Genomic DNA, 461373 nt, shown 5'->3' with positions numbered 1-461373 from the left:
CGGTAGCACTGCCACGTTGGATCCGCTTGGCAACACGACCAGCGCCATCATTAACGGTCTGTACGGCAAACTGACCATCGGCATAGACGGCCATTACACCTATGCCCTCAACAGCGATGTATCACTGGCCTCCATCACGACCAAAGAGACGTTCAACTACACCCTCAACGACCAGCAAGGCCATACCGATACCGCCACGCTGACCATCGACATGAATCCGCAGGTCGTGAGCACCGCGGATGCCGATCGTCTGACCGGCAGCGCATACGGCGATACGCTGATTTATCACCTGCTTAATGCCAACAACGCAACCGGAGGGAACAACAGCGACAGTTGGACCAACTTCTCGATGGCCCAGGGCGACAAGATCGATATCCACGAACTGCTGAGCGGATGGAACCATCAGGCTTCTACGCTTGGGAACTACGTACAGGTCACCACCAACGGATCCAACACCGTGATTGCCATCGACCGCGACGGCACGGGGGGAACTTATCAATCCACCAACCTCATCACCCTGGAGAACGTCAACACCACACTGAATGAACTGCTACAGAACAACCATCTCATCACGGGTGGTTAATACATAAAGCTCCGGGCGCCACGACGCCCGGAGCAACTGCCGTAACGGTTGTATTTTGAAAGGGATGAGATATGGGAAAAGTCATGCCCGTGGCATTACTGCTGGCATTAGCGCTGTGTTCCATGCGGGTGAATGCCGAAGATGAACCGCAAGTTATTACGCCGGAAGGGTTGGCAAACAGCCAGATGCTTCCAAGCCTTGACGGCTCCGTCGCCGATCTGCCGCTAAGCCCTGCCGCCCCCGGAACTCTGACGCTGAACGATGCCGTGAGTCGTGCCGTGAGCTGGCACCCTTCCATTCGTGAATCTATCGGCAAACTGCTCTCACAGAATGAGCAGATAGACGTGGCGAAATCGAAATATTACCCGCAGGTAACTGCCGGAATGAACAACGGCTACAGCAATACTTACACCGACCACGGCTTTAGCCCGGCCCTGGTTATTTCGGTGTCGCAAATGCTGTATGACTTCGGCAAAGTGGCCAGCCAGGTCCGCGCTGAAACGGCAGGATCCGCGCAACAACAGGCTAATGTGTTACTCAGTATTGATACCATCGCCCACGCGACCGCCAACGCGATAGTCCAGGTGCAGACGTGGCAGCAGATGGTGGACGCCGCCGAGGAGCAACTCTCCGCTCTGAACGGCATTGGCCGATTGACCCGGCAACGCAATGATGAAGGCGCAACCTCACTATCAGACGTGGTGCAAACCGATGCGCGCATAGAGTCCGCGCGTTCGCAACTGGCGCAGTACCAGGCCAATCTCGACAGCAGCAAGGCAACGCTGATGAGTTTTCTCGGCTGGAACTCGCTCAACGGCATCAGCAATGAATTTCCCGGCAAACTGGACAGCAGTTGTGATGTCGTTAAACCCGACGATAAGCTGGTTCCTGCCGTGCTGGCGGCGTGGGCGCAGGCGAATGTGGCGCAGGCCAATCTCGACTACGCCAACGCGCAAATGACGCCGACTATCTCTCTGGAGCCGTCGGTTCAGCACTATCTCAACGACAAATATCCCAGCCATGAGGTGCTCGACAAAACCCAGTACTCCGCATGGGTAAAAGTTGAAATGCCGCTGTATCAGGGAGGCGGACTTACCGCCAGACGCAACGCCGCCAGTCATGCGGTTGAGTCAGCCCAGTATTCCATTCAACGAACCCGGCTTGAGGTACGGCAGAAATTACTGGAATCCCGCAGCCAGGCGATGAGTCTCGCCACCGCTCTGCAAATTCTGCGACGCCAGCAGCGACTGAGTGAACAAACGCGCGAGCTGTATCAACAGCAGTATCTGGATCTTGGCTCTCGCCCGTTGCTCGATGTGCTTAACGCCGAGCAGGAGGTGTATCAGGCGCGTTTTGCTGAACTCCAGACCCAAAACCAGCTACGCCAGTTACAGCTGAACTGCCTCTACAACACCGGCTCGCTACGCCAGGCATTCGCCTTAAATAACCGCAGCATTCAATCGGTGGAGATACAGCTATGAGCGACGTCGATTCACATGCGGAAGAGGCCATTGGCGAACAGGCCCTGAGCCAGTGGGCGCAGGCGATGACCTATATTGCCAGCCACTATCGCGTTGCCTGCTCCCCCGGCGCAATCCAGGCCAACGCGCCATGGTTTGCAGGAAAAAACCGCACCCTCGCGCTGACGCAACTGGCGCGCCAGGCAGGCCTGTCATTTCACGCACTGGATACCACAAAGCAGGCGTTCAGCCAGTGGCGTTTACCGGTAGTGGCTGAACTGCGCGACGGCCAAATCATGGTGCTAGAACATTTCAACGGTGACGATGCGCTGGATGTTTTTATCATCGCCGAAGAGGGGCAGCGTAACCGGCTGACGGTTGCAGAGCTTGTGCCGGAGATCGTAAGCATTACCGCGCTGCGTCCGCTTTCGGCGCTAAAAGACAGTCGGGTAGACCGCTATATTTCTCGCTTTAAGCCCGACTGGATGCGCGAACTGGTTTTACAGGATATCCGCCCTTACCTGCCGGTGATGGTTGCCGCTTTTCTGATTAACGTTCTGTCGCTCGCCGGGATTATCTTTTCGATGCAGGTCTACGATCGGGTGATTCCGGCCCAGTCGTATCCGACGCTGTATGTTCTCTCAACCGGCGTTCTGGTGGCGGTACTGTTTGGCTTTCTGCTGCGCGAAGCACGTACCCACATTATGGATCTGCTGGGTAAACGCGCCGATATGCGCATTTCCGATCGGGTGTTCAGTCATGCCCTGCGGCTGCGTAATAGAGCCGTACCTCGCTCTACGGGGAGCTTTATTTCTCAACTCCGCGAGCTGGAGCAGGTTCGCGAGATGATCACCTCCTCGACCATGTCGACTATTGTCGATCTGCCTTTTTTCTTTCTGTTTATCGTGGTATTGGCCTGCATTGCCCCGCCGCTGGCATGGATAGCGCCCGTCGCCGCCCTGCTGATGATCCTGCCTGGTTTACTGTTACAGAAGAAGCTGGCGGTGCTCGCCAACCAGGCCGCACATGAATCCACCCTGCGCAACGCGGTACTGGTTGAAAGCGTTCAGGGGCTGGAGGACATCAAGCTGATGCAGGCGGAAAACCGCTTTTTACAGCAGTGGAACAGCTACATCCGCATTACCGGAGAGTCCGGACTGCGCACGCGCAAGCTGACTCAGGGGCTGATTGGTTGGGGCATGTCGGTACAAAGCCTGGTCTACGCCGCCATTATTATGTTCGGCGCGCCGATGGTCATTGAAGGCACGATGACCACCGGGGCCGTGGTGGCCGCCTCCATGCTCGGTTCCAGAATGATTGCCCCAATGGCTAACCTGTGCGGCGTGCTGGCCCGCTGGCAGCAGGTCAAAGCAGCGAAGATGGGGTTGGACAGCATCATGCAGCTCCCCACCGAAACGCAGTACGATGAAGATCGGGTACATCAGGAAATTCTTCACGGTCATTATCTCTTTGAAAACGCGCACTTTCGCTACCACAGCGACGATCAGCGCGTGCCGCTGCGTATCTCACGTCTGGAGATCATGCCCGGGGAACGAATAGCGCTCCTCGGTCGTAACGGCGCGGGGAAATCAACGCTGCTGCAGGCCATGGCGGGCGGCGTAGAGATTATTCAGGGCGAGGTCCGACTCGATAACCTGAGCCTGGCGCAAATCGATATGGCCGATTTACGCCGTAACATCGGTTTTCTCAGCCAGAATGCGCGGCTGTTTTTCGGCACCCTGCGTGAGAACCTGACTCTTGGCGCGCCGCATGCCAGCGACGCGCAGATATTCGACGCGCTGGAGGTCAGCGGCGCAGCGGCTTTCGTTAAACAACTCGCCAAAGGGCTGGCGCATCCGATTATGGAGGGCGGCAACGGTCTGTCCGGTGGACAGCGGCAGTCGATACTGCTGGCAAGAATGCTGCTGCGCTCACCCAATATCGTGCTACTGGACGAACCCAGCGCTTCACTGGATGAACATACCGAGCGGGAGTTTATTCAGCGGCTAAACCTCTGGCTGGGCAACCGCACACTGATTGTCGCCACCCATCGCGTGCCGGTTCTGGAGCTGGTCGAGCGCGTGGTGGTATTGAAAGAAGGTCAACTGGTGATGGATGCCCCGAAAGCGCAGGCATTGAGTGCAAGTCGGGCAGCTGTACCTACTCACGGTCGGGAGTGGAAAAATGAAAACCAATCCGCATGACGCCGCCATGGACGATCTGGATATCCGCCGCAAACACCATTTTTCCGGGGCCAGCCGCATTATTCTGCTCAGCACGCTGTTATTTGCCGTGCTGGGTATCTGGGCGTATTTCGGTAAACTTGATGAAGTCTCGACCGGCAGCGGGAAAGTGATCCCCAGCTCACGTGAGCAGGTATTGCAGTCGCTGGATGGCGGGATCCTCGCCGAGCTGACGGTACGCGAGGGCGATAAGGTGCAGGCCAATCAAATCGTAGCGCGCCTCGATCCTACCCGCTCAGAGTCCAACGTTGGGGAAAGCGCCGCCCGCTATCGCGCCTCGCTGGCTTCCAGCGCGCGGCTTAATGCTGAAGTTAACGATCTGCCGCTGACCTTTCCCGATTCACTACGCGCCTGGCCGGATCTCATCGCCTCCGAAACGCGTCTGTATAAAAGCCGCCGCGCGCAGCTTGCTGATTCCATGGCGGAACTGCAGGACGCGCTGGTCTCAGTCAATAAAGAGCTGGCCATTACCCAACGTCTGGAGAAAAGCGGCGCCGCCAGCCATGTGGAAGTGCTGCGCCTGCAACGACAAAAAAGCGATCTGGGATTAAAAATCGCTGACCTGCGTTCCCAATACTTCGTGCAGGCGCGTGAAGCGCTGTCTAAAGCCAACGCCGAAGTGGATATGCTGGCGGCCATTTTGAAAGGACGTGAGGATTCCGTCACCCGGTTGACCGTGCGCGCGCCCATGCGCGGCATCGTGAAAAATATCCAGGTCACCACCATTGGCGGGGTTATCCCACCCAATGGCGAAATGATGGAAATCGTGCCAATAGACGATCATCTTCTCATTGAAACCCGTCTGTCGCCGCGTGATATTGCATTTATTCACCCTGGCCAGCGAGCGCTGGTCAAGATAACCGCTTATGACTACGCCATTTATGGCGGTCTGGAAGGCGTAGTTGAAACCATCTCTCCGGACACTATTCAGGATAAAGTGAAACCGGAAATCTTCTACTACCGCGTGTTTATCCGTACCCATCAGGACTACCTGGAGAACAAACTGGGTCGCCAGTTCTCCATCGTACCGGGCATGATTGCCACAGTGGATATAAAAACAGGTGAAAAAACCATCGCCGACTATTTAATCAAACCGTTTAATCGGGCTAAAGAAGCGCTACGCGAGCGGTAAATCCTTGAGGATTAGGGGTTGCGGGGGCTGGTCACGCGTGTCACAAGTCTGTTATACTTGCTCTAACACATTGGGGCTGATTCTGGATTCGACGGGATTCGCGAAACCCAAGGTGCATGCCGAGGGGCGGTTGGCCTCGTAAAAAGCCGCAAAAAAATAGTCGCAAACGACGAAAACTACGCTTTAGCAGCTTAATAACCTGCTCTGAGCCCTCTCTCCCTAGCTTCCGCTCTTAAGACGGGGATCAAAGAGAGGTCAAACCCAAAAGAGATCGCGTGGATGCCCTGCCTGGGGTTGAAGCGTTAAAACTAATCAGGCTAGTCTGGTAGTGGCGTGTCCGTCCGCAGGTGCCAGGCGAATGTAAAGACGAACTAAGCATGTAGTACCGAGGATGTAGGAATTTCGGACGCGGGTTCAACTCCCGCCAGCTCCACCAAATAAATCAAGGGGTTACGTAAAAGCGTAGCCCCTTTTTCTTTGGTAGTGGCGGCAAAATGGCGACAGACTTTTGCGTCCATCTTGCCTGTCGCCATCTTGAAATCATGCAAAGAGGTTTCACATGGAAGAACTTCACTTTGTTTACATCAATGCAAATGGTCGTATCGGAGTTCACTCAATACAGAGCATCAGTTATAGCGAAAATCATATACAGGGCATTTGTAAGAACACCGATCGAATAAAAACCTTCCGAAAAGACCGCATTCTTAAACAGTACGATTCACCAGAACAAGCCATTCAGGAATGCGCGTCATTCCTCCCCGAAAACTACTCACATCTCACTAAGCAGTCTGGTCCGAAAAAAAATACATTCGATGTGTGTTTCACCGGATTTAAGAAAGCAGATAAAGAAAGATTGGTTGATAAGGCGAATGAACAAGGATTAACGGTAAGAACCTCTGTAACCCAAAGCCTTCAGATGCTCTGTTGCGGTTACAATGCAGGCCCATCAAAAGTATCGGCAGCCAGGATGAAAGGCACAATCATCATAGATGAGCCTGGCTTTATACATTTTCTTGAAACGGGTGAGATCCCAGATGAATAAAAACCTGCCGTAGCAGGTTCTCTTTCTCAAAAATTCATATGCCCCTGACCACCTGGCAATGGATGTGGAGGAGCAGTAGCAATCAGTGCGGGTGTCACAATAAACCGGACCACTGTTTCATGGGTAACAAAAGTGCTCCCGCAGTTAATATTTTGGCACTGGCAGTAACGCTCTTTGGTGCTTTCAGTTACTTGAAAACTGCTCCTTGTGTGTGCCGCATGACCACACTTTGGACAATTCATCATATCCAGATCCCTACCTTTGCTATCAGAATCATTGTAATGATACACAAAATATCAATATTGAGGACACTTTATTCCATTTCAAGATCATCAATCTTCACTTCGAGTTCAATACTGGTCGTAAAACCATTATCCGGGCTGACGGTATGAGTCAGAGTCGTAATGGTCCATTCCGCATCATCTATCGGTTGTTTAAAGCCACTAACTTTCACTGGCATTTCCGTGTAAAGATCTGCCCGCCCTTCCGCCAGTTGTAGCGAGAATGACGCAACGCCGCGTTGCAGGCGTTCCCACTGCATTTTCGCTGCCCGTTCAGCGTTGCTCCGGTTGGCATAAGTGCGATTAAGTACCAGCACGTTTTCATCCGTACCCACCAGGTAATCGCCCTGCTTCGCTTCCGGCTCTTTCTTCTGCTTCTTAGTTCTGCGCTTACGCTTCACCGTGGTGCTTTCTTTCTTCGCAGGTTCGCGGGTATGCAACCAGCTGGCAATTACGCCCGTGTAGGCTCCGCGATCTGCCAGGGTAAATCGGTGACTGTCGCCGTCCTTGCGTGTGATAGTGATCACTGGCAGAGGTTTACCAGTGGCGCTTTTGCCCTGCCCCTGCCGGATGAATAACAGATTGCCATTTTTCACCGACGCGATGGCACCGTACTGTCGCGCCAGCCGCATCAGAAAACTGCCGTCACTCTCATTAGTCTGGTCTATATGCTCCACGGGCTTATCCGACAGGTCTTTACCCAGTGCCATCTTCAGCTTGTGCCGCGCGGCTATTTCCTTCACCACTTCCCCGACGGTGGTCTTATGCCACGATTTTTCACGGCGGGTATTCAGCGTTTCCCGAAAATCAGCACTTCGCGCCCGGATAGTCAGGCGGTCCGGTGCGCCAGTGTGTTCAATCTCGTCCACTGTGAATGCCCCTTTCGGGAAAAGCGGCTGCCCCTTCCAGCCCAGCGCCAGCGTAATAACCGCACCACGGCGCGGCAGCACGATTTTTCCGTCAGCGTCATCCAGCTCCAGATCAAGCTGGTCCGCTTCAAAGCCCCGGTTATCCGTCAGCGTCAAACTCATCAGGCGGTTATCCAGCACAGTGGTGATATCCCTGCCCTCAATACTGATGCTGAATGCGGGAGTTTTGTTGCCTTTGTTAAGCAGTTCAGAGCTGAAATTCACGATAGCAGCCCTCCCACCGTTTTACTGATATCGCTTAAGGCAGACGTTGCCGTGTCCTGCAGATTATTCAGTTGCGCACTGAGATCACCGAACATATCGGACAGGGATTCATCCACTCGTTTGAGCGACAGGGTGAACTCAATCCGGCGCGGCATACCGTCGCGGAAAAACTCCGTTTTAGTCTGATTCAGTCCCTCAATCACATACATGCCGTAAATCGTGCCGCTGCCTTCAATCAGGGGCCATGCTTTCCCCTGTTCTGCCATCTGCTCCAGTGCCAGCAACGACAGCCTGCCGCCTGTTATTTCCGGCATAAGAACACCGGAAAGCGTCAGCATGTCGTTTTCCGGTCCCAGAAACTGCGTGGACGGACGTCGGTTTACCCGACTGTTTGCCGCATGTCGCCAGCTGCGTTGATACTGCAGTTCCTGATACGGAACGGTGCGCAGCATAAACACGTACAATCCCAGCACCATCATCATGCGTCGTATCCCCCCTGATCGCTGTAGTTACTCCTGGCTTTTGCCTTCAGCCTGCGTTCACGTTCATCAAGCTGGCGTGCCACCTCCCGCGCAATATCCTGCGCACTTTGTCCTGGCTGCGTCTGAATGATGATCTGCGTCGGTGCCTCAATCCGTTGAACGAGCGGCACAGTGGCTGCGCGACTCACAATTGCTTCTCCACCTTTCGCGGGAAGTGCCAAGGGGTGCAACGGTGGAAGCTCTGCTGGCGCGGCAGCAACGCCCATCATTCCGGCAACAACGGCAGCCAGTGCAGCTGTATTTCTCCGGCTGGTCACATTTGCCGGGCCGTTAACAATTTCCGGCCCGTTTTCACCGACGATGCCAAACTGCCCGCGCGGGATATACCCGCCGCTGTCATACATCCCCGCAAAGCCATATCCCCATGATGGAAAACCACCCGATGGCATCATCACTTTACCGTCTGCATTCACCGTCGCAGGTTGCTGACGCGTCACGCTTTCCGGCAGTTTTGCCTTTGCGGCCTCTTTACTGACAATGCCGAGCTTCTCCAGCAACCAGGAAACGCCGGATTTCAGGGAGTCCAGCGGATGCATGACCATATTCAGCCCTTCCGCCAGTGCCTCCCCGAATCGCCGCCCCATTGCCGCTGCGCTCTGCAGTTCGGCAGAGGTCGACTTAACGGGCGTCAGCAGATCAGTAAACCAGCCCCACAGCGCCTGCACTTTGTCGCCAATCCACTGGAACACGGGCTTAAGCGGTTCGAACGCTGCACTGATGGGACCTGCCGCCGCTTTGAATCCTTCCACCACGCCACCGAGAAATGCGGTGATGGGTTGCCAGTATTTCCAGACAACCAGCGCCACGCCCGCCAGTGCAGTAACCACAAGACCTATCGGACTGAGCAGAGCACCTAACAGACCAGATATGACATACAGGGCAACGCGCAGCATCGCCAGTGGACCAGATGCCAGTACTCGCAGCACCGTGCCTGCGGCGGCCAGTCCACCGCGCAGTACCGCCAGAGGATTCATAAACATCACAGCAACAGCACGTAAACCGGATAATCCAGACCGCAAAAATGCAACCGGCGCACCTGCTACAGTTTTCAGGACATTTCCCGTCAGTGATGCCGTGCGGCGCAAAGACGACAACGGCGCAGTAAGTAAACCTGCGGCGTTGCCCGATGAAGCAAGCCCGCGTCGCAGCAGTGCCAGTGGTGCGCCAGCCAGCCAGGACAACGCGCTGCTGGTTCGAGTTACTGCTGCCGTAACGGAAGATAACGTTTTGATACCCAACACAGAGAATCCCAGACGGATCACTGCCAGCGGCCCCAGCACTGCAGCCAGCGCCACCGCTAAGGTGCCGAGGCCGACGGTAACCGCAGCCACAACAGCCGATGCTTTCATCAGTGTGCCTGTCAGTTCCGGGTTAGCTTCCACCCAGCGACGCAACGCCCCCGTGACGCTTTTCACCGTGTACAGAATATCCATCAGCGGCTGGCGCAGCGTTTCGCCCAGGCTGCTGAAGGTGTTCTGCGCTCCGGTTTTGACCAGCAACCACTGCGCAGAAAGTGAATCCTTGTTAATGTCGGATTCTTTCTGCATGGAGCCAAGCGCATCATTGCCCGCTGTCAGTTTTAACTGACGCTGCAGTTCCGGCAGGTTGTTTGCCAGTTTCGCCGCGTCATCGCCAAACTCTTTACCAAACAACATAGTCATGGCAGACAGGCGCTTGTCCTGCGGCAGCGCGTTTACCTTCTCCAGCACGCGCTGGATGGTTCCCATCGCATCCTTCGTCATCTGCTTTTCAATCACTTCAGGATTGAGTTTCAGCAGATTCATCCCTTCAAAGAAACTCTTGCTTTGCATGGTGGCAATGGACAATTCACGCACCATCGCGTTTGCTGCACTGGCTGCAACCTCTGGCGCAGCGCCCAGTGTCAGGAAGGTGGAACCCAGCGCCGCCGCTTTACGATAATCCAGACGGTCAGCCACACCGCCCAGACGTTGCATCACATCAATGATGTCTGCCCCTTTCGACATGGCGTTATCATCCAGATAGTTCAGCGCATCACCGAGCTGTTCAATATTGCGGGTGGGGATTTTGTAGAGCTGGGCGATTTTCCCCAGACTTTCTGACAGTTCATCCGCTGGCAGCTCAAAGGCTGTTGCCGCCTTTGCTGCCGTACTGGCGAAGGCCAGCAGGTCACGTTTCTGATCTTCCCAGCTGTCGTCAGGGTTTGCGACGTTCATGCGCGCACCACCTTCAACCAGTGCAGCGAAGTCCACCGCACCGTTTTCCATCGGCAACTGTTCGCTGGCAGCCTTGATGGCATCCTGCATTTCATAAAAACGTGCAGTGCGGTTGCCATTATCGTCACGCAGACCATTGACCTGCTTTGCCACACCTTTCATGGCATCTTCCATGCTGGTATAGCTTTTTACTGCCGCCATCACTGGCGCACCCATTGCCAGCCCTGCAGCCGTGGTGGTGGCTCCGGCACCTGCAATACGATCACGCACCTCCAGCGAACGGGCATAACTGGCACGCGCTGCATTCATCCTGCGCTGGGCTTCCCCCAGTCGCTTCAGCCGCGCCTCCTGTTTCGAAAGTTCCTGGTTATAACGTGATGTTTCACGGGCTAAACGGGCAGTTGCTCCCGCATCGTCTTTCGCAGAAATTCCCGCCCGGTACAGTTCAGCACGCACAAGCGCCGTCTGCTGCTGCAGCTTTTTCTGGCGTTCTTCCAGGCGCTGAACAGCCAGCCGTTGACGGCCCAGAGCAACAATCTGACGTTGCGAAGGCGGCCCCATCGCTCCCAGTTCCTGACTGAGCAAATTTGCACGCTGGCGGGCATAGTTCAGCCTGTCGCCTAATTTCTGATTTTCTGCCTGCAGCTTTCGGAAGCTGTCCAGACTGCTCCCGGCCTGATCAAGCTGCTTTATTGCATCGCGGGATTTTTTGACAGCAGCAGCCAGTTCTCTTGAACTGGCCTGCGCAGATCGAAATGGGCGGGTGAGCTTGTCAACCGCATTAAGAATGACCTGCAGACGCAGGTTGTTATCACTCATCGTTGGCCCCGCTTCTCTGAATCGCTTTATACCGCCATTCCAGCACTTCGGTCAGCGGCATAACGTCAGTAACGGATGGCGGCCAGTGAAAAATGGTGGCGATATCTGCCACCAGATCGTCAACCGTCAGGCTGTCGGTAAAACGGCAAGCACCGACTTCTTCAACAAAAAAGTGACAACCTCAACCGACATGGCAGTGAGATCTGCCGGGTCCATCTCTGCAATTTCCTGTGCAGTCAGTGCCGGACTGGAGATGCGGGGGATCACGGTCATCATCGCGTTTACATCCATATCCATAATGGCCTGCAGGCGTGTACCGCGCAGCGCACCGGACTGCGGTTTACGCAGCACAATTTCGGTGATTTCTGTTTTACCGCGCTTGATGGGGGTATCCAGTTGAATGGTCTTTTCAGTCTGCTTATCGCTCATTTTGCTGTCCTGTCAATTGGGTTCTGGCGCGGTATCCCGCGCCGTTCAGATATATCAGAGGCCGAGGGCGTTGCGGTGCGCTTCCATCAGGTCCACACCGTCCACAATTTCCACCATGTTGATAAGGTCCACTTCATAGAGCACCTCACCATTGATGGTCAGCTTCGCGTAGCTGTTGGTACTGGTCACTTTGGTGGTGTTGCTTTCGCCCGTCTTCCACTCGCCGGAATCCACTTCTTTGTGACGTCCACGCACGACAAGCTCCACGGCCTGCACTTCCCCGGTATCGTCACGCTGAATAGAGCCGGTAAAGCGCAGCTGGATGCCATCCACCGTGGCTTTACCCATCTGTTTAAACAGCAGCAATTCAGTACCACCAATGGAAAATTCTGTGTCCAGCGCACTGTCATCAAGCCCCAGATCCACATCCACCGCACCCGGCATTCCGCCGCCGCGATACTTCTCATATTTGCGGGTAAATTTCGGCAGCGTCAGCGACTCAACGATCCCCTGCCAGTTGTTCCCGTCGTTAAACAGGTTCAGGTGTTTTAATTTGCGTGGTAAAGCCATGTTGTCCCCTTACGCGCTGACCTGGCTGGCGAAATTCACCAGGTACTGATCGGTGATGCGCTGACGCAGCATCAGGTTTTCAAGTGGCGGCACTGGCGTGTAGTCGTAGTCGATGGTGAGTTTTCCGGCTTTCAGCGTGTCTTTGTCGTTCACCGACTCATCCAGCCAGCAATCACCACCAATGAGATAGCCCTGACTGACCAGGCTGCGCATTTTGGCGCGGATACCTTCGATAATGTCGCGGGCCAGCGACGGGTTAAGCGGTTTATCCACCGCCCACATGTGTGCTTCTGCCATCGTGTCCATCAGCACCTGCGCCGTGCGGGTGTAGTTTTCGAAGGCAAAGAGCGGGTCATCACTCAGGCAGCGGGAACCCCAGAAGCGGAAACCGTCTTTACGCACAAGCGTGGTGACGTCGTTCTGGTTCAGCAGACCTGCATCGGTTGCCGGGTCCTGCAGATCCCAGAACACATCTGCAGAAATTCCGGTGACACCGTTCACGCCCACGTTGGACAGGCTTTTGTGCCATCCGGTCTGCTCGTCAATTTTGGCGCGCAGACCAAGCGCACGGGCGGTGGCATATGCCGTTGCTTCGGCATTCAGCACCGTGTCCCAGCCAGTAAAGTCAGGCCAGATCAGCATCCCTTCGCGCTGGCTGAAGTTTTCGCGGTAAGTGATCGCCTCCTGCACTGTCTTGCAGCCATACGCTGACAGGTAAGCAAATCCACGCAGGCTTTGCGCCACGCTCAGCAACTCAGTAGCTACCGCCTTGGTGTCGTGGCCTGGCACGCCGAGAATGCGCGGTTTAACGCCGAGCTGTGACTGGGCAGATAACAGGGCTTTCATACCTGTTTTTTTACCTTCAGCAGTCACTGCGCCGATGATATTGGTCGTGGTTTCGTCTTCCGTTTCACCCTGCGGCACACGCACAACAATGGTCACGGGTTTTGCCTGATCAGCGATGGCATCCAGCGAACGGGCCAGAGTACCTGACTCACCCGCTTTACCGCTGGCAGTCAGCACATCAGTGATCAGCACGGGTTTATTAAGAGGAAACATTTTTGCATCGGCATCATCGCCCGTGCAGACCATACCCACGATGGCGGTGCTCACCGTGGTAATAGATCGGGTGCCTTCGTTGACTTCAACAACGCGCACCCCGTGGTGGTAATCCTGAGCCATAGTGGCGAACCTCCTGATTGGATTAGGCTTCGCCCTATGTTGAAGTGATTGTGCCTGACAAACAGCTAAGCGCAGTTGTGTCGTTATTCACACAAAATAACGGTATTTGTCTGCTTGCAGGGATAATCAACATAATGCTGATTCAGGGGGATTCATTGATCTTATTTGCCGGAAATTTTCTATAAATGGTAGAAACGCCTACATCAAAAATCAGTGCAATACGCTGTCTTGATTCTCCGGCCTCGAGTAAACGCCCAATCTGTGCCCACTGTTCGGTGGTCAACTTAGGACGGCGTCCACCTACTCTGCCTTTGGCACGAGCTGCAGCCAGCCCTGCCCTGGTACGTTCAACTATCAGTTCGCGTTCCATTTCAGCCAGGGCACCCATGACATGAAAAAAGAAACGGCCCATTGGGGTACTGGTATCAATACTGTCAGTCAGGCTTCTGAAATTCACACCACGCTGGCGCAACTCTTCTATCAGCGTAACAAGATGCCGCATACTGCGCCCCAACCTGTCCAGCTTCCAGACAACCAGCGTGTCTCCTGCCGATAGTGTCCTGAGTAGTTTTTTCAGCCCCGGTCTGTCGGACTTAGTGCCACTGATTTTGTCCTCAAAAATCTGCTCACATCCCGCGCAATTCAGTGCATTACGTTGCAAATCGGTGTTCTGGTCATTTGTTGACACGCGTACATAGCCAATAAGCATGATCATCCCCCTGAATAAAAACCGGAGATGATGCCAGTTAGCTGTTACCTCTGCATTTTCTTAAACGTTGGTTTGCGAACAGCTGCTAAAGCTGATGTCGTAGGAACAGTATCTCAGTCAGGGGGAGTTCCGACCGGGGCAATTATTGAGAGAGGATCTAACTCAAATGGTGAGTACACAAAATTCGCCGACGGAACACTAATCTGCTGGTTTACCAGGTCGGTCGAATCCATAACAAGTAACCCTAGTGGTGGAACGACAAACCTATATTTTTCCACTGAATCTGTGTTCACTTTTCCTGCAACTTTCGTTGGCACCAGGCCAGCCGTAGCACCTTCTGCTCCACTATCAACAGGTGGTACATCATCGTGGCCTTCCGTTCGCGGTAGTTCACTGACTGGGACGTCACTGGCGCTGATTAGCAATGTGCAAAATGCAGCGGCATATCTTGGATATACAGCAGTTGGGAGATGGTTCTAATGAAAGCAATCTTTACCCCGCAGCGTTCTGATTACGTCATGAAAGTGTCGGCAAACGGTGATGTATTAACGATTGAAGTTGATGATGTTGCCGATTCATTCGATTTTAGCATCCTGAATGATGGCGATATCGCGGTCGATTTTGTATCTGTGTTAACCCCCAATCCTGTACTGAATGCCAGAAAGGAGTCAGGAGAGATCATCGTAGAATTAATTGGCTTCTACGGTTCAGATGCAGAAGAGAGTGAAACGCAGATTTGGGAGGTGATGTTAAATGGGTAGTTTCACGGTAATAACCGCAAAAGAGTCCGCTATCAGTGCGGCAGAGAATAAAAAACGTCTCCTGATTAATGAAGCCACTGAATATGTCAACAGTAAGCAGTGGCCCGGTAAGGCGGCTATCGGCAGACTTAAAGGTGATGAACTGGCGCAGTACAATCTGTGGCTGGATTATCTCGACGCGCTGGACGCGGTAGACACCTCCAGCGCGCCGGATATCAACTGGCCTACGCCTCCGGGGGGACAGGCCAGTTAACGTGTTCCGGGGCGGTTGTGACATCGACCACTTTAACCTCATTTTTATAGGCCAGCCACGCTGACAACTTCGCTCTGTTGGCGTCGCTGATTTCACCGAGCATCAGTTCTGTTCGCCAGTCCAGCATAACAGCGTCAGCATGGGTCAGTAGTTGCTGGCGCATCTGTTCAGCGGCAGAAATCAACTCCTCCCGCGTGGGTGGCGGCATATCCACCCACGCAGGCATCCCGTCAGCCCCCACACCAATAGTTTTTCCTTCCGGTGGCTGTCCGGTAAATTCGGCTGATACTTCATCAGAAACATCGATGCCATTCTCAGGCCACATTCCTGCCGCTTCGTACTCGGTTTTAAGCACATAAGACAGCAAGAGGTTATTTTTTGCATCCCATATAAATCCAGAGGTACGCAAAGGCACTGACACATCTTCAACATTAGTGTTAGTTGTCATGATTAAGCTCCAATAACAAGAAAGACCGCAGCAGAAGCATCGGGATTTGCTGAACTTCCGTTATCTCCACTTACAAGTGCAGTGGTAGCGCTAAGTCCTGAAAGAGTAACGCTTTCACATGACGTGACAATTTGTGCAAATGTCATCTTTGTACAAAAAGCCCCCCACACAGTATTTGGGAATGGAGTTGGGTAAGTAACAGGGTTAACAGTCGCAACGCCGATATTTTTTGAGTTAGAAATATTGCGTCGAAACACCTGAATAATTAGGCCATTTGGAAGTTTGACTAAAAGATTGTCAGAGCCAATACCGGTTAGCACAAATGATGACATATCTGGTATCTGGTTCGCGCCAGTTCCCACGTTCCGTTTTGCGGCTTCTTTCAAACCAAGGTATGTGAGAAGACCAGCTACATCCTTTCCACTCAAATTGGTAAGCGTATTGTCCAGCGGTTGTTTACCTGCCAGCGCATTAAGCATTGTCGTGGCAAAGTTCGGATCATTCCCCAGTGCCGCCGCCAGTTCGTTCAGTGTATCCAGTGCAGCAGGTGCAGAACCCACCATTCCTGCAATCGCCGATTTCACAAAAGCCGTAGTGGCAATCTGTGTATTGTTGACCGACTGCGCCGCCGTGGGGGCTGTTGGCGTTCCGGTGAGTGCCGGACTCGACAACGGTGCTTTTAGTGCCAGCGCATTGTTAATGGTGGTACTGAAATTCGGATCATTGTTAATGGCTGCGGCTATTTCTTTCAGCGTGTCCAGCGTGGCTGGCGCACCATTAATAAGGGCCGTCAGTGCCGCCTGTACAAACGCAGTGGTCGCAACCTGCGTGGTATTATTCCCCGCCGCTGGCGTTGGCGCTTTGGGGGTTCCGGTAAATGTCGGGCTGGCTTTTGGCGCGTACTGTGAATGCGGGTCCGGTGCGGCAAGATGTTTTGCCATCTGATCATCCGCGTACACCTTCAGCTCCAGTGCCTTGTCATCCACATACTTGCGGGTTGCCAGCACTACAGCAGGGTCGATTTTCAGGGTGATATTGTCCGTGCTGCTGGTAATCAGCACCATGCGCACGGTCTGAGTGCGCCCGCTACCTTCAGCCAGTTGCGGCTTATAGCTTTCCGGGCAGTTGCCCACGGCAATCAATGCCCCGGACTCATCAAACAGACCCACTTCACGTATCCACCAACCGCCCTCGTTTTCAGGGATCACCTGTTCGGCAATAATCTGGCTGCTGTTCTGCGGGTCGATATAAAGCATATTCAGCGCAGCCCGGCGTTTCTCATTTACCAGTGCCGTCTGCTTTGCGTCCGGCGTTGGCAATACTCCACCGCCATCGCCCACCGCCATATGGGTAATTTTTAGCGGCACACCGAGCGCGGCGGCGCTGGCAAGTTTCGCCGCGCCAATATCCGTCAGCAGGGTATAAAATTTTGTGCTCATGGATTCACTCTCATTGTGTCAATAACATGGACCGCCCCGCCTTCATGCGCGGTGCCACCGGAAATAATCGTTTCGTTGATATACGGATAGATCGTGATTTCTTCGCCAAGATAGCTGGCGGCTCCCACCCAATGCGGGCCGCTGGTCTGCAGATTGATGGACATGCCGATCATGTGGCGGCTACATGGTTTGGCATCGCTTATCAGTCGCTCAAGTTCCAGATAGGTATCTTCAGTGATGCCCTGGTCCTGCACGCCGATATCCAGGCGAAACGTGCCCGGTGTTTCTCCGGTCTGCCACCACTCAATAATGCGGATCAGGAATCCGAACGGCTCCACCACCCGCCGCACGGCACTGGTGGTCCCTTTATGCTGATGAATATAAAAAGCATCCTTCACCACCTGGCGCTTGACGCTTTCTGTCCAGCCCTCGTCCCAGCGATCCACAGAGAACGCCCAGGCGAGATAAGGCAGGAAGCTGACCGGACAGGTAGCCGGATTCCACAAGTCACGCAGCGGCACCTGCAAATCAGAAATCCCGCTACAGGTTTGCGCCAGTCGGCGCTCCAGTGAAGTTGAACCCGGTGGCAGCAGACTATTCATCCGTTCCTCCGTTGGTTACGCTCCACTGCGTACATGATGCCGCCTGTGTTTTGTTCAGGACCACATCCGCCAGCGGAGAAGCCAGTTCCACACGTTGAACACCCTCAACATGCAGAGCAGCAAAGATGGCGCTACGGCGAATATCCCGGCCAAGCCTCGTCTGGCTGGCAATGTACTTCTGCAGACTGGCTTTTGCCGCTGCCATTACCGGCTCTGCTTCCGGTCCCGGATAGAGAAAAATGGTGGCTTCCACGCGATACGGGATGATTTCTGCGCTGCGAACCGTAAGACGGTCAGCCACCGGGCGGACGTTCTCACTGTTCAGAGCTTTTTCCACCACGTCCAGCAGGTCTTTTTCTGCAGTTCCATCGCCTTCGCGGCTAAGGACAGTCAGCACCACCTCTGCAGGTGCCGGGCTGGTTGCACTGGCATCCGCCACCCGACCGTCGGCGCTTCGGGCATGAAATTCATAAGCTGCAGTTGGCCCCGCAACAGAAAGCCCTTCAAAGGCTGCAGGCACACGCAGGCGCAACGCTTCATCGCTTTCCATCACAGCTGCAACGGGCGGCACAGCATCATTATCAGCAGGCGTCACCGTCAGGCGTGTCACGTTGTAGTTGGCAGCGAGCTGGTCAAGATCGCCGCCCATCGCGTAAGCCACCATCACCGCCTGCGCGGCTTCGTTAATGCGCTGGCGCAGAAGCAACTCACGGTAAGCGTTCTCCTGCAACAATTTAGTGGCGGGTTCAGATTCCAGTTCCAGCGTGCGGATCACTGCTTCCTGCTCATCTTTCGGATGAAGCGCCACAAATTCTGCCTTGCGTTCGGCAAGCAGCGTCTCAAAGTCCGGCACATCCACAATCTGCGGTGCAGGCAACTGCGAAAGGTCAATCACTGCCATTCTCTGCTCCTGTTGATACGGAAAGGGACACAGGCACACCGTTATTCCGCCGCCCGGTCAGCTCCACCACCATTGAACCGTCAAAATTGCTGTTGATGGTGATGGAATCCAGCGTCAACCGTGGCTCCCAGCGACTCAGCGCCACATACACTGCCGACATGACCTGCAGGCGTAATGCCGGATTTTGTGGCTGATCTATCAGTGCCGACAGCAGGGAACCATATTCCCGGCGGGCAATACGGCTACCCTGCGGTGTCAGCAGAATGTCCCGCACCGACTGGCGCAGATGATCAATATCAGTAATGACTTTGCCGCTGGTATTGTTCATCCCGCTATAAAGCGTCATACCGGGCCTCCGGTTGTATCGCCGCCTTTCAGGACGCCAGTATGCTGATGCGCATCAACCACGATCCCGTTAGAACTCATCGCTCCGCCGCCCTGGGTAACGCCACCATTGATCACCACTTCGCTGTTAATGCGCGTGCGGTCAGCCTCCAGTACAAACTCACTGGTTTTCATGGTGATGTTGTCAGCAGCCTCAATGACCATTGATTTGATGCCCCTGACATACCAGCGCCCGGTGGCGGGTTCGTATTCAAACCAGCCACCGTCAGGATGTTCTGTCACGCAGGCGTCCGCCGACGTCGACGGTGGTGCGAACTGATTCGAATAGACAGCGGGCAGCGCAAAGGCGGTTTCCAGATTGCCGCCCAGACTCAGCAGCACCACCTGCTCACCTTCCGATGGTCGCCACCATGTACGGGCATTCCCGGCACGCAGCGTCAGCCAGCTGATCCAGTTGGTTTCAAGCTCGCCCGTTTTCACCCGGCAAAGCCAGTTTTCCCTGTCCACTTCGGTGACTACCCCTGTGCGGATCAGGTTGGTGATAAGGCGCATGATTTCGGTTAATTGTGCGTTCATAGGGAAAGGTTGCCATCAGGGAAAGAAAGGCGGCAGTGCTGCAACTTGTATCAGTACTGATACAAAGATCACCCCGCCAGCCATTGCAGAATCATGTCGCGGGTCATTGCCTCAACATCATCATTTACACCCAGAAGGCGACGCTCTGCGTAACGCACCTCCGGTCCCTTACGACTGACGCGATCTCGCAGGCCGTAATGGTGAACGCGGGCAATGCGCTGCACCTTGCCTTCAAACTGCACGCTGGCAGAGTCGGTGCTGGCGGCAGTTTTCAGGTATTTTGTGGTGCGCAGCTTTGCAAACATCTGACGTTTGATACGGCCTTTTTTACTGCGTGCTGTTACCCGTCGCGGTTCATAGCTGCTGCCGTCAGGGTTGCGCTGCATCCTGATATTCTGCTGCTGTGTCCGGCGAAGTTCCTGCGCCAGCTGGCGCATCATGCGGCTTCTCGAGGCTGGTTCCAGATTCGCCAGCAAGGCACTCAGCCAGTCGTCCACCTTCTGCAGTTCAGCCACGTTTCACCGTCCACATTTCTTCAGGTGCATCAGGTTCCGCTATAGCTTCAACGCTCGACACACTGCCGTCAGTGCTGACCAGCACACGTTCCGTCAGTTGCAGGTTCAGGCTGATATCACAGACATCGTTGCGCAGAATATCCACCTCAAAGGTGAATAGCTTTTCCCGTAACGCCGGGTTATTGATGGCATCGGGCTGGTTATCCCTCAGCCACAGCAAAACCGGGGCCATCAGCAGATTCTGGTCGCCGCTGAAATCCTCAATCACCGCGTTCAGTGTGTAACGGTACTCCCACGACATGGAGCTGGCCCCCGTGGCAACCAGCGAACCGTTATCCACAAACAGATGCAGTTTGTCCGGGTTATTGCGGACATAAGGCACCGCTTTATTGAGGGCGTGGCGCAGGGATTGTGGTTTGTTCACTGTTTCGCTCCTGACACGCAATAATCATGTCCACTTTGTCTGCACAGACCGCCCAGGCGGCCTCCGTTTCATCCAGCAACGCATTCAGATCACCGTTAGTGCGCGGTGCTGCCTGCTCCAGCCGACACGGCGTCACTCGCGGACAACCACTGACGGTAAGCTGCACCTCCGGTGAGTGCCGGACGTTCCCGCAGCCGGATAATGTCAGCAGGCAAAGGAGTATCAGCCCAGTGGCGTAAATCCTCGTTCTCACGTTTCAGTTCCTCGATCCGGTGTTGTCGTTGTCTCAGCTGTGCGCTGGTCTGTTCTGCTTCGGCATAGAGCCGCGCCTGCTCCCGGTTATTGGTTTCAGTCAGAATGGACAGGCTGATAAGCTGGCTGTTGCTCTTTGCCAGTGCCTGGCTTTTGCTCTGCAGCTCGTTTGCCTGCGTGCTGATGGTCTGGCTGGCATCAGCCAGCCGCCACGTCTGCCAGCCCAGCGCCGCCAGTAATAACGCCAGCACACCCAGCAGCAACCGGTTCATGCTGCTACCTGTTGCGCCATCTGATTACGGGTGATCCAGAAGGCAATAACGGTCAGCAGATAAAAGACCAGGGTAATAGCCCACCCCGTCCATGCGAGACTTACAACAATCAGCAATCGCATCACCCAACAGATAAATACATTTTCTTTTCGGGTAATTGTCTTCAGCAAAGATGCCCTTAACTCCTGCCAGAGCGGGCCATTCTGAATTAACGCAGCCAGTGCTACCGGAATTACCGCCCATGTCAGCAAACAGGCTACCCAAACGCCGGACGCTGCCAGTACCGGAAAGATCCCCTGCGGATACACCATTGCTGCGATTAACAGCGCCATCCATAACATCAGAAACAGTCCGCTGATTAATTTCTTTTTCATTTCAGTTTGCTCCCTGTAAACACCAGGCCATCTCCCGCGCACGGCGGTTATCCAGCCCCTGATTAAACACACCTTTCACATAAACCCAGCGCGGCAACTGTCGGCACGCATCCGCCCAGCGCCGCTGATTGAGTAATTTCACCAGCGTGGAACTGCAGGCATTGCCCGTTCCCACGTTGAAGGCAAACGACACCGCAGCGTCATATACCTTCTGCGGCGGCTGTTGTTTCACACACCTTTCCAGCGCCCGCTCCACACGCAGCACGTTGGAAATCAGTCCTTCTGCTGCCTGTCGTTCCGTAATGGTTTTGCCGGGAATGACGCCTGACGTGTTACCAATGCCGTCGGTCCAGACGCCCGCGCTGCACTGATACGGCTGCAGACGACAGCCTTCGTAATCGGCAATCAGTTTCAGCCCCTCCACGGAGGTGTGAAGCTGCTGAAACCCCGGCAGCGTGGCAGCAATAGCCAGCACGGCCCCGACAAGGCAGCGTTTAACGATTGATGGATTCATAGTCCTCCCGCGAGATCTGCCCGTCGCGCAGAAGCTGGTAGGCTTTGTGTTTGTAGTACCAGTTGATAGCCAGCATCAGCACACCAATCATCAGGCCGCCCAGAGTTGAGGCATCCTTGATGGACAAATCGCCCAGCCAGGCCAGCACAACGGCGATGCAGTACGTGATAAAGGCGCTGATTCGCTCAAGCGTCATAATTCAGTCCCATAGCTGGACGGTCTGCACGGAGGTGGTGGTCGGAATGTCCGGCAGCTCCACCTGCAGCCCGTGAGGTAAAAAGGGGCCATATTCGGCAAGCCCCGGATTTGCCTTCAGTACCTGCTCCGTGACACCCTGCGTGCGCCCGTAATGACGCCAGCAAAGCGCGTCCACCGTGTCATACTGATGCGCACGCACTTTCATCAGATAAGCTCCACTGTGCAGTGCGGCGCATCCTGCACCCGACTGATGGCCCAGCGGGCGTCACGCCACAAATCACCGCTGGATTCCGCCAGTTCCTCGCCTCGCTTCACACCGGATGCCGTGGCGTCATAGTCCTGGTATCGTTCGTTGAGCATGGCGCGTGCCCAGCAGTAAACCGCGTTGAAATAGTGCTGAATGCGCTCACTTTTGCCGTCCAGCTGTTCCGCCGGAACCTCAGCCAGCGACACATACCCCAGCATCTGCTGACGTCTGCGAAACTCATACAGCTCTGCGTTGACCTCCGAAATTGCCGACAGCGCAACCTGCTTTAAACGCGGCTGCGTCACCGTGCCGTCAGTGCGCATGACACTGCGAAACTCCGACAGGTCCACATCAGGCCAGAACGGCGTATTTCTGATGATTTCCGCCTGTTCCGGTGCCTGTTCTGGCGCAACAAACTTCATGCTGCTTTCTCCTGAAATAGAGGGCGGTGGACGGGGTTTTGATGTGGCAGTGCCTTTCGCCACCCCGTGCCGCCCGTGCGCGGGGGCACGTTCTGTCAGCGGCTGTCATTGCGCAGTCTGCGCTCCAGCTGCTGTTTGTCTTTTTTCACGCCACAGCGGGGATCGAGCTGTAACGCATGGTTGAGATGATTAAGGGCGGACGCCGGATTGCTTTCACTCAGGACAGCGCCAATCGCTTTATGCAGACGCGCCCGTGACTGGTCCGGCATATCCAGACCGTCTGTCAGCTCCAGCGTCTGCAGCAACAGATCAGCATCAAAGCCGGTGGCGGCAAGCATTGCGCTCTGCGCGGCGTCTGCCATTTCCTCTGCCAGCACGGTCTGCACTTTGCGGTTACCCAGCGGCATCACCCAGCCATGACGCAGGGCATGACGCCCGATCTCCAGCGCCCCGGCATAATCTCCGGCATCAATGCGCCACAGCATCACGTACATCAGCACGTCATCCTGTTGAGCGCCTCCGGCAGCCAGGACACCCTCTGCCCAGGCGGCGTACTTCGGCAGCAGCTCCACCTTGATTTCCGCTTTTTTGACCGTGGACTGAACGCCCTTGAGACGGCGGCGGTCTTCCGCCAGTTGCAGCAGCATCAGGTCATAGCCCGATGCGTGGCGAACACTGCCGCCCTCGCGGGCGGCCTGTTCAGCCTGAACGCGCAGGCGATGCTGCCGTGCGGGACTCAGGCTCATGGATTACGCTCCGGTTTCGGCTGCGGCGGCGCTGAAATCACCAATCTGGATGTTTTCCACCAGTGCGGCGCAGCGGTAGTCCTCAACCACATAGGCTTCATTAACGGATTCAAAGTTTTCAATCCGGTCACGTTTCGGGTTGTCGATAACTGAACGGCGGCGGGTGTCTTCCTGCCAGTAGATGGACAGGTTATCCAGACGGGTGATCAGCAGTGCATTCGGCGGGAAGAACGGCGCACGCACGGCCTGCAGGCCACCCATGCGTTTCTGACTGATGATCATATCGGCAGCCAGTTTTTCACTGTTTTCCTGCTCTTTGTTGACCAGTGGGAAATACTTGTCAGACAACAGTTCACGACCGCAAATCACCACCAGATCGTCATCGTCCTGGTAGACCACGTCGATAAGCTCATTGACGGCATCCATCACCACGGCGTCCAGGTTGGCATATTCGCCACCTTTCCCGACTTTCACCGCACCCGGTGTGGTTTCACCGCCCGTGGTGGTGCTGCCCATGACGTGATCCGGTGCATCCTCACGGATTTTCTGCAGCCAGCCTTTATTCACATCCTGCAGCAGCGGGTTTTCGCTACGGTTTGAGGTTTTCGCACGCTTCACGCCGTTAAAGCCGATCATGATGCGGTCCAGTGCCTGACGTTTCACGATCGCGTCACGAATACGCACCTGGAAATCCTGAAACTTCGCCCACAGGTCCAGCTTCGCGTAGGTCAGCACCGTGTCAAAGTTGGTCTGCTCGCATTTGTATTCCACATCGATCATCAGCGTCGGATCGACAGGCTCACGCTCTTTTGCGGTGGTATCAGTGGTTCCGGCAATGGTGCTGCCAACACCCAGCCCCAGCAGCTGACCAGACTGCTCGGTCACTGGCGTGACGTTAATCAGCGTCAGGAAAGCGGCGGATTGCTGGATCTGGTCTTCCAGCGTCTGCTGCACAGACGGCTCCACGGTGAACTTGCTGGACAGTTCTTCAACTGCCACACCGTTCAGACGCGCCAGCTGCTGCAGGTAAGCGTTAAAAGCAAAGCGGGTATTCTTCTTCATCAGGTTTTGTGCTCCATCAGCAATTGGTCAGAGTGTCAGCGGGGGCGTTACCGCCTGTTGCACGCTGGCGGTAGTCCTGGCGGCTGTCTTCATGACTCAGCTTATTCACCAGTTCGTTAAAGGCGGTCTGCTGTGCCTGCAGGGCAGTCTCCAGCTCAGACAGACGTTCTTCCTGCTCAGACAGGGATTTTTCGGTGCGTGCGCTCAGGTTCTGCTGCTCAGTGGCGACCAGCTCCACGGCCTTATGCACATCAGAGAACCGGGCGTCATCGGACTGCTCTTTTTTGGTGAACAGCGCCGTGACACGGGCAAACAGGGACGGTTTGTCATCCTGGATTTCTTCCAGTTCGATCACCGTTTCCTCTGCAGCGGTAAAGAGATTGGCAGGATTCTGCTTGCGGTTTGCCAGCGGGTTATGGGCTGCACTGGCGCTGAATGTCAGCATTTCAGTGCCCAGACTGGCAGGGTCATCAGTGGCAGCCAGGCCGACCAGGTAGGCTTTGCCCGTATCAGCGAACTTCGGGCTGACTTCCATAGAGGTGAATAATTTCTGGCCTTTTTTCACCAGCTCCACCAGGGACTCCGTTGGCTCAACGTCGGCATACAGCGCCATCTTGCCTGCCAGCGGACCTTCCGTGATTTCTTCAGCAAACAGCGCCGTCACCTTGCCGTAGCGGTTAAAGGTGCTGTCCGGCAGATAAGACTTGATGTGCTCAAGGTTAATCAGCGCGGTGTACACCGTCGGGTTGTAGCTGGCTGCCATCTGTTCCAGCCATTCACGCTGGATTTCGCGTCCGTCGGTGGTGGCACCTTCCACCCCGATGCGAAAACGCTTTACTTTCACTGTCATGAGCCGTGCTCCGTTAGAAAAAACTTACTGGAGCCTTATGGTTGCGGTGATGGGGGCAGTGAAACAATGCGCGGTATTTGTACCGACAACCACACAAACCGCAGGCGGGGAAAGCCTTCATTCAAGGCTGTAGGTTTGTGCCATGAACACCACACTGACACCCGCAGATCTCGATCCCCGTCGGCAGGCCATGCTGCTGTACTTTCAGGGATACCGCGTAGCCCGCATTGCTGAAATGCTGGGCGAGAAAGTTGCAACCGTTCACAGCTGGAAAAAACGCGACAAGTGGGGTGACTATGGGCCGCTGGATCAGATGCAGCTCACCACCGCCGCACGCTACTGCCAGCTCATTATGAAGGAGCACAAAGAAGGGAAAGATTTCAAAGAAATTGACCTGCTGGCGCGCCAGTCGGAGCGCCACGCGCGGATCGGCAAGTTTAACAATGGCGGTAACGAAGCCGACTTAAACCCTAACGTCGCCAACCGCAACAAAGGCCCACGCCGTCAGCCGGAAAAGAATGTTTTCACCGATGAGCAGATTGAGAAGCTGGAAGAAATCTTCCATTCCTCCATGTTCAACTACCAGCGCCACTGGTGGGAAGCCGGAAAAACCAACCGCATCCGCAACCTGCTGAAGTCTCGCCAGATCGGCGCAACCTTCTATTTTGCCCGTGAAGCCCTGATTGACGCCCTGCTTACCGGACGTAACCAGATTTTCCTTTCTGCCAGTAAGGCTCAGGCCCACGTCTTTAAACAATACATCATCGACTTCGCCAAAGAAGTCGAGGTGGAGCTAAAAGGCGATCCGATGGTGCTTCCTAACGGAGCCACGCTTTACTTCCTCGGCACCAATGCCCGCACGGCCCAGAGTTACCACGGCAACCTGTATCTGGATGAATATTTCTGGATACCGAAATTCCAGGAGCTGCGCAAAGTGGCATCCGGTATGGCTATTCACAAAAAATGGCGACAAACCTATTTTTCCACGCCATCCAGCCTGACACACAGTGCTTATCCGTTCTGGTCCGGTGCGCTGTTCAACCGTGGGCGCAACAAAGCCGATAAGGTGGACATCGACCTGTCCCACAACAATCTGGCCCCCGGCCTGCTGTGCGCAGACGGGCAATACCGCCAGATAGTCACCGTGGAAGATGCGGTGCGCGGCGGCTGTAACCTGTTCGACCTCGACCAGTTGCGCATGGAGTACAGCCCGGACGAATACCAGAACCTGCTGATGTGTGAGTTCGTAGACGATCTCGCGTCCGTGTTCCCGCTCAGCGAGCTGCAGGCGTGCATGGTGGACAGCTGGGAAGTCTGGACCGACTTTCATGCACTGGCCCTGCGCCCGTTTGGCTGGCGCGAGGTGTGGATCGGTTATGACCCGGCAAAAGGTACGCAGAACGGCGACAGTGCCGGATGCGTTGTGGTGGCTCCGCCAGCCGTGCCGGGCGGTAAGTTCCGCATTCTTGAGCGTCACCAGTGGCGCGGGATGGACTTCCGCGCCCAGGCGGACGCCATCAAAAAACTGACCGAACAGTACAACGTGACCTATATCGGCATCGACTCGACCGGCGTCGGTCACGGGGTTTATGAGAACGTGAAAGCGTTCTTTCCTGCCGTCCGGGAGTTTGTCTACAACCCCAACGTTAAAAACGCGCTGGTACTCAAGGCCTACGACATTATCAGCCACCGCCGTCTGGAGTTTGACGCCGGGCACACCGACATTGCGCAATCATTTATGGCAATCCGTCGCGCCACCACCGCCAGCGGCAACCGCCCGACCTATGAAGCCAGCCGCAGCGAAGAAGCCAGCCACGCCGATCTGGCCTGGGCAACAATGCACGCACTGTTTAACGAACCACTGCAGGGCGAGTCCGCCAATACAAGTAATATTGTGGAGATTTTTTGATGGGAAAGAGTAAGAAGAACCGCGCTGCGTCGCAGAACCAGACCCAGCATAAAAGCCAGACTTCAGCCGAAGCATTCAGCTTCGGCGATCCCATTCCAGTACTGGACCGCCGCGAACTGCTGGACTATGTGGAATGCGTACAGACAGATCGCTGGTATGAGCCGCCAGTGAGTTTTGACGGACTGGCGCGAACCTTCCGCGCCGCCGTGCATCACAGCTCACCGATTGCAGTAAAGTGCAATATTCTGACCAGCACCTATATCCCTCACCCGTTGCTCAGCCAGCAGGCGTTTTCACGTTTTGTGCAGGACTATCTGGTATTTGGTAACGCCTACCTGGAAAAACGCACGAACCGCTTCGGTGAAGTTATCGCCCTTGAACCTGCCCTGGCAAAATACACCCGACGCGGGTTAGACCTGGATACCTACTGGTTTGTGCAATACGGCATGACCACGCAACCGTATCAGTTCACGAAAGGCAGTATTTTTCATCTGATGGAACCGGACATCAACCAGGAGATCTACGGCCTGCCCGGTTATCTTTCTGCCATTCCGTCAGCCCTGCTCAACGAATCCGCCACGCTGTTCCGCCGCAAGTATTACATTAACGGTAGTCATGCAGGCTTCATCATGTACATGACCGATGCCGCGCAGAACCAGGAGGATGTGAACAACCTCCGCAATGCGATGAAAAGCGCCAAAGGCCCTGGCAACTTCCGCAATCTGTTTATGTACTCGCCTAACGGCAAAAAGGACGGACTTCAGATTATCCCGTTGTCAGAAGTCGCAGCGAAGGATGAGTTTTTGAATATCAAAAACGTGAGCCGTGATGACATGATGGCTGCGCACCGCGTGCCGCCGCAAATGATGGGGATTATGCCTAATAATGTCGGGGGGTTTGGGGATGTGGAGAAGGCCAGCCGCGTCTTTGTGCGAAATGAGCTAACACCACTGCAAAAGCATATACAAGAAGTAAATAAATGGCTTGGTAAAGTTATTATAAAATTCGAATCATATAGCTTTCCCACACAATAAAACAAAGGCCGTTCATATATGAACGGCCTTTGTTATCTATACCAAAGTTTTTTTAATCGCTCTCAATGTTGTCATTAAATTTTCGCCATACGGTGTTAAAGTCCAATAAGTACCTTTATCTTTAACACTTCTACTCTTTTCACTTTTAATAATCAACCCAAGCGCCCTAAACTGCACTTTTATTGTTTGGAAATCAGAATTAGATACTTTTAAAGATAATAAATTCATATCTTTAAAATCCTCATAGATGATATCTTGAACTGCATTTCGCACACAGTTATTTAAAGCACTATATAGCTTATCATCCACTATCTCATCTATCATCAAAGGCGAAACATATGAAAAAATATCGTTCCAGCTTAATTTGACCTTATCGGTATATTCTTCACCATTATGTCTCCATTCTGTAGGCGACACACAGAATTCATAATCCAATTCAAAAAGCTCATCTCCTTGAGATAGTTTTTCTGCACCTGCAGGCGCTTCAGTCATACTTGATACAAGTTGACTTTCAAGCTCCTCAATTCGCCTTTTTAATTTCAATATTTCCTTTGCATCACCATCATTAGTTACTAAATTTCCTTTAACCCACCCAATTGCAGGACATTCTTTAATTAGTCTAATCAAACTTCTGCTAACCTGGCTACCTAACTCTGCAGGAGACTCCCAAAAACGACATAATTTTGTTTTAACTAGCTCTTCGAAAGCCTTTAGTTTTTCTACGCCTTCAGGGTTTGACTCACAACGTTTTGCGGGGAGGTTACTTTTATCTTTATGAATAAAACCTATAACTGGCTTACCAGTTTCCAAAGCATAACGATACTCCATTTCTGTATAGCTTATTCCATCAGGACCAATTGAACCATAACGCCCTGCCAAGATAACAATATAATAATCACTATCGTCAATTATTTTTTTTATTAAACTCCACTGATCACTATTTGTTGCTGGAAATAATTCCATTCCTGCTGGCATACAATCAAGCTCCAGCAGTGCTTGCATTACTTCCTGTCTTTCTTCTTCAAGATCAGCAAAAGTTGAACTAACAAAAACCTGATATCTTTTATCCATTTGATGATTTCCACTGCACGTATAGATCTTTCAGGCGATTATATATACTTTTCTGAAAACTGTCAGTGAGCGCGCGCTCGTATCCCCGCCACGCCTGCCCGCTTTTTGTAGCGATTTTCATGCAGGTGCATGACATAAGCAAAAGCCCACCAGAACTGGCGGGCCTCAGCAAAAACGATCCTCAAACGATCATGCATATTCATGCGGCATAGTCATGCAGTGACTTTGGTCTGGTCAGGCGTAGAAAAATCTTCGAAAGATTTATAAGTTTCAGTATCAAATATTGAAATACTCTCAACCTGATCCATTGGGATTACATGCCTAAAATGATTTAAGTTCAGTGGAGTTGAGTCTGCTGTAATATTTTTGCTAAGGTAAAGTTCATAGTAACGATGCTGCTCATGGTATCTGAGCGTATCTTTATCACGATAACCACTAATGTATGGTATGAGAGCCAGATGCTGAGTTTCCTGATGCTCCATCCGAGGAGCAGCTACGTAACCAATGTAAACTTTTCTGGATTTTAGCGTAACAAAGATGAGCTTACCTTCATCTATAGCCTGAACTAACAGTGACTCAATTCCATCTTGAGCTGCCATCTCGCGATATGCAGATTGACGAATCTCTTCGTTTTCTATTGCTCTTCGCGCATTGTTACCTTGGTCATAAGCAATAAACACCGCAAGCAGCATAGACAACACAAAGAACAATGGGTAAGACATTATCTTTACGTCTGTGAGCCATGAATAAAAGTCCACATGTAACCTAGGCCAAAAATAGCCAAAAACATTGATAACTGAGCTTATAACTAGCAAGCTAACGAATGTAACAGCCATCAGAGTAAACCCCTGAATAGCAAACTTACAACCATGCATAGCTACATAAAAATAGGAATTCCAACCATTACTTCTTGCTTGCCTGATGCGGGACTGGTAATGATTTTCGGTGTACCAGAACCCGCAAACCAGGACGACCATGATAACTAAGGGTCCCATTCCTCATCCTTGTCGTTTTGCAGCCAATTCTTCCATTCTGGCACGCATTGATTCACGTACCTGCTTATTGTTCATGTTTAAGGTCGCCGCACCATTAGCATCTGTGATAATTTTACTATTATCAGACTGTTGCACATCCTGACGGATAACATCCTGCATAATCTTACCCGGTGCAGAGAGAACTTTGCGCAGAAGTTCAGACATATTTTCCTCCTTATGCCTCAAACGCCACGGATTGTGGTGCATGGAGGCTGTCATCTTATAATTATAGGACAACAAAAATACGAAACTATTCGAAGAGTGCTACGTATTAACCTATTTACATATCACCCTGCAACCAATTTATCCATAACTAACGCCTCGCACGGCTCGTTGCTCAACCTTGCGAACGGTAAAAACCAGTTTTATCGTCCGCAACGTTCCCTAATGTAACCAGCTGTCGTCCTCCCAGACCTGCTGCATGATTTCCATCACTCGCTTTTTGTCTTCATCCAGTTTTAACCCGCTCAGTTCAACACCATTGGCGCTGCCCTTACGGATACGAATTGCTGTTTTGGGATACAGAGGGCGCAAATTACGGTAAAGCTCGGATTCAAGGGCTTCCAGTGTGACCTGGCTAATCTTCAGCTCTTTATCGATCATTATTTCAATGCGCATACAGATTCCCTTTAACTGGTAACGTCCATTGACCGGCTGTATTCATGGCTGCGAATTTTCGCCATCAACTCGTCAGTCAGTTCAGACACCCACTGGATAGCCAGCCGCTTTTCTTCATCGCTGCACTCACTAGCCGCTACAAGCTTGATAAAAAAATCAATACGCTGGAGCTTCAATGACTCCAAAAGATAGTCCTGCATCTTCCCTCCTATCATTACACGGATACACAACAACTGTATATATACCCACTGTTTATATGAACAGTATAATAGGAACAAAAAAATGTAAAACTGTTTTTTGTCAGTTAATTGGATACACTGACACCAGTCAATAAAGCACGAAATGTTAAACAGCAGTCTTAGTACCACTGACGCCATTTGTCATCTTCCTGCAGCCGCTGGTTACGGTAAAAAATACGTAAACCGGCCCCGGATGGAATGCTGCCACCACGCAGAAGCAAATCAATCTCCGATGCACTACCTTCAAACCCTCTGGCAGTCAATTCCGCTTCAAGCTGCAGACGCTGCTGCTCCGAAATACTCTGTTTGTATGCTTTTTTCCGCTTCGGTTTTACCAGTCTCAACCTGGCTGTCAGCTCCCGGCGTTCCTTCTGGCCCATATTGTATAGGTAATCCTGCAGTTCCTGCTCATTCATGGTTTTAATATCGGGCAGATCTCCCCCTGTATGGTTCAATTTTTCAACAGGGGGACAGTTATTGCCACGAGTCCAAGGGGCGCAAGCGCCCTGGTCGGCTGCCGCCTCCTGAACGTCAACGGCTTTACGAACCATTTTCCACTTCACTGCATGAGTGCAGATCTTACCCTCTGCAATGGGTGACCAGATGCCATAAATACGAATACCGTGATCGCCATAGGCGGTCGGCTCTTCATTGATTTCATAAGCGGTTCTGATCAAGTGATATTTGCGGGGAACCAGTACGCCGCCCTGCTTCATGATGTAGGTGGCAAAACAACCAGCATCAGCAGCAGCCAGGATGGCATCAAGGCGCGGGTTATCCAGTATCGGCGCACCTGCTTTTTTGTCCCCCTGTTGCCTTGCCGCCTGACCAGCCAGCAATCGCAGTTCACGGTAAGCCTGACGCCCCGGAATGCCAAAGAAGCGGAATTGCTGAACACGATGCAGAGACGCCCAGGCATTAACGTATTCAGCATTATCACGAAGGGATTTCCCCGTTTCCTTGCTGATCTCGCCAGCCAGACCACGCCCGTCAATGTTCTTACTGATGTATTTCGCGATGTAGCTTGTTGGCGTACCTTTGCGCGGGTTAATCAACTCAGACTTAAAGCGCGGCCCAGTGTTATTGCCCAGCTCCTCGCGGTCTTCACGGATGGCAAACTTACGCAGTAATGCAGTGATGGCGCGGCGGTCTTTTTTGCGCATAAAACACAACAGGTGCCAGTGAACTGTACCGTCATGATGCGGCTCAGCCACCCGCACGCCATACCACCGCAATCCGGCTTTGTGCATCGCCTTACGAAATGCAGCAAACATGCCGACCAGATAATCACTGCTTTGTCTTACCGTCGCATTTGTCCAGGTTGGGTTGGGCCTGCCGTTATTTAGCGTGGAATGGAAACGTGACGGACAGGTGATGGTGTAGAAAACGGCGCAGTCACCGCGCATTTCCGCGATAAGCTCCAGACCTTTAACACAGGCCATCATCTCATTGCGGCGATGCGCAGGGTTGCTGCTGCTGGCGTTTACCACATCCTCCATGTCCAGCGTGTCGCCGTCTTCGTTCACCAGTTCATGAGAACGGAAAAACTCCAGCGACTTACGGCGCTGCTCACGTTTATGCATCACGGCTTCATAGCTGACATAAGGAGATGCTTTTTTGCTAACCAGGCAGACAGCACGCAACTGCTCTTCCCGCCATTCGCAACGCATCTTCCATAATTTCCGATACCACCAGTCGGCGCACAACATACGCGCCAGCGAACCCGGAATGAGTTCATAGTGCACGGGTTTACGGCGGTTTCTTTTCCGGCGCAGTTGCTCAAACGCAGGAGGGATGACATCCAGACGCAGGGTTTCCGCCGCCACCCTTTCCCATGTCTTGCGGATTTCTTCTGGCTTAACGTCATCGGTGGCATACAAATCACCACAAGCTGCATCAAGACACATGCTCATATGCGCAGCAACAAGGGTGGACAGGCGTTTCACCTGATCCTGACTCATTTCAGGCAGGATCAGCAGGCCGTCCAGCCCTTCATGGCTTGCCATAAAGCGAAAAGAAGCGGATAGCTGACTGTCGCGTACATGCTCAAGCCGTTCCAGACATGGCTTAATCGTCTCACGCAAATAGCGGGAATAAGCCTTTGGCCTGCCCAGGCTGCTGAAGTATTCAATACGTTGCATCAGCGGCTTGCTGATATGGGAAGGCTGGGCATTGACGTCCGCCAGAATGACCATATCTGGATTAAAACGCTGCTGCTCATGCGCCAGCTTTGCCCGACTAATGAGCTTATCCTGCTCCATTTCGCGCTGGACAGGATCACGGGATTCATTAAAGAAATAACGCTCCCAGACCTGATCACTCAGTACCTCGCGGCGCAGGTGTTCCTGCTCGTTATCGGCAGCGTACAGAGCGATCAGGTTTGAAAGCGCAGAAACTGAAGATTGCTCTTCTGTCTCTACGTAAGGATTGATTGCTTTTTTCTCAGCATTCCAGGAATAGCTGTAGTTCATTACGCAATCTCCAGTTCGAGCTGTGAAGGCTGCAAACCATTCGACAGCCAATCAGAAACTGAAGGTGGGCGAACAGCTTCAATTGCACCTTTTAAAATTGCGCAACGGTTTTTCAGAATGACAGCTTTCAGCTCCTTTTCCGTCAGATTGCGCGAATACTCAGCCTCCTGAATAGCCCGCGTAAGCTCAGGATATTTGCTATTAAATTTGGGGACATTGCAGGCAAGATTTGTACTGTCGGCAGTCGCCAGTGGGTAATTTCCCAACACACGACCGTCAAGCATGCGCAAACCATGAACAGCTGTTTTGAAATTGTGTCGGCAATAAATTGCTTCAAAAGCGTCCTGCATACGACGATGCCAGTGCGCAGTTCTGATAGCCGCATATTCACCAGACGATCCAAAGCAGACACGAGGCCATTCACGACATAGCTCGATAAGCCGATCGATTGACTCGTGCAGATGCCAGACGGGAGTTGCCTTCCCGTAGAACATTTTCGGAACTTCGTTTATCAGGGCATCATTGTCACGTTCACCGCCGTCCACAACATCAGGAATGACAAAAAAAGCGACCTTAGGATGGTGGTAATAGTTCAGGAGCCATTTATAAAAATCACTCCAGTTAATTTTTAGCCCACGCACCCATGCAGAAAATGCGCCGTTATCAATGCCGACGACCTGAGCGTGCTGAATGGACGCCGCAATCTGATCTGGTCGTACATAGGAGACGAAAGCGCCAGCTCCGCTCACCGCAATACGATGAACGTCGCCAGCACTTCCCCAGACAGGCGTCCCATGGAAATGATGAATTCCGTGGTGCATTTCTTTCACACTTGCACCCCGAAAATAACAGTAGAGTCACGTCCCCTACTAAAATCGGCACTAAACCAATTAGCAGATTTAGTGACAATCATCTCTGTTGCAAATTTTCCCTCCCCCGCTGCAACGCCGATGCTGCGTTTCGCCCTGATGTAGTGGTGAGTGAAATTACGATAAAGAGACCGAGTCAAAGACGTGTCACTGTTAGAAACAATGACCGGATGTCCTTCAGATGCTCGATGTTCAAGAACGGATGCCAGGTGATACTGGTCATCTTCAGTGAAACCATCAGTGTGATAGCCGGAAAACGTACCGTCATACGGCGGATCGCAATACACCACATCCCCCGCCTTCAACATCGCCAGCGTTTCATCAAAGCTGGCGCAGATAAACGTTGCCCGCTGGGCTTTTTCTGCAAATGCGCGAATTTCTTTTTCAGGGAAATACGGATTTTTATAATTACCGTAGGGAATGTTGAAATGCCCGCTCTTGTTATAGCGACATAAACCACGGTAACCGTGACGATTGAGATACAGGAAATATACCGCTTTCATGAAATCAGTAATTTCAGTGGAGTAATTAAACTCCTGCCTTATGTTGTAATAAGCCACCTCCCTGTTTGCTTCCTCAAATAAAGCTCTGGCACGAGATATAAACGCCTCACAATCAGCAGCAACCTTTTTATAGAGGTTGATTAAATCAGGATTAATATCCGCAACAAGATAGCTGGGGTAATCCGTCTCCATCATCACTGCACAGGAACCCGCGAAAGGTTCAACCAGTCGCGGGCCAGCAGGAAGATGCTTTTTCAGTTCGGACATTATGGCGGTTTTATTTCCCGCCCATTTCAGGATGGTGCTCATACAGCACCTCCGTTGTAATGTTTGCCTTTCAGCTCTGCGATTTCCTGACAGGTAATGCAAAGCTGCACACCCGGAATGGCACGGCGGCGTGCTGGCGGAATTGGCGCTTCACACTCAACGCAAAGCACGCGGGACACGCCCGGCGTTTTGGCACGGGCAGCACGGATATGGCGCTGGCGTTCTTCTTCAACGCGCTGCTGTACGAGATCCATTGCATCAGCCATTAGTGGATCTCCTGCGCTTCGTTCTGGATTGCTTCAGCGGTCACACGCAGCAGTTCTGCCGCTTCGACGTGGTTTAGCTGGCGGGATGTGATATGACACGCAAGACTATCAAGGCGGGCAGCCATTGCTTCAGCCCTTGCCCGGCGTTCTTCCAGACGAGCCTCTGTCAGTAAAAGATTAAGCCCTGCATCATCCGGTCCGGTTTTAGTGGCGCGGGTTTCAATATTACGCATTGTCAATTCTCCTGAATTTAGATAAAGGGATGCCCGGCGGGTTTACGCCATGAATTTCATTAGTTGGTTAATTCGGCATGGTTAGCCGTCTGGGAAATAAGCTCACCACTGCACGAAAATGATTCATTGCTTTAATCAACTCCCGCTTTTCGTCAGTGGTCAGCTCATTAATGCTGATGCTATGACGTTCAGCTGGAATTTTTGCCATAAAGAATATGGCAGCCAGTGCCCGTTTATTTTGTTCGCTATTAATATCCCGTGGATCACGCATATCTTTAATAAACCGCTCAAGCTCTGACTCAATATTCATGCCAAAAACTTTCGCCCTTAACTCCGCAATGTGATTAAGTCCATTCAGGCGTTCACCGGGGCTTAATGGAACAGTTGCTGCAGCGCCATTAATTGCCATACTTCATATCCCCCAAACGCAGCTATCGTTCTTTGTTCTTACGGTAACGCTCAAGAGGAGATACATTTTTTCGTATCGTCTCTTTAACCTGCTCTCCCCGTAAAAACGTCCCATCCTTTAACGTGAAAAAGTAACTGCCATCGCCCGACAATGACGGATAGCAACAGAGCAAATCATCTTCAGGTACTGAATAACTCTCCCCTCTGTAACGAAACTGATAAACCACTTCACTTTCTGCCGCATACATTTGGACTTTCTCCGTTTCCTCGTGGTCAATTCAGACAGCAATTCATCTTGTGAATGACATGGATGCCAGCGTTTTCCATCCTCACCCGTGATCCAGCCGTGACCGTAGTGCATTGCCGGACTTTGTTTTACCAGCAGCGACGCAAATGATGGTTCTTTCGTCAGCATAAGCACCTCACAGCAAACCGAATGAAGCACCGAGGCCAGTCACAGTATCAACTGCACTCGCCATCGCAGGGTTAGCCTGTAAACGGGCCTGCAATGAAACAGCCGCCAGCGCCATCAGTCGTGTTACAGAATTAATGCTGCTGATGGCATCACGACGACCGGCACTGGTTTTTACATCGCCAGATACCGCACCTGCAGCAACACGCCCGATCTCTGCGGTTGCACTCATGACGTAATGCGGCAGTTTCTCTTTTGCTACCTCATTAATCGGTACACATGGCAGGCAGTGAATCTGTGCCAGAAAACCATCTATCAGCGTTGAATCTTCAGTCAGATCGGTAAGCAGCCAGATTTCTGGCGCATTGAGCTGATGCGGTTGATCTGGGTTGAGTTTGTTTCGCAGAGTCTGGACATTCATTCCTGCACGTTCTGCCAGCTTCGCCATATTGTGACGAAGTGCAAAAGCTCTACAGGCTTCATCAAAATGCGGGTGTTTGGAAATCTTATAATCAAACATGCTACCCCCTTAGAAAGTTCTCATAATTGAACTTACTTACCAACAATGACGCGGAAGTTGGAATGACCGAGGGATTCACGGACCTGATCGGTTTTGTACATTAAATAACGCAGGCTTACGCGGCCTTTGTTTTTTTCTTTCTTGACCATGTATTTAGCAAGCTGACCATGGTGAATTTTTTGATACACGGAGCCGCGGGAGATACCTTCCCATTCCGCGAACTCTGCAGGCGTAGCCATCTCTTTTGGTACACGAATTGAAATATCAGTGCTCATAGTGCAGTATCTCCCGATTAAGGTTTGGTTTACGTCGTTTTATCTCGTTTTACTTGATTCAATATTTGATACATCGAGATACTACGATCCAATATTTGATACGTCAACAGGATTAAAAAATGATACATGTAAAGGTTGGAGAGAATACAGGGGGAAGAGAGGCTATCCATAGACTAATGGCAGCCTATGATTTCAAGTCCAGACAGCAACTTTGCGATCACTTAGGCGCATCAAAAAGCACCATGGCAAACAGATACTTAAGAGATAGTTTTCCTGCAGAGTGGGTGATTCAGTGCGCCTTGGAAACAGGAGTTTCTTTACTGTGGCTAACCACCGGACAGGGGGAGCCAGGTTCAAACATTGAACCCCAAAAAAATATCAATTCCGTGAACTCCAGCAAGGTTATACCTCTTTCTGAACTAGTATCTCCTGAAATTGACAAGGCGACTCTCAACGGTGGTTTATTGATCGATGCTGGAAAAGCAATCATTGATAGCAGCATACTCCCCTCAGACTCAAGCAACCTACTGCTGGTGACTACTTCTGGTGATTCTTATTTAATAGATCGCAACCAAACACCACCAGTAAATGGTATGTGGTTAGTCGATATCGACGGGATAAAAAGCATTGTTAAATTGACTCGACTCCCGGGAAACAAATTAGTAGTACATCAGGATGATTCATCGTTTGAGTGTGGCCTAGATGACATTGAGGTAGTAGGCCGCGCACTGAAAATCATTAAGAGCCTTTGATATGACCATCAGAAAACAGCCGAACGGAAAATGGTTGTGTGAGTGCTATCCCAATGGACGCAATGGTAAGCGCGTGCGTAAGCAATTTGCTACGAAAGGCGAAGCCATTGCTTTTGAAAGCTTCACAATGGAAGAAGTGAATAAAAAACCGTGGTTGGGTGAAAAGGATGATCGGCGACGCCTATCAGAATTAATTGAGCTTTGGTATTCCCTGTATGGTCAGACACTCGCAGACCCCAAGCGCCTCATGGCGAAACTTAGAATTATCTGTAATGGTCTAGGCGACCCCATCGCCTCAGAACTGACAGCCGGTGACTTTACGAAATACCGCGAAGCACGGTTAAAAGGTGACGTTCGTAACGAAGACGGCACACTAATGTCGCCAGTAAAACCACGCACGGTGAATCTTGAGCAACGTAACCTATCATCGGTTTTCGGCACATTGAAAAAACTAGGCCACTGGTCAGCACCAAATCCTCTCGCCGGGCTGCCAACATTTAAAATCGCTGAGGGGGAACTGGCGTTCCTGACCTCGGAAGAAATTAAACGTCTGCTAGATGCCTGCGCTGATTCTCAAAACCCCAGTCTGCTTTTGATTGCAAAAATATGCCTGGCCACCGGCGCACGCTGGAGTGAAGCCGAAAACCTGCAGGGCCATCAGTTATCTAAATACCGCATCACTTATACCAAGACGAAGGGTAAGAAAAACCGCACCGTGCCGATATCTCAAGATCTGTATGACGAACTCCCCAAGAACAGAGGGAAGCTATTCACCCCGTGCAGAAAAGCCTTTGAACGAGCAGTAAAGCGAGCTGGCATCGAGCTGCCAGAGGGCCAATGCACTCACGTGCTACGTCATACATTCGCCAGCCATTTTATGATGAATGGCGGAAACATACTGGTGCTGCGCGATATTCTGGGCCATGCCGATATAAAAATGACGATGATCTATTCTCATTTTTCACCAGAACACTTAGAAGATGCAGTAACTAAGAATCCTTTAAATTATATTGAGTGAAAATCATGTTAAGTGATACTTGTTATACAGTGATTTATATTGCAGCAATCGTTTTATTAGTATTTATTACAATAGTAAAAAAATGGTACATGCTTGATAAAAGAAATTTATTTCGTCAGAAATTATTTTGGATTTCAGTTTTAACACCTTTATTTTCCTTTATCTATTTTGGTTTTTTCACATGGTGGGGAAAAGAACCAGTACTCTCCGCACATGGCTATTCAAGATTTTACGAAATAAGCAAATTCCCTCTACTATTGCTAGCTAGTGCAGTTCCTTTGGCTTCGATCGTCAACAATATACATCGCACTATACAAACCGAAGCTCAGATCAACACCGCTGAAACGAAAAATGCAGTCGATAGATATTTAGCACATGAGAAAAACTTTATTGAGAAAACAAAGGAAATATTCGCCTACAATCTTCAAAGCGCGAGAGACTCAGATGGAAACCTCATTAAATTCAATGGCGAACCAAATATCACTTTGTTTACAGCAGATGAAATTAAAATTTCCAACCCATATCTTTTATATACAAAAATATACAACAAATCAACTATAGAGACCACATCTAACTTCACCGCAAACCCTGATTTTTTAGTGCAATTAAAGGAGTACTTAAACACAATTAATAATACTCTGTCGGTTCAACACTCTATAGATGAATATAATCCATTAAGTTACATGATTCGACTTAACACTTTGTCATATAATACAGCCTCGTTATTAGACCTGATATGTACATCCCCCATATCTCATGTATACTGTTTGATAAAATATGATGGGTATCAATTAAAAACATTTACACTTGAAGAACAAGTATTCGCCGATATTTTAGAAATATCATATCTTCTATCAAGAAAACTAATTCGTTTGATATATAATGAAGATATACCACATTACGACAACATTTATAATTACTTATATGTTGGTAAGTTGAGGTTTAAATTCAGAAAACACGCCAATTCTTTACAAGCATTTTCTTCGCAGGAATGGGCTGATTACGTTTCTGAAGCACTAACTCTAGTTCCTAACGAAGTTGGCGGCACTTTGGCGGCAGCGCATTAAAAATTAGTAAAATGGACAAACACTACATAACAATAACGCACTGTTTTTAAATGCAAACTACTGTTTTTGCTATAGTAAAAATGGTATGTAGGAATTTCGGACGCGGGTTCAACTCCCGCCAGCCCAAATTTCTCCATTGGTGATTATCAGAGTTATCCGCTGAAGTCCTAAGAGCCCGCACGGCGCAAGCCCTGCGGGCTTTTTTGTGTCTGTTATTGTCCGAGGACATCCGGCTAAATCCAGAGAAAATTGGTACACGTATAAGTATACGCTATCTATACTGTGGTCCATTAAACGTGTACCAACTATGGAAAGAATCCAGACATAGCGCGTATCACACGCCCCCTCACTAACAAAGAGCTCCTTAAAGCTAAGCCCAGAGAAAAAGAAACCATGGTCAGTTTTGAACGATATACTGACCTTTACTTGCGAAAAACGTCTTAGATTACAAACTCAAGGCACTAATACAGAGCAGAAGTTTTTCGGCTGCATTGCTGGCGGCATCCCAGATGTTAGCGATAAGAAGGGACTTAGTCAGAGTACTCTTTCAGCATGGCAAGAACTGCCCAACGAGCCGCATCGTCTGCAATATTGTCAGGCAAAGCATCAGCTCGCAGATTGATATAAGCATCAGCGGCCATTTTGATGGCCATGCTGACGGAGTCACAATCGTGCGTGGACAGCGTAGAAGTCAGCAGGCCATCAGGATCAATGCTGAGGAATTCAATGCGGCGAACGCCACGTTGCGGTAAATTTGCACGACGGTACAGCATAGGTCCCAGCACCTGCTCGCGGAAGAATGCCAACATACCCATCGCTTCAAAAAGTTCGCCCCTTCCCAGTTTAACCACCGCATAATGAAGCCAGATCCAGGCGCGGGACTCAAACCACTCCGGCGTCATGTTTGGCCAGTGAGCGCTAAACTTTGCCAGTTGTCGCTCCAGAGCAGTGTTATCACGGGTAAATAACACCGCTGGCTCCTCAACACGTTGAGTGAGCATATCCAGGGTGATGAATTTCAGATCGACATGAAGGAGTTCAGGGCCATACAGGCATATAAGCAGACGAGGCTCTCCGACATGTTCCCCGGTGAAAGCATGCAGCAGATGGCCTAATGTCCCGGCAAGTTCCCTACGCTGCGCCATGATTTCGTTGTAGTAGAGGGGATCTACGACAACGACAAAATCGAGGTCGGAGTATTTATCAAACCCGCCATGAACAATCGAGCCACCAGCAAGAAGGGAATGGATTCGCAAATCCGACTGAAATTTAAGCTTGAGTTGCTCTGCAAAACTTCTGTGTAAATCGGGTAACGTACTAAGCATACTTTTTCCTGTTCACAAAAAATACAAAGCATTTCAGAATATCGAGTAGTTTATATTCAGGCCAGATATTTTTTGCAGGAACAGCCATGTCCTTTGAAGACGCTCACTTAGCCGTATGACCACTATTGGTGGAGAAGACCAGAGAGCGAAGTGCAGCGTTTAGCTGGGGGAACGTTTGATCGTCTGCATTGGCAACGTCCTCAGATTCCATCGAATGGTGAAATCCTGCCCACCTTTCAGTCGTATTGCTAGCACAGTTTTAGAACGTCCTGTCAGAACGAGTAGCGGATATGCAAGCCAGGATAAAATGTAGTTAGTCAAACCATCAACAAGTAATCTGCCGACACGGGAAAATACGCCATAAGAATTGCTACTTCATCGCGTCTATAAATGTTCAGGAGGGTTCAATGTCTTCATCTTTTCAACATCGTATCATTCTTACCGGTGGACCAGGGTCAGGCAAAAGCACGATAATTGATACCATTAAAAAAAGAGGTTTTTGGTGTTCTAAAGAAGCTGGACGAGGTGTTATACAAGACCAGGTTAACATCGGCGGTGATGCATTGCCATGGGCCAATCAAACTGCGTTCGCAGAGCTCATGCTATCCTGGGAAATGCGTTCATGGCACGAAGCAGAAGGGCAAACAAGACCCTGCTTCTTCGACCGCGGTGTTCCTGATGTTGTAGGTTATTTACGCCTTTCAGAGCTTACCATACCGAAGCATTTGGAAAACGCCATCGAGAGATTTCGCTATAACCGAACAGTATTTATAGCACCACCCTGGCGTGACATATATGTACAGGATACCGAGCGCAAGCAATCTTTCGATGTCGCCGTCGCGACCTATCACGCAATGGTGCAAACATACCGTATGTATGACTATCAGTTGATTGAATTGCCATGCGTTTCCGTTGAGGAGCGTGTGGATTTTATCCTTTCCAGGATAGTATGCTGATAAAACAGCAACTACGCGTAATGGCGAATCCCCCTGCCTGAATCGGCCATCGTGGCATGAAAATACATTCTCTATGCGCGCCCTTGCAGACTGCAATTTATGTTTGTATGAAAATCCGCAATGAGGGTTTAAATTTTATTTAAGAGGGAATAAATGCGTACTCGTCCTGAATCGCCACGGATAATCTAGACACTTCCGAGCCGTTGATAATACTGGTTTTCATATTCTGTCGGTGACATCTGTTCGCTAGAACCATGCCGACGCTTACTGTTATAAAACATTTCGATGTAATCAAAAATATCGCTGCGGGCTTCTTCCCGCGTTCCGTAGATTTTTTTCTTTATCCGTTCACGTTTCAACAACTGGAAAAAGCTTTCTGCAACCGCATTATCATGGCAGTTACCGCGACGGCTCATGCTGCCCTCCAGGCCGTGTGATTTCAGGAACGACTGCCACTCATGGCTTGTGTACTGACTGCCCTGATCCGAATGAACCAGCACCTGTTTTTGGGGATTACGCCGCCATACAGCCATCAGCAGTGCGTTCAGGACAATGTCCTTTGTCATCCGGGATTGTATGGACCAGCCGATAATTTTGCGTGAGAACAGATCAACAACCACGGCAAGATACAGCCAGCCTTCGTGGGTCCTGATGTAGGTTATGTCCGTTACCCAACTCTCATCCGGAGCATCCGGATTGAACTGTCGCTGGAGCCTGTTGGGCGACACGATACTGGCCTCGCCTTTACGTGCCCGCGGGCTCCGGTATCCGACCTGAGCCTTTATCCCGACACGTTTCATCAGTCGCCAGACTCTGTTCACTCCGCACTGTTGCCCGCTGTCCCGCAGATCCAAATGGATTTTGCGATAACCATAGACGCATCCCGATTCCAGCCAGAACTGTTTAATCTGCCCTGTCAGCCTCAGGTCTGCCTGATGGCGTTGTGAATGCGGCTGCTGAAGCCAGGCGTAAAAACCACTGGGATGAACATCCAGCACCCGACAGAGCAGGCGAACAGGCCAGCAACAGGTGTTGTCACGGATAAAGGCGTACCTCAGTCGGACAGCTTTGCGAAGTACGCCGCGGCTTTTTTTAATATGTCCCGTTCGTCGGTAACCCGCTTCAGCTCTTTCTGGAGACGGCGGATCTCGGCCTGAGCATCTGACTCTTCTTTATTAGTGGAAGAATCTGGACCGTACTTCTTTATCCAGGCGTAAAGGCTGTGGGTGGTGATATCGAGACGTGTTGCAACGCTGGCAACAGAATAACCGCGATCAACAACCTGTTTGACTGCTTCAATTTTAAACTCTTCGGGATAACGCTTACCGCTCATGGGCACCTCTCTTTAAGCCATCTTAAATGACTCTGAGGTGTCTGTTAAACCCGTGGCGATTCATCCATCCTCTCGATTGATAGTCCTTTCACCTGAAAATCTCGTTCTGCTCTTTAGGTTCTGCCATAAAGATGATGCTCTGGATGGAAAAACTTACTGGGCAACGCCAGGGGGAGGAGTTGAGCACAACGAATCTTTTGAGCAGGCGGCGTTACGTGAATTATTTGAAGAAACGGGTCTGACAAGAAAAACGGCGGGACCACAAATAGCCTCCAGAACCTTTCCTATGATGTTGCCAGGTGGTGAGAACGTTCTTGCTGAAGAACGTTTCTTTATTATTACTGCAGATAAATCAGATATTGACCGCTCAGGTTGGAGTAACAACGAAAAAGAAGTCATTCGCGAGCACTACTGGTGGAGCTTAGAAGAGCTCAGACAAACTAATGAAATCATCTTCCCACTCGATTTGATAATTAACATACTCGAAGGTTCCCCCTGCACTTAACTCTCTGAAACGGCTTAGATGTCCACTTCTGGCACGAAGTGGACAAGTTACCTGAGCTGAAGGTCCGCTGTGAGCGAGAAGCGGACATTTGCGATTCCCTGGCAAGCGCGTTAACTAACGCTGTTAGTATTATTTCAATAATTTTGCCATCAACTCAAAAAACATAGGCAGGTCGCGGCTGAAAGAGAAGGATGCGTTTATAGCCTTGCGCGCGATTAAACCGTCAATAAAGGCAAAAAGAATAATCGTGACTTCCTCAAGGCTAATGTCCCGACGAAACTCTCCCGCTGCAATTCCGTCTACGATAATTCCCGCAATACTTTGCCGCATGATGGTATCACTGGATATATACGTTTTCTGCAATTCAGGGTTCCGCGCAGACTCCGCCATGATTTCAACCCACAGCTGATGCGTAACTGGGTAACCTACATCGCTTATGCACGATGTAACCTGCGCGCAAAGGCGCTCGAAATAAGTACCGTTAGACGGAGCATTGTGAGCGGTCAACGCTGAATTCTGCTCTTCAAGAACGATTGCCTTGATGAGGTCATCCTTGCTTCTGAAATACGTGTACATCGCTCCCTGGCTGATCCCTGCCCGGTTAGAAATTTCACGCACGCTTGTCGCACTAAAGCCTTTTTCTGCAAAACAGGCAGCGGCAGCGGTAATCAGCTTATGGTAGGTTTCGGTTTTCTTTAACATGTTGACTATTATGTTTAATCCAGGGCCCAGACTTTAGCGCGCTTTTTATCCTGGAGCCAGTATTGAACTCTGACCCCAGAATCAGACATTACTTCATAAGCGGCAATGCATTGAGCATGTTCTTCAGATTCAGCATATCCCAGGGTAAATGTTCAGCAAGTGTAAGGCCGACAGGTTCCGCTTTTGAGGTTGCCTGATCTACCAGATTTAGAACATCTGCAATAGATAGTTTACCTTCGGCGACATCACCAAAGTCATGTTCTCCTCTGCCAGGCCTGGCGAAAAGAACCGAACGGAAAAGTGACGGATCGAGAACGTCCAGATCAATGTGTATTGCCAGATGTTCAATATTTTCTCTCTCTACCCATTCCGCGACATCTTTCGCGTCGTTTTTAACCTTTTCAGGACCTATTGTCTCAATGCGATGACTAGCCAGATACTCAGCTTCATAAGGCAGTGGATCGTGGATACCTGCAATCATTATTTTTGAAGGGTTGAGTCTGGTGGATACATGAGCAACTAAATCTTTATCACCTGTCCCAATTAGCGCGCCAAGAACATGGGCATGGGCGTTTGGATATTGTTTGGAAGTCTGCACATCAGGATGAGAGTCAATCCAGAGCACCCCCAGGTTATCACCGTATTTATTGAGCAGATGGGCAAAAGGAGCCAGTGACACCAGGCAATCGCCACCAAAAACGACAATTGAATCAGGATCATATTTCTTAATCAGAGCGCCTGCATCGGTAAGCTGACTGATAATTTGAGGTTTGGCTGTGATGCCGTCCACTTCGGCCTGTGGCTCCGTTGTGGGCTCATCAACCGAAACAGACTCAAAAGGGCCATCTGATTCGGGGGAAAGATACGAGAGAAGCAGCGAGCCAAGATGATAGGCTGGATTATTGCCACCTTGCCATTGAGGGAATAAAAGCCTGAGCGTTTTACTGGTCATAATTTGCCTGTGCCTATTTATAAACGAAATGATTTGCGTGAAGTAATTACCCGCAAAATGAATGAACGTTCATTCATTTTTGATCAGTCGTTGATCCTTCGCAAGCAGGGCAGCACGTTTAGTAAATTAAAAAAGGGAAAGAATCTTTGCAGTCTTATTTCAACCAAAGTCCGCTTCTGGCACTAAGCTGACGACCAACAGAATCATGGGCCGTGACAAGCAACGAGCGAACATAGTTTACATCTCTACTGTTTATAGTAACGCTGAGTGGATGCTGGGTGCCGCAGAAGGGATGCTTCGGGGCGTATTGGACGTCGCACCAGCTCCCCACCGCAGTTCGGGCACTGGCCATTAAGTCGTTGGGTCACGCAATCTACGCAAAATGTGCATTCGAATGAACAGATGTAGGCACCTTTTGAATCAGGTGGCAGATCTTTATCACAGCATTCGCAATTAGGACGGAGTTCAAGCATGGTGCTCTCTTATTGTTAAAGGCACATCATTGGACATACCAAAAGCCCTCTATCGGTATCACTTTTGCGATAAACGACGTTATTGTTTATGCCCGTATTAAATAAGCATGGTCTACAGGCCGGAAAAATCAAGAGAGTGAATTATTTGATAGAAACGCTCACCTCCGGAAACGAACGACCAGCCTATAACGCCCCATCAATCACATAAAAATCAAACAGATAACACTTTTCATATCAACATTATCACAACGCTTTTTACACCTTCCCTTTCGCGCAAAAAACAAGACCCGCCACAAAAATAACCGTATTAATTGCTCACAGCTGCACTAAATGGATAAATAACGTTATCAGCACTTACAGTTTTTTCCTAAAGTCAGCGCTTCGTTTGTATGCCATGCTTCATTACGCTAATAACTTATAACGCTAAGCGAGGATATTATGAAAAAGACAATTATCGCATTATCTGCCATTCTGCTGGCTTCTCCTGTTATTGCCGCAACAACACACGCAACCGATAATGATGTAGCCGCCGCGCACGAAAACGCGAATACTGCAAAAGAAAAACTGCATCAGGCGCAGAATCAGGGCGAAGAGCAAAAATTAAAAGCAAAACATGCTGCTGAAGGTAAGCAAGATGACCTGAGCAGCAAGGTGAGTGAAGGTTCACAAAAAGCCTGGAATGATACCAAAGAAGGTACAGAAAAAGGCTGGAATGCAACAAAAGAAGGTGCAGAGAAAGGCTGGAATAAGACCAAAGAAGGTGCAGCCTCCGTTGAGAAAAAAATCAGCGAATAATCCTCCAGCCATTCAATAGTAAAAAGCCGCGAAAGCGGCTTTTTACTATTAGCATGATCCATCCTGCACAGCGTTGACACGTTCCTGACTTAAATCCGCAGAATGTGATGATGACAGAGTTCAAACGGACCCAACATGATGCCATGATCGTCACCGGGTGATAACCTTGTGGCGCCATCACCATCACGGTTGTAGACTGTCATACACTCATCCAGCGCCCCGCTAAAATACTGTCTGTTATTACCATAAGCTACAATTATATTAATTTTAGATAATCAGCCTCGCGCCTGCTGACAATAATGAGTAAAGGTTTACTATAGACCTGTCTTTTTTTAGCAGGAAAGTAAAATGAAAAAAACAAAAGGGTTGCTGATTATTGCCCTTGCTTTCACTCTGGCATCATGTGCTTCAATTCCTGAAAATATCAAAGGTAATAATCAACCAGATATACAAAAAAACTTTATCTCCGTGCATAACCAACCGGGGTTATATACAGGCCAGCAGGCCCGATTTGGGGGTAAAGTCATCAATGTAATTAACAGCAAAACGGATACGTTACTGGAAATCGCCGTTCTGCCGCTGAACAACGACGCTAAACCACAAATAGACGCCAGCTATCAGGGACGTATTATTGCCCAACAGAAAGGTTTTCTCGACCCGGTAAACTACAGAAACCACTTCGTGACTATTTTAGGGACAATTCAAGGGGGTGAACAAGGATTCATCAACAAAATCCCGTACAATTTTGTTAAAGTTGATTTACAAGGTATTCAGGTTTGGCATTTAACTGAGTCCGTCAACACGACTTATAATATGTGGGATTACGGTTATGGCGCATTCTGGCCAGGACCGATGTGGGGAATGCCCTACTCCGCAAATACCGTAACCGAGGTTACTCCAGAGCTAGTGAAATAATCTCTGAAGTACGATGACGCGAATAGACTCCGGAGCCGAGTGTTTGCCAACACGCTTTCTAATCACTCCGCGGTTTGCTTATTGCGTCATCGTGCTCCATGCGATCCTTCGCTAAATATTCATTGTTTCTGTTACATATAATTTTAACCGCTAACTTTTAGCGCGAAAATGGGCGTTACTCTTCTCATGCCTGACCATCTTCTGTTATTTACCGATAACTCCCCCACCCTGCATGCCATAAAAAAACATTTGTGCTTACGAATTCTTCAGGGATTACTATGAACAGAAAATGCTTACTGTTGATACCACTATTTTTTAGCAGCGTCATTATTACCGCCTGCGATAATAAACCTGCAGTAAAAACCCCCTCCATGGAGCCCGAGGTCGGCGTTGTGACCTTAGCGCCTTCCTCCGTGAATATTAAAAGCGAACTTCCTGGCCGCGCGGTTTCATTTGAGATCGCCGAAATCCGCCCTCAGGTTGGTGGGATCATCATTAAACGTAATTTTATTGAAGGTGACAAAGTCAGCAAAGGAGAGTCACTGTATCAAATTGATCCCGCCCCGTTGCAGGCCAGGCTGGATGCAGCCAGAGGCGCACTGGCAAAGGCGCAGGCGACGGCCAATAATGTGCGACTGACATTAAATCGGCAGTCAGCATTAATAAAATCCAATTACGTCAGCCGCCAGGACTACGACACGACGCGCTCACAGCTTAATGAAGCAGAGGCCAATGTCGCCGTCGCCAAAGCGGATCTTGAGCAGGCCACCATCAACCTTCGTTACGCCAATGTCACCTCGCCGATTGAGGGTATCAGCGGTAAATCCTCCGTAACCGTGGGCGCGCTGGTCACCGCGAATCAGGGAAACGCGCTGGTTACCGTGCAAAGACTGGATCCGATTTATGTTGATTTAACGCAGTCAGTACAAGACTTCTTACGCCTGAAAGAAGAAAAAGCCAGTGGGAAGATTGCCCAGCAAAAGGGCAAAATTCCGGTTGAACTGATGCTGGAAAATGGCAAGCCCTATCGTTATACCGGCACGCTTGAGTTTTCCGATCCAGCCGTCGATGAGACTACCGGTTCCGTGACCTTACGCGCCGTATTCCCCAATCCGCAGGGTGAAATTTTACCCGGAATGTACGTCACTGCATTGCTGGATGAGGGCAACCAACACAATGTTTTAATGGTCCCACAGCAAGGGATTACGCATAACGCGCAGGGAAAGGCCACTGCGTTAATCCTCGATCAAGAAAACGTGGTGCAACTACGCGAAATAAATGCGGTGAAGGCTGTAGGCAATCAATGGTTGGTGACGACAGGATTACATCCCGGCGATCGGGTCATTGTGTCCGGATTACAAAGAATCCGTCCGGGAATCAAAGCCAGAATCCTCGCTGCAAAACCAAACACACCTGACACGGTAACTGAACAGTAATATTTCAGGTATTAAGGACACTTTCTTCATGGCTAACTTTTTTATTGAGCGCCCGGTTTTCGCCTGGGTGCTCGCTATTATCATGATGTTTACCGGCGGTATCGCGATAATGAACTTGCCCATCGCGCAATATCCGCAAATTGCTCCCCCCACCATTACCATCAGCGCAGCCTACCCCGGTGCAGACGCCAAGACCGTTGAAGACTCGGTGACTCAGGTGATTGAACAGAATATGAACGGGCTTGATGGCCTGATGTATATGTCATCCACCAGCGATGCGGCCGGTAATGCGTCGATTATCCTGACCTTTAAAACGGGGACCTCACCTGATATAGCGCAGGTTCAGGTACAGAATAAGCTACAGCTGGCGATGCCTTCCTTGCCACAGGAAGTCCAGCAGCAAGGGATCAGCGTTGATAAATCCAGCAGCAATATCTTAATGGTCGCCGGTTTTATCTCTGATAATAACAGTCTGAGCCAATATGATATTGCTGACTATGTGGCGTCGAATATTAAAGACCCACTGAGCCGCACCCCCGGGGTCGGGAGCGTACAGTTATTCGGTTCGCAATACGCCATGCGTATCTGGCTGGATCCGCAAAAGCTCGACAAATATAACCTTACGCCGCAGGACGTTATTACCCAGATCAAAGTACAGAATAACCAGATATCGGGCGGACAGTTGGGAGGAATGCCGCAATCAGCCGACCAGCAGTTAAATGCGTCGATCATTGTTCAGACACGCCTGCAAACTACCGATGAATTTGGCAAGATCTTCCTTAAGGTTCAGCAGGATGGCTCCCAGGTTCTGCTGCGGGATGTCGCTCGTATTGAGCTGGGTGCGGAAAATTATGCCACGGTGGCACGTTACAACGGAAAACCCGCCGCCGGGATTGCAATTAAACTTGCCGCTGGCGCCAATGCCCTTGAAACATCTCAGGCCGTTAAACAAGAGCTGAACAGGTTATCAGCCTGGTTTCCGGCCAGCATGAAAACCGTTTATCCCTATGACACTACCCCCTTTATCGAGATTTCAATTCAGGGTGTGTTTCATACATTGATCGAGGCAATCATCCTGGTATTCCTCGTCATGTACCTGTTTTTGCAAAGTTTCCGCGCGACGCTTATCCCCACTATCGCGGTTCCGGTTGTTATTCTCGGAACCTTTGCGATACTCGACGTCGCCGGTTTTTCGATCAATACGCTCACGATGTTTGGCATGGTGCTGGCAATAGGATTGCTAGTTGATGATGCCATCGTGGTGGTTGAGAACGTAGAACGTATTATTGCCGAAGAGCATTTGTCACCCAAAGCGGCGACGCATAAAGCGATGGGGCAGCTCCAGAGAGCGCTGGTTGGTATTGCCGTCGTTTTATCCGCCGTGTTTATGCCAATGGCGTTTATGAGCGGGGCAACGGGTGAAATTTTCCGTCAGTTTTCCATCACCTTAATTTCCTCCATGCTGCTGTCGGTATTTGTGGCGATGAGCCTGACGCCCGCACTCTGCGCTATGCTGTTGAAATCCCACGAGGGAGAAAAAGAAAACACCCATTTTCTGTTTACCCGTTTCAATCACTTCATGGAGAAATGCACCCATCACTACACTGACAGCACCCGTAGGTTATTACGTTGCACCGGACGCTATATGGTAGTCTATTTAGTGATTGGCGCTGGCATGATGGTGCTGTTTCTCCGTACTCCCACCTCCTTTTTGCCAGAAGAAGATCAGGGCGTTTTCATGACCACGGCACAATTACCTTCCGGTTCAACGATGGTAAATACCAGCAAAGTGCTTGGGGAAATAACGGATTACTATCTGACAAAAGAACAGAAAAATGTTGCGTCTGTTTTTACCGTTGGCGGATTTGGCTTCAGCGGACAGGGGCAAAATAACGGTCTGGCATTTATCAGCCTGAAACCGTGGTCAGAACGCGTTGGCGAAGAAAACTCGGTTACCGCCATCATTCGACGGGCAATGATGGCATTAAGCACCATTAATAATGCCGTCGTTTATCCGTTCAATTTACCCGCAGTCGCCGAATTGGGTACCGCTTCAGGTTTTGATATGGAGTTGCTGGATAACGGTAACCTTGGGCATGAAAAGATGATGCAGGCCCGCAACCAGCTCCTGGCTTTGGCCAGCCAGTCACCCGATGAAGTTAACGGGGTGCGCCCAAATGGGCTGGAAGATACGCCGATGTTTCGCATTCATGTCAACGCGACAAAAGCAGAGGCGATGGGTGTGGCATTGTCGGATATCAACCAGACCATCTCTACGGCGTTTGGTAGCCGCTACGTCAATGATTTCCTTAACCAGGGGCGCGTTAAAAAAGTGTATGTCCAGGCCGATACGCCGTTCCGTATGTTGCCGGACAATATCAACCACTGGTACGTACGTAACGCCTCCGGCGCGATGACGCCGCTTTCAGCCTACTCATCAACCGAATGGACCTACGGCTCTCCCCGTCTTGAACGCTACAACGGACAGCCTGCAATGGAAATTCTCGGCCAACCGGTCGCAGGGAAAAGCAGCGGCGATGCGATGAAATTTATGGCATCACTGATTAATAAACTGCCCGCGGGCGTCGGTTATGCCTGGACGGGACTGTCGTATCAGGAGGCGCTGTCCACCCATCAGGCGCCAATGCTGTACGGCATTTCTCTGATCGTCGTATTTCTGGCGCTGGCGGCACTGTATGAAAGCTGGTCAATACCATTTTCCGTAATGCTGGTTGTACCAATTGGGGTGGTCGGTGCTTTGCTGGCGACCGATCTGCGTGGCCTGAGCAATGATGTTTACTTTCAGGTTGGCCTGCTCACCACCATGGGACTTTCAGCTAAAAACGCTATTCTGATCGTCGAGTTTGCCGTCGAGATTATGCAAAAAGAAGGAAAAACGCCGCTTGAAGCCGCGGTGGAAGCTGCGCAAATGCGTTTACGTCCTATTTTGATGACGTCATTGGCCTTCATTCTGGGGGTTATCCCACTGGCAATAAGTGACGGCGCTGGCTCTGGCGCGCAAAACGCCGTCGGTACGGGCGTTATCGGTGGAATGCTGGCCGCGACCGTGCTGGCGATCTACTTTGTTCCGGTCTTCTTTGTTCTTGTCGAAAACATGCTGGCGCGATTTAAAACCCGACATTGATTCCCTGCCCTTGTAAGTGCTTATCCCTGGGATCGGGTAATAAGATCCCAGGAATGGCGCTTCGCTTATCAGATCTAGAGTAGTTAGCAGACACAGCTATCCAGCGAGTTTCCTCGTGGATAGCTGGGCGAGTTATTTTATTGTGAGGGGAAATGTGGGTGTGGGGACAGAGGTTGTCAATTCTAACTAAAGCCAGGCTATCAAAACGGTTAATCAGTAGTGCAGACCGGCCCCCTTCAGATTTACGGTCAGTTCGCCTAATTTCGTATCCGGGTGTTGATGACACATGTTAATCATTTTCGGAACAGCGACAGTTTCCACCTCATGCAGCGGAACATAATCATCGCCTTTAAAGTCAGAATTTTTATTAACGATCACAAAGGCAATTGCCGTCATGTATTGCCGACTCATATCAGCAAACTCTTTACAGGTCATATCTTGTGGCGCAGCTTCGGTTGCCTGAGTAGCAAACGCACAGCTCATCGGTGCCAAAACAGAGGTCATAATAACAACAGCTGAAACCATCATTTTAATATTCACGATACACTCCAGAGGCAATATTAATGGTTATTGGCAAGTTTGTCTGTTGCTACCAGGTTCGTATTCCTGCGCAGACTGATAAAAGCCAAAGAACTGAAGATCATCTCGACCCCAATAAAAATCGAGGTAAACACGTAAGACTTGTCGGGATCCATATTCAGCCATACGCCAGCAATAAGCAGATCTAAAATGCCGATAAAAATGTTCCAGCCATAACCCGGACTGCGGAACATTTGAACTCCGGAAGCCACACGAAAAATACCGCCAAGAATAAACAAGCAGCAAAAAACCATAGCCAACGAATTCATGCCAATCACCGGGTTAACAAGGAAACAGTACCCCAGCAGTAACCATGCGATAGCAAAAAATGCATAGGTAAATTTGGCTTTCAACTGCTTCTTCCCGGCGCTAAACAGGCTATAAATAGAATAAAAACCGCACACCAGGAACATAAAACCTGTCGCATAGCTTAAATAAACGCCAGCAGCGATAGGATAGATTAAGCAGCAAATACCACATACCAACAACAGCACCGCCATAATTGTTGCGTGTCTTTTATAATGAGAAAGTGTTTTTTCGTTAAACGTTCTCAGGGCTTGCTGATTAAAAATGAACATACATCCTCCGTTACATGTAAACGTAATGTAACCTACTAATAAAAGAGTTAATACTCACACAATACATATCACTTACAATGAAATAATAAGACTTCAGATAAGGATGCGTATATAAGAAAAAAGGAATGTCGTTATCCGTTTAATCCTACACATGTCAGACGTCTGACACCTGTAAGATTAAGCGCTCATTATTCTATCCTGGCTCTGATTCCTCTCTTTAAACTTATTTAATATGATTATTGCGTTTGGTGAACAATACCAACTTTATTCAGGAGAACGTAATGAAAAAGATTATTCTTGCAGGTCTGCTTGCAACTATGATGGGTTCAGCTCCGGTAATGGCATCTGCCACTACTCCCACTGCGGCACAAACAGCCACAGCCAATGTACAAAAAGAAGCAGCCGATATTATGCAGGTCGCCGTACAAGGCGCCAATGCGATGCGCGATATTCAACTGGCTCGTCTGGCTCTGTTTCACGGACAGCCTGACAGCGCAAAAAAATTAACCAATGACGCCGCTTCCCTGCTGGCAGGCGACAGCAGCGACTGGGCGAAATTTGTCAAAGCAGCGCCTAAGGCGAAGATGATTGACGATCAGTACGTAATTATTAACGCTACGATCGCATTATCAGAAGATTATATTACTACGCCGGAAAAAGAATCTGCTATCAAAACCGCGAACGGCAAAATGGCCAAAGGTGACTGGAAAGGTGCAGTGGATACCTTGCAACTGGCAGGGATCAGCGTGCTTCAGACCCAATACCTGATGCCTTTGAATCAGACGCGTAAAGCCGTTGCCAGCGCCCAAAAACTGCTGTCCACGGGTAAATTTTATGAGGCTAACCTTGTGCTAAAAGGTGCTGAAGAAGGTATTGTTATTGATAGCGAAATGGTGGGTGCAGGCCAGTAATACTCTGTACTAACGAGTGATGAATCAAGACATTTCTCTCCGGATCGGGCAGCTACGGCTACCCGATCCGGGGGGATTAATGGCTCATCAGACTGTCGATCTCAATTTCAATTTCTCGCATGACAGCAACAATTTTCTGTAATGCCTGCTGCCGTACAGCCAGCGGAAGATCGTCATGTCGCATAGACTCAAAAGGTTCGCACAGCGTCTGAAGCGCGGTGATACCCAGAATTTGCGCCGAACCATGCAACCGATGAAGCGCCCGTAAAAACAGCTGCGGCTCATCTTGCGCAACGGCTTTCTCAGCCGCTTGTAAATCACTCAGCGTTGCTTCGCGGAATGTTTCGAGTATCTCGTTCATTAATGCGCGATCGCCACCAGTATTTTCAGTCAGTACATTGAATTTTAAATGCCGGATTGCACAAGGTGACGCATAGCCCGTGTCGATTTTGCTCAGTTCATGCGTCAGCGTCTGGATTGACACCGGCTTAAACAGACACAAATTCATACCGTTTTGCAGACATCGATCGCGTGACTGCGGGAGCGCACTGGCTGTCAGCCCCCATATTTGCAAATGAGGTTGTTGACGACGTAGTGAAGCTGCGAGATCAAACCCGTCTTTCTTCGGCATATTCACGTCGGTTATCAACAGGTCGTATGATTTTTTGGCCATTTTGGCTTCGGCTTCCTCACCATCACAAGCCTCATCCACGCTGTAGCCAATGGTATTCAACTGGCGTTTAAGCAGCAGGCGATTAGTTGGGTTATCGTCTGCGATCAGAATCGACAGACACGGTAGCGGTAGCACAGCGCCAGGGGTATCCCCATCCGCTACTATCGACTGTCGGGCAGTTTCAACCGGCAGCGTAATCGTGAACGTGGTTCCCTGAGCCGGAATACTCCTCAGTTCCAGCGTACCGCCCATCAGCGTTACCAGTTCTTTGCAAATAAATAACCCCAGACCAGACCCCGTTTGTTGACGTCCGCAACGCCCCTGAGCATAACGATGGAACAGTCCAGCCTGCTCTTCTTCGCTAATGCCACAACCGGTATCACTGATGGCGATTGTCAGGGTGCCGTGATTATCTGTGTCCGGAGTCAGTCGGGCCGTAACATGAATACTGCCCTGCGCCGTAAACTTCAGCGCATTTCCCAGCAGATTGGTGAGAATTTGCCGCAAAGCCTGCTGATCGACAAATACCCGCTCATTTACTGGCAACTGGCTGACGCAGGCAAGCGATATACCTTTCTGCCTGGCCAGGGCATCGAAAGAGTGGCACTGCAATTCAATAAGCTGCGAGAGATCGGTCCACTGGGGAACAACCTCATATTTTCCGGATTCAATCTTATCAACGTCCAGAATCTTACCAATCAGTCCCAGCAATGATTGAGCCGTCGCCCCAGTCAATGCAATGGCCTCTTTGCGTTGTGCCGGACTGAGCTCAGAGCTTGAGAGTAATTCCACAAAACCAACAATCGAGCTTACCGGGGTACGTAACTCATGACTCATGCTCGCCAGAAAACGGCTTTTGGCTTTTGTGGCGGCAATCGCTTTATTCTTTTCGGTCTCCAGCTCTTGAGATAAAACCTCTTTCAGATGCAACTGTTCTTCCAGTAACCGCTGCGATTGCTTTCTTTTACGGACTTCACGGGAGAGTGATATCCCCCAGATCAGGCTAATAGCAATAAGTACCAGCGCAAATAACCCCAGTTGATAGAACTGTTTGCTATATCGGCTCCAGATATCAACCTGGGTATTGGAAATCTTCGACCACTTCTCCGTCATCTGTAAAATTTCACGCGGAGGTATGGCTTGCAGGGCCTTATCAATGACAGACTTCAGCATCGGCTCATGAGAAGAAATAGCAAAACTCACCGCTGCGCCTGGCATATCAGGCAGCCGGAAGAAGTGCATATTATTCTGGTAGTAATGATCGGTAATGAACTTTGCCGACAATTCGGTCGCGATTGCCGCATCAACGTCGCCCTCCTTGACCATAGCCATTGCAGCGCTACCGGTATCCGCATTCACCCAGGTCACCTGCGGATACTGTTGTTTGAGGCCACGTTCCAGAATATGTCCGGCAGGCAGAGCAATACGTATCGGTTTTCCCAGCAGCGAGTCGGCTGTTTCCTGGCGCGATGTGATAACCACGAATGCAACATTCATCAGCGGATCGCTCAATGCCGAATCATCCTGGTTTTGGTTATTCGGGGCGATCGTCGGATACATATCCCACTGCCCACCACTGATGAGTTTGGTCTGTTCACTTCTGGACGTGGCCAAAACAGGTTCAAAATTAAGACCCGTTTGCAGATGAATAATATTCAGCAAATCGCCAAGAATACCACGTAACTCGCCGCTGCTATCTACCAGCGTATAGGGTGGATAATCCGGGTTGATCAAAATGCGGATAGTATGTTTATTCTTCAGCCATTCTTTTTCCTGATGACTGAAAGGAATGGGCGCATTCAGATAAGCAAGATTACCGCGATTTAACCAGTTCTGCATCACCTGCATATGGATTTCATTACTTATTGACGTAATAAAACCATCAAGAATATTTCTTAATAGCGGTTGATTTTCATTAACCACAAAATAATTATATTGTTCTTGCTTATCAAAATAATGCGTAATAACCAGGGATTGCGAGAAATACCGCGAGATACAATGACTAGTGGTAATATTGTTACCAATATAATATTGGTTATCATCGTTCACCACCGACGCCATTGCCTGATACTCGTCGTCATAAAATGAGACTTTAGCATCAGGAAAAGCGTCCTGGATAACGTTAAGAAAAGGGCAATCCCGCACACAGGCGACGCTGACCTTATGGTTCGTCATCAGCGGTAGCATCGTGTTTTTTAATGACGTCACAAGCGTCGGCCACGTTGTGAGTAATGCCGATGTGCGCAGTAAATGCCCGCCGACATCCTGCCGCCGGGAAAGCTGGGTTATCAACGTATCAACATCATTACTGGCGAGTGCGGCAAGCGCCTGCTGCTCGTTATCATATTGCTTTATAACAATTTTTACATTGAGACTTTTTTGCATTAGCGCAAGGTAGTCCGCGTTAACGCCCCGATAATTTTCCCCGCTGTTTTGATAGACAATAGGTGAGACTTCCGGTAACCAGGTGCCAACCACTAATGTTTTTTTATGCGCCAACCAGTTTGTTTCTTCCCTGTTTAAGCTGATATTTTGCACCGCAGTATTATAGTTACTTTTTAGTTCAACCTGGCGCGCTGAACTCACATCCGTAGATAATCCGATGGTAAATATGACCATCAAAAAAATAAATAAGCGTTCCAGCATTACTCTACCCTATTTTATTTCTTTGCGCGTAATCATAAATTTCCATTAATGAAGAACAATCTAATTTTTCCATTAAACGACTTTTATAAGTACTGACCGTTTTATTACTGATATTCATTTTACTGGCAATCGTACTGTAATCCATACCATTAAGGATATAACGCAACACTCTCATTTCCTGTGTTGATAACGTATCAAGTTTATCCTGTTCGCTGGCCGATGAACCAGTAAAGTGTTCAAGGGAGAAAGGGAAATAACTATAACCATTTTTGGCGGCTTCGATGGCGGCAAGAATATTATTCATGCCTTCTTTTTTACTCACAAATCCGTTAGCACCGTATTCAGCACTACGTTTACCATAAAAATATTCATTTTTTGCTGAAATGATAATGATCACACCAGCATAGTGCCGCTTGCGTAATTGTTCCAGCACCTCGATGCCACTGATACCAGGAATATCCACATCAATAATTAGCAGTTCAGGTTTGTTTTTTTCAACGACCTGTACGACTTGCTCGCCACTGTCGAGTTCAGTGGTCACAGTGATACCATTAGTATCGAGTAAGTTGCGAATGGCAATGCGGGCCAAAGGGTGATCATCAACGATTATCGCGTTCATTGCGTATAAGAATCCCGATAAATAAAGAGAGGCGATGGCTATAGTGCAGGTGAGTCTTCAATATTACTGATTTATAAGTGCCAGACCCAGGACGCAAATTCTAACATAGTCACGTGTATATTTTATGATTTTTTCATAATCAAGATGAATAAATCATAAAAATAACATTTAGATTTACAAGAATTAAACCTTGAACCTTTCTGTAGATCAAATCATTAACACATTATAGAGGGAATATTCCTACACATGTAGGACTGGTCTTTCATTTATTATGCTTAATTCTTAATAAGGAGAGGAATAGAATTGCAGTGGTAACTATACATCTGGCGGGAAATTCAGTTATTGCGAGTGATTAAACGTTGATGCCCGTCAATCCCTGTGGCTCTGAAACAGCAGAGCCACAGGAGACAGACATTAATCAAGCCTGACTGGGTAATGCTCCAACCGCGCGCGAGTTTTTCACGGTCAGCGTAACGACGGCAGAACATAACAGTGCGGCAATCATAAAGATAAAGGCGCTGTTATAGCTTCCTGCGCTGCTTTGGATCAGCCAGCCGATGATAGGTGCAGAAACAACGCCCGCCATCTGGCCGCCAAAGTTAACGATCCCCGACGCCCGTCCCATAATGTTGCTGGGGATGGTATCCATCAAAATTCCCCAGAACGTCGCCATAGCGAAGAACATGAACAGGGCTGAAATACACTGATAAACCACCGCCATATCTGCGCTGCTTACGCTGAAGGTCAGGTACAGGAAGCCTGCGGCAATGACTGAGGTGACGACGTACAACATTTTACGCATCGGTTTGAATTTATCTGAACAGTATCCGCCTAACAATGTGCCTCCTGCGCCAAACAGGAAGGGAATTGCCGCCATTACGCCGGTCTTGGCCAGAGAAAATTCACGTACGGTGATCAGATAACTGGGCAACCAGGTTGAAAATCCCCAGAAGGTGATATCAAACAAAAACCAGATACTTGCCATTTGCCAGAGCACCGGCATTTTGAGTACGTCTTTAAACGCGATAGCGCTGGTATTTTGCAGCCCCCCCTGATCGTCAACGGCCAGTTCCGCCAGATCCTGCTGCGTAATGGCGGGGTGATCTTTCGGGTTGTCACGCGTAAATAAGTAGATCCCTGCGGCAATAAACAGTCCAGGAATACCCAGCACGATAAAAACCATATGCCAGCCAAAAGCCCCAATAATGCTGGCTGCGACCACAACCGCCAGCGCCGGGCCTAAGGTGTTCACCGTTGATTGAATCGCCGTCGCGCGCCCGCGCTCTTTCGACGGGAAATAGGTCGAAATCATCTTCCAGGAGGCCGACGGGAAGCACCCTTCGCCGATACCAAAGAAGAAGCGCACTGCCAGCATTAGCGGTAGCGTCAGCACAGCGCCGGTTAAGCTGGTGAAAACAGACCACCAGGCAATACCAATGGCCATGATTTTACGCGAGCCAAACTTATCCGCCAGTAAACCACCGGGAATTTGAAACGCGGCATAACCAATAAAAAAGGCGCTAATAATTAAACCTTGTTGGGTGGTATCCAGATTTAAATCTTTGCCGATATAAGGGAGCGAAACGCTCATGACCATTCTGTCGAGAAAAGAGAGGAGCCACGCCAGCCAGATTAATGTCAGGACGGTATATCTTGCTTTCCAGGTCTTTGGTTTACCTGAAGGTAAAGATGTTTGTAGGTTCATTGTGATGTCCTTAGGGTGTAGCGATCTACCGCGGCCATAAATAGTCGCGATAGATCAATGCGTGTTTAGCGTTATTTATTAATATTGTTTTCTTATAACCGTACCGCTACAGGCATAACTTTCCGTGCCATTAATTAAGGCAATGCGCCCATTAACCATGACAATTTCAATCCCTTGCGGATACTGATTAGGTTCAACAAACGTGCCCCTATCAGCGATAGTGTTCGGATCGAACATCACAATATCCGCCGCGTAACCCACCTTCAGCAGCCCGCGATCCTGCAGGCCCAGCACCTCAGCAGGTTTACCCGTCATTTTGCGAATTGCCGCTTCCCAGCTCAGACATCCCTCTTCACGTACGTATTTACCGAGCACACGTGGGAATGCGCCGAACACGCGAGGGTGCGGTTTTCCGGCCCCCATTAAACCGTCGGTACAAACGTTTTGCTCTGGCCGACAGAGAAACTTAATCACATGCTCTTCAGTGCCGTAGAAGTCGACCATTCCGACAGCGTTTTCTTCTTCATAAAGCAGGTCGAAGGTGGCGTTGTAGGGGTCTTTCCCGCGCAATTCACCCAACTGGACGAGGTTCAGACCAACGGCATCCTGATTTTTGGCCGTTTTCACGCTGGTAACAAAAATCTGGTCCAGACCGGCAAAATCGATAAAGTTATCCCAGCCAGGGATGCCCTGCTGAATATCCTCGATCATTTTGGCGCGCAGTTCAGTTGAGGCCAGGCGTTCCAGTAATTTGTCTGTTCCACCGGAGTGGACCCATGGCGGCAGGATCACGCCGAGCATCGTGCTGCCCGCCACATAGGGATACTGGTCGAAAGAGATGCGGATCCCCTCTTCCTGCGCCTGCTCCAGCATCCCCAGCATCTGGTCGATCAGCCCCCAGTTTTTCTTTCCGCAAACCTTCATATGTGAAATATGTAGCCAGACGCCTGTGGCTTTGGCGATATCAATCAGCTCCTGCGTTGAGTTGATAATATCGTCAGCTTCACTGCGCTGATGTACCACAAAGATCCCGTTATATTTCGCCGTGACCTTGCACAGTTCAATCATTTCGGCAGTATCGCCAAAGGCACAAGGCATATAGATAAGCCCGGTGGAAAGACCAAACGCGCCCGCTTTTAATTCCCGCTCAAGAACTTCGCACATCTTCGCCACATCTTCACGGGTCGAAGGCCGCCCATCCAGCCCCATCGCCTCCATGCGCACGTTGCCATGCGGAACTAAATAGGCAAGGTTTGTCGCCGGATGTCGTGATGCCAACAGATTGAGATAACCGTCCGTATTTTTATATTTCCAGTCTATTTTGTCGGTATCACCGTCCAGTCCGGCAATATTTTTACGCCACGCCGGAATATATTCTTCCGGCAACGGTGCTAACGCGACGCCATCCTGCCCCAGCAATTCAGTGGTAATTCCCTGGCGAATTTTTGCCGACAGCGCGGGATTAATAATCGCCGACAGGTCAGAGTGCGTATGGGTATCAATAAAGCCAGGACAAATAATTTTTCCCGTGGCATCAATAACCTGTTCATTGACGCCAGCTTCTATTTGACCGATTGCGACAATACGTCCGTCATCAACGACCACATCGGCAATTCTGCCTTCACTGCCCGTCCCATCGATCACATTTCCGTTTTTGAAAATGGTTTTCATCGTTATTCTCCATTGCGGCGGCGCTGCGCGGCACCGCCTGTAAGGTAAGAGGATTTTTATCGTTCTTTTATTGGCGATAGAGTGTCTGGATGATGCTGTAATAGCCGCTGGCCGAACCGGTTAACTGATCGATCTCGATATACTCATCAATGGTGTGCGCCAGATTTTCACGCGAAGGTCCGAAGCCGATAGTTTTAATTCCCGCTTCGCCCGCATAGTGACTACCATTGGTGCAAAATGAGTATTGCGTGATGGTCGGATTAAACCCCGCCTCGCGGACGCCAGCCAGAGCGGCTTGCACGAATTCGTCCGACTCGTCATACACCCAGCCCGGGAAGAAGCGCTCCCCCTCAATGGTGGCACCGGTATAACAAGACTCCTGGCCCACAGCGTAGGAGACACGGGCCTTAAACTGCGGATCCTGCGTGATGAATTCTGCCAGGACATTTTCCAGCGGGGCAATGACGCTTTCTTTGGTTTCGCCCACCAGCAAACGGCGATCGTAGGTTGCGCGGCAGTAATCCGGCACGACCGAGGCACCCGGGTACGGCGAAGATTTAATGTCGGTCAGTTCGAGAATGCCAGGCCCGAGTACGGGGTGCGTTGGCGGGGTAATGGTGCGAATTTTGTCGATCAATTGCGCCATTTTATACACCGCGTTAATCCCTGCCTGCGGGTTGGCGGAGTGCGCAGGTTTACCAAACGTTTCAACCACAATTTCAGCACGGCCACGCTGGCCAATTTTCAGGTTTAGCTCGGAAGCTTCACCGATGATTACGTAGTCTGGCTTATAGCGCTCGCTGACCAGACGAGCGGCAATGCCTTCAAAGCACTCTTCATGCACGATACAGGCAACGTAGATTTTCCCGGCGAAATTACGCTGGTTGTCCTGGCCGAAAAAACCCACGGCAGAGATCATTGCCGCCACGGCGCCTTTCATATCGGTCGTACCGCGACCATAAATCTTGCCATCTTCGATATCACCGCCGTACGGGTTGCGGGTCCACTTCTCTTCGTTCACCGGTACAGTATCAATATGTCCATCGAGGACCAGCGTTTTCCCTGGCTGATTACCCACGATACCGCCAACAATGTTGCCGTACTTATCAACATGGATGTCATCGAACTGGTAATGCTGCATCATTGTTTTTATGGCATTAACCACTTCCCCTTCCTGACCGGAATAACTTTTTTGTTGGATTAGCGCCTGACAGTTTTTAATCACTTCTTCAATACGGTTTGCAGATAACATGGTTTTCTCCGTTCTTATTCTCAATCAGGAAATTATTTGTTGATGCCCGGGTACTGACCGCCCCAGACAATATCCAGATACTGTTGTGGGTCAGTGTCACCCTCAGTACTTATCAACAACACGCGGGAATGCTCATCCAGTCCCAGTTGCGTACGCGTTTGCGCCAGTTCAGGCGAGGACATCAGCAGTGACAGCAGGCCGGTCGTCACCGCCCCGGACTCACCAGAAACGATCTGCGGATCGCCTGCCAGCGGATTACCCAACATGCGCATGCCAAGCGCCGCAACCTCATCCGGGCAGGAGGCAAATGCGGTGGCATAATCACGCAACAGCTTCCAGCCAATGCTATTTGCCTCACCGCAGGCGAGACCAGCCATCACGGTTTGCAAATCTCCGCCCACCGCTATGGCATCACCCTCTTTCGAGCGGGCGGAGCGGTAGAGACAATCGGCAATTAACGCCTCGGCGACGATCACTTTCGGGCGATTTTCTCCCCATGCCGCCGTCACCATTCCCTGAACCATGCCGGCAAACGAGCCAACGCCTGCCTGAACAAAAATGTGCGTCGGCGCAACCTGATGCAGCTGGTCGATCGCCTCCAGCATCAGCGTGCCGTAACCCTGCATAATCCACTGCGGGATCTTTTCATACCCTTCCCAGGCGGTATCCTGCACCACTATCCAGCCATGCTTTTCCGCCTGTTCCGCGGTCATGCGAACCGCATCGTCATAGTTCATATCGACGATTTCGGCGGTAGCGCCTTCGTTACGGATCGACGTCAGACGTTGCTGTGAAGAACCTTTTGGCATGTAAACCACGGCATTTTGCTTCAACTGTCGCGCCATCCAGGCAACGCCGCGACCGTGATTGCCATCGGTGGTGGTAACAAACGTAACGGTTTGCAGATCGCGGCGCACCTCTTCGCTGGTCATCACATCAAACGGTAATTCGCTGATATCTTTACCGACTAATTCTGCGATATGGCACGCCATCGCATAGGAACCGCCCAGCGCTTTAAAAGCTTTCAGGCCAAAACGCTGCGACTCATCTTTGAGGTAGATATTTTTTACGCCCAGTTTTTGTGAAAGTGCCGGCAGCGTATACAACGGCGTTGGGGAATATCCCGGAATAGACCGATGAAAATTCAACGCCTTGACCAACTCCTGGCGGCTAAACGGAGCCAACGGCGCGTTCGGATGTTCGGTAAACGGTGTCTGGTTGATAAAAAATGATAAGTTTTCCTGCATCATAAAACCTCATTGTGCTGGTAATCCATTCCCTGCAATTGATGTCATACAGAGATATTTCCGCTATCGGTAATGCCAATAGAGCAAAATGCTTACCAGCTTTTTATTAATTGAGTAAAATCTTATGAATAAATTAATAAACACTTAAATTTCAATTAAATAGACAGAATGCAATATTTGCAGCCAAAAATATCATCGCGTTAGTTTATCGTTTCATTTTGATAAATTCTCATAATTGATAAATAGTGTGATCGCGGAAGATAAAATAAAAAAAACATACTAAAACAGAGCGGTAGATTGATTTTTCGCAAGTCATTCTTGGATTAGTTCGCCTATTTATCATTTTCCATGAGAAATGCGACACGCGCCGGAGAAGTAGCATGATTTCAGTACTCAGAAATATTCAGGATGATATATGCAATTATGCCGATGCTATTTCTGGCATCACCGGAACGGATGTTGAGATCATTGATGAATCTTTAATGCGCATCGCTGGCACCGGTAAATACCGGCACATGCTCAATGAAAACGTGGCAAAAAACGGTTACATCTACCGCCACGTTTTGCAGGTGCGGGAAACGGTGCTGATCAAAAATCCTGGCGAACATCCACTGTGTCAGTTATGTGAAAAACACCACTATTGTTCTGAAATGCTGGATTTGAACGCACCAATTTTTCTCAACAATCGCGTCATTGGGGTGATCGGGATTATTTGCTCAACCCAGGCGCAGCGCGACACCCTCCTGAGCCAGATTGAGAAATTTGTTACTTTCATTGAGCAAATAGCCGTGATGATCTCCAGTAAGGTTTTTGAATGTCTGGAACGTTTACGCGCGCAAGAAAGGTTGGGCGCATTTCGCCGTCTGATCGATGCTATGGACCGCGGCGTCGTGGCAATCGATGGTGATGGTCTTGTCTGGCATGCCAACCATTCAGCCGATCGCATTCTCAATCGCGAGGTTCAGGGATTACCGTTGACCATTGAAACAACCGGGGACAGTTTGTATGGCGATGAGGAGGCCTGGCTGACGCTCGAAGGTCAGAAATACCACGTGCTGTGCAAGCAAATTTCGCTCTCGTCTTTGGATAACGATCGCTTAACCATGATTATCTTTCGTGACGCGCACGACTACCTGAGTACCCTTCTTCCATCGCCTTATGAGGCCGACACCCAGGTGCGGTTGATTGGTCACTCCCCCTTGATGGAACAGCTCAGAAGCACGATCGGTAAAATCGCCAACAGCTATGCCAGTGTGCTTATTACCGGCGAAAGTGGCTCAGGAAAAGAGGTCGTGGCATTTGCCATTCACCAGAGCAGCCCCCGTAAAGCCGCCCCCTTCGTAACAATCAACTGTGCTGCCATTCCCGAACAGTTGTTGGAAAGCGAACTGTTTGGTTATGTGCGCGGCGCATTCAGCGGGGCCGACCCCAAAGGCCGCGTGGGAAAATTTGAACTGGCCAACGGCGGCAGTCTGTTTCTGGATGAGATCGGCGATATGCCGCTTCATCTGCAGGCTAAGCTGCTCAGGGTTCTGCAGGAAAAAGCGATCACCCGCGTCGGGTCTAACAACACCATCAATATTGATGTACGAATTATTGCCGCGACTAACAAAAACATTAACGCGATGGTGGAGAGTAATCAGTTTCGCGAAGATCTTTTCTATCGCCTGAACGTGGTCCCTTTGGTTCTTCCCTCGTTGCGCGAACGGCGGGCAGATATTGCGGTCCTCGCACAATATTTTGCCGATGAGTTTTCGGTCAGTTATCAGCGACCATCACAACAACTTCCCGATGACGTCATCAACCGCCTCTATGCCTGGCACTGGCCTGGCAACATTCGTGAATTACGTAACGTTATCGAATATATTTTCGTGATGCGCGGGGAAGCCGCAGGGATCAACGCCAGCCATCTGCCTCCTTACCTGCTCACCGCAGCTGACAACAGAAAAACGTCGATGACAGCCCAGCCTCAGCAGCTTGCTAATAAGGGAAAACAAGCGGAAAGGGAGGCCATAGAAAATGTCATCCAGCGATTTGGCGCAAGCGTGGAGGGGAAAAAACAGGCAGCGACCGAACTGGGGATCAGCATTGCCACGCTTTATCGAAAAATAAAGCTGTACGGGTTATGAACCTGACCTTACTTAACGAAAAAGCCCGCGTAATGCGGGCGTCCAGCAGGCACAACAGAGCAAATTAATTCCGTGGCGAATCAATCAAACACGCCATTAATAACGGCAGTGACAATCGCCGTGCTCAGTGCAATCAACACCAAATTGTCGCCAACGACCTGCCATTCATAACCAGGATAATACGGCAGTTGATTCAACATAGAAGGTGGAACGCTTTTTTTAGCGATCCCCGGAGGAAGCGGTTTTCCTCGCGCCAGATTTTTGGCAATGCCTGGCGGCAGTGATTTATACCCTGTCAAACCGTATCTGACAGCATACTGCCTGGCCACGTTATAGCTGATGTCGCTATCCACGTGATCCGGCTTGCCATAATTTTTACGCTGTTCCGTATGTGCATTATTTTTTTGGCCGGCGTTTCCTTTCTGGCTGTTACCACTATTACCTTTGTTTCCGCTATTACCATGGTTGCCACTATTACCATTGCCGTTACCGTTACCGGGGTTAGCGAATACAGGGGTGGCGCACATCGTCATCGCGGCAACGGCGACTAAAGCCGTTGCTAAAGTACGGAGTCTGGACATGATGATTCCTTAAGATGTGGATACATATAAAAATGTAAGGTATTCCATGATGACTGGCTATCGCTATAACTCCGATTTATTGGCAAAAAAAGCGATGTCATTTTGCCAGGCGTAGGCTTGCGAATATCCCCATTTGCAGTTTACCCCCGCCATCTGTTAACTCAGAACGGCAGAACGCGTATCGCATTTCGCCCTCGCTACGGTGGAGAAAAATCAGTCAAAAATGTTGCAAAACTGCTATAAACTCTTTCGCTTCTGTCGGCTGGTGTTAAACTGGAAAGTGTGATCTTCATCATAACCTGCTCAAACAGAGAAAAGAGACACTGCTATGCAACATATCATTGAGGGCTTCCTCAACTTCCAAAAAGAGATTTTCCCTCAACGTAAGGAACTCTTCCGCAGCCTGGCATCCAGCCAGAATCCAAAAGCGCTTTTCATCTCCTGTTCCGATAGCCGTCTGGTGCCAGAACTGGTGACTCAGCAAGAGCCCGGGCAGTTGTTCGTTATCCGCAACGCCGGCAATATCGTCCCCTCTTTCGGACCGGAACCCGGTGGTGTCTCCGCCACCATCGAATATGCGGTAGTCGCACTCGGTGTGACGGATATTGTCATCTGTGGCCATTCCAATTGTGGCGCGATGAAAGCCATTGCTGATAGCCAGCCCCTCGATCCAATGCCCGCAGTGGCGCACTGGCTGCACTATGCCGATGCAGCTAAGGCCGTGGTCGAGAAGAAAACCTGGGATAATCCCATCGATAAAGTTAACGCCATGGTGGAAGAGAACGTTATCGCTCAGTTGAACAATATTAAAACGCACCCTTCCGTTGCTGTTGGGCTGCGAAATAATGCGCTGCGTCTGCATGGCTGGGTGTATGACATCGAAAGCGGTGAAATTCGTACCCTGGATAAAAACAGCAAAACCTACGTTTCCCTTGCTGACAATCCGCAGGTGCATTTCGAGTAAACCCTCCACTGGAGCAAGGATGCTCTGGATAATTATTTCCTACTTTTGTGCTATAGACAAAAAACACACCCGGACCTAATTTTTAAAAATAGCCTTTGATGTTTCTGCATTAGTCTTCGCGCATTCATTCAACATTACGACAGATATCATGTACGCAGCAGCAAATTAGCTGTTCGTATGAGATTTTTGTTAAGATGCAGGTAATTAAAGGAGCAGGCGCGAATGCAAACGAAAATAAAAAAAATAATTAAAACATTTTTCTATCATGAGTCGTGGGACATCATGATTCTAAAGGATCATGGCTCACACTTATTCCCCGATAACACTCTGGAAATACTGAGTAAAACTACTGCCCAGCAGTTAACAAAGAAATATACGTTTCAGGCCGACCCTTTTATTGTTGAAAAGGCCGATAAACTGTATGTTTTTTATGAAGCTTTTAGCTTTCGAAATTCGAAAGGTACGCTAAGATGCCGCGTCCTGGATCGTGAATTGACTGAAATCGATGATGTTAAACTTGAGGGCTTTGACGACTTAAAGTGTCATTTGTCATTCCCTTTCCTGATTCATATCAACGATCAGCTATTCATGATCCCTGAGTCTTCAGAAAGAAAAGAAGTCATACTGTTTCAGTCGGTAGAATTCCCGGTACGCTGGAAGAAAATCAAAGTCTTAATATCGGATACTGAAGTAACAGATAATGTGTTTCTCACAATTAATGAAACCTGCTATCTTTTATCCACCACAATGGATAATGAAATCATTATTCACTCTGCTGAGAATATCTTTGGGGAGTGGCAGCGGATTGCCCCCTCACTGAAGGTGAGCAACCACCACCACCGGGGAGCCGGCGCGCCTTACCTTGTCGATAACAAAATGTACTTCCTCACCCAGGAGTGCACACCAGAAACCTACGGAAAATCCATCTACATCAAAGAATTAGTCACATTAAATGATACTGTTTTCGATGAAAGCCTGATCGAGAAAATCAATTCCTCGATCAACCACAGTGATGGTGTCCATACACTAAACTTCTCAAATAACTATATTGTTTATGACTCAAAAATAAACAAGTTCAGTTTGTTGGCGATTTTTAAAAAATTATCATATAAATTCATGATAAAATACAGAAATGTATATCTCTCCCATCGATATAACTGATTCACTGGATTTTCGGGTGACGTTGGTAGAAAATCGTTCGGGTTTCTGGCATTCATCTGGAGTCTGTATGGCAATTCTTGTCACTGGTGGCGCAGGTTATATTGGTTCACATACTGTTTTAACACTACTGGAAAGAGGCGATGATGTCGTTGTCATTGATAATCTGTCGAACTCTTGTCAAGTCTCGCTGGACAGAGTCGCGGAACTCGCCGGAAGGAAACCGACTGTCTATATCGCCGATATTCTGGATCGGCAGGCGTTAAAGAACATTTTCACCCGCCATAACATCACTGATGTCATTCATTTTGCGGGACTCAAATCGGTTTCGGAGTCGATAAAAGAACCCCTCGCCTACTATGAAAACAACGTCACGGGTACGCTGGTATTACTTGATGAGATGCGGGCCGCAGGCGTGAATCGTTTTATTTTTAGCTCATCGGCCACGGTATACGGTAATCCGGAAAGCGTGCCGCTAAGCGAGCAGTCGCGCACAGGCGGTACGACCAATCCGTACGGCACGTCTAAATTAATGGTCGAACAGATTCTGGCCGATTTTTCACGCGCACAGCCCGATTTTCGCATCACCTGCCTGCGCTATTTTAACCCGGCCGGTGCCCATCCATCGGGTCGAATTGGCGAAGATCCTAACGGTATTCCCAATAATCTGGTCCCGTATATCTCCCAGGTCGCGATTGGTAAACTTGAGACCGTGTCGGTATACGGTAATGACTACCCAACCTCCGACGGTACTGGCGTTCGTGATTATATACACGTCATGGATCTGGCGACCGGCCACTTAGCCGCGTTGGATTCCCAGAACAAAGGCGCCGCTTACAAGGTGATTAATCTTGGTACCGGAGTCGGGTATTCCGTACTAGACCTCATTGAGGCGTTTGAAAAAGCGGCGCAGACAAAAATTAATTATCAGTTTGTCGCCAGAAGACCCGGAGACATTGCCGAGTGTTGGTCAGACCCTTCTCTGGCGCGAAAAGAGTTAGGCTGGCAGGCTATCTATAGCCTTGATGAAATGATGCGCGACACGTGGAACTGGCAAAAAAATAACCCGAATGGTTATAACCTGTGATGTTCTCAGCCACGAGCCTGGTCGCCAGGTTCGTGGCTTTACCAGGCTAGCGTGACGTTATTGTTGATACATGATACCAGCCGTTGCTCTGCTTCCCTTCATTGGCCAGGTTGATTCTCGCGGCGCCGGATTTATCCAGCATCGCAACCTCAATCGCATATTGCCCTTTCGCCAACTGCTCCGGCATAGGCAGCGCATAACTAACCTGATGAATTCCAGGGAGCCAATGTCGTATATCATCCGCCGCATTGCCCTGCGCCACCACCTTATTAGCACTGTCTACTACACGAAATGCCAGCGTATAGGACAGATAGATCGGTGCCACTCCATCGTTATACCAGGTACTGTTCAACGTCAGAGTTTGTCCACTGTTCCACACTGACTCATGGCTCAGGGACGCTAAGCGAAATCGGTAGCCCAGTTTGGTCAGCGCATCGTCGACAATCGGTCGATAATCGCTGGGTATCGCTCTCGATTTCAGGTTGATGGTACTGGCATGCTGCTTGAGCGCCCAGTCAAAAATCCCCTGCACTTCGGCGCGCGTATAATGAAAAGAATTCTTCCAGTCCTGCATATACGAACAGATTTCCAGACTCACCGGCGCGCGTTTCCAGGCATCGTTAAACCCTGCATAACTTTGCTGCGCTGCCAGTAATCGCTGAGGATAGTCATCTTGCATATGATTCCACGAGTCTGAAAACACGCGCAGGTCGCCCCAACAGTCCGCTCGCCACCCGGCCCCACGCGCCACCGCATTTGCCAGGCTTTGCCCACCGCTTATCAGCATAATTTTGGGCGTTTTGGGAAAGGCAGAAAAGTGCATCGCAACGTAGCGATCCAACTGTCCGGTGGTGTATCGCTGCATGAGTGGCTGCAGGTCGGGGAAGTTGCTGTTATGCCACTCTCCCCACGAACCCACCATGCCGATATCAACAAAAGCGAGATTCTCATTACCATCGTAGCGCTGACCCAATGCGTTGAGCAGTCGCTGGCTGTATTCGATAAACAGAGGGTCATCTAAATCCGGCACAAACGTCTTATTATCAGACGTCCAGGTCCCTTTTACGCCTTTTTTAATCAGCCAGTCGGGAATTTTAGTACCGTCCGCCGGGTCGGCAAGCGCCATAAATCGTAGCCCGACATTCATCGCAGGACGCTGCGCCGCAGCGTATTTAAAGGCATCATCCACCAGCGCAAAATTGTACTGGCCCTCAACAGGTTCCAGATCTCGCCAGTAAAATCGCTCATATTCAAACCCGGTATTGGGATAATCCGCCAGACTCAGCGTTTCACCGTATCCCTGATGAAAACTGGCAACGCCAATCCCCGGATTAGTTAACGGCCCCGTCAATGCTTTGGGAGTTACGGTCGTTAATGCGGCCATGACCGACAGCGGGAGGAACATACCCAATAGCGCAGAAACCCATTTACTCTTCATCGCAGTAACGCCCCCCACTGGTTTAATCACGCTAGTGGTTTTTCAGATTTAACCACCAGTCCCAAATACCGACGTGAAAATTTTGGAATACATCAATACCTAACGCTGATTTGATCATATACAACGTCAGCAATACGCAGCAGGTGACGAACAGCACGGCGATCAACAGCAAAAAAGTGAGCAAGATCCGCGATAAAGTCGATTCCTGGCGATGCTGGCGGCGTAAATCTCTGCCAAACAAAAAAACCAGATAAAAACGTTTACTGAAAAAAGGAAAACTCCGGCGAATATCAATTTGATGCCGTGACGCCAATGTCGAGGCCAGGATCGCGTTTTCTACCCCTGCTTTTTGTTCCGGGGTCAACCCCGCCGCTATTTGCTCATCAAGGTGAGCGTAGAATCGCTCGATGACGGGAGGACGATTTTGAGGACTGGTCAAAATTAACCTATATCTTTATCAATTGAGTGATAGACGTTGACTGTCTTTTTGGCGATTTCATACCAATTATAGTTTTGCAAATATACACGATAGTCCACGCGATTGGCTGTCACCCACTGGGTTAATTTCTCGGCCAGACTGTTCACATCCCCGACCTTAAAATAGGCTTCGGCAGGTAGCTGAACTTCCAGGTTCGCCGGAATATCACTGACCACGGCGGGAAGAGAAAAGGACATCGCTTCCAGCAACGCAATAGGCAGACCTTCGTGATATGAAGGCATCACAAACAGTTTCGCCTGTGAAAATACCGCCTGCAGCTCATCACCGCGTAAAAATCCGGTCATCACGACGCCTGGCGTGTCGGCGGCCTGCTTTTTGAGGCGAATGCTGTATTCAGTCGGATGATCCGCATCGCCAATTAACACCAGCGGCATGGTCAAACCGCTTTGTTGATAAGCGGCGATGGCGTCATGCATCCCTTTTTCTTCGACAAATCGTCCAACCACCACAAGATAATTTTTCGGCTGTAGCCTAAAGCGGGAGAGCGTATTTTCGATAGTCAGCTCAGATAATAACCGCGGATCGTTCACACCGTTGTGAATTAAATGCGCGTCATAGCGACCATGTTTTTTCTGGATCAGTTGATTAATCACCTCAGAAATCACAATCACCTCGTTGGCGTATCTCACCGCCCAGCGTTCACCCAGCAACAGTATTTTTTTGGCAATGAAACCCCATTTCTGACGATCGTAGTCAGGGCCATGGTGGGTAAAAACGACCTTTTTGCCTAAAACACGTAATAATGGGATCACAAGGCCTGGTCCGATAGCATGCACATGCACAATATCCGAATGGTCGAAAACTGTCCTCAATGCCGCTAAAACGGAATGAACAATCGCTTCCAGCGAACGTTTTTTGGGCGCCCACAGCGCATAGGTTTCGACTTTCTTATACGTTGACCGTTTGTAATTCACATACGGTGAGCGAGCGATAACACAAATATCAACATCGAGCTGCTGCTTAATAGCAGGATAAAGATTCTGGCAGTGCGTCTCCACGCCGCCCAACACATCCGGAATACCTCGTGTGCCAAAAACCGTTATTTTTTTCATACTATGGCCTGCTCAGCAGTTCTTTATACAGCGCCAGTAAGGTATCCATATGTTTACTTAGCGCATATTTTTCACTTAACCGCGCACGACCATGTAACCCCATAACCCGCGCTTTCTCTGGTGCTTCAGCCAGCGTATCCATCGCATTCGCCAACGCTTGCGCATTGCCCGGCTCGAATAAAATCCCTTCGATACCGTCACGAATTTGTTCCGGGATCCCGCCAATGCGCGATCCAATCACCGGCTTACCTAAAGCCATCGCTTCTAATATCGCCATGGAACAGTTTTCATAACATTCAGAAGGAAGGATCACCGCCCGCGCATGCTTAATAAGCTTATCGAGGGCCTCCCCTTGCTGCACATAACCTAAAAACTCGACATCCGGGTATTGGGCGACTAACTCGTCATGTAGCGGACCGTGGCCCACAATTTTTAACGGTGCTTTGTTCTGCATTTTCTTATGCGCCGCCAGCAGCGTTGCCACCCCTTTTTCACGGCTCAGGCGACCAAAGAACAACATATAGCCTTCATCGCTTGTCTCATCCAGAGGACGGCTGTCATCGACCCCATTAACGATCACATCAATGCGGGAATTCGGCAGCGTACGCAACAACACGCCGCGTAAAAAAACGCTCGGCGAAACAATCACATCCAGCGTCTGGTAATTTTGCGCAATGTATTGCCAGGTTGCCTCCAGAGAGAGCAATAAGCTTTTTGAAGCGGAACCTTCCTGACAACGATACCTGAAGGCATTAAAAACCGTGCCGGTGATACAGGCATCACACACTTTGCCGTCGCGCAGCATGGAATATGCAGGACATACAATCTTATAGTCATGCGCAGTCAGTACCGTTTTGCAGCCAAAATTGCGCGCAACTTTAATTATCGCTGGCGTTAACTGGTGGTAGATATTATGAAAATGAACGATATCCGGGCGCTCTTTTTGCAATAACGCCAGCATTTTTTTGCAGGCCTGCGAATTATGAATAAAGTTAACCGCCGTTTTGAGCCCGCCCAACAAATTACTTTCTTTGTGGTAGTCCACATTGCTGACAAAATAATCCGCATAGTCCGAGGGGAAATTTTTCTCATGCTGCATCGAGAAATCAATCACCTGTACTCCGGCCTGTTTCAGCATATCGCGCTCTTGAAAATAAACTGTTTCCGCGCCGCCTTTGATGAAAAAAAACTTATTTACTAATAAAACTTTCATGGCGTCTGCCTTAGTTATTCATGAATGATTTTACTGTCAGGCGGAGTCAACGGATCGCGTAGCGGATGTGTCAGCCCTTTAACAAGCCCCGCAGAAAGCACAGCTAAGTTCATCACGCTTTGCAGACCGTTCAATAACGACCGATTCTGCACGGTTTTCAGTATGATAAAGGCAAGCAATGGCAGAAATGCGATATCGAAAAGCTCAAGATTAAAGGTCACCGCCGCAATGAACAAAGCAACCAGGTAAACAGCAAATATCGCCTCATTTTTAACCATCTTTAAGGCGTTGATGAAATAAGGTTTTCCCCAGGCGCAGCGTAAAAATTCGCCCGGAGCCTGATAGTATCCGCTTCTCCAGCGATGCTTCAGCATCTGAAAGGTCGGCATGGTATGCGAAGTATGAATGAAATACGGAATATTCAGACGACGTAGTTTATAACCCGCGTCAAGTAAACGCAGGCCGAGTTCGGCTTCTTCATAAGCGTGCAGATTACGGTTGGTAAGATAACCAATTTTCTCAATGGCGGAGCGGCGATATAGCCCCCCGCCGCCTAAATGGTCGCTATCCCCTACGGGATAGATTTTATTAATGCGTTGCTTACGCGATTTAAATTCATAGTTAACGGCATCGTCCATTTCGACGGTTCCCGCTACGCCTGCATATTCCGGTTCAGCCTGCAAAAACGCGACAGCCTGATCCACAAACCCTTCTTCCAGTTCCATGTCGCCATCCATCAGCAACAGATATTCCCCCTCACTATAAAGGTAACCCAACTGATGTCCGACGCCACAGCAACGATCGCCAGGATCGGTTAATGACACCACAGTCACCCCTTTATCGATCGCCAACTGCTGGGTGTTATCCGTTGACAGACTATCTGCCACAATGATTTTATGTGGATAATCAACAAGCTGTTTCCGGATACTATCAATTGTTTTCTCAATACATTCAGATTCATTGAGCGTTTTAATACTCACTGAAATAAACGGTTTATTGTCCATACAATTACCCTACGCAGCGAAGGACGGTTCGACGAATCACTAAACTTGATCCTAGTGATAAATAGAACAGGAATTGTAACATCGGTATAATCATCAGTATCTGGCTGTAAGGTAAGCTAATTAAGCAAGCAATCGCAAAAGCATTAAATGCCGGAGCAAAGCTCAACAACTGAAGATCCTGCTGGTCCAGTTGTTCAAGCATCAGTAAAGGCTTGGGCTGACATATTTTCAGGATATAAATGAATAAGCTAATGAAGAGTAACGTGCCAATCACCCCCACTTCCCACAGCAGCATACTCAGAGAAGTCGAGTCGAGGATTAAGTTATAAATAATATTCAGAAAGCCTGGCGAAACCGTACTACCACTGTTAGTGGCGTTGAGTCCATAGCCAAATAACGTTCCTGAAAGCCCCCACAGATCGTTATTTTTTAGCCAGAACAGGAAGGTCGTAAAGCGCCCTAACTCCCCGGTAGACATAATGTAGTTCGGGTCAAAAATATAGCTCAAAGAGTCGATGAAAATACTCAACGAGCTTTTCGACGGATCGCCGCCAAACGCAGTAGAATAATAATACGCAAGGATCACTATCGACAGGCTAATCAGCAGCAACATCCCCGCCACAATAACCAATAACGTCTTCAGATTAACCTTGCTAACGTCTTTAACGTAGCTCGGTGAGATCCACACCCACGCCAGGAACAGCGGCGATAGCAGGATAACGAACTTTACTTCGCCAATAATACATAGCCCGATCCCGAGAACAATGTGTAACGCCATGGATTTAAACGTGGTCAGTCCGTGCTTATACTCAGAGACCTTTAACAACATAATCAGCAGGCAAAACAGGCCCATCGCAGCAGTGTTACCGCCCCCCATCGGGTCGCCGCCAAACGTGCCCACCACGGAATCCCATTTTTCATCTTCACCACGCACCGCGACACGCTGGGGAACAACCAGTAAAACCTGATAAATCATTACCGGGATCTGCGCGTAGAACACCCAGTACAAATAGCGAGTCACGCGATAAATCTGCGACTCCCGGCAAAATCCCAGCAGTAAACAGATCATCACCAGCGACAGTGCGATTTCATTTTTAAAGGCCACAATCGCGACGGTGATACCGCCCTGAATCAGAGTTGAAGCCCCGGCTAGTATCAGGAATGAGAAATACAGCGCCAGCACAATCGTCTCCTGCGCGTCGAGACGCAGCGAGCCATCCCGCGTCTGCATCACCAGTAATCCCACCATCAACAGGGTCAGAAAAAAGGGGATCCATAGCACCGACTGTATGCCGGTAAAGTATTGCACCAGGCCACACAGGATCAGGGTAACGAAGGTATAACCTTGCAAATAATATCCGGTATTCAGCGTCATAGTATCACCGGCCTGTCTTTCAGCAGATTAGCCCGCTTGTTCATTTTCAAATAAATAAAGGCGTAGCGAATAAATGTCAGTGAAGAAAACAAAATCACCGACGTTGCATAGTCTTTATAAAAATAGGGCGTCACGACAAAAGCGAATAGCACAATCGCCAGTTGCTCCAACTGGATGCGCAGAAAATAGCGATGGGAGCCAAAAATAAGCTCTATGACCGTCAGGGGGCTTATCGCCAGCGCCGGGAACAGGTAGGGTAGCATGTAGCGTGACGTTTCAATGGAGTTAATCCAGTCTTCGCTAAAACCAAGGCGCATCACAATCGGGTAGAAAATAAACACGCCAAGAGTACAGATAACCCCCAGCACCAACAGCAGCATCCGTACCCGGGTATATTCCTGATAATTAAAGGTGTTATTTCTAAAATCGATAGACCACTTGGAAAAAATAGTATTACGCACCGCGTTCCCGATGATCACCACCGGCGCCAGGCAGAAGCGGCTGACCACGGAAAAATAACCGGCTGTCAGCGCCGAAAACCAGAAGTTAATCAGCATAATCGGCAGATTGCTGCTGGCCATCGCCAACACCTCAGCGCTGCCAACTTTAGTGATGTGATGAATATTCTGTTTAAAAAAATGCCAATTGCTGGCGGGCCGCAAATGTTGGGCCGCCACCAAACGAATATCAAACGAATGCAAAATACAGCTGATGGTCAGTACCATCGTCGCGCAGGCCCATGACCAGTAGAACAGTTGCACATGGTGCGTAACCAGTATCGAAAGTAATACCACCACAGAAACAGAAATGCGCTGGAAGATCAGAAAACGAAAGTTAGCTGTGCGCAGCGCCAGGTTTTCCGAGATCAGAACCCACGCCGTAGCAAGCGTCAGTAAATAGAGAAACAGTATGCTCTGGTGAAACAACCACGCGGTCAGTACAGCGTAGGGTAAGGCGATAATCGTGCTTTGTATCAGGCAAAACACAACATTCTGTACCAGTTCGTCGTCCTGCTGTTTAGGAATTAACAGCTGTGATGCAAAGGTACAGACCTGAGCGCCCACCACGGCAATACTGTAGTTGAGCGCATAAAGCCCCACTTCAGCCATATCGTACTTGTGTGAGATCAACCAGATAGACAGCGCACCAATCAACTGCGAGATGACTGATGAACCGGCTATCGTGGAGGCGCTCTTCAGTAGACTCATACGCGGCCTGGCGTTGTCATCAGTTGATCGGTGCTGAAGTTCAGTGAACGCAGGCCCTCTTGCGTTTCAAGGTCCTTTTCTTCAACCGCATTCAGCACAGCGCCAATCACAACGCCATCATTTTCCTCGATCTTGTCCAGCGCGTTGGCTATATGTCCCGCCGAACCCGATCCGGCTTTCACGATGAAAATAACGCCATCAACGGCGCGTTTGATCAATTGCACATCCTGACTCTGATTTACTGCAGCCACATCGATAATGATGCGTTGATAGTGGGATTTCAGTTCGTTCATTAACGGCTCAAGGTGCCCGGACGACAACATCAGCAAAGAAGAGATGGTGGTCTTCCCGTGCGGGATAAAATCGAGATTATCACTGAGCTTGATCCGCGCCTGTTCAAGCTGGGTCTCCCCACGCAGCAGTTCCGCTACGCCTGCGGACGTTGCCGATGCCAACTCGGATGAGAGTCCGTCAGTATTGAAGAAATCCGCATCGATAAGCAGCGTTTTCTGATCGAAACTAAAGGAATTTGCTAACAGACTCGCCAGCAAAGAGCGCCCTTCACGGTGCTCCGTCGACGCCACGGCGAGCGTCTGTAACGGTCGATTATCCAACATAATCCGGGTACGGATACCGTGCACAATATCGGCATTCAGCGGGTTCTTCAGGATCATGTCCCGCACCTGCGCGCGCCCTGAGGTTCCACTAAAACGACGGATTTCGCCAAGCGGAGCAACGTTCAGACGTTTTTTCATACGACTCAACGTACCGATTGAGTTGTCCATCGCCGCTTTGACAATGAAATACATGATACTGAACACCACCACCAGCAGGACTACCATCACCAATAAGAGGGATTTATTCGGCTTCGCTGGTTTTAGTGCGGGAACGGCAGGATCATATAACACCGCGTCGGCATTTACGCCGGACAGCGACAGTTCCTGAGTACGTTGATACAGCGATTTATACAGATCCTCCATTTTATCTAACGACAGCTTTTGGCTATTCCAGGCATCCCGTTTTGAGGCCATTTTCTGGAAGATCTCTTTCTGCTGCGCCACCTGCTGCTGATAGTTCTTTTCATCCGCCAGCGCCGCCAGATATTGCTGGCGTAACCCCACTTTCAGCTCACCCAGAACCCGTCCGGTTTGGCTTTGGATCGACTGGACATCCGCTTCTGCTTTTAAAATAGCGGGATTTTTCGGCCCGTATACTTTGCGCAGTTCAGACAACGTGCGCTGCGCCTGAATTAATGCGATACGTAAATCCTGAATCTGGGCGTGGTTAGAGACCGAAGGTAGTGAGATAACGCTCTCCACCGACCGCCCTCCGCTGTTCACCTCGTTATAGACAGATTCTGCGGCAACGCGACGCTGGGTCGCATCAGCCAGACGATTGGTGACGATACTTAACTGCTCGGTTTCAAAACCATCGATACCGCGAAAAGTCAGCAGCCCGGCGTTTTTCAGATAGCTGTCCATTTCCTCTTTTTGTTTCGCTATCGACTTCTGAATCTCTTCCATTTTTTCAAAATTCAGTTCGCGGGCTTTCTCTACTTTCAGGCGCTTTTGCTCAACCGTATAGTTGATGAACGCCTGCGCGACGCCGTTGGCAACGTCAGCAGCCATCAGCGGCGAGGGGGATTCATAGGTGATAGACGCCAGGTTCGTTGTACGAATACCGATGACATTCAGGTTTTTCGACAACGTTTTCAGCGCTTGCTCCATCCTCAACTGCCGGCTCTCATTGCTTTCCGCTCCCTGGGTACCGGCTTTTTCCCCGGTAAATTCCGGGTTTTCATCCAGTTTCATATCGCGGACGGCTTGCTCAAGCACAATACGCGAATGCATCAACGCATATTGCGTTTCATAGTAACCACTGCGCGTTGAATCGAAACCATCAACCTGTGGGAATGGAGAAACGTTATCGGCCTGGGCTTTAATCAGTACCGTCGCCGTTGAGACATACTTTGAGGACATCATGCTGATTAATGGGTATGCCACGACCCCGGCAACGATACCGGCCAGTGCGATTTTCCAGGCGTTCTTTTTCAGCTCTTTGGCAAAGCGGGAGAATTCAACCGTACTTTCTCGTTTTTTGCCGTTTTCCACTATAGATAGTTTCATCGTCAGAAGAACCCCATGCCAATAATCACGACATCCCCAGGATGAACAGAGTGCGTTAAATCGACATTCTCAAGCAGCTGATTGCTCCCCGACAGGCGAATGTTGATATCTTTTCGGTCAGCACGATCTGTAAATCCGCCCGCCTGCGCAATTGATTTCTCGACGGTAAGACCTGGCTCCCAGGCAAATCCGTTCGGGCTTTTCACCTCGCCCGAAACATAGTATTTACGGAACTCGGCAATACTTACCGTCACCATCGGCGTGGTAAAGTAATCTCCCGTCAGCCGTTGAGTTAATTCGTTAGTCACCTGTTCGACAGTTTTATCTTTTAATTTAAGAGCGCCCACAAACGGGAAATTAATCTCCCCGCTCTTATCCAAAATAAACCGCATCGTCATATCAGGTTGACCGTGAACAGCGATATTGACAGTATCCCCCGCCCCAAGCCGGTAATCCTGCTGAACAGTAGCAGGATCATCCATTAATCTCGGGCTGGACGTTGTGCATCCGACCACCAGGATACTGAATAGCAAAAACGCGCACAGTTCTATTATTTTCATTTTAGATCTGAACCTTAGCTTTAAGCATAATCATAGAATTATCATAACCCAACGTTCTAATAACTTCCTGGTTGTCGTTGGGACCGATATAAAACGAGTCAGTATCCTTATTCGAATTCAATGTATCTAATTGATATTTAATCTCAAAATTAACCGATGGCGTATAGTCGTAGCTCATGGTTACACTAAATACCCCATCTTTATCATGCCGATCCTTGTTCTGTTTTTTATAGTCTTCCGCAGTGTATGAATAATCCAGCAAAGTCGAAAAACGATTCCCTAACCAGAAATGCTGGTAAGAAATGCCATACTGGGTCACTAAAATGTATCCCCCAACTTCCGACGGGTCTTTAATACTTTGTGCCGAGTGGGCTGTGAAAACCGACTGTTGCAGCGGCTTCCACTCTGCTTTTATGTCCCAGTTGAGGCCATTAAAATCATGCGAATTTGTGCTGTTTTCAAATGTTTTGTACAACCATGAAATATTCATGTCGACGTTAGTTTTTCCGGTCAACTGCGACTTCATGCCGTACAGCAAATAGTACTCATTAGTATCTTTTTCTGAGTTGTTGTCATAGCGACGCTGGTTAGTAATAAAGCTATAGCGAAAACGTGTTCTGGAAGTGTATTGGTCAAAAATTTCCGCTACCAGACTATTTTCATGCCATTCCTGTTCCTGAATGTAATGGTAAAAATCCTCACTGGTATCCTGCACATCAGAAGTATTACCGAAAGTCAGTTTTTTGTATAACAACGCCAGTTCAGCTTTGCCACGCCCCTCTGGCGCGCCGTAGCTGTAGCGTAATTCACTGTTGATGAAATTTGTCGTCAACGGTGATTTAATCCCATACTGCTCGAACTGGCCCGGTAAAAAGCCCTCGGTAATGCCGCGGCCGCGGGATTCATGTCCAAGCGAATCCTCCAGATTGAGGGTTAAGCCATGCTTGAGTCCATAACGCCAGGCCCCGTTAAAACGGAAAAAATGATCGGTGTAGTTATCAGCAGAATCGCTCGAGTAGTTACGGTAATCCCCAGAGTACATCAGTAAATACTTATCCTGACCGCGCTCGCCGATCATACTCAGCACTGGCGCTGCGCTCTGAAACGAGGAACCGACAGCATCGCTGTTATGTGGCTGATAAGTCACGTTATCATTATAACCATAATCCACAGCAACCTTGCCCTGGAAGTCGATCCCCGCAAAGCCTATGTGTGATTTCGGTGTTAAATCAGCCCATGCGGACTGCGTTATCACGATTCCGGCAATAACGATTAATTTAGTATGCATTCTTACCGACAAATCCTTTGAAAATGGTTTTAATGATAATTTTTATATCCAGCCATAATGACCAGTTTTGAATGTACTCAATATCGTACTGAACCCGTTTTTCCATCTTATAAAGCGCATCGATTTCCCCACGAAAACCGTTAATCTGCGCAAGTCCGGTGATGCCAGGCTTTACCTTATGGCGGATCATGTAATTTTCGACCTGTTTACGATACTGCTCATTATGCGTAACCGCATGGGGTCTGGGACCCACAATCGACATACTTCCCTGCAATACGTTAATAAATTGCGGAAGTTCATCCAGCGATGTACGGCGTAAGAAACTACCGAATTTCGTCACCCGCGGATCATTTTTCGTAGCCTGAATTACCGTCCCGGAATTCTCCATAACGCGCATAGTGCGAAATTTCCAGACCTTAATTTTTTGCCCACTCAGGCCATACCTGTCTTGTTTGAAAAAAACCGGCCCACGAGAAGTGAGTTTGATACCAATAGCAATAACCAACATCAGCGACGAAATCATCAGCATAATGATACTGCCAAGCACCAAATCCTCCGCCCGCTTAATAAACGAACCCGCCCCTTCAAACGGTGAGCTAAAGATACCGATGGTTTGCAGGTTGTGGATAGAGCGTAGCTTGGACATATTGTTGCTGTAGGTATAAAAGTCAGGAACAATATAGGTATCTACGGTGGTGTCTGACATCATAGCCAGGAAATGGCGGATGCGGTGCAGCGCCACCATCGGTAAAGCGATATATATTTCGTCAATATTTCCCAGTCGGGCTTCCTCAACCAGATTAATCACCGGGCCACGAAAGGGGCTTTTGATCTTATCAACGATGTCGCCACAGCGCGATAACGCCCGCTCATCATAAAAAGCCAGATCCAATTTGATATTGGCGTACTCATACAGTAACGCGCTTTCCGCGGCCAGACCATTGTCGGTCAAACCAATAATCGCCACGCGCATACTCTTTTTCGTTGAATATTTAAAAATAAAAAAGCGAATGTAATAAAGAAAAGGTAATGGAATGAAGTACCAGTAAATAATGGCAGAATAAAAAGGCGAAGGTAAGCGGTCTAAGTAACCGAGGGACGCCGGTTCTGCCACTGTCATACTCACCAGCTCGTTAAAAAAAATAGCCAGCAGCGTACAAAAAAGTAACCGTTTTTGATTACGTAAACCAATCGTTTTAATTTTTTGCTGATAAATCTTGATATATTCAGCAAACAGCAAAAAAAAGACTGAAAACAGAATGCTCAGAATAGCAATGGTGTTAAATGGCATCAACCCCAGCAGATGGGCACTAAAAATTAGCGTCACATTAATAACGATAAAATCAACCAGTTTTAAAAAGACTGGATATCCTTGACTGCTAATCTTTAGCGATTTTTTTAGCATATCTCAGCCCATTATCTATTGATATTTAATTATTTTTTTCTCATTTCATGTTGCTAATTATATCACAAGTCTAAAAAACGCAATGACCCATTGTCAGTAAATGTAAAAAATAATGTTTATTAGTGTGACGCAAACCACCCATTCGCTCTCATCATTATGATTTTAAAGGAAATTAATGCAAGATAAGTTTTAACCACCAAATCAAAAAAGTTCATTTTTTACAACAAAATCATCATTGACAATTAACAAAACATAGTCTATGAAAAACGTTTTATGTATGACAAATTTCACTACAGCTTTGCTTGATTTATTCTGAACCCACCTTTCATTGTGGCTAAACGCTGTAATTAAATAACAACAAATACCTTATGGTGATATTTAAAAACGCAACAATAACAAAGTTAATTACTTTTAATTATATTTGAGCGCCGGGCGCCACAATAAAAATATATCAGGCAACAACGCTTAAAAAGCGCACCCGCACGCTTAACCCACCTAATGTTTCGCTGCGTGCCAGCTGCGGATGCGTACGGTGTAAGCGAGCAATGTCGTTAACCAGCGCCAGACCAATTCCTGCGCCAGGGACATTGCCAACGTTATCGAGTCGATGAAACGGTAGCATCGCCTGATGAACCATCTGGTCATCTATACCTGGCCCGCTATCCTCAATCATCAGCACCACGGCTTCGCCTTCACGCTGCAGTCGGGCAGTCACCACCCCATGCGCAGGGGTGTATTTCAGGGCGTTATCCAGTAGATTTCCACACAGCTCGCCGAGCAGGACTTCATCGCCCTCAATCCACACCGCGCCCTGTTCCCCCTCATAACCCAGATCGATAGCTTTACTGCGCGCCTGCGCCAGCCGGGTAAAACAGCTGCTTTGCACCACCTCATACAAATTAACCGGTGAGAAGTGCTTTTCTTCCTGCTCTTTGCGCTTCACAGCCGACAGCTGAAGCAGCCTTTCCGTCAGCTGAATAGTGTTATCCAGAGTCACGCTCATGGCCTGTAAACTCTCGAACCATTGCTGAGGCTGCGGGCTGGCGAGGGCTACCGCCGCCTGAGTTTTCAGTACCGCTAACGGCGTTTTAAGCTGATGGGATGCGTCCGCGCTGAAGCGTTCCTGACGAGAGATAAGGCCACGAAGTCGGTCCAGATAGCGGTTGAATGCCACAATCAGCAGACGGGTTTCCGACCACGGCAACAGTTCCGGCAACGGCGTCAGCAGCCCAGGCTCACGACGCACCATCAGCGATGACAACTGGCGCATCGGACGTAGCACCCGACGCAGCAGCCAGCCAACCAACACCAGCGTGAGCATTACCAGCAGTCCTTGCGAAACCCACGAGGAGAACAGCAGCTGTCGCGCCAGATAACGCCGCGATTGCAGCGTTTCAGCGACATAAATTTCCGCCATACCGGTAATGCCGCCCTCGTTGACTGGCTGAAGAAGACGTGCCACGCGGATTGCCTCGCCGCGATATTCAGTGTGATAAAACCACGCCAGCGCCGGATAAAGCCGGGTGCGCGAGGTTGCAGGCGGCATCGCAGGTAAATCGTCATAACCTGATATCACCTTCCCCGCCGGGTCGACCACTTTGTAATACAGCCTGTCATTCATATTCAGTTCAAAACTGTCCAACACCACCCACGGCACATTCACTTCCAGTCGTTTATTACGTACCACTAACCGCTCAGAGACGGTTCTGGCGGACGAGAGCAGGGTCCGATCATACGCCTGCGTCGCCGCCTGTAACGCGCTGACATAGCTGTTAAATGCCGACAGTCCCCACAGCAACAGCAGCGGTAATCCCAGAAACATCAAAAGTTGCAGATACAACGACTGGGGCTTAACCCACTTCATCGCTACGCTCCAGCACATAGCCCAGACCACGTAACGTGGCGATGCGCACATCGCTTCCCTGAAGTTTTTTACGCAGACGATGGATGTACAGTTCGATACTTTCGGGGCTGACCTCATCGCTTAGACTGAAAACCTGTTCAAACAACTGCTGACGCGAAACCGGGCGCAACCGGCGGTACATCAGCACCGTCAGCAGAGCCTGTTCACGCGGCGTAAGCGCCAACGGTTGTCCCTGTAACATAAAATAGCCTTCATCATGAAACGCCAGCTCCCCCAGTTGCTGTATGCCTTGCACCTGCCCCGCGCTGCGACGAAGCAAAGCCCGCAGCCGGGCATCAAGCTCTTCGATTTCAAACGGTTTTGCCAGATAGTCATCGGCCCCGACATTTAACCCTTTCACCCTGTCGGCCACCGCGCTGCGCGCCGTCAACAGCAGAACGGGGAGCGTCTGACCGCGCTTGCGCAGCCGCTGGACGACTTCAAGACCGTCCAGCCCCGGCATATTGATGTCCAGCACCGCCAGCGCATACGTTTCGCTATGTAAAAGATGGTCGGCCGCCAGGCCATCAAAAACGCAGTCGACGGCAAAACCGTTTTGCACCAGCGCTTTCTCCAGCCAGTGAGCTAACTCACGGTTATCTTCCGCTAATAAGAGACGCATATCACATCCTGTAAAGTTTCTGCCGCATTGAAAGGGAATTGAAAGGTTAATGTTTTAACAATCACGCAACCGAACTACTACACATCGGCTCACATAATCACAAAAATCTTCTTCCGTACCCGAAAATCCGGTTTTCCGGTGTGAGGATAAACAATGAAAAAACAATTACTTCGTACCCTTACTGCAAGCATTTTACTGATGAGTACCTCTGTTCTGGCAGAACAAGCGCCATCGCGCACCGAATGTATCGCCCCGGCGAAACCCGGCGGTGGCTTCGATCTCACCTGCAAGCTGATTCAGGTGAGCATGATGGAAACCGGCGCTATCGAAAAACCGATGCGCGTAACCTACATGCCCGGCGGCGTTGGCGCTGTGGCCTATAACGCAATCGTCGCTCAACGCCCGGCTGAAGCGGGTACCGTGGTGGCTTTCTCCGGCGGCTCCCTGTTGAACCTGTCACAAGGTAAATTTGGTCGCTATGGCGTGGATGACGTGCGCTGGTTGGCAAGCGTGGGCACGGATTACGGCATGATAGCCGTACGCCAGGACTCACCATGGAAGACGCTGAAAGATCTGCTGACGGCAATGGAAAAAGATCCTAACAGCGTAGTTATTGGCGCGGGTGCCTCAATCGGTAGTCAGGACTGGATGAAGTCGGCGCTGCTGGCGCAAAAAGCCAACGTCGATCCGCACAAGATGCGCTATGTGGCCTTTGAGGGCGGCGGTGAACCGGTTACCGCGCTGATGGGCAATCACGTGCAGGTAGTTTCCGGCGATCTCAGCGAGATGGTGCCTTATCTCAGCGGCGACAAAATCCGCGTGCTCGCGGTGTTCTCTGAAGAACGCCTGCCGGGTCAGTTAGCCAATGTGCCAACGGCCAAAGAGCAGGGTTACGACCTGGTGTGGCCGATCATTCGTGGCTTCTACGTTGGACCAAAGGTCAGCGATGCCGAATACCAGTGGTGGGTCGATGCCTTTAACAAACTCCAGCAGACTGAGGAATTTAAAAAGCAGCGCGATCTCCGCGGCCTGTTCGAGTTCAACATGAGCGGTAAGCAGCTCGACGAGTACGTGAAGAAGCAGGTCACGGATTATCGTGAGCAGGCGAAAGCCTTCGGTCTGGCGAAATAAGCGCAGAGGCAAAGATGATGAGCGATCGTATTTTTGCAGGTATCTGGCTGTTGCTCTGTATAGCCGGGCTGTTCGTGGCCTGGCAAATCACCAGCGAATACAGCTATGAGCCGGTTGGCCCGCGTCCCTTTCCGCTGGGCATTATCAGTCTGATGCTGTTATGCGCCGTGGCGCTGCTGTTGCGCCACCCGGACACCATCAGTTGGCCTCGCCGCCATGTGCTGCAAAAGCTGCTGACGATGGTGATTGTTCTGTTGATGTACGCCTGGGGTTTTGAATGGCTCGGTTTTCCCATCGCCACCGCCATTCTCACCGTGGTGATTGGCATGCTGTTCGGCGCAACCATTCCGGCTGCGGGTATTTCCGGCGCGGTGCTCGGCATTCTGTTGTGGTATGCCTTCGACCGGCTGCTTGACGTCACCTTACCACTCGGCGCCTGGCTGGGTTAACGGAGAAACGATGGATACCTGGATTTATCTTTCTCAGGGTTTCGCGGTGGCGATGACGCCGGAAAACCTGGTCATCGCCTTGATTGGCTGTTTTGTTGGCACCATCGTCGGGCTGCTGCCCGGCCTCGGGCCGATTAACGGCGTGGCGATCCTGCTGCCGCTGGCTTTCGCTTTGCACCTGCCGGCTGAATCTGCGTTGATCCTGCTGGCGACGGTCTACATTGGTTGTGAATACGGCGGGCGTATCTCCTCGATCCTGCTGAACGTGCCCGGCGATGCGGCAGCGATTATGACCGCGCTGGATGGCTACCCGATGGCGCAGCAAGGGCGTGGCGGCGTTGCGCTCTCTATCTCGGCGGTCAGCTCATTCTTTGGTTCGCTTATCGCTATCGGCGGCATCATTTTGTTTGCCCCAGCGTTAGCCCAATGGTCGCTGTCCTTCGGCCCGGCCGAATACTTCGCCTTAATGGTTTTCGCCATTGCCTGCCTCGGCAGCATGATGGCGCAAAATCCGCTGAAATCATTTCTGGCAGCGCTTATCGGTCTCGGCCTCGCGACCGTCGGCGTGGACGCCAACACCGGGGTTTATCGCTTTACCTTTGACAGCGTTCATCTCTCCGACGGTGTGCAGTTTATCGTGGTGGTGATTGGGTTGTTCTCTGTCTCAGAAATACTGTTAATGCTGGAACATACCAGCAGCGGCCAGACGCTGGTGCGTAAAACAGGCCGCATGTTGTTCAACGCCAAAGAAGGCGCACAGTGCGTAGGCGCAACCCTGCGTTCATCGGTGATTGGCTTTTTCGTCGGCGTTCTGCCTGGCGCAGGCGCCACCATTGCCAGCGCTATCACCTACATGACCGAGAAAAAGCTCAGCGGCAACAGCGACAGCTTCGGCAAGGGTGATATTCGCGGTGTGGCGGCACCTGAGGCCGCGAACAATGCCTCGGCCTGTGGCTCTTTTATTCCGATGCTGACGCTCGGCGTTCCAGGCTCCGGCACCACGGCGGTGATGATGGGTGCGCTGACCCTGTACAACATCACCCCTGGCCCGGCGATGTTCACCGAGCAGCCGGATATCGTTTGGGGACTGATTGCAGCGCTGCTGATTGCCAACGTGATGCTGCTGGTGATGAACATCCCGCTGATCGGCCTGTTTACTCGTATGCTGACTATCCCGCTGTGGTTTTTGGTACCGGCTATCGCGGCAGTCTCCGCGGTTGGCGTGTACGCCGTTCACAGCACGACCTTTGACCTGGTGTTGATGGTCGCCCTTGGCGTACTGGGCTACATTCTGCGTAAGATGCACTTCCCGATGTCGCCGCTGATTTTAGGCTTCGTTCTCGGGGAAATGCTGGAGCAGAACCTGCGCCGGGCGCTGTCTATCAGTAACGGCAGCATCGATATTCTGTGGGCCAGCGGCGTAGCGAAAGTGCTGCTGGTGATGGCGGTACTGGTTATCGTTATCCCGCCGGTGCTGCGCCTGATCCGTAAGCGCAACAGCAAACCACAGGTGGATATCGGTTAGTAATATGCCGGATGGCGCTGGCCATCCGGCATTTTCATCTTAATTCCTGAACTGCACTAAGAACGTGCTCGACAAACCGCGTCAGCTTCGGCAACGCACGCAAATCTTGCCGCCACAGCAGATGAATGGGTCGTGGCTGCGGCGTAAACGCCTCCAGCACCCGCACCAGCCTGCCAGTAGCTAACTCTTCCGCCAACAGCACCTCCGGTTGTAACAACAGCCCCGCCCCCGCCACTGCCGCCATACGCAGGCCATGACCATCGTTACAGCGCAGGATCGCATCGCGCTTCCATCTGACTTCGCCTCCCGCGCCCGGTAGCATCCATTCGTTACGGGCCGTCCACACGGTGTGGGACAGGCACAAATGATCCACCAGATCCGCGGGCGTGAAGGGGGTGCCATGACGAGCGAGATAATCCGGTGACGCGCAAATCGCCATACGGTACGGACACAGGTATTTCGCCACTACATCAGTCTGATGGATATCGCCAATGCGGATCGCCAGGTCAACTCCTTCATTCACCAGATCGACCATCCGATTGGTCAGATCCAGTTCAATGCGCACTTCCGGCCAGGCCTGTAAAAACGCGGCGGCCAACGGCGAGATAACGCAGGCGCCAAAGGAGGTCGGCGCGCTGATGCGCAGCGTCCCCGCAGGCGCCAGCCGCAGACGCTCCACTGAGCGTTCGGCTATCGACACCTGTTCCAGCACACGCCGGGCTTCTTCAAAATAGACACGACCGGCATCGGTCAGGCTCTGGCGACGTGTGTTGCGCTCCAGCAGGCGCGTACCGAGTTGCGTTTCAAGGTGGGTGATGTACTTCCCCACCATCACCGCAGACATCCCCAGTCGCGTGGCCGCGGTGGTAAAGCTCCCGCTCTCCACCACCGCGATAAACGTTTCCATGCCGCGCAGTTTATCCATATTACAAACCTCTGGTTAGTAATCATCTAACTTTTGGCCAGTTTATCCGATTTCATTTTCATTAAAGAATAGCGGCTCACACTATTGCGGAGGTGGTTATGAAAATCGTTATTGTTGGTGCCAGCGGTACGGTGGGTCGTGCAGTTACGGAAGCATTAAGCCGTAAACATGAAGTGATCCGTGTGGGCCGCACGCAGGGAGATTACCAGGTTGATATCACCTCCCAGGAGAGTGTCGAGGCATTGTTTGAAAAAGTCGGACGGGTAGATGCGATCGTTTCCGCCACCGGCAATTTGTTCTTTGGGCCGTTATCCACCATGACCGATCGGAATTTTAATCAGGGTTTACAGGATAAGCTGTTAGGCCAGATTCGTCTGACATTAACCGGGCAGCATTTTCTCAATGATGGCGGCTCAATTACGCTCATTAGCGGCATCATCGCCCATGAACCCATCGCGCAGGGGGCGAATGCGGCAACGATCAATGCCGGTCTGGAAGGATTTGTTCGCGCGGCGGCCTGTGAGCTGGGGCGTGGGCTGCGTATCAACCTGATTAGCCCAACCGTGCTCAGTGAATCCGCCGCAGCCTACGACGATTTCTTTCCGGGTTTTGAAAGCGTCCCGGCCGCTACCGTTGCCAACGCCTATCGCCGCAGCGTGGAAGGCATCCAAACCGGGCGTACTTATAAAGTAGGTTACTGATAAAAGCCTGACCTCGCCTCTTACGTCATCAGTAAGAGGCAAGCCACTGCCTATTTTCAGGCACCCGTTTCGTTTCTTATTCGCGCATTAATATATTCCACGGCCTGAGAGACATCCATAATGCCGTTAATTGCATTCGTCACACCTTGCCCGATAATAATCTCTGCCTGGCGCAGGTTGAAAGGTTCACCTTTACTTCCCTCAGACTCCCTTATTCCCGTCATGCCTTTTTCATTCAATAAATTAAACCACGGGTAGAGATTGAGAACGTTTTGATCGTGACATATTCCAGACCAGGCGCTATTTCCTCCCAGCAAAACCAGATGGCGCGCAATTTCATCGGAATAAAGCCAATGAAAGAACTGCTCAACCTGTTTTTTCTTTTTACTGTAGCGGGACATTCCAATGGAACCGCCCCCCAATTGTGGAAGTTGCCCCGGTACAGGAGCATAGCCAATAGTGGGCGCTATGGCCGTGTGCGCCACATCGTTGAACAAATTGAGATACATGATCAGCATGGCAAGATTTCCACGCTCAAACTGTTTTACCGCGTCACTCCACCACTCACCGGGCAGATTCACGGCGATAGAAAGCTGTTGTAGATATTGTTCGAGTGCAGTTGCGGCAAGTGAAGGCTCGAGTTGTACCGGCTCGCCTTCGCGCACCAAACGCCCACCGAGCGCGTAGTAACGCAGCAGATACTCGGTAGCAATAAGCCCCGAGCTTCCCAGCGTCACCGCTGTTCCCATCGGGCGCTGTCTGTTTTCTGGCTGATGTAATTGACTAAAGAAAGCCGCTATCTCATCAAATTGCGCAAAGCTCTCTGGCAGCGTTAACTCTTTTCCCGTTGCTTCATAAAACATCCGTTTAATCGTCGCGTCTTCAAACAGATCTCGTCGATAAAACAAAAGCTGCATACTGGCATCAAAGGGTATTGCCCATGCGGTCCCATTCACCATGCTGAAGTGCTGTTGAATTTGCTCAGAGAAATTTTCCAACAGCAATGGAAGCTCAGAAGAGACGGATTCCAGCGGCAAGAGTGCTTTCTCTGCAAACCACGGAAAACACGCCATATCGATTCGCAGTAAATCGTAATAAGGATGTAGATGAAGGTGGGAGAGGATTTCAAAAACTTCATCATAGGGATAAACCGCAAGATTTACCTTAATACCGGTCTGGCGATAAAAGTGGGGTAACAGTTTCTTCAACGCATCAGTCGAAGGACTCGGTAAAATTAACATATTCAGCGTCGCCTCTGTTTCAGGCGGCGGCACGTACTGTCCATTCCAGGAAAAACCGCAATTTGTCAGAATACGATGCTTTTCTTTACTTTTAGGCAGGCGAATACTGGAGGCAATAGTTGTCCCCAGGCGACCATAATCCATCTGGTAGCTGGTGATCCCGTCGAAGGATGCAGGGAGATTATCACTCAGTTGCAATATCGGCGGGCAGGACTGGGAGCTACCAAACCAGGCTGCTTGCGTCAGTGCTCGCGTTCTCTCAGAGTCCTGGACAATAAACAGATCGGGAATTGCCCCGCGAAAAAAGTCAAAAGCGACGGTGTTAGCTTCACTGGCATGTGCAGGTAAAATCGTAAGCTTCGTATGCGGACTTAATTCCCGGCAGGTTTCCTGTATCGCCTGAGTAAAGCTCGCGCTATGGGAAAACTCCAGACGTTCGCAAAAAACACCAATATGGCCCGGCTGCTGCGCCAGCGCCCTCCTCGCTATTTCTTCGCCTGCTGTCACATAGTCAAGGCTAAAATAACAAACTGCGCCGACAGGCTGGCGATATGCAAACAAAATATTTTCCGGGGAAAGCCTGAGCAAGTCGTAATAGGGCTGACTGTCATTCAGGCAACTGACCGAGACAACAGCCTGATAAGACTTTGCCGCCAGCGTTTGCAGAATCTCCAGCTCAAGATTAGGCAGATCGTTGGTCAGGTAAAGGTCAATCGGTTCGCTTAATGAAGGCTGCCAAACCTGATGCAATCCCCGATAGAGTTGAAAGTACTGTTCGGCATTGATGTCGGGCAGAATCAATGCCACTCCCTGACTTTTGCTGGCTCTCAACGATTGCGCCTGCGCATTCAACTGATAGCCAACTTCTCGGGCTGCACGTTGAACCGCTTCAATCTTCTCGACGCTTACATTCCCTCTGCCATTGAGCACATTCGAGACAGTCCCATGCGACACACCGGCAATTCTTGCTATGTCTTTGATAGTTGGCATTTTTACATCCTTCCCCTGATGCTTTGATGCTAGCACGGCGCTCATCAGGAAACTATCTTCAGCACTAAAATTTGAACGTTACAATATTAAAAAGTGCATTTTATAAGCATGTCATAATAAAAGCCTGACGCTATCGATAGACACACCTCATTCACGTAGAAACACTAATACAATGAAATTTATGTATAAATTTTATAATCTTTGAAGAGGATCACTTCTGAGGCAAAAGATCGTTGTTCATATAAAACACTGGAACCATAATTGACACGTTCCAATTACGTTTTATTACATAAACGTCTAAAAAAACAACAATCACATTTGTCATTAAGAGGGAAACATGAAGATTCATTTTCTGGGTACCGCTGCATCTGAAGGGCTCCCCAATCCTTTTTGCCGTTGTGAGCACTGCCAGCAAGCCCGCATTCGTAAAAGTAAAGACTTACGCACACACTCTTCAGCGATTATCGACGATGAACTGCTCATTGACGTGGCGCCTGAATTCAGCCAACAACTGCTGCGAGATGGCCTGGACGCAACAGAGATCAGATCGCTATTGTTCACACATACTCATCCCGATCATTTCAACGTCGGCGATCTTTTTAGCCGTATGGAAGGGTATGGATTTGAAATTACTCATCCGTTGCACATTTTTGGTAATGACCGTGCAATTAACGGTGCTGCGGAAGTGTTACCAGGCTACAGCGCTGAAAGATTTGCTTTTCATTGCCTGGTGCCCTTCGTGACCGTTGAAACTCGCGGATACCGCATCACTCCGCTGCTGGCTAACCATGCCAAGTGGGAGCTTTGTTATACCTGGTTTATTGAAAAAGAAGGCCAGTCAATTTTCTACGGACATGATTCAGGCTGGTTTCCTGAGCTCACATGGCAATGGCTGAAAGGGAAAAAAATCGATCTGGCTGTCCTGGAGTGCACCTACGGTTTTAATGGTGATAATCGTACAAATAACCACATGAGTCTGGAAACCGTCTTCGCCGCCAGAGACAGGCTTGCGGAACTCGGTTGCCTTGAGAAAAATAGCCAACTTATCGTCTCGCATATATCACACAGCGGAGGTCTGCTGCACGACGATCTCGTTGCGGCATGCGACAAAGAGAACATTCTTGTCGCCTGGGACGGGCTTAACCTGAGCATCAACCAGTAAGGATATGCAATATGGACCTTAATAAAACACCACGCCTGTTGATTATGATGTTCATACAATATTTCATGCAGGGTGCCTGGAATATGACCATGGGGCTGGTATTGAGCACCTATGGTATGGCAACAATTATTGGCTCATCCTATGCTTTGCTTGGCCTGGCGACTATTCTTTCCCCGCTATTTATTGGCATGGTCGCCGACCGCTTCTTTGCGTCACAAAAAGTCATGGCGATCCTGCATTTAATTAATGCTGGTGTACTGTTGTTTGTTCCGCAATTTATTGAGGCACAAAACACAGGTATGACGTTAACCATGATTTTCCTGGTTGGTCTGCTGTTTTATCCAACAACTGCGCTGGCGAACAGTATCAGTTTCAGCCACATTAACGGGGTAAAATACTTCCCATTTATTCGTGTATTCGGCACATTTGGCTTTATGGTCATCGGCTTTATCATTGGTGAAATGGGTTATTCTGGAAATACCATCACCTGGTATATTGCGTCGGCCTCCGGTGTTGTTCTCGGCCTGTACTGTTTTACGTTGCCAAATACCCCACCGAAAGCAAAAGGAAGCGTGTTTACGCTTCGCGATCTGTTATGTCTGGATGCTCTGGCGCTCTTCAAAGACCGCAGCTTCTCGGTTTTGATGCTCAGTATTTTTGTCCTGATGATCCCAAAAACGGCTTATTCCGCCTATATCCCGGTCTTTCTAAAAGCGCTTGGATTCGATAACGCCGCCTCAATGATGCAGGTTGGCATCGCTTGTGAAGTTATTTTCATGTTCCTGCTGTCGTTCTTCTTACTGAAAGCTGGCTTCAAAATCACGCTGATGTTAGGCGCCGTCTGCTGGATCATCCGCACACTATTATTTGCTAATGCCTCGCTGGATGCCAACATGATGTTTGTGCTGATCGGCCTGATGTTACAAGGATTCTGCTGGGACTTTTTCTTTACCGTGGGCGACATTTATGTTGACCGTAAAGCAGCGCCAGAGATTAAAGCACAAGCCCAAAGCTTGCGATTTATCGTCTCCAACGGCGTTGGTCTGCTATTTGCCTCCACCGTATGCGGGCAAATCTTTAACAACACCGTGACGGAACAAGGTCCAGAGGCGTTGCCACAATGGGAAACATTCTGGCTAGTTTCAGCAGGCGTTGCCGCAGTGGTCAGCGTATTCTTCCTGATTTTCTTCCGGGACGATATTTCGAAACGCAAAACGGACCTCACATTGAAAAAAGCAAACTCCTGATCGTTAAAGACTCTCTCATTAAGGTAATTGCATGAATAATCTGGCCGCCATCATCAATGAGCAAGGATTGTTGCCTTTAACTACGATCATCAAAATCAGTATTGCATTTATTCTGGGTGGCATTATTGGCCTGGAAAGAGAATCGAAAGGGAAACCGGTCGGCTTCAAAACCTGCGTTATTTTATCCGTAGCCAGCTGTGTATTAACTGTCGTATCAATACAATCTGCTGAATACTATGCAGAAATTTCGATGAATATCCGTAGCGATCCTATGCGCCTGGCGGCGCAGATTATCAGCGGCGTTGGTTTTCTCGGTGCGGGAGTCATTCTGCACCGACACGACGATGCTATCTCTGGTCTCACGACTGCGGCAATTGTCTGGGCATCTGCAGGGGTGGGAATCACCTGCGGAGCCGGTTTTTATTTTCATGCTGTTTTTGCCACGGCTTTATTTTTATTAGCGATCAAACTAAGCCCATTCATTATCTTCTTACAGACCAGAAATCAGTTTCCCGGAAAAGTGAAAGTGCGGGTTATTCTTGATGAACGAAACGCTGTGGAAAGTCTGATAACCCGCATTCATCAACAGAAAAACATTATCGAAAACATCACTATCAGGGATATCAAGAAGGGCAAAATTGAAGTTAATCTCAAAATCGTAATTCGTCAAAAGATGACCTTGCCCGACTTATATCACGATCTGACTCATGTGGAACACGTCTGCGCCATCGCCCTGGAACATTAATACACCTTATCTTCCTCTTTAAAATCAGGGGCTTTCGCCCCTGAAATAGCCACTCAGTATCCATCCAGCCTCTAAATCCTTACCTTTTTCAATGTTAAATAATTGTTGTTTTTGATCACAAATAAGAAACAAACAAGCTCATTGTGTGCGCGTTTTTCAAAAATGTAGATATTTTTAATTTATGGCTACGAAACGAGCTGCGCCATATCTCCCTGACAATCTACTGAGAGGATCGATTTGATGAACGCACTGACTGCCGTACAACCGAACGCTGAAGATCCAGCCCAGCACTACAGAGGTTTCACACTGAAACCATCAGTCCAGTCTCCACGTCTGCTGGAGCTGACTTTTTCTGCCGAGACCACTGAGCAATTTCTACAGGCCGTCGCGCAGTGGCCGGTGCAGGCCCTGGAATACAAATCTTTCCTGCGCTTCAAAGTGGGCAAGATCCTTGATGATTTGTGCGGCAACCAGTTGCAGCCCCTGCTGCTGAAAACGCTGCTCGATCGTGCCGAAGGCGCGCTGCTGATCAACGCCGTCGGCGTGGATGATGTAGCCCAGGCTGAAGAAATGGTCAAACTGGCGACGGCGGTCGCACATCTGATCGGACGCTCCAATTTTGATGCGATGAGCGGTCAATACTATGCCCGTTTTGTGGTGAAAAACGTCGATAACTCAGACAGCTATCTGCGCCAGCCGCACCGTGTTATGGAGCTACATAACGACGGAACCTACCTTGAAGAAATCACCGATTACGTGCTGATGATGAAGATCGACGAGCAGAACATGACCGGCGGTAACTCGCTGCTGCTGCACCTCGACGACTGGGAACATCTGGAGCAGTACTTTACCCATCCGCTGGCGCGTCGCGCGATGCGCTTTGCCGCGCCGCCAAGCAAAAACGTCAGCAAGGATGTGTTCCATCCGGTATTTGACGTTGACCAGCAGGGCCGCCCGGTAATGCGCTACATCGACCAGTTCGTCCAGCCGAAAGACTATGAAGAAGGCGTCTGGCTGAGCGACCTGTCCGATGCGCTGGAAACCAGCAAGAACATTATTTCCGTTCCGGTTCCTGTGGGTAAATTCCTGCTGATCAACAACCTGTTCTGGCTGCACGGCCGCGATCGCTTCACCTCGCATCCTGACCTGCGCCGCGAACTGATGCGCCAGCGTGGTTATTTCGCTTACGCGAGCAACCACTACCAGACCCATCAGTAAGGGCGAAGGAAAAAAGCGGATGTATGATTTTGTGATTATTGGCGGCGGCATTATCGGCATGTCGACCGCCATGCAACTGATTGATGTCTATCCGGACGCCAGAATCGCGCTGCTGGAAAAAGAGTCCGGCCCGGCCTGTCACCAGACGGGCCATAACAGCGGCGTGATTCATGCCGGGGTTTATTACACGCCCGGCAGCCTGAAGGCGCAGTTTTGCCTGGCCGGAAATCGCGCCACCAAAGCCTTTTGCGACCAAAACGGCATCCGCTACGACGTCTGCGGAAAAATGCTGGTTGCCACCTCCGCTCTGGAAATGGAGCGTATGCGCGCGCTATGGGATCGCACCGCTGCTAACGGCCTGGAACGCGAATGGCTGAATGCGCAGGAGCTACGCGAGCGTGAACCCAACATTACCGGGCTGGGCGGCATTTTCGTCCCGTCGAGCGGGATCGTCAGCTACCGCGAAGTAACCGCCGCGATGGCGAAGATTTTCCAGGCCAAAGGCGGTGAGATTATTTACAACGCCGAGGTCAGCGCGCTGAGAGAACACGCCGCGGGCGTGATCGTCCATACCCGCCAGGGGCACGAATATGAAGGCGCAACGCTGATAAGCTGTTCCGGCCTGATGGCCGATCGACTGGTGAAAATGCTCGGCGTTGAACCCGGTTTTATTATCTGTCCGTTCCGTGGCGAATACTTCCGTCTGGCGTCAGAACATAACCAGATAGTCAATCATCTGATCTACCCGATCCCCGATCCGGCGATGCCGTTTCTCGGTGTGCATCTCACCCGCATGATTGATGGCAGCGTCACGGTGGGCCCCAACGCGGTACTGGCATTTAAACGCGAAGGTTACCGTAAACGTGATTTCTCACTCAGCGATACGCTGGAGATCTTCGGCTCTTCCGGCATCCGCCGCGTGCTGCAAAACAACCTGCGCTCCGGGCTTGGCGAAATGAAGAATTCGCTGTGCAAAAGCGGCTATCTACGGCTGGTGCAAAAGTACTGTCCGAGTCTGACGCAGAAAGATCTGCAACCGTGGCCTGCGGGCGTGCGGGCGCAGGCGGTGTCGCCGGACGGCAAGCTGATCGACGATTTCTTGTTTGTCACCACGCCACGCTCCATTCATACCTGCAACGCCCCTTCTCCGGCAGCAACGTCAGCGCTCCCTATCGGCGCGCATATTGTCGGCAAAGTACATGCGCTGCTGGAGAGCCAGAGTAATCCCGGACGCACGCTGCGTGCGGCACGTAGCGTGGAGACATTACACGCCGCATTCACCCGTTAACATGATTAAGACAGGAAGTAATTATGCAACTAAACGATCCAACCTTATTTCGCCAACAGGCGTTGATTGACGGCAACTGGCGTGACGCCAACAACGGCGAGACCATCGCAGTAACGAATCCCGCCAATGGTCAGCAATTGGGTAGCGTACCGAAAATGGGGGCGGATGAAACCCGTGAAGCCATTAACGCCGCGGACCGCGCTCTACCCGCCTGGCGTGCGCTGACCGCCAAAGAACGGGCCAATATTCTGCGTCGCTGGTTCAACCTGATGATTGAACATCAGGACGATCTTGCTCGTCTGATGACCCTGGAACAGGGTAAGCCGCTGGCGGAAGCCAAAGGCGAAATCACCTATGCCGCCTCATTTATTGAGTGGTTTGCCGAAGAGGGCAAACGTATTTATGGCGACACGATCCCCGGCCATCAGGCTGATAAGCGTCTGATCGTCATCAAGCAGCCGATCGGCGTTACCGCCGCGATTACGCCGTGGAACTTCCCGGCGGCGATGATCACTCGCAAAGCCGGTCCGGCACTGGCGGCGGGTTGCACCATGGTGCTTAAACCGGCCAGCCAGACACCCTATTCCGCACTGGCGCTGGCAGAGCTGGCTAATCGCGCCGGCATCCCGGCTGGCGTATTCAGCGTGGTGACCGGTTCAGCAAGCGCGGTCGGCAACGAACTGACCGGCAACCCGCTGGTGCGCAAACTGTCATTTACCGGCTCCACCGAAATTGGCCGTCAGCTGATGGAACAGTGTGCCAAAGACATCAAGAAGGTGTCGCTGGAACTGGGCGGCAATGCGCCGTTTATCGTCTTTGACGATGCCGATCTCGACAAAGCCGTGGAAGGCGCGCTGGCGTCGAAGTTCCGTAACGCGGGGCAAACCTGCGTCTGCGCCAACCGTCTGTACGTGCAGGACGGCGTGTATGAGCAGTTTGCCGAAAAACTCGAGCAGGCGGTGAGCAAGCTGCGCCTCGGTGATGGTCTGCAACCAGATGTCACCACCGGGCCGCTGATCGACGAGAAAGCGGTTGCCAAAGTGCAGGAGCATATCGCCGATGCCCTGGATAAAGGCGCACGCATTATCGCTGGCGGTAAACCTCATGCGCTGGGTGGGAACTTCTTTCAGCCCACCATTCTGGTCGATGTACCTGACAACGCGAAGGTTGCCAAAGAAGAGACATTCGGCCCGCTGGCGCCGCTGTTTCGCTTTAAAGACGAAGCTGACGTCATCGCCCAGGCCAATGACACCGAGTTTGGCCTGGCAGCCTATTTCTACGCCCGTGATTTAAGCCGCGTCTTCCGCGTTGGCGAAGCGCTGGAGTACGGCATCGTCGGGATTAACACCGGCATCATCTCCAACGAAGTCGCCCCATTTGGTGGGATCAAAGCCTCCGGTCTTGGCCGTGAAGGATCGAAATACGGCATCGAAGACTACTTAGAAATCAAATATATGTGTATCGGCCTTTAATAAAACAAATACTGGAGAACACCTGATGAGCACCAACAAAGAACTCATGCAACGTCGCAGCAACGCCGTTCCCCGTGGCGTAGGACAGATCCACCCTATTTTTGCCGAGCGGGCAGAAAACTGCCGGGTCTGGGACGTTGAAGGCCGCGAATTCCTCGATTTTGCTGGCGGTATTGCGGTGCTGAATACCGGTCACCTGCACCCGCAGATTGTCTCTGCGGTAGAAGCGCAGTTGAAAAAACTGTCGCATACCTGCTTCCAGGTGCTGGCCTATGAGCCCTACCTGGAGCTGTGCGAAATCATGAACAAGAAAGTGCCGGGCGATTTCGCCAAGAAAACCCTGCTGGTGACCACCGGTTCTGAAGCCGTGGAAAACGCGGTGAAAATTGCCCGCGCCGCCACCAAACGTACAGGTACGATCGCCTTCAGCGGCGCTTATCATGGCCGTACCCACTACACCCTGTCGCTGACCGGGAAAGTCAACCCGTACTCCGCCGGAATGGGGCTGATGCCGGGCCATGTTTATCGCGCACTTTTTCCTTGCCCGCTGCATGGCATCAGTGAAGATGATGCTATCGCCAGTATTCACCGCATCTTCAAAAATGATGCCGCGCCGGAAGACGTTGCCGCCATCGTCATTGAACCCGTCCAGGGCGAAGGCGGTTTTTACGCGGTCACCCCGGCATTTATGCAGCGTCTGCGCGCCATTTGTGACGAACACGGGATCATGCTGATTGCCGATGAAGTGCAGAGCGGCGCGGGCCGCACCGGTACGCTGTTCGCCATGGAGCAGATGGGCGTTGCGCCCGATCTTACCACCTTCGCCAAATCTATCGCTGGCGGCTTCCCGCTGGCAGGGGTAACCGGTCGCGCCGACGTCATGGACGCTATCCCGCCGGGTGGCCTGGGCGGTACCTATGCCGGTAACCCGATTGCCTGTGCCGCCGCGCTGGCGGTGCTGAACATTTTCGAGCAGGAAAATCTGCTGCAAAAGGCCAACGAACTGGGGCAAACCCTGCGCGAAGGCCTGCTGGCTATCGCCGAAACGCATCGCGAAATTGGCGACGTGCGTGGGCTGGGGGCGATGATCGCCATCGAACTGTTCGAAGACGGCGACCATACGAAACCAGACGCCAAGCTGACCGCAGAAGTGGTGGCGCGCGCGCGTGATAAAGGGCTGATCCTGCTCTCCTGCGGGCCTTACTACAACGTGCTGCGCATCCTTGTCCCGCTGACCATTGAAGATGCGCAAATCCGCCAGGGGCTGGACATCATCGCCCAGTGTTTTGCTGAGGCGAAGCAGGGCTAACTATACAAAAAAGCAATCCGTAGGCCGGATAAGGCGGAGCCGCCATCCGGCACATAGGGTCAATAACAATAATACGCGTGCCCCGGCGCGGGAATGCCGGGGTGCTCTCCCAAGTGAAATACTTTCGAGAGGTTTACAAGATGGGGCAAGTGTCACAATCACATGATTTAGGGGGCGGGCTGAAATCACGCCACGTCACCATGCTGTCTATTGCCGGGGTTATCGGCGCGAGTTTATTCGTAGGTTCAAGCGTGGCGATTGCAGAAGCCGGTCCCGCGGTATTATTAGCTTATCTGTTTGCCGGACTGTTGGTGGTGATGATTATGCGCATGCTGGCCGAAATGGCCGTCGCCACCCCGGATACCGGCTCCTTCTCCACCTACGCCGATAAAGCCATTGGCCCATGGGCAGGTTATACCATCGGCTGGTTGTACTGGTGGTTCTGGGTGTTGGTTATCCCACTGGAGGCCAATATTGCCGCTATCATTCTGCATTCCTGGATCCCAGGCATACCTGTCTGGTTATTTTCTCTGGTTATCACGCTGGCATTAACCGGCAGTAATTTGCTGAGCGTCAAAAATTACGGTGAATTCGAATTCTGGCTGGCGCTGTGCAAAGTGATTGCCATTCTGGCGTTTATTGTCCTCGGCGCGGTGGCGATTAGCGGTTTCTATCCTTATGCTGAGGTTAGCGGCGTTTCACGCCTGTGGGATCAGGGCGGCTTTATGCCGAACGGTTTTGGCGCCGTACTCAGCGCGATGCTGATCACCATGTTCTCCTTTATGGGTGCAGAGATTGTTACCATCGCCGCCGCCGAGTCCGATACCCCGGATAAACACATCGTCCGCGCCACCAACTCGGTTATCTGGCGTATCTCCATCTTCTATCTGTGCTCCATTTTCGTGGTGGTGGCGCTGATCCCATGGAACATGCCGGGGCTAAAAGAAGTGGGTTCTTACCGCTCGGTACTGGAGTTATTGCATATCCCACACGCGAAGTTGATCATGGACTTCGTCATTTTGTTGTCGGTGACCAGTTGCCTGAACTCCGCGCTGTATACCTCATCCCGTATGCTCTATTCCCTGAGCCGTCGTGGCGATGCCCCCGCCTTTATGGGGAAAACTAACCGCAGTAAAACGCCTTACGTGGCGGTGTTGCTGTCTACGGGGGCGGCATTCCTCACCGTGGTGGTCAACTATTACGCCCCGGCCAAAGTGTTTAAATTCCTGATCGACAGCTCCGGCACCATCGCCCTGTTGGTTTATCTGGTGATCGCGATTTCCCAACTGCGGATGCGCAAAATTCTGCTGGCGCGAGGCGGTGAAATTAAACTGAAAATGTGGCTTTATCCGTGGCTGACCTGGCTGGTTATCGCCTTTATTATCTTTGTGCTGGTGGTTATGCTCTTTCGCCCGGCGCAACAGCTGGAGGTTATCTCTACCGGGTTGTTAGCCATAGGAATTATTTGCACGGTGCCCATTATGGCACGCTGGAAAAAACTGCTATCGTGGCAAAAAGCACCCTTGCAAAATACGCATTAAATCTGTTCCCGGCGCACGCCGGGACATTTATTCAGGAGTAAGACCATGACCGCCATTCCCCAACCGACGGCCATTGATGGATACCGCTGGCTCAAGAACGACATCATCCGCGGTATTTATCAGCCTGATGAGAAACTGCGTATGAGCCTGCTGACCTCGCGCTATGAGCTTGGCGTAGGACCGCTGCGCGAAGCGCTTTCACAGCTGGTGGCGGAGCGACTGGTCACGGTGGTTAATCAGAAAGGGTATCGTGTCGCCCCGATGTCCGAGCAGGAATTGCTCGATATTTTCGATGCCCGCGCCAATATGGAGGCCATGCTGGTCGCACTGGCCATCGAACGCGGCGACGACGCCTGGGAAGCGGAGATTCTGGCACGGGCGCATATGCTCAGTAAGCTTGAAGCTGTGGACGCCAGTGAACAGATGCTTGATGAATGGGATCAGCGCCATCAGGCATTTCACTCGGCGATTGTCGCCGGCTGCGGTTCCCAATATCTACTGCAAATGCGCGAACGATTGTTTGATTTAGCGGCACGTTACCGGTTTATCTGGCTACGTAAAACGGTGCTGTCAGTCGAGATGCTGGAAGATAAACACGATCAGCATCAAACGCTGACCGAAGCGATTCTGGCACGCGATGCCGTGCGCGCCAGCGAATTAATGCGCCAGCACCTGCTGACGCCGATTCCAATTATTCAACAGGCGATGTCCGGCAAGCTGCTGACGGAATAAGCCCGCACATCATTATTCTTCCGGAATACGTAATACCTGCCCGGGATAAATTTTATCCGGGCTTTTCAGCATCGGTTTATTCGCTTCGAATATTTTATTGTACAGGTTAGCGTTACCGTAAACCTGTTTGGCAATAGCGCTCAGGGTATCGCCCGCTTTCACGGTATAAAACTGGCTTTCGCTCGCGGGTGCAGAGGTTTTAACCTGATCGTCCACGCTGGCGATACCGGAAATATTACCAATCGCAATCAGGATTTTCTCTTTCGCTTCCTGGCTTAATCCATCGCCAGAAACGGTGGCCTTGCCTTCGTTAATTTGCACGTTCACCTTATCTGCATCAGGGATGCCGGTTTTATTCAGGTGTTCCTGCACCTTCTTCGCCAGATCGGCCGTGTCATGATTTCCGGTGACCGCATCCCAAAGTTTTTCACCTGCATCTTTCACAAAATTGAAGAGTCCCATATCCACCTCGGTTATTAACAAGCAACACCAGGAAGTGTAGCAGAGGAGAGAGGACGGCAAAGAAAACGGCGCAAATGCGCCGTTTATGAAAGGAAGTATTAATTACGCGTCTGTACCCAGAAGGCGTGGATCAAACCAGGAATGTAGCCCAGCAGCGTCAGAACGATATTAAGGATAAACGCCCAGCCGAATCCTTTTCCCAGCAGTACGCCAAGCGGGGGCAGAATAATAGTAAAAACGATTCTCCAGAAACCCATACACACTCCCTACAAGCAAAAAGTTAATCATTGTTTAAAAAGAGATTTTATCTCTAAGAGTAGCCATTCTACTCAAATCCGCCAGCCTTCCCCTGCTGCTTTACCCTCCTTTACGCTCTTTACGCTGGCGTACGTTGGCTTTTTATTTTAGAATTCACTTAATTTAGATTATGCTTAAATACATATGACTGAACTTGAACAACTCCAGGCCAGCGCTGAACAGGCTGCCGCTCTGCTTAAAGCGATGAGTAACCCGAAGCGGTTGCTGATTTTGTGCATGCTCTGCGGTTCGCCCGGTACCAGCGCGGGCGAGTTAGCACGCGCTACCGGACTGAGTCCTTCCGCCACGTCCCAGCATCTGGCGCGTATGCGTGAAGAAGGTCTGATAGACAGCCAGCGCGATGCCCAGCGCATCCTTTATTCCATTAAAAATGCGGCTGTGAATTCGCTGATCGCCACATTAAAAACACTGTATTGCCCATAAGGAGCCATCATGACCATTGGGAAGATTTCCCCGCGCGAGGCGCAGACGCTGGTCGCGCAAGGCGCGAAACTGATTGATATCCGCGATGCCGACGAGTACCTGCACGAGCATATTCCTGAGGCGCATCTGGCACCGTTACCCACGCTTGAGCAGGGATCGTTGCCTGCGAATTTACGCGCCGAGCAGGTGATTTTTCACTGCCAGTCAGGCAAACGCACACAAAATGCAGCGAACAAACTCAGCGCCATTGCCGCGCCTGCGCAGGTCTGGTTGCTGGAAGGTGGAATCGATGGCTGGAAAGCCGCAGGTTTACCCGTGGCAAAAGACAGTTCACAACCACTGCCGCTGATGCGTCAGGTGCAGATAGCCGCAGGTAGCCTTGCCTTACTCGGCGTCATTCTCGGATACGCCGTCAACAGCGCCTTCTTCCTGCTGAGCGGTTTTGTGGGTGCCGGGCTGATACTCGCTGGCCTAACCGGCTTTTGCGGCATGGCGCGATTGCTGGATAAAATGCCCTGGAACCGGCGTACTCATTAAGCGGTAATACCTGAAACAGCGCTGTACCCGTCGATTGACGTGATCTATGGTGAGTTGTGCGATAAATAAAGGAGCGCAATATGTTTAAACCTGGCGATCTGGTTCAACCACGCATGGGCGGACCTAAACTGAAAGTTGTCGAAGTCAACGAAGATCAAATTGTGGCGGTACAAGCCAGTAATGAAAGCGGTGAAAAATTCACACTGAAAGCAGCTGACGTGACGCGATATACCGAAGACGGTGATTTCGGCGTTTGCTGAAAACAGGCGGTGAGGTCACCCTCACCGCATTTATAATTAGATTAAAAAGTCATCAAGAGATTTACCGGCAGCCAGCGCCTGGGCAATTGGCTTTGGTGTCCGACCTTGTCCGGTCCATGTTTTTGTTTCACCGTCGAAATCGGTAAAACGATATTTCGCCGGGCGTGGTTGACGTTTTTTGACTGCCCGCGACGTCGCTGGGGTCATACTCAGCAGCTCTTCCGGATTGATCCCATCGGCCTGCATCAGAGCCAGCAAATTATTAATTTTTTCCTGCTGTTCTGCACGTTGGCGCTGTAGCTGTTCTTCTTCATCGCGGCGTTCTTTAGTCACTACTCTGAATTTTTCGAGCATATCTTCCAGCACATCAACGGAAAATTCACGTGCCATTACACGCAGCGAGCGGATATTATTTAAGTTTTTTAACATTGAACTCATATTAACAAAACCTCTTTAACGTAAAAATGGTATCACGCTAAATATTGTATGCAACTGATTATTATTTTTCCAGTCTAATTTTTTCGCAGATTATAAAACAAATAGCCAATCCCGTTATTTAAATGGCTATCCTGAAACCTGACATCAAATATTTTATATTCCCAGGATAGTCACTGTAAATATACTCGCATGACGTCTCAGCGCATCGTCTGATAAACACATCACTTTATTGCCCGGGGCCGGCACGCGCACATTCTGAACATCAGTCAACTTTCAGAAAAGGAGCGCAAAAAATTCAGAAAAACAAGTATTCATAACCTATTGATATAAAATACTTTTAATCAGCAGAACAACGAAAACACCAAAACGAACAAAAATCAAACCAATGCAGAGCATTTTATCGACAAAAAGACAATAAATAAAAATTTTAAGCTAGTTGCTAGTTATTATCCAGGCAGATATCCTATTGAAACGCGAAAGCAGCAAGACAAATCACTAGCAGTGAAGGTATTCAAAACCTTTTTTCCCCTTTTTACAAGGAGCATTAACATGTTCTCTCCGCAGTCACGCTTGCGTCATGCTGTAGCAGACACGTTCGCGATGGTTGTTTATTGTTCTGTCGTGAACATGTTGATCGAGATATTCCTTTCTGGAATGAGCTTTGAACAGTCACTGTACTCCAGACTGGTGGCCATCCCTGTCAATATTCTGATCGCCTGGCCATACGGCATGTACCGTGATTTGTTTATGCGCGCGGCGCGTAAAGCCACGCAGGCAGGATGGGCAAAAAACCTGGCGGACGTGCTGGCTTATGTCACCTTCCAGTCGCCGGTTTACGTGATTATTCTGTTGACGGTTGGCGCGGACTGGCACCAGATTACGGCTGCGGTAAGTTCGAACATCGTGGTATCGATGCTGATGGGCGCAGTATACGGCTACTTCCTTGATTATTGCCGCCGCCTGTTTAAGGTCAGCAGCTATCACCAGGCTAAAGCCTGACACGCCTCTTCGCGACTGGCCCTGCCAGTCGCGTTATTAGTTAGCGTTAACGTCGCCAAATAACCCACTCAGATAACGCTCAAGTGCAATACGCGAACTGAAGCCGTGCGGAATACCATAATGCTCATGGGTCTCTCCGGCTAAATACAACGGGAATTGCTGGTAGTGATCGCAGGTTTTAATGTCTGTCGCAGGTTCCGCCAGTGAAGAGCTGCGCTCTTTAAGCGTGGGATGGATGACTAATGCGGTACGTCCCATACGTGCTTCCCGGTTAACGTACACATAATTTTCACCACGTCGATAGCCGTACGTTTTCGGCGTCACTACATCAACGGTAAAGCCCACTTTTTCAAGTACGCGCGCCACCTCATCAGGTCGTAAATACATATTATTTTCCTCGTTATCTTTTACTGCGGGCTTACCTTACCTGATTCAGCATTAGCAACGCTTTCAGAAAAGTCCATAAACGAGTGAAGACGGTGGGACGAATATCTTAAGAACCGTGCAGATTTATGTCAGCGCCTGCCGCAATTGATAGGCCGCCTGCTGCGCCATTTCCGCTGAGCTAATATTGGTAAATGACAATAATATTCCCCCTTGTCCGTTCGGCGTTATACGCCACTGGCTCAAGGCCTGTACGGCCAGACCTGCCCGATTTGCTTTACGTACTAACGCAACATCGTCTGCGTCTACACTCATCACCAGTTGGATCCCACCCTCTTGCGGGAGCACGCTAAAACCGTGTTCGGTCAGGGCATTTACCATCCACTGACGTCGCTGGGCATAATGTTGACGCATGCGTTTTAAGTGCCGCCAGAAGTGCCCCTCGCGCATAAAATCCGCCAGCGTTTGTTGCCATAAAACCGGAACGCTACAGGCCGCCAGCGCCACCTGCTGGCGAAAATGCTCGACCTGAGTCATGGGCACCACCAGCCATGCCGTGCGTAGCGCAGGAAACATTGATTTGCTGAACGTTCCGGCATAAATCACCCGCTGCGGCGCATCCAGGCTTTTCAACGGCGGCAACGGTTTACCGTGGTAGCGAAATTCACTGTCATAGTCATCTTCAATAATCCATGCCTGGGTGCGGGCCGCCCACTCCAGCAACTGATGGCGACGCTCCAATGAAAGGGCCACACCCAGCGGGCTTTGATGCGCGGGTGTAAGCAAAACAAAGCGCGCCTGCGGGTAATCGCGGATCCCAGCGCAGACATCCAGACCATTGGCATCAACAGGAACCGGCATCAGCGCAATTCGCTCCTGAGCCACCACCGGTCGGATCAACGGAAACCCGGGATCTTCGACCCACATCCCTTCACCGGGTTGAGACAGCGCGCGCAGAATTAACGTCATCGATGCCGCATAGCCAGAGGTGATAAAAATCTGCTCCGGCTGGCACTCAATGCTGCGTGAAACGCGCAGGTAATCAACAATCGCCTGACGCAGCACCCTTTCGCCGCAAACATCTCCCACCGCCAGATCAAAACGCGTTTGGGTGCGTAAACGTCGGCCCATCACCCGCGCCCATACTTCACGCGGGAAGAGATCGAGTGCGGGTAGCCCCATCTGAAAAGGTTGGGGTCTGGGATTTTCTCCTGCGAAGATAGCGGGAGCCGCAGGCGCGGTCTCTGGTCGCAACTGCTCACTGACAAAAGTTCCCGCCTGCCCACGTCGAGCCAGCCAGCCCTGCGCCACCAGCTCGGCATAGGCATGTTCCACCGTCGAACGAGAAACGCCGAGTTCCTGGGACCACGTCCGGCTGGAGGGCAATCTTGCGCCTGGTTTGAGTTCACCTGTCTCAATGGCATTTTTTAACTGGCGGGCGATTTGTTGATAGCGCGGCATTTATGGTCTGCTTTTTTTGCAAAAATATGGCTCTCTGTAGCAGTCCATTATAGTGCTACATTGCGGGTTATCCAAACGAGGAGAAATACCATGACAATGTTACGCCAGCCCTATTATGAACTCAGTCCTGAAATCTATAACGCTCTGGTTCAGGCCAGCAAAGCGCTGGAAAATTGCGCACTGGAACCTACGCTGACGGAACTGGTTTACCTGCGGGTCTCGCAAATCAACGGCTGCGCATTTTGCCTGGAAATGCACAGTAAGGCGTTGCGCAAAGCAGGCGTTGCGCAGGCCAAACTCGACGCGCTGGCAGGTTGGCGAGTGAGCCACCACTTCAGTGAACAGGAACGTGCGGCGCTGGCATGGGCCGAATCGGTCACTCATATCGCCAGCACCCACGCGGAAGATGATGTTTATCTGCCGCTGCTCGACCATTTTAGCGCGAAAGAAATCAGCGATCTGACGTTTGCCATCAGCCTGATGAACTGCTTCAACCGCCTGGCGGTTGGGATGCGCATGTAATTCTGCCCTGCCGGATAGCGGGATAAATGCCTTCTCCGGCCTGGGATGTGTTCTCCTGTAGGCCGGATAAGACGCGTCGCCCTCAGGCAGCCCGTCATGCTACACATCCCTGCCCCCGTCACGCTCATCACCCTGCCCTTCATTAATCTAAAATTACCATATCTTGTATGGTTGAATATTTTTAAATCTACATCTAGTATCACTCCTATCAAGACACCTACAATCCGACGCTATCAATCGCGTCGATCTTTTATCTATAAATGGAAATACGAATCATGCGTATTATTATTTACACTCGTAATAACTGTGTTCAGTGCCACGCCACTAAGCGGGCAATGGAAAGCCGCGGGTTTGACTTTGAGATGGTAAATATTGATTTGCAGCCCGCTCTGGCTGACAGCCTGCGCGATCAAGGCTTTCGTCAGTTACCGGTCGTTGTCGCCGGGGAAACCAGTTGGTCCGGGTTTCGCCCGGACATGATCAACCGTCTGCGCCCACAACCCGATATGGCCAGCGCATGAGTCAGCTCGTCTACTTCTCCAGCAGCTCCGAAAATACGCACCGCTTTATCCAGCGTCTGGGGCTGCCTGCCATCCGCATTCCGCTTAATGAACGCGAGCGGATCCGGGTCGACGAACCTTACATCTTAATCGTGCCGTCCTACGGCGGCGGCGGAACGGCAGGCGCGGTTCCGAGACAGGTGATCCGCTTTTTAAACGATCCGCACAACCGGGCGTTAATCCGTGGGGTGATTGCTTCCGGCAATCGCAATTTCGGTGAAGCCTATGGCCGCGCGGGTGAAGTCATCTCACAAAAATGCGGCGTGCCGTGGCTCTGGCGCTTTGAGCTGATGGGCACCCAAAGCGATATCGACAACGTTCGACAAGGAGTGAGTGAATTTTGGCAACGACAACCGCAGAACGCATAACCCAGCCAACGCTGGATTATCACGCCCTGAACGCCATGCTGAATCTGTACGATAAAGCTGGACGCATTCAGTTCGACAAAGACCATCAGGCGGTGGAGGCTTTCTTTGCCGCCCACGTCCGCCCCAACTCGCTGACGTTTGCCAGCCAGCAGGAGCGCCTGGAAACGCTGGTTGCTGAAGGCTACTACGACGAAGGCGTATTGAGCCGTTACGATCGCGCATTTGTAATAAAGCTCTATGCCCACGCCCACGCCAGCGGATTCCGGTTCCAGACGTTCCTCGGCGCATGGAAGTTCTACACCAGCTATACGCTGAAAACGTTCGACGGTAAGCGCTATCTCGAAGATTTTGAGGATCGGGTCACGATGGTGGCACTCACGCTGGCGCAAGGCGATGAAATGCTCGCCATGCAGCTTAGCGATGAAATGCTCTCCGGGCGCTTTCAGCCCGCCACGCCAACCTTCTTAAACTGCGGCAAACAGCAGCGCGGCGAGCTGGTTTCCTGCTTCCTGTTACGCATTGAAGACAACATGGAGTCCATTGGCCGGGCGGTTAACTCTGCACTGCAACTTTCCAAGCGCGGCGGCGGCGTAGCGTTTTTGCTCTCTAACCTGCGCGAAGCAGGTGCGCCGATTAAACGCATTGAAAACCAGTCCTCCGGCGTGATCCCGGTAATGAAAATGCTGGAAGATGCGTTTTCTTATGCCAATCAACTCGGCGCGCGTCAGGGCGCAGGCGCGGTGTATTTGCACGCGCATCATCCGGACATTTTGCGTTTTCTGGATACCAAACGTGAAAATGCCGACGAAAAAATCCGTATCAAAACCCTGTCGCTTGGCGTAGTGATCCCGGACATTACCTTTAAACTGGCCAAAGAGAATGCCGACATGGCGCTGTTCTCGCCCTATGACGTGGAACGCATTTACGGCAAAGCGTTCGGCGATATCGCCGTCAGTGAACGCTATGACGAACTGCTTGCCGATGGACGCGTGCGCAAAAAATACATTAACGCCCGCGATTTCTTCCAGCGGCTGGCTGAGATCCAGTTTGAGTCCGGCTACCCTTACATCATGTTTGAAGATACGGTGAATCGCGCGAATCCGATTGCTGGCCGTATTAACATGAGCAATCTGTGCTCCGAAATTTTGCAGGTTAACAGCGCCTCCACCTACGATGAAAATCTCAACTACGCGCAGACCGGACACGATATCTCCTGCAACCTCGGCTCGCTGAATATCGCCCATACCATGGATTCCCCGGATTTTGGTCGTACCGTGGAAACGGCGGTTCGCGGCTTAACCGCCGTTTCGGACATGAGTCATATTCGCAGCGTGCCCTCAATTGCAGCCGGAAACAGCGCATCGCACGCGATTGGTCTTGGTCAGATGAACCTGCATGGCTATCTGGCGCGGGAAGGCATCGCCTACGGCTCGCCGGAAGGGCTGGATTTCACCAATTTCTACTTTTACACCATCACCTGGCATGCGCTGAATACGTCAATGAAGCTCGCCCGCGAACGGGGTAAAGCCTTTGCTGGATTCAGGCAGTCTCGCTACGCCAGCGGCGAGTATTTTAGCCAGTATCTGCAGGGTGACTGGCAGCCAAAAACCGACAAAGTTCGCGCGCTGTTTGCCGCCAGCGGCATTACGCTGCCGACGCGTGAGATGTGGGCGCAGTTGCGTGAAGATGTCATGCGCTACGGCATTTATAACCAGAATTTACAGGCAGTTCCGCCAACCGGCTCTATTTCCTACATCAACCATGCGACGTCAAGTATTCACCCGATCGTGTCAAAAGTGGAAATTCGCAAAGAGGGCAAAACCGGGCGCGTGTACTACCCTGCTCCTTTTATGACCAATGAGAATCTGGCCTTGTATCAGGATGCCTACGAGATTGGCCCACAAAAAATTATCGATACCTATGCTGAAGCGACGCGCCATGTCGATCAGGGACTGTCGCTGACGCTCTTTTTCCCCGATACCGCCACTACCCGCGATATTAACAAAGCGCAGATCTACGCCTGGCGTAAGGGCATTAAATCGCTGTACTACATCCGACTGCGTCAGCTGGCGCTGGAAGGGACCGAAATCGAAGGTTGCGTGTCATGCGCGCTGTAAGGAGGAGATCATGACATTATCCCGCGTGAGCGCCATCAACTGGAACAAGATTGAAGATGATAAAGACCTGGAGGTATGGAATCGCCTGACCAGTAACTTCTGGCTACCGGAAAAAGTCCCGCTTTCTAACGACGTCCCGTCCTGGCAAACGCTGAGCGCTGCCGAGCAGCAGTTAACTATCCGCGTTTTTACCGGGCTAACGCTACTCGACACCATTCAGAATGTTGCCGGTGCGCCAGCGCTAATGGCGGATTCATTAACCCCACACGAAGAAGCGGTGCTGTCGAATATCAGCTTTATGGAAGCCGTTCACGCCCGCTCATACAGCTCTATTTTCTCCACGCTTTGCCAGACCAAAGATGTGGATGCCGCCTACGCCTGGAGTGAGGAAAATATCCCGCTCCAACGTAAGGCGCAGATTATTCTGGCCCATTACGCCAGCGATAATCCGTATCACAAGAAGATTGCCAGCGTGTTTCTGGAATCATTCCTGTTCTATTCCGGCTTCTGGTTGCCGATGTATTTCTCCAGCCGCGGCAAACTGACTAATACCGCCGATCTCATTCGTCTGATCATTCGTGATGAAGCGGTCCATGGGTATTACATTGGTTATAAATTTCAAAAAAGCCTGGAGCATATTTCCGAATCCGCACGCGAGGAGTTAAAGAATTTTGCCCTCGACCTGCTCATGGAGTTGTATGATAACGAAGCGCGTTATACAGAAGAATTGTATGCAGAAACCGGTTGGGTGGATGACGTCAAAGCCTTCCTTTGTTACAACGCCAATAAGGCATTAATGAATTTGGGTTATGAGGCGTTATTCCCGTCAGAAATGGCGGAGGTTAACCCGGCAATCCTTGCCGCGCTGTCGCCCAACGCAGACGAAAACCACGATTTCTTCTCAGGTTCTGGCTCATCTTATGTGATGGGTAAAGCTATCGAAACCGAAGACGACGACTGGAATTTTTAACTCTCATTTTCACGGAAAATACCGTACATTTTTCGCGGTAATATTTTAACAGGATCACACTTTTATCGTGCAATTATAATTGTGTGATCTACACTCAATATCAGCCGCATTATTCGCCTGCATTACACCAATTCAGGCGCTTTTTCATTGGCGTTTACAAAAAATATCAGTTAACGCACATTCACGCTCAGCCCTTATATCACGGGAAATCCCGTCGACTGACCTTCGGCAATATTCATGCCACAACTAAATTCAGGGTTGTCTCAGATTCTCAGTATGTTAGGGTAGAAAAAGGTCACTATTTCCATCAGGTAATATATCGATATAAACAAATAACAGGAATCATTCTATTGCATGGCAATTAAATTAGAAGTGAAGAACCTCTATAAGATATTTGGCGAGCATCCTCAGAGAGCGTTCAAATATATTGAAAAGGGACTTACCAAAGAGCAAATTCTGGAGAAAACAGGGCTATCGCTTGGCGTTAAAGACGCCAGTCTGGCCATTGAAGAAGGCGAGATATTTGTCATCATGGGATTATCCGGCTCGGGTAAATCCACAATGGTACGCCTTCTCAATCGCCTGATTGAACCCACCCGCGGACAGGTACTGATCGACGGCGTAGATATCGCCCGGATCTCCGATGCCGAACTCCGCGAGGTGCGCAGAAAAAAGATTGCGATGGTCTTTCAGTCCTTTGCCCTGATGCCGCATATGACGGTGCTGGACAATACGGCATTCGGCATGGAATTAGCCGGCGTCGCCGCGGATGAACGTCGCGAAAAGGCGCTGGATGCGCTACGTCAGGTCGGTCTGGAGAATTACGCTCACAGCTACCCGGATGAACTTTCCGGGGGGATGCGCCAGCGTGTAGGCCTTGCCCGCGCATTAGCCATTAATCCTGACATCTTATTAATGGATGAGGCCTTCTCAGCCCTCGATCCATTAATTCGTACCGAGATGCAGGATGAACTGGTAAAACTCCAGGCGAAGCATCAACGCACCGTGGTCTTTATTTCCCATGATCTCGACGAAGCTATGCGTATTGGCGACAGAATTGCCATTATGCAAAACGGTGAAGTAGTACAGGTCGGTACACCGGATGAAATCCTGAATAATCCGGCTAATGATTATGTACGCACCTTCTTCCGCGGCGTTGATATTAGCCAGGTGTTCAGCGCGAAAGATATTTCCCGCCGTAGCCCCGAAGGTTTAATTCGTAAAACACCCGGTGTAGGCCCTCGTTCGGCGCTGCAATTATTGCAGGACAAAGATCGCGAATATGGTTACGTGATCGAACGTGGCAATAAATTCGTCGGCGTCGTCTCGATCGACTCACTAAAAACCGCGCTTAGTCAGGCGCAAGGTATTGAAGCGGCGTTGATCAATGAACCGCTGGCTGTCGATGCACAAACTCCTCTCAGCGAGTTGCTTTCTCATGTCGGCCAGGCACCGTGCGCGGTACCGGTAGTTGACGAGGAACAGCAGTATGTGGGCGTCATTTCAAAACGCATGCTGTTACAGGCTTTAGATCGTGAGGGGGCAAACAATGGCTGATCAAACTAATCCGTGGGATACCACACCAGCGGCCGATAGCGCCGCACAAACCGCCGATGCGTGGAGCACACCATCCTCCGCGCCTACTGACGGCGGTAGCGCAGACTGGCTGACCAGCGCGCCCGCGCCGGCACCAGAGCATTTTAATATTATGGATCCGTTCCATAAGACGCTGATCCCATTGGACAGTTGGGTCACCGAGGGGATCGACTGGGTGGTTACCCATTTTCGTCCGGTCTTCCAGGGCATCCGTGTACCGGTGGATTACATTCTCAACGGCTTCCAGCAAATGCTGTTAGGTATGCCAGCCCCCGTGGCGATTATCCTGTTCGCCCTGATCGCCTGGCAGATTTCCGGCGTTGGAATGGGTGTCGCGACGCTGATTTCGTTGATTGCTATCGGCGCCATTGGCGCGTGGTCGCAAGCGATGATCACGCTGGCGCTGGTGCTGACCGCGTTACTGTTCTGTGTGGTGATCGGTCTGCCGATGGGCATCTGGTTGGCGCGCAGCCCTCGGGCAGCAAAGATTGTTCGTCCGCTGCTGGATGCGATGCAAACCACCCCCGCCTTCGTGTATTTGGTGCCGATTGTCATGCTGTTCGGTATTGGTAACGTCCCGGGCGTAGTGGTGACGATTATCTTCGCCCTGCCGCCAATCGTCCGTCTGACCATTCTGGGGATTAACCAGGTGCCGGCCGACCTGATTGAAGCCTCGCGCTCGTTTGGCGCCAGCCCGCGTCAGATGCTGTTTAAAGTGCAGCTCCCGCTGGCGATGCCCACGATTATGGCCGGGGTTAACCAAACGCTGATGCTGGCGCTCTCGATGGTGGTCATCGCCTCGATGATTGCCGTTGGCGGATTGGGTCAGATGGTTCTGCGCGGAATTGGTCGTCTGGATATGGGATTAGCCACGGTTGGTGGCGTTGGGATTGTGATCCTCGCCATCATCCTGGATCGCCTGACGCAGGCCGTTGGTCGCGATTCGCGTAGCCGGGGTAACCGTCGCTGGTACACCACCGGTCCCGTTGGGCTTATCACTCGCCCTTTCACGAAGTAATACACCCGTTGCCCGGTGGCGCTGCGCTTACCGGGCCTACACGTCCCTCCAATAATTAAGGAACAACGATGCGACATACCGTACTTTTTGCCACAGCGTTTGCCACCCTTGTCTCCACCAGCGCTTTCGCTGCCGACCTGCCGGGCAAAGGCATTACCGTCCAGCCAATCCAGAGCACTATCTCTGAAGAATCCTTCCAGACGCAGCTGGTTGCCCGCGCGCTGGAGAAACTGGGTTACACCGTTAACAAAACCAGCGAAGTTGACTATAACGTCGGTTATACCTCCATTGCCTCTGGCGATGCAACTTTTACCGCCGTGAACTGGCAGCCGCTGCATGATGATATGTACGCCGCGGCAGGCGGAGACAAAAAGTTTTATCGCGAGGGGGTATTCGTTACGGGTGCCGCACAGGGTTATCTGATCGACAAAAAAACCGCTGAGCAGTACAAAATCACCAACATCGCCCAGTTAAAAGATCCCAAGATCGCTAAAATTTTTGACACCAACGGCGACGGCAAAGCCGATATGATGGGCTGTTCGCCAGGCTGGGGCTGTGAAGCGGTGATCAACCACCAGAACAAAGCCTTCGATCTGGAAAAAACGGTCGAGGTCAGCCACGGTAACTATGCGGCGATGATGGCAGACACCATCACCCGCTTTAAAGAAGGCAAACCCATTCTTTACTACACCTGGACGCCGTACTGGGTCAGCGACGTGATGAAGCCGGGCAAAGATGTGGTCTGGTTGCAGGTACCGTTCTCTTCCCTGCCGGGTGAGCAGAAAGATATCGATACCAAATTGCCAAACGGCGCTAACTATGGCTTCCCGGTGAACACCATGCACATCGTCGCTAACAAAGCCTGGGCAGAGAAAAACCCGGCGGCTGCGAAACTGTTCGCTATCATGAAATTACCGTTGGCGGATATCAACGCACAGAACGCGATGATGCATGACGGTAAAGCGTCTGAAGCCGATGTTCAGGGTCACGTAGACGGCTGGATCAAGGCCCACCAGCAGCAGTTTGACGGCTGGGTGAACGAAGCGCTGGCTGCGCAGAAATAACCCACTCGCAGGTCTGATAAGCATAGCGCCATCAGGCACAGTAACCGCACCATTGCCGGATACGCTAACGCTTATCCGGCCTGTTTCCCTCTATCCCACCTAAACCGCACAATCCATCACCCAACAAATCAGCAACAGTTAATCACTTCCGTTATGATTGTTTTCTGCAACCCATTATTCAGTTGAAAACCATGACGAAAACCACTCAGGGACTTAGCCCTTCGCTGATCCTGTTAATGTCTATCGCCACCGGCCTTGCCGTCGCCAGTAACTATTACGCACAACCGCTGCTCGACACCATCGCCCGCAACTTCTCACTGTCTGCCAGTACAGCAGGATTTATCGTCACCGCGGCCCAGCTCGGCTATGCCGCAGGTTTGCTATTCCTGGTACCGCTTGGCGATATGTTTGAGCGACGGATGTTGATTGTCTCCATGACGCTGCTGGCGGCTGGCGGCATGCTGATTACCGCCAGCAGCCAGTCGTTGGGCATGCTGATCCTCGGCACCGCCCTGACCGGACTGTTCTCGGTAGTGGCGCAGATCCTGGTTCCACTGGCGGCAACGCTTGCCACCCCGGACAAGCGCGGGAAAGTCGTCGGGACGATTATGAGCGGCCTGTTGCTGGGTATTCTGCTGGCGCGTACCGTAGCGGGGTTACTGGCGAACCTTGGCGGTTGGCGCACCGTATTTTGGGTGGCATCGATACTGATGGCATTGATGGCGATTGCGCTGTGGCGCGGTCTGCCGAAGATGAAATCAGATACCCATCTTAACTATCCGCAGCTGTTAGGTTCCGTATTCAGCCTGTTTACCCATGATAAATTGCTGCGTACCCGCGCAATGCTGGGTTGCCTGACTTTTGCCAACTTCAGCATTCTGTGGACCTCAATGGCATTTTTGCTCGCCGCGCCGCCGTTTAACTATTCTGAAGGGATGATCGGTCTGTTCGGTCTGGCGGGAGCCGCGGGGGCGTTAGGCGCACGCCCGGCGGGTGGTTTTGCCGATAAAGGAAAATCACATCTCACCACTACCGTTGGCCTGTTGTTACTGTTGCTCTCGTGGCTGGCTATCTGGCTCGGACATACTTCGGTGCCAATGCTGATTATCGGTATTCTGGTTCTGGATCTCACCGTTCAGGGGGTGCATATCACTAACCAGACGGTTATCTATCGCATTCATCCGGATGCACGTAACCGTCTGACCGCCGGCTACATGACCAGCTATTTTATTGGCGGGGCCGCGGGTTCGTTGATTTCGGCCTCCGCCTGGCAACATGCCGGTTGGGCGGGCGTTTGTCTGGCGGGTACGACCGTTGCCGTACTCAACCTGTTGGTATGGTGGCGAGGTTTTCACCGTCAGGAAGCCGTAAATTAAGCGTATAGCGCTTGTTTACCGCTGATTGGGCTCCACAGGGTGTTAAGGAGCCCATCAGTCTGCTAAGGTTATAACTCATTGAACCAAGTTATATTAATTTCGGTAATGAAACCTATAACCCTATGGAAAGCCCTATACCCCAGTCCGGATCTCGTTCGGCGACGTTAACGGAAGGATTCAAAGACAGTCTGCCGATAGTTATCAGCTATATTCCGGTCGCTTTTGCATTTGGTCTAAATGCTACTCGCCTTGGCTTTACGCCGGTCGAAAGCGTCTTTTTCTCCTGCATTATCTATGCGGGAGCCAGCCAGTTTGTCATTACCACCATGCTTGCCGCAGGCAGTTCTCTGTGGGTCGCCGCACTGACCGTTATGGCTATGGATATCCGCCATGTTTTATACGGTCCCTCCCTGCGCAGTCGCATCACACAGCGCCTGAACAAACCCAAAAGCGCGCTGTGGGCCTTTGGCCTCACCGATGAAGTCTTTGCCGCCGCAACGGCTAAACTGGTCCGGGATAATCGGCGCTGGAGTGAAAACTGGATGATTGGCATTGCGCTATGTTCCTGGGCTTCCTGGGTATTCGGCACAGCGATCGGCGCGTTTTCCGGTAGTGGTTTACTCAAAGATTATCCCGCGGTTGAAGCGGCACTGGGCTTCATGCTTCCGGCGCTATTTATGAGTTTCCTGCTCGCCTCTTTCCAGCGTCAACAGGCGCTCTGCGTGACTGCCGCACTGGCTGGCGCGCTGGCCGGGGTAATACTCTTTTCTATCCCTGCTGCCATCCTTTTGGGCATCATCTGTGGATGCCTGACCGCGCTGCTCCAGTCATTTTGGCAGGGAGGACCTGATGAGCTATGACGTTTTAATGCTCGGCCTGCTGGTCGGCTGCGTGAATTATTGCTTTCGCTATTTACCGCTCCGTCTTGGGGTAGGGAATGTTCGCCCGACAAGACGCGGCGCGACGGGCATATTACTTGACACCATTGGCATTGCATCAATTTGCGCCCTGTTGGTGGTGTCTACCGCGCCAGAAGTGATGCACGATGCTCGTCGGTTTGTGCCTACGCTGGTGGGGTTTGTCATACTGGGCGCAAGCTTCTATAAGACCCGCAGCATCATCATTCCGACCTTACTGAGTGCTCTGGGCTACGGATTAGCCTGGAAAATGCTGGTTGGCTTATAGACAAAAACAATCATTTTAAATAAATAATACATTTACTTTATTTGTCACTGTCGTTACTATATCGGCTGAAATTAATGAGGTTATACCCAAATGGATAGTTCGTTTACGCCCATTGAACAAATGCTAAAATTTCGCGCCAGCCGCTACGAAGAGTTCCCTTATCAGGAAGTGCTTCTGACTCGTCTTTGCATGCACATGCAGGGCAAGCTGCTGGAAAATCGCAATAAGATGCTGAAAGCTCAAGGGATTAACGAGACATTGTTTATGGCGTTGATTACGCTGGAGTCTCAGGAAAACCACAGTATTCAGCCTTCTGAACTGAGTTGCGCGCTTGGCTCGTCACGGACTAACGCTACCCGCATTGCGGATGAGTTAGAAAAACGTGGCTGGATTGAACGTCGCGAAAGCGATAACGATCGCCGCTGTCTGCATCTGCAATTGACCGAAAAAGGCCATGCTTTTTTGCAAGAGGTGTTACCACCTCAGCACAACTGCCTGCATCAACTCTGGTCATCTCTTAGCACCACCGAAAAAGATCAGCTTGAGCAGATCACCCGTAAACTTCTGACCCGTCTTGACCAGATGGAGCAGGATGGCGCGGTATTAGAAGCGCTGCGCTAACGCGTCGACTCGCTCAGAAATCCAGATTTATAAATGAAAACCGACAGGCCAGCACGCATACTGCTGGCCTTTCTGATGAACAGGTCGGCTCAGCCGATGTGAAAAAAATAAGATCGTGGAGAACAACATGAGCGCAAATGCGGAGACTCAAACCCCGCAGCAACCGGTTAAGAAGAATGGCAAACGTAAAAGTATGCTGCTCCTTCTGACCTTGCTCTTTATTATCATTGCCGTGGCATATGGGATTTATTGGTTTTTAGTACTACGTCATTACGAAGATACTGACGATGCGTACGTGGCAGGGAACCAGGTTCAGATCATGGCACAGGTATCAGGCAGCGTGACGAAAGTCTGGGCTGATAACACTGACTTTGTTAAACAAGGCGATGTGCTGGTTACTCTCGATCAGACGGATGCTAAGCAGGCATTTGAAAAAGCCAAAACTGCGTTGGCCTCCAGCGTGCGTCAAACGCACCAGTTGATGATTAACAGCAAGCAGTTACAGGCAAGCATTGAAGTGCAGAAAACTGCACTGGCGCAGGCACAAAGCGACTTTAATCGCCGCGTCCCGCTGGGCAACGCCAACCTGATTGGCCGCGAAGAGCTGCAGCATGCGCGTGATGCCGTTGCCAGCGCTCAGGCGCAGCTTGATGTCGCTATCCAGCAATATAATGCTAACCAGGCAATGATTCTCGGTAGCAAGCTGGAAGATCAACCCGCCGTACAACAGGCCGCCACCGAAGTGCGCAACGCCTGGCTGGCGCTGGAACGTACCAGAATCGTCAGTCCAATGACCGGCTATGTTTCCCGTCGTGCCGTACAGCCTGGCGCGCAAATCAGCCCAACCACGCCGCTGATGGCAGTTGTTCCGGCCACCAACCTGTGGGTCGATGCTAACTTTAAAGAAACGCAGCTTGCGCACATGCGTATCGGCCAGCCTGCGACGGTTATCAGTGATATTTACGGCGATGACGTGAAATACACCGGTAAAGTTGTCGGCCTGGATATGGGTACGGGCAGCGCCTTTTCCCTGCTGCCAGCGCAAAACGCGACCGGGAACTGGATCAAAGTCGTCCAGCGTCTGCCGGTACGTATCGAACTGGATGCGCAGCAGCTGGCGCAGCATCCGCTGCGAATCGGTTTATCTACGCTGGTTACGGTAGATACCTCCAATCGTGACGGACAAATTCTGGCAAGCCAGGTCCGCACCACGCCGGTATCAGAAAGTAATGCACGTGAAATCAACCTTGCTCCGGTCAATAAGATGATCGAAGAGATCGTGCGGGCCAACGCGGGCTAATTCAAAGGTGCGTGTGATGCAACAGCAAAAACCGCTGGAAGGCGCGCAGCTCGTCATTATGACGATCGCGCTGTCTCTGGCGACATTCATGCAGGTGCTGGACTCCACCATTGCTAACGTGGCGATCCCTACTATCGCCGGGAACCTGGGCTCTTCGCTGAGCCAGGGAACCTGGGTGATCACCTCATTCGGGGTGGCGAACGCTATCTCAATTCCAATCACCGGTTGGTTGGCAAAGCGCTTTGGCGAAGTAAGGCTATTCATGTGGTCAACGACTGCCTTCGTCATTGCGTCATGGGCATGCGGGATGTCCACCAGCCTGAACATGCTGATTTTCTTCCGCGTGGTACAAGGGATTGTCGCCGGTCCACTAATTCCGCTTTCGCAAAGCCTGCTGCTGAATAATTATCCTCCCGCCAAGCGTTCCATTGCCCTCGCGCTGTGGTCGATGACGGTGATTGTCGCCCCAATATGCGGCCCTATTCTTGGGGGCTATATCAGCGACAACTATCACTGGGGTTGGATATTCTTCATCAACGTGCCAATCGGCGCGGCGGTGGTATTGATGACTCTGCAAACTCTACGCGGGCGAGAAACCAAAACCGAGCAGCGACGCATTGACGCCATTGGTTTGGCATTGCTGGTCATTGGTATCGGTAGCTTGCAGATTATGCTCGACCGCGGCAAAGAGCTGGACTGGTTTGCCTCACATGAGATTATCATCCTGACGGTGGTCGCCGTTGTCGCTATCAGCTTCCTGATCGTCTGGGAGCTTACCGACGAGCACCCGATTGTCGATCTCTCGCTGTTTAAGTCGCGAAACTTTACCATCGGCTGCTTGTGTATCAGTCTGGCCTATATGCTCTACTTCGGCGCAATCGTCCTGCTGCCGCAGCTATTGCAGGAGGTTTACGGATATACGGCAACCTGGGCCGGTCTGGCCTCCGCCCCGGTTGGGGTGATCCCAGTGATCCTGTCGCCGATAATCGGTCGCTTCGCGCATAAGCTGGATATGCGTCGTCTGGTCACGTTCAGTTTTATTATGTACGCCGTCTGTTTCTACTGGCGCGCGTGGACGTTCGAACCGGGTATGGATTTTGGCGCATCGGCCTGGCCGCAGTTTATTCAGGGATTCGCGGTAGCCTGCTTCTTTATGCCGCTGACGACCATTACGCTGTCCGGTTTACCGCCTGAACGTCTGGCGGCGGCGTCCAGCTTGTCTAACTTTACGCGAACGCTGGCAGGTTCTATCGGAACCTCCATCACCACGACAATGTGGACTAACCGTGAGTCGCTACACCATGCGCAGTTAACGGAGTCCGTTAACCCCTACAACCCAAATGCACAGGCAATGTATAACCAACTACAGGGATTAGGGATGAGCAAGGAGCAAGCCTCTGGCTGGCTGGCCCAACAGATAACCAATCAAGGGCTGATCATTTCCGCCAACGAAATCTTCTGGATGTCCGCGGGGATCTTCCTGGTGCTGCTTGGTCTTGTCTGGTTCGCTAAACCGCCGTTTGGCGCGGGCGGCGGCGCGGGCGGCGCACATTGATCAAAAAAGCCAGTTCATCTGAACTGGCTTTTTTATACCGGCTGGCGCCTATTATTTGTCGACCAGATGAGAAGCGTGAGCTTCACCATCCAGCATGACAACTAAATATGCAGTTCCTGCAGCTTCTCTTTCGGCAGTGCCAGCTCTTCATTGCTGTTCACACGAACATCGTGCTCAAGGATATGACGGGCAATGTCCTGCGCTTCACTGAGAGAGTGCATCTGATACGTGCCGCACTGGTAAATGTTCAGTTCTGGGATCTGGTTTTGATCCTGCACTTTCAGTACGTCAGCCATCGCCGCTTTCCACGCGTCGGCAACACGCTGCTCGTCCGGCGTGCCAATCAGGCTCATGTAGAAGCCGGTGCGGCATCCCATCGGAGAGATATCGATAATCTCAACGCCGTTACCGTTGAGATGGTTACGCATAAAACCTGCAAACAGGTGTTCCAGCGTATGGATACCTTTCTCAGGCATCACTTCTTTGTTCGGAATGCAGAAACGCAGATCAAACACGGTGATTGCGTCGCCATGCGGGGTGTTCATCGTTTTTGCAACCCGGACCGCGGGAGCTTCCATCCGGGTGTGATCGACAGTAAAACTATCTAACAACGGCATTTAGCCACCTCCGATAAATTTTTTAAAAATAATCTGAACTCTTTGTTCCGGGGCGAGTCTGAGTATATGAAAGACGCGCATTTGTTATCATCATCCCTGTTTTCAGAGATGAAATTTTGGCCACTCCCGAGTGGCCTTTTTCTTTTGTATCAAGCGTGCTTTTCCAGCCACACGCTAAACGGCTCGGTATCAGCCGCTTCGATCTCCTGCTGACGACGCTTTGACGCTTCGGTTTCAGCAATAAACTCTTCTTCCTGCAATATTTCCAACGGCTCTTCGCGCAGCAGATTGCGGTAAGCCTCACCCAACGCTTTCCCCGTACCGCCAATGCCTTCATCAATCATAGACCGTAGGATCCGGGCGGAGAATGTCAGTTCAGGATTATCAAAGCAGGCGACCAACTCGTCGCATACCTTTTGATACTCCTCTCCCCCGTGGATGCTGTCCAGCGTTTGTGCTACGCGTTTCAGGTCGCGGAACAAATCTTTACCCACTTCAGGCAGTGGGAACTGCGCTGTCTCACAGCCAATGCCTAAGGTCAGGCCAGGCTTACGCCCTTCCAGAATAACGCGATTCCAGTTAGTACGCGTACATAACAGCTCATCGCTACTCATTTCCGGCGCATCGGCCAATGCGCACCAGACCATAAACAGATCGAGGAAGCGCACCTGTTGCTCGTCTACGCCGATTGGTGAGAACGGGTTAATATCCAGTGAACGTACTTCGATGTACTCAATACCGCCACGCAGAAGCGCGTCAGAAGGCGTTTCACCACGACGAGTGACGCGTTTCGGACGAATAGGCGCATACAGTTCATTTTCAATCTGCAAAACGTTGCTGTTAATTTGCAGACGCTTACCGTCCTTCTCCAGACCGATCGCCGCGTACTCCTCGGAAGGGGTTTTAATCGCGCGCTTTAATCCTGCCACATACTCATGCAAATCGTTAAACGTAATTCCGAGATTGCTTTGCGACTTATTGGTATAGCCCAAATCGCTCAAACGCAGCGACGTCGCGTACGGCAGGTAATACATCCCACAGTCGGTTTTTTCAAACGGCAGGGTGGTCGGTTTTCCTTGCAGGAAGGAGGAACAAATGGCCGGAGAAGCGCCAAACAGATACGGGATGACCCAGCCAAAACGGTAATAGTTACGGATCAGACGGAAGTAACCCGCAGAGATCTTCTCTTTAGCATCTTCACCGTCCGTTACGCCGCATTTCGCCTGCCAGAAAGCCATCGGCAGCGAGAAGTTGTAATGTACGCCGGAGATGGTCTGCATCAACGCGCCATAACGGTTTTTGAGGCCTTCGCGATAAAGCGTTTTCAAACGACCGGTATTCGACGTACCGTACTGCGCCAGCTCAATATCCTGACCGTCGGCAATATAGCAAGGCATGCTCAACGGCCACATACGCTCGTCGCCCAGGTTTCTGGCGGTATAACGATGCAGGTCGCGCATGAACGTCAGCATTTTATGAATATCGTCGCCAGGTGGAGTAATAAACTCCAGCAGCGCTTCGGCAAAGTCCGTGGTTATCCACTTATGTGTTAGCGCTGAGCCTAACACCTCAGGATGGCCTGTCGTCGCCAATGACCCATCAGCATTAACGCGCAGCGTTTCACGCTCCAGCCCACGTTGAATCCCCTTTAACGCCTGAGGATGGTTTTCCAGCCAGGCCAGCGCCTGTGATACGTTCGGGATCAAATTGACCTCCCGCCTGTCAAAATCGTTTTAATTAGCATAATGGTATTGGTTACCCTGAAGGCTATCTCACAACACAATTAGTGCCACCACATAATGCCTTGCGTCGTAACCGCTGCGACAACAACATAGCGCAACGCCTTGCCAAGGCATAAGAAAAAGAGAACTGGGCCCCACGAGATGCGCATCCATCCAGCTAACAGGCACAGTAAATCACCCACAACCGGCATCCAGCTTAATAATAGTGTGACAGCGCCATAGCGCCGCAGCCAGCCAGTGGCTTTCTCTTGCCAGCGCGATGTTTTACGCAATGGAAAGAAACGCCCAAGGATAACGTTAGTTAACCCTCCAAGGCTATTACCCATTGTTGCTGTTAAGACTAAGACCCAGGGATGACTTACCCCAGAAATCAGCAAAGCAACCAGAACAACTTCAGAATTGCCGGGTAATAGCGTGGCGCTGAGAAAACTGCTGGCAAACAGTGACAGGAGCGATAGTCCATCACTCACAATAACCGAACATCCACGGCGTCCATCCCCGCTGCGCTCGCCGCCTGCAGTCCAAAATCGGCATCTTCAAACACGATGCAGCGCGCCGGAACAACCCCCATTCGCTCAGCACAAAGCAAGAACGTATCAGGAGCAGGCTTATGGCGTTGTACGTGATCGGCGGCCACCACAGCATCAAAATAACGACGCAGACCAAGGTGAGCGAGCAGAGCCTCTGCAATTGCGCTTTCACTCCCCGTCCCTACCGACATAGGACGGCGGCCATGCCAGGCTTTCACTACTTCAACCAACGGTAAAGGCTGGACGCTATCCAGCAGCATGCTTTTTACCTTGTCCGTTTTTTCTCGTGCCAAAACATGGGGGTCAATATCGGCATGATTCAATTCAATCACCGCCTGGGCAATACGCCACGTTGGAGAGCCGTTGAGGGCAACCATGGCTTGTTCATCAAACCGTAGCCCATAATGGCCCAATACCTCACGCCACGCCTTACGGTGCGTAGGTTCGGTATCCAGGATGGTGCCATCCATATCAAAAATCAAACCCGCATAACGTTCGTACATCGTCTTCTCACAAGCCGAATGACCAGACGTTATTTTATCGTAATTGATTGATTTTGTCGCTGACAGCGAATTGAGGGATGTTCAGGGAGTATGTGGAAATGATTCAAGAGGGGGAAAATTCAGGCGATTATCTCGCAGACCATGAAGAAACAGTTTCGCTGTTATTCAGGAGAAGATGGTGCATCCGGGAGGATTCGAACCTCCGACCGCTCGGTTCGTAGCCGAGTACTCTATCCAGCTGAGCTACGGATGCATCGGGAATTGCTGATTACTACTGATACGGCAAGAAGATGGTGCATCCGGGAGGATTACTCGGCTGCGCCTCGCCCTGCGGGCCGTTGCTGAAGCAACGTTATCCTCCCTGGTGCTGGCGATCGTCTCGCAGACCATACAACAACAGTTTCGCTGTTATTCAGGATAAGATGGTGCATCCGGGAGGATTCGAACCTCCGACCGCTCGGTTCGTAGCCGAGTACTCTATCCAGCTGAGCTACGGATGCATCGGAAAACTTGCTTTACTGCCGATATTGATATCGTAATAAACGATATCAAGTAAGAGATGGTGCATCCGGGAGGATTCGAACCTCCGACCGCTCGGTTCGTAGCCGAGTACTCTATCCAGCTGAGCTACGGATGCATCGGGAAACTTACTTTACTGCAGATTTGATGTCGCTACTAAAGCGCTATCAAGTAATATGGTGCATCCGGGAGGATTACTCGGCTGCACCTCGCCCTGCGGGCCGTTGCTGAAGCAACGTTATCCTCCCTGGTGCTGGCGATTATCTCGCACACCATGAAACAACAGTTTAGCTGTTATCTCGTAGAAGATGGTGCATCCGGGAGGATTCGAACCTCCGACCGCTCGGTTCGTAGCCGAGTACTCTATCCAGCTGAGCTACGGATGCAAATGGCGGTGAGGCGGGGATTCGAACCCCGGATGCAGCTTTTGACCGCATACTCCCTTAGCAGGGGAGCGCCTTCAGCCTCTCGGCCACCTCACCAACACGCCTCTTACGAGTGCTCCGAAGAACTTGTTTCTGCTCATCGTCGCTGCGTGGCGCACATATTACTTTCTGGGACTTATAAGTCAAACAATTTTTCCAGAGCTTTTATCGTTTGCACATTTCACGCGCAATTAGTCTGCAAAAACGGCAAAAAGAGTGTTTTATCAACAGATAAATTGGCAGTTTCCGCAGACAATGAACAAACAGAAAATTCGCCGGGATCGACAATGTGCGTATAGGAAAAGAGAAAATGGGGGGAGTGAAGCAGAAAGCGAAGAAAAAGGACAACTCAATCAGGTTGCGCCTCACCAGAAAGGTGAGACGCGAAAACCTTAATAACTGGACTGCTGGGATTTTTCAGCCTGGATACGCTGGTAGATCTCTTCACGATGGACAGAAACTTCTTTCGGGGCGTTTACGCCAATGCGTACCTGGTTGCCCTTCACCCCTAAAACTGTCACGGTGACCTCATCGCCTATCATGAGGGTCTCACCAACTCGACGAGTCAGAATCAGCATTCTTTGCTCCTTGAAAGATTAAAAGAGTCGGGTCTCTCTGTATCCCGGCATTATCCATCATATAACGCCAAAAAGTAAGCGATGACAAACACCTAAGTGTAAGCAGTCACGGCATCACATTCTGTTAAACCTAAGTTTAGCCGATATACACAACTTCAACCTGACTTTATCGTTGTCGATAGCGTTGATGCAAACGCTGCGGATTGAAGCCCGCAGCGTCGACTTACGCTTATAATTATTACAGTTTTGCGCTGACCCAGCCTTTCACACTGGCTAACGCTGCAGGCAGAGCCGCTGCATCCGTACCACCGGCTTGCGCCATGTCCGGACGACCACCACCCTTACCGCCTACCTGCTGAGCGACCATACCAACCAGTTCCCCTGCTTTCACTCGGTCTGTCACATCCTTAGACACACCAGCAATCAGAGAAACCTTACCTTCAACTACCGTTGCCAGAACGATAACAGTAGACCCCAGTTGATTTTTCAGATCATCAACCATGGTACGCAACATTTTCGGCTCAACGTCCGCAAGTTCACTGACCAGCAGCTTCACGCCGTTGATATCAACCGCTTTGCTGGAGAGATTTGCACTCTCCTGCGCCGCAGCCTGTTCCTTCAATTGCTGCAATTCTTTTTCGAGTTGACGCGTACGTTCCAGTACAGAACGCACTTTATCACCGATATTCTGGCTATCGCCTTTCAGCAGCTGCGCGATATCGCTTAAGCGGTCGCTCTCAGCATGCACGGTTTGGATAGCGCCTTCACCGGTTACGGCTTCGATACGACGAACGCCCGCCGCCGTGCCTGACTCAGACACAATGCGGAACAGACCGATATCCCCCGTACGGCTGGCGTGAGTACCGCCACACAGTTCGGTGGAGAAATCGCCCATACTCAGAACGCGCACGTGGTCATCATATTTCTCGCCAAACAGCGCCATTGCGCCTTTAGCTTTCGCCGCTTCCAGATCCATGATGTTCGTTTCAATCGGCAGGTTGCGACGAATTTGCGCATTCACGAGATCTTCAACGGCACGGATTTCAGCAGGCTTCATGGCTTCGGTATGAGAGAAGTCGAAACGCAGCACTTTATCGTTAACCAGCGAGCCTTTCTGTGCCACATGCGTGCCCAATACCTGGCGCAGCGCCGCGTGCATCAGGTGCGTTGCGGAGTGATTCAAGCGGATACGCGCACGACGCGCTTCATCCACATCAGCCTGTACTGCATCGCCAATTCTCAGAGAACCCGCAGACAGTTTGCCGATATGACCAATCGCCTGACCATATTTTTGCGTGTCGCTCACGGCAAACGCAAAGCCCGCACCTTTCAGTTCGCCCTTGTCGCCAACCTGACCGCCAGATTCCGCATAGAACGGCGTCTGATCCAGTACAACAACAGCGTCCTGACCGGCGTTAATGGCGTCTACCGCTTTACCATCGACAAACAGCGCAGTCACTTTGCCGTTCAGCTCAAGATGCTCATACCCTTTAAATTCTGAAGCGCCATCAACGCGAATCATCGCATTGTAGTCTGCGCCAAAACCGCTGGCTTCACGCGCACGACGGCGCTGTTCTTCCATTGCGGCTTCAAAGCCCGCCTCGTCAACCTTGATGTTGCGCTCGCGGCAAACGTCTGCCGTCAGGTCAACCGGGAAGCCGTATGTGTCATACAGACGGAAGGCGGTTTCGCCATCCAGCGTATCACCCGTCAGTTTTGCCAGCTCTTCGTCCAGCAGTGCCAGACCACGTTCCAGCGTACGAGCGAACTGTTCTTCTTCGGTTTTCAGAACCTGTTCAACCATTGCCTGTTGACGCTTCAGCTCTTCACCTGCAGACCCCATGACTTCTACCAACGGACCAACCAGCTTGTAGAAGAAGGTATCCTTCGCGCCCAGCATGTTGCCATGACGTACCGCGCGGCGAATGATACGGCGCAGCACATAGCCACGGTTTTCATTCGACGGGACAACGCCATCGGCAATAAGGAATGCACAAGAACGGATATGGTCGGCGATAACGCGCAGCGACTTGTTGCTCAGATCGGTCGCACCAGTAACTTTCGCGACGGATTCAATCAGTGAGCGGAACAGGTCAATTTCATAGTTGGAGTTAACGTGTTGCAGCACGGCCGCAATACGCTCCAGCCCCATACCGGTATCCACGGACGGCTTCGGCAGCGGTTCCATGGTGCCGTCAGCCTGACGGTTGAACTGCATGAAGACGATGTTCCAGATCTCAATGTAGCGATCGCCATCTTCTTCTGCGCTTCCCGGAGGGCCGCCCCAAATGTGGTCGCCGTGGTCGTAGAAAATTTCGGTGCACGGACCGCAAGGACCGGTATCACCCATTTGCCAGAAGTTGTCGGAAGCATAGGCCGCGCCTTTGTTATCACCAATGCGGATGATACGCTCGCGCGGAATACCAACTTCTTTTTCCCAAATTTCATAGGCTTCATCGTCAGTTTCATAGACGGTGACCCACAGACGTTCTTTTGGCAGGGCAAACCAGTTTTCACCGGTCAGCAGTTCCCATGCGAATTGAATGGCGTCGTGTTTGAAATAATCGCCGAAGCTGAAGTTGCCCAGCATTTCGAAGAAGGTATGGTGACGTGCAGTGTAACCGACGTTTTCCAGGTCGTTGTGCTTACCGCCCGCACGTACACAACGCTGCGAGGTGGTTGCGCGGGAATAATTACGCTTGTCGAGGCCAAGGAAAACATCCTTGAACTGGTTCATCCCGGCGTTGGTAAACAACAAAGTAGGGTCATTGTTTGGTATCAGGGAGCTGCTGGCAACTACCTGATGTCCTTTACTATGGAAAAAATCGAGAAACGCCTGACGGATCTCAGCGGTGCTCTTGCTCATAATTATCCTGAAGAAATCAAGCTAACGAAATGTCATTACCAGCATCAGCAGCAAACTGCGCCTCTGGCAATCGAAAAGTGGGAATAAGATAAGTTTTCTTTACTGGGAAGTAAAATCCCGTATGCGCTCAATCGTCAAAATTTCGCCATATTGCCTGAATATCTTCCATCAGATAGCCACGATAGAGCAAAAAACGCTGGACCTTTACCTTATCTGAAAAATCGACTGGTAAAGGTTCACCGTATTTCCTGATTGCCTGCTCGCGCGCAAGTACTGCCCAGTCAATTTCACATTCGCGCATGGCGCGCTCAATAGCCTCACGCGAGATCCCTTTCTGGCTGAGTTCCTGCCGCACTCGCGCAGGCCCATAACCTTTGCGGCTACGGCTGGCAATAAACTGTTGTACGAAGCGGTCATCATCCAGATAACGGCTTTCAATGCACCAGGCAATGACCTTGTCGTAATCTTCCGGGGAAGCATCAATGTCTTCCGGCCCTTGTTTGCCCATCACCGGCGCGGCCAGCTTCCGCCGCAGTTCCTGTTCGCTGTGATCGCGCATTGCCAGAATACGCACAGCGCGATCAAGCAGTCGGGAATAAGCGGATCGGCGGGAAGTTGCATCTGTCATAGTAAACCTTCAGAAATGCAAAAGGGCTGCATGATATGCAGCCCTTTACTGTATGCGATGCAAAACAGATTATCAGAAATCTTCGTTCGTTTCTGCTACGTCTTCGCCACCGTCATCAACGGAGAAATCTGGCGTTGAATCCTGGTTATTGAGCAGTAGCTCGCGCAATTTCTTCTCAATTTCTTTTGCGGTTGCCGGGTTTTCTTTCAGCCAGTTGGTCGCATTCGCTTTACCCTGACCGATTTTCTCACCGTTATAGCTGTACCATGCACCGGCTTTTTCAATCAGCTTCTCTTTCACGCCCAGATCAACCAGTTCGCCATAGAAGTTGATACCTTCACCGTACAGAATCTGGAATTCAGCCTGTTTAAACGGCGCGGCGATTTTGTTTTTCACGACCTTAACGCGGGTTTCGCTACCGACCACGTTGTCGCCCTCTTTCACTGCGCCAATACGGCGAATGTCCAGGCGCACGGAGGCATAGAATTTCAGCGCGTTACCACCGGTAGTGGTTTCCGGGTTACCGAACATAACGCCAATTTTCATACGGATCTGGTTGATGAAAATCAGCAGCGTGTTGGACTGCTTCAGGTTACCGGCCAGCTTACGCATCGCCTGGCTCATCATACGCGCCGCAAGACCCATGTGAGAGTCGCCAATCTCGCCTTCGATTTCCGCTTTCGGCGTCAGCGCCGCCACGGAGTCGACAACGATAACGTCAACCGCACCGGAACGCGCCAGCGCATCACAGATTTCCAGCGCTTGTTCGCCGGTATCCGGCTGGGAACACAGCAGGTTGTCGATATCAACGCCAAGCTTACGGGCATAGACGGGATCCAGCGCGTGTTCCGCATCAATAAACGCACAGGTTTTACCTTCGCGCTGAGCGGCGGCAATAACCTGCAGCGTCAGCGTCGTTTTACCGGAAGATTCAGGCCCGTAGATTTCGACGATACGGCCCATTGGCAAACCGCCCGCGCCCAATGCGATGTCCAGAGAAAGCGAACCGGTGGAGATGGTTTCCACATCCATGGAACGGTCTTCACCCAGGCGCATGATGGAGCCTTTACCGAATTGCTTTTCGATCTGACCCAGCGCTGCCGCCAACGCTTTCTGTTTGTTTTCGTCGATAGCCATTAATTACTCCTGTCATGCCGCTTTCGGGGTAAACCGCGAAACGTGAAAGATAATGTTCTGTTGAGGCAATTATACTGTATGCTCATACAGTATCAAGTATTTTGTAGAAATTGTTGCCACAGGGTTTGTAACGCATAGGCAGTCGCCTGCCGACGTACCGCATCGCGGTCACCGCTGAAACATTCCCGGCGGGTAATCCCCTCGCCGCTTGCGCTGGCAAAGGCAAACCATACCGTACCCACAGGCTTTTCCTCACTGCCGCCATCCGGCCCCGCAATACCGCTGATCGAGACCGCGAAATGCGCGCGGGCCGCTTTTAGCGCGCCAATCGCCATTTCCACGACGACAGGCTCACTCACCGCGCCATGCTGGGCCAGCGTCTCTTCGCGCACGCCAATCATCTGCGCTTTGGCTTCATTGCTGTAGGTCACGAACCCGCGTTCAAACCAGGCGGAACTGCCGGCAATATCCGTAATGGCTTTGGCCACCCAACCGCCGGTGCAGGATTCCGCCGTCGTAACGGTCGCCCCGCGCGCTTTCAGCGCCAGGCCAACCTGCTCGCTTAACTGCATCAGTTCACTGTCGGTCATTTCAGCCTCTGTCAGTTAAAAAAATATGCCGCACAAGATAGCACTTTCACAACCAATGTGGGGATGGGGAGAACGTTTTACGAGGGGGATTCCAAAAATTGATCTGTTGCAAAATAAGACCCGCCGGATGGCGATGTCAGAGCATCTTATCCGGCCTACAAGCAATATCTTATCTGTAGGCCGGTTGGAGCGATTACTGTACGCGCGCCAGCGCTACCGCCTGACCCAATTGCCACACCGCCATCGCGTAGTGGGTACTGTGGTTATAGCGGGTGATAGTGTAGAAGTTTGGCAGCCCGTACCAGTACTGATAACCGGTGCCAATATCCAGGCGCAGCAGGCTGGCCTGCTGATGATTCCCCAACGACTGCTGCGGCGTCAGACCCGCGGCGGCAAGCTGTGAAATGCTGTACTGGGTTTTAAAGCCGTTCGCCAGCCCAGGCGCCTGACCATTCGCCGGCACCGCGACCGTATCGCCTTTCACCCAGCCGTGGCCTTTGAAATAGTTCGCCACGCTACCGATGGCGTCAACCGGATCCCACAGATTAATGTGCCCATCGCCATTGAAATCGACCGCATATTCTTTATAGGAAGACGGCATAAACTGGCCGTAGCCCATCGCACCGGCGAAGGAACCTTTCAAATCGAGCGGATCATCACTTTCATCTCGCGCCATCAACAGGAAAGTTTCCAGTTCGCCAGAGAAGTATTCCGCACGACGAGGATAATTAAAGGACAGCGTCGCCAGCGCATCCAGAATTCGCGTTTTGCCCATCACGCGGCCCCAGCGCGTCTCTACGCCAATAATACCGACGATGATTTCCGGTGGTACGCCGTAGACCTGCCACGCACGGTTCAGGGCATCTTCATATTGATTCCAGAAGGCCACGCCGTTTTGCACGTTGTCCGGCGTGATGAACTGCTTGCGATAACGCAGCCACGCGCCGTTAGGTCCGGCTGGAGGTTGAGTCGTCGGCGCCTGACGGTCCATCAAACGCAATACCGAGTCCAGCCGCTTGGCCTGCGACAGGATCTCCTGCAACTGCTGGCGATCAAAGCCATGCTTGTTCACCATCTTCTCGATGAACTGTTGCGCGTTCGGGTTATTGGCAAAATCGCCGCCCGTTAGCATGACATTGTGCTGTGGCTCAAGCAGGAAACCGCCGGATGGCGTACCCGTAGTCGTTTGAGTCTCTGAAGGTTTAGGTTTGCTGCTACAGGCAGCAAGCAATACGAAAAGGGGAAGTAACGCTACATAACGACGCTTGAACATGAGACATCCATTAAACAAATTCAGCCTGGGAGAAGTATGGTAAAGCATCCTCCGCCATACAAGGAAGCAGTAGTCGCTCTGCTTCACAGAATTTCCCCCCTCTTGCACTTCCGACCGTCATATTTGCGAGCGCTTACGCAACAACTTTCAAAATAAAATATTTACCTTTCATTTTGAGATCAAAATAACACTTTTAAATCTTTCGATCTGATTAAAATTAGTTTCCGTTTGGCAAGATAACTAAAAAACCCTACAGGAGAGAATAATGATCGACACCATCACACTCGGTGCTGAGTGGTTTATCGGGCTGTTCCAGAAAGGCGGAGAGGTGTTTACCGGCATGGTGACCGGTATTCTTCCCCTGCTGATTAGCCTGCTGGTCATCATGAATGCGCTGATTAACTTTATCGGCCAGCAGCGTATTGAACGTTTTGCTCAGCGCTGCGCCGGAAACCCACTGTCCCGCTATCTGCTGCTGCCGTGCATCGGCACATTTGTGTTTTGTAATCCGATGACGCTAAGCCTGGGCCGCTTTATGCCTGAAAAGTACAAGCCCAGCTACTACGCTGCGGCCTCTTATAGCTGCCATTCCATGAATGGCTTATTCCCGCACATCAACCCCGGCGAGCTGTTTGTCTATCTCGGTATCGCCAGCGGCCTGACGACGCTGGGCCTACCGCTTGGCCCGCTGGCGGTGAGCTATTTGCTGGTCGGTCTGGTCACCAACTTCTTCCGCGGCTGGGTAACCGATTTCACCACCGCCATTTTCGAGAAAAAAATGGGCATTCAACTTGAGCAGAAAGTTCATCTGGCGGGAGCAACATCATGACGCGTATTCGTATTGAAAAAGGCACCGGCGGCTGGGGCGGCCCGCTTGAACTGGATGCCGTACCGGGCAAGAAAATTGTCTATATCACTGCCGGGACTCGCCCTGCGATTGTCGACACGCTGGCGAATCTGACTGGCTGGCAGGCCGTTGATGGTTTCAAAGAGGGCGAACCGCCGGAGAGTGAAATTGGCGTGGCGATCATCGACTGCGGTGGCACGCTGCGCTGTGGGATCTATCCTAAACGTCGTATACCCACGGTAAATATTCACGCCACGGGGAAATCCGGTCCGCTGGCCCAGTACATTGTCGAAGATATCTATGTCTCTGGCGTAAAAGAAGAAAACATTACCGTTGTCGGTGAAGCATCCATTGCGCCGCAACCTGCAAGCAGCACGATTGGTCGCGATTACAACACCAGTAAAAAGATTACTGAACAAAGCGATGGTCTGTTGGCAAAAGTCGGTATGGGCATGGGGTCAGCCGTTGCTGTCCTGTTCCAGGCCGGTCGCGACACTATTGATACCGTTCTGAAAACCATTCTGCCATTTATGGCGTTCGTCTCGGCGCTGATCGGCATCATCATGGCTTCTGGTCTGGGAGACTGGATAGCCCATGGACTCGCACCGCTCGCCAGCCACCCGCTGGGACTGGTGACGCTGGCGCTGATTTGCTCTTTCCCGCTGCTGTCGCCTTTCCTCGGCCCTGGTGCGGTCATCGCCCAGGTTATCGGGGTGCTGATCGGCGTACAGATTGGCCTTGGGAACATCCCTCCCCATCTGGCGCTACCGGCCTTGTTTGCCATTAATGCGCAAGCCGCATGCGACTTTATTCCCGTGGGGTTATCGCTGGCCGAAGCGCGTCAGGACACGGTCCGCGTCGGCGTGCCATCCGTCCTGGTAAGCCGCTTCCTGACCGGCGCGCCTACCGTTCTCATCGCCTGGTTTGTATCCGGCTTTATTTACCAATAAGAGGTACTCAAAAATGACCGTGATTTATCAAACCACCATCACCCGCATCGGCCAAAGCGCCCCGGACGCACTTTGCGACCAGATGTTAATTACCTTTCGTGAAGGCGCGCCAGCGGATATTGAAGAGTTTTGCTTCATCCATTGCCACGGCGATCTGAACGGTTCTTTGCACGCCGGGATCCAGTTTGAACTGGGCCAGCATCACTACCCGGTCACCGCCGTTGGCAGCGTGGCGGAACAAAACTTACGTGAACTGGGGCATATCACCCTACGTTTTGACGGACTCAGCGAAGCGGAATTCCCTGGCACCGTACATGTGGCGGGCCCTGTACCGGACGATATCGCGCCGGGCTGTATTTTGAAGTTTGTTGCTTAAGATTGAAGGAGAAAAAGATGAATCAGGTTGCCGTTGTCATTGGTGGAGGCCAGACCCTGGGAGCGTTCCTTTGCCGTGGGCTTGCGACAGAAGGATACCGCGTCGCGGTGGTGGATATTCAAAGCGATAAAGCCGCCAACGTCGCGCAGGAGATTAACGCCGAGTTTGGCGCAGGCACAGCGTACGGTTTTGGCGCTGATGCCACCAGCGAACAGAGCGTGCTGGCACTGTCACGCGGAGTGGATGAAATATTTGGTCGCGTCGACCTGCTGGTTTACAGCGCGGGTATCGCTAAAGCCGCGTTTATCAGCGACTTTCAGCTTGGGGATTTCGACCGCTCGCTGCAGGTGAATCTGGTCGGTTACTTCCTCTGCGCCCGTGAATTCTCGCGCCTGATGATCCGCGATGGCGTTCAGGGACGCATTATCCAGATCAACTCCAAATCAGGGAAAGTAGGCAGTAAACACAATTCGGGCTACAGCGCGGCAAAATTTGGCGGCGTGGGTTTAACCCAATCGCTGGCGCTGGATCTGGCGGAATACGGGATTACCGTCCATTCGCTGATGCTCGGCAACCTGTTGAAATCACCGATGTTCCAGTCATTATTACCGCAGTACGCTACCAAACTGGGCCTTAAGCCGGATGAAGTAGAGCAGTATTACATTGATAAGGTTCCGCTCAAACGCGGCTGCGATTATCAGGACGTGCTGAACATGCTGCTGTTTTATGCCAGTTCGAAAGCCTCTTACTGCACCGGACAATCGATTAATGTCACCGGCGGTCAGGTGATGTTCTAAGAGGTATGACTGCCCGGTGGCGCTGTGCTTACCGGGCCTACGAATATTATGTAGGCCGGATTAGGCGCAGCCGTCATCCGGCAAAATCAAAGGAGCGCATTATGGTTTCCGCACTGATTACCGTCGCCGCCATCGCCTGGTGCCTGCAACTGGCGCTTGGTGGCTGGCAAATATCCCGCTTTAACCGCGCGTTCGATAAACTTTGTCAGCGGGGTCGGGTGGGCGTGGGGCGTTCCGGCGGACGGTTTAAGCCGCGCGTGGTCGTCGCCATCGCACTTGATGAGCAACAGCGGGTTACCGATACGTTATTTATGAAAGGTCTTACCGTATTCGCCAGACCCGGCAAAATTGCCACCATAATGGGCAAACATCTTGATGATTTACAGCCTGATGTGATCTTTCCCCATGATCCGTTAGCGCAGAATGCACTATCATTGGCGCTTAAACTGAAACATGGGTAATTTCGTTGTGAATGCTAATAGCTTGCGAAATTATCATTTTGCAACCTAAATAAGTCAGGGTAATCACGCCTATGAAACCTCGTCAGCGTCAGGCTGCCATACTGGAGCACCTGCAAAAGCAGGGAAAATGCTCGGTTGAAGAACTGGCCCACTACTTTGACACGACCGGCACAACCATTCGCAAAGACCTGGTCATTCTGGAAAATGCTGGAACCGTCATTCGTACCTATGGCGGCGTAGTGTTGAACAAAGATGAATCTGACCCGCCCATCGATCACAAAACCCTAATTAACACGCATAAAAAAGAGCAGATCGCTGAAGCCGCCGTCCGTTATATCCATGATGGCGACTCCATCATTCTGGATGCGGGCAGTACCGTATTGCAGATGGTGCCGATGCTTACCCGCTTTAGCAACATCACCGTCATGACCAACAGTCTGCACATTGTTAATGCCCTTTCGGAGCTGGACAACGAGCAAACCATCCTGATGCCTGGCGGGACCTTTCGCAAAAAATCTGCGTCATTTCACGGTCAACTGGCAGAAAACGCCTTTGAGCAATTCAGCTTTGATAAACTCTTCATGGGTACCGACGGTATTGACCTCAATGCCGGCGTGACCACCTTTAATGAGGTCTTTAGCGTCAGTAAAGCGATGTGCAATGCCGCTCGCGAAGTGATTCTGATGGCTGACTCCTCAAAATTTGGGCGTAAAAGCCCTAATGTTGTGTGCAGTCTGGAAAGCGTTGACAAGCTGATTACCGATGCGGGTATTGACCCTGCATTTCGTCAGGCGCTGGAAGCAAAAGGGATTGAAGTAATCATAACCGGAGAAACCAATGAGTGATGCACTACTGAACGCGGGCCGTCAGACGTTAATGCTGGAACTGCAGGAAGCCAGTCGACTGCCGGAGCGACTGGGCGATGATTTTGTCCGCGCCGCCAATACTATCATCCACTGTGAAGGCAAAGTCATTGTCTCCGGGATTGGCAAATCAGGCCATATTGGCAAAAAAATTGCTGCGACCCTCGCCAGTACCGGCACCCCTGCCTTTTTTGTGCATCCGGCGGAAGCGCTGCATGGCGACTTAGGCATGATTGAAAGCCGCGACGTGATGCTGTTTATCTCTTACTCCGGCGGCGCGAAAGAGCTGGATCTCATCATTCCGCGCCTGGAAGACAAATCCGTCGCCCTGCTGGCCATGACCGGAAAACCAACCTCGCCGCTGGGCCTGGCGGCCAAAGCCGTGCTGGATATTTCTGTTGAACGTGAAGCCTGCCCGATGCGCCTGGCGCCGACCTCCAGTACCGTCAACACGCTGATGATGGGCGACGCGCTGGCAATCGCCGTGATGCAGGCGCGCGGCTTTAACGAAGAAGATTTTGCCCGCTCGCATCCGGCCGGCGCGCTGGGCGCTCGTCTGTTAAATAAAGTGCATCATCTGATGCGCCGTGACGATGCCATTCCGCAGGTGACGCTGACCACCAGCGTCATGGACGCGATGCTGGAACTCAGCCGCACGGGTCTTGGTCTGGTGGCTGTCTGTGATGACGCGTCACTGGTGAAAGGCGTCTTCACTGACGGCGACCTGCGCCGCTGGCTGGTTGGCGGCGGCGCGCTCACCACGCAGGTTAGCGAAGCAATGACCCATAATGGCATTACGCTGCAGGCGCAGAGCCGCGCGATTGACGCCAAAGAGATCCTGATGAAACGCAAAATCACTGCCGCACCGGTGGTAGATGAAAACGGTAAACTCACCGGCGCTATCAACCTGCAGGATTTCTATCAGGCCGGTATTATCTAATCCTTCAGCCCCAGGCGTTTCGCCAACCGGTGCAGGTTGGCGACGTCTGTTTCCAGCGCCCGCGCGCTTGCCGCCCAATTGTGATTATTTTGCGCCAAGGCCCGGCGGATCATCTCGCGCTGAAATGACTCCGTTGCCTCACGCAAATTGTGATGCTGCGGGATCTCTGCCACGACGTCCGGCTGCGGTACAGGGCTTTCATCCTGCAAGGCAAAATGCTGTGCCTCCAGCACCACCTCATCCCCTGCTCTGGTGGCCCTTGCCAGCACAACCGCCCGATGAATGGCATGTTCCAGCTCGCGCACGTTTCCGGGCCAGCCGTAATTCAGCAGATGATTACGCGCGCCGGGGCTTAACACAACGCGGGAAAGTCCCAGCCGCAGCCGACATTGCTCGCAAAAATAGCCTGCCAGCAGCACTACATCTTCGCCGCGCTCACGCAGTGGCGGCACGGAAAGGGGAAAAACGCTCAGGCGATGAAACAGATCTGCGCGAAAATTCCCCGCCAGCACCTCTTCTCGTAAATCACGATTGGTCGCCGCCAGTACGCGCACGTCAACGCGCAGGCTGCGATCGTCCCCCACGCGCTGAATATCGCCATACTGCAATACGCGCAGCAGCTTGGCCTGCAGCGCCAGCGAGAGTTCGCCAATCTCGTCGAGAAACAGCGTGCCGTTATCCGCCATTTCAAACTTACCGCTACGATTACTGATAGCCCCGGTAAAAGCCCCTTTTACGTGACCAAAAAGTTCACTTTCCGCCACGCTTTCAGGCAACGCCGCGCAGTTGAGATACACCAGCGGATTCACCGCACGCGGCGAACCTTCATGGATAGCTTTGGCTACCAACTCCTTCCCGGTCCCGGTTTCGCCGCTGATCAGTACGTTGAGATCGGACCCTGCCACAATCTCAATCTCTTTTTTCAACTGCATCATATTGGGCGACAGACCAATCATCTGGGTTTCCGTCACCTGCTCGAAAGCCGTCGACGAACCCGGCAGCATATTCTGGCTTTCCAGTTGTTCAATCAGCAACGCATTACTCAGCGCCCCCGCAGCCAGAGCGGCAATTAGCCTAAGCTCTTCATCGCTGAAGACATCGAACTGATCGGGCTCCATGCCATCCAGCGTTAACGCGCCAATCAGACTTTGTCCGGCAAACAGCGGCAACCCGATGCAGGCATGCACTTTCAGGCTCTCCTGACCCGGGATTAATCCGTCATAAGGATCGGGCAGATCGCTGTCGGCAGGAAAACGTACCACGTCCCCGGCGCGGGCAATCGCCTCCAGCCGCGGATGTCCCTCCAGCGTGAAGCGGCGGCCGAGGACATCCTGCGCCAGGCCATCGATAGCCAGCGGGATAAACTGTCGCGACTCGTAGCGCAGCAGTGCCGATGCGTCGCACTCCAGCACCTGGCGCAAGGTCGTGATCAGGCGCTGAAAACGGTCCTGATGACCGATACCGCTTTGTAATTCAATGGCGATACCCGCCAGCACATCTACTGAAAAGCTCATGGCAACCTCATTGTCATTTTGACAATTAATATTGTCATATTGACAATAAAATAAACAGTCATTTTGACTACTACTTTATAGGCAATAAATAATAAATCATTAAAAATCAAATAATTAAAAAGTTGGCACACAACCTGCAATTAACAAAATATCTTTTTAGAAAAACGCTGAATTAATTGAGGTTGCTATGTCTATTCTGGTTAAAAATAATATTCATTGGGTTGGCCAACGTGACTGGGAAGTGCGAGATTTCCACGGCACTGAATACAAAACGCTGCGCGGTAGCAGCTATAACAGCTATCTCATCCGTGAAGAAAAAAACGTGCTGATCGATACAGTAGACCATAAGTTTAGCCGTGAATTCGTGCAGAACCTGCGCAGTGAAATTGACCTCGCGGATATCGACTACATCATCATTAACCACGCGGAAGAAGACCACGCCGGAGCGCTGACCGAACTGATGTCCTGCATCCCGGACACGCCAATTTACTGCACCGCTAACGCGATTGATTCCATCACCGGCCACCACCATCATCCGGAGTGGAACTTCAACGTGGTGAAAACCGGTGATTCTCTGGACATCGGCAACGGCAAACAACTGATTTTTGTTGAAACGCCGATGCTGCACTGGCCTGACAGCATGATGACCTACATGACCGGCGATGCGGTGCTGTTCAGTAACGATGCCTTCGGCCAGCATTACTGCGACGAACGTCTGTTCAATGATGAAGTTGACCAGACCGAACTGTTCGAACAATGCCAACGCTACTACGCCAACATCCTGACCCCGTTCAGCCGTCTGGTGACGCCGAAAATCACTGAAATCCTCGGCTTCAATCTGCCGGTCGATATGATTGCCACCTCCCACGGTGTGGTATGGCGCGACAACCCAACGCAGATCGTTGAGCTGTACCTGAAATGGGCGGCCGATTATCAGGAAGACCGCATCACCATCTTCTACGACACCATGTCCAACAACACCCGCATGATGGCGGACGCCATTGCCCAGGGCATCAATGAAGTTGACCCGAACGTGGCGGTGAAAATCTTTAACGTCGCTCGTAGCGACAAAAACGACGTCCTGACCAACGTCTTCCGCTCTAAAGGCGTGCTGGTCGGTACTTCCACCATGAACAACGTGATGATGCCGAAAATCGCCGGACTGGTGGAAGAGATGACTGGCCTGCGTTTTCGTAACAAACGCGCCAGCGCCTTTGGTTCTCACGGCTGGAGCGGCGGCGCAGTTGACCGCCTGTCCACCCGTTTACAAGATGCCGGTTTTGAGATGTCGCTTAGCCTGAAGGCGAAATGGCGTCCGGATCTGGATGCGCTGGAACTGTGTCGTCAGCACGGTCGTGAAATTGCACATCAGTGGGCGCTTGCTCCGCTACCGGAAACGACCGTCAAAGCGGCAACCAAAGAAGCAGAGTGCGCTTGTGCCGCTGCGGCTGCGGCTGACCTCGGCCCAAGCATGCAGTGCAGCGTGTGCCAGTGGATTTACGATCCAGCAAAAGGCGAACCGTTGCAGGATGTCGCGCCAGGTACCCCATGGAGCGATGTGCCGGATAACTTCCTGTGCCCGGAATGTTCATTAGGTAAAGACGTCTTCGACGTACTGGCAACGGAGGCAAAATGAGCCACGGAATTGTCATCATTGGTTCGGGCTTCGCCGCCCGCCAGTTAGTCAAAAATATCCGTAAACAGGATGCAACTGTTCCGTTGACCCTGATTGCCGCTGACAGCATGGATGAGTACAACAAGCCCGATCTCAGCCACGTTATCAGTCAGGCACAGCGTGCAGATGACCTCACCCGCCAGTCGGCGGGGGAGTTTGCCGAACAGTTTAATTTGCGCCTGTTCCCCTACACCTGGGTGACCGACATCGACACCGATGCCCACATAGTGAAAAGTCAGGACCAACAGTGGCAGTACGACAAGCTGGTGCTGGCGACGGGGGCTTCAGCCTTTGTGCCTCCAGTCACCGGACGTGAGTTAATGCTCACATTGAACAGCCAGCAAGAATACCGCGCCTGTGAAACGCAACTGCGTGATGCCCAGCGGGTACTCATTGTCGGCGGCGGTTTGATTGGCAGTGAGCTGGCGATGGATTTTTGTCGTGCCGGTAAAGCGGTAACGCTTATCGACAACGCCGCCAGCATTCTGGCCTCGCTGATGCCACCGGAAGTCAGCAGTCGCTTACAGCATCGTCTGACCGATATGGGCGTGCATCTGCTGCTGAAATCACAGCTTCAGGGTCTGGAAAAAACTGAATCGGGTATTCGCGCCACGCTCGATCGTAGTCGCCGCGTAGAAGTCGATGCGGTGATCGCCGCCACCGGTCTGCGCCCGGAAACGGCGCTGGCGCGTCGTGCCGGATTGAGCATTAATCGTGGCGTCTGCGTCGACAGCTATCTGCAAACCAGCCACCCGGACATTTATGCCCTCGGCGACTGTGCGGAAATTAATGGTCAGGTCCTGCCGTTCCTGCAGCCGATTCAACTGAGCGCCATGTATCTGGCGAAAAACCTGCTCGGCGGCAATGCTCCGCTGAAGCTGCCTGCCATGCTGGTAAAAGTTAAAACGCCGGAATTGCCATTGCATCTGGCGGGGGAAACCCAGCGGCGCGATCTGAACTGGCATATTGCCGCGGAAGCGCAAGGTATGGTGGCCAGAGGAATGAACGACGAAGGCCAGCTATGTGCGTTTGTGGTCAGTGAAGACCGGATGAAAGAGGCCTTTGCGCTGCTGAAAACGTTGCCCATGTAAGTCTGTGGTGCCGGATGGCGCCGCTTCGCGCCTTATCCGGCCTACAAATAGATGCTCACTTGTAGGCCGGATAAGGCGCAGCCGCCATCCGGCACCTTACCCTTAAGCTAACGCTCGCGCCGCGGCAATAACGCCCTGCCCCAGCGATAATCCCCCATCACCCGCCGGTAAACGCTGCGGGAACAGTAAGGTGAAATCAGCCAGATAAAATGCCAGCCGCGATGACAACAAACGGTTATGCATCACGCCACCGCTGAATACTAACGTCTTAACGCCACGCACTTCAGCCTGCTCACGCATCAGCGTGGCAAACCCACACGCCAGCGCATCATGAAACGCCCACGCTCTTGCTGCAGGCGCCCCCTGCCAGTTCAGCCATTGCTGCCAAAAAACAGCCAGGTCAAGCTCATTACCTTGCAAGGGGATTGTTACCGGATGCTCAACGCCTGCACATTGCGATGCCAGTGCCTCCAGCGCGCAGGCAGCCTCGCCTTCATAGCTCAGCGAAGTCGGTGCGCACTGGAGCGCGGCGGCAACGGCATCAAACAGCCGTCCGCACGATGACGCCAGCGGCGCATTGATCCCCCGCTCAATGGCGCGTGCCAGCACGTTCCAGTTTTGCTGTTGCAGCGCCGATGTTTCCGGGAATTGCTGCCAGTCAGGGACAAAACGCAGACACTGCGCGAGCAGGTTACGCCACGGCTGCTTTGCCGCCAGATCGCCGCCCGCCAGCGCGACCGCGGGTAAGCCGCCCAGGTGTTCGCATTCACGATAGTTGACCCGCAAACACTCTCCGCCCCACAGTGCGCCGTTTGCTCCCATGCCGATACCGTCTACCGTCAGAGCGATAACGTCGCCACCGTCCAGCGGCCAACCGTGCTCAGCCATACACGCAGCAGCATGCGCATGGTGATGCAGCACCGTTTCGCTCGGCAGATTCATCTCACTGGCCCACTGGCTGGAAACATAGCCGGGGTGAGCATCATGCACGATACGCTGTGGCGTAAAGTCATAAATATTCTGGATCAGGCGCAGCGCATCACGCCACTGCTGCTGGATGCCGTCATCGCTGAGATCGCCCAAATGCTGACTAATAACCGCCTGTTCGCCACGCACCAGACAGAAGGTATTTTTTAGATCCGCGCCTAAACACAGCATCGGCGGCACGTCACGAAAACCCGGCGGCAACGCGACCGCATCCGGCACGTAACCCCGCGAGCGGCGCAGCATTTCCCCACTTTCACGCACCACGGAGTCATCCATACGCTGCACAATTTCGCGGTTATGCAGCAGGAAACCGTCGGCAATCTCGCGTAAATCTTCCAGCGCCTGCGCGTTGGTAATGGCTGGCGGCCTGCCGCTGAGGTTGCCGGAGGTCATTACCAGCGGGCACTGCATCTCTTGTAACAGGAGATGCTGCAACGGATTCGCTGGCAGCATAACGCCAACTTCCGTTAACCCTGGCGCTATTCCCTCGCTCAATGCCGCTACATAGCGTTTTTGCACCAACACGATCGGCGCGGCAGGGGTGGTTAACAGACGACGCGCAGCTTCAGGCAGTCCGTCGTCAGCAGGCAACATCACCGCCAACGGTTTAGCCGGGCGATGTTTACGCAACCGGAGCAGCGCCACAGCATTATCATTTTGCGCATCGCAGACCAGATGAAAACCGCCAATGCCTTTCACAGCGACAATGCCGCCCGCTTTTAGCAACGCTACCGCCGCCTGCAGCGCCTCTTCTTTTTCCGCTCGCTCACCCGCGCTTAGCCACTCAAGATGTGGACCGCATTGCGGGCAGGCAACGGGTTGGGCGTGAAAGCGACGGTCATAGGGATCGCGATACTCTGTATCGCATTGCGCACAGAGAGGGAAGGACGCCATCACGGTAAACGGACGGTCGTACGGCATGGCACGGATAATCGTAAAACGCGGACCACAATGGGTACAGTTGATGAAGGGGTAGCGATAGCGACGTTCGCCGGGGGTGTTCATTTCAACAAGGCATTCGGGACAGGTCGCGGCGTCCGGGACAATTTGCGTATTCATCGTACCGCCTGCACTTTGGCGAATCGAGAAATCGGCAGGCTGCTGCGTCCAGGCGAATGGCTCGCTCTCAATGCTATCAATGCGCGCCAGCGGCGGACAATGTTGATGCAATTGCGCAATAAACTCCGCCGGATCTTCCTGTAAGCGCACCACCACACCGTCACCGTCGTTGCACACGTCGCCATGCAGTTGCAGGCGCTGCGCCAGTTGCCAGACGAAGGGGCGAAACCCGACGCCCTGTACCTTGCCGCGAATACGCAGTTGTACGCCGGAGTGGTTGTTGATTGTCATTATGTCCTTCCCGCAGTCATCTATCCCGGTTTGCCGGATGGCGCTACGCTTATCAGGCCTACGTGGATGCGAAAAGTAGGCCGGATAAGGCGAAGCCGCCATCCGGCATAAGTACTACCGTATTTTACGCGGATTTTTAGCGATCAGAACAGCAAAGATGCGGTGGAGTCCAGCGCCGCGCGACGGCGTTTTTCAGCGCTCAGTTGCTCAAGCTTATTGCGATCCACATAAATCAGCGCGTGAGTCGGGCAGACTTCCATACAGGCAGGACCCGCTTCACGGTGGTGGCACAGGTCGCACTTGTTGGCTTCGGCTTTTTCTGCACGAACGTTCAGGCCCGCGCCGCTGTTACGCACAACCGGACGCACGACAACTTCCATTGCCCCATAAGGACACGCCACCACGCAGGTTTTACAGCCAATGCAGCGTTCCTGCATCACGTGGACAAAGCCTTTATCACGGCTGATTGCTCCGTTCGGACAGACGTTAGCGCACGGCGCGTCTTCACACTGGCGGCACAGCGTCGCCGTGGAGACGTTAACGCCTTTGATGACGTGAATGCGGGGTAAAAAGGTTTCAGGGGTCAGCGATGCGCAGTCCTGGTTATCCTGATGGGATACTACGCAGGCCACTTCACAGGTACGGCAACCAATGCATTTATTGGCGTCTGCAATGATGAAACGGTTCATCAATTTCTCCAGCAATGACAGATTATCTGCCGAAGCATTCACGAATCGTGCCAAATTTTAATACACTGTTATTAAAGGGTTTTTATTTTGATGGATGTGAGAATGGTGTGTCATCGTCACTAGTGACGATGACAAATGACAGCCGTCAGCGCGAAACGTATGGCGCAACAGAATCACGCTGAATGAGTTCCCCGGTAAAGATTTTTGGCGGCGTAAATGCCCCGTCACCCAGCATAAATATCAGGCGACCTATCGTTTCCTGGATCATTTCCGTCACCGGAATTTTGACGCTGGAAAGCGCCGGAATAGTGTATGGCGCGATGGCGATATCATCGAAACCAATCACCGACACCTGGGCAGGCACGCGGATACCCTGCTCATGCAGCTGCTTCATCGCGCCTATCGCCATATCATCATTGCTGGCCACCAGCGCGGTAAAATTGACCTTGCGTGAAAGCAGCGTATCAACGCCCGCGGCACCGCAGGCTGGCGTCCACTTTCCTTTGACAATCAAATCATTATTTAGCGAAATGCCATGCGCAGCCAGCGCGTCTTTATAGCCTGAGAGTCGTTCCACGCCGGTAGGCGAATCCATCGAGCCGGTAATAAAACCAATCTCCTGGTGCCCGGCGGCAATCAACTGCGCAACGGCGTTAAAGCTGGTTTGTTTTTGATCGCACCAGACGCTGTGGCTACTGTTTTTACGCAGCCGTCGATTAAGCACCATAATGGGCTGGGCGTGCGCGTCAATGATCTCGTCTATTTCATCCACGCTGAGAAAACGCGGATAGATCATAATCGCGTCACAGCGCAGGTCGAGTAAGTACTGGATCGCCTGACGCTCTTCCTCTGCGCTATGTTTACCATCAGCCAGCAACAACTGGCGCCCCTTATCCTCCGCCATCCGCGCGGTGTGAAACAGCAGTTCGCTGAAATAGACGCCGTGATAAAGGGTGTTAGTGACCACCAGCCCCAGCGTCTGCGTGGTTTTCGCCGCCAGACTGCGCGCCAGCAAGTTAGGGCGGTAACCACTCTCTTCAATGGCCTGAAACACGCGGTCTTTGGTTTCCTGGCTGACGTAACCGTTCCCGGAAAGCACCCGGGAAACCGTCGCTTTCGACACCCCGGCCCGCTTCGCCACCTCCAGCATCGTGGTCATAGTACTCATCCCTTTTCTCTTAATGTGACGCAGTGTACTGCACCGTTTCGCCGCTGTCCTCGCTGCTAAAACGCGGCGCCTGACATCTGGTGATCATCATCACAATTATAAAAACAATAAAAATTAATTCTTGTTTAAAAATTATAAATTAAACATGATTTTGTGGAACCGGTTTCCTATTTGAGTTTCATCAACTCAGAAACGTGACCTGCGCAAACGGATAAAACATAACGTACCCTACTGATAAAACAGGATTAAATCCGATGTCCAAGAATTATGCAGCGCTGGCGCGCTCCGTTGTGACGGCTCTGGGAGGCGTCGACAACATCACAGCAGTGACCCACTGTATGACCCGTTTGCGTTTCGTTATCAAAGATGATGAGCAGGTCGATAGCGCGACGCTGAAAACGCTTCCTGGCGTGCTGGGCGTAGTACGTAACGATAATCAGTGTCAGGTGATCATCGGCAACACCGTTTCGCAGGCGTATCGCGAAGTGGTTAGCCTGCTACCTGCCAACATGCAGCCTGCTGAGCCGCAAACCAAACCCCGGCTGACGCTGAAACGGATTGGCGCGGGGATCCTCGATGCGCTGATCGGCACGATGTCACCGCTGATCCCGGCAATTATCGGTGGATCAATGCTCAAACTGCTGGCAATGGTTCTGGAAATGACCGGCGTGCTGGTAAAAGGATCGTCCACCCTCACCATTCTGACCGTTATCGGCGACGGCGCATTTTTCTTCCTGCCGCTGATGGTCGCCGCTTCGGCAGCCATCAAATTCAAAACCAACATGTCGCTGGCAATTGCTATTGCGGGTGTGCTGGTCCATCCCAGCTTTATCGATCTGATGGCAAAAGCCGCGCAGGGTGAGCACGTTGAGTTCGCCCTGATCCCGGTGACGGCGGTCAAATACACCTACACCGTGATCCCGGCACTGGTCATGACCTGGTGTCTGTCATATATCGAACGTTGGGTGGATCGTATCACGCCGGCAGTGACCAAAAACTTCCTCAAACCGATGCTGATCGTGCTGATCGCCGCCCCGCTCGCGATCGTTTTAATCGGCCCGATTGGTATCTGGATCGGTAGCGCAATTTCAGCGCTGGTCTATACCATTCACGGCTATCTCGGCTGGCTGTCGGTCGCCATTATGGGCGCACTGTGGCCGCTGTTGGTGATGACGGGTATGCACCGTGTGTTTACGCCCACCATTATCCAGACCATTGCCGAAACCGGTAAAGAAGGCATGGTGATGCCGTCTGAAATCGGCGCCAATCTGTCGCTGGGCGGTTCATCGCTGGCGGTGGCATGGAAAACCAAAAACCCGGAACTGCGTCAGACAGCGTTAGCGGCCGCCGCTTCAGCCATCATGGCAGGCATTTCCGAACCCGCGCTGTACGGCGTGGCGATCCGTCTGAAACGCCCACTGATTGCGAGCCTAATCAGCGGTTTTATCTGCGGTGCCGTTGCCGGTATGGCTGGACTGGCGAGTCATTCCATGGCGGCCCCTGGCCTGTTCACCAGCGTCCAGTTTTTCGATCCGGCTAATCCGATGACCATTGTCTGGGTGTTTGGCGTGATGGCGCTGGCGGTCGTGCTTTCCTTTGTATTAACACTGATTCTCGGCTTTGAAGATATTCCTGTCGAAGATGCTGCCGCGCAGGCCAGAAAAAATCAGGCCGCACAAGCGGGCAATATCAATGGAGCCAGCATTTGACTGGCATGAACTGAGGTTAACTATGTCTGTTTTTCCGCAAGGATTTTTATGGGGCGGCGCGCTGGCCGCCAACCAGTCTGAAGGGGCATACCGGGAAGGCGGCAAAGGGCTGACCACCGTCGATATGATCCCCCATGGCGAACACCGGATGCCGGTTAAACTGGGTCAGGAGAAACGCTTTACGCTTCAGGACGACGAATTTTATCCCAGCCATCAGGCGATCGACTTTTATCATCGCTACAAGGAAGATATTGCGCTGATGGCGGAAATGGGGTTTACGGTTTTTCGCACCTCAATAGCCTGGAGTCGTCTCTACCCTAACGGCGACGAACTGGCGCCTAATGAAGAAGGTATCGCGTTTTACCGGGCCGTTTTTGCCGAGTGTAAAAAATATGGTATTGAGCCGTTAGTCACGCTATGTCACTTCGATGTGCCTATGCATCTGGTTACCGAGTACGGCTCCTGGCGGAACCGCAAAATGGTGGAGTTCTTTACCCGTTACGCCCGCACCTGCTTCGAAGCCTTTGACGGTCTGGTGAAATACTGGCTGACGTTCAACGAAATCAACATCATGCTGCACAGCCCTTTTTCAGGGGCCGGGTTGGTGTTTGAAGAGGGGGAAAATCAGGATCAGGTGAAATATCAGTCCGCCCACCACGAACTGGTTGCCAGTGCCCTGGCGACGAAAATCGCCCATGAAGTGAATCCGCAAAACCGGGTCGGTTGCATGCTGGCGGGCGGTAATTTTTATCCTTATTCCTGTAAACCAGAAGATGTGTGGACCGCGCTGGAAAAAGACCGCGAAAACCTGTTCTTTATTGATGTGCAGGCGCGCGGGGCTTATCCCGCCTACTCCGCCCGGGTGTTTCGCGAAAAGGGCGTGACGATAGAAAAAGCCGCGGAAGATGACGACATCCTGAAGAACACCGTCGATTTCGTCTCGTTTAGCTATTACGCATCACGCTGCGCCTCCGCTGACATGAATACTGGCAACACCAGCGCTGCCAACGTAGTGAAATCACTGCGTAATCCGTACATTGCCGCCAGCGAATGGGGCTGGGGTATCGATCCGCTTGGCCTGCGCATCACGATGAATATGATGTATGACCGTTATCAGAAGCCGCTGTTTCTGGTGGAAAACGGGCTGGGGGCGAAAGATGAAATGGATGCCAACGGCGAGATCAATGACGACTATCGCATTCGCTATTTACGCGAACACATCCGCGCCATGGCTGACGCCATTGAAGATGGTGTGCCGCTAATGGGTTACACCACCTGGGGCTGCATCGATCTGGTTTCCGCCTCAACCGGCGAGATGAGCAAGCGTTACGGTTTTGTGTATGTAGACCGGGACGATGCGGGCCAAGGCACGCTGGCGCGTACCCGCAAAAAATCATTCTGGTGGTACAAAAAAGTGATCGCCAGTAACGGGGCCGATCTGGCGTAATTCCTCAGCCGGAGGGTTTTGTAATCCTTCGGCAGAATCACCTATTTTCATTTCATGAATTGCATTCCAAATGTGGAATCTTCCTTCCAGTTTCCGGTTTGCCCTTGCGCATTTTTACTGGCATTTTATTCAGTAGTTTTTCTCTTATCCGTTCACCACAAGGAAGCGTTCATGTCTGATGAAAATGGCACAACAGCAGTGGTTATCACCAAACCCGTACGTCGTTTGAAAGTGGGCTATGTCAGAAAACGCCATGAAGATCGTAATACGGGTTTCACGCTCCGTATCAGTCGGCATGCCTCGCTAACGCTGAACGGCGACTGGCTGGAACAAGCGGGATTCCCTACCGGGACGGCAGTGAATGTTTCGGTGATGCAGGGGAAATTAATTATCGAGCAGGCAAGTGAAGAACAGAGTGTGTGAGGCTCAAAACAGGCCGGATGCCACTGGCATCCGGCGTTGGTAAGGTTACTCTTCTGGCGCTTCTAACCCGGAAAATCCACCGTGGCCTTCCCATCCGGCTAATCGTTGATAGACGGTCTCGACCGCATCTTTGATCGGCTGCGTCATCGGGTAATAAAAACCGACAATATCCGGCTGAATACCGAGGAAGATCACCTCGCCAACATCCTCTTTTAGCTGATCGACCAGATAGTTCAGCGGCATGTTGTGGGTGGTCATCATGAACATTTCAGCGATATCATCCGGGTCGATAATGCGGATTTCACCCGGGTTTAACCCCATGTCGGTGGCATCCACAATCAACAGACGCTGCGGGCGCAGTTCACGGATAGCGACGATATCGTTTTCCGGCGCGCTGCCGCCGTCGATGACAACCCAGTTGCCCTGAGGATTGGCAGCGCACATTTCCGCCAGTAGCGGACCCGCGCCGTCATCGCCCATCATGCTGTTGCCGACACAAAGTAAAACGTCAGTCACGGTGTCTCCTCACCATCAGATAGATGGCGCTTTCCTGGTGAATATCATGCAGCATGCTGAGCATCAGCTTGCTCCACTCCTGCTGCTGCGGAGTCTGCACGGCACGCGCATCATCAAACGCGCGCGCCAGCATTTGCACATGGTTGAAATCGATGACGATCTCGCCATACTTCGGCACGCCTTCCATTTTCCGCCGGGCTTCGCTGCCCTCGGCAAGGGTGGCTATCCAGGCCAGATATTCATCCCACGGACAGGTTAACGCCGCTTCCAGGCAATCGATGATCCCAAGGTGGTGACCAATCGCCAGGCTGTAATAGACAACCTGCTGCGCCTCTGCGGGCGTCGCATCGTTCTCATCAATAAACTTACGGCTCAGTTGACTGAACACCACCGTTTCACTCATCGGATACGCGCCTCTTCGACTACATGGTTAAGATGCGTGACGATTTCGGTCAGACGCGGATCGTTTTCCGCTTCCAGCCAGCGCGCCACCTGATGTTCACCCTGCCCTAACTGCGTCATATAGTCATCAGCAATCTGGCGACCGTAGCGGTAACCCGCCAGACGGCGAGCTTCGCGGTCCACCTTCACACGCAGCGGTTGAACCATATCCGGATGCAGAATTTCAGCGGGCTGTTCGTCCAGTTCACCTGGCGCACGCGCATGAATTTTCTGTTCCAGCAGACCCAGCGCCATCGCAAAACCGTACAGCGTTGCCGCAGGCGTCGGCGGACAGCCAGGAATATACACGTCCACCGGTACGATTTTATCCGTGCCGCCCCATACGCAGTATAAGTCGTGGAAGATACCGCCGCTGTTGCCACAGGCGCCGTAAGAGATACAAATTTTCGGATCCGGCGCAGACTGCCAGGCGCGCAGCGCCGGAGAACGCATCGCGCGGGTTACCGCGCCGGTAAACAGCAGGATATCCGCATGGCGCGGCGACGGTACCACTTTGATACCAAAGCGTTCGGCATCAAACAGCGGAGAGAGCGTGGCGAAAATTTCGATTTCGCAGCCGTTGCAGCCGCCGCAGTCCACACGATAAACATACGCTGAACGCTTGATGCTTTTCAGCAGCGATGCTTTCATGCTGGCAATGGATTCATCCACCGTCATCGGTACCGGAATACCGTTGGCGTCACGTGGGCCTAATAAATTGCTCATCAGCTGGCCTCTTTCATATGGCGAGTCAGTTCAATACGGTCAGACGGCACCAGACATTTCTGGCGCTTACAATCCGGGCAGGTCTCAAAGCTTTCACGGTGGTTTTCCGCGCGGCTGTCACCGTTGTGCTTGAGCAGCGCAATGGCGTAATCAATCTCTTTTTGTACCGCGAACGGGCGGTTACAGACGCGGCAGTTACACAGCGAAAAGCGAGACTGCTGCAGGAAATCTTCTTTCTTCCATACCGCCAGCTCATATTCCTGCGACAGCTTGATCGCCGCCGTCGGGCAAACTTCTTCGCAGCGGGCGCAGAAGATGCAGCGACCGAGGTTGAACTGCCACGCCAGCTCATTGGTAACCAGATCGGTTTCAACCGTCAGCGCATTGGATGGACACGCATTGACACAGGCCGCGCAGCCAATGCACTGCTGCGGATTGTGCTCGGGTTTACCGCGGAAATTTTTATCGACCGCAATCGGCTCCAGCGGATACGACGACGTCGGCGCCCCGGTTTTGATGACTTTTTTGATAAAGGTAAACATGGCGATTCCTTATTTCAGCGGCGAGTTTTTACGCTCGATGCTGTAGCGCTCAAGTTCTTTGTACGGTACGACTTTGCTCTTCTTCTTACGCACATCGACCACGGTCATACGGTCAGTACAGGAGTAGCAAGGATCGAGGCTACCGATAATCAGCGGGGCATCGGAAACAGTGTTGCCACGCAACATGTAACGCAGCGTTGGCCAGTTGGCGTATGTCGCCGCACGGCAGCGCCAGCGATACAGTTTCTGGTTATCGCCGGTCATGCTCCAGTGGATGTCATCGCCGCGCGGCGCTTCGGCAAAGCCCAGCGCGAAGCGGTGAGGAATATAGGTAAAGCCTTCCACCGCCAGCGGGCCGCCCGGCAGGTTGTCCAGACCAAAGTCGATCATGTTCAGTGCGGTATAGACTTCATTGATACGGACTTTAAGACGAGAAATGACGTCGCAACCCTGCTCGCTGTGCACTTCCATCGGCAGCAAACCATAACCCACAAATGGGTGATCGGCGCGGGTGTCACGCGCGTGACCGCTGGCGCGAACCATCGGACCGACGTTACTAAAGTCGCGGGCGATCTCCGGATCCAGACGACCAATACCCACGGTACGCTGTTCCATGTTCGGCGTGCTGAGCAGCATATCGACCAGTTCCTGCACCTCACGACGCATCTGCTGCGCCAGTTGACGGGTCTGGATCATATCGTCTTTCAGCAGGTCACGACGGATACCGCCGATCAGGTTCATACCGTAAGTTTTACGCGCCCCGGTGAGGATCTCCGCCATCTTCATCGACGTTTCACGCACGCGGAAGAACTGCATAAAGCCGGAATCAAAACCGGTGAAGTGACAGGCCAGGCCGAGGTTCAGCAGGTGCGAGTGCAAGCGCTCCACCTCCAGCAGAATGGCGCGGATCATCTGCGCGCGTTCCGGCACCACGATACCCATCGCATTCTCTACGGAGGTGGTATAGGCGGTGCTGTGGGCAAAACCGCAGATGCCGCACACGCGGTCCGACAGGAACGTCACTTCGTTGTAACCCATACGGGTTTCCGCCAGTTTCTCCATGCCGCGGTGGACATAGAACAGACGATAGTCGGCATCGATGATGTTCTCGCCGTCAACAAACAGACGGAAGTGACCGGGTTCATCGGAGGTCACGTGCAGCGGGCCAATCGGCACCACGTTATTTTTCTTGTCGCCCAGTTCGTTGATGAACTCGTAGGTTTCAGCATCCGTCGTCGGCGCCGGGCGTTGACGATAATCCATACTGTCTTTACGCAGCGGATACAGCTCGTCCGGCCAATCATCCGGCAGCACCAGACGACGTTCATCCGGCAAACCGACCGGGATCAAACCGTACATGTCGCGCACTTCACGCTCGCCCCAGACGGCTGCCGGAACGCGTGGCGTCACGGATGGGAATTCCAGCTTATTGGCATCCACTTCAACGCGGACGGTAATCCAGCACTTGGTGCCCTGCTCCATCGACATCACGTAATAAACGGCGTAATGGCCGCACAGCTGACGTTCGTCGTTACCAAACAGCACGGACAACCAGCCGCCCTGTTTGTAGTACAGGAACTCAACCACTTCCGGCAGGTAGTTCACCTTGACGGTGATCGTCAGCTGATCTTTGGTCTGCCAGGCTTCATCCAGCACCACGCCCGGAAAGGCCTGGTGCAGAGCGGCGAGATAGTGTTGACCTAATTTTTCTTCAGACATGCTCAAACTCTCTTAAATCACGCCACCAGCAAGGAGACGAACGCTAAAAACGCAAACCCAAAACCGGCCCAGGTCACGCGTGAAGTGGCGCAAAAACGCAGACGCGCCATGCTGTTTTCGAACAAGGCAATGACCAGCACGCCGAGGACCAGCTTGACGACGGCAATCACCAGCGCCAGCAGCAGCCCACCCGCGGTGAATGTCTCCATCTGTCCCCACGGCAGGAACACGCCGACGAACATTTGCAGTACGACCAATTGTTTGAGGCTAATGCCCCACTTCAGCACCGCAAAACCGCTGCCGCTGTATTCGGTCAATGGACCTTCCTGCAGTTCCTGCTCTGCTTCCGCCAGATCGAACGGCAGTTTGCCCATTTCGATAAAGGTGGCGAAAGCACAGGCGCACAGGGCCAGAATCAGCGGGATGCTGCGCGCAGCAGGCCAGTGGTAAACGGTATCGGCGATATTGCTGATATGGGTTGAACCCGCAACCTGCGCCGCCACCCACAGTCCCAGCAGCAGGATAGGTTCAACCAGCACGCCGAGCATCGCTTCGCGGCTGGCGCCAATCGCAGTAAACGGGCTACCGGTATCCAGGCCCGCGATAGAGAAAAAGAAACGGGCGATGGCGAACAGGTAAATTAAGGTGATCAGATCGCCCAATTGCGGCAGCGGTGAACCAACGGTCACTACCGGCAACGCGATGGCGATAGTCAGCATCACGCCCACCATCACAAACGGCGTCAGGCGGAAAACCCAGCTGGAATCCGCAGGCGCAATGCTCTGACGGCCCAGCAGTTTGATAATGTCGCGGTATTCCTGCAAAACGCCCGGACCGCGACGATTATGCAAACGCGCACGCGCCACGCGGGTCACACCGGACAGCAGCGGCGCAACGGCAAACAGCACCAGCGCCTGAATTAACGGATATAAAACACTCATTTTCAGGCTCCTCGTGAAACCACAATCACCACCAGCACCGCCAGCTCAATCAACGCCAGGCGACGAAACAGTACCGGGGCGGCCGCATTCTGCCAGCCCGGAACCAGTGATACCGGGTTCAGCCATTTACGCAGTTTGAGTACCGGGGCAAAGGCTTCTTTCACCGGCATGGCAAAACCGTGGGCGGTAATGACCATTGACTGCTCGTGATCGTAACCACACACCCATGCCGCACCGCGTGAACGCGACGGCAGACGGTTGCCTTTGAAAATTGCCATGATGATGAACGGCAGCAGCGGACACGCGATCAGCAGCAGCGTGATCATTGGCTGAGAAACGGTGGTGTTCGCGGTTTCCAGCGGCAGTGGAACGGCAGAGGAAATCATCGGCAGCAGCCATGGCGCAGCAACGCCGCCAATCACGCAGCAGATAGCCAGCGCAACCACGCTCACGCCCATCAGGATTGGCGCGCAGCAGGCATTTTCAGCTTCCTTCGTGCGCGGCGCGCCAAGGAACGTAACGCCATACACTTTCGCCATACACATCACCGCCAGCGCGCCAGTAATCGCCAGTCCTACCGCCAGCAACGGCCCTAACAGACGACCGACAAACGCACCGCTGTTGCCAAGCTTAAAGAAGGACTGATAGATGACCCACTCACCGGCAAAACCGTTCAGCGGCGGCAGTGCGGCCATCGCCATCAGGCCAACCAGCATCGCCAGAGAGATAATCGGCATACGTTTACCGATACCGCCCAACTTCTCGATATCACGATGACCGGTACGGAACCAGATGCTGCCAGCACCGAGGAACAGAACGCTTTTGAACAGGCTGTGGTTGACCAGATGATACAGACCACCGGTCAAACCCAACGCAATCAGCGCCGGTTGATTCAGTGAAATCCCGGTTACGCCAGCGCCCAGCCCCAGCAGAATAATGCCGATGTTTTCCAGCGTGTGGTACGCCAGCAAACGCTGGATGTTATGTTCCATTAGCGCATACAGACCGCCGACAAATGCGGTGATCATACCCAGCACCAACAGCGTAATGCCCCACCACAGCGGCGCGTTACCGCCCAGCAGCGACAGGGAGAGAATACCCAGCAGACCGACCTTCATGATCACGGTAGAAAACAGTGCCGCAGCCGGCGCGCTGGCGTTGGCGTGTGCCTGCGGCACCCAACCGTGCAGTGGGATAATCCCGGCCAGCAGGCCAAAACCCGCCACGCCCAGCAGCCAGATGTCAGACCCAAGCGGCAGCTCCTGGGTGCGCAGATCGAGCAGACGCAGTTCCAGCGTACCGTAGCGCTGCCACACCAGGTAGCAGGCAATCGCCAACAGCAGCGTGCCGACGCGCCCCAGCGCAAACCACAGCTTGCCTTCTTTACTGCAACCGGTCAGGAACACCGCGCACAGCGCCATGATTTCCGCCATCACCACCAGCGTACCGAGGTTGCTGGCAACCACCGCACATACCGCTGCGGCCATCAGCAGATTCACCAGCAGGCCGTTGGCTTTCACCTGTGGATGGCGATGCCAGTCAATGTTGTAAAGGCTGACAAACAGACCGCACAGGCCCAGAGTAATCAGCCAGATAGCGTTCAACGGGGTAATTTGCAGGCTGTGACCAATAAACGGCATCACACCGCTTACCGCCAGCGCGTTGGTCAGCACCATAAAACCCGCGCCAGCCGTACACAAACTGCCAACCGCACCGCCAACCCCTGCAATCCAGCCGCTCAGCGGTTTATGAAATGAAAACAGAAATGCCAGAACCGCAGCCGCTGTAAACCAGGCCACGCCGCTGTTAATCAGTGAAATTGCGTTCATTTTGCATCTCCACTTTGAGCCTGCTGAAACAAGGTGAGATCGCCGAAGTCGGTATTGAAAGTCAGCTCACGCTTACGTTTGCTGGCGCGGGCGATATCCATGTTGCTCACCAGATGCAGGGCTTTGGTCGGACACATGCGTACGCATGCCGGACCTTGCTCGTCAAAACTACACAGATCGCATTTCACCGCGATGGCACGAATGCCCGGAACCCAGTCCAGCAGCGTGCTTACGCGAGCTGGAGCTGGCGGGGCCGGCGGCGCTTTTGATGTATTGGCGTTTGCCGGGATATGCAGCGGACGGCTACCGGAAAACTCAATAGCGCCGAACGGACAGGCGATCCCGCACAGTTTGCAGCTTACGCACAGGCTTTCATTCAGCTGTACGGCGCCGTCAACGCGATTAATCGCATTAACCGGACAAACGGTAGCGCAAGGCGCATCTTCACACTGGTGGCAAAGCTGCGGCGCGGATTCTTTTTCATTTAACATCACTTTCAGGCGCGGCATTGACTGCAGGCCATGCTGGCGATGTGTCTCTGAGCAGGCGGCTTCACAGGTGTGGCAGCCAATACAAAGAGTGGAGTCAGCAATTACAAAACGATTCACCAGGCATTCCTCAGGTGATAGTCATTTTTGACGAAAACATGTCAGGCAAATGTCATTTCGACATTTTTCGACATGCCCATTCCCTAAACTGTCGTGACGCAGTATTAAAGCCGCGTCATGACAAACGTGGGCAGCACCCGAGGCTTACGCCGGGCTATGTCCCGCAACCAGCTGGCTTAAATTCACCGGCATATTGTTCTCAACCGCGGTGTACAGGCTGTCGTAGACACTGGCGATTTTTTCGAGATAGTGCTCCAGCACCTGCTCGCGATCGCGGTTGCTGATACGCTCATCAACTTTACCGTCGATGGTCAACTGTGCCTGTGCAATCAGTTGCTTATCATCACCCTCTTTCGTTTCGACGTAATACTCGATGGTGTGACTGTTGAAACCATCCGCCAGCGTGACGTAGATAACGAAGTGTTCAAAAAGGACAAAGCACAGATCTTTGTCCGGCGCGCAGCTCATCGCATGATGCAAACGCGCTTTCGACAGGGTGATCCCCTGAACCAGCGAGTTGCAGTAAATACGCCACTGGTCCTGTAGGCGACGATGCCGTTCAGCGATGTAATCGGCTTTTTCGCTTATTTCCCAAATAGTCATGTCAGGTTACCCGTTTAGCAGAGATGAACAGCCTTAAGCACATTTCATGCCAAAATTAATTTCCTTTATTTTCAATTATATAAAAAATCAAAGACGGGTGACGACGTGTCATTTCGTCATTGTCGTCATTGTCACGAATGAAAAAATTCAACCTGGCATGTTTATTGCTTTTAATACGGCAACTTCATAGGAGGCGGTATGCACGAAATAACCCTCTGCCAAAGAGCACTGGAATTGATTGAACAACAGGCCACGCAACACGGTGCCAAGCGAGTAACTGGGGTCTGGCTCAAAATTGGCGCATTTTCTTGCGTAGAAACCAGCGCTCTCGCCTTTTGTTTTGATCTGGTATGCCGTGGGACCCTTGCAGAAGGTTGTAAACTCCACCTCGAAGAACAAGAAGCAGAATGTTGGTGCGAATCTTGTCAGCAATACGTCACGTTACTGACGCAACGCGTGCGTCGGTGTCCGCAATGCAACAGCGATACGCTGAGAATTGTGGCCAATGATGGTCTACAGATTCGACGAATTGAAATAGGCGACGCCGAAGACTAATTCCGGTGGCACCTGCCAGGCCGGAGAAGACGCTTGCGTCGCCATCCGGCAAAAAGCCTGTAACAAGAAAGAGATCAGGAGTGAGCGATGTGTACGACATGTGGTTGCGCTGAAGGCAACCTTTATATAGAGGGTGATGAGCATAATCCCCACTCGGCGTTTCGCAGCGCGCCATTTGCCCCGGCGGCTCGCCCGGCGCTGAATATTACCGGTGTGAAAACCTCTAATTTCGCACCGAGCCAGACCGCAGAAGGCGACCTGCACTACGGTCATGGCGAGGCGGGTACCCATGCGCCAGGCATGAGCCAGCGCCGTATGCTGGAAGTCGAAATTGACGTGCTGGACAAAAATAACCGTCTGGCCGAACGTAACCGCGCCCGTTTTGCCGCTCGTCAGCATCTGGTATTAAACCTCGTCTCAAGCCCGGGCTCAGGTAAAACGACGCTACTGACCGAAACGCTGATCAAACTGAAAGACAGCGTTCCGTGCGCCGTGATTGAAGGCGACCAACAGACGGTCAACGATGCCGCCCGTATTCGCGCCACCGGCACCCCCGCCATCCAGGTCAACACGGGTAAAGGTTGCCACCTTGACGCGCAAATGATTGCTGACGCCGCGCCGCGTTTGCCGCTTGATGACAACGGCATTCTGTTTATTGAAAACGTCGGTAACCTGGTCTGCCCGGCCAGCTTCGACCTCGGCGAACGTCATAAAGTGGCGGTGCTGTCCGTCACCGAAGGCGAAGATAAGCCGCTGAAATATCCGCATATGTTTGCCGCCGCATCGCTGATGCTGCTCAATAAAGTGGATCTGCTGCCGTACCTCAATTTTGATGTTGAAAAATGCATCGCCAGCGCCCGGGAAGTGAACCCGGACATTGAGATCATCCTGATTTCCGCCACCAGCGGCGAAGGGATGGACCAATGGCTCTCCTGGCTGGAGACACAGCGATGTGCATAGGTGTTCCGGGTCAAATCCGTACCATTGATGGCAACCAGGCCAAAGTCGACGTTTGCGGTATTCAGCGCGACGTCGACCTGACGCTGGTCGGTAGCTGTGATGAAAATGGTCAGCCGCGTCTGGGTCAGTGGGTACTGGTCCACGTCGGCTTTGCGATGAGCATCATTAATGAAGCAGAAGCGCGCGACACGCTCGACGCGCTGCAAAATATGTTTGACGTTGAGCCGGATGTCGGCGCGTTGCTGTACGGCGAGGAAAAATAAATGCGTTTTGTTGACGAATACCGCGCACCAGAACAGGTGATGCAGTTGATAGAGCACCTGCGTGAACGTGCCGCTCTCCTCCCCTATACCGCTGAACGACCGCTACGCATCATGGAAGTTTGTGGTGGTCATACCCACGCTATTTTCAAATTCGGACTCGACCAACTGCTGCCCGAAAACGTGGAGTTCATTCACGGCCCTGGCTGCCCGGTTTGCGTTCTGCCGATGGGCAGAATCGACAGCTGTGTTGAAATCGCCAGCCATCCGGAAGTGATTTTCTGCACCTTTGGCGACGCCATGCGCGTGCCGGGAAAACAAGGCTCACTACTACAGGCCAAAGCGCGCGGCGCGGATATCCGCATCGTCTATTCGCCGATGGATGCGCTGAAGCTGGCGCAGGAAAACCCAACGCGTAAGGTTGTGTTCTTTGGTCTGGGTTTTGAAACCACCATGCCGACCACCGCCATTACCCTGCAGCAGGCCAAACAACGCGATGTGCAGAACTTTTACTTTTTCTGTCAGCACATTACGCTTATCCCCACGCTGCGCAGCCTGCTGGAACAGCCGGACAACGGCATCGATGCCTTTTTAGCACCGGGGCACGTCAGCATGGTGATTGGCACCGACGCCTATAATTTCATTGCCTCAGATTTCCATCGCCCGTTAGTGGTCGCCGGCTTTGAGCCGCTCGACCTGCTGCAAGGCGTGGTGATGCTGATTGAACAGAAAATCGCCGCCCAAAGCCAGGTCGAAAACCAGTACCGCCGCGTGGTACCGGATGCCGGTAACGCCTTAGCGCAACAGGCCATCGCTGAGGTATTTTGCGTCAACGGCGACAGTGAATGGCGCGGTCTGGGCGTGATCGAATCGTCTGGCGTTCACCTGACGCCGGACTATCAACGTTTTGATGCCGAAGCGCATTTTCAGCCAGCGCCACAGCAGGTATATGACGATCCGCGCGCGCGTTGCGGAGAGGTGTTGACCGGCAGATGTAAACCGCATCAGTGCCCGTTATTTGGTAAAACCTGTAACCCGGAGACCGCCTTTGGCGCACTGATGGTCTCCTCAGAAGGCGCATGTGCCGCCTGGTATCAGTATCGTCAGCAGGAGTGTGAAGCATGAACAGCGTACAACTCGCCCACGGTAGCGGCGGTCAGGCTATGCAGCAGTTGATCAACAGTCTGTTTATGGAGGCTTTTGCTAATCCGTGGCTGGCGGAACAGGAAGATCAGGCGCGTCTGGAACTGGCGCAGTTGGTTGCAGAGGGCGATCGTCTGGCGTTCTCTACCGACAGCTATGTTATCGATCCGTTGTTCTTCCCCGGCGGTAATATCGGCAAGCTGGCTATCTGCGGTACGGCGAACGATGTCGCCGTCAGCGGCGCGATTCCGCGTTATCTCTCCTGCGGGTTTATCCTTGAAGAAGGTCTGCCGATGGAGACGCTGAAAACCGTCGTCACCAGTATGGCGGCAACCGCACGCGAAGCGGGCATCGCCATCGTGACCGGTGATACCAAAGTCGTGCAGCGTGGCGCCGCAGATAAGTTGTTCATCAACACCGCCGGTATGGGCGCGATCCCCGCCAACATTCACTGGGGCGCGCAAACTCTCGGCCCTGGCGATGTATTGCTGGTTAGCGGTACGCTCGGCGACCATGGTGCAACCATTCTTAATCTGCGCGAGCAATTGGGTCTTGATGGCGAACTGGTTAGCGACTGTGCGGTGCTCACGCCGCTTATCCAGACGATACGTGATATACCCGGCGTGAAGGCGCTGCGTGACGCCACCCGTGGCGGCGTGAATGCGGTGACGCATGAGTTTGCCGCATCATGTGGATTTGGTATTGAGCTGTCTGAAGCGGCCCTGCCCATGAAGCCTGCGGTGCGTGGCGTTTGCGAGCTGCTGGGCCTTGATGCGCTCAACTTTGCCAACGAAGGCAAACTGGTGATTGCCGTTGAGCGTCAGGCAGTTGAAAGCGTGCTTGCCGCGCTGCGCGCGCATCCGTTAGGACGCGACGCGGCAATGATTGGCGAAGTAGTTGAACGTAAAGGGGTACGTCTTGCCGGACTGTATGGCGTGAAACGAACCCTCGATTTACCACACGCTGAACCTTTACCTCGTATATGCTAGCAGCCAGTTGGCAGCATGCTGTAAGCCGGATAAGACGCATTGGCGTCGACATCCGGCATTAACGCTGCATTATCGCCTGATGGCTTTGCTTATCAGGCCTACGGATTGCGTGACCGGTGAGTTTGCGGTCAGCCATCCGGCAATAATTTACGACTTATACCTATAATTCATTTACCGTTTTCGCACCGTTTTGCGGTGCTTTCCCTGGAAAAGCAATATGTCGTATACACCGATGAGTGACCTTGGACAGCAAGGCCTGTTCGATATTACTCGTACATTATTACAGCAGCCCGATCTTCAGTCTCTCAGCGAGGCGCTTTCACAGCTGGCCAGGCATTCCGGACTGGCCGACTGCGCGGCTATTGTCTTATGGCAGGCACAAACGCAACGTGCGCGTTATTTTGCGACGCGCGAAAATAGTAAACCTATCGATTATGAAGACGAAACGGTGCTGGCGCATGGGCCGATACGCCGTATCCTGTCGCGCCCCGACGCGCTGCACTGCAACTATCATGAGTTCACGGAAACCTGGCCGCAGCTGGCATCCGGCGGATTGTATTCTGAATTTGGTCACTACTGTCTGCTGCCGCTGGCGGCGGATGGGCGCATCTTTGGCGGTTGCGAATTCATCCGCAACGAAGACCGGCCATGGAGCGAAAAAGAGTACAATCGGCTCCAGACCTTCACCCAGATTGTCGGTGTCGTAGCTGAACAAATTCAGAGCAGAGTCAGCAATAACGTCGATTACGATCTGCTGTGCCGTGAGCGTGACAACTTTCGCATCCTGGTCGCCATCACCAATGCGGTGCTTTCCCGACTGGACATAGATGAACTGGTCAGCGAAGTCGCCAAAGAGATCCACCATTATTTCGACATCGATGCTATCAGTATCGTGTTACGCAGCAGTCGCAAAAATAAGCTGAGCATCTACTCCACCCACTATCTGGATGAGCATCATCCGGCGCACGAACAGAGCGAAGTGGACGAAGCAGGCACACTCTCTGAGCGGGTCTTCAAAAGCAAAGAGATGCTGCTGATTAACCTGAGCGAACGCGACGCCCTTGCTCCTTATGAACGGATGTTGTTCGAGACCTGGGGCAACCAATTACAGACGCTGTGCCTGCTGCCGTTGATGTCCGGCAATAACATGCTTGGCGTACTGAAGCTGGCGCAGTGCGAAGAGAAAGTCTTCACCACCGCCAATCTCAAACTGCTACGCCAGATTGCCGAGCGTGTGGCGATTGCCGTGGATAACGCCCTCGCCTACCAGGAAATTCACCGTCTGAAAGAACGTCTGGTTGATGAAAACCTGGCGCTGACCGAGCAGCTCAACAACGTTGACAGCGAGTTCGGCGAAATCATTGGCCGCAGCGAAGCGATGTACAGTGTGCTCAAACAGGTCGAGATGGTGGCGCAAAGTGACAGCACCGTATTGATTCTCGGCGAGACCGGGACAGGCAAAGAGCTGATCGCCAGAGCGATTCATAACCTGAGCGGCCGTAACGCCCGACGGATGGTAAAAATGAACTGTGCGGCAATGCCTGCCGGATTGCTGGAAAGCGATCTGTTTGGTCATGAGCGCGGTGCGTTTACCGGAGCCAGCACGCAACGTATTGGGCGTTTCGAACTGGCGGACAAAAGCTCACTGTTCCTTGATGAAGTGGGCGACATGCCGCTTGAGCTTCAGCCGAAGCTATTGCGCGTTTTGCAGGAACAGGAGTTTGAGCGTCTGGGCAGCAATAAGCTGATCCAGACCGATGTCCGTTTGATCGCCGCCACCAACCGCGATCTGAAAAAGATGGTCGCCGATCGCGAGTTTCGCAACGATCTCTACTATCGGCTGAACGTCTTCCCGATCCATCTGCCGCCGCTGCGCGAACGCCCGGAAGATATTCCGCTATTGGTAAAAGCTTTCACCTTTAAAATTGCCCGCCGAATGGGGCGCAATATCGACAGTATTCCCGCCGAAGCGCTGCGTACGCTGAGCAGTATGGAATGGCCGGGTAACGTGCGTGAACTGGAAAATGTGGTAGAACGCGCGGTGCTGCTCACAAGGGGCAATGTACTGCAACTGTCTCTGCCGGATGTTGTCGCTTTGACGCCTTCCACGCCGCCAGTGGCGACCGAAGTCGCACAAGATGGCGAAGATGAATACCAGCTGATCATGCGCGTGCTGAAAGAGACTAACGGCGTGGTTGCCGGCCCCAAAGGCGCGGCGCAACGACTGGGACTGAAGCGCACGACGTTACTGTCACGCATGAAGCGCCTGGGTATTGATAAGGATGCGCTGGTTTAACGGTTCGCCCGATGGCGCTTTGCTTATCGGGTCTACCCACTGGTGCGTTTATATTTGTAGGCCGGATAAGGCGCAACCGCCATCCGGCATAGAATTGCTACATTACTTCTTCCGCTGGTACTTCTCGGGCAATTCCGGGACGGGACGTTTGTCATCAATCAGATGACGTACGGTCAGGATCGGATGACGCCAGAGCATTCTTGGCCCAGCCCAGCGCATAATCTGCTTCATCTCTTCACGTTTGGCGGGTTGATAACAGTGTACCGGGCACTGTTTGCAGGCCGGTTTTTCCTCACCAAATACGCACTTATCCAGACGCTTTTGCGCATAGGCAAACAACGCCTCGTAATGCCCCGGCTCGTCTGAGGCCTGCGGACACTGGCTCTCGTACAGCGAGATCATTCTCTGGATCGTCATTTTTTCACGTGCAATACGTTTGCCGGACATGGTGCCTCCCAATTAAGTTGCATAAATAATACACCTTAACCATGCACAGGACTATTACCTGAAGGTGATACATCCTTAGCACCCTACGTAAATAAGAATTATTTTCATTTGTTTATGCCTTGTGCTATATAACATAGCAAAGGCTATATTCGTTGATAAATTAACCACTTTGTTGTGAGGGATACTATGCCGCAGTTGCCCCATCTGAAGTCATTTCTCCTTGCTGGCGCGTTAACGGCGCTGACGTTGTCGCCTGCCTGGGCGCAAGAAAAGTTCAAAGTGATAACCACTTTTACGGTGATTGCGGATATGGCAAGTAACGTGGCAGGTGACGCCGCGGACGTCAGTTCCATCACCAAACCTGGGGCAGAAATTCATGAATATCAACCCACGCCGGGCGATATCAAGCGGGCGCAAGGCGCACAGCTTATCCTTTCGAACGGACTCAATCTCGAGCTGTGGTTTGCCCGTTTCTACCAGCATTTATCCGGCGTGCCGGAGGTAATGGTATCCAACGGTGTGCAGCCAATGGGTATCAGCGAAGGGCCGTACAACGGCAAACCGAATCCGCACGCCTGGATGTCGGCAGAGAACGCGCTTATCTACGTGGATAATATTCGCGATGCGCTGATGAAATACGATCCGCAGAATGCCGCGATCTACCAGAAAAATGCGCAGAGCTATAAAGCCAAAATCCAGCAGACCCTGGCGCCACTACATGCAGAACTGGCGAAGCTCCCTGCCGATAAACGCTGGCTGGTCACCAGTGAAGGCGCGTTTTCTTATCTGGCACGCGATAACGGCCTGAAAGAGTTGTATCTGTGGCCGATCAACGCCGATCAGCAGGGCACCCCCAAACAGGTACGCAAAGTGATCGATGCGATCAGAGCGCATCATATCCCAACGGTATTTAGCGAAAGCACTGTCTCCGACAAGCCTGCGCGTCAGGTCGCCCGTGAATCCGGCGCGCATTACGGCGGTGTGCTGTATGTCGATTCGCTCAGCGCTGCTGATGGCCCGGTACCGACCTATCTGGATTTACTGCGCGTCACAACACAAACCATTGTTAACGGCATCAACGAAGGTCTGGAGAGCCAACCATGAGTCACTCTGCGATTACCGTAAATCAGGTTACGGTGACGTATCGCAACGGTCACACCGCATTGCGGGACGCCACTTTTCAGGTTCCGGGTGGTTCGATTGCCGCCCTGGTCGGCGTAAACGGTTCGGGAAAATCAACGCTTTTTAAAGCGCTGATGGGTTTTGTTCGCCTGGCGCAGGGGGAAATATCTATTCTGCAACAGCCGGTTAATCAGGCGCTGAAACAGAATCTGATTGCCTATGTTCCTCAGTCGGAAGAGGTGGACTGGTCGTTTCCGGTACTGGTGGAAGATGTGGTAATGATGGGTCGCTTTGGCCACATGGGCTGGCTGCGTCGGCCAAAACAGATCGACCGCGCCTGTGTTGATGCTGCGCTGGCACGAGTCGATATGCTGGACTATCGCCATCGCCAGATAGGTGAACTGTCCGGCGGGCAGAAAAAACGCGTTTTTCTGGCGAGGGCTATTGCCCAGGATGGACAGGTGATTTTGCTGGATGAACCCTTCACCGGCGTGGATGTGAAAACCGAGGCGCGCATCATCGACCTGCTACGCGAACTGCGCGATGAGGGGCGGACCGTGCTGGTCTCTACCCATAATCTGGGGTCCGTTACCGAGTTTTGTGATTACACGGTAATGATTAAAGGTACGGTGCTGGCAAGTGGCCCGACCGAAACCACCTTTACGACTGAGAATCTCGAGCAGGCATTCAGCGGCGTTCTGCGTCATGTGGCGCTGAGCGGCGGTGAGCAACATGTGATTACCGATGATGAACGCCCGTTTATTTCGCGACGTGCGGCCAACGAGGGGGAATAATCATGAACTGGCTGACAGAACCGTTTGGTTACCAGTACATGCTCAACGCGATGTGGGTCTCGGCGATGGTCGGCGGCCTGTGTGCGTTTCTCTCCTGCTATCTGATGCTCAAAGGCTGGTCGCTGATTGGCGACGCGCTGTCGCACTCTATCGTTCCGGGCGTTGCTGGCGCTTATATGTTAGGGCTTCCCTTCGCGCTTGGCGCTTTTCTTTCCGGTGGACTGGCAGCGGGCAGCATGCTGTTTCTCAATCAGCGCTCGCGCCTGAAGGAAGATGCGATTATCGGACTGATTTTTTCCTCTTTTTTCGGTATCGGGCTGTTTATGGTGTCGCTCAATCCGATGTCGGTCAACATCCAGACCATTATTCTGGGAAACGTGCTGGCGATTGCACCGGAAGATATTGTGCAACTGACCATCATCGGCGTCATCTCGCTGACTATGCTGTTGTTGAAGTGGAAAGATCTGATGGTGGTTTTTTTTGATGAAAACCACGCGCGCTCCATCGGTCTGAATCCTGGCTGGCTAAAGCTATTATTTTTTACGCTGCTCTCCGTTTCCACGGTTGCCGCTCTGCAAACCGTCGGCGCATTTCTGGTGATTTGTCTGGTGGTCACACCCGGCGCCACCGCCTGGCTGCTGACGGATCGTTTTCCACGTCTACTCACTATCGCCGTAGCTATCGGCAGCCTGACCAGCTTTTTTGGCGCCTGGCTGAGCTACTGGCTGGACGGCGCAACCGGCGGAATTATTGTGGTTCTACAAACGCTGCTGTTCCTGCTGGCGTTTGTCTTTGCGCCAAAACACGGTCTGCTGGCGAATCGCCGTCGTGCCCGTCAGGTAAACAAGGAGTCCGTATGAGCTTAACGACGCTGCTGGAACCCTTTCAGTTTAGCTTTATGGTCAATGCGCTGGTCATCTCCACCATTGTCGCCATCCCCTGTGCGCTGTTGTCGGTGTTTTTGGTGCTTAAAGGCTGGGCGCTGATGGGCGATGCCATGAGCCACGCGGTTTTCCCCGGCATTGTGCTGGCGTGGATTGCAGGTATTCCACTGGCGATTGGCGCGTTTATCGCCGGACTGTTTTGCGCGGTGGCGACGGGCTATCTCGACGACAATAGCCGAATTAAGCGTGACACCCTGATGGGGATCGTCTTTTCCGGTATGTTTGGCGCGGGCCTGGTGCTGTACGTTTCGATCCAGTCGGAGGTCCATCTCGATCATATTCTGTTTGGCGATATGCTGGGCGTATCGTTTAGCGATATTGTGCAAACCTCCGTTATCACGCTGGGGATTGCGCTTATCATCGGGCTAAAGTGGAAAGATCTGCTACTGCACGCATTCGATCCGCATCAGGCAAAGGCCAGCGGTCTTAACACGACGCTGCTGCATTATGGTCTGTTGTGTATGATTGCCCTGACGATCGTCGCCACGCTGAAATCGGTAGGCATTATTTTGTCGATTTCCTTACTAATTGCCCCGGGCGCCATCGCGATATTAATGACACGGAAATTTTTCCATGCCTTGTGGCTGGCAGTGGTTATCTCAGTCGTTACCTCGTTTATGGGCGTGTATCTGTCATTTTTCATCGACAGCGCACCAGCCCCCACCATCGTCGTACTATTTTCTCTGCTGTTTGTGATTACTTTTATTTATTCCAGTCTACGCGATCGCCGTTTCGAGAAACAGCTGCTGCGGCATGATATATAAATAATACTTAATAGTATGCCCGTTAATATTATGGCATCGACAGATACCCCAGAGATGAATATAGCCTCCCGCAGGAGGCTATATTCATAATCAACAACATAGTGATAATACGATTTAATAAACGGATCCGCGGTTCAATTGAGGCATTATCAAGCCACTCATCGGCACTGTGAAAACCTGCACCGACAGACCCCTGCCCGTTCAACCAGAGCCATCAGGCGTTATGTCTCTTACTCGCCGCCATCGCGGGTTTATGAATTACGCGGGTCAACGTGGTGGTCACACCATCAAGGAAACCTTGCTGACACAGCGACTGTAGCGACTTGTGCGCGCGGTCATACTCTTCATATTCCCCAAAACGCACATCCAGTTGCGCATGTAGCTCTGCAGCGACGACGTTCACCACGCTTCTCCCCTGCACTACACCCATATTAAGGGTGGTTCCACGGGTCATATCAGTCAATGCGTTAATTGCCTGCACACTGTTAGCAAAAGCAGTAATGGCAGAACGCTCTTTTTCAGGTTCATTCCCGTCATGCGCCGCCACGCCGTCAAAAGTCAATTGATAGCCACCGATCCCTTTTCGCGCTTTCACCAGCGAACCGTCACCCCGGGCAGAGCCCATAACCCCGGATACCGTTATAGAGGATCTGTTGCCTGGGGCACCGCGTCAATCTTTGTTCACCACCGCAGAAATAATCATGGTGACGCTGACTCTTATAATTTGTGCGCTTATATTATACCCATGGCAGGCCATGCGATGATTATTTTGCGCTAAATAGCAAGACGTATCTGATTACCAAAGAAGGGATCCCCTACCTGTACTGCCAGAATTATGCGTTGCCGCAAAATGAATAATTAGTAAGCGTTCTGGTGGCTCAACCTACGAGGGAATGCCAGAGGATGAATTTATGGTTCTCCCCTCTCCAGAATACATTGTCATCGTCTGAGTCGCCCCGGAGCGGAATCTGGATCGAGAAGTCATCCTTCCCCGCTTTCCCTGAAAAGCATATCTCCGTTATCATGTGCCTCTTATGTGATAACAACGAAAACAAGAATATCGCAATCCATTGAAAATCAGGGAACTGGACACAACTCCATGAGTACAATCGATAATCTCGACGCCCACACCCCCATGATGCAGCAGTATCTCAAGCTGAAAGCTCAGCACCCGGAAATACTGCTGTTTTACCGCATGGGCGACTTTTATGAACTGTTTTATGACGATGCGAAACGCGCGTCTCAGCTGCTTGATATCTCCCTGACTAAGCGCGGCGCATCCGCAGGCGAGCCCATCCCAATGGCGGGTATTCCCCACCATGCGGTAGAAAACTACCTTGCCAAGCTGGTCAATCAAGGGGAATCCGTCGCTATTTGCGAACAGATTGGTGATCCGGCCACCAGCAAAGGACCGGTGGAGCGTAAAGTTGTGCGCATCGTTACGCCCGGCACCATCAGTGATGAAGCGCTGTTACAGGAGCGCCAGGACAACCTGCTGGCCGCCGTCTGGCAGGACAGCAAAGGCTACGGCTATGCCACGCTGGACATCAGCTCCGGGCGTTTTCGCGTTAGCGAGCCTGCCGACCGCGAGACCATGGCCGCCGAACTGCAGCGAACTAACCCGGCTGAACTGCTGTATGCCGAAGATTTTGCAGAAACCTCACTGATTGAAGGACGTCGCGGCCTGCGCCGTCGTCCACTGTGGGAATTTGAAATTGATACTGCCCGTCAGCAGTTAAATCTGCAGTTTGGCACACGAGACCTGATTGGCTTTGGCGTTGAGAACGCCCCGCGCGGATTATGCGCTGCTGGCTGTCTGCTGCAATATGTGAAAGATACCCAGCGTACCTCACTGCCGCATATTCGTTCCATCACCATGGAGCGTCAGCAGGACAGCATCATTATGGATGCCGCCACCCGCCGCAATCTGGAGATCACCCAGAACCTGGCTGGCGGCGTTGAAAACACATTGGCTTCGGTACTCGACTGCACCGTAACACCGATGGGCAGCCGTATGCTCAAGCGCTGGCTGCATATGCCGGTCCGCGACACCAAAATCCTCACTGAACGCCAACAAACCATCGGCGCACTACAGGATATCACCAGCGAATTGCAACCCGTGCTGCGTCAGGTGGGCGATCTGGAACGCATTCTGGCGCGTCTCGCTCTGCGTACCGCGCGCCCGCGCGATCTGGCCCGCATGCGCCACGCTTTCCAGCAACTCCCAGAACTACGCGCGCAACTGGAAAACGTAGACAGCGCCCCGGTGCAGATGCTGCGTGAGAAAATGGGGGAGTTTGCGGAGCTGCGTGAACTGCTGGAACGCGCCGTCGTGGAAGCTCCGCCGGTGCTGGTACGCGACGGCGGCGTCATCGCGTCTGGCTATAACGAAGAGCTGGACGAGTGGCGAGCGCTGGCCGATGGTGCAACTGACTACCTCGACAGACTGGAGATCCGCGAGCGCGAACGCACGGGTCTTGATACGCTGAAAGTCGGATTCAACGCCGTTCACGGATACTACATTCAGATCAGTCGTGGACAGAGCCATCTGGCGCCAATTAATTACGTGCGTCGCCAGACGTTGAAAAACGCTGAACGCTACATTATTCCAGAACTGAAAGAGTATGAAGACAAAGTTCTGACGTCCAAAGGTAAGGCGCTGGCACTGGAAAAACAGCTATACGACGAGCTGTTCGATATGCTGCTGCCGCATCTGGCTGATTTACAACAGAGCGCCAGCGCGCTGGCTGAACTGGACGTCCTGGTCAACCTCGCAGAACGTGCTTATACGTTGAATTACACCTGTCCGATCTTCACCGATAAACCCGGTATTCGTATTACCGAGGGTCGTCACCCGGTGGTGGAGCAGGTACTGACAGAGCCGTTTATCGCCAACCCGCTCAACCTTTCCCCACAGCGCCGGATGCTGATCATCACCGGGCCGAACATGGGGGGGAAAAGTACCTATATGCGCCAGACCGCATTGATTGCGCTGCTGGCGTATATCGGCAGCTATGTCCCGGCACAAAAAGTCGAGATTGGGCCTATCGACCGTATATTTACCCGCGTTGGCGCGGCGGATGATCTGGCCTCAGGTCGTTCCACCTTCATGGTTGAGATGACCGAAACCGCCAACATTCTGCATAACGCTACCGAAAACAGCCTGGTGCTGATGGATGAGATTGGACGCGGCACTTCAACCTACGACGGTCTGTCGCTGGCATGGGCGTGCGCAGAAAACCTGGCGAATAAAATCAAAGCATTAACATTGTTCGCCACCCACTACTTCGAACTGACTCAGTTACCGGAGAAGATGGAAGGCGTCGCGAATGTACATCTGGACGCGTTAGAGCATGGCGATACCATCGCCTTTATGCACAGCGTACAGGATGGCGCGGCGAGCAAGAGCTATGGCCTGGCGGTAGCAGCCCTGGCAGGTGTGCCGAAAGAGGTCATAAAACGTGCGCGGCAAAAACTGCGCGAACTGGAAAGCATCGCGCCGAATGTTGCCGCAACCCAGGTCGATGGTACACAGATGTCGCTGCTTTCGGTTGCGGAAGAAACATCTCCCGCCGTTGAAGCGCTGGAAAATCTCGACCCGGATTCACTCACGCCTCGCCAGGCGCTGGAATGGATCTATCGGTTAAAAAGTCTGGTGTAACGCCGTTGTGCCGGGTATGGCTTCGCCGCACCCGGCATTTTTTGATTAACGCTTATCTTCCGCCAGCAGCGGCGGGATACTTGGCACCATTGGCGCATCGTCGATATCTTTCTGCGTCATGCGAAACGCTTGCGGATAATGCTCGCGGCTGGTACGGCGTAGCGGCTCGGTATTACGCCAGGTGTACAGACAATGCTGGCACTGATATACGGTCCAGACACCTTTTACTGGCGAGTTCGCCATCACTTCAATATGTTCATCGGCACAACGTGGACAAATCATCTGCTACTCCTTATTTACGGTTGGCCAGCATGGCGGTCAGCTTTTCAGCCCAGGCTTTTGTTTCCGGTAAATCACATACCGGCTGGCTGTAATGACCTCGGTTATCCGGTGCAACCGGTGTCGTGGCATCGATGATGAGCTTGTCGGTAATCCCCGCCGGACTGGAACCGGGATCAAGTTCCAGCACCGACATATTCGGCAGTTGCACCAGATCGCCCGCCGGATTGACCTTCGAGGAGAGCGCCCACATCACCTGCGGCAGGTTGAACGGGTCAACGTCTTCATCAACCATAATCACCATCTTCACGTAACCCAGGCCGTGCGGCGTGGTCATAGCACGCAGCCCCACCGCGCGGGCAAAGCCGCCGTAGCGTTTTTTGGTGGAAATAATCGCCAGCAGTCCGTGGGTGTACATGGCGTTCACCGCCTGCACTTCCGGGAATTCGGCTTTCAATTGTTGATAAAGCGGTACGCAGGTCGCCGGGCCCATCAGGTAGTCGATTTCGGTCCACGGCATACCGAGATAGAGTGATTCAAAAATCGGTTTGCTGCGATAAGAGACTTTATCGATACGCACCACGGTCATATTGCGTCCACCGGAATAGTGGCCAGTAAACTCGCCAAACGGACCTTCGATTTCGCGTTTACGGCTTTCAATGACCCCTTCGAGGATCACTTCAGAGCCCCACGGTACGTCAAAACCGGTGAGCGGCGCGGTAGCGATCGGGTACGGGCTTTCACGCAGCGCTCCCGCCATCTCGTATTCAGACTGATCGTATTTCAGCGGCGTGGCGCCCATCAAAGTGATGATAGGATCATTACCCAGCGTGATGGCAATCGGCAAATCTTCACCGCGCTCTTCCGCTTTATGCAGGTGCAGCGCGATATCATGCATTGGCACCGGTTGCAGACCGAGCTTACGTTTGCCCTTCACTTCCATGCGGTAGATGCCGACGTTCTGTTTGCCGAAGTTGTCCCGATCCAGCGGATCGCGCGACACCACGCAGGCTTTATCCAGGTAGAAACCGCCGTCGCCATCGTTCAGGCGAAACAGCGGCAGAATGTCGAAAAGATTAATGTCTTCGCCGTCGACGGTATTTTCAGCCCATGCCGGGTTCGCACGACGTTCCGGGGCAACCGGAAATTTATCCCAGCGACGGATAAACTCATCAATCTGTTTTTTCACCGGGGTATTTGGTGGCAGACCTAAAGAGATGGCGTGATTCTGCCATGAACCGATAGTGTTCATCGCCACGCGGGCATCGGTAAAACCGCGAATATTGTCAAACCACAGCGCAGGCGCGCCATCACCAATACGCCCGGTCGCATTGGCCGCCGCCGCCAGATCCGGCTCGGCGTTAACTTCCTCACTGATTTTCAGCAGTTGTCCCTGGTCGTCCAGCGCCTGCAAAAAGCTGCGCAAATCATCAAATGCCATTATTCGTTCTCCTGTGCAAAATTCTGCGCCTGTCGTAATCCCTGCCAACGACGGGCGTTAGGGTGTTCAAGCCCAAACTGGTCGAGCACGCGCGCGACAATGTGCTGGGTGATGTCATCGACCGTTTGCGGATGGTTGTAAAACGCGGGCATTGGCGGGACCATCGCCACGCCCATGCGGGAAAGCGCGAGCATGTTTTCCAGATGGATGGTGCTGAGCGGCATTTCACGCGGCACCAGCACCAGTTTGCGCCCTTCTTTCAGCACCACGTCTGCGGCGCGCCCCACCAGCCCTTCCGCGTAACCTGCGCGAATACCGGCCAGCGTTTTCATGCTGCAGGGGATAATGATCATGCCGTCAGTACGAAACGATCCGGAGGAGATGGTCGCGGCCTGGTCCGCGGGATTGTGGCAATAGTCTGCCAGTGCGGATACATCGCGGACGCTGTACGGCGTTTCCAGCTCAATGGTCGTTTTTGCCCATTTCGACAGCACCAGATGGGTTTCCACCCCCGGCATTTCCCGCAGCGCCTGTAGTAGCGACACGCCGAGCGGTGCGCCAGTAGCCCCCGTCATTCCTACGATCAGTCTCATTCAACCCCTCAATTTGTTCGTGTACGAACGTTTTGATTAAAATACTCCCACAATTCATTGTGGGCAAGGCCACCGCGCACGGATAGCTAAAACAGCGATGGTTAAAAAAGGAGGCGTAACCCGCTATGATAGAGACTGACCGATATCCCGGAGCTCTCATGCCGTTACGCAATAAAGCATTTCATCTTTTACGTCAGCTTTTTCAGCAGCATACGGCTCGCTGGCAACATGAGTTACCAGAGCTAACCAAACCGCAGTACGCGGTGATGCGCGCCATTGCCGAACAGCCCGGCATTGAACAGGTCGCCCTGATGGAGGCAGCGGTCTGCACCAAAGCCACACTTGCGGAAATGCTGAGCCGGATGGAAAAGCGTGGGCTGGTCAGGCGGGATCACGACCCGGCGGATAAGCGTCGGCGGTTTGTTTATTTGACTGCGCAAGGAGAAGCATTATTGGCCAGCGCAACCCCGGTAGGAGATCGCGTGGATGATGAGTTTCTGGGCAGACTGAGCGAGGAAGAGCGCAAACAGTTTACTCAACTGGTGCGTAAGATGATGGGATAATCGTTCGGATGGCGGTTTTGGGTGATGTCTTTGTAGGCCCGATAAGCAAAGCGCCATCGGACAATATGTGCCGACCAATAAGCGGTAGCGCTAAAGAAAAAGGCCAGTCTCGATGAGACTGGCCTTTCTTGATGGAACTTGTGCTTACTCGCGGAACAGCGCTTCGATATTCAGCCCCTGAGTCTGCAGAATTTCGCGCAGACGACGCAGGCCTTCAACCTGAATCTGACGAACACGTTCACGCGTAAGACCGATTTCGCGGCCCACATCTTCCAGTGTCGCAGCTTCATACCCCAGCAGACCGAAACGACGTGCCAGCACCTCACGCTGTTTGGCGTTCAGTTCGAACAGCCATTTGACGATGCTCTGTTTCATATCATCGTCTTGCGTGGTGTCTTCCGGGCCGTTTTCTTTTTCATCGGCCAGGATGTCCAGCAACGCTTTTTCGGAATCGCCACCCAGCGGGGTGTCTACCGAGGTAATGCGCTCGTTGAGTCGGAGCATACGGCTGACGTCATCAACCGGTTTATCCAGTTGTTCAGCAATCTCTTCTGCGCTCGGTTCGTGGTCCAGTTTATGCGACAACTCACGCGCGGTACGCAGATAGACGTTCAGCTCTTTTACAATGTGAATCGGCAGTCGGATCGTACGGGTTTGGTTCATAATAGCCCGTTCGATCGTCTGACGGATCCACCACGTTGCGTATGTTGAGAAGCGGAACCCGCGTTCCGGGTCAAACTTCTCGACGGCACGGATAAGCCCCAGATTGCCCTCTTCAATCAGGTCCAGCAATGCCAGACCGCGATTGCCATAACGGCGAGCAATTTTCACCACCAGACGCAGGTTACTTTCAATCATGCGGCGGCGAGAGGCGACATCTCCACGCAGTGCGCGACGCGCAAAATAAACTTCTTCTTCGGCTGTTAACAGTGGTGAATAACCAATCTCACCAAGGTAAAGCTGAGTCGCGTCCAACACACGCTGTGTGGCCCCCTGCGATAACAGCTCTTCTTCAGCCAGGTCGTTATCACTGGGTTCCTCTTCACTCAAGGCTTTCTCATCAAAAGCCTCTACTCCGTTCTCATCAAATTCCGCATCTTCATTTAAATCATGAACTTTCAGCGTATTCTGACTCATAAAGGTGGCTCCTACCCGTGATCCCTAACGGAACTAGCAAGTGAAAGCCTGGTTCCGCCGAATTATCGCTGCGGCAAGTAACGCAGCGGGTTTACGGATTTCCCCTTGTAACGAATTTCAAAATGCAAGCGTGTTGAACTGGTTCCGGTACTACCCATGGTAGCTATTTTCTGCCCCGCCTTGATTTCTTGTTGTTCCCGGACCAGCATTGTATCGTTATGGGCGTAGGCGCTCAGGTAATCATCGTTATGTTTGATGATAATAAGATTACCGTAACCACGCAGCGCGTTACCGGCATAAACGACGCGTCCATCTGCGGTCGCGACAATAGCCTGTCCTTTGCTGCCTGCAATGTCGATCCCTTTATTGCCACCTTCGGTAGCCGCAAAGTTTTCGATCACTTTGCCGTCAGTTGGCCAGCGCCAGGTAGAGATTGGCGCGCTGGTCGACGTTGAGCTTGCAGTTGTTTCGGTTGTGCTAACTGCTGGAGCCGTTACTGGCGCTGTGACAACTGTCCCAGCAGGCTTGTTGTTCGGCAACATTTTGTTAGCACTTTGTTCACCTGAATCCTCAGAATACGTAATTGTTGGTTTCGAAGCAACAGCAACGGTGGAATTTTGTGCAGGGTTGGTCACAACTCCTTGCTGTGCTGCATCCGCCTGGGTGATGGCATTCCCACCGGTAATCGGTGTACCCGAGGCGTTGCCCACTTGCAGAGTTTGGCCGACATTCAGGCTATACGGGGCCGGAACGTTATTGCGCTGTGCGAGGTCACGGAAATCGTTCCCGGTAATCCAGGCAATATAGAAAAGCGTGTCGCCTTTCTTGACAGTATAGGTGCTGCCGCCCGTGTAGCTACCTTTCGGAATATTCCCATACTTACGGTTGTACACGATACGACCGTTTTCCATCTGTACAGGCTGTTCTGCAACAGGTTGAATTTGCGCTGGTTGCGTAGTCGGAGTCTGCACCGGTTGGATCTGTGGCGTCTGTTGTACTGTCGACGTCGAGCCCATTTTTGGCGGAGGCGTAATCAGCATGCCGGAACTGGTGTTCGTGGATGCACCGCCGTCAACCGAGCTGACCGGCGCTGGTGGATTCGAGGTGTTTGAACAACCTGCCAGCCATAATGAAACCAGTGACAATGCCGCAATACGGCGAATGGTAAATTTGTGGCTTCCCGCGCTCATTTATCCCCCAGGAAAATTTGGTTAAAACCCGTAACGTAATCACCGTGCAAAAGCATCGACACGATACGCTGACTAATTCCAGAATATCCAGGAAAACTCCAGGTATTCAGAGCCAGTGTCTACGCAAGCTCCCCTTTTACTAAGGGAACAAAACGTACGGCCTCCACGGTATCAATAATAAATTCGCCTCCCCGACGACGCACCCGCTTCAGGAACTGGTGCTCATCGCCCACGGGTAAGACGAGAATACCGCCTTCATCCAGCTGCATCATCAGCGCAGTTGGGATCTCCGGCGGAGCTGCCGTTACAATGATAGCGTCAAACGGGGCTCGCGCTTGCCAGCCCTGCCATCCATCACCGTGACGGGTAGAAACATTGTGTAAATCCAGCTGTTTCAGGCGACGACGCGCCTGCCATTGCAGGCCTTTAATACGCTCAACGGAGCATACATGCTGCACCAGATGCGCCAGAATCGCCGTCTGGTAGCCGGAGCCAGTGCCAATTTCCAGCACTCGCGATTGCGGTGTTAGCTCAAGCAGCTCAGTCATGCGTGCAACCATATAAGGCTGCGAAATCGTCTGCCCCTGACCAATCGGCAAGGCAATATTGTCCCAGGCCTTATGTTCAAACGCCTCATCAATGAATTTCTCACGCGGCACGGCGGCGAGTGCATCCAGGACATGCTCATCTCGGATGCCCTGCGCACGTAATTGTTCAAGAAGAGTATGTACGCGTCTGCTTACCATTGCGTGTCGACTCCCACGCTGTCCAACCAGCTCGAAACCACCTCATGCGCGCCGTAGGCGGTTAAATCGACATGCAGCGGCGTGATGGAAACATAGCCTTCATCGACGGCGGCAAAATCGGTATCCGGCCCGGCGTCGCATTTTTCCCCCGGCGGCCCAATCCAGTACAACGTATTTCCGCGCGGATCCTGCTGTGGAATAACCTGATCCGCCGGATGGCGGCTGCCGCAGCGGGTGACGCGGATGCCTTTAATCTGATCCAGCGGTAGATCCGGAACGTTGATATTTAAAATACGCCCGGTGCGCAGCGGTTCACGACTCAGCGCCCGTAAGATACGACAGGTTACTGCCGCAGCAGTATCGTAGTGCTTATGGCCATCAAGCGAGACAGCCAGCGCAGGGAACCCAAGGTGACGACCTTCCATTGCCGCCGCAACGGTACCGGAATAGATGACATCATCCCCGAGATTAGGACCTGCGTTAATACCAGAAACGACAATGTCCGGACGCGGACGCATTAACGCGTTCACGCCCAGATAGACGCAGTCGGTGGGCGTACCCATTTGTACGGCGATATCGCCGTTATCATAGGTAAACGTGCGAAGTGAAGATTCCAGCGTCAGCGAGTTAGACGCGCCACTGCGGTTACGATCCGGGGCAACCACCTGTACGTCAGCAAACTCACGCAGCGCTTTCGCCAGCGTTTGTATACCGGGTGCATGGACCCCATCATCGTTACTCAGCAATATACGCATAATCACCCATTGTGTTAATAAGTTCCCTTACTACACTGGTGGCGAAGCTACCTGCCGGTAGCCAGAAGCGTAACTCAACGGTTACGTCATCCCACCAGTTCCAGCTTAATTGTTGTGGATACAGCAACATAGCGCGTCGCGATGCCTCGACTTTCTCGCGCAATAGCAGAGACTGCAGCACGGTTTCATCCGCAACAGCGCTTTCTTCAAACACCAGCGCGTCGCGCTGAGTTCCCCACTCACCGCTACCCGGTAATGCCGCTGTAATCATCAATTCTTTGTCATCGACGCGACGCTGTAATTCAGTCTGTTCTTCCTGCGTGGCGACAAACCAGCTTCCGCGTCCCGACAATTGTAGCGCATCGCCGTCAACAACTTGATTAAAGTCTGTTTTTTTCAAGCGTTCACTGACGATCTGATTAAACAACGCGCTACGGGCCGCCGACAACCAAAAACTGCGTTTATTGCGATCGCGCACCGGCGCATCGCTTTGCGCCCAGCGCAGCGCCCCTTGCAGGTTGCTGCCGCCGATCCCAAAACGCTGAGCGCCAAAATAGTTCGGTACGCCGCGCTCGCTAATCGCCTGTAATCGCGCTTCAACATCATTTCGCTCGCTCACTTCACGCAACACCAGTGTAAATTCGTTGCCTTTCAGCGCCCCTAAACGCAGCTTACGCTTGTGGCGCGCGTACTCCAGCACTTTACAGCCTTCGAGCTCAAATTTGCTTAAATCAGGCATTACATTACCCGGCACGCGCGCGCACAGCCACTGTTCCGTGACCGCATGCTTATCTTTTTGCCCGGCAAAGCTCACTTCACGGGCGTGAATTTTCAGGAACTTCGCCAGCGCGTCAGCGACAAAACGGGTATTGCAGCCGTTTTTCAGGATGCGCACCAAAATGTGCTCGCCTTCGCCATCCGGTTCGAAGCCTAAATCTTCGACGACGACAAAGTCTTCCGGATTGGCTTTCAGGACGCCATGGCCCAGTGGTTTACCATGAAGATATGTCAGATTCTCAAACGCAGTCATTTCGTTGCCTTAATGAGTAACGCCACCGCTTCACAGGCAATCCCTTCCCCACGCCCGGTGAAACCGAGTTTTTCCGTGGTGGTCGCTTTCACGTTAACATCATCCATATGGCAGCCAAGATCTTCGGCAATAAATACGCGCATTTGCGGAATGTGCGGCAGCATCTTCGGCGCCTGAGCAATAATCGTCACATCCACATTACCAAGCGTATAGCCTTTCGCCTGAATACGCCGCCAGGCTTCACGCAATAATTCGCGGCTATCTGCACCTTTAAAGGCCGGGTCGGTATCCGGGAAGAGTTTACCGATGTCACCCAGCGCCGCCGCGCCCAGCAAGGCATCGGTTAGCGCATGTAACGCCACATCACCATCAGAATGCGCCAGCAGTCCTTTTTCATACGGGATGCGCACGCCGCCAATGATAATTGGGCCAACGCCGCCAAAAGCGTGTACGTCAAAACCGTGTCCGATTCGCATTATGCATTCTCCAAATGGATTGTTCGGGAGAGATAAAACTCCGCCAGCGCCAGGTCTTCCGGGCGGGTGACTTTGATGTTGTCAGCGCGTCCTTCGACCAGTTGCGGATGAAAGCCGCAATATTCCAGCGCCGAAGCTTCGTCCGTAATGGTTGCGCCTTCGTTGAGCGCACGGGTCAGGCAGTCGTGCAACAGCTCGCGAGGGAAAAACTGCGGCGTTAACGCATGCCATAAATCGGTACGATCGACCGTATGGGCAATGTCTGTACGGCCCGGTTCAGCGCGTTTCATCGTATCGCGTACGGGTGCCGCCAGGATCCCGCCAGTGCGGCTGGTTTCACTGATTGCCAGCAAACGTGCTAAGTCATCCTGATGCAGACACGGACGCGCGGCGTCATGCACCAGCACCCAACGCGCATCTCCTGCGGCTTGCAAACCGGCAAGGACAGAATCGGCACGTTCGTTGCCGCCATCCACTACGGTAATTTGCGGATGCGCGGCAAGTGGAAGTTGGGCAAAGCGGCTGTCGCCTGGGCTGATAGCGATGACGACTCGCGTCACCCGGGGATGGGCCAGTAGCGCATCAACCGAGTGTTCAAGAATGGTTTTATTGCCAATTGAGAGGTACTGCTTAGGACACTCTGTTTGCATTCGGCGGCCAAATCCGGCAGCCGGCACCACGGCGCAAACGTCCAATAAAGTGGCTGCCATGTTAGATCCCTGGACGATTTATCGATTGTTTTGCCCTGCAGTCTGGGCGCGTTTAGACGCGTCAGGCACCAGACGATAAAAAGTTTCGCCCGGCTTAGTCATGCTGAGTTCGTTGCGCGCGCGCTCCTCAATAGCCTCTTGTCCGCCATTGAGATCGTCAATTTCGGCAAAGAGCTGATCGTTACGCGCTTTAAGTTTCGCGTTTGTAGCCTGCTGCGCAGCAACATCATCGTTGACGCGACTATAGTCATGTATGCCGTTCTTACCGAACCACAGCGAATACTGTAGCCAGACTAATAAAGCCAGCAACAGCAGCGTAAGTTTACCCATCCTGCCCCCTGAAAAACGGCATTAACATCCCATAACTTCCGTAGACGACTTTACATCAACGGACGGGAATGCCGCGACAACGCGGGCAAATGTACCACATTTGCCCGTTGTTACGTATACCCCGTGTAAGGAGAACATAATCTCATTGTTGGTTACGGTTTGAATTATGACCAGACAGTGAACGACATCGGCGATCGTTTAAAACGCACTTAGCCTAGCCCAAAAGCCAAAAGAATAGCGCGCTAAACATTCCACCCACCACCAGTAGGGTGCTGGTAATGCTCAGCAGCAGCTTTCCTTTTAATAGCGAGTGCAGGGCAATACCCGCCACAATCGCCACGGGCAGCAACGCGAGGAAGAAAGGCCAGGTATAAAGGAAGAAAAACAGTGTGTTAGGGCCATACATCAGACATGGGAACCCCAGCGCCAGCAGCCACGCTACAAAACCGACCACGGCCCCTGGTAGGGACCAGGTGGTTTCGTCGTCGGTAGCGAAGGTCTCTGACTCTGTAATAGTAATGTTATGGCTGTTACGCATATCTAATCCTGTGACCGTGACTGACCGGGCATGTAAGCTCGGGTGTCTCAGGATCTGATAATATCTCCCTGCCTCAGCAGGTCTAATAATTGGGGAACCAAATTTGTTACCAATTGTTCACCATCCAGATGAATCTCTGGCGATTCAGGCGCTTCGTATACCGAATCAATTCCGGTGAAATTGCGCAACTCCCCCGACCTGGCTTTTTTATACAGCCCTTTTGGGTCGCGCGCTTCGCACGTTGCTAATGGCGTATCGACAAAAACCTCAATAAAACGCCCTGCGCCAACGCGCTCGCGGACCATTCTTCGCTCAGCGCGATGCGGAGAGATAAAGGCGGTCAGAACTACCAGACCGGCATCCACCATCAGGTTAGCCACCTCGCCAACCCGACGGATATTCTCCTTACGATCGGCATCGCTAAACCCCAGATCGCTGCACAGGCCGTGACGCACGTTATCGCCATCCAGCAGATAAGTGCTGACGCCCAGCTTGTGCAACGCTTCTTCCAGCGCTCCCGCTACGGTAGATTTACCGGAGCCAGACAGTCCGGTAAACCACAGCACAACACCACGGTGACCGTGGCGTTGCTCCCGCTGTTGCGGTGTAACAGGATGGGCATGCCAGACGACGTTTTCGTCATGCAACGCCATTATTTGTCTCCCAGCAGATCGCGCGCACCCCAGTGTGGGAAGTGGCGACGCACCAGCGCATTCAGCTCCAGTTCAAACGCGCTGAACTGAGAAGCGGCGGCCTGCTCCTGGATGATAGGCTCACGCACCAGCCCCGCGCCGACGGTGACGTTAGTCAGGCGGTCAATGATAATCAACCCACCCGTAACCGGGTTCTGCTGATAGGTATCCAACACCAGCGGTTCATCAAACGTCAGATTAACCAGACCAATGCCGTTCAGCGGTAACGCGTCGACCTCACGCTGGGTCAGGTTGTTAATATCGACCTGGTACTGCACGGTGTCCACGCGCGCGCGGGTCTTCTTGCCGGCAACTTTGATGTCGTAGCTCTGCCCCGGCGACAGCGGCTGTTCCGCCATCCACACCACATCAACGGCAGCGCTTTGTACCGCTGGCAACGCTTCACCTGCATCCAGCAGCAGGTCGCCCCGGCTGATATCAATCTCATCTTTCAGCACCAGGGTGATCGCTTCACCGGCATGCGCTTGCTGTAAATCACCATCAAAGGTAACGATCCGCGCCACGCTCGACTCAACGCCGGACGGTAACACCTTGACGCGTTGCCCTACCTGCACGCTACCGGAGGCCAGCGTTCCGGCATAACCACGAAAATCCAGATTTGGTCGGTTCACATACTGCACCGGGAAACGCATCGGCTGGGTATCGACAATGCGCTGGATCTCAACGGTTTCCAGCACTTCGAGCAGCGTCGGGCCGCTGTACCATGGCATGCTGACGCTTGGCGAAGCCACGTTATCGCCTTCCAGCGCGGAGAGCGGCACAAAGCGGATATCCAGGTTGCCCGGCAGTTGTTCAGCAAACGTGAGATAGTCTTCGCGGATGCGGTTAAATGTCTCTTCGCTAAAGCTCACCAGATCCATTTTGTTGATCGCTACCACCAGGTGCTTGATCCCAAGCAGCGTGGAGATAAAGCTGTGACGACGGGTCTGATCGAGCACGCCTTTACGCGCATCGATCAACAGGATCGCCAGGTCGCAGGTCGACGCACCGGTCGCCATGTTGCGGGTGTACTGTTCGTGACCGGGGGTATCCGCAATAATAAATTTTCGCTTCTCGGTGGAGAAATAACGATAAGCCACGTCGATGGTGATGCCCTGCTCGCGCTCGGCCTGCAAGCCGTCAACCAATAGCGCCAGATCGAGTTTTTCGCCTTGGGTGCCGTGGCGTTTACTGTCGTTATGCAGCGATGAGAGCTGATCTTCATAGATCTGCCGGGTATCATGCAGCAAGCGACCAATCAGGGTACTTTTCCCGTCATCCACGCTACCGCAGGTTAAAAAACGCAGCAGGCTTTTGTGTTGCTGAGCAACCATCCAGGCTTCAACGCCGCCTTCATTAGCAATTTGTTGTGCAAGTGTCGTATTCATGGCGGCTCCTTAGAAATACCCCTGACGTTTCTTCAGCTCCATGGAGCCCGCCTGGTCGCGGTCAATCACGCGGCCCTGACGTTCACTGGTGGTTGAGACCAGCATCTCTTCAATAATTTCCGGCAGCGTCTGCGCGTTAGACTCCACCGCGCCGGTCAGCGGCCAGCAGCCAAGCGTGCGGAAACGCACCATGCGCTTTTTAATCACTTCGCCGGGTTGCAGATCGATTCTGTCGTCATCAATCATCATCAGCATACCATCACGCTCCAGCACCGGACGCTCAGCCGCCAGGTACAGCGGTACGATGTCGATATTTTCCAACCAGATGTACTGCCAGATATCCTGTTCGGTCCAGTTAGAGAGCGGGAATACGCGAATGCTTTCGCCTTTGTTAATTTGTCCGTTGTAGTTGTGCCACAGTTCCGGACGCTGATTTTTCGGGTCCCAGCGATGGAAGCGATCGCGGAAGGAGTAAATGCGCTCTTTGGCGCGCGATTTCTCCTCATCACGGCGTGCGCCGCCGAACGCGGCGTCAAAACCGTATTTGTTCAGCGCCTGCTTCAGCCCTTCGGTTTTCATAATATCGGTATGCTTGGCGCTGCCGTGGACAAAGGGGTTGATGCCCATCGCCACCCCTTCCGGGTTTTTATGCACCAGCAGTTCGCAGCCGTAGGCTTTCGCCGTACGGTCACGAAATTCATACATCTCGCTAAATTTCCAACCGGTATCAACGTGCAGCAAGGGGAACGGCAGCGTGCCAGGATAAAACGCTTTGCGCGCCAGATGCAGCATTACGCTGGAATCTTTGCCGATGGAATACATCATCACCGGATTAGAAAACTCGGCGGCCACCTCACGAATGATATGGATGCTTTCCGCTTCCAGTTGCCGCAGGTGGGTAAGTCGTTTTTGATCCATAACCGTTCCTATGTAATGCCGTTATTTTGCTAACGATGCTCAGATAACCTGACTATAGGGAGGGCAAGGAGGCGAATGAAATTACGAATTGGAATGAGTAGTTCCTCAAAGGAATAACGATCTGGAAAAGCAAATATCAAAAAGTGCTTAAGCCACCGGATTTCGGGCATTTAGGAGCAAATGAAATTGTTTTACCGCGATCACGGTTTCATACTAGCGGCTAAAAATTTCTGCTTGGTATTTAAGGACTCACTATGTTTTCCGCATTGCGCCACCTGACTACCGCCCTGGCGCTCGGCGCGTGCTTTATCCTTCCCGCACAGGCAACATCTTCGAAGCCCGGAGATATCGCAAATACCCAGGCACGCTACATCGCCACATTCTTCCCAGGCCGTGTGACGGGTTCTCCGGCAGAAATGTTATCTGCTGATTATATACGTCAGCAATTTCAGCAGATGGGCTATAGCAGTGATATTCGGACGTTTAACAGCCGCTATATTTATACTGCCAAAGATAATCGTAAAAACTGGCATAACGTAACGGGCAGTACCGTCATTGCAGCCCATGAAGGCAAAGCGCCACAGCAGATTATTATCATGGCGCACCTCGACACCTACGCTGCGCAAAGCGACGCCGATTCCGATGCCAATTTGGGTGGATTAACCCTACAGGGTATCGACGACAACGCCGCAGGGGTGGGCGTGATGCTGGAGCTGGCTGAACGACTCAAAAATGTGCCGACGCAGTACGGTATTCGCTTTATCGCCACCAGCGGTGAAGAGGAAGGCAAACTCGGCGCAGAGAACATCCTTAAGCGAATGAGCGCCGCCGAGAAGAAAAATACGCTGCTGGTTATCAACCTCGATAACCTGATCGTTGGCGATAAGCTCTATTTCAACAGCGGGAAAAGAACCCCGGAAGCCGTACGAAAACTGACGCGCGACCGGGCGCTGGTCATCGCACGCAGCCGCGGTATTGTCGCCAGCACCAACCCCGGACTGAACAAAGACTATCCGAAAGGTACCGGCTGCTGTAACGACGCAGAGGTGTTCGATAACGCGGGAATTGCCGTCCTTTCCGTTGAAGCGACCAACTGGAACCTGGGCAAGAAAGATGGCTATCAACAACGCGCCAAAAGCCCTTCATTCCCGGATGGAAACAGCTGGCACGATGTGCGTCTGGATAACCAACAGCATATCGATAAAGCGTTACCGGGCCGGATAGAGCACCGCAGCCGCGACGTGGTACGCATCATGCTGCCGCTGGTAAAAGAGCTGGCGAAGGCAGGGTAATCCTGAAAAAAAAGAGCCCCGGTAATGCATAACGCTTACCGAGGCTCATATTACCCTTCATGCAGCCCGCATTCGCGCTTCAGTCCGAAGAAGCGCGTCTCTTCTTCCGCCATGCCCGGCTCCCATTTGCGGGTAGTATGCGTATCCCCCACCGACAGATAGCCCTGGTCCCACAGCGGGTGATATTTCAGCCCGTGCTTTTGCAGATACTGGTAAACGGTACGGTTATCCCAGTCGATGATCGGCAGCACTTTAAACACGCCGCGCTGAATTGCCAGTACCGGCAAATGCGCCCGGCTGCCTGACTGCTCGCGGCGCAGGCCCGCAAACCAGGTCTGTGCTTTCAGCTCTTTTAGCGCCCGGTTCATCGGCTCGACTTTGTTGATGTCATTGTATTTCTCAATGCCCTCAACGCCCTGCTCCCACAGTTTGCCATAGCGTGCTTCCTGCCAGGCAGCACTCTCCTTCGCCCGATAGACTTGCAGATTCAGCCTGAGTTTGTCCGTTAACTCGTCAATAAACTGGTAGGTTTCCGGGAACAGATAGCCGGTATCGGTCAGAATTACCGGGATATCCGGGCGGATCTGATTCACCAGATGCAGGCTTACTGCGGCCTGAATACCAAAGCTGGAAGAGAGCACGTATTCTCCCGGCAAATTCTCCAGTGCCCACGCTACGCGGCCTTCGGCGTCCAGCTTTTCCAGTTGGCTGTTAGTTTCCGCCAGCGCCATAACGCGTTCAACTTTCGGCAGGTCGTTCAGAGCGTTTAGATCAAGTACGGACATGATTACCTCATCTTATGCCTGATAGCGCTACGCTTATCAGGCCTACAAAACCGTCGTGTCACCAGGCAAAGGGAACTTATTCCCAGAAATCACGCGCTGGATCGAGCACCGGGCGAATGATGCCCGCACGCACCGTAAAATCGCCGAAGCCTTCACCCGCTTCACGCTCTTTCGCCCAGCGCCCAACCAGTTCGTCAATGGAATCGAGAATTTCTGATTCCGTAATATTTTCGCGATACATGCGTGGAATACGTGTTCCCATGCGGTTGCCGCCCAGATGCACGTTGTAACGCCCCGGGGCTTTGCCCACCAGACCCAGCTCCGCCAGCATCGCGCGGCCGCAGCCGTTCGGGCAGCCGGTCACGCGCATCACGATATGCTCGTCCGGGATGCCGTGTTTTTCCAGAATCGCTTCCACTTTGTCCGTAAACGACGGCAGGAAACGCTCAGCTTCCGCCATCGCCAGCGGACAGGTCGGGAACGACACGCAGGCCATCGAGTTTTCACGCTGCGGTTTCACCGCATTCATCAACCCGTGGTCGCGCGCCAGTTTCTCGATCTTCGCTTTCTGGCTTTCCGGCACGCTGGCAATAATCAGGTTCTGGTTAGCGGTGATGCGGAAATCGCCTTTGTGGATCTTCGCGATCTCCAGTAAACCGGTTTTCAGCGGACGTCCAGGATAATCCAGGATACGACCGTTTTCGATAAACAGCGTCAGGTGCCAGTTGTTGTCGATCCCTTTCACCCAACCGATGCGATCGCCACGACCGGTAAATTCATACGGGCGGATCGGCTCAAACTTGATCCCCGCGCGGCGCTCAACCTCTTCCTTGAAGGTGTCGATACCGACGCGCTCCAGGGTATATTTGGTTTTCGCGTTTTTACGGTCGGTACGGTTACCCCAGTCACGCTGGGTCGTTACCACCGCTTCGGCCACGGCCAGGGTATGCTCCAGCGGCAGAAAGCCGAACTCGCTTGCCGTACGCGCGTAGGTTTTCTTATTACCGTGCTCAATAGACAGACCACCGCCGACCAACAGGTTAAAGCCCACCAGCTTGCCGTTTTCGGCAATCGCCACGAAGTTCATGTCGTTGGCGTGCAGATCGATATCGTTCTGCGGCGGGATCACCACCGTGGTTTTGAATTTACGCGGCAGATAAGTCGCGCCGAGGATCGGTTCTTCGTCGGTGGTCGCGACCTTCTCCTGATCGAGCCAGATCTCCGCATAGGCGCGGGTGCGCGGCAACAGATGTTCAGAGATCTTTTTCGCCCACTCGTAGGCCTCGGCGTGCAGCTCGGACTCATACGGGTTGGAGGTGCACAGCACGTTACGGTTCATGTCGTTGGCGGTCGCCAGCGCGTCCAGCCCGACGGAGTGCAACATCTGATGCACCGGCTTGACGTTCTTCTTCAGAATGCCGTGGAACTGGAAGGTCTGACGGTTGGTCAGACGGATGCTGCCATAAATCGTGTTGTCAGCGGCGAATTTATCGATGGCCTTCCACTGGGTAGTGGTGATCACCCCGCCCGGCAGACGACAGCGCAGCAACATCGCATGGCGCGGCTCCAGCTTCTGCTCGGCGCGCTCGGCGCGAATGTCGCGATCATCCTGCTGGTACATGCCGTGGAAACGAATCAGCAGGAAATTATCGCCGTGAAAACCGCCGGTCAGACCGTCATTCAGGTCTTCCGCGATGGTGCCGCGCAGGAAATTACTTTCACGCTTCATGCGCTCGGCGTCAGTCAGTTTGCCTTCGACCACTAAAGGCCCTGGGTATTTTTCGCTCATTAGTAGACATCTCGCTGATAACGGCGCTCAACGCGCAGCTCACTTAAAAATTCATCCGCCGCTTCGATGTCCATTGCACCGAACTCAGCAATCACTTCCAGCAACGCCTGCTCAACGTCTTTCGCCATGCGATTAGCGTCGCCGCAGACATAAATGTGGGCACCGTCATTAATCCAGCGCCACAGCTCTGCGCCCTGTTCACGCAGTTTGTCTTGTACGTAGATTTTTTCTTTTTGATCGCGTGACCAGGCCAGATCGATACGGTTCAGCACGCCTTCTTTTACGTAGCGCTGCCACTCGACCTGGTAGAGGAAGTCTTCGGTGAAATGCGGGTTACCGAAGAACAGCCAGTTCTTGCCTTCCGCACCGTCGGCGGCGCGCTGCTGCATAAAGGCGCGGAACGGCGCGATACCGGTGCCCGGACCAATCATAATCACCGGGGTCTGCGGGTTAGCCGGCAGGCGGAAGTTGTCGTTGTGCTCAATGAACACGCGCACTTCGCCCTCTTCTTCCACGCGGTCGGCGAGGAAGCTGGAAGCACCACCGGCGCGGGCACGGCCTTCGATGTCGTAGCGCACGACGCCGACGGTCACGTGCACTTCGCTTTCAACTTCCGCCTGTGAAGAGGCGATAGAGTACAGGCGCGGCGTCAGTGGACGCAGCAGGCCGATTAATGCTTCTGCATCAAGCTGTGCCGGGGAGAAACGCACCATATCGACAATTGGCGTGGTAGCCGCATACTGCTGAAGCTGGGCTTTATCGCCCACCAGCGGCAGCAGCGATTCACTGCGCGTCAGCGTGGCGTAGTTTTCCACGATATTCGCGATGTTGACCGTCAGTTCGAAGTGCCACTCCAGCGCTTCGGCCAGCGGCAGGATTTTTCCTTCCACCGTAACCGGCTCATCCCCTTTCAGCCACAGCAGTTCAACCAGCTCTTTCACCAGAGCCGGATCGTTCTGATACCACACGCCCAGTGCGTCGCCCGGCTGATAACGCAGGCCGGAATCACCGAGATCGATTTCGATATGACGGACATCTTTTTCCGAGTTACGACCGGTAATTTTCTGGTTCACCGACAAGGACGCCGTCAGCGGCGCTTCTTTGGTGTATGGGCTGGTATGTACTTCATTTACCGCACCGCTCGCTGCAACTTGTACAGACGGTACTGCAGGCGCACGCGCTTTCAGTACATCAACCAACCGGGCACGCCACTGCGCGGCAGCGGCCTGATATTCGACGTCGGCATCTACGCGATCGAGCAGACGTTCACCGCCCAGCTCAGCCAGCTTGCTGTCGAAATCTTTACCGGCCTGACAGAAAAATTCGTAAGAGGTATCGCCGAGAGCAAACACGGCGAAAGCGGTGTTATCGAGTTTCGGCGCTTTTTTCGAGAACAGGAATTTATGTAACGCCACAGCTTCTTCCGCTGGCTCTCCTTCTCCCTGAGTCGATGCCACCACAACCAGCAACTTTTCATTGGCGATTTGTTTGAATTTGTAGTCGCCGGCATTGATCAGAGTGACATTGAGCTTCGCGGCAATCAGATCATCGCGCAGGGCTTCCGCCACACGACGCGCATTGCCGGTTTGCGAGGCGGAGATAAGCGTAATCCCCGGCATTTCGGCAACAGGCGCAGGAGCCGCTGCATTCGCCCCCGGCTGCTGATTCAGCACGCCCCAAAAATAACCAGAAACCCACGCAAGCTGCGCGGGAGTGAAATCGGTCGTGGCCGCCTGAAGGCGAGCCAGTTGCTCCGGGTTTAGCGGTAGCAGAGCGGAAGGTGGGGCCTGTGTCGTCATGCGTTGTCATGTTCCAGTAAGCAAAGCTGTTTTTCGTGCCCAAATGGCACCAAAAAAAGAAATGAAAATACTCTAAATAATTCGAGTTGCATGAAGGCGGCAAGTGAACGAATCCCAGGAGCTTACTGAAGTAAGTGACTGGGATAAGAGAGTGAAGCCAACACACATGCAGCTCGAAGTATGACGAGTATTAGGTTAACGGCGGGCATAGTAACAACTAAAGAAGGGATAGAAATAACAAATAACCAAATGAACTAACCTGTTTTAGTTATAGTTATTAACAGCAAAATCGATTTAATAAACATTTGATATATAAATAGTTATTGAACATTATCTTTATGAATGGATTGTTCTGATACTCTGCGCCCTTTTAACTAATGATAAAATTTGCTCTTTACGGTACCCTACGGCGGTTTTTCGCATTCTTGAGAGTAAAAAATGTCCACCACCTTGTTTAAAGATTTCACCTTCGAAGCCGCTCACCGCCTGCCGCATGTACCGGAAGGGCATAAGTGTGGTCGCCTGCATGGTCACTCATTTATGGTGCGTCTTGAAATTACCGGTGAAGTCGATCCGCATACCGGTTGGATCATGGATTTCGCAGAGTTAAAGGCGGCGTTTAAGCCGACTTATGACAGACTTGATCACTACTATCTGAACGATATTCCAGGCTTAGAAAACCCAACCAGCGAAGTGCTGGCAAAATGGATTTGGGATCAGGTAAAACCGGTTGTCCCTCTGCTGAGCACAGTGATGGTAAAAGAGACCTGCACAGCGGGTTGCGTGTATCGCGGCGAGTGATTGTGACTTTGCCGGATGGCAATGCGAAGCCCACCCGGCAAAATTTATCAGGCAATATTCAGGTATTTATGGGTCTGCATCGACAGACGCCAGTTACGCGCGATACAGGTATCAATGCACAGACGCGTCGCGTCTTCTTTCTGGCTGATTGGCTGTAAGGCAATGATTCGCGGCTTATCATCGCTCAACGTTGCCAGCAGTTCATCCAGCGCTTCAATATCGCGAACGCGGCCGACCGGATGTTTGATTTCATTCGCGCGCTCCAGCGCCTGTGACAGCACATCATAACCACCGCGCATATTCACCTTCGGCGATACGGTCACCCAGGTATTCGGCGTACAGCGTACTTCGTGGGTACCGCTAGTTTCAATCTGGCAGCTAAAGCCGTTCTTTTCCAGCAGGTCAGTTAGCGGCATCAGGTCATGAATGCAGGGCTCACCGCCGGTGATCACCACGTGACGGGCGGTATAGCTCTGACGCTGAATAACAGCCAGCAAATCTTCGCTGCTCGCCGCGCCCCACTTATCGCTCTCTTTCGTTTTCGCCAGGATGCTGTACAGGGAGACTTCCCGATCCTCAAGCTTATCCCAGGTGTGTTTGGTATCGCACCAGGCACAGCCAACCGGGCATCCCTGTAAACGAATAAAAATGGCGGGGACGCCGGTAAAGTAACCCTCACCTTGCAGGGTCTGGAACATCTCGTTAATCGGGTACTGCATAGCGTTCTCAATATGGGGATAAACGCTAATTATCGCAGATCCCCGCCAAAGTATCATGCCCCATCGATGCTTTACGAGGCGATCGCCGCGACAAAGCGTGCCGTTATCTGCTGCGGACGCGTGATAGCGCCTCCAACCACCACGGTATGCGCGCCTAATGTCAGGCAACGTGCGGCGCGTTCCGGGGTATCGACGTTACCTTCCGCCACGACTGGTATGGTGACCGCCGCCAACACCTCACGTAAAAAACCGCAGTCGTTTTCCGCCAGCACATGCCCGGCAGTGTCGGCGGTATAGCCATAGAGCGTGGTGCCCACGCAGTCAAAACCCAGCCGCTCGGCTGTTATCGCCTCATCGACGGTAGCGATATCCGCCATTAACAGTACGGACGGGTAACGGGCGCGGATTTGCATGACCAGCTCTTCCAGCGTTTGCCCACCGGGGCGCGGTCGCGCTGTCGCATCCAGAGCAATAATTTCCGGCTCAACGGTCATCAGCTCATCCACTTCCTGCAGGGTGGCCGTGATAAATACATCGCAGCCCGGATAATCGCGCTTGATAATCCCTATTACCGGCAGGGAGACGCTCTCTTTGATCGCGCGAATATCTACCACACTGTTCGCACGGATACCTGCCGCACCGCCCTGCGCTGCCGCCAGCGCCATACGCGACATAATAAACGGGCTGTGCAGGGGTTCATTTTCCAGCGCCTGGCAGGAGACAATTAATTTACCTTTCAGGGAATCCAGTACAGTTTTCATCACGATAAGATCTCTTCGACTTCATTTTTAATGATGGTGACATGCGGGCCATAAATCACCTGAACACCGTTGCCGCGAATAATTACGCCGCGCGCTCCGGTCGCTTTCAGCGCAGCTTCATCAACCTTGCTGCTCTCTTTCACCGTCACGCGTAAGCGTGTGGCGCAACAGTCCACCTCTTCCAGATTCTCTTTGCCTCCCAGCCCGGCGATGACTGCCGCTGCGCGTTCGCTCTGAGGCAGACAGGACTCCACCAGGGCAGCGCTCTCACGCCCCGGCGTCAGCCAGTTAAAGCGGTTAATCAAATAACGGAAGGTGAAGTAGTAAAGAAAGAACCATGGAACCCCAACCAGGGGGACGAACATCCAGTTGGTTTTCGCTTCCCCCTGTAGCACGCCGAAGAGGAGGAAATCGATCAGCCCCCCCGAAAAGGTTTGCCCAATAGTGATATGTAAAATATGCGCCATCATAAACGCCAGACCATCGAAGAAGGCGTGAATGACATATAACACCGGAGCCACAAACAGGAAGGAGAACTCAATAGGCTCAGTGATGCCGGTCAGGAAAGAGGTCAGGGCCGCTGATAGCAACAGTCCGGCGACAAGCTTTCTGTTCTCCGGTTTTGCCGTGTGGTACATCGCCAGGCATGCGCCAAGCAGGCCAAACATCATGGTGATAAAGCGCCCGGACATAAAGCGCGAGGTACCGGCATAAAACTGCTGCGTATTCGGATCGGCAAGTTGGGCAAAGAAAATACGCTGGGTGCCTTCGACCAGTTGACCGTTGACGATTTCGCTCCCGCCCAGCGCCGTTGTCCAGAACGGCAAATAAAAGATATGGTGTAAACCCAGTGGGCCAAGCATACGCAGAATGAAACCGTACAGTAGCGTCCCCAGATAGCCCGTCGCATCCACCAGACCGCCCAGTCCAAAAATGAGCTTCTGGAAATGCGGCCACACCACCGTCATGATCGCCCCCACCACAATCGCGGCAAGCGAGCTGATAATCGGTACAAAACGCGAACCACTGAAAAAGCCAAGAAACTGAGGGAGTGAGACTTTATTGAAACGGCTATGCAGCGCGCAGGTGACCAGACCAATCACGACCCCACCAAAAACGCCCGTTTCCAGCGTCTGAATGCCCAGCGTCATTCCCTGGCCCACAGCACCTGGATTCTCGTGCACCAACGTTCCGTTGAGCGTTAACAAAGCATTGATGGTGGCATTCATCACCAGAAAAGCCAGCAATGCCGCAAGGCCCGCCGTGCCTTTATCCGTTTTCGCCAGTCCCACGGCAACACCAACCGCAAAAAGCACCGACAGGTTGGCAAACACGATAGAACCCGCGCTGGTCATGATCGTGAAGATTGCCTGCAGCCAGTCGACATTCAAGAATGGGTAGGCCGTCAGCGTATTGGGATTCGACAAAGCCCCACCAATCCCCAACAACAACCCCGCTGCGGGCAATACCGCAATCGGTAGCATGAACGATTTGCCGAACCGCTGCGCTTTTTCAAACCATGCGCCTGACGAAGCGCCGCTAAATATTTGCATCATTTTTTCATCTCCCCGATCATTGGTGAAAATTTTTACCATAATTAATTTTAAAAATGAAAATTACCATCAAAAACCAGGACGCCGATCATACTTTTTTAAAATGACTGGCATCTCTCCCCTGCTTTCCGCCACACTATCGGCAGAGAAACGCATTAAGGATTTTGCATGTCAGAAAATGAAAACCTGCTGCTGAGATTGCGCCAGGGCGTTGATGGATATAGTCGAACTCAACAAAAGCTGGGAGAGTTTGTGCTTAGCGATCCGGCAAGAGTGGTCTATCTGACGATTACCGAACTGGCGCGTGAAAGCGACACCAGCGAGGCGAGCGTCACGCGTCTGTGCCGTACGCTGGGGTGTAAGGGCTATAACGAATTTAAGATGGCGCTGGCACTCGATCTCCGGCAAGGAGAGCCGGTAGAGCACAGCGGTGATGAGATTGACAATGTGGTCAATGAATCCGTGCAAGCGCTGCAGGACACGGCAAAATTACTCGACAGAACATTACTGGAAGCAGCCGCTCTGGCGCTGCATCAGGCTCAGTCGGTACAAATTTATGGCGTAGCGGCCAGCGCTATTCTGGGGGAATATTTACATTACAAACTCCTGCGCCTCGGCAAACCCGCGCAATTGTTCAGCGACATGCACCGTGCTGCTATGAACGCTACAACGCTAGGCAAAGATACGCTGGTAGTGGCGATATCCAGTTCGGGATCCACGCGCGATCTGCTGCATGTCGTAAAGCTGGCGCGTAAGCAAGGCGTACGCGTACTGGCGCTGAGTAATACACCACGCAGTCCGCTGGCTTCGCTGAGTGATATTCAACTGGTCGCAGCCAAACCGGAAGGTCCATTGAGCGCCGGCGCGCTAAACGCCAAGGTGGGTGTCATGCTGTTGGTGGAACTGCTCACCACGTCGCTGATTGGACTGGATGAAAAGTACAGCGATGTGAGCCAGCAAACGGCGAGTGCGACCTTACCATTACTACTTTAAAGGCATAAAAAAACCCGCCGCAGCGGGTTTTTACGTTAAGAGTTAAAGAACAGGATTACGCCTGACCTTTGATCTCTTTACGACCGTTGTACGGAGCTTGTTCGCCCAGCGCTTCTTCGATACGAATCAGCTGGTTGTACTTAGCTACGCGGTCAGAACGGCTCATAGAACCGGTTTTGATCTGGCCTGCAGCGGTACCAACAGCCAGGTCAGCGATGGTAGCGTCTTCAGTTTCGCCAGAACGGTGAGAGATGACAGCGGTGTAGCCAGCGTCTTTCGCCATTTTGATCGCAGCCAGAGTTTCGGTCAGAGAACCGATCTGGTTGAATTTGATCAGGATGGAGTTAACGATGCCTTTTTCGATGCCTTCTTTCAGGATTTTGGTGTTGGTTACGAACAGATCGTCACCAACCAGCTGGATTTTGTCGCCCAGAACTTTAGTCTGGTATGCGAAACCGTCCCAGTCAGACTCGTCCAGACCATCTTCGATGGACACGATCGGGTACTGTTTGGTCAGTTCTTCCAGGAAGTGGGTGAATTCTTCGGAGGTGAACGCTTTGTTGCCTTCGCCAGCCAGAACGTATTTACCGTCTTTGTAGAATTCAGAAGCTGCACAGTCCATCGCCAGAGTGATGTCTTTGCCCAGCTCGTAGCCAGCTGCTTTAACCGCTTCAGCGATTACAGCCAGAGCTTCAGCGTTGGAGCCCAGGTTCGGCGCGTAGCCGCCTTCGTCACCAACTGCAGTGTTCATACCTTTAGCTTTCAGAACTTTAGCCAGGTTGTGGAACACTTCAGAACCCATACGTACGGCTTCTTTCAGAGTCTTAGCGCCAACCGGCTGAATCATGAACTCCTGGATGTCGACGTTGTTGTCAGCGTGCTCACCACCGTTGATGATGTTCATCATCGGAACCGGCATGGAGTATTTGCCCGGAGTACCGTTCAGTTCAGCGATGTGCGCATACAGCGGCAGGCCTTTAGCAGCAGCTGCTGCTTTGGCGTTCGCCAGGGACACAGCCAGGATGGCGTTTGCACCGAAGTTGGATTTGTTTTCAGTACCGTCCAGATCGATCATGATCTTGTCGATGCCAGCCTGATCTTTAGCATCTTTACCCAGCAGAGCCTGAGCAATTGGGCCGTTAACAGCTGCAACAGCTTTCAGTACGCCTTTACCCATGAAACGGGATTTGTCGCCATCGCGCAGTTCCAGTGCTTCGCGGGAACCAGTAGAAGCACCTGACGGAGCTGCTGCCATACCAACGAAACCACCTTCCAGGTGTACTTCGGCTTCAACAGTCGGGTTACCACGGGAGTCGATGATTTCACGACCGATGATTTTAACGATTTTGGACATTAGGTTTTCCTCAGTACAAGTTAAACTAAAACTCCAGACAAACAATGCACCCGAATGGGTGCATTGCCGTTCTAACTTTTTACTTCTTACTTCGCCTGACGCTTCTGATGTTCACTGGCGGCTTTCACAAAGCCGGCAAACAGCGGGTGCCCATCACGTGGCGTGGAAGTAAATTCCGGGTGGAACTGACAGGCCACGAACCACGGATGATTCGGTACCTCGATGATCTCGACCAACTGATCATCACCGGAACGGCCTGCAACACGCAGACCAGCAGCTTCAATCTGTTTCAACAGCATATTGTTGACTTCGTAGCGGTGACGGTGGCGTTCAACGATTGTCGGCGTGCCGTACAGTTGACGGACCAGGCTTTCATCGCTCAGTTGACACTGCTGCGCGCCAAGACGCATGGTGCCACCCAGATCGCTCTTCTCGGTACGGACTTCGACGTTGCCGTCTTCGTCACGCCATTCGGTAATCAGAGCCACCACCGGGTACTTACAGTCTGGCACAAATTCCGTGGAGTTGGCGTTGTCCATACCCACTACGTTACGCGCAAACTCAATCAACGCAACCTGCATACCCAGGCAAATGCCCAGATAAGGAATATTGTTCTCACGCGCAAAGCGCGCCGTCGCGATTTTACCTTCAACACCACGGTAGCCGAAGCCGCCAGGGATCAGGATAGCATCAAGACCTTTCAGGATCTCAACGCCGCGCGTTTCGACATCCTGCGAATCGATCAGCTTGATGTTGACGGTGACACGATTCTTCAGACCACCGTGTTTCAGCGCTTCAATCACTGACTTATAGGCGTCCGGCAGTTCAATGTACTTGCCGACCATACCGATAGTCACTTCACCTGCCGGATTCGCTTCTTCGTAGATAACCTGCTCCCATTCTGACAGATTAGCTTCCGGACAGTTCAAGCTGAATCGTTTACAAATATAATCGTCAAGGCCCTGGGATTTCAACAGGCCCGGAATTTTATAGATGGAATCGACATCTTTCAGAGAAATCACCGCTTTTTCCGGAACGTTACAGAACAATGCAATTTTCGCACGTTCATTCGCCGGAACTGCGCGATCGGAGCGGCAGATCAGGATATCTGGCTGAATACCGATAGAAAGCAGCTCTTTTACAGAGTGCTGAGTCGGTTTCGTTTTGACTTCACCTGCCGCCGCCATGTACGGAACCAGCGTCAGATGCATAAACAGCGTGTGCTCACGGCCAATTTCTACGGCCATCTGGCGAATCGCTTCAAGAAACGGCAGAGATTCGATATCCCCAACGGTTCCGCCGATTTCGACCAGAACAACATCATGACCTTCACCGCCTTCCAGAACGCGCTCTTTAATTGCGTTGGTGATATGCGGGATAACCTGAACAGTAGCGCCCAGATAGTCGCCACGGCGTTCTTTACGCAGAACGTCAGAGTAGATACGCCCCGTGGTGAAGTTGTTGCGGCGGCTCATTTTCGTACGGATGAAACGCTCATAGTGACCCAGGTCCAGGTCGGTTTCAGCGCCGTCTTCGGTAACGAACACTTCCCCGTGTTGGATTGGGCTCATAGTACCCGGATCGACGTTGATGTACGGATCCAGTTTCATCATGGTCACGTTGAGGCCACGGGCTTCAAGAATGGCTGCGAGGGAGGCTGCGGCAATGCCTTTTCCCAGAGAGGATACGACCCCGCCGGTCACAAAAATATAGTTCGTTGTCATGCTGGACCTGAGAAGTTAGGGTGAAACGATGGAATTACCAAGACGGGAAAGTAGTATACCCGAACATGACGAGCGCCACAAACTTTCATTATCCCTCCTCTTCACCAGGCTCACATTAACATCGGGAGTGAGAAAATAGCCCCTTTGGGGTAAATGTTTTTGACGTAAATCAAGCGCTTGTTATTTAAAAAATCACACAAAACGCCCTTGACCGACGAAATCCCTTAGAGATCAATTTCCTGCCGTTTTACCTGTTGCCAGACTTCTTCCATTGTTTCCAGATCAACACCCGTCATTTCCAGACCACGAGCAGCGACAATTCGCTCAACTTCACGAAAGCGTCGTTCAAATTTCTCGTTCGCTTTTTGTAACGCAGTCTCGGCTTTTGTCCCCAGATGACGAGCCATGTTGACTGTGGCAAACAGCAGATCGCCCATTTCCTCCTCCAGTTTAGCCTGGTCGACAACAGCCTGCTTTGCCTCAAACATGACTTCGTCGATCTCTTCATAAACCTTGTCGACAACCGGTCCTAATGTTTTCCAATCGAAGCCAACATTAGAGCAGCGTTTCTGGATTTTCTGGGCGCGCATTAACGCCGGTAAACTGCGGGGAATATCGTCGAGTGCGGAATGCTGTGCTTTCCCGGCGCGTTCTTCGCTTTTAATTTGCTCCCAGCGGGTTAGCACTTCAGTACTGTTGCTGGCAGAAACATCAGCGAATACATGTGGATGCCGGCGTTCAAGCTTATCGCTGATGGCGGCGCAGATATCATTGAAATCAAAACGGCCTTTTTCCTGCGCCATCTGGGCATAAAATACCACCTGGAACAGCAGGTCGCCGAGCTCTCCGCGCAGATCGTCGAAGTCTTCACGCGCAATCGCATCCAGTACTTCATAGGTTTCTTCGAGAGTGTAAGGGGCAATAGTGGCGAATGTCTGCTCTTTATCCCACGGACAGCCGTTTTCCGGGTCGCGCAAGCGCTGCATAATACCGAGCAGTCGATCGATTTGGTTCATGTGAAAATCCTGAAATTTCAATACGGTAGACCGGATAAGGCGATAGCCGACATCCGGCAACATGGCAATGCCAGATGGCAACGCTAACGCGTTTTATCAGGCCTACAAGATTATCCGGCCTACAAAATAATTAATTACCGTGCAGACGACGTGCGTCGATCACATCCGGCACCTGGTTCAGCTTGCCAAGCACGCGTCCGAGCACCTGCAGGTTATAGATTTCGATGGTCATATCGATGGTGGCCAACTGTTGCTTGGTATCGCTCCGGCTGGCAACCCCCAGCACGTTCACTTTCTCGTTGGCAAGAATGGTGGTGATATCACGCAATAAACCGCTGCGATCGTTGGCCTGTACGCGAACCACCAGCGAGTATCCCGCCGAGTAGCTTTCGCCCCAAACCGCATCAACAATCCGCTCCGGCGCGTGTGAACGCAGCTCTGCCAACTGTTCGCAATCGGCCCGGTGCACGGAAATACCGCGCCCCTGGGTGATAAACCCAACGATTTCATCGCCAGGAATCGGCTGGCAGCAGCGCGCGATGTGGTGCATCAGGTTACCGACCCCTTCCACCACGACGCGACCATCGTCTTTACGGCGACTCTGCGGCGCCTGGGTTTTCTGCTGAAGCTGTTTCAGCGCGGCTGCATCCTGCTCGGCAGCGCTGGGCTTATTAAACTGCGCCTGCAGGAAGTTCACCATCTGGTTGAGACGGATGTCTCCTCCGCCAATCGCCGCCAGCAGTTCATCCAGTTCATTGAAGCTGTAGCGCGGCAGCAGATGTTTTTCCGCCTCTTTCAGGCTAATGCCCAGGTGCGCAAGCTCATCGTCGAGGATCTGGCGGCCCGCAAGGATGTTTTTGTCACGATCCTGTTTACGGAACCAGGCGTGGATCTTCGAGCGACCACGGCTGGTGGTCACATAGCCAAGGTTAGGGTTCAACCAGTCACGGCTTGGGTTTGGCTGTTTCTGGGTGATAATTTCAATTTGATCGCCCATCTGTAACTGGTAGGTAAACGGTACGATACGCCCACCAATTTTCGCGCCAATGCAACGATGCCCTACATCACTGTGAATGTGGTAAGCAAAGTCCAGCGGCGTGGAGCCTGCAGGTAAGTCAACAACGTCACCTTTTGGCGTAAAGACGTAAACCCGGTCATCGAAGACCTGGCTGCGCACTTCATCCAGCATTTCGCCGGAATCCGCCATCTCTTCCTGCCAGGCGATCAGCTTACGCAGCCAGGCAATTCTGTCTTCGTAACCAGAACGCATGCCCGTTACGGCACCTTCTTTGTACTTCCAGTGCGCCGCCACGCCCAGTTCGGCATCTTCGTGCATCTGTTTGGTGCGGATCTGGATTTCAATGGTTTTTCCACCCGGCCCCAACACAACCGTATGGATCGACTGGTAGCCGTTGGGTTTTGGATTAGCGACGTAATCATCGAACTCATCCGGCAGATGGCGATAGTGAGTATGTACTATCCCGAGCGCGGCATAGCAGTCCTGTAGACGCTCCGCCACGATACGCACCGCGCGCACATCGAACAGCTCATCGAAGGCTAACTGCTTTTTCTGCATTTTACGCCAGATGCTGTAGATATGCTTCGGACGCCCGTACACTTCGGCTTTGACGCCTTCCGTTTTCATTTCTGAGCGCAGATGACCAACGAACTCTTCAATATAGTGTTCGCGATCGATGCGACGCTCGTGCAGCAGCTTGGCAATGCGTTTGTATTCGGCCGGGTGCAGGTAGCGGAAGCAGTAATCTTCCAGCTCCCATTTTAATTGCCCGATGCCCAAACGGTTGGCCAGCGGCGCATAGATATTGGTGCACTCTTTTGCCGCCAGAACGCGTTCATCTTCCGGTGCGTCTTTCACTTCACGCAGATGCGCGATCCTCTCCGCCAGCTTGATGACCACGCAGCGGAAATCATCCACCATTGCCAGCAGCATACGGCGGACGTTATCGACCTGCTCGGAAGAGACTGAATCGGTATGCGTGGCTTTCAGCTGGCGTATCGCCGCCATATCGCGCACGCCATGGATAAGATGCACAATGGATTTACCCACGCTTTCGCGCAGGATGTCCTCACTGACCACGTTGGCATCCGCCAGAGGAAATAGCATTGCCGCACGCAGCGTGTCGATATCCATGCTCAACATAGAGAGTATTTCTACCATCTCCACGCCACGCCATAGCAGCAAATCCGCATCAGGATGTCCCTGTGTTTGCTGCTGGCAGTACGCCCAGGTTTCGGCTAAGCGTTCACACGACTGCTGGCTGGAGATTCCCAGACTCGCGATCCATTTCTTGGGATCAAATTCACCAGCTTTATTTATATGTGCACTTCTTACCGCAACCATTGTCCTCTCCTTTAGGGGCCTGGCCTGTCGAAGTCGACAAGCCATACCCATTGTCTTTCATGCTGCATTACAACCCGAAATCCAATGGGTACAAATTTCATTACAAACGCTCAAACAGGACCATCGATTCCAGGTGTCCAGTGTGCGGGAACATATCGAGCATTGCCAGTCGCCGTATGGCATATCCCGCGTTGAGCAAAGCGTCGCTGTCACGAGCCAGCGTTGCTGGGTTACAGGATACATAAACAACGCGACCAGGGCTTAATTTTATAATATGTTGCATCACACCGGCAGCCCCCGCACGCGCAGGATCGAGCAATACTTTATCGAATCCGTTTTTCGCCCACGGCTGCTGGGTAACATCCTCCTCAAGGTTTTCATGAAAGAATGTCACGTTGTGTAATCCGTTATTCAGCGCGTTTTCCCGGGCTTTTTCGACCAGCGCCGGTACTCCTTCAACCCCCACCACGCTTGCTGCCCGCACAGCCAGCGGCAGAGTAAAATTCCCCATACCGCAGAACAGATCGAGCACGCGATCTTCAGGTCGCACATCCAGCCATTCCAGCGCACAGGCGACCATTTTTTGGTTTACCCCTGCATTGACCTGAATAAAATCACGCGGGCTGAAGCTTAACCGTAGTCCATTTGAGTCATACCAGGGCGATTCTTCTGATACTGATTCCAGTATCTCGCTTTGCGGGGCCAGAAACAAAGACAGCCCCTGAGAATGCGAAAAGCATTCCAGTTTTTCTTTATCCGCAGCACTTAATGGTGCCGTGTGGCGTAAAATCATCAACGCGCCGCTCCCTGCCTGCACCAGCTCAACATGACCGAGATGACGTAACCCTTGCAAACTCTCCAGACACGCCCTGATGTGGGGCAACAGCGCTTCAAGTTGGGGCACCAGAATAGGGCATTGTTTAACATCAATAATGTCGCTGGAACCGGATTTGCGAAAACCCATCTGCAATTTTTGTTCTTTTGACCGATAGTTCAGGCTCAAACGTGCGCGACGACGATAGCCCCACGGGGTATCAGCGATAACATCCGACACTTCACATTTCATTAAACGCGCTAACGCCGCGCTTTTGCTACGCTGCTGCAACGGGATGCTGGCGTGCTGCTGCTGGCAACCGCCACAGACGCCAAAATGCGGGCAACGTGGCACTTCACGTTGTGGACTGTCGTTTAAACGTCGTTTTACTTGCGCGCGGGCGAACTGTTTTTTATCTTCGGTAATCACCACCTCTGCGCTTTCCTGGGGTAGCAATTCTGGTATAAACAACGCCTTTCCGTTATGGCGAGCGACACCCTGACCAAAAGGATCGAGGTCATTGACGGTAACGGTTATGATCTGACGCGTCGTCACGCGTCGTTTTGCAGAGTAGAATTGCGCCATCGACGAGATATTTCTCTATTTAACAGTGTGACCCTAATTGTCCCATAACGGAACTCCATGACCAACTACAGCCTGCGCGCACGCATGATGATTCTGATCCTGGCCCCGACCGTCCTGATTGGTTTGCTGCTCAGTATCTTTTTTGTTGTGCATCGCTATAACGACTTGCAGCGTCAACTGGAAGATGCCGGCGCCAGTATCATAGAGCCACTGGCGGTCTCCAGCGAATATGGCATGAACCTGCAAAACAGGGAATCCATCGGCCAGCTCATCAGCGTACTGCATCGCCGCCATTCCGATATCGTGCGGGCAATTTCTGTCTATGACGAGAATAACCGGCTGTTTGTCACCTCCAATTTTCATCTCGATCCGTCTGAAATGCAGCTGGCGACCGGTTCACCGTTTCCCCGTAAGCTGAGCGTCACCCGGCTCGGGGATATTATGATCCTGCGAACGCCAATTATATCGGAAAGCTATTCGCCGGATGAATCTGCCATAAGCGACGCCAAAAATACGCAAAATATGCTGGGGTATGTAGCGCTTGAACTGGACCTCAAGTCGGTTCGACTGCAGCAATATAAAGAGATCTTTATCTCCAGCGTAATGATGCTGTTTTGTATTGGTATTGCGTTAATTTTCGGCTGGCGTCTGATGCGCGACGTAACCGGCCCGATTCGCAACATGGTGAATACCGTTGACCGTATACGTAGAGGGCAGCTCGACAGCCGTGTGGAAGGTTTCATGCTGGGCGAGCTGGATATGCTCAAAAACGGTATCAACTCGATGGCGATGTCTCTTGCAGCCTACCATGAAGAGATGCAGCACAATATCGATCAGGCGACTTCCGACCTGCGTGAAACCCTGGAGCAGATGGAAATTCAGAACGTCGAACTGGATCTGGCGAAAAAACGCGCACAGGAGGCGGCCCGAATTAAGTCTGAGTTCCTGGCTAACATGTCGCACGAGCTACGCACCCCGCTGAATGGCGTGATTGGCTTTACGCGCCTGACGCTGAAAACCGAGCTTAACACCACGCAACGCGATCACCTGAATACGATTGAGCGATCGGCCAACAATCTGCTGGCCATCATCAATGATGTGCTCGATTTCTCCAAACTGGAAGCGGGCAAGCTCATTCTGGAAAGCATTCCGTTCCCGCTACGCAGCACGCTGGATGACGTCGTCACGCTGTTAGCGCATTCGTCCCATGATAAAGGGCTTGAGCTGACGCTGAATATTAAGAATGATGTGCCGGACAACGTCATCGGCGACCCGCTGCGCTTACAGCAGGTCATTACCAATCTGGTCGGCAATGCCATCAAATTTACCGAAGGCGGTAATATCGACATTCTGGTCGAGAAACGCGCCCTCAGTAACACGAAAGTGCAAATTGAAGTGCAAATCCGCGATACCGGCATCGGTATCCCTGAGCGCGATCAGTCACGCCTGTTCCAGGCCTTCCGTCAGGCGGATGCCAGTATTTCCCGCCGCCACGGCGGTACCGGACTGGGCCTGGTCATTACGCAAAAACTGGTCAACGAAATGGGCGGGGATATCTCCTTCCATAGCCAGCCGAACCGCGGATCCACCTTCTGGTTCCATATTAGTCTCGATCTCAACCCTAACGTTCTCATCGATCGCTCGACAACCCGGTGCCTTGCTGGTAAACGACTGGCTTATGTCGAACCTAACGCCACTGCCGCGCAATGCACGTTAGATATATTAAGTGAAACGCCGCTGGAGGTGATTTACAGCCCTTCATTCTCCGGGCTGCCGAAGGATCACTACGATATTCTGCTGATTGGCATTCCGGTCACGTTGCGCGAACCGCTCACCATGCAACATGAGCGGCTGGCAAGCGCAGCGGCGATGACCGATTTCCTGTTATTAGCCCTGCCCTGTCACGCACAGATTAACGCCGAGAAATTGAAACAAGGCGGCGCGGCGGCGTGTCTGCTGAAGCCTCTCACCTCAACCCGACTACTGCCTGCGCTGACAGAGTATTGCCAGTTGAACTACAGCGCGGATCAGCCATTGCCAGATGAAAGCAAAATCGCCATGACCGTTATGGCGGTGGACGACAACCCGGCGAACCTCAAGCTGATCGGCGCACTGCTGGAAGATAAGGTACAGCACGTCGTACTCTGCGACAGCGGGCACCAGGCGGTGGATCGCGCCAAACAGATGCCGTTTGATCTGATCCTGATGGATATTCAGATGCCCGACATGGACGGTATTCGCGCCTGCGAACTGATCCACCAGTTGCCTCATCAACAACAGACGCCAGTTATTGCGGTCACCGCGCATGCGATGGCCGGGCAAAAAGAGAAGCTGCTCAGCGCCGGGATGAATGATTACCTGGCGAAGCCTATCGAAGAAGATAAGCTGCACAATCTCCTGTTACGCTACAAACCCGGCGCGGCCACATCGCTTAGGGCGCTCGCAGTTGAACCTCCGGAGCCGGTCGTCAATCCGAATACCACGCTCGACTGGCAACTGGCATTAAGACAAGCCGCAGGGAAAAACGATCTGGCGCGGGATATGCTGCAAATGCTGCTCGATTTTCTACCCGAGGTGCGCAACAAAATTGAAGAACAACTGGTAGGCGAAAACCCTGAAGGGCTGGTGGATATGATTCATAAGCTGCACGGTAGTTGCGGCTATAGCGGCGTCCCGCGCATGAAAAACCTGTGCCAGCTCATTGAGCAACAATTACGTAGCGGGACCAAAGAAGAAGAGCTGGAGCCTGAGTTTTTAGAGCTGCTGGATGAAATGGACAACGTTGCCCGCGAAGCGAAGAAGTTGTTGGGCTGATATTCGCCGGATGGCGGCGTGACCGCCATCCGGCCTGTAACTCAGCGTAACTGTTGCCCCGCTTTCAGCGTCGCAGCCACGTTGCGCGCGGTCATGCGTACGTTCTCACTTGCATTCTTCAGCGCCTCATCCAGCGAACAAATGGTATAGATGACGCTGAAAACCGCATCCAGCCCATGTAGGTGTACAACACCGACATCCGCCGTCAGGCTACCGGCAATGCCGATCACCGGTTTGTTGTAACGCTTTGCGATCTTCGCCACGCCAACCGGAACCTTACCGTGAATAGTCTGGCTGTCGATACGCCCTTCACCTGTCACCACTAAGTCTGCATCCGCAACGCAGGCATCCAGGCGTAACGCATCCGTCACGATCTCAATACCGCGGCGTAGCTGTGCGCCGCAAAACGCATACAGCGCCGCCCCCATACCGCCAGCAGCGCCACCGCCGGCCAGCTCCAGCACATTGACGTCCAGATCGCGCGCGATCAGTTGCGCATAGTGCGTAAGCGCCCGATCAAGACGCGGAATCATCTCCGCCGTCGCCCCCTTTTGTGGGCCAAAGACCACGGAGGCTCCTTCTTTACCGGTCAACGGGTTAGTGACGTCGCAGGCCACTTCGATACGACATCCGGCAAGACGCGGGTCTAACTGCGAGATATCAATCCGGGTGAGCGATTCCAGGCCCATCGCGCCATGGGCAATATCTTCATCTTGCGCATCCAGCAACCTTGCGCCCAGCGCCTGCACCATACCAGCACCGCCATCATTGGTGGCGCTACCGCCAATCCCGATGATGATATGCTCCACGCCCGCATCCAGCGCATGACGAATTAGCTCCCCGGTTCCCCAGGAGGTCGTTTTCAGCGGATCGCGTAAATTAGCAGGAACCTGCTCCAGCCCGCTGGCGGCTGCCATTTCAATAAACGCCGAGCGCTCATCGCCGGATAAACCATAAAAAGCCTGAATTGTATTGCCCAAAGGGCCGGTAACATCAACATGCACAAGGTGGCCTTGCGTAGCGGCAACCATCGCTTCGACCGTTCCCTCACCGCCATCTGCGACCGGGATCTTCACGTAATCCGCCTCAGGCCAGATCTCACGGAATCCCAGTTCAATCGCCGTTGCGACTTCAAGCGCACTCAAACTTTCCTTATAGGAATCCGGTGCGATCACTATTTTCATAAAGCATCCTTACGCATGTTGACTGTGTTAAGCATACACCAGGAGGAAAACCGCTCCATTCATGGGAGCGGTCCCAGTTCGCTTAGCGTACCATGCACGGGCGCTTATTATCAAATGTCCAGTTCGGGATCAGATACTGCATTCCCATCGCATCATCACGTGCACCCAGTCCATGTTGCTGATACAGCTCATGCGCTTTCATCACCTGATCCATATCCAGCTCCACGCCCAGGCCCGGTTTCGCCGGAACCTGCACCATACCGCCCTTGATTGCAAAAGGTTCTTTGGTCAGTCGCTGGTTACCTTCCTGCCAGATCCAATGGGTATCGATAGCGGTAATTTTCCCAGGCGCCGCCGCCGCGACATGAGTAAACATCGCCAGCGAAATATCAAAGTGGTTGTTAGAGTGCGAGCCCCAGGTCAGCCCGAACTCATGGCACATCTGCGCCACGCGAACAGAACCCTGCATCGTCCAGAAGTGCGGATCCGCCAGCGGGATATCCACGGACTGCAACGACAGGGTATGCCCCATCTGACGCCAGTCGGTAGCGATCATATTGGTCGCCGTCGGCAGCCCGGTAGCTCGACGGAATTCCGCCATCACTTCACGACCGGAGAAGCCCTGCTCTGCGCCGCACGGATCTTCCGCATAAGCCAGCGATCCTCTCAGGTACTTACCAATTTTAATCGCTTCATTCAGCGACCATGCGCCGTTGGGATCGAGCGTGACGCGCGCCTGTGGAAAGCGTTTCGCCAGCGCCACAATAGATTCCGCTTCTTCTTCCCCGGCCAGTACGCCGCCTTTCAGTTTGAAGTCGTTGAAACCATATTTCTCATACGCTGCTTCCGCCAGACGCACTACCGCGTCCGGGGTCATCGCCTCTTCATGACGCAGGCGATACCAGTCGCATTTTTCATCCGGTTGGCTTTGATACGGCAGCGGCGTCGCTTTACGGTTACCAACGAAGAACAGATAGCCAAGCATTTCGACTTCGCTACGCTGCTGACCATCGCCCAGCAGAGATGCGACGTTGACGCCCAGATGCTGACCTAACAGATCCAACATCGCCGCTTCGATCCCGGTAACCACATGAATAGTGGTACGTAAATCGAAAGTCTGCAAACCACGGCCACCGGCATCACGATCGGCAAACGTATTACGTACCGCGTTCAGTACGTTTTTGTACTCACCCAGCGTTTTACCCACCACCAGCGGAATGGCATCTTCCAGGGTCTGACGAATTTTTTCGCCGCCAGGAATTTCCCCTACCCCGGTATGGCCAGAGTTATCTTTAATAATCACAATATTACGTGTAAAGAACGGGGCATGAGCACCGCTCAGGTTCATCAGCATGCTGTCATGGCCCGCAACCGGGATCACCTGCATAGAGGTCACGACGGGGGTAGTAAATTGTGCGCTCATATTTAAATCCTTATTCAAAATTAGTGGCGGCCGAAAACGGGACGTTTACGGTCAAAAGTCCATCCGGGAATCAGGTACTGCATCGGGCCTGCGTCATTACGCGCGCCGCCGGGCAGCGCCTTATAGGCCTCATGGGCTTTCTGTATCTGCTCCCAGTCCAGCTCCACGCCCAGACCGGGCGCATCGGGTACCGCAATTTTTCCGTTTTTAATCTCCAGCGGATTTTTGGTCAGACGGCAATCGCCCTCCTGCCAGATCCAGTGGGTGTCGATAGCCGTCGGGTTGCCCGGTGCCGCGGCGCCAACGTGGGTAAACATCGCCAACGAAATATCAAAATGATTGTTGGAATGGCAGCCCCAGGTCAGGCCCCAGTCATCGCATAACTGTGCCACGCGCACCGCGCCGGAAAGGGTCCAGAAGTGCGGATCGGCCAGCGGAATATCTACTGAGTTCAGCATCACCGCATGCCCCATTTCACGCCAGTTGGTGGCGATCATATTGGTCGCCACCGGCAGACCGGTCGCACGGCGGAACTCGGCCATCACTTCGCGGCCTGAAAAACCCTGTTCGGCACCGCACGGATCTTCAGCATAAGTCAGAACATCGTTCAGCCCTTTACACAGGGAAATGGCTTCATCCAGCAGCCAGGCCCCGTTGGGATCAACCGTAATACGCGCCTCCGGGAAGCGTTTTTTCAGCGCACGAGCGGTGTCGATTTCTTGCTCGCCGGGCAGTACGCCCCCCTTGAGTTTGAAATCTTTAAAGCCGTAGCGATCTTGCGAAGCCTCTGCCAGGCGCACCACCGCTTCACTGTTCATCGCTTGCTGGTGACGCAGGTGATACCACTCATGGTGGCCCGGCGTGCTCTCCAGATACGGCAGATCGGTTTTGCTGCGATCGCCGACATAGAACAGATAGCCGAGCACAGTGACCGCATCGCGCTGCTTGCCTGGCCCTAACAGTTCACAAACCGGAACGTTCAGCGCCTTGCCCAGCAGATCGAGCAATGCGGCTTCAAGCGCGGCCACCGCATTAACCCGCAGTTCAAAGGTCCAGGCGCCTTTGCCGAAAGTGTCAAAGTCAGCGGCCTGGTTGCCTTTATGCACCTGCTGAACCACTTTATTCAGACGCGCGACTTCCTGTCCCAACACCTGTGGGATTGCATCCACCAGCGTCTGATAAATCACTTCACCGCCCGGCGCTTCACCAACCCCGGTATTGCCGGCGTTATCGGTGAGCACCACGATATTGCGGGTGAAATATGCGTTATGCGCACCGCCAATATTGAGCAGCATGCTGTCATGCCCGGCCACCGGGATGACCTTCATATCGGTAATAACGGGACTCGATTGTGTTGTCATCGTCATTGTCCTGTGACAGGTTTCAATTCGATACGTTTAATATCCCCCACCAGCACCAGATAACTGACGACAGCAATCAGCGCATGTACCCCTACGTAAATCAACGCGCCGTTAAACGAGCCGGTAGTGCCCACAATGTAGCCAATAGCAATTGGCGTGACGATGCCGGAAATGTTGCCAAACATATTGAACAGGCCGCCGCTCAGACCGCTGATCTCTTTTGGCGCGGTATCGGCCATCACCGCCCATCCCAACGCGCCGATGCCTTTACCGAAGAAGGCCAGCGCCATAAAGCCGATGATCATCCACTCAACGTTGACGTAGTTACAGAACACCATCACCATCGATAACAGCATCCCCATGACGATTGGCGTTTTACGCGCGATATTCAGCGAACCGGTACGGCGCATCAGCCAGTCGGAAATAATGCCGCCGAGCACGCCGCCCGCAAATCCGCAAATGGCCGGGACAGAGGCAACAAAGCCGGCTTTCAGAATGGACATACCTCGCGCCTGCACCAGATAAACCGGGAACCAGGTGATAAAGAAGTAGGTCAGCGCATTAATGCAGTATTGGCCAATATAAATACCGATCATCATTCGCGAACCCAGCAGTTGTTTGATCTGCCCCCACTTCACGCTGAACGGTACTTTAGCTTTGGCTGCCGCCTGATCCATATTGATCAGCGCCCCGCCTTCGGCAATGTATTCCAGCTCTTTTTGGTTTACGCCCGGATGCTGGTTCGGTTCATGAATCACCTTCAACCAGATAAAGCTGATAACAATTCCGAGACCGCCCATAAAGAAGAACACGTGTGACCAACCCACTTCATGGGTCAGCCAACCCATGATTGGCGCGAAGATAACGGTGGCAAAGTATTGCGCCGAGTTAAAGATAGCGACCGCCGTGCCCCTTTCCTGCGCCGGGAACCACGCCGCCACAATACGACTGTTGCCGGGGAAAGAGGGGGCTTCGGCTAACCCTACGAGGAAGCGCAGGGTAAACAGCGCGACGATAATACCGAAGCCGCTAAAGATATCGACGAAGCCCTGCAGCAGGGTAAACATGGACCAGATAAAAATGGACCAGAAATAAACACGTTTGGAGCCGAAGCGATCGAGCAGCCAGCCGCCGGGGATCTGGCCGATGACATACGCCCATGAGAAAGCGGAGAATACATACCCCATGCCTACCGCATCCAGGCCAATGTCTTTGGCCATCTCCGAACCGGCAATGGATAAGGTGGCGCGATCGCCGTAGTTGAAGGATGTGACGATAAACAGCATCACCACTATCCAGTAGCGAGCGTTAGTGCGTTTTTCCGCGCTGCTCGCCGCCTGACTTAATGAACTCATTGTTGCACTCCTGAATCCTGGCTTGCGCCAGTTCATTCTGTACAGCACCTGTAGGGTGATCAGAATGAGAGGTTAGTGTGTGGCAGTTTTGGTACAGCTCAGGGCCGTTTTATTCTGACTCGCTGCCATTCCGGAAACTGACGGGAAAAGTATATGAAGGAGTGCCACTTTCCCTCACCGTGCATGAACACAACATTAGGGAGGCAGTGAGAAGTTGTTTGGGGCATAAGCCCAAAGCAATGGAAGTTAGTTCACGTAATTGGGGTTTTATTGCCGGGTGTCGGCTTCGCCTGACCCGGCCTACGGTTTTCTAATGGGGGTTGTATGCCCGTGCGGGCGAGGGATTATTTAAGCAAGGTGCCCCAGTTTTCTACCCAGGGATTAGATTCGCTTTCCGGTTCAGGATGCTCGCTGGCATCAATCAGCAGCATTTCACCTACGCGCTGCGCGCTTTGTTCCTGTAACAGCGCATCGAACTGCTTGCCGCCATTGCAAAAATTAACGTAGCTGCTGTCGCCAAGCGCAATGACGCCATAACGCAGATTCGGCTGGAAACCAAGACTATCTTTGATTCCCTGAAACAGCGGTACGATGCTATCCGGCAGATCGCCCTGCCCGGTCGTTGAGGTTACCACCAATGCATATTTATCCTGATATGCCTGCCAGTCGGTAAGCTCCGGGTCTTCAAATACCGTGGCTTTATGGCCCTGCGCAGTTAAAATCGCCTCGGCCTCTTCGGCAACCAGCAGCGCGTTTCCATACATCGTGCCGACAAAAATTCCAATTTCCGCCATAACCTTTATCTCCAGGGACTTAAGAATCTATCTGTTCATCCTGACCTGACAGCCCGCTGAACTCAACCCTTTCATTCTCCGGGAGAAGTCCACGCCAGCCAAACTGTGACAGCGCCTGCATCCAGACCTCATCCAGCCCGGCGCGAATAACCAACGGCTCGCCAGTGAAAGGATGAGTCAGCTCAAGCTGACTGGCATGCAGCATCAAGCGCTGACAGCCGAAATGCTCTGCGGCGCTGCGGTTTTGCCGTAAATCACCATGCTTGCTGTCGCCAATAATCGGATGGCGCAAGTGAGCCAAATGGCGTCTGAGCTGGTGCTTACGACCGGTCTGAGGCTCCAGTTCCACCAGCCCGTAACGGGTAGTGGGATAGCGCCCGGTCGCCACCGGCATTTCAACCGTCGCCAGACCGCGATAATAGGTGACCGCAGGCTGCGGCTCTTTATCCTCGCGGGCAAATTTATCGGCTATCTTATCCAGCTCTTCCACCAGCGGGTAATCCAGCACGGCGTCGTCCATCAGCCAGCCACGCACAATCGCATGATAGCGTTTCTGCATTTGATGATGTTCAAACTGCTGAGACAGCAACCGCCCGGCTTCGCTGGACAACCCCATCAGCAGCACGCCGGAGGTCGGTCTGTCGAGCCGGTGGGCGGTAAACACGTGCTGACCAATCTGGTCGCGCACCGTTTGCATCACCACTACTTTCTCATCGCGGTCGAGCCAACTGCGGTGAACCAGCCAACCAGAAGGTTTATTGACCGCAACCAGCCATTCGTCCTGATAGAGGATCTCCAGCATCAGGCGTTATCACTTGTAAATAGCGCATCCAGTTCCTGCAATGCCGTCAGGAGAATGTCGCGTTGCGGGTGATCGGCCGTCAGCGCCATTTCGTAATACGGTGCGATGGCAAAAGCCTGCGGTAGCGGCTGCGCATTATCAAGCAGCGTATGCATGCGGGGAATCAACACCCACTGCAGCCATTCGACCGGCTCCATGGTATCCATACAAAAAGGCTGCGTGCTGGCAAACAGATGCTCTGCTGGCTCGTCCATCCGCCAGTGATGATGTTCACGCAGTAGCGCTTCAAGCGCGTGTAACTGCTGGCGCACACGGTCATGAGTCGTCATGAAATTAACCTCAATGATGAAAAATCTGGCGCGAAGAATAGCATTAGTGAAGAGGAAATAAAAAAAGGGAGCACTGTAAAAACAGTGCTCCCGGTTCGTTTCGCAGCATTCCAGCTACTTTTGGTGCTCCCTGCTCATCCGTGACAACTTTTCCTGTGGTCTTGCGACCTTGTTCATCCTGAACTTTTGCATCCTGCTCACACCACCCCGATGTGAAAACTTCATCCTGAAGCGTCCTGGCCATCCTGACCCGCCGAACATCCTGACCGGCTCTCATTCTCCATCCTGGAGGTGTCCTTTAACGCATCCCGCGCTTTCCTCTTTGCTTCATCCTGAAGCCTGTCCTTGCAACACCATCCTGGTGTGTCCTGCCGAAGAGCCATCATCCTGATGTTCACTTCGTTGTGCGACTCCTTGTCGACGGATATAGAATCGCCTGTTTCGCTTTGTCTTACAAGATACCTACAGACATACCCTTAAGATAATTTTCATATGAAAGTTGACAATAAAATATTAACAGATTGAATTATAAGTAATTATTAGTTTTTCAATTCATTAAGTCTTCACTTATTACCTGGCAATGTCCTACAGGGTTTGTAAGAGATATCTCACACGATTGAGGGCAAAATGGATTACAGAACTGGCTTAAGTTGAGTGAGGAATTCCGCAAGCGAAGCCGCCAGCACCGTTCGTTGACGGGTGCCCAGCGTTTCTTTGCACACTTCACCGGACAGATTGCACACCGAGATGACATCAAGTTCGTTGTCCTGCGTGGCAATAAAAAGCGTAGGCGAGAGCTTGAGTCGCTTTTGCGTAACCAGGTGACCAATCAGGTTTTCCTGGACGCGCCTGAAGTCATCCTCACTCCAGGTTTGCAGCAACGTCAGCTTTTCATTCGCAAACTGCGCGTGCATATCCCCGGCAAACTGGGTGGTGTAAAAAGCATGAACGGCAGGTTGTATCACAATGTCAAAGGCACGTTCAACCGCATTGACGTTTTTTTCACCGACAAAAGGCTGAGGTTGCCAGTAAACCGCATCGTTAGTGGAAGAAATGATGCATGGTGACGGTACGCCATACAGCTCTTCGCTGAGCGGCCAGCTGTTGTTTTTGTCATGCCACGCGTCGCAATAACGCGTCGTAAAGGCTGTCAACGCCTGCGCTGTCAATTCGTCCACTGATTTCTCTCTTCACAAAAGCCAGGATACACTTGTCGCATAGTGTATCTGGTTTATGACGGTGAAACATGTCTTCTTATGAAAATCATCGGGCGCTTGACGGCCTGACTCTCGGTAAATCAACGGATTACCGGGATAATTACGATGCCAGTTTGTTGCAGGGCGTTCCGCGCAGCCTCAACCGCGACCCGCTGGATTTAAAGGCCGATAATTTGCCTTTCCACGGTGCCGACATCTGGACGCTGTATGAACTGTCATGGCTGAATGCTAACGGCTTACCGCAGGTTGCGGTCGGTCATGTGGAGCTGGATTACACCAGCGTAAATCTGATTGAATCGAAAAGCTTTAAGCTGTACCTGAACAGTTTTAACCAGACGCGTTTTGACTCCTGGGAGGCGGTACGCCAGACGCTGGAAAACGATCTGCGCGCCTGCGCTCAGGGCGATGTCAGCGTGGCGCTATACCGCCTTGACGAACTGGAAGGACAACCGATCGCCCACTTTAACGGCACCTGTATCGATAATCAGGATATCGTCATTGATAACTACCAGTTCAGCACTGAATATCTGGAAAATGCCGTGAGCGGCGAGAAAGCGGTGGAAGAGACGCTGGTCAGTCACCTGCTGAAATCCAACTGTCTGATCACCCACCAGCCCGACTGGGGCTCCATACAAATTCAGTATCGCGGACGCAAAATCGACCGGGAGAAGCTGCTACGTTATCTGGTCTCCTTCCGCCACCATAATGAATTTCACGAGCAGTGCGTGGAGCGTATTTTCAATGACATTCTGCGCTTCTGCCAACCGGAGAAACTGAGCGTCTACGCGCGCTACACGCGGCGTGGCGGTCTGGACATTAACCCATGGCGCACCAATACCGATTTCACGCCAGCTACGGGCCGACTGGTACGTCAGTAATCTTTTTTCTCAATTTTGCGTGTCGGATTCCGCGCGCAAGGTTGTGAAAGGTCATCAGCCAGGGCTATTGTAACTACCAGGGAATGACGTTTTGCGTCCCATAAGGAGTCTACTTGATTACACATATTAGCCCACTTGGCTCAATGGACATGTTGTCGCAGTTGGAAGTCGAATTACTTAAACGCACGGCCAGCAGCGACCTGTATCAACTGTTTCGTAACTGTTCACTTGCCGTTCTGAACTCCGGTAGTCTGACCGACAACAGCAAAGAACTGCTGTCCCGCTTTGAAAATTTCGATATTAACGTGCTGCGCCGCGAACGGGGCGTGAAGCTGGAACTGATTAACCCGCCTGAAGATGCGTTTGTTGATGGGCGCATCATTCGTGCGCTGCAGGCCAACCTGTTTGCCGTGCTGCGCGACATTCTGTTCGTCAATGCTCAGATCCATAACGCGGGTCGTTTTCAGCATCTGGATCTCGAAAGTTCAGTGCATATTACCAACCTGGTGTTCTCGATCCTGCGTAACGCCCGGGCGCTACATGTCGGTGAAGCGCCGAACATGGTCGTCTGCTGGGGCGGTCACTCAATCAACGAAAATGAATACCTGTATGCGCGTCGCGTCGGCACCCAGTTGGGCCTGCGTGAGTTGAACATCTGTACCGGCTGCGGTCCGGGAGCGATGGAAGCGCCAATGAAAGGCGCAGCGGTCGGTCACGCCCAGCAGCGTTACAAAGACAGCCGCTTTATTGGTATGACTGAACCGTCAATCATCGCCGCTGAGCCGCCTAACCCGCTGGTTAACGAACTGATCATCATGCCGGACATTGAAAAACGTCTGGAAGCGTTCGTGCGCATCGCCCACGGTATTATCATCTTCCCGGGTGGCGTCGGGACTGCGGAAGAGCTGTTGTATCTGCTGGGGATCCTGATGAACCCGGCTAATAAAGATCAGGTGCTACCGCTGATTTTGACCGGACCAAAAGAGAGCGCCGATTACTTCCGCGTGCTGGACGAGTTTATCGTGCACACGCTGGGGGAAGATGCCCGCCGACACTATCGCATTATCATTGACGATGCGGCGGAAGTTGCGCGCTTGATGAAAAAAGCGATGCCGTTGGTAAAAGAGAACCGTCGCGACACCGGAGACGCCTACAGCTTTAACTGGTCGATTCGTATCGCACCTGATTTACAGATGCCGTTCGAGCCGTCCCATGAAAATATGGCTAACCTGAAACTGTATCCGGATCAACCCGTTGAAGTTCTGGCGGCCGACCTGCGTCGTGCATTCTCGGGTATTGTGGCCGGTAACGTGAAGGAAGTCGGCATTCGCGCCATCGAAGAGTTTGGCCCGTACAAAATCCACGGTGACCGCGAAATGATGCGCCGCATGGACGATCTCCTGCAGGGGTTCGTTGCGCAGCATCGTATGAAGTTGCCAGGCTCCGCGTACATCCCTTGCTACGAGATCTGCGCCTGACCTTCAACACCCGATAGCAGACGCTATCGTGGTGACAGTTTTGTCCATATCAAAGCCGGGTTTGGCGCAGTCGCCTCCCGGCTTTTTTTAGTGATACCAGTCATATAGCTCAGACGATTATATAAATACCAATGATATGTCGTTAAAAATCACGCGCCACGCAAACGATTACCTCCAAAAACCAACCGTTATTTATCTCAGGAAATTATTATTAGTCGCCAAAATCCTCTAAAAACAACAGTTTTTACAGCGCAACGCTCGTATCTTCGCGCCTTCGCTTTCATGAGATATGTCGTTAATGTTAGCCTCTGCGCCCGTAAATTCGCTTTGACTATTTTTTAACAGATTAATGGTCCAAATTTATCCACATAAAAGGTGGATTATTGCATTTGGGATCGCGATCACTGATACATTCATTACTAAAATGTATCTTTCCGCCCGCAAATTATTACGGCGAAAAATTATATAAAAAATCGCTCAACGAATTTCGATTTACAGTCGGGTTCTTTCTCATTGGATTGACCCCAAACCCGACTTTTTAAGCTTCCTCCAGGAGAAATAGATGGAAAACACTCAAACCAGCACTATCGTTACGGGCCAGACCCGCAGCGCATGGCGCAAGACGGATACCATGTGGATGCTGGGCCTTTACGGCACGGCGATTGGCGCGGGTGTATTGTTCCTGCCGATTAACGCAGGTGTAGGCGGTATGATCCCGCTGATCATCATGGCAATCCTTGCCTTCCCAATGACCTTCTTTGCACACCGTGGCCTGACCCGCTTCGTGTTGTCCGGTAAAAACCCGGGTGAAGACATTACTGAAGTTGTAGAAGAACACTTTGGCGTTGGCGCAGGTAAACTGATTACCCTGCTCTACTTCTTCGCAATCTACCCGATTCTGTTGGTTTACAGCGTAGCAATCACCAATACCGTTGAAAGCTTCCTGACCCACCAGCTGGCGATTACTCCGCCGCCGCGTGCCATCCTGTCTCTGATCCTGATTGTCGGCATGATGACCATCGTGCGCTTCGGTGAGCAGATGATCGTGAAAGCGATGAGCATCCTGGTATTCCCATTTGTTGCTGCCCTGATGCTGCTGGCTCTGTACCTGATCCCTCAGTGGAGCGGCGCGGCGCTGGAAACACTCTCTTTTGACTCTGCGGCTTCTACCGGCAACGGTCTGTGGATGACTCTGTGGCTGGCGATTCCGGTAATGGTGTTCTCCTTCAACCACTCTCCGATCATCTCCTCCTTCGCCGTGGCGAAGCGTGAAGAGTACGGTGATGACGCTGAGAAGAAATGCTCCAAAATCCTGGCATTCGCTCACATCATGATGGTACTGACCGTTATGTTCTTCGTTTTCAGCTGCGTACTGAGCCTGACCCCGGCGGATCTGGCTGCAGCGAAAGAGCAGAACATCTCTATCCTGTCTTACCTGGCGAACCACTTTAACGCGCCGATTATCGCCTGGATGGCGCCAATCATCGCGATGATCGCTATCACCAAATCCTTCCTCGGCCACTACCTGGGCGCACGTGAAGGTTTCAACGGTATGGTGATTAAGTCTCTGCGCGGCAAAGGCAAAACCATCGAAATCAACAAACTGAACAAAATCACTGCGCTGTTCATGCTGGTAACCACCTGGATTGTGGCGACGCTGAACCCAAGCATCCTCGGTATGATTGAGACCCTGGGCGGCCCAATCATCGCGATGATTCTGTTCCTGATGCCGATGTATGCCATTCAGAAAGTACCGGCAATGCGTAAATACAGCGGCCATATCAGCAACGTCTTCGTTGTAATTATGGGCCTGATCGCTATCTCCGCAATTTCCTACTCTCTGTTCAGTTAATTCCCCTGCGCCGCTCCCCGGGGCGGCGCACCTCGATACACAATGGACGCCTCATGATTAGCGTATTCGATATTTTCAAAATCGGCATTGGCCCTTCCAGCTCCCATACTGTTGGCCCGATGAAAGCAGGCAAACAATTCACGGATGACCTGATTGCACGCGGAATCCTCACTGACATAACCCGCGTAGTGGTTGATGTTTATGGTTCTTTGTCCCTGACGGGGAAAGGCCACCATACCGATATCGCAATTATTATGGGTCTGGCGGGTAATCTGCCGGATACCGTAGACATTGATGCCATCCCGGCCTTTATCCAGGATGTGAACACTCATGGGCGTTTGCTGTTGGCGGACGGTCAACATGAGGTCGAATTCCCGGTCGACAAGTGCATGAATTTCCATACGGACAATCTGTCCCTGCACGAAAACGGGATGCGTATTACTGCACTGGCGGGCGAAAAAGCCGTTTACAGCCAGACTTACTATTCCATTGGCGGTGGGTTCATCGTTGATGAAGAACACTTTGGTTTACCGAACAGCGCTCCGGTAAACGTACCGTATCCGTATAAATCTGCGGTGGATTTGCAACGTCATTGCCAGGAAACCGGCCTGTCGCTTTCCGGCCTGATGATGCAAAACGAACTGGCGCTGCACAGCAAAGAAGAGCTGGAACAGCACTTTGCCAACGTCTGGGAAGTGATGCGTAGCGGGATTGAGCGTGGTATCACCACCGAAGGCGTATTGCCGGGTAAACTGCGCGTTCCGCGTCGTGCGGCGGCGCTACGGCGTATGCTGGTAAGCCAGGACAAAACCACCACCGACCCGATGGCTGTTGTTGACTGGATCAACATGTTCGCGCTGGCCGTGAATGAAGAAAACGCTGCCGGTGGACGTGTGGTTACCGCGCCAACCAACGGCGCATGCGGGATTGTTCCTGCCGTGCTGGCTTACTACGACAAGTTTATCCGCGAAGTGAACGCTAACTCGCTGGCACGCTACATGCTGGTCGCGAGCGCCATCGGTTCACTGTACAAGATGAACGCCTCTATCTCCGGCGCCGAAGTCGGCTGTCAGGGAGAGGTTGGCGTAGCCTGCTCCATGGCAGCGGCCGGTCTGGCTGAACTGCTGGGCGGTAGTCCAACGCAGGTATGCATCGCGGCGGAAATCGGTATGGAACACAACCTGGGTCTGACCTGCGATCCGGTTGCCGGCCAGGTTCAGGTACCGTGCATTGAGCGTAATGCCATTGCTTCGGTCAAAGCGGTTAACGCCGCGCGTATGGCGCTGCGCCGTACCAGCGAACCGCGCGTGTGCCTCGATAAAGTCATCGAGACCATGTACGAAACCGGGAAAGACATGAATGCCAAATACCGCGAAACCTCTCGCGGCGGTCTGGCGATGAAGATTGTCTCCTGCGATTAAAGCTCTGCCTATTGCCGGATGGCGGCTAACGCCTCATCCGGCAAAATGTTGATTTCAGATATTCGCCTCCCCCCGCCGTGAATGTTACCCTACAGCCTGATTTGTTAGGGAGAACACCGTGGCCGTCCACTTACTTATTGTCGATGCACTGAATCTTATCCGCCGCATTCACGCCGTACAGGGATCTCCCTGCGTGGAGACGTGCCAGCACGCGCTCGATCAATTAATTGTGCACAGTCAGCCCACGCACGCCGTGGCGGTATTTGATGATGAAGCGCGCAATAGCGGCTGGCGTCACCAAAGACTGCCTGATTACAAAGCCGGTCGTCCACCGATGCCAGATGACTTGCATCAGGAAATGCCCGCCTTACGCGCCGCTTTTGAACAGCGCGGCGTCTGCTGCTGGGTCTCCAGCGGTAATGAAGCCGACGATTTAGCCGCTACGCTGGCGGTTAAAGTTTGCCAGGCGGGACACCAGGCCACCATCGTCTCCACCGATAAAGGCTACTGTCAGTTGCTCTCCCCGACGCTGCGTATTCGCGACTATTTTCAGAAGCGCTGGCTGGACGCACCGTTCATTGAGAAAGAATTTGGCGTGCTGCCGCAACAACTGCCCGATTACTGGGGGCTGGCCGGGATCGGTAGTTCAAAGGTTCCTGGCGTGGCAGGTATTGGCCCCAAAAGCGCCACACAATTGCTGACGCAGTTTCCAACGCTGGAAGGGATTTACGCGCATCTTGATGAGGTGCCGGAAAAGTGGCGCAAGAAGCTTGAGATGCATAAAGAAATGGCGTTTCTGTGTCGCGATATCGCACGACTGCAAACGGACTTACATATCGACGGGAATTTACAGCAGCTACGGCTGGCTCGGTAGTGTTATTGCCGGATGGCGGTGTAAACACCTTATCCGGCCTACTTATCGTACAACCCTGTAGGCCGGATAAACGCCGGGTGATTACCAGGCGGTATGGTACAGCTCAACGATATCGCCCAGGCTCGCTTCACGCGGATTTCCCCCGGTACAGACATCATCAAATGCAGCCTGCGCCAGCGCAGGAATATCCTCTTTGCGTACGCCAACATCGCGCAGGTGCCGCGGGATCCCAACATCGTGGTTAAGGGCAAATACCGCATCCACCGCCGCTTTCCGTGCTTCTGCCAGCGTCAGTCCTTCAACCTTCACGCCCATCACCCGGGCGATATCGCGGAATTTCTCCCCGGTGTATTCGGCGTTATAGTACATCACATGCGGCAGCAAAATGGCATTTGCAACGCCGTGCGGGGTGTTATAAAACGCGCCCAGCGGGTGCGCCATGCCATGAACTAATCCCAGACCAACGTTGGAAAAACCCATTCCCGCCACATACTGGCCCAGCGCCATCGCTTCCCCCGCCTGACTGTCGCCCGCGACCGATCCGCGTAAAGCCCCGGCAATAATTTCAATCGCTTTAAGGTGCAGCGCATCGGTAAGCGCCCACGCCGCGCGTGTGATGTATCCTTCAATGGCATGGGTCAGGGCATCCACACCCGTGGCCGCTTTTAACGCCGCAGGCATGCCGTCCATCATGTCAGCATCGATAAACGCCACCTGCGGAATATCGTGTGGATCGACACAAACAAACTTACGCCGGTTTTCTTCATCCGTGATCACGTAGTTAATGGTCACTTCCGCCGCCGTCCCTGCTGTGGTTGGGATAGCCATAACCGGCACGCTCGGGCAGCGCGTCGGGGATAACCCTTCGAGGCTGCGTACATCCGCAAACTCAGGGTTATTGTTGATAATGCCAATCGCTTTACAGGTATCCTGCGGGGAGCCTCCGCCAATGGCTATCAGATAATCTGCGCCACTTTGCTCAAAGACCGCCAATCCTTCCTGCACCACCGCAATGGTTGGGTTAGGTATAACACCTGAATAGATGTCCCACGCCAGACCCGCGTCATCCATCCGGGACGTCACCTTCTCGACAACACCGCACCGCACCAGGTTTTCGTCGGTCACAATCAGCGCCTTGCGATAACCACGACGGATGACTTCATCGGTCAATGCACCAACAGCTCCCCGGCCAAACCATGCCGTTTCGTTCAGAATCATTCTGTTCGCCATCGTATTTCTCCTTTTCGCTATGCGAAATTACTCTTCAATTCGTAATCCGTAAGATTTGAATTTCTCCAGCACAATAGCGATCTCCTCATCGTCCAACACCGGAACCGGATCAACAATGGCCAGGGTGCTCAGATAAAGGCGCGCCAGAACTTCCACTTCATGCGCCAACCACAGTGCTTTTTCCAGATTCGCTTCACAAGCAATCAGCCCATGGTGCTGTAAAAGCGTTGCCTTACGGTTTTTCAGGGCGACGCTCACATGCTCTGACAGCTCTCGTGTACCAAACGTCGCATAAGGCGCACACGGAATAGAGTTTCCCCCCGCCGCCGCAATCATGTAATGGATTGCCGGAATTGGACGGTTGAGAATCGAAACGGCCGTACAATGCACAGCATGGTTATGGACGACCGCATTGGCGTCCGGACGCGTCTGGTAAGCCGCCAGGTGAAAACGCCATTCGCTGGAGGGTAACTGACCTTTATCATATTTTCCGTCGTTATCTACATACACGATCATGTTTTCAGTAAGTCTTTCATAAGGAATACCGCTGGGCGTGATCAACATCCCATTCTCATATCGCGCACTCACATTTCCCGCCGTCCCCTGATTTAATCCAAGGCTGGTCATTTCAAGACAGGTTTCAATGATTTCTCGTGACAAACGCATTCTTTCCATAATAATTCTCCGGGTACAGTTTCTCCTCGTCTTTAATTGCGAAAAATGTAGCCGCAGAGTAAGACGGGTCAGGTTTCAGATATGGGCAGCCACTGAATGTGTTTATTCAGATCCAGTTGGCCGATTTATTTATAGCAACGTATTATTGTTGTCTTACGCGCTTAATAAGTTTCATCGGTACTTTTACAGTTTCTTTAATCGGTTGGTCGTCTATGGCACTCATCATCATATCGAATGCTTTTTCCGCCCAAACATTTTCATCCTGCTGCATTGACCAGACATTATTGGCGAGGAATCCCAGCATCGGATGTTCATCGAATGTGCCAATATTAATATCAGGTGGAATTGTGCCGAAACGATGGCGAATAGCGTTAATAGCACCCTCCAGTACGGGTAATGATGAGGCTATAAACGCCTGTGGCCGGCCCTGTTCACCAATCAATCTATCCATCAGTTGAAAGCCACCTTCAGGAGTGTTGTCAGGACCTTCTCGCACCCAATCACGGTGATGAATACCATTATTCTTCAAAGAATTAAGGTAACCTTGCAGACGATCGCCAATACTGGGTAATCCGGTATCTCCGACTAAAAACCAGATTGGAGCCTTTCCGGCATCAAACAAACTTTGCGTCAACTTTTCGCCGCCTAAAATATTATGACTTTCAACCAATGCGTTATCGGTATACTTAAAATCACGGTCCAGTAACACCATCGGTTTTCTGACCTGGCGTAAATGGTGTTGCTGATTCTCCAATGTAGAGGGAACAATAAAAAGGCCATCAACATTGCGAGCGATTAACGCTTTGGTCAATTTATTTTCGTAATCAACATCATCATAGGTACAGCTAATCATTAACTGATAACCGGAGCGACGACAGCGTTGCTCAAGTTTCTCGGCGAGAGTGGCAAAAAAAACGTTGGAAATATTGGGAACAATCAGTCCCAATGTATCCGTTTTATTCAATTTCAGGCTACGGGCTGAATGGTTTATGACGTAACCATAGCGCTCAACATATTCATTAATACGCGTTTGGGTTTTGACACTGATTCGATATTGCTCTGCTTTCCCGTTCAGCACCAGTCGTACGGTCGTAACCGATAAATTCAGATCGCTGGCTATCTGTTCTACTGTTTTAGCCATTTATATGCCCCAGTCCACATCCAAAAACGTCAATCTCCAATCATAAAAGTATTTTAAACTTTTGTCTTACTGCATAAGCTGGTTAATCGCCTGCTGCTGATCCCACATCATCAGATAAGCCTGGTATTTGCGGTCATAGAAGTCCCGCCGTGCCGGATTAGCCTTAATAATCTCGCCGGAGCGAACCATCGCCTGGCATGCAGATGGAATATTCGCCCACGCGCCGCTTGCTACCGCGCCGGTGATAGCTGCCCCTAACGTCACTGCATCTTCTTCCTGCATAAGATGAATATCGCATCCGGTAGCATCGGCATATTCCCGCATCCACAACGGGTTATGCGTTGCGCCGCCGCACAGCGCCAGTCGGGAAATGGTATGGCCGTTTTCACGCATCACTTCCATAATGTGCCGCGTGCCGCAGGCAATCGCCTGTAACGTCGCCAGGTACAGGCGAGCCACCTGCATCTCGCCTCGCTCAAGAGTCAAGCCGCAGACGCTGCCCCGTGCATCGGGTCGCGCGCGGGGGGAGCGATTGCCATGGTGATCGGCCAGCACATGCAAATAACGACCAGGTTCAAACTCCTTCCTCTCAAGTTCCGCAACCCATTCGTTGACTAAAACGATCGGATGGCAACCCCGCGCCTCGGCCTTATGAAATAGCTCGGCACTCGCGCCTGATTCCTGGAGCGTCCAGTCGACCAATGCCCCAGCAGCGCTTTGCCCTCCCTCCGTCAACCAGTAACCAGGCAGCATGGCAGACCAATACGGTCCCCATACGCCCGGCGTATAAATTTCCTGTTTGCTGCACAGCATATGGCAATTTGACGTTCCGCTAATCAACGCTAACGTTCCCGCAGGCTCAACGCCAGCAAGCGCCAAACCGCCTGCATGGGCATCAATCATCCCACTGGCGACGACAACTGCCGTCGTCAGCCCCAGCGCCTGGGCCGCATCGGCGCTAAGCGTTCCCACAGCGGCGCCTGGCGGAAGAATATGCGACGGGATTTTGCCCGTTAAATCCGTTAATTCTACGGCGTCGAGCAGAGAGTGGCTAAAGCGTTGTTCATGGGCCAGATAGTTCCATTTACAGGTCAGCGTACACAGACCGGCAACGTCACTCCCGGTGGCTTTACAGACAAGATAGTCAGCCAAATCGTAAAAACGATGCGCACTGTGCCAGGTTGCAGGAAAGTGTTTTTTTAGCCACAGCACCTTGGGAAGCTCCATTTCGACGCTGACTTCACCGCCAACGTAACGCAGAGCCGGATCCTGCGTAGCGTTAATATGCTGAGCTTCCTGCACCGCGCGATGATCCATCCACATGATGATGTTATGGTCTGATGGTTCGCCTGGTGAAACCGCCAGGCCCTGCCCCTGCTCGTCGAGAGCCACCAATGAACAAGTGGCATCGAATCCCAGTGAACGGATATCCTCAATGCAGATCCCGGATGACGATACTGCCCCCTTAACCGCATCGCAAATCTGCTGCCAGATTTCTGCAGATGACTGCTCAACCCGATCGGGGCCGGGTCGAAACTGCGAGATAGGGTGTGTCGCAAAGGCCAGACGTTTGCCGCTGGCATCGAACACACCCGCCCTGACACTGGCAGAGCCGACATCCACACCGAGGAAATATCCACTGCTCATAGTAACTCCCTGACGTTAGCTAATAGTGGGGCGAGTACCTCGCCCCAACGCTCTTATTTTTTACCGAATGGGTGTAACAGCTTGTCAATTTCTGGGGTATCAATGTTCTTCGCACTAACGAATTTCACCGGAATATCAATCTCTTTTGGTACAGACTGACCGGATACCGCCGCATTCAGCGTCTTGATACCCTGATAGCCAATCTGGTAGGCGTCCTGCACAACAAAGCCCTGAATCACCCCGGACTTCAGGAAGGCAATAATGGCCTCGGTGCTATCAAAACCAATCACCTTCACTTTGCCTTTCAGGTTTTGACTATCAATTGCGTTTGCTACGCCGAGCGTTGAGCCTTCATTCGTGCCATAAATCCCTGCAATATCCGGGTTGGCCTGAATCATATCGATGGTTTTATCCATCGCTTTTTGCGGATCACCATCGCTATACTGGACCGGTAGCACCTGGATATCCGGATATTTCTCCTTCATGCGGGCAATAAACCCTTCTGAACGCTCAATCGCTGAGGAGGTCCCTGCTACGTGCGCAATAATGCCCACTTTTCCTTTGTTGCCCACTTCTGCTGACAGCGCGTCTGCCGCTTCAGCCCCGGCTTTACGGTTATTCGTGGCGACAAAACTGACCGGAATATCAGAATTCACACCGGAGTCAAAGGTCACAACTTTAATGCCGCGTGAATTTGCGGTCTCAACTAATGGCGCCAGCGCATTGGCATCTAACGCGGCCAGTAATAGTCCATTAGGTTTTTGCGCCATCGCGTTTTCAACTAACTGAATCTGCTCGGCAATCTGAGTTTCATCCGCCGGCCCCACGTAGCTGGTTTTGTCACCCAACTCTTTTGCTGCCGCTTCCGTCCCCATTTTTACGGTTTGCCAGAATTCATGCTGGAAACCTTTACTGACCACGGGAAGATTCATATCTTTAGCCAAAACGCTGGATGTCATACAGGCCAGCAGGGATAACGCATAGACAAAATTCCTGGTTCTCATTGTTTTACTCCGTTCTGAGTGAGTCACCCTAAACGTCAGGGTTATGATGTCCCGTGACTTCCGGGAGCGTAAATCAACGAATTTTTTTGCGTAATGTGTCGAGATAAACCGCAGCAATGACCACTATCCCCATGGCCACCATTTGCCAGAACTGGGAAACACCCATCAGGTTCAGACCATTTTTCAACACGCTCATAATAAATGCGCCAATGATGGTGCCGCCGATGGTGCCAATCCCGCCCATCAGACTGGTACCGCCAATAACGACCGCCGCGATAGCTTCCAGCTCATAACCCACACCGACCGTCGGCTGCCCGGAGTTTAAACGTGAGGCCAGAATGACCCCGGCAATCCCGGTCAGCAGACCACAAAAGGCGTAGACGAAAATTTTCACGCGCTGCACTTTAATCCCGGAAAGATGTGCCGCCACCTCATTACTGCCCACCGCGTAAACATAGCGGCCTATCACCGTTTTCTTCAGGATGTACGCGGCGATGAGCGCCACCACCACCAGGTAAAAAACGGGATAGGGCAGCACATCAAACAACCGTCCCTGGGCCAGCATTTTGAAGGTGGGGTAATCAGCGAAGTAAATCGCGCGGCCATCGGTCATCACCATATTGATACCTCTGACGGACATCATCAGACCCAGCGTGGCGATAAAAGGCGGGATAGTCATTTTGGTGACCAGCAGACCATTGATATAGCCGCATAATCCTCCAGCCAGTACACCTGCAAGAATACAGACGGGCAGAGGCAATCCCAGCGTGGCGCAGATACCTACCGCGACACCAGAAAATGCCACGACTGAACCGAGAGAAAGGTCGATCCCTGAAGTGATAATGACGAAGGTAACGCCAATCGCCATAATGCCAATCACCGAGGTTTGCAGGGCAATTGTCATAATGTTTTCAGTGTTAAAGAAAAACGGCGAACCAAAACTAAAAAATATTACCAAAATAATCAGACTTAAAAGTGGCGCAAGGCGCATTAAAAGTTCTTTATTAATTTTTATTTTCTTATTATTGCTGTCTGAAGAGGTTACAGAGATAGTCATAAGTTAGTCCTCTAACGTCGCATATTGCATGATTTTTTCTTGTGTGGCGTCATCAGAAGCTAGCTCCCCGGTAATACGCCCATTACGCATCACTAAAATGCGATCGCACATACCCAGCACTTCCGGTAATTCAGAGGAGATCATGATAATTGATTTCCCTTTTGCCACCAGCCGATTCATTAATTCATAAATTTCAAGCTTGGCCCCCACATCAATCCCGCGAGTGGGTTCATCAAAGATGAGAATATCGGTGTCTTTACACACCCATCGGGCAATAATAATTTTCTGCTGATTACCACCACTTAAATTCAAGGCGGCTTGCTCTAAATGTGGTGTTTTAATACGTAGGGCTTTAACCTGTTCCTCGCTGGTTTTCTGGCAACGTTTGCTGTCCACATTGCCAAAACGATCGGAATACTCAGGGTAATTGCCCAACATAATATTGCGCTCAACGGACAGTCCTAATGCCAGTCCCTCTTTTTTCCTGTCCTCGGTTAAATAGCTGATACCCTGTTGGATAGCATCAGGAATATCTTTAATCACCGTAACTTTACCGTTCAGCTTAAGGGTTCCACCATTAATGGGATCCGCGCCAAAAATCGCCCGCGCCAGCTCAGTACGCCCTGCGCCCATCAGACCGGCGAAGCCCAGGATTTCTCCTTGGTAAAGCGTGAAATCAATATTGTTCAATACACCATTACGCGTCAGCCCACTCACTTCCAACACGGGCTTACGTTGAGCCAAAGGTTCACGGCGAGGATAAATATTACCGAGGTCACGCCCAACCATCATGGCAATCAGGTCGCTAATTTTGACCGCATCATAATCCACGGTGGCAATAAACTGCCCATCGCGCATTACCGTAGCGCGATCGGCAATCAGCGCCAGCTCCTCCAGTCGGTGCGAAATGTAAACAATGCCAGTCCCCTGTTCTTTCAATAAACGGGTTACCTGAAACAAGCTGTCGATTTCCGTTTCCGTCAGTGCCGCCGTAGGTTCATCCATAATAAGAATCTTGGCATTGACCGATATCGCTTTAGCTATCTCAACCATTTGTTGTTGAGCAACGGTCAGATCGGCAACCAGCGTGTCTGGGGCGATATTCAGGTTTAACTTTTGCAAAATATCGATCGCAGCCTGCCGCTGTTGTTTTTCGTCCAGACGCCAGCGATTATTTTTGCAAAACTCCCTGCCAATAAATATATTTTCTTCAACGGTGAGTTCAGGGAATAGGTTAAATTCCTGATGAATAATCGTGATACCTGCACTTTGCGCACTTAACGGGTTAGCGAAAGTAACCGGCTGCCCCTCAAAAATAATCTCCCCTTCGTCAGGCTGATAAACACCGGATAAGATCTTCATCAACGTAGATTTTCCTGCGCCATTCTCACCCAGCAGCGCATGAACCTCACCTTTGTGTAAAGCAAAATCCACATTACTCAACGCTAATACGCCGGGAAAACGTTTCGTAATATGACTCATCTGTAAAAATGTTTCAGACATTGCTGCTTTCCTCAATATACAGAAACTGCAGTCAGTGAATCAGGCGAAAACAAGATTCCAGAGGGCCATCGTCACCGTTAATGCGAATACTACTTACAAGTTCATATGCGTTTTATCAATCATGCTAACTCGAGTTAGCGAAGTGCCTTTTAAAGCTATTTTAGCTACTCAAATTAGCCAAATCATTTGGTTTAAAACTGTGATGCTGAACAGACAATTTATTATATTGTTATGATTTAAAAGGTTTTTATTAAAAATCTGCGTATTTGTTTATTTGACGCAGATCGAATTTTAACCACTTCTCGTGAAGCCTCTCACAGTTCCATAACAAAAAAGTTGTGTAAAAAACTCTCCAATACCTAAGCTAACTCGAGTTAGCAAAAATGGGTAATTCAGCCAACTGCGACAGTGGTGTCCAACATCCGCTTTTGCAGCACGGCACAAAGTGAGATGAGGAACCTCGAATGAGAAAAAATAGCTTACCGAAGATTGGTATCCGCCCGGTTATTGATGGTCGTCGTATGGGGGTACGTGAGTCGCTTGAAGAGCAAACCATGAATATGGCGAAAGCCACCGCCGCGCTTATTACGGAAAAACTTCGCCATGCCTGTGGCGCACAAATTGAATGTGTAATTGCCGACACCTGTATTGCCGGTCTGGCGGAATCCGCAGCCTGTGAAGAAAAGTTCAGCAGCCAAAATGTTGGCGTAACGATTACCGTTACCCCCTGCTGGTGTTACGGCAGCGAAACCATCGACATGGATCCGATGCGTCCGAAAGCTATCTGGGGCTTTAACGGCACAGAACGCCCTGGCGCCGTTTATCTTGCTGCCGCGCTGGCTGCGCATAATCAAAAAGGTCTGCCCGCGTTCTCCATTTACGGTCACGACGTACAGGATGCCGGCGACACCACCATCCCCGCCGATGTCGAAGAAAAACTGCTGCGTTTCACCCGGGCGGGCTTAGCCGTTGCCAGTATGAAAGGTAAAAGCTATTTATCCGTAGGCGGCGTTTCTATGGGCATCGCCGGTTCTATTGTCGATCATAACTTCTTTGAATCCTGGCTGGGAATGAAGGTTCAACCTGTTGATATGACTGAACTTCGCCGTCGAATTGATCAGAAAATTTATGACGAAGCTGAACTGGATATCGCACTGGCGTGGGCAGACAAGCATTTCCGCTACGGCGAAGATCAGAACGCCCAACAGTATAAGCGTAACGAAGAGCAGAGCCGCGCGGTACTGAAAGAAAGCCTGCTGATGGCGATGTGCATCCGCGACATGATGCAAGGCAATCAGAAACTGGCAGACAAAGGTCGTGTTGAAGAATCGCTGGGTTACAACGCGATTGCCGCGGGCTTCCAGGGCCAGCGTCACTGGACGGATCAATATCCAAACGGCGACACTGCCGAAGCACTGCTGAACAGCTCCTTCGACTGGAATGGTGTGCGTGAACCGTTTGTTGTCGCGACTGAAAACGACAGTCTCAACGGCGTAGCGATGCTGTTTGGTCATCAACTCACTGGTACAGCACAGGTTTTTGCTGATGTGCGCACCTACTGGTCGCCAGAGGCGGTGGAGCGTGTCACGGGTAAACCGCTGACCGGGCTGGCTGAGCACGGCATTATTCACCTGATCAACTCTGGATCGGCAGCCCTGGATGGTTCCTGCAAGCAGCGCGATGGCGAAGGGAAACCAACCATGAAGCCGCACTGGGAAATCTCGCAGAAAGAGGCTGATGATTGTCTGGCGGCGACCGAATGGTGTCCGGCTATTCACGAATACTTCCGCGGCGGCGGTTACTCCTCTCGCTTCCTGACCGAGGGCGGCGTGCCATTCACCATGACCCGCATCAATATTATCAAAGGGTTAGGGCCGGTGCTGCAAATCGCCGAAGGCTGGAGCGTGGAGTTACCAAAAGAGGTGCATGCTCAGCTTGATGCGCGTACCAACTCGACCTGGCCGACCACCTGGTTTGCCCCGCGCTTAACCGGTAAAGGTCCATTCAGCGATGTCTATTCCGTCATGGCTAACTGGGGCGCAAACCACGGTGTGCTGACGATTGGTCACGTCGGCGCGGATTTTATTACACTTGCCGCCATGCTGCGTATTCCGGTTTGCATGCACAACGTGGAAGACGAAAAAATCTATCGTCCTTCAGCCTGGGCAGCCCACGGTATGGATAGCGAAGGCCAGGATTATCGTGCCTGCCAAAACTACGGCCCGCTGTATAAACGTTAATGTGGCTTAGCCCGGTGGCGCAAGCTTACCGGGCCTACAGACGAGTGAACCTTAGGCCGGATAAGCGCAGCGCCATCCGGTAGCGTTTCAGGAGTTGTTATGAAACAAGACGTTATCCTGGTACTCGATTGTGGCGCGACCAACGTGCGGGCCATTGCCGTTGACCGACAGGGAAAAATTATCGCCCGCGCCTCAACGCCCAACGCCAGTGATATTGCCGCAGAAAACGGGGCCTGGCATCAGTGGTCGCTGGAGGCCATTTTGCAACGCTTCGCCGACTGCTGTCAGCGGCTCTCCACGCAACTGGCCAATTGTCGTATCTGTGGGATCGCCGTCACCACCTTCGGCGTAGACGGTACGCTGGTCGATCAACACGGCAAACAGTTATATCCGGTAATCAGTTGGAAATGCCCGCGCACCGCAGCAGTGATGGAAAATATCCATCGCTACATGTCGCCCCAGCAACTGCAGGAAATCTCCGGCGTCGGCGCGTTCAGCTTCAATACCCTGTATAAACTGGTGTGGCTGAAAGAAAACCACCCACAACTGCTCGAACAGGCACACGCCTGGCTGTTTATTTCATCGCTTATCAACCACCGTTTAACCGGCGAGTTCACCACAGATATCACTATGGCGGGCACCAGCCAGATGCTGAACATCCAGCAGCGCGATTTCAGTGATGACATTTTGCAGGCAACCGGCATACCGCGCCGGCTGTTTCCACGTCTGGTGGAAGCGGGCGAACAGATTGGGGCACTGCAACACGAGGCCGCCATCCTGCTCGGGCTTCCAGTGGGTATTCCGGTGATATCTGCCGGGCACGACACGCAGTTTGCGCTGTTTGGCGCGGGGGCTCAGCCAGACGAACCGGTGCTCTCTTCCGGTACATGGGAAATTCTGATGGTGCGCAGTGCGCAGGTGAACACCTCTCTGCTCAGCCGTTATGCGGGTTCCACTTGTGAATTAGACAGCCAGGCCGGACTGTACAATCCCGGCATGCAGTGGCTGGCCTCCGGCGTACTCGAATGGGTGCGTAAGCTGTTTTGGACTACCGAAACGCCCTGGCAGACGCTGATTGACGAAGCCCGGTCCATTCCTGCTGGCGCAGACGGCGTCAAGATGCACTGCAACCTGCTGGCCTCTCAGAATGCGGGCTGGCAAGGGGTTACGCTCAATACCACCCGCGGGCATTTTTATCGCGCCGCGCTGGAAGGACTGACAGAACAGTTGCAGCAGAATTTGCACACGCTGGAAAAAATCGGTCATTTCCAGGCCTCTGAATTGTTATTGGTTGGCGGGGGCAGCCGTAACGCATTGTGGAACCAGATTAAAGCTAACGTTCTCGGGATCCCTGTCAAAGTGCTGGATGACGCCGAAACCACCGTGGCAGGCGCCGCAATGTTTGCCTGGTCAGGTATGGGTGAATTTACCACCCCGGAACAGGCTCGTGCCCAGGTGAGCTACCAGTACCGTTACTTCTATCCGCAAACCGAATCTGAACTGACAGGAGTCGAGTAACATGCTCAAAACGATATCACCCTTAATTTCTCCCGATCTGCTGAAAGTGCTGGCTGAAATGGGTCACGGCGATGAGATTATCTTTTCCGATGCCCATTTTCCGGCTCACAGCATGGGACCGCAGGTGATTCGCGCCGACGGTCTGCTGGTCAGCGATCTGCTGCAGGCGATTATTCCGCTTTTTGAACTGGACAGCTACGCCCCGCCGCTGGTGATGATGGCGGCAGTAGAAGGCGACGCTCTCGATCCTGACGTCGAGGCTCGCTATCGCCAGGCGCTTTCCTTACAGACCCCCTGCCCAGACATCACGCGTATTGACCGTTATGCCTTTTACGAACGCGCGCAAAAGGCGTTTGCGATCGTTATCACAGGAGAACGGGCAAAGTACGGGAATATTCTTTTAAAAAAAGGGGTAACGCCATAATCTCTGGTCAGCATGCCCGTCTGGTACGGGCATGCTGCATAAAATGAGGATCAGAACATGAAAGCGGCGCGCCAGCAGGCCATCGTAGATCTGCTTACCCACCACAAAAGCCTGACAACCGAAGCCCTGTCATTGCAGCTTAACGTCAGCAAAGAGACCATCCGCCGCGATCTCAGTGAATTACAAACCCAGGGCAAAGTGCTACGCAATCACGGACGGGCCAAGGCCATTCACCGGAAAAATCAGGACAGTGGCGACCCGTTTCATATTCGACTCAAAAGCCACTATGCGCACAAAGCGGATATTGCGCGGGAAGCGCTGGCATGGATTGAAGAAGGAATGGTGATCGCCTTAGACGCCAGCTCAACCTGCTGGTATCTGGCGCGTCAGCTACCGGACATCGACATTCAGGTTTTTACTAACAGCCAACCCATTTGCCAGGAATTGACAAAACGCGAACACATTCAGCTCATCAGCTCTGGCGGCCGCCTTGAACGTAAATACGGCTGTTATGTTAATCCCGCGCTCATCTCGCAGCTAAAATCCCTCGATATCGATCTGTTTATTTTTTCCTGCGAAGGGATCGACAGCGACGGCACGCTCTGGGACTCCAATGCCACCAACGCAGACTTCAAATCCATTCTGCTTAAGCGCGCATCGCAATCTTTATTGCTGATCGATAAAAGTAAGTTTAATCGTTCCGGGGAGGTCCGGATTGGGTGTCTGGATGGTGTGACGCATATCGTGTCAGATACGCAGCTGATTGAAACAACATAGACCGGATAAGACGTTTACGCCGCCATCCGGTCTATGTTTAGCGTTATCGCTCGTCCCGGCGACCGCCGACGGCCGCCCACAGACGACGCACGTGTACGGTCACTTCTTCCCGATCATGATACAACTGACGCGCCTGCATCTGGGCATTGACGCCATGCTCATCAAGCTGTGCCTGGATATAAGCCAGATTCTGCGATACCTCTTCATAACGTTTTTTCATCGGCAGCTTGAGGTTGAAGATCGTCTCGCGACACCAGCCGTTGACCAGCCACTGCGCCATCAGCGCGGCAACCTTCGCCGGCTTCTCCACCATGTCGCACACCATCCATGAAATGTTGTTACGATTCGGGCGATACTTAAATCCGTCTTCGCGCAGCCAGGTGACCTGCCCTGTATCCATCAGGCTTTGCGCCATCGGACCATTATCCACGGAATAAACCCACATGTTGCGTTTAACCAGTTGATAGGTCCAACCGCCCGGACACGCGCCTAAATCCACGGCATACATGCCATTGGCCAGACGCTCGTCCCACTCATCTTCTGGAATGAACACATGCAGCGCCTCTTCCAGCTTCAGCGTTGAGCGGCTCGGCGCATCGGCCGGGAACTTCAGGCGCGGAATACCCATGTAGAACGGGGAGTTATTGTCAGGCCAGGAATAACCGGTATAACAACAGCCAGGGGCGATAAAGAAAACATGAACCACCGGACGTTTCGGCGTTTCATATTTTGCCAGTACGCCCGCTTCGCGCAGCGCCGCGCGCAGCGGTACGGTAAATTTACGGCAGAACTTAACCAGCTCTTTGCTTTCATTGGTGTCGGCGACTTCGACTCGCAGATCGCCGCCTTTTTCCACCACGCCCTGCAACATGCCGACAATTGGCGTAATACGGTCTTCCGGCGGTAAATATTGCAGCAGTTCGCCCACCACAAACATTTGACGGGCAAAAATCAACGAGCTAAACGGCAGCTCTTTCACTAACTTTTCGGCATCGTCCTGCTGATAGCATTCGAAAATCACATAGCCCGCATTGTCTTTTACACGGGCGAAACCGAAGATTTCCCGACGTCCTGCTTTATCCGTAATTTCTGCGGCGCACTCTTTTTCAAAACCCGGGCGACACAACAATACAACCTTATTCATGGCTAACGCCCTTACGTTTCAATCGAATAGCGCCCACTAACATCAGCGCCCAGCCCACAAGGAAGCTGAAACCACCGACGGGGGTAACAAACGCCCACAGGCGTAAATGGGAGAGCGCGAGGCAATACAGGCTGCCGCTAAACAGCACCGTTCCTAATGCCAGAAACACGCTACTCCAGTAAAACCAAATGCTAATGCGTCGCTGCATGGCGACGGCCAGGCCGAAGATAGCCAGCGTATGAAACGCCTGATACTCAAGGCCAGTCTGGATCCAACCCATTTCTACGACACCCAGGGTTTTACTCAGAACATGTGCCCCAAAGGCGCCCAACGCCACAAAGATAAAACCACTTACGGCGGCAAAAATCAGCATAAAACGGCTGGTCATGTTAATACCCTACGTAATTTATTGTTCATAACGAAAGCGGAATTTTTCTTGTTCCGAGGCCGCTTTCGCCAGTATCCACTGACGGAAGGCGGCTATTTTACCCAGTTCTGCCTGACTGTCATGACAAACCAGATAAAACGCGTTTTTGCTGACCAGAACATCGTTAAACGGACAGACCAGACGTCCGGCTTCAATTTCGGACTGCGCCATAACGTTATTCGCCAGCGCAATCCCCTGTCCATGGATAGCAGCCTGTAGCACCATGGCGCTATGGCTGAAGATAGGTCCCTGCTGTACGTTGATATGATTCAGGCCAAGCTGGCGCGTATAGGCTTGCCAGTCACGCCGCGACGCATCGTGCAACAATGTATGTTTTGCCAGGTCATCCGGCGTCTTCAGGGGCTTATCACCAGTAAGTAACAGCGGCGAGCAGACCGGCAATAAATATTCTGCGTACAATTTTTCAACACGCAGACCCGGCCAGTTGCCGCGTCCGTAGAAAATCGCCACATCAACATCGTCAGCCAGTTTGTCTTCCTGACGGTCCACCGCCTGGATCCTGACATCGATTCCCGGATAAGCTGAGTTAAAGCTAGAGAGTCTGGGCACCAGCCATTGGATCGCGAAACTGGGCAATAAACTAACGGTAAGCGCACCTTTTGCACTGCGTGCCTGAAGTTTACGCGTCGCGTCAGTTAATTGCGAAAAAATCTCTTTGATGTCGAGGAAATAGCTTTGACCCTCTTCTGTTAACAGCAGAGATCGATTGCGTCGACGAAACAGCTTCAGCCCCAGGAAATCCTCAAGTGACTTGATTTGATGACTTACTGCGGCCTGCGTCACAAAAAGCTCTTCCGCTGCGCGGGTAAAGCTCAAATGGCGCGCTGCGGCATCAAAAACACGCAATGCATTTAGGGGTGGTAATCGTTTTGACATGACTTTTAGGCTTTGATGTTAAATGAATTTAACAATTATCTAACAGGATGTAACCTATTAGTTTTTTTTATCTGAGCCATTATAAATTGTCCGTTGAGGTTCTACCAGCAAATACCTATAGTGGCGGCACTTCCTGAAGCCGGAACGAAAAGTTTTATCGGAATGCGTGTTCTGGTGGGCTTTTGGCTTACGGTTGTGATGTTGTGTTGTTGTGTTTGCAATTGGTCTGCGATTCAGACCATGGTAGCAAAGCTACCCTTTTTCACTTCCTGTACATTTACCCTGTCTGTCCATAGTGATTAATGTAGCACCGCCAAATTGCGGTGCTTTTTTTTGTCCGACTTTCTGTCGATGGCGACCGGTTAGTTATCCAGTTCTACCATCTCTTTCACATCGGTACGGTTGATCTGCTGTTTGTTGCCGTTAGCGTCTTTATACGAAATCATTCCCGTTTCATTGTCGGTCTGTGGCTTGCCATCAGATACGATTGATCGACCATCGTTGGTGTGCATCACGTAATTCGATCCAGAACAGGCGCTCAGGGCAAAAGTCAGCATACAGGCAGAGATAATTGCGGCAGTCTTTTTCATCTTCTTCTCCTTAAAGCGATTTATGCTATTAAAAACACACTCCGTAACAGGCAAAATTGCTCGCCTAACGCTATTTAGCATAAGACACTGTGAGGACTTTGCCAGGATATCCAGAGTATTCCGATGGTTAGCACAACCCTTGTGTCAGCGCCTGTTTTGCGCGACGATCGGTTTATTGAACTGAGGATGACCATGAACGCATTTAATCCCGCGCAGTTTCGCGCGCAATTTCCCGCACTCAACGATGCCGGCGTCTACCTCGACAGCGCTGCTACTGCACTGAAGCCGCAATCCGTGATTGAGGCGACCCAGCAATTTTATAGCCTGAGCGCCGGGAACGTGCATCGCAGCCAGTTTGCCGAAGCGCAACGCCTGACCGCGCGCTATGAGGCCGCACGGGAAAAGGCCGCGCGCCTGATCAACGCCCCGGATGACAAAACGATAGTCTGGACCCGTGGCACAACGGAAGCTGTCAACATGGTTGCCCAAAGCTATGCGCGTCCGCGCTTACGGCCGGGCGATGAGATTATCGTCAGCGTGGCGGAACATCATGCCAATCTCGTTCCGTGGCTGATGGTGGCAGAGCAAACGGGCGCTAAGGTAGTCAAACTCCCGCTCAACGCCCATTTGCTACCGGACGTCGAGCGTCTGGTTGAGCTCATCACTCCGCGCAGTCGCATTCTGGCGCTGGGGCAGATGTCGAACGTCACCGGCGGTTGCCCGGATTTAGCCCGCGCCATTACGCTCGCCCATGCGGCTGGCATGGTGGTGATGGTTGATGGCGCGCAGGGAATTGTGCATTTTCCCGCTGACGTGCAGCAGTTAGATATTGATTTCTATGCCTTCTCGGGCCACAAGTTGTATGGCCCTACCGGTATTGGCGTACTGTATGGTAAGCCAGAATTACTGGAGGCCATGTCCCCGTGGCTCGGCGGCGGCAAGATGATTAGCGAAGTCAGCTTTGACGGTTTCACCACCCAGGCAGCCCCCTGGAAGCTGGAAGCCGGTACGCCTAACGTAGCGGGCGTCATCGGGCTAAGCGCGGCGCTCGAGTGGCTGGCGGATATTGATGTTGCGCAGGCCGAAAACTGGAGCCGGGGTCTGGCGACGCTGGCAGAAGACGCCCTGGCGAAACGTCCCGGTTTTCGTTCCTTCCGTTGTCAGGACTCCAGTCTGTTAGCCTTTGATTTCGCTGGCGTTCATCACAGTGATATGGTGACGCTGCTGGCCGAATATGGCATTGCGCTGCGCGCAGGGCAACACTGCGCACAACCACTGCTGGCGGAGCTGGGCGTATCCGGGACCCTACGCGCCTCTTTTGCGCCCTATAATACGCAAAGTGATGTGGATGCGTTGGTCGCAGCCGTTGACCGCGCGCTGGAAATATTGGTGGATTAATGACAAGCCCTTTATTCGCCGGACACCCGTTTGGCACAACCGTAACGGAAGAGACATTGCGTACTACGTTTGCCCCGCTCAGCCAGTGGGAGGATAAATATCGTCAGCTAATTCTGCTGGGTAAGCAGCTTCCGGCGCTGCCGGAAGCGCTAAGGGCGCAGGCAAAAGAGATAGCGGGATGTGAAAACCGCGTCTGGCTGGGATATACCCTGCACGAGAATGGCACCCTGCATTTCTTCGGCGACAGCGAAGGCCGCATTGTGCGCGGGCTGTTGGCGGTATTGCTCACCGCCATTGAAGGTAAAACCGCAGCCGAGTTACGGGCGCATTCACCCATGGCGCTATTTGACGAGTTAGGGTTAAGCGCGCAACTCAGCGCCTCGCGAAGCCAGGGCCTGCATGCGTTGAACGAGGCGATTCTTGAGGCTGCCCGGCAAGCCGGATGACGACGGCTGATGCGTCTTATCCGGCCTATAACACCGCACGAACTGTAGGTCGGATAAGCATAACGCTATCCGACACAATCAACTCTGGCGCGCCGCTTTCGCCATCATCTTCTTCAGCGCATGGGAAACGGCTACAAAGCCAAAGGTAGCCGTCACCATGGTGGCGGCGCCAAACCCTGAGGCGCAATCCATACGTTTTGGCCCTTCTGCCGTCGCCTTCATGGCACACACCGAGCCATCTGCCTGCGGGTAAACCAGCGCCTCGGTCGAGAACACGCAGTCCACGCCCAGCTTGCCTTTACTGTTTTTCACCACGCCAAAATCACTCTTCAGCCGCTCACGCAGCTTGGCCGCCAGCGGATCCTGAATGGTTTTTGCCAGATCAACCACCTGAATCTGCGTCGGATCGATCTGGCCGCCCGCACCGCCGGTGGTTACCAGCGGAATCTTATTACGCCGACAGTACGCAATGAGCGCCGCTTTCGGGCGCACGCTGTCAATCGCATCGATGACATACGAATAACCCGCATTCATATACTCCGCAACGTTATCTGGCGTAACAAAATCATCGACCACGTTCACCCGGCACTCCGGGTTAATCTGGCGGATACGTTCCGCCATCACCTCAGCTTTTGCTAAACCAACGTTATCGCGCAGCGCATGGATCTGACGGTTAGTATTGGTGACGCAAACATCATCCATATCGATGAGCGTAATCGCGCCAATGCCGGTACGCGCCAGCGCTTCCGCCGCCCACGATCCCACACCGCCAATCCCGACCACGCAAACATGCGCGCCGGCAAATAACTGCAGCGCATTTTCGCCATACAGCCGCGCCGTGCCGCCAAAACGCTGACGCCAGGCGTCACTGATAACCACAGACATAGAACCTCAAATATAGAAAACAAAAAGAGCGGACAAATACCGCCCTTGATGACTGCATCACTGCCTGATGGCGGCTACGCCTTATCAGGCCTACTCAGTAATATAGGCCGGATAAGCGAAGCGCCATCCGGCAATTAACCGCGAAATACGTTACCCGCGTTGGCCGCTGTTTTCAGCACCCATACGCGACCGTAGTGATTATACCACCCGGCACGATGTCCAGCGTCAGCGCCAATGCCCTGATAGATATCAAAGTGCTGGCCTTTAATCGCACCGCCCACATCCAGCGCCACCATCAGGCGCAGTTCGTACTGACCGGTGAACTTACCGTTATTGTCCAGCAAGGGGACTTCCGCCAGTAACGTGGTGCCCGCAGGAATGATACTGCGGTCAGAAGCCACCGATGCGCGGCCAATCAGCGGTACCGCGCTGGCCCCTTTCACCGGCGCAAAAGATTGCGGCTTAAAGAAGACAAACGATGGATTCTGCTCCAGCAGCTCACGCACTTCGGCCTCGCTGTGCGTCTCTCCCCAGTGGCGAATGGCCTGCATCGACATATCTTCTTTTTTCACTTCGCCACGATCAATCAACACCTTACCGATACTGCGATAGGCATGGCTGTTTTTCCCGGCATAGCTAAAGAAGTTTAGCGGGCTGCCGTCGCCAAAATCGATATAGCCACTGCCCTGAACATCCATAATAAAGTTGTCCATCAGGGAGTTGCTGTACGCCAGAATATAATTATCGCTTAGCGCGCCTGCGTAGATCTCGGCACGAGAGGGTAAACGTCCGCGTTTTGGCGGCATGCGATAAATAGGATACTGGAACTCGCCCTGACGCGTGTGGCGCGCCTGAATAACCGGCGTGTAATAACCCGTAAACTGGACGTTACCGTAGTTGTCCGCCCCTTCCATTTGCCACGCGTCAATACCAAACTGACGCATGCTGCGCGTATCACCGCCCGCACGTAACCATTGCTGGATAGCGTTGTAGACGTTGCTCTGGTTACCGTACAAACGCGGCGAAGCGCTGCGAATTTGATTAACCTGCTCGGCGAAATCACCGGCATTGATTGGCGCGCCAACCGCATCAGGCTGGTTCACCAGTGAGAAAGGCTGGGTAAATTTCCCGTCTTTATACTGCTGCCCACGATCGGTGGGTTTTGAGGAACACGCGGCGAGCATCGCAACGACTGCTCCCGCCAGAAGATATTTTGCCCAACGTCCTTTCATTGTTCTCGTCTTATGTTGCCTGAATGCGAGACGAAGATAACAAACCCCCGTACCTAATGAAATGCGTATGCATACCCGAACGCAAATTTTGCGCAAAAAATAATCCAGAATACGTTGTTTTTGTTCATTTTCACCCTTAAAACGTGATCAAGGTGAAAAAAGGGTTGCATGAAAATGCGAGCAGAGTATAGTGCGCATCCACGGACGCGGGGTGGAGCAGCCTGGTAGCTCGTCGGGCTCATAACCCGAAGGTCGTCAGTTCAAATCTGGCCCCCGCAACCAATTAAAATCAGAAGCAGTAACGTTACTCGATGGAAGAGTAATGACGGACGCGGGGTGGAGCAGCCTGGTAGCTCGTCGGGCTCATAACCCGAAGGTCGTCGGTTCAAATCCGGCCCCCGCAACCAATCATATTTGCTGCAATATTTTTGCAAAGTAGTTCGAATCACAGCAAGGCGGCGACGCAGTGAATCCTTTAGAGCTTACACCAGTAAGTGACTGAGGTGAACGAGGAAAGCCAACGCAGATGTGGTTTGAAATACGAAGCAAAAAGACGGACGCGGGGTGGAGCAGCCTGGTAGCTCGTCGGGCTCATAACCCGAAGGTCGTCGGTTCAAATCCGGCCCCCGCAACCAACACATTAAGCACCTTAACGGGTGTTTTTTTGTATCTGTCGTTCGTAAAAAAAAGCGCTTTTCAGCGCTTTTTTGTTATCCCCTTCTCGCCAGCGTCGCACCATCGGCAAAGTAAGCTTTAATCCCTGCCAGAATCGACTCCGCCACTTCCTGCTGGAAGGTCGCCGTCTTCAGCTTACGCTCTTCTTCGACGTTACTGATAAATGCCGTTTCCACGAGGATGGAAGGAATATCCGGCGCTTTCAGCACCGCGAACCCAGCTTGCTCAACCTGATTCTTATGCAGGTTGTTGATTTTACCAAGCTTATTCAGCACCGCTTTACCAAACTTCAGGCTGTCGGCGATGGTCAGCGATTGCACCATATCGAACATGGTGTGGTCGACATAACGGTCACCGCTTTTGCTGACGCCACCGATGAGATCCGAAGCGTTCTGGGTTTGGGCCAGATATTTTGCCGCGGTACTGGTCGCCCCTTTCGTCGAGAGCGCAAACACCGATGAGCCGCTGGGTTGCCGGCTGGTAAAGGCATCGGCGTGAATAGAGACAAACAGGTCTGCACGCTGTTTCTGCGCTTTCGCCACACGCACTTTTAGCGGAATGAATATATCTTCATTACGCGTCATAAAGACCTTCATGTTGCCCTCTTTTTCAATAAGGGCTCGCAGGCGACGGGAAATTTGCAGTACCACATCTTTTTCACGCGTCTTGTATTTCCCCACCGCACCGGAGTCTTCTCCACCGTGCCCGGGATCCAGCATAATGACAATCGGACGATCGCGCCCCGCTTTACCCGGCTGCGGACCACTTTGCGCAGGCGGCACCTGTTTATCCAGATCGCCCTTGTTGTAATCTTCAAGCAGCGCCAGCAGCGGATCCTGAACATCCTGCGCATTGGCAGGATAAAGATCCATGACCAGACGCTCTTTAAAACCGGCGACGGGGGCCAGGGCAAAGAGTTGCGGCTTCACATTCTGTTTCAGCTCGAACACCATCCGCACGGTCTGCGGGTCAAATTGCCCGACTCTCGCCGACTTAATATAGGGATCGTCAGGACGAATCTGCGCGCCGATGCCCTTAAGCACCGAGTTCAAATTAACGCCTTCAATATCGACAACCACACGCTCAGGATTACTCAGGGCAAACTGTTTGTATTTCAGCAAACGGTTGGATTCCACCGTGACGCGGGTATAACTGGACGCAGGCCAGATACGAACGGCAACGACCTGACTCACGGCAGCCAGACCAACCTGACTGACGCTCAAAAGCCACATAGCACCCGCACCTTGCAGTAAACGACGGCGACTGATTGCTGAATTGGATCCCGACATGCTTCTCCCGAGCAAAAGAAATCTTTATTGAAGTAATACGTAAAACGTCCGAATTGACCGGAAACTTTAACGAATGACGCATAATCTGTCATCTATAAAAGGGTAAACATTCTTTTTATATTCACGGCATTACTGAAAAAAATCTTCGGCATGAGTAAAAATTACGCTTGCGCACAGCACCAAAACAGAATAAAAATACACAAATTACGAATAATCATGCAATGAGGGTGTGCCGTGGTGAAGGAGCGTAGAACCGAACTGGTACAGGGATTCCGCCATTCTGTTCCCTATATCAATACCCATCGGGGAAAAACGTTTGTCATTATGCTGGGCGGCGAAGCCATCGAGCATGAAAACTTTTCCAGTATCGTCAATGACATTGGGCTTCTTCATAGCCTCGGCATCCGCCTTGTCGTGGTCTATGGCGCACGACCGCAGATTGATGCCAATCTTGCGGCGCATCATTATGAGCCGGTGTACCACAAGAATACGCGCGTCACCGACGCTAAAACCCTGGAGCTGGTCAAACAGGCTGCTGGGTTGCTCCAGCTTGATATTACCGCCCGCCTGTCGATGAGCCTGAATAATACGCCATTGCAGGGTGCGCATATCAATGTGGTCAGCGGTAATTTTATTATCTCCCAGCCGCTGGGCGTTGATGACGGCGTGGACTACTGCCATAGCGGGCGTATTCGTCGTATTGATGAAGAGGCCATTCACCGTCAACTGGACAGTGGCGCGATAGTCCTGATGGGGCCAGTCGCCGTTTCCGTTACCGGTGAGAGCTTTAATCTGACGTCAGAAGAGGTCGCCACGCAGTTGGCTATCAAACTGAAGGCGGAGAAAATGATTGGCTTTTGCTCCTCCCAGGGGGTCACCAACGATGATGGCGATATTATTTCCGAATTGTTCCCTAACGAAGCCCAGGCGCGCGTCGAGTCACAGGAAGAGAAAGGTGACTACAGCTCAGGTACGGTGCGCTTCCTGCGTGGTGCGGTGAAAGCCTGTCGCAGTGGCGTACGCCGCTGCCACCTGATCAGCTATCAGGAAGATGGCGCGTTGCTGCAGGAACTGTTCTCCCGCGATGGCATCGGTACGCAAATCGTGATGGAAAGCGCGGAGCAAATTCGCCGCGCCACCATTAACGATATCGGCGGCATTCTGGAGCTGATCCGTCCGCTGGAACAACAAGGCATTCTGGTCCGCCGCTCCCGCGAGCAACTGGAAATGGAGATCGACAAATTCACCATTATTCAGCGCGATAACCTGACCATCGCCTGCGCCGCACTGTATCCTTTCCCGGAAGAGAGGATTGGCGAAATGGCCTGCGTGGCGGTACACCCGGATTACCGTAGTTCGTCACGTGGGGAAGTATTGCTGGAGCGGATCGCCGCGCAGGCCCGGCAAATGGGGCTGAGTAAGCTGTTCGTACTGACCACCCGCAGCATCCACTGGTTCCAGGAGCGCGGCTTCACGCCGGTGGATATCGACCTGCTGCCGGAAAGCAAGAAAGAGATGTACAACTATCAGCGGCGATCAAAAGTGCTGATGGCTGATTTGGCCTAGGCGTGGTTGCCGGATGCGGCATAACAGCCTCATCCGGCCGGCAGCTACATCATGCCGTCATTAAATAATACTGATAGCCCGCTGCGGCGTTCGGTACGCATAACAATTGCCCCGCCCAATATTCGTTCATCGGCATACAGCGAAAGGCGGCGGCGCGCGCGGGTTACGGCGGTATAGACCAGCTCGCGGGTAACCACGGGGGAATGCTGGCTGGGTAAAATCAACGCCGCATGGTCAAACTCAGAGCCCTGCGATTTGTGCACCGTCATCGCCCAGGTGGTTTCATGCTCAGGCAAGCGGCTGGGTTGCACCGACTTAATCGAACCGTCCGGCAACGCAAACCACACCCTCAGCCCTTGTCCGCGATCGAGGGCAATGCCAATATCACCGTTAAATAACCCCAGCGAACTGTCATTGCGCGAAATCATCACCGGTCTTCCCTCATACCAACGACTGTGCGTCGAACGGTGAATTTTACGTTTTTGCGCCATCACCTGCTCAATGCGCTCATTCAAACCGCCTACGCCAAACGGCCCTTCCCGCAAAGCGCACAGCAGCTGATACTCATTGAAGGCCTGAATGATGGCATCCGGCGCGGCGCCCTCATGCAGTAAATCCAGGTAGTGCCCATAACCTGCCAGCGCCTCATCCAGCATCGCGGCGTAATCTTCACTGCTGCGTAACGTGCGTTTTTCGATATCGCTGAATCCCTGCTGGAAAACCGTTTTTACCGCAGCTTTGTCACCGCGATTAATCGCAGCAGCCAATTGACCGATCCCGGAATCACTGCCGAAACGATAGCTTTTTTGCAGCAGACACAAGCTGTCACGCAACGCCGCCGCCTGAGTACCCGTTCCCGCCGGAATAGCGCTACCGGTCAGGCGACTAAGCTGCCGGGCGCGTTCCGGGGTAAATCCTTCGCTGACAAAAGCACAGATATCCCCGAGCACCGCCCCCGCCTCGACGGAGGCGAGCTGGTCACGATCGCCGAGAAAAATCACCCGCCCGTGCGGCGGCAGGGCATCGATAAGGCGCGACATCATCGGCAAATCAATCATCGAAGCTTCATCCACCACCAGTACATCCACATGCAGCGGGTTCCCCGCATGATGACGCAGGCGCTGGCTGCCAGGCTGAGCGCCTAATAACCGATGCAGCGTACTGGCATCATCGGGAATGCGTTTCTTTTGCTCATCGGTAAGCGGCAGTTCTCGCAACGCCGCCCCCAGCGAGGCGGTCAGACGCGCAGCCGCTTTTCCCGTTGGCGCCGCCAGACGAATACGGCAGCGTTCACCGTCCGCCATCTGGATCAACGCCGCCAGAAGTCTCGCGACCGTTGTCGTTTTTCCGGTGCCCGGCCCGCCGGAGATCACTGATATACGGCGGGTCAGCGCCACAGCAGCGGCCACCTTTTGCCAGTTAACGCCTTCCGATGATGGAAACAGCGCCTCCAGCGTGTCAGTCAGCCGTTGTTCATCCACCTCAATGGCGTGGTTAACTTCACTGAAAAAACGCGCCACCGCGCGTTCGTTATGCCACATGCGGTTCAGATACAGGCGATCGCCGTACAGCACCAGCGGGGTCGGTTGCTCGCCACGGCTTACTGCCCCGGAGGCCAGCAAACATTCCACCCAGTCTTCAGGCTCGCCCATCTCAGCAAGCCAGGCGCTTAACAAAGGATGAGCATCTTCGCGTAAGGATAATCGCGAAAGCGGTAAGCAGACGTGCCCTTCTCCCGCTTCGCGGCTGAGCAATGCCGCAGCCAGCGCAACCGCAGGATTACCATTTCCGGCCACTGCCAGCGCAAACTGGGCATCCAGAGGCCGGAGCTGTTTTTGCTCAACGGCTTCCAGTAATCGTTTCTGGATTGTCATGACATCTCCTCCAGCTCCGCACCGGCAAACATCTCATCCATCAAAGCGATCAATTCTCCGTCTGGTCGGGTGGCGTAAATTCCCTGCTGCGGATCCTCGCCATCAACGCCGCGCAGGAAAAGATAGATAACGCCGCCAAAATGGCGTTCATAGTCATAATCAGCAATGCGATGGCGTAAGTAGCGATGCAGCGCCAGGGTATAAAGTTGATATTGCAGGTCGTAGCGATGCGCCTGCATGGCTGAGGCCATCGCCTGCTGCGTGTAGGCTGCGCTGTCTTCACCCAGCCAGTTAGATTTGTAATCAAGCAGGTAATAACGCCCCTGATGACGAAACACCAGGTCAATAAACCCTTTTAGCATGCCGCGTACCTGCATAAAATCCAACGCAGAGCAGCCCGCTGAGAGCGGATCGTATTTACGGATCAACGCATCAAGTCGGCTGGCCATCAGCGGCTGCGAAATCGGCAGATAAAACTCCATCTCCACCTGTTTTTCACGGGCGGAAAGTTGGCTCAAACTGACGCCCGTCTCGTTAAGAGGCGCCTGCAAAATGGCGTCCAGCCATGCGGTCAAAACCGGCGTCCAATGCGCGTCATAACCGCCCAAGGCCAGTTTTTCCTCGACCCAACGAGGATCTACCGGTTGGGTAAAATCAAGGTCCTCAAACAGGCTATGCAAAAACGTGCCCGGCGAGGCGCCGCGCGGAAATTGATGCGGGGTGAGTCCTGACTCCGCAATGACCTCGCCAACGCCTGTGGCATCAACATCCAGGCGCGGGATCAGATCCTGCGCGATTCCATGTCCGCGCTGTTGCAGTCCGGAATAACTGGTCACGCGCCAGCCATCGCCGGGGGTGCGTTGCAGTGTTCTCGCACTCAATGTGGCGCTGACCGGCTGCGCAACCTGCCAGCGCTCACCGTCAGGTTGACCTGGCGTCAGGCAGGCAATATCGTCGCAACCCAGCGCGTCAATCGCGCCACGCAGTCCCACGGCATCCATTGGCTCACCTTTTTGCAACAGACGACCAAGGGCGCTCTGATGCACATCGGTATCCCCTTTTTTATCGCCCCGACGGCGTACCAACGGCGCAACGCCGAGGCTGCAGTGCCATACCGAACGGGTTAGCGCAACGTAGAGCAAGCGCAGGTCTTCCGCCAGGCGTTCAGCCTCTGCCAGCTCAACGCTCTCCCTGGCGTCACTGAGGTCCAGTACCGCTTCAAAGGAGCTGCGATCGTGGTAGAACGCCTGATCCTGGACGCGGAAATTCGTGATAAACGGCAGCCAGACCAGCGGGTATTCCAGCCCTTTCGATTTATGAATAGTCACGATTTGTACCAGGTGCTTGTCGCTTTCCAGTCTTAGCTGCTGGCTTGACGCATTGCTGTCCGGTTCAAGCATATGCTGGGACAACCAGCGCACCAGCGCATGCTCGCTTTCCAGTTGCGATCCCGCCTCCTGGAGCAGTTCGCTGATATGTAAAATATCGGTCAGACGGCGTTCGCCCCCTGCCGTCGCCAGCAGGTTTTCCGCAATCTGGCGGTTTGTCATCAGCGCACGCAGCATCGGCATGACGCCGCGTTTATGCCAGATTTGACGATAGCCGTCGAATTCTTCAACTACCGCATCCCAGGCATTCTCATCGTTATTTAATGCTTCAATATCCTGCGCATTCAGCCCCATCATTGAGGTCGCCAGCGCGCTACGCAGTGTGTTTTCACGTTCCGGCGTCATCACCGCTTGCAGCATCCACAGCAATTCCTGCGCTTCCAGCGTTTCAAATACGCTGTCACGGTTGGAAAGGTAGACGGAGGGAATCGCCAGTTGCGTCAGGGCATCGCGGACCAGCGCCGCCTCCTGGCGGCTACGAACCAGTACGCTGATGTCTGAGGCGCGTACCGGCCTGGATGCTTTACCGCTGACCAGTTGCGCATCACCAGAGTGTCCGGCCTTCAGCCAGTCGCGAATTTGCGTCGCGCACACCTGCGCCATGTAGTTCTGGTAGTCGCCTACGCCACAACTTTCCCCTTCCATCAGCCACATACTCATTGCGGGCTGCGTTTCACCATGTAAAACAAACCGCAGCGACTGGTTTTTCTCTGCAAATTTTACCGGGCTAAAGGGGATTTCGCGGAACATAAAGGCGTCGTCCATCTGGCTGAAAAGCGTATTCACGCTATTGACCATGCCGGGGGCAGAACGCCAGTTGGTATCGAGCGTATAGTGTGCGCTGACTTCGCTGCGCGCCTTCATATAGGTGAAAATATCCGCGCCGCGAAACGCATAAATAGCCTGTTTGGGATCGCCAATCAACAGCAGCGCGGTCTCCGGCTGATGCTGCCAGATCCGGCGGAATATGCGGTACTGCTGCGGATCGGTATCCTGAAATTCATCGATCATCGCGACCGGGAAACGGGTACGGATAGCCGCCGCCAGCGCATCGCCGCTGTCACTGCGCAACGCCGCATCCAGACGGCTGAGCATATCGTCAAAGCCAAGCTCGCCGCGTCGACGCTTCTCCTCAGCAACAGCGGTACGGATCTCCGCCAGCGCCCGGGTGATCACCAGATCGCGGAGAGTTAACGGTTCGCTAAGTAGTTCATCAATGGCGACGAAAAGCGGGTGCTGAGGCGTTACGCCCCCCGCTTTGGTGCGCTCTTGCAGAAAACGCTGTGAGAATTTCTCCAGCGCGTCAGGAAGCTGGTAACTCTGGGTTTCTTCCTGTGCCCATGCGCTGATCTTTTCGATCCACTTGCTCTGGTTACCGCGATTGAATTTACGTCGATCGATCCCGGAGGCTTCCAGCAGCCCGTCCAGCTCATCAACAGAGCCGCGCCATTGCTGCTTAATCCGGTTAATGCGGGCGAGAATTTGTTCGTGTCGGGAGGCCAGCGTTTCGTCATCGGACGGGGGAGCCTTGATCACCGGCGCTTCGCCCTGCAGATAGCGATCGATATCCCTCAATAGCGCCTGAGGACCTTTCCACGTTTCAAAAATGACCTGCGCAATGTCGCGGGACAACGGATAGCAATGCCGCCGCCAGAAGTCCGCGCACGCCTGATAACGCAGCAGTGATTCGTCTTCAATCAGTTGCTGTTCAAACAGCATGCCTGACTCAAAGGCGTTGAGGCTCAGCATGCGCTGACAAAAACCATGAATGGTAAACACCGCCGCTTCATCCATCTGTCTTTCAGCCAATAGCAGCCACTGGGCAGCCTGTTTTTTATCGGCTATTTCGTCTAACAAACGGGCATATAGCGGGTTGTCGGTGGTTTCGCGCAGGCAGGCAATGCGCAGCTCATGAATGTTGCTACGAATTCGGCCACGCAGTTCCTCTGTGGCCGCCTCGGTAAAGGTGACCACTAACAGTTCTTCAACGGTCAGAGGACGTGGAAAGGCGGCAGAGCCGCCCAGTCCAAGCAGTAAACGTAAATACAGGGCGGCGATAGTAAAAGTTTTACCGGTGCCCGCAGAGGCTTCAATCAGGCGCTCGCCCGTCAGGGGCAAGCGCAGTGGATCAAGGGACTCAGCGGCATCATTCATTCTTGTCACTCATCAGGGGTAAGGTTTGCTGCAACGCGCTGACGGTCTGCCACACTTTCCAGCCTTCCGGGCGCACGTATTCTGCTTTCCCGTTCTGACTGCCGGAAACCTGTGACAGTATCGCCATGCCTTGCGGCTCAACCACCGCCTGATGGAAGAAGTCGGCAAGTTTTTGCGGCGTCAGCAGTTTAATCTGAGCCACTATTTTATCACGTGAATCGAAGCGCATATTGCCGCGATCAAAATCTTTGCTTAACTGTGAGGCTTCTTCCCCCAGCGTTTGCGGCGCCTGTAGCATTTGCGCAATGATCGCCTGCTGAATTTGTGCAAACTCTTCAGGTTTCATTGCCCGCAGCTTCGCTTCCGCCGTCGGGAAAAATGCTTTATAACGCTCCCAGAGGTAAGACGGTTGCTTATCACTGCTTTGTAACAGGAACCCCATCCCCCACTGACGCCCAACGCTCATCGGGAAAGCAAATACGGCATAGCCTAACTGCTCTTCAGTACGCAGTTGATTGTAGAACCACGGCTGAACAATTTGCCCTAACATGGCGCTGTAGGCTGAACTGCTGTATTCGTCATAGCCAGTTGGCACAAATACCGCCGCCAGCGCAGAATCCGTGCTGCTGCCCGCTTTCTCAAAGATGACGGACTGCTTCTTGTCCACGACCACTTCTTTGTTCCGGCACCACTGCGAACCCTTCGCGCCAAGCTGTTTCTGAATATCCTGCGCCATGGTTGTAGCCTGAGCTTTGCTCATATTACCCACCACCAGGAACTCAGGCCGCGCCCCCGCTTTTAACGCATCGCGGTAGGACATCACCTCTTGCAACGTAATGGATGGCAATAGCGCGCGACGTTCATCGCGTGAGAAATAGGGCACCTGAGACAGCATTTGCACCGGCATAATCGCCTGATCGTAGGCTTTACCTTTTTCCGCAGAGTCCATCATCTGGGCGTACCAGGATTTCGCCTGTGCCAGTTGTTCATCGGTTGAGGTGTAGCTGAAATAACCGCTCAATAACGCCTGAAAAAGCTGCGGCAGACGTTGAGTGTAGCCGTTAGCGTTAAGCATCAGACCATTGTTTGCGTTGGTCGAAAAACCTATTCCCCCCACCGATGCCTGGTTGCTTAACTGATCGAGCGCGATTCCCGCCAGGTAATCGTTCAGGGCGAATAATACCTGGTTGCGCGCGCTATCCATCGCTTTCGGGTTACGCAGGATCACGCTGACATCAGCCTTCGGCTCGCTGGCAAAATACTGGCTCGGCGCATACACCACGCGCAAATCCGGCTCATCGACGATCAGTTCCGGGTGAGCGTATTTTTTATCCGCTTTGATCAGCGTGAAATCATCCGGAATGTAGGGGTTCAGCTCTGGCAAAGACAGCGCAATGCCCTGTGCTTTTTGCTGCCAGTCAGCAAAGGTTTTGTCGCTGATTTTGTCCACCTGATAAGGCGCATCGACAAAATAAGCGGTTTTATTATGCGGTTCTTTCGCGCTGATATACCAGATACGCGCATTCTGCGGCGTCATCATTGCCAGACGTTGCGCAATGGCTTGCGCATCATATTGGTCGGCAATATTCACCGCATCCAACGTATGCTCGACGGGAACGCGGATCATGGTATCAGCCAGCCATTCCACGTAGTCCATATCACGAGTGATTGAAGGATAACGGAAATCGAGATCCAGCACGTGCGCCAGTTCGTTAAAGTAGCGTTTATCGACGCCTTTCTCACGTAACAGATTGAGATAGCTAAAGATGGCCGCAACAACTTCATCGCGGTTCGCCAACCCTTTGTCGGTTAACGTCGCAGAAATGGCTAATACCCCGCTGTTGCCATTAACCACCGGATCGGAATCGGCGCGAATGCCCTCCACCAGCCCCTGTTTTTGCAGCCAGTCGGACAGCGTACCAGGACTACGATTGCCAATCAGGTAGGTTATCAGTTCATCAGTTTTACTGCGGAACTTTGCGCTGTTGTTATCGATACGAAACTCGACGCGCAGGACTTTACGCGGCATTGCCGGCACATAGTGGATGATGATGCCTTTCTGTGCGTCGGTGACAACCGGTACGGTGATTTCCGGTTTTTCGATATTTCTGTTCGGTACGCGGCCGAAAGTATCAGCGGCTATCCGCGCCAACTCTGGCAGTGGTTTATTACTATAAATCACCGCCTTCATCAGGTTCGCGGAGTAGTACTTTTCATGAAATTTTTGTAATGCCAGCACCACCGGGTTACCCGGTTTATCGCTTAATGTCTCCAGATTTCCGCCAGAGAAACGCGAGCCAGGGTGCGCCGGGTTGATCGTCTCAGCGCTGACCTGCGCCATACGCATCCCATCCCGGGTACGCGCCAGCGTCAGCTCGGAGTTCACCGCGTTACGCTCGCGATCGGCATATTTTTTATCCAGCAACGGATCGGCGATCGCGTCCGCCAGTCGATCCACTGCCCCCACCAGCGCGTCGTTTTCGACTTCAAGATAAAAAGCCGTACGGTAAGGCGCTGTGCTGGCGTTGTGGCTGCCGCCATGCATTTTCAGGAATTCAGCCAGGCTGTCGGGCTGCGGGTATTTTTTCGAGCCCATCAGACACATGTGTTCGAGATAATGCGCCAGCCCCTGATGATCGTCCGGATCTTCCAGCGAGCCAACAGGCACCACCAGTGCAGAAAGGGATTTCACGGCCTGCGGATCGGATACCAGCAACACGACCATGCCGTTATCAAGGCGCACGGCCTGATACTGGCGGGTATCTTTATCGCTTTTACGGATGGTTTCAGCTAAAGGCTGCCAACCGGTATCTGCCTGACTTACGGGAACCCAAAGGGCGACGAACAACAGTAATGCGCTGAACCAGGTGCTGCGGGGCATTCACAAACCTCATCATTAACGTATTCACCTGTTCACTGCAAACCACGTATCAATACGTGGCATGAACAGGGCAAGACTTCGTGCTGAACAAGTCAGCATCTTCTCTTTTTAAGAATCAGTCCGTGACAGAATGCGCATCATAGTGGAAGCTATCAAGTTGCGCAATTTTTATACAATCATCGGGACTGGTTAAAGCGAAAAATCGGTAACAGATAGCGCTGTGACTGTAAAATAATGCGTTCCAGCGTCTCGGCATCCAGTTGACGCCACAGGCGTTGATACCAGATATCATCGCCTTCGCCACGAACCATCATGTTGCCTTCATAAGCCTGCAAAAACTTACTGCGCGCTTTTTGCAGCGTATCGTCGTCCTCTAACATGGCATCATTTGCAGCGTCATAACAGGTTTTTATCCATGCGCCGCCGCTTTCCGGTAATACCAGCAATGGCGACGACATGCCTTCCCGATATCCCTCAATGAGCTGCGACAAATACAGCAGCGCCTGTTCTGCCGCCAGTGGCGGGAAACGCCATTCCCCGTCTTTGCGCAGGAACAACCGACTCTCTCCCGTACCGCCACTGGCACAATAGACAAGATGTTCCAGCCAAAGTTGCACCCCCTGGGCAATGCTTATCAAAGATGGGCGCCAGCGCAACAAACCGTCCTCTTGCACCTGCGGCAACCAACCGGTGATTTGCACACCGTTACAGATGAGATCAATCTCCATGCTCTGGCAAGGCTGACGACAGGCGATAATGCGTTCAGCCAGCGACTGCATCTCCTGACGCTGCGTATCCCACAGAATTTCGCCAAATGACCCATAGGGCAGCACGCCTGCCGCACGAAAACGGCGAAACAGTCGTTCAGCATCGTTCTCTTCAACCAGCGTGTTAAGCAATTGCTGATTAAGCTGATAGCGAGTTAATCCTTCCAGAACAAAAGGTTCAGTTTCCGGGATCTCACTTTCTTCAGAACGAAAGTTGACCTGCAAACGCATCTGAAAAAAGGCCCGTACCGGATGAGCCCAAAATCGCTGTAACGTTTCCAGCGTTAACGTGGCTGGCATTTCAAAGGGGAGAGGCTGCACAAAATCCGTATGCGCTTTTCCTGACATGCTCGCCGCAGGCAGCCACTCCCGGGCGTAGCTTTGCTGTTCGCCGGGCTGATAGTTTTGTGCGTCAAAAGGCATGCGGGTATGCAGACGTGTAATGTGCGCTTTTACCCGGGCCTCGCTTTGATCGCAGGTCAACGATTCGTCGCCCGGCAAATAGTGGCTTTGCCCGATGTAATCCATCAGTTCCTGCACCAATACCGACGGGAAGCGTTCGCTGTTATCCTGAATTGAGCGGCCAATGTAGCTGATGTAGAGCGTTTGCTGCGCCGAAATTAATGCTTCGAGGAACAGATAACGGTCATCATCGCGACGGCTGCGATCGCCCCGCATCGGTTTTTGACTCATCAGATCAAAGCCCAGCGGCGCAAGCTGACGCGGATAAACGCCATCGTTCATGCCCAGCAGGCATACAACCTTAAAAGGAATAGAGCGCATCGGCATCAGCGTACAAATGTTAACGGGCCCCGCCAGGAAGCGCTGGCTAATGCGTTCCTGGTCGAGACGCTGCGCCAGCTCATCACGTAGCAAGGAAAGCGGTACGGCATCGCCATACTCAGCCCCCAGTCCTTCAGTAATAATGGCCTGCCACTGCTGTTCAATCAGCGTCATCGCCGCTTCGGTATCCGCATCCGGCAGGAAGAAATCATTAAGCATGTCCCGACAAACAGGCAGCCACTCTTCCAGCGGGCGCTCCTGCGCCAGTCCTCGACGCCAGAGATTAAGCTGCATCAGTAACGAGGCCAGATGCCCTACCAGTTCGGCAATCAAACCGCTCGACTCATCGTAGGGCAATACCGATTGCCACTCGCCCTGGGCGCTTTCCATCGCATAGCCGAGCAGCATGCGCGTTAAACCAAATTGCCAGGTATGTTGACCCGTTGGCGGAAGTTCCAGTTCACGCACGTTATCGTCGTCAATTCCCCAGCGAATACCTGATTCATTAACCCACAAACGAAGATAGCGCAGACCATCTTCATCAATATTGAAACGTGCCGCCAGCACGGGGACATCCAGTAATGCCAGCACATCCTCAGAGACAAAACGGCTATCCGGCAGCGACAGAAGACTGATAAAGGCCTGCAAGACGGGATGAGACTGACGCGCCCGACGGTCGGAAATCGCATAGGGTAAGTAACGGTCGGCTGGCGCGCTGCCAAAAACCGCCTGAATGAACGGGCTATAGCTGTCGATATCCGCCACCATCACGATAATGTCGCGCGGCGTCAGCGTGGGATCTGCTTCCAGCATTGCCAGCAGTCGGTCATGAAGAATTTCCACTTCACGCTGAGGGCTATGGCAGACATGGAAAGTCACGCTGGTGTCGTTCACATCAAGCAGTCGTTTGTTGTCGCTCCGGGAATACTCGTCCAGCGTAACGCCCGCCACGGCCCGGCTTTGTAACTCGAGGATATCCGACTGAATGTTATGCAAAAGATTGTCTGGGGTTATATCGACAAACGCATCCAGCTCCTGGCTGTTTTCCAGTTCTGAAAGCAGATAAATATAATCACGTCCCAACTTACCCCACGAGGCCAGCATCGGGTTGCCTACATCCTGCTCACCATCACTGTTAAACAATCCTGCCGCATTCTGAGTATCACGAAACAGCGGCAGGTGACGTTCTTCAAAACTGTGCCGACGCTGACGCGCCAGCAACTTTGCCAGCCAGGCGGGATCTTTAATGTCGCCCCAATAGTAGCGACAAGGGTTGGTAAACAGCAGATGAATATCAATGTGCTTACCCAACGCCTGCAAGGCCTGCAGGTAAACCGGCGGTAGCGCCGAAATTCCGCAAATAAAGACGCGAGAAGGCAGCCCCTGCGGACATTCAGACGCATTTTCCAGGGTGTGAATAAATCGCTGATATAAATTGGCGCGATGCCAGCGCGGTTGACCCAGTTCTGCGGTGTATTCCACCAGCGCTTTCCACAACGGCGCCTGCCATGCCTGAGCCTCGCCGAGTCCTTCAATCTGGCGCCCCGCTTCCCACTGCGTTAACCAGTCAGGGCGATAAACTAAATACTGATCGAAAAGGTCCGCCGCGCGAGAGGAAAGCTGAAACAGCTTACGTTTATCGGTGTCGTCCGTCAGATAATTTCGCAGCAGTGCGAAGTCATCGTTATCCAGCAATTGCGGCAGCAGGGTCATTAACTTCCAGCTCATGCTCTGTTTGCTAAACGCGCTCTCTTTCGGGATATCCGGCAGCACGCGCACAAACATATCCCAGATAAAACTCGCGGGTAGCGGGAAATCGATGTTGGCGGCAATACCAAATTTCTGTGCAAGGGTCATCTGTAGCCACTGCGCCATACCGGTGCTTTGCACCAGGATCATTTCCGGCTCAAAGGGATCGTCCAACCGCTCGCGCTCAACGATAAACTCCATTAACGCTTCCAGCACATCCAGACGATTGGAGTGGTAGACCCTTAACATAGCGGCTCCTGACTACTGACGGTTCGGGCAATGCAGACGTGTCATTTGACCTTGCCTGCCCAGAGGTGAAGAAATTTTAACGCTGATGCTGACACATCCTGCTTCCGTTGTCTGCATTCGGTTAACCTGCCAGTTCACAGGTGGTGAAAACGGATACAGCTGGGTTTGCTGCCAGGCGTGACGCCAGAGTTGCTGATACTGGTTTCTGACGATAAAACTGTTCATCAACGCCCGCTGGTATCCCGATAGCGCAGTCACAACCATGATCATCAGCACCATTGCCAGCATCACTTCCGGCAGGCTAAAACCACGTTGTCTGTTCAGGGAGTCAGACATAACGCTACCGCCTTTAACGGACAAAAATCGCTCCAGCCATGCGCCGAAAATTCGATATTGCCATCGATAACCGCTCCCTGACGCCATAACGATACCCCTTCATAATGCGCAATAAGCAGCACGGAAGTCTCAGTAAGTCGTCGCAGGCAAACCGCGACATCCTGCCCGGTATAACGCCGACACTGTAAAGCCGGTTGTAAGCCCCAGGACTGCATGCGTCCCCATTCGATGGCAGATTGCACTACCGCCTGCCGTTGCAAAGACCGACTTTCTGTTGTAACACGCGATGCAAAACTCATTTCTTGTCGGCTAACACCCTGCAATAACAGGCTGCCGAGCACCAGCAGTAGCAGGACCATCGCCAGGGACGAAACACCTCGCTCACTATTCACAGGTTGAAACCTGTCACACTGTAAAAGGCTTCAATGACTTTTTGCGGTTCGACGTTGCTCACTCCACGCAAACGCAACGTAAGGAGTGGTTGAAATCCGCGAATATTCAGGCGCTCAACCTTAAACGCCTGAATCTCTATCGTGGCTGGATCGGTCATTTTCTCCCACCCTTTGCCATTACAACTCGTTGCTCCTCGCTGGGTCTCCAGGACTTTGTCCTGTAAACGAAATCCGATGGTATCGGACTCTTTCGCGGGAACGCTCTCCCAAATGCCGTTACTGTTGGCATCCCAACGGGCAATGACACAGTCACCCTTAGCCGATATCACCAGTCCCTCTCCGACACAGCTTCCCCGGCAATACCCTGCCCGCTGAAGATGTTTTGCCACGGTATAGACCCGCTGCCATATTTCATCCTCCAGCGCTAGCTGGCGCGTATTGCGCAGGATCTCTCGCTGCAGAGCGGGTAAAAATCGCGCTGCGCTAAGCAGTAAAATGCTGCTAATGACCATAGCAATGAGCACCTCCAGCAGTGAAAAACCCCGCTCGTTTACAGACATGACCTGGCCTCATCGCGCTCGCAAAGCCTGATCCGCCCCCAGCCTGACACCACCACGCGCCATTCGCCTGCCGCATTTTTCAGACGAATATGTCCAGCCCATGCCGTATTGCGCAGCCCATAAAAGGCCAGTGAAGGCGTTATCTCTGCCATTTCGACATCGTCCCAGCGCGGTGCAAACACCAGGGGTGAAGTTGGTTTACACCCGTCTTGTAAAGCCGCAGCACTGACCAGACACCACGATGGCCCATCCTCCATCACGCTTATCACGTGATCGCGGTTACGCCAGTTAGCATCTTCACGTAGTTGCAGCAGGTAGTCCCGCACCTGACAGGCGGTCTGCCACAGGCGCTGTTGCTGTTGCCAGTACTGCCAGCCATACAACCCGGACGCGCCAAGCGCCGCGACAATCAGCATCGCAATCAGGGTTTCGAGAAACGTGTAGCCTTGTTGTTTTTTCATGCCGCCAGTATGGCGTGAGGAAAATGAATAACGAGCGGGAAATTCGGTTTCTACGGCGAGCTACGGGGAATATTTGACGCGTTGCAGAGCGTTGCAATATTTCAGGAACCCGCGCCGAAGAATGAAATGACAGACAAAAAAAACCGACGCGCGAAGGCGTCGGTTGTGACAGCATCAAGCCCGGTTAAATAGCCACTGGCGCTTTAATACCGGGATGTGGATCGTAGCCTTCGATTTCGAAATCTTCGAAGCGATAATCAAAGATAGATTCAGGCTTACGTTTGATGATCAGCTTCGGCAACGCGCGCGGTTCGCGGCTAAGCTGCAGATGCGTTTGATCCATATGATTGCTGTACAGGTGCGTGTCGCCGCCGGTCCAGACAAAATCACCCACTTCAAGGTCGCACTGCTGCGCCATCATGTGTACCAGTAAGGCGTAGCTGGCAATGTTGAATGGCAGACCGAGGAACACATCGCACGAACGTTGATACAGCTGGCAGGAGAGCTTGCCATCCGCCACATAGAACTGGAAGAAAGCATGGCACGGCGCCAGCGCCATCTTATCCAGCTCACCGACGTTCCATGCGGAAACGATGATGCGTCGAGAGTCCGGGTCATTTTTCAGCTGGTTTAGCACCGTGGTGATCTGGTCAATATGGCGACCGTCCGGCGTTGGCCACGCGCGCCACTGTTTGCCATAAACCGGGCCTAAATTACCGTTTTCATCCGCCCATTCATCCCAGATTGAGACGTTGTTTTCATGCAGGTAGGCAACGTTAGTATCGCCCTGCAAAAACCACAGCAGCTCATGAATGATCGAGCGTAAATGGCAGCGTTTGGTCGTAACCAGCGGGAACCCTTCCTGCAGATTAAAACGCATCTGATGGCCAAAAATGGAAAGCGTTCCGGTTCCGGTACGGTCGTTTTTCTTTGTGCCTTCATCCAGCACTTTTTGCATCAGTTCTAAATACTGTTTCATGGTTCCTCAGGAAACGTGTTGCTGTGGGCTACGGCGGTACGCCCAAACCATCATAATAATGCCTGCGACAATCATCGGGATAGAGAGGATCTGTCCCATGCTGATGTACTGCACCCAGGTGCCGGTAAACTGTGCGTCCGGCTGGCGGAAGAATTCAACGATAATACGAAACGCGCCATAACCAATCAGGAACAGACCGGACACCGCCCCCATAGGACGCGGCTTGCGAATGTACAGGTTCAGAATGATAAACAGTACAACCCCTTCCAGCGCCATCTCATAAAGCTGCGAGGCGTGACGCGGCAGCGAGCCGTAGGTATCAAAAATGGACTGCCATTGCGGGTTGGTTTGCAGCAGTAAAATATCTTCGGTACGGGAGCCCGGGAACAGCATGGCATACTTGAAGTTCGGGTCGACGCGTCCCCACAGTTCACCGTTGATAAAATTACCCAGACGCCCTGCGCCCAGACCAAACGGGATCAGCGGAGCGATGAAATCAGAAACCTGGAAGAACGAACGCTTGGTGCGTCTGGCGAAGATAATCATCACCAGAATCACGCCGATAAGTCCGCCGTGGAAGGACATACCGCCATCCCAGACGCGGAACAGATACAGCGGATTATCGAGGAACAATGGGAAGTTATAGAACAGTACGTAACCAATACGTCCGCCGAGGAAAACCCCGAGGAAGCCTGCATACAGTAAGTTTTCTACTTCATTTTTAGTCCAGCCACTGCCCGGACGATTAGCACGGCGCGTCGCCAGCCACATGGCGAAAATAAAACCCACCAAATACATCAAGCCGTACCAGTGAAGCGCGACGGGTCCGATTGAGAAAATGACCGGATCGAAATCCGGAAAATGCAGATAGCTACTGGTCATCTGTCACCACAAGTTCTTGTTATTTCGCTGAAGTCAGACAGCAATTGATAAGCGCGCCTGCGTAAAGCAGGCGCTCCAAAGGTGCGAATGATAGCACAAGGGGATCGCAGCGGATGCCGGGAAGATGTAAAAGATCTGTATAGGTAATCTTTCCCCCGTAATGTCTGACAGCGCTACGCTTATCAGGCCTACAGTCCCCCGCGAATCAGCCCCCCCATGCCACGGCGCTCCATAAAGGCCGCCACCTGATGGCGTACTTCTGCCGCCATCTGCGCTTCCAGGCTGCGCTGGGCCAGCGTTTGCGCCTCGCCAAAATCGATATGGCGCAGCAGATATTTAACGCGAGCCACGGATCGACCGTTCATTGATAAATGACGGAAACCCAGGCCGATCAGAATGGCCACGCACATCGGATCGCCCGCCATTTCACCGCATAAGCGCAAATCGATACCGCTTCTTTCGGCTTCCTGCGCAATCATCGCCAGCGCACGTAACATCCCCGGATGCAGGCTGTCATAAATGCTGGCCACCCGCGTATTGTTACGATCAACGGCCAGAATGTATTGGGTGAGATCGTTGGTTCCGACCGAGATAAAGTCTATCCGGTTAGCCAGATGCGGCAACATAAACACCATCGACGGAACTTCCAGCATGATGCCGATGCGCGGTTTCGGGATTGCGTAACCGATCATCTCTTCCACTTCGCGTCCGGCGCGTTCAATCAGGCGTCGCGCTTCGTCCACTTCATCAATACTGGTCACCATCGGCAGTAAAATGCTCAGGTTACCGGTTGCCGCGTTTGCACGCAGCATGGCCCGGACCTGGATCAAAAAGATCTCCGGTTGATCGAGCGTAATGCGGATCCCACGCCAGCCAAGGCATGGGTTCTCTTCACTGATCGGCATGTAGGGCAGCTGTTTATCGGCCCCGACATCCAGCGTCCGCAGAGTCACCGGCTTGTCGTTAAACATTTGCAGCATCCCTTGATACTGCGCAACCTGTTCTTCTTCCGAAGGAAAGCCGCTTTGCAGCATGAAAGGAATTTCTGTGCGATACAGACCAATGCCATCGATCCGACTGCCCAGCTTCTCTTCATGTTCCGGGCTGAGACCCGCATTGAGCATCACCTTCACGCGCTCGCCGCTTTTTAACTGCGCCGGTTGGTTAACGTCATCTTCCGCCAGGCGGCTCAGCTCGATCTCTTCGCTGATAAGGCGCTGGTATTCCTGGACCAATACCGGTTCCGGATCGACCAGCACTTCACCACGATAACCATCCACCACCAACGTTCGACGGTGTAGTACTGACGGCTGGATATCAGCCCCCATGACGGTAGGAATACCCAGCGCACGCACCATAATCGCCGCATGAGAGTTGGCTGCGCCGTCCCGGACAACCACGCCGACTAACCGGTCCTGGGGAAGTTCCGCCAGCGTCGTAGCGGAAAGCTCATCCGCCACCAGCACAAAACGTTCCGGCCAGGCATTCGGTCCCTGGATCGAGTCGTCAAGATGGAACAGCAGACGCTGGCCCAGCGCGCGTAAATCTCCGGCCCGCTCTTTGAGATAGTTATCGCTCAGCGCGGCAAACTGTTCGGCAAATTTTTCGATGATCGTTTTAACGGCCCACTCAGCCACCGAGCCGTTATCCACTTCCGCAAACAGTTCGCGGCGCAGGCGGGTATCAGAAAGCAGGTGCGAGTAGAGATCAAAGATCGCCGCCGTTTCTTTCTGCGCCCCGGCGGTAAAGCGTTTGCTGTAACGGCGGAATTCGTTCGCCGCCTCTTCCAGCGCGCCGGTCAGCCGCTCGCGCTCAAGCACCGGGTCCAGCGTTGAAGCCTGATAGACCTGCTCCATCAGCGGTAGCGTTGCATCCTGCCAGCCTTCGGCAATGGCTACGCCGGGAGCGGCAGGCAATGCACGGATACGCGTTTGCCGGTATTGGCCGAACAGTGCGTTCAGTTGCGACTGGGAAAGTATGGCCGCCATTTGCGTGGCGAGCGTCACCAGGAAAGACTCTTCGCTTTCGTCGTACTGACGTAATTCACGCTGCTGCACCACCAGCACACCTAACAGCTGACGACGCTGAATAATCGGTACGCCTAAGAACGCACGAAAGCGCTCTTCTTTTACCGAAGGAATGTATTTAAAGCTGGGATGTTTTTGCGCATCGGCGAGGTTGATAGGTTCCGCCAGCCTGCCAACCAGGCCAACGATACCTTCATCAAACGCGAGTGCGACGGTGCGACCACGTGGTTTTTTCAGACCTCGTGTCGCCATGAGGTAATAACAACGTCGGTCGTGATCGGCCAGATAGACCGAGCAGACCTCTGTATCCATCGCAAGACAGATGTCGGTAACCAGTATATTGAGCGCCTCATTAAGACGCGGAGCACTGGCCACCTTTTCGACTATTTCGCGCAGGCGGGTGAGCATAATTTGCGTAGCTTAACCTCTTTTACGTCTGTACGCAGGTGCGCTTTGCGGTTTAGGAGTGCTCTCCTGAAGCGCCATGACAACACTTGCGAATTCTTTCATCACCCTGCGATAGACATCGCGTTTAAATGACACCACCTGTCGAACCGGATACCAGTAACTCACCCAGCGCCAGCCGTCGAACTCAGGTGTACTGCTGGTTTGCATATTAATTTCAGCATCGCTGCTGACCAATTGCAGAAGAAACCATTTTTGTTTCTGGCCGATACAAACCGGCTTTGTGTCCCAACGCACCAAACGTTTCGGTAACTTGTAACGCAACCAGTTACGAGTAGAAGCAAGGATCCGTACATCTTTACGGCTGAGACCCACTTCTTCAAAGAGTTCCCGGTACATCGCCTGCTCTGCCGTCTCTCCTGCGTTTATCCCACCTTGTGGGAATTGCCAGGAGTGCTGACCAAATCGCCGGGCCCACATGACCTGCCCCTGGCGGTTACAAATTACTATCCCTACATTCGGGCGGTAGCCATCGTCATCAATCACCGGACTACCTCAACATAAACCTTATATACAAACGATTGTTTCACACTCCTGAGAGGCGGTAAACCACTCTGTTAAGGGTGCGATATTCTAATAACAATTGAATAACTCACAGCGAAGCCCCGAGTTATAAACAGAAGAAGGGCATTCAGGGCGATTTTATTCACCTTTTCTGTGGATATAGTTGTGAAGAAGTACGGAATTACTATGGGAAAACCCAGAACAGTCCGAATAAGACATTCGTCACATATAAAAAATAGTCTTATTTATTCATTAAGTTAAAAACGATCGGTACCAACGAACACACATAAATGTGATGTGTGTCACGCACACGATCTTCACGCTGATGAAAGATCGACCAGCGTTGGTTTTATCCACAGATTATGCCAATAAGTTAGGCACAATTTGTGTAAAAATTCGATTTTCGTCGCACGTCAAGGCTGTAAATTGAAACAGTAGTGGGGGTTTTTCACAGTTATCCCATCTTTCTGTGGATAACATGGTGTAAGATCCTGTTCATTGTCAGTGACCAGAATTGGAAAACCTACATTGCTGTTGCGCAACTCCGCGCGCGTGAATATAAAAACCAATATAAATCATATAATTGAATAAAGCATGTGGAAAAAGATAAACTCTGTCCACACGGTATAAAATCATTGCTCATTTTTTCACCTAAGGGTTGACCCGATGCCAGAACTCCATCCGTTACTTTCTCCGCCTGACTCTGAAGCCCAATTGCTAACTCAGGCGCGGCAGCTTGCGGGCTACTCGTTGGGAGAATTGGCGACCATGGCGGGACTCGTCACCCCAAGGGATCTCAAGCGTGATAAAGGCTGGATTGGCGTCCTGCTGGAGATTTGGCTGGGCGCCAGCGCAGGCAGCAAGCCGGAGCAGGATTTTGCGGCGCTGGGCGTAGAGCTGAAAACGATCCCTGTGGACAGTCTTGGCAGACCGCTGGAAACCACCTTCGTATGCGTAGCGCCGTTAACTGGCAATACAGGCGTCACCTGGGAAACCAGCCATGTGCGGCACAAACTTAAACGCGTACTGTGGATCCCGGTAGAGGGTGAACGCAGCATTCCACTGGCTGAACGTCGCGTCGGCTCGCCCTTGCTCTGGAGCCCGAACGACGAAGAAGACCAGCAATTACGGTTGGACTGGGAAGAACTAATGGACATGATTGTGCTAGGCCACGTCGAACGCATCACCGCTCGCCATGGGGAAGTGTTACAACTGCGTCCCAAAGCCGCCAATGCCCGAGCGCTTACCGAAGCGATTGGCGCCCATGGCGAACCCATCCTGACCCTGCCGCGCGGGTTTTATCTGAAAAAGAACTTCACGCGCGCATTGCTTGAGCGGCATTTCTTATTCCAGCCGCAATAGGCACCGTCCGGCCTTTCACCCGCCGCGTTACGGGCCTATAATTACCGCTTCTTTTTTTTGGCAGGACTTTGCTCGATGTTATTTGCATGGATAACCGATCCTAACGCCTGGCTTGCGCTCGGTACGCTGACGCTGCTGGAGATCGTTCTTGGGATCGACAATATTATTTTCCTCTCTCTGGTTGTAGCCAAACTTCCGACAGCGCAACGCAATCATGCCCGACGTATTGGGCTGGCGGCAGCAATGATTATGCGTCTGGCGCTGCTGGCCTCTATCGCCTGGGTAACACGGCTGACAAACCCGTTGTTCGAGGTATTTGGCGAGGCGATTTCGGCGCGCGACCTGATCCTTCTGCTCGGCGGGTTGTTCCTGATCTGGAAAGCCAGTAAAGAGATCCACGAATCCATTGAAGGTGAGGAAGAGGGACTGAAAACCCGTGTCTCTTCATTCCTGGGCGCGATTGTGCAGATCATGTTGTTAGACATTATCTTCAGTCTGGATTCCGTAATTACAGCGGTAGGCTTGTCTGACCATCTGTTTATCATGATGGCGGCGGTGGTGATTGCCGTGGGCGTGATGATGTTTGCTGCTCGCCCAATTGGTGAGTTTGTCGATCGTCACCCTTCAGTGAAAATGCTGGCGCTCTCTTTCCTGATTCTGGTCGGTTTTACGCTAATTCTGGAAAGTTTCGACGTCCACGTTCCGAAAGGATACATCTATTTCGCCATGTTCTTCTCTATCGCGGTAGAGACACTGAACCTGTGGCGTAATAAAAAAAATCCGCTCTGATGAAATCTGTCGCTCCCCGCAAGGGGAGCGAATACCGCGCCGGACCTACCTCTTCTCACAGTTTAAGATTTTACTGCTTTCGTCATGCATAACTTCGCGTTATTACTAAACTATTGTCAGACGCAGGCCATGAGAGGATAAGCAGATGAAAAAATGGGCAGTTTTGATTTCCGCCGTAGGACTGGCTTTTGTAGTTTCTGGATGCAGCAGCGATTATGTAATGGCGACAAAAGATGGCCGGATGATCCTGACCGACGGAAAACCAGAGATTGACGACGATACCGGTCTGGTGAGCTACCACGATCAGCAAGGCAATGCGATGCAGATCAACCGCGACGATGTATCTCAAATCATTGAACGCTGATGGTTGAGGTCAGCAGCGCGCTGGCCTTAACAATTTTACTTCCCTTTTTCTCTTCCCTCAGCCATTTTTATAATCCTTATGTTGTGATTATAAAAAGGAAACGGCTATGCAATATCACCGTATACCCCACAGCTCGCTGGAAGTCAGTACACTGGGGCTGGGCACAATGACGTTTGGTGAACAAAACAGCGAAGCCGACGCACATGCACAGCTCGATTATGCCGTGGCACAAGGCATAAATTTGATCGACGTTGCCGAGATGTATCCGGTACCGCCGCGTCCTGAAACCCAGGGGCTCACCGAAACTTACGTGGGCAACTGGCTAGCCAAACACGGTAGCCGCGAAAAGCTAATCGTGGCGTCGAAGGTCAGTGGGCCATCACGTAACAACGACAGCGGCATTCGACCAAATCAGGCGCTGGACCGTAAAAATATCCGTGAAGCGCTGCACGACAGTCTGAAAAGACTGCAAACCGATTACCTGGATCTGTATCAGGTTCACTGGCCGCAGCGCCCCACCAACTGCTTTGGTAAGTTAGGCTACAGCTGGACGGACTCCGCGCCGGTCGTCTCCCTGCTGGATACGCTGGACGCGCTGGCTGAGTTTCAGCGCGCGGGAAAAATTCGCTACATCGGCGTTTCCAATGAAACCGCGTTTGGCGTGATGCGTTATCTGCATCTGGCGGACAAACACGATCTGCCGCGCATCGCCACTATCCAGAATCCCTACAGCCTGCTGAACCGTAGCTATGAAGTTGGACTGGCAGAAGTCAGCCAGTACGAAGGGGTTGAACTACTGGCCTATTCTTGCCTGGGCTTCGGTACGCTAACCGGTAAGTATCTGAACGGCGCGAAGCCTGCCGGCGCACGTAATACGTTGTTTAGCCGTTTCACACGCTACAGCGGTGAGCAAACGCAAAAGGCCGTTGCAGCCTATGTGGATATCGCGAAACGCCATAATCTGGATCCTGCGCAAATGGCGCTGGCATTCGTGCGTCGTCAGCCGTTTGTCGCCAGCACCCTGCTGGGAGCAACGACGATGGAGCAGTTAAAAACCAACGTTGAAAGCCTGCATCTGGCGTTGAGCGAAGAAGTTCTGGCCGAGATTGAAGCGGTGCATCAGGTGTATACCTATCCTGCACCATAACGGTTAGTGCCTGATGGCGCTACGCTTATCAGGCCTACAGAAAGCATTCCCTGTAGGCCCGATAAGGCAACTACACGTCATAGACTAATGGCGGCGCTGCCAAATCCATAGCGCCGCAATCGCCAGCGCAAACAGCGCGCCAAATCCAATACCAATCGCTACCGCCGGGATCCCCACCAGCACCGCCAGCGAGTAAATACCCAGCATCAGCAGCATCGCGCTGTTTTCACCCAGGTTTTGCACCGCAATCGCATTACCCGCACCGACGCTTTTCTTGCCCCGCTCCTGTAACAACGCATTCAGCGGCACCACAAAGAACCCGCCTGACACGCCGATAAGCATCAGCAACGCGTAGGCCGGAAGCAGCGCATGTTGCAGCGAGAAGATCAGCACCACGACGCCAATCAGGATCCCCGCAGGCATACAGCGCGACACGGTTTCCAGCGTCACCAGCTTCGCTGCCGCACCCGCGCCGACCACAATCCCAATCGCCACCATGGCATTCAGGTAAGTAGGTGTGGCGTTATCGGTGATGCCCAGCGCCACCGGCACCCACAGCACCAGCAGAAAACGCAGCGTGACGCCAGCGCCCCAAAAGAGGCTGGTTCCCACCAATGAGAAACGCGTTTCACCGTTACGCCACAGCGAAGTGGCCGCACAGAAAAAACTGCGGGTCATTTTCCCCAAATGCCAGGACTGGCCAGGGCGAGCCGCGGCCAGCTTCGGGATAAACAGGTTAGCCACCACGGCACCCGCATAGGCCAGCGCACAGGCAGAAAGCGCAGCAATCACGTGCCAGTCGGCCAGCACGCCCCCCGCCACAGAACCGAGTAAAATCGCGGCAATGGTGGAGGCTTCCATCAGGCCGTTAGCTTTCACCAGTTTGTCGCCAGTGGTCAGTTCACCGAGAATGCCATACTTGGCTGGTGAATACGCCGCCGCGCCGATCCCCACCAGCGTATAGCCGAGAAACGGATTAACGCCGAAACAAATACTCGCCGCGCCCAGCAGCTTCATGCCGTTAGCGAACATCATCACCCTGCCTTTAGCAAAGCTGTCCGCCACCTGCCCGACAAAGGGCGCAAACAGGATGTAAGCGCCCACAAACACCATTTGCAGGATCGGCTGACTCCAGTCCGGATAAAATTGTTCCTTAAGCAAAGCCAGCGTGGCGAACAGTAAGGCGTTATCGCCAAACGCCGACAGGAACTGCGCGGCGATAACGGACATCATCCCTTTGGACCAGATAGAAGTGTTAGTGTGCACTGACTCACTCATGTTGTTTTTCCGGCTCATCGACCCAGCTTTTCAGCGTGACAAAATCCGGCTTACCGCTGCCGAGTAATGGGAGTTGTTTCAGGTGGCGAATATCACGCGGCACGGCAAGTTCAGGCACGCCGTGCGCTCGCGCATACTGCTGCAGTTTTTCGCGCGTCAGTTCACTGTCGGTGGTGAACAGCACCAGCGCCTCGCCTTTGCTGGCATCGCTTTTGATCGCCGTGGCGTGCATTTTATCCGCAGATACCGCCAGCGCCAGTTGCTCAACCATTTCCAGCGAGACCATCTCTCCGGCAATTTTAGCAAAACGCTTGGCGCGTCCCTGGATCTGCACAAAGCCGTTTTCATCAAAGCGCACGATGTCTCCGGTGTCATACCAGCCGTGCTCAATCTCACCCTGCGCATTTTCTGCCGTCGGCACTTCCAGCACGCCGGGTTTTTCGACGCGCAAATAGCCGCTCATAATATTAGGGCCTTTTAGCTGTAAACGCCCTCCGTCCTCAATGCCTGGAACAGCTAACAGTCGGGCATCCATACCGGGCAAGATACGCCCTACCGTTCCTGATTTCGCCGCCATCGGCACGTTGATCGACACCACTGGCGCACATTCCGTCACGCCATAGCCTTCAAGGACGCGCAGACCAAATTTCTCCTGCCACAGCTGTTTTGTAGTGTCTTGCAGTTTTTCCGCTCCCGCCACCACATAGCGCAGACGGTGAAAATCATAGGGATGCGCGAAACGCGCGTAGTTGCCAAGGAACGTTGATGTACCAAACAGTACGGTGCAGTTCCGGTCGTAGACCAGCTCCGGCACAATGCGGTAATGCAGCGGGCTGGGATAAAGAAACACTTCTGCGCCGCTCAGCAACGGCGTGAATAATCCCACCGTCAGACCAAAGGAGTGGAATAGCGGCAACGCAGACATAAAGCGGTCGTCGGCGGTGAAATCGGCGATGGTTTTAATCTGCTCGACGTTCGCCAGAATGCTCTTGTGGCTGTGTACCACACCTTTTGGATGACCTTCCGAGCCAGAGGTAAAGAGGATTACCGCGGCCTCTTCCGGCTGCTGTTTCACCTGCGCCAGATGCGGCGCCAGCAGGTGTGAGAAAATCCACAGCTTATCGCTAAACGTCACATCGGCTTTCAGGTCTTCCAGGTAAACCCAGCGCACCTGTGTGAGCTGCTCCGGTAAATGCCAAAGTTTGCCTTTATCGAGAAACTGTCGGGAAGTGAAGATAGTTTTGATTTCTGATGCAGTAATGGCGCTGGTTAGCCCTTTTACACCTGCTGTATAGTTCATCATCGCCGGAATACGTCGACGCGCAATAGCGCCAAAAATGACCGCCGCGCTGATCCCCGCGTTTGGCAGCATCAGGCCAATTTTTTCACCCTCAGAGGTATATTTTTCCAGAATACGGGCCACAAACAGCGTCTTAGTCAACAGTTTACGGTAGCTGTCCGGCGTAAAGTTAACATCTTCAATGCAGTTTTTGCCTGCGCCAAAGCGATATTTCGCCGCCAGCAGAGACTCATAAAGCGTTTCACGCGGACGTACCGCCATGCGCGCTTCCATCATAATTTGATGCAGCATTTCACCCGCGATTTTGCGGCGATCGCGAGCACGCGTCGCTTCCGGCATCGGCATATGGGTCGGCGGCAGGATGTGCAAGCGAATACGCGGGAAGAATCGCTGTTTAACCAGACCTTTCAGGCGACTAAAGCGTGACAGCTCCGCGCCTTCGATGCGCACAGGAACCACCGTGGCCCCTGACTTTGCCGCGACAAACCCGGCGCCGTCATAGATTTTCATCAATGAACCGGTGGTCGAAATACGCCCTTCCGGGAAAATAACCACCGGACGCCCCTGCTCGACCAGGCGAACCAGATGTTTAATCGACATCGGTTTGGTCGGGTCTAACGGCACGAAATCAATCAGCGGGGTCAGCCAGCGCATATACCATTGCTGGCTTATAGAGGTGTAAACAGCAAAAACGGGGCGGATCGGTAAAAAAAGCGCCAGCAGGATGCCGTCGATAAATGAGACATGGTTGGGAGTAATTAGAACGCGTTCTCCCTGTAGCGCGCTGATATCGCCCGTGACGCGAACGCGGAAAAGCACGCGAAACAGATTACGAAAAAAGCCAAATAGCATCTCAACTCCCTGTGCCATTAATTACATAAACATTAATGATGGGAGAGTATACGAGTTGGGGAATGGGCGCGACAGGTAACTGGTGAATTCAATCCGAAAAAAAACCTGCGCATCCGCGCAGGTCGGTGCAAGAGACAGGTACGAAGTGCGTACCGAATAATCTCACCAATCAATACCTCTGGGATCTTGATTGTGGTCGTCAGCAGCCAGATACGCCAGTGCGAAAACGCAAAGGAATGAACCCAAATGCAACGAGTTGTGTAAATTATCGGTTACTGTTACAGATAGGCCGAAGACAAAAAAAAACCTGCGCATCTGCGCAGGCTGGTGTAAATCTAGTGATCAACCCGAAAGTTGATTTCACCTATCAATACCTCTGGGATCCCAACTTTAACAATCTGCTCAGTGCCCTCACCAGCAAGCAATCGCAACAGCACATCGCAAAGTGTAAGTAAAAATTAGTGTTTTCTATTTTCTGTCTTACTTCGCTCGCGCGCGCTCACATTTGCGACGTCCTGACAGGCAATCTGCTTGAACAGCCAGCCGTTTTCCGTAACACTGACACAATGTAAGCGTTTACCCACAACAGGTACTATCATGGCGACCATAAAGGATGTAGCCCGACTAGCTGGTGTATCAGTCGCCACCGTTTCTCGAGTGATTAATGATTCCCCCAAAGCCAGCGAAGCATCGCGTCTGGCCGTAACGAGTGCAATGGAATCACTCAGCTACCACCCCAACGCCAACGCGCGTGCGCTGGCGCAACAATCTACCGAAACCGTCGGACTGGTGGTTGGTGATGTGTCAGATCCATTTTTTGGGGCAATGGTTAAAGCTGTCGAGCAGGTGGCCTATAACACCGGTAATTTTTTACTGATCGGCAACGGCTACCATAATGAACAGAAGGAACGTCAGGCAATTGAACAGCTTATTCGCCACCGCTGCGCTGCGCTTGTTGTCCACGCCAAAATCATCCCGGATGCAGATCTGGCTTCATTAATGAAGCAAATCCCCGGCATGGTATTGATCAACCGAATTCTGCCAGGATTCGAACAACGCTGCGTTGCCCTCGATGACCGCTTCGGCGCGTGGTTGGCTACCCGACACCTTATTCAGCAGGGCCATACCCGTATCGGTTATCTGTGCTCCAATCACACCATTTCAGATGCGGAGGATCGCCTGCAAGGCTATTACGATGCGCTGACGGAGAGCAATATACCGATTAACGATCGGCTGGTGACCTTTGGCGAGCCGGATGAGAGCGGCGGTGAGCAGGCCATGACCGAGTTGCTTGGCCGTGGTAAAAACTTCACGGCTGTAGCCTGCTATAACGACTCAATGGCGGCTGGCGCGATGGGCGTGTTAAATGATAACGGCATTGATGTACCAGGCGAAATTTCCCTGATCGGCTTCGATGATGTGCTGGTTTCCCGCTATGTGCGTCCACGTTTGACCACGGTACGCTATCCGATAGTGACGATGGCAACCCAGGCCGCTGAACTGGCGCTTGCGCTGGCGGAGAAGCGACCCGCGCCTGAAATCACCCACGTATTTAACCCAACTCTGGTGCGCCGCCATTCCGTTTCGACGCTGACAGAGCCGGGCAATTCTTCGTCAAACGATTAACCAGGATAGCGTCATGACCACGATGTTGGACGTTTCACGACACGCTGGCGTCTCAAAAGCGACCGTTTCGCGCGTGCTGAATGGTACGGGTCAGGTAAAAGAGAGCACGCGCCAGAAAGTGTTTAAGGCCATGCAGGCACTTGATTATCGACCCAATTTTTTAGCGCGTTCTTTAGCGAACCGTACCAGCAATAGCATTGGCCTGGTGGTTTCCACGTTTGATGGATTCTACTTTGGCCGCCTGCTGCAACAGGCTTCGCGCCAGACGGAATCTCACGGTAAGCAGTTGATCGTCACCGACGGTCACGACACGCCGGAGCGTGAACAAGAAGCCGTGCAAATGCTGGCCGACAGGCAGTGTGATGCCATTATTCTCTATACCCGTTATATGAGTGAGCAGGCGATTATGTCACTGATGAACAGCATTGCTATGCCGTTGCTGGTCATTAACCGTGATGTCAGTCAGGCCCGCGATCGCGCGATTTTCTTTGAACAGGAAGAAGCCGCGTTCCAGGCGGTCAATTATCTGATCTCCCAGGGGCATAGCGATATTGCCTGCATCACCGTGCCGGGCCATACCCCTACCGGTAAATCACGTTTGATGGGATATCGTAAAGCGCTGGAAAAAAACGGTATTCCCTGGGATCCCGGCAAGGTTAAATACGGCGATTCAACGATGACGCGTGGCTATGAAGCCTGTCGTGAGCTGCTGGAGGAAGGGGTGACATTCAGCGCCCTGTTCGCCTGTAACGATGACATGGCATTAGGTGCATCAAAAGCGTTGCATCAGGCTGGCCTGAAGATCCCGACGGACGTCTCGCTGTTTGGTTTTGACGATGCGCCCAGCGCTAAATGGCTGGAGCCGGGACTCTCTACCGTCTATCTGCCGATTGACGCCATGATAACAACGGCAATTGACCAGGCTATCCGTCTGGCCAACGGTGAGAGCGTAGAGCCGATCCCACCGTTTACCGGCAAACTGGTGTTGCGGGAATCGGTGACAACGGGGCCGTACTTTAAGTAATCAGATGCCGGATGGCGCTACGCTTATCCGGCTTTTCACAACGCTGTATTCAGATTAATTCCAGCGCCAGTAGCTCATCAATAGTCTGACGACGACGAATCAGTCGCGCCACGCCGTGATCAAACAACACCTCCGGCAGCAGCGGGCGGCTATTGTAGTTTGACGACATTGACGCGCCGTACGCCCCGGTATCATGCAGCACCAGATAATCCCCCGGCACCACCGCTGGCAGCAGACGGGTTTCAACATTTCCGCCTTCCTGCTGGGTAAAGACGTCGCCGGACTCACACAGCGGCCCGGCTACTACGGTTTCTATTTGCGCGGCTTGCTCCAGAGAACGGCCATTTCCCGCCAGTGCAGAGATATGGTGATAGCTACCGTACATCGCCGGGCGCATCAAATCGTTGAAGCCTGCGTCAATCAGCACAAAGTGACGGCTGCCCATCGCTTTTACGCTGCGCACCTGCGCCACCAGCACGCCGGATTCCGCCACCAGAAAACGGCCCGGTTCGATCTCCAATTTAACAGCGTGACCCAGATGACGCGCAATTTGATCGCGCGCGGCGTTCCATAACCCAAAATAATGATCGGTGTTGATCGCCTCTTCGCCCTCACGGTATGGGATCGACAGCCCGCCGCCCGCGGAGATCGCCTCCAGATCCTGACCAAACTCGACAACCTGACGCACCATCGCGCCGCATACCTGTTCCAGATGGCCGTAGTCGACGCCGGATCCGATATGCATATGAATGCCCACCAGCTTCAACTGATAGCGCTGGATCACTTCCAGCGCCGCCGGTAGATCGCTGTACCAGATCCCGTGTTTGCTGTTCTCGCCGCCGGTGTTGGTTTTCTGACTATGTCCATGACCAAAGCCAGGGTTCACGCGTAGCCACACGCGATGGCCCGGCGAAAGCTGACCCAGTTGCTCCAGCATATCCACTGAACCGGCATTAACCGGAATGCTCAATTCATGCACCCGGGCGAGCGTCGCGCCATCGATCATATCGGCGGTAAAGACAATCTCATCTTTTCCCGGCTCAAAACCCGCCGCCAGCGCGCGTTCAATTTCGCCCAGCGAGACGGAATCGACCTTCACGCCCTGCTCGCGCATCAGGCGCAGAATATGAATATTTGAGCATGCCTTCTGGGCAAAACGCACCACGTCAAACTGGCTCAGTTTGGCAATCTGCGCGCGGATAATCTGCGCATCATACACCCACACCGGGCAGCCAAATTCAGCGGGCAGGCGTAGCAGGTTGTCGGCGGTGAGATCGGTATCAGTGCTGTTGAGTGGGCGTGGCATGGTGTGCTCCGGTATTGGCTTTTTTATGATTACGCCACAGCCCGAAAAGAATAAAAAATATCGTTTTATCGTGAGTCTATGCAAAAATGATATGGATTACATCATTCGAGGATTCGCCATGCCCGCCGTTAACCTGCGCCATATTGAAATTTTTCACGCCATCATGACCGCAGGCAATCTGACGGAAGCCGCGCGGATGCTACATACCTCGCAGCCGACCGTCAGTCGGGAACTGGCCCGATTCGAGAAAGTGCTGGGATTAACGCTGTTCGAACGTTCGCGTGGCAGGCTGCATCCGACCGTGCAAGGGTTACGTCTGTTTGAAGAGGTACAACGTTCCTGGTATGGTCTGGACAGGATTGTGAGCGCCGCCGAAAGTCTGCGCGAATTTCGTCAGGGCGAATTATCGATTGTCTGCCTGCCGGTATTCTCACAATCTTTTTTACCGCCGCTGCTGCAGCCATTCCTCACACGCTACCCGCAGGTCAATATTCAGATAGTGCCGCAGGAGTCACCATTGCTGGAAGAGTGGCTGTCGGCGCAACGCCACGATCTGGGGATCACAGAAACTCTGCATACCCCAGCAGGAACTAAACGTACAGAATTGCTGGCGCTGGATGAAGTATGCGTGCTGCCACAGGGACATCCGCTGGCCGAGAAATCCGTGCTCACACCGCAGGATTTTCAGGGCGAAAACTACATCAGCCTGTCGCGGACCGACAGCTACCGTCAGCTTCTGGATACCCTGTTTAATGAGCACCAAGTGAAACGCCGCATGGTAATAGAAACCCATAGCGCTGCTTCAATTTGTGCAATGGTGCGGGCGGGTGTGGGGATCTCGGTGGTCAATCCATTAACGGCGCTGGATTACGCCAGCAGCGGGATCGTTATCCGCCGTTTCAGTATTTCGGTACCGTTTACGGTCAGCCTGATTCACCCGCTTCATCGCCCCGCCTCGGCGCTGGTAGATGCTTTCACCGCGCATCTGCAAGCCCATCTGCCGAAGCTAATCGATCCGCTGAACGCTATTTTGCATCCACAGACGAAAGCATAAACTCCACCGCATCTTGCGCATGGATAGCCGCAGTGTCGAAAACCGGTAGTGGGCTTAGCTCGGCTGGCACCAGCAGACCAATCTCGGTACAGCCAAAAATTACCCCTTGCGCGCCCTGTTTAGCCAGTTGAGCAATCACACTGAGGTAATAATCGCGGGACGTTTCATTGAATTCGCCGAGGCACAGCTCATCGAAAATAATCTGGTTTATTTTTTGCCGGTCGTTAGCGTCAGGGATAAGCGTACTAATGCCAAATTCAGCCTGTAAGCGCCCACGGTAAAAATCCTGCTCCATGGTGTAGCGCGTACCCAGCAGCGCCACGTTGCTCATCTGCTGCTTTTGTATGGCGCGGCCAGTGGCATCAGCAATATGCAGGAACGGTACATCACAGGCGGTTGCAATCGCCTCAGCAACCTTGTGCATCGTGTTGGTACACAACAAGATGCCCTCAGCACCCGCCTCCTGTAGCCCTCTGGCGGCCTGCGCGAGGATCTGCCCGGCCCGCTGCCAGTCGCCGCTGGACTGACAGGCTTCAATCTCATGAAAATCTACGCTGTGCAACAGAATCTGTGCCGAATGCAGGCCACCCAGACGCTGTTTTACCCCTTCATTAATGAGTCGATAATAAGGAATGGTGGATTCCCAGCTCATACCGCCTAACAGACCGATCGTTTTCATCGCTTCCCCTCATTTGTTGTTATCTCTTCAGTGAACCAAAGATGTGATCAACTTTCCACATCTGTTGGTGTGCATTTCTTTTTATACTTTGCTGATATAAATTTAATGAAACACCGTTTCACTAACTTACAGGAATGTCGGATGTTTATTTTTCATAAAGAGACCACGCTTGAAGATCTGGGCAATGGCGTTACCCGTCGCATTCTTGCTCACGACGGTAAAATGATGGCGGTTGAGGTGAACTTCGAGCAGGGCGCGATTGGTCCGCTGCACAACCACCCGCATGAACAGCTGACTTACGTTTTATCCGGTGAGTTTGAATTTACTATTGGGGAAGAAAAGCATGTCGTTTCCGCAGGTGACACCCTGTATAAACAGCCCAACATTATGCATGGCTGCGTCTGCTTAAAAGCAGGAACATTACTCGATACGTTCACTCCGATGCGCGACGATTTTCTGCACGGGTAATTTCGCTGTTCTCAAACCATGCTACTGACCGGTCTGAGAACACGCTAAAATGCGTACTCAGTTCCCTAAAAATGCATACGTTACAAGGTGGGGTATTTTCCTTCGATACCAGCTCGCATAAGCGTTAATTCCGAGATGCGCCCCGCCATGTGGGCGATTACAGTCACGTTAATTTAATTAACGGTGACGGATCGCCATGACAAAAATGACAACGGCCACTCCACATGACGCGGTCTTCAAACAGTTCTTGTACCATCCCGATACCGCAAGAGATTTTCTGGATATCTATCTTCCATCAACCTTGCGGGAGCTATGTGATCTGCAAACACTAAAACTGGAATCAGGCAGTTTTATTGAGGATAGCCTGCGAGCCAGCTACTCCGACGTACTGTGGTCATTAAAAACAAACGAAGGCGTTGGATATATCTATGTTGTTATTGAGCATCAGAGTTCGCCAGACGCTCACATGGCATTTCGGCTAATGCGCTACGCCATGGCTGCAATGCAACGCCATCTGGATGCTGGCCATAAAACATTACCTTTGGTGATACCGATGCTGTTTTATCATGGCGCTCTCAGCCCCTACCCCTTTTCACTCTGCTGGCTGGATGAGTTTGACGATCCCGCATTGGCACGACAGTTATACTCAGCAACATTTCCGCTGGTAGATATCACCGTAATACCCGATGACGAAATTATGCAACATCGCCGTATAGCACTGCTGGAATTGATGCAAAAACATATCCGCAAGCGTGATTTAATGGGATTAGTGGAACAACTGGTCTCGTTGCTGGCTACGGGATACGCTAATGACAGCCAGCTCAAAACGCTATTTAATTACATGATGCAGTTTGGAAATACGCCTCACGTTGATAAATTTATCCGTGAGGTTGCCTATCGGGTACCACAGCAAAAGGAACGTCTGATGACTATCGCGGAAGTATTGCAACAGGAAGCCAAACAACAAGAGGCATTACGCATTGCCCAGATGATGTTAGCGAATGGTATTAGTCATGAAATTATACTAAAGATAACCGGGCTGTCTGCTAAGGACATCCTCGCCAGGCAGGCCTCTCCACATTGAAACAGGTAGCAATGGGAGCCCGATAATGAGTTGATCTATCGGGCTCTCTGCTCACTTACACCCCAATATTTCTTAGCTTCTCACCCGACATCAGCTTGCGCTCGATGTGTTCCAGCGTGACGTTTTTGGTTTCCGGGATAAGCCAGAATGTAATACCGATAAAAGCGACGTTCAACGCGGTATACAGCCAGAATGTACCCGCCGCGCCGATGCTGTCGAGCAGCGTCAGGAACGTGGCGCCAATGATCATGTTCGACACCCAATTGGTGGTGGTCGAGCAGGTAATACCAAAATCGCGGCATTTCAGCGGCTGAATTTCCGAACAGAGGATCCACACCACCGGCGCGGCGCTCATCGCGTAACCTGCAATGCACATCATGGTCATACCGACTGACAGCCAGGATAGACCACTGGAAGCCGTGCCGTTATCAAACTGCATCAGGCAATAGCCGAGTACCAGCGTCCCAATGGCCATCACGCTGAAACCAATTTTAAGCGCCGGTTTGCGTCCGGCTTTATCAACCGTGAAAACAGCAATAAAGGTGGCGAACATGAACGTTAAGCCGACCACCAGCGTGGCAATCATCTGCTGTTCGGTGGTGGTAAAGCCCGCCATTTTAAAAATGCGCGGCGCGTAGTACATGATGATATTCATCCCGGTGAACTGCTGCATCGCCTGCAACAACATTCCGAGGAAAACCGCGCGACGCACGTTACGGTTAATTTTAAATAGCGCCCAGCCGCCCTGCTTCAGCTTCAGGCTTTCACGGATTTCGTTCAGCTCATCGCGGGCTTTTTCTGACGTATCGCGCAGCATTCGCAATACTTCTTCGGCTTCGATGTGGCGACCTTTTTCCGCCAGCCAGCGCGGACTGTTCGGCAGGAAAACCACCAGGATAATCAGTAACACTGCCGGGAGCGCCAGCACCCCCAACATGGCGCGCCAGTTACCGCTGTAGCTAAATGCCGTATCAGATAAAAAGGCCAGCACAATACCCAGCGTAACCATCAACTGGTACATACTGATCATCTTACCGCGCACATTCTCACTGGCCATTTCGGAAAGATAGAGCGGCGCGGTGTAAGACGCGATACCCACCGCAACGCCCAGCACCACGCGGGCAAAAATAAGCATTTCAACGCTGGACGCAAACGCCGATCCCAGAGATCCGACGACAAAAAGGATTGCGCCCGCCATCAGACTGTATTTACGTCCCAGGCGGAATGACAGCCAACCATTAAATAGTGCGCCAATTGCCGCACCCAGCATCATGCTGCTCACCACCCACTCCTGCAGACGGCTGGTCAGGACAAAATGATCGGTGATGAAAGGCAACGCGCCCGCTATCACGCCAATATCCAGGCCGAATAACAATCCTGCGACAGCCGCAGAGATAGAGACAAACATATTCATACGTCGCGTATCGCGCACAGGGCGCGGCGCTAAAGCAGCATCATTATTTATTGAGACCATTTTTTCCTGCCAGATACAGAGTAAACCATGTCCCTGAAAGTAAGGGATCCCTTACATGGAGCGTCAGGCGGGAAACGGCAAAAACATGGATGAAATAGCTACACCACCTCGTTATGTGATGGATATTCCAATTTTAAAATTTATCAGCAACCACTCATTTAAATTTAATTCATTGATATTAAATAGGATTAAACATTACAAATTCATACATATATAATTATGTATGGATTAATTTATAGACAGAATATGGATTAAAATAACTTAAAACCAAAAAAAACCCTGCCAGATGACAGGGTTTGTTGTTCAGAGAATGTATTAACGTGCCAGCCAGCCGCCGTCTACCGCAACGGTATAGCCGTTAATATAGTCAGACGCGCTGGACGCCAGGAACACGACAGGCCCCATCAGGTCGCTCGGCAGTCCCCAACGTCCTGCCGGAATACGATCGAGGATTTCTGCGCTACGCTGCTCATCAGCACGCAGTTGCTGAGTGTTGTTGGTCGCCATATAACCCGGCGCAATCGCGTTGACGTTGATGTTATGTTTTGCCCACTCGTTCGCCATCAGACGGGTGACGCCCATTACGCCGCTTTTAGACGCGGTGTAAGACGGAACGCGGATACCGCCCTGGAAAGAGAGCATAGAGGCGATATTGATAATTTTGCCGCCGTTACCCTGAGCGATAAAGTGCTTCGCCGCGGCCTGAGACATAAAGAATACGCTCTTAATGTTCAGGTTCATCACGTCATCCCAGTCTTTTTCGCTGAAGTCGATCGCATCGTCACGACGGATAAGGCCCGCATTGTTGACCAGAATATCGATATGGCCGAATTCTGCCACTGCGCGCTCCAGCAGCGCTGGAATACCATCAATTTGGCGCAGGTCGGCGGTCAGACTCAAGAAACGGCGGCCCAGTGCGGTCACACGTTCGATGGTTTCCGTCGGTTCAACAATGTTGATACCGACAATATCGCAACCCGCTTCCGCCAGCCCCAGCGCCATACCCTGACCCAGGCCGGTGTCGCAACCGGTCACAACGGCGACTTTACCTTCAAGAGAGAATGCATTCAAAATCATTGTAAATCCTTAATTTTTTATAATGCCCGCCGCAGGCAGGCACGGCTGTCGCCCGCAACTAGCGCAGATCTTTGACGGCGACATGGTCCATATCATCAAAGACCTGGTTTTCACCAACCATGCCCCAAATGAACGTATAAGCTTTTGTGCCAACGCCTGAGTGAATAGACCAGCTCGGCGAAATCACCGCCTGCTCGTTGTGCATCACAATATGACGCGTTTCCTGGGGCTGTCCCATCATGTGGAAGACGCAGGTATCTTCTTCCATGTTGAAGTAGAAGTAGACTTCCATACGGCGTTCATGGGTATGGCACGGCATGGTGTTCCACAGGTTGCCCGGCGCCAGTTCAGTCAGGCCCATGCTCAACTGGCAGGTTTTCAGCACATCCGGCACAAAATATTTATTGATGGTGCGACGATTACTGGTGAGGTTGTCGCCCAGCGTCACTGGCGCAACGTCAGCAGGCGTGACTTTTTTGGTTGGATAAGTCGTGTGGGCCGGCGCGCAGTTGTAGTAAAACTTCGCCGGTTTCGCCGTATCAACGCTGGCAAACACGACTTCTTTTGCCCCTTTGCCGACGTACAGCGCATCACGATGACCAATTTCATAGCACTGACCGTCAACGGTAATCGTGCCCGGACCACCGATGTTAATCACACCCAGCTCACGGCGTTCGAGAAAATAGGTTACGCCCAGTTGTTTACCGACTTCGCCACCCACAGAGACGGTTTTGGCCACAGGCATAATACCGCCGACAATAATACGGTCGATGTGGCTGTAAACCATGGTGTATTCATCTGCGACAAATACTTCTTCGACCAAAAACTCATTACGCAGCCCCTGAGTGTCGAGGGTTTTTGCATGCGCACTATGGATGCTTTGTCTTACGTCCACATTTACCTCCAGTGATAAATTGACCGTGAATACTTTAACGAATAGCAAAACGCTGTTCCGTTTTATCTAATGCGCTCATGATAGCCCTCCCGGATAGGGTTTTCAATTGCAAATGAAACGTCGTTTCACTTTTTCCGCATCTTATTATCAAAAGTGTAATTGCGATCACGCTCGGCAAATAAATCGCGGGAGCAATTCAAATAAAATCATTTAAAACAATTAGATAGATAAAATACAAAGGAGATAATCATGAGTGGCAGGGGTAAGACATTGAAAATACAGCCGGGCACATACGATGTTCGCGCACCTTTGCTGACAAAGTGCGCAGTCAATCACATGAAATGAAACAATGTTTTGATATATTGACGGCGTTTAGAGTGTATGTTTCTGTAACTGGCCTTGCCCTCCTGTTGGAGGGCTTTTTTATGGATGCCGGGGTAACACAAAAAAGGCGTTTAAGAAGGGAAATCTAAGATCGTTAGTCTCGTTCGATAGCGAGCGCCACCCCTTGACCGCCGCCGATACACAGCGTTGCCAGCCCTTTGTGCGCCCGACGCTTCACCATTTCATGCACCAGCGAAACCAGAATACGACAACCCGATGCGCCAATCGGATGGCCAAGCGCGATAGCGCCGCCGTTCACATTTACCCGCCGCTCATCCCACTCCAGCATTTTCCCAACGGACAATGCCTGCGCGGCGAACGCTTCGTTGGCTTCGATCAGATCAACATCAGCCAGTTGCCAGCCCACACGCTCAAGGCAGCGGCGCGTAGCATACACTGGCGCAATCCCCATCAGTGCGGGATCGACCCCGACGCTGGCGAACGCGCGAATGCGGGCCAGCACCGGCAAATTCAGCTCCTGCGCCTTGGCTTCGCTCATCATCATCACCGCGGCGGCGCCATCGTTGATGGATGAGGCGTTCCCCGCGGTGACCGAACCGAGCCGGTCGAAGGTAGGATCCAGACGCGCCAACCCTTCCGCACTGGCATCGGTACGCGGTTGCTCATCGGTATCCACTACGAATGATTGACCATTACGCTGGGTCACCACCGGCACGATTTCATCTTTAAAGCGTCCGGCGTCGATGGCCATCCGAGCCTTGTGTTGCGAGTGCAGCGCGTAGGCATCCTGTAATTCACGGCTAATGCCATATTCCCGCGCCAGGTTTTCCGCAGTGACGCCCATATGATAATCGTTGAAAGCATCCCACAGACCGTCATGCACCAGGCTGTCGACCAGTTGACTGTTCCCCAGTTGTGCGCCAGTGCGGCTATCGGTAAGGACATGCGGCGCACGGCTCATATTCTCCTGCCCGCCGGCAATCACAATGTCAGCTTCACCACACTGGATAGCCTGGGTCGCCAGATGCAGCGCTTTCAGCCCCGAACCGCAAACATCGTTAATGGTGATGGCGGAAACGGTATTAGGTAGCCCACCATTGATGGCGGACTGACGGGCCGGGTTCTGCCCGGCACCTGCGGTAAGCACCTGCCCGAGGATCACTTCATCCACGGCGTGAACATCCACGCCCGTGCGTTCCAGCAACGCTCTGACCACCATGCTGCCTAACTCAACGGCAGAGTGGCGCGCCAGTGTTCCCTGGAAGCAGCCGATCGGTGTCCTTAACGCCCCGACTATCACAACCTCTTTCATCACTACCTCAGCGCAAAATAACACCGCAATAGTAGATGATTGTTAAAAGTAGTTATCAAAGTTGTTTAAAAATGGTGATTTTTATCACAAAGGAATTTCGTATCATTTATTGGTCATCTGAACGCCACTCTGCTGTAAATGGTCGCGCAGCCAACTTCCCGCCACGCCAGGCGGTGATTTCTTATTCCACAACAGATCGATAGAGATAGCCTTTGGCCAGCCGGGCACCTGTAGCTGAACCAGCGGTTTTTCCGCGGCAAACTCCTCCACCAGCGCACAAGGGAGCGCGCACCAACCGAATCCCTGAACCGCCATACTCAGCAACAACAAATAGTTAGGCGCTGACCAGACCGGTCCGCGCGCCACGTTTGTACCGCTTTCCAGGTAGGTATTCAGGCGCAGTTCGCGCCAGGTGTGGAGTTGTTCCCATTGTAGTTTTTCCTGACTCGCCAGCGGATGCGAGTCCGCAACGTACAACCCCATCCAGGATTGCATCGGCAGCCGCGTCACGCCCATGTCGGTCGGGTAATCCTCTCTTGCCTCAATCAATCCGACCTGCGCGCGCCCTTTTTGCAGCAGATCGATCACGTCTTCATCTTCACCAATCAGACATTCAAACTCGGTATGCGGAAACTTGCGGTCAAACTGCACCATCAGTTCTTCCAGCACATCCGGGTGCAGCGTGTCCGAAAGCACGAAGGTCAGGCGCGCCTCCGTCTCACCCGACAGCGAGATTGCCGCCTCATCGAGACGTTCGCTGGCCGTCAAAATTGCCTGCACATAGCCCAGCACCCGTTTACCTTCTTCGGTCAGCGTTGGCTGACGGGAGGATCGGTCAAACAACGCAAAACCGAGATCGGCTTCCAGATGCGCAATAGCCGTACTGATCGTGGACTGGCTTTTACGCAGCCGTCGGGCCGCCGCAGAAAATGAGCCGCAGTAAACGGTCTCTACAAATGCCGTTAACGCTTCAGGAGAGTAACGCATGAACTATCTACTTTATCGATGGATACTATCTTTTAGATATCACATAAAACGATAAAATTGCCACTATTCCGTTATCCGGGCATCAAAGAAGGTTTTAGGTTATGCAACACGATACAGTCCAGCGCCGCTCGTTAGTAGAGCGAATTTTTCACGCCGTTTGTTTTGAAGGTATTGCCACCGCGATCCTTGCGCCGACTACCGCGTGGCTGATGCAGCGTTCGGTGCTGGAAATGGGCGGACTGACCATTATTCTGGCTACCACGGCGATGATCTGGAATATCATTTATAACGCCCTGTTTGACCGCTTATGGCCGTCGCATCGGGTAAAACGTACGGCTAAAGTTCGCGCCTTTCACGCCTTAGGCTTCGAGAGCGGGTTTATTGTGATCGGGGTGAGCATCGTGGCGTTCGTGCTGAACGTCAGTCTGCTTCAGGCATTCACGTTGGAAATAGGTTTCTTCCTGTTCTTCCTGCCGTACACCATGTTCTATAACTGGGCGTATGACACATTACGCGAGCGCATGATGAAGCGCCGCCAGCAGCGCGTTACTGCCTGATAATTCAATAAATAGTCGGAATTATCTTGATTCCGGCTATTCATCCATTCACCAGCCCGCTTGTTCACACTTCCCCCAGCACCTCTCATTTGTGGTAAATTGCGCTTCTTTTTGTTTATTTTATAGTTGATACGTTCAAATAATGTCGAAAATTTGGTCAAAAGAAGAGACTCTCTGGAGCTTCGCACTATATGGGACTGCCGTCGGCGCAGGAACCCTCTTCCTCCCCATACAGCTGGGTTCTGCAGGCGCGGTGGTGCTGTTTATCACCGCCCTCGTGGCCTGGCCTTTAACCTACTGGCCACACAAGGCGCTGTGCCAGTTTATCCTGTCGTCAAAAACGTCAGCAGGCGAAGGCATCACCGGTGCAGTCACCCATTACTACGGCAAGAAGATCGGTAACCTGATCACCACTCTCTATTTTATTGCCTTCTTTGTCGTCGTGCTGATCTACGCCGTGGCGATAACCAATTCACTCACCGAACAACTGGCAAAACATATCGCCATCGATTTGCGTGTTCGCGTGCTGGTGAGTCTCGGCGTGGTGCTGGTACTAAACCTGATTTTTCTGATGGGCCGACAAGCCACCATTCGGGTTATGGGCTTTCTGGTATTCCCGCTCATCGCGTACTTTTTGTTCCTTTCGCTCTACCTGACCGGAAGCTGGCAGCCAACGCTACTCACCGGCCAGATGTCTTTCGATCAGCACACGCTTCATCAGGTTTGGATCTCTATTCCCGTGATGGTTTTCGCTTTTAGCCATACGCCAATTATCTCTACGTTCGCCATTGATCGACGTGAGAAATACGGCGAGCAGGCCATGGGTAAATGCAAAAAAATCATGAAGGTCGCCTACGTCATCATCTGCCTGAGCGTACTGTTTTTTGTCTTCAGCTGTTTGCTTTCGATTCCGACAAACTATATCGAAGACGCGAAAAATGAAGGCGTGACCATTCTGTCAGCGTTATCGATGATGCCAAACGCACCGGCATGGCTGTCGATTTCCGGGATTATTGTCGCCGTTGTGGCGATGTCAAAATCGTTCCTTGGCACCTACTTTGGCGTGATTGAAGGGGCAACAGAAGTGGTAAAAACGTCGCTGCATCAGGTGGGCGTGAAGAAAAGCCGGGCTTTTAACCGCGCCCTGTCCATTATGTTAGTTTCGGCCATTACGTTTATCGTCTGCTGCATTAATCCTAATGCGATTTCAATGATTTACGCCATTAGCGGGCCACTCATCGCCATGATTTTGTTTATCATGCCGACTCTCTCCACTTATCTGATACCGGCGTTAAAGCCGTACCGTTCAGTGGGTAATCTGATCACTCTGATTGTCGGGTTGCTGTGTGTATCTGTGATGTTTTTTGGCTAGAACGTATAGTTAACGGCTCATTCTCCTGAAATTGGGTGCGATGCCGCTCATTTAACGACTCAGTTTCAGAAAGTATCAACCTGTGTTAGCGGAAGTAATGAACATGCTATCTCAGAGAAAGGGTTCCGTTCACCTCATGTTCATTGTTTCTCTGAAGTACCGATTCCTGTGAACGTGCAAGGGAGGCTCACCGCCGCCTCCCTTGCAACCCAGGCTCCCGGCGGGAAAATCGTCGCTACGCGATTATTCGCCCCATCCCTGGGGCTCACCCCTTCGGGGCCAGCGCAAGCGCTGTTCAAAATTGCTCCCGGCAATTTTGTCATTCGTCTTATGCCGTCTGCCTGTCGGGTCGGGGCGGAGTCATCGCTTCAACGCTCTGACTTCCAGTTAAATCTGTTTTGCTGTTTAAACAAAAAACGCAAATGGTCAGGTGTGGGCTGGTCCGGCTGAAAATTGCCGACGTGTTTCCGTAAGGCCGGGAGAGCCAGCATGGATGCTGGCTCAGGGCGCGCTTTGCAAGGACGCTACCTCGCGCCCGGCCCGGTAGCCTGGAGGAATGAGCGGAGGGGACCGCGGAGCGGCAATTTTCCCGCCGGGAGCCGGGATTGTAAAGGGCGTGGCGAAGAACGCCCTTTACACGTTCACGGGTATCGATGCTTCAGATAAATGACACTGCTGAGGTGAACGGAACCCTGAGCAAGAATCACATATTCACCCTACATGCTTAACTTGACGGTATTGAACGTGGATGAGCCGTTCAACTGACTTATTTGATATACGAATCCAGTACTTTCAGGACCACATCCAAATCTTCTTCGCGCTTTATTTCATCGCCCTGATGCACGATGTGCTCGGTCAGATGCCCCTTAATCACCTCACGCATTAACCCGTTTACCGCACCGCGGATCGCCGCGATTTGCTGCAATACTGCCGCGCATTCATGCGGTTCATCCAGCATGGTTTTCAACGCCGCTACCTGCCCCTGAATCTTGCTGGTTCGGGCTTTCAGCTTTTGTTTGTCGCGGATCGTATGTGACATAGCTTTACCTTTTTAACGTCTTGCCGTAGCGACAATACCATCGACATTCTACTGGGGGGTAGTATTTCATACTGGGGGGGAGTAGAATCGGGCAAAATCAAACAACTAAGAATCATTCTCATGGGTGAGTTTTCTACACTTCTTCAGCAAGGCAATGCCTGGTTTTTCATTCCCAGCGCGATTTTATTGGGTGTGTTACACGGTCTGGAACCGGGACATTCGAAAACGATGATGGCGGCCTTTATTATTGCCATTAAAGGCACCATCAAACAGGCGGTGATGCTGGGGCTGGCGGCTACACTCTCGCATACCGCCGTGGTGTGGTTGATAGCACTGGGCGGGATGTATATCAGCAAAGCGTTTACCGCCCAGGCCGTTGAGCCCTGGCTGCAGTTTGTCTCGGCGATTATTATTCTCGGCACTGCATTCTGGATGTTCTGGCGCACCTGGCAGGGAGAGCAGAACTGGCTGGCCCGGACGCATCACCATCATCACCACGAACACGATCATGACCATGCCGCGCTGGCAGGGCTGAGCGAGGGTTCAAAAGAGTATCAGGATGCCCACGAACGGGCGCATGCCACTGATATTCAGCGCCGCTTTGCGGGCAAAGAGGTCACCAACGGCCAAATATTACTGTTCGGCCTGACCGGCGGGCTTATCCCGTGCCCAGCCGCCATTACGGTGCTGCTGATATGCATCCAGCTCAAAGCCTTCACGCTGGGCGCGACTATGGTGCTGTGCTTCAGCCTCGGACTGGCGTTGACGCTGGTGACGGTGGGTGTGGGCGCAGCAATCAGCGTACAGCAGGCGGCCAAACGCTGGAGTGGATTTAATACGCTGGCACGCAAAGCGCCTTATTTTTCCAGTGCGCTCATTGCGATGGTCGGCTTATATATGGGGATTCACGGCTATATGGGGATCGTCGGTTAACGAGCAGAGTGCGCAGCAGCAGTTGCCGCTGCGCGTAAATCCAGACTAGCTTGCGACATTCCCCCACACCAGTTGTCCTTTATGGAAGGTCGCGGTGCGGGGGGAGATGCGGGCAACCGCTTCTGCCGAACAGGAAGCATCCACCAGCACAAAACTGGCTTCATCCTGCGCTTTCGGCCACACGCGTTCGCCTTTATCGTTTAGCGGCAGCACATCGCCGGTGGCAAGAAACAGCGCGCGCGACAGGTTAAGCTCGTTGGGGCGAATATAGAGCTGCGCGTACAGATTCGCCTTCTCCAGCATGTCTCCCAGCCCGTACGGCGACCAGTGGTCAATCACGCTGTCGGTCCCGGTAATCACCTCCACGCCTTTGTCACGCAGTTGTTTGAGCGGCATATGCAGCGTGCCAATCGGCACCGTTGAGGCAATGGTAATCTGCTGAGCCGCCATACGAGTCGCCAGCGCGTCAACCTGCTGTTCGTTCAGCGTTGCCAGCGCGAAAGCGTGGCTGATGGTCAGTTTGCCCTTCAACTGCGCCGTTTTCTCTACCGTTTCCACCATGTAATTCACCGCCGCCACGCCCGCCGGGCTGGTTTCGTGCAGATGAATATCCACGCCTTTATCGTAATCCAGCGCAATCTGGAACATAGTGTCGAGGGATTTTTCCATCGCCCCGTCCACGCTGGTTGGGTCCAGACCACCAACGTAATGCGCCCCCGCTTGCATCGCTTCACGCATCAGCGGTTCAGATTTTGATAACAGCAGGCCATGCTGCGGAAATGCCACGATTTCACAGGCAAAACCCGGCTGACGACGCGCCAACACCGCCTGCAAGTTTTCCAGGTTTTTCAGCCCGGAAACCGGTTCGATGTTGCAATGGCTGCGAGCAATCGAGGTACCTTTGGATTGCAGCAAATCGATAAGCTTTTCCGCGCGCTCCTGGGTGTAAGGCTGGAGTTCAGGCAGCAGCTTTTGCTCCAGGCGGATCATATCCTGAATAGTGGTGCCAGCCGGACGGTTCAGTGAACGCCACGGACCGCCATAAAAGGTTTTATCCAGGTGGATGTGCATATCGCGCATAGCGGGCAGCATCAGCTTGCCGCCCGCATCGTAGTGCGGTAGCGTCGCATCCGGATGCTGCTTATTCTCGCGCAACGCAACGATTTTCCCGTCCTGGATTTCGATGGTTTGCAGCGCGGTACGGGTATGGACTGCCACCGAATTTTCGTACTCGAACCCGGCTTCCAGCAGGACGTTATCCAGGTAATAGTGTTTATCGTTAATCGTCATTGTGCTCTTCGACCCGCAGGTGTTCCCGACAGGATTAGCAGCATACGCAACCGGGGCCACCGCGCCAAACAGCGCGGCAGCGGTCACCATTTTTCCGCTCTGGCTTAAAAATTCGCGGCGGCTGTTACTTTCTTTCATTCGCATCTCCTCTCAGGAATGGACAATGTGGGTACCCGTTTCGCCGCGGAGTGCGGCGGGCAGACATTCCGGCGTGGTGATGATTACCCGCTTACCGCCGCGTGCCAGGAATGTCAGACTGGCAACGATTTTGGGTAGCATGCTGCCCGGCGGGAAATGTCCTTCCTGCATGTAGCGGGTCATCGTGGCGACATCCACCGTATCCAGCGCCTGCTGCTCAGGTTTGCCAAAGTGAATACACACTTTCTCAACACCGGTGGTGATCACCAGAATGTCGGCGTGAATCTCCTGGGCCAGCAGCGCCGTGGAGAGATCTTTGTCAATCACCGCGTCCACGCTCTGGTAATCACCTTGCTCACCACGCACCACCGGGATCCCACCGCCGCCCGCGCCAATCACCACAAAGCCTTGCCGGGTTAGCGCCTTAATCGCCTCCGCTTCGACGATGCGCTTCGGCTCTGGCGAAGCGACCACCCGACGGTAGCCGCGCCCGGAATCCTCCACAAAGCGCCAGCCGGGATTGACCCGCAGTAGTTCATCGCGCTGGGCTGCGCTAAAGAACGCACCGATAGGTTTGGTTGGATTCGCGAAGCCCGGATCGTTTTTATCGACCTCCACCTGGGTCACCACGGTGACCGCTTTCTGCTCGCCGCGCCGCGCCAGACGATTGTTCAGCGCTTGTTGGATCAGATAACCGATGCCGCCCTGGGTATCGGCGACACAGTTTGCCAACGGGGTCAACGGCAAACCTTCACGCTCATGCGCGATTTCCGCCCGTCGCAGATCCAGCCCCACCTGCGGTCCGTTACCGTGCGTCAGCACAATGTTGTAGTCCGATGCCAGCATCTCCAGCACCGTATCCGCCACCGCTTTCACCGCTTCAGCCTGGTGCGCAATCGACTGGCTGGCGTTATCTTTGATAATGCTGTTGCCGCCAATGGCAACGACCACAAGTTCTTTCATAGTGTCATCTTCCGCTTGCAGGCGATTCAGGTGGATTTTGTCGGTTGCTGCTCAGGCGCAGTCACCGCTTCACGGCTGTCGAGCACGTGCTTGAGGACAAACATGCCGCTCATCATCAGGTAGGCCAGCACAAACATCATTGAGCTGCCCTCTGCAAAGCCGACCGCCGGGGAGTGGATCACGCCAAACAGCGACAGCAGTGCGCCAAAGGCGGCGGCAATCGCCCCACGCAGCGGCTTATTCATAATGGCGAAGATGGCGACACAGCCCCACAGCATGCTGGCCAGCGGCGCGCCGCTTCCCAGATGCACCAGCCCGTCGTAATAAACGCCTTTGCTGTGCAGCAGGTCGCTACCGAGCTTACCGGCTGACGTACCGGCCGCGCCCATCACGCTATTAACGATGGTTAGCGCCCAGTTAGCGATCCACGGGAACAGACAGATGAAGATAACGGGAACCTCGACTTTGGGCGTTTCTCGCACCACCTGGTTGGCGGTCACCACGCCGATAAACACCAAAATCGGCACTATCGCGGTCATCGGAATAATGGCGAGCATAAACGCGCCCAGACCAAACAGCGGTACCAGGAACATGGTGATGCCTGAAGCGAGGGTGTAACCAATGCTGGCGCCCATCGCCTTCCAGCCTGCATGGCCGACATACACGGTCACCGGGAACGGGTTGCCCAGCATGCAACCGAGCATGGAGGCAAAACCGTTCGCCATCATGACCTTACGGGTGTTGTACTCATCGCCTGCGGCGTGCGCGCTTTCTATGTTTTCGAGGTCAAAAATGTAGTTCGCCAGACCCAGAGGCACCGCAGACGCCAGATACGGCAGCGCGTGCGGCAACCCTTGCAGGAAGCTGTCGACATGAATTTCCGGCGGGTTAAAGCCAAAAGAAGACATCGACGCTTTAATCGCTTCCGGGCTTTGCAAACCCGAGATCCACGCCAGGGCCGTCCCGGCAATCAGCAGCAGCAAACCGGTAGGAATACGGGCAAAAATCGGCTTCTTACCGAACCAGTTAATAAAGATCAGCAGCAGGACGATGAAAGAAACGGTTGGCGCTTCAAATGCCTGCAGCATTGGGTTCATCGCCAACAGCAGCAGGCCCAGGCCGGATAAACAAGAGAGCAGTACCGTTCGTGGGATCATCTTGCGGATGGTCTCGCCCAGGAAGGAGCCGCCCACCAGGATTAACGCTTCCACAAAGCACCATACCAGCGCAATCTGGATGGCGAAGTTGGCATCTTTGGTTTGCTGATAAACCGGCATCAGCACCAGGAAGGTCACGGTAAAGATCGACGGTGCGCTCGGCCCGGACGGCAGCGCCGTTACGTCATTACGTCCGGTATGTTTTGCCATTTGCAGGCCAAACCAGGCGTAGCAGACGCTGGCCACCAGCACCGCCAGGCCAAAGGCAGGCGCAATGCGGCCATAGACTATTTCGGTTGGGATCCCGACGACAAAAATGAGCAGCCCCATCATTGTCAGCAGGTTCGTCAGGTTGTTGGTCATCAGCCCAAAGTAAGCCGCCCAGTCACCACGTTTCCATTCTAGTTTTATGCTGTTCATGGAATATCCTTAACAGGTTAAGCATCGTTTGCGATCGCGGAGATCGCCCAGCCCTGCAGGTAAGCAACGTTTTGCGCTTTGCTACTGTGGGGCTAACGCCGTTAGCCCCGGTTGTTGTTATTAGCAGTAGCGGTCACGCCAGTTGAGGATCGCCTTTTCAAAACAGGCGAACGGCGGGTGAACGATTCCGGCGCCGATCATGCCGATCCCCGCATCTTTGTGCGCAATGGCGGTATTGATCACTGGCAAAATGCCGGTGCTGCCCACGCGCGTAATGTCGATAGCAGTCGGTACGCCCATAAAACCGAGCAGCGGAATGGTAACGTTGGGGTTTTCACCGAGGGTGATTTCGCGCATCTGGCGAGAGAAATCGACCGCCTCCTCGACCGTACCGCCGACCAGCGCCACAATGGCAGGCGCCGTCGCCATGGCAAAACCGCCAATGCCATAGGTTTCGGTAATCGCGCTATCGCCAATATCGCGCCCGGAATCTTCCGGCTTATAGCCCGCGAACATTGGGCCAATCACCTGCTGCGCCGGACCGGTAAACCATTGCCCCGGCAACCCGCTGACGCGCAGACCGAACTCGACGCCGTTACGCGCCATCGTCGTGACCACGGTGCTGTATTCAATGCCGTGTGCGGCGTCCATCGCGGCTTTACACATCGCCATCCAGGTCGGCCCGGAGAAGTAATCACTGCTGAGGACGAACTCGAATACCTCGCGCTGCTGCTCAACCGGATAACCGGTCTGAATGATCCACGGCGTTAGCGCCTGAATCAGTAGCGCCGTCCCGGCGTTGTTACGGTTATGGCATTCATCGCCCATGTGCAACGCCTGCGCCAGCATCAGACGCAGATCGATTTCACCCGCCAGTTTCATGGCATCACGCAGCATCGGTCCCATCACATCGCGCATCCAGTTCAGGCGATCGATAACGCTCTGATCGTTCGCCCCCATGCGCAGGATCTTCGCCATCTGCTCGCTCATATTGGTATATGCGCGGTTGCCGTAGGTTTTGTTCTCCACGATGTGCATAAACATCGACGCCGACGTCACACCCGCCATCGAGCCAACACAGTCATGCTCGTGGCACGGAGAGAAGATGATCTCCCCCGAGGCGGCCAGTTCGGCGGCTTCATCCAGATCTTTCGCCAGCCCTTCAAACACCAGCGCCCCGGTTACCGCGCCCTTCATCGCGCCGCACATTTTTTCCCAGCGGATCGGCGGGCCGGCGTGCAAAATGGTGTTGCGGGTCATGCCCGGCACCACGTTGATGGCCTGGTCATAACCAATCAGCACCGGATGTGACTGGATGATGCGCTCCAGCGCCTGCTGGTTAGCGGCCGCGATTTTGTCCGCCAGCGGCGAATCAGCAATGTCGTCCAGCGCCGCGACCACCTGCATGTTGCCCTGGCCCGGCGGCGTCCAGTCAAGCTGGGTTACCGGTACGTTCTGCTTTTTCAGGTCATCGCTGAACATCGCGATGCCGACGTTAATCACGTTCAGCGGCTGGTTAAACAGTGTCTGGCTCATCAGGCTTCCTCCCCTTTACAGATAAATTCACGCGCCAGCAATCCGGTGTTGGTACTACTGCTCGCCCAGATAACCCCGGCATCGGTCAGCATCTGGCACTGTTTTTCCAGCGACGGCGTATCGAGATCGGTTCCCAGTACATAGCCGAGGATTTCCAGAGGACGACCCTCTGCGGCGGCGATCGCTTTGGCTTCAACGATCGCGTCCAGCATCACCCCGACCGGATCTTCATGCGATCCAAATCCAAGCACGAAATCCATCACGATCACGCCCACTTCAGGATCGCGCGCCTCCTGCAGCAGACGACTGATACGGTTGGTGGGATCGATCATCGGGTGTGGTTTACCGTTGGTAAAATCGTCATCACCGAAATCGAGGAAGGTATGCGCCACGCTGCGGTTGAGATCTTTCAGGCGGAACGCCGGATCGGGGTGAATGTTGCTGTAAACCTGCGCGTGTTTTTCCATGGCGGCAAACATCGCCTCATCACACAACGTGCCGCCGCAGAATAAGCCACGGATGTACTTTTGCTGCGGGGTCAGGCGGGCGCGGACCTCTTCAATCAGCGGCCAGTTGAGCGGATGCAGGTCCAGGCTCTCTTTTTTCACGCCGGTCAGCAGCACCGCTTTCAGCGCCGCTTCTTTGGTACCGCGTGCAAACTGCAGACCTTTTTCATCCGCAGGCGCGGCTTCGCGTCCGAGGAAGCACACCACGACTGGCTTTTGGCAGGCGCGCGCACGCTCCAGCACCTTGCGCGCCACCGCTGGGGCAGGAGGTTTAGAGATAAGCGCAATGATTTCGGTTTGCGGATCGGCTTCCAGCATGCCAATCGCATCAAGCATCATCAGGCCGCCAATCTTCTCACTCAGATCGCGACCACCGGTGCCAATCAGTTGGGAAATCCCGCCGCCAAATTCATGAATGCGCACGCTCAGTTCCTGGCTGCCGGTGCCGGATGCGCCCACAATCCCAATGTTGCCGCGACGTACCGCGTTGCCAAAGCACAGCGCCGCGCCGTTAATAATGGCGGTTCCGCAGTCTGGCCCCATCATCAACAGCCCCTTTTCGTGCGCCAGCTGTTTTAGCGCCAGTTCATCCTCAAGAGAAACGTTGTCAGAAAACAGCATCACATTGAGGTTATTTTGCAGCGCCTGACGCGCTTCACGCGCCGCAAACAAACCGTTGACCGAGATCACCGCCAGATTGCTGTCAGGAACATGCTTTTTCACGCTGGCGAGCGTGGCATAGCGCGCTTCATGCTGGCCGCCCTGCTCTTTATGCGTAAACAGATCTTCAATTGCGACCAATGTCTGGTCGTTCGCCGCCTCGCTGGCGCCTTTAATGACAATCATCAGGTCGCCACTTTTCGCCTCTTCCAGTTCAGGCGTCAGCAGGCCGAGATTCTTCAGCACGCCCTTGTTCATTTCCGTAGCCATCGCCACGAATGCCTGCTCAACGCCATCGAGCTTATTGGCGCGTGTGGAGATAGACATCAGTGAAACGGAATCAAAATACGTGTTCTTTTTAACAACTATCCTGATCGACATAATTCCCTCCGGACCTGTGGCTCAGGGCGCAGGCGTCCGCCATGCCATACAGCATGTCGCAGCCAGAACTTGAGCCGATATTTTTAATGTCAGTAATATATTGCGTAGAAACGGGTTGTTGCTCAGTAATAATATGCTGCAGCAGCCGCACGACGCTTTCCCGATAACGTTGATGCAAAGCTTCTTCGAGCGTTATTTTGCTAAGTAGCGTCGTATTATTTCCGGCGCATTGTAATGCTGCTAAAAAATCTCCACGATATTTCTCCAGCGGATGTCCTGGGATTAATAAAATGGCACTTAAGCCCACTAAATAATCATCGGATGATGGCGTCAGGCCAATTCCCAGACCAATTAAATGGCTGGCCGCTGTTGAAATATTGACTCCCGTATATAGCGCCGCTATTAGTGTTTGTCGGCGGTTGAGTAATTGACGGGTGATTTCCTGATAAAACGGGTTGTCCCTCTGATACAAAAATAATGTGTCGTCGCTGCTTAACTGTTGGCGGATTACCTCTTCCCAGCGCTGCCAGCGGACTGCGGCGAGGGTGACTGTATCTGCCGTCCACTGTGGTATGCGCCACGGCAGGCAACCAGAGGTCTCTATCCATTTATCTTTGCCAACGGCTATCCCCGACTCGGTAAATCTGACCTGCTCACCGGGGAGAAACAGGTTCGCGCAATGCGTCAGCGCCAGCCGACAGCTATTAGGCGCGTTATCACAACCTTCACTCAGCAACGTCAACAGTCGCTGCTGGTCAGGTATCAACAGGTTCACCGCGCGGGAAAAAACCTGTTCAACTTGCCCCGTCCCCCGGAAAGCGAGAAACGCGCTATCTGCGGTTAGCGCCTGTACGCATCGCCGTGATGGCGTAGCGATAGCGGCGCTCCTCTGTCAGGCTCCGGCGGCAATCAGCAGCTCGGCAATTTCGTGATAACCTTTCTCCCGCGCCAGTTCCAGCGGGGTTTTACCGTATTTATCCGTCATATGTGGGTTTGCGCCATGGTCAAGTAGCAGCTTGACGATCTCCTGCTGCTTCGCGCCGCCATCATTAAGCACAATGGCTTCCAGAAGCGGCGTCCAGCCCACGAAGTTGGTATGGTTGACATTGATATCGGTACGCAGCAGCAGCTCGCGCACGATCTCCACATGACCTTTTTCACTGGCTGGCGTAATGCCTACGCCGCCAAAACGACTCAGGCAGTTAAGGTCGGGGTTAGCAGGTAATACGGTACGCAGCAGCGTTAAATCGTTAGTCAGGCAGCTAATCAGGAAAGGATTAAAACAGGTTTGGTCCTGTTTATTAATATCGGCACCGGCGGCAATCAATAAAGAAACACAGTCATAATGCTTATTCAGGCTGGCAATAATAATGGCGGTACGTCCCTGGCGATTCGTGGCATTAATATCCACATTTTTTGCCAGACAGGATTTTAATCCATCGGCATTACCTTGTTCTGCCGCCAGCAGAAATTCAGTAATGAGTTCTTTCTCTGACATAATTGCTCTCCTGCAGTTTTTTAGACTTTCTAAATATCCGATAAGCTGAGAATAGCAACAGAGTGTAGAGAATAACATCCGCTTAAATTTCATTCATCGTAAGCGCGTCAATTATTGAATAAAATTTAACGATGAGAGCAAAGCGTGCTGTAGTGCAATCTTTCCCTTATGGCTGGGCCGTTTTTTGCCACTCATGAATAGTCGGGTAAAACAAGCGGTATGCTGCGCGGATAGCGGCCTGCAATTAATATGCAGAAGTGTGATTGCCTTCAAATCAAATGTAAAACTAGTGTTAAATTCTGTTCAAAACTGATTGCTCTGTATAAGGATTACAAATACATTCAACAATCATTATGCGGCGGGGCGTGTTGGTAGCCTGAGGGGAGAAAAGATGAATTCCATTTTTACCGAGGAAAATCTGCTGGCATTTACTATGGCAGCCCGCTACAGCAGCTTCAGCAAAGCTGCGGAGGAGCTGGGCTTAACCACATCGGCTATTAGCTACACCATTAAGCGCATGGAGATGGGGCTCGACGTAGTGCTGTTTACGCGTAGCACCCGAAGCATTGAGTTGACCGAGTCTGGTCGCTATCTGTTTCGCAAGGCCTCCGACCTGCTCAACGACTTCCACGCGATTAAGCGCAGCATTGATACCATCGCTCAGGGCATTGAAGCCCGGGTGCGCATCTGTATTAACCAGTTGTTGTACACCCCACAGCATACGGCGCGGCTACTGCAGGTACTCAAGAAACAGTTCCCTACCTGCCAGATAACCGTCACCACCGAGGTCTATAACGGCGTCTGGGATTCGATCATCAACAATCTTGCCAATATCGCCATTGGCGCGCCCGATACGTTACTGGACGGCGGCGGGATTGATTATACCGAGATCGGCGCTATTCGCTGGTCGTTTGCCATTGCCCCGGATCATCCGTTGGCTTTTATGCCTGAACCGATTTCTGAGAGCCAGTTGCGTTTGTATCCGAACATTATGGTGGAAGACACCGCCCACACCATTAACAAAAAGGTCGGGTGGCTGTTACACGGTCAGGAGTCGATTCTGGTTCCAGATTTTAATACCAAATGTCAATGCCAAATTCTGGGCGAAGGCATCGGTTTTTTACCGGATTATATGGTGCGCGAAGCGATGGAAAAGTCGCTGCTGGTCACGCGACAGATCCACAATCCGCGTCAGGATTCACGGATGCTGCTGGCAACCCAGCATTCGGCAACCGGTCGAGTCACTCAGTGGATTAAAAAAGAGTTTGGCCCGCAAGGGGTACTGACGGGCATTTATCAGGATTTGTTGCATCGGGAGTGATATGCCGGATAAGGCTATCCGGCGGAAATCAGACTTCAGGCGCGAATATCGTCGTACTCGCGGGTTTTATCAAATTCATGTTTGGCAAACGGACACAGCGGAATCACTTTGCGATTTTCAGCGCGCATTTTCTCCACCACCTTCGCCACCAGCTGTTTGCCGACGCCCTGACCTTTCAGACTGGGGTCAACATCGGTATGTTCAATGATGCTCAGGTGCTCGCCCGTCGGCACAAAGACAATCTCGGCAACCTGATTGCCTTCAGCATCGTTGACATAAAATTTGTTGTGGCCTGCAAGAATTTCCATGGTTCCCTCATTTATTTCTGGCGATATTTCAGCGCACCGCTTGGACAGGTATCGATGACCTTAATAACCGTCGCGACATCCACTTCATCGGGGATTATCCAGGGTTTGCGTTTCAGATTGAAAAGCTTCGCGCTTCCCCGCACGCAGTTTCCTGAATGCTGACATATCGCCGTGTTGAAGTAGACGTCAATCTTCTCGCCGGTATAGGCCCGGTAACCTGCCTCCAGTAGTTCCTTTTCCACGACATTACCTCGCATTTTTATTGTCTGAGTCTAATCATAGACCGATGCGAGGCTGAAGGAAGTGGCGGGTAGCAGAAATATCACTCGGGCCTTTTCTGTAACAATGGCTCCCGCTCCGGCGGCAAATATTCCAGCATTGCAGGCGTCGGCGGCGGCAGGCGGTTATCGGCGATGTGCTTGTCCACATCAATATGACTGATTTCGCCATTCTCATGGTGATGGACCGTCAGCACCCTCGCTTTGTTCAACTCTGTAACCAGTTCACGGGTAATACGTAAACTTTCCGCCAGCTCATGGTCTTCCAGTCCTGGTCTGCGACTGCGACGCTCCACCCGAAAACGAAACTGGTTGTATTTCGCCCAGCCTATCAGCACCAGTCCGTTGACCAGCGCGACAAGGATGTAAAACGTGACCGTATCCAGCGTGGTGAAAAAGGGACGCACGCCCATATACGGTGAATGCGCCAGGGCCGTAATCAGCCCTTTGTAGATTAAGTATAAAAATCCAACCCAGGCAAAAATCGTTAACAGAACGTCAATGATGCGCGGCAGCAGACGCCGCTCCGTAAAGATCAGCGGCTGACTCATGATTCGATCCTCCCTATTCCACGGTCAGGACTCACCCAGCGCGCCCTGCCGCGTTTGCGTTTGAGCATCACTTTCGGGAATGACACCAACGTGGTAAACAGGCTCAACAGCCAGTACACCACCGGGAACCAGATTATCCAGAACAATGAGGCGCCAATACCTTTTTCATAGCGTCGTTCAATCATCAGGCTTATCGCAAACTGTATTAAGCAGACCACGCCGAGAATAAGTCCGGTAAAGGCTGGCGGGAACAGATGTTGAACATACAGCGAGTCCGGCATCGGGATCATCAGTCCCAGCAGGAACAGCACGATACTGAGCGCATAGGCAAATGCCCACGTGGTAGAAAAGCAGAACTCGAAAAATAACGGCCACATGCGGCGGAACTCCCACGACCACAGACGGCGCATGTTAACAATAAACACCTCCGCCCCGCCTTGCGCCCAGCGCAGGCGCTGCTTCCACAGCCCTCTTAACGTTTCAGGCATCAGGATCCAGCACAGCGCGCGCGGCTCAAAGAATATCGACCAATGGCGCAACTGCAGTTTCCAACTGATATCGATGTCTTCGGTGATCATGTCCGGGCTCCAGTACCCCACCTCGGCCAGCGCGCGACGACGAAACGCCGCAACTACGCCAGAGACGCTAAAGATCTGACCATAGACTCGTTGAGTACGCTTAATTAAGCCGATAATGGAAGAGAACTCACCGACCTGCACACGACCGATTAGCGTGGAACGGGTGCGAATACGCGGGTTGCCGGTTACCGCCCCAACGCGTGGGAACTGGATCAGCGGAGCGACCAGATACGCCACGGCATCGCGATCCAGTAACGCATCGCCATCAATACACACCAGGTAATCGCTGCGCGCAGCGGCCGCGCCCGTTTTGAGCGCCAGCGCTTTGCCCTGGTTTTCAGCCAGATGAATGACGCGCAGGCTGGGGTACTCAATCGCCAACTGTTCCAGAACATCGTGCGTATCGTCCGTTGAACCGTCGTTAATGGCAATCACTTCGATATTCTTGTAGCGCTGTGCCATCGCAGCGCCGATGGTTTCCCGCGCGTTGATCCCTTCGTTAAAGCAGGGGATCAAAATGGAAACCAGCGGATTTCCCTCCAGCGTCGGTGGCGGTGTATCGTCTCCCCATTTCCAGTGACGCTCACGATAAAACCAGAAATAGACCCCGCCGCTTATCCATAATGCAGACATGAATAAAGGCCAGAAGAAGACGAAGTTCAACATGACTTCACCTGTAAAGATGACAGCCACGCCAAACGGCAGGCTGAACATCAGGCAAAGTATCAGGAAAGCAATAATGCGATCGGTCATTTTTGCGGGTACCAGTATGAGGAGAACGTCGAGCGAATCTCTGACATCTCAGGTTTGTCGCTGATGAAATCATCCGGATAATAGCCGTAGTTACCTGCACCACTTAGTTTCAGTTGGCGCATCCATTCGGCTATTTGTTTTCCACTGATTTCTGCCTCGTCCCCGGATTTACGCCAGTCTCGTGCCTGCAGTTCAAACACGGTTTTGTCCAGCGCGCCGGGCGTTTGTGCAACGGCATTGACTAATCTGTCGAGCCAGGCATTGGCATACTTAGCCGGGATCTGCTCCATGAATGGCATCGCCATGGGTGCCGTCCAGTCATAGGTATTGAGGAAATCATTCAGGTTTTGCGCAAACCAGGCTTCGCTTTCAGGCTCCAGTACCGGCATGGCGTATATATTGCGGGCAGTTTGCACCTGCGGACCGCGAATATTGCGTACCGATTGCGTCAGTTGCTTAGTAAAGTCGATCAGCATCTTACTTTTCAGGCGCGTCCAGCGTTCGAAGGTTTGAGGGTTGCTACGGATTTGCTCAATACTTCCCGGAAGCCCTGCGGCGCGGTAGGCGGCTAACGCCTCCGGTGACGCATCTTCAAAGTCCGTCAGGAAAGCATCGTCGTGGAACAAAATCCCTTTGAAGCTGGCATGCTTCGCCAGGTCTTCATAGATTTCAGTGATACGTTTACGCGCTTCGCTGTCCCAGGGAGACAGACGCACATAGTTCTCGTGATTGATCGCAGTGCGTCCTGTTTTCGGATCCCATGCCGTCACGCGTGGAATGGAAGCATCGAGGTCGAAAGCCAGTACCGGCATCCAGGCATATACCGTCACCCCGGCCCGCGTTTGTAACTGCCAGGAGATATAGTTAAAGAGATCGGCACGCATCGGCAGCCAGCGGTTAGGGAAATAGAGTTCGCGAATATTCCCGTCGCCTTTAGGATCGGCGTACGCCTGCAGGAAGACATGAGAAATGCGCATGTCATAAACACGCTGGATCAGCTTGTCGATGTTTCGCTTCTGCTGGGCAGGATCTTTGTCATACACGTAATCCAGATCGACGTGCATCACACGCATCGTTTGTGGTTCACGTACCTGAGCAACCTGACTGGCAAAGCGCTTGAGAGACGGGTTATCAGAGATCAGTACGCGCGGGATATCATCAAGAAACGCAGCGTTCGCCAGCCCTTCATTGAGCGTAAAGGCCATCTTATAGCCATGTTCTTTGGCCAGCTTTAAGGTGGTGCCGTTAGCCGCACCATAAGGCCACACCCACGCGCGCGGCGATTTCCCGGTTACCGATTTAATCTTATTGGTGATCAGCGAGATATCAGTATTAATGCGACGATTGTACTGTTCGTCGGTTTCGTAAGTCCCTGTTTTCTTATCGAAAAGGCGATTCGCCACCGCAGGTTCTTTGCTTCCTTGCGGGTTCGCCTCAGCGCCGAAATGCGAGTTCCAGGTGTGCGCCCCCACTTCCACCAACGGCGATTTGCCCATTTCCTCGACCATCTTCCAGGTGGCAAATTTATCTCGCGCCGTCATTAAGCCGCCAAAATCGACTTTTTTATTGGCTGGAGAATCAACCCAACTGCCCACTGGAGCCCAGAGCGCAGGCCAGTTGTAGGCTTTCAGCAGCGGCCAGACGCGGGTATAAAAACTGCTGTATCCGTCGTCAAAGGTGAGTAAGACCGCTTTTTCCGGCAACACAATTTTACCGTCATGAGCGTCCAGAATTTGCTGCACGCTAATCGGGTTATAGCCATTATCACGCAGCCAGGCCATTTGGTCGCTCAACGCGCTGGTGCGCACGGAGAGGTAGCGCTGGTCGGCGGCGCCATCCTCAACATCATGATAGCCGAGCACCAGGAAGCTGTTTTTCGGCCATGGATGATCTGCCGTCAACGGTGTTCTCTCTGCGGGAGGAACATAGCGAGGCGTTGTATTGTGCGCGCTACTGCACGCGGTAATCATCAACCAGCCAGCGATTAATGCGCTAAGCCACAGGCATCTTTTCAGCATGAACAATCCTTAAAACCTGACATTTAAATCGAAAGCGAGGGAGATATTCCGCTCACGTTTACCGTCATAGGGGCGTTTATCCCAAACCAGCATCACCCCGCCATCTACGACGTTGTTCCATTTGAGCCGTTGTCCATATCCCACCTGAACGATAGCGCCAACGTCTTCACCTTGCTGCCAGTAGCCACCCACTCCGGCTATGCCTTGCTGGGTCCACACGGTGTCATAATGGCGGTAAAGAACCTGTTCCGCGCTCAGGCCTGGCACAACGGAAAAATCACTCTTAGGGTTGTAATACGGCACATTCTCTTTAGTGTTGGTGCTCCCACCGATACCCGGAGTAAAGTCCAGCGTAAAGCGCGGCGTGGTCCACATGCGCTCTTTTCCGCTCAGCCCATATTCGATGCGATCGTTACCATCCGAGAAATGTGATGCGGCAAACGACAATTGGTATTCACGTCGTTCGTTTTGATACCAGCGAACAAACAAATCGCCGCTGTTGGCATACACGCCGCTACGCAGCGCGCGCAGTGGCGTGTTGCGCGAAAGACGCTCGGCCGAACCGCCCACGCGCCAGTTATCGTTGAAATCATGCCAGGCGGAAAGACGACCGCCTATTTTCTGCCCATCGCCATAGTTTCGGCCAGACACTTCCATTTCGGCCCAGTAATCACGGGAAGTCCATTCCGCACCAGCCGCCAGATCGCGGCTAATCCCTTTCCCTTCCTCAAACTCGCCGGTCGCGAAGTTGAATCCGGTAAACAGTCGCCAGTTGTCATTAATGGGCGGGCTGTAAATGGCCGTGTTGATGTTGAAATCATTCTTACCGCTGACCGGGCTATCGGACGAGATCCCCTGCGTGCCGCTAATACGTACTTCCGACATTTTATGCACATCACGCATGCGTGCGAGGCGCAGCGTCGCTTCATCATCCGGACTGCGAGCAATAACGTCATCCGTCAGTTCATCGGCCTGCTTCCACTCCTGGAGATCCAGCGCCACATAGGCCTGCTGACGCTCCAGTTCCAGGTTACTGGGCTCAATCACTTCCGCCAGTTTAAGCTCTTTCTCCGCCGCATGCGGCAGTCCACGGGCTTCAAGAACAGAAGCATAGGATATGCGCAGCCCTTGGTTACCCGAGCCTGTTCGCGCCAGATGCTCTGCGAGTTTTTCTGCCTCCGGCAGTTCATTGGCAGCGATATGATATTGCGTCAGCAGCGACTGTCCCAGCAGCCAGTTATCGTTTGGCTGCGGCGTTGGCGAACCATAGATGCGTCGCAGATATGGGCTGTCTTTAATTAACGCATCGACCTGTTTTTTAGCTGCATCAAAGTTTTCATTATCGATGTGCGCGTAGAACAGATCCTGTTGATCCTCAGGACCGAGCGGCGTAACCGGAATCGGTCCGTTCGGATAGTAGATGCTCATCAGCATCGCTTCGGTTTTTTCCGGCTGCCGTTCGCTTAACCATGCCGATGCTACCCAGCGTTTTGCGTAGTTTGGCACCTCGCCGCTCGCAGACAGCGATTCGTATTCACTAATCACTTCAGAAGTGCGTTTACGGACCAGCAAGGCGCCCATGCGGTCAATTCTGGCCCGGCGGACATCTTTCTGCGCAGAAGGCTCATCTTTCCAGGCAGTCAGCAACTGGTCATAACGGGCCAGCGCTTTATCAGCCACGATAAAACGCTCTTCTTCATTACGCGCAGAGGTATAAGAGGAACGTACCATTTCAGCCGCCGCATCAAGCTCAAGGCGACGTTTCACCGGATCGGCAGTTGGTACCACCTCTGCCATATTTAAGGCGGGTCCGGAAACGCGGTTTGCTGACAGCGCAGACAGCAATGTGGATTTTGCATTTTTGTTGCCTGGATCGACGTCATCCGCCTGGCTGGCAACTAACAATGCATCCCAGTTTTTTCCCTGCGAATGGTAGACATAGGCAAGTAGCGCATCAGAATCAGCCCCGGGATGCGCCTGCGCCCATTTATTCGCTTCAGTAAGGGCTTGCTGATTGTAGCGAGCATCCGCCAACGTCATTATCCAGCCGGTACGTACATCTACGTTATCAGGCTCTTCCTGTAAAACGCTTTCCCAGATGGCTAAAGAATCATTCCAGTTCTTCTGGTTGCGATATGCTCGTGCAGCGGCGACTTTGCCCCGGGCAGGTACATTCATCTGTCCACGATACTGCTGCCAGATTTCAATTGTGGTTTTATCGTTGTTATCGACCCAACTGGAAACTTGCAGCCAGTCGGCAACCTGATTTGGCGTTAGCGCGCTTTTCTTTCCCTGATCCTCAAGGAAACGTAATAGCGGTGCGCTATTACCTCCCCGCGCTTCAATAACCAAAGCGTCATAATCTGATACCGCCGCAGAGATTGGCATCGGGAAAAGAATGCTTGCCGTAAATAAACAGCTTACAGACTTAAAACGTTTAATGAAGTTGGCATGTCGACGCATACTTAACATATCTGCCCTTATATCTTACATCATAGTGAAAATAAGCGTTTTCAATAAGTTACAGTCAATCCCTGACGGTTGCCGACCATGTAAGACGCACTGCCGCTTATTTCGTAATAGGGTATGAAGCAATTAATTCTTTCGTCTTATTGACTACCTGTGCCTCGTCCTCTAATCATTGGAAAGAAGGCATAAACTCGAGAATTTTATCACTCAGCGTAGTTCGTGGCTATGTAATAAGATAATGCTTAGGCAAAAAAAGGATTTTAGACTAAGTTATTCTAATACTCTTGGGATTGAATTCTGGATTTAGATTAATTTCCCGTGGAGAAGTCATGTGACGATGTTAACTATTGCCGGATGACATAACTACCCTCTGTAACTGTTTGCATGGTAACTATTTGGTATGGATAGAGAAAGTTCTGATAACAGGTACTCAGATAACAAGATAAGCACTATAACGTATTTTTAGGTTGCAGGCAGTGTTGATGAAATAAAATTAAGGGTACAGCCGCAATAATAATTAGGTACAGTGATAATATTATGATATTAAAGTACTTTATTAATTTATGATTGAACGTTAGTATTTTCCCATCCGCCAATGTCGGTGTGGGAAATTATCAGTTTTCCTATTTAATATTTTTATTTATCACCCTGACTTGCTATCGTCAGCATCAGCCATAATCAATTCATTACCCTTACAATTAACAAGCCTAATTTCATTATGAACAGCTGATTGAAGCATAACTTTTTGCGCTTACCTTCCCTTCAGACTTTCAGGTAATCTGAAAAAAGACGCCAATGGGAGCTGGTCTAATGAAAATCGTTAATGCAGAAGAAAAACACATCCCCGCCATACGCGATATCTATGCACACCACGTTATTCACGGTACTGGCAGCTTTGAAACCACCCCACCGGATACCCACGAAATGCTGGCTCGTCTGGAAAAAATTCATAGTCTGGGGCTGCCGTGGGTTGTCGCCCTGCAGGAAGACAAGGTCATCGGATATTGTTATCTCACTCGTTATCGTGAACGCTACGCTTACCGCTATACCCTCGAAGATTCGATTTACATTGACCCGGCGGCACAGCGTCAAGGGGCGGGAAGTGCGTTACTGCGCCATGTTATTGACTGGGCCGAAACGCACGGCTATCGACAATTAATTGCCATGGTCGGCGACAGCAATAATCAGGGATCGTTAAAAGTTCATCAGCAGGTCGGATTTACAGAAATAGGCACGCTGAAAAACGTTGGCTTCAAGCATGGTCGCTGGCTGGATACTGTTTTGCTGCAACGCGCTCTGGGGGAAGGGAACAGTACACTACCAGCGGATGTCGATGCTGCTATTTAACTTTTCTAAGGGATGACTTCAGGAAAAGGAAATCTGGAGCGGGCGAAGGGCTGAGAGCAAGCCACGTAATTTATTGTTTACGAATACGTCACAATAGTGATGTGGTCGGGTGGCGGCTACGCTTGACCCGACCTACAGTTTTAGCCTTTCCAGGCAAGATTAGGCGTAGCCGCCACCGGGCGATTAAGACTGCAGCATACCGTGCTGTATCAGGAACCCCCACCAGGGAATACCGACGAGCATGTGAAGCACAAACGTGCACAATGCCACGATAGTACCGATTGTCCACCACGACTTAATGTCATTATACCCTGCGGCAAAGATAATCGGCCCCGCCGCGCCACCATAGTGAGTGATGCAACCGCCGTAGGAGTTGGAAAATAGGATGGCAAGCGCCAGCAAAACAGGTGCCGTTCCGGTGACCAGACCTACAGTGGCAAAGACCGGTACCATTGCTGCGACGTATGCCCCGCCGGAAGCAAAGAAATAGCGCACCAGCACGCTGAGAAACACAATAATCACAATAGTCATATTCCCGGCACTGAGAAAATCCAGATGTGCTGACATGAAATCGGCCAGCCAGCGAAAAAATCCCTCCTTGCTCAGGGTTGCGCTCAGACCAATGATGCCCCCGTACCACATCAGGGTATTCCAGCCACCTTTATTTTTCTGGACATCACTCCAGCCAATAATATTAAACAGCAGTGCCGCTCCCATTGCGATAATGGCGACCGCAGATTCATTGAGTCCAAGTTTACGTGAGAAGATCCAGCCCAATAATGCAGCGACAAAAATGACCACCAGCCCTTTCTCTTTGAGGCTCATTGCCCCAAGACTTTGAAGTCCGTTGGTCGCAATAGCGACATTATCAATTTTTTTAATTTCCGGGGAAGCAACCCGGTAGCAGATATAGGGAATGATACACAGCATCAATAACCCCAACGGTGCTGCCGCCAGCATCCAGCCGATCCAGCTAATATGAATATGAAAGATATCTGAAATGAGCTGTAGCGCTAACGCGTTACCGGCAAAGCCCGTTAAAAACATATAGCTGGTCGTTTTCGTGACCATATAGACGTTGACCATTAAATAACGGCCAGCTTTGCTGGGTGACTCTTTTGGCGTTGAGCCCAATACTGTCGCGATGCTGTTAATAATAGGGAAAACCACCCCACCTGCCCGCGCGGTATTTGAGGGCGTCGCAGGCGCCAACACCAAATCCAGCAAGGCGGTAACATACCCCAGTCTCAGCGTCGTACTGCCAAATTTAAGGATAAACCAGTATGCAAGCCGTTTCCCGAGGCCTGTAGTGACAAATGCCGCACTCAGCGTAAAGGCACTAAACACCAGCCAGGTGGTGCCTGACGCGTACCCGCTCAGCACATCCAGTGATTTGACGGGTGAATCCGGAAATTTTGTCACGGTAAAACAGGTTAACGCAACCGCAACCAGCATAATGACGGGTTCAGGATAGGGTTTAATAACCAGCCCAACGATAGCGGATAAATATATTCCTGCCAGTATCCACGCCTCTTTAGTTAATCCATCAGGCGGAGGAATAAATATTGATAATAATATTATCACGGCAAGCAAGATTGTTTTTAAAATATTCGATTTAAGCATATCTCACCCATGAGAAAAGGGTCCCTGAATAGCAGAGGCCGCTCCGCAGAGGAGCCTCCACACACTAAATACATTTATTAAACAAATGATAAATATTACAGATTCACAACCTTGATATTATCGCCTTCCGTGATTTGATATTCACTTAAGGTATCAAAACTGAGATAGCGATAGATATCCTCATGTGCGTCATAAAGCTTATCGGTATAGCTAAAATATTCTTCAACGGTGGGCATTTTACCCAACATGGCCGCGACGGTGCTTAATTCTGCGGAGGCAAGAAATACTTTAGCATTCGTTCCCAGACGATTCGGGAAATTTCGCGTCGAGGTCGATACCACGTTACTCCCTTCGCGAACCCTCGCCTGGTTTCCCATGCACAGGGAACAGCCCGCAGGCTCGATTCTCGCCCCTGATTTAATAAACTGACTAAAATAGCCTTCACGGGAGAGTTGTTGGGCATCCATTTTAGTCGGCGGCGCCAGCCACAAGCGCGCCTGGTTTTCGCTGCCACCGGCCATGATTTTACCCGCAGCGCGGAAATGACCAATGTTTGTCATGCAGGAACCAATGAAGACCTCTTCAATGGGCGTGCTGGCAACCTCAGTAAGTAACCGGGCATCGTCCGGATCGTTCGGGGCACAGACTACCGGTTCGGTGATTTCATTAAGATCAATATCAATGACAGCAGCATATTCCGCGTCAGGATCGGCAGACAGCAGCGACGGGCTAGCCAGCCATGCCTCCATCTCAGCAATACGGCGTTCAAGCGTAGCGGCGTTCTCATAACCCTGCTTAACCATCCAGCGCAGCAGGGCCGCATTGGAGCGCAAATATTGCGCGACATTGTCTTCCGCCAGACGCATAACGCAGGCCGCAGCGGAGCGCTCGGCAGAGGCATCAGCCAGTTCAAACGCCTGCTCTGCACTCAACATTTCCAGCCCTTCAATTTCGAGGATCCGGCCCGAGAAAATATTGCGCTTATTCTTTTTCTCGACCGTTAACAGCCCCTGCTTTTTGGCATACAGCGGAATGGCATGCACCAGATCGCGCAGGGTGATCCCTTTCTGCATCTCGCCCTTAAAGCGCACCAGTACTGATTCAGGCATATCCAGCGGCATAATGCCCGTCGCGGCAGCGAACGCCACCAGCCCGGAACCACCAGGGAAGGAGATCCCCAGCGGGAAGCGAGTATGGGAGTCAGCGCCTGTACCAACCGTGTCCGGCAGCAACATGCGGTTAAGCCATGAGTGGATAATGCCGTCGCCCGGTTTCAGCGCAACCCCGTTACGGCTGGTGATAAACTGCGGCAGGGTTTCATGGAGTTGAACATCTACTGGCTTAGGATATGCAGAGGTGTGGCAGAAAGACTGCATCACCAGATCGGCTGAAAACGTGAGACATGCGAGGTCGGTTAGCTCGTCACGCGTCATCCCGCCGGTGGTGTCCTGAGAACCCACGGTCGCTATCTTCGGCTCGCAATACTGTCCAGGTCGGATCCCCGCGACGCCGCAGGCTTTACCCACCATTTTTTGTGCAAGCGTAAAACCTTTCGCGGAAGGCGCAACTAACGCGGGCTTGCGGAATATCTCGGAAGGCGCCAGCTTCAGCGATTCACGCGCTTTCGCCGTCAGGCTGCGTCCGATAATCAGCGGGATACGCCCGCCGGCGCGCACTTCGTCCAGTAGCACCTCGGTTTTCAGGGTAAAGGTTGTCACCAGCCGCTGGCTTTCTGTTTCACGAATTTCGCCCTTGTAGGGGTAAAGATCGATCAGCATCCCGGTCGTCAGCGCAGAGACATCCATCTCTACCGGCAAGGCACCGGAATCTTCCAGGGTGTTGAAGAAAATAGGGGCAATCTTGCCGCCAAATACAACCCCGCCGTTACGTTTATTCGGCACGTACGGAATATCGTTCCCGATGTGCCACAGGATGGAGTTGGTAGCGGATTTACGTGATGATCCGGTCCCCACGACGTCCCCCACGTACACCAGCGGCCAGCCGCCCTCTTTTAGCGCTGCCAACTGACGGACAGGACCACGCACGCCGGGTTCATCAGGCACAACCCCTTCCCTGACGTTACTGAGCATGGAGAGCGCGTGCAGCGGAATATCCGGGCGTGACCACGCCTCCGGCGCAGGAGACAAATCGTCGGTATTGGTCTCACCGGGAACCTTAAACACCTTCAGGGTGATTTTTTCAGCCATGGCCGGACGGCGGGTAAACCATTCGGCATCTGCCCAGGACTGAAGCACCTCTTGTGCCTGGACGTTACCGCTCAGTGCTTTGGCCTCAACCAGGCTGAATTTTTCGAAGATCAGGATCGTAGAAGAAAGCTGCTGCGCGGCCAGCGGTGCCAGATCGGGATGCTCAAGAAGCTCGATCAATGGCTGGACGTTATAGCCGCCCTGCATGGTGCCCAGCAGCGCCGTTGCTGCTTCGGGAGTAAGCCCGTCAACACGGTATTCCTGCAACGCCACCTTAAATAAAAACTCGGCTTTTAACTTTGCCGCAGGATCGACACCCGGTGGTACGCTATGGGTCAATAAATGAATTAATTCCGGATGATGTGCGGGTGCATCATTGATTAAACGCTGAATCAGTGCATCAGTTTGTTGCGCTGTTAAGGGTTTCGCCGGAATACCCGATTCAGCACGCGCATGCTGGTGCTGATTATAATCATCTAACATAGGTTCTCCTGTTAAAGCTAAAGTTGTTCACAAAATTCTGTTAAGCGTTCGAGTCCGTACGGCCATTCGCCAAAGCCAGACTCGGCATTAATATGTCCCGCCTCCCCGATATCGATTAAATGCCCCTCCCAGCAAGCCGCCCAGAATTGCGCGCGCGAAAAAGGCATCAGGGGATCATTTCTGCTGGCAAACATCAGGCAAGGAACGGGTAAAGACGCGGGTTGAATGGCCTCTTCAAGGCCGAAAAACGCGGGTTCTGCCGGTGCGACCATAACGACCCCGGCGACGTTTACCCGGCGCGTTTGCAGTAACCTGCACGACGCCAGCGCGCCAAAACTATGGCCGACGAGAATGGCGGGCAGCGGAGAAAGCGCCAGCTCGCGAGTAATGGCGGAAACCCAGTTTTCAATATCAGGTTCTAGCCAGTTTTTTTGCTGAATCCGCCTCCAGAAAGGAAAACGTCGCCCCCAGCAGCTTTGCCAGTGATATTCATCGCTGTCTCTCAGACCCGGCACCAGAATAAGGGTATAAACGTTTCTGAGCTGCTGCAGGCGTTGTTCAATCATGACGTTTTCCTGTTACGCTATTCGCGATTATTCGGCTGGAAATTGCGACAATAACCATCCAACGGCGATAAGATCTGCGCTACCGCCAGGGCTTAAATTCCGTTTGATAAATTCCGCGTCCATTCTGAATAACGCCTTGACTAATTTATCCGCCGTGAGACGCTGTATTTTTAATAATCGTCTGGCGTAACGTCTGGCGTAATTCAGCCCTGCGGTTCCTCCCCGAGAAACCAGATTGGTATCCGGATTTGCCGCCATCAGGCCCAGCAACATCCTCAGTAACGCCACCTCTTCGGATTCTCCCTGACGTAACGCGGTTTGCAGATGCGGAAGACCTGACTGGCGTACAGTGATGAAACCACTGGCGGCTTCCCCTCTTGCCCCGGTGAACCCGTATGCCTGAAACTGCTGCTCTCCCTTCGTTTTTGCGATACCGCTATTTTTCAATTCCTGCTCGACAATGCCGGTACAGATAAGGCTGGTCTCATGGCACAGGCTGCGTTGCGTGAGCGCGTCATGCCTTTGGGTAAGACGACCCGCCGCAGCACACAGCAGCCCCAGCGAGAAGATCCCCCCTTTATGAGTGTTCACCCCGCCGGTGGTGGTAAACATCGCCTGTTCACAGGCCAGGCCAGTCGGCCTTAGCGCCCGCAGCGTTTGTGGACCAGCAAAATAAGCAGTCTCTCTGCCTGTGTTGAAAAAGAGTGACAGCCAGGGGGCAATCGCCGCGATACTGGTTATGAACAGTGCGAAATTCATATCGCTATGCGCCCCGCTGTTTACGCGATCCACCAGACCCGGTTTCGGGGTTAAATTAATTTCCCGGTACAGGGCCTCGACAGCCAGCTCAGCAAAGGAGCGCTGCACGTCTGGTTCGTTAAATCTGGCAAGCGAAGTAGTCATCGGTTAACTCCTCGATCACGCGCGTTAGCTCGGCCTGCGAATGACGTCGCGAACGGGAACAAACATGAGCAGGTTCATGACAGATAAAGCATCTACGCATCGGCTGCTGGATGGCATTTCTTTTCAGCAGCCCCTTTTTCGGACAAAACACGTCGATATCCCACAGACGTCCCAAAGGATGGTTATCTTCCAGATGCGCCGTGACGTGTTTAATCATCCACGCGGGGGCCGCGACCGACCAGAGCGCTTCCGGCCCGGTGACCGGGTGCAACGCCTGATGCCGACAGACCTTCCACTGATGCGTGTGGAACAGCTCTCCGAGAGCCTGATTCGCAACGGCCATCACGCGTCTGGCCAGCGCGGTGTCCTTCACCTCGCCCGGCCAGACCAGGGTGACGGAAACCACGGTATGATCCGACTGAAACAGCCACGCCTGTTGCCGACGGGCTCGTTGCTCCCGGGAAGCCAGAACCTGTTCCAGAGAAACATTTGCATTCGAGGCTTTATCCGTCATGGGACTTACTCCTTCACCTGGCGAACCACATCAATCACACTGCCGTCGCGGTAGCGCACCACACCGACAATGCGGTCAGTAAATTCAACCGCCTTAGGTTTGCCCGAGATCAGCAGTGCCTGTTGATACAAGGCTTCGATGTCGACGACGGGCAATCCGGCGTTGATCAGACGCTCGCGGATTTCCGGGCGCGCCGGGTTAACGGCAATACCGTGGTCGGTAACCAGAACGTCAATACTTTCACCCGGCGTTACCAGCGTAGTGACCTGCCTGACGACGGTAGGAATGCGGCTGCGGATCAGCGGGGCAACGACAATAGTGAGATTTGCCGCAGCCGCGACGTCGCAGTGTCCACCCGACGCGCCGCGCATTACGCCGTCGGAGCCGGTCAGGACATTGACGTTAAACTGGGTGTCTACTTCCAGTGCGCTGAGGATGACCACATCCACCCTGTCGCAGCAGGCGGCTTTTGCGGCCGGGTTCGCATAGACGTTAGTGGAGATTTCCACATGGTCGGGATTGACCGCCATGGAGGCTGCCGCCGCACCGTCAAAGCTTTGCGTATCGAGGATCTTTTCAATTAACCCTTTCTGATGCAGATCGACAATGCTGCCGGTGATTCCGCCCAATGCGAACCGGGCAACAATATTGTGCTTGCGCATCCGGGTTTCCATAAAACGCGTACACGCCGTTGACGCCGCACCTGAGCCGGTCTGAATGGAAAATCCGTTGCGGAAATAACCTGAGTGTTCGATCACGTCGGCGGCAGAACGGGCGATCATCAGCTCACGTGGATTACTGGTGACCCTGGCGGCGCCTACGCTGATTTTTGCCGGGTCGCCGACGCTCTCAATCTGCACAATATAGTCAACCTGATCCTGAACGATACTGGCTGGCAAGTTGGGGAAAGGCTTCAGGGTTTCGGTGAGCAACACCACTTTTTTGGCATATTTTGCATCGACCATGGCGTAACCGAGGGAGCCGCACTGCGATTTGCCGCCGTTGCCGCTGGCATTGCCATATTCATCGCAGCAGGAAACCGCCAGAAACGCGACGTCAATGGCAATTTCGCCCTTCTGAATCAAATTCACCCGCCCACCGTGGGAATGGATTTGTACCGGCTCGTCCATCAGACCGTGCGAAATTGCATCCGCCAGATCACCACGCATCCCGGAGGTATAGATTTTGCCGATCACGCCATTACGAATGTGTTCAATAAGCGGGGTATTGCATGACATTAACGAGCTGGACGCGAGCGTGATCCCTTTCAGGCCGCGCTGAGCCAGCTTATCCATCACGTAATTGATGACCTTATCCCCTTCGCGGAAGGCGTGATGAAAGGAGACGGTCATACCGTCATGCAGATCGCAGCGGGCCAGAACATCGTCCACACTGGCAAAAAGTTTGCGCTGGTACTTTTGCTGATGATCAGCAAGATAAGGCGTCGTCGCGTTCGCGCCGCTGAATGCGACGTACTCACGACGGGAGTCTGGAATGTGGTGCAGAGTTTCAGTTAGGTTTTTCATTATTCATCCTGTCGCTTGTAATGGGGGATTACTGACGAATGCCGGAAGCATTTTTGCGTTCGATAACCACGCGGGCATGGTTGATAATCGGCGCATCAATCATTTTGCCGTTCAGCGAAATCACCCCGAGTCCGTTGCGTTCCCCTTCCTCTGCAGCTGCAATCACGCGCTGTGCGTAATCCACCTCTTCCTGGGTTGGCGCGTAGGCGTTATGCAGAATTTCAATTTGTCGCGGATTAATCAGCGATTTTCCGTTGAAGCCCATCCGTCGAATCAGATCCACTTCCTTCAGGAAACCGGCTTCATCATTCACATCGGCGTACACCACATCGAAAGCGTCAATACCCGCCCCGCGCGCGGCATGTAATACGGCACAGCGGGCGTAAAACAGCTCTGTCCCGTCGCCTCGCTCAGTTTGCATATCCATCACATAGTCAAAGGCGGCCAGCGCAATCCCCATTAAACGGTCAGACGATTTCGCAATGGCGACTGCATTAATAACGCCAACGGCAGATTCGATCGCTGCCATTAATTTCGTTGAGCCGACAGGGCGCCCGCAATTTTCTTCAATGCGAACAATTTCGCGTTCAAGCTGGTGGATATCTTCCGGAGAGTCGGTTTTCGGTAAACGAATAACATCAACGCCCGCCCTGACGGCGGCTTCCAGATCTTTTAATCCAAAAGGTGTATTCAGCGGATTAATTCTGACAACGGTTTCAATATCTTTGTACATCGGGTTTTGCAGGGCATGAAATACCAGAAGGCGGGCGCTGTCTTTTTCTTTTAGCGCTACGGCATCTTCCAGATCAAACATAATGGAGTCCGGTTTATAAATATATGCCGTAGAAAGCATGGCGGCACTTGAACCCGGAATAAATAACATACTGCGACGTAACTTTTTCATTATAACTTTTCCCATGCAATATCTTCCCGAGCCGAACCTCTGAGCAGAGCAGCCTGTATACGGGCACGGATCACGCAATCCAGCGCGCCTTTATCATCAATAATGATCTGCCCTTGCTCGATGTTGAACGCAGCCAGGGTTTCATTCACAACTTCGGTAATTCGGTCGCCGAACTGCTTATACACTTCGCTGTGAATGACCACATCCAGCCCGCTCTCGACGGGACTGACCTTCACCATAAGGTCACTGGACTCCAGCGTTCCCGCCATCGCGGCTTGTACAATTTTCATATCAGTTTTCCTGTGATAATGCGGTTAAACCGCTGCCGACAACGATTCGGATAAACGAGGCTGATGCTGTCCCCCGTTATTCAGAAACGCGCGCGTGGTGGCAGGCACCATACGACTGGCGGCAGCAATTTGGTTTGCTTTTAGTAAACGACGAACGGCTGAAGCAGAGACCGGCACATCATTACCATCCGTTCTTCGTTCTATTTCGTGTACGTGAATACAGGCCGCGGTGCTCGTTGCATTTTCCAGCCAGTGATGCATCGCCCGGTTATATTCTGCGGTTAACTGACAGAATGGCTCCGTCCCCACAAAACGATGAGTGATATTCAGCGCAGGTGCGATGTAATTTCTGAACAGCATAAGATCAATTGCCGCGTAGACTTTATCTATCACCTGCTTATCTTTCAGGAAATAGCCTGGGAAGGTCCCGCGCGAAATAATATAGGCAGACCCCGGATGAACAGTGACATTTTTCAGATGCCGCGATCCGTCCCTGACCATCGCAAACCGTTCTTTAAACGAAAAAGCGGAGACATCTTCCTGAACCACGAAAACATGGAGCCAGTCGCACTGGCTTGCCGCATGCTCAATAAGATATTGATGGCCCAGCGTGAATGGATTCGCGTTCATCACGATCGCGCCAATATTTTTCCCCGGCACGAAATGGTGGCTACGCAACTGGCTGCAGTAACGATGAATACCAACCGGCGTATTCTCCATTAATGCCGCACAGTTATTGACGGTGACAAGCGGATAGAATCCGCATCCGCGAAACGACTTCACATTATCCGGACAGGTAAAAAGAAAGAGCTGATGTTCGCCGTTTTGTGCCGCCAGAAGTTCGGCCTCATGAATTAACGTCAGGATTAACGACGAGCCACGCCACCCGGAATCCACTGCGATGCATTTTAAGGTGTTACCCGCAATACCGGTGCAGGCAATAATCTGACGCTGGTAGAGTGCAACAATAAATTGCGAGATATCGTCATCAATGCCTAAACCGTTGCGTGCCAGGAAGCGGGCAACCTCCTCTCTGGCCTGAGCATTACCGGCTTTTATAACCTCAAATTCTGGCGTTCTGGCGGTGTACATCGTCTCTCTCCTGACCGTCTAAACAAGCAACGCTTCTTGCTGCGGTTGGGCTTCCACAATGGTATTAATCAGACGACCAATATTTTCGATTTCAACTTCAACCCGATCGCCATCGTGCATAAATAACGGAGGATTGCGTTTTTTACCGACGCCGCCAGGCGAACCCGTAATAATGACGTCACCGGCGCTGAGGGAGGTGAATGTGCTGATATAGGCGATAAGATCTGCCACTTTGTGGATCATGCTACCAGTGGAGTCGTTCTGAACCAGCATGCCATTCAGCCAGGTATGGATGGTCAACGCATGAGGATCGGGTATCTCATCCGCTGTAGTCATATAGGGGCCAAAAGCGCCGGTTTGCTTCCAGTTTTTACCGGCGGTAAACCACGCGTGCTGCCAGTCACGAACGGAGCCATCCATATAGCAGCTGTATCCCGCGACATGATTGAGCGCATTATTTACATCAATTCGGGTGCCCGGTTTACCAATGATGACAGCCAGCTCGCCCTCATAATCGAATTCTCTCGACAACTCAGGTTTAAGCACAGGTTGGGCATGACCGGTTTGTGAATCAGGAAAACGGATAAACAGCGTCGGGGCATTATTCGTCTCGGCAAACTCTTTTCTTTTTTCAGCGTAATTCATCCCAACGCAGAAAATCTTTCCAGGCTCTTCGATAACGGGCAAAAAGGTAATATCTTCAAGCGTAATATCCACAGGGCAATCGTTGTATTGCCTTGCGACGTCAACAGCATCCCATTGAAGAAGGTCTTTCAACGTCGCATATTGATGGCCGATTTTATTACCCAAATCGATAACGCCGAATTCTGTATAAATCCCGTAGCTTTTACGGCCCTGATGAATATAACTTGCTAATTTCATGATGACACCCGATTGATATACATACCTGTTTTTTGTTTACGCCCTGAGGCGTGAACAAATTGCCAAACTTTTTATTCTGCGGACTGGGCGGGCACCAGTACCGGTTTTGGACCGGATGCCAGATACGTTGCCACGACAACGCCAATGCCAAGCAATACCAGAATCAACCCGGTCATCCCCATCCAGCCCAGTGAATGGAAAACAAAACCGTTGATAAAACCAATCACCGAACCGCCCATGTAGTAAAAGAATAAATAGAGTGCAACGGCCTGGCCTCTTGCATGCGTTGCATTTTTACTTACCCAGCTCAAACCAATAGAGTGACAGCCGAAGAAACAGCCGGTAAAAATCACCGCGCCAACAATAAAGGTGATGACATTCGACGTCAGCGTCAGCAGCATGCCTAAGGCCATGATTAGGAAAAGCACACGCAATACTTTCATCGCGCCATATTTCGCACTTAAACGACCAGCCTGCGGAGCCGTAAAGAAACTCAGGGCGAAGCTAAAGGAGAGCAGACCTGCGTTTGCCGGTGAAATATGGAACGGCTCGCCTTTCAGGAAGAAGGCCAGATAGTTATAAAGCGAGGTAAATGCGCCGAAAATAATGAAGCTGATAACAAAAGCCAGCGCCAGATTTTTGTTTTTGAAATGCGATGCAGCCCCTTTCACCATACGCGTAATGTTAAGGTTTTGCGTTGGGGTGAAGTTTTTAGATTCAGGCAGTAAAAACTTCACCAGAATGGCAACCACAATCAAGCTGGCCGCAAAACCGTAAAATATGGCATTTATTGAAACGTGATCAATAAGTTGGCTGGCAACAATACGACCGGACATGCCGCCCATGGAGTTACCGAAGACAAAATATCCCGTTACGATACCTGCCGCCACCGGGGCGACTTCTTCACTGATGTAGGCAGTGGCCGCCGCAGCGATACCACTCAGCGCCAGACCAATTACCGCACGTAGCGCCACCAGCATCGCCCAGGATTCCATCAGCGGACAGAGCAGCGTAAGAATACCGCCTAACAGGAGGGAGAAAACAATTAACCGTTTTCTGCCATAATGATCGGATAATGTCCCGGTAAACAGCAATCCAATAGCCAGCAACGCCGTTTCAGCTGATAATATAATACTCACCTGGCTGACAGGAACATTATATTCCACAGCAAGCGTCGGAAGCAGTGGCTGAATAAAAAACAGAGAAGCAAGCTCTGCAAGCCCGGATAATGCCAGGGCCAGAATCACGCGAATATGCGCTCCGGCTTTTACAGAATCTGAAGCTTTCAGGGTATTGTTAGCATGAGTTAACGCCATAATAACCTCGGTATTATTGTTAAGGTACAGAGTGTAATTTTTTAAGGCAGATGTTTTTTATTTAAAGTTTATTTACGCAACTTCAGTGAGCATTTTTTCCGGTACACATACGGCACCCTCAAATAACTTGCGTGAAGTACGTATCACAGCGGCACGGGTTTTTTCGATATTGTTACCTTCCTTCAATAAGGACACGGATATTTTTCCACTTGGGTGTTCAATATCGATGATATTAGTGAATAGCCCCTTTGGACGATCGGCGACAATTTTTGCCGCGACGGAGCCTTCAATCAGCGTTGCGGTCGAAATACCAATCGATCCGGTAATCGCCAGTGATTTATGGCATGTGTGCGGCATGAAATACCGTACCTGAATCGTTCCGCCGTTACGCGCCGGGCTGAGAAGAACCGGTTTAGGGATCACCTTGTTTGTCACATCCCCTAAGCCCATAGCAGCGCCAGCCTGACGACGCAGACTTTCCAGCTTTTCTTTAAATGCCTTATCGCCATCTAATTCTGCAGGAGATTCCCCTCCTGTTTTCCCCAAAGCTGAAGCGTCAATCAATACCATCGGCATCGCCATATCTATACAGGTGACTTCAATACCGTCGAAGACGTTTGTCGCACTGTCCGTCGGCAACAATTTCCCCGTTTTAGAACCTGCAGAGTTCAGGAAAGTTAAGCCTATGGGCGCGGCGGTCCCCGGGACTCCATCAATCTGGGTATCGCCTTCGTACACCACCCGATAATCAGGCGTTTGCACTTCTGCATCGACCAGCGTTCCGGTATTGAGATTGCGGATCCGCACCGTCGTTACCGGGCTTTGCGCCTTCACCAGCCCCTTTTCAATAGCAAAGGGACCGACCGCACAGAGCATATTGCCGCAGTTAGGCGTGGTATCGACACGACGTTCATTCACCATCACCTGTGCAAACAGGTAATCCACATCCGCGTCAGGACTTTCTGAAGTGCTGACTATCGCTACCTTACTGGTTTGCGGACTTCCACCGCCAATACCGTCAATTTCGAGTTCATGGCCTGCCCCCATCAAACTGAGTAAAACTGCGTCACGCGCTTCTGTTTCCGCAGGCAGGTCGCTGGCCAGAATCACCGGCCCTTTTGACGTACCGCCACGCATTAATACGCAAGGGATCTTTAACATATGTTTATCTCACTTCGCTTTTGTCAGGAACGCTATAAGGTTTTCACACTCCGGTTGATAACTCTAATGCCAAAAAAAGCATGATTAATACGTTTTGCACATTAATAGCCCGTGCGTTATGGTGGTTATATAAAAGCGAGAATGGGATACAGCTATGCCGCATGAACTACAGGGGATACAAGCGTTTGTAAAAATTGCAGAAATCGGATGCTTTACGAAAGCATCCCAATTTTTTCACATTTCACAACCTGCTTTAACACGCAGAATTCAGAAACTGGAAGATAGCCTGGGAACCACGCTGTTTGAACGCTCTACGCGCAGCGTTAAGCTCACGACAGTAGGAAGAGAATTTTTACCTAAAGCTAAGAATTTAATAGATTTTTATGAAAGTTCCATCCTCAGTATTAAAGAGATGGCGACACATCAGGCAGGTGTTATTACGGTTTCCTGTATCCCTACTGCCGCGTTCTATTTTCTGCCTTCAGTGATACGAGATTACAACAATGACTACCCAAACATCCGAATCCGCATACTGGAGCACAGCGCCAGCGATTGCCTGGAAGCAGTATTAAATGGCGACGCAGATTTCGGTATAAATATGATAAACGTCACACATCCAAATATCGATTTTGCGCCGCTGGTGAACGAACCCTTCGTTCTGGCATGCCGACGCGACAATGAGCTGGCAAATAAATCGCTGGTAACATGGGACGATCTGGCCGGTATGAAGCTGATTGGGGTAAGACGCTCCAGCGGAAACCGATCGCTGATCGATCAGGCTTTCGAGAAAATGGCCTGGAAACCTAACTGGTTTTATGAAGTGCGGCATCTTTCGACGTCACTAGGGATGGTAGAAGCGGGTCTCGGTGTGTCTGTCGTTCCCAGTCTGGCGATGCCGGCCGATGAACATCACGTCCTTGTTAGTCGTCCACTGATAGAACCCGTCATACGCCGTACGCTTGGCCTTGTAAAACGCAGTGAAACAACCCTTAGTCCTGCGGCGGAAAAATTCCGCCAGCTGATATTACATCTGTGGTCAGGCGAAAATAGCAGCCCCTGGATCAACAAGTTTACTCAGCTGTAACCCACCGTTGGGCAACGAGTGTATGACCGATGAGAACTCTCCCACAGCATCTGCAGAGGAAGTCAACGCATTGATTTTCAGTAAAAAAAGAATTGTCGCAGGTGGAAATCAGGCAGAGCAGAGGGAAACATCAAGGGAAGTGACTTTGGAGTGGCGAAGGGAATCGAACAGAACCCCTTAACAGCCTTGAAAGATCTCAAAACTGGTAGTTGATGACGGAGGTTGTAGAGGAAAAATCTCATGTCTATCAAGGACCAATCTTATTTATATCCTACTGCTGACGGCGTTTGGTTGTTCCAGATCTTCATTCCGGTGTACATACGCCACATCTTCGGATGGGAAACGACTGTACCGTAAATCTACAGGCCACAGGATCTGACAGCAGCAAAACATTTCCGAAATCACATGCTGATCGAGTGAAAGCCCCTGAAAGAACAGTACTCCCCGGATACGGAGGAAAGGCGCATACAACATGCCATCGCAGGATTGCATAAGCAAGCCACATTACGCCCCCACTCCAAACATTACCGACACGAACCGCTAACCCCGTTGCATATCCGAACCATAGCGAAGGAGTTCAACGTGCCCACCAGCACTGTACAGCGTATCAAGACCGAAAAAGCCACTGCCTAACAAGCCGCAAAGGTAGCCCCCCTCATCTGTTACGGGGCCAACAGCGCCCCCGCTACTCCTCGATGCCCTACCGTACATCCTCCACCAGCCCCTTGATATTTGGGGATTGCCGGGGTAAAAATTGGGAGTGCCTTAAAATTTGCACTTAATAGCTCAAGCAATGGCGAAGAGCATCCCCCTTGCCTTGGTAAACATTCCCTTTCCCCCGCTCATCTCTTCTACGTGACCGTAATCACAGCCCGAAATAATCCTAACCAGATAAACAAGGTAGGTTTTTAACTACTCTTTTTTTGGGAAAACTTGCAGTGCATACATGACCAATTATTGGTCGGCTTAATCCCGTATCCTGGTACACCGTCATGAACGACAGAGCGCAGGTGATACTTCTTATTGTCCCCTTCGTAGCATCTCGGACAGAAAGGAGTTTCATCACCTTCTTTCCAGTACAACGGCGGCTTAAATACGAACATTGATTTATCTACCAACTGTTCTTCAAGCTGCTTGTTTTTTGTTCAGCGTCGAAAAGCAAAGTCTGGGTAGTTATCACATCGATTTTGGCATTAGCAAGTTCAACCATCAGATTAGCCAACTCAAGTTTGAGCGTTGCTTTGTCCAGTTCATAGCTGTTATTCGCCGGCATCTGAGTGATACTCACCGCTTTATCAAGAATCCCTACCGCAGCCGCCGTGCTTGCCAATACACCTGTCATAACATCCCCTGTCTGAGATTTGTTGAAGATTAACGCTCACCACTTTACCGGGTAACCTTATGTTACGAAACGTAAGTTTCGCTTAAGTCTAATACTTGTTGCGCATGTAGCCATTGCTTGTAAGATGACCATCGTGATTATTTCCATAACAAGTAGAGGGATTTATGAAACAGTACACCAACGAACTTACTCCGTCTGTGCTCACATCATTCATGAATCCATTCAGTGCAGAGCAACTGGCAAATGCAGACGACCAACAACGCCAGATTTTCAAATCTCATGTTGAAGAAATGAAAGACTGCTCTTTACTGGCGATTTGGCGTTTTGCCACTACTGGAGCACTCACCCAAAACGGTGGGAAGATTGAGAACGCCAGCGCCAACGACTCATTTACTCTTGAAGACGGGGGCGAGGTTAATCGGGCAATGGTTGGGGATTACGTTGCTTATCCTGACGGAACACGCGCAAAAATCATCAACGGGTCAGGGTCTGTCAATACAAACGGCAACGGCGTTTCTTATGCACTGGTGGGAAGTCAGCTTGATAACGGTGATATGATCATCAGTACCCCACAAGATTATGCTCTCCTGTGCCAGTTAGACAACAGCCCCGTAATGCCAGCCGATTTTTCGCTCCAGCGGCACTCTAAAAAATAAGGAGTCCAAAAATGTCTATAGGCTTTTGGGTTGTGAAAGGTGATAAAACAACATGCGGGGGCTCGGTACTGACAGGACACCCGAAAGGGAAGCAGATTGGCCCTAATCTAAACAGACAGGCAACAGTAGGTTGCCAGGTATCCTGCGGTAAACACCCTGGCATTTATAGCGTGGCAGGTGGATACCCTGGAGAGTATATTCATGGGCAGTTAGCCGCCAGTACGCTCTACAGCCGCTCTACCTGTCCGTGTAAGTCATTTTTCATCGCCACCCATACTTTTATGCGGCATGGCCCTTATCAGGTACCAGTGAAAGCAACATCTGCACCAGTGGCAACGAAAGCCGTCTCTGACCCAGTACAAGAGCCAGAACAGCACGCCCAGGTAGCGAACTTTGCTGACACCTGCAAACCCGAAGATAACCCGTTATTGAACGGCGTTTACATCTGGACTGAAACCAAAAACGCAGGTCACGCTTTCGTTTCGGTGCACGAGAATAACAATGTCTATCTCTACACGTATGGTCGCTATGGCAGAACCAATCGTGGAGGCTTTACGGGAGATGGTGTTCTTAACTTCCTACTAGATGAAGATGCAAGGGTTTACTATCGTTCTGAACTCTATGAGATGGGTGCTCGCGTTTTCCGCATAGACGATGCTGACCCGGTGAAGACAAGAGCGTTCTTCAAAGACCTATGGAACCGCAGTAAGCCAGCTATACAAACATCAAAAATGCCAGAGACAACAAGGGGGAGAGGCCATACCATTGATGAGTATGACGTTACTGGCAGCAACTGCACCACACATTCAGTTGCGGGGATTAAGTTTGCTGGCTCTACGGTATTTGAGCATGGTTACACATCTACGACGACCCAACTACCTATTGAAGCCGAGGAAGATTTCACCGTTCCGGTATCGCTGCAAAGATTTCTCATCGCGAAGGTTGGAGACATGTCCTCAATGCTTGTCGTTGAGATGACAGGAGTATTCAAAGAGCAGTACCCTAATTCAGGTAACTTACAACCATTCCAGGAAACTCCCGGCGGGGTAGTTCAGCATGTTGCTGCGGAAGGTGCGGCCACTGGTGATTCATTGTCTCCGTATTCCGGCGGCACTGTAGGTGGCGTATTAGGGGGATCTTATGGCGATGACGAATAGAACTAAAATCATTTTCCGATGGGGGGGGATTGTCATTGTATCGCTATGCTACTTTATCGCACTGGTGCTATCTACCTTCTCTTTTTCCGCATTCAGCGAGAGTGAAAGTATGCGGTTTTCTGGCCCAATCCAATTAAAAGAGTACCAAGCTTCTATAGACTCGATCATGCAAGCCACTGATGGCGTTTTTACTGTCGCCCTTTTTGGCTTTGCGATCTGCGTGCCTCTCATCTTACTGATCTTTAAAAAGGTGAGATGACCGCCAAAGGCTGGAACCCACCAGCCTTTCTCCTTCCCCCGATTTAGGCAATAGAAGCCATAAAACCCCGTTGGTGATACAGCAACAAGCGGAGCCGTTAGGCGACAACATTAGATTGTCAGAGAGATCACACCTTATCAGGATAACCGTGTACCCTTGCGGGAGCGTGGCTGAAACGCTGATAGAGCCTACATGTCGTTTGTAGGTACGTTACTCTGAGAGCCGCACATCGGGCTTGAAATGCGTATGAGCAGTCTGGTGTAAGAGACAATGCCCGGATCAGGCTTTTCCTTCACGTTGTACTATCGCGGTGTGAGGTTGAAACTGCCGCCGCCGAATAGTTATTCTCTCACTTCCATAGTAACTATCCGTGACAACTAAAAGTGTACCTTGTAGTGATAGTTTGCCGTTCAATGGTAGAACGATCACGACAACTTATGTTAAATAACTTATTGAAAGAAAAACGAATTTTATCGAAGCTTTGCCACAAAGGGAGAAATCTGGAGCGGGCGAAGGGAATCGAACCCTCGTATAGAGCTTGGGAAGCTCTCGTTCTACCACTGAACTACGCCCGCATTGAAGTGCGTAAGGGATTATAAACCTTACGCTCTTCTTGGCAAGGGACGAACCGACTGACTGGCGATTAATTCACCGTCAGCATTTTGGCTTACTGCCCTGCGGCGGTAAATAACGCAGCGGATCGATAGCCGTTGCGCGATAACGGATCTGGAAATGCAGACGCACCGTCGTCGCATCCGTGCTGCCCATCGTGGCGATCTTCTGCCCGGCTTTCACGTTTTGACCGTTGTTCACCAGCATGGTGTCATTATGCGCATAGGCAGTGATGTAATCCTCACTGTGCTTAATCATGATGAGGTTGCCATAGCCCCGCAGTTGATTGCCGACATAGACCACTTTCCCGGCTCCGGCCGCATAAATCGGCGTACCGCGCGCAGCAGAAATATCAATGCCCTTATTACCGCCGTCCGCCGTGGAATAAGGCAGGATCACCTTACCGCTGGCAGGCCACTGCCAGCAGCGTTGTCCTACCGGCGGCCAGGACGACTGAGGTACAGAAGAAGACGGTCTGACGGCAGCCGTTTTGGTAGAAGATTTGCTCGAGGATTTCGCGGTTGCTTTACGCGCTGTTGTACTGGTTTTCGCATCACCGTTAAGCTTCAGCTTTTGCCCCACCTCAATGGTATAAGGGGGGGAAATGTTGTTCAGACGGGCGAGATCCCGAACGCTGGTGCCAGTAGAGCGTGAAATGGCGTACAGCGTATCACCGCGCTTCACAGTATACGTGGAACCGGAATCAGATGAACTGGAACACCCTGCCAGGATCAGGCTGCTCACCAACATTATCGTGATATAAAAACGTTTATTCATCAGCCATTCTGCACTCAACACAACGTTTACCTCGAAATCAGAGGTCATTATCATACCAGCCAGCCGGACGATCCCCAATCGCTACGCTTCAATCGGTAGGGTTAAACGGATATCCCTGTGCGATAATATCCATTAACGCGGGTAGATAAGGCATAGAGGGTAATTTCACCAGCGCAGGATAAAATATTTGTGGCGAAGGAAAAACGTCTACCACGTAACATTGGCTAAGTTTATCAGCATCGACTTCCGAAGACGGTAATAACGTCGCAGCCTCAAGGCCGGACTCCAGCCAGTCGAGAATGACCCCCGGTTGCGTAATATGCATGATCACTTTTGCGCTTACTCCGGATTTACGAAACAAATCCATCAGCATCTCGTAAGTCCCTGAATCCTTTGCCCGATGCAACAGCACCAACGGCATCTCCGCCAGCGCAGTGTAGTTATAGGGGTTTGCAGGAGGGTCCGGCAGGCATTTTTTATTAATTACCGCCACCAGCTTAATCGGATCAAACGACACATAATCAAAGCCTTCACTGCGATAGGGACGCTGTATTAAAGCAATATCGATTCCTCCTTCCGTTAATAATGTCTCAAGATGGCTGGAGTCGGTAACAGAAATATTGATCGCCGTATCCGGATTACGTCGGTAAACTTCCATCAACAGTGCTTTAAAATAGTTCTGGTAGAGATGAGTTAAACCTATTCTTAATTCGGCTCTGTTTTTTTGTGCAATATCTGTCGTTTCCCTGGCGGTATCCTCCACCTGACGTAATATTTCACATCCTTTGCGATAGAGAAAAAAACCGGCCTCCGTGGGTTCAATACGATTTCCACGGCGAACAAAGAGCGAGACCTGAAGTTCTTCTTCCAGCTCCTGAATCCGCTTGCTGAGGGGGGGTTGCGCCATGTTCAACGATTTCGCCGCCTGGCTTACCGACCCTTGTTCCACCACCCGACAAAAATACCGTAAGCGCTTTAAATCCATCATCATCACCCGTGGTTTAACGTATCGCCAGTATCACACTTACCCAAAAAAATAAAAAGCCAGCCCGCTACATCTCATGTTAATTAATCATTATTTAACAGGTCATTAAAATAAACTTTTTTGATCTACTAACTATCCGGTAAACGGTATTTGTGTAAAAGCGCCACGGAAAATATTGTGCAGACAACGAAACATCTTTTCCGAAGGAACCATCCCATGGCAAATACTGATAACAAATCTCCCTCAACGGTGCATGATTTACGCTCTGCGCTCCAACTACTGAAAACACTTCCCGGCGAGTACGTTGAAACCGATACCGAAGTCGACCCGCACGCGGAACTCTCTGGGGTGTATCGTTATGTGGGTGCGGGCGGAACCTGCCAGCGCCCGACCCGCAAGAACGGGCCGGTGATGGTATTTAATAAAATCAAAGGATTTCACGATATCAGCGTGGCAATTGGCCTCAACGGTTCGCGCCAGCGCGTCAGCCATTTTCTGCAGTGCGAACCAGCAAAACTAGGGCATCTGCTGAAAGATTCTGTGGAAAACGCCATAGCGCCGGTCATGACTCAGGGTGCGGCGGAATGTCAGGAAGTGGTGCATCTGGCGAGCGATGCCGATTTCGATCTGCGCAAACTATTACCCGCTCCGACCAATACAGAAGAAGACGCTGGTCCCTATATTACCATGGGCCTGTGCTACGCCTCAGACCCGGAAACTCACGAATCCGATATCACCATTCACCGCTTGTGTGTACAGAGCCGCGACGAACTGTCCATGTGGCTGACCCCTGGTCGCCATATTGATGCTTTCCGCATGAAAGCAGAAGCCGCAGGTCAGCCGCTACCGATTTCAATCAGCATCGGCGTGGATCCGGCGATTGAAATTGCCGCCTGTTTTGAGCCGCCAACCACCCCACTGGGCTTCAACGAATTGAGCATTGCGGGCGCGCTGCGCGGCAAAGCCGTTGAGATGGTGCAGTGTAAAACCATTAACGAAAAAGCTATCGCTCATGCGGAGATCGTCATTGAAGGCGAACTGCTGCCAAACGCACGCGTACGCGAAGATCAGAATACCCATACCGGGCGCGCAATGCCTGAGTTTCCGGGTTATACCGGCGAAGCGAAAGAGGCTATTCCGGTGATCAAAGTGAAAGCCGTTACTCACCGCATTAACCCCATCTGGCGCACCACCGTCGGACCTGGCGAAGAACATGTCAATATGGCCGGTATTCCGACTGAAGCCAGCATTCTGGATATGGTAGAACGCGCCATGCCGGGCAAACTACTCAATGTTTTCGCCCACTCGGCGGGCGGTGGCAAACTTCTGGCGGTTCTGCAGTTTAAAAAATCTTCTCCGACAGATGAAGGTCGGCAGCGCCAGGCTGCTCTACTGGCTTTCTCTGCATTCCCGGAACTCAAGCACGTCATCCTGGTGGATGAGGATGTAGATATTTTCGATAGCGACGACGTTCTCTGGGCCATGCAAACCCGCTACCAGGGGGATGTCGACACCATTACGATCCCTGGCGTTCGTTGCCACCCGCTCGATCCGTCACAGGTGCCGGAATACAGCCCGAGCATCCTGCAACAGGGAATGTCCTGCAAAACCATTTTCGACTGTACGGTGCCATTCCACCTGAAGCACAACTTCCAGCGTTCCAAATTTAAAGATGTGGACGTGAAGCGCTTCCTGCCGGATTTCGAGTAAAGGAGACCACCATGACAGCACGCATCATCATTGGGATCAGTGGGGCCTCCGGGTTTCAGTACGGCGTTAAGGCGCTGGAGTTGCTTCGCCAACACCCCGTTGAAGTCCATCTGGTGGTCTCAAAAGGAGCAGAAAAAACCTGCGAACTGGAGACAGATTACCGCCTGGACGATGTGACAGCGATGGCTGACGTGGTACATCCCATCGCGGATCTGGGGGCGGCTATCTCCAGCGGTTCATTTAAAACACTGGGGATGCTGATCGCACCATGTTCCATGCGCTCTTTGGGCGCAATCGCCCACTGCCTGACGGACAACCTGCTGACCCGTGCGGCGGACGTGGTGCTGAAAGAGCGTCGTCGTCTGGTGCTGCTGGCCAGAGAAACGCCGCTGAACCTCGGCCATATTCGCAATATGGCCGCAGTAACTGAAATGGGCGGGATCATCTTTCCGCCGGTTCCGGCGCTGTATCAACGTCCGCAAACGGCGGACGACATCATCACCCATAGCGTTAATCGTGCGCTCGATCTGTTCGACCTTGAGGTCAACAATATCCCCCGCTGGGGTGAAGGCGAGCTAAATTTTACTTAACAGGACATTTCTCAATGTTAATCGGCCCATATGTAAATGGTTCCGCCGTCATTCTTGGCGGGCTAGTTGGCGCAATGGCGGGCGGTAAGCTCCCTGAGCGTGTGAAAACGGCGCTGCCGATGACTTTCGGGCTTTGCTCCGTTGGTCTGGGCATCACGCTGGTACTAAAAGTGAAATATATGCCAGCAGTGGTGCTGGCAATGGTGATCGGCGCCATTCTCGGTGAATTGCTGCATCTGGAAAAAGGAATTGGTAAAGCCGCTGGCTCCACGCGCGGTTTAATCAACAAAGTTCTGCCGCCAGTTAATGGCCTGGGTCACGAAGAGTTCACAGAGAAATTTGTCGCCATCCTGGTACTGTTTTGCGCCAGTGGCACCGGGATTTTCGGGGCGATGACCGAAGGGATGAGCGGCGACCCATCAATTCTGTACATCAAAACGATCCTCGATCTGTTTACCGCAGGGATTTTTGCCACACTTCTCGGCTACGCGGTTATGACCATCGCCATCCCACAAATCATTATTCAGGTAGCGCTGGCGATGCTGGCAGTGATTATCCTGCCGATGATCACTCCTGACATGATGGCGGATTTCTCTTGTGCTGGCGGACTGCTGATGGTGGCCACCGGTTTGCGTATCTGTAACATTAAACTTTTCCCGGTCGCCAACATGTTGCCAGGGCTTGTTTTGGTAATGCCTTTGTCCCATTTATGGGCTACCCTAGTGGCCTGAGTGCATGACCCGGCGGGTTTGTGTCGGGTCATTTTTTATTTTCAGGAGTTGTCATGGCCGGGGAACATGTCATTTTGCTGGACGAGCAAAATAAACCGTCAGGCATGCTGGAAAAGTATGCCGCCCATACCTTCAACACCCCTTTGCATCTCGCGTTTTCCTGCTGGATATTTAACGACCAGGGACAACTGCTGGTGACGCGCCGTTCACTGCACAAAAAAGCCTGGCCTGGCGTCTGGACAAACTCTGTCTGTGGCCATCCGCAGTCGGGGGAGACAACCGAAGATGCCGTTATCCGCCGCGCCCGTTTTGAACTGAGCGCAGACATTACCGCGCTCGCCTCTGTATATGCGGATTTCCGTTATTGCGCTACGGATCCCAATGGAATTATGGAGAACGAAGTTTGTCCGGTCTATGCCGCGCAGCTTACCAGCCAACTACAGCCAAATGCGGATGAAGTGATGGATTACCAGTGGAGCAATCTTGAGGATGTGTTAAGCGGGATTGATGCAACGCCGTGGGCGTTTAGCCCGTGGATGGTGATGCAGGCTTCAAACGATAAGGCGCGAGAATTACTGCGCAAGTTTGCCAACGGGAATTAATTGCCTGATGGCGCTATGCTTACCTGGCCTACATAGCGAATTGTAGGCCGGATAAGGCATCAGCCGCCATCCGGCATGTCACATCTTACTTAACCGGGCGCATCGCCGGGAACAGGATCACGTCGCGGATGGTATGGCTGTTGGTGAACAGCATAACCATACGGTCGATACCAATACCCAGACCCGCAGTCGGCGGCAGACCGTGTTCCAGAGCGGTAACGTAGTCTTCGTCGTAGAACATCGCCTCGTCATCACCCGCATCTTTGGCGTTAACCTGATCCTGGAAACGCTGCGCCTGATCTTCCGCATCGTTCAGCTCGCTGAAACCGTTACCGATCTCACGTCCGCCGATGAAGAATTCGAAGCGATCGGTGATTTCCGGGTTTACGTCATTACGACGCGCCAACGGAGAAACTTCGGCCGGGTACTCGGTAATGAAGGTCGGTTGAATCAGGTGCGCTTCCGCGACTTCTTCGAAGATCTCGGTCACGATACGGCCCAGACCCCAGCTCTTCTCAACTTTGATGCCGATAGATTCAGCGATCGCTTTAGCAGAGTCGAAGTTATCCAGATCGGCCATGTTGGTTTCCGGACGGTATTTCTGAATCGCTTCGCGCATGGTCAGTTTTTCGAACGGCTTACCGAAGTCGAAGACTTCTTCGCCGTAAGGCACTTCGGTGGTTCCCAGAACGTTCTGCGCCAGCGTGCGGAACAGTGATTCGGTCAGTTCGATCAGATCTTTGTAGTCCGCATACGCCATGTAGAGTTCCATCATGGTGAACTCTGGGTTATGACGAACAGAGATGCCTTCGTTACGGAAGTTACGGTTAATTTCGAATACGCGTTCGAAGCCGCCAACCACCAGACGCTTGAGGTACAGTTCGGGCGCGATACGCAGGTACATATCCAGATCCAGCGCGTTATGATGGGTGATGAACGGACGCGCCGCCGCGCCGCCAGGGATCACCTGCATCATCGGGGTTTCTACTTCCATAAAGCCGCGACCCACCATGAACTGGCGGATGCCAGCCATAATCTGTGAACGCACTTTAAAGGTATTGCGGGATTCATCGTTAGAGATGAGATCCAGATAGCGCTGACGATAACGCGCTTCCTGGTCCTGCAGACCGTGGAATTTATCCGGCAGCGGGCGCAGCGCTTTCGTCAGCAGACGCAGCTCGGTGCAATGAATGGACAGCTCACCGGTCTTGGTCTTGAACAACTTACCTTTCGCGCCGAGGATATCGCCCAGATCCCATTTTTTGAACTGCTCGTTGTAAACGCCTTCCGGCAGATCGTCACGAGCAACGTACAGCTGAATACGGCCGCCAACATCTTGCAGCGTAACGAATGAGGCTTTACCCATAATACGGCGGGTCATCATACGACCAGCAACGGATACCTCAATGTTCAGCGCTTCCAGCTCTTCGTTTTCTTTCGCGTCGAAGTCAGCATGCAGTTGGTCTGAGGTGTGATCGCGACGGAAATCGTTCGGGAACGGGATCCCCTGCTCACGCAGGCTCGCCAGCTTCTCACGGCGCGTTTTCAGTTCATTGTTAAGGTCGGCTACCGCGTCAGCGCCCTGTACGTGTTGTTCAGACATGTTGGTTCCTCATAACCCTGCTTTCAAACTTGCTTCGATAAATTGATCCAGGCTGCCATCCAGCACCGCCTGCGTGTTACGGGTTTCAACCCCGGTACGCAGATCTTTAATGCGGGAGTCATCAAGGACATAAGAACGAATCTGGCTACCCCAGCCGATATCTGACTTATTGTCTTCCATCGCCTGTTTCTCGGCATTCTTCTTCTGCATTTCCAGTTCATAAAGCTTCGCTTTCATCTGCTTCATGGCCTGGTCTTTGTTCTTGTGCTGGGAACGGTCGTTCTGACACTGCGTCACAATCCCGGTCGGGATGTGGGTGATACGCACCGCCGATTCTGTACGGTTAACGTGCTGACCGCCCGCGCCAGAGGCGCGATAAACGTCAATGCGCAGATCCGCCGGGTTGATGTCGATATCGATATCATCGTCAACTTCCGGATAGACAAACGCCGAGCTGAACGACGTATGGCGGCGACCGCCGGAGTCGAACGGGCTCTTACGTACCAGACGGTGTACGCCGGTTTCAGTCCGCAGCCAACCGTACGCATATTCGCCAGCAATTCTGATGGTCACGGATTTAATACCCGCCACTTCGCCTTCAGATTCTTCAATAATTTCAGTTTTAAAGCCGCGAGCTTCGGCCCAACGCAGATACATACGCATCAGCATGCTCGCCCAGTCCTGCGCTTCCGTACCGCCGGAGCCAGCCTGAATATCGAGATAGCAATCTGCGCTGTCATATTCGCCGGAGAACATACGACGGAATTCCAGCTGCGCCAGCTTATCTTCCAGGGTATCGAGTTCTGCTACGGCTTCGTTAAAGGTTTCTTCGTCGTCGGCTTCTACAGCCAACTCCAACAGGCCGGAGACATCTTCCAGGCCCTGGCTCATTTGGTCGAGTGTATCTACGATGGCCTCAAGGGAGGAACGCTCTTTACCCAGCGCCTGCGCGCGTTCGGGTTCGTTCCATACGTCCGGCTGTTCCAGCTCGGCGTTTACTTCTTCCAGACGCTCTTTCTTGGCATCATAGTCAAAGATACCCCCTAAGAACGTCAGAGCGCTCCGTGAGGTCCTGAATGCGGTTATTTACCGGATTAATTTCAAACATTGTCTGATTTCTTTTATTGGACTAGTCAAAATGCGGTTATAAGAGCGGGATTGTAACTAATCCACGCCCTTTTTTATAGCGATTAGTGACGCTAAAGTGGCCAGATATTATCGATTATTAGCTGCAAACTACGGTTGCCGCGAAACTCATTAATATCCAGTTTGTAGGCCAACTGAACATCGCGCACGCCGTTGTCCGGCCAGCAACTGGTATCAACGTTGAACGCAATTCCGTCCAGCAGAGGTCCGCCGCCAACCGGCTCCACCATCACCTTCAGATGACGCTCACCCACCAAACGCTGCTGAAGCAGACGGAAATGTCCATCAAACAGCGGTTCCGGGAACATTTGCCCCCACGGCCCGGCATCACGCAGCATTTGCGCGACCTCCATGGTCATCTCCGCGGCGCTTAGCGGGCCATCTGACACCACTTCGCCCTGCAGCAAGGCAGGATCCAGCCACTCGGTTACCAGTTCGCCGAAACGCTGCTGGAAACGCTCAAACTGCGCCTCTTCCAGCGACAAGCCCGCCGCCATGGCGTGACCGCCAAACTTGAGGATCATGCCAGGATGAAGGGTGTCCAGGCGCTCCAGCGCATCACGCATGTGCAGCCCCTGAATCGAACGCCCGGAGCCTTTGAGCGTACCGTCGCCGGCAGGAGCAAACGCAATCACCGGACGATGAAAACGCTCTTTAATGCGCGATGCCAGAATGCCGACTACTCCCTGATGCCACTCAGGATGGTACATCGCAAGGCCGCCCGGTAGCGTCTCGCTACTGCGCTCCAGCTTTTCACACAGGATCAGCGCTTCCGCCTGCATGCCCTGCTCAATTTCTTTGCGTGTCTGATTGAGCGCGTCCAGTTCATTGGCCAGCATGCGTGCCTCGCCAATGTTGTCGCACAGCAACAGCGCCACGCCGACGGACATATCATCCAGACGGCCAGCGGCATTCAGCCGTGGCCCCAGCGCAAAACCTAAATCGCTGGCAGCCAGCTTAAGTGGGTCGCGGTTGGAAATCTCCAGCAGCGCCTTAATGCCGGGACGGCACTTTCCGGCACGAATACGGCTTAATCCTTGCCACGTCAGAATGCGGTTATTAGCATCCAGCGGGACCACGTCGGCCACTGTGCCGAGCGCGACCAGATCGAGCAAGTCCGCCAGGTTCGGCGGCGCAATGCCTCGTTCATCAAACCAGCCTTTGTCACGCAGGAAGGTGCGCAGCGCCAGCATCAGATAGAAGGCCACGCCAACCCCTGCCAATGATTTAGACGGGAATTCACAGTCGTGCAGATTGGGGTTGATGATCGCCTCTGCATTAGGCAGCGTATCCCCTGGCAGATGGTGATCGGTCACCACCACCGGGATCCCCAGCGCTCTGGCATGTTCCACACCGGCGTGAGACGAGATGCCATTGTCTACGGTGACAATCAGTTGAGCGCCACGCGCATGCGCCTGCTCCACCACTTCCGGGCTTAAGCCATAGCCGTCTTCAAAACGATTAGGCACCAGGTAGTCAACGTTACCGCAACCCAACGCTCGCATCGCCAGAATGCTGAGCGCCGTACTGGTCGCGCCATCGGCGTCGAAATCGCCGACCACAATAATGCGGGTTCCCGCGCGAAAGGCGTTATAGAGGATCTCAACTGCTTTTTCGACGCCGTTCAAATGCTGCCACGGCAGCATTCCTTTTACGCTACGTTCAAGTTCCTGGGCGCTGCGCACGCCGCGGCTGGCGTATAAACGACGCAGCAATGGCGGCAGGTCATCAGGTAGCTCGGTTGTCTCGTCGGCTTCACGCCGACGAAGTTGTATCTTTTGTTTCACGCGAATTATTTACCGCTGGTTTGTTTTGCATGTGCGTCGAGGAATTCTTTCATCTCTTTCGGGCCCTGATAGCCAGGCACGACATAGCCGTTGCTCAGCACAATCGCCGGCGTGCCGCTAACGCCAAACTGCACGCCCAGCGCGTAGTGGTTCGCGATATCCACATCGCAGGTTGCTGGTTTCACGTCCTTGCCTGCCATCGCGTCATCAAAGGCTTTGTTTTTATCCTTCGCGCACCAGATCGACTTCATGTCCTGCTCGGCCTGGCTTTCCAGACCCTGACGCGGGAAGGCCAGATAACGAACGGTGATCCCCAACGCATTATAGTCTTTCATCTCTTCATGCAGCTTGTGGCAGTAACCACAGGTGATGTCGGTGAAAACGGTAATGACGTGTTTTTCCTGCGGCGCTTTGTAGACGATCATCTCTTTTTCCAGCGCGTTCAAATGCTTCATCAGCAACTGGTTAGTAACATTCACCGGGCTTGCGCCGCTCACGTCATACATCGGTCCCTGAATAATATGTTTACCGTCTTCAGTCACGTACAGCACGCCGCTATTGGTCAGTACAGTTTTCATGCCCGCCACCGGAGCAGACTGAATCTCGGTGCTCTGTACCCCCAGCTTTGCCAATGACTGGCGAATCGCCGCATCGTCTGCATGTACCATGCTGGAAAACGCCGTTGCCAGCAGGGTGAACATCATAAAACGTTTTTTCATAACCTATCCTTTCCTGTCAGCAATCACGCTCGCGGGTGATGCTGTTGATGTAGTTGACGCAAGCGCTCCGTTGCGACATGAGTATAAATTTGTGTTGTCGAGAGGTCGCTATGCCCCAGTAGCATCTGTACCACGCGCAGGTCAGCGCCATGATTGAGCAAATGCGTGGCAAAAGCATGCCGCAGGACGTGCGGTGACAGCTTTTCGCTGTCGATTCCCGCCAACACAGCATAGTGTTTAATACGATGCCAGAAGGTCTGACGGGTCATCTGTTGCGCCCGCTGGCTGGGAAACAGCACATCAATCGATACGCCGTTGAGCAACCATGGACGCCCATGTTCCAGATACGTTTCCAGCCAGTAAACCGCCTCTTCACCCAACGGCACCAGGCGTTCTTTGTTGCCTTTACCGATCACCCGAACCACACCCTGACGCAGGCTGACGTCACTCATCGTCAGTCCCACCAGCTCAGATACGCGCAGGCCCGTTGCATACAAGACTTCCAGCATGGCTTTGTCGCGTAGCTCCAGCGGTTGCTCAATCAGCGGCGCCTGCAACAGTCGCTCCACCTGTGCCTCACTGAGATCTTTGGGCAGGCGCTGCGGAAGCTTCGGTGATGCAAGCGAGGCGCTGGGATCGTCTTCGCGAAATTTTTCGCGGTACAGATGCTGAAAAAAGCGCCGCGTGGCACTGAGCAAGCGAGCGGAACTGGTGGCTTTATATCCCCCATCCATCCGCTCGGCCAGCAATGCCTGCAGATCATCGCTCTGCGCCGTCGCCAGCGAGACGCCACGGTGATGTAACCATTCGACAAGCATGGTCAGATCGCGACGATACGCACTTAATGTGTTTTCCGCCAGATTTCGTTCCAGCCACAGGGCATCAAGAAACTGCTCGATGCGCGCCAGATCCTGTTCCACTCGCGCCCCTTATTCCACTCTCATTTTTGATGCATTATGCCTCATTGTGCCGGGATTGCGGCGATTCTGTTACACTACCCGCAACGCTACAGCAGAATTGAGATGTTTACGTCATGAACATGGGTCTTTTTTACGGTTCCAGTACCTGCTACACCGAAATGGCAGCAGAAAAAATCCGCGATATCCTGGGTCCCGAACTGGTGACACTGCACAACCTCAAAGATGATTCCCCGACCTTAATGGAGCAGTATGATGTGCTCATTTTGGGCATCCCGACCTGGGATTTTGGTGAAATTCAGGAGGATTGGGAAGCGGTCTGGGAGCAACTGGACGACCTCAACCTGGAAGGCAAAATTGTCGCGCTTTACGGGATGGGCGATCAGCTAGGATATGGCGAATGGTTCCTGGATGCGCTGGGGATGCTGCACGATAAACTGGTCACCAAAGGCGTCAAGTTTGTCGGTTACTGGCCAACCGAAGGCTATGAATTTACCAGCGATAAACCCGTCATTGCTGATGGACAGCTGTTTGTTGGTTTGGCACTGGATGAAACGAACCAGTACGATCTCAGCGATGAACGCATCCAGAACTGGTGCGAGCAAATTCTTGGGGAAATGGCCGAACACTGGTCCTGATAAGCGTGTTGCCGGATGACGCCGTGAACGCCTTATCCGGTTTACCTCACGCATCAAACCTAAGGCCCTAAAGCGGCACGCCATCAGATATTTGTTGGCATTACCCCTGCTTGGCCTGTTGCAGCATTAACCGCCGTAAGTCTCGCCACTCAGCCTCATCCATACTGTCTGCCGCCAGCCACAAATGCTGACGTTTCCCGGTATCTGAACGCAAACGCAGCATCATGCCTGTTTTGACCATCCAGGGCGCGCTAACGATAGTCCACTCCTGCCCTTGCCAGCGCAGACGGCCGTCCATCAACAGCCTAATCTCGCCCTGACAGGCGTTAATTCTACGTTGGCTGCGTACGCTGTCGAACACCACCAGAGAGAGCAGAACCATCCATAATGGGGTGTAGCTCAAAGGCCAGGGCATCAATAAAATAAATACCGCGACCAGCCCATGAACGAGCAACGAAAGCCACTGCGCGCGCCACGAAACGCGTAAATCAGATTGCCACTGGACCACGTTCCCGATTCCGTGTCTGGATAAGTCGCACCATCTGCTCCAACTGAGCATCAGCTGGTTTCCCATGATTCATCAACCAGTTAAATAAATCTGGATCGTCACATTCTAGCAGACGGATAAAGATACGTTTTTCTTCGTCACTTAAGCTGTCATATTCATGTTCGAAAAACGGCATGATAGAGATGTCCAGCTCGCGCATACCGCGGCGGCATGCCCAATGAATACGTGCTTTATTGTTAATATCCATGTTCTTCTTCCTGTCTCGCGAAAACGAAGTATCCGGCTATTGTAACGTGTTTTTCACGCGCTTTTGCGGGATTATCAGCTAATGGAAGCACATTCGCTAAATAAAACCGCATTAAGTCAAAGGATTCATCATTTTTGGATGTCTCCTCGCAAAGCTAACTATATGGCACAAATAGCCTGTTTAAACCGCTTGCAATGGGCCATAGCTCTTTTACCATTAGTCATTATCACTGCGTTAAGCAAATCAGGACATTATTATGGCTTTTACATCTTTTCCTCCTCGCCAGCCTTTTGCGTCAACGCGTTTACCTCTGACGCTAATGACGCTCGATGACTGGGCGCTCGCCACCATAACCGGTGTCGACAGTGAGAAGTATATTCAGGGTCAGGTCACGGCTGATGTCAGCCAGATGACCGAGCATCAGCACGTGCTGGCAGCCCATTGTGATGCCAAAGGTAAAATGTGGAGCAATCTGCGCCTGTTCCGTAACAGTGACGGTTTTGCATGGCTTGAACGCCGCAGCTTGCGCGATGCGCAGCTTACAGAACTGAAAAAATATGCGGTCTTCTCGAAGGTAGTGATTGCGCCGGACGACGAGCGTGTTCTGTTGGGCGTAGCGGGATTCCAGGCACGAGCGGCGCTGGCCAATCTCTTTAGCGAATTACCGAACAGCGAAAAACAGGTTATTACCGAAGGTGCTTCCACAATACTGTGGTTCGAACACCCTGCCGAGCGTTTCCTGCTGATTGTTGATGTTGCAACGGCGGAAAGCCTGGTTGAGAAACTGCGCGGCGAAGCGGAGTTAAATAACAGTCAACAGTGGCTGGCGCTGGATATCGAAGCGGGTATTCCGGTCATTGATACTGCCAACAGCGGACAGTTTATTCCCCAGGCGACCAATATGCAGGCTCTGGGCGGGATCAGCTTCAAAAAAGGCTGCTATACCGGCCAGGAAATGGTGGCGCGCGCCAAATTCCGCGGCGCCAACAAACGCGCCATGTGGACTCTGGCAGGTACGGCCAGCCGGGTGCCGGAAGCTGGCGAAGATCTGGAACTGAAAATGGGTGAGAACTGGCGTCGTACTGGTACCGTACTCGCCGCAGTACAGCTCGCTGATGGCCAGATACTGGTGCAGGTCGTGATGAATAACGACATGGAAGCCGACAGCGTGTTCCGCGTTCGCGATGACGTAAAAACGCTGCATATTGTGCCGCTGCCGTATTCGCTGGAAGAGTAAAAGCTTAACGCCGGATGGCGGCTAACGCCTTATCCGGCCTACAGGCACATTTTGTAGGCCGGATAAGGCGTTAGCCGCCATCCGAAATCAAGGGTTACGCCTGTCCAACATACAAATAAATCGCCAGAAAGTGGCAAACGCTGCCGCCCAGTACAAAGCCGTGCCAGATCGCGTGGTTATATGGAATGCGCTTACAGACATAGAAAATAACGCCCAGCGAATACACCACACCACCAACGGCCAGCAAGGTCACGCCTCCCGCCGCCAGTTTAACCGCCAATTGATACACCACAATCAGCGATAGCCAGCCCATTGTCAGGTAAGTCACCAGCGACAGAACCTTAAAGCGGTGCGCAATGGTCAGTTTGAATAAAATACCGAGCAGCGCCAGGCTCCAGATAACAATCATCAGTCCACGTGCCAGCGGCGAATCAAGCCCCACCAGCAGAAATGGCGTATAGGTCCCGGCAATCAGCAGATAAATCGCGCAGTGGTCGAATTTTTTCAGCCAGACTTTCGCTCGCTGATGGGGGATCGCGTGATACAAAGTTGAGGCGAGAAACAGCAGGATCATGCTGCCGCCGTACAGGCTATAACTGGTAATCGCCATAGCGCTGGCGTTGGTATCCACTGCCTGAACCAGTAACAACACCAGCCCGACAATCCCAAACACCAGCCCGATACCGTGACTGATGCTGTTGGCTATTTCCTCTGCCAGCGAATATCCCTGCGCGATTAATGGTTTCTGAACCATAGCTTACTCCCGAGAAACGAACACTTTCGTTATTGCCCCTCTAGCGTAACTGAGAATGGTTCCAGTGAACACCTGTTAGCTGTAATATTTATCTTAAAATAAATAGTTCATAAAAATCATATAATTAATTTTAACCTTTCAGCTAACAAGCGTACACATTAAATCAAACACATTTAAAATCAATCACATAAAATTGCGTTTGATCCGGGTAAATTTCGGCAATCACACGTTTCAGTTCTTCAAGCGACATGTTTTCCTGCTGAGCATTTTTTTCAGTCAACGTATCCAGCGTGACGGTTGAGGTGCCAACAACTTCAATCGTGCAGAAGTATCCCTCATCTTCAAAGCGTCCAACCCGTAGAATGTCACCGGCTTTGAAGTGGGATTCGGACTCGTCACGAATGGTGATGGTTTTGCGTCCGGCCAGAATGTCATCCTGGAAACGCTGAAAAAAAGTGATGTCATTTGGCTGCATGTTATTATTCCCTGTAGATGAAGTCTGATGAGTGAGTTTTGCTATTGTGAGTATGTTCTCCCACGCTGCCATCGCCAGTCTCAACAATCTTGAGATGCTGGTCTACAACTATGTCATCAAAAATCGTGACAAAGTCATGTACATGACCATTCGCGAACTGGCCGATGCCGTGGGCGTTTCCACTACCACCGTACTGCGCTTTTGCCGCAAGCTTAAGTGTGAAGGTTACTCAGAATTTCGCGTACGCTTCAAATTATATTTAGAGCAGAATGAACCGCAACAGGCGAATTTCGGCGCCAGCGAAATTATCAGCTTTTTTAAAAGCGTCAATAACGACGAATTCGATAAACTGCTCGATCAGGCTGTTGATATTATATTATCTTCCGAACGTATTATATTTGTTGGCGCAGGAACGTCAGGAGCGCTTGCGAAATACGGCGCGCGTTTTTTCTCCAACGTCGGCAAATTCAGTAATCATATTGATGACCCTTATTTTCCGGTAACCAATGATATGGCCAGAAACGCGCTGGCAATCGTGCTTTCCGTCTCCGGCGAAACAGAAGAGATCCTGCGTTTTGCCAGCCAGTTCAACCTGCACAACTGTAAAGTGCTGTCTGTAACCAGCCATGAACACTCACGTCTGGCGAAACTCGCCGACTTTAATCTCTCCTGGCACGTTCCACAAACACGCATTGCCGGGGTATACGATATAACCACGCAAATCCCCGTTATTTATATTCTGGAATCGCTTGGCCGCAAACTGGCGAAAAGAATAGCGTAAAAAAACAATCTGTTTTTTTGAAGTAACAAATCACATTAATGCTATTTTGTTATATCGTGACATTTAGGTTTCCTTTGTTAGACTCAAAATCAGATTGTATTAATTTGAGACTGAGCGCAGATGAAAAAACTTACCTTAGCAAAAGATTTTTTATGGGGCGGCGCGGTTGCGGCGCACCAGGTCGAAGGTGGCTGGAATAAAGGTGGCAAAGGCCCCAGCATTTGCGACGTACTGACCGGTGGGGCACACGGCGTTCCACGAGAAATCACTCAGGAAGTCGTGCCCGGTAAATACTACCCCAACCACGAAGCCGTCGATTTTTACGGTCATTACAAAGAAGACATTAAGCTGTTTGCCGAAATGGGCTTCAAATGTTTCCGTACCTCCATCGCATGGACCCGTATCTTCCCCAATGGGGACGAAACCCAGCCGAACGAAGAAGGTCTGAAGTTCTATGACGACATGTTCGATGAATTACTGAAATACAACATCGAACCGGTCATCACCCTTTCCCACTTCGAAATGCCGCTACATTTGGTTCAACAGTATGGGAGTTGGACCAATCGCAAAGTTGTTGATTTCTTTGTTCGATTTGCCGAAGTCGTCTTTGAGCGTTACAAACACAAAGTCAAATACTGGATGACCTTCAACGAGATCAATAACCAACGTAACTGGCGCGCACCGTTGTTTGGCTATTGCTGCTCCGGTGTGGTGTATACCGAGCATGAAAACCCGGAAGAGACTATGTACCAGGTGCTGCATCACCAGTTCGTGGCCAGCGCGCTCGCAGTGAAAGCCGCACGCCGCATCAACCCGGAAATGAAAGTGGGCTGCATGCTGGCTATGGTGCCGCTCTATCCATTCTCCTGTAAGCCCGAAGATGTCATGTTCGCCCAGGAGTCAATGCGTGAACGCTACGTCTTTACTGACGTCCAGTTGCGCGGCTACTACCCAAGCTATGTGTTGAACGAGTGGGAACGTCGCGAATTTAACATCAGGATGGAAGACGGCGACGAGCAAATCCTGCGTGAAGGCACCTGCGACTATCTCGGATTTAGCTACTACATGACCAACGCGGTGAAAGCGGAAGGCGGTAGCGGTGATGCCATTTCCGGTTTTGAGGGTAGCGTGCCGAACCCGCACGTCAAAGCCTCCGACTGGGGCTGGCAGATTGACCCGGTTGGCCTGCGCTATGCTTTATGTGAGCTGTACGAGCGCTATCAGAAGCCGCTGTTTATCGTTGAAAACGGGTTTGGCGCCTACGATAAAGTGGAAACAGATGGCAGCATCAATGATGACTACCGCATCGATTATCTGCGCGCCCACATCGAAGAGATGATGAAGGCGGTCACCTATGATGGCGTAGATCTGATGGGCTACACGCCGTGGGGCTGCATCGACTGCGTTTCGTTCACCACCGGTCAGTACAGCAAGCGCTACGGCTTCATCTACGTGAATAAGCACGATGACGGCACTGGGGATATGTCGCGTTCACGCAAGAAGAGTTTTGAGTGGTATAAAGCGGTGATCGCCAGCAACGGCGAGAATCTGTGATTTTTCGCCGGATGGCGGCGTAAACGCCTTATCCAGCCTACAGGTCTGATCCCGTAGGCTGGATAAGCGCAGCGCTATCCGGCCATTAAATCCCTACTTCCCGCCGGCCAGCTCCAGAAAACTGCCCGTGACGTAAGATGCCTTCTCGCTCAGTAGCCAGCAAATCGCCTGCGCGACTTCTTCCGGCTGCCCACCACGCTGCATAGGCAACATGGGTTTCACGCGATCAACCCTTCCCGGCTCTCCACCCGACGCATGCATTTCAGTGTAGATCAGGCCTGGACGTACGCAGTTTACGCGGATCCCCTGCGCCGCCACCTCCAGTGCCAGGCCGGTGGTGAGCGTGTCCACCGCACCTTTTGAAGCGGCATAATCAACATATTCGAATGGCGCACCGAGCCGTGATGCCGCCGAAGAGACATTCACAATCGCCCCACCCTGACCGCCGCGCTTAAACGACATGCGCTTTACCGCTTCCCGACAGCACAGAAAATAGCCGGTAACATTGGTCGCCAGTACACGGTTAATTCGCTCTGCAGTTAAGTTTTCCACCGTGGTCTGTTCAAATAAAATCCCGGCATTATTCACCAGCGCAGTCAGCGGTTCCCCTTCACGGTCGATCGATTCAAACATCGCCAGCACCTGACTTTCATCACTGATATCCGCACGCAGCGCAAATGCCTTACCACCTGCCGCGACGATGTTGTTCACCACCTCGGTTGCCGCACGAATATTGTGATGAAAATTAACGGCGACCGTGTAACCCTCCAGTGCCAGTTGCAGCGCGGTTGCTCGCCCAATACCGCGACTGCCGCCAGTAACAAGTGCGATTCCCATAGAGACCTCCAGATATGAAAAAGCCGGGAGGCGGCTTCGCCTTACCCGGCCTGGAAATTGTTTAACTACGCGGAAAAGTTACTGATATTCGCTCATCGGCACGCAGGAGCAGAACAGGTTACGGTCGCCGTAAACGTCATCAAGACGCTTCACGGTAGGCCAGTATTTGTTCGCCACGCCTGCCGGGAAGACTGCGATTTCGCGGCTATAACCGTGGTTCCACTCGCTCACCAGCTCATTCTGGGTGTGCGGCGAGTTTACCAACGGGTTATCTTCCAGCGACCACTCACCGGCTTTCACACGCTCGATCTCAGCGCGGATTGCCAGCATCGCGTTAATAAAGCGATCCAGTTCCACTTTGCTTTCAGATTCGGTCGGTTCCACCATCAGCGTACCCGCTACCGGGAACGACATGGTTGGCGCATGGAAACCATAGTCGATCAGACGTTTGGCAATATCCAGTTCGCTGATGCCGGTCTCTTCTTTCAGTGGGCGAATGTCGAGAATACATTCATGCGCTACACGGCCATCGCGACCGGTATACAGCACCGGATAGGCATCTTTCAGACGGCTGGCAATGTAGTTAGCGTTAAGAATAGCGACCTGGCTTGCCTGCTTCAGACCTTCTGCGCCCATCATACGGATGTACATCCAGCTGATTGGCAGAATGGATGCGCTACCGAACGGTGCGGCAGACACCGCGCCCTGACGGGTCAGCATCCCTTCAATCTGTACCACGCTGTGGCCAGGCACAAACGGTGCCAGATGCGATTTAACGCCGATCGGTCCCATGCCCGGGCCGCCGCCGCCGTGCGGAATGCAGAAGGTTTTATGCAGGTTGAGGTGCGAAACGTCCGCGCCGATAAAGCCCGGCGTGGTGATTCCAACCTGGGCGTTCATGTTCGCGCCGTCGAGGTACACCTGGCCGCCGAACTGATGCACAACTTCACACACTTCGCGGATCGTTTCTTCATATACGCCGTGGGTGGACGGATAGGTCACCATGATGCAAGAAAGGTTCGCAGCATGTTGTTCTGCTTTTGCCCGCAGATCGTCAAGGTCGATGTTGCCGTTCTTATCACAGGCGACTACCACCACCTGCATCCCCGCCATTTGTGCGGAAGCCGGGTTAGTACCGTGGGCGGACGCCGGGATCAGGCAGATATCGCGATGGCCTTCGTTACGGCTTTCGTGATAATGACGAATCGCCAGCAGACCAGCGTATTCGCCTTGTGCGCCGGAGTTCGGCTGCATGCAGACTGCGTCATAGCCGGTCAGTTTTACCAGCCACTCGGAAAGCTGACCGATCATCTGGTGATACCCTTCCGCCTGCTCTGGCGGGCAGAACGGATGCAGTTCAGCGAATTCCGGCCAGGTGATAGGAATCATCTCGGCGGCGGCGTTCAGCTTCATGGTGCAGGAACCCAGCGGGATCATCGCCTGATTCAGCGCCAGATCTTTACGCTCCAGCGAGTGCATGTAGCGCATCATCTCGGTTTCGCTGTGGTAGCGGTTAAACACCGGGTGGCTGAGGATCGCGTCGTCACGCAGCATGCTGCTCTGAATGGAACGGCTGTCGAGCGCCACGTCTTTATCCAGCGTGTCGATGTTCAGGCCGTGGCTGTCGCCCAGCAGAACATTGAACAACTGCACCACGTTTTCACGGGTGGTGGTTTCGTCGAGCGTAATACCTACCGCGTTATGAATATCGCTGCGCAGGTTGATCTCCGCCGCTTCCGCACGCGCCAGTACCGCAGCTTTATCGGCCACTTCAACACACAGCGTGTCGAAGTAGTGCGCATGACGCAGCTTTAAGCCTTTCTGTTGCAGACCAGCCGCCAGAATATCGGTCAGGCGGTGGATACGATTAGCGATGCGCTTCAGACCGACCGGACCATGATAAACGGCATACAGGCTGGCGATGTTAGCCAGCAGTACCTGTGAGGTACAAATGTTGGAGTTCGCTTTCTCACGACGGATATGCTGCTCGCGAGTCTGCATCGCCATGCGCAGTGCGGTATTGCCCGCCGCATCTTTTGATACGCCGATAATACGGCCTGGCATGGAGCGTTTGAATTCGTCTTTGGCGGCAAAGAATGCCGCGTGTGGGCCACCGTAACCCATCGGTACGCCGAAGCGTTGCGCAGAGCCGAAAACGATATCCGCGCCCTGTTTGCCCGGTGCGGTCAGCAGAACCAGCGCCATAAAATCGGCAGCGACGCTGACCACAACTTTACGGGATTTCAGCTCAGCAATCAGTTTGCTGTAATCGTGCACTTCACCAGTGGTACCAACCTGCTGCAACAGCACGCCGAACACATCCTGGTGATCCAGTGCTTTCTCAGCGTCATCCACAATGACGTCAAAACCAAAGGTTTCTGCACGAGTGCGAACCACATCCAGCGTTTGCGGATGAACATCAGCCGCTACAAAGAAACGGTTGGCGTTTTTCAGTTTACTGACGCGTTTGGCCATCGCCATGGCTTCTGCCGCCGCGGTGGCTTCATCCAGCAGGGAGGCGGAGGCCATGTCCAGCCCGGTCAGGTCCAGCGTGACCTGTTGGAAGTTCAGCAGCGCTTCCAGGCGGCCCTGAGAGACTTCCGGCTGATACGGCGTATACGCGGTATACCAACCCGGATTTTCCAGCATGTTACGCAGGATAACCGGTGGCAACTGCACGGCGGTGTAGCCCATGCCGATGTAGGACGTGAAGCGCTTGTTACGCCCGGCGATGGCTTTTAATTCGGCCAGCGCAGCGTATTCTGTCGCCGCCTCGCCTACCTGCGGCGGGGTTGCGAGCTGAATGTCTTTCGGCACAATCTGGCCGATCAGCGCGTTTAACGACTCGGCGCCAACCGCATTCAGCATCTCTTGCTGCTGCGCGGCGTCCGGTCCGATGTGGCGTTCAATGAAAGCGCCGCTGTTTTCAAGCTGGCTTAACGTCTGTGTCATGGGCGATGGTTCCTGAAACGTGCAGTGAATCGTGATTGTCTCTAACTCAATTGCCCGGTGGCGCTGACGCTTACCGGGCCTACGCGTGCGAAAACGAATACGCAAAATAATTCGCGTTGCAGTGAGTAGGCCGGATAAGCATTAGCGCCATCCGGCACAACATTATTCGTCTTCTAACAATGCTTCGTACGCAGTGGCATCCAGCAGCGATTCGATTTCGCTTTCATCGCTGGCTTTGATTTTGAAGATCCAGCCACCGGCATACGGTTCGCTGTTAACCAGTTCCGGGGAGTCGCTGAGCGCGTCGTTAACCGCAACAATCTCACCGCTTACCGGCGCATAAATATCAGAAGCCGCTTTTACGGATTCCGCAACGGCGCAGTCATCGCCCGCGCTGACAGTCGCGCCAACTTCTGGCAGGTCTACGAAAACCATGTCACCCAACAGCTCCTGAGCATGTTCGGTGATACCAACGGTGTAAGAGCCGTCAGCTTCTTTGCGCAGCCATTCGTGTTCTTTGCTGTATTTCAGTTCTGCAGGTACGTTGCTCATCAATCAATCTCCAAAAAGGATGAATCACGCGACGGCTTTGCCGTTACGCACAAAAACAGGTTTAGTGACTTTTACAGGCATTTCGCGGTTACGGATCTGCACGATCGCTGTCTCACCGATACCCGCAGGGACACGCGCCAGCGCGATGCTGTAGCCCAGGGTTGGGGAGAATGTTCCGCTGGTGATAATGCCTTCATGTTGGTTACCGGAAGCGTCAGTGAAACGGACTGGCAGTTCATTACGCAGCACGCCCTTCTCGGTCATCACCAGTCCGACCAGCTGTTCGTGGCCTTTGTCGCGCTGCATTTCCAGTGCTTCACGACCAATAAAGTCGCGGTCGGCAGGTTCCCACGCAATGGTCCAACCCATATTGGCTTCCAGCGGAGAAATCCCTTCGTCCATCTCCTGACCATACAGGTTCATACCCGCTTCCAGACGCAGCGTGTCACGCGCGCCCAGACCGCAAGGTTTGACGCCTGCTTGTACCAGCGCACGCCAGAAATCAGCCGCTTTTTCATTCGGCATGGCGATTTCATAGCCTGCTTCGCCGGTATAGCCGGTGGTTGCGATAAACAAATCACCCGCCTGAACGCCAAAGAACGGCTTCATACCTTCTACCGCATGGCGCTGTTCGTCAGTAAACAACGTGGCTGCTTTTTCCTGCGCGTTTGGCCCCTGCACCGCAATCAGCGACAGGTCGTCACGAACGGTGATGTCGATGGCGTAGGGTTCAGCGTGTTGGGTAATCCAGGAGAGGTCTTTTTCGCGGGTGGCGGAGTTTACAACGAGGCGGAAGAAATCTTCAGTGAAGTAATAGACAATCAGGTCATCTATCACACCACCCGATGCGTTAAGCATACCGGAGTAGAGGGCTTTACCCGTCTTCGTTAGCTTCGCAACGTCGTTTGCCAGCAGATAACGCAAGAACTCCCGGGTGCGGCTGCCGCGCAGGTCGACGATGGTCATATGCGACACATCAAACATACCGGCATCGGTGCGAACAGCATGGTGTTCATCGAGCTGAGAACCGTAATGCAGTGGCATCATCCAGCCATGGAAATCTACCATGCGCGCGCCACATAGCGTGTGTTGTTCGTACAAAGGAGTCTGTTGAGCCATCTTTTCCTCGTTGAATAAGCGGGGCTACCAACTCTTTCGCGGTGAAATTTTCGCCACGAAACCCAGCACCGCAGCCGCTCCAGGGGCTACGACGCAAACGTTCTCTTTGTCCAGAACTTACCACCGAAACAGACGCTAAACCATAAGGCAAAATTAGCCATCACATTAGCTTATGGCAAAAAATGGCCAGATCGACGACAGAATATAAATCCACAAGTACGCCAAAAAATCAGAACAACAAACAGGAAATAGAAGAAAAAACCAGCATCAAGCCACATTAAATATGGAAAAAATGTTAAAAATGGCGTTATGAAAAAAACGTGATATTAAAAAAACTAATGCGAAAAAAGGTGTGGAATTAGATTATTTCAAATGAGAGAAGCATCCCGGCGCGAGGGCCGGGAGAGGAAAATGTGACGGGTCTCAAACTCTTAAGATTGTCCTTACGGACGCTAGCGTAGCCACTCGGGAAGATCGTTCAGTCCCATCGCCTGACGGATGAGCTGCGGTTTTACACCCGGAAGGGTATCGGCCAGTTTCAGACCAATATCACGCAGCAGTTTTTTCGCCGGATTCTCGCCGGCAAACAGTTCACGGAAGCCCTGCATACCGGCCAGCATCATTGCTGCGCTGTGCTTACGGCTGCGCTCATAACGACGCAAATAGAGATACTGGCCAATATCTTTGCCCTGACGTTGTAGCCGCTTAAGCTCATCGATAAGCTCTGCCGCATCCATAAAGCCGAGGTTAACCCCCTGACCCGCCAGCGGGTGGATGGTATGCGCCGCATCACCCACCAGCGCCAGACGATGGGCGGCGAACTGACGAGCATAGCGTCCCGTCAGCGGAAACGTCTGCCGTTCGCTTTCAACGCTGCACAGTCCCAGACGGTTATCAAAAGCGATATTCAGCGCCTGATTAAACTCATCAACGCTTGCCTGCTGCATGCGTTCGGCTTCCTGCGGAGAAAGTGACCAGACGATAGAGCACAGATGCGGGTCACTGAGCGGCAGGAATGCCAGGATACCCTCGCCGTGAAACGCCTGGCGCGCAACCGCGCCGTGAGCTTCCTGCGTACGGATCGTCGCCACCAGCGCATGATGACGGTAATCCCAGAAGGTGAGCGGAATGTCTGCTTTATTACGCAGCCAGGAGTTAGCGCCATCCGCGCCAATCACCAGGCGAGCCGTCAGCATTGTGCCCTCTTTCAGAGTCAGAAATGCCTCGTTCTCACCCCAGGCTACCTGCTGTATTTCAGCGGGCGCCAGCAGCGTAATATCCGGCGAACGCTGCGCCTTTTGCCATAGCGCGTAATGGATCTCTGCGTTTTCGACGATGTGGCCCAAATGGCTGTAGCCCATGCTCTGGTCGTCAAACTCAATGCGCCCGAAGCTGTCTTTGTCCCAGACTTCCATACCGTGATAGCAGCACGCGCGACGGGCAACGATATCTGACCAGACGCCCAAACGAGTAAGCAGTTTTTCACTGGCGGCATTGATTGCCGACACGCGAAGCTGAGGAGGTGCATCCACCGCCAACGACTGCGGAACATGTTGTTCTAACACCGCAACGCGTAACCCGCTGCCCTGCAAGCCGCAGGCAACCGCCAGTCCCACCATGCCGCCACCGACAATTGCTACATCAACACTTTGCACTGTTTACTCCTGGAAACCGGAACAATCAAAACCGTAGGCCGGATAAGGCGTTTACGCCGCCATCCGGCTTACAGGCCATATTTATCGCGCAACCCAACCCAGGGTCCGCTCCGCCAGCGCATCGCGCGCGGGTGTGAATAACTCCATCGCCATCAGCCCGGCATTGCGCCCAACAACCAGCGGGGCCCAGCGGTTGGCAAACAGATACACCAGATTGTTGGTTACGCCAATTGTCGTTTCGCGATCGCGCTCACGACGTTGCTGATAGCGTGCCAGCACTGCGTAATCACCAATATCTTCCGCGCAGTTTTGCGCCTGAGTTAACGTCTCAGCCAGGCTCATTACGTCGCGCAGACCAAGGTTGAAACCTTGTCCGGCAATGGGATGTAGCGTCTGAGCGGCGTTCCCCACCAGCACGGTACGATGGGTAATCGCCTTCAGCGCAGTGGTTAATGACAGCGGATAAGCGCTGCGTTTACCGGCCTGGGTAATACGTCCCAGCCGCCAGCCAAACGCGGTTTGCAATTCACGGCAAAACCGTTCGTCGGACCAGGCCATGATCTCATCGCGCTGATCCAGCGGATGGCACCACACCAGCGAGCAGCGACCATCAGACATCGGGAGCATTGCCAGCGGGCCATACTGCGTGAAACGTTCAAACGCGCGCCCATCGTGGGGAACGGAGGTCGAGACATTGGCGATTACCGCCAGTTGTTCATAAGGCTGCTGCAGCCAGTCCACACCGCAGGCGGTAGCCAGCGCGGAACGTGTACCGTCAGCGGCGACCACCACGCGACCGGTAATGGACTCGCCATTTTCCAGTGTGACCTCAACATGGCCCTGCGTACGCGACACGCTGGCTACGCGATCGGGACAATGCAGCGTGACGCCCGGCGCTTTACGCAGTAGCGCAAACAGACGCAGCCCAACATCGTGGAGTTCCACCACCTGCCCCAGCGCCGGGAGACGATATTCCTGCGCATCCAGCGTAACAAATCCGGCATGACCGCGATCGCTGACGTGGACCGTTTTGATTGCCGTTGCGCAATCGGCAATCGCCTGCCACACGCCAATTCGCGCCAGCTGCTGACAGGTTCCTGCCGCCAGCGCAATCGCCCGGGCGTCAAACCCAGGATGACGGTCAGTTTCAGGTTCGCTCGCTTCTATCAGATGAACTGGCAGCGTCCCATGACTGACCTGGGAAATGGCCAGCGCCAGCGTCGCGCCGACCATGCCACCACCAACGATAATTACGCTCATTGCAGTCGCGCCGCAGCCATTAAGGCTTCAATATCATCCGCTTTCTTCACCACGCTGGCGGTCAGATTTTCATTACCGTCTTCGGTGATAAGGATGTCATCTTCTATACGAATGCCAATGCCCCGATAAGCAGCCGGTACATCGGCATCCGGCGCGATATATAACCCTGGCTCGACGGTCAGCACCATTCCTGGCTCAAGGATACGCGAACGATCCTGACCATAAACGCCAACATCGTGCACATCCAGCCCCAGCCAGTGGCTAAGGCCATGCATAAAGTATGGCCGATGCGCATTCTCGGTAATTAACTGGTCGACGTCGCCGTGCAATATGCCAAGCTTCACCAGACCGGTAATCATGATGCGCACAACTTCACCGGTGACGTCCTGAATGGAAGTTCCGGGGCGATACAGACGTAGGCTGGTCTCTAAGGATTCCAGCACGATATCGTAGATTTCACGCTGCGCGGGGGTAAATTTGCCATTAACCGGAAAAGTACGCGTAATGTCGCCCGCATAGCCTTTGTATTCACAGCCAGCGTCAATCAGCACCAGGTCGCCATCGCGCATTTCACTTTCATTTTCGGTGTAATGCAGGATACAGCCGTTTTCACCGCTTCCGACAATGGTGTTATAGGACGGATAACGCGCGCCGTGGCGGGTAAATTCGTGGTGAATCTCCCCCTCCAGTTGGTATTCAAACATCCCCGGACGGCATTTTTCCATCGCGCGGGTATGCGCCAGGGCGGTGATCTCTCCGGCACGGCGCATGATCGCAATCTCTTCTGGTGATTTGAACAGGCGCATTTCATGCACCATCGGACGCCAGTCGATGATCGCGCCAGGCGCGTGCAGATTTTGTCTGGAACCTTTGCGTAGTTTATCCAGCGCCGTGCAGACAATTTCGTCGGCCCAAGCGTACTCGCCCTGTGCGTGATACACCGCGTCCAGGCCATTGAGCAGCAAGTGCAGCTGTTGGTTGATTTCACTGAAGGCCAGCGCCCGGTCAACGCCGAGTTTTGCCGGCGCGGCATCCTGGCCCAGACGGCGGCCAAACCAGATCTCCGCCGTCAGATCGCGAACCCGGTTGAACAAAACGCTGTGGTTATGAGTATCATCACTTTTAATCAGCACCAGCACGGCTTCAGGCTCGTTAAAGCCGGTGAAATACCAGAAATCACTGTTCTGGCGGTACGGGTATTCACTGTCCGCGCTGCGCGTCGCTTCCGGCGCGGCAAAAATCAGCGCGGCGCTGCCGGGCTGCATTTGTGCCAGCAAAGCCTGACGACGACGCTGGAATTCTTGCTGAGATATCTCACTCATAACACTCTCCTTGGCGTTGTTGTATTTAGTGCAGAGTCGGTTTACGGACTTCCGGCGCAGTCGGCTGCTGACGCGTAAACGTGTCATGGCACAGCAAGGCGGCTACACGCACGTATTCGATGATCTCTTCGAGCGACATTTCCAGCTCTTCCTGATCTTCGTCTTCGTCATAGCCCAACTGGGCGATATTGCGCAGGTCGTCAATCGCTTCACCGGTTTCGCCGGTCACTTTGTCGAGCTTAGGCTGCGTGACGCCGAGGCCCAGCAGGAAGTGGTTTACCCAGCCAGCCAGCGCATCGGCGCGATCGAATACGCTGACGTCATCACCTTCAGGCAGAAAAAGCTGAAAAAGGAAGCCGTCGTCCTCAAGGGCATCGCTGGTAGCAGAGTGCATTTTCAGCAGCGCCTGAGCCAGCTCGTGACCAAAGGCCAGACCTTCGTTCGTCAGGTCGTGCAACAGCGGCTGCCATGAGCTGTCGTTGTTACCGCCACAAATTATCCCGCTGATTAAGCCGTGCATTTCGGCCGGGGTTAATCCAGCCCCTTGTTGGTTCAAAAACTGGCTAACTTCGCTGTAGCCAGGCATTTCGTTCTGTATAGACATAAGCATTCGTCATCAAAGGGAGGAATATTCATGATATGCTACCACTTTGGACCCTGGTGGACCAGAAAAGGGCTTGTATCTTGATACCAGGGTAGCTATAGTGTCGCCCCTTCGCGGACCCAAGGTCTGGAGACGAAGGCAGCGCAGTCAATCAGCAGGAAGGTGGCATGTCTGCACAACCCGTCGATATCCAAATATTTGGCCGTTCACTGCGAGTGAATTGCCCGCCTGAACAAAGGGATGCGTTGAATCAGGCTGCGGACGATCTCAATCAGCGATTGCAAGATCTGAAAGTTCGCACTAGAGTCACAAATACTGAGCAGTTGGTTTTCATCGCCGCGTTGAACATCAGCTATGAATTAACTCAGGAAAAAGCGAAGACGCGTGAGTACGCGGCGAGCATGGAACAACGTATTCGGATGCTGCAACAGACCATCGAACAAGCGTTGCTTGATCAGGGTCGCATAACCGAAAAAACGGGCCAAAACTTTGAATAACACTTTTCGGTTTACTGTGGTAGAGTGACCGTGAAGACAAAATTTCTCTGAGATGTTTGCAAGCGGGCCAGTCCCCTGAGCCGATATTTCATACCACAAGAATGTGGCGCTCCACGGTTGGTGAGCATGCTCGGCTCGTCCGAGAAGCCTTAAAACTGTGACGACACATTCACCTTGAACCAAGGGTTCAAGGGTTACAGCCTGCGGCGGCATCTCGGAGATTCCCTTCTACCTGGCAACAGCCATGACACTACTTTCTGAACTCCCTTTATCCCGACAAGAAATACGCACACTGATTCGTCAGCGTCGCCGTGCGCTTACCAGCGATCAGCAACAACAATTTGGTCAGCAAGCCGCGACCAGAATGCTCAGTTTTCCCCCTGTTGTTCTTGCCCATACCGTAGCGGTGTTTCTCTCTTTCGATGGCGAACTCGACACCCAACCGCTGATCGAACAGCTGTGGCGAGCGGGTAAGCGCGTCTACCTTCCGGTTCTTCATCCCTTCAGCCCTGGCAACCTGCTGTTCCTGCACTATCATCCGCAGAGTGCGCTGGTGACCAACCGCTTAAAGATCCAGGAGCCGCGACTTGATGTCCGCGACGTATTGCCGCTGGCAAAGCTGGATGTACTGGTTACGCCGTTAGTCGCGTTTGATGAAGACGGGCAGCGCCTGGGCATGGGCGGCGGATTTTATGACCGTACGTTGCAAAACTGGCAGCAGCATAAGATCCAGCCCGTGGGCTACGCGCATGATTGCCAGTTAGTGGAAAAGCTGCCTGTCGAAGAGTGGGATATCCCACTGCCTGCGGTGGTAACGCCGTCCAAAATTTGGCAGTGGTAGCCGTTTTTTGCCGATTGACAGCGCCGTTTTTTTGACCTAAATTCCTCGGTGAAGGGTGAGGGAGGCGAACCTCCCTCCTGCGTACTCTCTGTTAATGTGCTGGGCAAGCGATGATTAACAGGATCAGCAGCATGATGACGTATCTCATCATCGTCCCTTTCCTTTTTAGAGCCCCTGCTTCGCCAGGGGCTTTCCCGTTTCAGCGCGATGCTGAGCCCCTATCGTAAATTTCTTTTAGTGCTGTACAACACGCAGCACTGCCTTTAGTTGCCAATTGCGGCAAGGCTCGAAAACAGAATGTATGCGTTACAGAAAGAAATTTTGAGGCAGGGAAATCAGAGGAAAGATGGGCAGGTCATCGCCTGCCCATTTAGAGGAAATTAGTACAGCAGACGGGCGCGAATGGTTCCCGGAAGGGCTTTCATCGCCAGCAGCGCTTTTTCCGCCACATCTTCATCCGCTTCAATATCGATAACCACATAACCTACCTGCGCAGAAGTCTGCAGATACTGCGCGGCAATGTTGACGCCCTGCTCGGCAAAAATCTGGTTCAGCGCGGTCAGAACGCCAGGACGGTTTTCGTGAATGTGCATCAGACGACGACCACCGTGCAGCGGCAGCGAAACTTCCGGGAAGTTAACCGCAGACAGCGTGGAGCCGTTGTCGGAATACTTGATCAGTTTCCCCGCCACTTCCAGACCGATATTTTCCTGTGCTTCCAGCGTGGAACCACCAATATGCGGCGTCAGGATCACGTTGTCGAAATCACACAGCGGCGAAGTGAACGGATCGCTGTTCGTTGCCGGTTCGGTTGGGAACACGTCAATTGCCGCCCCTGCAAGATGTTTGGTCGCTAACGCGTCGCACAACGCAGGAATATCAACCACCGTACCGCGTGCGGCGTTAATCAGCAGCGCGCCCGGTTTCATCAGCGAAATCTCACGCGCGCCCATCAGGTTTTTGGTAGAGGCATTTTCCGGCACGTGCAGGCTCACCACGTCGCTCATATTGAGCAGATCGGAAAGATGCTGAACCTGCGTGGCGTTACCCAGCGGAAGTTTATTTTCAATATCATAGAAATAGACATGCATCCCCAGCGATTCCGCCAGAATGCCTAACTGAGTACCAATGTGCCCGTAGCCGATGATCCCCAGTTTTTTGCCGCGCGCTTCAAAAGAGCCAGTAGCCAGTTTATTCCACACGCCGCGGTGCGCTTTGGCGTTCGCTTCTGGTACACCGCGTAGCAGTAGCAGCAGTTCGCCAATCACCAGTTCAGCAACGGAACGTGTGTTAGAGAATGGCGCGTTAAACACCGGGATCCCGCGCTTTGCCGCAGCGCTAAGATCAACCTGGTTGGTGCCGATGCAGAAGCAACCAATCGCGACCAGTTTTTCTGCGGCGGCAATTACATCTTCAGTCAGATGGGTACGGGATCGCAGGCCAATGAAGTGAGCATCACGGATGGACTCTTTCAGTTGTTCGGTGTCCAGAGCGCCTTTGTGAAACTCGATGTTGGTATAACCTGCTGCACGAAGGCTCTCGAGTGCTTTTTGGTGCACGCCTTCTACCAGCAGAAATTTAATCTTATCTTTCTCCAGTGATACCTTTGCCATTTCCCCGACCCTGTCTTTTTTGTCCAATCTGATGTGTTGTGTGTGGGATTTTCATCCGCCTCTTCAACATATCAAAAAATAATATTGCAGCAATATGAACGTTTGCGTCGTCATGCTGAGGAAATGTCATTCAGCGGGAAATGTCAGAGGAAAATACTGGCGATAACTTTTTCTTTGGAGAGATCGGCAGGGCAATATTGTAAACGTGACACAAGTCACCAAATTTGCCCTGCCAAAATTTTTTTAACGGGAGAAGACGCTCCCATCAGATCATTTTACGATAGTTTTCACGCCGTCTGGGGTACCGATCAGCGCGACATCCGCACCACGGTTAGCGAACAAACCTACGGTTACCACGCCCGGAATCGCATTAATGGCGTTTTCCAGTGCGATAGCGTCGAGGATTTCCAGACCATGCACGTCAAGGATCACGTTACCATTGTCAGTTACCACGCCCTGACGGTATTCAGGGCGACCGCCCAGCTTCACCAACTGGCGAGCCACTGCGCTACGCGCCATTGGGATAACTTCTACCGGCAACGGGAAGTTACCGAGAATATCGACTTCTTTGGACGCGTCAGCGATGCAGATAAATTTCTTCGCCACAGAAGCAATGATTTTTTCACGGGTCAACGCTGCGCCACCGCCTTTAATCATCTGCATATGGCCGTTGATTTCATCCGCGCCGTCAACGTAGACGCCGAGGCTGTCCACTTCGTTAAGATCGAACACGTGGATGCCAAGGCTTTTGAGTTTTTCGGTCGAGGCGTCAGAACTGGACACCGCGCCTTCAATCTGACCTTTCATTGTGCCCAGCGCATCAATAAAGTGTGCGGCTGTTGAACCTGTACCTACGCCCACAATGGTACCGGGCTGTACATACTGAAGTGCCGCCCATCCTACTGCTTTTTTCAGTTCATCCTGCGTCATGATCGTTTCGCCTGTGGTGTGAATATGGTGGGAAAATTCACGCGCATTATAGAACATTGTGCAGAAAAATGTCCCCACACCCGCTCCCGGGTGGCTGATTTCGTCTTTACCCAACCCAAATTTGTGTCATAGTGCAGAACAAGCAAAAATTTCAGGAGTGCGCCAAAGCAATGAAACGTCCGGACTACAGAACACTACAAGCACTGGATGCGGTTATTCGTGAACGAGGATTTGAGCGCGCGGCGCAAAAGCTGTGCATCACGCAATCCGCCGTTTCACAGCGCATAAAACAGCTTGAGAATATGTTCGGACAGCCGCTGCTGGTGCGTACCGTACCGCCTCGCCCTACTGAACAAGGGCAGAAACTCCTGGCGCTCTTACGCCAGGTTGAACTGCTGGAAGATGAGTGGCTGGGTGATGAGCAAACTGGCTCCACGCCGCTGCTGCTTTCGCTGGCGGTAAACGCCGACAGTCTGGCGACCTGGTTGCTTCCGGCGCTGGCCCCGGTACTGGCTAATTCGCCAATTCGCCTGAACCTGCAGGTTGAGGATGAAACGCGAACGCAGGAACGTCTGCGCCGTGGTGAAGTGGTCGGTGCGGTGAGTATTCAACATCAGGCGCTGCCAAGCTGTCTGGTGGATAAACTTGGCGCGCTGGATTACCTGTTTGTGGGTTCAAAAGCGTTCGCCGAGCGCTATTTCCCGAACGGCGTCACTCGCTCTGCCCTGCTGAAAGCCCCGGCGGTCGCGTTTGACCATCTTGATGATATGCATCAGGCGTTCCTGCAACAAAACTTCGATCTGCCGCCAGGCAGCGTGCCGTGCCATATCGTTAACTCATCAGAAGCCTTCGTCCAGTTGGCCCGTCAGGGCACGACCTGCTGCATGATCCCGCACTTACAGATAGAAAAAGAGCTGGAAAGCGGTGAGCTCATCGACTTGACGCCGGGCCTGTTCCAGCGTCGGATGTTGTACTGGCACCGTTTTGCGCCGGAAAGCCGCATGATGCGCAACGTTACCGACGCGCTGCTGGCTTACGGTCACAACGTACTGCGTCAGGATTAAACTGTTTGTAGCCTCTGAGTGCCGGATGGCGGCGTAACGCCTTATCCGGCCTACTCCCTCTTACCGCTTTTTCATGTTATTCCCGCCACGTCTTTGAAATACATCACAAAATAAAACATACCACGCGGCAAAAAACGACGCCCTGTTGGCTATTTTTTGCTGGCGACAAGCCAAATGAAAAAGCTCACCGTATCTCGTAAAGATTCAACTTATTGCGTAATACGGAGCAAAAAATGGCTAACGTGCAAGAGTGGCAAACACTTGCCAATAAAGAACTCAGTCGACGGGAAAAAAACGTTGAGTCGCTGGAAAGACAGACGGCGGAAGGGATTGTCATCAAGCCGCTGTACACCGAGGCTGACCTCGATAATCTGGAAGTCACGGGCACCCTGCCCGGCCTACCGCCTTACGTGCGCGGCCCACGCGCCACCATGTATACCGCGCAGCCGTGGACCATCCGCCAGTATGCCGGTTTCTCTACCGCCAAAGAATCCAACGCCTTTTACCGCCGCAACCTCGCCGCCGGACAAAAAGGACTTTCCGTTGCCTTTGACCTTGCCACCCACCGCGGCTATGACTCTGACAACCCGCGCGTGGCGGGCGATGTCGGCAAAGCGGGCGTGGCGATCGATACCGTCGAAGATATGAAGGTGCTGTTTGATCAGATCCCGCTGGATAAGATGTCGGTGTCGATGACGATGAACGGCGCGGTGCTGCCGGTCCTGGCGTTTTATATCGTCGCGGCTGAGGAACAAGGCGTAACGCCGGAACAGCTCACCGGGACCATTCAGAACGATATTCTGAAAGAGTATCTGTGCCGCAACACCTACATCTATCCACCAAAACCTTCAATGCGCATCATCGCCGACATCATCGCCTGGTGCTCCGCCAATATGCCGCGCTATAACACCATCAGTATCAGCGGTTATCACATGGGAGAAGCCGGAGCGAACTGCGTCCAGCAGGTGGCGTTTACGCTGGCCGACGGCATTGAGTACATCAAAGCCGCACTGTCTGCCGGGCTGAAAATTGATGACTTCGCCCCGCGTCTGTCATTCTTCTTCGGTATCGGCATGGATCTGTTTATGAACGTCGCCATGCTGCGCGCGGCTCGCTATTTGTGGAGCGAGGCGGTCAGCGGTTTTGGCGCAACCAACCCGAAATCTCTCGCTCTGCGTACCCACTGCCAGACCTCCGGCTGGAGTCTGACCGAGCAGGATCCCTACAACAACGTGATCCGCACAACCATTGAAGCGCTCGGCGCCACGCTTGGCGGCACCCAGTCGCTGCACACCAACGCCTTTGATGAAGCACTCGGTCTGCCCACCGATTTCTCCGCCCGCATCGCGCGTAATACACAGATCATTATTCAGGAAGAGTCAGAGATCTGCCGCACAGTCGATCCGCTGGCCGGATCGTACTACGTGGAGTCATTGACTGATCAAATCGTGAAGCAGGCGCGCACGATCATTAAACAAATTGATGAAGCGGGCGGCATGGCGAAGGCGATTGAAGCTGGACTCCCCAAACGAATGATCGAAGAAGCTTCGGCGCGCGAGCAGTCGCTGATCGACCAGGGCAAACGCGTCATCGTTGGCGTGAACAAGTACAAGCTGGATAAAGAAGACGAAACGTCGGTACTGGAAATCGACAACGTGAAGGTGCGCAACGAACAGATTGCTTCACTACAGCATATCCGCGCCACTCGCGACAATGATGCCGTCAACGCCGCGCTGACGGCGCTGACCCACGCCGCGCAGCATAATGAAAATCTGCTGGCCGCCGCCGTTAACGCCGCCCGCGTTCGCGCCACGCTCGGTGAGATCTCCGACGCGCTGGAAGCCGCTTTTGACCGCTATCTGGTGCCCAGCCAGTGCGTCACCGGCGTGATTGCGCAAAGCTATCACCAGTCCGACAAATCCGCCAATGAGTTCGACGCCATTGTTGCGCAAACCGAACAGTTCCTCGCGGAAAATGGTCGCCGACCTCGGATCCTGATCGCCAAGATGGGCCAGGATGGTCACGATCGCGGCGCGAAAGTGATCGCCAGCGCCTACTCCGATCTCGGCTTCGACGTCGATCTCAGTCCGATGTTCTCCACGCCAGAAGAGATCGCCCGTCTGGCGGTAGAAAACGATGTACATGTCATAGGCGCATCGTCACTGGCTGCAGGGCATAAGACGTTGATCCCTGAACTGGTCACGGCGCTCAAAGGCTGGGGACGCGCAGATATCTGCGTGGTGGCAGGCGGTGTGATACCACCACAGGACTACGCCTTCCTGTACGAGCATGGCGTGGCAGCCATTTATGGCCCCGGCACGCCAATGCTCGACAGCGTCCGCGATGTATTGACCCGGATCAGTCAGCATCATGATTAACGCCGCCACGCTTGACGATGCCGTCCGACGCTTGCGGCGCGGTGAACGGGCCACGCTTGCCCAGGCGATGACGCTGGTTGAAAGCAGCCACCCGCGCCACCAGCCACTGAGTACGCAATTGCTGGACGCGATAATGCCGTTCACCGGTAACGCGCTGCGTCTGGGCATCACGGGCACGCCGGGCGCGGGCAAAAGCACCTTTCTGGAGGCGTTCGGTATGCTGTTGATCCGTCGGGGATTACGGGTGGCTGTGATTGCGGTCGATCCCAGTAGTCCCGTTAGCGGCGGCAGCATTCTTGGCGATAAAACCCGGATGACGGAACTGTCCCGCGCAGAATCGGCATTTATCCGCCCGGTGCCTTCCAGCGGTCATTTAGGCGGCGCCAGCCAGCGCGCCCGTGAATTAATGCTGTTGTGCGAAGCGGCGGGTTTTGACGTGGTGATTGTGGAAACCGTCGGCGTCGGGCAGTCAGAAACTGAAGTCGCCGGCATGGTGGATTGCTTTATCTCACTGCAAATTGCCGGCGGTGGCGACGATTTGCAGGGCATCAAAAAGGGCCTGATGGAGATGGCGGATCTGGTCGTCATCAACAAGGACGACGGTGATAACCGTAACCAGGTTGCCATCGCCCGCCATATGTACGAATCCGCCCTGCATATTCTGCGCCGCAAGTATGACGAGTGGCAGCCGCAGGTTCTGGCCTGTAGCGCCCTGGAAAAACGTGGCATCGAGGAGATTTGGCAGGCGATAACTGACTTTAAAACGTGCCTTACCGTCAGCGGTCGACTGGAAAAAGTCCGCCAGCAGCAAGCGGTGGACTGGTTACACAAGCAGGCTGAAGAAGAAGCTTTGCATCTGCTGTTTACCCGGACTGATTTCGACCGTTATTTCCAGCAGACGCTGCAGGCCGTCAAAAATAACGACCTTTCGCCGCGTACCGGTCTGCGTCACATTAGTGAATTTATCCAGCATCATTACTTTGAATAAAGAGAACATTATGTCTTATCAATACGTCAACGTAGTCATCATCCAGAAAGTCGCGGTCATTGAGTTCAATTACGCCCGCAAGCTCAATGCGCTGAGCAAAGTGTTTATCGACGATCTGATGCAGGCGCTGAGCGATCTTAATCGTGCGGAAATTCGCTGCATCATTTTGCGCGCCCCGAGCGGGGCCAAAGTGTTCTCTGCCGGGCATGATATTCATGAACTTCCCTCAGGACGTCGCGATCCGCTCTCTTATGACGATCCGCTGCGCCAGATCACCCGCATGATCCAGAAATATCCAAAACCAGTGATCTCCATGGTTGAGGGGAGCGTCTGGGGCGGCGCGTTTGAGATGATCATGAGTTCCGATCTCATCATCGCCGCTGAAACCTCTACCTTCTCGATGACACCGGTCAACCTCGGGGTACCGTATAACCTGGTCGGCATCCACAACCTGACCCGCGATGCTGGGTTCCACATCGTGAAAGAGCTGATCTTTACCGCCTCGCCGATTACCGCTCAGCGTGCGATGGCCGTCGGGATCCTCAACCATGTGGTTCCTGTCGACGAACTGGAGGATTTCACTCTGCAAATGGCGCACCACATCTCGGAGAAAGCGCCGCTGGCCATCGCCGTCATTAAAGAAGAACTGCGCGTGCTGGGCGAAGCGCACACCATGAACTCAGACGAATTTGAGCGTATTCAGGGCATGCGCCGCGCGGTGTACGACAGCGAGGATTATCAGGAAGGGATGAACGCGTTTATGGAAAAACGTAAACCCAATTTTGTCGGCCATTAATCACGCCTGAGGAAGGAGACGGCCATGAAACGGATGAGTGCCGAAGAAGCGGCAGAAATTATCCAGCACGACGATATGGTGGCATTCAGCGGCTTTACCCCTGCGGGTTCGCCAAAAGCATTACCTAACGCAATTGCTCAACTCGCTTGCGAACGGCATCAGGTCGGGCAACCTTTTCAAATCCGCCTGCTGACAGGAGCCTCAATTGGCGCTGCCGCTGATGATGCGCTATCCGCGGCGGATGCCGTTTCCTGGCGGGCACCTTATCAAACATCATCTGGCCTGCGCGAGAAAATTAATCAGGGCCAGGTGAGGTTTGTCGATCTCCATTTGAGCGAAGTGGCGCAAATGGTTAATTATGGTTTTTTTGGCGAGATCGATGTTGCCGTCATTGAAGCCTCCGCCATTGCGCCAGATGGTCGGATTTGGCTTTCCAGCGGCATCGGTAACGCGCCGACCTGGCTGCTGCGGGCGAAAAAGGTGATTATCGAACTGAATCATTACCATAACCCGCGCGTGGCGGAGTTTGCCGACATTGTGATACCCGGCGCACCGCCGCGGCGAAACAGCGTGCCGATTTTTCACACCATGGATCGCGTGGGCAGCCAGTGTGTGCAGATAGACCCGAAAAAAATTATCGCGGTCGTGGATACCGAACTGCCCGATGCCGGAAATGCCGCGGATAAGAGTAATCCGGTCAGTCAGCAAATTGCCGATAACGTGGTGACATTTCTGCTGGCGGAAATGGCGCACAAACGCATCCCAGCGGAATTCCTGCCCTTACAAAGCGGCGTGGGCAATATCAACAACGCGGTAATGGCGCGATTGGGCGAGAACCCGGATATTCCACCCTTTATGATGTATTCCGAGGTGTTGCAAGAATCTGTGGTGCATCTGCTGGAAACGGGCAAGATAACCGGCGCCAGCGCCTCCAGTTTGACCATTTCAGCCCCGTCGTTGCAGAAGATTTACGACAACATGGACTTCTTCGCCAGCCGGATTGTGCTGCGCCCGCAGGAGATTTCCAATAACCCGGAAATCATTCGTCGGCTGGGCGTCATTGCGCTCAATGTCGGTCTGGAGTTTGACATCTACGGTCATGCCAATTCCACACACGTAGCAGGTGTAAACCTGATGAACGGCATTGGCGGCAGCGGCGATTTCGAGCGTAACGCCTACCTGTCTATTTTTATGGCGCCGTCGATTGCCAAAGGCGGGAAAATCTCCACCATCGTGCCGATGTGTAGCCATGTCGATCACAGCGAACATAGCGTCAAAGTGATCGTCACCGAACAGGGGATTGCCGATCTGCGTGGGTTATCCCCGATGCAGCGGGCGCACACGATTATCGATAACTGTGCGCATCCTCTGTATCGGGACTACCTGCACCGTTATCTGGAACGAGCGCCCGGCGGGCATATCCATCACGATCTCAGCCATGCGTTCGATCTGCATCGTAACCTGATCGAAACCGGATCGATGCTCGTTTAACTTGCCGTACCCTCACGATCTTCAGCAATATGCTGAAGCATCGTGGCGGTATAACGATGGTTTTTCAGCGAATAGAGAAACTCCTGCATATACATAGGGCTGCCGGGCGCATCGAAATATTTCAACGTCGAGGGGTTAACCAGCCGCCAGGCGAAATGGGGGATCACCGTCAAAAACTGCCCACGCTCCACCGCGCTAATCTTGGCCATAAAGCTGTACGGGCGGTAGATAATCGTCGGATGAATTCCGCAGGGCCGCATGTAAGCATCGAGCATCGCCTCAAAGTTGGCGCGATTCTGGAAGCGCATTTGCAGCCATGGCAGCTCACGTAGCAGCTCATGCGGCTGTTTTTCTTCGTAGCGCCGGGAAACGAGAAACCCCAGACGCAGCGGAGACAACTCGCTAATCGCCAGATTTTCCAGTTCCTGCACGCGAGGGGAAACGTGCTGCGGTGAGATAATAAAATCCAGTTTCCGATCGAACAGGTTATCGATCACCCCATTCTCGCTGAATTCAATGGCCTGAGCCGTCACGCCATCGTACTTGTCGCCAAGGCTAATCAACTGGTCGAAAATAATCGTTGGATAGGTATTGTCGATGCCGATGACGATTTCTCGCGAGCGGCGAGAGGCGTTATGGATTTCGTTATCAATAGCAGAGAGACGCTGATAAACAGGGAACAGTTTCTGATAGAGCTCCTGCCCGGCTTTATTCAGGCTGATGTTGTTATCTTTGCGGGTAAACAGCGTATAGCCGATTTGATCTTCCAGTGCGGCAATGCTTTTACCGAAAGGCGATGCGGTCATATGGATTTTTTCTGCCGCTCTGGCGATGTTATTGGTTTGCGCCAGCAGAATGAAATTACGCATCTTTTTCGAGATAAAAATATCCATAGCGTCCCCTTAAAAATCGCTATGGCCTATCCTCATTACGGCGAAAAAAAAGACTGGATGTGAGATCTCATTTTTACAGTTGCTCACAGAAAAAACCCGGCTGGAAGGCCGGGTTTGAAAAGATTACTGGGTTTTGGCAGGTGTGGCTGCCGGCTGCCCCGCCGTCGGTTCAATCTGGAAGACCACATCAACCTGATCGTCAAACTGAATAACCGGCTGTTCGTAGGTTTCCTGAGCGGATGCCGCAGGCGCTGCATCTGCTTTCATCATCCGTACCATCGGGCTCGGCTGATAATTGGACACGTGGTAGCGCACGCTATAAACGGGTCCCAGTTTGCTGTTAAAGCCCGCCGCCAGCTGTTCAGCCTGATGAATTGCATCATCAATTGCCGCTTTACGCGCCTTATCTTTGTAGGCATCCGGTTGGGCGACGCCAAGCGATACCGAACGGATCTCATTCAGACCAGCCTTTAGCGCGCCATCAAGCAGAGCGTTGAGTTTGTCCAGCTGACGCAGCGTCACTTCAACGGTACGCACCGCACGATAACCTTTGAGGATGCTTTTGCCGTTCTGGTAATCGTAGTCCGGCTGCGTGCGCAGGTTGGCAGCGCTAATGTCTTTCTTCGCTATCTGATTCTGCTCAAGGAAGGACAGATATTGCGCCACGCGCTCATCGGCTTGCTTCTTCGCTGAAGCCGCATCCTTCGCAGCAACATTGACTTCAATCGCCAGGGTGGCGATATCAGGCGTTGCATCCACGCTTGCCGTTCCGGAAGTCACGATGTGCGGTCCGTTTGGCAACTCATTTGCCTGTACCGATAGTGCGCTGAATCCGACTAATGCCGCTAGGGCCATTATTTTGAACTTCACGGTCGTTCCTCCATGTTTCATTAATTACCCCGAAACTCAGGGCACATGCAGGCAAGCTTAGCCGATCTCGCTGCGTTGTCCATCAGACAACACTTAGTTGAACAGCGCATGAACATGCGTAACACCTTCTTTTGCCAGCTGAAAAGCGATAAACCACATCACTAATCCTACTAAGATATTGATGATGCGCTGTGCTTTAGCAGTGCGCAGACGCGGCGCCAGCCAGGCCGCCAGCAATGCCAGACCAAAGAACCACAGAAACGAGGCGCTGACGGTACCCAACGCAAACCAGCGCTTAGGTTCAACGTCCAGTTGGCCTCCGAGACTCCCCAACACCACAAAGGTATCCAGATAAACGTGTGGGTTAAGCCAGGTCACCGCCAGCATAGTGGCGATGATTTTCCAGCGCCCCTGCTTCATTACTTCAGCGCTGGCCAGTTCCAGATTACTGCTCATCGCCGTTTTTAACGCACCGAAACCGTACCAGAGTAGAAACGCCACTCCCCCCCAGGTGACCAGTGCCATCAGCCACGGTGACTGCATCAGCAAGGCGCTACCGCCAAAAATCCCCGCGCAAATCAGCACCAGATCGCTGATGGCACAGAGTAATGCAATCATGATGTGATACTGGCGACGAATGCCCTGGTTCATTACAAAGGCGTTTTGCGGACCAAGCGGTAGTATCATGGCCGCGCCAAGCGCAAGCCCTTGAAAATAATAAGATAACACGTTACTCATCCCGAACTATTTCTCTTAGGAGCAGACTATAGCGCGGGAGAATCATTAGCGGAAATTGATAATATTAATCGTAGATTAGAGAAATTAATGATGGGATATTTTGCCGGATAGCAGCTAACGCCTTATCCGGCCTACAGTATAGAAATCTGACCAGGCCGGATAAGCGAAGCGCCATCCGGCACCGTGGTGCAGAAAAAGATTACTCTGCCGCGTTCTCTTTCACACGCTTGAAGTTCACATCCATCTGCGGATACGGGAAGCTGATGCCGTTGGCGTCAAACTCGCGCTTAATACGCTCCAGTACGTCCCAATAGACGCTTTGCAGATCGCTGCTGTTGCTCCAGACGCGTACAACGAAATTAATCGAAGAAGCGCCCAGCTCATTCAGACGCACCGTCATTTCACGATCTTTAAGGATGCGCTCGTCGGATTGGATGATATCGGTGAGGATTTTCTTCACCTGATCGATATCGGAATCGTAGGCCACGCCGATAATGAATTCGTTACGACGAACCGGTTCGCGAGAGAAGTTAATGATGTTCCCGGCAATGATTTTACCGTTCGGGATCACCACAATCTTACCGTCTACGGTACGCATGGTGGTAGAGAAAATCTGCACGTTAAGTACGGTTCCCGCTACGCCGCCGAGGTCTACATACTCACCCGCGCGGAACGGACGGAACATCACCAACAGCACGCCGGCGGCAAGGTTGGACAGCGAACCTTGCAGCGCCAGACCCACGGCTAAACCTGCGGCACCGAGAACGGCGATCACGGAGGCGGTTTGCACCCCAACGCGGCCCAGCGCGGCAATCAGCGTGAAAGCGATAATACCGTAGCGCACCAGTGCGGAGAGAAAATCGGCAACCGTTGCATCAATTTTCCGCGACACCATCAGACGGTTAACGGTGTTTGATACGATACGCGCTACAATCATACCGATGATAACAATGGCGATGGCCGCAACGATGTTGACGGCATAGCTCAACAGCAGTTCCTGATTGCGGACCAGCCAGGTGCCCGCCCCGTTTATGCTGTCGACAACATTCAAATCTTCCATTCACTATTCCTTTTTTGCTTACCCAAATGGGAAAAAATAAAGCCGCCCCGCCGGGACTGGCAATCTGACAAGAGTAAACAATAAACCTGATTTTTGCCAAACAGATCACAGAAATCTCTGCCAGCAGCCTGTTGAAATGGCAATAAAAAAGGCCCGCATTGGCGGGCCTCATGTCACGTAGAACGGCGTAAATTACAGAACGTCAACCGCGTTCAGTTCTTTGAAAGCCTGTTCCAGACGGGTGATCATGCTTGTCTGACCAGCACGCAGCCAAACGCGCGGATCGTAGTATTTCTTGTTCGGCTGATCTTCGCCTTTCGGGTTACCCAGCTGGCCCTGCAGGTAAGCTTCGTTTGCTTTGTAGTAGTTCAGAACACCTTCCCAGGTCGCCCATTGGGTATCGGTATCGATGTTCATTTTCACTACGCCGTAGCTTACGGAGTCTTTGATTTCCTGAGCAGTAGAACCGGAACCGCCGTGGAAGACGAAGTTCAGGCTGTTGTGCGGCAGGTTATGTTTCTTAGAAACATAGTCCTGAGAGTCGCGCAGGATGGTCGGGGTCAGAACCACGTTACCCGGCTTGTAAACGCCGTGTACGTTACCGAAGGAAGCGGCGATGGTGAAACGCGGGCTGATTTTGCTCAGCTCGGTGTACGCATAATCAACGTCTTCCGGCTGGGTGTACAGTGCGGAAGCGTCCATGTGGCTGTTGTCCACGCCGTCTTCTTCGCCACCGGTGCAACCCAGTTCGATTTCCAGGGTCATGCCCATTTTGGACATGCGCGCCAGGTATTTGGAGCAGATTTCGATGTTCTCTTCCAGAGACTCTTCAGACAGGTCGATCATGTGAGAAGAGAACAGCGGTTTGCCGGTTGCTGCGAAGTGTTTTTCACCCGCGTCCAGCAGACCGTCGATCCACGGCAGCAGTTTCTTCGCGCAGTGGTCAGTGTGCAGGATAACCGGAACACCGTAATGTTCAGCCATCTGGTGAACGTGATGCGCGCCAGAGATAGCACCCAGGATTGCAGCGCCCTGAGGCACGTCGGACTTCACGCCTTTACCCGCGATGAAAGAAGCACCACCGTTGGAGAACTGTACGATTACCGGCGCTTTAACTTTTGCAGCGGTTTCCAGTACGGCGTTGATGGAGTCGGTACCAACGCAGTTAACAGCTGGCAGAGCAAAGTTGTTTTCTTTAGCTACCTGGAAAACTTTCTGTACGTCATCACCAGTGATTACGCCTGGTTTTACGAAATCAAAAATTTTAGACATGTTGCGAGTCCTGTATCTTCGGCCTTGGAAAGGGCGCGCGCTCTAAAGCGCGCTAATAATTGGGCAGGTTTCCCTGCCCATTAAATGCTTACTTTTTAGCGCGCTCTTCGAGCATCGCTACTGCTGGCAATACTTTACCTTCCACGAATTCGAGGAATGCGCCGCCGCCAGTGGAGATGTAGGAGATTTTGTCAGCAATGCCGAACAGGTCGATTGCTGCCAGGGTATCGCCGCCGCCCGCGATGGAGAACGCTTCGCTGTCTGCGATAGCGTTAGCAACGATTTCAGTACCTTTACGGAAGTTCGGGAATTCGAACACGCCAACCGGGCCGTTCCACAGAATGGTTTTCGCATTCTTCAGGATTTCAGCCAGCTGCTGTGCAGAAGCGTCGCCGATATCCAGGATCTGCTCGTCTTCTTTCACGTCGCTAACGGATTTCAGCGTCGCCGGCGCAGTTTCAGAGAACTCAGTCGCTACGCGAACGTCGGTCGGAACCGGGATATCGCAAGTGGTCAGCAGACGCTTAGCTTCGTCAACCAGGTCGGCTTCGTACAGGGATTTACCGACGTTGTGGCCTTGAGCGGCAACGAAGGTGTTCGCGATACCGCCGCCAACGATCAACTGGTCAGCGATTTTAGACAGGGAGTCCAGAACGGTCAGTTTGGTAGAAACTTTAGAACCACCAACGATAGCAACCATCGGACGAGCCGGTTCTTTCAGCGCTTTGCCCAGCGCGTCCAGCTCAGCAGCCAGCAGCGGACCCGCGCAAGCTACATCAGCGAATTTGCCGATACCGTGGGTAGAAGCCTGCGCACGGTGAGCCGTACCGAAAGCATCCATGACGAATACGTCGCACAGCGCCGCATATTTTTTGGACAGAACTTCGTCGTCTTTCTTCTCGCCTTTGTTGAAGCGAACGTTTTCCAGGACCACCAGCTCACCGGCAGCGACTTCAACGCCGTCCAGATAATCTTTTACCAGGCGAACCGGAGCAGACAGTTTGTCTTTCAGGTAGTTAACAACCGGCAGCAGAGAGAATTCTTCGTTGTACTCGCCTTCGGTAGGACGACCCAGGTGGGAAGTTACCATCACTTTAGCACCCTGCTTCAGGGCCAGTTCGATGGTCGGCAGGGAAGCACGGATACGCGCGTCGCTGGTTACTTTCCCTTCTTTAACTGGTACGTTCAGGTCGGCACGGATAAAAACGCGTTTACCAGCCAGATCCAGATCGGTCATCTTAATTACAGACATGGTGAATCCTCTCGTTGATACTTAAAGTTTTGTCGACGCTCAAGCGTCGAGCCTGAAACCAATAGCAGCCATCGCTAACGTTGTGTCGAGCATACGGTTAGCAAAGCCCCATTCATTATCACACCAGACCAGAGTCTTGATCAGGTGAGCACCACTCACGCGCGTTTGCGTACCATCAACGATGGCGCTGTGCGGGTCATGGTTAAAATCTACAGAGACCAACGGTAATTCCGTATAGTCAACTATACCATGAAATGCACCTTGTGCTGCTTTTTGCAGCAACTGGTTGACTTCGCTGGCTTTTACCGGTTTTTTCACCGTCACGCTTAAGTCGATCGCCGTCACATTTATGGTCGGTACACGCACCGCGATCGCTTCAAAACGATCGTTAAATTGCGGAAAAATTCGCGTAATACCCGCCGCCAGTTTGGTATCAACCGGAATAATTGACTGGCTGGCCGCTCGCGTACGACGCAGGTCAGGATGATAGGCATCAATCACCTGCTGATCGTGCATCGCAGAGTGGATCGTTGTAACGGTACCAGACTCAATGCCGTAAGCATCATCCAGCAATTTAATGACGGGAATTATACAATTCGTGGTGCAGGAGGCGTTGGATACAATTCGGTGCTCAGCGCGCAGCTGATCCTGATTAACGCCAAATACAACCGTTGCGTCGATGTCGGGACTGCCAGGATGTGAAAAGAGCACTTTTTTTGCACCGGCGGCAATATGCGCCTCGCCGTGTTCGCGGTTACCGAAGACGCCCGTACAATCCAGCACAACGTCAACACCCAGTTCACGCCATGGCAGCGCGTCGAGCGTTCGCTCATGCAAAATGCGGATCGCGTCATCACCAACGATGAGCTGGTCACGTTCCTGACGAACATCCCAGGCAAAACGCCCATGGCTGGTGTCATATTTCAACAAATGCGCCATGCCTGCAGCATCCGCCAGTTCGTTGATTGCCACCACGGTGATTTCCGCCCGACGCCCGGATTCATACAAAGCACGAACCACGTTGCGTCCGATGCGACCGAAACCATTAATCGCTACGCGTACGGTCATAGGTCTCCTGCAAGGATTTCTCAGAAACGATGTGGCAGACAGAGTAATGCAGCAAATCGCTCAGGGAAACCTTACCTGTCGCAAACTGCGACTAATTGGTTAATTGTCGAACATTTAATCGACTGAAACGCTTCAGCTAGAATAAGCGAAACGCGGAATAAAAGGAATGATTGTCCAGCGACAGAACGCAGTTATCTGACTTGCGTCACATTTTAGCTGGAATAATAGAACGCGCCCATCACGTTTTGAGAATAGCCAAAAAGCCTGGTAAGGGTGGGCTGATACGAAAATGCCCGGGAATTCGCTTCCCGGGCAACTGAGGGATTACGTCATTAATAGTAGAAAATACCGTGGGGAACTGTCAGCGATGCCACCAGTGATTTCGCGCCGTCTACAACATGATACACTTTGATGGTGTCATCCTGCTGAACTGAAATGCTGGCATCGGTGATGTACCAAATCCGCTGTGCGCCTAAATAGCTACAGGTCATATGTTCCGCTGAACATTTACCCGTTTTTAAGGTATTTGCTCTGGCTACAAAGGTGTCGTTAAGATAAACATCATACTGTGAGTCAGCATAGCCATCCATATTTAGTTGAATAGTATAGGTAATTCCGTTAGCAGGTGCGATGTAAACAGCTCTTAACTGGGTGCTGGTATCAAGTACCGCATTGCCAAGCATCTCCTGGTTCACTGTTTTTGAGGCGTCAACATACTCCTGTTCGCCATCCTGACGAACGATGGAAACGACATCACCTTCTTTCATCGTCGCATCATTACTGATGATCTTAGCAATCTGACCATCGATTGAAAAAGCCCCGTTTTCGACGATACCCTTATTAATTTTTGCGATAGAAACATTGTTAAGACGCATATCAAAGACGCCGCTTTGGAATTCCGTCACTGGCATCTCCGCATAAATGCCAGGATACACAGTGAACATCGCCGTATCACCATCGTAAGACAATCCTTTCTTAGCGCCACGATCTAAGGAAAGATACGACACAACGTGAGTGCTATCGCTATCATCACCATCGTCATCGCTGTCATCATCACCACTATCTGAAGACTTTAATGTAGCAACGATTTTACCCAGCGTGTGATCGCTGGTATCACCGCTGATATCCCAGATGATAGCCCCGCCAATTCCTTGATCTTTAATGTAATTAACCTTATCAGTAATTGAGGCTTCATCATCATAGGTCAGGAATTCTTTGGTTTTTGCGTTATAAAGATAGGGAACGTGAGACTCCGAATCCCAGTACCGCGTGTAGTCCCCGCTGGCAATTTTCTCCTGCAGCACATAGAACGGATTCGTCCCAGTGTACTGATCTTCATCATCCCATGCGCCGTGGACGGTAGCGGTTCCTGCAGCAAAAAGTCCCGGCAAGCCCTTCACGATTTCAGTGGGTTCAACGTTACCCCAACCACGACCGTAGAAAGGAACCCCCATGGTCAGTTTATTTTTAGCCACACCCCAAGTGTTAACATATTCGTTCATTGCCGAAGAGACGTTAAGTTTCTGATCTTCATCCTGACTATTGGCATACAGCGGGGCGTTATGGCCCGTAATAGCATCAAATGCACCGTGAATGTCATACGCCATCACGTTGACAGAATCGAGTAACGGTGCCGTTACCGCCGGATTGATATAGGCCATATTATTATGGTTTACCGTCACAGCAGCGGAGAGTTGATAGTAAATATCGTTTTGCTTGCCCAGTACATCCAGTTTATTACGTAAGCTGGTAATCAAATTGGTGAACTGCGTTTTTTCAACATCGGTATCAGGATATTCCCAGTCGATATCAACCCCATCGAATTGCCATTTTACGACGTAGTCAACAATACTTTGTGCAAGTTTCTCGACACCTTCAGGCGTAGATGTTGCTGATTCAAACACGCCTTCCTCTGAGTTAGTCCATCCCCCCACAGAAAGAATATTTTTCACCCCTGCCTGTTTGCTGGCGGTGGCAATTTCTTTCATTAACGTCGGGCCTTTCTCTGTATCATGGGTAACCACAACGCCATTTTCTACCACGCCAAAAGCGTAGGTAATATGCGTTATGAGATCCTAGGCGATTTTATCCGTTGTAAAATAATTATGCGCCGCATAGACCCCCCACTCCGGATAATAACCATAAATTCGCGACTGCTTAGCGACTTTCTCTTTTTGCTGTGTCTGATACTCTTCAGCCTGCTGACCCTGCCACGGCGTAAAATTGTAAGTATCAATAATGTTGGCTTCCAGATTGGTCGCCGCCCCTTTTAACCATACCGAGTTACTGCCAGGAATTTCCCCTGGGTTCGCCCACCATTGGTTGGTCCAGTAATAGCCGTTATAACGTACTTTGGTATTCGGCGTGCCATAGCTTTGCGTTGAATCATACAGTGGCGTCGCCATAACATCGGCAAGTTTGTTGGCGACAACAACCGTTTCTGTGCCGGGAAAATCGTTATTTTTCCCCGCACTGGTTCCATCACTTGTTACAAGCTCCAGCCAGCTTTCACCATTGTCAGTGGACCGCATAAGAGAATTACTATACGTGCCTTCAATCTTATTTGTATCGTCATTCGCAGTTAACGCCGCCAGCGCATTTGTAGAGAGCAAACATGCCGACACCGCCATCGCAATTATTGATGGTGACAATTTCATACAATATCCTTATTGGTTTATTGATGATGCTAATGGAAATATATTACTAGTGAACAACTTAATTGAGAGTAACAAAACACATCATTAAAAACCAATGTAGATATTTAGTGAATTACCAAAAGGTATTCATAATATTAATAAAAACAAAAAATAAAAGATATTAATTGAGTATGAATAATATACGAACATTATATTTAAATCCTGCTGGATGAACCGAGCCGGGATTTTGATGCGCACTGGCTGAGTGTTTTTGATAACTGGCTGGCGGTGTGCCGTGCGCGTGGCGCAAGCGTTGTGGCGATCAGTCATGACGCTGCGTTTACGCAGCGTCATTTCTCACGAGTGGTAAGGTTACACAACAAAAATCTCACACAATCCGATATTCACCATCAACCGTCATCTCCAGCATAAAGTCGGCTGGTCGGCTCCCCTCCAGTACCCGACGAACATTCGGTCCGTCGGTACGCTCATAAAACGCCTCAGCGTCAGCTTGCGATAGTCCGCCAGCCAGTTTACGGCCTACCAGTCGCGAACGAAGCGCATTAGCTGGAGCGTGAATAAAAAGCGAGTAATCACAAAATTCGGCTAATGCCCGCCATCTTAGGTCATCGCGCAATAACCAGTTTCCTTCCACAATGACAATCGGCGCAGTCACTTGTATGGCTTCTTCGACCGGATCGTGCTTTTGCCGGTCATACTGCGGCCAGGAACCTTCCCCTACCCTTATCTGGCGCAGATTCTGCGCAAGCTTATCCACATCAAACGTTTCCGGCGCACCTTTGTATGCCCGCAGGTTATGGACCTCCAGCCAGGCGTTGTAGTGATGGAAGCCATCCATTGGCAGCGTCTGGATCTCCGGCAGACCCGGCTCCTGACGGGAGAGATATTCCCAGAAGGTGGTCAGCGTCGATTTACCCGTTCCCGGCGGCGCGCTAAGAAAAACAATCGTTCGTCGCTGCGGATTAGTAGCGTGTATTTTTGCCAACTGCTGTAATAACGGTTTATGAACGTTCTCTATCTCATCATCATGGTAATGTGCTTCAACCTGTAGCCCATTCACCGTTAGTTCGATTTTCACGGCGTTAATTCCTTTAAAATCGCTGTCACTGCCAGCGTCATTGCCGTCTTGACCATTGCGCTAAAGCGCACTTCAGACCACGCTGCAAAGTCGGCGAATTTCATCGACTCCAGCGCACCATAGAGTGTCGCGTTGCGAGTAATACTGTTCACGTTGCTGACAAAATCCCAGGTAATGTCATCGGCAAAACTGGGAATGTTATCCTGCTCGTTCAGGTACTGATAAAACTGAGAAAAATGAGTAATGTCGGCATAAAGCCATTTATCCATTTTTCCCAGCGCATAAATCAGACGTAACGCAACGTCGATATCGTCAAGCGGTCCACTCTGGGCAAGTAACGGCTTCACTGCATATTCCACGATCTCTTCATCGTTATTGACGAACAGCGACGGTAGAAAGCGCTTAATGCCCTGGAGCAAAATGTTATGTGCCGTCGTCATAAACGAGAGTAAATTATTTTGAGCATCCAGTTGCTCAAGCACATCGTCTTCTGTCAGCGTCGTCATTCGTTTCTCGATAAATCACCATGAATGCAGAGAGTCTATTATATTACACGTTCGATCCGCGCCACCGATCAGTAAAGTTTGCGTGCGCACACCATTCGCAACCTGTTGGATCCCTTTAACAAGATCGCCGCCCGTAACACCCGTCGCGCTGAAGAGGATCTTATTTCCCCCTACCAGTTCGTCGAGCGCATAGATACGGTTGATCTCAACGCCCATCTCCGCGCAGCGCTGACGTTCCTGTGTAGCAATCAGACGATTATCGGCGCTATCCCCTTTCGCTTCACAGAAATCGATTAGCTCAGCCTGCATATCGCCTCCCAGCGCTTTAACCGCACAGGCTGAAATAACGCCTTCAGGTGCCCCGCCAATGGTATACATCAGGTCATAGGGATTCTCTTGCATACAGGCCAGCACGCTGGCAGCCACATCACCATCGGGCAGCGCAAAGACCTTGACGCCTAGTCGTGTCGCCTCGGCAATCGTCGGTTGAAGGCGCGGTTTATCCAGCGTCACCATCCGCAGCCGCTCCAGCGGTTTACCCAACGCCACAGCCACATTACGCAGATTATCTGCCAACGGCAGCGCCAGATTAATCGCCCCTTTTGCAAAGCGATTAACAACCAGTTTTTTCATATACATATCAGGAGCGTGTAACAAACTACCGCGGGGGGCAAACGCCATGACCGCCAGCGCATTGCTTTGCCCCATCGCCACCATACGGGTTCCTTCAATGGGATCGACGGCGATATCCACCTCTGGCCCGATGCCATTTCCCACTTCCTCACCAATCCACAGCATCGGGGCGCGATCAATTTCTCCTTCGCCAATAACGATTCGCCCACGAATGGCAGCGCTGTTCAATGCTTCCCGCATTGCCGTCACGGCCAGGCCATCAATCTTGTTTTTATCACCGCACCCGGTTTGCGGCCAAGCCGCCAGCGCGGCCTGCTCAGTAATGCGAAACAGCGGCCATGCCAACGACATCATATCGCCGCCTCCCCAATATCCACGCCAAATTGCGCCAACAGGTATTTTTCCGCTTCTTCATTCCAGATACCGTGCGTTTTTTCCACCAGCCTTGCCAGTTCTTTGAAAAGCGGGTCGGTTTTCCCCTTCTCAGCAAAATCCGTTATGGCGGTAAGTGGCATCGTCACACCGTTATAAATCAGCTTTTTACCTCCAGGGATCGCAGGCAAATTCAATACCGTATCCGGTACGGCATCCAGCCCCCCAATATGCGTCACCATAAACGAGGGCTGTAGTTGACCGGTTGCGCTGAGCGCAATAGCCTCTTTCATATCATCCGTTGAACCGCCGGACGTTCCGACAACGTGAGTGCTGTTATAGTGAACGTTATAAAAATTAAACGGCACTTTGAAGTTGCTGTCAGTCGGGCCGGCAAAAAAGTTCAGACAACCATCTTCCGCGAGGAGATCATCTGCCATTTCAATCACCGCTGGCACAGCCGCATACACAAAGACATCATCAAAACCAGTGTCATTGGTTAGGGCGCGCAGCATCGCGGTTGGAGAATCCATGCCGGTAGTGTTCACATAGATAAGCTCAATCCCCTTTTCTGCCGCTAACTCAACCGGCAACAGTTTTTTAGCCTGCGTCAGTCGCGCTTCGTCGATATCCACGACCACCACGCGTGACGGCTGAATATTGCCGTTAATGGCATAATCTATAGCGCCAATCCCCATCGGCCCGGCGCAGGCCAGCAACGCAATGCTGCCTCCCGGCTTAATCCCCATACGATGCTCATACACGTAAGGCGTGGTGTGATAGTTCGCGTTATAAGCGCCAATGATGCAACACATCGGCTCCGCCAGGGACGCTGCGGCGAAATAAGAGCCGTGATACGGTAAAACACAGCCCAGATTAATCGCCACCTCAGGAATAATCATGTAGGTAGCATTGCCACCAAAATATTCGTAGCTGTATCCCGCTGAATAACCGCTTGGCAGCCCCATCGCGGGCTGTAAAACAAAACGTTGACCTTTTTTATATTTATCAGTCAGGTTTTTCCCGACCTCAATAATGATACCTGCACATTCATGGCCGGTAATAACCGGATGATTTTCGAGGTCATCCGGTACGCGTTTATGATCGCTCCCCAATGCAGCAGCTTTCCAGGTTGATAAACAAACGCTATCAGAGATTACGCTTACTAATAATTCATTATCTGTAATTTCAGGAAGTTCAAATTCACGGATACGAATATCCTGCTTGCCATATATGGCAGCAACTTTCGTTTTCATATTCACTCCAAAAATAGAAGAATGTCAGTTCGCCGTAATGCGTTTAAATAAATCGTCTAACAGCGGGTCACCAATATAGTTTTTAATCAACACTAATGGCTTTTCACTTACACGTTTAACACGGTCTTCAAGACTGGCATGGGTGACGATAATATCGGCATCTTGTGGAACGTTCTCTATGGCATAATGCGCCACATTAATATTCAATCCCGCTTTTTCCAGACGTTTACGGAAAGTAGTTGCTCCCATAGCGCTGGAGCCCATTCCAGCATCACAGACAAAAGCAACACGCTTTATATTTTTATAGGAGAATTTACCTTCCTGCTTCATTGCCTTAACAGTTCTGGCAGATTCAGCGAAGTCATCTTCACTTTCTGTTTCGACGTTCTTTTCCATTTTCAGGATTAAAGAAGTGATAACAAAGGTGACAATCGTTCCCGCTGTGACGCCTGCAATGGTCGCGAGGAATGAACCTTTTGGCGTTAATGCCAGGTAAGCGAATATTGATCCTGGACTCGGTCCTGCCACCAACCCACCGTCAAACAGATGGAATACCCACGTCCCGCTCATTCCCCCGGCGATCATGGCAATCAGAGTCAGAGGTTTCATCAGTACATATGGGAAATACAGTTCATGAATCCCTCCCAGGAAATGGATAATCATGGCCCCTGGCGCAGATTTTTTACTCATCCCTTTACCAAAGATGGCAAAGCCAAGTAGCAAACCCAATCCCGGCCCTGGGTTGGAGGCCACCATGAAAAATATCGATTTTCCCGTTTCTGAAGCTTGTTGCATTCCGAGCGGATAATACACACCCTGATCGATGGCATTATTCAGAAAGAGGATTTTCGCAGGCTCGTTAATCACGGATAACAACGGCAGATAACCCGCATGAACCAACGCTTCAATACACTCTTTCACAAAATTATTAGCCACGAGAACCGCCGGGCCAATGACTTCAAAGCCCAGCAAACATAAGAGCATTCCCGCAATGCCAAGGGAGAAGTTATTGATAACCATCTCGAAACCTGCAGGAATGCGTTTCTCCAGCAGACGATCGATATACTTAATCACCCAGCCACCAAGCGGCCCCATCACCATAGCGCCAAGGAACATCGGGATATCAGCGCCCACAATCACGCCGATAGTACCAATCCCGCCCATTACTGCGCCACGTTTCCCACCCACCAAATGTCCACCAGTGGAGCCAATCATGACAGGTAGTAAATAGGTAATCATCGGACCGACAATTTTGGCGAAATGCTCGTTCGGCATCCAACCGGTAGGAATAAACAATGCAGTTATAAAACCCCAGGCAATAAATGCGCCGATGTTGGGAATGACCATCGCAGTCAAAAACCCACCAAAAGCCTGGACTTTGGCACGAGCAGACTTGTTTTCCATAATAATGTCCTGAAAGGAGGCTGTGAATTATGCGTGGGCGATAATATCCACCAGTTGTTTTTCTGATTTAGCCGTTAACAAAGCAGTTAACGCTTCCTCTTCACATAATAATTCGCTTAAGGCCTGGATAGCGCCAATATGTGAGTCAGCATTTGCCGCCGACAATCCGATTAATAACTTTATACCTTCATCATCATCGGCAAATTTTACTTCCTGTTTAAGAAGCGTTAATGACATCCCGGTTTTTAACGCACCGCATTCTGGTCGAGCATGCGGCATCGCGACGCCAGGTGCCAAAATATAATAAGGGCCATTGCTAATTGTTGATTCCTTAATGGCCTGAACATAGTCCGAATTAACGTAATGGTTAGCCAGCAAAGATGACATAGAAAAATCTATTGCCTCCTGCCAGTTCTTTGCTGAATTTTTTATTGAGATAGATGAGTCTGGAAAGTAATCAATTAGCCGCATACATTTTCCTTATTTTATTTTTAGGGTACGAGTTAGCGTTAAAAATAAAATACTCGTGCGGCAAAGCGAAATCAATCGATAGAGAAAAGACACGTAGTGCAAACTACTTTTTTATGAACTCTTTAAAAACAAACGGTTACATCAACAAAAATAAAAAGCAACATCAATAATGTGACTTTCATTGCATATTACGAACATCACTAAATATTGTATTTGTGATAACGATCCACAATTAAGCATTGCACTGACACAAACAAACATAATCTTGCTAAAAAAACGGGCCGCCTAAGCGACCCGTTTTCATCTGTAACCGTACTTACAGCAGTTCTTTTGCTTTCGCGACAACGTTGTCTACGGTGAAACCGAACTCTTCAAACAGCAGCTCAGCCGGAGCAGACTCGCCAAAAGTGGTCATGCCGACGATAGCGCCGTTCAGGCCCACGTATTTGAACCAGTAGTCAGCAATCCCCGCTTCGATTGCCACGCGTGCAGAAACGGCTTTCGGCAGTACGGATTCACGGTAAGCGGCATCCTGTTTGTCGAACGCGTCGGTGGACGGCATGGAAACCACGCGCGCCTTCACGCCTTCAGCTGTCAGTTTGTCCCACGCAGCCACAGCCAGCTCAACTTCAGAACCGGTCGCAATGAAGATCAGTTCCGGCTGACCAGCGCAATCTTTCAGCACGTAGCCGCCGCGAGCGATGTTCGCCAGTTGCTCTTCGGTACGTTCCTGCTGTGCCAGGTTCTGACGGGAGAGGATCAGCGCGGTCGGGCCGTCCTGACGCTCAACACCGTATTTCCACGCCACGGCGGATTCAACCTGGTCACACGGACGCCATGTGCTCATGTTTGGCGTCACACGCAGAGACGCAACCTGCTCTACCGGCTGGTGAGTCGGGCCATCTTCGCCCAGACCGATGGAGTCGTGGGTGTAGACCATCACCTGACGCTGTTTCATCAGCGCAGCCATACGCACCGCGTTACGGGCATATTCTACAAACATCAGGAAGGTAGAGGTATACGGCAGGAAACCACCGTGCAGGGAGATACCGTTAGCGATAGCGGTCATACCGAATTCACGCACACCGTAATGGATGTAGTTACCGGCGGTATCTTCGTTGATCGCTTTAGAACCAGACCACAGAGTCAGGTTAGAAGGTGCCAGGTCAGCAGAGCCGCCAAGGAATTCCGGCAGCAGAGGACCGAATGCTTCAATCGCGTTCTGAGACGCTTTACGGCTGGCGATTTTCGCCGGGTTAGCCTGCAGCTTAGCAATGAACTCGTTCGCTTTCGCGTCGAAATCAGCCGGCATGTCACCTTTCATACGACGGGTGAATTCAGCCGCTTCCTGCGGGAAGGCTTTCGCATATGCAGCGAACTTCTCATTCCACGCAGCTTCTTTTGCCTGGCCTGCTTCTTTCGCATCCCACTGGGCATAAATTTCAGACGGGATTTCGAACGGCGCGTATTTCCAGCCCAGCTGTTCGCGGGTCAGTGCGATTTCAGCATCGCCCAACGGCGCACCATGAGAGTCATGGGTACCCGCTTTGTTCGGAGAACCGAAACCGATAATGGTTTTGCACATCAGCAGAGACGGTTTGTCGGTCACTGCGCGCGCTTCTTCGACTGCGCGTTTAATCGCATCAGCATCGTGACCATCAACGCCACGAACCACATGCCAGCCATAAGCTTCGAAACGCTTAGCGGTGTCATCGGTGAACCAGCCTTCAACGTGACCATCGATAGAGATGCCGTTGTCATCGTAGAACGCAACCAGTTTGCCCAGCTTCAGCGTACCAGCCAGAGAACATACCTCGTGAGAGATACCTTCCATCATGCAGCCGTCGCCCATGAAAGCGTAGGTGAAGTGATCAACGATGTCATGACCTGGGCGGTTAAACTGCGCCGCCAGCGTTTTTTCAGCGATAGCCATACCGACTGCGTTCGCAATACCCTGGCCCAGAGGACCCGTCGTGGTTTCAACACCAGCGGTGTAACCCACTTCCGGGTGACCCGGCGTTTTGGAATGCAACTGACGGAAATTCTGCAGCTCAGACATCGGCAGGTCATAACCGGTGAGGTGCAGCAGGCTATAAATCAGCATGGAGCCGTGGCCGTTAGACAGCACGAAGCGGTCACGGTCAGCCCAGGACGGGTTAGTCGGGTTGTGGTTCAGGAAATCACGCCACAGGACTTCGGCAATGTCAGCCATACCCATCGGGGCACCCGGGTGACCGGATTTGGCTTTCTGTACTGCGTCCATGCTCAGCGCACGAATAGCATTGGCAAGCTCTTTACGTGAGGACATTTTGACTCCAGATCGGATAATGAAGGCCACGCCCTAAACGACTTGACGACAGCGCGTTTTGGGCTACGCCGGAAAAAAGTGCCAACAATGTAACCCAAGCCGCGTGTCATGTACATGGAGCATCCTTTTACCGCTTCAGAAATCTCTGGATCATGCACGCATGTTGCGCAATCTTCTCGCCCGCTTATTGTTCTTTTCTTTATACTTATGCTGAGCGTCGGTTAACCTGCAAACGACGCATTTTTTAGAATAATCCTGACTTTGTGCGGAAGAGAAAAAATGAAAATTCGCGCTTTACTGCTTGCTACGAGCATGGCGGCGGCATTGACCGGCTGCCAGAACATGGACTCAAACGGACTGCTTTCCTCAGGCGCAGAGGCTTTTCAGGCCTACAGCCTGAGCGATGCTCAGGTAAAAGCGCTGAGCGATCAGGCCTGTAATGATATGGACAGCAAAGCTACCATCGCCCCGGCTGGCAGCGAGTATGCAACGCGTCTTGGCAAAATCGCCTCCGCGCTTGGCGATAACATTAATGGCCAGCCGGTGAACTACAAAGTCTATATGGCGAAAGATGTAAATGCTTTTGCCATGGCGAACGGCTGTATCCGCGTATACAGCGGCCTGATGGATATGATGACGGATAACGAAGTCGAAGCGGTGATCGGCCACGAAATGGGCCACGTCGCGTTGGGTCACGTGAAAAAAGGCATGCAGGTTGCGTTGGGCACGAACGCGGTGCGTGCAGCGGCGGCCTCCGCTGGCGGCATTGTCGGCAGCCTGTCGCAGTCGCAATTGGGCGATCTTGGCGAAAAACTGGTGAACTCACAGTTCTCCCAGCGTCAGGAATCCGAAGCGGATGATTACTCGTATGATTTGTTGCGCAAACGCGGGATCAATCCGGCAGGCTTAGCCACCAGCTTTGAGAAACTGGCAAAACTGGAAGCCGGACGTCAAAGCTCAATGTTTGACGATCACCCGGCATCCGCCGAACGTGCGCAGCATATTCGCGATCGCATGAGCGCGGACGGAATTAAGTAATCTTCAAGCAGTGCCGGATGGCGGCGTGAAGCCTTATCCGGCCTACAGATTTCATCCCATTATCGGACGTACTTGGCGAAGTCAGTTTGGGCCCGGCCAGCGCACAGCCACCGGAGCGTACACGTAGTACGTGAGGATGGCGAGCACTGCCCGGCCCCAAAATGACGAGTAAAATAGTCCGACTATTATTCGCCTTTCTTCGCCGCCTGGATATACAGCATTTCTAACGCTAACGTCGCCGCCGCCAGCGCGGTGATCTCAGACTGATCGTAAGCCGGTGCCACTTCCACCACGTCCATCCCCACGATATTCAGATCCTTCAGACCCCGTACCAGCTTGATCGCACGATCGGACGTCAGACCGCCGATTACCGGCGTACCGGTACCCGGCGCAAACGCAGGATCCAGACAGTCGATATCAAAGGTCAGATACACTGGCATATCGCCAACGATCTGTTTCACTTGGGCAATGACGTCGTCTACGCCGCGATCGTTCACCTGGCAGGCATCCAGTACGGTAAAGCCATTATCTTTGTCGAACTCAGTGCGGATACCGATCTGTACAGAGTGATTCGGATCGATCAACCCTTCATTTGGCGCAGTATAGAACATGGTGCCGTGGTCGAATTCGCAGCCGTTAGCGTAGGTGTCGGTGTGGGCATCAAAATGCACCAGCGCCATCTTACCAAAGTGCTTTGCGTGCGCGCGCAGCAGCGGCAGCGTGACGAAGTGGTCGCCACCGAAGGAAAGCATGCGCTTACCTGCAGAAAGCAGTTTCTCTGCGTGCGCCTGCAGTTTCTCACTCATTTCACGGGCATCGCCAAACGCATACACCAGATCGCCGCAGTCCACCACGTTCAGGCGCTCGCGCATATCGAAGTTCCATGGGAAGCGGTTGTGCTCCCACGCCAGGTTGGTAGAAACCTGACGGATTGCTGCCGGGCCATGGCGACCGCCCGCGCGGCCAGACGTTGCCATATCAAACGGTACGCCGGTGATCACCCAGTCGGCATCGCTATCGTAAGGCATGAAATTCATCGGCAGACGCAAAAAACCAAAGGCGTTAGAAACCAGGGAGTTGTCGTATTGATGACCTAAGGTGCTCATGTGCTGACCTCTTGTAAAATCGGTGAAAAAAAATCCCCTCCGCGTCGTTAAGCCCGACGAGGAAGGGATTGATTTACGTGACTACTTGTATAGGCGAATTATCGCCGTTAATTTGTACGGATTCAAGTGAGCGCCGCAAACGCAGCGCCACCGGGAATTTACCGTTATTCATCTTCCAGATAGGTGTATCCGTACAGTCCTGCTTCAAATTCTTCGAGGAACTGTTGTTGCAACTCGGCGTCCAGATCGGTGTTTTTCACCTGATCACGGAACTGCGTCAGCAGCGTTTTCGGGTCCAACTGCACATACTGCAGCATGTCCGCCACGGTATCGCCTTCATCAGACAGCTCAACTTCCACGCTGCCGTCAGGGAAGACAAACACGTCAACGGCTTCGGTATCGCCGAACAGGTTGTGCATGTTACCAAGGATCTCCTGATACGCGCCGACCATAAAGAAGCCCAGCATCGGCGGGTTCTCCGGGTCGTATTCCGGCATCGGCATGGTGGTGGCAATCCCATCCCCGTCAACGTAATGGTCGATAGCACCATCAGAGTCACAGGTAATATCCAGCAGCACCGCGCGGCGCTCAGGCGCCTGGTTCAGCCCTTCCAGCGGCAGCACCGGGAACAGTTGGTCGATCCCCCACGCATCCGGCATTGACTGGAACAGTGAGAAGTTGACGTAAATCTTATCCGCCATCCGCTCCTGCAGCTCATCGATAATCGGGCGGTGCGCGCGGTTGCTCGGATCGAGTTGTTTTTGCACATTATGGCACATGTTCAGATAGAGCTGCTCTGCCCACGCACGTTCCTGCAGGCTAAAGGTGCCAGAAGAGTAGCCAACGTGAATATCGTGCAGGTCCATCTGGCTGTCGTGCAGCCATTCACGCAGCGAACGACGCGTGCCCGGCTCGTGCATCTCCTGCCAGGTTTCCCACATGCTTTGCAGGGAGCGCGGCGCGTTGTCTGCCGGCGGCGTCGCTTCGGTAATTTCGCTACGCTCAACGCCAATGATGTTGGAGACCAGCACGGTATGGTGCGCGGTAACGGCACGACCCGATTCAGTGATCACTGTCGGGTGCGGTAGACCATGCTCTTCACAGGCATCGCCAATCGCCCAGATAATGTTGTTGGCGTATTCGTTCAGGCCGTAGTTTACGGAGCAGTCGGACTGCGAGCGGGTACCTTCATAGTCCACGCCCAGGCCGCCGCCCACGTCGAAGCACTGAATATTCACGCCCAGCTTGTGCAGCTCGACGTAGAAACGGGCCGACTCACGCACGCCGGTGGCGATATCGCGAATGTTCGCCATCTGCGAGCCGAGGTGGAAGTGCAGCAGTTGAATGCTGTCCAGACGGCCGCGCTCACGCAGAATTTCTACCAGTTGCAGTACCTGGTTTGCCGCCAGGCCGAATTTGGATTTTTCACCACCGGAAGACTGCCACTTGCCGGAACCCTGCGACGCCAGACGCGCACGCACGCCCAGACGCGGTACGACATTCAGGCGTTCAGCTTCATCCAGCACGATGGCGATTTCAGACATCTTCTCGATAACCAGATAGACCTTATGGCCCATCTTCTCGCCAATCAGCGCCAGACGGATGTATTCACGGTCTTTATAGCCGTTACAGACGATCACGCTACGGGTCATTCCGGCATGAGCCAGAACGGCCATCAGTTCAGCCTTGGAACCCGCTTCCAGTCCCAACGGTTCGCCAGAGTGGATCAGTGATTCAATCACGCGACGGTGTTGGTTGACCTTGATCGGATAAACGAGGAAATAGTCACCGTTGTAGCCGTAGGATTCACGGGCACGTTTGAACGCGGCGTTAATCGAACGCAGTCGGTGTTGCAGGATCTGCGGGAAGCAGAACAAAGCAGGCAGACGCTGGCCCTGCGCTTCACGGGCTTTCACCAACTCAGCAAGGTCAACACGCGCTTCTGGTACGTCCGGATCCGGGCATACGCTGATGTGACCCAGTTCATTGACGTCATAATAGTTATTACCCCACCAGGCAATATTGTAAGTACGCAGCATCTTGCTGGCTTCCTCGGAACTCATTGCAACCTCCTGCATGGAGCGTAGTACACCGTGTTCGCCTGCTGACGAAGGCGAACCCAAATAAATGTCGTCAGACATAGCGAACCTCAAATTTTATTAACAAGTGTAAAACAGTTGACTACTATCGCAATCCAAAGACGCGATAACAACCCAAATACAGGCAGAATTTCCAGCAGATAGTGCTGACGCTCCGACTGTGCGACCGGTTTCTTTTTCATATCATTGTAAACACGTAACCGAACGTACTGCTGACAGTTCGGCGAAACCACGAGAAAACTCTTGTTTACCAAGAGCGCCCTTGTTCAGTTCTTAGTGACCGTTACCGGCTCTTGAGTCCTGAGATACGCCGAGATGGGTATACACTTCATCCTTCATGCAGCCTCTTTGTTGGCTACGCGCATTCGCCCCAGTCACGTACTACTCGTACGTTCAGGGGACTCATTCATTTGCCGCCTCGACGCAGCATAAATGATTTTGTGTATATAACATCGACAGGTATGCAAAACAGAGATGCAGATTGCGGGGGACATATGTACACCAGAACGGTGCGACAGATTCAGCAGAATACAACGGTTCATTATCTCGTATCACCTCCACGGTTGCTCCTCACGGAGAACCCACAAGCCAAAGCTAAAGTTTTAACCCGGCTGGAAGTGGCAACACGATGAAAATGTCGTGTGCTTTTTGTATGAGCCGCGCGCCGCGTTTTATACCGACAACAGTACGAAAAAGCAAAAGATAAATGCACACATTGCCAGCACCGTCAGGAAAAATTTCCAGTTACATTTTCAGTACAATGCGACCTCAATCAAAAAAAGCTGGAAATCAGGCGAAGAACTGTCCTAAAATAGCCGTCCAGATGTTAATCCATCTATACCGATTAACACTCAGACTGCCAGTGTCCGTCATCTGCAGACTCATGGTAGAATCTTCTACACATGGCTATCCCACTCGACAGTTTGAGCTAACCAAATTCTCCTTAGGTGAAATTAAATATGGCAAAACACCTTTTTACGTCCGAGTCCGTATCAGAAGGGCATCCTGACAAAATCGCTGACCAAATCTCTGATGCCGTGCTGGATGCAATCCTGGAACAGGATCCGAAAGCACGCGTTGCCTGCGAAACCTACGTCAAAACCGGTATGGTTTTAGTTGGCGGTGAGATCACCACCAGCGCATGGGTCGATATCGAAGAGATCACCCGTAACACGGTGCGCGAAATTGGCTATGTGCATTCCGACATGGGTTTTGACGCCAACTCTTGTGCGGTACTGAGCGCAATTGGTAAACAGTCTCCGGACATCAACCAGGGCGTTGACCGTGCCGATCCGCTGGAACAGGGCGCGGGCGACCAGGGCCTGATGTTTGGCTACGCCACCAACGAAACCGACGTGCTGATGCCAGCCCCGATTACCTATGCTCACCGTCTGGTGCAGCGTCAGGCTGAAGTGCGTAAAAACGGCACCTTATCCTGGCTGCGCCCGGATGCAAAAAGCCAGGTTACCTTCCAGTATGACGACGGCAAAATCGTCGGTATTGATGCGGTCGTTCTGTCGACTCAGCACTCTGAAGATATCGATCAGAAATCGCTGCAAGAAGCCGTTATGGAAGAAATCATCAAGCCGGTACTGCCGACTGAATGGCTGAATGCTTCGACCAAATTCTTCATCAACCCAACCGGTCGTTTCGTTATCGGCGGCCCAATGGGCGACTGCGGTCTGACCGGTCGTAAGATTATCGTTGATACCTACGGCGGTATGGCTCGTCACGGTGGCGGCGCATTCTCTGGTAAGGATCCGTCTAAAGTTGACCGTTCCGCAGCCTATGCGGCCCGCTACGTCGCGAAAAACATCGTTGCCGCTGGCCTGGCTGACCGTTGTGAGATTCAGGTTTCCTACGCAATCGGCGTGGCTGAACCAACTTCTATCATGGTAGAAACGTTCGGTACCGAAAAAGTGCCTTCAGAACAGTTGACCCTGCTGGTGCGTGAGTTCTTCGACCTGCGCCCGTATGGTCTGATTCAGATGCTGGATCTGCTGCACCCAATCTACAAAGAAACCGCAGCCTATGGTCACTTTGGTCGTGAGCATTTCCCTTGGGAAAAAACCGACAAAGCGCAACTGCTGCGTGACGCTGCCGGACTGAAATAATTCAGTCACGACTGAACGCTTATGCTTCTTAAGACCAGCCTCGGCTGGTCTTTTTTATGCCCATCTTCTCTCTGCCTTCCCTTTCCAGAACAGCGCTATTAATCCTCTTTTTGAACGAAAATGAAAGCGATTACATTAAGCTGTGTTTCCTCCCTCTTCTAATTAACATAACCTGGCCATCTCTTGTGCATCATTGTTACATTACTTTTCAGTATTGTCTTAATTCCAGGCAAATAACTGTATCGTATTATTATAAAAACCTTATCTTTCATAGTCATAATTAATAATCGCCATGAATGCCAATGTAAGCGATTACACTAATGTGATGTGATTCGCATTTTTTTACCCCGTACTCACCTACCCTTAACATCAACAAAACTAGCTACCCAACCGGAGGGCATCATGCCTGACAATAAAAAAACGGGGCGTTCCAACAAAGCCATGACATTTTTTGTCTGCTTTCTTGCAGCCCTGGCTGGATTACTTTTTGGCCTGGATATCGGTGTTATTGCCGGTGCTTTACCGTTCATCACCGACGAGTTTCAAATTACCCCGCACACTCAGGAATGGGTGGTGAGCTCAATGATGTTTGGTGCGGCTGTAGGCGCTGTCGGCAGCGGCTGGCTCTCCTTCAAACTGGGGCGTAAAAAGAGCCTGATGATTGGCGCGATCCTGTTTGTTGCCGGTTCATTGTTCTCCGCCGCGGCACCAAACGTTGAAGTACTACTCGTTTCCCGCGTGCTGCTGGGCCTGGCCGTTGGCGTTGCGTCTTATACCGCGCCGCTGTACCTGTCCGAAATCGCACCGGAAAAAATCCGCGGCAGCATGATCTCGATGTATCAGTTGATGATCACCATCGGGATCCTCAGCGCTTACCTCTCCGATACCGCGTTCAGTTATAGCGGCGCATGGCGCTGGATGCTGGGCGTAATCATTATCCCTGCTCTGTTACTGCTGATTGGCGTTATCTTCCTGCCGGACAGCCCGCGTTGGTTTGCAGCTAAACGTCGTTTTGTCGATGCCGAGCGCGTTCTGCTGCGTCTGCGTGATACCAGCGCTGAGGCCAAACGCGAACTGGATGAAATTCGTGAGAGTCTGCAGGTTAAACAAAGCGGCTGGGCGCTGTTTAAAGAAAACAGTAACTTCCGTCGTGCAGTGTTCCTTGGCGTGCTGTTACAGGTGATGCAGCAGTTCACCGGGATGAACGTCATCATGTATTACGCGCCAAAAATCTTTGAACTGGCGGGTTATACCAACACCACCGAGCAGATGTGGGGAACGGTTATCGTTGGCCTGACCAACGTGCTGGCAACCTTTATCGCCATTGGCCTGGTTGACCGCTGGGGCCGTAAACCTACGCTGATTCTTGGCTTTATCGTTATGGCGGTGGGTATGGGCGTGCTGGGCACCATGATGCATGTGGGTATCCACTCCGCTGCCGCCCAGTACTTTGCCGTGCTGATGCTGCTGATGTTTATCGTTGGCTTCGCAATGAGCGCCGGTCCGCTGATTTGGGTACTGTGTTCTGAAATTCAGCCGCTGAAAGGCCGCGATTTCGGCATCACCTGCTCTACCGCAACCAACTGGATTGCTAACATGATCGTCGGCGCAACCTTCCTGACGATGCTGAACTCGCTGGGCAGCGCTAACACCTTCTGGGTCTACGGCGGCCTGAACGTCCTGTTCATCTTCCTGACCCTGTGGCTAATCCCGGAAACGAAAAACGTCTCTCTGGAACACATTGAACGTAACCTGATGAAAGGTCGTAAACTGCGCGAAATTGGCGCACACGACTAATCACTCAAGGCTTCCTCCCCAGGCGGGAGGAAGCCTTCCTCTTGCAGTCCCTTCCCTGTCGCACTATCCTCTGGCGTTATGAAAACCTCCCGACTTCCCATCGCCATCCAGCAAGCCGTTATGCGCAGCCTGCGGGAAAAACTCGCCCAGGCCAATCTCAAGCTGGAACGTCATTACCCGGAGCCAAAGCTGGTTTACCAACAGCGCGGAACCGCCGCAGGTACGGCGTGGCTACAAACTTACGAAATCCGCCTCAACCCGGTGCTGCTGATGGAAAACGTCGATGCGTTCGTTAACGAAGTGGTCCCCCATGAACTGGCGCATTTGCTGGTGTGGAAGCACTTTGGCCGCGTCCCGCCGCACGGAAAAGAGTGGAAATGGATGATGGAGAGTGTGCTGGGCGTCCCGGCCCGACGCACGCATCAGTTTGAGCTGCAATCCGTGCAACGTAAAACCTTTGCTTACCGCTGTAAGTGCCAGGAACATCACTTGACCGTTCGCCGCCATAACCGTGTTGTTCGCGGTGAAGCTACCTACCGCTGCGTCCATTGCGGCGAACCACTGGTTGCAGAATAATATTCAGAATTATCAGGAACCTTTCTGATCTAGCTGATTGCATACAAGAACAACTTTCGCTACGTTGCGGGCTCGTTTTGACACGGAGTTCGTGATGTACCGTAATCTCTCTTTCGCCGCGGCCATGTTAGCCGCTGCGTTTTCTGGCCCGGTGTTAGCCGAAGGTATCAACAGTTTTTCTCAGGCGAAAGCAGCAGGCGTCAAAGTTAACGCCGATGCGCCGGGCGATTTCTACTGCGGTTGTAAAATTAACTGGCAAGGTAAAAAAGGGCTCGTTGACCTTGAATCCTGCGGCTATAAAGTGCGAAAAAACGAAAACCGCGCCAGTCGTATCGAATGGGAACATGTTGTCCCTGCCTGGCAGTTTGGCCATCAGCGCCAGTGCTGGCAGGACGGAGGACGTAAAAACTGCGCCAAAGATCCAGTCTATCGCCAGATGGAAAGCGATATGCATAACCTGCAGCCTGCAGTGGGTGAAGTAAATGGCGATCGCGCAAACTTTATGTACAGCCAGTGGAACGGTGGCGAAGGCCAGTATGGGCAGTGCGCCATGAAGGTTGATTTCAAAGAGAAAGTTGCCGAGCCGCCAGCCCGCGCCCGCGGCGCTATCGCACGCACCTATTTTTATATGCGCGACCAATACAACCTGACGCTCTCCCGCCAACAAACCCAGCTTTTTAATGCCTGGAACAAGCAATATCCGGTTACCGACTGGGAGTGTGAGCGCGACGAACGCATTGCGAAGGTACAGGGGAACCATAACCCCTATGTGCAACGCGCTTGCCAGGCGCAAAAGAGCTAACCTACACTAGCGGCAATATTTTTAACCATGCCCTGGCCTTTCGCAGCCCAGGGCCATGACGCGGATGTTTAACTATGCGCATTCCTCGCATTTATCACCCTGAACCACTCGCTTCCGGCAGCCAAATTTCACTGTGTGAAGATGCCGCCAACCATATCGGTCGTGTGCTGCGTATGGGACCAGGCCAGGCGTTACAGCTGTTTGACGGCAGCAATCAAATCTTTGACGCCGAAATCACTCACGCCAGCAAGAAAAGCGTTGACGTGAAGGTGCTTAACGCCGAACTCGACGATCGTGAATCGCCGTTGCACATCCATCTGGGCCAGGTGATGTCGCGCGGCGAAAAAATGGAATTTACTATCCAGAAATCGATCGAACTGGGCGTAAGCCTCATTACGCCACTTTTTTCTGAGCGCTGCGGCGTTAAACTGGACAGTGAACGCCTGAACAAAAAGCTCCAGCAGTGGCAGAAAATCGCCATTGCCGCCTGCGAACAGTGCGGTCGTAACCGGGTGCCTGAAATTCGCCCGGCAATGGATCTGGAAGCATGGTGCGCTGAGCAGGACGAAGGGTTAAAACTGAACCTGCATCCTCGCGCCAGCGCCAGCATCAATACGCTGCCGCTGCCGGTAGAGCGCATCCGCTTGCTGATTGGCCCGGAGGGTGGGCTGTCGGCAGATGAAATTGCCATGACCGCACGTTATCAGTTTACTGATATTCTGTTAGGACCTCGCGTTCTGCGTACTGAGACAACTGCGCTCACCGCCATTACCGCGCTACAGGTGCGTTTTGGCGATCTGGGCTAACGGAGAAGAACAATGATCAAGCTCGGCATCGTGATGGATCCCATCGCAAGCATCAACATCAAGAAGGATTCCAGCTTCGCTATGCTGCTGGAAGCACAACGTCGTGGTTACGAAATTCACTATATGGAGATGGCCGATCTTTATCTGATCAACGGTGAAGCCCGCGCCCGTACGCGGACCCTGAGCGTAGAGCAGAACTACGACAAATGGTATGAGTTCAAGGGCGAGCAGGATCTCCCGCTGGCCGATCTGGATGTGATTCTGATGCGTAAGGATCCGCCATTTGATACTGAGTTCATTTACGCGACCTATATTCTGGAACGTGCAGAAGAAAAAGGGACGTTAATCGTCAACAAACCGCAGAGCCTGCGCGATTGTAACGAAAAACTTTTTACCGCATGGTTTGCCGACCTGACGCCAGAAACGCTGGTCACCCGTAACAAAGCGCAGCTAAAAGCTTTCTGGCAAAAGCACAGCGACATCATTCTCAAGCCGCTGGACGGCATGGGCGGCGCATCTATTTTCCGTGTGAAGGAAGGTGACCCAAACCTCGGCGTCATTGCCGAAACGCTGACCGAACATGGTACTCGCTACTGCATGGCGCAGAACTATTTGCCAGCGATTAAAGACGGCGACAAACGCGTACTGGTTGTGGATGGCGAACCCGTTCCGTACTGCCTGGCGCGTATTCCGCAGGGTGGTGAAACCCGTGGCAACCTGGCCGCCGGTGGTCGTGGCGAGCCGCGTCCATTAACCGACAGCGACTGGGAAATTGCCCGCCGCATTGGGCCCACGCTGAAAGCGAAGGGATTAATTTTTGTCGGTCTGGATATCATTGGCGATCGCCTGACGGAAATTAACGTCACCAGCCCAACCTGTATTCGTGAGATTGAAGCAGAATTCCCGGTTTCAATTACCGGTATGCTGATGGATGCCATTGAGGCACGTTTGCAAAAATAAAAGTACTCGCCGGTAGAAGGGATCCTACCAATACTCATAGTGACAGCGCTCGTATTTGTACGCATACTGGGCGCTGTTGCTTTTTTGAACCAGGAAACAGAACCTCTGACAATGAATTTACAGCATCACTTTCTTATTGCCATGCCTGCTCTCCAGGATCCGATTTTCCGCCGTTCCGTGGTGTATATCTGTGAACACAATGAGAACGGAGCAATGGGGATTATCATCAATAAACCTCTGGAAAACTTACAAATTGAAGGGATTCTGGAAAAGCTGAAAATTACACCTGAAGCACGCGATCCGGCTATTCGTCTGGATAAACCGGTGATGCTCGGCGGACCGCTGGCGGAAGACCGTGGGTTTATTCTGCATACCCCGCCGTCACGCTTTGCATCCAGTATCCGCATTTCAGATAACACCATCATCACCACCTCCCGCGATGTATTAGAAACCTTAGGTACGCAGGAGCAACCCTCTGAGGTGCTGGTTGCGCTAGGCTATTCATCATGGGAAAAAGGCCAGCTCGAACAAGAACTACTGGATAACGCTTGGCTTACGGCCCCCGCCGATCTCAACATCTTGTTTAAAACGCCGATCGCCGACCGCTGGCGCGATGCGGCGAAACTTATCGGGATAGATATCCTTACCATGCCAGGCGTGGCGGGACATGCCTGATGAGCGGAACATTACTCTCTTTCGACTTTGGTACCAAAAGCATTGGCGTTGCGATTGGTCAGCGTATTACTGGTACCGCGAGACCCTTGCCCGCGATCAAAGCACAGGACGGTACGCCGGACTGGAATTTGATTGAACGTCTGCTGAAAGAGTGGCAGCCGGACGAAATCATTGTCGGCTTACCGCTCAATATGGATGGCACCGAACAACCCCTTACCGCACGCGCACGCAAGTTCGCTAACCGTATTCACGGTCGTTTTGGCGTTACCGTGACGTTGCATGATGAGCGTTTGAGTACCGTCGAAGCCCGCTCCGGCCTGTTTGAGCAAGGCGGATACCGGGCACTGAATAAAGGTAAAGTGGACTCCGCTTCTGCCGTTATTATTCTCGAAAGCTATTTCGAGCAGGGCTATTAAAGCCGTCCCTGCGCCTGGCGCTGCTGCAGGCTTTGCGTAAAGGTCTGCATGCCTGTCTGTTGCCCGGTTTGCATTATGCCGGGTAGCTGATGCGTTTTCCCTTCACGGATCAGGTTACCAACGGCGGGCGTGTTGATGAGCAGTTCGAATAGCGCCACGCGTCCTCCCTGCTTATCTTGTTCCAGCTTTTGCGAAAGCACTGCCCGCAGGCTGTCTGCCAGCTGATTACGCACCGGATCTTTCTCCGGTGCAGGAAAGGTATCTACCAGCCGCGCAATAGCCTGAGCCGCCCCTCGCGTGTGTAACGTTGCCAGCACCAGATGCCCGGTTTCCGCAGCCGTTAACGCCAGACGAATGGTTTCCACGTCGCGCAGCTCGCCCAGCAGAATGACATCAGGATCTTCGCGCAGCGCGCCGCGCAAACCGGCGGCGAAAGAAGCGCAGTGTACGCCTACCTCCCGTTGTTGAATGAGACAACGCTGGCTGGTGTAACGATATTCAATGGGATCTTCCAGCGTCAAAATATGTCCCGCGACGTGCTGATTAAGATATGACACCATCGCCGCCAGGGTCGTTGATTTACCGCTGCCGGTAGCGCCGGTCACCAGAATTAATCCATTTTCACTTTGCAGCAGCTCAGGTAAGGCGGCGGGAGTCTGGAGATCATCCAAACATGGGCAATCAAGCGGCAATAGCCTTAGCGCCAGAGAGATCCCCTGCTGATGCACAAATGCGCTCGCACGCAGACGCCGTGAGTTCGTCAGCGTAATGGCAAAATCTATCTGTCCCTGTTTCTGCCACTGTACCTGTTGTTGCTCGCTGAGCCAGCACATCAGCAACGTCTCTACGTCAGGCGTGGTAAACGGCGCGATTTCGACATTTCCGCGTATGCGCCAACGCGCAGGCCATGCATTGCACAGGTGTAGATCCGACACATTATGCTTTACACTAAGGGCCACTATTTCTTCCATATTCATATGAACATCCTCGGAAAATGAACGATATCGCGCATAACCTGGCACATGTCCGGGACAAAATCTCAGCCGCCGCGACGCGTTGCGGGCGGTCTTCAGAAGAAGTTACGTTGCTTGCAGTCAGTAAAACCAAACCTGCGAGCGCCATCGAAGATGCCATTGCCGCAGGTCAGCGAGCCTTCGGTGAAAATTATGTTCAGGAAGGGGTGGATAAAATTCGCTACTTCCGGGAACAAGGCGTCAACGATCTGCAGTGGCACTTTATCGGCCCACTGCAGTCCAACAAAAGCCGTCTGGTCGCTGAACATTTTGACTGGTGTCATACGATTGATCGTCTGCGCATCGCTACCCGTCTGAGCGAGCAGCGCCCGGCGGAACTACCGCCGCTGAATGTGCTGATACAGATTAATATCAGCGATGAAAACAGTAAGTCGGGTATTCCGCTGGCAGAGCTTGATGCACTGGCCGCTGAAGTCGCCGCATTGCCGCGTATTAACCTGCGTGGTCTGATGGCAATTCCGGCGCCTGAGTCAGATTATGTAAGGCAGTTTGAAGTTGCACAGCAAATGGCTGTAGCATTTACCGGGTTGAAAACACGCTACCCAGGCATCGACACCCTCTCACTGGGGATGTCTGATGATATGGATGCCGCAATTGCGGCGGGTAGCACGATGGTGCGCATTGGCACCGCCATTTTTGGTGCTCGTGATTACACTAAAAAATAAGGAAAACTAAGGAACACCATGAATACGTTGACCTTCCTGCTCTCAACGGTAATTGAGCTGTATACCATGGCGCTGCTGCTACGCGTGTGGATGCAATGGTCTCGCTGCGATTTTTACAACCCGTTCTCGCAGTTTATAGTGAAAATCACTCAGCCTGTTATTGGGCCGTTACGCCGTGTGATTCCCCCGATGGGGCCGATTGACAGCGCCTCGGCATTAGTGGCGCTCGTTCTCAGCTTTATCAAAGCCATCGTGCTGTTTAAGGTGGTCACGTTCCAGCCGATTATCTGGATCGCCGCCGTACTGATTGTCCTCAAGACCATCGGACTGCTGATTTTCTGGGTACTGCTGGTGATGGCGATTATGAGCTGGGTCAGTCAGGGCCGCAGCCCTGTTGAATATGTGTTGATCCAACTGGCGGACCCACTGCTGCGCCCTATCCGTCGTATCCTCCCGGGCATGGGCGGCATCGATTTCTCACCGATGATTCTGGTTCTGCTGCTCTATGTGATTAACATGGGTATCGCGGAAGTGTTACAGGCGACAGGTAATATGCTGCTGCCGGGGCTGTGGATGGCGCTATGAGTGCCGTTACACCCTGCGACGACGGTCTGGTTTTACGGCTCTACATTCAGCCTAAAGCCAGCCGTGACAGTATTGTGGGTTTGCATGGCGACGAAGTAAAAGTCGCCATTACCGCCCCGCCGGTGGATGGGCAAGCGAACAGCCATCTGGTGAAATTTCTCGGCAAACAGTTCCGTGTGGCAAAAAGCCAGGTCGTTATTGAGAAGGGCGAGCTTGGCCGTCACAAACAGGTTAAAATCATTCATCCGCAACAGATCCCGCCTGAAATTGCGGCGCTAACTGATTAGGTATCCCATGCAAAAAGTTGTCCTCGCGACCGGCAATGCCGGTAAAGTGCGTGAACTCGCCTCTCTTCTGAGTGATTTCGGACTTGATGTCGTTGCCCAAACGGATCTGGGTGTTGATTCTGCAGAAGAGACCGGGCTGACGTTTATTGAGAATGCCATTCTGAAGGCGCGTCATGCCGCGCAAATTACCGGACTGCCGGCCATTGCTGATGACTCTGGTCTGGCGGTGAACGCCCTTGGCGGCGCGCCGGGCATCTATTCGGCCCGTTATTCCGGCGAAGATGCGACCGACAGGCAGAACCTGGAAAAACTGCTTCACACCCTGCAGGATGTTCCTGATGACAAGCGCCAGGCACAGTTCCACTGCGTGCTGGTCTATATGCGCCACGCAGACGATCCAACGCCGGTAGTGTGCCACGGAAGCTGGCCGGGTATTATTACCCGTGAACCTGCCGGAAACGGTGGCTTTGGCTACGACCCGATCTTCTTTGTGCCGACTGAAGGGAAAACGGCGGCTGAACTGACCCGTGAAGAGAAAAGTGCAATTTCTCACCGCGGACAGGCGTTGAAGCTGCTGCTGGATGCCCTGCGTAATGGTTAAACTTCCGCCGCTAAGTCTTTATATTCACATCCCGTGGTGCGTACAGAAATGTCCGTACTGCGACTTTAACTCGCATGCGCTGAAGGGCGACGTTCCTCATGACGACTATGTGCAGCATCTGTTGAGCGATCTGGATACTGAGGTGGCTCACGCCCAGGGACGTGAAGTAAAGACAATTTTTATCGGTGGCGGTACGCCGAGCCTGCTTTCTGGCCCGGCAATGCAAACACTGCTCGACGGCGTGCGCGCACGCCTGAAGCTGGCCGCGGATGCAGAAATCACGATGGAGGCGAATCCCGGGACGGTGGAAGCCGATCGCTTTGTTGATTATCAACGCGCTGGGGTAAACCGAATCTCCATTGGCGTACAGAGCTTTAGCGTCGCCAAACTTGAGCGCCTGGGGCGTATTCACGGACCGGAAGAAGCCAAACGTGCCGCGAATCTGGCGAGCGGTCTGGGGCTACGTAGCTTTAATCTCGATCTGATGCACGGCCTGCCGGATCAGACTCTGGAAGAGGCGTTGGGCGATTTGCAACAGGCCATCGCGCTCAACCCGCCGCATCTCTCCTGGTATCAGCTGACTATCGAACCCAACACGCTATTTGGTTCACGTCCGCCGGTATTACCGGACGATGACGCGCTGTGGGATATTTTTGAGCAAGGCCACCAGTTGCTGACTGCAGCGGGGTATCAACAGTACGAAACCTCAGCCTATGCGAAACCGGGCTATCAGTGTCAGCACAATCTCAATTACTGGCGTTTTGGCGACTATCTTGGCATTGGCTGCGGCGCGCACGGCAAAATAACTTTCCCGGACGGACGCATCCTGCGCACCACCAAAACGCGGCATCCACGCGGATACATGCAAGGACGTTACCTGGAAAGCCAGCGTGATGTCGCCGAAGTCGACAAGCCGTTCGAGTTCTTTATGAACCGTTTCCGGTTACTGGAGGCCGCGCCGCGTGCAGAATTCACGCAATACACCGGGCTTGCCGAAGACGTTATTCGTCGACAGATTGATGCAGCTATCGCCCAGGGTTACCTGAGTGAATGCGATGAATACTGGCAGATTACCCAACACGGTAAGCTGTTTTTGAATTCGCTGCTGGAGCTGTTTCTGGCGGAGTAATACGGTAACGATGTAGGCCGGATAAGGCCTTGAGCCGCCATCCGGCAAATTGCCTGATGGCGCTGCGCTTATCAGGCCTACAGGGTTAGGGCGATAAGCGCAGCCACCTGCATCGATTAATACTGATTAAACATTTCCTGGATCTGCTTAGGATCCTTGGTTTGCGTCAGCGCAAGCTGCAGCAGAACACGCGCTTTTTGCGGGTTCAGAGAACCTGAAGCCACAAAGCCGTATTTCGCATCATCAACTTCAGCATCCTGCGTGGTGGAGCCGGTTGGTACACGGGAGGAACGCACCACGACGGTACCTTTATGCGCGGCAGTGGCCAGCGTATCGAATACCGTTTTATACAAGTTGCCGTTACCTACACCCGCACTGACGATACCTGCATAACCCGCGTCGACCAGCGCTTTGGCCGGCAGATCCGAGGCGTTAGCGTAGTTGTAAACAATCCCCACTTTCGGCAGTTCGGTCAGCTTAGACACATCGAACGGAGTAGACGTGGTGTGCTTACGCGCAGGCGTACGCTGGTAGTCAATCTTGCCGTTATGAATGTAGCCCAGCGGGCCATAGTTAACGGATTTGAAGGTGGCTACATCGGTAGTGTTGGTTTTGGTCACGTCGCGACCATCCATCACGGTGTCGTTCATCACCACCAGCACACCACGGTTGGCAGAGGCTTTGTCTGCAGCCGTCACCACTGCGTTATACAGGTTGAACGGACCATCGGCGCTCATCCCTGTAGACGGACGCATTGCACCCACCAGCACTACCGGCTTGTTGCACTTGACGGTCAGGTCGAGGAAATAGGCGGTTTCTTCCATGGTATCCGTACCATGTGTCACGACAAAACCGTCGGTTTTATCACACTCGGTGTTAATCTTTTTCGCCAGCGTTAACCAGACGTCGTCATTCATATCCTGAGAGCCGATGTTCACCACCTGCTCGCCTTTAACAACCGCGATGTCTTTCAACTGAGGTACGGCTTCAACCAGATTCTCTACGCCTACCTTGCCTGCCGTGTAGTTAGATTTTGTCGCGGAATCACCACCGCCGGCAATGGTCCCGCCGGTTGCTAAAATAGTGATGTTTGGCAGTGCAAGCGCCGCGCCGCTGAAACCCATAACCAGTGCGGCAAGTGCCGTTTTCTTGAAAAACTCCATGTTATTTCTCCAGTTACTTGAATTTGCAGCATTATGTCTATCTTACAGATGAATAATGTGACGGCATCCAATTAACCAGATTTATATCTCCATCAAATTGCCATTCTTAGAGATGGATATCAAAAAAACAGAAAGATACAAAATAAAACGGCACAGAATGTTTCTGTGCCGTTAAAAAGAGGTGAAAATTATTTCAACGTGCTAACCAGCGTTTTACGATCGTTTTCCAGCGTCACGACGCGGGCGCAAACATCTTTGCCAAACTGCTGGAAGTCTTGTTCCTGATTCTTCCATTCGTTCTGAATTGACGTTTGCAAACCACCGAGGCTCCCGAGCACGCCCTGCAACGGGTTACCGCCGCCTTTGAGCACAGCTTTGGCGCCCATCTCGTTGATGCTGTCCTGCAAAATGCCGCCCATCGCCTGATTCACTAATTGCTGCCCGTCGGCGCGGACCTGGTCAATCGCCTTATAGTGGAAGGTCAGCCCATCAGTACGATGTTCGATGATGCGGTTCATCTGCGCTTTCAATTGCGCATCCAGCTTGGTTAAGCGGCCACGCATGTTGCTGCTTTCACCGACCTCTTTGGCGATGATTTTGTCCAACGCCACGCGACCTTTCTCCACGCGCGCTCTGGCACCTTCGTCAATCCACGGCAGGCTGCTACGCAACGCGGCCTGATAATCTTTAGCCTGCTCACGCTGTGCGGCGTTCAGGTTGTACTGCTTACCGTTAAAGGTGACATCGCCGGCCTGGGTAATAACCAGATCGCCGTTTTCGCCTTTCACCTGCACCGTTTGTGGGTTCAAAATCACATCGTCACGTGGGGTGACGCTGCACTGATAATCGGCATGTGCGGCCATCGCCGTGAACGTTAGGACTGCCGCCAGCAGCGTTTTGCGCATCATATCTTTCCCTCAATACAAATCGGGCCGGCATTTGCCGACCCTGTGCTACTTAGTCCCACCAAATATCGAAAAGTTCGCTGGTGCGCACTTCTTCAAGTTTATGCTCTTCCAGCCACTTACGGACGATTGCCTGATGTTCTTCGGTGCATTTGCCGATTTCCTGCAGACAGATCAGACCTTCCCAGGCCAGATAGCCGCTGCCGTCAAAGGCCAGTTTGTTCGGTTCGATAACCTCATCGATAAAGTCATCAACGATTTTATCGACCTGCTCTCCAGATGTACCTTCCGGGAAACGCCATGCAACCGAAAATCCTATTTCCTGGAATTCGTCGATGTGCATTTTTTTACGCAAACGACGGCTACGGTTCTTTGCCATTATTTCACCCTCTCGAACATTAAGTCCCATACGCCGTGGCCAAGACGATGACCACGTTGTTCAAATTTGGTTACCGGGCGCGATTGTGGGCGCGGTACATAATCGTTACTCTCTGACTGGTTTTTATACCCGTCGATAGAGGACATCACTTCCAGCATGTGCTCCGCATACGCTTCCCAGTCGGTTGCCATATGGAACACGCCGCCCAGCTTCAGCTTACTTAAGATATGCTCAGCAAACGGTACCTGAACGATACGGCGTTTATTATGACGTGCTTTATGCCACGGGTCAGGGAAAAACAGCTGAACCATAGATAAAGAATTGTCAGGAATCATTTTATGCAGGACTTCAACGGCATCATGGCACATGACACGCAAGTTCTCGACGCCCTCTTCATGGGCTGAAGCCAGACACGCGCCAACGCCCGGCGAGTGAACCTCGATGCCGAGGAAATTCTGTTCCGGACGCGCTTTCGCCATCGCCACCAGCGAAGCCCCCATCCCAAAACCAATTTCAAGCGTGACTGGCGCATCGCGACCAAACAGCGCAGCGAAATCTACAGGCTCTTCGCTGAACTCAACGCCCATCACCGGCCAGTAGTTTTCCAGCGCGTGTTCCTGCCCTTTCGTCAGTCGCCCCTGGCGACGAACAAAACTACGAATCCGGCGCAGAGGGCGGCCGTTTTCATCAAATTCCGGTGAAATGACGTCGTTCTTCATAAAAGTTTAGTCTGCTGTGTTTGAGTTCTGAAAACGGGCATTATCCAAAGTTAGTTGCCGGATGCAAGTAAAGGAAGAAAGTGAGCAGCGGAAAGTTCCGGTTTACACCCCGTTGCCGCTGTGCTGCAATCTTGCCCCCGGCAATAATGAAACGGTAATCATGCAAGCCTCTCAATTTTCAGCTCAGGTTTTGAGCTGGTACGACAAATACGGGCGCAAGACGCTGCCCTGGCAAATTGACAAGACGCCTTACAAAGTATGGCTCTCTGAGGTGATGCTGCAACAAACTCAGGTTGCCACCGTTATCCCCTATTTTGAGCGCTTTATGGCGCGCTTCCCGACGGTAACGGATTTGGCCCATGCGCCGCTGGATGAAGTTCTGCATTTATGGACCGGACTGGGCTATTACGCCCGTGCGCGCAATTTACATAAAGCCGCGCAGCAGGTTGTGGCGCTGCATGGCGGTACTTTTCCGCAAACTTTTGATGAAGTCGCCGCCCTGCCAGGCGTTGGACGCTCGACCGCAGGCGCGATCCTTTCACTCTCTCTGGGTCAGCATTTTCCGATTCTTGACGGTAACGTCAAACGCGTGCTGGCTCGCTGTTATGCTGTAAGCGGCTGGCCGGGGAAAAAAGAGGTCGAAAAGAAACTGTGGGAGCTGAGCGAGCAGGTTACGCCTGCCCACGGCGTTGAGCGTTTTAACCAGGCGATGATGGATTTAGGCGCTATGGTTTGTACACGTTCAAAGCCTAAATGTTCGCTGTGTCCGTTAGAAAATGGCTGTGTAGCGGCCGCCAATGCAAGCTGGGCGCTGTATCCTGGTAAAAAACCCAAACAGACGTTACCGGAGCGTACGGGCTATTTTTTACTGCTGCAGCATGATGGCGAGGTGTTGCTATCACAGCGTCCGCCCAGCGGCTTATGGGGTGGTTTATACTGTTTTCCGCAGTTTGACGACGAAGATGGGCTGCGTAAGTGGCTGGCGCAACGGCAAATTAACACAGATAATCTGATCCAACTTAATGCGTTTCGCCATACCTTTAGCCATTTCCACTTAGATATTGTGCCTATGTGGCTTCCCGTGTCTTCATGCACCTCATGCATGGATGAAGGCAACGCGCTCTGGTATAACTTAGCGCAACCGCCATCTGTTGGGCTGGCGGCTCCCGTGGAGCGTTTGTTACAGCAATTACGTGCCGGTACACAGATTTAACGTAGCGGTCGAAAGAGAGGATTTTTTATGAGCAGAACGATTTTTTGCACTTTCCTGCAACGCGAAGCAGAAGGTCAGGATTTTCAGCTGTACCCAGGCGATCTGGGAAAACGCATTTATAACGAGATTTCTAAAGAAGCCTGGGCGCAATGGCAGCACAAGCAAACCATGCTGATTAACGAGAAGAAACTCAATATGATGAACGTCGAGCACCGTAAACTGCTGGAGCAGGAGATGATCAACTTCCTGTTTGAGGGTAAGGACGTGCATATTGAAGGCTATACACCAGAGTCATAAGAACCGTTGCCGGATGGCGCTGCGCTTATCCGGCTGACGATTTAATCTGGTCCTTGCATATAACAAACACAACACGCACTCCCGGAATGATGAAAAAATATCTCGCGCTTGCCGTTATTGCGCCGTTGCTCATCTCCTGTTCCAGTTCGACCAAAAAAGGCGATTCCTATAACGAAGCCTGGGTCAAGGATACCAACGGTTTTGATATTCTGATGGGGCAATTTGCCCATAACATTGAGAATCTGTGGGGATTTAAGGAAGTGCTGATTGCGGGTCCGAAGGACTACGTAAAGTATACCGATCAGTACCAAACCCGCAGCCACATCAACTTTGATGACGGTACGATAACCGTCGAGACCATTGCCGGAACAGATCCTGCCGGGCACCTGCGTCGGGCGATTATCAAGACGTTGCTGATGGGCGATGATCCGGGTTCTATCGATCTCTATTCCGATGTCGACGACATTAAGATTTCCAAAGAGCCGTTCCTGTACGGACAGGTGGTCGATAATACCGGCCAGCCAATTCGTTGGGAGGGACGTGCCACCAACTTTGCCAACTACCTGCTGCAAACGCGACTTAAAAGCCGCAGCAATGGCCTGCGTATCATTTATAGCGTAACGATCAATCTGGTACCAAACCACCTTGATAAGCGCGCGCATAAATACATCGGCATGGTGCGTCAGGCATCGCGTAAGTATGGCGTTGACGAATCGCTGATTCTGGCCATCATGCAAACCGAATCCTCGTTTAACCCGTATGCGGTCAGCCATGCCGATGCGCTGGGACTGATGCAGGTGGTACAACACAGCGCCGGGAAAGATGTGTTCCGCTCGCAAGGGCGCTCAGGCACACCTAGCCGCAGCTTCCTGTTTGACCCGGCCAGCAACATTGATACCGGCACGGCTTATCTGGCCATGCTCAACAATGTCTATTTGGGCGGCATTGATAATCCAACCTCGCGTCGCTATGCGGTGATCACCGCGTATAACGGCGGTGCCGGCAGCGTGCTGCGCGTGTTCTCGAATGATAAAATTCAGGCCGCGAATATCATTAACAGCATGTCCCCTGGGGACGTTTATCAAATCCTGACCACCCGACACCCATCAGCTGAATCACGCCGATACCTTTACAAGGTTAATTCCGCACAAAAATCATATCGACGCCGCTAATGTATCCCTCTTCTGTCCCCTTAAACGAGGTTCAGAAGAGGGAAAAGTGTTAACTTCATCACTCTTTTGCCTTGCAATTAGAAATTGTTTGCAAATATTTGTCACAGGTAACAAAAAAAGAGTGCTGCTCGTTGATAGAATCACATCATATAGCCACGGCAAATGTGCCTTTTAAAACATTCATCCGCATTACGGTGTGAGGAAATTAACATGAATCTTAAGCTGCAGCTGAAAGTTCTCTCGTTTCTGCAGTTCTGCTTATGGGGTAGTTGGCTGACTACTCTCGGCTCCTATATGTTTGTCACCCTTAAATTCGATGGTGCATCCATTGGCGCGGTGTATAGCTCGCTGGGGATCGCCGCCGTGTTTATGCCGACGCTGTTAGGGATTGTGGCCGACAAATGGATCAGTGCGAAATGGGTATACACCATTTGTCACCTGGTCGGTGCCGCAACGCTGTTCGCCGCAGCCGAAGTCACCACGCCAGGCGCCATGTTCTTTGTGATTTTGCTTAACTCGCTGGCCTATATGCCAACGCTGGGGCTCATCAACACCATCTCCTACTATCGTCTGCAATCAGCCGGGATGGATATCGTTACCGATTTCCCGCCAATTCGTATCTGGGGCACCATCGGTTTTATCATGGCAATGTGGGGCGTAAGCTTCTCCGGCTTTGAACTGAGCCATATGCAGCTGTATATCGGTGCGACGTTGTCTGTGGTACTGGCGCTGTTCACCCTGACGCTGCCGCATATTCCGATCGCCAATCAGCAGAAAAACCAGAGCTGGTCGTCTATGCTGGGTCTGGATGCCTTTGCGCTGTTTAAAAACAAGCGCATGGCGATTTTCTTCATCTTCTCTATGATGCTGGGCGCGGAGCTGCAGATTACCAATATGTTTGGTAATACCTTCCTGCACAGCTTCGACAACAACCCGCTGTTCTCTGGTAGCTTTATCGTTGAACACGCATCGGTGATGATGTCGATTTCACAGATTTCTGAGACCCTGTTTATCCTGACCATCCCATTCTTCTTAAGTCGTTACGGTATTAAGAACGTGATGCTGATCAGTATCGTCGCGTGGATGCTGCGCTTCGGTCTGTTTGCCTACGGCGATCCGACGCCGTTCGGTACCGTACTGCTGGTTCTGTCGATGATTGTTTACGGCTGCGCCTTCGACTTCTTCAACATCTCTGGCTCCGTGTTCGTGGAGAAAGAAGTTCGCCCTGAAATTCGTGCCAGCGCACAGGGTATGTTCCTGATGATGACCAACGGCTTCGGTTGTATTCTGGGCGGTCTGGTGAGCGGCAAAGTGGTTGAACACTACACGCTGAACGGTATTACCGACTGGCAGACCGTGTGGCTAATCTTCGCAGGTTACTCGCTGGTTCTGGCATTTGCCTTCGTTGCGCTGTTTAAATACAAACACGTGCGCGTTCCGGCAGGCACGCAGACCATCGCACACTAATCTTTATAATGAAAGAAGGTCACCATCAGGTGACCTTCTTTTTGGCCAGATGGCGCTTATTTCACAACATATCCATACAGACGCTTAATACCGTCTGCATCCGTCTCACTGTAAACGCCTTGCAGCTCCGGCGAGAAGCCAGGCAGCAGGTTTACACCCTCTTCCAGCGCCAGGAAGTATTGTTGCACCGCCCCGCCCCAGACTTCGCCAGGCACCACGCACAGCACGCCCGGAGGATAAGGCAGCGCACCTTCCGCCGCAATGCGGCCAGCAGCATCACAAATACGCACCAGTTCAACATCACCACGAATAAAAGCGCTGTTGGCATCCTGCGGATTCATCGCCACGGCAGGCAGACTCTCCTGACGGAACATCGCTTTTTGCAGATCTTTCACATCAAAGCTGACGTACAGTGAATGCATCTCCTGACACAGTTCACGCAGCGTGTAATCCCGGTAGCGCACCGGATACTTGTTGAAGATAGTGGGCAGCACTTCAGCCAGCGGCGTGTCGTTCTCAATGTGCTGTTCAAACTGCGCCAGCATCGCCACCAGTTGCGCCATTTTCTCTGCGCTTTCAGCCGGGGTCAGCAGGAACAGAATCGAGTTGAGGTCGCATTTCTCCGGCACAATGCCGTTTTCACGCAGGTAATGCGCCAGAATCGTCGCCGGAATACCAAACTCAGTATATTGCCCGGTTTGCGCATCAATGCCCGGGGTAGTTAACAACAGCTTGCAGGGATCGACAAAATACTGGTCGCGCGCGTAACCGGAAAAACCATGCCACTTCGCGCCAGGCTCAAAGCTAAAGAAGCGACGCTCGCTGGCAATCACCGCCGTCGGATAGGTTTCCCACGGTTTGCCATCAACCACCGGGGGAATAAACGGCTGAATCATCTTACAGCGAGCAATTATCGCTTTACGGGCCTCGATTCCCAGCGCCACGCACTCCGCCCATAGCCGACGACCGCTCTCGCCTTCATGAATTTTGGCGTTAACGTCCAACGCCGCAAACAGCGGGTAAAACGGACTGGTGGAAGCATGCAACATAAACGCGTTGTTCAGCCGCTTATGCGGGCAGAACCGCGCCTGGCCGCGAATGTGGTTATCCTTTTTGTGGATCTGCGAGGTTTGCGAGAACCCAGCCTGTTGTTTGTGTACTGACTGCGTCACAAAGATCCCCGGATCGTTAGCATTAAGCTCCAACAGCAACGGTGAGCTATCGGCCATCATCGGGATAAATTGCTCGTAACCGACCCATGCGGAATCAAACAGGATGTAATCACACAGGCTACCGATCTTGTCGATCACCTGCCGGGCGTTGTAGATCGTGCCGTCATAAGTGCCGAGTTGAATGATCGCCAGACGGAACGGACGCGGCTGGTCAGCCTTTTGTGGCGCAACTTCACGGATCTGCTGACGCAGGTACTGCTCATCAAAGCAGTGCTCATCAATGCCGCCGATAAAACCAAACGGATTACGCGCCGCTTCCAGATAAACCGGCGTTGCACCCGCCTGGATCAGCGCGCCGTGGTGGTTCGACTTATGGTTGTTACGGTCAAAAAGCACCAGATCCCCACGCGTCAGCAGCGCATTGGTCACCACTTTATTGGCCGCAGAGGTTCCGTTCAGCACAAAGTAGGTTTTATCCGCGTGGAAAACTTTCGCGGCAAATTTCTGCGCATGTTTCGCTGACCCTTCATGAATCAGCAGATCGCCAAGCTTAACGTCAGCGTTGCACATGTCCGCACGAAACAGATTCTCACCAAAAAATTCGTAGAAATGCCGCCCCGCAGGATGCTTCTTAAAAAACTCACCGTGTTGGTGTCCCGGGCAGGCAAACGTGCTGTTCCCCATTTCGACATACTGGGTCAGCGTGTCGTAGAACGGCGGCAGTAGATCGTCTTCATACTGACAGGCAGCAGTCTCCAGCTCCAGCCACTCCTGAGCCTGACCACGAATGACCGCATTTACTCCCGCTGGCACCTCCACATCGGATTCCGCGAACAGAAACACGGGTAAATGAAAACCTGTGCGTTTAAGCAAAGCAAGGATCCCACTGCGGCTGTCCGCAACGGTAATGACGACTGCCGCAACGTCAGTAAAATCGGTACTGTCCAGCGAGACTACCTGACGATGGCTGGACAGACGAGAGACCAGTTCACCACTGGCGGCAATTTTCATTGATTTCATAAGCGCAATAACCCGTTTCGGGAAAATCAAAAGTCCCGGCAAAGCCGCACTGCTTTGCCCACGAAATGACAGGTCAAACTGGTTACCAGCCCCGACCGCCAGACATCAGTAAAAGCAGATAGCCTCTGATCTTACTGTTATCCTGCAGTGAGCGTGCGCTTACCTCACCGCATGATGGAAGCGTGAAGATATGTTGCAGGAAGGGGCAAGCGTCGCGCAAAAAGGCGATATGGAAGGCGATGTAGGGGGAATAATTTCATCCCAGGCAGCCCCATTCAGACAGGAGAAAATTCGCGCAATCATGGCACCTTTCACTGACAGGCGCAAGATAAAATCCGGAGCTAAAACCTCACAGATAAACAAACATTTTGTCTGAAATTAGCGGCATAATAATGCAATCTGAAACATAATTTCACCCAGTCAATTGCCTTCAGGATCAAGACGATAATGGGTATGCAGGAGCAAACGTGGTAATCGGACCCTTTATTAATGGCGGCGCCATTTTATTTGGCGGCGTTTTCGGCGCACTACTTAGCCAGCATTTACCGGAGCGCATTCGGGTCTCGATGACCTCCATATTCGGCCTGTGCTCTTTGGGAATTGGTATCTTGCTGGTTATCAAATGCGCCAACCTGCCGGTAATGGTTCTGGCAACGCTGGTTGGCGCGTTAATTGGCGAATTCTGTCATCTGGAGAAAGGGATTAACGCCGCCGTAGCCAAAGCACAGCAGCTTTTCACCCGTTCGGACGCCAACGCAACGCATGAATCATTTATCCAAAGTTACGTGGCCATCATCGTGCTGTTTTGCGCCAGCGGAACCGGGATCTTCGGGGCGATACATGAAGGCATGACCGGCGATCCAAATATATTAATTGCGAAATCGTTTCTTGATTTCTTCACGGCCATCATTTTTGCCTGTTCGCTGGGGATCGCGGTCTCTGCCATTTGTGTGCCGATGCTGGCAATCCAGTTGACGCTGGCCGCCTGCGCGGCGCTGATTTTACCCCTGACCACGCCTGCGATGATGGCTGATTTCAGCGCTGTAGGCGGACTATTGCTGCTGGCAACCGGTTTACGTATTTGCGGCATCAAAATGTTTGCCGTTGTAAATATGCTTCCGGCCCTGCTGCTGGCAATGCCGCTTTCCGCCGCGTGGACGGCATTTTTTGCCTGAGAATGCGTGCAATAGCAGCAATGTGGTGATAGATTGTGCAGTCTGCATTGATTTGAAGAAATTTCGTTGACGAAGCGAAGCGAATCGGGTTTAATGCGCCTCGTTGCCCGGATAGCTCAGTCGGTAGAGCAGGGGATTGAAAATCCCCGTGTCCTTGGTTCGATTCCGAGTCCGGGCACCAAATTCATATCAACGGACCTCCACGGAGGTCCGTTTTTGCATTCTAAGCCCGCCAAAACCAACATTCCTACAATCCCTTAACTCCACCCAACTCAATCAACTTCAACCCGCATCAAGTCCCTTGCGAGGGTACAACTGAGGGTATAGTCTGATTCGATAAAATTTATACCCCTTTTTACTATCAGGAGATACCGCCAATGGCGCTCACTGACGCTAAAATCCGTGCCGCTAAACCGGATGAAAAACCTTATAAACTTGCCGACAGCGGCAACATGTTCTTGCTCGTTCACCCTAACGGCTCTCGCTACTGGCGGCTCCGCTATCGGTTTCTGGGCAAAGAGAAAACGCTCGCTCTGGGGGTCTATCCTGAAGTCTCGTTATCAGAAGCAAGGGAAAAACGCGATACGGCGAGAAAGCTGATAGCTGAGGGAACTGACCCATGCGAACAGAAAAGGATCAAAAAGTCGGTACCCGAAACAGCTCAGACATTTGAAGGCATCGCAAGACAGTGGCATAAGAGCAACAAAAAATGGTCAGCCTCACACAATGAGAGGATACTGAAAAGCCTCGAAACTCATGTTTTCCCCTTTATTGGTTCACGTGACATTACCACCCTCAGGACTCCCGATTTACTTGTTCCCGTTAAAGCAGCCGAAGCAAAGGAGATATATGAAATCGCAGCGCGCCTTCAGCAGCGTATCACTGCAATCATGCGCTATGCTGCCCAGTCAGGCATTATCACCTATAACCCTGCCTTGGATATGGCTGGCGCGTTAACCACAGTGAAACGCCAGCACCGCCCTGCCCTCGCCTTAAATCGCATTTCAGAGCTTCTTGAACGACTGGATGCCTACAGAGGACAACCTCTCACCCGGCAGGCAACTAAACTCACCCTGCTTATCTTCATCCGTTCCAGCGAACTACGCTTTGCCAGGTGGTCTGAGATCGACTTCAAGAAAGCCATGTGGACCATTCCTCCTGAGCGGAAACCTATTGAAGGGGTCAAGTATTCCCATCGTGGCTCAAAAATGCGAACAGAGCATCTTGTGCCACTATCTACTCAGGCGGTGAATATACTGAAGCAGATCCACACTATCAGCGGAGAACATGAACTGATTTTCACCGGCGATCACAATCCATGGAAACCCATGAGTGAGAACACTGTAAATAACGCACTGCGTCTGATGGGCTATGATACAAAGGTCGATGTCTGTGGTCACGGCTTCCGGGCAATGGCCTGTAGTTCGTTGATTGAGTCAGGTCTTTGGTCCAGAGATGCGGTCGAACGTCAGATGAGCCATATGGAACGTAACACAGTGCGGGCTGCGTATATCCATAAAGCGGAACATCTGGATGAGCGAAAGCTGATGTTGCAGTGGTGGGCTGATTTTCTGGATGCTAACAGGGAACAGAGTGTCAGCCCTTTTGACTATGCAAAAATTAATAATCCTTTGAGAAGGTGACAGAACTCCATACACACACATGCTCTTCCCTCACAGGGGAAGAGCACTCATTGATAAAATACTGGCGTACAACCCCGAAGATAATCAGGGAGCACGCTGATTGATAGGACCGGAATTGTTACGCTCATGGCGACCATGAGGGGCAGTCCATGTACTGATGGTGCATGTAGTTGAATTTTCACCTTACTGGTATGAACTTAGTCTTCTGTATTTTCTGAATGGAGAATACATTAAAGGTGCGATAGCTTTTCGCCACGGTTTTACCACAAAATCTTAGGAAGGTGCGAATAAGCGGGGAAATTCTTCTCGGCTGACTCAGTCATTTCATTTCTTCATGTTTGAGCCGATTTTTTCTCCCGTAAATGCCTTGAATCAGCCTATTTAGACCGTTTCTTCGCCATTTAAGGCGTTATCCCCAGTTTTTAGTGAGATCTCTCCCACTGACGTATCATTTGGTCCGCCCGAAACAGGTTGGCCAGCGTGAATAACATCGCCAGTTAATTATCGTTTTTCAGCAACCCCTTGTATCTGGCTTTCACGAAGCCGAACTGTCGCTTGATGATGCGAAATGGGTGCTCCACCTTGGCCCGGATGCTGGCTTTCATGTATTCGATGTTGATGGCCGTTTTGTTCTTGCGTGGATGCTGTTTCAAGGTTCTTACCTTGCCGGGGCGCTCGGCGATCAGCCAGTCCACATCCACCTCGGCCAGCTCCTCGCGCTGTGGCGCCCCTTGGTAGCCGGCATCGGCTGAGACAAATTGCTCCTCTCCATGCAGCAGATTACCCAGCTGATTGAGGTCATGCTCGTTGGCCGCGGTGGTGACTAGGCTGTGGGTCAGGCCACTCTTGGCATCGACACCAATGTGGGCCTTCATGCCAAAGTGCCACTGATTGCCTTTCTTGGTCTGATGCATCTCCGGATCGCGTTGCTGCTCTTTGTTCTTGGTCGAGCTGGGTGCCTCAATGATGGTGGCATCGACCAAGGTGCCTTGAGTCATCATGACGCCTGCTTCGGCCAGCCAGCGATTGATGGTCTTGAACAATTGGCGGGCCAGTTGATGCTGCTCCAGCAGGTGGCGGAAATTCATGATGGTGGTGCGGTCCGGCAAGGCGCTATCCAGGGATAACCGGGCAAACAGACGCATGGAGGCGATTTCGTACAGAGCATCTTCCATCGCGCCATCGCTCAGGTTGTACCAATGCTGCATGCAGTGAATGCGTAGCATGGTTTCCAGCGGATAAGGTCGCCGGCCATTACCAGCCTTGGGGTAAAACGGCTCGATGACTTCCACCATGTTTTGCCATGGCAGAATCTGCTCCATGCGGGACAAGAAAATCTCTTTTCTGGTCTGACGGCGCTTACTGCTGAATTCACTGTCGGCGAAGGTAAGTTGATGACTCATAATGAACCCTGTTCCATGGCTCCAGATGACAAACATGATCTCATATCAGGGACTTGTTCGCACCTTCCTTAAGGAAACAGATAAGTAAACAAATCAACATTCCCAGAACCACCCTGCAGAGTCTGTTCCGGCGCTTTGCCCGTTCAGGTCTGAACTGGCCCGTTCCCGAACATATATCACCTGAGCAACTTGAACAGCTTCTCTACCCCGGGAAAAGCCAACAATACGAACCGGTTCCCACCAGAGAAATACCCGAAAAACGCCGGCGACCTAATTTCTCCACGGAGTTCAAACTCCACCTTGTGGAGCTGTCGATGCAACCTGATACCAACGTGGCTCGTCTTGCCCGTGAACACGGTATTAATGACAACCTGCTGTTTAACTGGCGTCACCAGTATAAACAGGGAAAACTGAATCGCAGGGATAACCTGCCTGTCAAACTGCTACCGGTAAGTATCGCGCCTCCCCCAGTCGTTCCAGCCCCTCTGACGGCACCATCGCCTGCTGATGTACCCTGCTGCGAAGTAGAGCTACCAGGTGGAACGATAAAACTACACGGAACTATGACACCGGCTCTGCTGCGAGTATTACTTGGCGAGTTGAAAGGGGAGCTCCGATGATAACTCTGCCGACTGGTACCAGAATCTGGATCATCGCTGGCGTCACCGACATGCGCTGTGGCTTCAATGGCCTGGCCTCAAAGGTCCAGAACACGCTGAAAGATGATCCCTTCTCCGGGCATATCTTCGTTTTCCGTGGCCGCAGCGGCAAAATGGTAAAAATCCTGTGGGCAGACCGTGACGGGTTATGCCTGTTCGCCAAGCGTCTTGAGCGGGGACGCTTCGTCTGGCCGGTGACCCGGGAAGGGAAAGTTCATCTGACGCCTGCACAGTTGTCCATGCTGCTGGAAGGTATCGCATGGCAACATCCAAAACGGACGGAACAGCCTGGTATACGGATATAACCCGTGATAAAACAGGTGGATGAACAGTGAACTCCCGGATGACATCGAGCAACTGAAGGCCCTGCTGGTCGCGCAGCAGGCAGTTATCGTTCGTCTGTCCGGTGAAATAACCGGCTACGCCTGCGAAATCGACTCGCTCAGGGCACTGGTCGCTAAACTGCAGAGAATGCTGTTCGGCCGCAGCAGCGAGAAAAACCGGGAGAAAATAGAAAAGAAGATCGCGCAGGCTGAAAAGCGGATAACCGAGCTTCAGAACAGGCTTGGCGAAGCGCAGTCGCAACTCACCTCAATGGCCGGAGATGCAGTACCAAAAACATCAGACTCTCCCACCCGCAAAGCGCTTCCGGCAACACTCCCCCGTGACAGGCAGGTTATCGCCCCGGCAGAAACCGAATGCCCTGTCTGCAGTGGCAAACTGAAACCGCTGGGAGAGAGCATCTCTGAACAACTGGATATCATCAACACCGCCTTCAGGGTAATCGAAACGGTTCGTCCGAAGCTGGCCTGCAGCCGGTGCGACTGTATCGTGCAGGCACCGCTGCCGCCGAAACCCATCGAATGCAGCTACGCCAGCCCGGGGCTGCTGGCCCGTATCATTATGGCGAAGTTCGCTGAACACTTACCACTGTACCGCCAGGCTGAAATCTACGCGCCGGCAGGGCGTGGAGCTGAGCCGCAATACGATGGGGCGCTGGGTGGATATCATGGGAGAGCAACTTCGCCCGCTGTACGATGAAATGAACCACTATGTGCTGATGTCGGGTAAAGTGCATGCAGACGACACGCCGGTGAATGTCCTGGAGCCCGGACAGGGTAAAACCCGTACCGGGCGGTTGTGGACGTATGTTCGTGATGACTGCAACGCCGGGTCAGCGCTGGCACCGGCGGTGTGGTTCGCCTACAGCCCCGACAGAAAAGGCATCCATCCGCAGACCCATCTTGCGGGGTTCAGCGGTGTGCTACAGGCGGATGCGTACGCCGGGTTCAACGAGCTGTACCGCGATGGCCGGATAACGGAAGCCGCCTGCTGGGCTCACGCCCGCCGTAAAATCCACGATGTGCACGTTCGCACGCCGTCAGCCCTGACGGAGGAAGCCCTGAAGCGTATCGGCGAACTGTATGCCGTGGAGGCGGAAATAAGAGGAATGCTGGCGGAACAACGGCTTGCTGAACGTCAGCGGAAAACGAAACCGCTGCTTAGTACCCTGGAAAGCTGGTTGCGTGAAAAAATGAAAACGCTGTCGCGACACTCGGAGCTGGCAAAGGCGTTCACGTACACCCTGAACCAGTGGCCGGCCCTGACGTACTATGCAGAAAACGGCTGGGCCGAAGCCGATAATAACATCGCTGAAAATGCGCTGCGGATGGTCAGTCTGGGTCGTAAAAACTGGTTGTTCTTCGGCTCAGACCACGGTGGTGAGCGGGGAGCGTTGCTGTACAGTCTGATCGGGACGTGCAAACTGAACGGCGTGGATCCAGAAAGCTACCTTCGCCATGTCCTTGACGTCATAGCTGACTGGCCGGTCAACCGGGTCAGCGAGCTGCTACCCTGGCGCATCACACTGCCAACTGAATAACACATCCCCGTCAATACGGTTCTCGCTGTACGCTTACCAACGTGAAGGTTTTCAGCCGTTCTTTGCCTGCCAGACACGCGTCCGTGACCAGAGCCGCCGGGAGCACACGAAACATATGCTGCGCCTGCGCCGTGCCGGGCAAATCACTGGTCAGCAGGTTCCGGAAATTATTCAGCTCAACTCGCATGACGGCTCCAGCAGCTACCAGATGCTGCCGGGCCTGTTCCGTAGTGTCTGCTGTAATGGCCTGAGCCATGCAGTAATACCCCACCACTTACATCCCTTCAGCATTACGGAATAACCGATATGAAAACATCACCCGATTCACTATCATGGGCGGCATTGTCACATCTGTCCCCCGTCGAAATCTGGCGCCTCCTGCTGGGATATCTGCTCAGCCAGCACTACGGACTGACTCTTAACGACACGCCGTTTGGCAGCGATGGCGTGATTCAGGAGCACATTGAGGCCGGTATACCGCTGGCGGATGCCCTGAATGATGTTGTTGAAAAATATGACCTAGTACGTACAGGCCAGAGCAGCTTCCGTTTCACGGTGCGGTCTTCACTTATCACCCCCACGGATGTCCTGCGGGCACGGAAAGCCACAGGGCTTCTGAAGCGGGGCTATTACAGGCGGGTGACGGATATCACGCAAGGTCTGCCGATTGACGGGACACTTCCGGCAGGCACCTTCACCCGCAGACAGGCTGAGGCCACTGCCGCCCTGTATATCAACGTTGGCATTGAGGATGACCAGCACACCCACTTCCGGCTGGTCATTCGCGATGCGGACGGCCAGCTCATCTGGCGGGCATGGAACTTTGAGCCCGGTGCTGGTCATGACCTGAACACCCACCTGCAGCGCTACGGTGTGAAAAAACGCTGACAGCACGCCGCTGGCCCGTCTGGGGCAGGGCTGGCGGATCTCAACCTGAACAACTGACTGTCCTTTGTTGGTGGAAAGTCCGACCCATGCTTCTTTATCCAAGCGTATCCAGGCATTAAAAAATAGGTCATCGGAGTACTGTTTGTAGACAATGTTGCCGACGATATTCTGTGGGTGTCACACCTGTTTGCTTCTTAAATGCAGTATTAAATACCGATTTAGAATTAAAACCCGAAGCATACATAATATCAAGAATGGTCCGCTTATCTCCCGGCGTGGCCAGTAACTTTTTGGCATACTCTATGCGGTACTCGCTGATAAAGGTAAAAAAGTTCTGCTGAAATCCATTGTTGATAATGGCGGAGAGATCGTGCGGTGAAAGTTTTATCTGGCGCGCAAGCTGGCTTAAGGAGAGGGTGGAATCCAGAAACGGCTGATTCCGACGCATAAAATCCACCACGTTATCTACCTGTTTTGACTCCGGTAACAACAGTGTTTTAACCGGCTGAATATCCACCAGCAGGGTTTCATCTTCCTGCGTTAGCCCCATAAACGCAGCGGGCTGTCGCAGTGCGCAGATCAGCAATGTATTAATGAACGCAAACCCCGCCATACTGACAACAGGCAGTATCCAGGTGGTTTGATCGGTTAGCCTGAACAGATAGAAAAACAGGCAGCAAATGATACTGACGATCCACAGCCCCGCGTAACCCGACAGCAGGAAGCGGAGCCAGAGTATTTGCTGGCGGGCGATATCAGAATAAAGACGCTGGATATCCGAATTAAATGACTGCAAGCGGCCGAGCGAATAGCCCAACCAACCGAGAAATACCCCGTGATAGACCAACGCAAGGGGCAGAGGTTCCGGCATTCCTGGTAAATCCTGTTGTTGTAATATTGTTATTTTTTCCGACTCAGGTAGCGGAACATATAGTGTGAAAAACACAATCAGGCCAGCCGCGAACGGGATTAAGTGTACGGCATGAATGAGCCGAATTTGAAAACGGCAATACATCAGCGATCGGGTATACAGATAGATAGCTGGCGGCTGAAGCAGAGAGATGAGCGTACCGATATAAGCGTAGTTTGGGTGTGAAAAACTTACACCGCTTCCGTAAAGTAAAAGCTCGCCAAAACCGGCGGCGACGGTCAGCAGGACGACCACCAATAGCCGGTTGCTGGTTTGTACAATGTTGGACGGCAAAAGTAGAAAAACAGAAAGCAATACAGCCTGCATTATTCCTGCTGCCAGAAGAAAAACGGATAGCTCAATCAGCATGTATTACCGCCACCAATCATTCAAAACGAGACATAAAGAACGGGTTCCGCTCTGCCTCTTGTTAGCGGAACGTTCGACTTTGCGCTTTGTAGGTTCGACTTTACCAATTCGAACGACGCCCTGATTTCACGCCAGTACTCTGATGTCAAATCGGCAGAGGGTCTGAAATCCTACGTCGATTAACATCCCCAAAAAGCAGATGAACAGGTCGAAAAAGACCCGGGAGCATTATTGTGAAAAAGCAGAAAAACATCAGAACTACCCTGTGCGCGAGCATCGTGATCCTTGCGGGAATGACGATAAGCACAACGGCGTTCGCCCACTGCGACGGCATGGATGGACCGGTGATTACCGAGGCTAAAAGCGCGCTCCAGGCGCATGATGTTACCCCGTTATTAAAATGGGTGCCAGAAAACCGTGAAGATACCGTCAGGAAGGCGTTTGACGAGGCAATAAGCAAACAAGGTGGCAGTCAGGCCGCTCAGGAGAAGGCCGATCAGCAGCTCTTCACCACTCTGGTACGTGTTCACCGTGAGGCGGAAGGCGCGCCCTTTACCGGTGTAAAACCGGCAGGCCATATTCCCGTGGTTGTACAAGAGGCAGATGCCGCACTCAACGCCGGCAATGTTGATAGCCTGGTGGCGAAGGTGACTGCCAATGTTGAGCATGCTCTCCGGGAAAAATTTGCTAAAGCTGAACAAAGTAAGCAACAAGTGAATCAATCGGTTAAACAGGGACGTGGATATGTGAATGACTACGTTCACTACATACATTTTGTCGAAGAAGTGAACGGAATGGCGGCAGGAGGATCGCCTGAGATGGAACATCAGCACTAATTATCATGTCCGCCAGAGATGCCCTTGCGGCATCTCTGAATCACCACGATAACGCCCAGCGGGATTTGGAGGATTGTAATTAAAATTATGTAATTACCTGTTTTTGATATGTTCATTCCGACAACGGATGTAAGTAAATTTATGGACGAAAAAACTCAGAGCTCTGCGGTTGAACGGGCTAAAGGTCCGCAAACTTAATGAGTACATCAGAGAATTTCGACGTGCATACGCCAATGATGCTGAATCGTCACGGATAGAGGCTGCTACAGGCAAGAATACCGTGAACTAAATAGCTGCGCTTAATACCGCTACACTTTTGCCACCCCATGTTGTCCCCCCGGGAATGGGCTGACGGTTTCCATATAATGATGGACCTTTTTCAACAACTGTCACATTGAACGGCACTGATGATTGCGGGTTATCGTGTCGTGCAGCGCCTGCCACAACCGCTCTACGTGGTTCACCCACGGCGAGTAAACTGGCTGGTAAATCACCCGAACTTCGGGTTTGCTTTCAGCCAGCCCTGAGTTTTACGGCTTTTATGGATGATGTAGTTATCCACGATGAGCGTGATTGTTTTCGCTCGCCGGTATGTCGCTTTCAGATGTTTTAACAGACTGATAAATAAAGATGAACTTTTGCTGTTGCCGCCCACATAGCTGACTTTTCCTGTACCGCTGTGCAGCGCCCCGGCCAGATAATATTTCTCATTCTGCCCCAGGGTTACTATGCGTTTTTGATGCCCGCGTAGCTGCCAGTCCGCGCCGATTTTTGGATTGAGATGGATATCCACCTCATCCTCATAAAAGACCGGGTGCTCTGCGCTGCATTCGTCCAGCGCTTTATGGATTGCGGCCATTTTTTCATCTTTATGCGGGTCACGGATACACAGCGTCGGTGCCGCTCTGCGCCAGCAACAACCCAAATATAAAGTACTGATGACAATACCGGGGATTGGCCCACTTATTGCGGCAGCTTTTCTGAGTGAAGTGAATGCGGAGCAGTTTTCTAACGGGCGACAACTATCCACCTGATGTGGTCTGGTTCCCAGACAACGTAGTTCAGGTGGGAAAAGCAGCCTGTCATCCATGACCAAAAATGGGAATCGTGGCCTCAGAACCTTAATTATTCATGGTGCCCGCTCGGTTATGCACTGGGCGATGATGCATTGGGTATATGGCTGAAGCACCTCACCGATCGAAGGGGAAAAATGAAAGCCACGGTCGCGCTGGCCAATAAACTGACTCGCATCGTCTGGCGCTTACTGACCGAATCAACAAGTTTTAATATCAACAGGGCTTTCGCTATGAGCTAAGCATTGTTGTATCCGGAGAGACAATTCCTCCTGAGTTTGCAGATACTGATGAGAGAACGGTAAACCAACCCTGTAACAGCCTGAACTGTGCCGAGGTAGTAACATACCGATGTAGTGATTAGGAAACAGGGTGCGGATGACATCATGGCGCGGGTCATCAGACCCACTAACGACGCCGGATATATTGCAGCAAACCGTATCAACTCAGGGCTTGCAAAACGCGGGACGTCCATATATGGCACAGTAAATTTGTGCCACTACAGAAAGCATAAAATCCTTATCTTCGCCACATCACTATTTTCCCTGACGCCCTGCTCTTACGAGCAGGGCGTTTTCGCTTATGTCATCCATAAAGGTAAACCCCATGAAATTAGCCAGCCGTTTTGGTCGCGTTAATCTGATACGCCGCGACCGCCCCCTTACCCATGAAGAACTGATGCAGCATACCCCCAGCGTGTTCGGTGAAGAAAAGCATACCTCCCGCAGTGAACGATATGCCTATATCCCCACCATCTCCCTGCTCGACAGCCTGCAGCGGGAATGCTTCCAGCCATTTTTTGCCTGTCAGACACGGGTACGTGACCCCCGTCGTCGTGAGCATACGAAGCATATGCTGCGCCTGCGTCGGGAGGGGCAAATTACCGGTAAACAGGTGCCGGAAATTATCCTGCTTAACTCTCACGATGGCACCAGTTCGTACCAGATGCTGCCGGGCCTGTTCAGGGCGGTGTGCCAGAACGGTCTGGTCTGCGGCGAGTCGTTTGGCGAGGTGCGGGTGCCACACAAGGGGGACGTGGTGAGCCAGGTTATTGAGGGGGCCTATGAGGTGCTGGGGATTTTTGAGCGTGTGGAAGAAAAGCGGGATGTCATGCAGTCGTTGCTTTTACCGCCACCTGCGCAGCAGGCGCTGGCAAAAGCCGCGCTAACGTATCGCTTTGGTGAGGACCACCAGCCGGTTACTGAATCGCAGATACTCTCCCCGCGCCGCTGGCAGGATGAGAGCAATGACCTGTGGACTACCTATCAGCGGATTCAGGAAAACCTGATTAAGGGCGGACTCAGCGGGCGTAATGTTAAAGGCGAACGAACGCATACTCGTGCCGTGCGTGGCATTGACGGGGACGTGAAGCTTAACCGTGCGCTGTGGGTGATGGCTGAAACACTGCTCACACAACTGCAGTAGACGTTTTATGTTGCCACATTGTTATTATCGGACACCACCTGTCCGAATTGCTACGTGCTCGTGTGCCTCAATCTCCCGGTAATAGCCTGTAACCCCCGTTACATCTGGCTTTTGCAGAAATAAAAAATAGTTTCTGCGTTGTCCATACCCTGTCCGCCCCCCTGTTTAAAGTAATCACATCATTTTCAGTCAGTTAACTTTCCTGGAGAACCTCTCATGACACAGGCAGAACGCCGCCATGACCGGCTGGCTGTCAGGCTGTCACTGATAATCAGCCGTCTGGTGGCGGGTGAAACGTTGAGTGTGCGCAAACTGGCCGCTGAGTTTGGCGTGTCAGTGCGCACGCTGCGGCGTGATTTTCGTGAGCGACTGATGTATCTGGACTTGGAGTATCAGTCCGGATACTGCCGCTTACGCACTGCTGGCAGCGAGATGCAGATGGTGCCCGACGTGCTTATCTTTGCCCACCGCAGCGGGCTGGCCGGACTTTTCCCCGGCCTTGACCGCCGTCTGGTGAACGCACTGCTGATGTGCGATGAGTCTCCCTGCGTGATAGCACCAGCTAGTCCGGTTCCTTCGCCTTCAGGAGCATTGTCTTTCTGGAGACTGATTCAGGCCATTACCGGGCGCAGGCGGGTGACGCTGATTGCCGAGGGGCAGCGCTGTGAGCGGCTGGCTCCCTGCCGGTTACTCATCCACCAGCAGGCCTGGTATCTGGTGGCGGAACACGACGGACATATCGCCGTATTCACCCTGGATGAGATCCATCTGGTTCAGCTCCTGCAGGAGAGTTTCCGGCGTAACGACAGTCTGTGTCGTCTTGTTGAAGACCCGGTCTTTATTCAGACCTTACCCCATTTTCGCTTTATCCAGCAGTCACTGCTTACGTTTGTTCCGGCCGACAGTCCACCAGAATAGCGCAAGCGTTGTTATCAACCCGGCAACAGGGAGGAGCCCTATGCCCGTAATTGCCATTATCGCCATTGTTGCCATCGTCATCATTCTGAACAAAACCGGGGTGTCCGACAGCCTCACGGCCCTGACACTTGCCACCGTTGCTGCACTGTTGACGGGCGGAGGTGCAGCCGGTGCTGCCAGTGTTGCACTGACGCCGTTCGCCGGTGTGCCGGTGGGTATTTTTGTGGGGATTTATGTCTTTGCCAAAGTGGTTCGTCTGATTTCAGGAAAAAAATAATGAAACGTAAAACACTACCTCTGCTGGCACTGGTTGCCACCACTCTGTTTCTGAGCGCCTGCGATGACAGAAGTGATGAACTGAAGGCCATCAGCAAGTTCAAGGATCTCACCCCGCCGCGCTTCAGCGATGCGGTCAGTCGTCAGGATGATGTCAGCGAAGAATGGTCACAGGTTGGCTTCTCATCCGGTCTCACCCTGCAGGTCTTACGTACCCGCCAGTTGCCCGATGGCTGCGAGGGCGGTAGTTACTACTACCTCGTGGATATGCAGGAAAAAACCGTCCAGCCGCTGATGAATGCGCTTTGTATTGCCGACAATATCAAACTGGAATACCACGAGGTTACGGACCGGTATACGAAGGAAAAATACTTTGAGTACTCCCATGACGGAAAACTGATGGGTCGGCTGCTGATACCCTCAAACCCTGAGAACCACGAATAAAAAACAACGATAAAGGAGACAGAAATGACAATAGGTTCACTAAGCCGGTTTGTACTGGCATGTTCACTGTTTACCAGTTTTACAGCCTCTGCGGTTCCTGGACTCTGGCAGCAGGGCTATGGCCAGGGCAATACGGAATACAACGTGACGGATGCCAGTGGGAAAATGTTTACCATCAATTGCACGGGAAATCCGGACCAGAACGGTTTCTACCAGCATTCTGTTTTTCTGACCCAGACGGATAACAGGATGGTCAGTTCGCACGATGACGGCACCACGATCACCGTGGTAATGAATCACCAGCAGTACGTTATTCCGTCCAGACGGCACTGTTGCAAATAGTCGGTGGTGATAAACTTATCATCCCCTTTTGCTGATGGAGCTGCACATGAACCCATTCAAAGGCCGGCATTTTCAGCGTGACATCATTCTGTGGGCCGTACGCTGGTACTGCAAATACGGCATCAGTTACCGTGAGCTGCAGGAGATGCTGGCTGAACGCGGAGTGAATGTCGATCACTCCACGATTTACCGCTGGGTTCAGCGTTATGCGCCTGAAATGGAAAAACGGCTGCGCTGGTACTGGCGTAACCCTTCCGATCTTTGCCCGTGGCACATGGATGAAACCTACGTGAAGGTCAATGGCCGCTGGGCGTATCTGTACCGGGCCGTCGACAGCCGGGGCCGCACTGTCGATTTTTATCTCTCCTCCCGTCGTAACAGCAAAGCTGCATACCGGTTTCTGGGTAAAATCCTCAACAACGTGAAGAAGTGGCAGATCCCGCGATTCATCAACACGGATAAAGCGCCCGCCTATGGTCGCGCGCTTGCTCTGCTCAAACGCGAAGGCCGGTGCCCGTCTGACGTTGAACACCGACAGATTAAGTACCGGAACAACGTGATTGAATGCGATCATGGCAAACTGAAACGGATAATCGGCGCCACGCTGGGATTTAAATCCATGAAGACGGCTTACGCCACCATCAAAGGTATTGAGGTGATGCGTGCACTACGCAAAGGCCAAGCCTCAGCATTTTATTATGGTGATCCCCTGGGCGAAATGCGCCTGGTAAGCAGAGTTTTTGAAATGTAAGGCCTTTGAATAAGACAAAAGGCTGCCTCATCGCTAACTTTGCAACAGTGCCCTTTCCTGCACGTGGGCGAATGATTGGATCACCGCCTTGCCGTCGCTGCTCACAGCAGCCAGCTTCATGGCCAGCGCCGCCTCGTGAGTCTGCGCGTCAAAGTTTCTGAACTTGGTCGCATCAGCGCCGAGGTAAGCAAGGATGCGCATTTTTTCAGTAAGCGGTGGCTCGGGGTGTGCAGCAACTTTTGGGGCGAGCTGAACGACCTGAACCCATTCCTCCTGCGAAATCGCACCGGTAATAGCCTGCATGTTGCGCCCGAGTTCCTGCATGATCTTGCGTAGCGCCAGTGGCTCAACCTGGGTAGCGTCACCAGCCCAAGCTGGCAACTGAAAACCCCATAAAAGCAGGCAGGCCGTAACGGTCAGGGTGATAGTTCCAAATGCGTGGCTGTGTTTGCGGTGGGTCATGAAATTCTCCTGTAATTCAATCGTTCTCTCATTCGAACTCCCGCCCTTCGCCAGCTTCCTCATGGGTCACGCCGTCGCGGATGTGGTAGATGCGCTTGAATGTGGGGATGATCTTTTCGTCATGGGTGACGACGATGATGGCGGTCTCGAACTTCCGGGCCATGTCGTTGAGGATGCGGATTACAGCCATGGCGCGCTCGGAATCCAGCGGCGCAGTGGGTTCATCGGCCAGGATCACCGGCGGACGATTGACCAGTCCGCGCGCGATGGCGACCCGTTGCTGCTCGCCACCGGAGAGTTGCGAGGGCATTGCGCGAGCTCGGTGTTGCACATCAAGCGCTGTGAGCAATTCCAGTGCCTTCGCGCGCGACTCTCCATTCGCGACGCCTGCAAGCATCGGCAGCAGCGCCACGTTGTCGGTGACATCGAGAAACGGAATCAGGTACGGCGCCTGGAAAACGAAACCGATCTTGTCACGCCGTAAGGCGCGCAGGTCGCGGACTTTCCAGCCATCGGCGTAGATCACTTCATCGCCCAGTGTCATGCGACCGGCGGTCGGTTCGATCACCGCACCCAGACACTTGAGCAGCGTGCTCTTGCCGGACCCGGAAGGGCCGATCAGTCCCACCACTTCACCAGGCGCAACATGCATATTCACGTCTCTCAAGGCAAAGACAGCGGTGTCACCATCGCCATACCGCTTGCTTAAACTTTCGATGTGTATCCCTTTGCCACTCATCTCAACCTCCAATGGCTTCGGCCGGATCGACCTTGAGTGCTATGCGAATGGCGACGAGGCTAGCTAGAACGCAGATCACGAGCACGGCAAAAAAACCGGCGACAGAATCCATTGGCGTGAGCAGGACATATTTTGGAAAAGCCGGTGCTGAAAAGGTGGCTGTGATCTTGCCGACCACGAAGCCAATCACGCCCAGGGCGAGCGCCTGCTGCATGATCATCGCGGCGATGGTTCGGTTGCGTGTGCCGATGAGCTTCAACACCGCGATCTCACGGATTTTGTCCATCGTCAGCGAATAGATGATGAAGGCAACGATGGCCGCGCTAACGATGGCCAGAATCACAAGGAACATGCCGATCTGCTTGGCCGAGGTGGCGATCAGCTTGCCGACGAGGATGTCTTCCATCTGTGCCCGGGTGTAGACCGTCAAACGCTTCCAGCGCTGGATGGATTCGGCAACCTCGTCCGGCGCATGACCAGGTTTCAGAGTGACCAGCACGGCATTGACGAACGCGTTGCTGCTCTGTGAAGCAATCACGGCATCCAGCAAACCTGGATCACCGGGTCGATTGAAGACCGGGTTGGCTTCGGTGCGACGCCGGCTTTGCCAGATGGCATCGTTGTCCTTGAGGAACTGGGCCTCCTGGGCATCTTTGAGCGGAATGAATACCATCGGGTCGCCGCTGGACGACACCATGCGCCGTGTCAGCCCCACGACGGTGTAATGATTGCGGCGAATGGCAAGACGATCTCCCAGTTTGAAGCCGGTGGCGATGTCGGCCACAGACTCGTAGTGACCGCGCGTGATCTGGCGTCCAGCGACGAGATAAGGAGGCCATCCGGGTGTAGCCCCCAACGCACCGGGCGCGATGCCGACCACCATGGTGCGTACATCACTCTCGCCCTTGCGTACCTGCATGGTCAGGTAGGTCGCGTTCGCTGCCTGTGAGACTCCCGGCATGGCGAGAATGGCGCGATACACGTCATCGTTGAGGCTGGACGACTCCGCATAAGGACCCAGAGTATCCTTTTGCACCACCCAAAGGTCAGCGCCACTGTTGTCGAGCAACGCCTTGCCGTCGTCCACCATGCCTCGGTACACCCCAGCCATGACTAGGGTGACGCCGATCAGCAGACCCAGACCGATGCCGGTGAAGACGAATTTCCCCCAGGCATGGAGAATGTCGCGGCCGGCCAGGCTGATCATCGTGAAACTCCCGGGATATGCTCGACCACATGGATGCGGCTGCGCGCCGTCAGTGCCTTTTCGCTATAGGTCACAACCTGGTCCCCATTCTTGAGCCCTTCGCGCACCTGCACGTAACCATTGAGGTCGGAAGTGCCGAGCTTGACCGGGGAGAAATGCAGATCACCATCCACGATTTGCCAGACACCAACTTTATCGCCTTCACGCTGGACGGCAGCGTTGGGGATCAGTGGAGCGGCCGGGAGCGCCGGCAAGTCAACCGTGACTTCGGCCAGTTCACCCACTGGTGGCAAAGGTTCTGGTTTGTTATCGAATGTCACCTTGGCAAGCGTTTCCTCGGTTACCGCGTCGGCCTTGGGTTCCACCCGCAGCACGCGACCTTTCAAGGTCTGGCCACCACGCGAACGCAGGACGATATGAGCCGGCAGCCCCCCAGCCAGCCCCGATGCGCTGATCTGGTCGAAGCGCACATTGATCCACAAACTCTTGGGGTCGATCACTTCCACCACGGCCTGGCCCGCGACGATGGTCGTGCCGGGATCGGCATCGCGCACGGCGACTACACCGTCGACCGGCGCGATCAGGCGCAGATTGCTCCGCTGCGCGACGAGTGCTTCGCGGTCGGAGCGTGCCCGGGCAATATCTTCCCGAGCGGCGGATAGGGCGGCATCGGCGATCTGCAGTTCCTGCCGCTTGGTGGTGACGATTTCCTCGCTGGTCGAGCGCACCGCAAACAATTGCTCATAGCGGCGCGCCTGGGTTTGCGCGTAGGCTTGCCGGGCTTCTGCCTCGCGCAAAGCCGCTTCCGCCCGCTTGAATACAGACTCCTGTGAGCGCACCCGATCATCAAGGTCGACCGGCTCCATCTCGCCGAGCACCTGTCCGGCCTTGACCTGGTCGCCTACATGCACCTCCAGGCGTTTGACGCGCCCGGCAAACGTCGGTCCGATCTTGTAGGTGTAGCGCGCCTCCACCGTGCCGATGCCGAACAGCGCCGGTGTGATAGCCTGTGATTCCACGCTTGCCACCGTCACAGCGACCGGGGCGAGCGGCCCTGATCGCAGACCGACATAAATAAAAAGCACCAGCAGAGGAATGATGACGGCAAGCAGTGCCAGGGTGCGGCCTTGCAAGGGTAACTTTTTCATTGCGCACTCCTTATGCCACGCCGATAAATTGCAAAGACGCGCGGCGCATCGCGGTGCATACGTCCCACATCACCCGCCAACAGCGATTGCATGACCAAGCCCTGGATCGTGCCAATGAACAGCGTTGCCGCCGCCTCGTTGTCAAGCGAGGGAGACAACTCGCCGCTGGCCTTGCCTTTCTCGATGAGACGATGCAAACGTTCGCCGTAGCGCTGAATCAAGGTTTGCACCATGCGCTTGGCCGGTGTCGATTCGGCACGCTGAAGCTCACCAAACATCATTCTTGGCACGCCTGGGTGCTCAGCTACGAATTCGATATGACTCATGAACATCGCCTCCATGGCTGCCAAGGGCGACTCGATTCCTTGTGCGGATCGATCGATTCTGGCTAATAGGCGCTCTGCTACCCACTCCATGACCGCCTGCCAAATGGCTTCCTTGTTCGGGAAGTGCCGAAACAGCGCACCCTGGGTCAAGTTCATGTGTTTAGCGATAGCCGCAGTGGTTATCTCGCTTGGGTTTTGTGAACCGGCAAGCGCCACGACGGACTCGACAGTTACGGCACGACGTTCATCGGCCGGCAGATGCTTTGGATGGGTGTCCACGAGCACTCCTTGTAAGATAGTAATTGATTACTATCTTACCACAAGAGGCAACTCAAACAAGAGAAAACCCGACGTACTCGTCAATATCTAGAGTCTGCAATGGGCTTAACGTGCTTTATTTTCCGTTTTCTGAGACGTCCCCAGTATGGCAACCACGATCAGTTGTGTAGAGACATTAAAGTTGTATCCTTTAACCTGAAAAAGACTTTAAAGTTGTAAACTTTTAAAAAAAACACATACAAAACATGATACTAAGTGTGTATCACACGCTGTTCCAACATTATGCCTTGATGTTCTTGCAGGAACTGCAATTTACAGGAGGAAAAAGGTGTTTTTGTAGTTATCTGGCGTTACGTGACAGTGTTGGTCAGATACTTCCACCTCTTCAGAGTTAAAGTTTGATATATGGGAAAAAAACGCTCCCGGACGGGAGCGTAAGCCAGTGACTTCGGCGTCAAATGAGGGTCTAACAAGTGGAGCTGCGGGTTAATTCTGGGTGATCTGGCTGCGATGCTTTTCAGCCTGCTGCTGATGAATAACGGAAGATTGACCATTATTCGCCTTCTCATGCATAACAGCGGCTTTCTCATGCTCGTTCATTTCGGAAAATGATTTTGCTGTTTCGTTAGAAGCTGCTGGCTTGGATTTCATCATTTTTTTATGCATTTCAGCCATGTCCTGATGGGCAGCAGAATTGCCGTTTTGCATCATTTCATGGGACATTGCGGCCTGATCGTGACCGCTCATATCCATCATTTTCATGCTCTCCCCCTGAACTGCACTTTTTTCAGCGGATGATTGCATCTGATGGGCAGGCGCCTGGGCATTATTTACCTGGTCATGCATGTTCATTGTCTCTGCAGCCCAGGCAGATGAAGCGACAGCCATCATGGCAATAAAGGATACAAGGATCTTTTTCATGGTTGGGTCTCCGGTGTTTTCATACCCGAACAATCAATGCTTATAACAGAGAAAGCATTTGATCTCAGGGCTGGTTGATCATCACGCCAGGAACCGGGCGATTGAATTATCACGCTGTCCTGATTTATGGCTGATTATAAAAAACCGCCTCTGTTTATCGCGTGACTGAACGATGACATTTTTGTCACCTTCCGGGTTTCTCCTGAATAACGGTATTAATCCATTAACAGACGCACACTGAACACAATTTCCCGCCCCTGCTGTTCTGCTGACAGCTCGCCGCCGTGAGCATGAATGATCGACCTTGTAATTGATAATCCCAGCCCCGCGCCTTCCGTGTTGTAGAACCTTGATGAGTCTGCGCGATAGAACCGGTCAAACAAACGTTCCAGATTAGCGGGAACCTGGCCGGATATCGTATTCGTAATCATCACGTTCACACAGTCACTGTCACGCTCAAGGTGTATCGCTGTACAGGTGTTATCGGGAGAATACTTGATTGCATTGGAAAGCAGGTTACTGAAAGCACGTCGGAGCATATCGCTGTCTCCGGCAACAACGCCCTCTCCTTCAACCGTGATTGTCTTTCCTGTTTCGTCTGCCAGGGGCTCGAACAACTCACGTAATTCATTCAGTTCGGCTGCCAGATCCACATCATGTTTATCCAGCCGCAGCAGACCATGCTCTGAACGTGCCAGAAAAAGCATGTCACTGGTCATTCGTGACAACCTTTTCAGTTCTTCCAGGTTAGCGAATAAAATTTCGCGGTAATGCGAAACATCCCTTTCCTTAGCCAGTGCAAACTGCGTCTGCATCATCAGATTACTGACTGGTGTGCGCAGCTCATGCGCGATGTCAGACGAGAAATCTGACAGTTTCCGGAATGCCCCCTCCAGGCGATCAAACATATTATTGAACTCCTGCATGGTCTCAGAGATTTCCGGCGGAGCCAGATCGGGATTTAGACGCTGATCCAGGCTGTGTACAGTCATGGAGGAAGCCAGACTGGTCATTTCCCGTAACGGTTTCAGACCAATACGTGTGGTCAGCCAGCCCAGAAAAACAGAAATAAAGACCAGACCGATATTGAACCAGAACAGCCAGGTACTGAGTTTGTCCATAAACAGGGTGTGATACCCAGTATCCGTGGCAACCGTAATGATGACATGTTTGCTTTTACCCTGTTCCGGCGTCACGGCAACCCGCCGCGAGATACTGCGGTACACGGTGTTATTTTCTTCCGTCTGGATCATATAGTCGAGAATATCACCCGACTTATTAAGCAGGACCGCTGGAACAACAGAATTTTTGGCATAGAGTTCAACAATTTTTTCATTTTCCATGTTTTTTATAGAAATGAATAAACCATTGTGCCCTACCATCGCATCGTTTATTTTTTCTGATAATGACTTAATATCCGTTTTGTTCCGGAACGTCTCTGTTTTAAGAAACTCTTCGGTGAGCTGAAGTTTACCTGTCAGAAAATCGCGGTCCTGATTATCGAAATAGCCATTAAGGGTGCTAATCAGGATAAAACTTGATAACCACCATACCGTAAGCATCACCGCAGAAAAAATCAGGCTCAGGCGTGTGGTCAGGGAAATTTTGAACCTCACTCTTCTCTGATCTCCAGGACATATCCGGCACCGCGAACGGTATGGATCAGTTTTGGCTCAAAGTCATCATCAATTTTACTTCTCAGACGTCTCACGGCGACATCAATCACATTCGTATCACTGTCAAAATTCATGTTCCAGACCAGGGACGAGATAAGACTCCTGGGTAACACTTCTCCGGTGCGTTGCAGCAGCAACTCAAGCAGAACGTATTCTTTACCGGTGAGATGGATCTTCTTCCCCGAACGGATCACGGTCCGGCGCACCATATCAACGGTCATATCGGCGATGGTGCAGACTGTTGCGGCCTGCGAGCGTGCCCGGCGCAGTAGGGTTCTTACACGTGCAACCAGCTCCGTAAAATCAAAGGGCTTAATCAGGTAGTCATCTGCGCCAAGCTCCAGTCCTTTCACTTTGTCCCGCACGTTGTCCTTTGCGGTTAAAAACAGGACCGGTTCTTCGTGCCCGGACTCCCTCAGTGCGCTGATGATTTGCCACCCGTCGAGGAAAGGCAGCATCACGTCCAGTATTATCAAATCATACTGTCCCTTCGACGCGGCCCCGAGACCATCGCGGCCATTATTAAAGAGATCGGCCTGATAGCCTTCCTCAACCAGTCCCTGCTGCAGGTAACGACCTGTTTTTTGTTCGTCTTCAACGATTAAAATACGCTGCATGGTCAACTCGCTGATATGAAAGTAAAAATCTCACGCATGAGCTTTGGCTGTCCCCTAGCTGACCTGAGACGGAGCAAGCATTCCGAGCCACGCTACGGCGCCCAGAATGATAATCGCAACAACGAATTCTGTCAGGATGCTGTTTCGCATCAGGGCAACGCTGCGATCATAATTCCCTTCCCTGACCATAACTTCAAGCCGTGGCCCCAGGTGAAACCGGTTTGCTGCAGCCAGAAGAAGCATCAGAACAAACAGAGCCGTCTTGGCAAGCAATATCCTCCCCCAGGAACTGTTGAATAAGGGAGTTAAGTTACCCTCAGCAATATACAGATAGTTGACCAGCGCACTCAGGATCAGGGCTACAACAATCACCGTTCCTGCCGTGGCAAATTTTGCCAGGGAGTCAGATATCACAATGACGCTCTGTGCATTATGCTCGTTTCTGCGCATCAGCAGGATAGCAAATGCAACCAGAGCACCTGTCCAGGCACCTGCAGCGCCGAGATGGGTCAGATCGCTCAGTAAATGGAGATAGTAATGCAGACCGTCATGCATAACGGCGTGTCCTCCCCAGGCAAGTGTGGCCAGCGCCACGCCCCCACTCATCGTCATCAGCAGGCAGGACAATACTCTCTTATTAGTGTAAAGGAACAAAGCACCGAGTGTGGTAAACAGGGCACAGAGCCTGACAATCCAGCTAATACCCACATCAGTTTCTTCTATCACCATCTCGATAACATGGATGGATAATTCTCTGAGGTCAGTTACTCCACTCATGGCATTAGATACCAGGAGCATATTAATGCCAGTAAGAATGATGCCTGTAACAACAGCAAAGGTTATAAACGACCTGAAATTAGTCAGGTTATAGGTTTCATGTCTGACACCACTTATTCCATATATCTGAAAAAATGGCAATCCAAATATTACCATCAAATCCAGATAAAGAAGAAAACGAATAACAATCATAATCAGGTCGTTCATAATATTACTTCACTGTAAAGGTGTAATTACCGGTAATAGGGTGCGTATCTGAAGAAACCGCGCGCCAGTCAACACGATAAGTGCCAGCGGGTAAAGGCTCTCGCGGAATAATGACCATCGATTTAGGGTCAGCGCCTGGCGCCACTTTTGCCGCGACCGGCATCGGAGAATGTGATGACATGCCTTTCATACCCGTCATTGTTAATTTTGCACCTGAGAATTTCACGGTCAGATTTTCCGAGAAATTAAGCTGAATCTTTTCCGGGGCCGCTACGGCTGAATCAGCCTGTGGCACAGAGCTTTTTAATTCCGGATGGGCCATAGCAGAGAAAGCAACGCCCATAACGAGGCCACCTGTAAGAATGGCTTTATTTAAAATCGACATTTTATTTACCTGTTTAGTTGAGTGTTTTATATCAGTGCGTTAAAACCAGATTCTGGCTCCCGCCAGGAATACTACCTGATGGTCTTTCTCACCTTCTCTTTTCGCCATATCGGATGTTTTCCCGTAAAGTTGATTCCAGGAAACGCCTATATAGGGTGCAAACTCACGGCGTATTTCATAGCGCAGCCGGAGCCCCAGCTCTGTGTCAGTCAGTCCCCTGCCGCGACCCCGCGATTCATCATCCTGACTGTAGAAATTCACCTCATAGGATGGCTGGAGTATGAGCCGGTTAGTCAGTAAAACGTCGTATTCTCCTCCCAGACGAAGGGCTGCTTTTCCGCCATTACTGACAAAACCCGTAATTTCAGACTCAAAATTATAGAGTGCCAGCCCCTGAAAACCGACAGCAGCCCAGGTCCGGGCAGAAGCAGGTCTGAAATCCTGCCTGACACCCGCAACCAAATCCCACCATGGGCCAACCGCATGTCCCCAGAGTAACTGCGCTTCAGCCGCCTCCGTTTCCCCATTGCTTCGTTCACCTTCACTCTTTAGCCAAATCCGATCTGTGTCGCCTCCAATCCAGCTGTTAACACTCCAGCTGAAATTGTTGGTGTTATCCGACCGTTGCCATTCCAGTTGATCCAGCAGAACCAGATAATTAATCGCACTGTCGTGAATCGCATGCCCCTGTAAATTGCCGAATGCAGCCTTCCGGTCGGCATCGGTAACAGGCGGAATTGGCGTTCTGCTCTCAGTTACAATGGGCTCCATTGACGTCATCTCAGTGAAATTCTCATCTGCTGGCATCTGCATGGCAGACATGTCGTGCCCGGCGTGGGGATCTGCAGAGACGGAGCCCGCCGCAATAGAAAGCTGTGAGGTAAACAAACCGGCGACCAGAACAGGTATGGCCTTCAAATTTCTCTTCATTCGCATCATTCCTCCACCCGGACTTCACGAAACATTCCCATTTCCATGTGATAGAGCAAATGGCAGTGATACGCCCAGCGGCCAAGCGCATCTGCTGTCACTCTGTAACTGCGTTTTGTACCAGGGGGAACATCTATTGTGTGTTTACGAACCATGAAATTACCGTTTTCATCTTCCAGATCGCTCCACATACCATGCAGGTGAATGGGGTGAGTCATCATGGTATCGTTGATCAGCGTGATCCTGAGCCGCTCACCGTATTTCAGCAGCACCGGTGCGGCATCTGAAAACTTGATTCCGTTAAATGACCAGGCAAACTTTTCCATGTGGCCGGTTAAATGCAGTTCTATGGTACGGCCAGGTTCACGTCCGTCAGGATCCTCAAAGCGGCTTTTCAAATCCGCGTACGTGAGAACCTTTCTTCCGTTATTTCGAAGACCAATACCCGGATCATTTAATTTCGGAGAGACGCTCATCGCCTGCATATCAACCAGTGGGTTATCCGTTTCTGACGCAGGATGACTTTGCATACCCGGCATTCCGGCCATCCGGGAATGATCCATACCGGCCATGCTGCTGTGATCCATGGGCGCGGAGGATGTCCCGCTATCCGGAAGGTCAGCACCGTCCATAGACATCATCTCTCCGCTGTTATCCATGCCTCCCATCTGGCTGTGGTCCATTCCTGCCATATCATGTCCCATTCCCCCCATACCCATATCTTCCATGGTCAACAGAGGACGGGGATCGAGGGGGGGAACGGCAGCACTTAACCCCTCTCTCGTGGCCAGTGTCCCTCGAGCGTAACCGGTCCTGTCCATGGATTGTGCGAAGATGGTATAGGCCTCACCCTGAGGCTCCACAATGACATCATAGGTTTCGGCAACGGCAATCCTGAATTCGTCAACGGTAACCGGGTTTACATACTGGCCATCTGCAGCCACGACCGTCATTTTCAGCCCGGGGATACGGATATCGAAATAGGTCATTGCCGAGCCGTTGATAAACCGTAAGCGTATCTTTTCACCGGGACGGAACAGTCCGGTCCAGTTTTTCAGCGGGGCCTGCCCGTTCATGAGATAGGTGTAGGTGTAGCCACTGACATCCGCGAGGTCAGTCGGATTCATTTTCATTTCAGCCCACATTTTCCGATCGGCAATGGTGGCTGACAGCCCCCTGGTATTCACGTCGCGGAAAAAAGAGCCAACGGTTGGTTTATTGAAATTGTAGTAATCCGACTGTTTTTTTAATTTTTTCAGCAGGCTGTGAGGATTTTCATCGGTCCAGTCAGACAACATGACCACATGCTCACGATCGTAAGCAAACGGTTCTGGCTCCCTGGCATCGATGATAATGGCACCGTATACCCCCTCCTGTTCCTGCAGACCGGAATGGCTGTGGTACCAGTAAGTCCCGTTCTGCTTAACCTTAAAGGTGTAAACGTAGGTATCATCAGGCTCTATGCCCATAAAACTCAGCCCCGGAACACCATCCATATTGGCCGGAAGAATAATGCCGTGCCAGTGAATGGACGTCTGTTCATTAAGACGGTTTTTGACCTTCAGGGTAATGGTGTCACCTTCTTTCCAGCGAAGAACGGGCCCCGGCAGGCCTCCATTGATTGTTTTGGCCTGACGCTCACTGCCCGTGATATTGACGGCCGTTTCACCAATGGTCAGGTCAAACTGAGTACCCTGCAGGGATGCGGCAACTGGCAGGCTCAGACTGGAACGCGCATTGAAACTCCATACGCCAAGACTTCCGGCTACGCCAGAGAGGGTTAACCCCTTCAGGAAAGTTCGTCGAGAAGTTTTCAACAGCATGCGCATTCCCTTATTTAAAGTATGGTTACTGACAGAATTCGAGAACCGATTTAAATTAAATTACTGGTTCATCCACTTACAATGAAATGAATCTAGCACACCTTAAGAAACAAATTCATTACAATCGTGTAATGTACATAGCTGTATTACATTTACGTCATCTTCCCCACAGGTTGATTATTTTTATATATGATCATAAGGACATCTTTTATGTACCTCAGAAGGTAATTACACATGAATATATTAATCACGACCACTGCGTTTACAGCTTTATTTTGTGGGGCAGCTTTTGCTCAGTCCAGTGATATTGCCCATGAAGCACATCGATTTGTTAATAATGCCTCAGCCGTCAGTCATGTGAATTCCTCGACGCATGAAAACTTACCGGACAGGGTTAATAAAAACAACACGCCCTCATTCTCTGAAATGAATGAACATGAAAGGGCCATTGTTGCTCATTCATTTATGAACAACAGCGCGTCCTATGCGCATCAGAAAATGATTGAGGAACATAAAAAAATGCTGTCCGGCAGTGATGCAAATTCAAAGACCTCGTCTTCTTCTTTTAACGAACTGAATGCCGGAGAAAAAGCCGCTCTCGTGCATGAGCAGGTCAATAATGCCGGTGCGGAAGCACATCAGACGCAGGCAAGAAAGCTTCGCGGGCTGTATTCGACCAGGTAACTGCAGGCGGGTTAGTGCTTAGCGTCAGGTGCGCAGCAGGGCTTTACTGACGGGTTACGTAGCAGGACATGAGCCCCATATTGCTCTGCCGTAACCTGTTTCAGTCCCGTTAATCATCACCGTCGGGCTGGTCATACAGTTCCCAGAGCTTCAGGAGCAAACGGGAAACAAGATATGTTACAAAAATGACGACCATCAACGGTGCTCCCGATTAACTGACAGATGACACGCCTCCTGAAAACCCCTAGCATACGCCGCAGTGTTCATGCTAACGGCGAATTCCAGTAAATGTATTCTACCGATGTCGTAAAAGAAAATGCCTACCTTTCAGCCACCCGCTCGGGGCTGGAATCGAACGAGATCGCTACTCTTCAGCGCTCCTTGCCTTCCCGGTTTAATCTGCGGCATTTGAAAAAAAATGAATCATTAAAACTCGTACTGCAAAAGAAAGCGGGAAAATCACGTGTCGTGGCCTATAAATTTACGTCCGGTTCATTTAATTACACGGCGTATCGTATATCAGATAAAAAGTTCTATAACCTTTCCGATACTTCCGGGAAAGGCAGTCTCGATTATCCGTTACCGGCCACAGCAAGACTCAGTTCGCCTTTCAATCCTGCAAGACTTAACCCGGTATCGGGAAAAGTGAGTCCCCATAATGGCATTGATTATTCCATGCCCATGAACACGAAAATAGTCAGCGTCATCGACGGAAAAATCACCCGGGCCGAATACAACAGTACCATGGGATATTTTGTTGAAGTAACGGGAAAAGCCGGTGTTAAAACTCGCTATCTCCACCTCAATAAAATACTCGTTACTAAAGGGGCCAGGGTTACACGGGGAGGTGCTATTGCGTTATCCGGTAACAGCGGACGTTCATCCGGTCCTCATCTGCATTACGAGCTGGTCATCAATAACAACCCTGTTAACTCTCTGGCGTTCCGGGCAGCGGCACCCGCTGATAACAAACTCGAACAGCATGCCTTTGCGCATGCCAGAGACTACGAACGATACCTGGACTGATAACGGGACCGCGACGCGGCCCCGTCTGCCGGATTAATTTTTTTTATCGTTTTCACTTCCGTGATGTTGATGATCTCCATGCCCTCCGTGGCCGTGGAAAAGATGCATTAGCGGGCAGACCAGCAATAACAGATATGGCCAGTAACCTGCCACATGTGACCAGTGTTCGCGCAGGAGGGCAAATGCCGCGATCGCGGCGACAGCAATAAGCGCATAGGTGGTACTTTTCATACTGGACTCCTTCTGTTCGTAACTGACCCTTCACTCAGTGTTATTTCCCGAGCCTGACACTTTTCAGACGCAACGCATTCACAATGACGCTGACGGAGGAAAGAGCCATGGCCGCCGCCGCAATAACTGGCGACAGCAGTATTCCATACACAGGATAAAGCAGACCTGCAGCCACAGGCACGCCAAGTGCGTTGTAGATAAATGCAAAAAACAGATTCTGACGGATATTTTTCATGGTGATCTCTGACAGATGACGGGCCCTGTTCAGTATCATCAAGTCGCCTTTGAGAAGGGTGACTCCGGCACTTTCAATTGCCACATCTGTACCCGTTCCCATGGCTATACCCACGTCAGCCGCTGCCAGCGCCGGGGCATCATTCACACCGTCTCCGGCCATCGCAACCACATGGCCAGACTCTTTCAGTCGGGTTATCACTGCTTTTTTGCCATCCGGCAGAATTCCGGCTTCAACCTCATCTATTCCCAGTTTCCGTGCGACTGCTTCAGCAGTAAGCTGGTTATCCCCGGTGAGCATAACAATGCGGATCCCCGCCTGACGCAAAGCTTTAAGCGCATCCGGCGTGGTTGTTTTCACGGGATCCGAGATAGCTATCAGGCCTGCAAGGTCCCCGTCTGTGGCCACATAGATAACGGTAGCGCCTTCCATCCGCAACGTATCCGCAACGGCCTTTTGATTATCAATAACGATACTGTTTTCCTGCATAGCCAGTTCATTACCAATAACAACCCGTTGACCTTCGACATCGCCTGAGACACCTTTACCCGACGGTGCATCGAAATGAGTGACTGCGGGTATTGCGATCCCCTTTTCCTGTGCTGCTTTAACTACTGCCATACCCAGCGGATGCTGCGAGCCTTTTTCCACTGCGGCTGTTACACGCAAAAGAGATGTTTCCCCACCCGGATTGAGACTGATAATCCCTGTCACCGTAGGCGAACCTTCCGTGAGCGTGCCTGTTTTGTCGACAACCAGCGTGTCCACTTTTTCAAGACGCTCAAGGGCTTCGGCATTCCTGATTAACACCCCGGCCTGGGCTCCTTTGCCCACCCCCACCATTATCGACATCGGCGTGGCCAGCCCCAGCGCGCAGGGACAGGCAATAATCAGGACCGACACAGCCGCAATGAGACCGTGCGCCATCCTGGGCTCGGGCCCCCAGACAGACCAGATCACGAAAGCAACAACCGCGATAAGTATCACCAGAGGAACAAACCAGCCTGAAACGCTGTCAGCCATTCTCTGGATGGGGGCACGCGAACGCTGTGCATCAGCGACCATCTGAACAATTCGTGAGAGCATTGTTTCATCACCGACTTTCTCTGCACGGATGATGAGACTCCCTGTCTGATTAATGGTCCCCCCGATGACAGGGTCACCCTCCGTTTTGGTAACCGGCATAGATTCCCCGGTCACCATCGATTCATCAACGGTTGTTTTGCCTTCGATCACAATACCGTCGACCGGAATACTCTCTCCTGGTCTGATGCGGAGCTTATCGCCAGGCAGAACATCTTCCGCATTAATATCCGTTTCATGACCGTCATGATCCAGCCGCCTGGCGGTTTTGGGGGCAAGATTCAGTAGTGCAGTAATGGCACCTGAGGTTTGTTCCCGTGCCCGCAGCTCAAGAACCTGTCCCAGCAGAACAAGCACCGTAATAACTGCTGCGGCTTCAAAATAAACGGCCACCAGGCCATCCATGTTTCTGAACGATGCAGGAAACCAGGAGGGGAAGACGGTTGCAATGACGCTGTACACCCAGGCTACGCCGGTGCCCATTGCAACAAGGGTAAACATATTCAGGGAGCGGTTACGTAACGACATTCCGGCCCGGGCGAAGAATGGCCAGCCACACCACAACACGACAGGAGAGGCCAGAAGCAGCTGCAGCCATGTGTTGTGCTGTGGCGGTACTGTATTCCTCAAGGCGGGAAACAGATGAGATCCCATTTCGAGTACCAGAACCGGAAACGCCAGCAACAACCCCAGCCAGAAGCGTCTTGTCATGTCGCGAAGTTCATCACTTGGCCCCGTGGATGCCGTAGCTACGAGCGGCTCCAGTGCCATTCCACAGACAGGACAGCTTCCGGGACCACTGCGGCGTATCTCCGGGTGCATCGGACATGTCCACACACCTTCAGAATTCTCTTTCTCCGCCTGGTGGTGAGGCTGTTTTATCTGATCAGGGCTGACTTCGTGATGATCGTGGTGATGGTGATGGTGATGGGAATGTTCACTGGCATCTTCGGTAAGATAACGATCGGGATGGGCTTTAAATTTACTCTCACAGCTGGCGGAGCAGAAATAAAGTTGATGGTCCTGGTATCGAATGCTGCTGTGCGCCCTGTCGGGCAGGATGTCCATCCCGCACACGGGATCTCTCACCTTATGCAATACGTGGCCCTCGTCCGGGGATAATGTCTGCTCAGAAGCAGTCTGGTTGTTGTGTTGCACTGCATTGTCATTTTTCACAGTAACTCTCCTTATGCATACCGAAGCATCTTCTGTCTTCAGGGTATGTCATGGATGCGATTACCACGAATGCCGCCGGCATAAGAGTGCCTGCTGCCGGCGTCCCGTTATCAGCCGTTCCGCTGACTATTCGATTCGCTGGAAGACTTTTTTACTTCCATCCGGTGAGAATGCGATAACATCGTAAGCCTCTTTTCGGGCTCCCATCTCCATTCCAGGACTTCCTGCTGGCATACCGGGGGTGGCGAGACCGTATATACCTGAACCAGACTGCATTGCCTTATGTATCGTTGTCGCAGGCACATGGCCTTCAATGATCAAATTACCGGCAACCGCGGTATGACAACTTCGCAGTCCTGCAGGAATAGCATGCTTTTCTTTCAGGGCTGACAGCGCCTGATCATTCATGACGTGAGTTCGTACTTCAAACCCGTCTTTTTCCATCGCCTTGCCCCACAGGGAACAACAGCCACAGTTTTCAGATTTGTACATATCAATCACTTTTTCACTCGCCATCGCGGGCAGTGAAAGGCCGAGAGCCAGCGCCATCAGAACCACTTTTTTCATACTCACCTCTGTATATTATCGATTTAAACCCTGACGTCAGGGTGAATCAGTAAAGAAGGACACCCACAGGGGGTGCCCTTTCAGGTTCAGGACACGCTTTTTTTATGTCTACGCAGCCAGATTAATTTGTAGGCGGCAGGAATAATGAACAGGGACAGCAGCGGAGCCGTGATCATCCCACCAATCATGGGTGCCGCGATACGGCTCATGACTTCTGAACCTGCACCGGTTCCCCAGAGTATTGGCAGCAGACCCGCAATGATCACCGCCACGGTCATGGCTTTCGGCCGGACACGCAGTACGGCACCATGATAGAGGGCTTCATCAAGGCCTTCCGGTGTGAACGTCTCTTTACGGGACAATTCCGGGTGCGCTTCAATGGCATGACGCAGATACATCAGCATGACCACGCCAAACTCTGCTGCCACCCCGGCCAGAGCGATAAACCCCGTTCCGGTTGCGACAGACATATGGAAGCCCTGCCAGTACAGGAACCATATCCCGCCAACCAGGGCGAACGGCAGGCTCATCAGGATCAGCAGGGCTTCATCAACCCGGCGGAATGCCAGATACAACAGGATGAAGATGATCATCACCGTCATCGGCACCATCAGCTTCAGTTTCTTGTTGGCATGCTCAAGCAGTTCAAACTGTCCGGAGAATGACACGCTGGTACCCGGTCTCAGTTTCACTTTCTGACTGATCGCCGTTTTAATGTCATTAACCACCGACACCATATCCCTGCCGCGCGCGTCAATGTAAATCCAGCTGGCTGGACGGGCATTTTCCGTTTTCAGCATAGTCGGCCCGGAAACGACCTTAATATCCGCAACATCGCCCAGCGTGATCTGCTGCTTCATCGGGGTCAGGATCGGCATCTGTTTCAGGGCCTGCGGGCTGTTCCGGTAATCCTGCGGATAGCGGATATTAATCGGGTACCGGGCCACGCCTTCAACCGTCTCACCCACCATAGCCCCACCGATGGCTGATGAGATGAACAGCTGCACATCGCCCACCGTCATTCCGTAGCGGGAGGCTTTTTCCCGGTTGATATCCACATCAATGTAGCGCCCGCCTTCCAGTCGCTCTGCGAGAGCAGACACTACGCCGGGTACGGTTTTGGCGACCGCTTCGATACTCTGCGCCGTTGCATCGATATCGGACAGAACCGTTCCGGACACCTTGATACCTATCGGGCTTTTGATCCCGGTTGAGAGCATATCAATACGGTTACGGATTGGCGGCACCCAGAGGTTTGCCAGCCCCGGTAAACGGACGGTCCTGTCGAGTTCTTCAATAATCTTGTCAATCGTCATGCCTGGACGCCACTGATCCTCAGGTTTGAGCTGGATCGTGGTTTCAACCATTTCGAGCGGTGCGGAATCCGTGGCGGTCTCTGCTTTACCGGTCTTGCCAAATACAGAGGCCACTTCAGGAACGCTTTTGATTAACTTGTCCGTCGTCTGCAGGAGCGCTGCAGCTTCAGCCGGAGAGACACCCGGCAGGGTCGACGGCATATACAACAGGTCGCCCTCGTTAATCTTCGGCAGAAACTCACCGCCCACCTGGCTCAGCGGCCAGATAACGGTGAAAATGGACAAGGCCGCAACCAGCAGGGTTGTTTTTGGCCAGTGGAGAACCCGCAACAGCAATGGATGATACGCTTTGATCAGTACCCGGTTCAGGGGGTTACTGGTCTCTGCAGGAATTTTCCCCCGGATCCAGAATCCCATCAGAATCGGAATGACGATGATGGCCAGCGCGGCCGCGCCCGCCATGGAGTACGTTTTCGTGAATGCCAGCGGGCCAAACAGACGTCCTTCCTGACCTTCCAGGGTAAAGATAGGAATAAAGGACAGGGTGATGATCAGCAGGCTGATAAACAGTGCGGGTCCCACTTCAACGGAGGCATCGGTAATCACCTTCCAGCGGGTGGCGTTGTCAATCTGCTCACCAGGATGCTGATGATCCCACTCCTCAAGCCGCTTATGCGCATTCTCAATCATCACAATGGCGGCATCCACCATCGCACCGACGGCAATCGCTATCCCTCCCAGCGACATGATATTGGCGTTCAGTCCCTGGAAGTGCATGACGATAAAGGCGATACACAGACCAAGCGGCAGAGAGATAATCGCCACCAGGGCAGAACGTACGTGCCACAGGAACAGGGCACAGACGATGGCCACCACGATAAACTCTTCCAGAAGTTTGGAACTGAGGTTATCAATCGCCCGGTCGATGAGCTGGCTGCGATCGTAGGTGGTCACGATTTCAACGCCTTCCGGCAGGCTGGCCTTCAGCGTCTCAAGTTTATCCCTCACTGCCGTGATAACGTCGCGTGCATTTTTACCCGACCGCAGGATCACCACGCCGCCAGCGACTTCGCCCTGGCCGTTCAGCTCGGCAATACCACGCCGCATTTCAGGCCCGGTCTGCACGCGGGCAACATCCCGCAGATAAACCGGCACGCCGTTCTCGCCTGTTTTCAGGACGATGTTATTAAAATCATCAATGCTCTGAAGATAACCGCTGGCACGGACCATATACTCAGCTTCGGCCATTTCAACGGATGAGCCACCGGCCTCCTGGTTAGACGATTCAAGGGCCTGTTTCACTTCGGGCAGGCTGATACCATACTGAGACAGTTTTACCGGATTGACCTGAATCTGGTACTGTTTCACCACGCCGCCAACCGAAGCGACCTCAGCCACGTTCGGGATGGTTTTCAGCTCAAATTTCAGGAACCAGTCCTGCAGAGAACGCAGTTCTGAAAGGTCGTGTTTTCCGCTGCGATCGACAAGGGCATATTCAAATATCCAGCCCACCCCCGTGGCGTCCGGACCGATTTCAGAACTCACACCGGCGGGCAGTTTTCCCTGTACCTGGTTCAGGTACTCCAGCACGCGGGAACGGGCCCAGTACAGATCGGTGCCGTCTTCAAAAATGACATACACATACGAATCACCGAACTGTGAAAAACCACGCACGGTTTTTGCGCCAGGCACGGACAGCATGGTGGTGGTAAGTGGATAGGTGACCTGGTTTTCTACAATCTGCGGGGCCTGGCCGGGATAGCTGGTTTTGATAATGACCTGCACATCTGACAGGTCAGGCAAGGCATCGACAGGCGTGTTAATAATCGTCCATGTGCCCCAGATGCTGAGAAACAGGGCCCCCATCATGACCAGGAAACGGTTGGCGACAGAGCGCCGGATAATCCATTCAATCATCGTCGTCTCCTCAGTGCCCTGAATGCATATTTACAGGCTGGTCAGACATTGCTGGCATACTGCTTTCTGTTTTTTCAGGGTGGCGCATACGTTCCAGTGCGCCCGTAATATTGGCTTCAGAGTCAATGAGGAACAGGCCACTGACCACCACGGTATCGCCTTCATTCAGGCCGGAGCCGATGCCGGACTGTTGCTGTGACTCATGCAGAACGTGGATCTGTTTCGGCACAAACTTGCCTTCATCATCAACAGTAATCACGCGCTGTTCTTTGCCGGTATCGATAACGGCCTGGCTTGGTATCAGCAGCATCTCCTGGCTTCTGGTATTCAGTTTCAGATAGGCATTCATGCCCGGCTTGAGAAACTCATCCTTATTAGAAACCTGGAGACGGACCTGAAGCGTACGGGTTGTCTGATCCACGCTGGGAAGAATATTCCATTTTTCGACATGGAATGTTTTATCCGGATAAGCCGGTACCGAAATTTCAAACTGCGACGTATCTTTCAGCAGATAGGCGATAGATTCTGGCACTGCAGCGCTGATCCAGACCGGGTCCATTCCCTGAATCTGAGCCACCACCTTATCTTTCGAAATATTCATGCCGGTGCGCAGGTCAAATGCAGTAATGACACCATCAATAGGTGCTTTAATGGTAAAACGGGTCTGAATGCTCCGGGTAGAACGCAGTCTCTGAATATCCTCTTCCGGCATACCTGCCAGGCGAAGCCGTTCCAGAACGCCTTTAATTTGCGTGGAAGTACCACCGGTGCTGGATAACAGAAGGAATTCACTCTGTGCTTCCACCCAGTCCGGAATGGTAATATCGATAAGTGGCGTCCCCTTCTTCACATGATCGCCAATCGTCATGGGGTAGACTTTTTCGACAAACCCGTCAGAACGCGCCTGCACAATAACAAACTGATACTCGTTATAGCTGACATTAGCCGGGATTGTCTGAGAATAATTCAGCATTCCTCGCGTGACTTTTTGCGTTTTTAATCCCAGATTCTGAACCTGGGTTGGGTCGATACGGATCCCGCCACTGCTTTTATCGCCACTGTCATCAGCATATTTTGGCACCAGGTCCATATCCATAAAGGGCGATTTTCCGGGTTTATCAAATTTGGTATCCGGTTTCATTGGGTCATACCAGAAAAGCACCTTTCGTTCCGGTGCCTTTTGTTCTGTTTTTTCTGTCTTTTGTGCTGAGTTTACATACTGCCAGGCAGTAACCGATATCAGCCCCCCTGCTATGAGGCTGCTGATAATTATTGCAGCATATTTTATCTTTAAAGAAGCCATACAATTTTCCGCTAAAAAATCAAAACACCTGGCATATGCGCCTGACGGTTAACTCACACATATACCTATGTGAATGTACAGGCGCACAGGATGTAATCGCTCCGGACAGCCAATCAGGACTGCGTCACGTTAATGCTTTTAAGTAAAGAAATATTACCCTGCTGAATAAACGAGAAATCGACATGGTTGCCGGTTTTCAGGGCATTGATAGCGTCGTCTGCATTAACAAAAGTGAAGCGCATGGTCATTGCAGGCCAGCCCACCGCAGGGATTGCTTCGTGCGAAATGGTGATCTTTTTACTATTTATATCAATTTCTTTAACGACACCGGTGCCCTTGATAACCTGCTGTACCGAAGCATCACTGGCAGTATTCATATCGCCATGCTGATGTGTTTCAGCATGAAGACCGGCAGAAAACATGACAGAGAAGGCACCAAATAAAACGGCTTTAAGTGAATTACGCATTTTAAATTTCCTGATTAATGAAATAAATTTACTCTACCCAACCGCCACCCAGTGCGGTAAACAGATTAATTTCGTTAACCTGCCGGGAATAGGTAAGATCGAGAATGGTTTGCTGCGTAGCGAAGAGAGAACGCTCTGCATCCAGCACTTCAATGTAACTGACAGCACCACTGGAATATAATCCTCTGGCACGCTGGAGAGTTATCTGAAGTGAATCAAGATAACGCTGCTGTGACTCAAGTTGCTGGCTAAGGCTGTCGCGCAGCGCAAGCGTGTCGGAAACATCCTTAAAGGCTGACTGAATTTTTTGTTCGTAATTAACCACCGACTGTTGCTGGCGAATTTCAGCCAGCTTCAGATTGGCTTTATTCCTGCCAGCATTAAATATAGGAATTTCAATTTTAGGGATAAAATTCCACATTCCACTTCCTGACGTAAACAGGCTGGACAGCTCCGTACTGCTTGCGGAAAGACCACTGGTCAGGGTAATTGAGGGGAAAAAGGCCGCTCGCGCTGCGCCAATATTGGCATCAGCCGCTTTCAGCTGATATTCCGCTTCCATAATATCCGGTCGCTGCAGCAAAATTTGTGAAGACAGATTTGGTGGCAATTTTACTGGGGCTATCTCCCCGCCTTTCATCCCTTTTTCTGACGGAAGTGCGCGGTACGTTCCCAGCACCAGTTGCAGGGCATTGTTTGCCTGAGCCAGATCGCCTTCTCGTTTGGCTATTTCGGCGCGGGTACTTTCGATTTGTCCTCGCGCCTGTTCAAGTGCCAGAACGTTCGTACTCCCGGTCACGAGCTGCTGCTCAACGAAAGCATAGGACTGTTGATAATTTTTCAGCGTTTCCCGCGCAATACGAAGTTGTTCGTACGCCAGTTGCTGGCTGAAATAGCTTTGTGAAACGTTGGATACCAGCAGGATGTGTACGGCCCGACGGGCTTCTTCGCTGGCAAAGTAGTTCTGGCGATCAGCATCACTCATGTTCTTAAGTTTGCCGAAAAAATCGAGCTCATAACTGAACTCCAGACCTGCGTCGTACTCCTGTGTGGTCGGCTTGTCACCTTTCAGACCACCGCTGTATGTGATCCCGGATGAGGCATTCAGCTGGGGATAACGATCTGCATCCGTGACGTTGAACTGGGCCCGGGCCTCTTCAACCTTCAGTGCAGCCATTCTCAAATCACGGTTATTAGTCAGGGCTTCAGTAATCAGCCGGGTGACCTGGGGATCGACAAAAAAGTTACGCCAGCCCGTATCCTGATAGCCATTCACCGCTGGCGTCAGGCTGTTACGGGACAGTGAAAACTGCTGGGGTACCGGTGCTGCCGGACGCTGATATTCAGGCGCCAGAGAGACACAACCAGCCAGAATGAAGATTGTGCTGATGCTGAGTAGTTTTAATTTGAACATATTGCTTCTCGTCCAGGCAGACCTGGTAAATGGTTCAAATGAAGTTCAGAGTATTACCAGGGTTACTTTACAGAATGCACTCTGTTTGTCGGGTGACAGAATAATGACAATGTTGTCATTTTTACGGTAATTCGTTGATTACGATCGTGTGCGCAATAGAATGACATTAGCAGCCAGACGGGGAGCAAGATGAAAATATTGATCGTCGAAGACGAAATTAAAACAGGTGAATATCTCAGCAAAGGGCTTACAGAGGCAGGGTTCGTAGTGGATCACGCTGATAATGGTCTTACCGGATATCATCTCGCCATGACAGCCGAGTATGATTTAGTCATTCTGGACATCATGCTGCCTGATGTGAACGGCTGGGATATCATCCGCATGCTGCGCACTGCCGGAAAGGGTATGCCGGTCTTACTACTGACGGCCCTCGGCACGATCGAACACAGGGTCAAAGGACTGGAACTGGGTGCGGACGATTATCTGGTTAAACCCTTTGCGTTTGCCGAACTGCTGGCCCGGGTGAGAACCCTTCTGAGGCGGGGAAACGCGATGATCACGGAAAGCCAGTTTAGGGTGGCTGATCTCTCGATGGATCTCGTATCCAGAAAAGTCAGTCGCGCCGGAAACCGCATTGTGCTCACCAGTAAAGAGTTCAGCCTGCTGGAATTTTTCATTCGCCATCAGGGCGAGGTTCTTCCCCGTTCCCTGATTGCCTCTCAGGTCTGGGACATGAATTTTGACAGCGACACTAACGCGATTGATGTCGCCGTAAAGCGACTCCGCGCTAAAATAGACAACGATTACGGGACAAAGCTGATCCAGACTGTCCGGGGCGTGGGCTATATGCTGGAGGCCCCGGATGCATAGCAAACCTTCCAGGCGCCCTTTCTCACTCGCCCTGCGGCTGACCTTTTTTATCAGCCTGTCCACGATACTGGCTTTTATCGCCTTCACCTGGTTTATGCTGCATTCTGTTGAAAATCATTTTGCCGAGCAGGATGTCAGCGATCTTCAACAAATCAGCACTACCCTGAACCGTATACTGCAGTCCCCGGTGGATCCGGATGAAAAAAAAGTAAGCAAAATAAAGGAGTCGATTGCCAGCTACCGCAACGTTGCCCTTTTGCTCCTCAATCCCAGGGGGGAAGTGCTCTTTAGTTCAGCGCAGGGGGCGGCACTACACCCGGCCGTGAATTCCGCAGATTTTAGCGAGCACAGCCGCGCACGGGATGTCTTTCTCTGGACGGTGGAGGATCCTGCGAGACCGATGGATACCGGGTCTGAAATGAAGATGGAAACATACCGGATTATCGCCTCCTCTGGCCAGGCGATATTTCAGGGCAAACAGCAGAATTATGTCATGCTGACTGGCCTCTCCATTAATTTCCATCTCCATTACCTCGATGCGCTGAAAAAAAATCTGATTGCGATCGCCGTCGTGATAAGCCTGCTGATTGTTCTGATCATTCGCATCGCTGTCCGTCAGGGGCACCTGCCCCTTCGTAATGTCAGCAATGCCATTAAAAACATCACCTCCGAGAATCTTGATGCGCGGCTGGAACCGACACGCGTTCCCATTGAGCTGGAGCAACTGGTTATCTCGTTCAATCATATGATTGGAAAGATTGAGGACGTCTTTACCCGCCAGGCCAATTTCTCTGCCGATATCGCGCATGAGATCAGAACGCCCATCACCAATCTGGTGACGCAGACTGAAATCGCACTGAGTCAGGATCGAACCCAGAAGGAACTTGAGGATGTCCTCTACTCCAGTCTTGAAGAGTATAACCGGATGACCAAAATGGTCAGCGACATGCTGTTTCTGGCACAGGCGGACAATAACCAGCTTATACCTGACAGGGTCCGTTTTGACCTCAGAGCAGAAGTCATGAAAGTCTTCGAGTTTTTCGAAGCCTGGGCCGAAGAACGCAATATCACGCTCAAATTTAACGGGATGCCCTGCCTGGTTGAGGGAGATCCACAAATGTTCAGAAGAGCGATCAATAATCTGTTATCCAATGCCCTGCGTTATACCCCGGAGGGACAGGCCATCACCGTCTCAATAAGAAAGCAGGAGAGCTTTTTTGACCTTGTGATTGAAAATCCAGGGAAACCGATCCCTGAAGAACATTTATCAAGGCTGTTTGACCGTTTTTATCGGGTGGATCCATCCAGACAACGAAAAGGAGAAGGCAGCGGCATCGGCCTTGCGATTGTGAAGTCAATCGTGGAAGCACATCACGGAAGAGTGCAGGTGGAATCAGACGTACGCTCCACGCGTTTTATCTTATCCGTGCCCAGACTGGAGAAAATGATCCCGGAAACCCAATGCTGAAAATAAAGATGTAAATGACAAAGATGTCATTAGCCTGTCATGCAGCAAACAGAAGCCATTCGATATAATTAGTGCAACTTATCAGGAAGGCTGGATTGCTTCATCAATACCCGGCGTCAGAGTACGCCAGGAAATGAATATCCAGCCCTCTTCCGGAGAAATAAACGCTGCCGAACTTGTTTCAGTTATGGAACTGAAAACACCGGTTGTACTTCCCCGGACATCACTAATTCAGAAATGGAGAGTTATCATGAAAAATATCGTATTAGCATCTTTGCTGGGCTTTGGTTTAATTTCATCGGTCTGGGCCACTGAAACCGTGAATATCCATGATCGCGTCAACAATGCACAGGCTCCTGCTCACCAGATGCAGTCTGCTGCGGCTCCTGTCGGGATCCAGGGGACTGCTCCTCGTATGACCGGTATGGACCAGCATGAACAGGCCATTATTGCTCATGAAACCATGACGAACGGCTCGGCGGATGCGCACCAGAAAATGGTGGAAAGTCATCAGAAGATGATGGGAAATAACACGGTATCCACGACCGTCCCGTCAACGTCTTACGCGGCGATGAATGAGCATGAAAGAGCAGCGGTTGCCCATGAATTCATGAATAACGGGCAATCCGGCCCACATCAGGCCATGGCCGAAGCGCACCGCCGCATGATCAATGCAGGCTGAATGCGACGGTAGTATCCGTGCTGTTACCTTTTCCCTGATAGATTTTCCTGAAACAACGTTGCTACATTTTTGCCCCCCGTCAGGGGGCTTTTTTGTCTGACTCAGCTACACTTAACCGGTACCTGTCTGAAAGGAATTATTATATGAAAATCAAAAACACCCTTTTTGTAATATTAATGTTATCCCTGCCTGAATCGCCACGGATAATCTAGACACTTCCGAGCCGTTGATAATACTGGTTTTCATATTCTGTCGGTGACATCTGTTCGCTAGAACCATGCCGACGCTTACTGTTATAAAACATTTCGATGTAATCAAAAATATCGCTGCGGGCTTCTTCCCGCGTTCCGTAGATTTTTTTCTTTATCCGTTCACGTTTCAACAACTGGAAAAAGCTTTCTGCAACCGCATTATCATGGCAGTTACCGCGACGGCTCATGCTGCCCTCCAGGCCGTGTGATTTCAGGAACGACTGCCACTCATGGCTTGTGTACTGACTGCCCTGATCCGAATGAACCAGCACCTGTTTTTGGGGATTACGCCGCCATACAGCCATCAGCAGTGCGTTCAGGACAATGTCCTTTGTCATCCGGGATTGTATGGACCAGCCGATAATTTTGCGTGAGAACAGATCAACAACCACGGCAAGATACAGCCAGCCTTCGTGGGTCCTGATGTAGGTTATGTCCGTTACCCAACTCTCATCCGGAGCATCCGGATTGAACTGTCGCTGGAGCCTGTTGGGCGACACGATACTGGCCTCGCCTTTACGTGCCCGCGGGCTCCGGTATCCGACCTGAGCCTTTATCCCGACACGTTTCATCAGTCGCCAGACTCTGTTCACTCCGCACTGTTGCCCGCTGTCCCGCAGATCCAAATGGATTTTGCGATAACCATAGACGCATCCCGATTCCAGCCAGAACTGTTTAATCTGCCCTGTCAGCCTCAGGTCTGCCTGATGGCGTTGTGAATGCGGCTGCTGAAGCCAGGCGTAAAAACCACTGGGATGAACATCCAGCACCCGACAGAGCAGGCGAACAGGCCAGCAACAGGTGTTGTCACGGATAAAGGCGTACCTCAGTCGGACAGCTTTGCGAAGTACGCCGCGGCTTTTTTTAATATGTCCCGTTCGTCGGTAACCCGCTTCAGCTCTTTCTGGAGACGGCGGATCTCGGCCTGAGCATCTGACTCTTCTTTATTAGTGGAAGAATCTGGACCGTACTTCTTTATCCAGGCGTAAAGGCTGTGGGTGGTGATATCGAGACGTGTTGCAACGCTGGCAACAGAATAACCGCGATCAACAACCTGTTTGACTGCTTCAATTTTAAACTCTTCGGGATAACGCTTACCGCTCATGGGCACCTCTCTTTAAGCCATCTTAAATGACTCTGAGGTGTCTGTTAAACCCGTGGCGATTCAACATTGTCATTTCGCAAATTTTTCAGGAACAGTGAGAATATCAAAGAGTTTCATTTCCGTACTGTAGATATGCTGCCTGCATTCCGGACAGCACCGGAGACCATAATATTCACGCTGGCAGAGCACGCGGAAATAATCCTTTTTTGAGGGACCTGTAGATGGTGTGTCATCACGTTCCATCAGTGCATTAACTGCCTGCTCAAAAGCTGATACTGGTTTCTCTTGGGGAATGGCCTGATACTCGCACTGTCTTAACTTAAGTTCTTCAGCTTCTTCCAGGTCATGTTCAAAATAACCGCCGCTGTCATGCGTCCAGCGTAGTCTCAAAGGATTGTTGCAGGAGCAGCAATACCAGCGTTCCCGTGAGCGAGGTGTTAAATCTCTGGTATGAATAACTTTGCCCATGTGGTTCAGGGCGGTACGAATGATGCGAAATTGCATATTGTGAATCGTCATAATAATGGTCCTTTGCCGGACGACGCGCAGGCGTCATTCTTCCCGTGGAGGGCAGACGTGCATGCGGTATCCGGAATTAAATGAAATGAGGTCAGGGGCATGGGAATAAGACGTGGGTTAAATCAGGCAAAAGGTTTCAGCGAAATGCCGTAGCGGTGGACAGGGCCATCCGGTAACAGAACGGACAGGGCGTCACACCGCAGAACTGGTGTCTGCATTTGTCACATATCCAGCGTGGAGGAATTGTCGTAGCGTACATGAGGTCAGCCTCTGGAGTCGGTGATACGCTGCTGTAGCCAGGCTTCCACTTCGCTTTCAAGCCAGCGGGAGCTACGCCCAAGCTTAATGGGTTTTGGGAATTCACCCAATGAAATCAATTTGTAGAACCATTTGTCGGTTAAGCCGGTGAGCTGTGTAATGAATGCCATATCGACAAACTTATCGTTAAGCAGGCTGGTTGGTGTGGTCATCGTTTTTTCTCCGTTGGTGATAAGGGAGAAGAAGCCAGGTATTCGAATGGTGCAGACTTCTTCAAACGATGACGCACTGGCGTAATTTTTTAGCCGATAACGCGACTCCGGGGTCTGCCTGTTACGGACACTACCGGGACTGCGCTGACTCTGTAAATCCGGCGCTCTGTACGCTGCGACTGTTTACCCAGATAGCTCAGGATGTACTGCATACCTTCCCTTCCTCTGCGATCTGAAAAGTTGATTACTCGTTCACCTCGCACCCGGTAATGTCCCTTAGGCTCACACCGGTGCGCGTAGCCTTCTCCGTCCGTAATGTCCTCCCACAGCAACTGGATGGATTTCCAGAAGCACCAGGCCTTCCGGTGGCTCTGACCATTGATATAAAACGCCGCATGAATGTGGTAACGGTGATCTCCCCCATATTCCATTACCCAGGCATATCCCTCCAGACCAGATATCTCTGCGCATTGCTCAGTCAGCCATGTCATCTCAGCCACCAGTTGATGAATATCACCATACGCGTATGAATCAGAGTTTTTCCTGTATGCAAAATCCACCCGAAGCAGGAGTAATTTCGAATGACAGTCAAATAACCGGTCCTGATGGTTAAATAATACTGACTGAAGAGAATAGTCTGGTTTGTGGTTTGAGTTGATTACGTATTCCATGATAAATATCCCATAACAGTTATTGGTCATGAGATTACAGGAGAGATTAATTTTTTATGCAGAATACCGATTCAGGTTGTCAGCCATGAAAGTATGTTATTGCGTATCATTTTTCACATGTACTGTAACAGTAATTTCTTATTGTAAAATGGAATGAATGTTCATCACACTGGAAAGTCTGACAATCATTATGCTTTACGGCAAAGAATAAACAATGATGTTAGTAAACATTGAACGTACCGGGATGTCTGAAAAGAAATCATCATCCGGTAGACGAAGAAATGCTGTACTTACTGAAGAGTCATTATTCCTAGATACAAAGGTGTAAGCAGTTGGACAAGTAACCCTTCTTTATAAAATAACACTAATAACCTTAATGTTTCTTTTCACACAATCAGTAACCTCCAGAGAATACGCTCACCACGCAGGTTTAAGTTATTCACGCCATGGTGTTCTAATATCATTAGAACACCATTCCTGTCTTCCCCGACTTGATACCTGTACAGCAGGCATGTGCTCATGAAAGATTTGTATACGCATACTTTTTGACTCCCGGAACGGGTCACCCTGCCACTGTAATATTTACTGCAATAGTATTTTGCCGTTATTTATGCCGGTACGGGGTTTATTTTCTGATTACTCCCCCGGTATTTTCAGGCACAAAAAACGTGGAAGTAAGAGAGTAATTATTGGTTACTCAGGAAAAACATTCCATGCGCGGCCCGGAAAACATGAAAAAAGGTAAATTCATGACGGGCTAACGTATTTATTTTCGAGGGGAAACCGCATTCTCCCCGGCGATAACAATCAGACCACAGAATGCTCTGCAACTGGATGACAGGATAAGATACTCCCTGACCAGGTAAACACAGTCGGAAAAACAGTCTCGCTGTAAGACGCTGATCGGAAGTAACGGAACACCCTCAGTCGCCTGAAAAGACAGTCAGAATCGTTTTCACCTTAAAATCATGTCATAACAATCTGAAACAACAGAAAAAAACAAACACACAAAAAATGACAAACAAATTATATATAATTCATTTAATTCAATGAATTAAGAGGCAATCATAAGCTCTGAATAATGCTTAAAAGGCTATGTTTTACCATGCCGGTTCTGTGATCTAATCACTCTTAATTCAGAGCTTTATACGATATAATTCGGAGGTATAAAAACAGAACCAGTATTCGGGAGAGCAGAATGAGAAGGGACGGACTGAATGATTTTTATGAAGTGAACTTTCTGAGGTTAAGGGAGATAGATGCCACGTATCCATCGGAACCCATACGTTACGCGGACCTGGCTGACATATACAGCTTCATCAGCTTTAAAGATGCAGAATGTGAAAAAATACCGTCTGATAAACTTTCCACTAAAAAAAGAAAAACACAGGTAACAGACGGCTACGCATGCAATCTTTTGTCGGACATTCTTAAATATGAGAATTCATTACGCCCTGGCTCATCCCGTTCTCTCGCAGGAACACATAAATATTTGAAGCTTCATTGCGAAGCAACCCCAGAATATAAAGAAGAACTGAAGAGAAATCTTATTCATAAAGAAGATGTGCTACTTAAAATTCAGACTGAATATAACAAAATAAAAAATAAAGCATCCGGAAAAATCACAATAATCCCAATCAGCTTTCACCTCAACTGCAAGACAAATGGAATACTTGAACACATCATCGATGACTTAACCATAATTAACATAGCCTTTTCCTCGATGATGAGTAAAATAAAACATCGCACAATGTACAGCCGGATAGCCGGACATGTAAGACTGGGCATGCTGGACGAGAATTTTGAGCCTTTCGCCCATGTGTTATTTTTTATTCAGGACGGGGCTGTCAGTCATGACTTTATCAGGGAAATTATTGAGGTCTGGTACTCTTTCATCCCTGAAGACATTGAATGCCTGGTGGGTGTTTCTGGTTTTGACTTTAATTTCTTACTCAACTTCCAGCGTGAAGTCATCAACAAACAAAAAAGTTCTCCCACGCCAGGAGGAATAGACTTTTTCATATCCGACATACTGAATCCGTTCCCTGATGTCACTGCACCTGGCTATCGGCGTCATGAACCCTGCACATTATTCTCCCGTCTGCTCAGAAGAACAGAAAGGGAAGATAACATCAACAGACCCCACCGACGACGTCTTGCTGACAGGGAGGCAGAAATCAGTGCGACTAAAAAAAAGAGTGGTTATGACAAACTGAAAAACACACCAGCAATTCACAGGGAATATTTTTTAAGAATTGCAAAAAAAATCAACAAAATTCCTTTTATGCGTACCATAAACTGAATCAACATATCTGTGGGGGGCGCTCGCCCCTGCTGATATCTGGATTAAATGCTATATCCGCATTTTTAAATTTTTCTCAGTTATATATCACCTCAGTGAATTCCCTCCCGTTTACGTCAGTCAGGCCATCCATCCGTGATGGCCATTTTATTATGCCGAGGCTTATATGAAACATCCTTCGGGCTATGCCCTTATCCGTCGCCATCTGCGGCGCTATCCCCGTATTCTGCGGCAGCATCTTCTCCGGGAGCTCAGCCGCCTCGTCGCGTATGAACCCGTGATTGGCATCATGGGCAAGACCGGCGTCGGCAAATCCTCGCTGTGTAATGCGTTGTTCCGGAGTGAAGTCTGTGCGGTGAATGCCGTGGAGGCCTGTACCCGTCAGCCTCAGCGTGTACGTCTGCGCTTCGGTAACCATTACCTGACGCTGGTGGATTTACCCGGTGCGGGAGAGAGCATCAGCCGTGACAACGAATACCGTGAGCTGTACCGCGAACTCATGCCACAACTCGATATGGTGCTGTGGGTGCTCAAGGCCGATGACCGCGCATTCTCGGTGGAAGAGCTTTTTTATCAGGAGGTATTCGCACAATACAGCGGACCGCTGCCACCGGTGTTATGGGTCCTCAACCAGGTGGATAAAACCGAACCTGCAGCGCACTGGAACTGGTTATCGGCGCAGCCATCAGCATTGCAGGCTGAACGTATTATACAGAAACAACAGACCGTGGCCCGTCAGATGGGAACCGCAGAGACGAATATTCTTCCGGTGTCAGTCAGGGGGCGGTACCACCTTCCCCGTCTGGTGGAGGCGATGATTACCCGTCTCCCAAAGCAGGCCCGCAGCCCGCTGGTGCCTCACCTGCAAAGCGGGTACCACACCCCCGGCATTATCACTACCGCCCGCAACAGCTTTGGCGATGCCGTGGTGGAAGTGATTGACGCGGTCATCGACCAGGCCCCGTTGCCGCAGGTTGCACGTTGCGCGCTCCGGACAGTCACACACACCGTGGCCCGTGCTGCCCGGACCGTCTGGTCCTTCTTCTTTGGCTGACTTCCGCATCGATAAGCCTGTCTTCCGTTTCGATAAATAATCTGGCTCTGTCACGATCGATTTTGTCGATCGACCCGATCGGTTTTATTCATTGTTCATGATGAATTTCCGGTTATAGAATCCCTCAGGGATACTGTATTCAGCCATTTACTGATTAAAAATCAATGCGATGAATTGCAGGAATGCCTTCATCCGGAGAAAAGTAATGAAAAGGTTTTTTATGGCGCTGACCGCCAGTCTGTTGTTCACCTCACTTCCCTCCCTGGCCGGCAGCGATATGCCCGTTAAAGTGGAGGTCAGCCATGCCGGCCATGAGTGCTATGGCTGCATCTATGTCACCGTGACAGCAAAAACCGACACCGTTCTGATAAAGAAAATCGATGTTAACCGGGGAAAATGTCCGATGCTGACACACCGAAAAATAGCCTACAGGGGCCGGAATGTGGATGGCTGGTGGCCCACAGATAAACCGTTCACACCCCGTAAAATGACCTTCGCTGAGAGTGTCTTCTGGAAATTTGGTCACACTTTGGATTTTGGTAAAGCCTGCAATTTTGTTGAGGCCCGGGTGTTCACCGATCAGGGCACATTCACCGTCAGCCAGTGATATCGCCAGTATCACTTATCAGCCCTCTTTCTTAACGCGTCTCAATGTCTTCAGGAGAGACTCGTATCGTCTTAACCATCACCCTCAGGGAATACTATGAAAAAGAAAATACTGCTTTTCACTCTTCTGATATCTGCTCTGACTCCGGCAGTGTCACAGGCCTTCGGTAACCGTGATACCTGGGCCAGCGGCTGGGGTCAGGGCGTGTCTGAGTTTGTAATTCTGGGGAAAGGACAGTCACAGCTTTACCTGACCTGCGAAGACACCGGCTCACAAGCGGCCACCCTGACCTTCACCGACGCAAACGGTCATCAGGTCAGGATGGATAACGGCCAGTCGCTGGACATGAAAATTGACGATGAGGAGCCTGTCAGCGTCAGTGACAGCGAGTCACATGTGGGCTCAGACAACGTGGCATGGGCATGGGATAAACTGCGCACCGGTAAGCGGGTCATTGTGTCCGGGGAGGGCGTAAAGGCAGCCGTGTTTACGCTTAACGGTGCGGGGAAGGTCCTTCCCGCGTTCGGGGACAGCGGCTGTCTGCCGAAATATGCCCTGCCGTAATAAAGACAGGTAACGCCTTTTTTCTGAATTCATTCACGCTCACGACAACAGGAACCTCAGTCCATGACGCATATCCCGGTTCAGGCAGCACACACCCGCCAGCCCTGACCACTGCATCAGTATTTCACACCGCCGACGCCCTGCTCATTTGAGCGGGGCGTTTTCTTTTGTTTCTCATCAGGGATCAGATATGCAGACCACTGATAATGCGTCGCTGCCACCCGGCCCCTTCACCCGCCGACAGGCGGAAGCCATGGCCGCACGCTATCTCAACGTCACCGTCGAAGACGACCAGGGCCCCATTTTCGTCTGGTCATCCGCGACTGCCGTGGCATGCTGATATGGCGGGACTGGAATTTTGCCCCGCAGGCCGGAGAGATGCTGAACCGCTATCTCATCAGCGACGGTATTCCTGTGTCACCACAGCCACTGAGCCACTGAGCGGCGAAGTCCTGCTCATTTTTCAACAGAACACAGTCCCCCACAGGCCATGCACCTTCCGGAGCATGGCCTTTCTGCTTTTATGCCCTTTAACCCGATATCAGAGGTATTAACCATGCGCTTAGCCAGCCGTTTTGGTGCGGCCAGTCTCGTACGCCGCGACCGCCCACTGACCCGTGATGAACTGGCACACTATGTGCCCAGCGTATTCAGTGAAGAAAAGCACGAATCACGCTCAGAACGTTATACGTATATCCCGACCATCACACTGCTTGATAATCTGCAGCGGGAAGGCTTCCAGCCGTTCTTTGCCTGCCAGACCCGCGTTCGCGACCTGAATAAACGCGACCACACAAAGCACATGCTGCGTCTGCGGCGTGAGGGGCAAATCACCGGCAAACAGGTCCCCGAAATCATCCTGCTTAACAGCCACGACGGCTCCAGCTCATACCAGATGCTGCCGGGCCTGTTTCGCTTTGTCTGCCAGAACGGACTTGTCTGTGGCGAAACCTTTGGTGAGGTTCGCGTACCGCACAAGGGGAATGTGGTGGATAAAGTCATTGAAGGGGCTTATGAGGTGCTGGGGATATTTGACCGGGTGGAGGAGAAGCGGGATGCCATGCAGTCACTGCTACTTCCTCCGCCGGCACAACAGGCGTTTGCCAGAGCCGCCCTGACGTACCGCTTTGGGGAAGAGCACCAGCCGGTGACGGAAGCACAGATTCTGTCTGCGCGACGCTGGCAGGATGAAAGTTCCGACCTGTGGACCACCTACCAGCGTATCCAGGAAAACCTGATTAAAGGCGGTCTGCCGGGCAGAACAACGAAAGGTAAACGGGCCCACACCCGTGCGGTTAACGGCATTGACGGCGACGTGAAGCTCAACCGCGCCCTGTGGGTAATGGCGGAAAGCCTGCTCGGGAGCCTGAAGTAATGCAGTGTATTCCTGGCGGCGTGATTCAGGTTTCGCCACATCCGTTCTCCCTGATCAGTGAGCAAAGCTGCCGCTCCATCTCTGATGACGACCTGTGCGCCTGGTGCTCTCACCTTCTTTATCGTCCCGGTGAACTCAGCCAGTGCGGCATAAGTATCCCTGAGGGGCACTGGCCTTCACGCTGTGATGATGATGGCTATGTGCAGTTCTGTCCGTCACTTTGTCACAACAACCCACATGAAAATACAAAGGAAATCAAATGAACAACATACTCACCCTGACCAGTCCGGTGACTGAATCTCTCACCTCACCACGTACTGATACAGACCGCATCGAATGCATGCCCGTACCCGATGAACAGCGTGCCGCCTTCTGGCCGCAGCAGTTTGGCAGCATACCGCAGTGGATAACCCTTGAACCCCACATTTTTGGCTGGATGGACCGGTTTTGCAGGGACTACAGCGGCGGGATATGGAATTTCTTTACCCTCAGCAATGGCGGTGCATTTATGGCCCCGGAGAACGAAAACGATGAGAAATGGACACTGTTTAACAGCATGAACGGTAACGGCGCAGAGATGAGCGCTGAGGCTGCCGGAATAGCCGTCTGCCTTATCGCTTACAGTCATCACGCCTGCCGCACCGAATGCAATGCCATGACGGAGCACTATTATCGCCTGCGGGACTATACCCTGCTGCACCCGGACTGCCACGCAATTATGCGTATCATTGATTAGGGGAATAACCATGACGAATCCGGCCCCCTTACCCACGTCATCGCAGCCTGATATGTTCCCGTCACTGACCTCACCACACCAGGAAGTCCCCCTGTCCCCGTATGCCCGGCGAACGTTACGGCGGGCAATGAACCTGCTGGAGCGCCAGTTGCGTGAACCCGGTGTGGCCTTCACCTCCGCCGGTGCCACCCGGGACTGGCTGCGTCTGCGCCTGGCAGGGGAAGAGCGCGAAGTGTTTATGGTGCTGTTCCTCGACAACCAGAACCGCCTCATTGCCCACGAGATACTGTTCACCGGCACTATCAGTCATACCGAAGTCCATCCCCGGGAAGTGGTGAAAGCCGCCCTGAAACATAACGCAGCCGCCGTCATCGTTGCCCATAACCATCCGTCAGGCCTGGCGGAGCCCAGCCAGGCTGACCGCCGCCTCACGGAACGTCTTAAGCAGGCACTAGACCTGGTGGATATCCGCCTGCCGGACCATCTGGTGGTTGGCGGCATGGAAGTAGTGTCATTCGCTGAACGCGGCTGGCTGTAAGGAGAGCAGCGATGAAGATTATCAGCAAACGTCAGGCGATGGCGCTATATCGCCAGCATCCTGAGTCCAGGCTGTTTCGCTTCTGTTCCGGAAAATACGCCTGGTCCGGCAGCGTCTGCCACTATGCAGGGAAGGAGGTCCAGGATATCAGCGGCGTCCTGGCCGTGTTCGCTGAACGTCGCCAGGACCGCAACGGCCCGTATGTCGTTCTGCGCAGCGTCACCCTCAGTTAACTCATATTCAAGGAGCACGACCTTGTTGAATAAAACACTGCCGGCAAATCATCATATTTCTGAACCGTGGTGGGGACTGAAACGTAATATCACCCCGTGCTTCGGTGCACGGCTGGTACAGGAAGGCAACCGGCTGCATTATCTGGCCGACCGCGCCAGCATCACCGGGACATTCACCGACGCGGATTTGCGCCATCTCGACCAAGCGTTTCCGGTACTGCTGAAGCAAATGGAACTGATGCTGGTTTCCGGCGAACTCAGTCCCCGCCATCAGCACTGCGTCACGCTGTATGCAAAGGGACTGACCTGCGAGGCTGACTCACTCGGATCGCATGGCTATATCTATATAGCGATTTATCCGACACCATCAGTAACGTCATAACCCCCGCAACACCTTTCTTTTTACCCCTTCAACAACGAGATACCCCTTATGCAAACACAACCCGTATCCCCGGCACGGGAGGCTTCTCCACGTCTGTCACCCGTGGAGATTTGGCAGCGACTTCTGAGCCACCTGCTGGATCATCACTACGGTCTGGCGCTAAACGACACGCCGTTTGGCAACGACGACGTGATTCAGGAGCACATTGACGCCGGTATTTCCCTGTGTGATGCCGTCAATTTTATCGTCGAAAAATACGATCTGGTACGCACTGACCGTTACGGATCCAGCACTACAGAGCAGTCACCGCTTATCAGCAGTATCGATATTCTCCGCGCCCGTAAGGCCTGTGGACTGATGACACGTAACGGCTACAGAACGGTGACAGATATCACTACAGGCAAATACAGCAAGATGACCCGATGAAGCTGTCTCTCAACGTGGAAGCTGATGCC

The 461373-nt window shown here is 52.3% G+C and carries 438 protein-coding genes, 10 tRNA genes, 2 other RNA genes and 14 pseudogenes (2 of these 464 cut by a window edge); 189 read left to right on the top strand and 275 right to left on the bottom strand.

Going from position 1 to position 461373, the window contains the following annotated elements; translation table 11 throughout:
* The 6 genes from ICA20_RS06255 to ICA20_RS06230 form a co-directional block, all read left to right on the top strand.
* Window positions 1–583, top strand: the end of a protein-coding gene (locus ICA20_RS06255; protein ID WP_038642772.1) for a BapA/Bap/LapF family large adhesin. The gene continues 10661 nt to the left of window position 1, outside the view; only the last 583 of its 11244 coding nucleotides appear in the window; its start codon lies beyond the left edge, outside the window; its stop codon occupies window positions 581–583.
* 71 nt (window positions 584–654) lie between these two features.
* Window positions 655–2064 carry a TolC family outer membrane protein gene (locus ICA20_RS06250; protein WP_038642774.1) on the top strand — a complete coding sequence of 470 codons (1410 nt, stop codon included), beginning with the start codon at window positions 655–657 and terminating at the stop codon, window positions 2062–2064.
* Window positions 2061–4247 carry a type I secretion system permease/ATPase gene (locus tag ICA20_RS06245; RefSeq protein ID WP_038642776.1) on the top strand — a complete coding sequence of 729 codons (2187 nt, stop codon included), beginning with the start codon at window positions 2061–2063 and terminating at the stop codon, window positions 4245–4247. The genes ICA20_RS06250 and ICA20_RS06245 overlap by 4 nt, the downstream gene beginning before the upstream one ends.
* A gap of 7 nt (window positions 4248–4254) precedes the next feature.
* Window positions 4255–5418, top strand: a complete 1164-nt coding sequence (locus ICA20_RS06240) for an HlyD family efflux transporter periplasmic adaptor subunit (RefSeq protein WP_129694947.1) — start codon at window positions 4255–4257, stop codon at window positions 5416–5418.
* A gap of 72 nt (window positions 5419–5490) precedes the next feature.
* Window positions 5491–5854, top strand: a transfer-messenger RNA (tmRNA) gene (gene ssrA / locus ICA20_RS06235).
* Between the two features lie 123 nt (window positions 5855–5977).
* A complete protein-coding gene (locus ICA20_RS06230) occupies window positions 5978–6460 on the top strand; it encodes a hypothetical protein (protein ID WP_000391794.1) in 483 nt (160 codons plus the stop codon).
* A 26-nt stretch (window positions 6461–6486) separates the two neighbouring features.
* Here ICA20_RS06230 and ICA20_RS06225 read toward each other — a convergent pair whose 3' ends face one another.
* From ICA20_RS06225 to ICA20_RS06185, 9 genes are all read right to left on the bottom strand, one after another.
* Window positions 6487–6705, bottom strand: a complete 219-nt coding sequence (locus ICA20_RS06225; protein ID WP_000980501.1) for an ogr/Delta-like zinc finger family protein — start codon at window positions 6703–6705, stop codon at window positions 6487–6489.
* A gap of 68 nt (window positions 6706–6773) precedes the next feature.
* Window positions 6774–7874 carry a phage late control D family protein gene (locus ICA20_RS06220; protein WP_001011796.1) on the bottom strand — a complete coding sequence of 367 codons (1101 nt, stop codon included), beginning with the start codon at window positions 7872–7874 and terminating at the stop codon, window positions 6774–6776.
* The gene (locus ICA20_RS06215; RefSeq protein ID WP_000980413.1) at window positions 7871–8356 is read right to left on the bottom strand and encodes a phage tail protein; all 486 of its coding nucleotides are present in this window, start codon (window positions 8354–8356) and stop codon (window positions 7871–7873) included. Before ICA20_RS06215 ends, ICA20_RS06220 begins: the two co-directional genes overlap by 4 nt.
* Window positions 8353–11430, bottom strand: a complete 3078-nt coding sequence (locus ICA20_RS06210; protein WP_038642785.1) for a phage tail tape measure protein — start codon at window positions 11428–11430, stop codon at window positions 8353–8355. Before ICA20_RS06210 ends, ICA20_RS06215 begins: the two co-directional genes overlap by 4 nt.
* Window positions 11423–11542 carry a GpE family phage tail protein gene (locus tag ICA20_RS06205; protein WP_000763311.1) on the bottom strand — a complete coding sequence of 40 codons (120 nt, stop codon included), beginning with the start codon at window positions 11540–11542 and terminating at the stop codon, window positions 11423–11425. The genes ICA20_RS06210 and ICA20_RS06205 overlap by 8 nt, the downstream gene beginning before the upstream one ends.
* 14 nt (window positions 11543–11556) lie before the next feature.
* A complete protein-coding gene (locus tag ICA20_RS06200; RefSeq protein WP_001281010.1) occupies window positions 11557–11859 on the bottom strand; it encodes a phage tail assembly protein in 303 nt (100 codons plus the stop codon).
* 54 nt (window positions 11860–11913) lie between these two features.
* Window positions 11914–12429: a phage major tail tube protein gene (locus tag ICA20_RS06195; RefSeq protein WP_001207660.1), complete on the bottom strand. Its 516-nt coding sequence runs from the start codon at window positions 12427–12429 to the stop codon at window positions 11914–11916.
* A gap of 9 nt (window positions 12430–12438) precedes the next feature.
* Window positions 12439–13611: a phage tail sheath protein gene (locus ICA20_RS06190; RefSeq protein ID WP_000046120.1), complete on the bottom strand. Its 1173-nt coding sequence runs from the start codon at window positions 13609–13611 to the stop codon at window positions 12439–12441.
* 142 nt (window positions 13612–13753) lie between these two features.
* Window positions 13754–14320 (bottom strand): recombinase family protein, encoded by a 567-nt coding sequence (locus tag ICA20_RS06185; RefSeq protein ID WP_000905010.1) that lies wholly within the window; start codon window positions 14318–14320, stop codon window positions 13754–13756.
* A gap of 479 nt (window positions 14321–14799) precedes the next feature.
* Here ICA20_RS06185 and ICA20_RS06180 point away from each other — a divergent pair, with 479 nt between their 5' ends.
* Window positions 14800–15081: a hypothetical protein gene (locus tag ICA20_RS06180; RefSeq protein WP_038642791.1), complete on the top strand. Its 282-nt coding sequence runs from the start codon at window positions 14800–14802 to the stop codon at window positions 15079–15081.
* 31 nt (window positions 15082–15112) lie between these two features.
* Window positions 15113–15334 (top strand): annotated as a pseudogene (locus tag ICA20_RS06175) (tail fiber assembly protein); the annotation flags it as partial.
* On the opposite strand, the gene ICA20_RS06170 reads toward ICA20_RS06175, so the two are convergent.
* From ICA20_RS06170 to ICA20_RS06085, 18 genes are all read right to left on the bottom strand, one after another.
* Window positions 15306–15659: a tail fiber assembly protein gene (locus ICA20_RS06170; RefSeq protein WP_051594551.1), complete on the bottom strand. Its 354-nt coding sequence runs from the start codon at window positions 15657–15659 to the stop codon at window positions 15306–15308. The pseudogene ICA20_RS06175 and the gene ICA20_RS06170 sit on opposite strands and share 29 nt — an antisense overlap.
* A 125-nt stretch (window positions 15660–15784) precedes the next feature.
* Window positions 15785–17221, bottom strand: coding sequence for a phage tail protein (locus ICA20_RS06165; protein WP_348957247.1), 1437 nt, complete (start codon window positions 17219–17221; stop codon window positions 15785–15787).
* The gene (locus tag ICA20_RS06160) at window positions 17218–17823 is read right to left on the bottom strand and encodes a phage tail protein I (RefSeq protein WP_001086836.1); all 606 of its coding nucleotides are present in this window, start codon (window positions 17821–17823) and stop codon (window positions 17218–17220) included. Before ICA20_RS06160 ends, ICA20_RS06165 begins: the two co-directional genes overlap by 4 nt.
* Entirely contained in the window at window positions 17816–18724 is a 909-nt protein-coding gene (locus ICA20_RS06155) for a baseplate assembly protein (protein WP_000268280.1), read from the bottom strand. The genes ICA20_RS06160 and ICA20_RS06155 overlap by 8 nt, the downstream gene beginning before the upstream one ends.
* A complete protein-coding gene (locus ICA20_RS06150) occupies window positions 18711–19070 on the bottom strand; it encodes a GPW/gp25 family protein (RefSeq protein WP_000177590.1) in 360 nt (119 codons plus the stop codon). The genes ICA20_RS06155 and ICA20_RS06150 overlap by 14 nt, the downstream gene beginning before the upstream one ends.
* A complete protein-coding gene (locus tag ICA20_RS06145; protein WP_000993775.1) occupies window positions 19067–19645 on the bottom strand; it encodes a phage baseplate assembly protein V in 579 nt (192 codons plus the stop codon). Before ICA20_RS06145 ends, ICA20_RS06150 begins: the two co-directional genes overlap by 4 nt.
* A 68-nt stretch (window positions 19646–19713) precedes the next feature.
* Window positions 19714–20160 carry a phage virion morphogenesis protein gene (locus ICA20_RS06140; RefSeq protein ID WP_000829141.1) on the bottom strand — a complete coding sequence of 149 codons (447 nt, stop codon included), beginning with the start codon at window positions 20158–20160 and terminating at the stop codon, window positions 19714–19716.
* Window positions 20153–20584, bottom strand: coding sequence for a phage tail protein (locus ICA20_RS06135; protein ID WP_001039935.1), 432 nt, complete (start codon window positions 20582–20584; stop codon window positions 20153–20155). Before ICA20_RS06135 ends, ICA20_RS06140 begins: the two co-directional genes overlap by 8 nt.
* Window positions 20547–20795 (bottom strand): Rz1-like lysis system protein LysC, encoded by a 249-nt coding sequence (gene lysC / locus ICA20_RS06130; protein ID WP_223229653.1) that lies wholly within the window; start codon window positions 20793–20795, stop codon window positions 20547–20549. Before lysC ends, ICA20_RS06135 begins: the two co-directional genes overlap by 38 nt.
* Entirely contained in the window at window positions 20680–21108 is a 429-nt protein-coding gene (gene lysB, locus ICA20_RS06125) for an Rz-like lysis system protein LysB (RefSeq protein ID WP_038642802.1), read from the bottom strand. The genes lysC and lysB overlap by 116 nt, the downstream gene beginning before the upstream one ends.
* Entirely contained in the window at window positions 21105–21482 is a 378-nt protein-coding gene (locus tag ICA20_RS06120; RefSeq protein WP_000727855.1) for a DNZ54_00345 family protein, read from the bottom strand. Before ICA20_RS06120 ends, lysB begins: the two co-directional genes overlap by 4 nt.
* A 1-nt stretch (window position 21483) precedes the next feature.
* Complete coding sequence (locus tag ICA20_RS06115; RefSeq protein ID WP_001069905.1) at window positions 21484–21996, bottom strand: lysozyme; 513 nt, start codon at window positions 21994–21996, stop codon at window positions 21484–21486.
* Window positions 21977–22192, bottom strand: coding sequence for an HP1 family phage holin (locus ICA20_RS06110; RefSeq protein ID WP_000171568.1), 216 nt, complete (start codon window positions 22190–22192; stop codon window positions 21977–21979). The genes ICA20_RS06115 and ICA20_RS06110 overlap by 20 nt, the downstream gene beginning before the upstream one ends.
* 3 nt (window positions 22193–22195) lie before the next feature.
* Complete coding sequence (locus ICA20_RS06105; protein ID WP_038642808.1) at window positions 22196–22399, bottom strand: tail protein X; 204 nt, start codon at window positions 22397–22399, stop codon at window positions 22196–22198.
* Entirely contained in the window at window positions 22399–22863 is a 465-nt protein-coding gene (locus tag ICA20_RS06100) for a head completion/stabilization protein (RefSeq protein ID WP_000673530.1), read from the bottom strand. Before ICA20_RS06100 ends, ICA20_RS06105 begins: the two co-directional genes overlap by 1 nt.
* A gap of 95 nt (window positions 22864–22958) precedes the next feature.
* Entirely contained in the window at window positions 22959–23609 is a 651-nt protein-coding gene (locus ICA20_RS06095) for a terminase endonuclease subunit (RefSeq protein WP_038642812.1), read from the bottom strand.
* A gap of 3 nt (window positions 23610–23612) precedes the next feature.
* Window positions 23613–24671 (bottom strand): phage major capsid protein, P2 family, encoded by a 1059-nt coding sequence (locus tag ICA20_RS06090; protein ID WP_000742498.1) that lies wholly within the window; start codon window positions 24669–24671, stop codon window positions 23613–23615.
* 16 nt (window positions 24672–24687) lie between these two features.
* A complete protein-coding gene (locus ICA20_RS06085) occupies window positions 24688–25521 on the bottom strand; it encodes a GPO family capsid scaffolding protein (RefSeq protein WP_000216903.1) in 834 nt (277 codons plus the stop codon).
* A 142-nt stretch (window positions 25522–25663) separates the two neighbouring features.
* On the opposite strand from ICA20_RS06085, the gene ICA20_RS06080 reads away from it, so the two are divergent.
* Together ICA20_RS06080 and ICA20_RS06075 are read left to right on the top strand one after the other, a co-directional pair.
* Window positions 25664–27430: a terminase ATPase subunit family protein gene (locus tag ICA20_RS06080; RefSeq protein ID WP_001098422.1), complete on the top strand. Its 1767-nt coding sequence runs from the start codon at window positions 25664–25666 to the stop codon at window positions 27428–27430.
* The gene (locus tag ICA20_RS06075) at window positions 27430–28464 is read left to right on the top strand and encodes a phage portal protein (protein WP_038642819.1); all 1035 of its coding nucleotides are present in this window, start codon (window positions 27430–27432) and stop codon (window positions 28462–28464) included. Before ICA20_RS06080 ends, ICA20_RS06075 begins: the two co-directional genes overlap by 1 nt.
* A 36-nt stretch (window positions 28465–28500) precedes the next feature.
* Here the strand turns inward: ICA20_RS06075 and ICA20_RS06070 are convergent, their stop codons facing one another.
* From ICA20_RS06070 to ICA20_RS06005, 14 genes are all read right to left on the bottom strand, one after another.
* Window positions 28501–29535: a DUF4062 domain-containing protein gene (locus tag ICA20_RS06070; protein ID WP_001513676.1), complete on the bottom strand. Its 1035-nt coding sequence runs from the start codon at window positions 29533–29535 to the stop codon at window positions 28501–28503.
* Between the two features lie 212 nt (window positions 29536–29747).
* Window positions 29748–30530, bottom strand: a complete 783-nt coding sequence (locus tag ICA20_RS06065) for a hypothetical protein (protein ID WP_038642823.1) — start codon at window positions 30528–30530, stop codon at window positions 29748–29750.
* Between the two features lie 3 nt (window positions 30531–30533).
* Window positions 30534–30734: a hypothetical protein gene (locus tag ICA20_RS06060; protein ID WP_001292590.1), complete on the bottom strand. Its 201-nt coding sequence runs from the start codon at window positions 30732–30734 to the stop codon at window positions 30534–30536.
* Between the two features lie 219 nt (window positions 30735–30953).
* Complete coding sequence (locus tag ICA20_RS06055; RefSeq protein ID WP_001397660.1) at window positions 30954–31187, bottom strand: DinI family protein; 234 nt, start codon at window positions 31185–31187, stop codon at window positions 30954–30956.
* An 11-nt stretch (window positions 31188–31198) separates the two neighbouring features.
* Window positions 31199–31387, bottom strand: a complete 189-nt coding sequence (locus ICA20_RS06050) for a hypothetical protein (protein WP_001154444.1) — start codon at window positions 31385–31387, stop codon at window positions 31199–31201.
* A gap of 158 nt (window positions 31388–31545) precedes the next feature.
* On the bottom strand, window positions 31546–33897 hold the full coding sequence (locus ICA20_RS06045; protein WP_038642826.1) for a replication endonuclease: 2352 nt from the start codon (window positions 33895–33897) through the stop codon (window positions 31546–31548).
* Window positions 33897–34718, bottom strand: coding sequence for a hypothetical protein (locus ICA20_RS06040; protein WP_001420002.1), 822 nt, complete (start codon window positions 34716–34718; stop codon window positions 33897–33899). Before ICA20_RS06040 ends, ICA20_RS06045 begins: the two co-directional genes overlap by 1 nt.
* Before the next feature lie 5 nt (window positions 34719–34723).
* Complete coding sequence (locus ICA20_RS06035) at window positions 34724–35578, bottom strand: DNA adenine methylase (RefSeq protein ID WP_038632775.1); 855 nt, start codon at window positions 35576–35578, stop codon at window positions 34724–34726.
* Complete coding sequence (locus ICA20_RS06030) at window positions 35575–35802, bottom strand: TraR/DksA family transcriptional regulator (protein ID WP_000752619.1); 228 nt, start codon at window positions 35800–35802, stop codon at window positions 35575–35577. Before ICA20_RS06030 ends, ICA20_RS06035 begins: the two co-directional genes overlap by 4 nt.
* Complete coding sequence (locus tag ICA20_RS06025) at window positions 35802–36035, bottom strand: DUF2732 family protein (protein WP_001244233.1); 234 nt, start codon at window positions 36033–36035, stop codon at window positions 35802–35804. The genes ICA20_RS06030 and ICA20_RS06025 overlap by 1 nt, the downstream gene beginning before the upstream one ends.
* 67 nt (window positions 36036–36102) lie before the next feature.
* Window positions 36103–36444: a DUF5347 domain-containing protein gene (locus ICA20_RS06020; RefSeq protein ID WP_000996720.1), complete on the bottom strand. Its 342-nt coding sequence runs from the start codon at window positions 36442–36444 to the stop codon at window positions 36103–36105.
* Between the two features lie 117 nt (window positions 36445–36561).
* Window positions 36562–36858 (bottom strand): phage filamentation protein Fil family protein, encoded by a 297-nt coding sequence (locus ICA20_RS06015; protein WP_000956192.1) that lies wholly within the window; start codon window positions 36856–36858, stop codon window positions 36562–36564.
* A gap of 7 nt (window positions 36859–36865) precedes the next feature.
* Complete coding sequence (locus tag ICA20_RS06010) at window positions 36866–37375, bottom strand: phage regulatory CII family protein (protein ID WP_000460856.1); 510 nt, start codon at window positions 37373–37375, stop codon at window positions 36866–36868.
* A 32-nt stretch (window positions 37376–37407) separates the two neighbouring features.
* Window positions 37408–37650, bottom strand: a complete 243-nt coding sequence (locus tag ICA20_RS06005; RefSeq protein ID WP_000102105.1) for a Rha family transcriptional regulator — start codon at window positions 37648–37650, stop codon at window positions 37408–37410.
* Between the two features lie 119 nt (window positions 37651–37769).
* Between ICA20_RS06005 and ICA20_RS06000 the strand changes: the two genes are divergently transcribed.
* From ICA20_RS06000 to ICA20_RS05990, 3 genes are read left to right on the top strand one after another with little or no spacing between them, the layout of a single operon-like run.
* Window positions 37770–38402 carry a phage repressor protein CI gene (locus ICA20_RS06000; RefSeq protein WP_000582125.1) on the top strand — a complete coding sequence of 211 codons (633 nt, stop codon included), beginning with the start codon at window positions 37770–37772 and terminating at the stop codon, window positions 38400–38402.
* Between the two features lies 1 nt (window position 38403).
* The gene (locus tag ICA20_RS05995) at window positions 38404–39420 is read left to right on the top strand and encodes a site-specific integrase (RefSeq protein ID WP_000155495.1); all 1017 of its coding nucleotides are present in this window, start codon (window positions 38404–38406) and stop codon (window positions 39418–39420) included.
* 5 nt (window positions 39421–39425) lie between these two features.
* Window positions 39426–40487 carry a hypothetical protein gene (locus ICA20_RS05990; RefSeq protein ID WP_051594477.1) on the top strand — a complete coding sequence of 354 codons (1062 nt, stop codon included), beginning with the start codon at window positions 39426–39428 and terminating at the stop codon, window positions 40485–40487.
* A 530-nt stretch (window positions 40488–41017) separates the two neighbouring features.
* Here the strand turns inward: ICA20_RS05990 and ICA20_RS05985 are convergent.
* Window positions 41018–41812: a nucleotidyltransferase domain-containing protein gene (locus ICA20_RS05985; RefSeq protein ID WP_038632796.1), complete on the bottom strand. Its 795-nt coding sequence runs from the start codon at window positions 41810–41812 to the stop codon at window positions 41018–41020.
* Between the two features lie 407 nt (window positions 41813–42219).
* Here ICA20_RS05985 and ICA20_RS05980 point away from each other — a divergent pair, with 407 nt between their 5' ends.
* Window positions 42220–42768, top strand: a complete 549-nt coding sequence (locus ICA20_RS05980) for an AAA family ATPase (protein ID WP_038632799.1) — start codon at window positions 42220–42222, stop codon at window positions 42766–42768.
* A gap of 185 nt (window positions 42769–42953) precedes the next feature.
* On the opposite strand, the gene ICA20_RS05975 is transcribed toward ICA20_RS05980, so the two are convergent.
* A protein-coding gene (locus tag ICA20_RS05975) for an IS3 family transposase (RefSeq protein ID WP_096755719.1) occupies window positions 42954–44101 on the bottom strand; the annotation gives its coding sequence in 2 pieces (ribosomal slippage) (window positions 42954–43864 and window positions 43864–44101; 1149 coding nt in all).
* Window positions 44102–44153: 52 nt separating this feature from the next.
* Between ICA20_RS05975 and ICA20_RS05970 the strand changes: the two genes are divergently transcribed.
* Window positions 44154–44606, top strand: a complete 453-nt coding sequence (locus ICA20_RS05970) for an NUDIX domain-containing protein (RefSeq protein WP_038632808.1) — start codon at window positions 44154–44156, stop codon at window positions 44604–44606.
* A 110-nt stretch (window positions 44607–44716) separates the two neighbouring features.
* On the opposite strand, the pseudogene ICA20_RS05965 reads toward ICA20_RS05970, so the two are convergent.
* From ICA20_RS05965 to ICA20_RS05955, 3 genes and pseudogenes are all read right to left on the bottom strand, one after another.
* A pseudogene (locus ICA20_RS05965) lies at window positions 44717–45308 on the bottom strand (TetR/AcrR family transcriptional regulator).
* 88 nt (window positions 45309–45396) lie between these two features.
* Window positions 45397–46260, bottom strand: a complete 864-nt coding sequence (locus ICA20_RS05960) for an arginase family protein (RefSeq protein WP_038632816.1) — start codon at window positions 46258–46260, stop codon at window positions 45397–45399.
* A gap of 245 nt (window positions 46261–46505) precedes the next feature.
* On the bottom strand, window positions 46506–46733 hold the full coding sequence (locus ICA20_RS05955) for a DUF1272 domain-containing protein (RefSeq protein ID WP_071888005.1): 228 nt from the start codon (window positions 46731–46733) through the stop codon (window positions 46506–46508).
* 438 nt (window positions 46734–47171) lie between these two features.
* Here ICA20_RS05955 and ICA20_RS05950 point away from each other — a divergent pair, with 438 nt between their 5' ends.
* From ICA20_RS05950 to ICA20_RS05935, 4 genes are all read left to right on the top strand, one after another.
* Complete coding sequence (locus ICA20_RS05950) at window positions 47172–47528, top strand: hypothetical protein (protein ID WP_038632820.1); 357 nt, start codon at window positions 47172–47174, stop codon at window positions 47526–47528.
* A 348-nt stretch (window positions 47529–47876) separates the two neighbouring features.
* Window positions 47877–48443: a Slp family lipoprotein gene (locus ICA20_RS05945; protein ID WP_038632823.1), complete on the top strand. Its 567-nt coding sequence runs from the start codon at window positions 47877–47879 to the stop codon at window positions 48441–48443.
* Window positions 48444–48721: 278 nt separating this feature from the next.
* Entirely contained in the window at window positions 48722–49879 is a 1158-nt protein-coding gene (locus ICA20_RS05940; protein WP_038632826.1) for an efflux RND transporter periplasmic adaptor subunit, read from the top strand.
* 28 nt (window positions 49880–49907) lie between these two features.
* Window positions 49908–53024, top strand: a complete 3117-nt coding sequence (locus ICA20_RS05935) for an efflux RND transporter permease subunit (RefSeq protein WP_038632829.1) — start codon at window positions 49908–49910, stop codon at window positions 53022–53024.
* Window positions 53025–53237: 213 nt separating this feature from the next.
* On the opposite strand, the gene ICA20_RS05930 is transcribed toward ICA20_RS05935, so the two are convergent.
* Window positions 53238–53552: an HdeA/HdeB family chaperone gene (locus tag ICA20_RS05930; RefSeq protein WP_051594538.1), complete on the bottom strand. Its 315-nt coding sequence runs from the start codon at window positions 53550–53552 to the stop codon at window positions 53238–53240.
* A gap of 32 nt (window positions 53553–53584) precedes the next feature.
* Complete coding sequence (locus ICA20_RS05925; RefSeq protein WP_038632835.1) at window positions 53585–54181, bottom strand: DUF308 domain-containing protein; 597 nt, start codon at window positions 54179–54181, stop codon at window positions 53585–53587.
* Between the two features lie 281 nt (window positions 54182–54462).
* Here ICA20_RS05925 and ICA20_RS05920 point away from each other — a divergent pair, with 281 nt between their 5' ends.
* Window positions 54463–55092 carry a YfdX family protein gene (locus tag ICA20_RS05920; protein ID WP_038632837.1) on the top strand — a complete coding sequence of 210 codons (630 nt, stop codon included), beginning with the start codon at window positions 54463–54465 and terminating at the stop codon, window positions 55090–55092.
* A 76-nt stretch (window positions 55093–55168) separates the two neighbouring features.
* Here ICA20_RS05920 and ICA20_RS05915 read toward each other — a convergent pair whose 3' ends face one another.
* The 6 genes from ICA20_RS05915 to dpaL form a co-directional block, all read right to left on the bottom strand.
* Window positions 55169–58411 carry a transporter substrate-binding domain-containing protein gene (locus ICA20_RS05915; RefSeq protein ID WP_038632840.1) on the bottom strand — a complete coding sequence of 1081 codons (3243 nt, stop codon included), beginning with the start codon at window positions 58409–58411 and terminating at the stop codon, window positions 55169–55171.
* A 4-nt stretch (window positions 58412–58415) separates the two neighbouring features.
* On the bottom strand, window positions 58416–59030 hold the full coding sequence (gene evgA, locus ICA20_RS05910; protein WP_038632843.1) for an acid-sensing system DNA-binding response regulator EvgA: 615 nt from the start codon (window positions 59028–59030) through the stop codon (window positions 58416–58418).
* Between the two features lie 418 nt (window positions 59031–59448).
* The gene (locus tag ICA20_RS05905; RefSeq protein WP_038632846.1) at window positions 59449–60735 is read right to left on the bottom strand and encodes an MFS transporter; all 1287 of its coding nucleotides are present in this window, start codon (window positions 60733–60735) and stop codon (window positions 59449–59451) included.
* Window positions 60736–60813: 78 nt separating this feature from the next.
* Window positions 60814–62406 (bottom strand): D-aminoacylase, encoded by a 1593-nt coding sequence (locus ICA20_RS05900; RefSeq protein WP_038632850.1) that lies wholly within the window; start codon window positions 62404–62406, stop codon window positions 60814–60816.
* Between the two features lie 67 nt (window positions 62407–62473).
* Window positions 62474–63658 carry a YgeY family selenium metabolism-linked hydrolase gene (locus tag ICA20_RS05895; protein WP_038632852.1) on the bottom strand — a complete coding sequence of 395 codons (1185 nt, stop codon included), beginning with the start codon at window positions 63656–63658 and terminating at the stop codon, window positions 62474–62476.
* Window positions 63659–63690: 32 nt separating this feature from the next.
* Window positions 63691–64905 (bottom strand): diaminopropionate ammonia-lyase, encoded by a 1215-nt coding sequence (dpaL, locus tag ICA20_RS05890; protein WP_149282213.1) that lies wholly within the window; start codon window positions 64903–64905, stop codon window positions 63691–63693.
* 380 nt (window positions 64906–65285) lie between these two features.
* On the opposite strand from dpaL, the gene ICA20_RS05885 reads away from it, so the two are divergent.
* Complete coding sequence (locus tag ICA20_RS05885) at window positions 65286–67034, top strand: sigma 54-interacting transcriptional regulator (protein WP_038632855.1); 1749 nt, start codon at window positions 65286–65288, stop codon at window positions 67032–67034.
* 80 nt (window positions 67035–67114) lie between these two features.
* Here ICA20_RS05885 and ICA20_RS05880 read toward each other — a convergent pair whose 3' ends face one another.
* On the bottom strand, window positions 67115–67615 hold the full coding sequence (locus ICA20_RS05880; protein ID WP_038632857.1) for an anti-virulence regulator CigR family protein: 501 nt from the start codon (window positions 67613–67615) through the stop codon (window positions 67115–67117).
* 328 nt (window positions 67616–67943) lie between these two features.
* Here ICA20_RS05880 and ICA20_RS05875 point away from each other — a divergent pair, with 328 nt between their 5' ends.
* From ICA20_RS05875 to galE, 3 genes are all read left to right on the top strand, one after another.
* On the top strand, window positions 67944–68579 hold the full coding sequence (locus ICA20_RS05875) for a carbonic anhydrase (RefSeq protein ID WP_038632863.1): 636 nt from the start codon (window positions 67944–67946) through the stop codon (window positions 68577–68579).
* Window positions 68580–68801: 222 nt separating this feature from the next.
* On the top strand, window positions 68802–69740 hold the full coding sequence (locus ICA20_RS05870; RefSeq protein WP_038632867.1) for a hypothetical protein: 939 nt from the start codon (window positions 68802–68804) through the stop codon (window positions 69738–69740).
* 67 nt (window positions 69741–69807) lie between these two features.
* Window positions 69808–70824 carry a UDP-glucose 4-epimerase GalE gene (gene galE, locus ICA20_RS05865; RefSeq protein ID WP_038632871.1) on the top strand — a complete coding sequence of 339 codons (1017 nt, stop codon included), beginning with the start codon at window positions 69808–69810 and terminating at the stop codon, window positions 70822–70824.
* A gap of 46 nt (window positions 70825–70870) precedes the next feature.
* Here the strand turns inward: galE and ICA20_RS05860 are convergent, their stop codons facing one another.
* The 13 genes from ICA20_RS05860 to tctD form a co-directional block, all read right to left on the bottom strand.
* Window positions 70871–72262: a DUF4832 domain-containing protein gene (locus tag ICA20_RS05860; RefSeq protein ID WP_038642836.1), complete on the bottom strand. Its 1392-nt coding sequence runs from the start codon at window positions 72260–72262 to the stop codon at window positions 70871–70873.
* Between the two features lie 31 nt (window positions 72263–72293).
* Window positions 72294–72701, bottom strand: coding sequence for a hypothetical protein (locus ICA20_RS05855; RefSeq protein WP_038632874.1), 408 nt, complete (start codon window positions 72699–72701; stop codon window positions 72294–72296).
* 2 nt (window positions 72702–72703) lie between these two features.
* Window positions 72704–73813 (bottom strand): glycosyltransferase family 4 protein, encoded by a 1110-nt coding sequence (locus ICA20_RS05850; protein WP_038632877.1) that lies wholly within the window; start codon window positions 73811–73813, stop codon window positions 72704–72706.
* Window position 73814: 1 nt separating this feature from the next.
* Window positions 73815–75026 carry a glycosyltransferase family 4 protein gene (locus ICA20_RS05845; protein WP_129695020.1) on the bottom strand — a complete coding sequence of 404 codons (1212 nt, stop codon included), beginning with the start codon at window positions 75024–75026 and terminating at the stop codon, window positions 73815–73817.
* A gap of 14 nt (window positions 75027–75040) precedes the next feature.
* On the bottom strand, window positions 75041–76030 hold the full coding sequence (locus ICA20_RS05840) for a glycosyltransferase (RefSeq protein ID WP_038632880.1): 990 nt from the start codon (window positions 76028–76030) through the stop codon (window positions 75041–75043).
* A gap of 4 nt (window positions 76031–76034) precedes the next feature.
* Window positions 76035–77405: a hypothetical protein gene (locus ICA20_RS05835; RefSeq protein WP_038632883.1), complete on the bottom strand. Its 1371-nt coding sequence runs from the start codon at window positions 77403–77405 to the stop codon at window positions 76035–76037.
* Window positions 77402–78613, bottom strand: coding sequence for a capsular biosynthesis protein (locus ICA20_RS05830; protein ID WP_038632887.1), 1212 nt, complete (start codon window positions 78611–78613; stop codon window positions 77402–77404). Before ICA20_RS05830 ends, ICA20_RS05835 begins: the two co-directional genes overlap by 4 nt.
* On the bottom strand, window positions 78610–80739 hold the full coding sequence (locus ICA20_RS05825) for a tyrosine-protein kinase domain-containing protein (protein WP_038632890.1): 2130 nt from the start codon (window positions 80737–80739) through the stop codon (window positions 78610–78612). The genes ICA20_RS05830 and ICA20_RS05825 overlap by 4 nt, the downstream gene beginning before the upstream one ends.
* 2 nt (window positions 80740–80741) lie before the next feature.
* Window positions 80742–81299 carry a polysaccharide biosynthesis/export family protein gene (locus ICA20_RS05820; protein WP_038632893.1) on the bottom strand — a complete coding sequence of 186 codons (558 nt, stop codon included), beginning with the start codon at window positions 81297–81299 and terminating at the stop codon, window positions 80742–80744.
* Between the two features lies 1 nt (window position 81300).
* Entirely contained in the window at window positions 81301–82587 is a 1287-nt protein-coding gene (locus tag ICA20_RS05815; protein WP_038632896.1) for an outer membrane beta-barrel protein, read from the bottom strand.
* Window positions 82577–83992 carry an undecaprenyl-phosphate glucose phosphotransferase gene (locus ICA20_RS05810; protein ID WP_038632899.1) on the bottom strand — a complete coding sequence of 472 codons (1416 nt, stop codon included), beginning with the start codon at window positions 83990–83992 and terminating at the stop codon, window positions 82577–82579. Before ICA20_RS05810 ends, ICA20_RS05815 begins: the two co-directional genes overlap by 11 nt.
* A 451-nt stretch (window positions 83993–84443) precedes the next feature.
* Window positions 84444–85856 carry a sensor histidine kinase gene (locus tag ICA20_RS05805; RefSeq protein WP_038632902.1) on the bottom strand — a complete coding sequence of 471 codons (1413 nt, stop codon included), beginning with the start codon at window positions 85854–85856 and terminating at the stop codon, window positions 84444–84446.
* Window positions 85843–86517 (bottom strand): transcriptional regulator TctD, encoded by a 675-nt coding sequence (gene tctD, locus ICA20_RS05800; protein ID WP_038632905.1) that lies wholly within the window; start codon window positions 86515–86517, stop codon window positions 85843–85845. Before tctD ends, ICA20_RS05805 begins: the two co-directional genes overlap by 14 nt.
* Before the next feature lie 153 nt (window positions 86518–86670).
* Here tctD and ICA20_RS05795 point away from each other — a divergent pair, with 153 nt between their 5' ends.
* The 3 genes from ICA20_RS05795 to ICA20_RS05785 are packed head-to-tail and all read left to right on the top strand — an operon-like array spanning window position 86671 to window position 89622.
* Window positions 86671–87648: a tripartite tricarboxylate transporter substrate binding protein gene (locus ICA20_RS05795; protein ID WP_038632908.1), complete on the top strand. Its 978-nt coding sequence runs from the start codon at window positions 86671–86673 to the stop codon at window positions 87646–87648.
* 14 nt (window positions 87649–87662) lie between these two features.
* Window positions 87663–88097 carry a tripartite tricarboxylate transporter TctB family protein gene (locus ICA20_RS05790; protein ID WP_087856208.1) on the top strand — a complete coding sequence of 145 codons (435 nt, stop codon included), beginning with the start codon at window positions 87663–87665 and terminating at the stop codon, window positions 88095–88097.
* 10 nt (window positions 88098–88107) lie between these two features.
* A complete protein-coding gene (locus tag ICA20_RS05785; protein WP_038632911.1) occupies window positions 88108–89622 on the top strand; it encodes a tripartite tricarboxylate transporter permease in 1515 nt (504 codons plus the stop codon).
* A 34-nt stretch (window positions 89623–89656) separates the two neighbouring features.
* Here the strand turns inward: ICA20_RS05785 and ICA20_RS05780 are convergent, their stop codons facing one another.
* Window positions 89657–90547 (bottom strand): LysR family transcriptional regulator, encoded by an 891-nt coding sequence (locus ICA20_RS05780; RefSeq protein WP_038632914.1) that lies wholly within the window; start codon window positions 90545–90547, stop codon window positions 89657–89659.
* A gap of 98 nt (window positions 90548–90645) precedes the next feature.
* On the opposite strand from ICA20_RS05780, the gene ICA20_RS05775 reads away from it, so the two are divergent.
* Window positions 90646–91248, top strand: a complete 603-nt coding sequence (locus ICA20_RS05775) for a short chain dehydrogenase (RefSeq protein WP_038632917.1) — start codon at window positions 90646–90648, stop codon at window positions 91246–91248.
* A 56-nt stretch (window positions 91249–91304) separates the two neighbouring features.
* On the opposite strand, the gene ICA20_RS05770 is transcribed toward ICA20_RS05775, so the two are convergent.
* Entirely contained in the window at window positions 91305–93479 is a 2175-nt protein-coding gene (locus tag ICA20_RS05770) for an extracellular solute-binding protein (protein WP_038632920.1), read from the bottom strand.
* A gap of 337 nt (window positions 93480–93816) precedes the next feature.
* On the opposite strand from ICA20_RS05770, the gene ICA20_RS05765 reads away from it, so the two are divergent.
* The 9 genes from ICA20_RS05765 to csiR all read left to right on the top strand — a co-directional run bounded on the left by ICA20_RS05765 (window position 93817) and on the right by csiR (window position 104193).
* Window positions 93817–94641 carry an MBL fold metallo-hydrolase gene (locus ICA20_RS05765; RefSeq protein ID WP_038632923.1) on the top strand — a complete coding sequence of 275 codons (825 nt, stop codon included), beginning with the start codon at window positions 93817–93819 and terminating at the stop codon, window positions 94639–94641.
* A gap of 11 nt (window positions 94642–94652) precedes the next feature.
* Window positions 94653–95888: an MFS transporter gene (locus ICA20_RS05760; RefSeq protein WP_038632926.1), complete on the top strand. Its 1236-nt coding sequence runs from the start codon at window positions 94653–94655 to the stop codon at window positions 95886–95888.
* Window positions 95889–95919: 31 nt separating this feature from the next.
* Complete coding sequence (locus tag ICA20_RS05755) at window positions 95920–96633, top strand: MgtC/SapB family protein (RefSeq protein WP_038632928.1); 714 nt, start codon at window positions 95920–95922, stop codon at window positions 96631–96633.
* Between the two features lie 240 nt (window positions 96634–96873).
* On the top strand, window positions 96874–97851 hold the full coding sequence (glaH, locus tag ICA20_RS05750) for a glutarate dioxygenase GlaH (protein WP_038632931.1): 978 nt from the start codon (window positions 96874–96876) through the stop codon (window positions 97849–97851).
* Window positions 97852–97870: 19 nt separating this feature from the next.
* The gene (gene lhgO / locus ICA20_RS05745; RefSeq protein ID WP_038632934.1) at window positions 97871–99139 is read left to right on the top strand and encodes an L-2-hydroxyglutarate oxidase; all 1269 of its coding nucleotides are present in this window, start codon (window positions 97871–97873) and stop codon (window positions 99137–99139) included.
* 23 nt (window positions 99140–99162) lie between these two features.
* Window positions 99163–100611, top strand: a complete 1449-nt coding sequence (gabD, locus tag ICA20_RS05740) for an NADP-dependent succinate-semialdehyde dehydrogenase (protein WP_038632937.1) — start codon at window positions 99163–99165, stop codon at window positions 100609–100611.
* A gap of 25 nt (window positions 100612–100636) precedes the next feature.
* The gene (gene gabT / locus ICA20_RS05735; protein ID WP_038632940.1) at window positions 100637–101920 is read left to right on the top strand and encodes a 4-aminobutyrate--2-oxoglutarate transaminase; all 1284 of its coding nucleotides are present in this window, start codon (window positions 100637–100639) and stop codon (window positions 101918–101920) included.
* 140 nt (window positions 101921–102060) lie between these two features.
* Entirely contained in the window at window positions 102061–103461 is a 1401-nt protein-coding gene (gene gabP, locus ICA20_RS05730; RefSeq protein ID WP_038632942.1) for a GABA permease, read from the top strand.
* Between the two features lie 45 nt (window positions 103462–103506).
* Complete coding sequence (gene csiR, locus ICA20_RS05725) at window positions 103507–104193, top strand: DNA-binding transcriptional regulator CsiR (RefSeq protein WP_038632944.1); 687 nt, start codon at window positions 103507–103509, stop codon at window positions 104191–104193.
* A 12-nt stretch (window positions 104194–104205) separates the two neighbouring features.
* On the opposite strand, the gene lysM is transcribed toward csiR, so the two are convergent.
* Both lysM and ICA20_RS05715 read right to left on the bottom strand, forming a co-directional pair.
* Window positions 104206–104655 carry a peptidoglycan-binding protein LysM gene (gene lysM, locus ICA20_RS05720; protein ID WP_038632949.1) on the bottom strand — a complete coding sequence of 150 codons (450 nt, stop codon included), beginning with the start codon at window positions 104653–104655 and terminating at the stop codon, window positions 104206–104208.
* 98 nt (window positions 104656–104753) lie between these two features.
* Window positions 104754–104912: a YqaE/Pmp3 family membrane protein gene (locus ICA20_RS05715; RefSeq protein ID WP_038632951.1), complete on the bottom strand. Its 159-nt coding sequence runs from the start codon at window positions 104910–104912 to the stop codon at window positions 104754–104756.
* A gap of 184 nt (window positions 104913–105096) precedes the next feature.
* On the opposite strand from ICA20_RS05715, the gene ICA20_RS05710 reads away from it, so the two are divergent.
* The 3 genes from ICA20_RS05710 to ICA20_RS05700 all read left to right on the top strand — a co-directional run bounded on the left by ICA20_RS05710 (window position 105097) and on the right by ICA20_RS05700 (window position 106193).
* Window positions 105097–105396: a metalloregulator ArsR/SmtB family transcription factor gene (locus ICA20_RS05710; protein ID WP_006687216.1), complete on the top strand. Its 300-nt coding sequence runs from the start codon at window positions 105097–105099 to the stop codon at window positions 105394–105396.
* A gap of 9 nt (window positions 105397–105405) precedes the next feature.
* On the top strand, window positions 105406–105933 hold the full coding sequence (locus ICA20_RS05705; protein WP_038632958.1) for a rhodanese family protein: 528 nt from the start codon (window positions 105406–105408) through the stop codon (window positions 105931–105933).
* A gap of 80 nt (window positions 105934–106013) precedes the next feature.
* Window positions 106014–106193: a hypothetical protein gene (locus ICA20_RS05700; RefSeq protein WP_038632960.1), complete on the top strand. Its 180-nt coding sequence runs from the start codon at window positions 106014–106016 to the stop codon at window positions 106191–106193.
* A 36-nt stretch (window positions 106194–106229) separates the two neighbouring features.
* Here ICA20_RS05700 and stpA read toward each other — a convergent pair whose 3' ends face one another.
* Complete coding sequence (gene stpA, locus ICA20_RS05695) at window positions 106230–106631, bottom strand: DNA-binding protein StpA (protein ID WP_038632963.1); 402 nt, start codon at window positions 106629–106631, stop codon at window positions 106230–106232.
* A gap of 549 nt (window positions 106632–107180) precedes the next feature.
* On the opposite strand from stpA, the gene alaE reads away from it, so the two are divergent.
* Window positions 107181–107630, top strand: coding sequence for an L-alanine exporter AlaE (gene alaE / locus ICA20_RS05690; RefSeq protein ID WP_003037259.1), 450 nt, complete (start codon window positions 107181–107183; stop codon window positions 107628–107630).
* Between the two features lie 36 nt (window positions 107631–107666).
* Here the strand turns inward: alaE and ICA20_RS05685 are convergent, their stop codons facing one another.
* The gene (locus tag ICA20_RS05685; protein WP_038632969.1) at window positions 107667–108017 is read right to left on the bottom strand and encodes a DUF2002 family protein; all 351 of its coding nucleotides are present in this window, start codon (window positions 108015–108017) and stop codon (window positions 107667–107669) included.
* A 123-nt stretch (window positions 108018–108140) separates the two neighbouring features.
* On the bottom strand, window positions 108141–109475 hold the full coding sequence (locus tag ICA20_RS05680; RefSeq protein WP_038632973.1) for a PLP-dependent aminotransferase family protein: 1335 nt from the start codon (window positions 109473–109475) through the stop codon (window positions 108141–108143).
* Window positions 109476–109565: 90 nt separating this feature from the next.
* On the opposite strand from ICA20_RS05680, the gene ICA20_RS05675 reads away from it, so the two are divergent.
* From ICA20_RS05675 to emrB, 14 genes are all read left to right on the top strand, one after another.
* Window positions 109566–109997, top strand: a complete 432-nt coding sequence (locus tag ICA20_RS05675; protein WP_038632976.1) for a carboxymuconolactone decarboxylase family protein — start codon at window positions 109566–109568, stop codon at window positions 109995–109997.
* 275 nt (window positions 109998–110272) lie between these two features.
* The gene (gene nrdH / locus ICA20_RS05670) at window positions 110273–110518 is read left to right on the top strand and encodes a glutaredoxin-like protein NrdH (RefSeq protein WP_038632979.1); all 246 of its coding nucleotides are present in this window, start codon (window positions 110273–110275) and stop codon (window positions 110516–110518) included.
* Window positions 110515–110925 carry a class Ib ribonucleoside-diphosphate reductase assembly flavoprotein NrdI gene (gene nrdI, locus ICA20_RS05665; protein WP_038632982.1) on the top strand — a complete coding sequence of 137 codons (411 nt, stop codon included), beginning with the start codon at window positions 110515–110517 and terminating at the stop codon, window positions 110923–110925. Before nrdH ends, nrdI begins: the two co-directional genes overlap by 4 nt.
* Complete coding sequence (gene nrdE / locus ICA20_RS05660) at window positions 110898–113042, top strand: class 1b ribonucleoside-diphosphate reductase subunit alpha (RefSeq protein ID WP_038632984.1); 2145 nt, start codon at window positions 110898–110900, stop codon at window positions 113040–113042. The genes nrdI and nrdE overlap by 28 nt, the downstream gene beginning before the upstream one ends.
* Before the next feature lie 10 nt (window positions 113043–113052).
* Window positions 113053–114012, top strand: a complete 960-nt coding sequence (nrdF, locus tag ICA20_RS05655) for a class 1b ribonucleoside-diphosphate reductase subunit beta (RefSeq protein ID WP_038632987.1) — start codon at window positions 113053–113055, stop codon at window positions 114010–114012.
* Between the two features lie 354 nt (window positions 114013–114366).
* Complete coding sequence (gene proV / locus ICA20_RS05650; protein WP_038632990.1) at window positions 114367–115569, top strand: glycine betaine/L-proline ABC transporter ATP-binding protein ProV; 1203 nt, start codon at window positions 114367–114369, stop codon at window positions 115567–115569.
* Complete coding sequence (gene proW, locus ICA20_RS05645; RefSeq protein ID WP_038632993.1) at window positions 115562–116626, top strand: glycine betaine/L-proline ABC transporter permease ProW; 1065 nt, start codon at window positions 115562–115564, stop codon at window positions 116624–116626. Before proV ends, proW begins: the two co-directional genes overlap by 8 nt.
* Window positions 116627–116694: 68 nt before the next feature.
* Complete coding sequence (gene proX, locus ICA20_RS05640) at window positions 116695–117690, top strand: glycine betaine/L-proline ABC transporter substrate-binding protein ProX (RefSeq protein WP_038632997.1); 996 nt, start codon at window positions 116695–116697, stop codon at window positions 117688–117690.
* Window positions 117691–117881: 191 nt separating this feature from the next.
* A complete protein-coding gene (locus tag ICA20_RS05635) occupies window positions 117882–119066 on the top strand; it encodes an MFS transporter (RefSeq protein WP_038633000.1) in 1185 nt (394 codons plus the stop codon).
* A gap of 122 nt (window positions 119067–119188) precedes the next feature.
* On the top strand, window positions 119189–119926 hold the full coding sequence (locus ICA20_RS05630) for an AzlC family ABC transporter permease (RefSeq protein WP_038633003.1): 738 nt from the start codon (window positions 119189–119191) through the stop codon (window positions 119924–119926).
* Complete coding sequence (gene ygaH / locus ICA20_RS05625) at window positions 119916–120251, top strand: L-valine transporter subunit YgaH (RefSeq protein WP_038633006.1); 336 nt, start codon at window positions 119916–119918, stop codon at window positions 120249–120251. The genes ICA20_RS05630 and ygaH overlap by 11 nt, the downstream gene beginning before the upstream one ends.
* A gap of 90 nt (window positions 120252–120341) precedes the next feature.
* The gene (gene emrR, locus ICA20_RS05620; protein WP_003037300.1) at window positions 120342–120872 is read left to right on the top strand and encodes a multidrug efflux transporter EmrAB transcriptional repressor EmrR; all 531 of its coding nucleotides are present in this window, start codon (window positions 120342–120344) and stop codon (window positions 120870–120872) included.
* Window positions 120873–120999: 127 nt separating this feature from the next.
* Window positions 121000–122172: a multidrug efflux MFS transporter periplasmic adaptor subunit EmrA gene (gene emrA / locus ICA20_RS05615; RefSeq protein WP_038633009.1), complete on the top strand. Its 1173-nt coding sequence runs from the start codon at window positions 121000–121002 to the stop codon at window positions 122170–122172.
* A gap of 16 nt (window positions 122173–122188) precedes the next feature.
* Window positions 122189–123727 (top strand): multidrug efflux MFS transporter permease subunit EmrB, encoded by a 1539-nt coding sequence (gene emrB / locus ICA20_RS05610; RefSeq protein ID WP_038633012.1) that lies wholly within the window; start codon window positions 122189–122191, stop codon window positions 123725–123727.
* Between the two features lie 101 nt (window positions 123728–123828).
* Here emrB and luxS read toward each other — a convergent pair whose 3' ends face one another.
* The 15 genes from luxS to mltB all read right to left on the bottom strand — a co-directional run bounded on the left by luxS (window position 123829) and on the right by mltB (window position 135135).
* On the bottom strand, window positions 123829–124344 hold the full coding sequence (gene luxS, locus ICA20_RS05605) for an S-ribosylhomocysteine lyase (protein WP_006687194.1): 516 nt from the start codon (window positions 124342–124344) through the stop codon (window positions 123829–123831).
* 149 nt (window positions 124345–124493) lie between these two features.
* Complete coding sequence (gene gshA, locus ICA20_RS05600; protein ID WP_038633015.1) at window positions 124494–126050, bottom strand: glutamate--cysteine ligase; 1557 nt, start codon at window positions 126048–126050, stop codon at window positions 124494–124496.
* A 77-nt stretch (window positions 126051–126127) separates the two neighbouring features.
* On the bottom strand, window positions 126128–126556 hold the full coding sequence (locus ICA20_RS05595; protein ID WP_038633018.1) for a YqaA family protein: 429 nt from the start codon (window positions 126554–126556) through the stop codon (window positions 126128–126130).
* The gene (yqaB, locus tag ICA20_RS05590) at window positions 126553–127119 is read right to left on the bottom strand and encodes a fructose-1-phosphate/6-phosphogluconate phosphatase (protein WP_038633021.1); all 567 of its coding nucleotides are present in this window, start codon (window positions 127117–127119) and stop codon (window positions 126553–126555) included. The genes ICA20_RS05595 and yqaB overlap by 4 nt, the downstream gene beginning before the upstream one ends.
* 176 nt (window positions 127120–127295) lie before the next feature.
* Window positions 127296–127372, bottom strand: a tRNA-Arg gene (locus ICA20_RS05585).
* Between the two features lie 170 nt (window positions 127373–127542).
* Window positions 127543–127619: transfer RNA gene (locus ICA20_RS05580), tRNA-Arg, on the bottom strand.
* A gap of 60 nt (window positions 127620–127679) precedes the next feature.
* Window positions 127680–127756 (bottom strand) — tRNA-Arg (locus tag ICA20_RS05575).
* A gap of 191 nt (window positions 127757–127947) precedes the next feature.
* Window positions 127948–128024: transfer RNA gene (locus ICA20_RS05570), tRNA-Arg, on the bottom strand.
* A 3-nt stretch (window positions 128025–128027) separates the two neighbouring features.
* Window positions 128028–128120: transfer RNA gene (locus ICA20_RS05565), tRNA-Ser, on the bottom strand.
* A gap of 335 nt (window positions 128121–128455) precedes the next feature.
* The gene (gene csrA, locus ICA20_RS05560; protein WP_000906486.1) at window positions 128456–128641 is read right to left on the bottom strand and encodes a carbon storage regulator CsrA; all 186 of its coding nucleotides are present in this window, start codon (window positions 128639–128641) and stop codon (window positions 128456–128458) included.
* A gap of 238 nt (window positions 128642–128879) precedes the next feature.
* Window positions 128880–131507, bottom strand: a complete 2628-nt coding sequence (alaS, locus tag ICA20_RS05555; protein ID WP_038633032.1) for an alanine--tRNA ligase — start codon at window positions 131505–131507, stop codon at window positions 128880–128882.
* Window positions 131508–131634: 127 nt separating this feature from the next.
* The gene (gene recX, locus ICA20_RS05550; protein ID WP_038633035.1) at window positions 131635–132135 is read right to left on the bottom strand and encodes a recombination regulator RecX; all 501 of its coding nucleotides are present in this window, start codon (window positions 132133–132135) and stop codon (window positions 131635–131637) included.
* Window positions 132136–132207: 72 nt separating this feature from the next.
* A complete protein-coding gene (gene recA, locus ICA20_RS05545; protein WP_038633038.1) occupies window positions 132208–133272 on the bottom strand; it encodes a recombinase RecA in 1065 nt (354 codons plus the stop codon).
* Window positions 133273–133364: 92 nt separating this feature from the next.
* Complete coding sequence (pncC, locus tag ICA20_RS05540; RefSeq protein WP_003037333.1) at window positions 133365–133862, bottom strand: nicotinamide-nucleotide amidase; 498 nt, start codon at window positions 133860–133862, stop codon at window positions 133365–133367.
* 193 nt (window positions 133863–134055) lie between these two features.
* Window positions 134056–135135: a lytic murein transglycosylase B gene (mltB, locus tag ICA20_RS05535; RefSeq protein WP_038633043.1), complete on the bottom strand. Its 1080-nt coding sequence runs from the start codon at window positions 135133–135135 to the stop codon at window positions 134056–134058.
* Window positions 135136–135400: 265 nt separating this feature from the next.
* Here mltB and srlA point away from each other — a divergent pair, with 265 nt between their 5' ends.
* The 7 genes from srlA to gutQ all read left to right on the top strand — a co-directional run bounded on the left by srlA (window position 135401) and on the right by gutQ (window position 140369).
* Window positions 135401–135964: a PTS glucitol/sorbitol transporter subunit IIC gene (gene srlA / locus ICA20_RS05530; protein ID WP_003825953.1), complete on the top strand. Its 564-nt coding sequence runs from the start codon at window positions 135401–135403 to the stop codon at window positions 135962–135964.
* Window positions 135961–136932 carry a PTS glucitol/sorbitol transporter subunit IIB gene (locus tag ICA20_RS05525; RefSeq protein WP_038633048.1) on the top strand — a complete coding sequence of 324 codons (972 nt, stop codon included), beginning with the start codon at window positions 135961–135963 and terminating at the stop codon, window positions 136930–136932. The genes srlA and ICA20_RS05525 overlap by 4 nt, the downstream gene beginning before the upstream one ends.
* Before the next feature lie 13 nt (window positions 136933–136945).
* Window positions 136946–137308 carry a PTS glucitol/sorbitol transporter subunit IIA gene (gene srlB, locus ICA20_RS05520; RefSeq protein WP_038633050.1) on the top strand — a complete coding sequence of 121 codons (363 nt, stop codon included), beginning with the start codon at window positions 136946–136948 and terminating at the stop codon, window positions 137306–137308.
* Window positions 137309–137325: 17 nt separating this feature from the next.
* Entirely contained in the window at window positions 137326–138105 is a 780-nt protein-coding gene (srlD, locus tag ICA20_RS05515) for a sorbitol-6-phosphate dehydrogenase (RefSeq protein WP_006687183.1), read from the top strand.
* A 101-nt stretch (window positions 138106–138206) separates the two neighbouring features.
* On the top strand, window positions 138207–138566 hold the full coding sequence (gutM, locus tag ICA20_RS05510; RefSeq protein WP_038633053.1) for a transcriptional regulator GutM: 360 nt from the start codon (window positions 138207–138209) through the stop codon (window positions 138564–138566).
* Between the two features lie 71 nt (window positions 138567–138637).
* On the top strand, window positions 138638–139411 hold the full coding sequence (locus tag ICA20_RS05505) for a DNA-binding transcriptional repressor (RefSeq protein ID WP_006687181.1): 774 nt from the start codon (window positions 138638–138640) through the stop codon (window positions 139409–139411).
* Window positions 139404–140369 (top strand): arabinose-5-phosphate isomerase GutQ, encoded by a 966-nt coding sequence (gutQ, locus tag ICA20_RS05500; RefSeq protein ID WP_038633059.1) that lies wholly within the window; start codon window positions 139404–139406, stop codon window positions 140367–140369. Before ICA20_RS05505 ends, gutQ begins: the two co-directional genes overlap by 8 nt.
* Here the strand turns inward: gutQ and norR are convergent.
* Window positions 140366–141883: a nitric oxide reductase transcriptional regulator NorR gene (gene norR / locus ICA20_RS05495; protein WP_038633062.1), complete on the bottom strand. Its 1518-nt coding sequence runs from the start codon at window positions 141881–141883 to the stop codon at window positions 140366–140368. The two genes, gutQ and norR, sit on opposite strands and share 4 nt — an antisense overlap.
* Window positions 141884–142070: 187 nt before the next feature.
* On the opposite strand from norR, the gene norV reads away from it, so the two are divergent.
* Entirely contained in the window at window positions 142071–143519 is a 1449-nt protein-coding gene (gene norV, locus ICA20_RS05490; protein WP_038633066.1) for an anaerobic nitric oxide reductase flavorubredoxin, read from the top strand.
* Entirely contained in the window at window positions 143516–144649 is a 1134-nt protein-coding gene (gene norW, locus ICA20_RS05485; protein WP_038633069.1) for an NADH:flavorubredoxin reductase NorW, read from the top strand. The genes norV and norW overlap by 4 nt, the downstream gene beginning before the upstream one ends.
* Before the next feature lie 102 nt (window positions 144650–144751).
* Here the strand turns inward: norW and hypF are convergent, their stop codons facing one another.
* The 3 genes from hypF to ICA20_RS05470 form a co-directional block, all read right to left on the bottom strand.
* The gene (gene hypF / locus ICA20_RS05480; protein WP_038633071.1) at window positions 144752–146986 is read right to left on the bottom strand and encodes a carbamoyltransferase HypF; all 2235 of its coding nucleotides are present in this window, start codon (window positions 146984–146986) and stop codon (window positions 144752–144754) included.
* A 143-nt stretch (window positions 146987–147129) separates the two neighbouring features.
* Window positions 147130–147675, bottom strand: a complete 546-nt coding sequence (gene hydN, locus ICA20_RS05475; protein WP_003037366.1) for an electron transport protein HydN — start codon at window positions 147673–147675, stop codon at window positions 147130–147132.
* 145 nt (window positions 147676–147820) lie between these two features.
* Entirely contained in the window at window positions 147821–148834 is a 1014-nt protein-coding gene (locus ICA20_RS05470; protein ID WP_038633073.1) for a LacI family DNA-binding transcriptional regulator, read from the bottom strand.
* A gap of 263 nt (window positions 148835–149097) precedes the next feature.
* On the opposite strand from ICA20_RS05470, the gene ascF reads away from it, so the two are divergent.
* From ascF to ICA20_RS05455, 3 genes are all read left to right on the top strand, one after another.
* Complete coding sequence (gene ascF, locus ICA20_RS05465; RefSeq protein WP_038633074.1) at window positions 149098–150552, top strand: PTS cellobiose/arbutin/salicin transporter subunit IIBC; 1455 nt, start codon at window positions 149098–149100, stop codon at window positions 150550–150552.
* 22 nt (window positions 150553–150574) lie between these two features.
* Window positions 150575–151999, top strand: a complete 1425-nt coding sequence (locus tag ICA20_RS05460; protein WP_038642841.1) for a 6-phospho-beta-glucosidase — start codon at window positions 150575–150577, stop codon at window positions 151997–151999.
* A gap of 171 nt (window positions 152000–152170) precedes the next feature.
* Window positions 152171–152422: a SymE family type I addiction module toxin gene (locus ICA20_RS05455; RefSeq protein ID WP_038633077.1), complete on the top strand. Its 252-nt coding sequence runs from the start codon at window positions 152171–152173 to the stop codon at window positions 152420–152422.
* Between the two features lie 45 nt (window positions 152423–152467).
* Here ICA20_RS05455 and hycI read toward each other — a convergent pair whose 3' ends face one another.
* From hycI to hycA, 9 genes are all read right to left on the bottom strand, one after another.
* Window positions 152468–152938 carry a hydrogenase maturation peptidase HycI gene (hycI, locus tag ICA20_RS05450; protein WP_038633079.1) on the bottom strand — a complete coding sequence of 157 codons (471 nt, stop codon included), beginning with the start codon at window positions 152936–152938 and terminating at the stop codon, window positions 152468–152470.
* The gene (locus tag ICA20_RS05445; protein ID WP_003037385.1) at window positions 152931–153341 is read right to left on the bottom strand and encodes a formate hydrogenlyase maturation HycH family protein; all 411 of its coding nucleotides are present in this window, start codon (window positions 153339–153341) and stop codon (window positions 152931–152933) included. The genes hycI and ICA20_RS05445 overlap by 8 nt, the downstream gene beginning before the upstream one ends.
* Window positions 153338–154105 (bottom strand): formate hydrogenlyase subunit HycG, encoded by a 768-nt coding sequence (gene hycG / locus ICA20_RS05440; protein WP_003037388.1) that lies wholly within the window; start codon window positions 154103–154105, stop codon window positions 153338–153340. The genes ICA20_RS05445 and hycG overlap by 4 nt, the downstream gene beginning before the upstream one ends.
* Window positions 154105–154647, bottom strand: coding sequence for a formate hydrogenlyase subunit HycF (hycF, locus tag ICA20_RS05435; RefSeq protein ID WP_038633082.1), 543 nt, complete (start codon window positions 154645–154647; stop codon window positions 154105–154107). The genes hycG and hycF overlap by 1 nt, the downstream gene beginning before the upstream one ends.
* 9 nt (window positions 154648–154656) lie before the next feature.
* The gene (hycE, locus tag ICA20_RS05430; protein WP_006687169.1) at window positions 154657–156366 is read right to left on the bottom strand and encodes a formate hydrogenlyase subunit HycE; all 1710 of its coding nucleotides are present in this window, start codon (window positions 156364–156366) and stop codon (window positions 154657–154659) included.
* Between the two features lie 17 nt (window positions 156367–156383).
* Window positions 156384–157307, bottom strand: a complete 924-nt coding sequence (locus ICA20_RS05425; RefSeq protein ID WP_038633085.1) for a respiratory chain complex I subunit 1 family protein — start codon at window positions 157305–157307, stop codon at window positions 156384–156386.
* 2 nt (window positions 157308–157309) lie between these two features.
* Entirely contained in the window at window positions 157310–159136 is a 1827-nt protein-coding gene (gene hycC / locus ICA20_RS05420) for a formate hydrogenlyase subunit 3 (protein ID WP_038633088.1), read from the bottom strand.
* Window positions 159133–159744, bottom strand: coding sequence for a formate hydrogenlyase subunit HycB (gene hycB, locus ICA20_RS05415; RefSeq protein ID WP_038633091.1), 612 nt, complete (start codon window positions 159742–159744; stop codon window positions 159133–159135). The genes hycC and hycB overlap by 4 nt, the downstream gene beginning before the upstream one ends.
* 144 nt (window positions 159745–159888) lie before the next feature.
* Entirely contained in the window at window positions 159889–160347 is a 459-nt protein-coding gene (hycA, locus tag ICA20_RS05410) for a formate hydrogenlyase regulator HycA (protein WP_038633094.1), read from the bottom strand.
* Window positions 160348–160545: 198 nt separating this feature from the next.
* Here hycA and hypA point away from each other — a divergent pair, with 198 nt between their 5' ends.
* The 6 genes from hypA (at window position 160546) to flhA (ending at window position 166550) form a co-directional block, all read left to right on the top strand.
* Window positions 160546–160902 carry a hydrogenase maturation nickel metallochaperone HypA gene (gene hypA, locus ICA20_RS05405; RefSeq protein ID WP_038633097.1) on the top strand — a complete coding sequence of 119 codons (357 nt, stop codon included), beginning with the start codon at window positions 160546–160548 and terminating at the stop codon, window positions 160900–160902.
* 87 nt (window positions 160903–160989) lie between these two features.
* Window positions 160990–161862 (top strand): hydrogenase nickel incorporation protein HypB, encoded by an 873-nt coding sequence (gene hypB / locus ICA20_RS05400; protein WP_038633101.1) that lies wholly within the window; start codon window positions 160990–160992, stop codon window positions 161860–161862.
* Entirely contained in the window at window positions 161853–162125 is a 273-nt protein-coding gene (hypC, locus tag ICA20_RS05395; protein WP_038633103.1) for a hydrogenase 3 maturation protein HypC, read from the top strand. Before hypB ends, hypC begins: the two co-directional genes overlap by 10 nt.
* Window positions 162126–163247: a hydrogenase formation protein HypD gene (hypD, locus tag ICA20_RS05390; RefSeq protein WP_038633106.1), complete on the top strand. Its 1122-nt coding sequence runs from the start codon at window positions 162126–162128 to the stop codon at window positions 163245–163247. It begins immediately after the preceding gene.
* A complete protein-coding gene (hypE, locus tag ICA20_RS05385) occupies window positions 163244–164254 on the top strand; it encodes a hydrogenase expression/formation protein HypE (RefSeq protein ID WP_038633109.1) in 1011 nt (336 codons plus the stop codon). Before hypD ends, hypE begins: the two co-directional genes overlap by 4 nt.
* Window positions 164255–164471: 217 nt before the next feature.
* Window positions 164472–166550, top strand: coding sequence for a formate hydrogenlyase transcriptional activator FlhA (gene flhA / locus ICA20_RS05380; RefSeq protein WP_038633112.1), 2079 nt, complete (start codon window positions 164472–164474; stop codon window positions 166548–166550).
* Between the two features lie 102 nt (window positions 166551–166652).
* Here the strand turns inward: flhA and ICA20_RS05375 are convergent, their stop codons facing one another.
* Window positions 166653–166997, bottom strand: coding sequence for a nitrous oxide-stimulated promoter family protein (locus ICA20_RS05375; protein ID WP_038633115.1), 345 nt, complete (start codon window positions 166995–166997; stop codon window positions 166653–166655).
* A 186-nt stretch (window positions 166998–167183) separates the two neighbouring features.
* Between ICA20_RS05375 and ICA20_RS05370 the strand changes: the two genes are divergently transcribed.
* Genes ICA20_RS05370 through sitD form a run of 4 tightly spaced genes read left to right on the top strand, consistent with a single transcriptional unit; the run spans window position 167184 to window position 170621 of the window.
* Entirely contained in the window at window positions 167184–168101 is a 918-nt protein-coding gene (locus tag ICA20_RS05370; RefSeq protein ID WP_038633117.1) for a metal ABC transporter substrate-binding protein, read from the top strand.
* A complete protein-coding gene (gene sitB, locus ICA20_RS05365; protein WP_038633120.1) occupies window positions 168098–168913 on the top strand; it encodes an iron/manganese ABC transporter ATP-binding protein SitB in 816 nt (271 codons plus the stop codon). The genes ICA20_RS05370 and sitB overlap by 4 nt, the downstream gene beginning before the upstream one ends.
* A gap of 2 nt (window positions 168914–168915) precedes the next feature.
* Entirely contained in the window at window positions 168916–169773 is an 858-nt protein-coding gene (gene sitC / locus ICA20_RS05360; protein ID WP_038633122.1) for an iron/manganese ABC transporter permease subunit SitC, read from the top strand.
* Window positions 169770–170621, top strand: coding sequence for an iron/manganese ABC transporter permease subunit SitD (sitD, locus tag ICA20_RS05355; RefSeq protein WP_038633125.1), 852 nt, complete (start codon window positions 169770–169772; stop codon window positions 170619–170621). Before sitC ends, sitD begins: the two co-directional genes overlap by 4 nt.
* Window positions 170622–170715: 94 nt before the next feature.
* On the opposite strand, the pseudogene ICA20_RS05350 reads toward sitD, so the two are convergent.
* Window positions 170716–171240: pseudogene (locus tag ICA20_RS05350) on the bottom strand (peptidase dimerization domain-containing protein); the annotation flags it as partial.
* A 480-nt stretch (window positions 171241–171720) separates the two neighbouring features.
* Here ICA20_RS05350 and mutS point away from each other — a divergent pair.
* Window positions 171721–174282 carry a DNA mismatch repair protein MutS gene (gene mutS / locus ICA20_RS05345; protein WP_038633127.1) on the top strand — a complete coding sequence of 854 codons (2562 nt, stop codon included), beginning with the start codon at window positions 171721–171723 and terminating at the stop codon, window positions 174280–174282.
* Between the two features lie 45 nt (window positions 174283–174327).
* Here mutS and ICA20_RS05340 read toward each other — a convergent pair whose 3' ends face one another.
* Genes ICA20_RS05340 through ICA20_RS05330 form a run of 3 tightly spaced genes read right to left on the bottom strand, consistent with a single transcriptional unit; the run spans window position 174328 to window position 176595 of the window.
* Window positions 174328–174564, bottom strand: a complete 237-nt coding sequence (locus ICA20_RS05340; RefSeq protein WP_038633131.1) for a non-oxidative hydroxyarylic acid decarboxylases subunit D — start codon at window positions 174562–174564, stop codon at window positions 174328–174330.
* A 10-nt stretch (window positions 174565–174574) separates the two neighbouring features.
* On the bottom strand, window positions 174575–176002 hold the full coding sequence (locus tag ICA20_RS05335; RefSeq protein WP_038633134.1) for a non-oxidative hydroxyarylic acid decarboxylases subunit C: 1428 nt from the start codon (window positions 176000–176002) through the stop codon (window positions 174575–174577).
* Window positions 176002–176595 (bottom strand): non-oxidative hydroxyarylic acid decarboxylases subunit B, encoded by a 594-nt coding sequence (locus ICA20_RS05330; RefSeq protein WP_038633137.1) that lies wholly within the window; start codon window positions 176593–176595, stop codon window positions 176002–176004. Before ICA20_RS05330 ends, ICA20_RS05335 begins: the two co-directional genes overlap by 1 nt.
* 158 nt (window positions 176596–176753) lie before the next feature.
* On the opposite strand from ICA20_RS05330, the gene ICA20_RS05325 reads away from it, so the two are divergent.
* Window positions 176754–177158, top strand: a complete 405-nt coding sequence (locus tag ICA20_RS05325) for a MarR family transcriptional regulator (RefSeq protein ID WP_038633140.1) — start codon at window positions 176754–176756, stop codon at window positions 177156–177158.
* Between the two features lie 144 nt (window positions 177159–177302).
* Here ICA20_RS05325 and rpoS read toward each other — a convergent pair whose 3' ends face one another.
* The 12 genes from rpoS to cysD form a co-directional block, all read right to left on the bottom strand.
* A complete protein-coding gene (gene rpoS, locus ICA20_RS05320) occupies window positions 177303–178295 on the bottom strand; it encodes an RNA polymerase sigma factor RpoS (RefSeq protein ID WP_000081498.1) in 993 nt (330 codons plus the stop codon).
* A gap of 62 nt (window positions 178296–178357) precedes the next feature.
* Window positions 178358–179440, bottom strand: a complete 1083-nt coding sequence (nlpD, locus tag ICA20_RS05315) for a murein hydrolase activator NlpD (RefSeq protein ID WP_230592252.1) — start codon at window positions 179438–179440, stop codon at window positions 178358–178360.
* A gap of 164 nt (window positions 179441–179604) precedes the next feature.
* A complete protein-coding gene (gene pcm / locus ICA20_RS05310; protein WP_038633150.1) occupies window positions 179605–180231 on the bottom strand; it encodes a protein-L-isoaspartate O-methyltransferase in 627 nt (208 codons plus the stop codon).
* The gene (surE, locus tag ICA20_RS05305; RefSeq protein ID WP_038633152.1) at window positions 180225–180986 is read right to left on the bottom strand and encodes a 5'/3'-nucleotidase SurE; all 762 of its coding nucleotides are present in this window, start codon (window positions 180984–180986) and stop codon (window positions 180225–180227) included. Before surE ends, pcm begins: the two co-directional genes overlap by 7 nt.
* On the bottom strand, window positions 180967–182016 hold the full coding sequence (gene truD / locus ICA20_RS05300; protein WP_038633155.1) for a tRNA pseudouridine(13) synthase TruD: 1050 nt from the start codon (window positions 182014–182016) through the stop codon (window positions 180967–180969). The genes surE and truD overlap by 20 nt, the downstream gene beginning before the upstream one ends.
* Entirely contained in the window at window positions 182013–182492 is a 480-nt protein-coding gene (gene ispF, locus ICA20_RS05295) for a 2-C-methyl-D-erythritol 2,4-cyclodiphosphate synthase (RefSeq protein ID WP_003034167.1), read from the bottom strand. Before ispF ends, truD begins: the two co-directional genes overlap by 4 nt.
* Window positions 182492–183202, bottom strand: coding sequence for a 2-C-methyl-D-erythritol 4-phosphate cytidylyltransferase (ispD, locus tag ICA20_RS05290; protein ID WP_038633159.1), 711 nt, complete (start codon window positions 183200–183202; stop codon window positions 182492–182494). The genes ispF and ispD overlap by 1 nt, the downstream gene beginning before the upstream one ends.
* 18 nt (window positions 183203–183220) lie before the next feature.
* Window positions 183221–183532 carry a cell division protein FtsB gene (gene ftsB, locus ICA20_RS05285; RefSeq protein ID WP_003034163.1) on the bottom strand — a complete coding sequence of 104 codons (312 nt, stop codon included), beginning with the start codon at window positions 183530–183532 and terminating at the stop codon, window positions 183221–183223.
* Between the two features lie 214 nt (window positions 183533–183746).
* Entirely contained in the window at window positions 183747–184070 is a 324-nt protein-coding gene (locus ICA20_RS05280) for a DUF3561 family protein (RefSeq protein ID WP_038633162.1), read from the bottom strand.
* Between the two features lie 47 nt (window positions 184071–184117).
* Window positions 184118–184723 carry an adenylyl-sulfate kinase gene (gene cysC / locus ICA20_RS05275; protein WP_038633165.1) on the bottom strand — a complete coding sequence of 202 codons (606 nt, stop codon included), beginning with the start codon at window positions 184721–184723 and terminating at the stop codon, window positions 184118–184120.
* Entirely contained in the window at window positions 184723–186150 is a 1428-nt protein-coding gene (gene cysN, locus ICA20_RS05270; RefSeq protein WP_038633168.1) for a sulfate adenylyltransferase subunit CysN, read from the bottom strand. Before cysN ends, cysC begins: the two co-directional genes overlap by 1 nt.
* Before the next feature lie 9 nt (window positions 186151–186159).
* Window positions 186160–187068, bottom strand: coding sequence for a sulfate adenylyltransferase subunit CysD (gene cysD, locus ICA20_RS05265; protein WP_003034152.1), 909 nt, complete (start codon window positions 187066–187068; stop codon window positions 186160–186162).
* Between the two features lie 254 nt (window positions 187069–187322).
* On the opposite strand from cysD, the gene ICA20_RS05260 reads away from it, so the two are divergent.
* Window positions 187323–188360: an aminopeptidase gene (locus tag ICA20_RS05260; RefSeq protein WP_038633171.1), complete on the top strand. Its 1038-nt coding sequence runs from the start codon at window positions 187323–187325 to the stop codon at window positions 188358–188360.
* Window positions 188361–188410: 50 nt separating this feature from the next.
* Here ICA20_RS05260 and cysH read toward each other — a convergent pair whose 3' ends face one another.
* From cysH to cysJ, 3 genes are all read right to left on the bottom strand, one after another.
* Window positions 188411–189145, bottom strand: a complete 735-nt coding sequence (gene cysH / locus ICA20_RS05255) for a phosphoadenosine phosphosulfate reductase (RefSeq protein WP_038633174.1) — start codon at window positions 189143–189145, stop codon at window positions 188411–188413.
* A gap of 76 nt (window positions 189146–189221) precedes the next feature.
* Window positions 189222–190934 carry an assimilatory sulfite reductase (NADPH) hemoprotein subunit gene (gene cysI / locus ICA20_RS05250; protein WP_038633177.1) on the bottom strand — a complete coding sequence of 571 codons (1713 nt, stop codon included), beginning with the start codon at window positions 190932–190934 and terminating at the stop codon, window positions 189222–189224.
* A complete protein-coding gene (gene cysJ, locus ICA20_RS05245; protein ID WP_038633179.1) occupies window positions 190934–192733 on the bottom strand; it encodes an NADPH-dependent assimilatory sulfite reductase flavoprotein subunit in 1800 nt (599 codons plus the stop codon). The genes cysI and cysJ overlap by 1 nt, the downstream gene beginning before the upstream one ends.
* Before the next feature lie 438 nt (window positions 192734–193171).
* Between cysJ and queD the strand changes: the two genes are divergently transcribed.
* Complete coding sequence (gene queD / locus ICA20_RS05240; protein WP_038633182.1) at window positions 193172–193534, top strand: 6-carboxytetrahydropterin synthase QueD; 363 nt, start codon at window positions 193172–193174, stop codon at window positions 193532–193534.
* Window positions 193535–193581: 47 nt separating this feature from the next.
* On the opposite strand, the gene queE is transcribed toward queD, so the two are convergent.
* From queE to ICA20_RS05225, 3 genes are all read right to left on the bottom strand, one after another.
* Window positions 193582–194253 (bottom strand): 7-carboxy-7-deazaguanine synthase QueE, encoded by a 672-nt coding sequence (queE, locus tag ICA20_RS05235; protein WP_038633185.1) that lies wholly within the window; start codon window positions 194251–194253, stop codon window positions 193582–193584.
* 71 nt (window positions 194254–194324) lie between these two features.
* Entirely contained in the window at window positions 194325–195014 is a 690-nt protein-coding gene (locus ICA20_RS05230; RefSeq protein WP_038633188.1) for an N-acetylmannosamine-6-phosphate 2-epimerase, read from the bottom strand.
* A complete protein-coding gene (locus ICA20_RS05225) occupies window positions 195014–196570 on the bottom strand; it encodes a maltose/glucose-specific PTS transporter subunit IIC (RefSeq protein WP_038642843.1) in 1557 nt (518 codons plus the stop codon). Before ICA20_RS05225 ends, ICA20_RS05230 begins: the two co-directional genes overlap by 1 nt.
* A 165-nt stretch (window positions 196571–196735) precedes the next feature.
* Between ICA20_RS05225 and ICA20_RS05220 the strand changes: the two genes are divergently transcribed.
* Window positions 196736–197560 carry a MurR/RpiR family transcriptional regulator gene (locus ICA20_RS05220; RefSeq protein WP_038633190.1) on the top strand — a complete coding sequence of 275 codons (825 nt, stop codon included), beginning with the start codon at window positions 196736–196738 and terminating at the stop codon, window positions 197558–197560.
* A 55-nt stretch (window positions 197561–197615) separates the two neighbouring features.
* On the opposite strand, the gene eno is transcribed toward ICA20_RS05220, so the two are convergent.
* From eno to rlmD, 5 genes are all read right to left on the bottom strand, one after another.
* Entirely contained in the window at window positions 197616–198914 is a 1299-nt protein-coding gene (gene eno, locus ICA20_RS05215; RefSeq protein ID WP_003034129.1) for a phosphopyruvate hydratase, read from the bottom strand.
* 86 nt (window positions 198915–199000) lie between these two features.
* Window positions 199001–200638, bottom strand: a complete 1638-nt coding sequence (pyrG, locus tag ICA20_RS05210; RefSeq protein WP_005130912.1) for a glutamine hydrolyzing CTP synthase — start codon at window positions 200636–200638, stop codon at window positions 199001–199003.
* Window positions 200639–200862: 224 nt separating this feature from the next.
* On the bottom strand, window positions 200863–201654 hold the full coding sequence (mazG, locus tag ICA20_RS05205; RefSeq protein WP_038633195.1) for a nucleoside triphosphate pyrophosphohydrolase: 792 nt from the start codon (window positions 201652–201654) through the stop codon (window positions 200863–200865).
* 130 nt (window positions 201655–201784) lie between these two features.
* Window positions 201785–204016, bottom strand: coding sequence for a GTP diphosphokinase (relA, locus tag ICA20_RS05200; RefSeq protein WP_038633199.1), 2232 nt, complete (start codon window positions 204014–204016; stop codon window positions 201785–201787).
* A gap of 100 nt (window positions 204017–204116) precedes the next feature.
* The gene (rlmD, locus tag ICA20_RS05195) at window positions 204117–205415 is read right to left on the bottom strand and encodes a 23S rRNA (uracil(1939)-C(5))-methyltransferase RlmD (RefSeq protein WP_038633202.1); all 1299 of its coding nucleotides are present in this window, start codon (window positions 205413–205415) and stop codon (window positions 204117–204119) included.
* 57 nt (window positions 205416–205472) lie between these two features.
* On the opposite strand from rlmD, the gene barA reads away from it, so the two are divergent.
* Window positions 205473–208229: a two-component sensor histidine kinase BarA gene (gene barA, locus ICA20_RS05190; protein ID WP_038633206.1), complete on the top strand. Its 2757-nt coding sequence runs from the start codon at window positions 205473–205475 to the stop codon at window positions 208227–208229.
* Between the two features lie 41 nt (window positions 208230–208270).
* Here barA and ICA20_RS05185 read toward each other — a convergent pair whose 3' ends face one another.
* The 7 genes from ICA20_RS05185 to ICA20_RS05155 all read right to left on the bottom strand — a co-directional run bounded on the left by ICA20_RS05185 (window position 208271) and on the right by ICA20_RS05155 (window position 215477).
* The gene (locus ICA20_RS05185; protein WP_038633208.1) at window positions 208271–209413 is read right to left on the bottom strand and encodes a glycerate kinase; all 1143 of its coding nucleotides are present in this window, start codon (window positions 209411–209413) and stop codon (window positions 208271–208273) included.
* A gap of 82 nt (window positions 209414–209495) precedes the next feature.
* Window positions 209496–210836: a glucarate dehydratase gene (gene gudD, locus ICA20_RS05180; protein ID WP_038633210.1), complete on the bottom strand. Its 1341-nt coding sequence runs from the start codon at window positions 210834–210836 to the stop codon at window positions 209496–209498.
* A gap of 20 nt (window positions 210837–210856) precedes the next feature.
* The gene (locus ICA20_RS05175; protein ID WP_038633213.1) at window positions 210857–212197 is read right to left on the bottom strand and encodes an enolase C-terminal domain-like protein; all 1341 of its coding nucleotides are present in this window, start codon (window positions 212195–212197) and stop codon (window positions 210857–210859) included.
* A 2-nt stretch (window positions 212198–212199) separates the two neighbouring features.
* Window positions 212200–213552, bottom strand: coding sequence for a galactarate/glucarate/glycerate transporter GudP (gene gudP / locus ICA20_RS05170; protein ID WP_038633216.1), 1353 nt, complete (start codon window positions 213550–213552; stop codon window positions 212200–212202).
* 344 nt (window positions 213553–213896) lie between these two features.
* Window positions 213897–214346 carry a flavodoxin gene (locus ICA20_RS05165; RefSeq protein WP_038633219.1) on the bottom strand — a complete coding sequence of 150 codons (450 nt, stop codon included), beginning with the start codon at window positions 214344–214346 and terminating at the stop codon, window positions 213897–213899.
* Window positions 214347–214365: 19 nt separating this feature from the next.
* The gene (gene truC, locus ICA20_RS05160; RefSeq protein WP_038633222.1) at window positions 214366–215148 is read right to left on the bottom strand and encodes a tRNA pseudouridine(65) synthase TruC; all 783 of its coding nucleotides are present in this window, start codon (window positions 215146–215148) and stop codon (window positions 214366–214368) included.
* Complete coding sequence (locus tag ICA20_RS05155) at window positions 215148–215477, bottom strand: YqcC family protein (protein WP_038633225.1); 330 nt, start codon at window positions 215475–215477, stop codon at window positions 215148–215150. Before ICA20_RS05155 ends, truC begins: the two co-directional genes overlap by 1 nt.
* On the opposite strand from ICA20_RS05155, the gene ICA20_RS05150 reads away from it, so the two are divergent.
* Window positions 215466–215621 carry a hypothetical protein gene (locus tag ICA20_RS05150; protein ID WP_155268622.1) on the top strand — a complete coding sequence of 52 codons (156 nt, stop codon included), beginning with the start codon at window positions 215466–215468 and terminating at the stop codon, window positions 215619–215621. The two genes, ICA20_RS05155 and ICA20_RS05150, sit on opposite strands and share 12 nt — an antisense overlap.
* Before the next feature lie 488 nt (window positions 215622–216109).
* On the opposite strand, the gene syd is transcribed toward ICA20_RS05150, so the two are convergent.
* Window positions 216110–216655, bottom strand: a complete 546-nt coding sequence (gene syd / locus ICA20_RS05145; protein WP_038633227.1) for a SecY-interacting protein — start codon at window positions 216653–216655, stop codon at window positions 216110–216112.
* Between the two features lie 68 nt (window positions 216656–216723).
* Here syd and queF point away from each other — a divergent pair, with 68 nt between their 5' ends.
* The 5 genes from queF (at window position 216724) to xni (ending at window position 223197) form a co-directional block, all read left to right on the top strand.
* Window positions 216724–217572, top strand: coding sequence for an NADPH-dependent 7-cyano-7-deazaguanine reductase QueF (gene queF, locus ICA20_RS05140; RefSeq protein WP_038633229.1), 849 nt, complete (start codon window positions 216724–216726; stop codon window positions 217570–217572).
* 113 nt (window positions 217573–217685) lie between these two features.
* Window positions 217686–219050 (top strand): nucleotide 5'-monophosphate nucleosidase PpnN, encoded by a 1365-nt coding sequence (gene ppnN, locus ICA20_RS05135; protein WP_038633231.1) that lies wholly within the window; start codon window positions 217686–217688, stop codon window positions 219048–219050.
* Between the two features lie 562 nt (window positions 219051–219612).
* Window positions 219613–220902: an HAAAP family serine/threonine permease gene (locus tag ICA20_RS05130; protein WP_006687002.1), complete on the top strand. Its 1290-nt coding sequence runs from the start codon at window positions 219613–219615 to the stop codon at window positions 220900–220902.
* Window positions 220903–220955: 53 nt separating this feature from the next.
* The gene (locus tag ICA20_RS05125) at window positions 220956–222323 is read left to right on the top strand and encodes an L-serine ammonia-lyase (protein ID WP_038633233.1); all 1368 of its coding nucleotides are present in this window, start codon (window positions 220956–220958) and stop codon (window positions 222321–222323) included.
* Window positions 222324–222441: 118 nt separating this feature from the next.
* A complete protein-coding gene (xni, locus tag ICA20_RS05120; RefSeq protein ID WP_038633235.1) occupies window positions 222442–223197 on the top strand; it encodes a flap endonuclease Xni in 756 nt (251 codons plus the stop codon).
* Window positions 223198–223278: 81 nt separating this feature from the next.
* On the opposite strand, the gene fucO is transcribed toward xni, so the two are convergent.
* The 7 genes from fucO to ICA20_RS05085 form a co-directional block, all read right to left on the bottom strand.
* A complete protein-coding gene (gene fucO / locus ICA20_RS05115) occupies window positions 223279–224427 on the bottom strand; it encodes a lactaldehyde reductase (RefSeq protein ID WP_038633238.1) in 1149 nt (382 codons plus the stop codon).
* A 27-nt stretch (window positions 224428–224454) separates the two neighbouring features.
* Window positions 224455–225102: an L-fuculose-phosphate aldolase gene (fucA, locus tag ICA20_RS05110; protein ID WP_003034062.1), complete on the bottom strand. Its 648-nt coding sequence runs from the start codon at window positions 225100–225102 to the stop codon at window positions 224455–224457.
* Between the two features lie 142 nt (window positions 225103–225244).
* Window positions 225245–226243 carry a LacI family DNA-binding transcriptional regulator gene (locus ICA20_RS05105; RefSeq protein WP_038633242.1) on the bottom strand — a complete coding sequence of 333 codons (999 nt, stop codon included), beginning with the start codon at window positions 226241–226243 and terminating at the stop codon, window positions 225245–225247.
* Between the two features lie 66 nt (window positions 226244–226309).
* Complete coding sequence (locus tag ICA20_RS05100) at window positions 226310–227890, bottom strand: FGGY-family carbohydrate kinase (protein ID WP_038633245.1); 1581 nt, start codon at window positions 227888–227890, stop codon at window positions 226310–226312.
* A gap of 53 nt (window positions 227891–227943) precedes the next feature.
* Entirely contained in the window at window positions 227944–228894 is a 951-nt protein-coding gene (locus ICA20_RS05095; RefSeq protein ID WP_038633248.1) for an ABC transporter substrate-binding protein, read from the bottom strand.
* 73 nt (window positions 228895–228967) lie between these two features.
* Entirely contained in the window at window positions 228968–229951 is a 984-nt protein-coding gene (locus ICA20_RS05090) for an ABC transporter permease (RefSeq protein WP_038633251.1), read from the bottom strand.
* A gap of 3 nt (window positions 229952–229954) precedes the next feature.
* Window positions 229955–231454, bottom strand: coding sequence for a sugar ABC transporter ATP-binding protein (locus tag ICA20_RS05085; RefSeq protein WP_038633254.1), 1500 nt, complete (start codon window positions 231452–231454; stop codon window positions 229955–229957).
* Window positions 231455–231918: 464 nt separating this feature from the next.
* Here ICA20_RS05085 and fucI point away from each other — a divergent pair, with 464 nt between their 5' ends.
* The 4 genes from fucI (at window position 231919) to fucR (ending at window position 236413) form a co-directional block, all read left to right on the top strand.
* Window positions 231919–233694, top strand: a complete 1776-nt coding sequence (fucI, locus tag ICA20_RS05080) for an L-fucose isomerase (protein WP_069324531.1) — start codon at window positions 231919–231921, stop codon at window positions 233692–233694.
* Between the two features lie 99 nt (window positions 233695–233793).
* Window positions 233794–235212: an L-fuculokinase gene (fucK, locus tag ICA20_RS05075; protein WP_038633259.1), complete on the top strand. Its 1419-nt coding sequence runs from the start codon at window positions 233794–233796 to the stop codon at window positions 235210–235212.
* 1 nt (window position 235213) lies between these two features.
* Window positions 235214–235636, top strand: a complete 423-nt coding sequence (fucU, locus tag ICA20_RS05070) for an L-fucose mutarotase (protein ID WP_006686989.1) — start codon at window positions 235214–235216, stop codon at window positions 235634–235636.
* Window positions 235637–235693: 57 nt separating this feature from the next.
* Window positions 235694–236413 (top strand): L-fucose operon activator, encoded by a 720-nt coding sequence (gene fucR, locus ICA20_RS05065; protein WP_038633262.1) that lies wholly within the window; start codon window positions 235694–235696, stop codon window positions 236411–236413.
* Window positions 236414–236456: 43 nt separating this feature from the next.
* Here fucR and rlmM read toward each other — a convergent pair whose 3' ends face one another.
* The 4 genes from rlmM to ICA20_RS05045 form a co-directional block, all read right to left on the bottom strand.
* Complete coding sequence (rlmM, locus tag ICA20_RS05060; RefSeq protein ID WP_038633266.1) at window positions 236457–237557, bottom strand: 23S rRNA (cytidine(2498)-2'-O)-methyltransferase RlmM; 1101 nt, start codon at window positions 237555–237557, stop codon at window positions 236457–236459.
* Entirely contained in the window at window positions 237550–237945 is a 396-nt protein-coding gene (locus ICA20_RS05055) for a DUF423 domain-containing protein (RefSeq protein WP_003034037.1), read from the bottom strand. Before ICA20_RS05055 ends, rlmM begins: the two co-directional genes overlap by 8 nt.
* 18 nt (window positions 237946–237963) lie before the next feature.
* Entirely contained in the window at window positions 237964–238881 is a 918-nt protein-coding gene (gene gcvA / locus ICA20_RS05050; protein WP_038633269.1) for a glycine cleavage system transcriptional regulator GcvA, read from the bottom strand.
* 362 nt (window positions 238882–239243) lie between these two features.
* Entirely contained in the window at window positions 239244–239471 is a 228-nt protein-coding gene (locus tag ICA20_RS05045; protein WP_016154261.1) for a YgdI/YgdR family lipoprotein, read from the bottom strand.
* A gap of 192 nt (window positions 239472–239663) precedes the next feature.
* On the opposite strand from ICA20_RS05045, the gene csdA reads away from it, so the two are divergent.
* Both csdA and csdE read left to right on the top strand, forming a co-directional pair.
* Window positions 239664–240869, top strand: coding sequence for a cysteine desulfurase CsdA (csdA, locus tag ICA20_RS05040; protein ID WP_038642847.1), 1206 nt, complete (start codon window positions 239664–239666; stop codon window positions 240867–240869).
* Window positions 240869–241315 (top strand): cysteine desulfurase sulfur acceptor subunit CsdE, encoded by a 447-nt coding sequence (gene csdE / locus ICA20_RS05035; protein ID WP_038633278.1) that lies wholly within the window; start codon window positions 240869–240871, stop codon window positions 241313–241315. The genes csdA and csdE overlap by 1 nt, the downstream gene beginning before the upstream one ends.
* A 78-nt stretch (window positions 241316–241393) precedes the next feature.
* Here csdE and tcdA read toward each other — a convergent pair whose 3' ends face one another.
* Both tcdA and mltA read right to left on the bottom strand, forming a co-directional pair.
* Complete coding sequence (gene tcdA, locus ICA20_RS05030; protein ID WP_038633280.1) at window positions 241394–242200, bottom strand: tRNA cyclic N6-threonylcarbamoyladenosine(37) synthase TcdA; 807 nt, start codon at window positions 242198–242200, stop codon at window positions 241394–241396.
* 134 nt (window positions 242201–242334) lie between these two features.
* Window positions 242335–243432, bottom strand: coding sequence for a murein transglycosylase A (mltA, locus tag ICA20_RS05025; RefSeq protein WP_038633283.1), 1098 nt, complete (start codon window positions 243430–243432; stop codon window positions 242335–242337).
* Window positions 243433–243637: 205 nt separating this feature from the next.
* On the opposite strand from mltA, the gene ICA20_RS05020 reads away from it, so the two are divergent.
* The 3 genes from ICA20_RS05020 (at window position 243638) to ICA20_RS05010 (ending at window position 244067) form a co-directional block, all read left to right on the top strand.
* Window positions 243638–243714: transfer RNA gene (locus ICA20_RS05020), tRNA-Met, on the top strand.
* A gap of 48 nt (window positions 243715–243762) precedes the next feature.
* Window positions 243763–243839: transfer RNA gene (locus ICA20_RS05015), tRNA-Met, on the top strand.
* A gap of 151 nt (window positions 243840–243990) precedes the next feature.
* Window positions 243991–244067: transfer RNA gene (locus tag ICA20_RS05010), tRNA-Met, on the top strand.
* A gap of 75 nt (window positions 244068–244142) precedes the next feature.
* Here the strand turns inward: ICA20_RS05010 and amiC are convergent.
* Complete coding sequence (amiC, locus tag ICA20_RS05005; RefSeq protein ID WP_038633286.1) at window positions 244143–245396, bottom strand: N-acetylmuramoyl-L-alanine amidase AmiC; 1254 nt, start codon at window positions 245394–245396, stop codon at window positions 244143–244145.
* A gap of 234 nt (window positions 245397–245630) precedes the next feature.
* Between amiC and argA the strand changes: the two genes are divergently transcribed.
* Window positions 245631–246962: an amino-acid N-acetyltransferase gene (argA, locus tag ICA20_RS05000; RefSeq protein ID WP_038633289.1), complete on the top strand. Its 1332-nt coding sequence runs from the start codon at window positions 245631–245633 to the stop codon at window positions 246960–246962.
* 44 nt (window positions 246963–247006) lie between these two features.
* Here argA and recD read toward each other — a convergent pair whose 3' ends face one another.
* The 12 genes from recD to rppH form a co-directional block, all read right to left on the bottom strand.
* Window positions 247007–248836, bottom strand: coding sequence for an exodeoxyribonuclease V subunit alpha (gene recD, locus ICA20_RS04995; RefSeq protein ID WP_038633294.1), 1830 nt, complete (start codon window positions 248834–248836; stop codon window positions 247007–247009).
* Complete coding sequence (recB, locus tag ICA20_RS04990; protein ID WP_038633296.1) at window positions 248833–252378, bottom strand: exodeoxyribonuclease V subunit beta; 3546 nt, start codon at window positions 252376–252378, stop codon at window positions 248833–248835. Before recB ends, recD begins: the two co-directional genes overlap by 4 nt.
* Window positions 252371–255259, bottom strand: coding sequence for a pitrilysin (ptrA, locus tag ICA20_RS04985; RefSeq protein WP_038633297.1), 2889 nt, complete (start codon window positions 255257–255259; stop codon window positions 252371–252373). The genes recB and ptrA overlap by 8 nt, the downstream gene beginning before the upstream one ends.
* Before the next feature lie 176 nt (window positions 255260–255435).
* A complete protein-coding gene (gene recC, locus ICA20_RS04980) occupies window positions 255436–258807 on the bottom strand; it encodes an exodeoxyribonuclease V subunit gamma (protein WP_038633301.1) in 3372 nt (1123 codons plus the stop codon).
* A 12-nt stretch (window positions 258808–258819) separates the two neighbouring features.
* Complete coding sequence (locus ICA20_RS04975; protein WP_038633302.1) at window positions 258820–259143, bottom strand: prepilin-type N-terminal cleavage/methylation domain-containing protein; 324 nt, start codon at window positions 259141–259143, stop codon at window positions 258820–258822.
* A complete protein-coding gene (locus ICA20_RS04970; protein ID WP_038633305.1) occupies window positions 259128–259535 on the bottom strand; it encodes a DUF2509 family protein in 408 nt (135 codons plus the stop codon). Before ICA20_RS04970 ends, ICA20_RS04975 begins: the two co-directional genes overlap by 16 nt.
* The gene (locus tag ICA20_RS04965; RefSeq protein ID WP_038633308.1) at window positions 259532–260095 is read right to left on the bottom strand and encodes a prepilin peptidase-dependent protein; all 564 of its coding nucleotides are present in this window, start codon (window positions 260093–260095) and stop codon (window positions 259532–259534) included. The genes ICA20_RS04970 and ICA20_RS04965 overlap by 4 nt, the downstream gene beginning before the upstream one ends.
* Window positions 260086–260556, bottom strand: a complete 471-nt coding sequence (locus ICA20_RS04960; RefSeq protein WP_038633313.1) for a prepilin peptidase-dependent protein — start codon at window positions 260554–260556, stop codon at window positions 260086–260088. The genes ICA20_RS04965 and ICA20_RS04960 overlap by 10 nt, the downstream gene beginning before the upstream one ends.
* A 184-nt stretch (window positions 260557–260740) precedes the next feature.
* Window positions 260741–261535: a thymidylate synthase gene (thyA, locus tag ICA20_RS04955; protein ID WP_038633316.1), complete on the bottom strand. Its 795-nt coding sequence runs from the start codon at window positions 261533–261535 to the stop codon at window positions 260741–260743.
* 6 nt (window positions 261536–261541) lie between these two features.
* Complete coding sequence (gene lgt, locus ICA20_RS04950; protein ID WP_038633319.1) at window positions 261542–262417, bottom strand: prolipoprotein diacylglyceryl transferase; 876 nt, start codon at window positions 262415–262417, stop codon at window positions 261542–261544.
* 188 nt (window positions 262418–262605) lie between these two features.
* Window positions 262606–264852, bottom strand: coding sequence for a phosphoenolpyruvate--protein phosphotransferase (gene ptsP / locus ICA20_RS04945; protein ID WP_038633322.1), 2247 nt, complete (start codon window positions 264850–264852; stop codon window positions 262606–262608).
* Window positions 264853–264864: 12 nt separating this feature from the next.
* Complete coding sequence (gene rppH / locus ICA20_RS04940; protein WP_003825602.1) at window positions 264865–265395, bottom strand: RNA pyrophosphohydrolase; 531 nt, start codon at window positions 265393–265395, stop codon at window positions 264865–264867.
* Between the two features lie 684 nt (window positions 265396–266079).
* Between rppH and mutH the strand changes: the two genes are divergently transcribed.
* The 4 genes from mutH (at window position 266080) to ICA20_RS04920 (ending at window position 269075) form a co-directional block, all read left to right on the top strand.
* Complete coding sequence (gene mutH / locus ICA20_RS04935) at window positions 266080–266775, top strand: DNA mismatch repair endonuclease MutH (RefSeq protein ID WP_038633327.1); 696 nt, start codon at window positions 266080–266082, stop codon at window positions 266773–266775.
* A gap of 75 nt (window positions 266776–266850) precedes the next feature.
* The gene (locus ICA20_RS04930; protein ID WP_038633330.1) at window positions 266851–267564 is read left to right on the top strand and encodes a TerC family protein; all 714 of its coding nucleotides are present in this window, start codon (window positions 266851–266853) and stop codon (window positions 267562–267564) included.
* 145 nt (window positions 267565–267709) lie between these two features.
* Window positions 267710–267928, top strand: coding sequence for a lipoprotein YgdR (gene ygdR / locus ICA20_RS04925; RefSeq protein ID WP_038633333.1), 219 nt, complete (start codon window positions 267710–267712; stop codon window positions 267926–267928).
* Window positions 267929–268034: 106 nt separating this feature from the next.
* Entirely contained in the window at window positions 268035–269075 is a 1041-nt protein-coding gene (locus tag ICA20_RS04920) for an NADP(H)-dependent aldo-keto reductase (RefSeq protein ID WP_038633335.1), read from the top strand.
* A gap of 84 nt (window positions 269076–269159) precedes the next feature.
* Here ICA20_RS04920 and lplT read toward each other — a convergent pair whose 3' ends face one another.
* Both lplT and aas read right to left on the bottom strand, forming a co-directional pair.
* Window positions 269160–270353, bottom strand: coding sequence for a lysophospholipid transporter LplT (gene lplT, locus ICA20_RS04915; RefSeq protein ID WP_038633338.1), 1194 nt, complete (start codon window positions 270351–270353; stop codon window positions 269160–269162).
* On the bottom strand, window positions 270346–272505 hold the full coding sequence (gene aas, locus ICA20_RS04910; protein WP_038633340.1) for a bifunctional acyl-ACP--phospholipid O-acyltransferase/long-chain-fatty-acid--ACP ligase: 2160 nt from the start codon (window positions 272503–272505) through the stop codon (window positions 270346–270348). The genes lplT and aas overlap by 8 nt, the downstream gene beginning before the upstream one ends.
* Window positions 272506–273102: 597 nt before the next feature.
* Here aas and galR point away from each other — a divergent pair.
* Window positions 273103–274131, top strand: a complete 1029-nt coding sequence (gene galR, locus ICA20_RS04905; protein WP_038633343.1) for an HTH-type transcriptional regulator GalR — start codon at window positions 273103–273105, stop codon at window positions 274129–274131.
* A gap of 13 nt (window positions 274132–274144) precedes the next feature.
* Window positions 274145–275155 carry a LacI family DNA-binding transcriptional regulator gene (locus tag ICA20_RS04900; protein WP_038633346.1) on the top strand — a complete coding sequence of 337 codons (1011 nt, stop codon included), beginning with the start codon at window positions 274145–274147 and terminating at the stop codon, window positions 275153–275155.
* Window positions 275156–275204: 49 nt separating this feature from the next.
* On the opposite strand, the gene lysA is transcribed toward ICA20_RS04900, so the two are convergent.
* Entirely contained in the window at window positions 275205–276461 is a 1257-nt protein-coding gene (gene lysA, locus ICA20_RS04895) for a diaminopimelate decarboxylase (protein ID WP_038633349.1), read from the bottom strand.
* A gap of 118 nt (window positions 276462–276579) precedes the next feature.
* On the opposite strand from lysA, the gene ICA20_RS04890 reads away from it, so the two are divergent.
* A complete protein-coding gene (locus tag ICA20_RS04890) occupies window positions 276580–277515 on the top strand; it encodes a LysR family transcriptional regulator (RefSeq protein WP_038642849.1) in 936 nt (311 codons plus the stop codon).
* Here the strand turns inward: ICA20_RS04890 and ICA20_RS04885 are convergent.
* On the bottom strand, window positions 277487–278194 hold the full coding sequence (locus tag ICA20_RS04885; protein ID WP_038633352.1) for an aspartate/glutamate racemase: 708 nt from the start codon (window positions 278192–278194) through the stop codon (window positions 277487–277489). The two genes, ICA20_RS04890 and ICA20_RS04885, sit on opposite strands and share 29 nt — an antisense overlap.
* A gap of 141 nt (window positions 278195–278335) precedes the next feature.
* Here ICA20_RS04885 and ICA20_RS04880 point away from each other — a divergent pair, with 141 nt between their 5' ends.
* Together ICA20_RS04880 and ICA20_RS04875 are read left to right on the top strand one after the other, a co-directional pair.
* Window positions 278336–278662 (top strand): cupin domain-containing protein, encoded by a 327-nt coding sequence (locus ICA20_RS04880; protein ID WP_038633354.1) that lies wholly within the window; start codon window positions 278336–278338, stop codon window positions 278660–278662.
* 196 nt (window positions 278663–278858) lie between these two features.
* Window positions 278859–279746 carry an Rpn family recombination-promoting nuclease/putative transposase gene (locus ICA20_RS04875; protein ID WP_038633357.1) on the top strand — a complete coding sequence of 296 codons (888 nt, stop codon included), beginning with the start codon at window positions 278859–278861 and terminating at the stop codon, window positions 279744–279746.
* A gap of 55 nt (window positions 279747–279801) precedes the next feature.
* On the opposite strand, the gene araE is transcribed toward ICA20_RS04875, so the two are convergent.
* From araE to ICA20_RS04850, 5 genes are all read right to left on the bottom strand, one after another.
* Entirely contained in the window at window positions 279802–281220 is a 1419-nt protein-coding gene (gene araE / locus ICA20_RS04870; RefSeq protein WP_038633360.1) for an arabinose-proton symporter AraE, read from the bottom strand.
* Window positions 281221–281535: 315 nt separating this feature from the next.
* On the bottom strand, window positions 281536–282297 hold the full coding sequence (kduD, locus tag ICA20_RS04865) for a 2-dehydro-3-deoxy-D-gluconate 5-dehydrogenase KduD (RefSeq protein WP_003033923.1): 762 nt from the start codon (window positions 282295–282297) through the stop codon (window positions 281536–281538).
* 58 nt (window positions 282298–282355) lie between these two features.
* Complete coding sequence (kduI, locus tag ICA20_RS04860) at window positions 282356–283192, bottom strand: 5-dehydro-4-deoxy-D-glucuronate isomerase (protein WP_038633363.1); 837 nt, start codon at window positions 283190–283192, stop codon at window positions 282356–282358.
* A 478-nt stretch (window positions 283193–283670) separates the two neighbouring features.
* The gene (locus ICA20_RS04855) at window positions 283671–284849 is read right to left on the bottom strand and encodes an acetyl-CoA C-acetyltransferase (RefSeq protein ID WP_006686936.1); all 1179 of its coding nucleotides are present in this window, start codon (window positions 284847–284849) and stop codon (window positions 283671–283673) included.
* A gap of 102 nt (window positions 284850–284951) precedes the next feature.
* Entirely contained in the window at window positions 284952–285836 is an 885-nt protein-coding gene (locus ICA20_RS04850; protein WP_038633367.1) for a LysR family transcriptional regulator, read from the bottom strand.
* 101 nt (window positions 285837–285937) lie between these two features.
* Between ICA20_RS04850 and ICA20_RS04845 the strand changes: the two genes are divergently transcribed.
* Window positions 285938–286393 carry a multidrug/biocide efflux PACE transporter gene (locus ICA20_RS04845; RefSeq protein WP_038633369.1) on the top strand — a complete coding sequence of 152 codons (456 nt, stop codon included), beginning with the start codon at window positions 285938–285940 and terminating at the stop codon, window positions 286391–286393.
* A gap of 142 nt (window positions 286394–286535) precedes the next feature.
* Entirely contained in the window at window positions 286536–287765 is a 1230-nt protein-coding gene (locus tag ICA20_RS04840; RefSeq protein WP_038633372.1) for an amino acid permease, read from the top strand.
* A 766-nt stretch (window positions 287766–288531) separates the two neighbouring features.
* Here the strand turns inward: ICA20_RS04840 and rcnR are convergent.
* On the bottom strand, window positions 288532–288804 hold the full coding sequence (rcnR, locus tag ICA20_RS04835; protein ID WP_003825567.1) for a Ni(II)/Co(II)-binding transcriptional repressor RcnR: 273 nt from the start codon (window positions 288802–288804) through the stop codon (window positions 288532–288534).
* A gap of 120 nt (window positions 288805–288924) precedes the next feature.
* Here rcnR and ICA20_RS04830 point away from each other — a divergent pair, with 120 nt between their 5' ends.
* Window positions 288925–289737 (top strand): nickel/cobalt efflux protein RcnA, encoded by an 813-nt coding sequence (locus tag ICA20_RS04830; RefSeq protein WP_038633375.1) that lies wholly within the window; start codon window positions 288925–288927, stop codon window positions 289735–289737.
* A gap of 45 nt (window positions 289738–289782) precedes the next feature.
* Here ICA20_RS04830 and ICA20_RS04825 read toward each other — a convergent pair whose 3' ends face one another.
* The 7 genes from ICA20_RS04825 to ICA20_RS04795 all read right to left on the bottom strand — a co-directional run bounded on the left by ICA20_RS04825 (window position 289783) and on the right by ICA20_RS04795 (window position 298286).
* Window positions 289783–291165: an amidohydrolase family protein gene (locus tag ICA20_RS04825; RefSeq protein ID WP_038633377.1), complete on the bottom strand. Its 1383-nt coding sequence runs from the start codon at window positions 291163–291165 to the stop codon at window positions 289783–289785.
* Between the two features lie 12 nt (window positions 291166–291177).
* Window positions 291178–292128, bottom strand: a complete 951-nt coding sequence (locus tag ICA20_RS04820) for a carbamate kinase family protein (RefSeq protein WP_038633380.1) — start codon at window positions 292126–292128, stop codon at window positions 291178–291180.
* Between the two features lie 26 nt (window positions 292129–292154).
* On the bottom strand, window positions 292155–293705 hold the full coding sequence (locus ICA20_RS04815) for a hypothetical protein (protein ID WP_038633383.1): 1551 nt from the start codon (window positions 293703–293705) through the stop codon (window positions 292155–292157).
* 120 nt (window positions 293706–293825) lie between these two features.
* Window positions 293826–295241, bottom strand: a complete 1416-nt coding sequence (locus ICA20_RS04810; protein ID WP_038633386.1) for a DUF1116 domain-containing protein — start codon at window positions 295239–295241, stop codon at window positions 293826–293828.
* Window positions 295241–296788, bottom strand: a complete 1548-nt coding sequence (fdrA, locus tag ICA20_RS04805; RefSeq protein WP_038633389.1) for an acyl-CoA synthetase FdrA — start codon at window positions 296786–296788, stop codon at window positions 295241–295243. The genes ICA20_RS04810 and fdrA overlap by 1 nt, the downstream gene beginning before the upstream one ends.
* The gene (locus tag ICA20_RS04800) at window positions 296766–297554 is read right to left on the bottom strand and encodes a DUF2877 domain-containing protein (protein WP_038642851.1); all 789 of its coding nucleotides are present in this window, start codon (window positions 297552–297554) and stop codon (window positions 296766–296768) included. Before ICA20_RS04800 ends, fdrA begins: the two co-directional genes overlap by 23 nt.
* 126 nt (window positions 297555–297680) lie before the next feature.
* Complete coding sequence (locus ICA20_RS04795; RefSeq protein WP_038633392.1) at window positions 297681–298286, bottom strand: ankyrin repeat domain-containing protein; 606 nt, start codon at window positions 298284–298286, stop codon at window positions 297681–297683.
* Window positions 298287–298677: 391 nt separating this feature from the next.
* Here ICA20_RS04795 and ICA20_RS04790 point away from each other — a divergent pair, with 391 nt between their 5' ends.
* On the top strand, window positions 298678–299607 hold the full coding sequence (locus ICA20_RS04790; RefSeq protein ID WP_038633395.1) for a LysR substrate-binding domain-containing protein: 930 nt from the start codon (window positions 298678–298680) through the stop codon (window positions 299605–299607).
* A gap of 35 nt (window positions 299608–299642) precedes the next feature.
* On the opposite strand, the gene ICA20_RS04785 is transcribed toward ICA20_RS04790, so the two are convergent.
* The 6 genes from ICA20_RS04785 to pgaA all read right to left on the bottom strand — a co-directional run bounded on the left by ICA20_RS04785 (window position 299643) and on the right by pgaA (window position 306565).
* Window positions 299643–299915 (bottom strand): GNAT family N-acetyltransferase, encoded by a 273-nt coding sequence (locus ICA20_RS04785; RefSeq protein ID WP_003033869.1) that lies wholly within the window; start codon window positions 299913–299915, stop codon window positions 299643–299645.
* Between the two features lie 11 nt (window positions 299916–299926).
* Window positions 299927–300157: a 4Fe-4S mono-cluster protein YjdI gene (yjdI, locus tag ICA20_RS04780; protein ID WP_038642853.1), complete on the bottom strand. Its 231-nt coding sequence runs from the start codon at window positions 300155–300157 to the stop codon at window positions 299927–299929.
* An 80-nt stretch (window positions 300158–300237) separates the two neighbouring features.
* Window positions 300238–300744 carry a poly-beta-1,6-N-acetyl-D-glucosamine biosynthesis protein PgaD gene (gene pgaD / locus ICA20_RS04775; RefSeq protein WP_034167704.1) on the bottom strand — a complete coding sequence of 169 codons (507 nt, stop codon included), beginning with the start codon at window positions 300742–300744 and terminating at the stop codon, window positions 300238–300240.
* Window positions 300741–302075 (bottom strand): poly-beta-1,6-N-acetyl-D-glucosamine synthase, encoded by a 1335-nt coding sequence (pgaC, locus tag ICA20_RS04770; protein ID WP_038633402.1) that lies wholly within the window; start codon window positions 302073–302075, stop codon window positions 300741–300743. Before pgaC ends, pgaD begins: the two co-directional genes overlap by 4 nt.
* On the bottom strand, window positions 302072–304093 hold the full coding sequence (gene pgaB, locus ICA20_RS04765; RefSeq protein ID WP_038633405.1) for a poly-beta-1,6-N-acetyl-D-glucosamine N-deacetylase PgaB: 2022 nt from the start codon (window positions 304091–304093) through the stop codon (window positions 302072–302074). Before pgaB ends, pgaC begins: the two co-directional genes overlap by 4 nt.
* A gap of 9 nt (window positions 304094–304102) precedes the next feature.
* The gene (gene pgaA, locus ICA20_RS04760; protein ID WP_038633407.1) at window positions 304103–306565 is read right to left on the bottom strand and encodes a poly-beta-1,6 N-acetyl-D-glucosamine export porin PgaA; all 2463 of its coding nucleotides are present in this window, start codon (window positions 306563–306565) and stop codon (window positions 304103–304105) included.
* 807 nt (window positions 306566–307372) lie between these two features.
* Here pgaA and ICA20_RS04755 point away from each other — a divergent pair.
* Window positions 307373–307909 (top strand): GNAT family N-acetyltransferase, encoded by a 537-nt coding sequence (locus tag ICA20_RS04755; protein ID WP_038633410.1) that lies wholly within the window; start codon window positions 307373–307375, stop codon window positions 307907–307909.
* A 183-nt stretch (window positions 307910–308092) separates the two neighbouring features.
* Here ICA20_RS04755 and ICA20_RS04750 read toward each other — a convergent pair whose 3' ends face one another.
* The 12 genes from ICA20_RS04750 to ICA20_RS04695 form a co-directional block, all read right to left on the bottom strand.
* Complete coding sequence (locus ICA20_RS04750; RefSeq protein WP_038633412.1) at window positions 308093–309532, bottom strand: anion permease; 1440 nt, start codon at window positions 309530–309532, stop codon at window positions 308093–308095.
* 95 nt (window positions 309533–309627) lie between these two features.
* Window positions 309628–312222, bottom strand: coding sequence for a bifunctional aconitate hydratase 2/2-methylisocitrate dehydratase (acnB, locus tag ICA20_RS04745; protein WP_038633415.1), 2595 nt, complete (start codon window positions 312220–312222; stop codon window positions 309628–309630).
* Between the two features lie 17 nt (window positions 312223–312239).
* The gene (locus ICA20_RS04740) at window positions 312240–312788 is read right to left on the bottom strand and encodes an alpha/beta hydrolase (RefSeq protein ID WP_038633418.1); all 549 of its coding nucleotides are present in this window, start codon (window positions 312786–312788) and stop codon (window positions 312240–312242) included.
* A 27-nt stretch (window positions 312789–312815) separates the two neighbouring features.
* Window positions 312816–313691 (bottom strand): triphosphoribosyl-dephospho-CoA synthase CitG, encoded by an 876-nt coding sequence (gene citG / locus ICA20_RS04735; RefSeq protein WP_038633421.1) that lies wholly within the window; start codon window positions 313689–313691, stop codon window positions 312816–312818.
* Entirely contained in the window at window positions 313666–314205 is a 540-nt protein-coding gene (gene citX, locus ICA20_RS04730; protein ID WP_038633424.1) for a citrate lyase holo-[acyl-carrier protein] synthase, read from the bottom strand. Before citX ends, citG begins: the two co-directional genes overlap by 26 nt.
* Before the next feature lie 5 nt (window positions 314206–314210).
* Entirely contained in the window at window positions 314211–315731 is a 1521-nt protein-coding gene (gene citF / locus ICA20_RS04725) for a citrate lyase subunit alpha (RefSeq protein WP_038633427.1), read from the bottom strand.
* 28 nt (window positions 315732–315759) lie between these two features.
* Window positions 315760–316635 carry a citrate (pro-3S)-lyase subunit beta gene (gene citE / locus ICA20_RS04720; protein WP_038633430.1) on the bottom strand — a complete coding sequence of 292 codons (876 nt, stop codon included), beginning with the start codon at window positions 316633–316635 and terminating at the stop codon, window positions 315760–315762.
* Window positions 316635–316925 carry a citrate lyase acyl carrier protein gene (citD, locus tag ICA20_RS04715; RefSeq protein WP_038633433.1) on the bottom strand — a complete coding sequence of 97 codons (291 nt, stop codon included), beginning with the start codon at window positions 316923–316925 and terminating at the stop codon, window positions 316635–316637. The genes citE and citD overlap by 1 nt, the downstream gene beginning before the upstream one ends.
* 24 nt (window positions 316926–316949) lie before the next feature.
* Window positions 316950–318017 carry a [citrate (pro-3S)-lyase] ligase gene (citC, locus tag ICA20_RS04710; RefSeq protein ID WP_038633438.1) on the bottom strand — a complete coding sequence of 356 codons (1068 nt, stop codon included), beginning with the start codon at window positions 318015–318017 and terminating at the stop codon, window positions 316950–316952.
* 18 nt (window positions 318018–318035) lie between these two features.
* Window positions 318036–318899, bottom strand: a complete 864-nt coding sequence (locus tag ICA20_RS04705) for a fumarylacetoacetate hydrolase family protein (RefSeq protein ID WP_038633441.1) — start codon at window positions 318897–318899, stop codon at window positions 318036–318038.
* Window positions 318900–318970: 71 nt separating this feature from the next.
* Window positions 318971–320215, bottom strand: a complete 1245-nt coding sequence (locus tag ICA20_RS04700) for an MFS transporter (RefSeq protein ID WP_038633444.1) — start codon at window positions 320213–320215, stop codon at window positions 318971–318973.
* A 72-nt stretch (window positions 320216–320287) separates the two neighbouring features.
* Window positions 320288–321376, bottom strand: a complete 1089-nt coding sequence (locus ICA20_RS04695; RefSeq protein ID WP_038633446.1) for a 4-oxalomesaconate tautomerase — start codon at window positions 321374–321376, stop codon at window positions 320288–320290.
* Window positions 321377–321530: 154 nt separating this feature from the next.
* Here ICA20_RS04695 and ICA20_RS04690 point away from each other — a divergent pair, with 154 nt between their 5' ends.
* Window positions 321531–322460 carry a LysR family transcriptional regulator gene (locus ICA20_RS04690; RefSeq protein WP_038633449.1) on the top strand — a complete coding sequence of 310 codons (930 nt, stop codon included), beginning with the start codon at window positions 321531–321533 and terminating at the stop codon, window positions 322458–322460.
* A 1111-nt stretch (window positions 322461–323571) separates the two neighbouring features.
* Here ICA20_RS04690 and ICA20_RS04685 read toward each other — a convergent pair.
* Window positions 323572–323802, bottom strand: a complete 231-nt coding sequence (locus ICA20_RS04685; protein WP_230592254.1) for a hypothetical protein — start codon at window positions 323800–323802, stop codon at window positions 323572–323574.
* 164 nt (window positions 323803–323966) lie between these two features.
* On the opposite strand from ICA20_RS04685, the gene ICA20_RS04680 reads away from it, so the two are divergent.
* From ICA20_RS04680 to ICA20_RS04670, 3 genes are read left to right on the top strand one after another with little or no spacing between them, the layout of a single operon-like run.
* Window positions 323967–324458, top strand: coding sequence for a PAAR domain-containing protein (locus ICA20_RS04680; protein WP_051594479.1), 492 nt, complete (start codon window positions 323967–323969; stop codon window positions 324456–324458).
* An 11-nt stretch (window positions 324459–324469) separates the two neighbouring features.
* Window positions 324470–325615, top strand: coding sequence for a PAAR domain-containing protein (locus tag ICA20_RS04675; RefSeq protein WP_038633452.1), 1146 nt, complete (start codon window positions 324470–324472; stop codon window positions 325613–325615).
* On the top strand, window positions 325599–325874 hold the full coding sequence (locus tag ICA20_RS04670; RefSeq protein WP_038633455.1) for a hypothetical protein: 276 nt from the start codon (window positions 325599–325601) through the stop codon (window positions 325872–325874). Before ICA20_RS04675 ends, ICA20_RS04670 begins: the two co-directional genes overlap by 17 nt.
* A 501-nt stretch (window positions 325875–326375) precedes the next feature.
* Here ICA20_RS04670 and ICA20_RS04665 read toward each other — a convergent pair.
* The 3 genes from ICA20_RS04665 to ICA20_RS04655 form a co-directional block, all read right to left on the bottom strand.
* Window positions 326376–326449 (bottom strand) — tRNA-Gly (locus ICA20_RS04665).
* A 79-nt stretch (window positions 326450–326528) separates the two neighbouring features.
* Window positions 326529–327263, bottom strand: a complete 735-nt coding sequence (gene actS / locus ICA20_RS04660; RefSeq protein ID WP_038642856.1) for an amidase activator ActS — start codon at window positions 327261–327263, stop codon at window positions 326529–326531.
* An 88-nt stretch (window positions 327264–327351) separates the two neighbouring features.
* Window positions 327352–328212, bottom strand: a complete 861-nt coding sequence (locus tag ICA20_RS04655) for a LysR family transcriptional regulator (protein ID WP_239509324.1) — start codon at window positions 328210–328212, stop codon at window positions 327352–327354.
* Here ICA20_RS04655 and ICA20_RS04650 point away from each other — a divergent pair.
* The 5 genes from ICA20_RS04650 (at window position 328169) to idi (ending at window position 331881) form a co-directional block, all read left to right on the top strand.
* Window positions 328169–328303, top strand: a complete 135-nt coding sequence (locus ICA20_RS04650; protein WP_255366011.1) for a hypothetical protein — start codon at window positions 328169–328171, stop codon at window positions 328301–328303. The genes ICA20_RS04655 and ICA20_RS04650 overlap by 44 nt on opposite strands.
* Window positions 328304–328464: 161 nt before the next feature.
* Complete coding sequence (locus tag ICA20_RS04645; RefSeq protein ID WP_038633458.1) at window positions 328465–329958, top strand: UbiD family decarboxylase; 1494 nt, start codon at window positions 328465–328467, stop codon at window positions 329956–329958.
* Window positions 329959–329969: 11 nt separating this feature from the next.
* Window positions 329970–330548, top strand: coding sequence for a UbiX family flavin prenyltransferase (locus tag ICA20_RS04640; protein WP_038633460.1), 579 nt, complete (start codon window positions 329970–329972; stop codon window positions 330546–330548).
* 14 nt (window positions 330549–330562) lie between these two features.
* Entirely contained in the window at window positions 330563–331279 is a 717-nt protein-coding gene (locus ICA20_RS04635; RefSeq protein ID WP_038633463.1) for a DUF554 domain-containing protein, read from the top strand.
* A gap of 53 nt (window positions 331280–331332) precedes the next feature.
* Window positions 331333–331881 carry an isopentenyl-diphosphate Delta-isomerase gene (idi, locus tag ICA20_RS04630; protein WP_038633466.1) on the top strand — a complete coding sequence of 183 codons (549 nt, stop codon included), beginning with the start codon at window positions 331333–331335 and terminating at the stop codon, window positions 331879–331881.
* Between the two features lie 85 nt (window positions 331882–331966).
* Here idi and lysS read toward each other — a convergent pair whose 3' ends face one another.
* From lysS to xerD, 5 genes are all read right to left on the bottom strand, one after another.
* Window positions 331967–333484, bottom strand: coding sequence for a lysine--tRNA ligase (lysS, locus tag ICA20_RS04625; protein ID WP_006686909.1), 1518 nt, complete (start codon window positions 333482–333484; stop codon window positions 331967–331969).
* A gap of 9 nt (window positions 333485–333493) precedes the next feature.
* Window positions 333494–334592 (bottom strand): peptide chain release factor 2 gene (gene prfB / locus ICA20_RS04620; protein ID WP_100194817.1). Its coding sequence is split into 2 segments (ribosomal slippage): window positions 333494–334516 and window positions 334518–334592, totalling 1098 coding nucleotides; the frame shifts between segments, so codons are not numbered across the junction.
* A gap of 91 nt (window positions 334593–334683) precedes the next feature.
* Entirely contained in the window at window positions 334684–336417 is a 1734-nt protein-coding gene (gene recJ, locus ICA20_RS04615) for a single-stranded-DNA-specific exonuclease RecJ (protein WP_038633470.1), read from the bottom strand.
* Window positions 336418–336422: 5 nt separating this feature from the next.
* Window positions 336423–337136 carry a bifunctional protein-disulfide isomerase/oxidoreductase DsbC gene (gene dsbC, locus ICA20_RS04610; RefSeq protein ID WP_038633473.1) on the bottom strand — a complete coding sequence of 238 codons (714 nt, stop codon included), beginning with the start codon at window positions 337134–337136 and terminating at the stop codon, window positions 336423–336425.
* 23 nt (window positions 337137–337159) lie between these two features.
* Window positions 337160–338056 (bottom strand): site-specific tyrosine recombinase XerD, encoded by an 897-nt coding sequence (gene xerD / locus ICA20_RS04605; RefSeq protein WP_038633475.1) that lies wholly within the window; start codon window positions 338054–338056, stop codon window positions 337160–337162.
* 113 nt (window positions 338057–338169) lie between these two features.
* Between xerD and fldB the strand changes: the two genes are divergently transcribed.
* The gene (fldB, locus tag ICA20_RS04600; protein ID WP_038633478.1) at window positions 338170–338691 is read left to right on the top strand and encodes a flavodoxin FldB; all 522 of its coding nucleotides are present in this window, start codon (window positions 338170–338172) and stop codon (window positions 338689–338691) included.
* A 100-nt stretch (window positions 338692–338791) separates the two neighbouring features.
* Here fldB and ICA20_RS04595 read toward each other — a convergent pair whose 3' ends face one another.
* Together ICA20_RS04595 and sdhE are read right to left on the bottom strand one after the other, a co-directional pair.
* Window positions 338792–339199, bottom strand: a complete 408-nt coding sequence (locus ICA20_RS04595) for a protein YgfX (protein ID WP_038633481.1) — start codon at window positions 339197–339199, stop codon at window positions 338792–338794.
* Entirely contained in the window at window positions 339180–339446 is a 267-nt protein-coding gene (gene sdhE / locus ICA20_RS04590; RefSeq protein ID WP_016154349.1) for an FAD assembly factor SdhE, read from the bottom strand. The genes ICA20_RS04595 and sdhE overlap by 20 nt, the downstream gene beginning before the upstream one ends.
* A 256-nt stretch (window positions 339447–339702) precedes the next feature.
* On the opposite strand from sdhE, the gene ygfZ reads away from it, so the two are divergent.
* Window positions 339703–340683, top strand: coding sequence for a tRNA-modifying protein YgfZ (ygfZ, locus tag ICA20_RS04585; protein WP_038633486.1), 981 nt, complete (start codon window positions 339703–339705; stop codon window positions 340681–340683).
* A 94-nt stretch (window positions 340684–340777) separates the two neighbouring features.
* On the opposite strand, the gene ICA20_RS04580 is transcribed toward ygfZ, so the two are convergent.
* Both ICA20_RS04580 and yqfB read right to left on the bottom strand, forming a co-directional pair.
* Window positions 340778–341437, bottom strand: a complete 660-nt coding sequence (locus tag ICA20_RS04580) for a hemolysin III family protein (RefSeq protein ID WP_038633489.1) — start codon at window positions 341435–341437, stop codon at window positions 340778–340780.
* A gap of 163 nt (window positions 341438–341600) precedes the next feature.
* On the bottom strand, window positions 341601–341912 hold the full coding sequence (gene yqfB, locus ICA20_RS04575) for a N(4)-acetylcytidine aminohydrolase (protein WP_038633492.1): 312 nt from the start codon (window positions 341910–341912) through the stop codon (window positions 341601–341603).
* Window positions 341913–341964: 52 nt separating this feature from the next.
* Between yqfB and ICA20_RS04570 the strand changes: the two genes are divergently transcribed.
* Both ICA20_RS04570 and bglA read left to right on the top strand, forming a co-directional pair.
* Complete coding sequence (locus ICA20_RS04570; protein ID WP_038633495.1) at window positions 341965–342693, top strand: MurR/RpiR family transcriptional regulator; 729 nt, start codon at window positions 341965–341967, stop codon at window positions 342691–342693.
* A gap of 120 nt (window positions 342694–342813) precedes the next feature.
* A complete protein-coding gene (gene bglA / locus ICA20_RS04565) occupies window positions 342814–344247 on the top strand; it encodes a 6-phospho-beta-glucosidase BglA (protein ID WP_038633498.1) in 1434 nt (477 codons plus the stop codon).
* Between the two features lie 93 nt (window positions 344248–344340).
* Here the strand turns inward: bglA and ICA20_RS04560 are convergent, their stop codons facing one another.
* The 8 genes from ICA20_RS04560 to ICA20_RS04525 all read right to left on the bottom strand — a co-directional run bounded on the left by ICA20_RS04560 (window position 344341) and on the right by ICA20_RS04525 (window position 354548).
* On the bottom strand, window positions 344341–345084 hold the full coding sequence (locus tag ICA20_RS04560; RefSeq protein ID WP_038633501.1) for an SDR family oxidoreductase: 744 nt from the start codon (window positions 345082–345084) through the stop codon (window positions 344341–344343).
* A gap of 78 nt (window positions 345085–345162) precedes the next feature.
* Window positions 345163–348036 carry an aminomethyl-transferring glycine dehydrogenase gene (gene gcvP, locus ICA20_RS04555; protein ID WP_038633504.1) on the bottom strand — a complete coding sequence of 958 codons (2874 nt, stop codon included), beginning with the start codon at window positions 348034–348036 and terminating at the stop codon, window positions 345163–345165.
* 162 nt (window positions 348037–348198) lie between these two features.
* On the bottom strand, window positions 348199–348588 hold the full coding sequence (gene gcvH, locus ICA20_RS04550) for a glycine cleavage system protein GcvH (protein ID WP_006686886.1): 390 nt from the start codon (window positions 348586–348588) through the stop codon (window positions 348199–348201).
* Window positions 348589–348612: 24 nt separating this feature from the next.
* Entirely contained in the window at window positions 348613–349707 is a 1095-nt protein-coding gene (gene gcvT, locus ICA20_RS04545) for a glycine cleavage system aminomethyltransferase GcvT (protein ID WP_038633507.1), read from the bottom strand.
* A gap of 452 nt (window positions 349708–350159) precedes the next feature.
* Window positions 350160–351362 carry an FAD-dependent 2-octaprenylphenol hydroxylase gene (ubiI, locus tag ICA20_RS04540; protein ID WP_038633510.1) on the bottom strand — a complete coding sequence of 401 codons (1203 nt, stop codon included), beginning with the start codon at window positions 351360–351362 and terminating at the stop codon, window positions 350160–350162.
* An 81-nt stretch (window positions 351363–351443) separates the two neighbouring features.
* Window positions 351444–352622 (bottom strand): 2-octaprenyl-6-methoxyphenyl hydroxylase, encoded by a 1179-nt coding sequence (ubiH, locus tag ICA20_RS04535; protein WP_038633512.1) that lies wholly within the window; start codon window positions 352620–352622, stop codon window positions 351444–351446.
* Window positions 352619–353944: a Xaa-Pro aminopeptidase gene (gene pepP, locus ICA20_RS04530; RefSeq protein ID WP_038633515.1), complete on the bottom strand. Its 1326-nt coding sequence runs from the start codon at window positions 353942–353944 to the stop codon at window positions 352619–352621. The genes ubiH and pepP overlap by 4 nt, the downstream gene beginning before the upstream one ends.
* A gap of 25 nt (window positions 353945–353969) precedes the next feature.
* Window positions 353970–354548 (bottom strand): YecA family protein, encoded by a 579-nt coding sequence (locus tag ICA20_RS04525; protein ID WP_087856780.1) that lies wholly within the window; start codon window positions 354546–354548, stop codon window positions 353970–353972.
* Between the two features lie 167 nt (window positions 354549–354715).
* Here ICA20_RS04525 and zapA point away from each other — a divergent pair, with 167 nt between their 5' ends.
* The 3 genes from zapA (at window position 354716) to ICA20_RS04510 (ending at window position 355886) form a co-directional block, all read left to right on the top strand.
* Complete coding sequence (zapA, locus tag ICA20_RS04520) at window positions 354716–355045, top strand: cell division protein ZapA (RefSeq protein ID WP_003026980.1); 330 nt, start codon at window positions 354716–354718, stop codon at window positions 355043–355045.
* Window positions 355046–355086: 41 nt separating this feature from the next.
* Window positions 355087–355270, top strand: a non-coding RNA gene (ssrS, locus tag ICA20_RS04515) — 6S RNA.
* A gap of 19 nt (window positions 355271–355289) precedes the next feature.
* Window positions 355290–355886 carry a 5-formyltetrahydrofolate cyclo-ligase gene (locus ICA20_RS04510; protein WP_038633522.1) on the top strand — a complete coding sequence of 199 codons (597 nt, stop codon included), beginning with the start codon at window positions 355290–355292 and terminating at the stop codon, window positions 355884–355886.
* Window positions 355887–356266: 380 nt separating this feature from the next.
* Here ICA20_RS04510 and serA read toward each other — a convergent pair whose 3' ends face one another.
* On the bottom strand, window positions 356267–357499 hold the full coding sequence (gene serA, locus ICA20_RS04505) for a phosphoglycerate dehydrogenase (RefSeq protein WP_006686878.1): 1233 nt from the start codon (window positions 357497–357499) through the stop codon (window positions 356267–356269).
* 270 nt (window positions 357500–357769) lie between these two features.
* Complete coding sequence (gene rpiA / locus ICA20_RS04500; protein WP_016154364.1) at window positions 357770–358429, bottom strand: ribose-5-phosphate isomerase RpiA; 660 nt, start codon at window positions 358427–358429, stop codon at window positions 357770–357772.
* Window positions 358430–358599: 170 nt separating this feature from the next.
* Between rpiA and argP the strand changes: the two genes are divergently transcribed.
* From argP to ICA20_RS04475, 5 genes are all read left to right on the top strand, one after another.
* Window positions 358600–359493 (top strand): DNA-binding transcriptional regulator ArgP, encoded by an 894-nt coding sequence (gene argP, locus ICA20_RS04495; RefSeq protein WP_032940465.1) that lies wholly within the window; start codon window positions 358600–358602, stop codon window positions 359491–359493.
* Window positions 359494–359726: 233 nt separating this feature from the next.
* Entirely contained in the window at window positions 359727–361871 is a 2145-nt protein-coding gene (gene scpA / locus ICA20_RS04490) for a methylmalonyl-CoA mutase (protein ID WP_038633528.1), read from the top strand.
* Window positions 361864–362859 carry a methylmalonyl Co-A mutase-associated GTPase MeaB gene (meaB, locus tag ICA20_RS04485; RefSeq protein WP_038633531.1) on the top strand — a complete coding sequence of 332 codons (996 nt, stop codon included), beginning with the start codon at window positions 361864–361866 and terminating at the stop codon, window positions 362857–362859. Before scpA ends, meaB begins: the two co-directional genes overlap by 8 nt.
* 10 nt (window positions 362860–362869) lie before the next feature.
* Entirely contained in the window at window positions 362870–363655 is a 786-nt protein-coding gene (gene scpB, locus ICA20_RS04480) for a methylmalonyl-CoA decarboxylase (RefSeq protein ID WP_038633533.1), read from the top strand.
* Window positions 363656–363679: 24 nt separating this feature from the next.
* The gene (locus tag ICA20_RS04475) at window positions 363680–365146 is read left to right on the top strand and encodes an acetyl-CoA hydrolase/transferase family protein (protein WP_038633535.1); all 1467 of its coding nucleotides are present in this window, start codon (window positions 363680–363682) and stop codon (window positions 365144–365146) included.
* Here the strand turns inward: ICA20_RS04475 and ICA20_RS04470 are convergent.
* From ICA20_RS04470 to ICA20_RS04430, 9 genes are all read right to left on the bottom strand, one after another.
* Complete coding sequence (locus tag ICA20_RS04470; RefSeq protein ID WP_038633537.1) at window positions 365143–366039, bottom strand: LysR family transcriptional regulator; 897 nt, start codon at window positions 366037–366039, stop codon at window positions 365143–365145. The genes ICA20_RS04475 and ICA20_RS04470 overlap by 4 nt on opposite strands.
* 123 nt (window positions 366040–366162) lie before the next feature.
* Window positions 366163–366909, bottom strand: a complete 747-nt coding sequence (locus ICA20_RS04465; protein ID WP_003027002.1) for an oxidative stress defense protein — start codon at window positions 366907–366909, stop codon at window positions 366163–366165.
* A gap of 93 nt (window positions 366910–367002) precedes the next feature.
* Window positions 367003–367638 carry an arginine exporter ArgO gene (gene argO, locus ICA20_RS04460; protein ID WP_038642859.1) on the bottom strand — a complete coding sequence of 212 codons (636 nt, stop codon included), beginning with the start codon at window positions 367636–367638 and terminating at the stop codon, window positions 367003–367005.
* Between the two features lie 208 nt (window positions 367639–367846).
* Window positions 367847–368707 (bottom strand): small-conductance mechanosensitive channel MscS, encoded by an 861-nt coding sequence (locus tag ICA20_RS04455; protein ID WP_038633539.1) that lies wholly within the window; start codon window positions 368705–368707, stop codon window positions 367847–367849.
* 192 nt (window positions 368708–368899) lie between these two features.
* The gene (gene fbaA / locus ICA20_RS04450; protein WP_038633542.1) at window positions 368900–369979 is read right to left on the bottom strand and encodes a class II fructose-bisphosphate aldolase; all 1080 of its coding nucleotides are present in this window, start codon (window positions 369977–369979) and stop codon (window positions 368900–368902) included.
* A gap of 88 nt (window positions 369980–370067) precedes the next feature.
* The gene (gene pgk, locus ICA20_RS04445) at window positions 370068–371231 is read right to left on the bottom strand and encodes a phosphoglycerate kinase (protein WP_038633545.1); all 1164 of its coding nucleotides are present in this window, start codon (window positions 371229–371231) and stop codon (window positions 370068–370070) included.
* A gap of 39 nt (window positions 371232–371270) precedes the next feature.
* Window positions 371271–372299: an erythrose-4-phosphate dehydrogenase gene (epd, locus tag ICA20_RS04440; RefSeq protein WP_038633548.1), complete on the bottom strand. Its 1029-nt coding sequence runs from the start codon at window positions 372297–372299 to the stop codon at window positions 371271–371273.
* A gap of 332 nt (window positions 372300–372631) precedes the next feature.
* Window positions 372632–374323, bottom strand: a complete 1692-nt coding sequence (locus ICA20_RS04435) for a glycosyl hydrolase family 18 protein (protein ID WP_230592256.1) — start codon at window positions 374321–374323, stop codon at window positions 372632–372634.
* A 51-nt stretch (window positions 374324–374374) separates the two neighbouring features.
* The gene (locus tag ICA20_RS04430) at window positions 374375–374956 is read right to left on the bottom strand and encodes a hypothetical protein (RefSeq protein ID WP_051594481.1); all 582 of its coding nucleotides are present in this window, start codon (window positions 374954–374956) and stop codon (window positions 374375–374377) included.
* 198 nt (window positions 374957–375154) lie between these two features.
* Between ICA20_RS04430 and ICA20_RS04425 the strand changes: the two are divergent.
* Window positions 375155–375367 (top strand): annotated as a pseudogene (locus tag ICA20_RS04425) (ABC transporter ATP-binding protein); the annotation flags it as partial.
* Here ICA20_RS04425 and ICA20_RS04420 read toward each other — a convergent pair.
* From ICA20_RS04420 to tkt, 7 genes are all read right to left on the bottom strand, one after another.
* Window positions 375324–376034 (bottom strand): nucleoside/nucleotide kinase family protein, encoded by a 711-nt coding sequence (locus tag ICA20_RS04420; protein ID WP_038633551.1) that lies wholly within the window; start codon window positions 376032–376034, stop codon window positions 375324–375326. The pseudogene ICA20_RS04425 and the gene ICA20_RS04420 sit on opposite strands and share 44 nt — an antisense overlap.
* The gene (locus ICA20_RS04415; protein ID WP_038633553.1) at window positions 376031–376540 is read right to left on the bottom strand and encodes an MltR family transcriptional regulator; all 510 of its coding nucleotides are present in this window, start codon (window positions 376538–376540) and stop codon (window positions 376031–376033) included. Before ICA20_RS04415 ends, ICA20_RS04420 begins: the two co-directional genes overlap by 4 nt.
* Window positions 376541–376555: 15 nt before the next feature.
* Window positions 376556–377527, bottom strand: a complete 972-nt coding sequence (gene glpX / locus ICA20_RS04410) for a class II fructose-bisphosphatase (protein WP_038633557.1) — start codon at window positions 377525–377527, stop codon at window positions 376556–376558.
* A complete protein-coding gene (locus ICA20_RS04405; RefSeq protein WP_038633560.1) occupies window positions 377524–378801 on the bottom strand; it encodes a zinc-binding dehydrogenase in 1278 nt (425 codons plus the stop codon). Before ICA20_RS04405 ends, glpX begins: the two co-directional genes overlap by 4 nt.
* A 24-nt stretch (window positions 378802–378825) precedes the next feature.
* Entirely contained in the window at window positions 378826–380205 is a 1380-nt protein-coding gene (locus ICA20_RS04400; protein ID WP_038633562.1) for a PTS mannitol transporter subunit IICB, read from the bottom strand.
* Between the two features lie 27 nt (window positions 380206–380232).
* Window positions 380233–380676 (bottom strand): PTS mannitol transporter subunit IIA, encoded by a 444-nt coding sequence (gene cmtB / locus ICA20_RS04395; protein WP_038633565.1) that lies wholly within the window; start codon window positions 380674–380676, stop codon window positions 380233–380235.
* A 316-nt stretch (window positions 380677–380992) separates the two neighbouring features.
* The gene (gene tkt, locus ICA20_RS04390; protein WP_038633569.1) at window positions 380993–382984 is read right to left on the bottom strand and encodes a transketolase; all 1992 of its coding nucleotides are present in this window, start codon (window positions 382982–382984) and stop codon (window positions 380993–380995) included.
* Window positions 382985–383263: 279 nt separating this feature from the next.
* On the opposite strand from tkt, the gene ICA20_RS04385 reads away from it, so the two are divergent.
* Window positions 383264–384022: a M48 family metallopeptidase gene (locus ICA20_RS04385; RefSeq protein ID WP_038633572.1), complete on the top strand. Its 759-nt coding sequence runs from the start codon at window positions 383264–383266 to the stop codon at window positions 384020–384022.
* A gap of 185 nt (window positions 384023–384207) precedes the next feature.
* Here the strand turns inward: ICA20_RS04385 and speB are convergent, their stop codons facing one another.
* From speB to ICA20_RS04365, 4 genes and pseudogenes are all read right to left on the bottom strand, one after another.
* The gene (speB, locus tag ICA20_RS04380) at window positions 384208–385128 is read right to left on the bottom strand and encodes an agmatinase (protein WP_038633575.1); all 921 of its coding nucleotides are present in this window, start codon (window positions 385126–385128) and stop codon (window positions 384208–384210) included.
* 164 nt (window positions 385129–385292) lie between these two features.
* Window positions 385293–387269 (bottom strand): biosynthetic arginine decarboxylase, encoded by a 1977-nt coding sequence (gene speA / locus ICA20_RS04375; RefSeq protein WP_071888037.1) that lies wholly within the window; start codon window positions 387267–387269, stop codon window positions 385293–385295.
* An 8-nt stretch (window positions 387270–387277) separates the two neighbouring features.
* A complete protein-coding gene (yqgB, locus tag ICA20_RS04370) occupies window positions 387278–387409 on the bottom strand; it encodes an acid stress response protein YqgB (RefSeq protein WP_064507034.1) in 132 nt (43 codons plus the stop codon).
* 258 nt (window positions 387410–387667) lie between these two features.
* Window positions 387668–387769 (bottom strand): annotated as a pseudogene (locus ICA20_RS04365) (hypothetical protein); the annotation flags it as partial.
* 417 nt (window positions 387770–388186) lie between these two features.
* Between ICA20_RS04365 and metK the strand changes: the two are divergent.
* The 8 genes from metK to ruvX all read left to right on the top strand — a co-directional run bounded on the left by metK (window position 388187) and on the right by ruvX (window position 395373).
* Window positions 388187–389341, top strand: a complete 1155-nt coding sequence (metK, locus tag ICA20_RS04360) for a methionine adenosyltransferase (protein WP_006686850.1) — start codon at window positions 388187–388189, stop codon at window positions 389339–389341.
* A 402-nt stretch (window positions 389342–389743) separates the two neighbouring features.
* Window positions 389744–391138 carry a galactose/proton symporter gene (gene galP, locus ICA20_RS04355; protein ID WP_038633584.1) on the top strand — a complete coding sequence of 465 codons (1395 nt, stop codon included), beginning with the start codon at window positions 389744–389746 and terminating at the stop codon, window positions 391136–391138.
* Between the two features lie 78 nt (window positions 391139–391216).
* Complete coding sequence (locus tag ICA20_RS04350; protein WP_038633587.1) at window positions 391217–391714, top strand: SprT family zinc-dependent metalloprotease; 498 nt, start codon at window positions 391217–391219, stop codon at window positions 391712–391714.
* Between the two features lie 94 nt (window positions 391715–391808).
* A complete protein-coding gene (endA, locus tag ICA20_RS04345) occupies window positions 391809–392516 on the top strand; it encodes a deoxyribonuclease I (RefSeq protein ID WP_038633590.1) in 708 nt (235 codons plus the stop codon).
* Window positions 392517–392590: 74 nt separating this feature from the next.
* Window positions 392591–393322, top strand: coding sequence for a 16S rRNA (uracil(1498)-N(3))-methyltransferase (rsmE, locus tag ICA20_RS04340; protein WP_038633593.1), 732 nt, complete (start codon window positions 392591–392593; stop codon window positions 393320–393322).
* 12 nt (window positions 393323–393334) lie between these two features.
* Window positions 393335–394282 (top strand): glutathione synthase, encoded by a 948-nt coding sequence (gshB, locus tag ICA20_RS04335; RefSeq protein ID WP_038633598.1) that lies wholly within the window; start codon window positions 393335–393337, stop codon window positions 394280–394282.
* A gap of 111 nt (window positions 394283–394393) precedes the next feature.
* Window positions 394394–394957, top strand: a complete 564-nt coding sequence (locus tag ICA20_RS04330) for a YqgE/AlgH family protein (RefSeq protein ID WP_032940453.1) — start codon at window positions 394394–394396, stop codon at window positions 394955–394957.
* On the top strand, window positions 394957–395373 hold the full coding sequence (gene ruvX / locus ICA20_RS04325) for a Holliday junction resolvase RuvX (RefSeq protein ID WP_038633601.1): 417 nt from the start codon (window positions 394957–394959) through the stop codon (window positions 395371–395373). Before ICA20_RS04330 ends, ruvX begins: the two co-directional genes overlap by 1 nt.
* On the opposite strand, the gene ICA20_RS04320 is transcribed toward ruvX, so the two are convergent.
* The gene (locus tag ICA20_RS04320) at window positions 395370–396350 is read right to left on the bottom strand and encodes a type IV pilus twitching motility protein PilT (RefSeq protein WP_038633604.1); all 981 of its coding nucleotides are present in this window, start codon (window positions 396348–396350) and stop codon (window positions 395370–395372) included. The two genes, ruvX and ICA20_RS04320, sit on opposite strands and share 4 nt — an antisense overlap.
* Window positions 396351–396367: 17 nt before the next feature.
* On the opposite strand from ICA20_RS04320, the gene ICA20_RS04315 reads away from it, so the two are divergent.
* Genes ICA20_RS04315 through hemW form a run of 5 tightly spaced genes read left to right on the top strand, consistent with a single transcriptional unit; the run spans window position 396368 to window position 399674 of the window.
* The gene (locus ICA20_RS04315) at window positions 396368–397072 is read left to right on the top strand and encodes a YggS family pyridoxal phosphate-dependent enzyme (RefSeq protein ID WP_038633606.1); all 705 of its coding nucleotides are present in this window, start codon (window positions 396368–396370) and stop codon (window positions 397070–397072) included.
* An 18-nt stretch (window positions 397073–397090) separates the two neighbouring features.
* A complete protein-coding gene (locus ICA20_RS04310) occupies window positions 397091–397657 on the top strand; it encodes a YggT family protein (protein ID WP_038633609.1) in 567 nt (188 codons plus the stop codon).
* Entirely contained in the window at window positions 397654–397944 is a 291-nt protein-coding gene (gene yggU, locus ICA20_RS04305; RefSeq protein ID WP_003027101.1) for a DUF167 family protein YggU, read from the top strand. The genes ICA20_RS04310 and yggU overlap by 4 nt, the downstream gene beginning before the upstream one ends.
* Before the next feature lie 7 nt (window positions 397945–397951).
* Entirely contained in the window at window positions 397952–398545 is a 594-nt protein-coding gene (locus ICA20_RS04300) for an XTP/dITP diphosphatase (RefSeq protein ID WP_038633614.1), read from the top strand.
* The gene (hemW, locus tag ICA20_RS04295; RefSeq protein WP_038633617.1) at window positions 398538–399674 is read left to right on the top strand and encodes a radical SAM family heme chaperone HemW; all 1137 of its coding nucleotides are present in this window, start codon (window positions 398538–398540) and stop codon (window positions 399672–399674) included. The genes ICA20_RS04300 and hemW overlap by 8 nt, the downstream gene beginning before the upstream one ends.
* Before the next feature lie 116 nt (window positions 399675–399790).
* Here hemW and ansB read toward each other — a convergent pair whose 3' ends face one another.
* The 4 genes from ansB to trmB all read right to left on the bottom strand — a co-directional run bounded on the left by ansB (window position 399791) and on the right by trmB (window position 402840).
* A complete protein-coding gene (gene ansB / locus ICA20_RS04290) occupies window positions 399791–400837 on the bottom strand; it encodes an L-asparaginase 2 (protein WP_038633619.1) in 1047 nt (348 codons plus the stop codon).
* Between the two features lie 188 nt (window positions 400838–401025).
* Entirely contained in the window at window positions 401026–401745 is a 720-nt protein-coding gene (locus ICA20_RS04285; RefSeq protein ID WP_038633622.1) for a DUF2884 domain-containing protein, read from the bottom strand.
* 49 nt (window positions 401746–401794) lie between these two features.
* Window positions 401795–402121, bottom strand: a complete 327-nt coding sequence (locus ICA20_RS04280; RefSeq protein WP_038633626.1) for a YggL family protein — start codon at window positions 402119–402121, stop codon at window positions 401795–401797.
* The gene (trmB, locus tag ICA20_RS04275) at window positions 402121–402840 is read right to left on the bottom strand and encodes a tRNA (guanosine(46)-N7)-methyltransferase TrmB (RefSeq protein ID WP_038633629.1); all 720 of its coding nucleotides are present in this window, start codon (window positions 402838–402840) and stop codon (window positions 402121–402123) included. The genes ICA20_RS04280 and trmB overlap by 1 nt, the downstream gene beginning before the upstream one ends.
* Window positions 402841–403000: 160 nt before the next feature.
* Between trmB and mutY the strand changes: the two genes are divergently transcribed.
* The 4 genes from mutY to ICA20_RS04255 all read left to right on the top strand — a co-directional run bounded on the left by mutY (window position 403001) and on the right by ICA20_RS04255 (window position 406989).
* Window positions 403001–404053 carry an A/G-specific adenine glycosylase gene (gene mutY / locus ICA20_RS04270; protein WP_038642860.1) on the top strand — a complete coding sequence of 351 codons (1053 nt, stop codon included), beginning with the start codon at window positions 403001–403003 and terminating at the stop codon, window positions 404051–404053.
* Between the two features lie 27 nt (window positions 404054–404080).
* The gene (locus ICA20_RS04265; RefSeq protein WP_003027126.1) at window positions 404081–404350 is read left to right on the top strand and encodes an oxidative damage protection protein; all 270 of its coding nucleotides are present in this window, start codon (window positions 404081–404083) and stop codon (window positions 404348–404350) included.
* 86 nt (window positions 404351–404436) lie between these two features.
* Complete coding sequence (mltC, locus tag ICA20_RS04260; RefSeq protein WP_129694833.1) at window positions 404437–405522, top strand: membrane-bound lytic murein transglycosylase MltC; 1086 nt, start codon at window positions 404437–404439, stop codon at window positions 405520–405522.
* Window positions 405523–405732: 210 nt separating this feature from the next.
* The gene (locus ICA20_RS04255; protein ID WP_038633635.1) at window positions 405733–406989 is read left to right on the top strand and encodes a nucleoside permease; all 1257 of its coding nucleotides are present in this window, start codon (window positions 405733–405735) and stop codon (window positions 406987–406989) included.
* A 56-nt stretch (window positions 406990–407045) separates the two neighbouring features.
* Here the strand turns inward: ICA20_RS04255 and ICA20_RS04250 are convergent, their stop codons facing one another.
* Window positions 407046–409181, bottom strand: a complete 2136-nt coding sequence (locus ICA20_RS04250) for an ornithine decarboxylase (protein ID WP_038633637.1) — start codon at window positions 409179–409181, stop codon at window positions 407046–407048.
* A gap of 467 nt (window positions 409182–409648) precedes the next feature.
* Here ICA20_RS04250 and ICA20_RS04245 point away from each other — a divergent pair, with 467 nt between their 5' ends.
* The 4 genes and pseudogenes from ICA20_RS04245 to ICA20_RS04230 all read left to right on the top strand — a co-directional run.
* Entirely contained in the window at window positions 409649–410356 is a 708-nt protein-coding gene (locus ICA20_RS04245) for a DUF554 domain-containing protein (protein ID WP_038633642.1), read from the top strand.
* Window positions 410357–410461: 105 nt separating this feature from the next.
* A tRNA-Phe gene (locus tag ICA20_RS04240) sits at window positions 410462–410537 on the top strand.
* Window positions 410538–410733: 196 nt separating this feature from the next.
* Window positions 410734–411999, top strand: coding sequence for an integrase arm-type DNA-binding domain-containing protein (locus tag ICA20_RS04235; RefSeq protein ID WP_032170149.1), 1266 nt, complete (start codon window positions 410734–410736; stop codon window positions 411997–411999).
* A gap of 46 nt (window positions 412000–412045) precedes the next feature.
* Window positions 412046–412261: pseudogene (locus ICA20_RS04230) on the top strand (tetratricopeptide repeat protein); the annotation flags it as partial.
* A gap of 238 nt (window positions 412262–412499) precedes the next feature.
* Here the strand turns inward: ICA20_RS04230 and ICA20_RS04225 are convergent.
* Window positions 412500–413402 (bottom strand): annotated as a pseudogene (locus tag ICA20_RS04225) (IS5-like element IS5 family transposase); the annotation flags it as partial.
* 53 nt (window positions 413403–413455) lie between these two features.
* On the opposite strand from ICA20_RS04225, the gene tnpA reads away from it, so the two are divergent.
* The 6 genes and pseudogenes from tnpA (at window position 413456) to ICA20_RS04195 (ending at window position 416831) form a co-directional block, all read left to right on the top strand.
* On the top strand, window positions 413456–414022 hold the full coding sequence (gene tnpA, locus ICA20_RS04220; protein WP_159121481.1) for an IS66-like element accessory protein TnpA: 567 nt from the start codon (window positions 413456–413458) through the stop codon (window positions 414020–414022).
* Complete coding sequence (gene tnpB / locus ICA20_RS04215) at window positions 414019–414366, top strand: IS66 family insertion sequence element accessory protein TnpB (protein WP_038633649.1); 348 nt, start codon at window positions 414019–414021, stop codon at window positions 414364–414366. Before tnpA ends, tnpB begins: the two co-directional genes overlap by 4 nt.
* Before the next feature lie 19 nt (window positions 414367–414385).
* A pseudogene (locus ICA20_RS04210) lies at window positions 414386–415943 on the top strand (IS66 family transposase).
* 37 nt (window positions 415944–415980) lie between these two features.
* Window positions 415981–416193, top strand: a pseudogene (locus tag ICA20_RS04205) (DUF932 domain-containing protein); the annotation flags it as partial.
* A gap of 56 nt (window positions 416194–416249) precedes the next feature.
* Window positions 416250–416603 (top strand): annotated as a pseudogene (locus tag ICA20_RS04200) (TA system toxin CbtA family protein); the annotation flags it as partial.
* Window positions 416583–416831 carry a DUF905 family protein gene (locus ICA20_RS04195; protein ID WP_223307989.1) on the top strand — a complete coding sequence of 83 codons (249 nt, stop codon included), beginning with the start codon at window positions 416583–416585 and terminating at the stop codon, window positions 416829–416831. The pseudogene ICA20_RS04200 and the gene ICA20_RS04195, both read left to right, overlap by 21 nt.
* A gap of 127 nt (window positions 416832–416958) precedes the next feature.
* Here ICA20_RS04195 and ICA20_RS04190 read toward each other — a convergent pair whose 3' ends face one another.
* Window positions 416959–418110, bottom strand: a complete 1152-nt coding sequence (locus tag ICA20_RS04190) for an AraC family transcriptional regulator (protein WP_032180275.1) — start codon at window positions 418108–418110, stop codon at window positions 416959–416961.
* A 233-nt stretch (window positions 418111–418343) separates the two neighbouring features.
* Between ICA20_RS04190 and ICA20_RS04185 the strand changes: the two genes are divergently transcribed.
* Window positions 418344–418946, top strand: coding sequence for a DUF6448 family protein (locus tag ICA20_RS04185; RefSeq protein ID WP_050489007.1), 603 nt, complete (start codon window positions 418344–418346; stop codon window positions 418944–418946).
* Window positions 418947–419254: 308 nt separating this feature from the next.
* Here ICA20_RS04185 and ICA20_RS04180 read toward each other — a convergent pair.
* Window positions 419255–419859: pseudogene (locus ICA20_RS04180) on the bottom strand (IS630 family transposase); the annotation flags it as partial.
* Between the two features lie 25 nt (window positions 419860–419884).
* Here ICA20_RS04180 and ICA20_RS04175 point away from each other — a divergent pair.
* From ICA20_RS04175 to ICA20_RS04145, 7 genes and pseudogenes are all read left to right on the top strand, one after another.
* A pseudogene (locus ICA20_RS04175) lies at window positions 419885–420130 on the top strand (transposase).
* Between the two features lie 495 nt (window positions 420131–420625).
* Window positions 420626–421444: a DUF932 domain-containing protein gene (locus ICA20_RS04170; RefSeq protein ID WP_038633658.1), complete on the top strand. Its 819-nt coding sequence runs from the start codon at window positions 420626–420628 to the stop codon at window positions 421442–421444.
* Window positions 421445–421660: 216 nt separating this feature from the next.
* A complete protein-coding gene (locus ICA20_RS04165) occupies window positions 421661–422362 on the top strand; it encodes a WYL domain-containing protein (RefSeq protein ID WP_015063051.1) in 702 nt (233 codons plus the stop codon).
* Window positions 422363–422402: 40 nt separating this feature from the next.
* Window positions 422403–422639, top strand: coding sequence for a protein YpjK (ypjK, locus tag ICA20_RS04160; RefSeq protein ID WP_015063050.1), 237 nt, complete (start codon window positions 422403–422405; stop codon window positions 422637–422639).
* Window positions 422639–423082 (top strand): YfjS/YafY family lipoprotein, encoded by a 444-nt coding sequence (locus ICA20_RS04155; RefSeq protein WP_038633663.1) that lies wholly within the window; start codon window positions 422639–422641, stop codon window positions 423080–423082. Before ypjK ends, ICA20_RS04155 begins: the two co-directional genes overlap by 1 nt.
* 24 nt (window positions 423083–423106) lie before the next feature.
* Window positions 423107–423403: pseudogene (ykfB, locus tag ICA20_RS04150) on the top strand (protein YkfB); the annotation flags it as partial.
* A 67-nt stretch (window positions 423404–423470) separates the two neighbouring features.
* Window positions 423471–424175, top strand: coding sequence for an IS6-like element IS26 family transposase (locus tag ICA20_RS04145; protein ID WP_001067855.1), 705 nt, complete (start codon window positions 423471–423473; stop codon window positions 424173–424175).
* Between the two features lie 33 nt (window positions 424176–424208).
* On the opposite strand, the gene ICA20_RS04140 is transcribed toward ICA20_RS04145, so the two are convergent.
* The 12 genes from ICA20_RS04140 to pcoA form a co-directional block, all read right to left on the bottom strand.
* Complete coding sequence (locus ICA20_RS04140; protein ID WP_051594483.1) at window positions 424209–424637, bottom strand: hypothetical protein; 429 nt, start codon at window positions 424635–424637, stop codon at window positions 424209–424211.
* Between the two features lie 28 nt (window positions 424638–424665).
* A complete protein-coding gene (locus ICA20_RS04135; protein WP_004393997.1) occupies window positions 424666–425376 on the bottom strand; it encodes an ABC transporter ATP-binding protein in 711 nt (236 codons plus the stop codon).
* A 1-nt stretch (window position 425377) separates the two neighbouring features.
* The gene (locus ICA20_RS04130; protein WP_038633672.1) at window positions 425378–426583 is read right to left on the bottom strand and encodes an ABC transporter permease; all 1206 of its coding nucleotides are present in this window, start codon (window positions 426581–426583) and stop codon (window positions 425378–425380) included.
* Window positions 426580–427731: an efflux RND transporter periplasmic adaptor subunit gene (locus ICA20_RS04125; protein WP_022652304.1), complete on the bottom strand. Its 1152-nt coding sequence runs from the start codon at window positions 427729–427731 to the stop codon at window positions 426580–426582. The genes ICA20_RS04130 and ICA20_RS04125 overlap by 4 nt, the downstream gene beginning before the upstream one ends.
* Window positions 427728–428336, bottom strand: a complete 609-nt coding sequence (locus tag ICA20_RS04120) for a TetR/AcrR family transcriptional regulator (protein WP_004393990.1) — start codon at window positions 428334–428336, stop codon at window positions 427728–427730. Before ICA20_RS04120 ends, ICA20_RS04125 begins: the two co-directional genes overlap by 4 nt.
* A gap of 486 nt (window positions 428337–428822) precedes the next feature.
* Window positions 428823–429257, bottom strand: a complete 435-nt coding sequence (gene pcoE, locus ICA20_RS04115; protein ID WP_038633679.1) for a copper resistance system metallochaperone PcoE — start codon at window positions 429255–429257, stop codon at window positions 428823–428825.
* 215 nt (window positions 429258–429472) lie between these two features.
* A complete protein-coding gene (pcoS, locus tag ICA20_RS04110) occupies window positions 429473–430873 on the bottom strand; it encodes a copper resistance membrane spanning protein PcoS (RefSeq protein ID WP_006785898.1) in 1401 nt (466 codons plus the stop codon).
* Window positions 430870–431550 carry a copper response regulator transcription factor PcoR gene (pcoR, locus tag ICA20_RS04105; protein ID WP_001188930.1) on the bottom strand — a complete coding sequence of 227 codons (681 nt, stop codon included), beginning with the start codon at window positions 431548–431550 and terminating at the stop codon, window positions 430870–430872. The genes pcoS and pcoR overlap by 4 nt, the downstream gene beginning before the upstream one ends.
* A gap of 54 nt (window positions 431551–431604) precedes the next feature.
* Window positions 431605–432483, bottom strand: a complete 879-nt coding sequence (gene pcoD, locus ICA20_RS04100) for a copper resistance inner membrane protein PcoD (protein WP_229692861.1) — start codon at window positions 432481–432483, stop codon at window positions 431605–431607.
* Between the two features lie 55 nt (window positions 432484–432538).
* Window positions 432539–432919, bottom strand: a complete 381-nt coding sequence (gene pcoC, locus ICA20_RS04095; RefSeq protein WP_000025662.1) for a copper resistance system metallochaperone PcoC — start codon at window positions 432917–432919, stop codon at window positions 432539–432541.
* A gap of 39 nt (window positions 432920–432958) precedes the next feature.
* Window positions 432959–433849, bottom strand: a complete 891-nt coding sequence (pcoB, locus tag ICA20_RS04090; protein ID WP_001378118.1) for a copper resistance outer membrane transporter PcoB — start codon at window positions 433847–433849, stop codon at window positions 432959–432961.
* A gap of 5 nt (window positions 433850–433854) precedes the next feature.
* A complete protein-coding gene (gene pcoA, locus ICA20_RS04085) occupies window positions 433855–435672 on the bottom strand; it encodes a multicopper oxidase PcoA (protein WP_000925242.1) in 1818 nt (605 codons plus the stop codon).
* Between the two features lie 234 nt (window positions 435673–435906).
* Here pcoA and ICA20_RS04080 point away from each other — a divergent pair, with 234 nt between their 5' ends.
* Together ICA20_RS04080 and ICA20_RS04075 are read left to right on the top strand one after the other, a co-directional pair.
* On the top strand, window positions 435907–436356 hold the full coding sequence (locus ICA20_RS04080; RefSeq protein ID WP_001023257.1) for a copper resistance protein: 450 nt from the start codon (window positions 435907–435909) through the stop codon (window positions 436354–436356).
* Between the two features lie 288 nt (window positions 436357–436644).
* Window positions 436645–437382, top strand: coding sequence for a peptidoglycan DD-metalloendopeptidase family protein (locus tag ICA20_RS04075; protein ID WP_000287501.1), 738 nt, complete (start codon window positions 436645–436647; stop codon window positions 437380–437382).
* 33 nt (window positions 437383–437415) lie between these two features.
* Here the strand turns inward: ICA20_RS04075 and ICA20_RS04070 are convergent, their stop codons facing one another.
* The 7 genes from ICA20_RS04070 to silC all read right to left on the bottom strand — a co-directional run bounded on the left by ICA20_RS04070 (window position 437416) and on the right by silC (window position 447091).
* Entirely contained in the window at window positions 437416–437613 is a 198-nt protein-coding gene (locus ICA20_RS04070; protein WP_000843494.1) for a DUF2933 domain-containing protein, read from the bottom strand.
* A 40-nt stretch (window positions 437614–437653) separates the two neighbouring features.
* The gene (silP, locus tag ICA20_RS04065; protein WP_038633697.1) at window positions 437654–440107 is read right to left on the bottom strand and encodes an Ag(+)-translocating P-type ATPase SilP; all 2454 of its coding nucleotides are present in this window, start codon (window positions 440105–440107) and stop codon (window positions 437654–437656) included.
* Window positions 440108–440233: 126 nt separating this feature from the next.
* A complete protein-coding gene (locus ICA20_RS04060; protein ID WP_000758228.1) occupies window positions 440234–440674 on the bottom strand; it encodes a DUF411 domain-containing protein in 441 nt (146 codons plus the stop codon).
* A gap of 86 nt (window positions 440675–440760) precedes the next feature.
* A complete protein-coding gene (gene silA, locus ICA20_RS04055) occupies window positions 440761–443907 on the bottom strand; it encodes a Cu(+)/Ag(+) efflux RND transporter permease subunit SilA (protein ID WP_032620969.1) in 3147 nt (1048 codons plus the stop codon).
* A gap of 10 nt (window positions 443908–443917) precedes the next feature.
* Complete coding sequence (gene silB, locus ICA20_RS04050) at window positions 443918–445210, bottom strand: Cu(+)/Ag(+) efflux RND transporter periplasmic adaptor subunit SilB (protein ID WP_000157620.1); 1293 nt, start codon at window positions 445208–445210, stop codon at window positions 443918–443920.
* Window positions 445211–445323: 113 nt separating this feature from the next.
* Window positions 445324–445677 carry a cation efflux system protein CusF gene (gene cusF / locus ICA20_RS04045; protein WP_008786772.1) on the bottom strand — a complete coding sequence of 118 codons (354 nt, stop codon included), beginning with the start codon at window positions 445675–445677 and terminating at the stop codon, window positions 445324–445326.
* Between the two features lie 28 nt (window positions 445678–445705).
* Window positions 445706–447091 (bottom strand): Cu(+)/Ag(+) efflux RND transporter outer membrane channel SilC, encoded by a 1386-nt coding sequence (gene silC, locus ICA20_RS04040; protein WP_038633711.1) that lies wholly within the window; start codon window positions 447089–447091, stop codon window positions 445706–445708.
* A 189-nt stretch (window positions 447092–447280) separates the two neighbouring features.
* Between silC and silR the strand changes: the two genes are divergently transcribed.
* The 3 genes from silR (at window position 447281) to silE (ending at window position 450111) form a co-directional block, all read left to right on the top strand.
* Window positions 447281–447961 (top strand): copper/silver response regulator transcription factor SilR, encoded by a 681-nt coding sequence (silR, locus tag ICA20_RS04035; protein WP_038633715.1) that lies wholly within the window; start codon window positions 447281–447283, stop codon window positions 447959–447961.
* Window positions 447954–449429 carry a copper/silver sensor histidine kinase SilS gene (silS, locus tag ICA20_RS04030; protein ID WP_032433718.1) on the top strand — a complete coding sequence of 492 codons (1476 nt, stop codon included), beginning with the start codon at window positions 447954–447956 and terminating at the stop codon, window positions 449427–449429. The genes silR and silS overlap by 8 nt, the downstream gene beginning before the upstream one ends.
* Before the next feature lie 250 nt (window positions 449430–449679).
* A complete protein-coding gene (silE, locus tag ICA20_RS04025; RefSeq protein ID WP_038633721.1) occupies window positions 449680–450111 on the top strand; it encodes a silver-binding protein SilE in 432 nt (143 codons plus the stop codon).
* A gap of 208 nt (window positions 450112–450319) precedes the next feature.
* Here the strand turns inward: silE and ICA20_RS04020 are convergent.
* From ICA20_RS04020 to ICA20_RS04005, 4 genes are all read right to left on the bottom strand, one after another.
* Window positions 450320–451467, bottom strand: a protein-coding gene (locus ICA20_RS04020; RefSeq protein WP_096755719.1) for an IS3 family transposase whose coding sequence is annotated in 2 segments (ribosomal slippage) — window positions 450320–451230 and window positions 451230–451467 — 1149 coding nt in all. Because the reading frame shifts where the segments join, the coding sequence is not laid out codon by codon here.
* A 69-nt stretch (window positions 451468–451536) separates the two neighbouring features.
* Window positions 451537–451986 carry a zinc-ribbon domain-containing protein gene (locus ICA20_RS04015; protein WP_223229059.1) on the bottom strand — a complete coding sequence of 150 codons (450 nt, stop codon included), beginning with the start codon at window positions 451984–451986 and terminating at the stop codon, window positions 451537–451539.
* Between the two features lie 263 nt (window positions 451987–452249).
* A complete protein-coding gene (locus ICA20_RS04010; RefSeq protein ID WP_024156440.1) occupies window positions 452250–452456 on the bottom strand; it encodes an AlpA family transcriptional regulator in 207 nt (68 codons plus the stop codon).
* Between the two features lie 89 nt (window positions 452457–452545).
* Window positions 452546–453127 (bottom strand): inovirus-type Gp2 protein, encoded by a 582-nt coding sequence (locus tag ICA20_RS04005; protein WP_038633736.1) that lies wholly within the window; start codon window positions 453125–453127, stop codon window positions 452546–452548.
* Between the two features lie 1198 nt (window positions 453128–454325).
* On the opposite strand from ICA20_RS04005, the gene ICA20_RS04000 reads away from it, so the two are divergent.
* The 13 genes and pseudogenes from ICA20_RS04000 to ICA20_RS03940 form a co-directional block, all read left to right on the top strand.
* The gene (locus tag ICA20_RS04000; RefSeq protein ID WP_038633739.1) at window positions 454326–455429 is read left to right on the top strand and encodes a hypothetical protein; all 1104 of its coding nucleotides are present in this window, start codon (window positions 454326–454328) and stop codon (window positions 455427–455429) included.
* Window positions 455430–455595: 166 nt separating this feature from the next.
* Entirely contained in the window at window positions 455596–456483 is an 888-nt protein-coding gene (locus ICA20_RS03995) for a GTPase (RefSeq protein ID WP_038633742.1), read from the top strand.
* Window positions 456484–456688: 205 nt separating this feature from the next.
* A complete protein-coding gene (locus ICA20_RS03990) occupies window positions 456689–457090 on the top strand; it encodes a hypothetical protein (protein ID WP_000819262.1) in 402 nt (133 codons plus the stop codon).
* Between the two features lie 96 nt (window positions 457091–457186).
* Window positions 457187–457654 (top strand): hypothetical protein, encoded by a 468-nt coding sequence (locus ICA20_RS03985; protein ID WP_000727137.1) that lies wholly within the window; start codon window positions 457187–457189, stop codon window positions 457652–457654.
* Between the two features lie 190 nt (window positions 457655–457844).
* Window positions 457845–458095, top strand: a pseudogene (locus ICA20_RS03980) (DUF905 family protein).
* 115 nt (window positions 458096–458210) lie between these two features.
* The gene (locus ICA20_RS03975) at window positions 458211–459029 is read left to right on the top strand and encodes a DUF932 domain-containing protein (RefSeq protein WP_001234374.1); all 819 of its coding nucleotides are present in this window, start codon (window positions 458211–458213) and stop codon (window positions 459027–459029) included.
* On the top strand, window positions 459029–459292 hold the full coding sequence (locus ICA20_RS03970; protein ID WP_038633754.1) for a hypothetical protein: 264 nt from the start codon (window positions 459029–459031) through the stop codon (window positions 459290–459292). Before ICA20_RS03975 ends, ICA20_RS03970 begins: the two co-directional genes overlap by 1 nt.
* Window positions 459293–459369: 77 nt before the next feature.
* Window positions 459370–459765, top strand: coding sequence for an antirestriction protein (locus tag ICA20_RS03965; protein WP_051594539.1), 396 nt, complete (start codon window positions 459370–459372; stop codon window positions 459763–459765).
* A 52-nt stretch (window positions 459766–459817) separates the two neighbouring features.
* Entirely contained in the window at window positions 459818–460303 is a 486-nt protein-coding gene (gene radC / locus ICA20_RS03960; protein ID WP_038642868.1) for a DNA repair protein RadC, read from the top strand.
* An 11-nt stretch (window positions 460304–460314) separates the two neighbouring features.
* On the top strand, window positions 460315–460536 hold the full coding sequence (locus ICA20_RS03955; RefSeq protein WP_038633763.1) for a DUF987 domain-containing protein: 222 nt from the start codon (window positions 460315–460317) through the stop codon (window positions 460534–460536).
* 22 nt (window positions 460537–460558) lie between these two features.
* Window positions 460559–460918, top strand: coding sequence for a type IV toxin-antitoxin system YeeU family antitoxin (locus tag ICA20_RS03950; protein ID WP_038633768.1), 360 nt, complete (start codon window positions 460559–460561; stop codon window positions 460916–460918).
* Window positions 460919–460966: 48 nt separating this feature from the next.
* Window positions 460967–461344 (top strand): TA system toxin CbtA family protein, encoded by a 378-nt coding sequence (locus tag ICA20_RS03945; protein ID WP_038633771.1) that lies wholly within the window; start codon window positions 460967–460969, stop codon window positions 461342–461344.
* Window positions 461341–461373, top strand: the start of a protein-coding gene (locus ICA20_RS03940) for a DUF5983 family protein (RefSeq protein WP_038633774.1). 459 nt of this gene lie beyond the right edge of the window; only the first 33 of its 492 coding nucleotides appear in the window; it begins with the start codon at window positions 461341–461343; its stop codon lies off the right edge, out of view. Before ICA20_RS03945 ends, ICA20_RS03940 begins: the two co-directional genes overlap by 4 nt.

Origin of the sequence: Citrobacter sp. C5_2, from assembly GCF_014596845.2 — a bacterium.
Taxonomy (GTDB): Bacteria; Pseudomonadota; Gammaproteobacteria; order Enterobacterales; family Enterobacteriaceae; genus Citrobacter; species Citrobacter werkmanii.
The sequence above is the reverse complement of the archived record's forward strand: the minus strand, read 5'-3'. Positions and strand labels throughout refer to the sequence as shown.

Coding starts and splice junctions, on each gene's coding strand:
- ICA20_RS05875 (WP_038632863.1), top strand. CDS start 67,944: ATGCAACATATCATTGAGGGCTTCCTCAACTTCCAAAAAGAGATTTTC.
- yggU (WP_003027101.1), top strand. CDS start 397,654: ATGAGTGCCGTTACACCCTGCGACGACGGTCTGGTTTTACGGCTCTAC.
- gutM (WP_038633053.1), top strand. CDS start 138,207: ATGGTTTCCGCACTGATTACCGTCGCCGCCATCGCCTGGTGCCTGCAA.
- mltC (WP_129694833.1), top strand. CDS start 404,437: ATGATGAAAAAATATCTCGCGCTTGCCGTTATTGCGCCGTTGCTCATC.
- ICA20_RS04415 (WP_038633553.1), bottom strand. CDS start 376,540: ATGACGACGCTGACAGAAGACGATGTGCTTGAGCAACTGGATGCTCAA.
- ICA20_RS04300 (WP_038633614.1), top strand. CDS start 397,952: ATGCAAAAAGTTGTCCTCGCGACCGGCAATGCCGGTAAAGTGCGTGAA.
- pyrG (WP_005130912.1), bottom strand. CDS start 200,638: ATGACAACGAACTATATTTTTGTGACCGGCGGGGTCGTATCCTCTCTG.
- ICA20_RS06025 (WP_001244233.1), bottom strand. CDS start 36,035: ATGCGTAATATTGAAACCCGCGCCACTAAAACCGGACCGGATGATGCA.
- ICA20_RS04700 (WP_038633444.1), bottom strand. CDS start 320,215: ATGGCGTTAACTCATGCTAACAATACCCTGAAAGCTTCAGATTCTGTA.
- trmB (WP_038633629.1), bottom strand. CDS start 402,840: ATGAAGAACGACGTCATTTCACCGGAATTTGATGAAAACGGCCGCCCT.
- ICA20_RS05680 (WP_038632973.1), bottom strand. CDS start 109,475: ATGCCGCGCTATCAACAAATCGCCCGCCAGTTAAAAAATGCCATTGAG.
- pgaC (WP_038633402.1), bottom strand. CDS start 302,075: ATGACCGATCGCATTATTGCTTTCCTGATACTTTGCCTGATGTTCAGC.
- ICA20_RS06150 (WP_000177590.1), bottom strand. CDS start 19,070: ATGACGCTTTATAGCGGGATGAACAATACCAGCGGCAAAGTCATTACT.
- ICA20_RS05835 (WP_038632883.1), bottom strand. CDS start 77,405: ATGACGCTGAATACCGGATATTATTTGCAAGGTTATACCTTCGTTACC.
- ICA20_RS06105 (WP_038642808.1), bottom strand. CDS start 22,399: ATGAAAGTGCGTGCGCATCAGTATGACACGGTGGACGCGCTTTGCTGG.
- rlmD (WP_038633202.1), bottom strand. CDS start 205,415: ATGGCGCAATTCTACTCTGCAAAACGACGCGTGACGACGCGTCAGATC.
- mltB (WP_038633043.1), bottom strand. CDS start 135,135: ATGTTCAAGCGTCGTTATGTAGCGTTACTTCCCCTTTTCGTATTGCTT.
- ICA20_RS04385 (WP_038633572.1), top strand. CDS start 383,264: ATGAAAATTCGCGCTTTACTGCTTGCTACGAGCATGGCGGCGGCATTG.
- ICA20_RS06110 (WP_000171568.1), bottom strand. CDS start 22,192: ATGACGCTTGAGCGAATCAGCGCCTTTATCACGTACTGCATCGCCGTT.
- queE (WP_038633185.1), bottom strand. CDS start 194,253: ATGCAGTACCCGATTAACGAGATGTTCCAGACCCTGCAAGGTGAGGGT.
- ICA20_RS05955 (WP_071888005.1), bottom strand. CDS start 46,733: ATGCTTGAACTCCGTCCTAATTGCGAATGCTGTGATAAAGATCTGCCA.
- hypF (WP_038633071.1), bottom strand. CDS start 146,986: ATGACAATCAACAACCACTCCGGCGTACAACTGCGTATTCGCGGCAAG.
- ICA20_RS05105 (WP_038633242.1), bottom strand. CDS start 226,243: ATGGCTAAAACAGTAGAACAGATAGCCAGCGATCTGAATTTATCGGTT.
- sdhE (WP_016154349.1), bottom strand. CDS start 339,446: ATGGATATTAACAATAAAGCACGTATTCATTGGGCATGCCGCCGCGGT.
- silC (WP_038633711.1), bottom strand. CDS start 447,091: ATGTTCAAATTAAAACTACTCAGCATCAGCACAATCTTCATTCTGGCT.
- dpaL (WP_149282213.1), bottom strand. CDS start 64,905: ATGCAGGAAAACTTATCATTTTTTATCAACCAGACACCGTTTACCGAA.
- endA (WP_038633590.1), top strand. CDS start 391,809: ATGTACCGTAATCTCTCTTTCGCCGCGGCCATGTTAGCCGCTGCGTTT.
- silB (WP_000157620.1), bottom strand. CDS start 445,210: ATGGCTTCTTTAAAGATAAAATATGCTGCAATAATTATCAGCAGCCTC.
- csdA (WP_038642847.1), top strand. CDS start 239,664: ATGAACGCATTTAATCCCGCGCAGTTTCGCGCGCAATTTCCCGCACTC.
- ICA20_RS05335 (WP_038633134.1), bottom strand. CDS start 176,002: ATGGCATTTGATGATTTGCGCAGCTTTTTGCAGGCGCTGGACGACCAG.
- silE (WP_038633721.1), top strand. CDS start 449,680: ATGAAAAATATCGTATTAGCATCTTTGCTGGGCTTTGGTTTAATTTCA.
- ICA20_RS04250 (WP_038633637.1), bottom strand. CDS start 409,181: ATGAAATCAATGAAAATTGCCGCCAGTGGTGAACTGGTCTCTCGTCTG.
- ICA20_RS04560 (WP_038633501.1), bottom strand. CDS start 345,084: ATGGGAATCGCACTTGTTACTGGCGGCAGTCGCGGTATTGGGCGAGCA.
- ICA20_RS05815 (WP_038632896.1), bottom strand. CDS start 82,587: ATGCATACTAAATTAATCGTTATTGCCGGAATCGTGATAACGCAGTCC.
- hycC (WP_038633088.1), bottom strand. CDS start 159,136: ATGAACGCAATTTCACTGATTAACAGCGGCGTGGCCTGGTTTACAGCG.
- flhA (WP_038633112.1), top strand. CDS start 164,472: ATGTCGTATACACCGATGAGTGACCTTGGACAGCAAGGCCTGTTCGAT.
- fucO (WP_038633238.1), bottom strand. CDS start 224,427: ATGGCGAACAGAATGATTCTGAACGAAACGGCATGGTTTGGCCGGGGA.
- ICA20_RS05820 (WP_038632893.1), bottom strand. CDS start 81,299: ATGAAAATAATAGAACTGTGCGCGTTTTTGCTATTCAGTATCCTGGTG.
- gcvH (WP_006686886.1), bottom strand. CDS start 348,588: ATGAGCAACGTACCTGCAGAACTGAAATACAGCAAAGAACACGAATGG.
- ruvX (WP_038633601.1), top strand. CDS start 394,957: ATGAGCGGAACATTACTCTCTTTCGACTTTGGTACCAAAAGCATTGGC.
- ICA20_RS04235 (WP_032170149.1), top strand. CDS start 410,734: ATGGCGCTCACTGACGCTAAAATCCGTGCCGCTAAACCGGATGAAAAA.
- ICA20_RS04685 (WP_230592254.1), bottom strand. CDS start 323,802: ATGACAGGTGTATTGGCAAGCACGGCGGCTGCGGTAGGGATTCTTGAT.
- ICA20_RS06230 (WP_000391794.1), top strand. CDS start 5,978: ATGGAAGAACTTCACTTTGTTTACATCAATGCAAATGGTCGTATCGGA.
- hypE (WP_038633109.1), top strand. CDS start 163,244: ATGAACAGCGTACAACTCGCCCACGGTAGCGGCGGTCAGGCTATGCAG.
- cusF (WP_008786772.1), bottom strand. CDS start 445,677: ATGCGTAATTCACTTAAAGCCGTTTTATTTGGTGCCTTCTCTGTCATG.
- ICA20_RS04750 (WP_038633412.1), bottom strand. CDS start 309,532: ATGCTTAAATCGAATATTTTAAAAACAATCTTGCTTGCCGTGATAATA.
- ICA20_RS05950 (WP_038632820.1), top strand. CDS start 47,172: ATGAAAAAGACAATTATCGCATTATCTGCCATTCTGCTGGCTTCTCCT.
- ispF (WP_003034167.1), bottom strand. CDS start 182,492: ATGCGAATCGGACACGGTTTTGACGTACACGCTTTTGGCGGCGTTGGC.
- ICA20_RS04525 (WP_087856780.1), bottom strand. CDS start 354,548: ATGTCTATACAGAACGAAATGCCTGGCTACAGCGAAGTTAGCCAGTTT.
- ICA20_RS06100 (WP_000673530.1), bottom strand. CDS start 22,863: ATGAAGTTTGTTGCGCCAGAACAGGCACCGGAACAGGCGGAAATCATC.
- lhgO (WP_038632934.1), top strand. CDS start 97,871: ATGTATGATTTTGTGATTATTGGCGGCGGCATTATCGGCATGTCGACC.
- fucK (WP_038633259.1), top strand. CDS start 233,794: ATGAAACAAGACGTTATCCTGGTACTCGATTGTGGCGCGACCAACGTG.
- proV (WP_038632990.1), top strand. CDS start 114,367: ATGGCAATTAAATTAGAAGTGAAGAACCTCTATAAGATATTTGGCGAG.
- cmtB (WP_038633565.1), bottom strand. CDS start 380,676: ATGCGGCTAATTGATTACTTTCCAGACTCATCTATCTCAATAAAAAAT.
- ICA20_RS06035 (WP_038632775.1), bottom strand. CDS start 35,578: ATGAGCACCATCCTGAAATGGGCGGGAAATAAAACCGCCATAATGTCC.
- ICA20_RS06010 (WP_000460856.1), bottom strand. CDS start 37,375: ATGTTTGATTATAAGATTTCCAAACACCCGCATTTTGATGAAGCCTGT.
- scpA (WP_038633528.1), top strand. CDS start 359,727: ATGGCTAACGTGCAAGAGTGGCAAACACTTGCCAATAAAGAACTCAGT.
- ICA20_RS05920 (WP_038632837.1), top strand. CDS start 54,463: ATGAAAAAGATTATTCTTGCAGGTCTGCTTGCAACTATGATGGGTTCA.
- ICA20_RS03965 (WP_051594539.1), top strand. CDS start 459,370: ATGCCCGTACCCGATGAACAGCGTGCCGCCTTCTGGCCGCAGCAGTTT.
- hycF (WP_038633082.1), bottom strand. CDS start 154,647: ATGTTTACCTTTATCAAAAAAGTCATCAAAACCGGGGCGCCGACGTCG.
- ICA20_RS04815 (WP_038633383.1), bottom strand. CDS start 293,705: ATGAACAGCATAAAACTAGAATGGAAACGTGGTGACTGGGCGGCTTAC.
- ICA20_RS04060 (WP_000758228.1), bottom strand. CDS start 440,674: ATGAAAAAAGTGGTTCTGATGGCGCTGGCTCTCGGCCTTTCACTGCCC.
- mutS (WP_038633127.1), top strand. CDS start 171,721: ATGAGTACAATCGATAATCTCGACGCCCACACCCCCATGATGCAGCAG.
- metK (WP_006686850.1), top strand. CDS start 388,187: ATGGCAAAACACCTTTTTACGTCCGAGTCCGTATCAGAAGGGCATCCT.
- ICA20_RS05765 (WP_038632923.1), top strand. CDS start 93,817: ATGAAGATTCATTTTCTGGGTACCGCTGCATCTGAAGGGCTCCCCAAT.
- gutQ (WP_038633059.1), top strand. CDS start 139,404: ATGAGTGATGCACTACTGAACGCGGGCCGTCAGACGTTAATGCTGGAA.
- citD (WP_038633433.1), bottom strand. CDS start 316,925: ATGAAAATTGTACAAGCCGCGATGGCGGGAACGCTGGAGTCCAGTGAC.
- ICA20_RS05185 (WP_038633208.1), bottom strand. CDS start 209,413: ATGAAAATAGTGATCGCACCGGATTCCTATAAGGAAAGTTTGAGTGCG.
- ICA20_RS05995 (WP_000155495.1), top strand. CDS start 38,404: ATGACCATCAGAAAACAGCCGAACGGAAAATGGTTGTGTGAGTGCTAT.
- ICA20_RS05630 (WP_038633003.1), top strand. CDS start 119,189: ATGGAAAGCCCTATACCCCAGTCCGGATCTCGTTCGGCGACGTTAACG.
- ICA20_RS05330 (WP_038633137.1), bottom strand. CDS start 176,595: ATGAGACTGATCGTAGGAATGACGGGGGCTACTGGCGCACCGCTCGGC.
- ICA20_RS04165 (WP_015063051.1), top strand. CDS start 421,661: ATGACACAGGCAGAACGCCGCCATGACCGGCTGGCTGTCAGGCTGTCA.
- ICA20_RS06145 (WP_000993775.1), bottom strand. CDS start 19,645: ATGAACGCACAATTAACCGAAATCATGCGCCTTATCACCAACCTGATC.
- ICA20_RS04965 (WP_038633308.1), bottom strand. CDS start 260,095: ATGTCTGTAAACGAGCGGGGTTTTTCACTGCTGGAGGTGCTCATTGCT.
- ICA20_RS05940 (WP_038632826.1), top strand. CDS start 48,722: ATGAACAGAAAATGCTTACTGTTGATACCACTATTTTTTAGCAGCGTC.
- argP (WP_032940465.1), top strand. CDS start 358,600: ATGAAACGTCCGGACTACAGAACACTACAAGCACTGGATGCGGTTATT.
- idi (WP_038633466.1), top strand. CDS start 331,333: ATGGCCGGGGAACATGTCATTTTGCTGGACGAGCAAAATAAACCGTCA.
- ICA20_RS05930 (WP_051594538.1), bottom strand. CDS start 53,552: ATGATGGTTTCAGCTGTTGTTATTATGACCTCTGTTTTGGCACCGATG.
- truD (WP_038633155.1), bottom strand. CDS start 182,016: ATGACTGCGTTTGAGAATCTGACATATCTTCATGGTAAACCACTGGGC.
- rlmM (WP_038633266.1), bottom strand. CDS start 237,557: ATGAATAAGGTTGTATTGTTGTGTCGCCCGGGTTTTGAAAAAGAGTGC.
- ICA20_RS05850 (WP_038632877.1), bottom strand. CDS start 73,813: ATGAAAAAAATAACGGTTTTTGGCACACGAGGTATTCCGGATGTGTTG.
- acnB (WP_038633415.1), bottom strand. CDS start 312,222: ATGTTAGATGATTATAATCAGCACCAGCATGCGCGTGCTGAATCGGGT.
- ICA20_RS05915 (WP_038632840.1), bottom strand. CDS start 58,411: ATGCTGGAACGCTTATTTATTTTTTTGATGGTCATATTTACCATCGGA.
- ICA20_RS03975 (WP_001234374.1), top strand. CDS start 458,211: ATGCGCTTAGCCAGCCGTTTTGGTGCGGCCAGTCTCGTACGCCGCGAC.
- pncC (WP_003037333.1), bottom strand. CDS start 133,862: ATGACCGACAGTGAACTGATGCAGTTAAGCGAGCAGGTTGGCCTGGCG.
- queD (WP_038633182.1), top strand. CDS start 193,172: ATGTCCACCACCTTGTTTAAAGATTTCACCTTCGAAGCCGCTCACCGC.
- ICA20_RS03970 (WP_038633754.1), top strand. CDS start 459,029: ATGCAGTGTATTCCTGGCGGCGTGATTCAGGTTTCGCCACATCCGTTC.
- ICA20_RS04900 (WP_038633346.1), top strand. CDS start 274,145: ATGACCACGATGTTGGACGTTTCACGACACGCTGGCGTCTCAAAAGCG.
- recB (WP_038633296.1), bottom strand. CDS start 252,378: ATGAATGATGCCGCTGAGTCCCTTGATCCACTGCGCTTGCCCCTGACG.
- ICA20_RS05505 (WP_006687181.1), top strand. CDS start 138,638: ATGAAACCTCGTCAGCGTCAGGCTGCCATACTGGAGCACCTGCAAAAG.
- galE (WP_038632871.1), top strand. CDS start 69,808: ATGGCAATTCTTGTCACTGGTGGCGCAGGTTATATTGGTTCACATACT.
- tcdA (WP_038633280.1), bottom strand. CDS start 242,200: ATGTCTGTGGTTATCAGTGACGCCTGGCGTCAGCGTTTTGGCGGCACG.
- ICA20_RS04850 (WP_038633367.1), bottom strand. CDS start 285,836: ATGCGTTACTCTCCTGAAGCGTTAACGGCATTTGTAGAGACCGTTTAC.
- hypA (WP_038633097.1), top strand. CDS start 160,546: ATGCACGAAATAACCCTCTGCCAAAGAGCACTGGAATTGATTGAACAA.
- ICA20_RS05760 (WP_038632926.1), top strand. CDS start 94,653: ATGGACCTTAATAAAACACCACGCCTGTTGATTATGATGTTCATACAA.
- ICA20_RS04920 (WP_038633335.1), top strand. CDS start 268,035: ATGCAATATCACCGTATACCCCACAGCTCGCTGGAAGTCAGTACACTG.
- ICA20_RS04975 (WP_038633302.1), bottom strand. CDS start 259,143: ATGTCTGACTCCCTGAACAGACAACGTGGTTTTAGCCTGCCGGAAGTG.
- meaB (WP_038633531.1), top strand. CDS start 361,864: ATGATTAACGCCGCCACGCTTGACGATGCCGTCCGACGCTTGCGGCGC.
- speB (WP_038633575.1), bottom strand. CDS start 385,128: ATGAGCACCTTAGGTCATCAATACGACAACTCCCTGGTTTCTAACGCC.
- ICA20_RS06015 (WP_000956192.1), bottom strand. CDS start 36,858: ATGCTGACGAAAGAACCATCATTTGCGTCGCTGCTGGTAAAACAAAGT.
- evgA (WP_038632843.1), bottom strand. CDS start 59,030: ATGAACGCGATAATCGTTGATGATCACCCTTTGGCCCGCATTGCCATT.
- fucI (WP_069324531.1), top strand. CDS start 231,919: ATGAGAAAAAATAGCTTACCGAAGATTGGTATCCGCCCGGTTATTGAT.
- ICA20_RS04255 (WP_038633635.1), top strand. CDS start 405,733: ATGAATCTTAAGCTGCAGCTGAAAGTTCTCTCGTTTCTGCAGTTCTGC.
- cysC (WP_038633165.1), bottom strand. CDS start 184,723: ATGGCGTTGCATGACGAAAACGTCGTCTGGCATGCCCATCCTGTTACA.
- pgaA (WP_038633407.1), bottom strand. CDS start 306,565: ATGTTAAGTATGCGTCGACATGCCAACTTCATTAAACGTTTTAAGTCT.
- rcnR (WP_003825567.1), bottom strand. CDS start 288,804: ATGTCACATACGATCCGCGACAAACAAAAGCTGAAAGCCCGAACCAGC.
- ICA20_RS05455 (WP_038633077.1), top strand. CDS start 152,171: ATGTCTGATGAAAATGGCACAACAGCAGTGGTTATCACCAAACCCGTA.
- ygfZ (WP_038633486.1), top strand. CDS start 339,703: ATGGCTTTTACATCTTTTCCTCCTCGCCAGCCTTTTGCGTCAACGCGT.
- gshB (WP_038633598.1), top strand. CDS start 393,335: ATGATCAAGCTCGGCATCGTGATGGATCCCATCGCAAGCATCAACATC.
- ICA20_RS05900 (WP_038632850.1), bottom strand. CDS start 62,406: ATGAAAACCATTTTCAAAAACGGAAATGTGATCGATGGGACGGGCAGT.
- ICA20_RS04125 (WP_022652304.1), bottom strand. CDS start 427,731: ATGAAAAAGTTACCCTTGCAAGGCCGCACCCTGGCACTGCTTGCCGTC.
- lplT (WP_038633338.1), bottom strand. CDS start 270,353: ATGAGTGAGTCAGTGCACACTAACACTTCTATCTGGTCCAAAGGGATG.
- ICA20_RS05155 (WP_038633225.1), bottom strand. CDS start 215,477: ATGACGACTCATGACCGTGTGCGCCAGCAGTTACACGCGCTTGAAGCG.
- stpA (WP_038632963.1), bottom strand. CDS start 106,631: ATGAGTTCAATGTTAAAAAACTTAAATAATATCCGCTCGCTGCGTGTA.
- ICA20_RS06210 (WP_038642785.1), bottom strand. CDS start 11,430: ATGAGTGATAACAACCTGCGTCTGCAGGTCATTCTTAATGCGGTTGAC.
- ICA20_RS04825 (WP_038633377.1), bottom strand. CDS start 291,165: ATGAAAGAAAGTAACAGCCGCCGCGAATTTTTAAGCCAGAGCGGAAAA.
- ICA20_RS04810 (WP_038633386.1), bottom strand. CDS start 295,241: ATGAGCCAGACACTGTTTAACCAGCCGCTGAACGTGATTAACGTCGGC.
- ICA20_RS04350 (WP_038633587.1), top strand. CDS start 391,217: ATGAAAACCTCCCGACTTCCCATCGCCATCCAGCAAGCCGTTATGCGC.
- serA (WP_006686878.1), bottom strand. CDS start 357,499: ATGGCAAAGGTATCACTGGAGAAAGATAAGATTAAATTTCTGCTGGTA.
- ICA20_RS04070 (WP_000843494.1), bottom strand. CDS start 437,613: ATGAAAAGTACCACCTATGCGCTTATTGCTGTCGCCGCGATCGCGGCA.
- proW (WP_038632993.1), top strand. CDS start 115,562: ATGGCTGATCAAACTAATCCGTGGGATACCACACCAGCGGCCGATAGC.
- ICA20_RS05870 (WP_038632867.1), top strand. CDS start 68,802: ATGCAAACGAAAATAAAAAAAATAATTAAAACATTTTTCTATCATGAG.
- cysJ (WP_038633179.1), bottom strand. CDS start 192,733: ATGACGACACAGGCCCCACCTTCCGCTCTGCTACCGCTAAACCCGGAG.
- ICA20_RS06245 (WP_038642776.1), top strand. CDS start 2,061: ATGAGCGACGTCGATTCACATGCGGAAGAGGCCATTGGCGAACAGGCC.
- pcoR (WP_001188930.1), bottom strand. CDS start 431,550: ATGCAGCGTATTTTAATCGTTGAAGACGAACAAAAAACAGGTCGTTAC.
- gudD (WP_038633210.1), bottom strand. CDS start 210,836: ATGAGCGCACAATTTACTACCCCCGTCGTGACCTCTATGCAGGTGATC.
- citF (WP_038633427.1), bottom strand. CDS start 315,731: ATGAAAAACCTAACTGAAACTCTGCACCACATTCCAGACTCCCGTCGT.
- norW (WP_038633069.1), top strand. CDS start 143,516: ATGAGCCACGGAATTGTCATCATTGGTTCGGGCTTCGCCGCCCGCCAG.
- ICA20_RS05525 (WP_038633048.1), top strand. CDS start 135,961: ATGACGCGTATTCGTATTGAAAAAGGCACCGGCGGCTGGGGCGGCCCG.
- ICA20_RS05845 (WP_129695020.1), bottom strand. CDS start 75,026: ATGAAAGTTTTATTAGTAAATAAGTTTTTTTTCATCAAAGGCGGCGCG.
- ypjK (WP_015063050.1), top strand. CDS start 422,403: ATGCCCGTAATTGCCATTATCGCCATTGTTGCCATCGTCATCATTCTG.
- ICA20_RS04795 (WP_038633392.1), bottom strand. CDS start 298,286: ATGTCAGAGAAAGAACTCATTACTGAATTTCTGCTGGCGGCAGAACAA.
- ICA20_RS04280 (WP_038633626.1), bottom strand. CDS start 402,121: ATGGCAAAGAACCGTAGCCGTCGTTTGCGTAAAAAAATGCACATCGAC.
- ICA20_RS05175 (WP_038633213.1), bottom strand. CDS start 212,197: ATGACAACACAATCGAGTCCCGTTATTACCGATATGAAGGTCATCCCG.
- fbaA (WP_038633542.1), bottom strand. CDS start 369,979: ATGTCTAAAATTTTTGATTTCGTAAAACCAGGCGTAATCACTGGTGAT.
- ICA20_RS06020 (WP_000996720.1), bottom strand. CDS start 36,444: ATGGCAATTAATGGCGCTGCAGCAACTGTTCCATTAAGCCCCGGTGAA.
- ygdR (WP_038633333.1), top strand. CDS start 267,710: ATGAAAAAATGGGCAGTTTTGATTTCCGCCGTAGGACTGGCTTTTGTA.
- hycG (WP_003037388.1), bottom strand. CDS start 154,105: ATGAGCAATTTATTAGGCCCACGTGACGCCAACGGTATTCCGGTACCG.
- silS (WP_032433718.1), top strand. CDS start 447,954: ATGCATAGCAAACCTTCCAGGCGCCCTTTCTCACTCGCCCTGCGGCTG.
- ICA20_RS05375 (WP_038633115.1), bottom strand. CDS start 166,997: ATGTCCGGCAAACGTATTGCACGTGAAAAAATGACGATCCAGAGAATG.
- norR (WP_038633062.1), bottom strand. CDS start 141,883: ATGAGCTTTTCAGTAGATGTGCTGGCGGGTATCGCCATTGAATTACAA.
- ICA20_RS05085 (WP_038633254.1), bottom strand. CDS start 231,454: ATGTCTGAAACATTTTTACAGATGAGTCATATTACGAAACGTTTTCCC.
- ICA20_RS06115 (WP_001069905.1), bottom strand. CDS start 21,996: ATGAATCCATCAATCGTTAAACGCTGCCTTGTCGGGGCCGTGCTGGCT.
- ICA20_RS04000 (WP_038633739.1), top strand. CDS start 454,326: ATGAGAAGGGACGGACTGAATGATTTTTATGAAGTGAACTTTCTGAGG.
- ICA20_RS04890 (WP_038642849.1), top strand. CDS start 276,580: ATGCCCGCCGTTAACCTGCGCCATATTGAAATTTTTCACGCCATCATG.
- yqfB (WP_038633492.1), bottom strand. CDS start 341,912: ATGCAGCCAAATGACATCACTTTTTTTCAGCGTTTCCAGGATGACATT.
- norV (WP_038633066.1), top strand. CDS start 142,071: ATGTCTATTCTGGTTAAAAATAATATTCATTGGGTTGGCCAACGTGAC.
- ICA20_RS04010 (WP_024156440.1), bottom strand. CDS start 452,456: ATGACCACACCAACCAGCCTGCTTAACGATAAGTTTGTCGATATGGCA.
- pepP (WP_038633515.1), bottom strand. CDS start 353,944: ATGAGTGAGATATCTCAGCAAGAATTCCAGCGTCGTCGTCAGGCTTTG.
- ICA20_RS04475 (WP_038633535.1), top strand. CDS start 363,680: ATGAAACGGATGAGTGCCGAAGAAGCGGCAGAAATTATCCAGCACGAC.
- ICA20_RS05230 (WP_038633188.1), bottom strand. CDS start 195,014: ATGAAAACTGTACTGGATTCCCTGAAAGGTAAATTAATTGTCTCCTGC.
- ICA20_RS04830 (WP_038633375.1), top strand. CDS start 288,925: ATGGGTGAGTTTTCTACACTTCTTCAGCAAGGCAATGCCTGGTTTTTC.
- sitB (WP_038633120.1), top strand. CDS start 168,098: ATGAGTCACTCTGCGATTACCGTAAATCAGGTTACGGTGACGTATCGC.
- ICA20_RS04080 (WP_001023257.1), top strand. CDS start 435,907: ATGAATATATTAATCACGACCACTGCGTTTACAGCTTTATTTTGTGGG.
- lysS (WP_006686909.1), bottom strand. CDS start 333,484: ATGTCTGAACAACACGTACAGGGCGCTGACGCGGTAGCCGACCTTAAC.
- ICA20_RS04190 (WP_032180275.1), bottom strand. CDS start 418,110: ATGCTGATTGAGCTATCCGTTTTTCTTCTGGCAGCAGGAATAATGCAG.
- cysH (WP_038633174.1), bottom strand. CDS start 189,145: ATGTCCGTACTTGATCTAAACGCTCTGAACGACCTGCCGAAAGTTGAA.
- ICA20_RS04330 (WP_032940453.1), top strand. CDS start 394,394: ATGAATTTACAGCATCACTTTCTTATTGCCATGCCTGCTCTCCAGGAT.
- ICA20_RS05325 (WP_038633140.1), top strand. CDS start 176,754: ATGCCGTTACGCAATAAAGCATTTCATCTTTTACGTCAGCTTTTTCAG.
- ICA20_RS05280 (WP_038633162.1), bottom strand. CDS start 184,070: ATGCGTAACAGCCATAACATTACTATTACAGAGTCAGAGACCTTCGCT.
- ptrA (WP_038633297.1), bottom strand. CDS start 255,259: ATGCCCCGCAGCACCTGGTTCAGCGCATTACTGTTGTTCGTCGCCCTT.
- pgk (WP_038633545.1), bottom strand. CDS start 371,231: ATGTCTGTAATTAAGATGACCGATCTGGATCTGGCTGGTAAACGCGTT.
- ICA20_RS05795 (WP_038632908.1), top strand. CDS start 86,671: ATGAAAAAACAATTACTTCGTACCCTTACTGCAAGCATTTTACTGATG.
- ICA20_RS04845 (WP_038633369.1), top strand. CDS start 285,938: ATGCAACACGATACAGTCCAGCGCCGCTCGTTAGTAGAGCGAATTTTT.
- ICA20_RS06070 (WP_001513676.1), bottom strand. CDS start 29,535: ATGGATAAAAGATATCAGGTTTTTGTTAGTTCAACTTTTGCTGATCTT.
- ICA20_RS05780 (WP_038632914.1), bottom strand. CDS start 90,547: ATGGATAAACTGCGCGGCATGGAAACGTTTATCGCGGTGGTGGAGAGC.
- mutY (WP_038642860.1), top strand. CDS start 403,001: ATGCAAGCCTCTCAATTTTCAGCTCAGGTTTTGAGCTGGTACGACAAA.
- ICA20_RS06250 (WP_038642774.1), top strand. CDS start 655: ATGGGAAAAGTCATGCCCGTGGCATTACTGCTGGCATTAGCGCTGTGT.
- ICA20_RS04690 (WP_038633449.1), top strand. CDS start 321,531: ATGCCGCATGAACTACAGGGGATACAAGCGTTTGTAAAAATTGCAGAA.
- ICA20_RS05225 (WP_038642843.1), bottom strand. CDS start 196,570: ATGATGCAAATATTTAGCGGCGCTTCGTCAGGCGCATGGTTTGAAAAA.
- ptsP (WP_038633322.1), bottom strand. CDS start 264,852: ATGCTCACCCGCCTGCGCGAAATAGTCGAAAAGGTGGCCAGTGCTCCG.
- ICA20_RS06190 (WP_000046120.1), bottom strand. CDS start 13,611: ATGGCTCAGGATTACCACCACGGGGTGCGCGTTGTTGAAGTCAACGAA.
- ICA20_RS05165 (WP_038633219.1), bottom strand. CDS start 214,346: ATGGCGGAAATTGGAATTTTTGTCGGCACGATGTATGGAAACGCGCTG.
- ICA20_RS04265 (WP_003027126.1), top strand. CDS start 404,081: ATGAGCAGAACGATTTTTTGCACTTTCCTGCAACGCGAAGCAGAAGGT.
- ICA20_RS04075 (WP_000287501.1), top strand. CDS start 436,645: ATGTATTCTACCGATGTCGTAAAAGAAAATGCCTACCTTTCAGCCACC.
- ICA20_RS05945 (WP_038632823.1), top strand. CDS start 47,877: ATGAAAAAAACAAAAGGGTTGCTGATTATTGCCCTTGCTTTCACTCTG.
- ICA20_RS06045 (WP_038642826.1), bottom strand. CDS start 33,897: ATGAACTACAGCTATTCCTGGAATGCTGAGAAAAAAGCAATCAATCCT.
- citE (WP_038633430.1), bottom strand. CDS start 316,635: ATGAAAAAGTTACGTCGCAGTATGTTATTTATTCCGGGTTCAAGTGCC.
- yqgB (WP_064507034.1), bottom strand. CDS start 387,409: ATGAAAAAGAAACCGGTCGCACAGTCGGAGCGTCAGCACTATCTGCTG.
- ICA20_RS05220 (WP_038633190.1), top strand. CDS start 196,736: ATGTCAGAAAATGAAAACCTGCTGCTGAGATTGCGCCAGGGCGTTGAT.
- ICA20_RS04885 (WP_038633352.1), bottom strand. CDS start 278,194: ATGAAAACGATCGGTCTGTTAGGCGGTATGAGCTGGGAATCCACCATT.
- ICA20_RS06075 (WP_038642819.1), top strand. CDS start 27,430: ATGGGAAAGAGTAAGAAGAACCGCGCTGCGTCGCAGAACCAGACCCAG.
- alaE (WP_003037259.1), top strand. CDS start 107,181: ATGTTCTCTCCGCAGTCACGCTTGCGTCATGCTGTAGCAGACACGTTC.
- ICA20_RS06160 (WP_001086836.1), bottom strand. CDS start 17,823: ATGAATAGTCTGCTGCCACCGGGTTCAACTTCACTGGAGCGCCGACTG.
- pgaD (WP_034167704.1), bottom strand. CDS start 300,744: ATGAGTCAGCCGCTGATCTTTACGGAGCGGCGTCTGCTGCCGCGCATC.
- aas (WP_038633340.1), bottom strand. CDS start 272,505: ATGCTATTTGGCTTTTTTCGTAATCTGTTTCGCGTGCTTTTCCGCGTT.
- relA (WP_038633199.1), bottom strand. CDS start 204,016: ATGGTTGCGGTAAGAAGTGCACATATAAATAAAGCTGGTGAATTTGAT.
- ICA20_RS04285 (WP_038633622.1), bottom strand. CDS start 401,745: ATGATGCGCAAAACGCTGCTGGCGGCAGTCCTAACGTTCACGGCGATG.
- ICA20_RS06085 (WP_000216903.1), bottom strand. CDS start 25,521: ATGACAGTGAAAGTAAAGCGTTTTCGCATCGGGGTGGAAGGTGCCACC.
- ICA20_RS05045 (WP_016154261.1), bottom strand. CDS start 239,471: ATGAAAAAGACTGCCGCAATTATCTCTGCCTGTATGCTGACTTTTGCC.
- ICA20_RS03990 (WP_000819262.1), top strand. CDS start 456,689: ATGAAAAGGTTTTTTATGGCGCTGACCGCCAGTCTGTTGTTCACCTCA.
- truC (WP_038633222.1), bottom strand. CDS start 215,148: ATGCTGGAGATCCTCTATCAGGACGAATGGCTGGTTGCGGTCAATAAA.
- ICA20_RS05830 (WP_038632887.1), bottom strand. CDS start 78,613: ATGAGTCTACTGAAGAGCGCCTCCACGATAGCCGGTTCATCAGTCATC.
- emrB (WP_038633012.1), top strand. CDS start 122,189: ATGCAACAGCAAAAACCGCTGGAAGGCGCGCAGCTCGTCATTATGACG.
- cysN (WP_038633168.1), bottom strand. CDS start 186,150: ATGAATACGACACTTGCACAACAAATTGCTAATGAAGGCGGCGTTGAA.
- ICA20_RS05785 (WP_038632911.1), top strand. CDS start 88,108: ATGGATACCTGGATTTATCTTTCTCAGGGTTTCGCGGTGGCGATGACG.
- pcoE (WP_038633679.1), bottom strand. CDS start 429,257: ATGAAAAAGATCCTTGTATCCTTTATTGCCATGATGGCTGTCGCTTCA.
- ICA20_RS05810 (WP_038632899.1), bottom strand. CDS start 83,992: ATGCTAAAAAAATCGCTAAAGATTAGCAGTCAAGGATATCCAGTCTTT.
- ICA20_RS06170 (WP_051594551.1), bottom strand. CDS start 15,659: ATGTGGCCTGAGAATGGCATCGATGTTTCTGATGAAGTATCAGCCGAA.
- ICA20_RS05260 (WP_038633171.1), top strand. CDS start 187,323: ATGTTTTCCGCATTGCGCCACCTGACTACCGCCCTGGCGCTCGGCGCG.
- emrR (WP_003037300.1), top strand. CDS start 120,342: ATGGATAGTTCGTTTACGCCCATTGAACAAATGCTAAAATTTCGCGCC.
- ICA20_RS05055 (WP_003034037.1), bottom strand. CDS start 237,945: ATGACCAGCCGTTTTATGCTGATTTTTGCCGCCGTAAGTGGTTTTATC.
- lysA (WP_038633349.1), bottom strand. CDS start 276,461: ATGCCACGCCCACTCAACAGCACTGATACCGATCTCACCGCCGACAAC.
- ICA20_RS04430 (WP_051594481.1), bottom strand. CDS start 374,956: ATGAAATTGTCACCATCAATAATTGCGATGGCGGTGTCGGCATGTTTG.
- recA (WP_038633038.1), bottom strand. CDS start 133,272: ATGGCTATCGACGAAAACAAACAGAAAGCGTTGGCGGCAGCGCTGGGT.
- ICA20_RS04310 (WP_038633609.1), top strand. CDS start 397,091: ATGAATACGTTGACCTTCCTGCTCTCAACGGTAATTGAGCTGTATACC.
- ICA20_RS06055 (WP_001397660.1), bottom strand. CDS start 31,187: ATGCGCATTGAAATAATGATCGATAAAGAGCTGAAGATTAGCCAGGTC.
- zapA (WP_003026980.1), top strand. CDS start 354,716: ATGTCTGCACAACCCGTCGATATCCAAATATTTGGCCGTTCACTGCGA.
- ICA20_RS06090 (WP_000742498.1), bottom strand. CDS start 24,671: ATGAAGAAGAATACCCGCTTTGCTTTTAACGCTTACCTGCAGCAGCTG.
- hypB (WP_038633101.1), top strand. CDS start 160,990: ATGTGTACGACATGTGGTTGCGCTGAAGGCAACCTTTATATAGAGGGT.
- cysD (WP_003034152.1), bottom strand. CDS start 187,068: ATGGATCAAAAACGACTTACCCACCTGCGGCAACTGGAAGCGGAAAGC.
- ICA20_RS04455 (WP_038633539.1), bottom strand. CDS start 368,707: ATGGAAGATTTGAATGTTGTCGACAGCATAAACGGGGCGGGCACCTGG.
- fucU (WP_006686989.1), top strand. CDS start 235,214: ATGCTCAAAACGATATCACCCTTAATTTCTCCCGATCTGCTGAAAGTG.
- csdE (WP_038633278.1), top strand. CDS start 240,869: ATGACAAGCCCTTTATTCGCCGGACACCCGTTTGGCACAACCGTAACG.
- pcoD (WP_229692861.1), bottom strand. CDS start 432,483: ATGGTAATATTTGGATTGCCATTTTTTCAGATATATGGAATAAGTGGT.
- pgaB (WP_038633405.1), bottom strand. CDS start 304,093: ATGCTGAAAAGATGCCTGTGGCTTAGCGCATTAATCGCTGGCTGGTTG.
- lysB (WP_038642802.1), bottom strand. CDS start 21,108: ATGAACCGGTTGCTGCTGGGTGTGCTGGCGTTATTACTGGCGGCGCTG.
- ICA20_RS05825 (WP_038632890.1), bottom strand. CDS start 80,739: ATGAAACTATCTATAGTGGAAAACGGCAAAAAACGAGAAAGTACGGTT.
- ICA20_RS06030 (WP_000752619.1), bottom strand. CDS start 35,802: ATGGCTGATGCAATGGATCTCGTACAGCAGCGCGTTGAAGAAGAACGC.
- ICA20_RS04470 (WP_038633537.1), bottom strand. CDS start 366,039: ATGGATATTTTTATCTCGAAAAAGATGCGTAATTTCATTCTGCTGGCG.
- thyA (WP_038633316.1), bottom strand. CDS start 261,535: ATGAAACAGTATTTAGAACTGATGCAAAAAGTGCTGGATGAAGGCACA.
- ICA20_RS05100 (WP_038633245.1), bottom strand. CDS start 227,890: ATGAGCAGTGGATATTTCCTCGGTGTGGATGTCGGCTCTGCCAGTGTC.
- ICA20_RS04790 (WP_038633395.1), top strand. CDS start 298,678: ATGAATTCCATTTTTACCGAGGAAAATCTGCTGGCATTTACTATGGCA.
- bglA (WP_038633498.1), top strand. CDS start 342,814: ATGAAAAAACTTACCTTAGCAAAAGATTTTTTATGGGGCGGCGCGGTT.
- glpX (WP_038633557.1), bottom strand. CDS start 377,527: ATGATGTCGTTGGCATGGCCGCTGTTTCGCATTACTGAGCAGGCCGCG.
- ICA20_RS03985 (WP_000727137.1), top strand. CDS start 457,187: ATGAAAAAGAAAATACTGCTTTTCACTCTTCTGATATCTGCTCTGACT.
- hydN (WP_003037366.1), bottom strand. CDS start 147,675: ATGAACCGTTTCATCATTGCAGACGCCAATAAATGCATTGGTTGCCGT.
- radC (WP_038642868.1), top strand. CDS start 459,818: ATGTTCCCGTCACTGACCTCACCACACCAGGAAGTCCCCCTGTCCCCG.
- tctD (WP_038632905.1), bottom strand. CDS start 86,517: ATGCGTCTCTTATTAGCGGAAGATAACCGTGAGTTAGCTCACTGGCTG.
- ICA20_RS05790 (WP_087856208.1), top strand. CDS start 87,663: ATGATGAGCGATCGTATTTTTGCAGGTATCTGGCTGTTGCTCTGTATA.
- ICA20_RS04400 (WP_038633562.1), bottom strand. CDS start 380,205: ATGGAAAACAAGTCTGCTCGTGCCAAAGTCCAGGCTTTTGGTGGGTTT.
- epd (WP_038633548.1), bottom strand. CDS start 372,299: ATGACCGTACGCGTAGCGATTAATGGTTTCGGTCGCATCGGACGCAAC.
- ICA20_RS05700 (WP_038632960.1), top strand. CDS start 106,014: ATGTTTAAACCTGGCGATCTGGTTCAACCACGCATGGGCGGACCTAAA.
- ICA20_RS04510 (WP_038633522.1), top strand. CDS start 355,290: ATGACACTACTTTCTGAACTCCCTTTATCCCGACAAGAAATACGCACA.
- ubiH (WP_038633512.1), bottom strand. CDS start 352,622: ATGAGCGTAATTATCGTTGGTGGTGGCATGGTCGGCGCGACGCTGGCG.
- ICA20_RS05905 (WP_038632846.1), bottom strand. CDS start 60,735: ATGAACCTACAAACATCTTTACCTTCAGGTAAACCAAAGACCTGGAAA.
- ICA20_RS06240 (WP_129694947.1), top strand. CDS start 4,255: ATGGACGATCTGGATATCCGCCGCAAACACCATTTTTCCGGGGCCAGC.
- ICA20_RS04170 (WP_038633658.1), top strand. CDS start 420,626: ATGAAATTAGCCAGCCGTTTTGGTCGCGTTAATCTGATACGCCGCGAC.
- mazG (WP_038633195.1), bottom strand. CDS start 201,654: ATGAACCAAATCGATCGACTGCTCGGTATTATGCAGCGCTTGCGCGAC.
- ICA20_RS05755 (WP_038632928.1), top strand. CDS start 95,920: ATGAATAATCTGGCCGCCATCATCAATGAGCAAGGATTGTTGCCTTTA.
- ICA20_RS05895 (WP_038632852.1), bottom strand. CDS start 63,658: ATGTTATCTGCAAACCGTATTGAAGAAGTGATTAAAAACTGTCAGGCG.
- fdrA (WP_038633389.1), bottom strand. CDS start 296,788: ATGTCGATCAGGATAGTTGTTAAAAAGAACACGTATTTTGATTCCGTT.
- sitD (WP_038633125.1), top strand. CDS start 169,770: ATGAGCTTAACGACGCTGCTGGAACCCTTTCAGTTTAGCTTTATGGTC.
- ICA20_RS05715 (WP_038632951.1), bottom strand. CDS start 104,912: ATGGGTTTCTGGAGAATCGTTTTTACTATTATTCTGCCCCCGCTTGGC.
- ICA20_RS04840 (WP_038633372.1), top strand. CDS start 286,536: ATGTCGAAAATTTGGTCAAAAGAAGAGACTCTCTGGAGCTTCGCACTA.
- kduD (WP_003033923.1), bottom strand. CDS start 282,297: ATGATTTTGAATGCATTCTCTCTTGAAGGTAAAGTCGCCGTTGTGACC.
- ICA20_RS04135 (WP_004393997.1), bottom strand. CDS start 425,376: ATGAGTGGCAAAGGGATACACATCGAAAGTTTAAGCAAGCGGTATGGC.
- ICA20_RS05675 (WP_038632976.1), top strand. CDS start 109,566: ATGACAATGTTACGCCAGCCCTATTATGAACTCAGTCCTGAAATCTAT.
- ICA20_RS04755 (WP_038633410.1), top strand. CDS start 307,373: ATGAAAATCGTTAATGCAGAAGAAAAACACATCCCCGCCATACGCGAT.
- ansB (WP_038633619.1), bottom strand. CDS start 400,837: ATGGAGTTTTTCAAGAAAACGGCACTTGCCGCACTGGTTATGGGTTTC.
- rpoS (WP_000081498.1), bottom strand. CDS start 178,295: ATGAGTCAGAATACGCTGAAAGTTCATGATTTAAATGAAGATGCGGAA.
- ICA20_RS05705 (WP_038632958.1), top strand. CDS start 105,406: ATGACCATTGGGAAGATTTCCCCGCGCGAGGCGCAGACGCTGGTCGCG.
- mltA (WP_038633283.1), bottom strand. CDS start 243,432: ATGAAAGGACGTTGGGCAAAATATCTTCTGGCGGGAGCAGTCGTTGCG.
- ICA20_RS04140 (WP_051594483.1), bottom strand. CDS start 424,637: ATGACCCACCGCAAACACAGCCACGCATTTGGAACTATCACCCTGACC.
- ICA20_RS05885 (WP_038632855.1), top strand. CDS start 65,286: ATGATTTCAGTACTCAGAAATATTCAGGATGATATATGCAATTATGCC.
- ICA20_RS05425 (WP_038633085.1), bottom strand. CDS start 157,307: ATGAGTGTTTTATATCCGTTAATTCAGGCGCTGGTGCTGTTTGCCGTT.
- fucR (WP_038633262.1), top strand. CDS start 235,694: ATGAAAGCGGCGCGCCAGCAGGCCATCGTAGATCTGCTTACCCACCAC.
- pcoA (WP_000925242.1), bottom strand. CDS start 435,672: ATGCTGTTGAAAACTTCTCGACGAACTTTCCTGAAGGGGTTAACCCTC.
- ICA20_RS04645 (WP_038633458.1), top strand. CDS start 328,465: ATGGCAAATACTGATAACAAATCTCCCTCAACGGTGCATGATTTACGC.
- ICA20_RS05150 (WP_155268622.1), top strand. CDS start 215,466: ATGAGTCGTCATGAAATTAACCTCAATGATGAAAAATCTGGCGCGAAG.
- ICA20_RS05985 (WP_038632796.1), bottom strand. CDS start 41,812: ATGCTTAGTACGTTACCCGATTTACACAGAAGTTTTGCAGAGCAACTC.
- ICA20_RS06080 (WP_001098422.1), top strand. CDS start 25,664: ATGAACACCACACTGACACCCGCAGATCTCGATCCCCGTCGGCAGGCC.
- ispD (WP_038633159.1), bottom strand. CDS start 183,202: ATGGCAGCCACTTTATTGGACGTTTGCGCCGTGGTGCCGGCTGCCGGA.
- ICA20_RS06180 (WP_038642791.1), top strand. CDS start 14,800: ATGAAAGCAATCTTTACCCCGCAGCGTTCTGATTACGTCATGAAAGTG.
- proX (WP_038632997.1), top strand. CDS start 116,695: ATGCGACATACCGTACTTTTTGCCACAGCGTTTGCCACCCTTGTCTCC.
- gudP (WP_038633216.1), bottom strand. CDS start 213,552: ATGAGTTCATTAAGTCAGGCGGCGAGCAGCGCGGAAAAACGCACTAAC.
- citC (WP_038633438.1), bottom strand. CDS start 318,017: ATGTACACCGCCAGAACGCCAGAATTTGAGGTTATAAAAGCCGGTAAT.
- hypC (WP_038633103.1), top strand. CDS start 161,853: ATGTGCATAGGTGTTCCGGGTCAAATCCGTACCATTGATGGCAACCAG.
- eno (WP_003034129.1), bottom strand. CDS start 198,914: ATGTCCAAAATCGTTAAAATCATCGGTCGTGAAATCATCGACTCCCGT.
- ICA20_RS04960 (WP_038633313.1), bottom strand. CDS start 260,556: ATGAAAAAACAACAAGGCTACACGTTTCTCGAAACCCTGATTGCGATG.
- citG (WP_038633421.1), bottom strand. CDS start 313,691: ATGACTACTTCGCTTGCCAGATTTAACGAACCAGACGTGCAGCGCTCC.
- gcvA (WP_038633269.1), bottom strand. CDS start 238,881: ATGTCAAAACGATTACCACCCCTAAATGCATTGCGTGTTTTTGATGCC.
- ICA20_RS04635 (WP_038633463.1), top strand. CDS start 330,563: ATGTTAATCGGCCCATATGTAAATGGTTCCGCCGTCATTCTTGGCGGG.
- lysM (WP_038632949.1), bottom strand. CDS start 104,655: ATGGGACTCTTCAATTTTGTGAAAGATGCAGGTGAAAAACTTTGGGAT.
- ICA20_RS03995 (WP_038633742.1), top strand. CDS start 455,596: ATGAAACATCCTTCGGGCTATGCCCTTATCCGTCGCCATCTGCGGCGC.
- pcoB (WP_001378118.1), bottom strand. CDS start 433,849: ATGAAGAGAAATTTGAAGGCCATACCTGTTCTGGTCGCCGGTTTGTTT.
- nrdF (WP_038632987.1), top strand. CDS start 113,053: ATGACATTATCCCGCGTGAGCGCCATCAACTGGAACAAGATTGAAGAT.
- speA (WP_071888037.1), bottom strand. CDS start 387,269: ATGTCTGACGACATTTATTTGGGTTCGCCTTCGTCAGCAGGCGAACAC.
- emrA (WP_038633009.1), top strand. CDS start 121,000: ATGAGCGCAAATGCGGAGACTCAAACCCCGCAGCAACCGGTTAAGAAG.
- mutH (WP_038633327.1), top strand. CDS start 266,080: ATGCCAGAACTCCATCCGTTACTTTCTCCGCCTGACTCTGAAGCCCAA.
- ICA20_RS05125 (WP_038633233.1), top strand. CDS start 220,956: ATGATTAGCGTATTCGATATTTTCAAAATCGGCATTGGCCCTTCCAGC.
- hemW (WP_038633617.1), top strand. CDS start 398,538: ATGGTTAAACTTCCGCCGCTAAGTCTTTATATTCACATCCCGTGGTGC.
- ICA20_RS05130 (WP_006687002.1), top strand. CDS start 219,613: ATGGAAAACACTCAAACCAGCACTATCGTTACGGGCCAGACCCGCAGC.
- pcoC (WP_000025662.1), bottom strand. CDS start 432,919: ATGTCGATTTTAAATAAAGCCATTCTTACAGGTGGCCTCGTTATGGGC.
- ICA20_RS05460 (WP_038642841.1), top strand. CDS start 150,575: ATGTCTGTTTTTCCGCAAGGATTTTTATGGGGCGGCGCGCTGGCCGCC.
- ICA20_RS06050 (WP_001154444.1), bottom strand. CDS start 31,387: ATGCAGGACTATCTTTTGGAGTCATTGAAGCTCCAGCGTATTGATTTT.
- ICA20_RS06165 (WP_348957247.1), bottom strand. CDS start 17,221: ATGAGCACAAAATTTTATACCCTGCTGACGGATATTGGCGCGGCGAAA.
- ICA20_RS04315 (WP_038633606.1), top strand. CDS start 396,368: ATGAACGATATCGCGCATAACCTGGCACATGTCCGGGACAAAATCTCA.
- ygaH (WP_038633006.1), top strand. CDS start 119,916: ATGAGCTATGACGTTTTAATGCTCGGCCTGCTGGTCGGCTGCGTGAAT.
- hycE (WP_006687169.1), bottom strand. CDS start 156,366: ATGTCTGAAGAAAAATTAGGTCAACACTATCTCGCCGCTCTGCACCAG.
- ICA20_RS03945 (WP_038633771.1), top strand. CDS start 460,967: ATGCAAACACAACCCGTATCCCCGGCACGGGAGGCTTCTCCACGTCTG.
- ICA20_RS05860 (WP_038642836.1), bottom strand. CDS start 72,262: ATGAAGAGTAAATGGGTTTCTGCGCTATTGGGTATGTTCCTCCCGCTG.
- ICA20_RS06040 (WP_001420002.1), bottom strand. CDS start 34,718: ATGCACCACGGAATTCATCATTTCCATGGGACGCCTGTCTGGGGAAGT.
- ICA20_RS05960 (WP_038632816.1), bottom strand. CDS start 46,260: ATGACCAGTAAAACGCTCAGGCTTTTATTCCCTCAATGGCAAGGTGGC.
- ICA20_RS05880 (WP_038632857.1), bottom strand. CDS start 67,615: ATGTCCAGACTCCGTACTTTAGCAACGGCTTTAGTCGCCGTTGCCGCG.
- cysI (WP_038633177.1), bottom strand. CDS start 190,934: ATGAGCGAAAAATACCCAGGGCCTTTAGTGGTCGAAGGCAAACTGACT.
- ICA20_RS05980 (WP_038632799.1), top strand. CDS start 42,220: ATGTCTTCATCTTTTCAACATCGTATCATTCTTACCGGTGGACCAGGG.
- ICA20_RS05840 (WP_038632880.1), bottom strand. CDS start 76,030: ATGGACAATAAACCGTTTATTTCAGTGAGTATTAAAACGCTCAATGAA.
- ICA20_RS05685 (WP_038632969.1), bottom strand. CDS start 108,017: ATGTATTTACGACCTGATGAGGTGGCGCGCGTACTTGAAAAAGTGGGC.
- queF (WP_038633229.1), top strand. CDS start 216,724: ATGTCTTCTTATGAAAATCATCGGGCGCTTGACGGCCTGACTCTCGGT.
- nrdH (WP_038632979.1), top strand. CDS start 110,273: ATGCGTATTATTATTTACACTCGTAATAACTGTGTTCAGTGCCACGCC.
- fldB (WP_038633478.1), top strand. CDS start 338,170: ATGAACATGGGTCTTTTTTACGGTTCCAGTACCTGCTACACCGAAATG.
- alaS (WP_038633032.1), bottom strand. CDS start 131,507: ATGAGCAAGAGCACCGCTGAGATCCGTCAGGCGTTTCTCGATTTTTTC.
- sitC (WP_038633122.1), top strand. CDS start 168,916: ATGAACTGGCTGACAGAACCGTTTGGTTACCAGTACATGCTCAACGCG.
- gabP (WP_038632942.1), top strand. CDS start 102,061: ATGGGGCAAGTGTCACAATCACATGATTTAGGGGGCGGGCTGAAATCA.
- scpB (WP_038633533.1), top strand. CDS start 362,870: ATGTCTTATCAATACGTCAACGTAGTCATCATCCAGAAAGTCGCGGTC.
- ICA20_RS04130 (WP_038633672.1), bottom strand. CDS start 426,583: ATGATCAGCCTGGCCGGCCGCGACATTCTCCATGCCTGGGGGAAATTC.
- ICA20_RS06225 (WP_000980501.1), bottom strand. CDS start 6,705: ATGATGAATTGTCCAAAGTGTGGTCATGCGGCACACACAAGGAGCAGT.
- ICA20_RS04880 (WP_038633354.1), top strand. CDS start 278,336: ATGTTTATTTTTCATAAAGAGACCACGCTTGAAGATCTGGGCAATGGC.
- ICA20_RS04930 (WP_038633330.1), top strand. CDS start 266,851: ATGTTATTTGCATGGATAACCGATCCTAACGCCTGGCTTGCGCTCGGT.
- ICA20_RS04570 (WP_038633495.1), top strand. CDS start 341,965: ATGTTCTCCCACGCTGCCATCGCCAGTCTCAACAATCTTGAGATGCTG.
- ascF (WP_038633074.1), top strand. CDS start 149,098: ATGTCCAAGAATTATGCAGCGCTGGCGCGCTCCGTTGTGACGGCTCTG.
- surE (WP_038633152.1), bottom strand. CDS start 180,986: ATGCGTATATTGCTGAGTAACGATGATGGGGTCCATGCACCCGGTATA.
- nrdI (WP_038632982.1), top strand. CDS start 110,515: ATGAGTCAGCTCGTCTACTTCTCCAGCAGCTCCGAAAATACGCACCGC.
- ICA20_RS04650 (WP_255366011.1), top strand. CDS start 328,169: ATGTTCAACGATTTCGCCGCCTGGCTTACCGACCCTTGTTCCACCACC.
- srlA (WP_003825953.1), top strand. CDS start 135,401: ATGATCGACACCATCACACTCGGTGCTGAGTGGTTTATCGGGCTGTTC.
- ICA20_RS04015 (WP_223229059.1), bottom strand. CDS start 451,986: ATGACGATTCACAATATGCAATTTCGCATCATTCGTACCGCCCTGAAC.
- gcvP (WP_038633504.1), bottom strand. CDS start 348,036: ATGACACAGACGTTAAGCCAGCTTGAAAACAGCGGCGCTTTCATTGAA.
- rsmE (WP_038633593.1), top strand. CDS start 392,591: ATGCGCATTCCTCGCATTTATCACCCTGAACCACTCGCTTCCGGCAGC.
- araE (WP_038633360.1), bottom strand. CDS start 281,220: ATGGTCTCAATAAATAATGATGCTGCTTTAGCGCCGCGCCCTGTGCGC.
- recC (WP_038633301.1), bottom strand. CDS start 258,807: ATGTTAAGGGTCTACCACTCCAATCGTCTGGATGTGCTGGAAGCGTTA.
- citX (WP_038633424.1), bottom strand. CDS start 314,205: ATGACGGATAAAGCCTCGAATGCAAATGTTTCTCTGGAACAGGTTCTG.
- ICA20_RS04155 (WP_038633663.1), top strand. CDS start 422,639: ATGAAACGTAAAACACTACCTCTGCTGGCACTGGTTGCCACCACTCTG.
- tnpB (WP_038633649.1), top strand. CDS start 414,019: ATGATAACTCTGCCGACTGGTACCAGAATCTGGATCATCGCTGGCGTC.
- gcvT (WP_038633507.1), bottom strand. CDS start 349,707: ATGGCTCAACAGACTCCTTTGTACGAACAACACACGCTATGTGGCGCG.
- ICA20_RS05095 (WP_038633248.1), bottom strand. CDS start 228,894: ATGAGAACCAGGAATTTTGTCTATGCGTTATCCCTGCTGGCCTGTATG.
- gabD (WP_038632937.1), top strand. CDS start 99,163: ATGCAACTAAACGATCCAACCTTATTTCGCCAACAGGCGTTGATTGAC.
- gabT (WP_038632940.1), top strand. CDS start 100,637: ATGAGCACCAACAAAGAACTCATGCAACGTCGCAGCAACGCCGTTCCC.
- ICA20_RS06200 (WP_001281010.1), bottom strand. CDS start 11,859: ATGAGCGATAAGCAGACTGAAAAGACCATTCAACTGGATACCCCCATC.
- galR (WP_038633343.1), top strand. CDS start 273,103: ATGGCGACCATAAAGGATGTAGCCCGACTAGCTGGTGTATCAGTCGCC.
- dsbC (WP_038633473.1), bottom strand. CDS start 337,136: ATGAAAAAACGTTTTATGATGTTCACCCTGCTGGCAACGGCGTTTTCC.
- ICA20_RS04680 (WP_051594479.1), top strand. CDS start 323,967: ATGAAACAGTACACCAACGAACTTACTCCGTCTGTGCTCACATCATTC.
- csrA (WP_000906486.1), bottom strand. CDS start 128,641: ATGCTGATTCTGACTCGTCGAGTTGGTGAGACCCTCATGATAGGCGAT.
- ICA20_RS06155 (WP_000268280.1), bottom strand. CDS start 18,724: ATGGCAGTGATTGACCTTTCGCAGTTGCCTGCACCGCAGATTGTGGAT.
- ICA20_RS04705 (WP_038633441.1), bottom strand. CDS start 318,899: ATGAAATTAGCAAGTTATATTCATCAGGGCCGTAAAAGCTACGGGATT.
- ICA20_RS05340 (WP_038633131.1), bottom strand. CDS start 174,564: ATGATTTGTCCACGTTGTGCCGATGAACATATTGAAGTGATGGCGAAC.
- ICA20_RS05090 (WP_038633251.1), bottom strand. CDS start 229,951: ATGACTATCTCTGTAACCTCTTCAGACAGCAATAATAAGAAAATAAAA.
- ICA20_RS06215 (WP_000980413.1), bottom strand. CDS start 8,356: ATGATGATGGTGCTGGGATTGTACGTGTTTATGCTGCGCACCGTTCCG.
- ICA20_RS05710 (WP_006687216.1), top strand. CDS start 105,097: ATGACTGAACTTGAACAACTCCAGGCCAGCGCTGAACAGGCTGCCGCT.
- srlB (WP_038633050.1), top strand. CDS start 136,946: ATGACCGTGATTTATCAAACCACCATCACCCGCATCGGCCAAAGCGCC.
- ICA20_RS04855 (WP_006686936.1), bottom strand. CDS start 284,849: ATGAAAGAGGTTGTGATAGTCGGGGCGTTAAGGACACCGATCGGCTGC.
- silR (WP_038633715.1), top strand. CDS start 447,281: ATGAAAATATTGATCGTCGAAGACGAAATTAAAACAGGTGAATATCTC.
- ICA20_RS05990 (WP_051594477.1), top strand. CDS start 39,426: ATGTTAAGTGATACTTGTTATACAGTGATTTATATTGCAGCAATCGTT.
- ICA20_RS04405 (WP_038633560.1), bottom strand. CDS start 378,801: ATGAAAACGAAAGTTGCTGCCATATATGGCAAGCAGGATATTCGTATC.
- recX (WP_038633035.1), bottom strand. CDS start 132,135: ATGACAGATGCAACTTCCCGCCGATCCGCTTATTCCCGACTGCTTGAT.
- ICA20_RS04145 (WP_001067855.1), top strand. CDS start 423,471: ATGAACCCATTCAAAGGCCGGCATTTTCAGCGTGACATCATTCTGTGG.
- ICA20_RS06095 (WP_038642812.1), bottom strand. CDS start 23,609: ATGAGCCTGAGTCCCGCACGGCAGCATCGCCTGCGCGTTCAGGCTGAA.
- ICA20_RS05470 (WP_038633073.1), bottom strand. CDS start 148,834: ATGACCACGATGCTGGAGGTGGCGAAGCGGGCCGGGGTGTCGAAAGCG.
- ICA20_RS06120 (WP_000727855.1), bottom strand. CDS start 21,482: ATGAAAAAGAAATTAATCAGCGGACTGTTTCTGATGTTATGGATGGCG.
- ICA20_RS04785 (WP_003033869.1), bottom strand. CDS start 299,915: ATGGAAATTCTTGCAGGCCACAACAAATTTTATGTCAACGATGCTGAA.
- ICA20_RS04670 (WP_038633455.1), top strand. CDS start 325,599: ATGGCGATGACGAATAGAACTAAAATCATTTTCCGATGGGGGGGGATT.
- galP (WP_038633584.1), top strand. CDS start 389,744: ATGCCTGACAATAAAAAAACGGGGCGTTCCAACAAAGCCATGACATTT.
- hycA (WP_038633094.1), bottom strand. CDS start 160,347: ATGACTATTTGGGAAATAAGCGAAAAAGCCGATTACATCGCTGAACGG.
- ICA20_RS05635 (WP_038633000.1), top strand. CDS start 117,882: ATGACGAAAACCACTCAGGGACTTAGCCCTTCGCTGATCCTGTTAATG.
- pcm (WP_038633150.1), bottom strand. CDS start 180,231: ATGGTAAGCAGACGCGTACATACTCTTCTTGAACAATTACGTGCGCAG.
- tkt (WP_038633569.1), bottom strand. CDS start 382,984: ATGTCCTCACGTAAAGAGCTTGCCAATGCTATTCGTGCGCTGAGCATG.
- silA (WP_032620969.1), bottom strand. CDS start 443,907: ATGATTGAATGGATTATCCGGCGCTCTGTCGCCAACCGTTTCCTGGTC.
- lgt (WP_038633319.1), bottom strand. CDS start 262,417: ATGACCAGTAGCTATCTGCATTTTCCGGATTTCGATCCGGTCATTTTC.
- ICA20_RS05805 (WP_038632902.1), bottom strand. CDS start 85,856: ATGAAGTGGGTTAAGCCCCAGTCGTTGTATCTGCAACTTTTGATGTTT.
- ICA20_RS04640 (WP_038633460.1), top strand. CDS start 329,970: ATGACAGCACGCATCATCATTGGGATCAGTGGGGCCTCCGGGTTTCAG.
- ICA20_RS05925 (WP_038632835.1), bottom strand. CDS start 54,181: ATGTTCATTTTTAATCAGCAAGCCCTGAGAACGTTTAACGAAAAAACA.
- actS (WP_038642856.1), bottom strand. CDS start 327,263: ATGAATAAACGTTTTTATATCACGATAATGTTGGTGAGCAGCCTGATC.
- ICA20_RS04580 (WP_038633489.1), bottom strand. CDS start 341,437: ATGGTTCAGAAACCATTAATCGCGCAGGGATATTCGCTGGCAGAGGAA.
- ICA20_RS04820 (WP_038633380.1), bottom strand. CDS start 292,128: ATGAAAGAACTTGTGGTCGTTGCCATTGGCGGCAACAGCATTATCAAA.
- ICA20_RS04320 (WP_038633604.1), bottom strand. CDS start 396,350: ATGAATATGGAAGAAATAGTGGCCCTTAGTGTAAAGCATAATGTGTCG.
- luxS (WP_006687194.1), bottom strand. CDS start 124,344: ATGCCGTTGTTAGATAGTTTTACTGTCGATCACACCCGGATGGAAGCT.
- ICA20_RS04875 (WP_038633357.1), top strand. CDS start 278,859: ATGACAAAAATGACAACGGCCACTCCACATGACGCGGTCTTCAAACAG.
- ICA20_RS04740 (WP_038633418.1), bottom strand. CDS start 312,788: ATGATTGAACAACGCCTGCAGCAGCTCAGAAACGTTTATACCCTTATT.
- glaH (WP_038632931.1), top strand. CDS start 96,874: ATGAACGCACTGACTGCCGTACAACCGAACGCTGAAGATCCAGCCCAG.
- ICA20_RS06005 (WP_000102105.1), bottom strand. CDS start 37,650: ATGAGCACTGATATTTCAATTCGTGTACCAAAAGAGATGGCTACGCCT.
- hypD (WP_038633106.1), top strand. CDS start 162,126: ATGCGTTTTGTTGACGAATACCGCGCACCAGAACAGGTGATGCAGTTG.
- barA (WP_038633206.1), top strand. CDS start 205,473: ATGACCAACTACAGCCTGCGCGCACGCATGATGATTCTGATCCTGGCC.
- ICA20_RS04675 (WP_038633452.1), top strand. CDS start 324,470: ATGTCTATAGGCTTTTGGGTTGTGAAAGGTGATAAAACAACATGCGGG.
- csiR (WP_038632944.1), top strand. CDS start 103,507: ATGACCGCCATTCCCCAACCGACGGCCATTGATGGATACCGCTGGCTC.
- ICA20_RS04005 (WP_038633736.1), bottom strand. CDS start 453,127: ATGGAATACGTAATCAACTCAAACCACAAACCAGACTATTCTCTTCAG.
- ICA20_RS06065 (WP_038642823.1), bottom strand. CDS start 30,530: ATGGGACCCTTAGTTATCATGGTCGTCCTGGTTTGCGGGTTCTGGTAC.
- ICA20_RS05370 (WP_038633117.1), top strand. CDS start 167,184: ATGCCGCAGTTGCCCCATCTGAAGTCATTTCTCCTTGCTGGCGCGTTA.
- ICA20_RS06195 (WP_001207660.1), bottom strand. CDS start 12,429: ATGGCTTTACCACGCAAATTAAAACACCTGAACCTGTTTAACGACGGG.
- ICA20_RS05935 (WP_038632829.1), top strand. CDS start 49,908: ATGGCTAACTTTTTTATTGAGCGCCCGGTTTTCGCCTGGGTGCTCGCT.
- amiC (WP_038633286.1), bottom strand. CDS start 245,396: ATGTCGGGATCCAATTCAGCAATCAGTCGCCGTCGTTTACTGCAAGGT.
- yqaB (WP_038633021.1), bottom strand. CDS start 127,119: ATGTACGAACGTTATGCGGGTTTGATTTTTGATATGGATGGCACCATC.
- ftsB (WP_003034163.1), bottom strand. CDS start 183,532: ATGGGTAAACTTACGCTGCTGTTGCTGGCTTTATTAGTCTGGCTACAG.
- ICA20_RS03955 (WP_038633763.1), top strand. CDS start 460,315: ATGAAGATTATCAGCAAACGTCAGGCGATGGCGCTATATCGCCAGCAT.
- ICA20_RS06000 (WP_000582125.1), top strand. CDS start 37,770: ATGATACATGTAAAGGTTGGAGAGAATACAGGGGGAAGAGAGGCTATC.
- rpiA (WP_016154364.1), bottom strand. CDS start 358,429: ATGACGCAGGATGAACTGAAAAAAGCAGTAGGATGGGCGGCACTTCAG.
- ICA20_RS05775 (WP_038632917.1), top strand. CDS start 90,646: ATGAAAATCGTTATTGTTGGTGCCAGCGGTACGGTGGGTCGTGCAGTT.
- ICA20_RS06060 (WP_001292590.1), bottom strand. CDS start 30,734: ATGTCTGAACTTCTGCGCAAAGTTCTCTCTGCACCGGGTAAGATTATG.
- ICA20_RS05770 (WP_038632920.1), bottom strand. CDS start 93,479: ATGCCAACTATCAAAGACATAGCAAGAATTGCCGGTGTGTCGCATGGG.
- fucA (WP_003034062.1), bottom strand. CDS start 225,102: ATGGAAAGAATGCGTTTGTCACGAGAAATCATTGAAACCTGTCTTGAA.
- srlD (WP_006687183.1), top strand. CDS start 137,326: ATGAATCAGGTTGCCGTTGTCATTGGTGGAGGCCAGACCCTGGGAGCG.
- ICA20_RS06185 (WP_000905010.1), bottom strand. CDS start 14,320: ATGCTTATTGGCTATGTACGCGTGTCAACAAATGACCAGAACACCGAT.
- ICA20_RS04695 (WP_038633446.1), bottom strand. CDS start 321,376: ATGTTAAAGATCCCTTGCGTATTAATGCGTGGCGGTACGTCAAAAGGG.
- ICA20_RS05445 (WP_003037385.1), bottom strand. CDS start 153,341: ATGAGTGAAACGGTGGTGTTCAGTCAACTGAGCCGTAAGTTTATTGAT.
- recD (WP_038633294.1), bottom strand. CDS start 248,836: ATGACAATCCAGAAACGATTACTGGAAGCCGTTGAGCAAAAACAGCTC.